The organism is Planococcus shenhongbingii, from assembly GCF_030413635.1.
GTDB classification, from domain to species: domain Bacteria; phylum Bacillota; class Bacilli; order Bacillales_A; family Planococcaceae; genus Planococcus; species Planococcus shenhongbingii.
This window is the reverse complement of sequence record NZ_CP129235.1, coordinates 342,132-803,504: the sequence shown is the minus strand read 5'-3', so window position 1 is coordinate 803,504 and position 461,373 is coordinate 342,132. Positions and strand designations below refer to the sequence as shown.

The 461,373-nt window shown below is 44.9% G+C and carries 429 protein-coding genes, 9 tRNA genes, 3 rRNA genes, 2 pseudogenes, 3 riboswitches and 1 other annotated feature (1 of these 447 cut by a window edge); of the genes and pseudogenes, 108 read left to right on the top strand and 335 right to left on the bottom strand.

The annotated features are described in order from the left end of the window. Positions 1–137: the 3' end of a DUF4256 domain-containing protein gene (locus QWY16_RS04030; protein ID WP_300991605.1), read on the top strand. Its footprint begins 439 nt before the window's first position; the window shows 137 of its 576 coding nt (coding positions 440–576); its start codon lies off the left edge, out of view; its stop codon occupies positions 135–137. A 79-nt stretch (positions 138–216) separates the two neighbouring features. Here the strand turns inward: QWY16_RS04030 and QWY16_RS04025 are convergent, their stop codons facing one another. Then, positions 217–1,053 carry an NAD(P)-dependent oxidoreductase gene (locus QWY16_RS04025; protein ID WP_300991604.1) on the bottom strand — a complete coding sequence of 279 codons (837 nt, stop codon included), beginning with the start codon at positions 1,051–1,053 and terminating at the stop codon, positions 217–219. Between the two features lie 90 nt (positions 1,054–1,143). Further along, positions 1,144–2,463 carry a GntP family permease gene (locus tag QWY16_RS04020; protein WP_300991603.1) on the bottom strand — a complete coding sequence of 440 codons (1,320 nt, stop codon included), beginning with the start codon at positions 2,461–2,463 and terminating at the stop codon, positions 1,144–1,146. Positions 2,464–2,811: 348 nt separating this feature from the next. On the opposite strand from QWY16_RS04020, the gene QWY16_RS04015 reads away from it, so the two are divergent. Further along, positions 2,812–3,693, top strand: a complete 882-nt coding sequence (locus QWY16_RS04015) for a LysR family transcriptional regulator (protein ID WP_300991601.1) — start codon at positions 2,812–2,814, stop codon at positions 3,691–3,693. A 65-nt stretch (positions 3,694–3,758) separates the two neighbouring features. Here the strand turns inward: QWY16_RS04015 and QWY16_RS04010 are convergent, their stop codons facing one another. Continuing rightward, positions 3,759–4,523 (bottom strand): hypothetical protein, encoded by a 765-nt coding sequence (locus QWY16_RS04010; protein WP_300991599.1) that lies wholly within the window; start codon positions 4,521–4,523, stop codon positions 3,759–3,761. 4 nt (positions 4,524–4,527) lie between these two features. Then, positions 4,528–8,298 carry a DEAD/DEAH box helicase gene (locus QWY16_RS04005; protein WP_300991598.1) on the bottom strand — a complete coding sequence of 1,257 codons (3,771 nt, stop codon included), beginning with the start codon at positions 8,296–8,298 and terminating at the stop codon, positions 4,528–4,530. 516 nt (positions 8,299–8,814) lie between these two features. Between QWY16_RS04005 and QWY16_RS04000 the strand changes: the two genes are divergently transcribed. Next, positions 8,815–9,579, top strand: a complete 765-nt coding sequence (locus QWY16_RS04000) for an SDR family NAD(P)-dependent oxidoreductase (RefSeq protein WP_300991597.1) — start codon at positions 8,815–8,817, stop codon at positions 9,577–9,579. 215 nt (positions 9,580–9,794) lie between these two features. On the opposite strand, the gene QWY16_RS03995 is transcribed toward QWY16_RS04000, so the two are convergent. The 3 genes from QWY16_RS03995 to QWY16_RS03985 all read right to left on the bottom strand — a co-directional run bounded on the left by QWY16_RS03995 (position 9,795) and on the right by QWY16_RS03985 (position 13,986). After that, positions 9,795–11,150, bottom strand: a complete 1,356-nt coding sequence (locus tag QWY16_RS03995) for an MFS transporter (RefSeq protein ID WP_300991596.1) — start codon at positions 11,148–11,150, stop codon at positions 9,795–9,797. Between the two features lie 862 nt (positions 11,151–12,012). After that, the gene (locus QWY16_RS03990) at positions 12,013–13,161 is read right to left on the bottom strand and encodes an NADH-dependent flavin oxidoreductase (protein ID WP_300991595.1); all 1,149 of its coding nucleotides are present in this window, start codon (positions 13,159–13,161) and stop codon (positions 12,013–12,015) included. An 81-nt stretch (positions 13,162–13,242) separates the two neighbouring features. Continuing rightward, on the bottom strand, positions 13,243–13,986 hold the full coding sequence (locus QWY16_RS03985) for an IclR family transcriptional regulator (protein WP_300991593.1): 744 nt from the start codon (positions 13,984–13,986) through the stop codon (positions 13,243–13,245). A 326-nt stretch (positions 13,987–14,312) separates the two neighbouring features. Between QWY16_RS03985 and QWY16_RS03980 the strand changes: the two genes are divergently transcribed. Continuing rightward, entirely contained in the window at positions 14,313–15,614 is a 1,302-nt protein-coding gene (locus tag QWY16_RS03980) for an acetamidase/formamidase family protein (RefSeq protein WP_300991592.1), read from the top strand. Between the two features lie 103 nt (positions 15,615–15,717). Further along, on the top strand, positions 15,718–16,521 hold the full coding sequence (locus tag QWY16_RS03975) for a metallophosphoesterase (RefSeq protein ID WP_300991591.1): 804 nt from the start codon (positions 15,718–15,720) through the stop codon (positions 16,519–16,521). Positions 16,522–16,636: 115 nt separating this feature from the next. Here QWY16_RS03975 and QWY16_RS03970 read toward each other — a convergent pair whose 3' ends face one another. The 3 genes from QWY16_RS03970 to QWY16_RS03960 all read right to left on the bottom strand — a co-directional run bounded on the left by QWY16_RS03970 (position 16,637) and on the right by QWY16_RS03960 (position 20,060). Beyond that, on the bottom strand, positions 16,637–17,470 hold the full coding sequence (locus QWY16_RS03970; protein WP_300991590.1) for a MetQ/NlpA family ABC transporter substrate-binding protein: 834 nt from the start codon (positions 17,468–17,470) through the stop codon (positions 16,637–16,639). 158 nt (positions 17,471–17,628) lie between these two features. Beyond that, positions 17,629–17,747: riboswitch (SAM riboswitch) on the bottom strand. Between the two features lie 177 nt (positions 17,748–17,924). After that, positions 17,925–18,827, bottom strand: coding sequence for an alpha/beta hydrolase (locus QWY16_RS03965; RefSeq protein WP_300991588.1), 903 nt, complete (start codon positions 18,825–18,827; stop codon positions 17,925–17,927). Between the two features lie 315 nt (positions 18,828–19,142). Next, a complete protein-coding gene (locus QWY16_RS03960; RefSeq protein WP_300991587.1) occupies positions 19,143–20,060 on the bottom strand; it encodes a hypothetical protein in 918 nt (305 codons plus the stop codon). Positions 20,061–20,391: 331 nt separating this feature from the next. Here QWY16_RS03960 and QWY16_RS03955 point away from each other — a divergent pair, with 331 nt between their 5' ends. Next, positions 20,392–20,868 (top strand): SRPBCC domain-containing protein, encoded by a 477-nt coding sequence (locus tag QWY16_RS03955; protein WP_300991586.1) that lies wholly within the window; start codon positions 20,392–20,394, stop codon positions 20,866–20,868. A gap of 160 nt (positions 20,869–21,028) precedes the next feature. On the opposite strand, the gene QWY16_RS03950 is transcribed toward QWY16_RS03955, so the two are convergent. The 8 genes from QWY16_RS03950 to QWY16_RS03915 form a co-directional block, all read right to left on the bottom strand. Continuing rightward, positions 21,029–22,246, bottom strand: a complete 1,218-nt coding sequence (locus tag QWY16_RS03950) for an acyl-CoA dehydrogenase family protein (protein WP_300991584.1) — start codon at positions 22,244–22,246, stop codon at positions 21,029–21,031. Between the two features lie 17 nt (positions 22,247–22,263). Further along, complete coding sequence (locus QWY16_RS03945) at positions 22,264–23,424, bottom strand: CaiB/BaiF CoA transferase family protein (protein WP_300991582.1); 1,161 nt, start codon at positions 23,422–23,424, stop codon at positions 22,264–22,266. Positions 23,425–23,678: 254 nt separating this feature from the next. Next, positions 23,679–23,993 (bottom strand): DUF3870 domain-containing protein, encoded by a 315-nt coding sequence (locus QWY16_RS03940; RefSeq protein ID WP_300991580.1) that lies wholly within the window; start codon positions 23,991–23,993, stop codon positions 23,679–23,681. A gap of 105 nt (positions 23,994–24,098) precedes the next feature. Beyond that, complete coding sequence (locus QWY16_RS03935; RefSeq protein WP_300991578.1) at positions 24,099–24,554, bottom strand: hypothetical protein; 456 nt, start codon at positions 24,552–24,554, stop codon at positions 24,099–24,101. A 178-nt stretch (positions 24,555–24,732) separates the two neighbouring features. Next, positions 24,733–25,257, bottom strand: coding sequence for a glycosyl-4,4'-diaponeurosporenoate acyltransferase CrtO family protein (locus tag QWY16_RS03930; RefSeq protein WP_300991576.1), 525 nt, complete (start codon positions 25,255–25,257; stop codon positions 24,733–24,735). 133 nt (positions 25,258–25,390) lie between these two features. Further along, a complete protein-coding gene (locus QWY16_RS03925) occupies positions 25,391–26,890 on the bottom strand; it encodes a phytoene desaturase family protein (RefSeq protein ID WP_300991575.1) in 1,500 nt (499 codons plus the stop codon). Between the two features lie 341 nt (positions 26,891–27,231). Next, entirely contained in the window at positions 27,232–28,089 is an 858-nt protein-coding gene (locus tag QWY16_RS03920) for a phytoene/squalene synthase family protein (protein ID WP_300991573.1), read from the bottom strand. 14 nt (positions 28,090–28,103) lie between these two features. After that, positions 28,104–29,624: a phytoene desaturase family protein gene (locus QWY16_RS03915; protein WP_300991571.1), complete on the bottom strand. Its 1,521-nt coding sequence runs from the start codon at positions 29,622–29,624 to the stop codon at positions 28,104–28,106. 228 nt (positions 29,625–29,852) lie between these two features. Here QWY16_RS03915 and QWY16_RS03910 point away from each other — a divergent pair, with 228 nt between their 5' ends. Continuing rightward, the gene (locus QWY16_RS03910) at positions 29,853–30,749 is read left to right on the top strand and encodes a MerR family transcriptional regulator (protein WP_300991569.1); all 897 of its coding nucleotides are present in this window, start codon (positions 29,853–29,855) and stop codon (positions 30,747–30,749) included. A 278-nt stretch (positions 30,750–31,027) separates the two neighbouring features. Here the strand turns inward: QWY16_RS03910 and QWY16_RS03905 are convergent, their stop codons facing one another. Next, positions 31,028–32,200 (bottom strand): M20 family metallo-hydrolase, encoded by a 1,173-nt coding sequence (locus QWY16_RS03905; protein ID WP_300991568.1) that lies wholly within the window; start codon positions 32,198–32,200, stop codon positions 31,028–31,030. A gap of 507 nt (positions 32,201–32,707) precedes the next feature. Further along, the gene (locus tag QWY16_RS03900; RefSeq protein WP_300991567.1) at positions 32,708–33,271 is read right to left on the bottom strand and encodes a DUF1269 domain-containing protein; all 564 of its coding nucleotides are present in this window, start codon (positions 33,269–33,271) and stop codon (positions 32,708–32,710) included. A 521-nt stretch (positions 33,272–33,792) separates the two neighbouring features. Between QWY16_RS03900 and QWY16_RS03895 the strand changes: the two genes are divergently transcribed. Further along, entirely contained in the window at positions 33,793–34,377 is a 585-nt protein-coding gene (locus QWY16_RS03895) for a DUF2238 domain-containing protein (protein WP_300991566.1), read from the top strand. 303 nt (positions 34,378–34,680) lie between these two features. Here QWY16_RS03895 and nadX read toward each other — a convergent pair whose 3' ends face one another. Beyond that, a complete protein-coding gene (gene nadX, locus QWY16_RS03890; protein WP_300991564.1) occupies positions 34,681–35,460 on the bottom strand; it encodes an aspartate dehydrogenase in 780 nt (259 codons plus the stop codon). Positions 35,461–35,805: 345 nt separating this feature from the next. Between nadX and QWY16_RS03885 the strand changes: the two genes are divergently transcribed. The 4 genes from QWY16_RS03885 to QWY16_RS03870 all read left to right on the top strand — a co-directional run bounded on the left by QWY16_RS03885 (position 35,806) and on the right by QWY16_RS03870 (position 39,990). Then, on the top strand, positions 35,806–36,372 hold the full coding sequence (locus QWY16_RS03885) for a sugar O-acetyltransferase (protein ID WP_300991562.1): 567 nt from the start codon (positions 35,806–35,808) through the stop codon (positions 36,370–36,372). A gap of 132 nt (positions 36,373–36,504) precedes the next feature. Continuing rightward, positions 36,505–37,503, top strand: coding sequence for a bile acid:sodium symporter family protein (locus tag QWY16_RS03880; RefSeq protein WP_300991560.1), 999 nt, complete (start codon positions 36,505–36,507; stop codon positions 37,501–37,503). 304 nt (positions 37,504–37,807) lie between these two features. Next, the gene (gene arr, locus QWY16_RS03875; RefSeq protein WP_300991558.1) at positions 37,808–38,224 is read left to right on the top strand and encodes an NAD(+)--rifampin ADP-ribosyltransferase; all 417 of its coding nucleotides are present in this window, start codon (positions 37,808–37,810) and stop codon (positions 38,222–38,224) included. A gap of 362 nt (positions 38,225–38,586) precedes the next feature. Then, positions 38,587–39,990 (top strand): purine-cytosine permease family protein, encoded by a 1,404-nt coding sequence (locus QWY16_RS03870; RefSeq protein WP_300991556.1) that lies wholly within the window; start codon positions 38,587–38,589, stop codon positions 39,988–39,990. Positions 39,991–40,212: 222 nt separating this feature from the next. On the opposite strand, the gene QWY16_RS03865 is transcribed toward QWY16_RS03870, so the two are convergent. Together QWY16_RS03865 and QWY16_RS03860 are read right to left on the bottom strand one after the other, a co-directional pair. Next, positions 40,213–41,184, bottom strand: coding sequence for an NAD(P)-dependent alcohol dehydrogenase (locus QWY16_RS03865; RefSeq protein ID WP_300991555.1), 972 nt, complete (start codon positions 41,182–41,184; stop codon positions 40,213–40,215). Between the two features lie 60 nt (positions 41,185–41,244). Then, positions 41,245–41,631, bottom strand: coding sequence for a YciI family protein (locus QWY16_RS03860; protein ID WP_300991553.1), 387 nt, complete (start codon positions 41,629–41,631; stop codon positions 41,245–41,247). A gap of 243 nt (positions 41,632–41,874) precedes the next feature. Here QWY16_RS03860 and QWY16_RS03855 point away from each other — a divergent pair, with 243 nt between their 5' ends. Next, positions 41,875–42,750 carry a YitT family protein gene (locus QWY16_RS03855; protein WP_300991551.1) on the top strand — a complete coding sequence of 292 codons (876 nt, stop codon included), beginning with the start codon at positions 41,875–41,877 and terminating at the stop codon, positions 42,748–42,750. 347 nt (positions 42,751–43,097) lie between these two features. Continuing rightward, the gene (locus tag QWY16_RS03850; protein WP_300991549.1) at positions 43,098–43,538 is read left to right on the top strand and encodes a YybH family protein; all 441 of its coding nucleotides are present in this window, start codon (positions 43,098–43,100) and stop codon (positions 43,536–43,538) included. A gap of 40 nt (positions 43,539–43,578) precedes the next feature. Here the strand turns inward: QWY16_RS03850 and QWY16_RS03845 are convergent, their stop codons facing one another. Beyond that, positions 43,579–43,953 carry a YciI family protein gene (locus QWY16_RS03845; RefSeq protein ID WP_300991547.1) on the bottom strand — a complete coding sequence of 125 codons (375 nt, stop codon included), beginning with the start codon at positions 43,951–43,953 and terminating at the stop codon, positions 43,579–43,581. Positions 43,954–44,071: 118 nt separating this feature from the next. Then, positions 44,072–44,578, bottom strand: a complete 507-nt coding sequence (locus QWY16_RS03840; RefSeq protein WP_300991545.1) for a DinB family protein — start codon at positions 44,576–44,578, stop codon at positions 44,072–44,074. A 630-nt stretch (positions 44,579–45,208) separates the two neighbouring features. Between QWY16_RS03840 and QWY16_RS03835 the strand changes: the two genes are divergently transcribed. Continuing rightward, a complete protein-coding gene (locus QWY16_RS03835) occupies positions 45,209–45,409 on the top strand; it encodes a hypothetical protein (RefSeq protein ID WP_300991543.1) in 201 nt (66 codons plus the stop codon). Between the two features lie 105 nt (positions 45,410–45,514). Here the strand turns inward: QWY16_RS03835 and QWY16_RS03830 are convergent, their stop codons facing one another. Together QWY16_RS03830 and QWY16_RS03825 are read right to left on the bottom strand one after the other, a co-directional pair. Next, positions 45,515–46,240, bottom strand: coding sequence for a Na-translocating system protein MpsC family protein (locus QWY16_RS03830; protein ID WP_300991541.1), 726 nt, complete (start codon positions 46,238–46,240; stop codon positions 45,515–45,517). A gap of 79 nt (positions 46,241–46,319) precedes the next feature. After that, positions 46,320–47,018 carry a Na-translocating system protein MpsC family protein gene (locus QWY16_RS03825; RefSeq protein ID WP_300991539.1) on the bottom strand — a complete coding sequence of 233 codons (699 nt, stop codon included), beginning with the start codon at positions 47,016–47,018 and terminating at the stop codon, positions 46,320–46,322. A 383-nt stretch (positions 47,019–47,401) separates the two neighbouring features. Here QWY16_RS03825 and QWY16_RS03820 point away from each other — a divergent pair, with 383 nt between their 5' ends. The 5 genes and pseudogenes from QWY16_RS03820 (at position 47,402) to QWY16_RS03805 (ending at position 49,787) form a co-directional block, all read left to right on the top strand. Then, entirely contained in the window at positions 47,402–47,644 is a 243-nt protein-coding gene (locus QWY16_RS03820) for a hypothetical protein (protein WP_300991536.1), read from the top strand. 207 nt (positions 47,645–47,851) lie between these two features. After that, positions 47,852–47,983, top strand: a complete 132-nt coding sequence (locus QWY16_RS03815) for a hypothetical protein (protein ID WP_300991534.1) — start codon at positions 47,852–47,854, stop codon at positions 47,981–47,983. Positions 47,984–48,093: 110 nt separating this feature from the next. Beyond that, positions 48,094–48,216: pseudogene (locus QWY16_RS19355) on the top strand (hypothetical protein); the annotation flags it as partial. A 344-nt stretch (positions 48,217–48,560) separates the two neighbouring features. Then, positions 48,561–49,022 (top strand): YndM family protein, encoded by a 462-nt coding sequence (locus QWY16_RS03810; protein ID WP_300991533.1) that lies wholly within the window; start codon positions 48,561–48,563, stop codon positions 49,020–49,022. Between the two features lie 168 nt (positions 49,023–49,190). Beyond that, on the top strand, positions 49,191–49,787 hold the full coding sequence (locus tag QWY16_RS03805; RefSeq protein ID WP_300991532.1) for a YkuS family protein: 597 nt from the start codon (positions 49,191–49,193) through the stop codon (positions 49,785–49,787). 54 nt (positions 49,788–49,841) lie between these two features. On the opposite strand, the gene QWY16_RS03800 is transcribed toward QWY16_RS03805, so the two are convergent. Further along, positions 49,842–49,988 (bottom strand): hypothetical protein, encoded by a 147-nt coding sequence (locus QWY16_RS03800; RefSeq protein WP_300991531.1) that lies wholly within the window; start codon positions 49,986–49,988, stop codon positions 49,842–49,844. Between the two features lie 601 nt (positions 49,989–50,589). Here QWY16_RS03800 and QWY16_RS03795 point away from each other — a divergent pair. Next, on the top strand, positions 50,590–50,832 hold the full coding sequence (locus tag QWY16_RS03795) for a hypothetical protein (protein WP_300991530.1): 243 nt from the start codon (positions 50,590–50,592) through the stop codon (positions 50,830–50,832). A 205-nt stretch (positions 50,833–51,037) separates the two neighbouring features. Further along, entirely contained in the window at positions 51,038–51,160 is a 123-nt protein-coding gene (locus tag QWY16_RS03790; RefSeq protein WP_300991529.1) for a hypothetical protein, read from the top strand. 210 nt (positions 51,161–51,370) lie between these two features. Here the strand turns inward: QWY16_RS03790 and QWY16_RS19425 are convergent, their stop codons facing one another. The 11 genes from QWY16_RS19425 to QWY16_RS03740 form a co-directional block, all read right to left on the bottom strand. Further along, a complete protein-coding gene (locus tag QWY16_RS19425; RefSeq protein WP_495885104.1) occupies positions 51,371–51,604 on the bottom strand; it encodes a hypothetical protein in 234 nt (77 codons plus the stop codon). After that, the gene (locus tag QWY16_RS03785) at positions 51,597–51,827 is read right to left on the bottom strand and encodes a hypothetical protein (RefSeq protein ID WP_300991528.1); all 231 of its coding nucleotides are present in this window, start codon (positions 51,825–51,827) and stop codon (positions 51,597–51,599) included. The genes QWY16_RS19425 and QWY16_RS03785 overlap by 8 nt, the downstream gene beginning before the upstream one ends. Positions 51,828–52,439: 612 nt before the next feature. Continuing rightward, complete coding sequence (locus QWY16_RS03780; RefSeq protein WP_300991527.1) at positions 52,440–53,255, bottom strand: Ltp family lipoprotein; 816 nt, start codon at positions 53,253–53,255, stop codon at positions 52,440–52,442. A gap of 201 nt (positions 53,256–53,456) precedes the next feature. Then, on the bottom strand, positions 53,457–54,590 hold the full coding sequence (locus QWY16_RS03775; protein WP_300991526.1) for an NADH-dependent flavin oxidoreductase: 1,134 nt from the start codon (positions 54,588–54,590) through the stop codon (positions 53,457–53,459). A gap of 178 nt (positions 54,591–54,768) precedes the next feature. Next, positions 54,769–55,029 (bottom strand): IS1096 element passenger TnpR family protein, encoded by a 261-nt coding sequence (locus QWY16_RS03770; protein WP_367281338.1) that lies wholly within the window; start codon positions 55,027–55,029, stop codon positions 54,769–54,771. Positions 55,030–55,155: 126 nt separating this feature from the next. Further along, positions 55,156–55,821, bottom strand: a complete 666-nt coding sequence (locus QWY16_RS03765; RefSeq protein ID WP_300991525.1) for a DUF998 domain-containing protein — start codon at positions 55,819–55,821, stop codon at positions 55,156–55,158. 414 nt (positions 55,822–56,235) lie between these two features. Continuing rightward, a complete protein-coding gene (locus QWY16_RS03760) occupies positions 56,236–56,733 on the bottom strand; it encodes a TspO/MBR family protein (RefSeq protein WP_300991524.1) in 498 nt (165 codons plus the stop codon). 42 nt (positions 56,734–56,775) lie between these two features. Beyond that, entirely contained in the window at positions 56,776–57,621 is an 846-nt protein-coding gene (locus QWY16_RS03755) for a TspO/MBR family protein (RefSeq protein WP_300991523.1), read from the bottom strand. Between the two features lie 57 nt (positions 57,622–57,678). Further along, positions 57,679–58,665, bottom strand: coding sequence for a YhdH/YhfP family quinone oxidoreductase (locus QWY16_RS03750; protein ID WP_300991522.1), 987 nt, complete (start codon positions 58,663–58,665; stop codon positions 57,679–57,681). A 221-nt stretch (positions 58,666–58,886) separates the two neighbouring features. Beyond that, on the bottom strand, positions 58,887–59,729 hold the full coding sequence (locus tag QWY16_RS03745) for an aldo/keto reductase (RefSeq protein WP_300991521.1): 843 nt from the start codon (positions 59,727–59,729) through the stop codon (positions 58,887–58,889). Between the two features lie 267 nt (positions 59,730–59,996). Then, complete coding sequence (locus QWY16_RS03740; RefSeq protein WP_300991520.1) at positions 59,997–60,506, bottom strand: YfiT family bacillithiol transferase; 510 nt, start codon at positions 60,504–60,506, stop codon at positions 59,997–59,999. Between the two features lie 645 nt (positions 60,507–61,151). Between QWY16_RS03740 and QWY16_RS03735 the strand changes: the two genes are divergently transcribed. Beyond that, positions 61,152–62,036, top strand: coding sequence for a DNA/RNA non-specific endonuclease (locus QWY16_RS03735; protein WP_300993264.1), 885 nt, complete (start codon positions 61,152–61,154; stop codon positions 62,034–62,036). 241 nt (positions 62,037–62,277) lie between these two features. Here QWY16_RS03735 and QWY16_RS03730 read toward each other — a convergent pair whose 3' ends face one another. After that, positions 62,278–63,243 (bottom strand): N(5)-(carboxyethyl)ornithine synthase, encoded by a 966-nt coding sequence (locus tag QWY16_RS03730; RefSeq protein ID WP_300991519.1) that lies wholly within the window; start codon positions 63,241–63,243, stop codon positions 62,278–62,280. Between the two features lie 330 nt (positions 63,244–63,573). Further along, positions 63,574–64,242 carry a vWA domain-containing protein gene (locus tag QWY16_RS03725; protein ID WP_300993262.1) on the bottom strand — a complete coding sequence of 223 codons (669 nt, stop codon included), beginning with the start codon at positions 64,240–64,242 and terminating at the stop codon, positions 63,574–63,576. A 258-nt stretch (positions 64,243–64,500) separates the two neighbouring features. On the opposite strand from QWY16_RS03725, the gene QWY16_RS03720 reads away from it, so the two are divergent. Then, on the top strand, positions 64,501–65,142 hold the full coding sequence (locus tag QWY16_RS03720) for a peptidoglycan-binding domain-containing protein (protein WP_300991518.1): 642 nt from the start codon (positions 64,501–64,503) through the stop codon (positions 65,140–65,142). A 176-nt stretch (positions 65,143–65,318) separates the two neighbouring features. Here QWY16_RS03720 and QWY16_RS03715 read toward each other — a convergent pair whose 3' ends face one another. The 3 genes from QWY16_RS03715 to QWY16_RS03705 all read right to left on the bottom strand — a co-directional run bounded on the left by QWY16_RS03715 (position 65,319) and on the right by QWY16_RS03705 (position 68,842). Beyond that, positions 65,319–66,113, bottom strand: a complete 795-nt coding sequence (locus tag QWY16_RS03715) for a hypothetical protein (protein WP_300991517.1) — start codon at positions 66,111–66,113, stop codon at positions 65,319–65,321. Between the two features lie 268 nt (positions 66,114–66,381). After that, a complete protein-coding gene (locus QWY16_RS03710) occupies positions 66,382–68,049 on the bottom strand; it encodes a hypothetical protein (RefSeq protein ID WP_300991516.1) in 1,668 nt (555 codons plus the stop codon). Then, a complete protein-coding gene (locus QWY16_RS03705) occupies positions 68,042–68,842 on the bottom strand; it encodes an ABC transporter ATP-binding protein (protein ID WP_300991515.1) in 801 nt (266 codons plus the stop codon). The genes QWY16_RS03710 and QWY16_RS03705 overlap by 8 nt, the downstream gene beginning before the upstream one ends. 224 nt (positions 68,843–69,066) lie before the next feature. On the opposite strand from QWY16_RS03705, the gene QWY16_RS03700 reads away from it, so the two are divergent. From QWY16_RS03700 to QWY16_RS03690, 3 genes are all read left to right on the top strand, one after another. Further along, positions 69,067–71,142, top strand: a complete 2,076-nt coding sequence (locus tag QWY16_RS03700; RefSeq protein ID WP_300991514.1) for a metallophosphoesterase — start codon at positions 69,067–69,069, stop codon at positions 71,140–71,142. Between the two features lie 193 nt (positions 71,143–71,335). Continuing rightward, entirely contained in the window at positions 71,336–73,000 is a 1,665-nt protein-coding gene (locus QWY16_RS03695; RefSeq protein WP_300991513.1) for a DUF2207 domain-containing protein, read from the top strand. Positions 73,001–73,389: 389 nt separating this feature from the next. Continuing rightward, positions 73,390–74,382, top strand: coding sequence for an MsnO8 family LLM class oxidoreductase (locus QWY16_RS03690; protein ID WP_300991512.1), 993 nt, complete (start codon positions 73,390–73,392; stop codon positions 74,380–74,382). A 185-nt stretch (positions 74,383–74,567) separates the two neighbouring features. On the opposite strand, the gene QWY16_RS03685 is transcribed toward QWY16_RS03690, so the two are convergent. Next, positions 74,568–75,916 (bottom strand): IS3 family transposase gene (locus QWY16_RS03685; protein WP_300991511.1). Its coding sequence is split into 2 segments (ribosomal slippage): positions 74,568–75,472 and positions 75,472–75,916, totalling 1,350 coding nucleotides; the frame shifts between segments, so codons are not numbered across the junction. A gap of 444 nt (positions 75,917–76,360) precedes the next feature. Here QWY16_RS03685 and QWY16_RS03680 point away from each other — a divergent pair. From QWY16_RS03680 to QWY16_RS03670, 3 genes are all read left to right on the top strand, one after another. Continuing rightward, on the top strand, positions 76,361–76,993 hold the full coding sequence (locus QWY16_RS03680; RefSeq protein ID WP_300991510.1) for an HNH endonuclease family protein: 633 nt from the start codon (positions 76,361–76,363) through the stop codon (positions 76,991–76,993). 35 nt (positions 76,994–77,028) lie between these two features. Further along, positions 77,029–77,271, top strand: coding sequence for a hypothetical protein (locus QWY16_RS03675; RefSeq protein WP_300991509.1), 243 nt, complete (start codon positions 77,029–77,031; stop codon positions 77,269–77,271). Between the two features lie 286 nt (positions 77,272–77,557). Next, positions 77,558–78,013, top strand: coding sequence for a hypothetical protein (locus QWY16_RS03670; RefSeq protein WP_300991508.1), 456 nt, complete (start codon positions 77,558–77,560; stop codon positions 78,011–78,013). 549 nt (positions 78,014–78,562) lie between these two features. On the opposite strand, the gene QWY16_RS03665 is transcribed toward QWY16_RS03670, so the two are convergent. Beyond that, positions 78,563–79,942, bottom strand: a complete 1,380-nt coding sequence (locus QWY16_RS03665; RefSeq protein ID WP_300991507.1) for an amino acid permease — start codon at positions 79,940–79,942, stop codon at positions 78,563–78,565. A 313-nt stretch (positions 79,943–80,255) separates the two neighbouring features. Continuing rightward, positions 80,256–80,356: riboswitch (glycine riboswitch) on the bottom strand. Between the two features lie 275 nt (positions 80,357–80,631). On the opposite strand from QWY16_RS03665, the gene QWY16_RS03660 reads away from it, so the two are divergent. From QWY16_RS03660 to yfkAB, 3 genes are all read left to right on the top strand, one after another. Continuing rightward, positions 80,632–80,817, top strand: a complete 186-nt coding sequence (locus QWY16_RS03660; protein WP_300991506.1) for a hypothetical protein — start codon at positions 80,632–80,634, stop codon at positions 80,815–80,817. 153 nt (positions 80,818–80,970) lie between these two features. Continuing rightward, on the top strand, positions 80,971–81,504 hold the full coding sequence (locus QWY16_RS03655; RefSeq protein WP_300991505.1) for a hypothetical protein: 534 nt from the start codon (positions 80,971–80,973) through the stop codon (positions 81,502–81,504). 744 nt (positions 81,505–82,248) lie between these two features. After that, positions 82,249–83,379 carry a radical SAM/CxCxxxxC motif protein YfkAB gene (yfkAB, locus tag QWY16_RS03650; protein WP_300991504.1) on the top strand — a complete coding sequence of 377 codons (1,131 nt, stop codon included), beginning with the start codon at positions 82,249–82,251 and terminating at the stop codon, positions 83,377–83,379. Between the two features lie 55 nt (positions 83,380–83,434). Here yfkAB and QWY16_RS03645 read toward each other — a convergent pair whose 3' ends face one another. From QWY16_RS03645 to QWY16_RS03630, 4 genes are all read right to left on the bottom strand, one after another. Next, positions 83,435–84,697, bottom strand: coding sequence for a DUF1572 domain-containing protein (locus QWY16_RS03645; protein ID WP_300991503.1), 1,263 nt, complete (start codon positions 84,695–84,697; stop codon positions 83,435–83,437). 205 nt (positions 84,698–84,902) lie between these two features. Further along, entirely contained in the window at positions 84,903–85,364 is a 462-nt protein-coding gene (gene yiaA, locus QWY16_RS03640) for an inner membrane protein YiaA (RefSeq protein WP_300991502.1), read from the bottom strand. A 612-nt stretch (positions 85,365–85,976) separates the two neighbouring features. Beyond that, positions 85,977–88,265: an arylsulfatase gene (locus QWY16_RS03635; protein WP_300991501.1), complete on the bottom strand. Its 2,289-nt coding sequence runs from the start codon at positions 88,263–88,265 to the stop codon at positions 85,977–85,979. A 206-nt stretch (positions 88,266–88,471) separates the two neighbouring features. After that, on the bottom strand, positions 88,472–89,449 hold the full coding sequence (locus QWY16_RS03630) for a formylglycine-generating enzyme family protein (RefSeq protein WP_300991500.1): 978 nt from the start codon (positions 89,447–89,449) through the stop codon (positions 88,472–88,474). A gap of 393 nt (positions 89,450–89,842) precedes the next feature. Between QWY16_RS03630 and QWY16_RS03625 the strand changes: the two genes are divergently transcribed. Beyond that, the gene (locus QWY16_RS03625) at positions 89,843–90,559 is read left to right on the top strand and encodes a 3-ketoacyl-ACP reductase (RefSeq protein ID WP_300991499.1); all 717 of its coding nucleotides are present in this window, start codon (positions 89,843–89,845) and stop codon (positions 90,557–90,559) included. Between the two features lie 140 nt (positions 90,560–90,699). Here QWY16_RS03625 and QWY16_RS03620 read toward each other — a convergent pair whose 3' ends face one another. Together QWY16_RS03620 and QWY16_RS03615 are read right to left on the bottom strand one after the other, a co-directional pair. Next, on the bottom strand, positions 90,700–91,359 hold the full coding sequence (locus tag QWY16_RS03620; RefSeq protein WP_300991498.1) for a YdeJ family lipoprotein: 660 nt from the start codon (positions 91,357–91,359) through the stop codon (positions 90,700–90,702). A gap of 251 nt (positions 91,360–91,610) precedes the next feature. Then, positions 91,611–92,462 carry an RCC1 domain-containing protein gene (locus QWY16_RS03615; RefSeq protein ID WP_300991497.1) on the bottom strand — a complete coding sequence of 284 codons (852 nt, stop codon included), beginning with the start codon at positions 92,460–92,462 and terminating at the stop codon, positions 91,611–91,613. A 277-nt stretch (positions 92,463–92,739) separates the two neighbouring features. Here QWY16_RS03615 and QWY16_RS03610 point away from each other — a divergent pair, with 277 nt between their 5' ends. Both QWY16_RS03610 and QWY16_RS03605 read left to right on the top strand, forming a co-directional pair. Further along, positions 92,740–92,892 (top strand): hypothetical protein, encoded by a 153-nt coding sequence (locus tag QWY16_RS03610; protein ID WP_300991496.1) that lies wholly within the window; start codon positions 92,740–92,742, stop codon positions 92,890–92,892. Positions 92,893–92,918: 26 nt separating this feature from the next. Beyond that, positions 92,919–93,188, top strand: a complete 270-nt coding sequence (locus QWY16_RS03605) for a hypothetical protein (protein WP_300991495.1) — start codon at positions 92,919–92,921, stop codon at positions 93,186–93,188. A gap of 164 nt (positions 93,189–93,352) precedes the next feature. Here the strand turns inward: QWY16_RS03605 and QWY16_RS03600 are convergent, their stop codons facing one another. From QWY16_RS03600 to QWY16_RS03520, 17 genes and pseudogenes are all read right to left on the bottom strand, one after another. After that, positions 93,353–94,657 (bottom strand): MFS transporter, encoded by a 1,305-nt coding sequence (locus tag QWY16_RS03600; protein ID WP_300991494.1) that lies wholly within the window; start codon positions 94,655–94,657, stop codon positions 93,353–93,355. A gap of 168 nt (positions 94,658–94,825) precedes the next feature. Beyond that, positions 94,826–95,569 (bottom strand): 2-keto-4-pentenoate hydratase, encoded by a 744-nt coding sequence (locus tag QWY16_RS03595; RefSeq protein WP_300993259.1) that lies wholly within the window; start codon positions 95,567–95,569, stop codon positions 94,826–94,828. 130 nt (positions 95,570–95,699) lie between these two features. Beyond that, on the bottom strand, positions 95,700–96,551 hold the full coding sequence (locus QWY16_RS03590) for an alpha/beta fold hydrolase (protein ID WP_300991493.1): 852 nt from the start codon (positions 96,549–96,551) through the stop codon (positions 95,700–95,702). Between the two features lie 30 nt (positions 96,552–96,581). Further along, positions 96,582–97,538 (bottom strand): 3,4-dihydroxyphenylacetate 2,3-dioxygenase, encoded by a 957-nt coding sequence (gene hpaD, locus QWY16_RS03585; protein ID WP_300991492.1) that lies wholly within the window; start codon positions 97,536–97,538, stop codon positions 96,582–96,584. Positions 97,539–97,593: 55 nt separating this feature from the next. Further along, a complete protein-coding gene (locus QWY16_RS03580; protein ID WP_300991491.1) occupies positions 97,594–98,412 on the bottom strand; it encodes an FAD synthetase family protein in 819 nt (272 codons plus the stop codon). 25 nt (positions 98,413–98,437) lie between these two features. After that, positions 98,438–98,917 (bottom strand): flavin reductase family protein, encoded by a 480-nt coding sequence (locus QWY16_RS03575; RefSeq protein ID WP_300991490.1) that lies wholly within the window; start codon positions 98,915–98,917, stop codon positions 98,438–98,440. Between the two features lie 68 nt (positions 98,918–98,985). Continuing rightward, positions 98,986–100,170 (bottom strand): acyl-CoA dehydrogenase family protein, encoded by a 1,185-nt coding sequence (locus tag QWY16_RS03570; protein WP_300991489.1) that lies wholly within the window; start codon positions 100,168–100,170, stop codon positions 98,986–98,988. A gap of 269 nt (positions 100,171–100,439) precedes the next feature. Continuing rightward, the gene (locus tag QWY16_RS03565) at positions 100,440–102,317 is read right to left on the bottom strand and encodes a XylR N-terminal domain-containing protein (RefSeq protein WP_300991488.1); all 1,878 of its coding nucleotides are present in this window, start codon (positions 102,315–102,317) and stop codon (positions 100,440–100,442) included. A gap of 201 nt (positions 102,318–102,518) precedes the next feature. After that, positions 102,519–103,532 (bottom strand): 4-hydroxy-2-oxovalerate aldolase, encoded by a 1,014-nt coding sequence (gene dmpG / locus QWY16_RS03560; protein ID WP_300991487.1) that lies wholly within the window; start codon positions 103,530–103,532, stop codon positions 102,519–102,521. Continuing rightward, positions 103,529–104,428, bottom strand: coding sequence for an acetaldehyde dehydrogenase (acetylating) (locus tag QWY16_RS03555; protein ID WP_300991486.1), 900 nt, complete (start codon positions 104,426–104,428; stop codon positions 103,529–103,531). The genes dmpG and QWY16_RS03555 overlap by 4 nt, the downstream gene beginning before the upstream one ends. Then, a complete protein-coding gene (locus QWY16_RS03550; protein ID WP_300991485.1) occupies positions 104,421–105,092 on the bottom strand; it encodes a GntR family transcriptional regulator in 672 nt (223 codons plus the stop codon). The genes QWY16_RS03555 and QWY16_RS03550 overlap by 8 nt, the downstream gene beginning before the upstream one ends. A 284-nt stretch (positions 105,093–105,376) precedes the next feature. Beyond that, positions 105,377–105,487: pseudogene (locus QWY16_RS03545) on the bottom strand (cation-efflux pump); the annotation flags it as partial. A gap of 209 nt (positions 105,488–105,696) precedes the next feature. Continuing rightward, entirely contained in the window at positions 105,697–106,437 is a 741-nt protein-coding gene (locus QWY16_RS03540; RefSeq protein WP_300991484.1) for a hypothetical protein, read from the bottom strand. A gap of 155 nt (positions 106,438–106,592) precedes the next feature. Then, the gene (locus tag QWY16_RS03535) at positions 106,593–107,540 is read right to left on the bottom strand and encodes a cation diffusion facilitator family transporter (protein ID WP_300991483.1); all 948 of its coding nucleotides are present in this window, start codon (positions 107,538–107,540) and stop codon (positions 106,593–106,595) included. A gap of 38 nt (positions 107,541–107,578) precedes the next feature. Next, positions 107,579–107,908, bottom strand: coding sequence for an ArsR/SmtB family transcription factor (locus tag QWY16_RS03530; RefSeq protein ID WP_300991481.1), 330 nt, complete (start codon positions 107,906–107,908; stop codon positions 107,579–107,581). Between the two features lie 163 nt (positions 107,909–108,071). After that, a complete protein-coding gene (locus QWY16_RS03525) occupies positions 108,072–108,347 on the bottom strand; it encodes a hypothetical protein (RefSeq protein ID WP_300991480.1) in 276 nt (91 codons plus the stop codon). A 192-nt stretch (positions 108,348–108,539) separates the two neighbouring features. Next, entirely contained in the window at positions 108,540–109,148 is a 609-nt protein-coding gene (locus QWY16_RS03520; RefSeq protein ID WP_300991479.1) for a type 1 glutamine amidotransferase family protein, read from the bottom strand. A 359-nt stretch (positions 109,149–109,507) separates the two neighbouring features. Here QWY16_RS03520 and QWY16_RS03515 point away from each other — a divergent pair, with 359 nt between their 5' ends. From QWY16_RS03515 to QWY16_RS03500, 4 genes are all read left to right on the top strand, one after another. Continuing rightward, a complete protein-coding gene (locus QWY16_RS03515) occupies positions 109,508–111,604 on the top strand; it encodes an MMPL family transporter (protein ID WP_300991478.1) in 2,097 nt (698 codons plus the stop codon). 204 nt (positions 111,605–111,808) lie between these two features. Beyond that, the gene (locus tag QWY16_RS03510) at positions 111,809–112,480 is read left to right on the top strand and encodes a response regulator transcription factor (protein ID WP_300991477.1); all 672 of its coding nucleotides are present in this window, start codon (positions 111,809–111,811) and stop codon (positions 112,478–112,480) included. Beyond that, entirely contained in the window at positions 112,477–113,868 is a 1,392-nt protein-coding gene (locus tag QWY16_RS03505; RefSeq protein ID WP_300991476.1) for a sensor histidine kinase, read from the top strand. Before QWY16_RS03510 ends, QWY16_RS03505 begins: the two co-directional genes overlap by 4 nt. 20 nt (positions 113,869–113,888) lie before the next feature. Further along, positions 113,889–114,278 carry a hypothetical protein gene (locus QWY16_RS03500; RefSeq protein ID WP_300991474.1) on the top strand — a complete coding sequence of 130 codons (390 nt, stop codon included), beginning with the start codon at positions 113,889–113,891 and terminating at the stop codon, positions 114,276–114,278. 656 nt (positions 114,279–114,934) lie between these two features. Here the strand turns inward: QWY16_RS03500 and guaD are convergent. Further along, entirely contained in the window at positions 114,935–116,284 is a 1,350-nt protein-coding gene (guaD, locus tag QWY16_RS03495) for a guanine deaminase (RefSeq protein ID WP_300991472.1), read from the bottom strand. Positions 116,285–116,470: 186 nt separating this feature from the next. Here guaD and hutG point away from each other — a divergent pair, with 186 nt between their 5' ends. The 7 genes from hutG to QWY16_RS03460 all read left to right on the top strand — a co-directional run bounded on the left by hutG (position 116,471) and on the right by QWY16_RS03460 (position 121,886). Next, complete coding sequence (gene hutG / locus QWY16_RS03490) at positions 116,471–117,406, top strand: formimidoylglutamase (RefSeq protein ID WP_300991471.1); 936 nt, start codon at positions 116,471–116,473, stop codon at positions 117,404–117,406. 103 nt (positions 117,407–117,509) lie between these two features. Beyond that, entirely contained in the window at positions 117,510–117,776 is a 267-nt protein-coding gene (locus QWY16_RS03485) for a hypothetical protein (protein ID WP_300991470.1), read from the top strand. A gap of 242 nt (positions 117,777–118,018) precedes the next feature. Next, positions 118,019–118,177, top strand: coding sequence for a hypothetical protein (locus tag QWY16_RS03480; RefSeq protein ID WP_300991469.1), 159 nt, complete (start codon positions 118,019–118,021; stop codon positions 118,175–118,177). Positions 118,178–118,198: 21 nt separating this feature from the next. Next, positions 118,199–118,369, top strand: coding sequence for a hypothetical protein (locus QWY16_RS03475; RefSeq protein WP_300991468.1), 171 nt, complete (start codon positions 118,199–118,201; stop codon positions 118,367–118,369). A 159-nt stretch (positions 118,370–118,528) separates the two neighbouring features. Continuing rightward, positions 118,529–119,857, top strand: a complete 1,329-nt coding sequence (locus QWY16_RS03470; protein ID WP_300991467.1) for an FAD-containing oxidoreductase — start codon at positions 118,529–118,531, stop codon at positions 119,855–119,857. A 232-nt stretch (positions 119,858–120,089) separates the two neighbouring features. Further along, entirely contained in the window at positions 120,090–120,965 is an 876-nt protein-coding gene (locus QWY16_RS03465) for a CPBP family intramembrane glutamic endopeptidase (RefSeq protein WP_300991466.1), read from the top strand. Positions 120,966–121,046: 81 nt separating this feature from the next. After that, the gene (locus QWY16_RS03460; RefSeq protein WP_300991465.1) at positions 121,047–121,886 is read left to right on the top strand and encodes a CPBP family intramembrane glutamic endopeptidase; all 840 of its coding nucleotides are present in this window, start codon (positions 121,047–121,049) and stop codon (positions 121,884–121,886) included. A 52-nt stretch (positions 121,887–121,938) separates the two neighbouring features. On the opposite strand, the gene QWY16_RS03455 is transcribed toward QWY16_RS03460, so the two are convergent. From QWY16_RS03455 to QWY16_RS03445, 3 genes are read right to left on the bottom strand one after another with little or no spacing between them, the layout of a single operon-like run. Further along, a complete protein-coding gene (locus QWY16_RS03455) occupies positions 121,939–123,807 on the bottom strand; it encodes an ABC transporter ATP-binding protein (RefSeq protein ID WP_300991464.1) in 1,869 nt (622 codons plus the stop codon). Next, a complete protein-coding gene (locus QWY16_RS03450) occupies positions 123,804–125,528 on the bottom strand; it encodes an ABC transporter ATP-binding protein (protein WP_300991463.1) in 1,725 nt (574 codons plus the stop codon). The genes QWY16_RS03455 and QWY16_RS03450 overlap by 4 nt, the downstream gene beginning before the upstream one ends. Further along, positions 125,525–126,001 (bottom strand): MarR family winged helix-turn-helix transcriptional regulator, encoded by a 477-nt coding sequence (locus QWY16_RS03445; protein ID WP_300991462.1) that lies wholly within the window; start codon positions 125,999–126,001, stop codon positions 125,525–125,527. The genes QWY16_RS03450 and QWY16_RS03445 overlap by 4 nt, the downstream gene beginning before the upstream one ends. A 220-nt stretch (positions 126,002–126,221) precedes the next feature. On the opposite strand from QWY16_RS03445, the gene QWY16_RS03440 reads away from it, so the two are divergent. Further along, positions 126,222–126,662, top strand: coding sequence for a WapI family immunity protein (locus QWY16_RS03440; protein WP_300991461.1), 441 nt, complete (start codon positions 126,222–126,224; stop codon positions 126,660–126,662). A 343-nt stretch (positions 126,663–127,005) separates the two neighbouring features. Here QWY16_RS03440 and QWY16_RS03435 read toward each other — a convergent pair whose 3' ends face one another. Beyond that, a complete protein-coding gene (locus QWY16_RS03435; protein WP_300991460.1) occupies positions 127,006–128,988 on the bottom strand; it encodes a penicillin-binding transpeptidase domain-containing protein in 1,983 nt (660 codons plus the stop codon). Between the two features lie 291 nt (positions 128,989–129,279). After that, positions 129,280–130,905 (bottom strand): glycoside hydrolase family 13 protein, encoded by a 1,626-nt coding sequence (locus QWY16_RS03430; RefSeq protein ID WP_300991459.1) that lies wholly within the window; start codon positions 130,903–130,905, stop codon positions 129,280–129,282. A gap of 585 nt (positions 130,906–131,490) precedes the next feature. Here QWY16_RS03430 and QWY16_RS03425 point away from each other — a divergent pair. Next, entirely contained in the window at positions 131,491–132,072 is a 582-nt protein-coding gene (locus QWY16_RS03425; RefSeq protein ID WP_300991458.1) for a biotin transporter BioY, read from the top strand. 356 nt (positions 132,073–132,428) lie between these two features. Here the strand turns inward: QWY16_RS03425 and QWY16_RS03420 are convergent, their stop codons facing one another. Both QWY16_RS03420 and QWY16_RS03415 read right to left on the bottom strand, forming a co-directional pair. Beyond that, complete coding sequence (locus QWY16_RS03420; protein ID WP_300991457.1) at positions 132,429–133,904, bottom strand: protein adenylyltransferase SelO; 1,476 nt, start codon at positions 133,902–133,904, stop codon at positions 132,429–132,431. A gap of 195 nt (positions 133,905–134,099) precedes the next feature. Continuing rightward, positions 134,100–134,798, bottom strand: a complete 699-nt coding sequence (locus tag QWY16_RS03415; RefSeq protein ID WP_300991456.1) for a Na-translocating system protein MpsC family protein — start codon at positions 134,796–134,798, stop codon at positions 134,100–134,102. A 543-nt stretch (positions 134,799–135,341) separates the two neighbouring features. On the opposite strand from QWY16_RS03415, the gene QWY16_RS03410 reads away from it, so the two are divergent. Then, the gene (locus tag QWY16_RS03410; protein ID WP_300991455.1) at positions 135,342–135,566 is read left to right on the top strand and encodes a hypothetical protein; all 225 of its coding nucleotides are present in this window, start codon (positions 135,342–135,344) and stop codon (positions 135,564–135,566) included. 134 nt (positions 135,567–135,700) lie between these two features. Here the strand turns inward: QWY16_RS03410 and QWY16_RS03405 are convergent, their stop codons facing one another. Continuing rightward, positions 135,701–136,486, bottom strand: coding sequence for a TerC family protein (locus tag QWY16_RS03405; RefSeq protein WP_300991454.1), 786 nt, complete (start codon positions 136,484–136,486; stop codon positions 135,701–135,703). A gap of 274 nt (positions 136,487–136,760) precedes the next feature. Continuing rightward, positions 136,761–137,324: a TetR-like C-terminal domain-containing protein gene (locus QWY16_RS03400; protein ID WP_300991453.1), complete on the bottom strand. Its 564-nt coding sequence runs from the start codon at positions 137,322–137,324 to the stop codon at positions 136,761–136,763. A gap of 145 nt (positions 137,325–137,469) precedes the next feature. Between QWY16_RS03400 and QWY16_RS03395 the strand changes: the two genes are divergently transcribed. Beyond that, positions 137,470–138,228: an SDR family oxidoreductase gene (locus tag QWY16_RS03395; RefSeq protein WP_300991452.1), complete on the top strand. Its 759-nt coding sequence runs from the start codon at positions 137,470–137,472 to the stop codon at positions 138,226–138,228. A 143-nt stretch (positions 138,229–138,371) separates the two neighbouring features. On the opposite strand, the gene QWY16_RS03390 is transcribed toward QWY16_RS03395, so the two are convergent. Beyond that, a complete protein-coding gene (locus QWY16_RS03390; protein WP_300991451.1) occupies positions 138,372–139,556 on the bottom strand; it encodes a CDP-glycerol glycerophosphotransferase family protein in 1,185 nt (394 codons plus the stop codon). Between the two features lie 175 nt (positions 139,557–139,731). On the opposite strand from QWY16_RS03390, the gene QWY16_RS03385 reads away from it, so the two are divergent. Beyond that, positions 139,732–141,663: a S9 family peptidase gene (locus QWY16_RS03385; RefSeq protein ID WP_300991450.1), complete on the top strand. Its 1,932-nt coding sequence runs from the start codon at positions 139,732–139,734 to the stop codon at positions 141,661–141,663. A gap of 651 nt (positions 141,664–142,314) precedes the next feature. Here the strand turns inward: QWY16_RS03385 and QWY16_RS03380 are convergent. The 3 genes from QWY16_RS03380 to QWY16_RS03370 form a co-directional block, all read right to left on the bottom strand. Further along, positions 142,315–142,950 carry a CPBP family intramembrane glutamic endopeptidase gene (locus tag QWY16_RS03380; protein WP_300991449.1) on the bottom strand — a complete coding sequence of 212 codons (636 nt, stop codon included), beginning with the start codon at positions 142,948–142,950 and terminating at the stop codon, positions 142,315–142,317. Positions 142,951–143,073: 123 nt separating this feature from the next. Continuing rightward, entirely contained in the window at positions 143,074–143,568 is a 495-nt protein-coding gene (locus QWY16_RS03375; protein ID WP_300991448.1) for a hypothetical protein, read from the bottom strand. 123 nt (positions 143,569–143,691) lie between these two features. Next, a complete protein-coding gene (locus QWY16_RS03370; RefSeq protein ID WP_300991447.1) occupies positions 143,692–144,468 on the bottom strand; it encodes an alpha/beta fold hydrolase in 777 nt (258 codons plus the stop codon). A gap of 170 nt (positions 144,469–144,638) precedes the next feature. Between QWY16_RS03370 and QWY16_RS03365 the strand changes: the two genes are divergently transcribed. After that, positions 144,639–145,448 (top strand): DUF817 domain-containing protein, encoded by an 810-nt coding sequence (locus QWY16_RS03365; protein WP_300991446.1) that lies wholly within the window; start codon positions 144,639–144,641, stop codon positions 145,446–145,448. A gap of 69 nt (positions 145,449–145,517) precedes the next feature. Continuing rightward, positions 145,518–145,982, top strand: a complete 465-nt coding sequence (locus tag QWY16_RS03360; RefSeq protein ID WP_300991445.1) for a GNAT family N-acetyltransferase — start codon at positions 145,518–145,520, stop codon at positions 145,980–145,982. A gap of 210 nt (positions 145,983–146,192) precedes the next feature. On the opposite strand, the gene QWY16_RS03355 is transcribed toward QWY16_RS03360, so the two are convergent. From QWY16_RS03355 to QWY16_RS03345, 3 genes are all read right to left on the bottom strand, one after another. Beyond that, complete coding sequence (locus tag QWY16_RS03355) at positions 146,193–147,080, bottom strand: TIGR01777 family oxidoreductase (RefSeq protein ID WP_300991444.1); 888 nt, start codon at positions 147,078–147,080, stop codon at positions 146,193–146,195. Positions 147,081–147,185: 105 nt separating this feature from the next. Next, positions 147,186–147,632, bottom strand: a complete 447-nt coding sequence (locus QWY16_RS03350; protein WP_300991443.1) for a DUF4385 domain-containing protein — start codon at positions 147,630–147,632, stop codon at positions 147,186–147,188. A gap of 313 nt (positions 147,633–147,945) precedes the next feature. Then, the gene (locus QWY16_RS03345; protein WP_300991442.1) at positions 147,946–150,486 is read right to left on the bottom strand and encodes a bifunctional diguanylate cyclase/phosphodiesterase; all 2,541 of its coding nucleotides are present in this window, start codon (positions 150,484–150,486) and stop codon (positions 147,946–147,948) included. Positions 150,487–150,876: 390 nt separating this feature from the next. Here QWY16_RS03345 and QWY16_RS03340 point away from each other — a divergent pair, with 390 nt between their 5' ends. Then, entirely contained in the window at positions 150,877–151,533 is a 657-nt protein-coding gene (locus QWY16_RS03340; RefSeq protein WP_300991441.1) for a hypothetical protein, read from the top strand. Between the two features lie 39 nt (positions 151,534–151,572). On the opposite strand, the gene QWY16_RS03335 is transcribed toward QWY16_RS03340, so the two are convergent. The 4 genes from QWY16_RS03335 to QWY16_RS03320 all read right to left on the bottom strand — a co-directional run bounded on the left by QWY16_RS03335 (position 151,573) and on the right by QWY16_RS03320 (position 158,548). After that, positions 151,573–153,210: a thiamine pyrophosphate-binding protein gene (locus QWY16_RS03335; RefSeq protein ID WP_300991440.1), complete on the bottom strand. Its 1,638-nt coding sequence runs from the start codon at positions 153,208–153,210 to the stop codon at positions 151,573–151,575. Positions 153,211–153,226: 16 nt separating this feature from the next. Continuing rightward, entirely contained in the window at positions 153,227–156,007 is a 2,781-nt protein-coding gene (locus QWY16_RS03330) for a bifunctional diguanylate cyclase/phosphodiesterase (protein ID WP_300991439.1), read from the bottom strand. Between the two features lie 227 nt (positions 156,008–156,234). Then, positions 156,235–157,218: an ornithine cyclodeaminase family protein gene (locus QWY16_RS03325; protein WP_300991438.1), complete on the bottom strand. Its 984-nt coding sequence runs from the start codon at positions 157,216–157,218 to the stop codon at positions 156,235–156,237. 25 nt (positions 157,219–157,243) lie between these two features. After that, positions 157,244–158,548 (bottom strand): MFS transporter, encoded by a 1,305-nt coding sequence (locus QWY16_RS03320; protein ID WP_300991437.1) that lies wholly within the window; start codon positions 158,546–158,548, stop codon positions 157,244–157,246. 174 nt (positions 158,549–158,722) lie between these two features. Here QWY16_RS03320 and QWY16_RS03315 point away from each other — a divergent pair, with 174 nt between their 5' ends. After that, entirely contained in the window at positions 158,723–159,244 is a 522-nt protein-coding gene (locus QWY16_RS03315) for a helix-turn-helix domain-containing protein (RefSeq protein WP_300991436.1), read from the top strand. 12 nt (positions 159,245–159,256) lie between these two features. Continuing rightward, the gene (locus QWY16_RS03310) at positions 159,257–159,625 is read left to right on the top strand and encodes a DUF1801 domain-containing protein (protein ID WP_300991435.1); all 369 of its coding nucleotides are present in this window, start codon (positions 159,257–159,259) and stop codon (positions 159,623–159,625) included. Between the two features lie 138 nt (positions 159,626–159,763). Here the strand turns inward: QWY16_RS03310 and QWY16_RS03305 are convergent, their stop codons facing one another. From QWY16_RS03305 to QWY16_RS03290, 4 genes are all read right to left on the bottom strand, one after another. Then, positions 159,764–160,522: a class I SAM-dependent methyltransferase gene (locus QWY16_RS03305; RefSeq protein ID WP_300991434.1), complete on the bottom strand. Its 759-nt coding sequence runs from the start codon at positions 160,520–160,522 to the stop codon at positions 159,764–159,766. Between the two features lie 79 nt (positions 160,523–160,601). Next, entirely contained in the window at positions 160,602–161,627 is a 1,026-nt protein-coding gene (locus QWY16_RS03300) for an ABC transporter permease (RefSeq protein ID WP_300991433.1), read from the bottom strand. Next, positions 161,624–162,349 carry an ABC transporter ATP-binding protein gene (locus tag QWY16_RS03295; protein ID WP_300991432.1) on the bottom strand — a complete coding sequence of 242 codons (726 nt, stop codon included), beginning with the start codon at positions 162,347–162,349 and terminating at the stop codon, positions 161,624–161,626. The genes QWY16_RS03300 and QWY16_RS03295 overlap by 4 nt, the downstream gene beginning before the upstream one ends. 124 nt (positions 162,350–162,473) lie before the next feature. Further along, positions 162,474–163,085, bottom strand: a complete 612-nt coding sequence (locus tag QWY16_RS03290; protein WP_300991431.1) for a 3'-5' exonuclease — start codon at positions 163,083–163,085, stop codon at positions 162,474–162,476. A 255-nt stretch (positions 163,086–163,340) separates the two neighbouring features. On the opposite strand from QWY16_RS03290, the gene QWY16_RS03285 reads away from it, so the two are divergent. Beyond that, positions 163,341–163,517: a CsbD family protein gene (locus tag QWY16_RS03285; protein WP_300991430.1), complete on the top strand. Its 177-nt coding sequence runs from the start codon at positions 163,341–163,343 to the stop codon at positions 163,515–163,517. A 156-nt stretch (positions 163,518–163,673) separates the two neighbouring features. On the opposite strand, the gene QWY16_RS03280 is transcribed toward QWY16_RS03285, so the two are convergent. After that, positions 163,674–164,255 carry a GNAT family N-acetyltransferase gene (locus tag QWY16_RS03280; protein WP_300991429.1) on the bottom strand — a complete coding sequence of 194 codons (582 nt, stop codon included), beginning with the start codon at positions 164,253–164,255 and terminating at the stop codon, positions 163,674–163,676. Positions 164,256–164,456: 201 nt separating this feature from the next. Here QWY16_RS03280 and QWY16_RS03275 point away from each other — a divergent pair, with 201 nt between their 5' ends. Then, a complete protein-coding gene (locus QWY16_RS03275; protein WP_300991428.1) occupies positions 164,457–165,353 on the top strand; it encodes a DNA-3-methyladenine glycosylase 2 in 897 nt (298 codons plus the stop codon). 72 nt (positions 165,354–165,425) lie between these two features. Here QWY16_RS03275 and QWY16_RS03270 read toward each other — a convergent pair whose 3' ends face one another. The 32 genes from QWY16_RS03270 to QWY16_RS03115 form a co-directional block, all read right to left on the bottom strand. Beyond that, the gene (locus QWY16_RS03270) at positions 165,426–166,160 is read right to left on the bottom strand and encodes an SIS domain-containing protein (protein ID WP_300991427.1); all 735 of its coding nucleotides are present in this window, start codon (positions 166,158–166,160) and stop codon (positions 165,426–165,428) included. A 6-nt stretch (positions 166,161–166,166) separates the two neighbouring features. Further along, positions 166,167–166,433: a phosphocarrier protein HPr gene (locus QWY16_RS03265; RefSeq protein WP_300991426.1), complete on the bottom strand. Its 267-nt coding sequence runs from the start codon at positions 166,431–166,433 to the stop codon at positions 166,167–166,169. Positions 166,434–166,456: 23 nt separating this feature from the next. Next, positions 166,457–167,179: a GntR family transcriptional regulator gene (locus QWY16_RS03260; protein ID WP_300991425.1), complete on the bottom strand. Its 723-nt coding sequence runs from the start codon at positions 167,177–167,179 to the stop codon at positions 166,457–166,459. A gap of 5 nt (positions 167,180–167,184) precedes the next feature. Next, the gene (gene nagB, locus QWY16_RS03255; protein ID WP_300991424.1) at positions 167,185–167,925 is read right to left on the bottom strand and encodes a glucosamine-6-phosphate deaminase; all 741 of its coding nucleotides are present in this window, start codon (positions 167,923–167,925) and stop codon (positions 167,185–167,187) included. Continuing rightward, on the bottom strand, positions 167,906–169,090 hold the full coding sequence (gene nagA / locus QWY16_RS03250) for an N-acetylglucosamine-6-phosphate deacetylase (RefSeq protein WP_300991423.1): 1,185 nt from the start codon (positions 169,088–169,090) through the stop codon (positions 167,906–167,908). Before nagA ends, nagB begins: the two co-directional genes overlap by 20 nt. Before the next feature lie 124 nt (positions 169,091–169,214). Next, complete coding sequence (gene nagE / locus QWY16_RS03245) at positions 169,215–171,122, bottom strand: N-acetylglucosamine-specific PTS transporter subunit IIBC (protein ID WP_300991422.1); 1,908 nt, start codon at positions 171,120–171,122, stop codon at positions 169,215–169,217. A gap of 253 nt (positions 171,123–171,375) precedes the next feature. Then, entirely contained in the window at positions 171,376–172,692 is a 1,317-nt protein-coding gene (gene rpoN, locus QWY16_RS03240; RefSeq protein WP_300991421.1) for an RNA polymerase factor sigma-54, read from the bottom strand. A 154-nt stretch (positions 172,693–172,846) separates the two neighbouring features. Further along, on the bottom strand, positions 172,847–174,208 hold the full coding sequence (locus tag QWY16_RS03235; RefSeq protein ID WP_300991420.1) for an amidase: 1,362 nt from the start codon (positions 174,206–174,208) through the stop codon (positions 172,847–172,849). 23 nt (positions 174,209–174,231) lie between these two features. Continuing rightward, positions 174,232–175,701, bottom strand: a complete 1,470-nt coding sequence (locus QWY16_RS03230; protein ID WP_300991419.1) for a sodium:solute symporter family protein — start codon at positions 175,699–175,701, stop codon at positions 174,232–174,234. Positions 175,702–175,924: 223 nt separating this feature from the next. Continuing rightward, positions 175,925–176,728: an aspartate/glutamate racemase family protein gene (locus QWY16_RS03225; protein WP_300991418.1), complete on the bottom strand. Its 804-nt coding sequence runs from the start codon at positions 176,726–176,728 to the stop codon at positions 175,925–175,927. A gap of 62 nt (positions 176,729–176,790) precedes the next feature. Beyond that, entirely contained in the window at positions 176,791–178,167 is a 1,377-nt protein-coding gene (locus QWY16_RS03220; RefSeq protein WP_300991417.1) for an amidase, read from the bottom strand. 26 nt (positions 178,168–178,193) lie between these two features. Next, complete coding sequence (locus QWY16_RS03215; protein WP_300991416.1) at positions 178,194–179,978, bottom strand: M28 family peptidase; 1,785 nt, start codon at positions 179,976–179,978, stop codon at positions 178,194–178,196. Positions 179,979–180,357: 379 nt separating this feature from the next. Continuing rightward, a complete protein-coding gene (locus QWY16_RS03210) occupies positions 180,358–181,392 on the bottom strand; it encodes a ketopantoate reductase family protein (RefSeq protein WP_300991415.1) in 1,035 nt (344 codons plus the stop codon). A 36-nt stretch (positions 181,393–181,428) separates the two neighbouring features. Beyond that, positions 181,429–182,607, bottom strand: a complete 1,179-nt coding sequence (locus QWY16_RS03205; RefSeq protein ID WP_300991414.1) for a M20 family metallopeptidase — start codon at positions 182,605–182,607, stop codon at positions 181,429–181,431. Next, entirely contained in the window at positions 182,604–183,410 is an 807-nt protein-coding gene (locus tag QWY16_RS03200) for an SDR family NAD(P)-dependent oxidoreductase (RefSeq protein ID WP_300991413.1), read from the bottom strand. Before QWY16_RS03200 ends, QWY16_RS03205 begins: the two co-directional genes overlap by 4 nt. Positions 183,411–183,437: 27 nt before the next feature. Beyond that, positions 183,438–185,171, bottom strand: a complete 1,734-nt coding sequence (locus QWY16_RS03195; RefSeq protein WP_300991412.1) for a M28 family peptidase — start codon at positions 185,169–185,171, stop codon at positions 183,438–183,440. A 226-nt stretch (positions 185,172–185,397) separates the two neighbouring features. Beyond that, positions 185,398–187,443 (bottom strand): sigma-54 interaction domain-containing protein, encoded by a 2,046-nt coding sequence (locus QWY16_RS03190; RefSeq protein ID WP_300991411.1) that lies wholly within the window; start codon positions 187,441–187,443, stop codon positions 185,398–185,400. 174 nt (positions 187,444–187,617) lie between these two features. Beyond that, positions 187,618–188,727 carry a zinc-binding dehydrogenase gene (locus QWY16_RS03185; protein ID WP_300991410.1) on the bottom strand — a complete coding sequence of 370 codons (1,110 nt, stop codon included), beginning with the start codon at positions 188,725–188,727 and terminating at the stop codon, positions 187,618–187,620. Positions 188,728–189,100: 373 nt separating this feature from the next. Continuing rightward, positions 189,101–190,351, bottom strand: coding sequence for a M20 family metallopeptidase (locus QWY16_RS03180; RefSeq protein WP_300991409.1), 1,251 nt, complete (start codon positions 190,349–190,351; stop codon positions 189,101–189,103). Positions 190,352–190,381: 30 nt separating this feature from the next. Next, a complete protein-coding gene (locus QWY16_RS03175; RefSeq protein WP_300991408.1) occupies positions 190,382–191,809 on the bottom strand; it encodes a sodium:solute symporter family transporter in 1,428 nt (475 codons plus the stop codon). A 108-nt stretch (positions 191,810–191,917) separates the two neighbouring features. After that, entirely contained in the window at positions 191,918–192,601 is a 684-nt protein-coding gene (locus QWY16_RS03170) for a hypothetical protein (protein ID WP_300991407.1), read from the bottom strand. A 51-nt stretch (positions 192,602–192,652) separates the two neighbouring features. Continuing rightward, entirely contained in the window at positions 192,653–193,864 is a 1,212-nt protein-coding gene (locus tag QWY16_RS03165) for an MFS transporter (RefSeq protein WP_300991406.1), read from the bottom strand. Between the two features lie 4 nt (positions 193,865–193,868). Continuing rightward, on the bottom strand, positions 193,869–194,954 hold the full coding sequence (locus QWY16_RS03160) for a mandelate racemase/muconate lactonizing enzyme family protein (protein ID WP_300991405.1): 1,086 nt from the start codon (positions 194,952–194,954) through the stop codon (positions 193,869–193,871). A 47-nt stretch (positions 194,955–195,001) separates the two neighbouring features. Further along, entirely contained in the window at positions 195,002–196,750 is a 1,749-nt protein-coding gene (locus tag QWY16_RS03155) for a M28 family metallopeptidase (protein ID WP_300991404.1), read from the bottom strand. Positions 196,751–197,275: 525 nt separating this feature from the next. Next, a complete protein-coding gene (locus tag QWY16_RS03150) occupies positions 197,276–198,613 on the bottom strand; it encodes a gluconate:H+ symporter (protein ID WP_300991403.1) in 1,338 nt (445 codons plus the stop codon). 47 nt (positions 198,614–198,660) lie between these two features. Then, positions 198,661–199,668 (bottom strand): LacI family DNA-binding transcriptional regulator, encoded by a 1,008-nt coding sequence (locus tag QWY16_RS03145; RefSeq protein WP_300991402.1) that lies wholly within the window; start codon positions 199,666–199,668, stop codon positions 198,661–198,663. A gap of 4 nt (positions 199,669–199,672) precedes the next feature. Beyond that, positions 199,673–200,509 carry an SDR family oxidoreductase gene (locus QWY16_RS03140; protein WP_300991401.1) on the bottom strand — a complete coding sequence of 279 codons (837 nt, stop codon included), beginning with the start codon at positions 200,507–200,509 and terminating at the stop codon, positions 199,673–199,675. After that, positions 200,506–201,582, bottom strand: coding sequence for a mannonate dehydratase (gene uxuA, locus QWY16_RS03135; protein WP_300991400.1), 1,077 nt, complete (start codon positions 201,580–201,582; stop codon positions 200,506–200,508). The genes QWY16_RS03140 and uxuA overlap by 4 nt, the downstream gene beginning before the upstream one ends. 14 nt (positions 201,583–201,596) lie before the next feature. Further along, the gene (locus tag QWY16_RS03130) at positions 201,597–202,217 is read right to left on the bottom strand and encodes a bifunctional 2-keto-4-hydroxyglutarate aldolase/2-keto-3-deoxy-6-phosphogluconate aldolase (RefSeq protein ID WP_300991399.1); all 621 of its coding nucleotides are present in this window, start codon (positions 202,215–202,217) and stop codon (positions 201,597–201,599) included. Between the two features lie 19 nt (positions 202,218–202,236). Further along, positions 202,237–203,193 (bottom strand): sugar kinase, encoded by a 957-nt coding sequence (locus QWY16_RS03125; RefSeq protein ID WP_300991397.1) that lies wholly within the window; start codon positions 203,191–203,193, stop codon positions 202,237–202,239. A 256-nt stretch (positions 203,194–203,449) separates the two neighbouring features. Next, on the bottom strand, positions 203,450–204,187 hold the full coding sequence (locus QWY16_RS03120) for an SDR family oxidoreductase (RefSeq protein WP_300991396.1): 738 nt from the start codon (positions 204,185–204,187) through the stop codon (positions 203,450–203,452). A 317-nt stretch (positions 204,188–204,504) separates the two neighbouring features. Further along, on the bottom strand, positions 204,505–205,236 hold the full coding sequence (locus QWY16_RS03115; protein ID WP_300993257.1) for an SDR family oxidoreductase: 732 nt from the start codon (positions 205,234–205,236) through the stop codon (positions 204,505–204,507). A 212-nt stretch (positions 205,237–205,448) separates the two neighbouring features. Between QWY16_RS03115 and QWY16_RS03110 the strand changes: the two genes are divergently transcribed. Continuing rightward, a complete protein-coding gene (locus QWY16_RS03110; protein ID WP_300993255.1) occupies positions 205,449–206,465 on the top strand; it encodes an NADP-dependent oxidoreductase in 1,017 nt (338 codons plus the stop codon). Between the two features lie 78 nt (positions 206,466–206,543). On the opposite strand, the gene QWY16_RS03105 is transcribed toward QWY16_RS03110, so the two are convergent. The 24 genes from QWY16_RS03105 to QWY16_RS02990 form a co-directional block, all read right to left on the bottom strand. Further along, entirely contained in the window at positions 206,544–207,335 is a 792-nt protein-coding gene (locus QWY16_RS03105) for an ABC transporter ATP-binding protein (RefSeq protein WP_300991395.1), read from the bottom strand. Between the two features lie 66 nt (positions 207,336–207,401). Beyond that, positions 207,402–208,616, bottom strand: coding sequence for an ABC transporter substrate-binding protein (locus tag QWY16_RS03100; protein ID WP_300991394.1), 1,215 nt, complete (start codon positions 208,614–208,616; stop codon positions 207,402–207,404). A gap of 78 nt (positions 208,617–208,694) precedes the next feature. Beyond that, positions 208,695–209,756: a branched-chain amino acid ABC transporter permease gene (locus tag QWY16_RS03095; protein WP_300991393.1), complete on the bottom strand. Its 1,062-nt coding sequence runs from the start codon at positions 209,754–209,756 to the stop codon at positions 208,695–208,697. Positions 209,757–209,760: 4 nt separating this feature from the next. Next, positions 209,761–210,645, bottom strand: a complete 885-nt coding sequence (locus QWY16_RS03090) for a branched-chain amino acid ABC transporter permease (RefSeq protein WP_300991392.1) — start codon at positions 210,643–210,645, stop codon at positions 209,761–209,763. 22 nt (positions 210,646–210,667) lie between these two features. After that, positions 210,668–212,527, bottom strand: a complete 1,860-nt coding sequence (locus tag QWY16_RS03085) for an AMP-dependent synthetase/ligase (protein WP_300991391.1) — start codon at positions 212,525–212,527, stop codon at positions 210,668–210,670. Positions 212,528–212,545: 18 nt separating this feature from the next. Then, a complete protein-coding gene (locus QWY16_RS03080; protein WP_300991390.1) occupies positions 212,546–213,316 on the bottom strand; it encodes an ABC transporter ATP-binding protein in 771 nt (256 codons plus the stop codon). 611 nt (positions 213,317–213,927) lie between these two features. Further along, positions 213,928–214,050, bottom strand: a complete 123-nt coding sequence (locus QWY16_RS03075) for a hypothetical protein (RefSeq protein ID WP_300991389.1) — start codon at positions 214,048–214,050, stop codon at positions 213,928–213,930. Positions 214,051–214,104: 54 nt separating this feature from the next. Next, on the bottom strand, positions 214,105–215,085 hold the full coding sequence (locus QWY16_RS03070) for an LLM class flavin-dependent oxidoreductase (protein ID WP_300991387.1): 981 nt from the start codon (positions 215,083–215,085) through the stop codon (positions 214,105–214,107). Positions 215,086–215,213: 128 nt separating this feature from the next. Next, a complete protein-coding gene (locus QWY16_RS03065; protein ID WP_300991385.1) occupies positions 215,214–216,215 on the bottom strand; it encodes an aldose epimerase family protein in 1,002 nt (333 codons plus the stop codon). Positions 216,216–216,520: 305 nt separating this feature from the next. After that, complete coding sequence (gene metH / locus QWY16_RS03060) at positions 216,521–219,955, bottom strand: methionine synthase (RefSeq protein WP_300991383.1); 3,435 nt, start codon at positions 219,953–219,955, stop codon at positions 216,521–216,523. Next, on the bottom strand, positions 219,936–221,795 hold the full coding sequence (locus tag QWY16_RS03055; protein WP_300991382.1) for a bifunctional homocysteine S-methyltransferase/methylenetetrahydrofolate reductase: 1,860 nt from the start codon (positions 221,793–221,795) through the stop codon (positions 219,936–219,938). The genes metH and QWY16_RS03055 overlap by 20 nt, the downstream gene beginning before the upstream one ends. A gap of 72 nt (positions 221,796–221,867) precedes the next feature. Beyond that, positions 221,868–221,974: riboswitch (SAM riboswitch) on the bottom strand. A gap of 191 nt (positions 221,975–222,165) precedes the next feature. Continuing rightward, positions 222,166–222,471 (bottom strand): hypothetical protein, encoded by a 306-nt coding sequence (locus tag QWY16_RS03050; protein ID WP_300991381.1) that lies wholly within the window; start codon positions 222,469–222,471, stop codon positions 222,166–222,168. Positions 222,472–222,841: 370 nt separating this feature from the next. After that, positions 222,842–223,705: a DUF6920 family protein gene (locus tag QWY16_RS03045; protein WP_300991380.1), complete on the bottom strand. Its 864-nt coding sequence runs from the start codon at positions 223,703–223,705 to the stop codon at positions 222,842–222,844. Positions 223,706–223,863: 158 nt separating this feature from the next. After that, complete coding sequence (locus QWY16_RS03040; protein ID WP_300991379.1) at positions 223,864–224,466, bottom strand: hypothetical protein; 603 nt, start codon at positions 224,464–224,466, stop codon at positions 223,864–223,866. Between the two features lie 358 nt (positions 224,467–224,824). After that, positions 224,825–225,319 (bottom strand): YehS family protein, encoded by a 495-nt coding sequence (locus QWY16_RS03035; RefSeq protein WP_300991378.1) that lies wholly within the window; start codon positions 225,317–225,319, stop codon positions 224,825–224,827. Positions 225,320–225,621: 302 nt separating this feature from the next. Further along, positions 225,622–226,695 carry a D-xylose ABC transporter substrate-binding protein gene (xylF, locus tag QWY16_RS03030; protein ID WP_300991377.1) on the bottom strand — a complete coding sequence of 358 codons (1,074 nt, stop codon included), beginning with the start codon at positions 226,693–226,695 and terminating at the stop codon, positions 225,622–225,624. Between the two features lie 13 nt (positions 226,696–226,708). Beyond that, complete coding sequence (locus tag QWY16_RS03025; RefSeq protein WP_300991376.1) at positions 226,709–228,253, bottom strand: response regulator; 1,545 nt, start codon at positions 228,251–228,253, stop codon at positions 226,709–226,711. Continuing rightward, entirely contained in the window at positions 228,228–229,694 is a 1,467-nt protein-coding gene (locus tag QWY16_RS03020) for a sensor histidine kinase (protein ID WP_300991375.1), read from the bottom strand. Before QWY16_RS03020 ends, QWY16_RS03025 begins: the two co-directional genes overlap by 26 nt. Further along, positions 229,691–230,671 carry a sugar ABC transporter substrate-binding protein gene (locus QWY16_RS03015; protein WP_300991374.1) on the bottom strand — a complete coding sequence of 327 codons (981 nt, stop codon included), beginning with the start codon at positions 230,669–230,671 and terminating at the stop codon, positions 229,691–229,693. Before QWY16_RS03015 ends, QWY16_RS03020 begins: the two co-directional genes overlap by 4 nt. A 131-nt stretch (positions 230,672–230,802) precedes the next feature. Continuing rightward, complete coding sequence (locus QWY16_RS03010; protein WP_300991373.1) at positions 230,803–231,978, bottom strand: sugar ABC transporter permease; 1,176 nt, start codon at positions 231,976–231,978, stop codon at positions 230,803–230,805. Positions 231,979–231,990: 12 nt separating this feature from the next. Continuing rightward, positions 231,991–233,511 carry an ATP-binding cassette domain-containing protein gene (locus tag QWY16_RS03005; RefSeq protein ID WP_300991372.1) on the bottom strand — a complete coding sequence of 507 codons (1,521 nt, stop codon included), beginning with the start codon at positions 233,509–233,511 and terminating at the stop codon, positions 231,991–231,993. An 86-nt stretch (positions 233,512–233,597) separates the two neighbouring features. Next, the gene (locus QWY16_RS03000; protein WP_300991370.1) at positions 233,598–234,731 is read right to left on the bottom strand and encodes a sugar ABC transporter substrate-binding protein; all 1,134 of its coding nucleotides are present in this window, start codon (positions 234,729–234,731) and stop codon (positions 233,598–233,600) included. Between the two features lie 811 nt (positions 234,732–235,542). Beyond that, positions 235,543–235,980, bottom strand: coding sequence for a universal stress protein (locus QWY16_RS02995; protein ID WP_300991369.1), 438 nt, complete (start codon positions 235,978–235,980; stop codon positions 235,543–235,545). 51 nt (positions 235,981–236,031) lie between these two features. Continuing rightward, positions 236,032–237,399, bottom strand: a complete 1,368-nt coding sequence (locus tag QWY16_RS02990) for a DHA2 family efflux MFS transporter permease subunit (protein WP_300993253.1) — start codon at positions 237,397–237,399, stop codon at positions 236,032–236,034. A 363-nt stretch (positions 237,400–237,762) separates the two neighbouring features. Here QWY16_RS02990 and QWY16_RS02985 point away from each other — a divergent pair, with 363 nt between their 5' ends. Further along, positions 237,763–238,266, top strand: coding sequence for a CarD family transcriptional regulator (locus QWY16_RS02985; RefSeq protein ID WP_300991368.1), 504 nt, complete (start codon positions 237,763–237,765; stop codon positions 238,264–238,266). 64 nt (positions 238,267–238,330) lie between these two features. Here the strand turns inward: QWY16_RS02985 and QWY16_RS02980 are convergent, their stop codons facing one another. After that, positions 238,331–238,780, bottom strand: a complete 450-nt coding sequence (locus QWY16_RS02980) for a MarR family winged helix-turn-helix transcriptional regulator (RefSeq protein ID WP_436837178.1) — start codon at positions 238,778–238,780, stop codon at positions 238,331–238,333. Between the two features lie 166 nt (positions 238,781–238,946). Here QWY16_RS02980 and QWY16_RS02975 point away from each other — a divergent pair, with 166 nt between their 5' ends. Continuing rightward, positions 238,947–240,341 carry a YkuS family protein gene (locus QWY16_RS02975; RefSeq protein WP_300991366.1) on the top strand — a complete coding sequence of 465 codons (1,395 nt, stop codon included), beginning with the start codon at positions 238,947–238,949 and terminating at the stop codon, positions 240,339–240,341. A gap of 183 nt (positions 240,342–240,524) precedes the next feature. Here the strand turns inward: QWY16_RS02975 and QWY16_RS02970 are convergent, their stop codons facing one another. Then, on the bottom strand, positions 240,525–241,034 hold the full coding sequence (locus QWY16_RS02970) for a DinB family protein (RefSeq protein ID WP_300991365.1): 510 nt from the start codon (positions 241,032–241,034) through the stop codon (positions 240,525–240,527). 80 nt (positions 241,035–241,114) lie between these two features. Here QWY16_RS02970 and QWY16_RS02965 point away from each other — a divergent pair, with 80 nt between their 5' ends. After that, the gene (locus QWY16_RS02965) at positions 241,115–241,876 is read left to right on the top strand and encodes an IclR family transcriptional regulator (RefSeq protein WP_300991364.1); all 762 of its coding nucleotides are present in this window, start codon (positions 241,115–241,117) and stop codon (positions 241,874–241,876) included. 24 nt (positions 241,877–241,900) lie between these two features. On the opposite strand, the gene QWY16_RS02960 is transcribed toward QWY16_RS02965, so the two are convergent. Beyond that, positions 241,901–243,100 (bottom strand): FAD-dependent monooxygenase, encoded by a 1,200-nt coding sequence (locus tag QWY16_RS02960; RefSeq protein WP_300991363.1) that lies wholly within the window; start codon positions 243,098–243,100, stop codon positions 241,901–241,903. 178 nt (positions 243,101–243,278) lie between these two features. Here QWY16_RS02960 and QWY16_RS02955 point away from each other — a divergent pair, with 178 nt between their 5' ends. The 3 genes from QWY16_RS02955 (at position 243,279) to QWY16_RS02945 (ending at position 246,668) form a co-directional block, all read left to right on the top strand. After that, the gene (locus tag QWY16_RS02955) at positions 243,279–244,028 is read left to right on the top strand and encodes an IclR family transcriptional regulator (RefSeq protein WP_300991362.1); all 750 of its coding nucleotides are present in this window, start codon (positions 243,279–243,281) and stop codon (positions 244,026–244,028) included. A gap of 116 nt (positions 244,029–244,144) precedes the next feature. Next, positions 244,145–245,098 carry a fumarylacetoacetate hydrolase family protein gene (locus QWY16_RS02950; protein WP_300991361.1) on the top strand — a complete coding sequence of 318 codons (954 nt, stop codon included), beginning with the start codon at positions 244,145–244,147 and terminating at the stop codon, positions 245,096–245,098. A 445-nt stretch (positions 245,099–245,543) separates the two neighbouring features. After that, complete coding sequence (locus tag QWY16_RS02945; RefSeq protein WP_300991360.1) at positions 245,544–246,668, top strand: cupin domain-containing protein; 1,125 nt, start codon at positions 245,544–245,546, stop codon at positions 246,666–246,668. A 158-nt stretch (positions 246,669–246,826) separates the two neighbouring features. On the opposite strand, the gene QWY16_RS02940 is transcribed toward QWY16_RS02945, so the two are convergent. Together QWY16_RS02940 and QWY16_RS02935 are read right to left on the bottom strand one after the other, a co-directional pair. Next, positions 246,827–247,582 carry a GntR family transcriptional regulator gene (locus QWY16_RS02940; protein ID WP_300991359.1) on the bottom strand — a complete coding sequence of 252 codons (756 nt, stop codon included), beginning with the start codon at positions 247,580–247,582 and terminating at the stop codon, positions 246,827–246,829. Between the two features lie 290 nt (positions 247,583–247,872). Then, complete coding sequence (locus QWY16_RS02935) at positions 247,873–248,277, bottom strand: LysR family transcriptional regulator substrate-binding protein (protein WP_300991358.1); 405 nt, start codon at positions 248,275–248,277, stop codon at positions 247,873–247,875. A gap of 147 nt (positions 248,278–248,424) precedes the next feature. On the opposite strand from QWY16_RS02935, the gene QWY16_RS02930 reads away from it, so the two are divergent. Continuing rightward, positions 248,425–249,081, top strand: coding sequence for an MFS transporter (locus QWY16_RS02930; protein ID WP_300991357.1), 657 nt, complete (start codon positions 248,425–248,427; stop codon positions 249,079–249,081). A 108-nt stretch (positions 249,082–249,189) separates the two neighbouring features. Here the strand turns inward: QWY16_RS02930 and QWY16_RS02925 are convergent, their stop codons facing one another. The 8 genes from QWY16_RS02925 to groES all read right to left on the bottom strand — a co-directional run bounded on the left by QWY16_RS02925 (position 249,190) and on the right by groES (position 257,690). Further along, entirely contained in the window at positions 249,190–249,408 is a 219-nt protein-coding gene (locus QWY16_RS02925) for a hypothetical protein (protein WP_300991356.1), read from the bottom strand. Positions 249,409–249,625: 217 nt separating this feature from the next. Further along, on the bottom strand, positions 249,626–250,486 hold the full coding sequence (locus tag QWY16_RS02920; protein WP_300991355.1) for a glycerophosphodiester phosphodiesterase: 861 nt from the start codon (positions 250,484–250,486) through the stop codon (positions 249,626–249,628). A gap of 302 nt (positions 250,487–250,788) precedes the next feature. After that, complete coding sequence (locus QWY16_RS02915) at positions 250,789–251,778, bottom strand: tRNA dihydrouridine synthase (RefSeq protein ID WP_300991354.1); 990 nt, start codon at positions 251,776–251,778, stop codon at positions 250,789–250,791. 402 nt (positions 251,779–252,180) lie between these two features. Further along, positions 252,181–253,026 carry a DegV family protein gene (locus QWY16_RS02910; protein ID WP_300991353.1) on the bottom strand — a complete coding sequence of 282 codons (846 nt, stop codon included), beginning with the start codon at positions 253,024–253,026 and terminating at the stop codon, positions 252,181–252,183. 248 nt (positions 253,027–253,274) lie between these two features. Further along, positions 253,275–254,216, bottom strand: a complete 942-nt coding sequence (locus tag QWY16_RS02905) for a sensor domain-containing diguanylate cyclase (protein WP_300991352.1) — start codon at positions 254,214–254,216, stop codon at positions 253,275–253,277. A gap of 313 nt (positions 254,217–254,529) precedes the next feature. Next, positions 254,530–255,393, bottom strand: coding sequence for a metal-dependent hydrolase (locus tag QWY16_RS02900; protein ID WP_300991351.1), 864 nt, complete (start codon positions 255,391–255,393; stop codon positions 254,530–254,532). A gap of 249 nt (positions 255,394–255,642) precedes the next feature. Continuing rightward, positions 255,643–257,277 (bottom strand): chaperonin GroEL, encoded by a 1,635-nt coding sequence (gene groL / locus QWY16_RS02895; protein ID WP_300991350.1) that lies wholly within the window; start codon positions 257,275–257,277, stop codon positions 255,643–255,645. 128 nt (positions 257,278–257,405) lie between these two features. Continuing rightward, on the bottom strand, positions 257,406–257,690 hold the full coding sequence (gene groES, locus QWY16_RS02890; protein WP_300991349.1) for a co-chaperone GroES: 285 nt from the start codon (positions 257,688–257,690) through the stop codon (positions 257,406–257,408). A 193-nt stretch (positions 257,691–257,883) separates the two neighbouring features. On the opposite strand from groES, the gene QWY16_RS02885 reads away from it, so the two are divergent. Further along, positions 257,884–258,675, top strand: a complete 792-nt coding sequence (locus QWY16_RS02885; RefSeq protein WP_300991348.1) for a CPBP family intramembrane glutamic endopeptidase — start codon at positions 257,884–257,886, stop codon at positions 258,673–258,675. Positions 258,676–258,724: 49 nt separating this feature from the next. Here QWY16_RS02885 and QWY16_RS02880 read toward each other — a convergent pair whose 3' ends face one another. Next, on the bottom strand, positions 258,725–259,357 hold the full coding sequence (locus QWY16_RS02880; RefSeq protein ID WP_300991347.1) for a redox-sensing transcriptional repressor Rex: 633 nt from the start codon (positions 259,355–259,357) through the stop codon (positions 258,725–258,727). 183 nt (positions 259,358–259,540) lie between these two features. On the opposite strand from QWY16_RS02880, the gene QWY16_RS02875 reads away from it, so the two are divergent. Continuing rightward, positions 259,541–261,481, top strand: coding sequence for an ABC-F family ATP-binding cassette domain-containing protein (locus tag QWY16_RS02875; protein WP_300991346.1), 1,941 nt, complete (start codon positions 259,541–259,543; stop codon positions 261,479–261,481). 353 nt (positions 261,482–261,834) lie between these two features. Here the strand turns inward: QWY16_RS02875 and tsaD are convergent, their stop codons facing one another. From tsaD to acpS, 34 genes are all read right to left on the bottom strand, one after another. Further along, the gene (tsaD, locus tag QWY16_RS02870) at positions 261,835–262,854 is read right to left on the bottom strand and encodes a tRNA (adenosine(37)-N6)-threonylcarbamoyltransferase complex transferase subunit TsaD (RefSeq protein WP_300991345.1); all 1,020 of its coding nucleotides are present in this window, start codon (positions 262,852–262,854) and stop codon (positions 261,835–261,837) included. Next, entirely contained in the window at positions 262,847–263,302 is a 456-nt protein-coding gene (gene rimI, locus QWY16_RS02865) for a ribosomal protein S18-alanine N-acetyltransferase (RefSeq protein ID WP_300991344.1), read from the bottom strand. The genes tsaD and rimI overlap by 8 nt, the downstream gene beginning before the upstream one ends. Beyond that, positions 263,299–263,994, bottom strand: a complete 696-nt coding sequence (gene tsaB, locus QWY16_RS02860) for a tRNA (adenosine(37)-N6)-threonylcarbamoyltransferase complex dimerization subunit type 1 TsaB (protein WP_300991343.1) — start codon at positions 263,992–263,994, stop codon at positions 263,299–263,301. Before tsaB ends, rimI begins: the two co-directional genes overlap by 4 nt. After that, positions 263,991–264,446, bottom strand: a complete 456-nt coding sequence (gene tsaE, locus QWY16_RS02855; protein WP_300991342.1) for a tRNA (adenosine(37)-N6)-threonylcarbamoyltransferase complex ATPase subunit type 1 TsaE — start codon at positions 264,444–264,446, stop codon at positions 263,991–263,993. Before tsaE ends, tsaB begins: the two co-directional genes overlap by 4 nt. 174 nt (positions 264,447–264,620) lie before the next feature. Then, a tRNA-Asp gene (locus QWY16_RS02850) sits at positions 264,621–264,693 on the bottom strand. A gap of 12 nt (positions 264,694–264,705) precedes the next feature. Beyond that, positions 264,706–264,821, bottom strand: a 5S ribosomal RNA gene (gene rrf, locus QWY16_RS02845). Between the two features lie 60 nt (positions 264,822–264,881). Then, a 23S ribosomal RNA gene (locus QWY16_RS02840) occupies positions 264,882–267,815 on the bottom strand. Between the two features lie 208 nt (positions 267,816–268,023). Next, a 16S ribosomal RNA gene (locus QWY16_RS02835) occupies positions 268,024–269,576 on the bottom strand. Together the 16S, 23S and 5S rRNA genes with 9 tRNA genes alongside form the textbook arrangement of a ribosomal RNA operon. Before the next feature lie 208 nt (positions 269,577–269,784). Next, positions 269,785–269,858, bottom strand: a tRNA-Gly gene (locus tag QWY16_RS02830). A gap of 25 nt (positions 269,859–269,883) precedes the next feature. Continuing rightward, positions 269,884–269,960, bottom strand: a tRNA-Arg gene (locus QWY16_RS02825). Positions 269,961–269,968: 8 nt separating this feature from the next. Then, positions 269,969–270,054, bottom strand: a tRNA-Leu gene (locus tag QWY16_RS02820). Between the two features lie 118 nt (positions 270,055–270,172). Next, a tRNA-Gln gene (locus QWY16_RS02815) sits at positions 270,173–270,247 on the bottom strand. Positions 270,248–270,253: 6 nt separating this feature from the next. After that, positions 270,254–270,329 (bottom strand) — tRNA-Asp (locus QWY16_RS02810). Positions 270,330–270,333: 4 nt separating this feature from the next. Continuing rightward, positions 270,334–270,410, bottom strand: a tRNA-Met gene (locus QWY16_RS02805). Positions 270,411–270,498: 88 nt separating this feature from the next. After that, positions 270,499–270,573: transfer RNA gene (locus tag QWY16_RS02800), tRNA-Glu, on the bottom strand. A gap of 4 nt (positions 270,574–270,577) precedes the next feature. Beyond that, positions 270,578–270,652 (bottom strand) — tRNA-Asn (locus QWY16_RS02795). A gap of 93 nt (positions 270,653–270,745) precedes the next feature. Further along, positions 270,746–271,198, bottom strand: a complete 453-nt coding sequence (locus QWY16_RS02790) for a SprT family protein (protein ID WP_300991341.1) — start codon at positions 271,196–271,198, stop codon at positions 270,746–270,748. Between the two features lie 88 nt (positions 271,199–271,286). Beyond that, positions 271,287–273,452, bottom strand: coding sequence for a Tex family protein (locus QWY16_RS02785; protein ID WP_300991340.1), 2,166 nt, complete (start codon positions 273,450–273,452; stop codon positions 271,287–271,289). A 102-nt stretch (positions 273,453–273,554) separates the two neighbouring features. Continuing rightward, positions 273,555–274,385 carry an SDR family NAD(P)-dependent oxidoreductase gene (locus tag QWY16_RS02780; protein ID WP_300991339.1) on the bottom strand — a complete coding sequence of 277 codons (831 nt, stop codon included), beginning with the start codon at positions 274,383–274,385 and terminating at the stop codon, positions 273,555–273,557. A gap of 21 nt (positions 274,386–274,406) precedes the next feature. Then, the gene (locus QWY16_RS02775; RefSeq protein ID WP_300991338.1) at positions 274,407–275,147 is read right to left on the bottom strand and encodes an SDR family NAD(P)-dependent oxidoreductase; all 741 of its coding nucleotides are present in this window, start codon (positions 275,145–275,147) and stop codon (positions 274,407–274,409) included. Positions 275,148–275,224: 77 nt separating this feature from the next. Beyond that, the gene (locus QWY16_RS02770; RefSeq protein WP_300991337.1) at positions 275,225–276,475 is read right to left on the bottom strand and encodes an MFS transporter; all 1,251 of its coding nucleotides are present in this window, start codon (positions 276,473–276,475) and stop codon (positions 275,225–275,227) included. 19 nt (positions 276,476–276,494) lie between these two features. Further along, positions 276,495–277,259, bottom strand: a complete 765-nt coding sequence (locus QWY16_RS02765) for an SDR family NAD(P)-dependent oxidoreductase (RefSeq protein WP_300991336.1) — start codon at positions 277,257–277,259, stop codon at positions 276,495–276,497. Between the two features lie 270 nt (positions 277,260–277,529). After that, entirely contained in the window at positions 277,530–278,129 is a 600-nt protein-coding gene (locus QWY16_RS02760; RefSeq protein ID WP_300991335.1) for a PP2C family serine/threonine-protein phosphatase, read from the bottom strand. Beyond that, positions 278,129–278,911: an RNA polymerase sigma factor SigB gene (gene sigB / locus QWY16_RS02755; RefSeq protein ID WP_036807353.1), complete on the bottom strand. Its 783-nt coding sequence runs from the start codon at positions 278,909–278,911 to the stop codon at positions 278,129–278,131. Before sigB ends, QWY16_RS02760 begins: the two co-directional genes overlap by 1 nt. After that, positions 278,889–279,359: an anti-sigma B factor RsbW gene (gene rsbW / locus QWY16_RS02750; protein ID WP_300991334.1), complete on the bottom strand. Its 471-nt coding sequence runs from the start codon at positions 279,357–279,359 to the stop codon at positions 278,889–278,891. Before rsbW ends, sigB begins: the two co-directional genes overlap by 23 nt. A gap of 1 nt (position 279,360) precedes the next feature. Continuing rightward, entirely contained in the window at positions 279,361–279,690 is a 330-nt protein-coding gene (locus tag QWY16_RS02745; protein WP_300991333.1) for an anti-sigma factor antagonist, read from the bottom strand. 93 nt (positions 279,691–279,783) lie between these two features. Further along, positions 279,784–280,785 carry a PP2C family protein-serine/threonine phosphatase gene (locus QWY16_RS02740; protein ID WP_300991332.1) on the bottom strand — a complete coding sequence of 334 codons (1,002 nt, stop codon included), beginning with the start codon at positions 280,783–280,785 and terminating at the stop codon, positions 279,784–279,786. Between the two features lie 11 nt (positions 280,786–280,796). Next, positions 280,797–281,198: an anti-sigma regulatory factor gene (locus QWY16_RS02735; protein ID WP_300991331.1), complete on the bottom strand. Its 402-nt coding sequence runs from the start codon at positions 281,196–281,198 to the stop codon at positions 280,797–280,799. 2 nt (positions 281,199–281,200) lie between these two features. Beyond that, complete coding sequence (locus QWY16_RS02730) at positions 281,201–281,563, bottom strand: STAS domain-containing protein (RefSeq protein WP_036807366.1); 363 nt, start codon at positions 281,561–281,563, stop codon at positions 281,201–281,203. Next, positions 281,563–282,390 (bottom strand): RsbT co-antagonist protein RsbRA, encoded by an 828-nt coding sequence (locus QWY16_RS02725; protein WP_300991330.1) that lies wholly within the window; start codon positions 282,388–282,390, stop codon positions 281,563–281,565. The genes QWY16_RS02730 and QWY16_RS02725 overlap by 1 nt, the downstream gene beginning before the upstream one ends. A gap of 191 nt (positions 282,391–282,581) precedes the next feature. Further along, complete coding sequence (locus QWY16_RS02720; protein WP_036807373.1) at positions 282,582–282,932, bottom strand: type II toxin-antitoxin system PemK/MazF family toxin; 351 nt, start codon at positions 282,930–282,932, stop codon at positions 282,582–282,584. Positions 282,933–282,936: 4 nt separating this feature from the next. Continuing rightward, positions 282,937–283,221 carry a transcriptional regulator gene (locus tag QWY16_RS02715; RefSeq protein ID WP_436837177.1) on the bottom strand — a complete coding sequence of 95 codons (285 nt, stop codon included), beginning with the start codon at positions 283,219–283,221 and terminating at the stop codon, positions 282,937–282,939. 98 nt (positions 283,222–283,319) lie between these two features. Beyond that, the gene (gene alr / locus QWY16_RS02710) at positions 283,320–284,423 is read right to left on the bottom strand and encodes an alanine racemase (RefSeq protein ID WP_300991328.1); all 1,104 of its coding nucleotides are present in this window, start codon (positions 284,421–284,423) and stop codon (positions 283,320–283,322) included. 19 nt (positions 284,424–284,442) lie between these two features. After that, positions 284,443–284,793, bottom strand: a complete 351-nt coding sequence (gene acpS / locus QWY16_RS02705; protein ID WP_300991327.1) for a holo-ACP synthase — start codon at positions 284,791–284,793, stop codon at positions 284,443–284,445. Between the two features lie 68 nt (positions 284,794–284,861). Here acpS and QWY16_RS02700 point away from each other — a divergent pair, with 68 nt between their 5' ends. Then, entirely contained in the window at positions 284,862–285,470 is a 609-nt protein-coding gene (locus QWY16_RS02700; RefSeq protein ID WP_300991326.1) for a rhomboid family intramembrane serine protease, read from the top strand. A gap of 33 nt (positions 285,471–285,503) precedes the next feature. Here the strand turns inward: QWY16_RS02700 and QWY16_RS02695 are convergent, their stop codons facing one another. The 7 genes from QWY16_RS02695 to QWY16_RS02665 all read right to left on the bottom strand — a co-directional run bounded on the left by QWY16_RS02695 (position 285,504) and on the right by QWY16_RS02665 (position 293,912). After that, positions 285,504–287,051 (bottom strand): PH domain-containing protein, encoded by a 1,548-nt coding sequence (locus QWY16_RS02695; protein ID WP_300993251.1) that lies wholly within the window; start codon positions 287,049–287,051, stop codon positions 285,504–285,506. After that, complete coding sequence (locus QWY16_RS02690) at positions 287,044–287,523, bottom strand: PH domain-containing protein (RefSeq protein WP_300991325.1); 480 nt, start codon at positions 287,521–287,523, stop codon at positions 287,044–287,046. Before QWY16_RS02690 ends, QWY16_RS02695 begins: the two co-directional genes overlap by 8 nt. A gap of 278 nt (positions 287,524–287,801) precedes the next feature. Further along, a complete protein-coding gene (gene cshA, locus QWY16_RS02685) occupies positions 287,802–289,319 on the bottom strand; it encodes a degradosome RNA helicase CshA (protein ID WP_300991324.1) in 1,518 nt (505 codons plus the stop codon). A 333-nt stretch (positions 289,320–289,652) separates the two neighbouring features. After that, the gene (locus QWY16_RS02680) at positions 289,653–290,351 is read right to left on the bottom strand and encodes an alpha/beta hydrolase (protein WP_300991323.1); all 699 of its coding nucleotides are present in this window, start codon (positions 290,349–290,351) and stop codon (positions 289,653–289,655) included. A 91-nt stretch (positions 290,352–290,442) separates the two neighbouring features. Further along, complete coding sequence (locus tag QWY16_RS02675; protein WP_300991322.1) at positions 290,443–291,801, bottom strand: UDP-N-acetylmuramoyl-tripeptide--D-alanyl-D-alanine ligase; 1,359 nt, start codon at positions 291,799–291,801, stop codon at positions 290,443–290,445. Positions 291,802–291,814: 13 nt separating this feature from the next. After that, positions 291,815–292,885 (bottom strand): D-alanine--D-alanine ligase, encoded by a 1,071-nt coding sequence (locus tag QWY16_RS02670; RefSeq protein ID WP_300991321.1) that lies wholly within the window; start codon positions 292,883–292,885, stop codon positions 291,815–291,817. A gap of 256 nt (positions 292,886–293,141) precedes the next feature. Further along, on the bottom strand, positions 293,142–293,912 hold the full coding sequence (locus QWY16_RS02665) for a hypothetical protein (protein ID WP_300991320.1): 771 nt from the start codon (positions 293,910–293,912) through the stop codon (positions 293,142–293,144). A gap of 162 nt (positions 293,913–294,074) precedes the next feature. On the opposite strand from QWY16_RS02665, the gene QWY16_RS02660 reads away from it, so the two are divergent. Continuing rightward, complete coding sequence (locus QWY16_RS02660; protein WP_300991319.1) at positions 294,075–295,262, top strand: FtsW/RodA/SpoVE family cell cycle protein; 1,188 nt, start codon at positions 294,075–294,077, stop codon at positions 295,260–295,262. A gap of 36 nt (positions 295,263–295,298) precedes the next feature. On the opposite strand, the gene QWY16_RS02655 is transcribed toward QWY16_RS02660, so the two are convergent. The 3 genes from QWY16_RS02655 to QWY16_RS02645 all read right to left on the bottom strand — a co-directional run bounded on the left by QWY16_RS02655 (position 295,299) and on the right by QWY16_RS02645 (position 297,070). Continuing rightward, a complete protein-coding gene (locus QWY16_RS02655; protein ID WP_300991318.1) occupies positions 295,299–295,430 on the bottom strand; it encodes an Lmo0850 family protein in 132 nt (43 codons plus the stop codon). A gap of 848 nt (positions 295,431–296,278) precedes the next feature. Next, complete coding sequence (locus QWY16_RS02650) at positions 296,279–296,635, bottom strand: ArsR/SmtB family transcription factor (protein WP_300991317.1); 357 nt, start codon at positions 296,633–296,635, stop codon at positions 296,279–296,281. Then, positions 296,636–297,070, bottom strand: coding sequence for an SRPBCC family protein (locus QWY16_RS02645; RefSeq protein WP_300991316.1), 435 nt, complete (start codon positions 297,068–297,070; stop codon positions 296,636–296,638). 210 nt (positions 297,071–297,280) lie between these two features. Between QWY16_RS02645 and QWY16_RS02640 the strand changes: the two genes are divergently transcribed. After that, positions 297,281–298,462, top strand: a complete 1,182-nt coding sequence (locus QWY16_RS02640) for an MFS transporter (protein WP_300991315.1) — start codon at positions 297,281–297,283, stop codon at positions 298,460–298,462. 22 nt (positions 298,463–298,484) lie between these two features. Here QWY16_RS02640 and QWY16_RS02635 read toward each other — a convergent pair whose 3' ends face one another. The 3 genes from QWY16_RS02635 to QWY16_RS02625 all read right to left on the bottom strand — a co-directional run bounded on the left by QWY16_RS02635 (position 298,485) and on the right by QWY16_RS02625 (position 302,375). Then, entirely contained in the window at positions 298,485–299,342 is an 858-nt protein-coding gene (locus QWY16_RS02635; RefSeq protein WP_300991314.1) for an SDR family oxidoreductase, read from the bottom strand. 363 nt (positions 299,343–299,705) lie between these two features. Further along, positions 299,706–301,241, bottom strand: a complete 1,536-nt coding sequence (locus QWY16_RS02630; RefSeq protein ID WP_300991313.1) for an aminotransferase class V-fold PLP-dependent enzyme — start codon at positions 301,239–301,241, stop codon at positions 299,706–299,708. Positions 301,242–301,256: 15 nt separating this feature from the next. Next, positions 301,257–302,375, bottom strand: coding sequence for an NAD(P)/FAD-dependent oxidoreductase (locus QWY16_RS02625; protein WP_300991312.1), 1,119 nt, complete (start codon positions 302,373–302,375; stop codon positions 301,257–301,259). Positions 302,376–302,537: 162 nt separating this feature from the next. Here QWY16_RS02625 and QWY16_RS02620 point away from each other — a divergent pair, with 162 nt between their 5' ends. From QWY16_RS02620 to cls, 5 genes are all read left to right on the top strand, one after another. After that, positions 302,538–303,392: an MBL fold metallo-hydrolase gene (locus tag QWY16_RS02620; RefSeq protein ID WP_300991311.1), complete on the top strand. Its 855-nt coding sequence runs from the start codon at positions 302,538–302,540 to the stop codon at positions 303,390–303,392. 177 nt (positions 303,393–303,569) lie between these two features. Then, positions 303,570–304,832, top strand: a complete 1,263-nt coding sequence (locus QWY16_RS02615; protein WP_300991310.1) for a glycosyltransferase — start codon at positions 303,570–303,572, stop codon at positions 304,830–304,832. Then, on the top strand, positions 304,777–305,496 hold the full coding sequence (locus QWY16_RS02610) for an HAD-IIB family hydrolase (protein WP_300991309.1): 720 nt from the start codon (positions 304,777–304,779) through the stop codon (positions 305,494–305,496). The genes QWY16_RS02615 and QWY16_RS02610 overlap by 56 nt, the downstream gene beginning before the upstream one ends. A 191-nt stretch (positions 305,497–305,687) precedes the next feature. Continuing rightward, a complete protein-coding gene (locus QWY16_RS02605) occupies positions 305,688–306,518 on the top strand; it encodes a phytoene/squalene synthase family protein (RefSeq protein WP_300991308.1) in 831 nt (276 codons plus the stop codon). A gap of 153 nt (positions 306,519–306,671) precedes the next feature. Further along, positions 306,672–308,126: a cardiolipin synthase gene (gene cls / locus QWY16_RS02600; RefSeq protein WP_300991307.1), complete on the top strand. Its 1,455-nt coding sequence runs from the start codon at positions 306,672–306,674 to the stop codon at positions 308,124–308,126. A gap of 605 nt (positions 308,127–308,731) precedes the next feature. Here the strand turns inward: cls and QWY16_RS02595 are convergent. Continuing rightward, complete coding sequence (locus QWY16_RS02595) at positions 308,732–309,634, bottom strand: M15 family metallopeptidase (RefSeq protein ID WP_300991306.1); 903 nt, start codon at positions 309,632–309,634, stop codon at positions 308,732–308,734. Positions 309,635–309,758: 124 nt separating this feature from the next. Between QWY16_RS02595 and QWY16_RS02590 the strand changes: the two genes are divergently transcribed. Further along, positions 309,759–310,910 (top strand): 3-phenylpropionate MFS transporter, encoded by a 1,152-nt coding sequence (locus QWY16_RS02590; RefSeq protein ID WP_300991305.1) that lies wholly within the window; start codon positions 309,759–309,761, stop codon positions 310,908–310,910. 245 nt (positions 310,911–311,155) lie between these two features. Here QWY16_RS02590 and QWY16_RS02585 read toward each other — a convergent pair whose 3' ends face one another. The 4 genes from QWY16_RS02585 to QWY16_RS02570 form a co-directional block, all read right to left on the bottom strand. Beyond that, positions 311,156–311,401, bottom strand: coding sequence for a hypothetical protein (locus tag QWY16_RS02585; protein WP_300991304.1), 246 nt, complete (start codon positions 311,399–311,401; stop codon positions 311,156–311,158). A gap of 50 nt (positions 311,402–311,451) precedes the next feature. Then, a complete protein-coding gene (gene yidC / locus QWY16_RS02580; protein ID WP_300991303.1) occupies positions 311,452–312,231 on the bottom strand; it encodes a membrane protein insertase YidC in 780 nt (259 codons plus the stop codon). A gap of 601 nt (positions 312,232–312,832) precedes the next feature. Next, positions 312,833–313,618 carry a helix-turn-helix domain-containing protein gene (locus QWY16_RS02575; RefSeq protein ID WP_300991302.1) on the bottom strand — a complete coding sequence of 262 codons (786 nt, stop codon included), beginning with the start codon at positions 313,616–313,618 and terminating at the stop codon, positions 312,833–312,835. Positions 313,619–313,906: 288 nt separating this feature from the next. Next, positions 313,907–314,812 carry a diacylglycerol/lipid kinase family protein gene (locus QWY16_RS02570; RefSeq protein ID WP_300991301.1) on the bottom strand — a complete coding sequence of 302 codons (906 nt, stop codon included), beginning with the start codon at positions 314,810–314,812 and terminating at the stop codon, positions 313,907–313,909. Positions 314,813–314,913: 101 nt separating this feature from the next. Here QWY16_RS02570 and QWY16_RS02565 point away from each other — a divergent pair, with 101 nt between their 5' ends. Further along, on the top strand, positions 314,914–316,050 hold the full coding sequence (locus tag QWY16_RS02565) for an MFS transporter (RefSeq protein ID WP_300991300.1): 1,137 nt from the start codon (positions 314,914–314,916) through the stop codon (positions 316,048–316,050). 38 nt (positions 316,051–316,088) lie between these two features. On the opposite strand, the gene QWY16_RS02560 is transcribed toward QWY16_RS02565, so the two are convergent. Both QWY16_RS02560 and QWY16_RS02555 read right to left on the bottom strand, forming a co-directional pair. Further along, on the bottom strand, positions 316,089–316,454 hold the full coding sequence (locus QWY16_RS02560; RefSeq protein ID WP_300991299.1) for a YbyB family protein: 366 nt from the start codon (positions 316,452–316,454) through the stop codon (positions 316,089–316,091). Positions 316,455–316,538: 84 nt separating this feature from the next. Continuing rightward, positions 316,539–316,991 (bottom strand): GNAT family N-acetyltransferase, encoded by a 453-nt coding sequence (locus QWY16_RS02555; protein ID WP_300991298.1) that lies wholly within the window; start codon positions 316,989–316,991, stop codon positions 316,539–316,541. Positions 316,992–317,087: 96 nt separating this feature from the next. On the opposite strand from QWY16_RS02555, the gene QWY16_RS02550 reads away from it, so the two are divergent. Further along, a complete protein-coding gene (locus tag QWY16_RS02550) occupies positions 317,088–317,579 on the top strand; it encodes a GNAT family N-acetyltransferase (RefSeq protein WP_300993249.1) in 492 nt (163 codons plus the stop codon). 16 nt (positions 317,580–317,595) lie between these two features. On the opposite strand, the gene QWY16_RS02545 is transcribed toward QWY16_RS02550, so the two are convergent. From QWY16_RS02545 to mntR, 6 genes are all read right to left on the bottom strand, one after another. Continuing rightward, entirely contained in the window at positions 317,596–318,309 is a 714-nt protein-coding gene (locus tag QWY16_RS02545; protein WP_300991297.1) for a DUF4064 domain-containing protein, read from the bottom strand. Between the two features lie 369 nt (positions 318,310–318,678). Next, positions 318,679–318,960: a GNAT family N-acetyltransferase gene (locus tag QWY16_RS02540; RefSeq protein ID WP_300991296.1), complete on the bottom strand. Its 282-nt coding sequence runs from the start codon at positions 318,958–318,960 to the stop codon at positions 318,679–318,681. A gap of 18 nt (positions 318,961–318,978) precedes the next feature. After that, on the bottom strand, positions 318,979–319,947 hold the full coding sequence (locus QWY16_RS02535; RefSeq protein ID WP_300991295.1) for a ring-cleaving dioxygenase: 969 nt from the start codon (positions 319,945–319,947) through the stop codon (positions 318,979–318,981). A 208-nt stretch (positions 319,948–320,155) separates the two neighbouring features. Further along, the gene (locus tag QWY16_RS02530) at positions 320,156–321,043 is read right to left on the bottom strand and encodes a DUF1002 domain-containing protein (RefSeq protein WP_436837160.1); all 888 of its coding nucleotides are present in this window, start codon (positions 321,041–321,043) and stop codon (positions 320,156–320,158) included. A gap of 53 nt (positions 321,044–321,096) precedes the next feature. Beyond that, positions 321,097–321,957 carry a CvfB family protein gene (locus QWY16_RS02525; protein WP_300991294.1) on the bottom strand — a complete coding sequence of 287 codons (861 nt, stop codon included), beginning with the start codon at positions 321,955–321,957 and terminating at the stop codon, positions 321,097–321,099. A gap of 17 nt (positions 321,958–321,974) precedes the next feature. Continuing rightward, positions 321,975–322,397, bottom strand: a complete 423-nt coding sequence (gene mntR, locus QWY16_RS02520) for a transcriptional regulator MntR (protein WP_300991293.1) — start codon at positions 322,395–322,397, stop codon at positions 321,975–321,977. 162 nt (positions 322,398–322,559) lie between these two features. Between mntR and QWY16_RS02515 the strand changes: the two genes are divergently transcribed. After that, positions 322,560–322,715, top strand: coding sequence for a lmo0937 family membrane protein (locus tag QWY16_RS02515; RefSeq protein ID WP_300991292.1), 156 nt, complete (start codon positions 322,560–322,562; stop codon positions 322,713–322,715). Between the two features lie 73 nt (positions 322,716–322,788). Here the strand turns inward: QWY16_RS02515 and QWY16_RS02510 are convergent, their stop codons facing one another. Genes QWY16_RS02510 through QWY16_RS02500 form a run of 3 tightly spaced genes read right to left on the bottom strand, consistent with a single transcriptional unit; the run spans position 322,789 to position 326,353 of the window. Then, positions 322,789–323,910 (bottom strand): GNAT family N-acetyltransferase, encoded by a 1,122-nt coding sequence (locus QWY16_RS02510; RefSeq protein ID WP_300991291.1) that lies wholly within the window; start codon positions 323,908–323,910, stop codon positions 322,789–322,791. A gap of 24 nt (positions 323,911–323,934) precedes the next feature. Continuing rightward, positions 323,935–326,004, bottom strand: coding sequence for a heavy metal translocating P-type ATPase (locus QWY16_RS02505; RefSeq protein ID WP_300991290.1), 2,070 nt, complete (start codon positions 326,002–326,004; stop codon positions 323,935–323,937). After that, positions 325,982–326,353, bottom strand: coding sequence for an ArsR/SmtB family transcription factor (locus QWY16_RS02500; RefSeq protein WP_300991289.1), 372 nt, complete (start codon positions 326,351–326,353; stop codon positions 325,982–325,984). The genes QWY16_RS02505 and QWY16_RS02500 overlap by 23 nt, the downstream gene beginning before the upstream one ends. A gap of 254 nt (positions 326,354–326,607) precedes the next feature. Here QWY16_RS02500 and QWY16_RS02495 point away from each other — a divergent pair, with 254 nt between their 5' ends. The 3 genes from QWY16_RS02495 to QWY16_RS02485 all read left to right on the top strand — a co-directional run bounded on the left by QWY16_RS02495 (position 326,608) and on the right by QWY16_RS02485 (position 329,599). After that, a complete protein-coding gene (locus QWY16_RS02495; protein WP_300991288.1) occupies positions 326,608–328,080 on the top strand; it encodes a SulP family inorganic anion transporter in 1,473 nt (490 codons plus the stop codon). A 12-nt stretch (positions 328,081–328,092) separates the two neighbouring features. After that, the gene (locus QWY16_RS02490) at positions 328,093–328,512 is read left to right on the top strand and encodes a universal stress protein (protein WP_300991287.1); all 420 of its coding nucleotides are present in this window, start codon (positions 328,093–328,095) and stop codon (positions 328,510–328,512) included. A 100-nt stretch (positions 328,513–328,612) separates the two neighbouring features. Then, complete coding sequence (locus QWY16_RS02485; protein WP_300993245.1) at positions 328,613–329,599, top strand: DmpA family aminopeptidase; 987 nt, start codon at positions 328,613–328,615, stop codon at positions 329,597–329,599. Positions 329,600–329,640: 41 nt separating this feature from the next. Here the strand turns inward: QWY16_RS02485 and QWY16_RS02480 are convergent, their stop codons facing one another. The 5 genes from QWY16_RS02480 to murB all read right to left on the bottom strand — a co-directional run bounded on the left by QWY16_RS02480 (position 329,641) and on the right by murB (position 335,320). After that, positions 329,641–329,970, bottom strand: a complete 330-nt coding sequence (locus tag QWY16_RS02480) for a fluoride efflux transporter FluC (protein WP_300991286.1) — start codon at positions 329,968–329,970, stop codon at positions 329,641–329,643. After that, positions 329,967–330,320, bottom strand: a complete 354-nt coding sequence (locus tag QWY16_RS02475) for a fluoride efflux transporter FluC (RefSeq protein WP_300991285.1) — start codon at positions 330,318–330,320, stop codon at positions 329,967–329,969. The genes QWY16_RS02480 and QWY16_RS02475 overlap by 4 nt, the downstream gene beginning before the upstream one ends. A 34-nt stretch (positions 330,321–330,354) precedes the next feature. Then, positions 330,355–332,709, bottom strand: coding sequence for a penicillin acylase family protein (locus QWY16_RS02470; RefSeq protein WP_300993242.1), 2,355 nt, complete (start codon positions 332,707–332,709; stop codon positions 330,355–330,357). 113 nt (positions 332,710–332,822) lie between these two features. Next, positions 332,823–334,298 (bottom strand): potassium/proton antiporter, encoded by a 1,476-nt coding sequence (locus QWY16_RS02465; RefSeq protein ID WP_300991284.1) that lies wholly within the window; start codon positions 334,296–334,298, stop codon positions 332,823–332,825. A 104-nt stretch (positions 334,299–334,402) separates the two neighbouring features. Next, positions 334,403–335,320: a UDP-N-acetylmuramate dehydrogenase gene (gene murB, locus QWY16_RS02460; protein WP_300991283.1), complete on the bottom strand. Its 918-nt coding sequence runs from the start codon at positions 335,318–335,320 to the stop codon at positions 334,403–334,405. A 200-nt stretch (positions 335,321–335,520) separates the two neighbouring features. Between murB and QWY16_RS02455 the strand changes: the two genes are divergently transcribed. Then, positions 335,521–336,042, top strand: a complete 522-nt coding sequence (locus QWY16_RS02455; RefSeq protein WP_300991282.1) for a YceI family protein — start codon at positions 335,521–335,523, stop codon at positions 336,040–336,042. Between the two features lie 61 nt (positions 336,043–336,103). On the opposite strand, the gene QWY16_RS02450 is transcribed toward QWY16_RS02455, so the two are convergent. The 4 genes from QWY16_RS02450 to QWY16_RS02435 form a co-directional block, all read right to left on the bottom strand. Next, on the bottom strand, positions 336,104–337,657 hold the full coding sequence (locus QWY16_RS02450; RefSeq protein WP_300991281.1) for an FAD-dependent oxidoreductase: 1,554 nt from the start codon (positions 337,655–337,657) through the stop codon (positions 336,104–336,106). 110 nt (positions 337,658–337,767) lie between these two features. Further along, positions 337,768–338,397, bottom strand: coding sequence for an FMN-dependent NADH-azoreductase (locus tag QWY16_RS02445; RefSeq protein WP_300991280.1), 630 nt, complete (start codon positions 338,395–338,397; stop codon positions 337,768–337,770). Positions 338,398–338,490: 93 nt separating this feature from the next. Next, positions 338,491–339,198, bottom strand: a complete 708-nt coding sequence (locus tag QWY16_RS02440; protein ID WP_300991279.1) for a DsbA family oxidoreductase — start codon at positions 339,196–339,198, stop codon at positions 338,491–338,493. Positions 339,199–339,289: 91 nt separating this feature from the next. Then, positions 339,290–340,216: a manganese-dependent inorganic pyrophosphatase gene (locus tag QWY16_RS02435; RefSeq protein WP_300991278.1), complete on the bottom strand. Its 927-nt coding sequence runs from the start codon at positions 340,214–340,216 to the stop codon at positions 339,290–339,292. A gap of 339 nt (positions 340,217–340,555) precedes the next feature. On the opposite strand from QWY16_RS02435, the gene QWY16_RS02430 reads away from it, so the two are divergent. Continuing rightward, positions 340,556–341,353: a GNAT family N-acetyltransferase gene (locus tag QWY16_RS02430; protein ID WP_300991277.1), complete on the top strand. Its 798-nt coding sequence runs from the start codon at positions 340,556–340,558 to the stop codon at positions 341,351–341,353. A gap of 39 nt (positions 341,354–341,392) precedes the next feature. Here the strand turns inward: QWY16_RS02430 and QWY16_RS02425 are convergent, their stop codons facing one another. The 22 genes from QWY16_RS02425 to QWY16_RS02320 all read right to left on the bottom strand — a co-directional run bounded on the left by QWY16_RS02425 (position 341,393) and on the right by QWY16_RS02320 (position 365,067). Continuing rightward, positions 341,393–342,691: an arsenic transporter gene (locus QWY16_RS02425; RefSeq protein WP_300991276.1), complete on the bottom strand. Its 1,299-nt coding sequence runs from the start codon at positions 342,689–342,691 to the stop codon at positions 341,393–341,395. A gap of 9 nt (positions 342,692–342,700) precedes the next feature. Further along, a complete protein-coding gene (locus QWY16_RS02420; RefSeq protein WP_300991275.1) occupies positions 342,701–343,030 on the bottom strand; it encodes an ArsR/SmtB family transcription factor in 330 nt (109 codons plus the stop codon). 698 nt (positions 343,031–343,728) lie between these two features. Then, complete coding sequence (locus QWY16_RS02415) at positions 343,729–344,250, bottom strand: type 1 glutamine amidotransferase domain-containing protein (protein WP_300991274.1); 522 nt, start codon at positions 344,248–344,250, stop codon at positions 343,729–343,731. Between the two features lie 70 nt (positions 344,251–344,320). Further along, the gene (locus QWY16_RS02410; RefSeq protein WP_300991273.1) at positions 344,321–344,911 is read right to left on the bottom strand and encodes a DNA-3-methyladenine glycosylase; all 591 of its coding nucleotides are present in this window, start codon (positions 344,909–344,911) and stop codon (positions 344,321–344,323) included. A 23-nt stretch (positions 344,912–344,934) separates the two neighbouring features. Beyond that, entirely contained in the window at positions 344,935–345,705 is a 771-nt protein-coding gene (gene trpA / locus QWY16_RS02405) for a tryptophan synthase subunit alpha (RefSeq protein WP_300991272.1), read from the bottom strand. Then, positions 345,702–347,498, bottom strand: coding sequence for a tryptophan synthase subunit beta (gene trpB / locus QWY16_RS02400; RefSeq protein WP_300991271.1), 1,797 nt, complete (start codon positions 347,496–347,498; stop codon positions 345,702–345,704). Before trpB ends, trpA begins: the two co-directional genes overlap by 4 nt. Then, positions 347,495–348,268 carry an indole-3-glycerol phosphate synthase TrpC gene (trpC, locus tag QWY16_RS02395; RefSeq protein ID WP_300991270.1) on the bottom strand — a complete coding sequence of 258 codons (774 nt, stop codon included), beginning with the start codon at positions 348,266–348,268 and terminating at the stop codon, positions 347,495–347,497. The genes trpB and trpC overlap by 4 nt, the downstream gene beginning before the upstream one ends. Next, positions 348,265–349,257, bottom strand: coding sequence for an anthranilate phosphoribosyltransferase (trpD, locus tag QWY16_RS02390; protein ID WP_300991269.1), 993 nt, complete (start codon positions 349,255–349,257; stop codon positions 348,265–348,267). Before trpD ends, trpC begins: the two co-directional genes overlap by 4 nt. 62 nt (positions 349,258–349,319) lie before the next feature. Beyond that, positions 349,320–349,552: a binding site (T-box leader), on the bottom strand. 221 nt (positions 349,553–349,773) lie between these two features. Beyond that, entirely contained in the window at positions 349,774–351,405 is a 1,632-nt protein-coding gene (locus tag QWY16_RS02385) for a long-chain fatty acid--CoA ligase (protein WP_300991268.1), read from the bottom strand. 53 nt (positions 351,406–351,458) lie between these two features. Then, complete coding sequence (locus QWY16_RS02380; RefSeq protein WP_300991267.1) at positions 351,459–352,433, bottom strand: CaiB/BaiF CoA transferase family protein; 975 nt, start codon at positions 352,431–352,433, stop codon at positions 351,459–351,461. Further along, complete coding sequence (locus QWY16_RS02375) at positions 352,434–353,582, bottom strand: acyl-CoA dehydrogenase family protein (RefSeq protein ID WP_300991266.1); 1,149 nt, start codon at positions 353,580–353,582, stop codon at positions 352,434–352,436. A 14-nt stretch (positions 353,583–353,596) separates the two neighbouring features. Beyond that, on the bottom strand, positions 353,597–354,367 hold the full coding sequence (locus QWY16_RS02370; protein ID WP_300991265.1) for a 3-hydroxyacyl-CoA dehydrogenase: 771 nt from the start codon (positions 354,365–354,367) through the stop codon (positions 353,597–353,599). A gap of 16 nt (positions 354,368–354,383) precedes the next feature. Next, on the bottom strand, positions 354,384–355,532 hold the full coding sequence (locus tag QWY16_RS02365; protein WP_300991264.1) for a thiolase family protein: 1,149 nt from the start codon (positions 355,530–355,532) through the stop codon (positions 354,384–354,386). Between the two features lie 159 nt (positions 355,533–355,691). Then, a complete protein-coding gene (locus QWY16_RS02360) occupies positions 355,692–356,594 on the bottom strand; it encodes a glycine betaine ABC transporter substrate-binding protein (RefSeq protein WP_300991263.1) in 903 nt (300 codons plus the stop codon). Positions 356,595–356,611: 17 nt separating this feature from the next. Then, positions 356,612–357,211, bottom strand: a complete 600-nt coding sequence (locus QWY16_RS02355) for an ABC transporter permease (protein WP_436837176.1) — start codon at positions 357,209–357,211, stop codon at positions 356,612–356,614. Between the two features lie 35 nt (positions 357,212–357,246). After that, positions 357,247–358,215 carry an ABC transporter ATP-binding protein gene (locus QWY16_RS02350; protein WP_300991261.1) on the bottom strand — a complete coding sequence of 323 codons (969 nt, stop codon included), beginning with the start codon at positions 358,213–358,215 and terminating at the stop codon, positions 357,247–357,249. Positions 358,216–358,294: 79 nt separating this feature from the next. Next, a complete protein-coding gene (gene abc-f, locus QWY16_RS02345; protein WP_300991260.1) occupies positions 358,295–359,938 on the bottom strand; it encodes a ribosomal protection-like ABC-F family protein in 1,644 nt (547 codons plus the stop codon). A gap of 223 nt (positions 359,939–360,161) precedes the next feature. Then, positions 360,162–361,016, bottom strand: coding sequence for a GNAT family N-acetyltransferase (locus QWY16_RS02340; RefSeq protein ID WP_300991259.1), 855 nt, complete (start codon positions 361,014–361,016; stop codon positions 360,162–360,164). Between the two features lie 167 nt (positions 361,017–361,183). Then, positions 361,184–362,401, bottom strand: a complete 1,218-nt coding sequence (locus tag QWY16_RS02335) for an MFS transporter (protein WP_300991258.1) — start codon at positions 362,399–362,401, stop codon at positions 361,184–361,186. A gap of 114 nt (positions 362,402–362,515) precedes the next feature. Next, a complete protein-coding gene (locus QWY16_RS02330) occupies positions 362,516–363,460 on the bottom strand; it encodes a DUF4003 family protein (protein ID WP_300991257.1) in 945 nt (314 codons plus the stop codon). A gap of 53 nt (positions 363,461–363,513) precedes the next feature. Beyond that, positions 363,514–364,323 carry a zinc transporter ZupT gene (gene zupT, locus QWY16_RS02325; protein ID WP_300991256.1) on the bottom strand — a complete coding sequence of 270 codons (810 nt, stop codon included), beginning with the start codon at positions 364,321–364,323 and terminating at the stop codon, positions 363,514–363,516. Between the two features lie 99 nt (positions 364,324–364,422). Beyond that, positions 364,423–365,067 carry a uracil-DNA glycosylase gene (locus tag QWY16_RS02320; RefSeq protein ID WP_300991255.1) on the bottom strand — a complete coding sequence of 215 codons (645 nt, stop codon included), beginning with the start codon at positions 365,065–365,067 and terminating at the stop codon, positions 364,423–364,425. A gap of 129 nt (positions 365,068–365,196) precedes the next feature. Here QWY16_RS02320 and QWY16_RS02315 point away from each other — a divergent pair, with 129 nt between their 5' ends. Together QWY16_RS02315 and QWY16_RS02310 are read left to right on the top strand one after the other, a co-directional pair. Next, positions 365,197–365,538 carry a P-II family nitrogen regulator gene (locus tag QWY16_RS02315; protein ID WP_300991254.1) on the top strand — a complete coding sequence of 114 codons (342 nt, stop codon included), beginning with the start codon at positions 365,197–365,199 and terminating at the stop codon, positions 365,536–365,538. Positions 365,539–365,550: 12 nt separating this feature from the next. Beyond that, complete coding sequence (locus QWY16_RS02310; RefSeq protein ID WP_300991253.1) at positions 365,551–366,831, top strand: ammonium transporter; 1,281 nt, start codon at positions 365,551–365,553, stop codon at positions 366,829–366,831. A gap of 45 nt (positions 366,832–366,876) precedes the next feature. Here QWY16_RS02310 and QWY16_RS02305 read toward each other — a convergent pair whose 3' ends face one another. The 9 genes from QWY16_RS02305 to QWY16_RS02265 form a co-directional block, all read right to left on the bottom strand. After that, a complete protein-coding gene (locus QWY16_RS02305) occupies positions 366,877–367,491 on the bottom strand; it encodes a phosphatase PAP2 family protein (RefSeq protein ID WP_300991252.1) in 615 nt (204 codons plus the stop codon). Positions 367,492–367,885: 394 nt separating this feature from the next. Continuing rightward, the gene (locus tag QWY16_RS02300; protein ID WP_300991251.1) at positions 367,886–368,569 is read right to left on the bottom strand and encodes an ABC transporter ATP-binding protein; all 684 of its coding nucleotides are present in this window, start codon (positions 368,567–368,569) and stop codon (positions 367,886–367,888) included. 3 nt (positions 368,570–368,572) lie between these two features. Further along, a complete protein-coding gene (locus QWY16_RS02295; RefSeq protein ID WP_300991250.1) occupies positions 368,573–369,640 on the bottom strand; it encodes an ABC transporter permease in 1,068 nt (355 codons plus the stop codon). A gap of 153 nt (positions 369,641–369,793) precedes the next feature. Continuing rightward, on the bottom strand, positions 369,794–370,102 hold the full coding sequence (locus QWY16_RS02290) for an antibiotic biosynthesis monooxygenase family protein (RefSeq protein ID WP_300991249.1): 309 nt from the start codon (positions 370,100–370,102) through the stop codon (positions 369,794–369,796). Positions 370,103–370,184: 82 nt separating this feature from the next. Then, positions 370,185–371,138, bottom strand: a complete 954-nt coding sequence (locus QWY16_RS02285) for a siderophore ABC transporter substrate-binding protein (RefSeq protein ID WP_300991248.1) — start codon at positions 371,136–371,138, stop codon at positions 370,185–370,187. Between the two features lie 20 nt (positions 371,139–371,158). Beyond that, entirely contained in the window at positions 371,159–371,920 is a 762-nt protein-coding gene (locus tag QWY16_RS02280) for an iron ABC transporter ATP-binding protein (RefSeq protein WP_300991247.1), read from the bottom strand. Beyond that, entirely contained in the window at positions 371,917–372,864 is a 948-nt protein-coding gene (locus tag QWY16_RS02275; protein ID WP_300991246.1) for an iron chelate uptake ABC transporter family permease subunit, read from the bottom strand. The genes QWY16_RS02280 and QWY16_RS02275 overlap by 4 nt, the downstream gene beginning before the upstream one ends. Then, a complete protein-coding gene (locus QWY16_RS02270; RefSeq protein ID WP_300991245.1) occupies positions 372,857–373,807 on the bottom strand; it encodes an ABC transporter permease in 951 nt (316 codons plus the stop codon). The genes QWY16_RS02275 and QWY16_RS02270 overlap by 8 nt, the downstream gene beginning before the upstream one ends. A gap of 336 nt (positions 373,808–374,143) precedes the next feature. Then, positions 374,144–375,007 (bottom strand): DUF6612 family protein, encoded by an 864-nt coding sequence (locus QWY16_RS02265; protein WP_300991244.1) that lies wholly within the window; start codon positions 375,005–375,007, stop codon positions 374,144–374,146. Positions 375,008–375,179: 172 nt separating this feature from the next. Between QWY16_RS02265 and QWY16_RS02260 the strand changes: the two genes are divergently transcribed. Continuing rightward, positions 375,180–376,901: an ABC transporter ATP-binding protein gene (locus QWY16_RS02260; RefSeq protein WP_300991243.1), complete on the top strand. Its 1,722-nt coding sequence runs from the start codon at positions 375,180–375,182 to the stop codon at positions 376,899–376,901. Between the two features lie 174 nt (positions 376,902–377,075). Here the strand turns inward: QWY16_RS02260 and hflX are convergent, their stop codons facing one another. From hflX to putP, 3 genes are all read right to left on the bottom strand, one after another. Further along, the gene (gene hflX, locus QWY16_RS02255; RefSeq protein WP_300991242.1) at positions 377,076–378,347 is read right to left on the bottom strand and encodes a GTPase HflX; all 1,272 of its coding nucleotides are present in this window, start codon (positions 378,345–378,347) and stop codon (positions 377,076–377,078) included. A gap of 301 nt (positions 378,348–378,648) precedes the next feature. Next, entirely contained in the window at positions 378,649–379,371 is a 723-nt protein-coding gene (locus QWY16_RS02250) for a VOC family protein (RefSeq protein ID WP_300991241.1), read from the bottom strand. 171 nt (positions 379,372–379,542) lie between these two features. Then, positions 379,543–381,036: a sodium/proline symporter PutP gene (gene putP / locus QWY16_RS02245; RefSeq protein WP_300991240.1), complete on the bottom strand. Its 1,494-nt coding sequence runs from the start codon at positions 381,034–381,036 to the stop codon at positions 379,543–379,545. Between the two features lie 102 nt (positions 381,037–381,138). Between putP and QWY16_RS02240 the strand changes: the two genes are divergently transcribed. Further along, positions 381,139–381,510: a DUF2188 domain-containing protein gene (locus tag QWY16_RS02240; protein WP_367281333.1), complete on the top strand. Its 372-nt coding sequence runs from the start codon at positions 381,139–381,141 to the stop codon at positions 381,508–381,510. 161 nt (positions 381,511–381,671) lie between these two features. Here QWY16_RS02240 and QWY16_RS02235 read toward each other — a convergent pair whose 3' ends face one another. The 3 genes from QWY16_RS02235 to desA all read right to left on the bottom strand — a co-directional run bounded on the left by QWY16_RS02235 (position 381,672) and on the right by desA (position 384,522). Then, the gene (locus tag QWY16_RS02235; protein ID WP_300991239.1) at positions 381,672–382,271 is read right to left on the bottom strand and encodes a response regulator transcription factor; all 600 of its coding nucleotides are present in this window, start codon (positions 382,269–382,271) and stop codon (positions 381,672–381,674) included. After that, positions 382,268–383,404: a sensor histidine kinase gene (locus QWY16_RS02230; protein WP_300991238.1), complete on the bottom strand. Its 1,137-nt coding sequence runs from the start codon at positions 383,402–383,404 to the stop codon at positions 382,268–382,270. Before QWY16_RS02230 ends, QWY16_RS02235 begins: the two co-directional genes overlap by 4 nt. A gap of 98 nt (positions 383,405–383,502) precedes the next feature. Then, positions 383,503–384,522: a Delta(5) desaturase DesA gene (gene desA, locus QWY16_RS02225; RefSeq protein WP_300991237.1), complete on the bottom strand. Its 1,020-nt coding sequence runs from the start codon at positions 384,520–384,522 to the stop codon at positions 383,503–383,505. 381 nt (positions 384,523–384,903) lie between these two features. Here desA and QWY16_RS02220 point away from each other — a divergent pair, with 381 nt between their 5' ends. Next, the gene (locus QWY16_RS02220; protein ID WP_300991236.1) at positions 384,904–385,134 is read left to right on the top strand and encodes a hypothetical protein; all 231 of its coding nucleotides are present in this window, start codon (positions 384,904–384,906) and stop codon (positions 385,132–385,134) included. Positions 385,135–385,317: 183 nt separating this feature from the next. On the opposite strand, the gene cydC is transcribed toward QWY16_RS02220, so the two are convergent. From cydC to QWY16_RS02190, 6 genes are all read right to left on the bottom strand, one after another. Beyond that, a complete protein-coding gene (gene cydC, locus QWY16_RS02215) occupies positions 385,318–387,024 on the bottom strand; it encodes a thiol reductant ABC exporter subunit CydC (RefSeq protein WP_300991235.1) in 1,707 nt (568 codons plus the stop codon). Next, positions 387,021–388,745, bottom strand: a complete 1,725-nt coding sequence (gene cydD, locus QWY16_RS02210) for a thiol reductant ABC exporter subunit CydD (RefSeq protein ID WP_300991234.1) — start codon at positions 388,743–388,745, stop codon at positions 387,021–387,023. The genes cydC and cydD overlap by 4 nt, the downstream gene beginning before the upstream one ends. A 177-nt stretch (positions 388,746–388,922) precedes the next feature. Next, the gene (locus QWY16_RS02205; RefSeq protein WP_300991233.1) at positions 388,923–389,102 is read right to left on the bottom strand and encodes a hypothetical protein; all 180 of its coding nucleotides are present in this window, start codon (positions 389,100–389,102) and stop codon (positions 388,923–388,925) included. 108 nt (positions 389,103–389,210) lie between these two features. Continuing rightward, positions 389,211–389,942 (bottom strand): ZIP family transporter, encoded by a 732-nt coding sequence (locus tag QWY16_RS02200; protein WP_300991232.1) that lies wholly within the window; start codon positions 389,940–389,942, stop codon positions 389,211–389,213. Positions 389,943–390,021: 79 nt separating this feature from the next. Next, the gene (gene wrbA / locus QWY16_RS02195) at positions 390,022–390,633 is read right to left on the bottom strand and encodes an NAD(P)H:quinone oxidoreductase (protein ID WP_300991231.1); all 612 of its coding nucleotides are present in this window, start codon (positions 390,631–390,633) and stop codon (positions 390,022–390,024) included. Positions 390,634–390,814: 181 nt separating this feature from the next. After that, positions 390,815–392,458 (bottom strand): AMP-binding protein, encoded by a 1,644-nt coding sequence (locus QWY16_RS02190; RefSeq protein WP_300991230.1) that lies wholly within the window; start codon positions 392,456–392,458, stop codon positions 390,815–390,817. Between the two features lie 157 nt (positions 392,459–392,615). On the opposite strand from QWY16_RS02190, the gene QWY16_RS02185 reads away from it, so the two are divergent. After that, the gene (locus QWY16_RS02185) at positions 392,616–393,773 is read left to right on the top strand and encodes a class I SAM-dependent methyltransferase (RefSeq protein ID WP_300991229.1); all 1,158 of its coding nucleotides are present in this window, start codon (positions 392,616–392,618) and stop codon (positions 393,771–393,773) included. Further along, positions 393,770–394,024 (top strand): hypothetical protein, encoded by a 255-nt coding sequence (locus QWY16_RS02180; RefSeq protein ID WP_300991228.1) that lies wholly within the window; start codon positions 393,770–393,772, stop codon positions 394,022–394,024. The genes QWY16_RS02185 and QWY16_RS02180 overlap by 4 nt, the downstream gene beginning before the upstream one ends. Before the next feature lie 97 nt (positions 394,025–394,121). Here the strand turns inward: QWY16_RS02180 and QWY16_RS02175 are convergent, their stop codons facing one another. The 4 genes from QWY16_RS02175 to QWY16_RS02160 form a co-directional block, all read right to left on the bottom strand. Continuing rightward, complete coding sequence (locus QWY16_RS02175; RefSeq protein WP_300991227.1) at positions 394,122–394,361, bottom strand: hypothetical protein; 240 nt, start codon at positions 394,359–394,361, stop codon at positions 394,122–394,124. Positions 394,362–394,569: 208 nt separating this feature from the next. Next, on the bottom strand, positions 394,570–394,989 hold the full coding sequence (locus QWY16_RS02170) for a hypothetical protein (RefSeq protein WP_300991226.1): 420 nt from the start codon (positions 394,987–394,989) through the stop codon (positions 394,570–394,572). Positions 394,990–395,235: 246 nt separating this feature from the next. Then, entirely contained in the window at positions 395,236–395,850 is a 615-nt protein-coding gene (locus QWY16_RS02165) for an NAD(P)-dependent oxidoreductase (protein ID WP_300991225.1), read from the bottom strand. A 24-nt stretch (positions 395,851–395,874) separates the two neighbouring features. Beyond that, entirely contained in the window at positions 395,875–396,606 is a 732-nt protein-coding gene (locus tag QWY16_RS02160; protein WP_300993236.1) for an NADPH-dependent oxidoreductase, read from the bottom strand. Positions 396,607–396,825: 219 nt separating this feature from the next. On the opposite strand from QWY16_RS02160, the gene QWY16_RS02155 reads away from it, so the two are divergent. Together QWY16_RS02155 and QWY16_RS02150 are read left to right on the top strand one after the other, a co-directional pair. Further along, positions 396,826–397,380: a M15 family metallopeptidase gene (locus QWY16_RS02155; protein WP_300991224.1), complete on the top strand. Its 555-nt coding sequence runs from the start codon at positions 396,826–396,828 to the stop codon at positions 397,378–397,380. A 260-nt stretch (positions 397,381–397,640) separates the two neighbouring features. Further along, positions 397,641–398,687, top strand: coding sequence for a bifunctional glycosyltransferase family 2/GtrA family protein (locus QWY16_RS02150; protein WP_300991223.1), 1,047 nt, complete (start codon positions 397,641–397,643; stop codon positions 398,685–398,687). Between the two features lie 63 nt (positions 398,688–398,750). Here the strand turns inward: QWY16_RS02150 and QWY16_RS02145 are convergent, their stop codons facing one another. The 8 genes from QWY16_RS02145 to QWY16_RS02110 form a co-directional block, all read right to left on the bottom strand. After that, positions 398,751–399,746: a GNAT family N-acetyltransferase gene (locus QWY16_RS02145; RefSeq protein ID WP_300991222.1), complete on the bottom strand. Its 996-nt coding sequence runs from the start codon at positions 399,744–399,746 to the stop codon at positions 398,751–398,753. Between the two features lie 5 nt (positions 399,747–399,751). Continuing rightward, entirely contained in the window at positions 399,752–400,414 is a 663-nt protein-coding gene (locus QWY16_RS02140; RefSeq protein WP_300991221.1) for a Dph6-related ATP pyrophosphatase, read from the bottom strand. A 312-nt stretch (positions 400,415–400,726) separates the two neighbouring features. Beyond that, entirely contained in the window at positions 400,727–402,109 is a 1,383-nt protein-coding gene (gene fumC, locus QWY16_RS02135; protein WP_300991220.1) for a class II fumarate hydratase, read from the bottom strand. Positions 402,110–402,203: 94 nt separating this feature from the next. Then, positions 402,204–403,694, bottom strand: coding sequence for a UDP-N-acetylmuramoyl-L-alanyl-D-glutamate--2,6-diaminopimelate ligase (locus tag QWY16_RS02130; protein WP_300991219.1), 1,491 nt, complete (start codon positions 403,692–403,694; stop codon positions 402,204–402,206). 215 nt (positions 403,695–403,909) lie between these two features. Next, positions 403,910–405,433: a flotillin lipid rafts scaffold protein FloT gene (floT, locus tag QWY16_RS02125; RefSeq protein ID WP_436837175.1), complete on the bottom strand. Its 1,524-nt coding sequence runs from the start codon at positions 405,431–405,433 to the stop codon at positions 403,910–403,912. Between the two features lie 24 nt (positions 405,434–405,457). Then, positions 405,458–405,994 (bottom strand): NfeD family membrane protein, encoded by a 537-nt coding sequence (locus QWY16_RS02120; protein WP_300991217.1) that lies wholly within the window; start codon positions 405,992–405,994, stop codon positions 405,458–405,460. A 798-nt stretch (positions 405,995–406,792) separates the two neighbouring features. Then, positions 406,793–407,506 (bottom strand): hypothetical protein, encoded by a 714-nt coding sequence (locus tag QWY16_RS02115; protein WP_300991216.1) that lies wholly within the window; start codon positions 407,504–407,506, stop codon positions 406,793–406,795. 95 nt (positions 407,507–407,601) lie between these two features. After that, positions 407,602–408,123 (bottom strand): P-loop NTPase family protein, encoded by a 522-nt coding sequence (locus QWY16_RS02110; protein WP_300991215.1) that lies wholly within the window; start codon positions 408,121–408,123, stop codon positions 407,602–407,604. A 231-nt stretch (positions 408,124–408,354) separates the two neighbouring features. On the opposite strand from QWY16_RS02110, the gene QWY16_RS02105 reads away from it, so the two are divergent. Further along, positions 408,355–408,555, top strand: a complete 201-nt coding sequence (locus tag QWY16_RS02105; protein ID WP_006830093.1) for a cold-shock protein — start codon at positions 408,355–408,357, stop codon at positions 408,553–408,555. 321 nt (positions 408,556–408,876) lie between these two features. Here the strand turns inward: QWY16_RS02105 and QWY16_RS02100 are convergent, their stop codons facing one another. From QWY16_RS02100 to QWY16_RS02055, 10 genes are all read right to left on the bottom strand, one after another. Further along, positions 408,877–410,523 carry a serine hydrolase gene (locus tag QWY16_RS02100; protein WP_300991214.1) on the bottom strand — a complete coding sequence of 549 codons (1,647 nt, stop codon included), beginning with the start codon at positions 410,521–410,523 and terminating at the stop codon, positions 408,877–408,879. 135 nt (positions 410,524–410,658) lie between these two features. After that, entirely contained in the window at positions 410,659–411,687 is a 1,029-nt protein-coding gene (locus tag QWY16_RS02095) for a F0F1 ATP synthase subunit beta (RefSeq protein ID WP_300991213.1), read from the bottom strand. 123 nt (positions 411,688–411,810) lie between these two features. Next, positions 411,811–412,266, bottom strand: coding sequence for a GNAT family N-acetyltransferase (locus tag QWY16_RS02090; RefSeq protein ID WP_300991212.1), 456 nt, complete (start codon positions 412,264–412,266; stop codon positions 411,811–411,813). Then, on the bottom strand, positions 412,266–412,718 hold the full coding sequence (locus QWY16_RS02085) for a hypothetical protein (RefSeq protein WP_300991211.1): 453 nt from the start codon (positions 412,716–412,718) through the stop codon (positions 412,266–412,268). The genes QWY16_RS02090 and QWY16_RS02085 overlap by 1 nt, the downstream gene beginning before the upstream one ends. 108 nt (positions 412,719–412,826) lie before the next feature. After that, positions 412,827–415,451 carry an MMPL family transporter gene (locus QWY16_RS02080; RefSeq protein ID WP_300991210.1) on the bottom strand — a complete coding sequence of 875 codons (2,625 nt, stop codon included), beginning with the start codon at positions 415,449–415,451 and terminating at the stop codon, positions 412,827–412,829. After that, on the bottom strand, positions 415,452–415,904 hold the full coding sequence (locus QWY16_RS02075) for a MarR family winged helix-turn-helix transcriptional regulator (RefSeq protein WP_300991209.1): 453 nt from the start codon (positions 415,902–415,904) through the stop codon (positions 415,452–415,454). Between the two features lie 114 nt (positions 415,905–416,018). Beyond that, positions 416,019–417,098, bottom strand: a complete 1,080-nt coding sequence (locus QWY16_RS02070) for an AI-2E family transporter (protein WP_300991208.1) — start codon at positions 417,096–417,098, stop codon at positions 416,019–416,021. Between the two features lie 151 nt (positions 417,099–417,249). Continuing rightward, positions 417,250–418,377: a CAP domain-containing protein gene (locus tag QWY16_RS02065; RefSeq protein WP_300991207.1), complete on the bottom strand. Its 1,128-nt coding sequence runs from the start codon at positions 418,375–418,377 to the stop codon at positions 417,250–417,252. A gap of 115 nt (positions 418,378–418,492) precedes the next feature. Then, the gene (locus QWY16_RS02060; RefSeq protein WP_300991206.1) at positions 418,493–420,184 is read right to left on the bottom strand and encodes a hypothetical protein; all 1,692 of its coding nucleotides are present in this window, start codon (positions 420,182–420,184) and stop codon (positions 418,493–418,495) included. 190 nt (positions 420,185–420,374) lie between these two features. After that, a complete protein-coding gene (locus QWY16_RS02055; protein WP_300991205.1) occupies positions 420,375–421,445 on the bottom strand; it encodes an NAD(P)H-dependent flavin oxidoreductase in 1,071 nt (356 codons plus the stop codon). A 152-nt stretch (positions 421,446–421,597) separates the two neighbouring features. Between QWY16_RS02055 and QWY16_RS02050 the strand changes: the two genes are divergently transcribed. Beyond that, positions 421,598–421,882, top strand: coding sequence for a hypothetical protein (locus tag QWY16_RS02050; protein ID WP_300991204.1), 285 nt, complete (start codon positions 421,598–421,600; stop codon positions 421,880–421,882). A gap of 18 nt (positions 421,883–421,900) precedes the next feature. Here QWY16_RS02050 and QWY16_RS02045 read toward each other — a convergent pair whose 3' ends face one another. Then, positions 421,901–422,752, bottom strand: a complete 852-nt coding sequence (locus tag QWY16_RS02045) for a VOC family protein (protein ID WP_300991203.1) — start codon at positions 422,750–422,752, stop codon at positions 421,901–421,903. A gap of 130 nt (positions 422,753–422,882) precedes the next feature. Here QWY16_RS02045 and QWY16_RS02040 point away from each other — a divergent pair, with 130 nt between their 5' ends. Further along, positions 422,883–423,215 carry a winged helix-turn-helix transcriptional regulator gene (locus QWY16_RS02040; protein WP_300991202.1) on the top strand — a complete coding sequence of 111 codons (333 nt, stop codon included), beginning with the start codon at positions 422,883–422,885 and terminating at the stop codon, positions 423,213–423,215. A 40-nt stretch (positions 423,216–423,255) separates the two neighbouring features. Here the strand turns inward: QWY16_RS02040 and QWY16_RS02035 are convergent, their stop codons facing one another. Beyond that, positions 423,256–424,062: an STAS domain-containing protein gene (locus tag QWY16_RS02035; RefSeq protein WP_300991201.1), complete on the bottom strand. Its 807-nt coding sequence runs from the start codon at positions 424,060–424,062 to the stop codon at positions 423,256–423,258. Positions 424,063–424,278: 216 nt separating this feature from the next. Further along, on the bottom strand, positions 424,279–425,913 hold the full coding sequence (abc-f, locus tag QWY16_RS02030) for a ribosomal protection-like ABC-F family protein (RefSeq protein WP_300991200.1): 1,635 nt from the start codon (positions 425,911–425,913) through the stop codon (positions 424,279–424,281). 411 nt (positions 425,914–426,324) lie between these two features. On the opposite strand from abc-f (QWY16_RS02030), the gene QWY16_RS02025 reads away from it, so the two are divergent. Continuing rightward, a complete protein-coding gene (locus QWY16_RS02025; protein WP_300991199.1) occupies positions 426,325–426,633 on the top strand; it encodes a hypothetical protein in 309 nt (102 codons plus the stop codon). A gap of 152 nt (positions 426,634–426,785) precedes the next feature. On the opposite strand, the gene QWY16_RS02020 is transcribed toward QWY16_RS02025, so the two are convergent. The 8 genes from QWY16_RS02020 to QWY16_RS01985 all read right to left on the bottom strand — a co-directional run bounded on the left by QWY16_RS02020 (position 426,786) and on the right by QWY16_RS01985 (position 432,982). Then, positions 426,786–427,733, bottom strand: coding sequence for a magnesium transporter CorA family protein (locus QWY16_RS02020; RefSeq protein ID WP_300991198.1), 948 nt, complete (start codon positions 427,731–427,733; stop codon positions 426,786–426,788). A gap of 68 nt (positions 427,734–427,801) precedes the next feature. Next, positions 427,802–427,969 carry a hypothetical protein gene (locus QWY16_RS02015; protein WP_300991197.1) on the bottom strand — a complete coding sequence of 56 codons (168 nt, stop codon included), beginning with the start codon at positions 427,967–427,969 and terminating at the stop codon, positions 427,802–427,804. Between the two features lie 64 nt (positions 427,970–428,033). After that, the gene (locus tag QWY16_RS02010) at positions 428,034–428,447 is read right to left on the bottom strand and encodes an NUDIX hydrolase (protein WP_300991196.1); all 414 of its coding nucleotides are present in this window, start codon (positions 428,445–428,447) and stop codon (positions 428,034–428,036) included. A gap of 313 nt (positions 428,448–428,760) precedes the next feature. Continuing rightward, positions 428,761–429,234 carry a GNAT family N-acetyltransferase gene (locus QWY16_RS02005; protein WP_300991195.1) on the bottom strand — a complete coding sequence of 158 codons (474 nt, stop codon included), beginning with the start codon at positions 429,232–429,234 and terminating at the stop codon, positions 428,761–428,763. Positions 429,235–429,415: 181 nt separating this feature from the next. Further along, positions 429,416–430,261, bottom strand: coding sequence for a twin-arginine translocase subunit TatC (gene tatC / locus QWY16_RS02000; RefSeq protein WP_300991194.1), 846 nt, complete (start codon positions 430,259–430,261; stop codon positions 429,416–429,418). A 10-nt stretch (positions 430,262–430,271) separates the two neighbouring features. Further along, a complete protein-coding gene (gene tatA / locus QWY16_RS01995) occupies positions 430,272–430,478 on the bottom strand; it encodes a twin-arginine translocase TatA/TatE family subunit (RefSeq protein ID WP_300991193.1) in 207 nt (68 codons plus the stop codon). Between the two features lie 18 nt (positions 430,479–430,496). Further along, positions 430,497–432,209, bottom strand: coding sequence for a GMC family oxidoreductase (locus QWY16_RS01990; protein ID WP_300991192.1), 1,713 nt, complete (start codon positions 432,207–432,209; stop codon positions 430,497–430,499). A gap of 20 nt (positions 432,210–432,229) precedes the next feature. After that, positions 432,230–432,982: a gluconate 2-dehydrogenase subunit 3 family protein gene (locus QWY16_RS01985; RefSeq protein ID WP_300991191.1), complete on the bottom strand. Its 753-nt coding sequence runs from the start codon at positions 432,980–432,982 to the stop codon at positions 432,230–432,232. A 120-nt stretch (positions 432,983–433,102) separates the two neighbouring features. On the opposite strand from QWY16_RS01985, the gene QWY16_RS01980 reads away from it, so the two are divergent. Beyond that, positions 433,103–433,726 carry a hypothetical protein gene (locus QWY16_RS01980; protein ID WP_300991190.1) on the top strand — a complete coding sequence of 208 codons (624 nt, stop codon included), beginning with the start codon at positions 433,103–433,105 and terminating at the stop codon, positions 433,724–433,726. 115 nt (positions 433,727–433,841) lie between these two features. Here the strand turns inward: QWY16_RS01980 and QWY16_RS01975 are convergent, their stop codons facing one another. Continuing rightward, a complete protein-coding gene (locus tag QWY16_RS01975) occupies positions 433,842–434,669 on the bottom strand; it encodes a LysM peptidoglycan-binding domain-containing protein (RefSeq protein WP_300991189.1) in 828 nt (275 codons plus the stop codon). Positions 434,670–434,888: 219 nt separating this feature from the next. Here QWY16_RS01975 and QWY16_RS01970 point away from each other — a divergent pair, with 219 nt between their 5' ends. Next, complete coding sequence (locus QWY16_RS01970; protein WP_300991188.1) at positions 434,889–436,388, top strand: BCCT family transporter; 1,500 nt, start codon at positions 434,889–434,891, stop codon at positions 436,386–436,388. A 33-nt stretch (positions 436,389–436,421) separates the two neighbouring features. On the opposite strand, the gene QWY16_RS01965 is transcribed toward QWY16_RS01970, so the two are convergent. Further along, positions 436,422–437,408: an NAD(P)/FAD-dependent oxidoreductase gene (locus tag QWY16_RS01965; RefSeq protein ID WP_300991187.1), complete on the bottom strand. Its 987-nt coding sequence runs from the start codon at positions 437,406–437,408 to the stop codon at positions 436,422–436,424. 178 nt (positions 437,409–437,586) lie between these two features. Here QWY16_RS01965 and QWY16_RS01960 point away from each other — a divergent pair, with 178 nt between their 5' ends. Together QWY16_RS01960 and QWY16_RS01955 are read left to right on the top strand one after the other, a co-directional pair. Then, the gene (locus QWY16_RS01960) at positions 437,587–438,378 is read left to right on the top strand and encodes an SDR family oxidoreductase (protein WP_300991186.1); all 792 of its coding nucleotides are present in this window, start codon (positions 437,587–437,589) and stop codon (positions 438,376–438,378) included. A gap of 76 nt (positions 438,379–438,454) precedes the next feature. After that, entirely contained in the window at positions 438,455–438,895 is a 441-nt protein-coding gene (locus QWY16_RS01955) for a peptidylprolyl isomerase (protein ID WP_300991185.1), read from the top strand. Positions 438,896–439,120: 225 nt separating this feature from the next. Here QWY16_RS01955 and QWY16_RS01950 read toward each other — a convergent pair whose 3' ends face one another. The 9 genes from QWY16_RS01950 to QWY16_RS01910 form a co-directional block, all read right to left on the bottom strand. Continuing rightward, positions 439,121–439,933, bottom strand: a complete 813-nt coding sequence (locus QWY16_RS01950; protein ID WP_300991184.1) for a transporter substrate-binding domain-containing protein — start codon at positions 439,931–439,933, stop codon at positions 439,121–439,123. Positions 439,934–440,138: 205 nt separating this feature from the next. Continuing rightward, positions 440,139–440,867, bottom strand: a complete 729-nt coding sequence (locus QWY16_RS01945) for an amino acid ABC transporter ATP-binding protein (RefSeq protein WP_300991183.1) — start codon at positions 440,865–440,867, stop codon at positions 440,139–440,141. Further along, positions 440,864–441,508 (bottom strand): amino acid ABC transporter permease, encoded by a 645-nt coding sequence (locus QWY16_RS01940; protein WP_300991182.1) that lies wholly within the window; start codon positions 441,506–441,508, stop codon positions 440,864–440,866. The genes QWY16_RS01945 and QWY16_RS01940 overlap by 4 nt, the downstream gene beginning before the upstream one ends. A 189-nt stretch (positions 441,509–441,697) precedes the next feature. Further along, positions 441,698–442,483: a transporter substrate-binding domain-containing protein gene (locus QWY16_RS01935; protein ID WP_300991181.1), complete on the bottom strand. Its 786-nt coding sequence runs from the start codon at positions 442,481–442,483 to the stop codon at positions 441,698–441,700. Between the two features lie 116 nt (positions 442,484–442,599). Then, positions 442,600–443,685 carry an AI-2E family transporter gene (locus tag QWY16_RS01930; RefSeq protein ID WP_300991180.1) on the bottom strand — a complete coding sequence of 362 codons (1,086 nt, stop codon included), beginning with the start codon at positions 443,683–443,685 and terminating at the stop codon, positions 442,600–442,602. Positions 443,686–443,781: 96 nt separating this feature from the next. After that, positions 443,782–444,063 (bottom strand): hypothetical protein, encoded by a 282-nt coding sequence (locus tag QWY16_RS01925; protein WP_300991179.1) that lies wholly within the window; start codon positions 444,061–444,063, stop codon positions 443,782–443,784. A 99-nt stretch (positions 444,064–444,162) separates the two neighbouring features. Continuing rightward, on the bottom strand, positions 444,163–444,675 hold the full coding sequence (locus QWY16_RS01920; protein WP_300991178.1) for an isoprenylcysteine carboxyl methyltransferase family protein: 513 nt from the start codon (positions 444,673–444,675) through the stop codon (positions 444,163–444,165). Then, positions 444,672–445,742: a type III polyketide synthase gene (locus QWY16_RS01915; protein ID WP_300991177.1), complete on the bottom strand. Its 1,071-nt coding sequence runs from the start codon at positions 445,740–445,742 to the stop codon at positions 444,672–444,674. The genes QWY16_RS01920 and QWY16_RS01915 overlap by 4 nt, the downstream gene beginning before the upstream one ends. A gap of 69 nt (positions 445,743–445,811) precedes the next feature. Then, positions 445,812–446,294, bottom strand: a complete 483-nt coding sequence (locus QWY16_RS01910) for a general stress protein (RefSeq protein WP_300991176.1) — start codon at positions 446,292–446,294, stop codon at positions 445,812–445,814. Between the two features lie 126 nt (positions 446,295–446,420). Between QWY16_RS01910 and QWY16_RS01905 the strand changes: the two genes are divergently transcribed. Continuing rightward, positions 446,421–447,296: a glycerophosphodiester phosphodiesterase family protein gene (locus tag QWY16_RS01905; RefSeq protein WP_300991175.1), complete on the top strand. Its 876-nt coding sequence runs from the start codon at positions 446,421–446,423 to the stop codon at positions 447,294–447,296. A gap of 1 nt (position 447,297) precedes the next feature. Here QWY16_RS01905 and QWY16_RS01900 read toward each other — a convergent pair whose 3' ends face one another. Then, on the bottom strand, positions 447,298–448,017 hold the full coding sequence (locus QWY16_RS01900; protein ID WP_300991174.1) for a type 1 glutamine amidotransferase domain-containing protein: 720 nt from the start codon (positions 448,015–448,017) through the stop codon (positions 447,298–447,300). A gap of 169 nt (positions 448,018–448,186) precedes the next feature. On the opposite strand from QWY16_RS01900, the gene QWY16_RS01895 reads away from it, so the two are divergent. Further along, complete coding sequence (locus QWY16_RS01895) at positions 448,187–449,290, top strand: S-layer homology domain-containing protein (RefSeq protein ID WP_300991173.1); 1,104 nt, start codon at positions 448,187–448,189, stop codon at positions 449,288–449,290. A gap of 47 nt (positions 449,291–449,337) precedes the next feature. Here the strand turns inward: QWY16_RS01895 and QWY16_RS01890 are convergent, their stop codons facing one another. After that, entirely contained in the window at positions 449,338–449,784 is a 447-nt protein-coding gene (locus tag QWY16_RS01890; RefSeq protein ID WP_300991172.1) for a YaiI/YqxD family protein, read from the bottom strand. Beyond that, the gene (locus QWY16_RS01885; RefSeq protein WP_300991171.1) at positions 449,781–450,356 is read right to left on the bottom strand and encodes a DUF1836 domain-containing protein; all 576 of its coding nucleotides are present in this window, start codon (positions 450,354–450,356) and stop codon (positions 449,781–449,783) included. The genes QWY16_RS01890 and QWY16_RS01885 overlap by 4 nt, the downstream gene beginning before the upstream one ends. A 139-nt stretch (positions 450,357–450,495) precedes the next feature. Between QWY16_RS01885 and trhA the strand changes: the two genes are divergently transcribed. After that, the gene (trhA, locus tag QWY16_RS01880; RefSeq protein ID WP_300991170.1) at positions 450,496–451,143 is read left to right on the top strand and encodes a PAQR family membrane homeostasis protein TrhA; all 648 of its coding nucleotides are present in this window, start codon (positions 450,496–450,498) and stop codon (positions 451,141–451,143) included. Positions 451,144–451,299: 156 nt separating this feature from the next. Continuing rightward, a complete protein-coding gene (locus tag QWY16_RS01875; RefSeq protein ID WP_300991169.1) occupies positions 451,300–452,079 on the top strand; it encodes a 2-keto-4-pentenoate hydratase in 780 nt (259 codons plus the stop codon). 457 nt (positions 452,080–452,536) lie between these two features. Here the strand turns inward: QWY16_RS01875 and QWY16_RS01870 are convergent, their stop codons facing one another. The 8 genes from QWY16_RS01870 to QWY16_RS01835 form a co-directional block, all read right to left on the bottom strand. Next, complete coding sequence (locus tag QWY16_RS01870; protein WP_300991168.1) at positions 452,537–453,712, bottom strand: MFS transporter; 1,176 nt, start codon at positions 453,710–453,712, stop codon at positions 452,537–452,539. Positions 453,713–453,737: 25 nt separating this feature from the next. Continuing rightward, complete coding sequence (locus QWY16_RS01865; protein WP_300991167.1) at positions 453,738–454,139, bottom strand: MarR family winged helix-turn-helix transcriptional regulator; 402 nt, start codon at positions 454,137–454,139, stop codon at positions 453,738–453,740. Positions 454,140–454,387: 248 nt separating this feature from the next. Next, complete coding sequence (locus QWY16_RS01860) at positions 454,388–455,656, bottom strand: acetyl-CoA hydrolase/transferase family protein (protein ID WP_300991166.1); 1,269 nt, start codon at positions 455,654–455,656, stop codon at positions 454,388–454,390. 116 nt (positions 455,657–455,772) lie between these two features. Then, positions 455,773–455,985, bottom strand: a complete 213-nt coding sequence (locus QWY16_RS01855) for a hypothetical protein (RefSeq protein ID WP_300991165.1) — start codon at positions 455,983–455,985, stop codon at positions 455,773–455,775. Between the two features lie 13 nt (positions 455,986–455,998). Continuing rightward, the gene (locus QWY16_RS01850; RefSeq protein ID WP_300991164.1) at positions 455,999–456,346 is read right to left on the bottom strand and encodes a hypothetical protein; all 348 of its coding nucleotides are present in this window, start codon (positions 456,344–456,346) and stop codon (positions 455,999–456,001) included. A gap of 45 nt (positions 456,347–456,391) precedes the next feature. Beyond that, positions 456,392–456,652 carry a hypothetical protein gene (locus tag QWY16_RS01845; RefSeq protein ID WP_300991163.1) on the bottom strand — a complete coding sequence of 87 codons (261 nt, stop codon included), beginning with the start codon at positions 456,650–456,652 and terminating at the stop codon, positions 456,392–456,394. 94 nt (positions 456,653–456,746) lie between these two features. Then, positions 456,747–459,839 carry an AAA family ATPase gene (locus QWY16_RS01840; RefSeq protein WP_300991162.1) on the bottom strand — a complete coding sequence of 1,031 codons (3,093 nt, stop codon included), beginning with the start codon at positions 459,837–459,839 and terminating at the stop codon, positions 456,747–456,749. Continuing rightward, positions 459,836–461,002, bottom strand: coding sequence for an exonuclease SbcCD subunit D (locus tag QWY16_RS01835; RefSeq protein WP_300991161.1), 1,167 nt, complete (start codon positions 461,000–461,002; stop codon positions 459,836–459,838). Before QWY16_RS01835 ends, QWY16_RS01840 begins: the two co-directional genes overlap by 4 nt. Positions 461,003–461,130: 128 nt before the next feature. Between QWY16_RS01835 and QWY16_RS01830 the strand changes: the two genes are divergently transcribed. Next, entirely contained in the window at positions 461,131–461,352 is a 222-nt protein-coding gene (locus QWY16_RS01830) for a transcriptional regulator (protein WP_300991160.1), read from the top strand. Positions 461,353–461,373 lie beyond the last annotated feature (21 nt).

Genomic DNA, 461,373 nt, shown 5'->3' with positions numbered 1-461,373 from the left:
TACAAACCCCCGAGCAGATCCGGGAACGCGGCGGCGCTCTTTTCTGCGATCTCCGCTACGGGCAAGTCTTTTTGTATCACAACGGCGCAGACTCCTATTACGCTGCCCGGGGTTTTCGCGGTGCGTTGAAAGTTTAAACGGATGAAAAAGGAAAGGATTCTGTGTAATACAGAACCCTTTCCTATTAAAAATTGTCTAACCAACCTATTTGTTCAATTACTTTGCTTCTGGCTTCTCTTTTTCCATCGAGTTGAACAATTGAGTCGATGACAAGGCGTTGAATGGCATAGAAACATTGTGTTTGATGCCTTGGTTGTAAGACGCGATTAAGTCTTTCAATAGAACAGCCAACGCAGTTTCAGATGTCCACTCAGAAACATCGCTCCAGTTGCGTACTACCCAGCTGTCGCCTGTGCTGACTTTCAATAAGTTCAGGACTTCTTCTTCAGGCAAGTTGTAATGCGCACCTAATTTAAGGCCTTCTGCTACGGCATTCATGTTGATGCCGAGGATTAAATTGTTAATCAATTTCGCTGCCTGGCTATTGCCGACTTCTGTGCCATAGTAGAATGTGTTCGAGCCAACTGCATCAAAGTAAGGCTGTAACGATTTCACGATTTCTTCTGAACCGGAAGTCATAATCGACAACGTACCTGCTTGAGCACCAGATGCCCCGCCGCTCACTGCTGCGTCGATCAAGTTCAAATCACTTTCTGCTTCAACCTTTTTGCTTAATTGATTCATCGTCTCCGGATCCAATGTACTCATGACAATGATGGTTTTGTTTTTCGGTTGAGCCGATAACAAGCCGCCTTCGCTAAAAATGATGTCGACGTTTTGCGCATAGTCACGAACCATCGAGATGATCGCTTCGTCGGATTGTTCCGCTACTTCTTTCAAAGTCTTAACCATCGTGATTCCTGCTGCTTCCGCTTTTGGATAAACCGCCGGGAAGGCGTCGTATCCGATAACTTCAAATCCAGCTTTCAATAAGTTGACTGCCATTGGGAAGCCCATTGTTCCTAATCCTACAAATCCAATTTTTTTACTCATGTCGAATTCCTCCTAATAGTGTGTTGAATTTTTGGTGGTGCGGATTCGTTCTGATTTCATCGTTCTTTTAATGTTCTTCTTGTTTCGTGATTAAGCTAAACCTACCAACGTCATGATGATGATGACAACCAGCGCGATCCAGTGGGTTACGTTAATACTGATAAAGGCATTTTTGAAGGTGTCTTTCATCGGCAATCCCGTCAAGCTGTTGAAGATGATTAAGAAGCCAGAGTAAGGGACGATAGCCAATGCCCCCGCCGAGATGGCAATCGTACGGTGGATCGTTTCAGGATTCATGCCCATTTCCAGATAAATCGGGGCAAAGTTCTGGACTGCGATTCCGATGGCTCCAACTGCGGAAGCGGTGATCCCGCTGATCAGACCTGTACCGATCATCAGTGACAGGATCGGAGGTCCCGGAATCGATTGGATCATTCGGAAGACGCCTTTGAACGCTGGAACACTGGTGGTAATGCTACCAAATGCAATGGTACTGCCTGTCGTAATGGTGGATGCCAATGAGTCGGCAGCCCCTTCGTTTAATGCTTCTCTTTGTTGAGTGATTTGTTTACGGAATAAAACCGCACTCAGTAAAATCGCTACAATCAAAGCCACAATGATGATATTGTTCACTGAACTGAAAATCAGGATGATGGCCAGCAAAGTGACAATCGGCAGCAAGCTGACAAGGAATGAAGGCAGTTCACGGTCGACGACCGCTTCATCTTTCAATACGCCGTCTTTCACTTCGAAGGTTTCGTTCTTCTTCAAACTCTTATTGAGCGACCATTTCATGAATAGCAGGATGAAAACAATCGCAACAATCGAGGTCACAATCCCAATCAACGGTGCTGCTGTCAGAGAAGTACCCAAGCCCGTTGATGGCACAATATTATGCAGGGACGGTGCCCCCGGCAGCATCGTCATGGTGAATGTCGATGTCCCCCCGAAAATCGGAATGATCACCAATTTCCAGGAAATGTTCAACTGTTGGAAAATCGGCTTCGCCATCGGAATCAAAGCAAAGATGATGACGAAGACGTTAATGCCACCGTATGTGAGGATGGCGGAAATGATGAACAATGCCACTAAAGCATTGTACGGGTTCTTCGTTCCGACCACCGACAAGACTTTATCGGCGATCGAAACCGTCGCCCCACTCTTGTCCATATATTTCGCCAAGATCGAACCCAATAAGAAGATGGCAAAGTTGGCCGCAATAAATCCGGCAAGTGCCGTCATATAGGAGTTTTCTTTGCCAAATACCGTCTCCAGTATCGGGACTCCACTGAACAGCAGGACGACAATCGTAGCGATGGGAGCTGCCACGATGATACTGAACTTTTTCACAATAAAGAGAATGATTGTCAGGATTCCTAACGCAATTCCCAGTAAACCCAATATATCCATTTTATTTTTACCTCATTACTTTTTAGTAGTTTTACTCTTCCAAGAAAACTTGCTCAGTATGCGCATACAATGCTCATTCTCTTTTTCCACGATCAAAAAATCTCGAATTCAAGATATATAACTCACAAGTATGGCAACAGCTTTATGTCAATGCCTTATCCAGTTTTTATGCCTTGTGAAAATAAAACAGAAATTCTCTAAAAAATCTTATTCATTCACCATCCATTTCTTCTCTTCTAAGTTAAAATTGTTAACGACCCATATAGTATACAATCCAACTGATTATGAGTAAAATGAATGTTTAGAATGATAATCATCTATATTAATCATGGTTAGGAGTTTAAAGATATGGACATACGCCATCTTACTTACTTTATAGAAGTAGCTAAATATAAAAGTTTCACGGAAGCGTCGAAGTCCCTTCATCTGTCACAGTCTACAATCAGTAAAGTAGTCAAAGACTTGGAAGATGAATTGAATGTTGAACTGATTGACCGTTCGACAAAGAAAATTGACTTAACAGAGGCAGGGGAAATCGTCTTGGCGGAAGGCGAAGTGATTATGGAATCGCTGAATGATTTATCTGTTAACCTATACGATTTAATGAACTTAAAAAAAGGAAAAATAAAAATTGGCATCCCGCCAGTAATCGGGTTTTTGTTTTTCCCGAAAATCATCAAAGGGTTTAATAATCTATATCCCGATATCAAACTAAAAATTACGGAAGATGACTCGAAAAAAGTTCAACAGGATGTTAGAGACGGAAGATTGGATTTAGGGGTAGTAATTTTGCCAGTGGATGACAAGGAGTTCAATTCAGTTCCTTTGGTCGATGAACAACTGGCGCTTTTTGTTCATCATTCCCATCCCTTCGCGCAGAAGGAAAAAGTGGAAATTAAAGAGCTGGAACATGAAACCTTCATCCTGTTTAAACAAGCGCTCTTTCATAGCCTGATTGTCCAAGAATGCCAGCGAGCCGGTTTTCAGCCAAAAATCGCTTATGAAATTTCCGAATGGGGCTTCATTAGTGAAATGATTGCCGAAAACTTAGGAATTTCAATTTGCCCGAAACCTATCGAGAAAAAATTCGATCCTGAATTAATCAAAGCAATTCCCATCGTCAATCCAACATTTCCTTGGAAACTGGGCCTCATATCCAAAAAGAAGAAAAAACCTTCACCTGCGGTCCGTGAATTCATCCACTATCTATCGGATAACGCACCTTTCTAATCATAAAAAAGAGCTTCCGGGAGTAACTTGCACCCCCGGAAGCTCTTTTTGTCATTTATAGATATTCAACCCAAAGCTGATTCCCGCTGCTCCATCGCTTTGCGCCATTTCACCACTTCGCGCTCTTCAATCTGCTTCGCCAACGTCTCGTCCCAGCTCTCCTTCAGCGTATTCCAGACACGGGCATAAAAGACGTCCTGCTTTTGATCGTATAGTTGAAATTCAATACACGGAATCCAGTGCGTTTTGTGCTCAATGCAAGCTGTAATGTCTGTCACGATGATTTGAAAACTTTCTTCCTCCGGATACACCATTTCCTTGGCAAGAAGCTGCTGCATGCGGTCCTTTTTCAAGCTTCCTTTTGCTGCGTCATAGCGGTAAAGCGGAAGTTTCTCTTCAGCTTCCGGATGAGCAGTTTCTGCCGTTAACAGGTAGTCGTCATGGATGGCACTACAGGAGATCAAGGTTTGATCCCCTTCCATGTCTTCATCAAAAATGCCTTTTTCCAGGTAGTTGTATCCTTTAGCCGTCAATTTAAACCCCTTTTTTTCAAGCTGAATCAATTGCCCGCGCTGCATCTTGTCGATCAAATCGCGGATAAACAGCTCTTCCACCAGCAGCATATCCGCTAAAGCAGCGGCTCTTCGGATATCCGATTCCTGAAAAGCAAAGAGCAGCATTTTCATCAAGATGTCCATTTTCAACCGCTTGACCCGATTAAAGCTCACATCATAGGATACAATCGGCAACTTCCAAACCTGATCTTTTATAATGGAGATATCAGGAGTTGCCAATAGACTCGACCGCAGTTCTTTTATCAGTTGATCCATTCGCTCACCCCTTACTTCCCTGCAATAGCTTCAAGCCATCCTTCTGTTTAACGGTTTCCAATACATGCTGGTACATTTTCTTCGTTTCATCTTTTTTCGCACGTTTCGTAAACATTTCCGAACTGCCGACTAATACCAATAATTGCTTGGCTCGCGACAACGCGACGTTCAAGCGGCGGTAATCTTTTGCGAATCCGATATCGCCGTGGTTGTTTTGGTTATTGCGCACCATGCTGAGCAGAATGATTTCCATTTCGCTTCCTTGGAACCGGTCGACGGTTCCGGTCCGGATCGTCAAATGCGGCAAGCGCAGCTCTTGGTCGATCATCCGCTGCAGCCGTTTGACTTGTTCGCCGTAGAAAGAGATGACTCCGACGCTTTTCAGTTCATCTGCAGCCATTCTTCCCGCCCGCTTCGCTTCCGCCACTGCATCATTCATTTCCACTAACAGCGCGCTGATTTCCCCAAGTTCTGCTGGATTGTATAAACTTTTACCGCCGCTCATCCGTTCTTCAAAATATGCCGGTTCATTCGGCAGATCAATCCACATCAAATGATTGCTGCGTTTCACTGAATTTGACTCGAGTAAATGATCGCGTTCCCGGTCGGAATCCATAAGGCCGCATTGCAATTGCTTGTGCTCCCCTTTATAAAACGGCGAGATTGTTTCCATGATATCCGCATGCATCCGGTACTGAATCGCGAGCATCGTCTTATTGGCTTCCGGCAAGTTTTTATACAAACGCTCAAACAACGACTCTTCCAGCAGCTTCTCGAGCTCCCGCTTTTCTTCAAAGCCGCTGTTTTCTTTGATCATTTCCTCAAGCGTTTCTTCCAAAGTGTCATTTCCAAGAAGCGGCGGCAATTGATGGTGGTCACCGACCAGAATGATTTTTTTGCCTTTCAGCATTGGCAGCAACAGTTCCGGCGGTGTCGCTTTCGACACTTCATCGATGATCACGACATCAAATACCGGATAGTTGTCGACGAAATCTTTGCGTGCAGAAGCCACACAAGTCGTCCCAATGACATTGGCATGCTTGATATACAATTTGCGGATTTCATCTAAATCATGGTCATTCGCGCCTTCCAATAAATCCAGCCATTTTTTCTGGATGGACTGCATCAATGGCAGATTCTTCTTTTCCTGTTTGAGGGATTCCTGATCAAATGAAAGACTGGCGATTTTCTTCGCCGTTTCTTCGTATTCGGCCTCGGGGTTGGAAGAAAGGATATTTTTTAAAGCATCCACTTCTTTTTCTTTGAGGGATATGCTTTCTTGCACTTGTTCCAGTTCAGCGTTTATTTCAGCCATTCTTGCTTCCTGGTTCTCTAAAGCAGTTGCTTCTTGTGCACAGTCGCCTTGAAGTTTTTCCAGCCGCTTTTCTGCCTGTTCATACAAGGCTTTTTCTTTTTGGAGTTCAACGAGTTCAGCTTTATATTCACGGACGGCTGCTTCGATATCTTCAGGGATATCGGCCTCAACAGCCAGTTCTTTGTATTGCTGTTCAAGCGGAGCCAAGTCCTGCTGCTTCCGTTCCAGTTCTGTCTGCCATTTCCGGTCCAACTCGAGATAATGCTGTTGTTGCTTTAACAGCTCTCCGCACACCGCCTTTTTCAATTCCTGAAAAGTCCGCTTGGTTTCTTCGATATACGCTTCCGCAGACTTCAGCTTCGCGCCTCTTCTCCATAGATTCTGTTGGCGCTTGTACAATCCTGTGAGCGCTTTTGCCAAAACTGCCGGCTCGTTTCGCTGCGGACTCTTCAGTACTCCCCGCAGCTTTTCCAAAAAGGAATCGATTTCAGAAGAACGGTAGGCTTCCGGTTTTGCTAAGGCGTGCTGCTTCATTTCATCAATAGAAGGGTTAAAAGGCATTAATAATTGTTCCACATAGGAAATCGCTGCGGCAATCAGTTCGTTGTATTTCCGCAGTTTTTCAAATTCATTCATCTTTTCACGGATCATCTCTAATTTATTGAATGAATAAGTGATGGCCGGTGTTTCTTCAATTTTTTGCTCAGCCATCACCTGCATCAAGCCATCCACTTTTTTCACGCGTCCGGTTGCCTCTGCTAAAGCGTTCTTCTGTTCAATAACCGCCGTTACTTGTTTGCGTTTATCCGCAATTGCAGCAATGTCCCGCTTTTTACTGGCCAGTTCTTCTTCAAGCTTTCCAGACAGCACTGCACGCTCGAGTTGCTGGATATTATCCGATATCCGCTTTTGCTCTTCCTGGAACCACTGGATGCTCTTGCTTTCAATCATAAATTGATCTTGGTGAATCAACTTTTCAAACGCCTGCAGCTTTTGTGTCATTTCGCGCTGTTCATCCATGGCCTTTTGTTTCACAAGCTCGAATGCTTTTAGTTTGTCTTGTTCTTCTTCCAATGCCGTTTCAATTGCATGATGTTTTTCCTGCGCTGTTTTCTTTTCCTTGACGGCTGCCGCTAAGTTTTCGTAAACCGGCTGCAACTCTTCATAAGCTTGTTCCGTTGCCGCGAGTTCTTTTTCCAGCTGGGTTTCCCGTTTTTGGCGCGTCTCGTATTGTGCCGATATTTCTTTCAGTGTATTGTCTTTCCAATACTGGCCGACGTTTTCTTCGATAAATTTTTTGCCTTCTTCTTCGATGCTTTCGGTCCGGCCGACACGCAAAATCCGGATATCTTTATGCGCCAGCAAACGGCCGAGTGCATTATCAACCGCTAAATTCGACTGCGAAGCGACAAGCGTCTTCAATCCCTTTTTGGCATTTTGAAGGCAGATTTCCGCAATTACCGTGGTTTTCCCTGTGCCAGGCGGACCTTGGATGACATACAAATCTTCCGCTGCCACCGCGCCTGATACAGCCTGCTGCTGGAATTCATTAAGCCGATTATGGAATGCCAGCCGTTCTATTCTTTGGAGCGGCTGCACCGGCGGCTTTTCTTCAAACAACAAGCGGTCAAGATTCGGATTCACTGCCAAACCCTTTTCTAAATTCGTAAAACCTTGGCGCAGCCTTCTGATTTGGCTGAGGGCCGCAAAATTGCTGAACACCACTTCTCTTTTATTTAATGAATGTTCTTTCTCGCGAAGCTGTTTGACGGCGTAATTTTGAAGTTCTATTTCGACTGTCCGGTTCGCTGCTTTGATCACCGTTCCGACATCGCCATCAATCCCGGCAAGCCGAACACTTAAATTCTTCAAAGTTTTCCACTCATTGTCTTTCATTTGGCAGCCGGTCAACGTGATGCGGCTGAAATCGTGGCTAAAAGCCAGTTTCGAATAAGAAGTCTTGATATCCGGTATATCCATGCCGCGTTCCTGAATCTTCAAATAGCCTTCCCAGCTGGAAATCCGCTTTTTCACATAATCCGAACTTTCCTTTGCCGGTGTCATGCGATTGAACAAATTGAGGAGTACGACTGGCGCTGGGTCCCGGGAATTGTCAAAACGGATGGATTCTTCACGTTGCCAGTTCGTTCCGAGCGCTCCATACGCTTTTCGAAGCGTCACATTCGTCACCAGCAATTGATGGTTCTTGACGACACAGTGAAAGACGATCAATCCTTCCAGTTCCTTCTCGGTCAAACGGCTCCTCTCAGCCTTGTCGAAAATCAGCGCAACCGAAAGAGAGGCATCCGGATTTGAAGGATACCTTTCGATAAACACATTAAAAGCCTGTTTCTCCATAAAAAATGAGCGTTCGTTGATGCCGAACCCTCTCATTTTTTCCGTAGCGGTCTTTGTCATTCGTAAGGATGTGCTGTATGTACTTGTTTTTGCTAACACCATTTAATCACCTGTTCTGTATAACTGAAGAAATCTATTATTGATTCATTGCACCAAGATTGGGACCTTTTGAAACGGAGGGTCTAATCTTTTTTCATTTAATCATCATATCATCTATTCTTGAAAATTATGTTGTGAAGCTGTGAATTTTGTGATTAGAAAAATTGTATGAAAAAACTAATTTCTACATATCTCTTTCGTCTACTGACTTGTCTGAAGAACGTTAAAGTCGAGTTTCTTCCATGAAGGTGATGTTTCTTCTATTTCCACTTCCAAATCCCTCAATTCGATGAATAAAATTTAAGATACTACATCCTTTTGAGGTAGGCACTCCTTACTTTAAAGGGAATAGGCCAATTCCAGTAAGTGATGTAACCTTAACCATTAGAAGAATATTCTTTAGAAAGAATGTATGGATCTTCTTTTATTTTGTAAGTGAAAGAAAATATGCATATCGAGATATTTCAGCTACGGCGTAAAGACGAATCAGTTGTAAGACAAATTCGAGGAGGTTTTACCATGACAGAAAAAGTAGTAGTGATTACTGGTGGAGCAGGCGGCATCGGCATGGAAACAGCGAAAGCTTTTTTGGATCAAGGAGATACCATCGTATTGGTGGATATCAATCAGGAAGCTTTAAATAAAACAAAAGATTTATTAGACGTTGAAGAAGAGCGTGTGTTGGTTATTCAAGCGAATGTTACAGAAGAGGCCGATGTAGCGAATTATGTGAAGCAAACGGTGGATGCTTATGGACGTATCGATGTCTTCTTTAACAATGCGGGCATCAACGGACCACACAAACCGATTAAAGAACTTGATAAGGAACAATTCGAGACCATTATGGCCATCAATGTCACAGGTGTATTTTTAGGCTTGAAACATGTGATTCGGCAAATGGAAATACAAGGATACGGCAGCATTATCAATACCGCTTCGAATGCCGCTTATATCGGCGCAGCCGGCATGTCTGGCTACATCGCTTCCAAACATGCGGTGGTCGGTTTGACCAAAACGGCAGCTCTGGAAACAGCAGCCCATGGAATCCGCGTCAATGCGGTAGCCCCTGCAGCCATAGATACACAAATGCTGACGGCTATCCAAAGCAATATTTCACCGGGTGATCCAGAATTAGCAGCTTCCGCGATCCGCCAAGGAATTCCTGTTGGCCGTTTCGGCATGCCTTTGGAAGTTGCCCAGATTGTGCTGTTCCTAGCCTCTGAAAAATCTTCATTTGTTACAGGTTCTATTTATAATGTAGACGGTGGAATGCAGGCGGATTAAGTATCCGCCTGCATCATCACAAACCTTTTAAAATCATTTTCCTGTTTCAGGTAATTCACTGGCGCTTTAAATGATCAATGAAAAAGAGCTTCCAATGGGAATTTCCGTATCCTGTGGAAGCTCTTTTCTATTCATTCTTGGGAGTTGCCTGACAACATCCATACTATCCAAACCATAAAAAGAACCGCACCATTACGGATGCGGTTCTTCTCTTATTAAATGGTTGTCTCACTCGTTTGAGAAGTTTGTATTTTCACTTCTTTTTGTCTTGCATGCGATTCTTTATCGGGCACTAATCCCAAGGCAATTGCCGCTATCAATCCTGGTATCGCGAAGGCGATAAAGTTCATCTGGATTGGCAAACTGATCGATAACAGGAAGCCGCCAAGAACCGGTCCAAGCATGCCCCCGATGCGGCCGATGCTTGATGCCGTTCCTAGTGCAGTCGAACGGATGTAAGCCGGGTAATATTGCGAGACATAAGCCTGGACAATATTTTGCGCCCCGATGGTTGCTGCTCCGGCAATTGCCACCAAGACATAAATCACGACAATGTTGCCGCCGAACCCAAGTAAAGTCAGGACGACTGCGCCTGATGCGTACATCGGCACCAGCAATTTCTTAGCGCCGTACTTGTCACAAAGACGGGCAATGATCAAAGTACCGACAATCGCCCCGCCTTGAAGGGCAATGAGGAAGCCAAGACTTGAATTCAATGCATATCCTGCATCCATCATCAATTTAGGCAACCATGTGTTCAGTCCGTATACCATCAATAAGCAAGAGAAGAACGCAATCCAGAACATGACTGTACTCAAGCCGCGCTTTTCTTTGAACAAGCCGGCAAGCGGAACTTTCGAATCTGATTTTTCGAGTTCCAGTACTTCATCGTTTTCATTAAATTCCGTTTCCGGGCTTACTTTTCTCAAAATCCGGAAAAGTTCTTTTTTATTGCCGGTACGGATCAAATGGCTGGCAGTCTCCGGCAATTGTTTGTACATCCATGGCAGGGCCAGAAGCGGCAAGCCTGCGATCCAGAAAATCGATTCCCAACCGAATTGCGGCATCAAGTAAATGCCCAGCAAAGGCGCCAGAATTCCGCCGACGGAATAACCGCATAAAACGATTGAAACCATCATGCTTCTCATCGATTTAGGTGAATAATCCGTCAGCAACGCAATGATGTTCGGCATGATGCCGCCCAGTCCTAGTCCGGCCAAGAAGCGGTAAGTTGAGAACTCAGTTGGTGAATTTGCGAAACCGCATAGCACAGTAAACAAACTGAATAGGATAACTGTCATTACCACTACTTTTTTGCGTCCGATCCGATCTGCCAATGTTCCAAAGAAAACGGCACCGAACATCATACCGAATAATCCATAACTGCCCATGGCACCAGCTTCAACTGATGTCAGGTTCCAGTTCTCAATCAGTACCGGCACTACCGTACCGTAAACCACCAAATCATATCCATCAAATGCGATGATCAAAAAACTCCATAACAGCAAACTCCAATGGAAGCGATTGAATTTACTGTTGGCGATTACTTCGTTTGTATTTATTGCAGCCATACTAGTTCCCCCTCGTCTTTTAGTTCTTCTAAAAGAACTCCACTTTCTTTACGTGCTTGTTCTTTTCTTTGATAAACTTGCCTTATTTCTCCTGATTCGCTATTTCAGCCTTAATGCATGAAATGGCAAAATCATGAAGTTCGTACCACTGATTATGCAATGCTCTTACAAGCACTTTTCTTCAATACCATTCTTAAATTGATGCTTTAGTTGAAAGATGTTATTAAAAACAGAACCCCTTCCAAACAGCCGCATATGCTGTTTGAAGAAGGGGTATTCTGCCTAATTCAGCAGAAAGCTGTTTAAAATTTGCGGAGCCATTATGACGCCTAACACTTTCTCTCCTTCGCTTTCTCTGCCTAATTTGAATAACTTCCACAAATCAATTTAGCCAGTGAAAATAAATAGAGAAGCAAAAATACAGAAATAGATATATGAATATAATTCATTTAAAGCGCTTTCATAAGGCATTCTATAAATAGAGTACTTAGTACACTATTAGTATATTTACGGTCCATTGTAAAGTCAATGGAGAATTTTCTGCTTAATCAAAAACAGGTTTATGGTCCTATCAGGTTTTTAAGCATATATTGGGACGTTATTTTTAAATAGCTCTTAATCGAAATTCTTAAAAGATGGCTGCTTCTTTAGGCGCTGTAACCAGCTACAATCTTGAAAAGGTTTTGTCAGCGGGCGAAATCCAGATAGTCAAAAGCAATATTACTAAATATACGCATAATCGAAATTTGGACTTTTGATGCAGGAAATTCCAACTGGACACTCCTTGAATCAAAACGGCCGCAACCATAAAAAGCGGCAAAGGAGATTCCCTTTGCCGCTTTAATTTAGATTAAATTCTTAATTATTTTGTGACTTTTATTGGGAACCAGCCCGGAACAGACATCATTAACTCCCATAATGGATCCGGCACCTGAAGCTCATCCTGGTCATCGGAATGGATTGCCGTTTGAATTTTGGTTTCCTGTCCTTGTTCGACTTTTTCCACCCAATTCGGTTCCATGATCAGTTCTCTTCCAAGGGCAATCAAAGGAATACCTGTTTGCTCAAGTGCTTCGACAGCCTGGTCCGGTGTATGTATGGAACCTACACCAATAATAGGCACACGGCCTCCGATATGTTCCTGAATCAGTTCAATCCGTGATCGGCCGCTTTCCACACCGCGCCGCGGCTTCGACCAAAAATCATTCAAGGCCATATGAAGGTAATCCAGATCCGCTTCTTTTAAAGCATCGAGGAGCGCAAATGTCTCGGCCATTGTAATGCCCGGTGTCTCAGGTTCTTCCGGTGACAAGCGGTAGCCAAGGATAAACGGTTCTTTGGCATGTTCCGCAATGATTTTTTTCGCTTCCTCAATAACAGCTAATGGGAAAGCCAGGCGATTCTCAAGAGAACCTCCCCAGCAATCATTCCGTATATTGGAATGAGGAGAAAAGAATTGCTGGATGATGTAGCCGCTTGCGCCGTGCAATTCCACTCCATCAAAGCCGGCTTCAATCGCCCGTCTCGTCGCTTCGCCGAAATCCCGGATCAATTCCAGCACTTCGGTATCGGTTAAGCTCCGGGGTGTCTGTTCGATGCTATAGAAACCCCGGTCCAACATCGGTGCCACGCTGCTTGCGCTGACCGTTTCTCCATTTGAAATCAGATGGGGCACCGCTAAGCGGCCGCCATGATAAAGCTGCAGCACCGCTTTTGCGCCTTGCTCTTTTATAGAAGAAGCTACGCTGCGCAGACTTGGAATCATCGCATCCTGGTGTGCCGAAAATTGCCCTTCAAAGCCTTTGCCGTTTTCCTGGATATATGCGCAGGCAGTAACGACCATGCCTGGACCGTTTGAACGGGCGGCATAATAAGCCAGTTCTGCATCTGAAGCCGTGTCATCTGGATTTGCTGAAAAAGTAGTCATCGGCGGCATGACGATGCGATTTTTCAACTGCACGCCATTTCGCAATGTTAAAGGTTCAAATAATGGTTTATAACTTTCCTTCATCGGTTAATCTCTCCTCTTGATGTTTACAAAACTTTGTGGCTGTTGAATACGGAGCTATTAAAAGTTTAAGCCTTGCCATTCTTAATAGCGAAGGTCCAGCTCTTTTGTGATTTCTTTGCTGACGGCTTTAACTTTATTGGTCAAGCCTCTCAGCAAAGTCTTTTTCATCTTGTCGACGGGTCCGGCAATCGCAACTGCGGCAATGACGCGGTCTTTATAGAATACCGGTGCTGCGATGCAGCGGACTCCGACAAAACGTTCTTCATCATCAATGGCAAATCCCTGTTTTTGGATGATGTCCAAATGCTGCTCAAACAACTCCCGATCGATGAAGGTCTGGTCTGTAGCCTGGCTAAGCGAAAGGCAGGAAGAAATTCCCTCTAGTTCTGCAGGCTGTAAGTTCGCCAAGATGACTTTGCCAAGTGCGCTAATATGGGCGGGAGACCGGTCGCCAATCTCAGGCTGAAACGGTTCCTTGAAAGGCGGTTTGAGCATTTGCTTCATCACCACATCGTTGTTTTCCAATACGCCGATATAAACCCCTTCTGACTCCTCTACTCCTAATTGATAAGGCGTTTTCAATGAAGTCCAGTCAAAAGGGCGTGTGCTGTGGCCTTGATAAAATTTTCCCTCGTTCAATTTGAAGTATTTATCTTTTTTGATGACGTAATTCATGTTTTCCAAAGTGCTGAGCAAGCGAAAAGCCGTAGTTTTATTGAAAGACAAAGCCGTACTGATTTCTGTTAAGGTCAGAAATTCCTCTTCTTGCAGCAGGTCCAAAATCTGCAGCCCTTTTTTTAATGCGGCCACCTCATAATTGCTCATCAAGTTCACCTCATCTTTGAACTCATCTTAAAGGAGCATTTCTGCACTTACAACAACTTGGCATTTTGTTTCGCTATGTGAAATTTTACTGGTGCTTCCTATTTCGATACACAGTTCATTTATGGGCCTGGCTCCTGCTGTTATATAGATGGAAGCCGTCTTTGAAATCGTTGGTTTTATTGATATAAAAAAGTCGTCTTTCCTTCTTTAAATTCTGAATTGAGCAGGCTGTTTGAAAATGCAAAACAGCGCATTTAATTGTTAAAGGCCCCCTAAACCTATATAATTTAAGTAGTCTGATAATTCGAATAAAGAGGAGGATTATTGTGAACAAAACGGTAGTCGAAACGTTATTTGTCAATCATTTCGTAGACGGCATTTTGGATCCGGGAAAAGAAATGTTAGGGCCGGTGAAAGACGGTGGATACATTATTGCGAATACGGCTCCAGGCTGTTGGGGCCCTATGATTACACCAAGCATCAAAGGCGGCCACGAAGTGACAAAACCTGTTTATGTGGAAGGGGCTGAACCGGGCGACGCAATTGCCATCCGGATCCAGTCCATCACGGTCACTTCCCAAGCGACCGCTTCCGGCAACGACAAAATGATTGAAGACCGCGCAGACGGTGATGGCTACGTCGCCGCGAAATGTCCGGAATGCGGAACAAAGAATCCGGAAACCGTCATTAAAGGCATCGGCATGGAAGCCATCCGCTGTGCGAAGTGTGGAGCGGACGCCACTCCGTTCGTTTTCACGAATGGCTATACCATTTTCTTTGGGGAAAACGGCGATGTCGGCCTCACCTTGCCGCAAGAAGCAGCTGAAACCATTGCAAAAGCTGGACGGGATTACATGAAAACTCCCGAAGCTTCTGTACAAAATCCGGTCGTCACGTTTGCACCACATGACTTGGTCGGCACGATGGCACGCATGCGCCCTTTCCTCGGACAATTGGGAACGACGCCATCCCGGCCAACGCCTGATTCCCATAATGCCGGAGATTTCGGTTCTTTCCTGGTCGGTGCCACCCATGATTATGCGAGCACGCAGGAAGAATTGGAAACCCACCGGACGGACGGCCATTTGGATGTCAACCGTGTGCGCGCCGGTGCTGTTTTGATCTGCCCTGTTAAAGTTCCCGGAGGCGGCGTTTACCTCGGTGATATGCATGCGATGCAAGGAGACGGTGAAATCGCTGGGCATACAGCAGACGTTTCGGGCATCACCCATCTCCAAGTCCATGTCCTGAAAGGGTTTAATATCAAAGGACCAATCTTGCTGCCGAATGTCGAGGACCTGCCCTATACGGCGAAGCCGTTCACTGCAGAAGAACGGCAATCCGCCCAGCAAATTGCCGACAAATGGAACGTCTCTCAGATCGAACAATCTTATCCGGTCTCTTTTATCGGATCCGGGCCGAATTTGAATGATGCGACTGAAAACGGGTTGAACCGAGCTGCTGAATTTTTCGGTGTGTCCGTTCCGGAAATCATGAACCGTGCGACCATCACCGGAGCGATTGAAATCGGCCGCCATCCAGGTGTCATTACGGTGACTTTCCTTGCTCCGGAAGCGTATTTGAAAAAAACCGATTTATTCGACTTAGTCAAAAATCAGTACGGATAATACAAAAACGCCATTCCAGAAAAGGAATGGCGTTCTTACTGAATCAGTGCATGACCGGAATATGGATTTTAAACAGATGCAACCGAGACAGGAGGAACCGCAGTTGAAAATCGCCGTTTTATCAGACATTCATGAAGGGTTAAACCGCAAAAAAGCAGAAACAGATATTCTAGCTATAGTCGAACAATGGGTAAAAAACCACTCCCCTGACGTATTCATCGTGAGCGGAGATCTAGCTGCCGGCCCTGAAAAAGGCTTGGCTCTTTTAAATCGGCTGCAAGACGGTTTTCTGGAAACCAAGCTATTATTCGTCCATGGCAACCACGATGTCTATGCGGAAGATTCCGCCGCTGCCTATTCCAAACTTCTCGAGTTCCGCGGAAATCTTGGCAACGGCCCTGTCCAATTGAACGAGGACTGGGTCGTAATCGGCGATGGCGGCTGGTATGATTACACATTCGGCGTTGCGGGATTTACTGAACAGCAATTTGCCAAAGGCGTATTCGGCAGCTTTACCTGGCCGGATAAAACGTATGCCCACTGGCCAGTAACCGACTCTGCCTTGACGGAGCAGTATACCGCAAAACTGGAGAACTGGCTCAAAGAATATCGCGGCAAAAACATAATCCTGGTCACTCATGTTGTACCGTTCGCTCATTTTCTGCAAGTGAAGGAAGATCCGAGCTGGGATTTCTTCAATGCGATGATGGGAAGTTCGCGCTTTGGCGAACTGGCGTTGGAATACCAGGTCAAAAAGCTTATTTTTGGCCATACCCATACACGCTATCATGAACATTATAAAAACATTGAAGTAATCTGCAATCCACTCGGCTATTACCCACATGAATGGAACCTGCAGTCGGCTGAAGAAGAAATCGCATCAACGATTAAAATGATTGAAATTTAAAGATTTGCGCTTTCCGCATCTTCCCTTTTTCGATGCTGCGACTGCTGGCCAATACCGTTAAACAAAAAAAGCCGCCTTCGATGGATTCCATCGAAGGCGGCTTTCTCATTAGGTTTTACCATGAAGGAATAAGCGATCCGCTGAAATCTTTTTCAATGAATTGTTTTACTTCATCGCTATGGTACAGTTCAAGGAATTGCTTGATCGCTTCATCGTCTTTGTTTTCAGTGCGTGACGCAACAAGGTTGACGAAAGGCGAATCGCTTGGTTCGATGAAAATCGAATCTTCTGCTGGCACAAAGCCCGCTTCAAGTGCGAAATTGGTATTGATCGCTGCTGCATCCAGCTCGTTCAATTGGCGTGGAATTTGAGCAGAGTCCAGTTCGATAAACTCGTAGTTGTTTTTGTTTTCAGCGATATCCATCACAGTCGCCTGCAAGCCGACGCCTTCCTTCACTTTAAGAAGGCCCGCTTTTTCGAACAACGCCAAAGCCCGTCCGCTATTGGTCGGATCACTCGGCAAACCGATTTTTGCTCCTTCCGGCAGTTCGCTGACATCTTTGTAGTCTAATGAATAAATGCCCATCGGAAACGTGACCGTATCACCGACGCGGACCAAATCCAAGTCCCGGCTTTTTTTCATTTCTTCAAAAAACGGTTCCGTCTGGAATGAGTTCAAGTCAATTTCCTCTTCTGCTAACGCAACATTCGGCATTACGTAGTCAGAGAACACTTTCGTTTCAATGGTGAAGTCCAGTCCTTGCTCTTCTGCAAGCTCCGCAACTTTTCCGACGAGCTCTTCATGCGGGCCACCGGTTACGCCGACAGTTAAAACACCGTCACTGACAAGGCTTTCCGCTTCTTTAGTTGATGCCTCTTCACCACTTCCGCAAGCTCCTAAAACTGCTGCTGACAAAACCAGTACACTTCCTGCTATCCATTTCTTCATGTCATTTCCCCTTTTCCTGTTTCTTTTTCATTGCCAGTGTGGCCAGTAAAACCTTCAACTGCATGCAGCCGTTGTAATGACAACCGCTTCCTTTTTTGTGAAAAATAAAAATGCCTCTCTTAAAAGAGAGGCATTCAAAAAAGTTTGAGTTTACACCTCTCTTATTTTCCAAAATACCAAGTATTTTGCAGGATGTAGCACCTTTTCATGGTCGTTCAAAACCTTGAATGGTTGCCGGGCTTCACAGGGCCAGTCCCTCCGCCGCTCTTCATAAGAGATTTACATATTTAATTTATATTTTCATACTATTTCAATATAACGCAAAAAGCAAGACCCATTTTGTTTATTGTGAATTTTAGCAATAAAGAACCAGAGTGAAATACAACTTAGGTTTAGAATTTCCATTGATAAAGGAAAGCGATTTTTTCGTCTCTCTGCTTCCTTTAAATCAGTCTCACAAATGCTCCTTGAACCACTCAATTTGCGGTGGAAGAAAACCCGACAATCCTGGTTCTCCATAGGCACTATAGTGGCCGCCGGGAAGAATCACTAATTTTTTTGGCTCATGTGCTTTTTGAAATGCTTCTATGGTTAAATCCGCTGTCGCCAACATATCATTTTCTGCCACCAATATTAATAAAGGTGTCGGGGAAATACGCTCAATCGTGCTGCTTGGGCTATATTCCAAAAGAGCTTCCATTGTTTCAAGCGTAATTCTATTTTCCCAATTTGGTGCAATCGTGTTCCCTGTTTCAGTAAACCACTCAAAAGCCTCTGGAATTGGCAAAGCACTTACTTCACCTTCTGGTGCAACTACCGGCACATACTGGTGCTCGGCTCCCATATAACGGGCCAGACGGTAAGCACTTAGATTTTGGACGAATCCTTGGAATATATCATTTCTCATTAACCGTTGAGCACTCTTCCATCCGTTTACCACGGGAGTTTGGGCTACGACAACTTTCACCCGCGGATCTATTGCCGCCAAATGCAATGCATGAGCTCCGCTGTAGCCAGTTCCCCAAATGCCAATTCGATTTTCATCTACTTGATCATGAGTTGAAATCCAGCTGATCGCATTTCTATAATCTTTATGCTGCTCTGCAGGAATCACATGCTGCCTTGGCTCCCCTTCACTTTCCCCGATAAATCGGTAATCAAAAACCAATACGGCAAATCCTGCCTCTGCAAATTTTTCTGCGAAGTTTTTCAAATGCATCTCTTTCACCGCATTAAATCCATGCGCCATGACAATCGCCGGTTTCTTACTAGGCTCGCCTCCTTCCGGAACGTATAACCAGCCCTTGCAATTTAACCCTTCACTCGCGAACGTAATATCATTCTTGATAACGTTCATTCCATCCCTCCTTTGGAATTTATTATTTCGAAAATATAGCAAAAACTTCCTCTTTCTAAATATATCAGAAAAATCAGATAATTAATATAAAGGATTGATTATTGTACAGGTCAATTGAAGGAGAATTCCTTTTAAAGACCCTGGTTAGTATTTTTCATTACAAACCCTAGCAGAGCTGCCCGAAATCGGCCTGCCTTATATTCTTCTAAAACATTAAGTTTTGCTCTATAACCCATCATGCCCAATCATTCTACAAGAAAGGAAAGCGCAAAAAAAGGACCAAGAGTTTCCTCTAAGTCCTTGAAGGTTTTCCTATTATTTGTTCTTGTATTCCGTCACAATCGTGCCAATCAGAATCCCCATTACTCGGCCTTTGAACGCATCCGGCACAGATTCCCCGGTTGGGTTTTTGTAATACAGCCGATTGGCTTCTTCATTATACGTAAAGCCAAGTTCCATTAATTTCGTTTTTAACGGCTCCGGCAATTGGTCGCTGCCTGTCACTTCTTTAAAGTAAGGTGTTGTATAAATGGAAACATCGACGTCATCCAAGCTGGATTCGAGAACGAATAGATCCGTATCACTTTTCACAATCCATTGGCCTTTAGAGCTGACCGCTAATTGCATATGTTCCAAAGTGGAAATGCCCTCCAGATTAACGCCGAAAATCTGGTTGATCAGCACGCGGCTTTCTGCGCCAGTGAGTGCGTAATCATGTTCTTTCAGATAGCGGTCCATCACTTCATTTTTCGCCATTTCCATAATCCGTGCATCTTGCTTAGTCGATGCCGGTTCTTCGTTCAAAGAGACGCGCAAGCTTTCCATCACATCTGTAGGATAGCTGGCCAATTTGCTGCCATAATCCATCTTCGAAACGTAGTTCAGATCGATATCAAAGATCTCTTTTACCGCCAGCCGAACTTCATTTCCTTTGACCTTTTTACCGAATGAAGCTAAGTAACGGTCCATGACGTTCACTTTCGGCATCGTTTGAATCACGGCATCTACTTGTATTGACTTAGCATCCACTCCCAAACTAACCCGGACCGCTCTCATCACTTTCTTCGAGTACTTGGCATCCTGTTCAATATGCTGCGCTTCGTAAGCTTGAGTATTCGAGTATGCCGGTGCTTCTGCAGCATAGACGCTTCCTACTCCGCCAGTCAAAGTTACAGTTGTAATTGTGCTAAATAAAACAATATTTTTTGCCATGGTCTTAATCTGGTTTCTCATCTTCATTCCTCTTTCTAGTCATCCTATTTTTCACATTATCCGAGACAGGGGGGTCTTACTAATCTTTAATGTTTACAACTTTTCCTATATATTACATTAATAATTACTTTTAATCTACCTAAATAGTCTTTTATACCTGTCGTCACTCGTTACAATTCTAAAAAACGACACAATTTATTACATTAAATAAAAAACCGCCGCTTCCTAAACGTTAATACGTCGGAAGTGGCGGTCTATACAATTTAGATTATGTCGCATTTCCAGATTTATCGGGAATGGTTTCCAGCTGAAAATGGGTATACTACATTAAACTCAATCAGGAGGTTTTAATATGGCAACTCCATCAAGCTACCGAATCGATTCCGCTTCAAGAGTGATTAAGGCGTCGCCGAATGCTATCTACCAAGCGTTCATGAACCCTGTATCTTTGCGTTCTTGGCTTCCGCCAAAAGGAATGTCGGCCCATATGGACGTTTTTGAACCTCACGAAGGCGGAACTTACCGGATGACTCTTACCTACGAAACCGATCATCCAACCCCCGGAAAGACTTCCGACAATACGGACGTAACCGAAGGAAAGTTTTTGGAGTTGGTTCCGGACACCAAAATTGTGTGTTCCGGAAAATTCGATTCTGAAGATCCGGCGTTTTCCGGCGAGATGAGTCAGACTTGGTATTTGGAAGCCGTTCCAGCAGGAACAAAAGTGACAATCGTTTGCGAACACGTCCCTGAAGGAATACGAAAAGAAGACCATGATACCGGTTTAAATTCCACACTTGAAAACCTTGCTGAATTTATTGAAAAATAGAAGGTGGAAATTAAATGGCTTCTGCAGAAGCCATTTAATTTCCACCTTTCTTAAATCTTAGACAGCTTATCCAACTGCGTTTTGGGTGCATGAATTTCAACTCTGTATTCTGTTTCACAGGCAAGGTTGTCATCACGGTATTGCCGTAATCTTATAAAGTTTATTTATTCGTCAACGAAGCAATGGTTTCCTCTTGCCAAGCTGGAAGGGTTTTGCTTAACGGTTTGTCTTCCTTATAACCGAGTACATATTCCGCTTGCATAATGGTATGGATTTCACGTGTCCCTTCATAAATGACCGGCGCTTTGGAATTCCGCAAAAAGCGGCTGACCGGATACTGGTCTGAATAGCCATAAGCTCCATGAATCTGGAAAGCGTCGTCTGCAGCCTGGTTGGCAAAATCACAGGCTTGCCATTTAGCCAGAGACGTTTCTCTCGTATTGCGCTTTCCTTCGTTTTTCAGTTCACCGGCCCGGTACACAAGCAGACGGCTCATTTGATAGCCCGCTTCCATTTTCGCAATCATTTGCTGAACAAGCTGGTGTCTGCCAATCTCTTTTCCGAAGGTTTTGCGTTCGTGGCAATAACTGACGCTTGCTTCTAAACAAGCCATAATTTGCCCCACTGCTCCTGCAGCAACAGTAAAACGGCCATTATCGAGTGCCGCCATCGCGATTTTAAATCCTTCCCCTTCTTCGCCAAGCAAATTCTCTTTTGGCACTTTGACATCCTCGAAGAACAACTCCCCGGTATTGCCTGCCCGGATGCCGTGTTTCCCTTTAATCGCTTTGGAAGAAAATCCTTCCCACGTCCGTTCTACAATAAATGCCGAAATTGCTTTATGTTTCCCTGACTGTTCTCCTGTATAAGCGAAAACCAGGAAATGGTCAGCCACATCGCATAATGAAATCCATGTTTTTTGGCCATTCAGAATATAGTGGTCGCCGTCTTTTTTCGCAGTCGTCTGCATCGCAGCCACATCTGATCCAGCGCCTGGCTCGGTCAACCCAAATGCCCCGATCTTTTCTCCGCTGGCTTGCGGCGTTAAATACTTCTGTTTCTGTTCTTCGGTTCCCCACTGAAGAAGCGTCATGCTATTCAGTCCGATATGGACCGAAACCGCTGTACGGAAAGTCGTGTCGCCCCGCTCCAACTCTTCACAAACGATGGCCAGTGAATTATAATCCATGCCACTGCCGCCATATTGTTCGGGAATGCATACACCCATCAACCCCAGTTCTGCAAGTTTGGAATAAATCGCCGGGTCTGATTGCCCTTCGCGGTCCCATTCTTCGATATACGGCATGATTTCCTTGTCTACAAAATTCCGGGTAGCGCTGCGCAGCAATTCCTGTTCTTGAGTAAAGTTAAAGTTCATCGTTTTTCTCTCCCTTATTAGTTATATGTTTTCATTTTTTTCAAGCGGTTGAATACTTCCTCATTATGTTCTCCCGGCATCGGCGGATGACGTTTCACTTCCACTGGCGTTCTGGACAATTTCAGCGGGCTGCCGATCATTTTGATTCGGCCGGCTGTCGGATGATCGTGTTCGATAAACATATTCCGTGATTGAAGCTGCTTGTCATTTACAACGTCCTCCAAGTTCTGAATGGGACCACTCGGAACATTGCATCCTTTCAGTTTTTCTTGCCAAAAAGCTGTTTTCTCCGCTAATAATTGCTCTTGAAGAATTGGAATCAGCTGTTCCCGATTCTCTACACGCACCGGATTTGACTTATACTTGTCATCCCAGGCAAGCTCCGGTTTCCCAAGAACTTTGCACAGCGCTGCAAATTGATGGTCGTTTCCGACAGCAATTACCATTTCCCCGTCAGCAGTGCGGAATGTTTGATACGGAACAATATTGGCATGCGTATTTCCGAGAGCCGTCGGAATCTTTTCTGACATCAAGTAACTGCTGCCAATATTGATCAATGCGCTCACCGCAGAATCATACAAGGAAATATCGAGCTTTTGCCCTTTCCCTGAAACGGTGCGTTCCAATAAAGCTGCCTGGATGCCAATGCACGCATACAGCCCCGTCAGGACATCGACAATCGCAACCCCCGACTTTTGAGGGCCTGATTCTGTTGTTCCCGTTATGCTCATCAACCCGCTCATGGCTTGGATGATAAAATCATAGCCTGGCATATCACGCTCTGGCCCCGTCTCCCCGAACCCGGTAATTGAACAATAAACGATGCGCGGGTTCAACTCCGCCAAGGTCTCATACCCCAGCCCAAATTTTTCCATTTTCCCGGTTTTGAAGTTGTTGATCACCACATCACTTTCCGAAGCCAGCGTTTTAACGATTTCAACGCCTTCTTCCGTCCGGAGATCCACTGTTATGGCTTTTTTGTTTCGATTGGCACTGAGATAATAAGCGCTTACGTCTTCCTTGAAAGGCGGCCCCCACCTCCGGGTTTCATCGCTTCCTCCGGGCGCTTCCACTTTCAGGACTTCTGCGCCTAAATCGCCTAAGATCATCGTGCAATAAGGACCTGCCAGTACCCGTGATAAATCCAGGACTTTGATATTCTTTAACGCTCCAGACATGATTTCACTCCTTTCGTGGCAACAAAAAAGCCAGTTCAAATAGACAACAGCAAGCTGTTTATCCAAATTGAACTGGCTTTTATCTGTGGCGAACAACCTGGAAGAGGTTGTCGGCAGACTAGGCAGTATGGGATTATACATTTAAAAATTGACCATGCGGGACGAACGCGTTTGCGTTTCGGCATGATTCGTACTTCCAATCCTAACCTATTAAACCCTGCTTGTAAACAGAAAAAATAAAATAATCTGAAAAATCAATGGTAAGTTTCACGAGTCTCGTATTGTTTGTGCAAATCCTTTAAGGCGGAAATCAAGGCATTCCCTGCTTTTCCTAAGTAATGACTTTTCAGTTTTGCGATCGGTTCTTCTATCCCGTCTTGAAGGCTGTACCCTCTCAGCAATTGATGTATGAATTCCTGGCCGTGAGCCGTCGCTAAAGTGCAGCTGGCGGTTACAATCACGCCGTATTTTTTATCCACTTCTGCTGTAATCGTCAGCGTTTCGTATATATTTTGGGCTGCCATTCCAGAAGGCAGCCGGGAGTGGCCCGCAATAAAAATCGTGTTCATCTTTTCATTCCCTTCTTCAAGAAACAAATCTTAACTCTTTCAGTATAATAGCATTCCACACAGCTTGACGCCTTCTTTAATTCCGTCTCAATGATCTGTGTTGTCTTAATCTTTTCGATACACCACTTCGAAATCACGCTCCCAATTTACACCGTCGTCCGATTTTTCCAATAGGCTTCGTATGGTCTTTCCCGTGTCATCGACTTCTCCGGTAAAACGCTGCTGGAACTTCAAAGGCGAAAAATCGGCTGTGTTTCTCCACCATTTCCAAACTCCATTCTCCAGGTTCATGGAGTACAGACGGGTCACTCCCCGCGAATCGAAATAATGCATCAAATACTGGCCCGTATCCGGATTGCAGTCGTAAATAATCGTGTTATCGGGAAATTCGCTTTTGTTGATATGCGTGCGTTGGATGACATACTTCTCATCGAGCCACCTAAAATTGGTTTGGCCTGAGATTGGGCTTGGCTGAATATGAGGGTGAATCACTTCCATGTTCCAATTGCCGATGAAAAAGTCCATTCGCTTCATCATGTCGTCTCGAGCAGTTGTTTCCATCACTAATCCCTCCCGTTTCGTTGCAATTTGGCCGCTTCCTTCGTCATTCGCTGGGCACATTAAATATCTTCAGATTCTTTTTGACAGTATATTCGCCAACGGTTTTCCAAAGTCCTTTTATTTGCATAGATGAATCTTTTCAAATCAAAAAGGACCATGAGTCGCCTCTTGATCCTTGTCAGCTTTTCAATATTCTGCTGTCAGGCAGTGCCTGGGACTTGTTTTGCTTTTGGATGATCAACCGCTCTAAGCGGGGACGATTATACCGCTGGGTAATGATGAATGGAATATTAAAGAAAAAAGCATAGGCTACGTTCATCCAAAATGCCTCTGCCGGATTCCATAGACAAAAAAGCGGAGCAGGCAGCATCACTAACCAATGGGTCAATTCCGCTCTTCTGGATTCAACCACGAACTCAGCCAAAGACGGGCTATCGTGTCCATGAAGCGCCTGCTTGTTATAAGCGCTCGGGAAAAACATGGACCCGTCCGGCAAATGCCCTTTCCATCCTTTAATCCGAAAAAGCTGCTGCCACAACTCCCCATTCCGTTCAAAACGGAATGAGCGGAATAGCCGGTCATGGCGGACAAACCAGTGAAAAGGAATACGAGTCGCACCATAAGAAATGACGAGTTGAAAAAACGTCCATGCAGCAGCATCCGCCAATACAAGCCAACCGATGGGCAATTCAATTAACGGCATTTGCGGATCACCTCAGCATTTTATTTAAATTAGGGCATTGCGCCCCGCCAACTCGTTGATTTGCGTAGATGGTCAAATAAAGAAAGTGAACAAAGCAATAAAACCGGATAGAAACACAGTCATTGTGAACGGCTTATTTTCCCTTATCGCGCTTCACGATTTTATCGCTCACTTGCTGGCCGCTGAGTGTGACCATCGGCATGCCGCCGCCAGGATTTACCGTACCGCCGACAAAATAGAGATTATCAAAAAGCTCACTTTGTTTTTGGTGCTTGAAGCCTTTATTCGTCTTTTTATCAGAAACGGTACCGTAAATGGCTCCCCGGTCGGATCCGTAGGTGCGTTCAATATCATGGGGAGTCCAGACGTCGCGCGTCACAATATGATCCCGCAATCCATGCAAGCCCATACGTTCCAGCTTTTCCAGAACGCGTGCTTCGAACTTCACATAATCCTCCGCGGTAAATGGATGGTCTTGGATATAAGGGATATGCGGCAAGATCTTTAAGTTCTCATGTCCGGAAGGTGCTTGGGACGGATCGGTTTTGTTGGCATTGACGACGTAAATAGTGGGATCGTCCGGCAGCTCGTGTTTCTTGAACACTTTCTCCATTTGTTCATGCAAATTCTCCGAAAAGAAGAAGTTGTGGTGATTCAAGAAAGGATATTCCTTTTTCACCCCAAGATGCAGGACAAGGCCCGAACTTGACGGTTCAAACTTCTTCTCCAGCTTCCGCACAAACTTCCCTTTGGCAGCCACCATCTTTCTATAGAACGGAATCACTTCCATATTCGATACGTAATAATCGGCGGCCTTGAACGATCCATCTTCCAGTTCAACACCCGTGATTTGCTTATTTTTATTGGTATGCGCCTGTGCCACACCCATCCCGGTATGGATTTGAACGCCTTCTTCAACCGCCAGCTTCGTCAAGCCTTCCGCCAATTTATGCATCCCGCCCGGCACATACCAGCAGCCTTGCGCATGCTGCATGTAAATCATCATATTGAGAACCGCCGGAGCACTGTATGGAGAAGAACCGACGTATTTGACGAAATAGGAAAGCATATCACGCAGATGCGGGCTGCTGATCCGTTTGGAAATCGCTCCATGCACAGTTGAATTCACGTCGAAGCCTTTTAAAGCTGCCATGGCTCCGTGATGCTTAACGGCCTCTTTCACCGTATCAATGCCTTCTGCAAAATAGCCGGCTTCCGTCGTGTCATAAAGCCGTTTTGCGTACTTTAAAAATGCATAATACTCTTTCATGCCCTTATGGGAAAGCGCCGGATTTTCCCGTTCCATCAAGCGAAGATCTCCATATAAATCCAACACCGTCCCGTCCGGAAAGAAAGAACGCCATTCGCGCCCGAGCCGCTTGATGGGCACGTAATCAACCAAGCGCTTGCCGCTGCCACGGAATAGCTTATCGAAAATATGCGGCATGGTTAAAATGGACGGGCCCAGGTCGAAGCCGAAACCGTCCTGTTCCAGACGGTTCAGTTTGCCGCCCACATGTGTATTCTTCTCATATAAAGAAACAGCGTACCCGTTTTGTGCGAGAGAAATTGCAGCAGATAAACCGCCGAGCCCTCCTCCGATAACGAGTACGGATTTGTTGGGATTCGCCATATGTGTACCGTCCTTCTTTCCGAAGTTATTTTCATCCATATAAGTTGAACAAAAGAAATTCACTTTTGCATGCCGCTTCGGCCGCTTTGAGTAAAGCAAAGACTTGTGCCCTTGCATCGCTGCGCTAGCTCCGTCGCAAGGGAAATGCTGTATAAGAAGTAGTCAGAAGCTTTCTCTCTTTTTAACTAGAAGATATGGAGCAAAACAGCGGAGACTCCCGCAGGACAGCGAGACAGCCGAGACCCCGCAAGACGCGAAGCGGCTGAGGAGGCTTGGCGCGAGCCTGCAGGAAAGCGGAGCTGTTTTGCGGAATATCAAAAAGTGATGATTATTAACTAAACTTATATAATTGAGTCACTCAAAATCCGCACCATTTCCCGTTTCGTCACATAGTTTTTCCGGGCGAAACAATCGTAATTGTTTTGGCGGACACTCCCTAAAATCCCTCGGTAGACTTGTGCAGATACCAGCACAGGAAAGCGGCTGTCTTCGTCAAAGTTCGAAACGCATTCAAGAAACTCGTCATACAAATCTTCAGCACGCTTGGCCATCCCTTCCCACACTTCTATGAAACTGCCGGTGATTTCTGCGTTGGCCAATTGCTCAACGCGGTAGCCTGCTCTCTTGAGTTCTTCTGTCGGAAGGTAGATTCTTCTTTTCCCGCGGTAGTCTTCTCCGACATCCCGTAGAATATTCGTCAATTGCATCGCTACTCCGAGACTGACGGCAGAATCTGTACAATCCACTTTCGAATTTGAAGCAATAATCGGCAACAGCATCCGGCCAACAGATCCGGCAACGTAATAGCTGTACGTTTCCACATCTTCCAGCGTTTTAGGGGCGGAAAAAGAAATATCCATCCTTTGCCCTTTGATTTGGTCATAAAATGGCTCGAGGTCCATTTCATATTTGTTGAAGACCACACGCAATGCACGCCATAACGGATGATTGATTTCCTGCTTCCCGGCAAAACGATCAAGTTCGTCTGTCAGTTTATCCAAAGCTGCCAGCTGAGCTGCACTTCCAAGGTTTTCATCCACGCTGTCATCTGCCGTCCGGCAAAAAGCATAAAGGGCATAGACGGCTTGCGCTTTTTCCTCCGGCAGTTTTGAGAAGGCGTAGTAAAAACTTTTCGAGTGTCGTTTAATGATTTGTTCACAAAACGCAAAGTCGTCTGGAACAGACATTTGAGCAGTCATAGAAAGCTCCCCTTTCAGCGGGTATGGAATAGGATTCCTTTGTCATCATGCAATAGTTCCTCCGTGGCGATTCGTGCGGACAGCAGAACAATCGGAACACCGGCGCCCGGGTGAGTGCTGCTTCCTGTAAAGTAAAGGTTTTCACAATGAGTGGCCTTACTTTGAGGGCGCAAATGATTGCTTTGTGCAAGTGTTGGCTGAAGACCGAAAGTTGCTCCGTTGTAGGCATTAAAGCGCCGTTCAAAATCGGGCGGGGTCATATACGATTCAGATACGATTTCCTGTTTCACGTTTTCGAATCCTTTGACTTTCTCCAAAGCACCTAAGATATTGTTGCGGTAATGCTGGATTGTTTCATCGTTCCATTCATATTGTGAAACCGATTTGTCGGACACCGGAACGAGGACGTACAGCCCGTCTTTCCCTTCAGGCGCGAGGCTCGGATCCAGCTTAGAACCAATATAAACATAGAATGAGGCCGTGTCGAGACGTTTTCCTGAAAAGATGTCATTCAAGTTCTGTTCTAGTTCTTCATTGAAAATAAAGTTGTGGGCATTCGGCACTTCCTCATACTTCTTATCCATGCCGAGATACATCAAGAAACACGAGCACGAGTATTTCATATTGTCGATTTTCTTATCGGTATATTTTCCTTTTGCCTTTGGTTCTGCAACCAGATTCTTCATCGCATAAGGGAAATCGGCATTGCACATCACAAAGTCTGAAGGAATGAATTCGCCGTTCACTTGAATGCCTTTTGCTTGGCCGCTTTCAATCACAATCTCATCCACCGAAGAGTTGTAGCGGACCGTACCGCCCTTTTCCAAGAATAAGCGTTCAAGAGACTGTGCCAAGGTATACATCCCGCCTTTAATGAACCACACGCCATACAGGAATTCGATCATCGGAATCATTGTGTAAAGAGATGGGCCGCTGTAAGGAGAAACACCGATATACAGGGTTTGGAAACTGATCATTTGTTTCAGGCGTTCATTTTTAATGTATTTGCTGATGAAAGTATCCGCATTGTCGAACGTCTTCAGCTTTAACCCTTGGCGCAGCACCGACAGATTGTAAAAGTCGGATGGTTTGCGGAAAGGTTTTTGAAGAAAATGTTCTTTAGCGACTACGAAACGGCTGTAGATTTCTTGGATGTATTTAAAAAAGCCTTGTGCATCTTCTTCTCCAAATTGTTCGAGCGTTTTTGTCAGCTTGATCAAGTCTGAGCTGATTTCGTAATGTTCATCCCTCTCGCCTTCAAAAAAGACGCTGTACATCGGATCCAGACGCTGCATCGGAATATAGTCATCCGGGTCGACGCCGCACATTTCAAATACTTCACGGTAAAGTTCGGGCATCATGACAATAGTTGGCCCTAAGTCAAACTGATAACCGTCTTGTTGGATTCGGTTCATCTTTCCGCCAGCCATGGCTTCTTTTTCATATAAGGTAACTTCGTATCCAGCACACTGCAGTCGGCAAGCACTCGCAAGCCCGGCCACGCCTGCCCCGATGACACTAACACTTTTTTTCAAATGAATCTCCTCGATTCTACTTTTAGTCTAACGCTTCACTTGTACAAGGTTTGGCCAAAACATTTTACAGTTAACCATAGAAGCACAGTGTATTATTACCTTTTATACCCATCACAATCGGTTTGAAACATTCTATGCGTAATTTTTGTATAATGTTTATATAGCATTAGTATAAGGTAAGTATATAAGAAATACTAGGATTTCTTCGAAGAAAAGAGGCCCGGCACAATGAAAACAAACCAAGAGCATCGTCTTCTTGTAAAAGAAGTTTCTGAACTTACTGGTTTATCTCCGCAAGTGATCCGCAAATGGGAACAGCGCTATGGACTGATCTGCCCGAAACGGCATAGAAATGGCTATAGGTTGTACACATGCGAAGATGTGGGCACATTGATGAAAGTTTGCAGATTGCGGGACCAAGGCCATTCAATGAAAGAAGCACTGCATTTGTTCCATTCGCATCAAGCTCCAAATCCCGTTCCTAAAATGCCTTTAAGCGAAGATGTGCTGGCCCTTTTAGAGAAAGGCGCTATTTACGATGAGGCCGGTTTATTGCTGTTATTAAAGCAAGCCCTTCACCGTTATGGCTTGGAGAAATTCTTAAGCACTACGGTCCAGCCGTTGATGCGGGAAATCGGGGATTTATGGGCAAGCGGAAAATGGGATGAAAGCCAAGAAACCATCACCAGTTTGGCCGTCCGTGATTTCTTGGTCCAAATCCGAAGAAACTTTGATTTAGCGGAAGGGTCTCCTCTCATGCTCGGGTGCTGCTTGCCCCACGAAACGCATGAAATCCCCTTGCACATTATTTTGCTCCAAGCGATGATGCATGGATGGCAAACGATTGCAGCTGGACCTTCCCCGAAGTTGTCGTCGATTGAATACTTAGTGCAGCGATTGCAGCCACAGAAAATTCTGTTATCCGCAACAACCGCTACGCCGTTCCAGCACAATCTTCATTTGTTTGAACAGTTGGAAGACATTGCAGAAAGAAACGATGCTACTGCATTCTTCATAGGAGGCAGCGGCGTGTTCGACCACAAAATCTATTTCAAGCCGAATAGGATCCAGATTGCTTATTCCATGGCGGATGTTTTCGATGAAAACCGTGATGAAATTGATTAGTAAAAATAAAGTCAAAGATAGCTTATTTTCTATCATGGATGTCATCTTTCTTATTCCCAGCAAAAAAGACGGGCACCGTTTCAAAGTTGAAACGGTGCCCGTCTTTCATTTCCAGTAATTATTACATGCAGTAACATCACTCTCTATTTATGCGCCTAAGTTTATCCTTCTTCATTATCCGGCCATTTCATTGAAAAATAATCAGCTGCCAAATCGGCAGAATGACTTTTCCCGGCATCATCAAATTTCCATCGATAATCTCACAGAAGGGAAATGAATCATTTCAACAAGCTCAATGCACTTCTGAACAGCACATTTGCACCTTTCTCAATATCGGCTGCTTCTACACGTTCTTTCGGGTTATGGCTGACACCGTTCACGCACGGGATGAAGATGATCCCGGAATCCATGACGGCCGCCAGTGAATTCGCATCGTGGTTCGCGCCGCTCATCATCACCCGGTAACCCATGCCAGCTTCTCTGCAAACTTGCTCCACTGTGGCAACTATTTTTTCCGACAAATCGGATGGGTGCTTTTCGATATTCGGCTTGATGGCCACCTGGTGGTAAGTGGAGGCATAGTCCGAAAACCGCTCCGCTATTTCACGCATGGTCTCCATATCCGTCCCTCTGACTTCGAGGGTGAAATCCACTTGCCCCGGCACGACGTTCGGCAAATTCGGATGCACATACAATTCGCCGACTGTCCCGACATTCGGTTCACCATACATTTTGACGAGACGCTCGAATTCCAGCAGGATTTTTGCCGTGCTGATGAGCGCATCGTTCCGCTCTTCCATTCCTATTGTCCCGGAATGCGCAGCTTCCCCGTGGACAGTGACGTCCAGCCGCTTGATGCCCGCAATCGCATGGACGACTCCGATGTCCGCACCATTGTTCTCCAACTTTTTCCCTTGTTCGATGTGGAGCTCCAAGTAATTGCTGTACCGTTCTGCTCCGACGGTCTCTTTCACTTGCTGGAGGCTGAAAGGCGTACTTTCCAGTCGTTTGACAAAATCTTCATCAAATTCGATGGTTCCGCAAAATGCACGGCTGCCGAATGTGCCGCCCAGAATATTCGCTTCTTCACCGCGGAACGAAACGACCGTCACCGGCTTCTCTAATTGAGCACCGTTCTCCAACAGCGTGATCAATATTTCCAACCCAGCTACTACACCAAGTGCGCCGTCGTATTTTCCGCCGTTTTTCACGGTATCAAGATGTGAACCGATCAAAAGCCCTTTTTCAGCTTCCGGTCCGATGGTCCCGAATACATTGCCGATAGCATCGCGGTGCGTTCTAATGGAATACTGCTCACATTTTTCGATGAACCAGTCCAACGCCGATTTTTCTTGTTTCGTGTAAGCAAGGCGTGTGATCCCTTCACCTTCTGAAGTGATCTGGTTCAATTCATCAAGCAGATCCATTAGTCTTTGATGGTTAATCTTCATTTTTGATCACACCCTCCAAACCTTAATTTGGTTTTACAAATTGGACAGTGGCCCGTTCTTCTACATCTTTATCATGGGAATCCAATGTCTTCTCCGGAATCATGGACATCCCGCCCTTCGAGTACTCCGCTGCTTCTAATATTCCCGTTATTTATTCCAATTTCACCTTAGAAACTACTTCAAGGCGTTAAAATCTTTCCTATAATTTTTTTTCGAATTCCATCTTAATTCTCCTTCACTTTATGGGATGCCGCTCCCACAATCAACTCACCCTATTAAGCAATCAAACCGAACAATGACGCACTTAAACTGGACAGCTCAATTAACAAGTGCCGCCATAAGGCTTTTAAAAACAAAGACTCCAACCCCCTGTTTCCATGAAAAGTTTAAACAGGGGGTTGGAGTCTTCTATATTTAGATTGCTTGTTCTAGCTTAGTATGTGGAAGAAACCCGCTTTTGGAGGTTTTCCAACTGTTCCTTGAATTTGCTGCGTTATTCTTCGGCTTTTATTTGCGATAGTCAGAACGTTTCTGCCGCATTTCTTCTTTTGCCCGGTCCTGGAGATTTTTCTCTACATTCTGAGCATGTTCCACTTCTTCCTGGATATCGTTGGCACTGTAACGCACTGTTACCGCACCGTACTTCTCTAAAATCAGATTATAGGATTCTTCAGTCTGCTCTTGGGCGATTGCCACAATTGCCACTTCCCCTTCTTTCATCCGGGTAGAGAGCGCTGTAATGAGGTTCGATTCTTCCCTGGCTTCGCCTGTATCTTTGGCCATTCCGACCACTGACCCAATCCCGAACCCAAGCAGCATGCCAAGCGGACCGCCTAAAATTCCAACAAGCGTACCGATTAACCCGCCTTTCCACGTGTCATTTTGCGTCCGTTTGCCTGTGTCGAATCCATCCTGCATTATAATTTGTTCATTTGATTTTTTTAATAATACCACTTGTGACAACGTAAAATTCTCATTGAACGTACTGGCTTTCTTCAAATCCGATAACGCCTGATAAGCTTCGCTTTCCACTTTAAAATAACTAATGATGACATTTTCCATGTGTTTCATCCACTCCATTTTTTTATTATTCGAAATGCTGCTCCATATAATTCTTCCGTCACCGCCGTTTTTTTAGCAATAACGGCAAGCTTGGAAATACTGTCTACCTAGTAATTTCCAACAATTCAACGCCCGCATCAAACCATTTGCCATCCTGTTAAACAATAGCTCAGCGATGTAAAGGAGTGACAGGAGCACATATTTTATGGCCAGTGTCCATACCAAACAAAAATCCGTTTGATACTCACTCGCTGGACTTTTTTAGCCCTACCTTATAATACATACCCTTTTCCCCGGAATTTACTCTTAAATTTCAGGTGTTGCGGGTTTCCGTCAAAATCGAGCCGGTAACTGGAGCCGCTTTCCGGACCTTAGAGGTATTGCAATTGTGATTCCATTGAAGTTTAAAAGCCCAAATGACAGCGCCAGTAAATCCTGGTTCAATAGTAAATCAACCCCTTTGAGCTGGATATGAAGTAAAATGATTCAATAGGGCATTTTTTAAAAGGTTTTCGAAAGGATGAACGTAGATGGAATTATTGAAGAACGGACACGGGGAAACAGGGGAAAGAACCGTTTGGTGGAGTGTGTTCATTTTGTTGGCCATTGGTACGGGTTATATGTTTGCCAGTGGAGAAAACACAAAAGTGATGATGGGCATTTTCACACTCATACTGATGGGGGCAATCGCTTTTGCGCAAAGACGGCTTAAACATTCGCTGCCGAGCTTTTTTGTGAACATCGTTTATGGTTTTATCTTTATTTCAGTGGGACTGGGTACTTTTGGCGGTTTTTATGATATTCCGCATTTTGATGATTTTCTTCATATTGCATCAGGAGTCATGTTGGCGGTTGGAAGCTGGATTATCCTGCAGAAAATGCTGGGAGAACAGTTGACAGCCCGGCTCCCAAATGCTTTTATCGGCCTTTACATCATTTGTTTTTCGCTTGCTTCTGCAGCGGTCTGGGAATTGATGGAGTTCGCTGGAGATAAATTGCTCAACTTTACGATCCAAGGACGGAACCCGGATGACACCATGATTGATATGATCGACGGGTTAGTTGGAGGAACCGTTACGGCTTTTATTATTTTAAAGCAAAGACAAAAGAAATAAATCAGATAATCTATGTAAGATGCCCTGCAGTTTATCGAAAGCTATTTGAGATAACTCATTCAGAAACGGGGATTCAACCCGATTAAAAAAGCGACAGCCGGACATGCAATGCGTCCAGCTGTCGCTTTCACTTTTTTGAAAAATGAGATGCTTTAATAAAAGAAATGATTCAAAGCAAATTGCTTACACTTAAATTCTAAATAGGTTTTACTAAAATCAATTGGATAAATCCTATCTATTCCCTCCATTTCAGCAGGGTTATTTAAACAAATCCGGCTATTTTTTTACGTTCAGAACAAGAATTCAGTTCCCGATCTGCAAAGCCTGGTCTTTGTTCTGCAATACCGCCAGAATACTTAAAGCAGCGAGCAGGCTCGTTTTCGGGTTGCTTGGCATCGGATTGTTTTCGACTTGCAGCTGCATCTTTCCAAAATCCCCTTCCGCTTCGATCGTGTGGGTATTCCGTTCAACGGCCGGATCAACGATGACGCGCACTTTCGTTTTCTCGACTCCAATGCCAGCAAGTGCGAGCACCAATGCTACGTTGACATTCTTCGGGAATTTCTCGACGGCTTGATATGCGGAGCCTTCGAATAGCACCTTTTCTTCGTCCGATTCAATCCCGAGCGATGCGGGAGATTTCCGTGTCGTAATCTGGACACGCTCTAACCCACCAGCCGCTTTCGCCGACTGCAAGACGTCTAATCCACCGATTGCACCGGATGGCAAGAAGATATGTGTGCCGTTGGACTCCGCCAAACTTTTCAATTCATCCAAGAAGGCGACATCTTTAAACACGCCGATGCTGCTGACGACGAGATCTTTCTGATGGGCGACCACATCTTTTAAATAGATTTTAGCCGCTTCCACCGTCGCTGCCTCCACCACAATATCGAGCGGCAAGCCTAAAAATCCTTGAAGGTCTGTGTAAAAATCGGCTTCAAACTGTTCGCTCAACTGCTGCCCGACTTCCTGGTTGCGCCCGAAAATAGCTGTAACCCTTCCATTGGCTAGATGGCTGTGATTTATCTGTTCCAATAAATACGACGCAATGTTTCCTGTTCCGATGATTCCGATGTTCATGATTGGCCTCCTCATCTATTTAAAACAAAAATCAACACTACCATGATTATGACATACGTATGTAAATTTTAAGGAATGATGATTCTCCCTTTAATTACGCCGTTCCGCACCAGCCAGCTTAACAGCATTCCCCTGAACCTTAATTGTCTGTCCACCATTTCCCAAGATATCTTCAACGACTTGCCCCCCTCGATACATTAAGTATGGAACATTCCAACTTTGTTTATTCAATTTATGTGTTAAATTATATTTTATAAGAAGATCAACAAACAACAAGCAGTTTGATCAAACCTGAATGCGGCAGCCGAATCTCGGTCAGACCTAAAAGAAAGGTGGCAATAAACAATGGACATGAACGAATTTATCGATTTTTGCCGGAAAGGCAACTCCATCCCAGCCGACGATCAAGAATTATATGGATTATTGGTGCAATGCAGCTTTGAAGCGCAAAGGATCACCATGGAACTGAACACTTCCTATCATTCAAAAGAAGAAATCGTGGAGCTTTTCAGTGAACTGACCGGCAGCACTGTCGATCCGTCGTTCATGTGCTTCCCTCCGTTCTACACCGACTTCGGTAAAAATATCACCATCGGAAAGAACGTCTTCTTCAACACCGGCTGCTCGTTCCAGGACCGAGGAGGAATCCAAATAGGCAGCGGTTCACAAATCGGGATGAATGTCACGATTGCCACACTGAATCACGGACTGCCTTTGGAAACCCGGAACACAACCTACTCCTCACCTGTGGTCATCGGCAAAAATGCCTGGATCGGTTCCAGTGCCATGATCCTGCCCGGCGTGACAATCGGTGACAATTCAGTTGTTGCGGCAGGTGCCGTAGTGACGAAAGATGTCCCAGCCAATACAGTGGTTGCCGGAGTGCCGGCGAAGTTTGTGAAAGCGATCTAACGCAGCAACAAAAGCCTATTCCCTCCAGAAACCGCAGAGAATTAGCCGTTCAAAACTATACTCAAATTAAAAATGTTGCTACTCATGTTCAACTATCATTCTTTGGACTAAATTCAGAAACGGAGGGTCAAAATGAAAGGGCTCGACAAAATCAGCAGTCTAGCCGGCAAGTATTTCGCATTGATCGTCATCGTGTGTTCCGTGCTTGCTTTTATGGTTCCAAGTCTGTTTTCTTCATTTGGTGCGTACATCACCCTCTTACTCGGCGTCGTCATGTTCGGTATGGGGCTTACGTTAAAAGCATCCGACTTTAAATTAGTGTTTACAAATCCAATCCCGGTTCTAATAGGAGTAACCGCACAGTTCTCAATCATGCCAACAATCGCCTTTATCATTGCGTACTTATTGAGATTGCCTGCAGAACTTGCGGCAGGATTGGTTTTGCTGGGCAGCGTACCCGGGGGAACTTCTTCAAATGTCATGGTCTATTTGGCAAAAGGAAACGTCCCTCTCTCCATCACCATGACAAGTGCCTCTACTTTGCTGGCGCCTATTATGACGCCTTTTCTGCTGTTAATATTTGCAGGGCAATGGCTGCCAGTTGATCCGATTTCCATGTTCATGTTCATCATACAAGTGATCATCATTCCAATTATCCTAGGCTTGTTAATCAGTAAATTCCTGCCTGTGGTTACCCGAAAAAGCGTATCCGTCTTGCCTTTAATCTCCATTGCGGCCATCACCATTATTGTGTCAGCAATCGTGGCCAACAATAAAGATAATATTGCTGCGGCAGGCATTCTCGTATTTGCAGCAGTCCTGCTGCACAATGGCTTCGGGCTGCTGCTCGGATATTACGCAGCGAAAGCCTTAAAACTGTCTCCTCAGGATCAGCGCGCCATTTCAATCGAAGTCGGCATGCAAAACTCCGGTCTCGGAGTAGCCCTGGCTTCAGCATATTTCACACCGCTTGCCGCATTGCCAAGTGCCTTCGCCTCGGCATGGCAAGTGATAACCGGCACGTTTCTCGCTTCCTACTGGGCAAAACATGAAGTGCCAAAAGACAAGGACATTGCAGAAGTGCAGTCAAATCACAATTCTTTAGCTGATGTAAAAAGACCATCGAAATAGACGGCAATTTGCAGCAGAACAATAACAGCTTTAACTGTGCGCTGCAAAAGCTGATCAGTTCCAGGAAGCATTTCGCGGTCCAACAGACCGGGTCTTATACAGCTGCAAGTTAAAGACCTCCGTTCTAGAATCACCAGATTCGAAAATGGAGGTCTTTCGCAATTTTTATTGAACTTGGTTGTTCGATATCACTCTCTCTACTACCATTATACCGCTAATAAAAAATGATTTACAGACTGTTTTTCTCCGAATCCCTGCCCTATACTGTTTTATACAATGCGAATAGCACAGGAGGCAGATCCGTATGAATGACAAAAAAGATGTCTTAGACCCCGGTCCTTTCTTTCACGGAACAAAAGCCCAATTGAAGATCGGTGATTTATTGGAGGCGCAGAATTTATCCAATTACCAGGACAAGAAATCCAATTACATCTATTTCACGGCCACATTGGAAGCTGCCAAATGGGGAGCGGAACTCGCAGCCTCCAACGCCAAAGAAAGAATTTATCTGGTCGAACCACTGGGCGATTTTGAAAATGATCCGAACTTGACCGACAAACGGTTTCCCGGCAATCCAACACGCTCGTACCGATCCAAATCCCCTCTGAAGATCGTTGCTGAATTGGGATCTTGGGAACGGCATTCCGATGAACAAATCAATCATATGCTGGCTTCTTTAAAAGCCTTGCGGGAACAAGGAAAGGCGATTATATTGGACTGAATTTTTAAAAGGACATTGCTGATTAGTCCTCTCACATTATTGGCTAAAATAAAGAGATGAGCATCAGCTTCGAAATCAACCGATTTCGAAGCTGATGTTTTTTGTTTTGTTTAATTGCAAAATAAGTTCACTGTATTTCTTAAATAGTGTTCAATACCGACAAGCTCTTTTAATGCCTAAAATACGGTAAGAGCGGGTACGGAAAGATATAAAGAATAAATTACTGGAACCATTTCGGATTTTTTCACTCAAGAGGATGTCTATGCCTTGGCATTGATTTTTAATATTGCCATACATTTCATTGTTTTTTATTTACACAAAACAGGCACTGCAGAAATCTAAATAGGAAAGAAGGAGCTGACATGAGAACTGATTCTGCTGTAGATCTTGAACGAGAAATGGAAGAAAACAGGAAAAAGGATTATTCTTTGGACAAAATTCCGCGGGAATACCGGAGAATGGGCTGGCTAAGCATCACGAACATTACATTCGGAATCGCGACGGCCATTTTCTATTTCCAGATGGGCAGTGTTATGGCACTTCAATTCGGAGCAGCGAATGCCCTCATTTCAGCTGCCTATGCGATTATAGCAGCGGGCATTGTCGGTTCCTTTATCGTCTACCTGTCCGCTAAGTCGGGAATGAACGTCAATTTACTATCCCGAGGAGGATTCGGTTACATCGGAGCCTCGCTTACTTCTTTGATTTACGCATCAAATTTCATCATGTACTGTGCTTTTGAAGGCATGATCCTGGTGACCGCTATCCATGCATATTTTCCCGTAATCCCCCAGTGGATTCTTATCGTCATCTTTGGTTCATTGGTTATCCCCTTAAACTGGTTCGGCATCAAACAATTGGACAAACTTCAAAAATGGTCCTTGCCGATTTTCGGTATTTTTTTAATCGCGGCAATCGTCGTTGCTTACAACCGTCCATCTGTCTACGATGGAAGTTTTTGGACGTACATGCCAGAAGGTGCCCAGATCGGCGGCACAGCTTTATTATTATGCATCGGGATGCAACACGGCATCATGGGGCTGACAGCGCTGATCGCTTCCGATTATGCGCGTTTCCTGAAGCCGAAAGATTTGAAAATCGGCTCCATCGCAATCGGTTTTATTCCGCAGATTTTCTGTTTCGGCGTCATGGGCTGCCTCGGCATCTGGTTCGGGGTCCGAATCGGCGAATCGAACCCGGGCGTTTACATCGTCATCCTGCTCGGACTCGGCGGTGTACTGTTTACCGTATTGACGCAAGTCCGCATCAATATCACCAATATTTACAGCGCTTCGCTTTCACTATCGAGCTTTTTTGAAAATATGTTCCGGTTCACTCCAGGCCGGCGCTTCTGGGTAGTCGTGGCAGCTGTTACGGCCATGGCGCTGATGCTTGGCGGCATCATCGACCACCTGCAAACAGCGATGACATTCCAGGGGGTAGCGCTAATGTCGTGGGCTGCGATTCTCGTAACCGATGCGCTCATCGTGAAAAAATTGCTGAAAATCGGCCCCCCCTATTACGACGCAAGGCAAGAGAATTTGTTTAAATGGAATCCCGTCGGCGTAGTTTCACTTCTTGTACCGACTATAATCGGAACCGTTGCTGCACTTGGTTATTTCGGACTTTTCCTCCAAAGCACCGCCGCTTTCTTAGCCGCGCTGATGGCAGCTGTCATGACAGTGGTTTTGGCGCTGATCACAAAAGGTGCTTACTATGAGAAAGTGGAAGCGACAGATGTAAATAAAGATGATTATATTGCCTGATGGATTGAAAATGATTCCTGCTGTGAGGGCTGTCTGGAAAAGTTGTGAATAACGGCTTTTTGGGACAGCTTTTTCTGATGGGGATAACACGAAGAAGCCACATCCTGAAGGTTGCAGGAGTGGCATTGTATGGATTATAAATACTCGTGTGTTGCAGCAACTTAGCTAAAATTTTTTTTACATATGGATAGAATTTTAATGTTCAGTATAGATTGACTCGCATCATCGATTAGCAATGACAACATTCCCCTTCTTCATTCCACTCTCCACATAATAATGAGCTTGGCGCAGCTGCTCCAGCGGGAATACTTGGTCAATGACCGGCTTGATCTTGCCCTCTGCCAACAGTTTACTCAGATAGCGTAAATCTTCGGCTTTATAACTGGCCGCTCCCGCTATGATTTTCCGGTTGCCTTTTTTCGTCGGCAAAAGCCTCCGGAACATTTGGGAAAGGCTCGGATTGCCCATCAGGTAAATGCCTTTAGGCTTCAATGAGTTGATGGTTTTCGAAAAAGGGCTTTTTCCCGCAACATCGAAAATCACGTCATAGGTTTCGCCATTTGCAGTAAAGTCTTCTTGCCGATAATCGATTACGTTGTCTGCACCGATGGATAAGAGCATGTCCAACTTTTCCCCGCTGTCGATGGCCGTCACTTCAGCGCCTGAATTTTTGGCGAGCTGAACGGCCATCGTGCCGATGCTTCCGCCGGCTCCGATAATGAGCACTTTCTGGCCGGTTTGGATTTTCGCTTTTCGAAGAAAAAATAAGGCATTCATTCCGCCTGTCGGGATGGTGGCGGCTTCTTCAAAACTCAACCCTTCCGGCATTCGGGCGATGGCAGAGCTGCTGGGAAGGCAAAGGTAGTCGGCATACGCGCCAAGCTTCAATCCAGTCGCACCAAATACACGGTCCCCTTTTTTGAATAACGTCTGCTCATCTCCCGCAACTTCAACTTCTCCGGCGAATTCCTGCCCCAGCACATTCAATCTCGGTTTCCGCACGCCAAAAAACAGCCGCAGCGGAATCCACAATAACACCGGAAATTTAAAGCTCCGTATCTCGCAATCCCCCGCTGTTACAGTGGACGCATGAACTTTTATCAGAATTTCATCATCTTTCGGTACGGGCTTATCGAGCTGTTGCAGCTCCAAAACTTCCGGTGGCCCGTATCGGGTGCAGACCATGGCTTTCATTTTCCGTCCCCCTTTTTTTCCGATGAAAAGCCACCAGCCATGCTAGCGTCCAAGTGGAGCTTAATCAGACTGCTTTTCCGAACTCTCCATTGGCCCTTCGAACACTTGACACAATTCAATCTCACCTTCGCCATATCCAATCGGGTCCGGCATCCGCATAGCCCATTCGATGGCCTCTTTCCTCGATTTCACATCAATCAAAATGAAACCGGAAATTAATTCTTTTGGGTTTGCAAAAGGCCCTTCTGTAACCACAGGCTTTTCACCAGGCTTCACATATGAAAGGCGAATTCCGTTCGAACTGGGATGAAGCCCTTCTGCCATAACCCGAACGCCCGCTTCCTTTAACTCCTCGTTATACCTGGACATGGCTTCTATCAACTCCGTGCTTGGGCGCTTGCCGCCTTCCGAACTGGGTGAAGCTTTAACTATCAACATAAACAGCATGGAAATTCCTCCTTTTTAAGGCTGCAGCCTTTGACCTTCAACTCTTACTATAATTTTGCTCATCCTTAATAAAATTCAAGACACCCGGTTCCAATCCCTTTTTTAAATAAATTATCTATTACAGGTCCGCGCTTCTTTCTCGTTCTCTTCAAGTTTTCCTACTAAAAAAGCCAAAATAAGGTTATATTTATTAATTGGAGTGAAAAAAATCCATCACGAAACTTCAGAGAAGGGGAAAATAGAATGAACCCAACTGCAACAAAAAGCAAAACGAGTAAAGCTAAAATGCTTTTAAGAGCGCTTCCTATCATCATCGGAGCCTTTATCACCGCATACGGCCTTGAAGCCGTGCTGATCCCGAACAATGTATCGGATGGTGGAATCACGGGCATCAGCATCGTCGGTTCCCAATTATCCGACTTGCCGCTTGGCTTGCTGATTGCTGTCCTGAACATCCCGTTCGTCTATTTAGGCTATAAACAAATCGGCAGAAGCTTTGCCATCTACTCCGTCATTGGCATCGCTTCCCTCGCCTATGCAACGACGGTCATGCACCATGTTCCGACCATCGTTGAAAACGATACCTTGCTGGTCACCGTCATCGGCGGAATCATCATCGGCATTGGCATGGGTCTTGCTCTTCGAAACGGCGGTGCGCTCGACGGCATTGACATGCTGGCCGTGCTGCTGTCACGCAAATTGCCATTCGGAACGAGTGATATGATCCTATTCCTTAATGTATTCGTTTTTATCATCGTTTCCTTCGTCTTCGGCCTGAAAGGCGCTTTCCTTTCCGGAATCGCTTATTTCATCGCATCCAAAGTGATTAACTTGGTCGAAGAAGGATTCAGCGGCTCCAAAACGTATAAAATCATTTCGCGTGAACCCGAGCTGCTCGTCCAGACCATCTACGACCGCCTCGGCCGCAATGCTACTTACAGCATCGTCAAAGGCGCCTACACGAATGAGGAACACAAAGAAATTACTTGCATCATCAACCGGCTCGAAGACAGCAAGATGAAAGAAATCATCTACGAAATAGACAGCAACGCATTCATCGTCGTTTACGACGCAGCTGAAGTCAGAGGCGGAAGTTTTAAAAAGCGCGATATTCACTGATCTGTTAGTGATTGATGCCATTTTTAGAGATAAGTTGCATCAATTCAAGCTTTATTTTGCATTAAATTTTAAAAAACCAGTCACCTTTAATAAGAGGTCACTGGTTTTTTGAATTCTTTAACTCAAATATAAAACTTCCGATTATAGTTTTTTTATGCATACCGTACCTTTGACGAAATCTTACTAAAATACTTCCTCTTCTATTGGTGTTAATTGCTCCCTGTATCAAAGAATAGACCTGTAATTTCAAAGCAGGAAAAACAGGCTGAACGCCGTATTAAGATTAGATAGCCTTAAGGGCTCAGTAACATTTTGTTATTTCGTAATCAGGAAAGGGGAAGACATTCATGACGCAGAATTTTTCTGATGTGCAAGATGTCCTTGAAACGTACAGAACCGCAATTCAAGAAAAAGACGTTGAGAAATTATTGTCCTTGTATGCTTCTGAAATCCACCTCTATGATTGTTGGGAAAGCTGGGAAAGCAAAGGGATCTCTTCATGGAAAGCGAATATATCCGAATGGTTCAATGGCCTGAGTGAAGGGGAAGTTCTCCTTAAAGTCGCTTTTAACGATATCGTAATTGAAGAAACTTCAACCTTGGCTTTTGTACATTGCACGGTGACTTATACAGGATATCAAAAGGAATCAGGTGTGCAGCTTCAGCAGACAACCAACCGGTTCACCTTTGGACTGAAAAAAGTAGAGGACTCATGGGCGATTGTCCATGAACATTCCTCATTGCCGATAGATTTTGAAACGGGGAAAGGCATTTTTGATTTAAAGTAACATAGTGAACAAGAACAAAGGGCTTGCCTCTGCAATCTCTTTAGTCTTTCATATCGAAGGAATCGATTGGGCGGATCTCAATTTCCCACCCAAGTTGTTCTCCTCGACTGACCTGCACAGTCGGGTGTAGAGAAGCCACTTGGATTGCTTCTTCAATGTTCTGGGCTTCTAGTATGAACGCACTTCCAATGAGTTTATCCAGCTGGGTTAAATGGCCATCACCAACTTGTATCTTCCCGCCAACCCGCTGCAAGCTCTTCACTTCTTGTGCAACGCCAGCATCTACCAGCACATGACCACTTTTGTATAATTCCTCAAGATGAGGCTGGCATTCTAGCATGATGGCATCAATTTCTTCCTTTGGCAATGCCTCCATCTTCTCCTTGTTGAAGTAACCCAAGCACAAGTATTTCATCTAAAAGCCTCCTTTTGAGATACGTACTTTTCCTTTTTTTATAAATTTTAGCGAAGGGACTAAAATCAAAATTCGTAAAACCAATTTCCAAAAAAGTTTTCTTAACATCACTCAAAAACTACATTTCCTTTTTCAGATAACTTTCAAGCTCGTCTTTTTGGCGCAAGTGATGATGGGAATGCATCCCCACTAAGTCAAACCATTCTTTTGCATTCAGCCAGCCGAATCCCCCGTGTTCAACTTTACAATTCGGATTGATTAAAGTCACTTCCGCTTCCCAATGCTCCAGCCTACTAATTACCTCTTCCATTCTTTTCGCCAATTTTTCTCTGCCATCTGAATTATTGGGCGGAGCATTCATTTCATCTGGAAGTCTGATTTTAATAGGCGAAAATCCACCATCTTTAAATAATTTCTTACCAGCCATAGTTTTACCTAAAGATTGCTCTTCATTTGATGCAGCACATATTTCTACATTATCGAGATACTCATGCGCTACTACAATGATATGGTCATACATTTGCCCAATGGACCAAACTCCTTCTCCAGGAATATGCCGTAGCTGTTCTGGCGAGTATTTGCTAAGCTCATTTTTGAAAATGAAAAGTACTTCTTTTCTACTCATTTTCTCCCCTCCATCAGCAACTCATAAAGTTTGAATGTTCAGAATTTTATTCATCGATAAGTGTACCATAATTAATCAGGGGACTTCTTTAGGTGTTATTCACCACCATAAAACCGTTCGTAAAAGTACACGTTTACGAACAAAAGGAAGGAAAGAAGCTTATTCCATCACTTCTTTCCTTCCGATAAGCCGTCATATGTAAACTAAGAACTTTATTATAGTTCCTTATGATTCTTCTATACTCAGCATTTTGAATGCCACTTATACTTCTGGATAAAATACCATAGGATTATCATCCTGAATCAATAACATACAAACTAAAAGAAAACAAGGACGTTTGTCATTTGTTTCTTTTTCCTCAAACGAGCCAACTTCTACTCTTCCCTTATAACTGGAAATCCCGTATAATAAACCTACTTGGAAAACAGTAGCGTTTCCAGCTTGGAATTAGACCGAACGAAAAAAAAGAAACACTTTGACTAAGAAATCTATAGGAACTACAATAGAATCTGATTTATGGTAATCTGTTGCAGACAGTAGTGCTGCCAACAAAGCCGGAAAGCATCCTTTTGGATGTTTTTCGGCTTTTTTTCGTCCTTAAGCTTAGTTGAAGAGAAGGAGTGCACACGAATGACTTACTTTGTTGACCACTTGAAAAAACGGATTCATCGCCGGCAATTTGCAGGGGATGCCTGTGGATTTTTGTCTACCCCCATCGGCAAAAGAGAATTTACAGATTCTCACACATATATCCTTCAGTTAGAAGAAAAGGATGCTTATAGTGAATGCCTCAACTGCCAATCCTTTCAGGTTTTAGCAGAACAGGTTTAAGGCAAAATCGACCTTAGTTGAAATAAAAGCCCTTAAAAATAGAACCGCCCCTCCATTGTTGAAGTTGTTTCACAATAGAGAGGCGGTTTTCATTTACATGTAAACTTAATTGAGGACTTGCCCTCCTGGCTTCGCTTCCTCCGGCCCTTTTGGTTCCAAGAGAAACACGATATAGCCCACATCCGCATCGAAGTTCCAGTCAAAGAAGGTTTCACTGACTCGCCGGTTTAATACCGCTTCTACCCGGACCTCGCCAAGCATCCGATGCTCCAGCGGGCGTTTGCACAATTTCAGCTCTTCCTCATAGCCATTTTTGATCAATTCCTTTTCAATCTGGACCAAAATCTCAGAACGGCGGACCAGTAGGACCCGGTCGCTTAGCCAATACGACTCCACACGGCCAGGCACTTTTTCTGCCTTTCGGCTTGCCTCTTCCATCTCTTTCGTGAACGCCTGTTCCACCGCATCATCGGTCCATTTCCCGTCTTCCTGCTCATCTTTCATGACCCCAATGACCAGGCCCGTCTCTTTGATCAGGTCCCAATCGGCGTAGAGCTCTTTTACCTCAAGCGCTGCCACTTCCTTCAGCCCTTGGATGATTTCCTGCTTCAAGTCCACCATCATCAGATCCCTTATTTCCAATACGCGTTTCAATTCATTCTGCTTCACCAAAAGGCGTTCCGTCGGTGCCAGGAGCCCGCGGAAATGAATGGTGACAAACGAACGATTGATGGTGACATAGACCGAGGTCGGGCCTTTTCCGAAGTGCTTGCGAAATACACCGGAGATATAGCCCCCGACTTCCGCTTGGACCGTTTTCTCTTTCGGCATCCAATCACCCCCTTTTTCCTTGAGTAAACGCTTGTTGTGATGGGTTTCATTATACAGGAAGCAGGGTTTCCTGCATGGCCTAATTCGGTTTCGCTTCCAAGATGAAGACCATATAGGCTTTATCTGCTACGAAATTCCAGTCGACAAACAAGTCGTTGATTTCCTGTTTTAATACCGGTTCCAGCTTAAAGAATTCCATCACGCGGTGTTCGAGCGGCCGTTTGGCCACCCTCAATTCTTCGATTACTCCGTTTTTGATCAATTCTTTTTCAATATCCACCATGATGCCTCTCCGTTCCACCACGACCGTGATGTCATTCAGCCAATAGCTCTCGATCGTTTCGGGTGCTTTTTGCGTGATTTTACTAATTTTGATGACGATTTCATGCAGGGCTTCTTTATTCACGCCTTCCGGATAGATGAAAGACACCGGGTCTGTTTCCGCATCCAGCACCACAATCAGCAGACCGCTTTCCTTTTCAAAGTTCCAGTCTGCATAGATTTCCTTCACGTCATATCCCGTGATGGCGGCTAGCTCTTGGAACAATTCCATTTTGACGCTGTTCAGCAAAAGATCTCTTGTCTGGCCCACCCGTTTGGCTTCCATTCGTTTTAAAAGCAATTTCTCACTCGGAAGTGAAAAACCGATCAGATGGATCGCGATAAAAGGGTTTCGGATGGCTGCATTCACGGAACTGGGACTTTCGCCGAATTGGCTCTCGAAAAAAGAAGAGATAAAGCCTTCAATTTCCGTTTGGACCGTTTTATCGTTTGTCATAGCTCAAGCTCCTTTTTGGCGAAATTATTTTTTATTTAGACGGTCACGAAGGACAAGGGATAGGAGACCTGCAAGTAGCTGCATGCCTCCCGTTCAGAATCAGCTTCCCTGTGGCTCTCGCCATCAGCGGAAGTTATGGCTGATCTATGTATATAAGTTGGTTACCCCTGCAGTTCCTACATAAACATGGCATCTTTTGTAGCCGCGGCAAATAGCCCCATTCTTTTGGCTCTATTTTCAGCTATTCCGTCTTTACGCTTACAAGGAAAAACCCGGTTATTAGGGATTCGTCTTCTTTCGTGGCATACTGTATATCTAGCAATAAATGGATTCTTTCAGACTTTTATTAGTCACTTTCCAAAGTCGGAAAGGAGATTCTCCATATGAATTTTAATAACGTCAAGGTTTTTCTTGAAACGATGGTTGAATACCATACGATGGATATTGAGCAGGCATTCACGACAGAGGACGGCCACCGCTTATCCATTCGGTGTTTACCGGGCACGACAACTTTTGAAATTTCCAATTCACAGTCGCAAGAAGTTTTTCAAAATGATTCGATTGATGAAACAGCCCAGTACATTGTGGCGTTTATCGCTTCCCACGATTTATCGATCAACTCCTGATGGCTCAGGAGTTTTTTCTCGGATTAAATGCCCAAGAATCGGGTAAAAACCCTATAGCTCGACCTGTAATTCCCTTATGTCACAGAAGAAAAGAGTGCGGTCGTTATGAAGTTGGAACACATCAAGAGTCTCTTGCAGCTTTCGTGCACCTTCAATTTTTCTTCCATCCGTCATTCCTTCTCGATTGGCGTGGAGGATACGCTAACGGTGAAGTGCCTAAAAGATACGTATATACTCGAAGTGATATCCACTGAAAATCAGCACGTCGAGTATTATACGTCGATTGATGAAGCGGCTGAAGCCCTGTACAAAAGAATTCACGCCCATCAAACAGACTGACTTCTTTTGAAGTGGAGGTTTTACCTGTTGGTTTTGAGTGAACAAAATTTTCCGTGTCCGTAAAAGTACCTTAATATAGATTAGAGAGGAAGAGCAGTGCTAAATCAGCATCGCTCTTCCTCTTTTGTATTTTGCTGATCGAGTCCCTGCTACTGCTGGTATGTAAACTTGCTTTCTTTCGAAATGCCTTTTTCAATGTCTTACGGAATAACAATTTGTATTACATAAGATAGATATTTGCCGAAAACAGAGAAGTTAATTGAAGAGGTAAAGGTTATTTTACTATTTTTCAATGCCCCATCGCTTTAGTGCGAGTAATCTTGTAACAACAACTACTATTGAAAAGATTACTGCTTCTGATCAAACTACTGTTCTACTGCTTCCCTTATCTCTTTTACCACTCCTCTTTCTAGTTCCTCGTAATTCCTGTTCTAACAAAAGAAAAGTCCGTCTTGCACATCAAAAGTCATAAAAAACGATACATTATTTTTAAAAAATAAAAAATAAAAGGGTTAAAAGTTAAATGAGGGGGTACTTTACTTAAGGCACGAACAAAAATGACAGAGGAGGAAATCAGATGAACCATGTAAAAGCCCTTATTATGAAATTCCTAATGATTGCCGTCGTACTTTTAGTCATCCTAACCGGGATTTACGACGTGGAGTTCGAGAAAACGCTTTTGATTAGCCTCGTTCTGACGCTCATCGCTTATGTACTTGGCGATCTGATGATCTTTAGAAAAACCGGCGACGGAGCATCGAATAAACAGACAGGCAACAACCACGCTGCTGGCCACGATCGCCATGAAGACCATAAGAAACGGAACATGATGGCCACGATTGCCGATATCGTCTTGTCGTTCCTGGTCATTTGGCTATTGGGCGATGCGCTGATTGAGAACGCTGAAGACATTGTACAAGCAGCCCTGATCTCTGCTTTGGTGATTGGCGCTGGGGAATGGTTCTTCCATAAATACCTGGATAAGAACGTCTTTCCTGAAAAAGACGGCCGTGCTGTCTCAAAAAATACGCATCGTTAATAATCCAACCAGTGAACTGTTCCCTCTTAAGTTTTTCTTACTCGAGAGGGGCAGTTTTTTCTTTTTTTCATCTTCTTGCCCGCTAATTTGACGATTGGAAGTTTAACCCAAGGAGGAAAAAGGGAAAGACACAAGAATAACCATAATAAAAGAAAGAGGGTTGATACTATGCCAAAAATTGCAGTAGAACATCCGTTTACAGACATCCAACTCGCATTAGAAAAAAGAGGCTATCAGGCAGACATGTTTGACCAGAAAGAAAAAGCATCCCAATACGATGTCCTGGTCGTCCGCAACTCGGAAAGCTACGACCATCTTTCCTTCCAAGGATCCCTCGTGGAAGTAAGCGGCCGCACGGTCAACGAGATTGTGGACGAAGTGGAAGAGCGTTTGCAGCGCGCCGGGAAAATCCCAGGCGAGCCGGATGCAGCGAAAAGTAAAGCCGGCAGTGGATTTTTTGCGGGTCTTTTAAGCGGAGCGGCGATCGGATCAGCCGTAGCCCTTCTTCTGGCACCGAAAAGCGGCAAAGAACTCCAAGTCACCGTGAAAGAAAAATTGGCAAGCCGCAATTCCGAAAGCGACGGAAGCGGAAAATTGAGCCAAGTGAAAGAAAAAGCAGCCGACTTGGCCAACCAGGCAAAAGAAAAAGCGACCGAAGCTACTACGCAAGTGAAAGAGAAAGTTTCCGGCTCGTCTAAAGAGGAGCAAAAAACGGAAACGGTAAAAGAAACGGATTCAGCTTCATCCGAAGACAAAAAGAACTAGCCAACAAGCGAAATCCTGTATAAGGATTTCGCTTTTTCATGGTGTCTTCTATCTTTACTTCCACTGGTGAATTTCAATTCCGCCTTCTTTTTCTTGGACTTGTTCAACTGTAAAGGTTTCTTTTTTCTTGTGGTTTGTATGGGTTTCCCGTTTAGATATAGCTAAAGCAGAGGGGCTTTTGAAGGTCTTCCAATAATTCATGGTATGAAAACCCAGGGCTTTGTTATAGTTCCTTATGATTCTTCTATATTTAGCATTTTGAATGTCACTTATTCTCCCAATAAAACATCAAGTGATTATCAACTAAAATCAATAAAATACCAATTAAAAAACTAGGACGTTTGCCATTTTATTTCTTCTTCCTCAAACAAGCCAACTTCTCCTCTTCCCTTAAAACTGGGAATCTGGTATAATAAACCTACTTGGAAAACAGTAGTGTTTCCATCTTGGAAGTAGACCCTACGAAAAAAAGAAGCACTTCAACTAAGACACCTATAAGAACTACAATAGAATCTGATTCATGGTAATCTGTTGCAGACAGTAGCGCTGCCAACAAAGCCGGAAAGCATCCTTAGGGATGTTTTTCGGCTTTTTTTCGTTTTTATCTTAGTTGAAGAGAAGGACAGTTCGCGGGGCATTCCTATGGATTTTTGTCTCTACCCATCGGCAAAAGGGAATTTTCGGTTGCTCCTACGCATATCCTTCAGTTAGAAGGAAAGGCTCCTTATCGTGAATGCCCCAACTGCCCATCCTTCCAGGCTTTTCATCGTCACTTTCCAAAGTTAGAAAGGAGATTCCCCCTATGAAAGTTGACCACGTCAAGGTTTTTCTGAAAACGATGGTTGAATTCAATACGTCGAAAATCAGTCAGGGCTTCACAACGGAAGACGGCCACAGCTTATCCATTCGCTGCCTGCCCGGCACAACGACGTTTGAACTGACCAATTCACAGACCCAAGAAGTTGTTCAAAACGATTCGATTGACGAAACAGCCCAGTACATTGTGGCGTTTCTAGCTTCCCACGATTTATCTCTTAACTCCTGATTGCTCAGGAGTTTTATTGGATTAAATGCCTGAGAATCGGGTAAAAACCCTATAGCTCAATCTGAAATACCCTTACGTCACAGAAGGAAAGAGCGCGATCGCTATGAAATTGGAACACATCAAGAGTCTATTGCAGCTTTCGTGCACTTTCAATTTTTCTTCCATCAGTCATTCCTTCACAATTGGGGTGGAGGATACGCTAACGGTGAAGTGCTTGAAAGGTACGTCCATACTCGAAGTGACATCCAGTAAAAATCAGCAGGTCGAATATTATACATCGATTGATGAAGCGGCAGAAGCTCTGTACAAAAGAATTCATGCCAATTAAACGAACTGACTTCTTTAGAACAGGAGGCAGTTCGTTTTTTTTTATATTCGTTCACTTCTTTCACGGATTATAATTAATTTAAAGCATTTGTAAAAGTACACTTAAACGAATAAAAGAAGGAAAGAAGCGATATCTTTCACTTCTTTCCTTCCGATAACCTCATGATATGTAAACTGATTTTTGGTTGTTACCTCTTTAGACAAAGAAATGTCAGCTTTCAAACAACTCTTTTTTCTCTTCTTTTGATAATCCACTAAAAAACTTTTTGTGTACCCGCAGTTCTTTTTCCTTCTTCGGAAAGATTCGTTCAAACCAGGTAACAGCCATTGGCGTATGTTCCGGTTGAGAATTCACTTTATCAAGAAACCATTCATATTCCTGTAACAATTCCTCAGTTAACAGAGAAGGATCCTTCTTTCTACTTCTATAATCGAGTTCAGCCAGTTCCTTTGCAGTGATTGGGACTTCTATTTTTTTTTACTACACCAAATTCAGAAGGCATTCGCTGCGCATCTAATGATACGAAAAAGTGGATGTAGTTCGGTAAACGGAAAAGCCCTTTTTTTGTATCCTTTTTATTGGCTATGTACAACCAGCTCCCTTTTGAAGCAAAGCAGTTAAATTCCTCGTCTTGAATAGCAATTAACATCTTTTCATATGTCTTCATAGTAAACCCGCCTTTCTTCTCGTTTGATAGAAGTCTGTTAACCATATTCTCTATTCCTAACTTTAACATTTTAATAAACTGGAAGATAACTTTGCTTTTAATAAATATCGGTACTTCAATAGCGTTCGTAAAAGTACAGGTTTACGAGCACTTTGAAAAGGGCTGAAAAGGATTAAAAACAGCGTTCATAAACGTATCAAAACACTTTACGAAAGTTCGCGGAATTGCATACACTTTTACGAACGGTTTACAGGAATACATAAAGAAAACTCTGCTTTAGGGGTACTTATGAAAGATCATAAATTTAGCTTCAAACGTATTAGCAGCAAAGATCAAAATGAAGGACGACAATTGGATGTCATGAGAAGGATTCAAACCGGTGCGTAAGATACTTGTCTCAACAAGCAAAGTGGAAAGAATTTTGAACGAGCGAATTATCAGTTGCTTAAAGGGATTATCCAAAAAGAAGACATTTTACATATTCACTCGCTGGATCCGGCTTGGCCGGAACATAGAAAAAATTTCAAAAACCTCCTTTGCCATAAGCGGAAAAGGAGGTTTTGAACATGTTTCTAATATCTGATTAAAAATTAAAGCTTATCATTTACTTTATTATAATCCTACTGCACTTGCAGCATTTGTAGCATCAGCATTGCTAAAGCCTTCAAATACTAATTGCTCGATCAAACCAGACCTTGAAAATGAAGAGTAGTCGAGATAGTTCTGAGCCATTTTCACTGCCTGTTCACTCCAATCAACCGAGATATTTTCAACTGCGTAAGTCGCGTCGGCATTGCTAAACCCTTCAAATACTAATTGTTCAATCAATCCGCTCTTGGAAAAAGCAGTGTACTCGAGATAATTTTCAGCCATTCCTACCGCTTGGTTCTGGGAGTTCGTTACCGCGTCTCTCGCAGCTTGTTCTTTTGCCTCAGCATCAGCTTTCGCCTTTTCCTCTGCCTCTTCTTTTTCTTTGGCTTTTGCTTCAGCTTCGGCTTTCGCTTTTGCCTCAGCCTCCACTTTTTCTTTAGCAGCAGCTTCTTCTGCAGCTTTTTCAGCTTTTTCTTCCTCTTCTTTTTTCTTCAATTCGGCTTCTTTCGCTTTTCTTTCTTTTTCTTCTAACAAGAAAAACGGTTCGGCTTCTTTCACCTTAGCTTCCAGTTCTTTAATTTTTGAAAGTGATTCCTCATTGGTTGATTCAAGGTCTTTAATTTTTAAACTTAATTCCTCATTTTCTGATTCGAGCTTTTCTTGTGTTTTCAGATTTTCAGTTGAAGAAGCATCTATGTCAGACTGAGAAGGCCCAAAGCTGCCGCCAATAATTAAAGCAATCACTGCCACTAGTATGTATTTCCATTTACTTTTTATAAATGCTCTTATTTTATCCACTTCTAAATTCCTTCTTTCCAATTCTTTTATATTCATCATAGTATACCTTTTTCTAAATAAGTAAACTTATTTAGAAAAAGCGTGACAAATTACATGTAAATAGTACATTTCAAGATTCACCATTAAAACATTAAAATAGTGTGCACTAGAAAACAGTTGCCTTTCCATTAAAATGAATGATAAAACAAACAAAGCTCCCTAACCTTTTGGCTAGAGAGCTTTCCTGATTCGTATTGGGCCTTAAACGTTTACGCCTTCTTCGATTTCCACCATTTTGTACTGGACGATCTTTTCCCAAAGAGGACCCGGAATATCAAGTTTGCCAATCCGCTCTTTCGGTACGTTCTCATAGATTTCGTCTTCTTTTCCTTGTTTCACTTTTTTCGTCCATTCCGGATCTGCCAGCACTTGGCGTCCCATCACGACGATGTCCGCGCCTTCTTCAAGTGCAGCAATTGCGTCTTGCGGTTTCGTGATACTGCCGACGACCACGAATGCCACGCGGCCAGTGATTTGCTCAGAAAGGATCTCAACGATGCTGCCTTCTATTGCTTCATTATGCGGGCGTTTTTTGAAATCCATGAGCGATACGTGAAGGTAATGAATGCCGCCTTCGATCAACTTGTCGGTCAGGATTTTGGTTTCTTCAATCGTATAACCGATTCCCATTTCACTGTATTCTTCCGGCGACACACGGTAGCCGATAATAAATTCTTCGCTTGCGTAATCAACTGCCACGCGCTTTACTTCCGCTAGAACGGCAAGCGGGAATTTCAAGCGGTTTTCGAAGCTGCCGCCCCATTCGTCTTCCCGGCGATTCGTCATTTCCGATACAAATTGCTGGATCAGGTACGTATTGGCACCGTGGATTTCGACTCCGTCAAAACCGGCTTCGATAGCACGGCGCGTCGTTTCGCCGAAATCACGGATGATGTTTGTGATTTCTTCCGCTGTCAGTTCACGCGGTGCCGGCTTATGAGCAGATCCTCCGACCGCACTCGGTGCAACCGTTTCATTTGCAGCGATCAAATCCGGCTGCCCTTGGCGTCCGCCGTGCTGCATCTGCAGGATTGCCTTGTTGCCATTCGCTTTCATCTCAGTCGCCAGACGCGTCAAACGCGGCATGACATCTTCGTTGAATGCCACGAATTGTCCCGGGAACGCGAGGCCGTTTTCAGAAACCGCGATGCACGCGGAGATGAATAAGCTGCCGATATTTGAGCGGCGGCGGTAATAGACAAGTTCTTCATCTGATACGGTGCCGTCCGGATTCCCTGAATATGTAGTCATCGGCGCAACGCCTAAGCGGTCTTTCAGCATGACGCCATTCGGCAAGGTGATTTCTTCGAATAAAGCTTTATATTGTGGTTTCATATAAATAAATTCCTCTTTTCTTTTGGACTCATTAAACAAAATTAGCACACGCCCCGCCTAACTACAAGATTCCAGCTTACAGGCCATCATCTTTGCCAGAAGCAGAAAGAACACGCCTGGCCAAATGCCAGACGTGTTCTTTAACTTAAAATGATGCACCAGCTATTGAAGCAGCTGCTCAACTCTTCCGGTATTTATCTTCAATCACCCGGTGGTTTTCATGTTGGATTTTATCCCATTCCGTCTTTTTGTACATCCGGCTTTTCAGTCTGCCATTAATTCGGTCAGGATCATATTCTTTGAAGTACTGGCTGTCTGCCCAGGTCTTCGTTTCTTTGTGCTCGGGATGCTGCGGGTCGCGGTAAATTTGCAGGAACTCATAAAATCCGGGAATACCGCCCACATCTTCCGGAGGTACCGTCTCCGCTCCGTCCAGCAGCGTCGGAAACCCGAAATAATAATCATCGACAATCGATTCGGTAGTTGCCGTTCAACTGCCGAGTTTCTACTTCATTATATATACCCAGAGACGCCTCCCCCTTTTTATCAAAGCACAGTTTTTTAATTATTTCATTACTACTTTTCTGTCTCGCTGCAAAAAATAGAGAGAAATCAACGTCACCCAAATCCAAAATATCGTTAACGTGATACGCTGAAATAACCCTCCGTACTCAACAAAACCTGTTACTTGGCCAAAACCCATACTTGTTACAATAAAAAAACAAATAAAAGCAAGTGCTGAAAATTTGGTGTAATTTGCCCAAGCACTCTCTTTCTTTTGCACGAATATTTTATAGAACTTGAAAGCCGCAATTGGATACCCAATGAAGAGAAACGCAGAAAACATATCATGTAATATTCCGGAAATGCTTCTATCTGATCGAGCTGTATGTAATCCTGATGGATAACCGCTCAAAGGGTCGCATACGAACAGCCCTGCTCCGATCAACCCTATTGCACATAATGCGAGAAGACGCGGACCGCCAACTGAAACTCCTTGAGATCTTAAAATTCGGATAAGAGCTAGTGAAAACCCTAAAAGCAGGATGCCAACAATAAGGAAGGTAGCGGCCTGTATCCAGCCGTTGCTGCCGATAGACAATGAGCTGACAGGATGCCGCAGCGGATTATATCCTTCACGGGAAGCGCCATCTATTAACCAAGAAAGTGTAAATAAGGGGCCTGCCATCAGGCCTGCTGTCAAAAGCTTTTTTGTACTAATATAAAACATCCTCATCGTCACCTTCTATATTAGTTTATTTAAGATAGATTATACCGTTCATCGTAACATGCTCTATGCCAAATATTATTCAAACTTCCCGCTCTACTCAAAAAAAGGTGTACTCATTTTCGAAGAGTGCACCTTTTGTATTTTCTCCTAATGTGATACGTTCCCTCTCTTCAACTTTTATTACGTACAATCGTATGGCCGGGTCTGCGGCGTTTTGAATTGGATGATGGGAAAGCGCTTTGGGTCATTCCATGAAAACAGACAATTCCCAAACAATTTATCAGTATGACTAAAACAAATAGCCGCTCGGAAGAATATTGAGTTCCTCGGAGCGGCTATTTATCTGATATAAATTTTAGTGTATGGCCAAACCATTAAAATTTTTCTTTCCCGGGAACGCGATTTTTTTGTCGTTCATTTATTCAGCTTCCAAATTGAGCTGTTCAAGCCCATTGCAAACATTACCCAAGCGAGATAAGGGATCATGAGATTGCCGGCGGTTTGATCGTATTGGTAAAATTCATATGTCGTCCACGTTATCGTGGCGAGTAGCAAAACCATTTCCGCAAGCGCGGTGCCGCGCAGCCCCCATTTGAAGAAAAGGAACGACCACAGGAAGTTCAGGCCCAATTGCAGATTGTAAGGGACCAGCACTTTCCCCGCTTCGTTTTTCAATGCGGCTTTTTGAGCCGCACGGTATTTTGCCATCCCCATGGAAGTGTATAAAGCGGTCCATGCCAAAGGAAAAATCCAAGGCGGCGGAGAAAAGGAAGGCTTTTTCAATTCCGCGTACTCTTCTTGGGTATTGCGGTTTGCGAACGCGCCGGCTAATGAGCCGCCGACAACCGGCACCATGATGCTCACGGCCAGTTTTCCAGGACTGATCTTGCCCTCCACTTTTAAGAACTCCATGCAATTTCCTCCTCTGAATTTAATTGTCTGTCAAGAGCTCCCTTAACCCGCATGTCTCAGGAAAAGGGCCCTTCCATTTTTGATAAATCTCCACACAGCAGCAATAACAAAGATCCCAATCCCGGCTAAAAGAACTCCTTGAATGGCCGAAGACATAGCCGGATCGAGCCGTCCGCTCGTATACGAACTGTAGATCCCAAAGAAAGCCCAAGCTAAAGGAATCGGAAAGGCGGCATTTTTAAACCGCGACAAGTAAAAGAAGACAAAGGCGATCGCAATCCCCAATACGATGATGGTCCAGACGGAATCGGAAATCCCGAATCCGTTCCACTCCAATTGCACTAAAAACAAAGAAATATTGACGATGGTTGCAATGAACACCCACGAACCATAAAAGGTGAAACTGAGGCCTACAAGCGTAGAAGGAAATTCAAAGCGATTTTTGTAAATCCTTTCCACGATGATGAGCAATGAGAACAACATGCCAAATATCAAAATGGTGGATATGCCCAGCCGTTCATAAGAGAACGCGACGATCCATCCCATATTGCATAGAGAGCTCACGATGAATAATGGAGAAATCAATAAAATCAGCCGGCTGACGTTGTTATCTTTTCTTTTTATAAATAAGTAGATCAGCGTAATCAGCAGCAAACTGTAAATGACGCCCCAAATCGAAAAAGTAAAAGGTGCCGGAGATATGAGCGTCGTGTATTTGTCTGAGATATCCTTTTGGGTATTTCCGTTAAAAAATCCTGAAGAGCCGAGATAATTGACGCCGAGCGTTGAAAAATAAACGACCAGATTTAAAACGGTGAATATTTTCGTTTTTTTCAGCGTGTTTTCATCCATAGTAACCGATCCTCTCGATAGCTGTTTTTCTTTCATCCAAAGAATTCCCTTTACAAAATCGGCACCAGGCTATGCAAACATGGAATTAGCCCGCTAGCACTTCACAATGGTCCGTCCCAGATGCTCTCCGTTTTTGATGGCATCAATCGTGCCGGGCACTTCTTCAAGCGAAATCTCGTCTACCAAAGTCGTTCCCGCAATGTTCCAGTCATTCGCCATTTTTGCCCAAATCGCAGGCCGTTTCTCGATAGGCACATTGACGGAATCGATGCCGAGCAAGTTGACTCCTCGTAAGATAAACGGCAAAACGGTTGCTTTTAACTCAACACCGGCTGCCATTCCGCAGGTGGTCATGCTGCCGCCGTAGGAAAGCTGCGGGATCAAAACAGAGGTAACGTCCCCTCCGACGGTATCCAGTACATAATCGAATTTTTCTTTGTTCAACGGCTTTTTCAACTCGCCCAAGTCGTCCGAGAAAATGACAGTATGCGCGCCGAGTGATTTCGCCACGTCCACTTGATGATCTTTCCGGACCAACGCTGTAATATTTTGATAGCCGATTTTAGCGAGCATCTGCACCGCAATGCTGCCGACTCCGCCGTTTGACCCGGTCACTAAGATTTTAGGATCTTTTTTCGGGTCCATGCCGTTTTGTTCCAATGCCAGGATGGACAATGCCGCCGTGAAGCCGGCTGTTCCGAAAACCATCGCGTCCCGCTGGCTTAAACTTTCCGGCAACGCTACCACCCAATCCGCAGGCACCCGGGCATATTCGGCGAAGCCGCCTGTGTGGCTCATGCCCAATTCGAAACCGGTGACGATGACTTCCTGCCCTTCCTGAAAACGGGAATCTGCCGACTGAACAACCGTGCCGCTCAAATCGATCCCGGGAATCATCGGATAGTTCCGGATCACGCCTCCTTTTTTCTGTACCGCCAACATATCTTTGTAATTGATCGAAGAATACGCCACTTTGATGAAGACCTCACCGTCTGACAGCTGGTCCTCGCTTATTTGTTCCACTCCGTAAATCACTTCGTCTTCCTGTTCTTTGACGACAATCGCTTTAAATGAATCCATAGATATACCCCTCCTCCCCTATCTCTTCCCGAATTGGCTTTTTGGTAAAACTGTTATCCTGTAAATTCCAGCCAAGGTACATGAAAAAACACACCCGCCAATATGCTGCAGCGGGTGTGCCATGGGTTGGACTATAAATTTTTGTGCAGGTTCAGAATTGTTTAAACCTGTTTCTTTCCTTGAAGTACGATTGATGGCATGAGGTGCCGCCAATGCTTATGTTAAAACTCTTCATAGGTAGCTGGATCTTGGCTATTCAGTCTGCCGTCCGGCCGGGATAACTCGGCTATTTCAGCCATTTCGGCTTCACTTAAGGCAAAATCAAAAATCTCCAGGTTTTCCCGCTGCCGCTGAGGAGAAGTGGATCTCGGAATCGAAACAGAGCCGATCTGGTAATGCCAGCGCAGTACAATTTGAGCAATTGACTTATTGTGGTTCCCGGCGATTTTACGGATTGTTTCATTCGACAGAATATCAGCAGCCCTGGCAAGCGGGCTCCATGACTGGGTTTGGATATTGTGTTTCTCATGCGCTTGCCGCTGTTCTTCCTGAATGAAGAACGGATGCAATTCAACCTGGTTGAGACTCGGCGTTACCCCGGTTTCCCCAATGATGCGCTCCAGGTGCTCAGGCAGGAAGTTGCTCACGCCAATCGATCGGACGAGCCCCCATTTCTTCGCATCAATCAATGCTTGCCACGCTTCCACATATTGGTTTTGATTTGGAAGCGGCCAGTGAATCACATACAGATCTAAATAATCCAGCTTCGAACGGTACAGCGATTCCTGAATGGCAACCAATGCTTTGTCGTAAGTATGATAGCGGCCTGGCAGCTTGGAAGTAATCCATAATTCCTCGCGGGATATGCCGCTGCGCTTGATCCCTTCCCCGACTGCTCCTTCGTTCTCATAATTGTAGGCCGTATCGATCAGCCGGTAACCGGCATTGATCCCGCTGCTGACTGCGTTCGCCCCTGCATTGCCCCAAAGGCCATATGTACCGAGTCCGGTAACCGGCAGCATGGTGCCGTCGTTCAACGTCACTTCTGGTATTGCTTTTTCCATTCACGTTCACTCCTCTCGTCTCTGCTATAAGATTACGCTTACCCGGTCTCAAACTCAAACTATTCCGTCTTTTGTGCCCAACTGCTAATTTCTGTCCATGTGATAAAGAGATTGTATTTTCCGGATCAGAAGAGTGTAAACCGCTACAAATACTCCTCTTCAGGGCCCATAAAGCAAAAAAAGGAATCCGCTCCATTGGTAAATAGAACGGATTCCTAATGTGAAATCATTGTATAGCTTAAATAATAATTGACGCATGAGAGCGATTTAGTTCGCCAAGGCGATCTTGATATGCTCCAGATGATGCTCTTCGTGCCAGCAAAGTTTCGCCAGTTTCGTGGCGACGCTGATCTCGCCGTTTGTTTCATGGGTGAAGACGCGGCTCAATTGCTCGTCCGTCACATGCTGCCCAAGTGCCACGATCCGTTCGTTCAAGCCTTCCAGTATCCGGATCGAACTTTCCACTGGCAGATCGTTATCCGGAAGTGCCGCCCATTTTTCCTGATCAAAAGCCGGAACCGTCGGATTGTCATCCGTCAAAGCCAGCCGCAGGCGCTGGTACATAGTAAGCTGCGAATCCGCAATGTGGTGCACCAGCTGACGCACGGTCCAGCTGCCTTCCCGGTACTTCTTGCCGAGTTGCTCCTCGTTCAAGCCATCGACCGCTTCCCGCAGCCGCGTCGTGTAACTGCCGATTTTCCCGAGCCATTCCTGGATATGCTCAGCTTTCACGTTTTCAGGAACTTCTAATTCTCCAATAGGAAATTTCACATCCATTTGTCCAACCTCTTTTCCTTATCCGTATTTGTAAACCATCGCATTCACGACCAATATACCAATGGGAATGGGTTTTGTAAACCGATTATCCCTTCATTTAACAGATAAAGTTACTAAATAATACAAATAATTCCAAACATAAATTTACCATCCCCTAGTATTTACCTTCCAAATTGTGTTATATTCATCTTTGGAAAATAGCAATATAGATCTAGAAAGAGAGAAAACAGGGGGAAATAATAAATGGATGTTTTATTTGTTTTATTGCTGCTGGTTGCCTTACTGGCTTTTGCTGCGAGCATCGTTATGTTGCTCGTCAGTGCTTTGTTCAAAAAAGGGCTGACTGTTAAACAAGCTGGTCTAGTGGCGGGTGTTTCATTTGCAGTGATAATTGGTTCTATTGTTGGCGTCGTATCTACAGCAGACGAAGTAGAAACTGCAGAAGGCATTGAAAGTGAACAGACGGCTGCAGAGGAAGATACAGCGGCCGAGGAAAAAGCCGAAGAACAGCGTCTTGCTCAGGAAGAAGCTGCAAAACAGGCGGAGGAAGATAAGAAAAAAGAAGAAGAAGCTCACCTCGCAGCTGAGAAAGAATCCGAAGAAAAAGCAGCGGCTGAGAAGCTTGCGAAAGAGAAAGAAGCGCGTCTGGCGGCTGAGAAAGAAGCGGAAGAAAAAGCGAAGGTTGAAGAGCTTGCGAAACAGAAAGAAGCGCAGGAACTGGCAGCTAAAGAAAAAGCCGCTGCGGAAGCAGCAGCCCAACTAAATAATGAACGGTTCGCTGGATATGACCTTATCGAAGTGGATGGCGGTGATGTGTCTGGATACCGCGAAGCCAACGTCGTCGTTGATATCGGGTATGGGGACCGTGAATACTGGGCCTTTACGAATGAATATGGGCAGCTGGTGCGTGTCATTGCAGACGAACTCGTTCTACAAGATGACAGCAGCGAACCGGTAACATCGTCTGGCAGATATTACTCGGATGAGGCGAAGGTTCCAGGCGTCGAAAGTGACCTTTTAGATGAAGGGCATGTCATTGCGGATTCTCTCGGAGGGGTATCGAATGCCTATAACATCACCCCGCAGGAAAGTACGCTCAACCGGCATGGTGATCAGGCTTATATGGAAAAAGTGATCCGCGATGCAGGCGGCGCAACGAATTTTGAAGCGATCATCACCTATCCAGATACGGAAACGCAGATCCCTTCAAGTTACCAGTATACCTATACAGTCATGGGCAACGAAGTCATTGATACCTTTGACAACGTGAACCCGGATGAAGTAAACGCATCACTCGGTTTAACAGGCAGTGAGCCTGCTGATTCAAGCAGTCCAACCCCAGAGAGTGCCCCTGCAGAGTCAGCCCCTGCAAACACAGGCGGAGATGTTTCCAGTGTCGATACAAACGGCAATGGACAAGTGACGATTAAAGAAGCAGAAGCAGCAGGTTTCAGTATGCCCATCATGAGCGATCATTGGTTATACCCCCATATGCGGGATAATGATAATGACGGCATGGTCGGCGAGTAAGCAGCTGGAACTTTCGAGTGAAATAAGTGAGCGGAAGAATAGTTTATGAGGTGCACGGTTTTTAACCATATGCGAGAGTTGGTATAGATAGAAGCAGAAACGGTGATGCTTAGGCATTGCCGTTTTTATTTGTATAACAGTTTTAATAATCCTGATGTATAGTACCAATCAGCAATTACTTAGGAGGCGTTTCTTCAAAAAAACTCCCGCACCAAATTCCTGTGCGGGAGTCTGCTTTAATTTATTTCACCAACAAGCCGCGTGCTTCTCTGAACTCGGTGATGTTTGGGTCGATGATGCGGCCGTTTTCAATGACGACTGCTTCTTTGACCATGTCGGACCAATTGCCTTCCGTCAAGTCATCAAGCATGCTCCAGAAACCTTCGCTCAACACTTTTGTGACGGTATGCGGGAACATGGCCGGCGTGTTGTCGACTGTGTAATGGATGATGCCGTCAACCGTGTACACCGGATTGTCGATCGTCGACGGGCGTGACGTTTCGATTTCCAGTTCCGGGTCGCAGCTGACATCGATGATCGTGGCGCCTTTTTTCAAACGTTTCAAATCTTCTTTGTAGATGATGCGGTCTGTGCGTTTTGTGTCCCACATAACGCAGTTTACGAGAACATCGTATTCCGTCATTTTCTCGCGGAACAGCGATTCGAGCCTGCGCCCGAACACATCAACTTCTGCGCCAAGTCCGTGGAGGATGCGCATTGCGCCTTTGGCAGTATGCCCGTTTCCAAGGATCGCCACTTTCGTTTCATACGGCATTTTGCCGACATGCTGGTACGCTTGAAGAATAGCCGCTTCGCCCGCTACTTCGCGGTTGCGGTAGAAGATATAACGGCCACCTTCGAACATTTCTTCCCATGCGATGACCGTGTGGTTCCCTGCAAGGACAGCGTCAGTGAAACGGATGTCCTGGACCGCATGGGCCCAGCCGATCAATAGTTTGCCTTCAGTGATTTGGTCGAAATAATCGGCGTCGCCAAGTTTCACGTCAACAATCGCTTCACATTCCAATGCGCGTTCGCGCGAGACGATATGGACGCCATGCGCCTTATATTCTTCGTCCGCTATGCCTAATGCTTCTCCGTATCCCTGTTCAAAATACAGGCGCTCGGGAAACTTGATGCCCGACATATCCTTCGGCAAAATTGCCCGGCGTTTTTCGTTGTTCTTATGGCTGATGACAAATCCCAATGTATAAATAATAAACCCTCCGCTTCAACTTAATTCGTACAGACGGCAAACACAGCGACTTAAGCACTGCGTGAAACACGGCTCTCTTCAAATCATACCATGACCGATGAAAATCGTTTGGATTTTATTGTTATTTATTGAAATCACAGACTTTCAGTGTTCGTAATCTTTCATTTGAATGAGGACGATATCTCCATTGTAGGGGGTTAATCCCTGTGTGCCGCTCCATTATGAATACTTGCCGATCACCCTATAAATCCAGTATGATTGCATATCTTAAATTTGTGTCATGCGCAGGAGCGCAATTTTAATAATACTGGCATCAATTCTTTACTTCAAAATCTGCTTTTCTTTCGCTTCCTTCAGCCACATGGGAAATTCATTCAACAGCTGATCATATAATTCTTCGTCCGATACTTGACTGATGTCGTCAAGATGGAAGAAGTTCGCGTTGTCGACGACGCGCCCGCCCATTGTATCGAGTTTTCGCAAGACATCAAAATTCGAATCGCCAATCCCGACAAACTGCCAGAAAATCGGCTGGTCTGATGATTCCACGATGAATTTCTTGATGCCCGGTTTGCATCCGCCATCATTGATGAAGACAAGGAACACCGGCTCATCGCTCGGGTCTTGCTTCGTATACTTGCGGATTACATCTTCCATCACTTTCGGTTCGTCGTTGCGGCCGAATTTGTGGACGCCAGTATTCGACAGGATGTTTTTTTCCACATAGCCCATGAATGTCGCTTCGGTCGCTGCCGGCAGCCGTGAGAATTCGTTGTCGTAAACCCAGACATCCAGCTCGCCGTCATCATCGAACTGGCTTGCGACAGCCAGCACCCGCTCCACCACATCCTGTACGACACCTTCGTTGTACAATTTTCTCATCGAACCTGAAATATCAAGCACAACACCGACTCTGGCAGAAACCCCAGTCAATTTCTTCTTTTCCAACACAATCGTTGCCGCTTTTTTCTTCAATGAGATGCCACTGATCTTTTCTTCTTTTTCCGGCTTTTTAAAAAGTCCTATTTTATCGAATAAACCCAAGACGTACGCCTCCTGTATGATTCTTTTTATTAAGTATAACGTCTCGGCAACGCCAATGACAGAACTAACACATAAATGTAAACTATTAGAAATAAAAAAGAATGGATGCGTTCTAAGGTGCAGCCTTCTTTTTTTAACTGACCGTTTCGTTTCATCCTAGACTGGGTACATAGGAGGCAACTATAATTCCAGGAGGAATCAGCCGTGAAGAAGAAATGGATTCCGATGCTGCTGGCATTCGGGTTATTGGTTGCCTCTCCCTTCTCCTTACAGCCGGTGGAAGCCACAAGCCATACAGCTGAAGTTCAGGAAGACAAGCTGCCAGCCAACCTTGAAAATCTCATGAATATCGCCCCGGAGCATCAGTTTACGCTGCGTAAAGGCAGTAAGCGCATTGAAGTGGAACTCCTCCAATGGACATTAAATCACTATGGACTAAAAACGGCGGTTGATGGCGTTTTCGGGGCTGAGACCGACAAGAATGTCCGGCAATATCAGGCTGAAAAAGGCTTGACAGTCGACGGCATTGTCGGCGTGAATACATGGGTCGCCATATACGGGGAACATGAAAAACCTGCAGATCCAGAAGGAGAACTGCCAGCCGAACTGAGAAATCTAATGGACATAGCACCGGAGCATCAATTCATCCTGCGCGAAGGCAGTAAGCGCATTGAAGTGGAACTTCTCCAATGGACATTAAATTGGCATGGCCTAAAAACGGCGGTTGATGGAATCTTTGGACCCGAGACAAAAAGAAATGTCCGGCAATACCAGGCAGACAAAGGCTTGAAAGTTGATGGCATTGTCGGCGTGAATACGTGGGTCGCTATATACGGGGAGTATTAGAAGACGATTATTTCCATAGCATTTTTGTACTTAGGGAATATGACAAGCTTGAATGCCCTGTTGCATTTACTATCAATGAATGTTAAATATCCATAAAAAAATCCGCTCTATCATTGAATAGAGCGGATTTCTCATGCAGATTTATTAAATTGTTTTTGACACAGATGGAAGCTTTTTTAGTTGTTATCGCGGTATCTATACAACGATTCATAGGAATGGACCCGTGTATCGGTTTCAAACGAAGAGCGGCTCCAGATGCTTTCCATATCAGATGATTCCTCCGTCTCGACCAACTTCAACTCTCCCGCTTCCAGCGTCATGATATCAGATTCGATGACCTTCAATTCTTTTTGTTTGGAATCCAGTGCCCGAATCCGCACTTGGATCTCTTTTTGTGTATCTAAATTGTTTTTAAGGAAAAATGCGTTTTTATACGTATGGTTAGTACAATTTGAGTTTGTAGTCCGCAAACAGTCCTTTTCAGAGCTCATAAACAGGACGGTGATTTCCTCCTCGGCTTGCTGCTGCTCGGACAGGGCTAAAGCCTTTTCAACTTTATTGATATAGGATGCTTTCTCCGCCAATGGATAAACCCACATGGTGAAAAACAGGATCGTTGCGCAGAACACCGCTGTGAAAATCCATACCGCCTTAGGGTTATGGAAGGATTTCGGGGCGCCTTTGAATAGGATGCTTACAATCACGTTGATGATGGTAATAACAAGCAGAAACGCTGCGGTAACAATGAGGGCCATGGTGCTTTCAAAACCATTCTGAAAAAAAGAAAGCTGGTAGGTATTGGAAAAATAATAGTTTAAGCCAACACTGATGAAGACCACTGCAATAAGAGCCGCTAGGGATATTCTCCAGCGAGATTTCCCGGTTTTGCCGCTTTTCAAACTCATGCTGGTCCAGAAAAACCAGGAGCATGGGAGAATAAAGAGGAAGATGACAAGTGAAACTGTACCCATTAAATCATGCCTTTCGCAAAGAGTAAGTGAGAAACGAAGCTTTAAAAAGTCATTACTTCAGGTGAACCTTTTTAAAGGAGCAGCTGAAGTAATATGAGTGTTCTTTCCATCTTGCTTTAATTATACGGAACACATACTGCAAAAGATTCAAAAGTTTAATGCGTGTTGAATGAGACAAACTCCAACCCAGGATATGCCAAAAAGCTGATCAGGCCATTCCTTGCTTCACCAGGTATTTTTAAGACTTTATGTTTGATGCGTACACTCCTTAATCTCCACGATTCAATGCCAAGTCTGAATTTTCTTCGCCGCGTTTTTTATTCTCCGGAAAAACCTTTTGCCAGCCAATCCATAAAGCTGCTAACAAAATAACGATGTAAATGTAAATGCCCCAATCAGTTGAGGCAGCGATGAAATGCGTACCTATGAAGCCACCTGTCAAGAGTGATAGCCCCAGCATTTTCGCGGTTCCAGCATCTTGGGCAAATTCAAACGACGTGGAAAATGGAAACTCATCTTCATTGACCACTTTATGCGTAACAAGGGTTTGAAGAAGACCACCAAGAAAGACGGCTGCCAGATCCGGCAGAATTCTCGCCGTGAAAACCCAGAGGAATATAAAAGACACCGCAATGAATACCGGCACATACAATTTCACGACAAAGGCTTTCAACGCCCCACTGTAAGCACGGGAAGTCCATTCGATCGGCGCTGCTTTGAAAAGCCAGCCACCTTTATAGCCTTCTGAAAACTTCAGCATGTAGACAAGGGTTGGAATCATGAAATTACAGAAGTAAATGAATAAAAACAGTTGGCCACCTGAAATCTCTTCCATTCCTCCTTCCGCCCGATACGTGAAGACAAAGAGGAACGGGAAGAAAATGGACATCCCGAGTGCCGGAAAGACCTTCAGCTTGAATTCCCGTTCTTTTTTCATCATCGACGCAGTAAAACGGAAAAAGATCCGCTCTTCCTTGGAGCGGCAAAAGAGTTTTGCCCCGGTTTCATCCAGCCGATTTCTTTTCGGCCGACGGGTTTTCGTATCGCTCAACAGCTTTTCGAGATTCCGCTCGAAGGACGGCATCAGTTTGGCATAGCAGTAAATAGCAATGATCGGCACTAGTACTGCCAGCACAGTAAAAGCGATCAAATGGAGGGAAGCATTGCCGGCCAGGAACACTTCAAAAGGCGCTCCGTACCAGAGAGGCGGAATCAGGTAATGCCACCAGCTGAACGTGTACACCAGTTCCAGATTGCTGAATTCAAATAACCGGATCAATACCTGATAACCCACCACCACTCCGACAGACAGCAGGATCTGCACGTAATTGATGATGTCTTTCAGCTTTTCCCCGTCAAAGAACCGCAAGATAACTAAATACAGTAAAGACGTCAGGACGACGACTAGCAAAACGATCAGGACAAGTTCAATCAGAAAAATCAAGGCAAAAAAGACGCCGTGTTTATACAATCCCACAAAAAAGGGAAGCGCTGTAAAAGCCCCGGCCACAAAAGCCATATAAATCATGATATGGACAATTTTCGCCGCAGCAATGGTTTTTTTGCTGACCGGCTTGGTCTGGATAATGTTCTTGTCCCGGACATCGAGCAGCACCGCTGAAAAATCGGAAATCATGGAAGTCATCAAGATAAAAAGAATGATGCCAAAAGCGAGGCTCAGCTGAAAGAGATAATTTTCCCCGATCAGCAAAAACGGGATCAAAATCAGACTATAGAGCCCGTAGATCCAAAGGGATTTCAGGAACTGGTTGCCTTCTTTCTTCTTGCGGGCATCATTGAAAATCGTCGGCACCCGCCGTTCATCCATCGTCAACTTGATTTGCAGTATTTTTTCCATCATTACATAATCCACGCCAAGTTTAGTGAAAATGCCTTTAAATGCGGAAAGAAACTTCAGTGACTGGAATTCACGCATCGTCCCGGTCTCCTTGGACAATCGACACAAAATCCCGGGCTTTGCTGCGATGCTCCGTAAAGCCCGTCAATTGATTGAAAATCCCGGAAAGTGACCCTTCTGCGCTCAGTTCCTGCAGCTCTTCAAACGTGCCGTCCGCCACCACTTCCCCTTTCACCAGCAGGACAATGCGGTTGCTGATTTTCTCCACCAGGTCCATGATATGCGAGGAATAAAAAATGGTTTTTCCCTGTGCTGCCAGCTGCGCCAGAATTTCCTGGATGACCATCACGCTGTTGGCGTCCAGTCCGCTGAGCGGCTCGTCCCAGAACAATAAATCCGGATCATGCAAGAGACTCGCAATAATCATCACTTTTTGCTTCATGCCTTTTGAAAAAGAAGAAAGTCGGGAATGGCGCGCATCCTGCAAATCGAATTGCTGCAGCAGCCGTTCCGCTTTTGCCTGCGCAGCGTCACCGTCCATGCCATAAAGTTCCCCGGTAAACACCAAATACTCCATCGCCGTCAGGTTGTCGTAAGCTTCCGCATTTTCCGGCACATAGCCGATTCTCTTTTTATACGAAGGATTCCCTGAAGAAATATCCTGCCCGAAAATCACCACTTCTCCCTTGTAGTCATCGATCAGCCCCAGCATGATTTTAACGGTCGTACTTTTCCCCGCTCCGTTCGGCCCGATGTATCCGATGATCTGCCCTTTTGAGACTTCAAGATTGATGCCGTTCAATACATTCTTATTGCCATAGCTCATTGTCAGGTTTTTAATTGATAACACTTTGTCGTTTTCTGCCTCCATTTAAACACCTCTCAGCCTAATTGTGTGTTAATTCTAACATCCAATTGGTGTAAATTGGGAGTTTATTCGGATCTAGAGAAAAATAAAAAGCATATGATGATACAGCTTAATAAATTCAAACCGGCTTCTTTACACAAACTCCACAGTCCTTTACAGTGGGGTCACCTTCCAGAAATAGTAGATTGCTAAAATGATAGAGACAATTGAAGTTAGGGAGTGTTTTAGTGAAGAAGGCATTTTCAAGCAAGCTAACCATTTCAACAATGGCTCTATTAATCGGCATTTCGGGCCTGCTGCCGACAAGCCCACTAGCAGTGGAAGACAGTTCTGAATTCACCTTGCGTGAACCAGAAACAGGATTTCGGGTCTTGCCCTATCTGCAGTCTCCAGCGAGTACATCGATGAAGGTCAGCTGGGTATCCGAATTGGATGAACCCAGTACGGTTACGGTCACCGGCCCTGGAATCAAAGGCAAAAAAACCGTCACATCCGATCCCTATTACATGGAAGGGATGGAGTACACGGAAAAAGAGTTAAAACAAGAATTGACGTATAACAGTGGATATGGCAAAACAGAAACCATTCCACAAGGCTCATGGCTGGAATCGAATGCCAATTATAAGCACTCTGTCACCATTGAAGGGCTAAAGCCGAATTCCACCTATTCGTATAAAGTAAAGCAAGGAGAAGAAACGCATCATGCCACGTTTAAAACGTATCCGGAACGCGACAAATGGAACGATTTAACATTGGTCGCTTTTTCTGATGCGGAAACAGAACCATACGGGGCGTTGGAACATCGCGAGTGGGAATCGCATCCGGTGAACACCTATGCACCGGGTTCAGAAGAGCGTCCAGATGAAGGGTCTGCCTTTGATCAGAAATATGGCAATAAATCACGCAATGATATGTTTTTGGTCCGCTATCCGCTTGATCAGCAAACGGCGTTAAATGAAAACTTGGCCCATATTGAGGCGGCTGACCCGGATGCACTGCTTATCGCGGGTGACCTTGGACAAGGTTCAGGATTCCAGCCTGCCTGGGATGAGTTTTGGCGTCATTTTGCAGGTGACTATACCGATCTGGCTTCGCGTACCCCATTATTGCCTGCTTTAGGAAACTGGGAAACGTATGCATCCATAAATGGAGGATATGGCAGTGATGCTGACCGGACCCCTGCCGTGATTTCGCGCAATCGATACCATGAATATTTCGATACACCTGGGGATGCGAATAATCCGCAGTATAAAGATTCTTATTACCGAACAGATATCGGTCCGGTGACCTTATTAACATTGGACTCAACAAACGGTGTTCCTGATGAATCAGCGAAATCGGGAACGTTATCTGGCGAAAAATACAGTGAAAATGATTCTGTCCTGAACGAAGGTGTATGGGCTGAGGAAGGTGCTGCGGGCGATCCGTATTATACGACCGACACACAAAATGAATTTACAGCTGAAGCCTATAACGAAGCGTTTACGGAAGTATTCGAAGGGACAAGCCCCGAAGATTCCGACTTGCCAAACTTTAACCCCGGCACAGAGCAATACAAATGGGCAGAAGAACAATTGAAAGATGCACGCGAAAAAGGACAAATCGTTCTTGTCCAATTCCACCATGCTGCGTATTCAAATGGAGTCCATGGCACGCCGCCAAATCACGAGCATCCGGACAGCCAATCTGGTGTGGCCATGAGAGTGTATACCCCGATGTTTGAAAAATACGGTGTAGCAGTGGTCCTGTCTGGACATGATGAAATGTTTGAACGCAGCTGGGTTGATTCAAATGAAGATGGCACCGGCTTTCATTCGTATGACGTCGGTGTAGCGGGTGATGGCTTACGCGGCGAAAAAATGGTCCGAGATGAAAACGGCCAGCTTGTACCGCTGGACTACAATACGCACAGCGAGTGGAGTGCAAGCCGAAACGAGCCCGAATTATGGAAAACGAATGAAAACGGCGTCAAACAGTTAGTCGATGGCGGATTGCATTATGGCCATTTGCAGATGGACTTCGTCAACACACCAAACGGTGCGAAATTAACCCTATCACCCGTCTATATTTTCCCGATTCTTGATGACAACTATGACTTGGTCAAAACAGAACGCCGTGTCTACGATGATGTTCAAACAATCTATTTTGATAAAAACGGAAACATGACTGCATCATCAGAAGCGTGCGAGAAACCAGGGAACGGAAAAGGAAAAGCGATTGGTGTTTGCAAAGAAGGAAATGGGAATAAAGGAAACAACCAAAAGAATGGCAATCCTCCGGAACACAGCAACGCACAGAAATAACATTAATTTTCTATGGAACAGCGCAGGTTAAACAAAATCCCGAATGGTAGACACTTTAACAAAGTGGGCCATTCGGGGTTTTTTCTATTTCCAGGCCTACTTACATTCGTTTAAAGATAAACCTCAGCCTCAGCCTCCCTACCTGAAACTTTTCCAAGCGCCATCCGTATGCTTGTACAAGAGGTGATGGATCATGAAGAGAAAAATCATTCCATACGCATTAGTTTTTATTTTAGCTTTGCTGGTTCCTGTGCAGGTATACGCGATTGACTTTGACATTAATGAAGTCCGGATCGATGCGCAGTTAAACGCGGACGGCACAGCGGATGTCACGGAACGGTTCACATACGAATTCGATGATGATTTTAATGGCATCACCCGCAGCCTGATCGAGAAAAAAGGAACGGCCATCGAGAATTTCTCGGCTTCGGAAAACGGTAAATCATTAAGGGTGGAAATGGAAGATGGCCTTTACAAGATTTACCGTTCAGGTGAGGACGGCGACACCATTCAGATCGAACTGAGTTATGAAATTGCCAATGCGGTGGAAAAATTTGAAGATGGTGCACAGTTTTACTGGGCGTTCTTTGACGAAAGCAACGAAAGCGAATATGGCGACATGACGATTGCCGTTACTCCGCCCCTTCCGGCTGAAGATGTGGCGGCATTGGGTTACGAGGAAGCTTATGGAACAGAACGCGTCACGGACGACGGTGCCGTAATTTTCGAGTTGGGCTATGTGCCGGACGGCGAAAACGCCAATGTCCGGGCGATTTTTGAACCTGAGCTGTTCCCAGGTGCACCTGCAATGGAAGGTACTGTCCGCGGCGAACTTGCAAAAGACCAGGAGCAACTGGAAAATGAAGCGGCGGCTTTCGCTCAGAATCAGCAAACTGCAAAGAACGTCGGGATTCCAGCCATTGTGATTGGCGGCGCTTTGCTGCTGTCCGGAATTTTCTTGGCATGGATGCGTTCTATTCAGCGGAAACGGCAAATCCGTAAAGTCCCTTATGAATTTTTTGTACCGAAAGAGTCGATGAGCATTCCGGCGCTGCTTTATTTCACGAACTCGGTGTTCCTGTCGCCGAACGCCATCTCGGCAGCCATTTTGGAGCTTATGCGAAAAGGCAATATCCGGCAGCTCACGGAAGATCATTTTGAGCTGATTCACCGAAAAACCGATTATGTACATGAAGCTACTTTGATCGAGCTGTTATTCGACCGCATCGGCGACGGCCAGGAATTCACGCTTCAGCAAGTGGAAGAATTCACGAAAAACGAACTCAATCATGCGGGGTATAACGACGCCATCGCCGAATGGAATAAAGGCGTCAGCCTGGAAGTGAAGGAAAAGAATTACTACGAGAAGCACCCGGATCTGCGCGGAGCTGCCGGCATCCTGGGTGCCATATTCATCGGACTCGCCATCTATACCGGAATCTATCAGCTCTCCCCTTGGATGGCGGCTTCCATCGCTTTGGCGTTGCTCGCGTTCGGCTTTGCCATCGGCTACACGCCTATCACATTCGAAGGGCATGAAATCCGCCATCACTGGCGAAAACTGAAAGCGGCCATGCAAAATTTGCCGGCTGAACAGTGGGAACGGCTGACGCTGAATGAAAAGCAGCGCGCCTATGCCTACTTGCTCGGCAGCGACCCAACAACCGCCGAACGGAAAGTTGCGGCTTTCACTTTCGCCCAAACGACAGCAGACGATTCAAGCTTTGTCATGAATCCGATATTCATGACGGCCGTTTTCGTGTCAGCCGGTTCGACTACTGCCGCTAGTGCAAGCAGTGGAACGGCAGGCTCTGGTTCAGGAGCTGGCGGCGGTGGCGGAGGATCTGGGGCGTTCTAAATTGAAGTGTGCCAGTGCCGGGATCAATTTAATTCTCATCCACTCAATAAGTATCAATAAAAAAGCGCCTCTCCAAGAAACATTTACTTTCTTGGAGAGGCGCTTTTTATAGTTTTACTTTACTGCCTTTTCCACTTCCCCATCAGGTCCTAAATGACCCCTGTGAACGGCTCAATTATGAAAAATTTTTTCCCTCTATAAAAATACAATCGTCACCTAATGAATCAGTGAGAATGGTGTATTGATATGCACCTTTCTTGTATGTTAGAAATTGCGTTAGACACAGGGACGTGATTTAATTTCACAGGCAGATGACATGATTCCATTATGCCGGACTGCTATACTCCTTACTATGCAAACTTGCAATTCAAGAAAGGAAGTTATTATAGATGAAACTAAGCGTATTGGACCAAGCTCCCGTGACGACAGGAAACACGGCAGAAGACGCCATGAAAAAAGCGGTGGAACTCGCGGTTCTCGCCGACAAGTTAGGCTACAGCCGGATGTGGATGGCGGAACATCATGGCTCAGGCGCATTTTCCAGCTCCGCTCCTGAAGTCACTGCTGCTTACTTGAGTGCCAAAACGGAGAACATCCGAATCGGCACAGGCGGCGTGATGATGATGCATTATTCGCCTTTGAAACTTGCGGAGGTGTTCAAGACATTGAGCGCACTTGCGCCAGGCCGCATCGATTTCGGTGTAGGACGCGCACCGGGAGGCGACCATAGTTCCATCTATGCCTTGTCTCAAGGACGCCGGGCCATGACGGATGATATGTACGGGAAATTCGACACGGCGCTGAAACTGATCAATGACGAAGTGCCTGACGATAATATGTACAATAAAACAATCGCTTCTCCAACAAATATCAAGCTGCCGGAAGCTTGGCTGCTCGGCTCCAGTGGCAATAGCGCATTGGAAGCGGGACGAATGGGCGTCGGCTATTCATTTGCCCAATTTTTCAACGGTGGAATGACGAAAGACATTTTGGATTCCTACCGGGCAAATTTCGTCCCTTCCGCTTTTATGGAGAACCCCGAAATTTCGGTGTCGTATTTAGTGACAACGGCTGAAACGGCCGAAGAAGCGGAATACGAAGCATTGCCGCAGGATATTTCGCGCCTGATGCTAATGAAAGGCCGCATTATGCCCCTCATGACACCCGAAGAAGCACAAAACTCGGCACTAACGGAAATGGACCGCATGCAAATCCAGGCAAACCGCAATATCCATTTAGTCGGTTCTGCCAAAGACGTCGCAGATCAACTGCAGCGGGAGCAAATCGAATACGGTTTTGAAGAAGCCATGATCTGCAGCATCCCCCATTCCCAGGAAAAACGGCTGGATGTCTACCGGTTGCTGGCACAGGAGTTGTTTTAAAAACGATTTACAGATTCAAGGAGGAATATCCTGAAGACTTCGAGTGGGAAGCAAATTTCTTTTATTTTACCTTTTATCCACCATTACTAAATGGTCCCTGCGACCGGCATGAATACTGACCAATTCCTTAAAAAATACAAAGCCACCTTCGAAAGTGAACTGACCCAAAAAAGTTAGACAAAAAATTAAGCAGCTTGTTGGACATGAGTCCGGTATTCCACCGGACTCATGTTTTTTAATTTGGCTTTCATCCGTTTTTGGTTGTAATACACCATATAGTCATCCAGTTCCTGAAGAAAGTGTTCCACACTTTCAAAGTCCTGGAGGTACAGGAGCTCCGTCTTGAGAATGCCAAAGAAGTTTTCCATCACGGCGTTGTCGAGGCAGTTCCCCTTCCGGGACATGCTTTGGGTGATGTTCCGGCTGGCCAGTGCTTTCTGGTATTTCGCCATCTGGTAATGCCATCCCTGGTCGGAATGGAGCACCAGTTCCACATTGGGATCCAGACGCTCAAAAGCCTGTTCGAGCATCGTGGAAACCAGGTCATACGTCGGGCGGCTCTGGACCGTGTAGGCAACGATTTCGCTGTTGAACAAGTCGAGAACAGGCGACAAGTAGAGCTTCTGTCCGAACAGGGCGAACTCCGTCACATCGGTCACCCATTTCTGATTTGGTTTGTCGGCCGTGAAATCCCGGCTCAATACATTCGGTGCTGCCTTCCCAACAGTGCCGCGGTAGGAACGGTATTTCTTCAGCCGCACCCGGCAGGTGAGGGCGATCGCGTTCATCAGCTTCAGGACGGTTTTCGGATCCAGCTGGATGCCTCGTTTGCCCAAGTCGATGTGGATATTCCGATGTCCATAACGCCCTTTGTGCGCATGGAAGATTTCGGCGATGTGCGCTTTTGCCTCTTTGTATTTGTCCGGACGTTCCTGGTGTTTGATCCAATAATAGTAGGTGCTTCTCGGAATGGCTACCACCTGGATGAGGTCGATGACCTTGAAATCGTGCCTTAGCTCATGGATCACTTGCGCTTTGAGTTGCGTTGTGACGCTTCCTTTCCCTTCACTAAGGCATTCAACTTTTTTAAATACGCGTTCTCTAGGCGCAGCCGTTCCACTTCTTCCTGGAGTGTTTCGTTCGATTCTTTTGGCGGTACGGGTTTTTTCGGTTTCTCGTTCATGGTTGGACGCCCCTTTTTCTGCGGAACCAGCGCGTCCAATCCTCCTTCGTCAACTGCTTTCTTCCACTTGTTTACCGTATCCCGGGAAGGGATATTGTAGACAGCAGCTGCTTCATAAGGGGACGCACCGGTATCGTTCATAAAGTTCAGTACATCCAGTTTAAACTCGGGGGTGTAGTTTGTATACCGTTTCCGTAGCCCTGCTTCTCCATGATTCTGATACCGCTCAATCCATTGTTTTAGTACACTGCGATCGACGCCATAGCGTCTGGCAATGCCTTTTTTCGAATCATGGCCATCCGCATATTCCCGAACAGCCCTCAACTTCTCTTCAACTGAAAATTTTGCCATAGAAAAACTGCACCTCCATTGTTAGTTGTGTCTAACAATTTCGGTGCAGTTCAAATCGATTGATTTCATTGAAGGTGGCTTTTTTTCTATGCATTTTGAGAGCCACTCCTATATGACCTTTTTCGTAATACTCCGTGAGTTAATTGTGTAGGAGGATTTTATAAACAAATATCGAGAGATGCTCCGGCTAAATGTTCAACAGTTATCCAAGTGGAAAACCCCAGCCAACTGTAAGGCTAATGGTTAAGAAATTCTTTACCACTTCAAATATTTACATAATATTTACTATTATTAACTTTTATATAGGCGTTTTATGCATTACGATTTGGATATAGGATTATTTTATCTGCTGCCTTAACCGCACCATTACACCGAGGCATTAGCATCTCATCAGTTTCAGGATGGATGGTGATACATATAAACTACAAGGGAGGAATTTCTGTAATGAAAAAGTGTTTCTTATTTGCCGCAACTCTCGTTTTGATGTTCAGTTTTTTTCAGTTTAATCCGAATTCTGCATCTGCCGGCTTGCCTCCTGGCATTCCGACAAAAGCTGACGCCCAATCCCAGCTGAACGCCCTGACCGTAAAGGCAGAGGGTTCCATGACCGGCTATTCGCGGGACAAATTTCCGCACTGGATCAGCCAAGGCGGAGGCTGTGATACGCGCCAAGTCGTGCTGAAGCGCGACGCCGACTACTACAGCGGAAGTTGCCCGGTCACATCCGGCAAATGGTATAGTTATTATGATGGTGTCACCGTATATTCACCCTCAGAAATTGATATTGACCATGTCGTCCCGCTTGCTGAAGCATGGCGTTCAGGTGCAAGCAGCTGGACCCAGACAAAACGCCAAAATTTCGCTAATGACCTGAACGGGCCAAAGCTGATCGCAGTGACAGCAAGCGTCAATCGCTCGAAAGGTGACCAGGACCCATCGACATGGCAGCCTCCGCGTGCCGGAGCAAAGTGCGCTTATGCAAAAATGTGGATCAACACGAAGTACAGCTACGACATGAGCTTACAGTCATCAGAAAAAACAGCCTTGCAAACGATGCTTTACTCATGCTCTTACTAAATTTCAGTAGATAACCAGAAGATGGAGGTGGAGATTTGGAAACAAAATCATCGGTATTCACAGCGTCCCATGGAGTCATGACCGAGGAAGTCGGCGTAATTAGCGGCGAACTCGAATTGCGAACAAGCTGCGATGAAAACGGGGCTTTAACACTTTCAATCACGTATGTTGGCGCCGAAGAATGGTATACACTGCCGGGCGGGAAATACATCCTAAACGACCCGCGCGACCATGAAGTCGTCCATCGTATGCTCGCCAGCGTTTTGGAACGGAATTAAGGACTTTATTCTATCGCATAAAAAAGCTGTCCCCTGAGGTTTTTAGGGACAGCTTTTTCTTAGCTGTTTTTATTACAGCAATAATGAAGAAATGAATAACCCACGTCTAAAACACTTATCTACAGGGACAGAAATGTATAAAGCATAAATTGCAGTAAATGGTCAAAATCGTTTGGAATTGTTTTTTATACAGAGAGACGAAAATGCTATAGATACTGTTCATATTTACAAGTAGTGGGGTTTTGAATTATGATAGGACGAATAGGTTAGTTGAAGGAGTGGCAAAATGAACAAATCCGTAACGCAAAAAATGGATGAAATGCTCGAAGTCTTTAACAGTCTTCCGAATTGTAAGATTGAAACGAATGCAGAAGGCAAGATCTTGATTGCCAGCAATAAACCGGTTCCCTGGAGTGGTTCTCTTGAAAAGCAGGACGCGGAATTGATGCATAAAATCGGGTCTATCACTCCCCATAAAGCGGCACTCGGTCTCTATATTGATTTCCCGCATAATCTTTTGGATGTTGATCAGGTCGAGGACATCATAAATCCGGAAGGCACATTGATGTATTACCCGCCAGGCTCCAAGGCTCCCACAGTGAAAAGCTGGTGGAGATTCCGTTCAGATGAAAAGTTCGACAGCATCCATTTGGTTCTGCGGAAGATCGAACTGGATATGTATGATTTTAAGCGAGAAGATTGGATTCAGTTGATGGAAGAGATCACGGGTGTTCATCAATAATTAATAACATAACTTCAAATAAGAAAAAAAGACCTGTCATCCGAAAGCGAATGGCAGGTCTTAAATTTTGCTTTAAATTCAGCTTCCCTAGGAGTGGCACAACTCACAAACAATTTAGATTGATGAATAATATAGAAACCCCATACAGAAACAGTGATTTTATAAGGTTATTAATGAGTGTTGTATAAATGGCAGTACATTGTCAAAATCGTGTAGAATTTTTTCTTTGTCTGGGAAGCGACATTACCATGTATATCTTGAAATGTGTTTGATACAGAGACGCTTTTTACTAGTCCAAACCTTTCAAGAAACAGAAGTCGCAGCAAAATCACAGACACTCATTATTTTTCTTTATTTAATATTATTTGTAAGCTATGCAACGCTAGTGACCAGCGATTTAACCTCACACAAAAACGACAGAAAAGGGGAGCATCTGCATCCCTTTTCTGTCGTTTCACCTGTACCATTGATTCTAAGTTATTTTAGGGACCATCTTCTTCGTTGACTTCATACATTACACTTGAGGCCTACGCGAGGTAGGTCATGGACTTAACTTTCCGATACTTTTGGCTGAGTAACGTGTTTTAATTTCGACACTTGGAACTTATACGCTATCATTAGCAAAATAAACCAAACAGGCGTTACGAACAAGGCAACACGCGTATCTTCCGCAAGTGCAAGAACAACAAGAACGAACGCTAGGAAAAGTAGGATTGCATAGTTGGCAATCGGGTAAAGCGGCATTTTAAATTTGCTTGCTTTCGCTAGCGCTGGTCTTGTTTTACGATATTTCATATGGCAGATAACCGTAATTCCCCAAATGAAGATGAAACATACTGTTGAAATACTTGTAATTAGCGTAAATACGCCTTCTGGCATTACATAGTTCAAAATAACAGCAATTAGAATAACGATACTTGAGAAGTACAATGCACCGGCAGGTACTTTACGTTTATTCAGTTTTGCTAAACGTTCAGGTGCAGATTTGTCTTTAGCAAGGGAGTACATCATTCTGCTTGTACTAAACATCGCACTATTACATGCCGAAGCAGCGGATGTTAGGACGATAAAATTGACGATACCCGCAGCTGCAATGATGCCAACCCCTGCGAAAACTTGAACGAATGGGCTTTCCGTAGGCTTGACTGCAGTCCACGGATAAATACTCATAATGATAATCAGGGCACCAATATAGAAGATAATAATCCGAATAGGGATATTATTGATGGCTTTTGGAATAACCTTTTCCGGATCCTTTGTTTCGCCCGCCATCAGGCCAACAAGTTCAATCCCAACAAACGCAAATACAACCATCTGGAAGGAGAGAATGAATCCACTGATGCCATTCGGGAACATCCCACCGTGGCTCCATAGATTTGTGAAACTAGATGGACCTTCACTCGTTGAAAATCCTTTAAGAATCATTACCGATCCAATTACGATTAATCCTAGAATCGCAACGACTTTAATCAATGCGAACCAGAACTCCATTTCACCAAAAAGCTTTACAGTTGCAAGGTTCATAGCTAACAAAACGATTAGCGCAATTAACCCCGGCACCCACTGTGGAATTGCAGGGAACCAATACTGGGCATAGAGACCAACAGCTGTTATATCGGCCATTGCGATTGAAATCCAGCAAAACCAGTAGGTCCAGCCAGTCATGAAAGCTGCCATATTGCCTAAATAATCTTGTACAAAGTCCACAAACGTATTATATTTCAAATTGGATAAGAGTAGTTCTCCAAGTGAGCGCATAATCAAAAAGCAAATAATACCTGTAATCATATAAGCAAATAAAATGGAAGGTCCTGCTAGATGAATAGACTTTCCTGCTCCTAGAAATAATCCGGTTCCGATTGCCCCCCCAATTGCAATAAGTTGTACGTGTCTATTTTTTAGACCTCTTTCCAATTGTTGTTCCTCCATAAAATGTTTCACTCCTTCATTTCCAGGTTAGTCATAACGAGTCTTCTGATCATACTTTCACACTTCTGTCATTTCATAATAAAGCGTTTACATTTTTAATAATTGTAAATACATAATAGACCGCCGATTAACAATACTAATTGGATAAGTAGATTTTCTCATAGACGATGGTGATGTACCCTCCTATTTATAATTCACCACATTTCACCACAAATAAAAGGACAGAGCAAATATAGGTGTTCACCTATACTTCCTCTGTCCTTTTACCTGAGAGTGTAACTCCTTTGGTGGCACATGGCGCTCTCCAGAGACGCGTCCTATTATGGTCCTTTTACCTGAGAGATTGATTCCTGTTTTTCGGAACTTGCTCCTTCGGTGCTAAACAAACCGTTTAGTCTCTCCCATAATATTCATCCGCTACTATTCGATTAATTAATATAATAAACAACAGAAAAGTAAAAGTCTAGTCAATATTCCGAATTTAGTTATTATTCCACCTCATACACACCTATTGAAATATTAAAATGTAAAATTCAACCATACAACATTAAAATTTACCTATGCATTACACGGAATTATGAGATAATAGGACTTAGACTACTTAATGTATGGTTGTACACAAAAAATTATAAAGCGAGGGATCGATATGACACAAAACAATCTTAAACTCGTATTACCGGAGGGTTTACATGTTAAAAGAAGAGAACGATGACTTAATTGTTGACTTCGAACTTGAGGCATTTGCATGTCCGAGTCATGATGCTGCGTTATTATTTGCAAATCGACTTCCCCACCTAACCGCGCTAGAGCTGTTAATGATTCAAAACGGATATGATTTTGAATTAAGGACAGGGGATCCTCGTATTCTCCAGTAATCGGTACCCACTAGCGTTGCATAGCTGTAAAAATACTTACAAATGATAGTATTAGACCTTTAAAGTGTTTGAAAAATGCAAAAAGAGAGCTCCGTCTGTGAAATAATAACTGACGACTAAACCAGTTTTTATCACACAGAAAGGAGACTCCCTATGGGAAGCATAGACCAAAACTTAGTCTTTCGTCAATATTTATCATTGCTGCCGGTTACTAAATTGGCGTGTCCATTGATGAACTACGACGAAAAAAAGTTAACGGATTTTGCCTTGGTAAAAGCATTTATAATAGGCAGCTTATGCGAATGGGACGGCCATCGAGAAATTGCTGAAAATATTCGTTCCAATAAATCATTACAACGGGAATTGGAACTAAATTCTATTAGCTATTCACAAATTAGTCGTCGACTTATTGATATAAATACAGAGCATCTAGTGGATTTACTCGGCCAGCTAACTAAGCGCTACTGGAATTTACAAAGACATGCCGTTGGCATAAATACAAATGTAGGCATCATTCGTATTATCGATGGTACCTATGTTAAGTTGCCCGATAGCGCCTCCAATTGGACGGCTATATCTAAGGTTTCAAGCGGTATAAAATTGCATATTAGAATTGTAGTCGCCTCATCTGATAGTGTGTTTCCTGAAAAAATGATTGCTTCAACTGAAAGTCAATCATATATTTAGCCAGTCTCCCAAAGGTATCTGGAACCAGATGTACATTACATTAATAGCCTTTGCTTTGATTGAAATTATGCGTTTAATTCACCAACCTAAAAAATCAGCTTGGGAATTTCTACGACAAATGCGAGTCTATTTATTCAGACCCATCAGCAAGCTATTAGCAAGTTTTAATCGTAGGTTAAAGAAGAGTAAAGGCAGACAAAAACTTCCGGAGTGCATTCCAATTCTAATGGATTACGGAGAAAATGTAGCATTCGTCTCACCTATTACTAAAGAGCACTTTACAAATAAAGAGAAGAAAATTTAAAAATTAAAATTCCTATTTTGGTGGAGTGTTTTCTCTTTTGTTTTTGCATTGTATTATTTTTCTTTATTTAATATTATTTGTAAGCTATGCAACGCTAGTGTTCAATTAAAGCGACTACTCGATGTTCGTCGTTTTTAAAGCATGATAGAAACTCGAGATCCCCAGTATACTTCTTTCCTTTTTCAAAGCCGTTCACTTCTTTGATTGCAAGCACCATCGAAATACACCTCATTCCATAGTGGTATGCTTTGAATATAACAGAACTTACGTTCGATTCCCAGTCAAAAGATCAAAAAATTATAATCTTTAGTTAATAAAGCGACAAAAGGATAATTTAAAATAGCTTACATACTTTTTTGCACGTTAAAACCAGCCCTTGCACAAGCAAATCGAAAAGCGCATACTTAATAGTCAAGAAAATTATTAGGAGTTCGGTATATATGGAAAACAATGCAACAACACTTAGCAAAATTACACCGCAATATGATCCGTGGGAAGCGTATATGGATATCCAGGAACACGGTAAACTGACCTTATCCAGCATCGAATTCACCACGACCTATTTATGCAATATGCGCTGTGAACATTGCGCTGTCGGCTATATGCTGGCGCATAAGGATCCGGATGCTTTGCCGATCGAGCTGCTCTTTGCGCGATTAGATGAAATCCCGCATTTACGGACGATCAGTTTGACGGGCGGAGAGCCGATGTTTTCGAAAAAATCGGTCGCCAATTATGTATTGCCGCTATTAAAATACGCCCATGCACGCGGCGTCCGCACCCAGATGAACTCGAATTTGACGATGCCGCTTGACCGCTATATGGAAATTGCGCCTTACTTGGATGTCCTGCACATTTCCCATAACTGGGGCACGATCGATGATTTTGTCGATGGCGGATTTGCCAATATGGAACGAAAACCTTCCAGAGAGCGGCGGGCTGAACAGTTCCAGCGCATGATTGACAACAGCCGTGCGCTGGCGGAAGCAGGCGTGATGGTGTCGGCAGAAACGATGCTGAACAAACGGACATTGCCTCATTTGAAGAGCATCCACAAGCAGATCATTGAAGAAATGAAATGCGCGCGCCACGAAGTGCATCCGATGTACCCAAGCGATTTCGCCAGCCAATTGGAAGTTTTATCGCTGGATGAAACGAGAAAAGCTATTCATGAATTATTGGATGCTCGCGATGACAATGTCTGGATGCTATTCGGTACATTGCCGTTTTATCCGTGTAGCCAAAACGAAGAAGATACCAAATTGCTGAACCGCATCCATGCCAGCAAAAACGTCACCGTCCGCAATGACCCGGATGGCCGCTCCCGGTTAAACGTCAATATTTTCACTGGCGAAGTCATCGTCACTGATTTTGGTGATACCCCGGCGATGGGCAATATCCAGACCGATTCGTTGCCGGCCATGCTTGACCGCTGGCTGGAACGGCCATTAGCCAAGACAATCGGCTGCCATTGCCCCGCAGCAAAATGCCTGGGGCCGAATTTGTTAGTGAAAGATGCCTATTACCCGGAAACCGATTTCACTGTCCAAAAATCGAGAATTACCGTTTAATTTTGAAAGCCCGATCTAGGGGAAAAATCCAACTAGATCGGGCCTTTTCATGTCTTCAACTCTGAATATCAAGTAATGATCTTCCTTGTTCACGCACATACGCATATACTTTCTCGTCATCTGTAATTTCAAACAGCAGCTCGGAAGGAATCTCTTTTGCAGCAAGCTTTTGCTGGCTTATCCTCATCGGTGTGACTTCTTTTAAACCTTCAAGGTTTCTGTATTTCAACGCTTTTACACCAAAGTTCAATTTCACTTTATAGTTTTCTTCAATCTTTTTCACTTTGCTTTCAATCACACTAATAATGTTATTGTTTTCAACCACCACTTCATCTAACGCTTGGGATTTTGAATTCGCTTCTTGATAATTTCTTACTGAAGTTAAATAAGGCTCGTAACATTCTTCGATGAACTTTATGTTCAACAACACCAATTCTTGTTTGTTGTTGAATGTATTAATCAGCCTCTTATAATCCTTTATTATTGCCGCTTCTCCCCAATTCCGAATCATTTCATGTTCCTTCAACTTATCAATATTTTCTCCTATGCCTTTAAGATCTTTATTTAAGACCTTTAAATCTTCAAGAGTAGCCGTATAGAAATCTTCTACTTTTTGATCTTCCACGCCACCAAGCAGGATGCCATTATTTCTGAAGCGTGTGATTACTTCTCTGAAATAGCTGAACCTGGATTCGATTTTCCCGGCAAAATCATTGTCCCTGTTTTGCAATAAAACAGCTAATTTTTCTTCAATCTTTTTTAACGAACTTTGGATTTCAATCAATTGCTGCTGCCCGACAACAGCGGTTAACAGACTGAAGCTCGCATGGGCAACCAGTTTCGGATCAACCTTTTTCAATAAAACAGCTTGTTCATAAATACCTTTCGTGCCGTCTTTTTTTACTGCTGGAAGATACCCTTTCCCGTTCACTCGTTCTATAAGCGTCATGTTTTTGTCCTTTAACCCTTTCACCACTTCAGGGCTGAATTTCACCTTATATTTTTTAGCATCTTCAATTACCAGTGACCCGGCATTAAGCGTTTCCCGAATATCGAATTTCAAAATTGCTGGGATTTCCATCTTTCTATATTGCCTTTCCACTATTTCTTCATCTTCAACTTCTGAAATGTGAGGCATAAAAGGAACATAAGGATCTTCTTCTACTTCCGGCTCACTATTTTTTATTTCCGGTTCGATTTCTGGACTTGATGATATTTCAGGCTCTGCAGGTGTTTCTTTTCTTCTATTAAAATAAAGGAAAAGGCCAACTATCAAAATTAATACTACTGCTGCTGCTATTGGAAGGATATTTTCCACATTATAAACCTCATTTCTAATCAATCTTATAAATTGGTCAAAATGACCGCTTAGTCTTCTTAATAAACATGTACCCGCAATCCGCATTATGAATCAATTCATTATGGAGATTTAGGATTACAGGGACTGCTATTTCCAAATATAAAAAGAAGCACCCAACAGATATTGGACGCTTCTTTCTTTATGATAGTTGCTTGGAATTGTGTCACGATTCTCCGATATTTTTCGCTTCTTCCGTATCGCGGACGTTCTTTTGGACCGTGACGACCGCGAACAAGCTCAGCACGAATGAGATGCCGTAAAAGCCTTTCTCGCTGAGCACAATACTGCCGGCGTTGAATAGGCCGATCGCCATTAAAGCAATCGCCGAAATTAGCGCAAACCAACTGATGCCGTAATACAGATTCGTGACCCGTATTCCTTCATCGCGGTCTCTGACGGCTTTTTGAAGTGATACGGCGGAGTAAAGTCCGAGAATCAGCAATACAATATAATACCCTTTTTCGTTCAACTCCATCGTCGCGTTGTACAACCCGATTAAATACGAAGACACCCCAATCACCAATGCACCCCAAGCCGCGCCTTTGAACGCGCCAGTCGGTTCACCAAGCCTGCGTTTTTCCGCCGGTTTCTTAGTGAACACCTCTTCTTCTCTTTCTCCCAACATACATTCAGCCCCTGTCATTTGATAATGCAGATTTTGCTTTCCCTTTTTGCCTTGCTTTCTCGATCCAGGAAACTATACGAATAAAAGCAGTGCCTGATTGCCGGCCTTCCTGCATCGCTAATACTATTTTATAAAATTCATTATTAGGATTATTCTACCATATGCAATTGGATTTAGAATGATGGTTTAAAGTAAAATTTTAAAAAGATAAATGCGGTTCTCCGTTTTCAATTTCCTGCAAAATTGAAAACCGCCGAATAAATTAATTTTCGCCAGCGGTTTTACAAATTTGCCATTTCACCCTTGTGTCTGGAACAATTATAAACATTTCTCAATGCCCATAAACATACACCAGCCATCCTCGAAACCGACTGATTTCAGTTAGGATGGCTGGTGGCTATGTAATTTTCGTGAATAGATGACATCTTTCGGTACACAGGGGCGCGATTTTAAGCTGGACAACTGCATACGAGGCGTTTCAGGAAGAATTGTTGCACTTAATTCGACAAACAACCATATCATAAAAACAGGAAAAAGCTCTGTAAATGCTTTTTCCTGTTTTTATGTTTACGGGCATATATTTCCTAGGACTAGGGAGTCCGACCTCACCAATTAACTTTTAGGTGTTATAAATTCTTCATCATTCCCAAGTTTATATTCAACTTTTAGGAGTTTCCCTTTAAATTCGAATTCACCTTGATCCGCATATTCTTGACTAACTGGATAGGCAGAATCTTTTCCGACATCCAGGCCTTCAAATGACATTTTGTAGGACTGTGTTTCTTCTAAATTGGTTTCCCCGACTTTTTTATCATCAATGTACAATGTACCTTTCCCCTCGTGTGAGCCTGTCTTATCGAATTTGTAAGTCACTACGGACTCACCGACTGGTACATCAATATTAGAAGTAATTTTATATTCTCTACCGCCTAATATATATTCATACAACAATTTATTATTTTTAATATAAATTGCATAACCGGCTTCAATGCCGCCATGTGCTAAAAGAACACCATCTTCTTCGCTGTTATTACGTTCAATTGGAATATTTATTTCATAGGAACGGTTAATGATTGGTGCGGCTGCCGAGTCTGTTAACCTGCTCATTCCTCTATAATACGTAAAATGATTTTTTGCTCTCAACGTATCATCTGGAATAGATAAAAATCCTTCTATAAAGATATCAGTAAGCGGTAGTGCTCCATACTTTTCCGCTTCATCCAACCACAGTTTTTGTAATTCTTCCAATTTATCGGTATTTTCTTTTGCAATATCCACCGTTTCAGAAAAATCCTCCTCAACATTATACAAAGACCATTGATCCTCTTCGAAGGCTTCCCCTTTTGTATGATTTGCTACCGCTTTCCATCCATCATGATAGATAGCCCTTTGTCCTGACACTTCAAAATACTGTGTTTCTCTCCCTTTAGCTTTAGGGTTTGTAAATGTCTCTTTAAAACTTTCTCCGGAATATTCCATTTGTTTCACTCCATTTATTTCTTCTGGAGGTGTGATTCCTATTATGTCAAATACAGTTGGTGTAATATCATTTACGTTAACGTATTGTGATCTGATGGAACCTGGATCTTTTATTAACTTCGGATGATGGATAATTAATGGCGAATGGGTTCCTCCCTCGAAAGCAGTGTTTTTATAGCTTCTAAAAGGTGTGTTACTCACTTGCGCCCATCCTCTAGGATAGTCCATTCCTGTTTGGTCATTGCCAAAATTTTCGTAATGTTTGTCTACTTCTTCAATTGTTTCACCCTCGCCGTTAAAGGCTAAAGTTCTACTCGACGAACCGTTAGCTCCTCCCCCTCCACTGGCTCCATTGTCCGATATTAATACAATCATAGTATCTTCCAGCTGATCGAGGCGACGTAGATTGTCTACTAATTTCCCGATTTGTTCATCAGTATGTGTTAAGAAACCAGCATACGTTTGTTGAAATCTGATGTAGTTCTTTTTCTCTACTTCGGTTAATTCATCCCAATGTTTTATGTCTTCATTGCTAGGCGATAATTTTGTATCTTTCGGAATAATACCCAACTCTTTTTGTTTCTCGAAACGTTCTTCCCTAACTTCATCCCAACCCTTGTCATATACACCTTCATACATATCTATATACTTTTCCGGTACTTGATGCGGAGAATGCTGCGCACCGAAAGTCAGATACAAGAAAAAGTTTTCGTCTGGATGAATACTTGTATGATTGGTGATGTATCTATTCGAATTCTCAACGATTGCTTCTGAAAAATGATACTCCTCGTCATTAGGAGAAGGTATCTGGGTGTTATCAATCGTTAAATCTGGTCTATATTGGTCTGATGAATCCTCTATAAAGCCATAATATTGGTCAAATCCTTTTTGGAGTGGCCAATTATCATAAGGACCCGCAGGGGTTGTTTGATCGGTTGGAGCCAAATGCCATTTTCCGGCTGCATAAGTATTGTAATCATTTTCCCTTAACACTTCAGCAATCGTTCCGGCTTCAGGTTTAATCGCTCCCCGCTTATTCGGAAATTCCGGTCCCATGTCGAAATTGGTAACTGTCCCAACACCAACTTCATGTGAATTCCTTCCTGTCAGTAATGATGCTCTTGTCGGTGAACAAAGTGGTGTTACATGGGCATTATTATACCTTAGTCCATTTTCGGCTAGCTCATCCATAACCGGAGTTTTTATTTCGGACCCATAACTTCCCAGATCTGAAAAACCTGTATCATCCAGCACAATGTAAATGACGTTTGTATCAGGCTCTATTGCAGATTCTCTTTTTGTGCTTTCAACCTTTTCCCCCGATGAACAACCGCTTAATACAGATGCCGAAGCTAGTAGAGCTACTGTACCAAACACACTTAACTTATTAATATAGTTAGAAAAAATCCTCTTATTTCCCATATGTCTTCCCCCATCTTCCTCACAATAATTGTATTGCTTTTACGGATTCATTCGTTTTTCTTTCACTGCCCTATCCATTAACCTCTATTGATCACCTAGCTAGTTTTGGAACATCTTTACTAAACTATTCAACTAAATCAAGAAGAAAGGAACATATTGGTACCCCAAATAAGTAAAATTTCTTTTTAATCCCGCTAATAGTTTTCTTAGACATCAGCAACGCAGCGAAACCCAATATTGCCTGTTGAACTATCTGGCGTATTCGAAGTTCGTGCCGCGACACGATAGCGATTACAATAAGATTGATGACATAAATAGGATCCGCCGCGCATGATTCGCATGTCGCCTGTTTTAGGCCCTTTTGGGTTTACACCACCGCCCCGGCTTTGAATGTTTATGCTAAACCAGTCTGAACACCACTCCCAAACATTTCCGGAAATGTTATATAAGCCATATCCATTTGTTGGAAAAGACTTAGCCGGTGCTGTGCCAGCATAACCATCCTCCTTATTGTTTACTTTCGGGAAACTCCCCTGCCAAATATTACATTGGTGAATTCCACCAGGCGTCAACTCATCACCCCATGGATACTTTTTTTGTTCTAATCCCCCGCGAGCAGCAAATTCCCACTCTGCTTCGGTGGGTAACCGTTTACCAGACCATTTACAGTACGCTTGCGCATCATTCCATGAAATATGTATTACCGGGTGGTCCAAGCGATCATCTATAGTGGAATCAGGACCTTCGGGATTTTTCCAACAAGCACCCTCTACAACCATCCACCATGGTGTTTGTTGTACTCTCTGCGTCACTTTTTTATCAGTTTCTGAACTCAAAAACTGATAAAAAACAAATGAATTTCCAAATTTCTCGGCTTCTGTAATATATCCTGTTGCAGTTACGAAAGATTTGAAGTCAGCATTTGTTACAGTACATTCATCCATATAAAAGGGACTAACCGTTACCTTTCGAATGGGACCCTCTCCGTCTAAAGGAAAGCCCTCTTTGTCATTTGTTCCCATGAGAAAACTTCCTCCAGGTATATAAACCATATTCTCCCTTGAAAATTTCTTTCCGATTAACTTCGGGTCCAATTTAACATCCTTTTCCAGTTTCCAATCATCAATGTTCCTCATTTTCAAACGACTTGCAGCACAACAATGCGAATTTTCTTTTTGTTCCATTACCTACGCCTCCCAACCTAAAAATCCGTGATCCCAAAAAAATCTACTGTAAATTAATTTTCATTTTTTATAAATATAAAGGGCTTACATTTAATAATATTCAGATTTGTACGAATATCGTACAATATTACTTTATTCGTACAATTTATTATAACAAAGGCGATAAGTAAGTCAATGTAAGTAATAAATAGAATTGTCTAGCTATTGTGATGATTATTCGCAATAATCTGAGCTAGTTTGATTTAATCCATTTAATTGATGAGAAAACCGAGTAAAGTGTCCTTTCTTAGCGAAGGACCAGAACTCTTTTCGTGAAGTTCTTCACTAGGCTTTTTTCTCCATGCTTTGCTACACTGATGGATGGAACTGATTGATTATAGAGGAGCTGTTCATATGCAAAACTTAACAGGAAAAAATGCGTTGATTACAGGAGCGGGGAAAGGCATCGGCCGGGCGACCGCCCTCGCTTTTGCAGCGGAAGGCATAAACGTAGGACTTGTTGGACGTACTGCAGCCAATCTGGAGAACGTGGCAGCGGAACTGGAACAATACGGAGTGAAAACAGTATTTGCTGTGGCTGACGTCGCTGACATGAAAGCCGTCAATGCAGCAGTCGAACATATAACGGAAGAGCTGGGGTCGATTGATATTTTGATCAACAATGCCGGCATCGGCAAATTCGGCAAATTCCTTGAGTTGTCGCCTGACGAGTGGAAAGGCATCATTGATACGAACTTGATGGGCGTGTATTATGTGACGCGTGCTGTATTGCCACAGATGATTGAACGCGAATCTGGCGACATCATCAATATTTCGTCAACGGCCGGACAAAAAGGTGCGCCGGTGACAAGCGCCTACAGTGCTTCGAAATTCGGTGTCTTGGGACTGACGGAATCGTTAATGCTGGAAGTCAGAAAACACAATATCCGTGTCAGTGCCTTGACACCAAGCACAGTTGCTACTGATCTGGCATTCTCGGAAAACCTGACAGACGGCAATCCGGACAAAGTCATGCAGCCGGAAGATTTGGCTGAAATGATGGTTGCCCAGCTGAAGCTGCACCCGCGTGTTCTCTTGAAATCGGCTGGACTTTGGTCGACTAATCCGTAAAAGGATAACGAACTCTATACATATAGAGATACAATGGCTTATCCTAATTCAATGAAATAACTAAATCCCATCCAAGCAGAAAATTTCTGCTTGAATGGGATTTTTTGATTGGCGTCTATTTATAGTGCTGTGGCTGCTTATCATTCATCCTTCAGTAATTTAATCAATCTTATAACTTCTTTATCATCACCTCCATCAATCGCTACGAGCTCTGTATTATCGATGATTTCTGTGTAGAACTCTTCACCCGCCGGATACTCGCCGTCCCAGCGCAGCGGTACGTTGTACACATTAATGGTCCCGTCCCCGTTTCCGCTATACGTTAAAGACCCATCCACTAAGCGGGAACCCGCCAGCTGGATGACGTCTTCCGGATAAGTCCCGCTCGTTTCATCATTCGGGTTGAGCGGTGTATCAGCCGATATGCGTTCCACATACAAGCCGTCGATATCCTGGTTTGGACCAAGCTGCAGCCAAACTCTGGCGTATTCGATTTGCTCGCTGGAATATTGGGATAAAGCATCTTCGTTTTGCTGATTGCCTGCATCTGGAGTGGTGCTATCCGCATCAGTCTTAACAGTTTCTTCTGAAGAGACTTCGTTTTCCTTATTCATATCCGCTTCCTCTCCCTCACCTTTTGATGTATTTTCATCGGTTTCGCGTGTGTCTTTTTCTGCTGATTCATTTACAGAGCTTTCTTCTGAAGCACCTGTTGCAGCTTCTTCATCCGTGTTTCCGACACAACCCGCCAGCAGCAATAACACAGCACTGAAGTAAAATATCTTTGCGACTGTCTTCATTTGTCCCACCTTTCTTTCCTTATTGTTGAACTGATGAAGTTATTAACAAATTTCTTTATTAATTTTAGCTTTCAAAATAAAAGATATAGCCACAAATTCTATATGTGAGATCAGTATTCCTCCTTAAAGATTACGAATCGTTAATAAAAAAGATCAGACAGAATCCATCTCCCTAATCTTTTTTCTTTTATATAAACTGTCTCCGCAGCTTCTGCTGTTTTGTTCAATTAGGATAATCGGTCCTTCAATAATTAATTGCCGGCTGCCTGGATGCCGCTCCAACCGCTTACTTCGCACTGACCTTCCGTATTCCGGCCCGCAGCAACTACCGTGCCATTGGATTTAAGGCAAAGCGTATGAGCGCTTCCTGCTGAAATGGCCACGATGTTTCGCCAGCCGCTCACTTCGCATTGCCCTTCAGTGTTTCTGCCTATAGCCACTGCTGTGCCATCCGATTTCAAACCGACTGTATGATTGCTGCCCGCTGCTATCGCCACGATATTGCGCCAGCCGTTTACTTCACATTGATTATCCTTATTCAAACCGACAGCCACCATCGTACCGTCCGATTTTAATCCGGCGGTATGCAGGTACCCTGCGGCGACTTCCACGATATCGCGCCAATCATTCACATTGCCTTGGCCATATCGATTGTTTCCCGCATTTGTCATCGTACCGTCCGACTTCAGCCCGACGGTATGCCAGTCCCCCGCCGATACCGCTACGATGTCACGCCATTCATCCACATTACATTGGCCTTCATTGTTTCGGCCAGCAGCGACTGCCGTGCCATCCATTCTGATTCCAACGGTACGGCGCCAGCCTGCTGCGATCGCCGCTATATCGCGCCAGTCGTTCACTTCGCATTGGCCGTACTTGTTCCAGCCTATAGCCGCAACTGTGCCGTCGGATTTCAGCCCAACCGTATGGGAACTCCCTATATGGGCGCTGCCCGCGGCTACCGCTGTCATATCGCACCAGCCGCTCATATCGCATTGGCCATATTTGTTGTCGCCTGCCGCAACTACCATACCGTCCGTTTTGAGCCCGACGCTATGGCGATACCCCGCCGCTATGGCAGCTTTGGGCCATCGTTTGATCATCCATGTTCCCCCTCCTTAAAATCGAACTTCACATCAGCTTGTTGTATTGAAGAATTTTATACAGCCACCTTCCACAATAAAGGCAGCCGTTTGGATTTATGTTTCTCATTAGTTATCCATAATCTAACACAGCTATCAGCATAAAATATACAGCTATTCATTCGATGTGATTGCTTAAATGAATTAGGCAGAATCAATTAATCTTCCTTGCTTCTCGCCCACTTTTTTGAAACATTTGGAAGCTTGTTGCGTAGTACTGATAAGGATGGTGATCGATATGAGCAATCTGTTGCTGTGGCCGATGTTCATGATGGTGTTTTATTTCGTGTTATTTGCAGTGGTGATTTATTTGATTGTAAAAGCATTCAGCTTGGCTAAAGAACGGAATGCTCTTTTGAAGGACATTGTGGAAGAACTGCGGAAACGGTAGGAGTTTTAGAAAGGGGTGCGGTTGGGATGGGGCTGTTTCGGTTGTTGTTTATGGAAAAGAAATGCCTGGTTCACTCAGCTTTCGGCAATGAGCCTTATTTTAAGGCGGCCAATCAATTAAGCGAACATGGCATTTCCTATGACGTCGTGCGGAAGTCAAATTACAGCGTCTTTGGCGGCGGTCAAGAAGGCGCCATGCCTTTCGCCAGGACTACTTCAGAAATCACCAATACGCAATACGACTTCTATGTGAAAAAGGAAGATGAGCACCGGGCGGATCAGGCTTTGCGTCATTGAGCCTGCCCGGTGCTTATATTCGATAAGGATTGCCTTTCGGTAAAAACACAGCTTTTGCCTAACTTGGTCCAGGAAATAAAATAAATTTCCGATTTGGCAGCACCCCGCAAAAAAACAGTACCAGCGTTTGCGCGGTACTGTTTCACTGTATTCTTTATGACCAATTATCCCTGCACTTCTTCAGGCAGTCTGATTGGAGTTGGCCCTTGCAGTTTGTTCGGACGGACAGCTGCCCAAACGAGGCCGCCAAAGATAAGGATGACTAAGCCGCTGCTTTGGAAAGCTAATTGAAAGCCCATGGAAACACTTGAAGCATTTTCGACTAAAAGCCCGGTTATGTATGGTCCAACGATTCCGCCAAGCGAAGTGACAGCCATGAACCAGCCTTGGATTTTGCCTTGATGTTCTTTAGAAACCAGATTCACCAAGATGACCGGACCCAGTACCAATGTGATACACCCCAGCGCTAAGCCGAGAGACAATAAAGCAATGGCAATGAAATTGCTTTGGGCCATTGCGCCGAAGAAGTAGCTGAGCGCTCCTGCTACCATCACTGGTCCCAACACAAAGATTCGCCCTTTGACAATGTCCTGGGTTTTCCGGTAGAGGCGATCGGAAAGCGTGGAAAAGAAAAGCTGGGTCAACGTAATGAGAACCCAAGGCAATGCGACCACAATCGTCAAGACTTCAGATTCAAGCCGCCGCACATTTTCCAAGTAATTAGGAAGCCAGTTAAGGCCGATCGTAAACGACCAGTAAGTAGCAAATCCACACAGCGCAATCAAGATGAAGTTCTTGGATTTAAGCACAGAAGAAAACTTCGTTTCAGGCCGGCTGTCTGTAGCTGCTGTCTTGCGGGCTGCAGGCTCAGCCATTTTTTCGTCTTTGCTTTTGACAATCCCGAGCCAAAAGAAAATCCATACAATGCCGATGATGCCTGTAGCGATAAAGGCAGAACGCCAGCCATAATTCAAGATCAGGTGTACGAGCATAGGCGCGGAAATGGCTACGCCGAGCGGCCCGCCGATTGATACTAATGTCATTCCGATGCCGAGCTTCTCTTTAGGCAGCCATTTGGAGGCAGCTGTCATCGCCAGTGAATAAGATGGTCCTTCTCCGGCACCTAGAATGATCCGGGTAGCAAGCAGAAAAGCGAAACTGTTCACAAAGATGGTGGAAAACTGGACAATCGACCAGAGGGCCACCATTCCTGCCATCACCGCTCTGACGCCTATGCGGTCTGCGAGGACGCCGCCTAGAATTGCTGAAATAGAATACAATAGAAAGAAAACACCGCCGACCATTCCCCACTGGGCAGCCGTCAACCCCAATTCTTCCATGAGCGGTACAGATGCAAAGCCTATAATCGCTTTATCGGCGTTGCTGATGACCGTCACCACAAATAGCAGCGCAATTACCAGCCAGGCCTTTTTGGATATACCTGCGTTGTTCAAATTGTTATGCTTCATAGATTTTCCTCGCTTTTCATTTTATTTCATAAATAAAATTTCGAATCCGGTTCAGAAAAATCATATATTCCCCGCATTTTTGTATGCGCTTGCAGTTATCGCAAACTTGAATTTCATTCTTTTTACGGTCAGCAGGGATAAAAATCCCCACTGGCCGCAGATTCCTTCTCAGTTAAAAGAAACTTCCACTTTGCCCAGCTGGGTGAATTCAGCTGTAAACCGATCTCCCGGTTCCGCGGCGACTGCAGCTGACAGTGCCCCGGACAAGATGACTTCTCCTGCTTCGAGTTCCTCGCCGAATTCATACAATTTGTTCGCGAGCCATGCGACACAAGTCGCAGGATGCCCTAAAACGTCTTTGCCATAGCCGGTATTGACATGTTCACCGTTTTTATACAGTTTCATTTCTATTCCTGCCAGGTCCATATCCGTCGGCGAGAATTTTTCCTTGCCTAGAACAAAAAGCCCACAGGAAGCATTGTCTGCGATGGTATCCGGCAGCTTGATTTTCCAATCGGTGATCCGGCTGTCGACAATTTCAAGGGAAGGCATAATATAGTCGGTCGCTTCCATTACTTCTTCCGCTGTAACGGAAGGGCCTTTCAGTCCCTTTTTAAGCACAAACACAATTTCCCCTTCCACTTTGGGCTGAAAAAGAGTGGAAGATGATACGGTTTCTGCATTTTCCACTTCCATGCTCGCCAGCAGATGGCCATAGTCCGGCTGGTCAACGCCTAACAGCTCCTGCATGGCAACAGAAGTCAATCCGATTTTTTTACCGGCAATCCGGTCCCCTGCTTCAATTTTCTGCTGGATGCCTTTTAATTGGATTTCGTAGGCTTCATCTATTGTCAGGTTTTCGTAAGTATCCGTCAGCGCAGCCACAGATTTCTTTTCTGCTTCCGCTGCCATCAGCTGCTCGCTTGCTGCAATCACCCTGGATGTCAATTGCTTGCTCAATATAAAGTCCCCTTTCTGCTTAACCAAATAAAGAAGGGGAACATCCCCTTCTTTATTCAATTTATACGATTATTTCATTTGCTTACCTTACTTTTGCCATGAGAAAATCTGTTAAAGTTTCATTGAAGGCTTCAACTTGTTCCCACTGTGGCCAATGCCCTGCATCGGTGATGACGGTCAGTTCACTGCCCGGAATCATTTCCTGGATTGGCTTGGCCGCTTCCACTTTAGAAGTCGGGTCATGGTCCGTCCACGCCAAAAGTGTAGGTACATCGATCTTCCCGCACCAGGAAGGATCCCATGCATACTTTTGTCTGAATTCCAGATCTTGAAGAGCGACAATATTATAAACCGCTTTCTGATAAGCTGGCTGTGTATAGATTTTGTAGCGGGCTTCGATCAACTCATCTGTTACTTGGCTCTTATCGTACATTAGCCATTCAAGGCGTGTTTTTACATTTTCATAATTGGCTTCTATAACCGCTTTGATGGTAGATTCTTTCAATGCTTTCATGATTTCCGGGTTATTGTTGACATTTCCCGGAGTATTTAGGACAAGCGCCTTGGCGATTCCTGGATGGTGTGCTGCAAACCACGCTGCAACCCAGCCGCCCAATGATTCACCCGAAAGTAAAACTTCCGATAAATCGAGAGCCTTGATCACGTCCAGAAGATGGTCGCTGTAAGCATCGATGCCATAAGCATATTCCGGCTTATCTGTGTAGCCATGTCCCAGCATATCGATGCAGATCACCCGGAATTTCTCGCTCAACCCTTTGATATTCCTCGCGTACGCTTCAATATGTCCACCTGTCCCGTGAAGCAGAATTAACGGTTCACCTGTGCCGGCTTCTAAAACCCTTGTTTTGATGCCGCCCGCATCTAAATAGTAAAGGCTATATTCCACATCTTGTAAATCAGTCCACATTGACATTTAATCTCTCCCTTTCTCGTTTAGCGTTGCTTATTTTTGAACAGGTGTCTTGAGCCATTCTTTATTGACCGGTGTGGTTTTGAAGAAGCTATCCGGTACACTTGGTCCCCACCATAAGCGCCCTTTTTTATCGTATTGTTCTTTTGTCCAGCCGATTGGCGGAAGGTCGGTATCCCGGTTGTAGTCGCCGGAATAGATTTCAAGGCGATGGCCGTCTGGATCTGTAATATATAAGAAGAAGGCGTTTGTTGCCCCGTGTCTGCCCGGTCCGTAATCGATATTGTCTCTATAGCCCGCATCCGCCAATAAATCAGCAGTTCTGATTACGCCTGCAACGCCGTCTACGATATATGCAAAATGATGAAGCGCCGCTTCTTCCTGTTTCACAAGTGCCACATCGTGTGTGGAAGTTTTGGCTCTTGTCCATGCCGCAAAAGTTTCTTCCCCGTCCTGGACGTATTCAGAAATGCTGAAACCGATTGCTTGCCAATATTCCAAGGCTTTATCGACGTCTTTGACGCGCAAATTCATATGATCGATGCAAATTGGCGGAATTCCGTTCTGAAGATGTGATTTCCGCATCGGAAGTGCATCTACACCGCCATTCTGACCGCCGACTTCAATTTGTTCCATTGAATGGTAAAACTCTACCGGATGGCCGTTCGGCTCTGCCACTCTCAATACAGGGCCTTGGCCAGGATGCGTGCCTTTCGGCAAGTATTGCGTTTCGATGCCCATTTCTTCGTGCTTCTTTTGCAGCACTTCCAAATATTCCGGGCTTGAAACTCTTAAGCTGAAACTGCCCAATGCTGCCGTCTCTTTTTCTGTCAAAATCAAGGAATATTTATCGAATTCATCTGCAGCTCTTAAGTATAAATTCGTTTCTGTTCTTTCCACTTCGGTAAATCCGAGTACATCTACATAAAATTCTTTGGATTTGTCTAAATTGGTTACAAAAAGTTCTACTTGCCCTAAGCGCAAAATCATCTTTATCACTCCTGAATTAGTGTTTTTTATTGTTTCGCCCAATCAATAGACCGGTTCAAACATTCACCGCTGCATTTTCCACAATCCGGTTATGCCAGGTAACCGTGAGCGGACCTTCCACAAAGTCTTTTAGCAAGTTGCCGCAGGACAAGGACAGCCCGCCTGCCTGTTCCATGACGCTCAGTTCGGCAAAGGCCGAGCCCCATTCATTTTTCAGCGTGACTGCATATCTTCCGGGCGCAGGCAGCAGGTAATCGGGATCGGTTTCAAGACAAGTCCCGTTCCACTGGCATTTCACTTCATAAGCTTGGCCCAGCAGATGCGGGAGTTCCTCTACATTGCCGCAGAAGAGCTTTTCCCGGATACAGGTCGAGCCAATTTTTTCATTGCGGTAAGTGACTTTGGCCACTTTTGTCGTTTCGACTCTTCCAGCTGAATCGCTTTTTAAGCGGTCCATATTGCCGGCGCCTTTGGAGCCATATGAAAAATCGAATCCTGCGACTGCATGTACGACCTCTAAATCAATCAAATATTTGCCGACGAATTGTTCAGGCAGCAAGCCCGCGAATTCTTTGTCAAATTCAACGATCAAAAATGTATCGACCCCCAGCTTCCGAAGTCTTTCTTCTTTTTCAGAAAGCGGCATCAAATAATGGACCTGCTCTTTTCCATTTGATAAAACCGTCTTGGGATGCGGGAAAAAGCTCATGACCGTCAAAGGCAACCCTTTTTCTTCGGCTATCGAGCGAGCTGTCTCAATCACTTTGCAATGTCCGCGATGAAGGCCATCAAAATACCCGAGTGCCATAACATTCGAACTTGCTCTTTTCTGCCAGCCAGACAAATTTTCTTTGTTCAGGTAAATCGTTTTCATGTAGCCTCAGTCTCCTTTCACACATTTACAGAGGGGCAGGCTGTTTTTCAGTCAATGTCCGGTAGCCGGAATAGAAGACAAGCGGTTCTGCTTCGTCTTCCAGATGGATATCTGTCACTTTGCCGATGAACAAACTGTGGTCGCCTTCAATATGTTCATGTGAAACTTCACAAACCACTTGTGCCAGAGCACCTGGAATGACCGGCTGGTTATCCAAGTAGCCAAAAACGACTTCGCTATGTTCTTTCAGTTGGCCGGCAAAAATCATGGAAAGTTCTTCCTGGTCAGCTGCCAGAATATTGACCGAATACTTTTGGCTTTCTCTGATTTTTTCAAGGATTTTCGCGTTTTCTTTTATTGAAATCACAACGAGCTTCGGATCAAGCGAAACCGACATAAAAGCATTTGCTGTCATGCCATGCACGCCTTCCTGATTTTCCGTGGCGATGACCGTTACGCCTGTCGCAAATTTTCCCATTGCCTTTCTGAACTTCATATCGTCCATTGTGTATTCCTCCTCTGGTTTGCTTTAACATCACTGATTTTTCGTTCCTTATTGCCTGTTTGGTGAACTTATCCTCTGACGCCGCTTTCAAAGCCGAATAGATCCTGACCGTAAGCTGCTACTGAATCTTCGTATAAGGAAGTTTTATGCGTCGCCACGGACAAAATGTCCCTAATGAACAATTCAATCGGGCCGTTTTTGTAAAGTGCTCCACCGCCTAATGTCAGTAAGGCTCTTAAGGCTATTTCTGTACAGATTTTAATGATTTTCGTCCGTAAGGCAAAGAATTCCGAGTTTGGAGTTGTGGCACCATTTTTTTCATAGTCCACCAGCAAGTCGATGTATTTATCCATCAATGCCTCGGCTGTGTGGAATTCTGTCGTGATTTCAGCCAACACTCGCTGGCTTCTCGGGGATTCACTTTCTCTGACGCCATCCATCAAGCGGATCCGTTTTTCAGTCATTTGTTTAAATTCTGCAATTACCCGTTCAGCACCACCGATCGCTATACTTGGAAAGCCTACATAGAAAGTTGGATAGAATGGCACACCGTAAAATGGATAGTCTTTGTCGTAATCTTCTTCGGGAGGCTTTCTCGTAGCTTCTGCAGGATCGGGACGAAGGATCCGTTCCATCGGCACATAAACATTTTCTGCAATAACTTGGTTGCTCCCACTGCCGCGAAGGCCGAACGTGTCCCAGTTTTCTACAATTTCCACTTCAGATGTTTTAAGAATCGGCAGGCAAACTTCAGGTTTTTCCTTATCGGGAAATTGGATTTTCACGCCAACTCCAACCCATTCACTGTGCAGGATTCCACTGACAAAGTTCCATTTCCCACTGATCCGATAGCCATCGCCATCTTTTACTGCTGTTCCCATAGCTGCGAATATATCGCTGATCAATCCTTCGCTGTTGATGATTTCATCTCTGCCTGCCTTTGGAAGATAAGCCGGCAGCATATTATGGAGCGGGTAAAGGTAAGTTAACCATGCTGCTGAAATATTGTAATTCGCTACCTTTCGGACAATGGCGGCGAATTCTTTTATGCTGACTTGAGGACCGCCATATTCTTTCGGGAGCATTATCCGTGAAATTTCCGTTTCTTTCATCAAATTAACGACATTATCCGAAACGCTCGAGTTTTCTTCGGCTTGTTGTGCTTCTTGTTCGGCCAACTTCCCGATTTGTTCTGCACCTAGCAGCAACTCCTCCAGAACTGGACTTTCTTGTTTCAAGATTTGGGTACTCATATGACCGCTCCTTCCTTAATCTGTGTTTAACTTCTGATGATCCCTGAAAACCGGCCTCTAGAAATGTTGTGAAAACTTTTTTGTTAGCGTTTTCATAACTTGTTTCTAAGTCTAAATTAATCAGATTATTTAAACTAGAGCAAATCTTGTCTATGTTTATTCAATTACACCAGCAACTTTTGTCCCTTGGCAGATTGGGTGAAGTTCATTTACTCGCTTTAAAACAAAAGAACAGGCCATCCTAAAAGGATGGCCTGCCTGTTTATCTGCTATTCTATGGTCAATTCGCCTAAAGCAATAAGGCATTTTAAAATCATCAGAAGCTGATATCCTTCGTTCGGATCCCGCAAGTTTTTTCCAAGAAGGTTTTCGATCTTGTCAATCCTGTGCCTTAGCCCGCTCATGGACAGTGCCAAGTCGTTCATCGTCTGCTCAAGTTTTCCGGCGTTCATGAGAAAAATATAAAGTGTTTTCAATTGCTCCGCTTTTTTGGGGTCTTTAGTATCGTACATGACTCCTAATTCCTGGCGTGCAATCATTTTAATGGCTTCTGTATTTTGTGTGTTGATCAGAACCCCTATAATACCGAGAGACTGGAACAGGACAATTTCTTTTTTCAGGGCGAACCGTAAAGCGATCTTTGCTTCTTCCCAGTGATTCGGGGCATTTTCCATGGCTCTCCCTGTATTGCTTATGCCGAACCTGAAAATGGCTTGTGGATATTTCTGCTTTATGAATTCATGGAATTTCTCGATTTCCACACTAATCGAAGTTCTTTTGGTCTTTTCTTCCGTAATGAGCAGCGCCAAAGAGCCGTCATGATTCCCCACCAATATATTTTGCCCATTATCATGGAAGTAGCGGAAAGCGGTTTCGAGAAGCTGTTCCTGAAAAATGAACGATTCCTCCAGCGAGGTTTCCGGCCCCTCATAATTGACCACCGTAATGTGATAAGGCTCTTCCAGATCGACATTCGTATATTGCCCTCTTCTGATGATTTCACCGGCATCAAATTTGCCAGTCAAAATGTGCTCAAGAAAGTTCCCTTTCATTCTTTCGAAAGATTCAAATTTGGTTTTTTCATTCAAGAGAATGATGGAAGCTGCATTTGCGCACCGGTTCAGGAATAAATGATCTTCCGCATGAGGTTCCGTGTCCCCTCTATACACAAATGAACAATAACCGAGCACTTCTTTCTGTACCAGAACGGGCGTAACCAGCCGCTCTTGAACAGCGGTCTTGATCACTTTGTTCTTGATAGAGGGGAGTTGATTTCCTCTGTCGGACTTCAAGTAATGCATTTCCTGTTTCTCAAGATGCTGCTCCAAATCCAGCTTGAGCTCTTCGTGTTCTCGTTCAGATAATCCTGAATAGATTGCCGTCCGGAAATCAAGGCCTACAATCACAACCGGAATTCGGCCAATCTCGTAGACGATATTCGCTATTTCCTGCATTGTATTGCCATTTAGCACTTCTTCGGTCAATTTCTGCTGAAAATCCGCTAAACGGGTGATAATATTCTTTTGTTCAAGCAATTGATCGTACGTATATTCCAGCTCTTCAACAATAGAGGTTTCGTTGTACATCGGCAGATCCGTCTGCGCTTCTTCCGCCCACTCCTTTTCTGTACGGACTATCCAGCGGCATTCCGCATCACCTGCTCCTATGCAGGTAACTTCTTTTGCGAGAAGCGGTTCCCCGAATGCAGTGGACATAAATCCGCTGGAGTACCCAATCAATGTGTGGCAGACGGGTTTCTTGGAGATGCCCAGCATCTTTTTGTGTTCGATTGCCTCATAGGAATCTTTCCATACCCCTCTGCCGAAAACCGATAGAACATTCCCCGACTCGTCGTGTTTCACATCACAGTCATGGACGATTCCTCTAATGTGGCCGCTTTCAATATGCAGAAGAGGCCCTTTCTTGATCAGTTCCTCTAACGACAATCCTTCATCCTTCGCTTTTTCTGCATCTTTGATGCCCATTTCCCATCCAAAATGAAACAAAAAGCTCCCTATTCTTTCCATCCCTATATTTCTGACGAGCTGTTTCCTTAAAATCCCGAAGGAAGAAGAAGAAAGGACAATTGGCCGTTCATTTATCGCCAGTTTTTCGTTGATGCTTTCCTCAGATACCTTGATTCCCATCCCGACACACCTCACCCCAGCTATTTTAAGAGCATATGCCACAAGCTATGCTATATGAGTTGCAGCGTCTCCCTAATGTAAGCGCATTCTCACAATTATACATGAATCCGCCTGGTTTTAAATAGAAGAAAAGGAAGCCCTTTCCCGATAGCGAAGGAGTGCTCCCCAGCCATTCGAAAAAAACTTCCTTTTTCCTTGTTGTCAAGCCTGTGCTTTAGCAAGTTCTTGTGCTACACCCGTAATCCAATCTTCCTGGCCCCCTACGGCGCCCATTTCACTAAGTTTGATCAGAATATCACGGGGATCTACACCGAATTCTTTTCCGGCTCTTTCAGCAAACAGCAGGAAGCTGGAATAGACGCCTGTATAACCAAGTGTCAAGCTGAGGTTATCGATTTGTACCGGCCGCTTCATAAGCGGCTTCACTACATTCTCTGCAATGTCCATTGCTTGGTATAAATCAACCGAATGCGGCAAGCCAAGTTTGTTCATCACCGCTACAAGCTGTTCCGTTGCCGTGTTTCCAGCGCCTGCGCCCATTCCGGCAAGACTTGTATCGATCCGGCTGGCCCCTTCTTCTAAAGCGACAAGTGAGTTCGCGACTGCAAGAGAGAGGTTATTATGGCCATGGAAGCCGATATCGGCACTTAAGTTCTCTTTGAACAATGCGACTCTTCTTCTCGTGTCATCCATCGTCAATGCTCCCGCAGAATCCACCACATAAATGGTGCTTGCGCCGTACGATTCCATCTTCTTCGCTTCTTCCAGCAAGACTTCAGGCTCTGCCCGGTGGGACATCATCAGGAAGCCGACGGTATCCAGCCCTAGACTAAGAGCCGCTTTAATATGCTGTTCGGAAACATCCGCTTCTGTACAATGCGTCGCCACACGAACCACTTGGGCCCCCCATTCTGCGGCATTGTTCAAATGGTGGATCGTGCCGATCCCTGGAATCAACAGCACACCGACTTTTGCGTTTGTCGCATTTTCGACTGCTGTTGTAATGATGTCTTTTTCAGTTTCTTTTGAAAAACCGTATTGGATGGAACTGCCGCCAAGCCCGTCGCCATGGGTGGCTTCAATAATATCGGCTCCCGATTCATCAATCAGCCTTGTCAGTTCCGCTATCTGTTCCACCGTGTATTGATGGGAAATTGCATGCATGCCGTCGCGCAGCGTAACGTCATTGAAGATGATTTTTTTTTCGTTTGTCATTTTGCTGCTCCTTCCGCCATTATGTATTTGGCCATGACTTCGCCTGTTTTTACAGCCGCTGAAGTGATGATGTCCAGATTCCCTGCATATACCGGCAAATAATCGCCATTTCCTTCCACCTCTACAGAAACCGTGACAATATTGTTTTTAATCACCGGATCCGCTTTGAACCGATATCCTTTTACGTACTTTTGAACGTTTTCCACTGTTTTGTTCAACGAAGCGATAATCTGCTCTTCGATTTCCGGAGAACACTCCGCTACCTGCGCATGGATGGTGTTGCGCATCAAAATCGGCGGATCTGCCGGGTTCAAGATGATGATTGCTTTCGCATCACTGGCGCCACCGACTTCTTTCAATGCTTTTGCAGTTGTTTCCGTAAACTCATCAATATTCTGGCGTGTTCCGGGTCCGGCACTTTTGCTGGAAATGGAAGCGACGATTTCTGCATATGTAACCTTGACGACATCGGAAATGGCTTTGACAATCGGCACAGTCGCCTGGCCGCCGCAAGTTACCATATTCACATTGTCCAGCTGTTGAATATCTTCCTCATTCAAATTCACAGAAGGAACCAGGAAAGGACCCACTGCAGCCGGTGTCAGATCAATCGCTTTTTTCCCCAGCTTCTTCAATATTGGTGCATTATAGGCATGGGCTTTTGCGGAAGTGGCTTCAAATACAATATCCGCAAGTTCATGCTGCTCTATAAAACCTTCGATGCTGTTGTAGATCGGCACCATTCCATGTTCTTTTGCCAGCTGCAATCCTTTTGAATCCGGATCGATTCCCACCATGACAGTCGGTTCCAGCATGTCGCTCCGCAATAATTTATACATGAGATCGATTCCAATATTCCCTGAACCGATAATGGCGCATTTCACTTTTTCAGGCATGTTTTATTCCTCCAGTGCTTAGTTTTTGTACTGCGTCACAAAAGTATTCCGATGCTTCTTTCAAATGGATGGTGAGCAATTCCTGCGCTTTTTCAACGTCTCCAGCAACAAGCGCATCCGCCAGTAGGATGTGGTCGTGAATGATCTCTTGCTGCTGCGGCTCTGTATACTCATTGGTGATTTCAATAAGTGTTTCGAGCATCCCGCTTAAAGAAGTCCAAAGCTGGATCAAGGTATTATTTTTCGTCATATGGACCAGCAAACCGTGAAACGCCAAATCGGAATCCACGTTTCTGGATCTCCGTTCGTACGATTCCTGCATCTGATCAACATACCGGTACAGCAAGTCTTTCTTATTCTCCAGCACGTCTTTCTCAATTTGAGTAAGCGCATGGCTCTCCAGTAAAATTCTGCTGTCGTACAGATTGGCAATATCCTTCAAGCCGAATTTTTTAACCACAGTCCGGCCGTTCGAATTTTTCTTCACCAGGTTTTCTGCCTCCAATTTTGCCAGCGCTTCCCGAATAGGGCCTCTACTGACATTCAATTCAATTGAAAGCTCCGTTTCCCGCAAATACCCTCCTTCCTGGATTTCATTCAGCATGATTTTCCTGCGCAAATGCCTAAGGACCTGGTCGCTTATGCCGCGTTTTTCAATCCCCATTCAGTAATCCCCTTTACCGGATAAAATATTCTGAATTGTTAACAGTTAACAATATACAAAAATGAGCTTAACCTTATTCCAAAAAGTTGTCAACGGATTTGAAAGAAAACGTGAAAAATTTAGAACTTTCATTTAACGTTTTCAATAAAATTCAATGAACTTTCACCCATAACTTCTCGGCATTATAAAAGCCCATAATAAAAAAACGATTCCGAAGCCATCCGGAACCGCTCACTTCTTCATATTCCTTTAACACCTGCCCCAGTGTCAGACACTTGCTGCTTTTATGACTCGCCGTCATTCTGGCACAGCAGTTCATTTTCATGCGGATGTTCTTTGTTTTCCATCTGGTTGGTGACATGTCCAATTCCTTTATGTTCGAGTTCATGCTCGATGTTAAACTCAGCGAGCACGGCATTTCCTATGACGTTATGCGGAAGTCGAATATCGATGGCTTGAACGCGTTTTTTGGCGGTGCTGAACGTGGCGCCATGCCATTGGTCAGGAGTTCAAAAATTAACAATTTGCAATATGATTTCTATGTGAAAAAAGAAGTTGAGCATTTGGCACGAGAGGCTTTGCGTTGATTTACTTGTGCAGGTTTTCATCCAATAATAATTTGGAGCAGGACGGCGATAAAGAGCATGCCCATGAGAAACATAGGAAAACTGCTTTCCCTTTCTTCCGGCAGTTCGTCATTTAGGATGTTCAAGACAACGCCGCCTGTCAGGAAAGAAGACAGAAACGCCAAGGTTAAGGGGCTTGCATGCGTCACTTCGTACAAAATCCATCCGATAAGAACCGAAACCGCCAAAATCCATCGGCCCGCCCGTGTATAAAGGTCTTCATGCGTCAACTGGAGAATCCGGTTATTGGCGATGAAATGGAAAGAAAAAACTAGGAAGTAAACGACATAAGCACCAATGCTGTCGCCGCTCAGTTCTTGGAGCAAATAACCGATCAATCCGTTATACAACGCAAAGGCACTGATTTCAAGGACGAAGACCCGTTTGGATGGCCGCGTCAAATTCCTCATACGTCTGTTTTCCCGCTCGGATTTTTCGCTCATTTGATTGATGCCATAAAACACGGCGATGCCAAGCAATGCCGCTACATAAGTCACGTAGTCTACATTTTCAAGCCAAGGAAGTAAACGCGCTTCATGGGCGACTTCCTGATGATGTGTCAGTTCAGGCACAAGATGCAAAAAAACGTAAGCGATTGAACCGCCGGAAACCATTGAGACCAGCCGGTTGGTCATTCGCTTCTCCAAGTACTTAATGGCATCCGTAAAAATATGCACAGTCATGAATCCGATAATGACCAGCAAGCTTGTGATGAACATGGCAATCTCCCCTTTGGAAAATCTTCTTAGCAATTAATTTGGTATACCCTTTTTGCGGAAACTATAGCTCCTTTGATAAACATTTTGCGCAACGGTTTCCTCATTAAGAATACTGAACGGCAAAAACGCCTGGACAAAGTTTGTCCAAGCGTTTTTCAATGCTCATGCCGGTGACCTACTGACTCTCCGTCATTTTGGCACAGCAGATCATTTTCATGCGGATGGTCGTTATTTTCCATCTGGATGGTGACATGCCCAATCCCTTTATGCCCAAGTTCATGCTCGACATTCCGCAAAATTTCCTGGCTGGCCCCGACAGACAGATTGCCATCGACGACGGCATGGCAGGAAAGCGCATTCTGGCCGCTCGTGATGCACCAGACATGCAAATCGTGGATGCTTTCAATGCCTTCCACGTTTTCCATTGTATCGATGATGTCGTCCAAATCCATATTTTTCGGTGTGCCTTCCATTAAGATATGAACAGCGTCTTTCGTGACACGCCAGCCGCTGAACAGAATCAGGACGGCCACAATGACGCTTGCCAAGGGATCGGCCCAGCCCCAATTGAAAAACATGATGAGCAATGCCGCTGCAACCGCTCCGACTGAACCGAGCAGATCGCCGAGCACGTGGAGAAACGCTGCCCGCACATTCAAGTTTTCCTTCGTATCGCCTCCGCGCATCAGCAGCCACGCGACCAGGACATTGACAAGTAAACCGATCGCCGCGATGATCAGCATGCCGGTAGACGCAACTTCAGGCGGATTCGCAAACCGGTGATACGCTTCGTAGAAAATGTAAACGGAAATCCCCACAAGCGTCACGCCGTTGAAAACCGCCGCCAGTATTTCAAACCGTTTGTAGCCATACGTCTTGCTGTAGTCGGCCACTCTTTCGCCTAACGTAAACGCCAATATCGCGACGCCCATCGAAATGGAATCACTCAGCATATGCCCGGCATCCGCCAATAGCGCTAAGCTATTCGTCAACCATCCCCCGATTGCTTCAATCACCATATAAGTCGTGATGATGGCAAAACTGATGATCAAGACCTTTTTATTGGCCCCATGCGTGTGGTCATGTCCATGATCGTGCCCCACTTGAAAAACCTCCTAACTGTCTTCAATCATCTGCTGGATCAATTGTGGCAGGCGTGTTCGATGGCCAGTTTCAGCACACTCATCACATGATCATCATCATGGGAATAAAACAAAGTCGTGCCTTCTCTCCGGAATTTCACCAAGCGCAGATTTTTCAGGAACCGGAGCTGATGCGATACCGTGGACTGTTTCAGCTGCAGCGTCTCGGCAATATCATTGACGGCATATTCCCCTTCAAACAGCAAATTAAGGATTCGGATTCTCGTCGGATCACCCAATGCCTTGAACGTCTGCGATACGACAAATAAAGTTTCCTCGTCCAAATCGTTGCTGGTTTTTAGCGCTACATTTTCTTTATGTTGTTCCATTGGTTCCGCCTCGTTTCCTGATTCTCTATTTCCATTCTGCTATATGCATATATTAGTATATGCTCATATTCTAGTTTAAATAAATAGAATTGTCAATCAATTAAAGGGTTCAAATAAATCCAAGAAAAAAAGCATCCGATTTGAAGATGCTTTCACAGTCATTTTAATTGTTTCGCTTTCTGCTATTAATATAGTCCTTTAAAAACTTCTCCTCTTTCTTTCGATCTACCCAACTCCAAATCAGATAAATGAAAATGGACATTCCGATCACCAGTAACGAAGCATTAAAAACAAATTCAAAATCCATGTCTTTTACCATGCGGTCAACTCCGCCTAACCCGATATGCTCGTTGGTGATCGTTTGATAATCAAAAAAGATAAACGCTAAAATCAGTCCTGCAATTAAACCGCCCGCTATCGAAAAGAAAGATTTTTTCATCCATCAACCACCTCCTGTAAATGATGAACTTTTACAGTTGAATTGAAGACAGTTTGCAGCAAAATTACTTAGTTAAGAGATATACATAAAAAAGCACCCCGATTCGCAATGTTTGATTTTTGAAAACCGGACGAATTGAGGTGCGATTGCTTGTTCTGAAACTGAACGGCTTGCTGTGATCCAGCCATCACGTCATCGGTTTTTGATAAACTCATAATACCCGCTCTTGAAAAATTCGTACCACTCATCAATCTCCGGCTGAGGCGCCGACTCGAGTGCCGTCATCACTTCTTTTCCGAATTCCAGATACGCAGAACCGTTGGCGGTGATGATATTGCCATCGCGCACTGCCTGCTGCTCCACGTAGCGCGCTTCATTCGTATAATTCTCTCCCGCCACGTCCTGCAGTTCAGGCAAATGATTGCTTGTATGCCGGATATGATTCAAGACGCCGTTCATCCCAAGAAAGACCGTGGCATCGCAAATTGCACCGAGGACTTTATTGCCATCCAGCGCTTTTTGCACCAGCTGCTGAACCGCTTTGCTTTCTTCTTTCCGCCACGAATTTCCGCCGATCAGCACCAGTCCCGCAAAATCATCGCCCACTTCATCCACCGTATAATCCGCCACCACCCGGAAACCGCCAATCGAACTCACCGGATCCTTGCTGAGCGACACCGTCTTCACTTCATACTTCTGCTCGCTCTGCTCCGGCTTCTCATTCAACGCCGCAGCGAGTGATGCCGCTTCCCAATCCGCATACTCGTCCAGCACCACAAACAACACTTTCTCTAGCTCCATCCAACTCTCTCCCTTCATTTGAACGCACTTTTCTCCACATGACATATTCTACTTACTCTGCATTATAACACTTCTGAATATTCTGATATATAATAAAATTTAATGATACCAACATACTGAATTCCCATCATTTGAGAATAAAATTAGAAGAAAAAGCGGAAGGTGGCGAGGGCAAACATTGTGCTCCTGCATCACTTCGCGCAAGCCCGCGGAAAGCGTCCACCTGAAGCGAATTCTTCGGCTACCCCAAATCCTGAATATTGTTCAACTCCCCGCCATTAAAAATTGATATTCAATTTATATTCGTCCGCTATGATGATGTGGTTACGATACTTAAATTCGAATGAGGAGTGGCATACATGAACAAACTACTGAACCCGCTCACTGACTGGGTCTCCACAAAACGCGGCATGTGGATCACCATCATCGCCTGGATCGTCCTGGCGATTGGTCTGACATTCGGGCCGACACTGAACGATTACAAAGTGGCCAACTTCCAGTCGCTTCCCGATGACGCCCAGTCGATCATCGCGGACCAGAAACTAAAAGAGTATTTCCCGGACGACCAAGGGACGCCCGGCATCCTCGTCTTCCATAACGATGAAGGTGAGGTGAAGCTGGCAGAAGTCCAGGAAATCATGGCCGGCATTGCGGCAGCCGATATTGAAGGCGTCGACTCGATCGTCGACATCAGCCAATTGCCGCCGCCCGCCCTTCAAGGCTTCTATTCCGAAGACAAAACGACGATGATCGTGCCGATGACTTTGGAAGCAGGTCTTGGCAGCGCTGACTTCGCCGAGATTAACGACGAAGCTTCCGAAATCGGCCGCGATATCGCCGCCGATTTTGACAGTATGCAGTTCTACATCACGGGACCTGCCGGAATTGCCGGTGACACCGTGAAGCTGTTCGAACAAGCGGACTTTGTCTTATTGATTGCGACCGTCTTGATTATCCTAGTGCTGCTGATTGTCATTTACCGCTCACCGCTGCTCGCAATCATCCCGCTGCTTGCGACCGGCATCGTCTATCAAGTGGTCAACCAGGCTCTCGCCTTTATGGGTGCCGGCGGCTTGGAGCTGACCAGCCAGACGACATCGATCATGAGTATTTTATTGTTCGCAGCAGTCATCGATTACTCGCTGTTCGTGTTCTCCCGCTACCGCGAGGAACTGAACCATTTTGAGAGCAAATACGAAGCGATGAAATATGCCATGCGCGCGACCGGCGAACCGGTATTCTTTGCCGGCGGTACGGTGCTGGCGGCGATGCTCGTGCTGTTCTTTGCGGATTTCCGTGACTACGCGAACTTCGCGCCGACGTTCGGCATGGCGGTGTTCGTCATCATGATTGCATCGATCACGCTGATTCCGGCACTGTTCACGTTATTCGGCCGCAAAGCATTCTGGCCGAAAGTGCCGAAATACGGCGATGCGGAAAATGTGAAACACGGCATCTGGGGACCGGTGGCAAAATTTGTCGTCAACAAGCCGCTTCTATCCGGCGGATTGGTAGCCATCTTGATGCTCGTGTCGGCGCTGAACGTGCTGAACCTCGACTTTGAATTTGATACAGTGAAATCTTTCCCGGACGATATGCCGTCGCGCGTCGGCTATGAAATCGTCGAAGAGAAATTCGAAAAAGGCGACATCGCCCCTTCTTCCCTATTGGTCGTCAGCAATGAGCCGATTGCCGAACAAGCGGCGGCCGATCTGTCTGAACAGCTTACTTCTTATGATGAAATCGCTTCTGCCCGTTTGTCCAACCGGACTGATGACGGCCAGGCTTTGGAATTTAACTTGGCGTTGTCGATCAATCCGTATTCCACCGAAGCCCTGGATTTCGTGAAGCAATTGCGGGATGACAGCGGAGCGTTGCTTGAACAAGCAGCGATTGACGGCGAAACGCATTTTGGCGGCATCACGCCGAAACTCGTCGATGAACGCGACGTCAACAACCAGGACATCTACAAGATTGTGATACTGGAAACGTTATTGATTCTCGTGCTGCTGTTCGCATTGACGCGTTCATGGAAAATGCCGATTTACATGATGGCGACGATTTTATTCTCTTACCTTTCGGCGCTTGGCCTCGGGATTTTCCTCATTGATGTGCTATTCGGCTTTGAAGCGATCAGTACGCGGGTGCCGGTCTATGCGTTCGTGTTCCTGGTGGCGCTTGGCATCGACTACAACATCATCCTGATTTCGCGCTTTATGGAAGAACGGCGTTCGCGGAAAGTGAAAGACGCGCTCGAAATTGCCATCAGCCATACCGGCGGCGTGATTTCTTCTGCCGGCATCATCCTGGCAGCGACGTTTGCGGCACTCACCACCATGCCGATCGCCGATTTATTCATCTTCGGCTTTATGGTGTCGATCGGCATTTTGATCGATACGTTCCTGGTACGCGGCATGCTGCTGCCGGCGCTGATTTTGTTTTTTGAAAAAGATTAAGAAACCCGGCATAATAAAGAGAAACTACAATCAGTGGGGTTCTTTATCCCCACTGATTGTTAGTTGATCCAATCGGGCTTTTACGGTCAGTGGATTTCCCGCTTGAATAAGCGGAAATATTACTGAGCGTTAAAGCGGGATAAAGGTAGCTGAAAGCCCGGCCTCTGATGTGCCGGGCTTTCCAAGTGAGGGGGAGGAATTCGCATGAAAATACTCGTCGTAGATGACGATTTCTATATTCAGCAGCTCGTGGCCATCCACCTTGGCCGAGAAGGCTATACCGTGTTCAAAGCCAGTGACGCGGAACAGGCGCTGATGCTGCTTGAAGAAGAAACCGTTGATCTGGCGATTGTCGATGTCATGATGCCCGGCATGGACGGCTTTGAACTGACCCGCCTCCTGACGCAGGACCTCGACGTCCCGGTGATTCTGCTGACCGCGAAAGGCCAGCTGGAAGACAAGGAAAAAGGCTTTTTGTCGGGAACGGAAGATTATATGGTCAAGCCGTTCGAGCCGAAGGAACTCTTATTCCGGGTGGCGGTGGTGCTGCGGCGTTTCGAGCGTTCGATCCAGGAAATCCTGCACGCCGGCAATTTGTCGATCAACCGCCGGAATTTCGAAGTGGCGATCAACAATGAAACCTTGATCTTGCCGCTAAAGGAATTTGAATTGCTGTCGCTGTTGGCATCGCGGGCGAATATGGCGACGCCCCGCTCTTTGCTGCTGGAGCATGTCTGGGGCGAAGACAACCAAAGCAGCGAAATGACGCTGAATACCCATATCAACCGCATTCGCGACCGCCTGAAACGCTACGGCGCGAATGTTGAAATCCATACGCTGCGCGGCATCGGCTATAAACTTGAGGCGCCTAAATGAAAACCTTGTACCGGCAGTTTATCGTTGCCACGCTGTTCATTTTAGCGCTTTCCATTTTGATCGGCTTTACGCTGGCCAATGTCTTCTACCTGAGCGTTACGAAAGAAGATACCATCGAACAGAATATTGGCATTGCCGAGGAAGTCACCGCAACGCTGAACATGGTTCCCCATTCCGACAACAACTTCGACCATTACTTGGAAGCTGTCGCCAATCTCGGCTATCAGATTGCGGTAGTCGACAGCAATGGCCGGAAAAAGTTTTACGGCAAAGCGTTTGAAGACACCACGCTGCCTGAAAAAGCGCAGCGCGCCATAAGTGACGGCGAACGGTATACGGGCCTGGATGATTTTTCGAACCAGATTTTCATGATTGCCCATTTTACCAATAAGCTGCACAATACGGTCGGCGTGCCGTTCACGTATGACGATGAGCGGTACGGGCTGTTTATCCGGCCGGATACCAAGCTGTTGGCGACGGATATCCATTCCGTGTTGATCGGCTTTGTCGGGGCAATCGGAGTCGTCAGCATTCTCGGCATGGTGTGGATGGCCCGCCAACTGACGCGTCCGATTGTCCAGCTGACGGAAGCGACCCAATACATCGCCCGTGAAAACTACAGCTATCCGCTCGAAATCAAGCGCAATGACGAAATCGGCCAGCTGTCGGAAAGCTTCAACTTGATGCAGATCCAGCTGCAGCACAACGACTTGGCGCGGAAATCGTTCATCAGCAACGTGTCGCATGACTTCCAGTCGCCGCTGATGAACATCCAGGGCTACGCCGATTTATTGAAATCGCCGGATTTGCCGGACAGCGACCGCCTGGCCTATACGTCGATCATCGACCAGGAAGCGAAGCGGCTGTCGAGTCTGACGCGCCAATTGCTTCTATTGACGTCGCTCGACCAAGGTGCGTATCCGATGAAAACGGCCGAGTTCCGGCTCGATGAAAGCTTGAAAAGCGTCGTCCGGAAATACCGCTGGCGGCTGGAAGAGGAAGACATCGACATTTCCTATAAGCTGTCGCCGGCCGTTTTCCGCGGCGATCCGGAACTGCTCGAAAATGTCTGGGACAACCTGCTGACGAACGCCATCAAGTATAATAAACCTGGAGGCAGCATTGAAATCGGTTTGAGTGCTTCTGGTGGAGGAGTTGCTGTTATGTTTAAAGACAGCGGCATTGGCATCGCGGAAGATGCCATCCCGCAATTATTCGACCGCTTTTACCGGGTCGATGCCGCCCGCAAAACAGACGGCACCGGACTTGGCCTGTCCATCGTTCAGCAGATTGTGTCGCTGCACCAAGGAGAAATCCGGGTCGACAGCCAAGTTGGCACAGGAAGTGAATTCACCATCACTTTCCCGGTGCCGGAAGCAATACGATAAGAAATTGGAGGATTTATTTAATGGAAAAAGTTTGGAGTTTGCGTTTGATTCAATTCTCGGCCATTTTCGGCTTGATCGGTACATTCCTCGGTTCTCAAATGGCCGGCGAAATGGACTATTCCCTGCGCCCCGTCCACGCCCATATCCTGGTCGTCGGCTGGCTGTCGGTTTTTGCCTGGGGCATTTTTTACCGGGTTTATACCATCAAGTATAAAAAACTGGTCGCCATCCACAGTGTGCTCGCTATGCTTGGCGCCTTCGGCTTAAGTGCCGGCATGTGGATTTACAACTTGAATCCGTTCAACTGGAACGATACCTTGGTGACGATTTTATTCATCGCCGGCGGTTCGTTATTGCTGTTCGCGTTCTTGTTGTTTGCCGTGATTACGTTCGTGACGGAGAAAGAATAGACAATAAAGAGGGCGATCCCGAAAGTCAATTTTTGCTGACTTTCGGGATCGCCCTTTCATTTTTTACATGCGCATTTTATTTAAAACTGTTGTTTGCCGGTTGGAAAAGTCGCTCGGACGCTTTGGGAAAGGCAAAGACGATTGCTCCTGCGCAAGCTCGTCGCAATAGAGGGGCCCAAATCTTTTGGCCCCCTCTTTGGCTCCCGCAGGAAGCTGAGCACAACCCGCTCATCTTCCTGTTTCGCCTAGCCTCTGGACGCGCCTCGCTTGGTGAAGGGTTCGTCCGTATTCAAGCGAAGATGTGACTGCTTTTATCCGTGGCATAAATGAAATTGGGTGAAAGCGGCATGCTGCCGCTTTTGTTCTGCATAGAAATAGCCAAACTATAGCACGATAACCAGTGAAATGAGCGGAAGGCGGCGAGGGCAACCATTGTGCTCCTGCATCGCTGCGCTAGCTTCGTCGCAAACGAATCGTGCAAAAGTACTTTTGCACAATTCGCTTCCAGCGGAATCAGCACGAGCTGAAGACCCTGGACTGAGCGCAGCGAAGGAAGCGGCTGAAGCCGTGCCCGCGGAAAGCGTCCGCCTGAAGCGAATGAAACGGCGTTAATACCTTTCCAAAGGTGACATCTGGGATAGCTCTTTTCGATTTTATTATTTCACTTGTCGTCCGTGGACGAATACCGAGACAATGTTCCGGCGCTGCGTCAAATACAGCAGCTTTTCGAAAATGTCATCCAGTGTATCCATTCCGTCGAAAATCGGCATCGAGGCATCTTCTATCCCCGTGTCGACGATTTGCGCATCAAAGGCGTACCCTTCTGCCAGCCGGCCGATGGGAAGGCTGACGCTTTCGCCGCCTCCCGCTGTAGCAAAATAAAACGCTTCTTTGACAGTGATGCGCGAATGGGCCCGGCCGCGGGATGCCGCTTCTTTTTGCGGGTCGACGCCGTCTTCCAGCATGCGGGAAGACATGACGGCTTGCCGGATCGCTGAATAGACGCTCGGATCAAAGCCGCCCGACAGATCTGTGCCAAGCCCGACTTCCACGCCCATGTCCGAGAAATGCTTGATCGGGATGACGCTATTGGCAAAATAGGCATTGGACACCGGACAATGGGCAATGGCTGTTCCTTGTTCTTGATAAGTCCTGGCATCTTCATCGCTCAGGAAATTGGAATGCGCCATCACCGCTTTGTCGGTCAACAAACCGAAGCCTTTCAAGACTTGGGAGTCGTTTATGCCGAAGCGCTCTTTTACATGGTCGTGCGCCCAGTCGCTCTCGCTGCAATGCGAAGTGACGTGCACGTCATGGGCAGCGGCAATTTTCCCGAGGCCTTCCAGCACGCTGTCCGTACAGCTCGGCACAAAACGCGGTGTTACTACCGGATAGACGCCCTGCTTTGTACCGGCGTTCAGTTCTTTCACTCGTTGGATGAAACGCTCCGTGCCTTCAAGCGCCTCTTTGGCACTGGCATCGCGGTAATAGTCCGGATTTTGCTCGGGGTCGTCCATCACCACTTTCCCGATTAGGCCGCGCTGCCCTTTTTCCGCGCAGATCTGTGCCAGGATATAACTCGCTTCTTCATGGATCGTCGCAAAGTAAAGAGCGGTTGTCGTGCCGCTTTCCAGCAAGGTATCCACCAAATGATGATAGGTTTTGTGCGCGAAAGCTGTGTCCGAAAACTTCGCTTCCAGTGGGAATGTATGGGCATTGAGCCATTCATACAGCGGCAAGTCGAGTGCGGTGCCGCTCTGCGCCCATTGCGGTGCATGGATGTGCAAATCGATAAAGCCCGGCAGCAAGTATTGGCCTTCTTTGAGTTCAATCAGCTGCTCTTCTTTGCGCGCTTGTTGCAGCACCTCTTCGTATTCCTCTTGTTTCGGGGAAATACGCTGGGCAATAAAGCCGTCTTCGTTTATGCAGAAAAGATGGTCTTCCAACATCTCGATTTCCTGTTGAGTGACGCTTGAAAAGCCGGTTCCTTTAATTACTTTTGCCATATTGTCCGATGCCTCCCGGTCCTTGTTAATTGTACAATGACTAATTATAGGAAGATTCCGTGAAAAAGGTCAAACCCTGTTTCTTGTTTTTCTGCTTTATATTTCGCTGTTATTGTGCATTCTGCTCCGAAATTCATTACAATGAGAGTATTATGTTTTTCATTCCATTAACTCGAGGTGTTAAGTTTGTATAAATTACCGAAAAGGCATTTTTGGCACGGTCATATTGACAGCCGGACAGACCGGGCCAGTTTCCGCTTCCACCAGAGCGTTGAACTCTTATGCAGCGATGAAGTTCCGGAACGTTCTTTTTCCATCATCGGCTTTGAATGCGATGAAGGAGCTAAGCGCAGCGGCGGACAAACGGGAGCCGCAGAAGCACCGGACCAAATCCGCAGCCATCTGGCGGACCTTCCCGATCACTTAGGCGGCCGGCAGCTTGTCGATGCCGGCACGGTGATGCAAAAAGGCGGCGATATGGAAAAAGCCCAGAGAGAACTGGGTGAACACATCAGCAATTTGCTGGGCCGCTCCGCAACGCCCATCATTTTAGGCGGCGGGCATGAAACAGCGTATGGCCATTATTGGGGCGCGCGGCGCTTTCTCGGCCCGGATGCAAAAATCGGCATCATTAGCATTGATGCGTATTTCGATCTGCAGGATGCGGAACGCCCGGATTCCCGCACCGTATTCAAACAGATTCTGGAAACCGACAGCAATGCCGGCTATCTCGTCCTTGGCGTCCAGCCGCTCGGCAACACGCGGGCGATTTTCAACAAAGCGGAACAGCTTGGCGCACAGTTCGTCCTTGCCGAAGATTTGGCACTGCGCGATTTGCAAAGCACGCAAAACGTCATTGATGCGTTCTGTAAGAATTATGACCACGTACTCGTCACTTTTTGTATGGAATCGCTATCGTCCTTTTATGCGCCGAGCATTGTCGACGCTTCCCCGTTCGGGCTCGAACCGGTCGTTGTGCGCCAACTGTTGTGGCATATTGTCGCCAATGAAAAAGTGAAGAGCTTTGATATTTCTGAAGTCAATCCGACAATCGATGGCAACGGAAAAACGACGAAGCTTGCCGCTTATCTGGTCGCCGAAGTGATGGCTGCATTTCATTGAATAGGGTTTAAAAAGCGCTTGGATTTCCAAGCGCTTTTTTGTTTGGCTGGGTGACGTAACTTATCTCCTGCCCTTTCCGTCTACGCTATAAGGAGGTTGGATTATGAGAATATCAGCGATGTGGCTGGTTTTATTATTCATCATGGGTGGCTGTACAAATGCGAAACCGCAGATTACGGAGGAACAAGCCATTCAAACCGTCATTGACTTCCACAGCCATCAAATTGGAAAAATGGAAATCCAGGAGGTCACGCATGCCAACCATCAATACTTCATCGAGTGGACGAATGAAGAGAATTGCGAAAGCGGCAAAGCATGGGTCGATGATCAAACCGGCGAAATCGAGAGAAGCGAACAGACGATTTGCTAGTTTTTTAAAAATTCTATGTACTTCATGCCTTTAAAAGCTAAAACGTTTTTCTTCTTTCGATGAAATACGCCCAGTTATGGTTAAAATACGCTCCATTAAAGAGAAAATATGCTCTGTAAGTACGAAAATACGCTTCTGCGCCGTTAATTTTTTCAAATGACTGTCTTCAAACAAAGAAAACTTCCAGATATTGCGAAACTCTTCCTCTTCTCTTCCGTATTATAGGAAAAGGAGGTCTATGTATGTCTGGTGATCTATTTATGCTGCTGCCGATCATTTCTATATTTTTCTACCTCGTTATGATTGCAGTCATTATATATGTTGTCTTCACTTTTTTGAAATTAGGCAAAGAGCGGAATGCTTACTTGAAGCAAATTGCGGAAGAATTGCGGCGCCAGTAGTTCTCTTAAAGGAGTGATCATATGGAAATCGGAATGTTTGCGTTGATTGCTGTACTGGGCCTTGGTTTCTTGCTGCTTATCGGCTTCGACATCAACACAAAAGCAAAGCTCAATTTAGCGAAAATCCAGCTGGAGCGCGATAAGATTGCGTTGGAACAGAAAAAGCTAGAGCTTGGTAGAAAGAACGCTTAATCCTTTTGTACATATGAGTAGAGAAAACACTTGGATTCCGTCCAAGTGTTTTTGTTTGGACATTTTCTCCCTGTTTAAGCAAAACCATTGAGGGAAGATAAGGTAATGAAGCACTTTATATAAAAGCACTTAATTGAAATAAAGAAAGGTGAAGATTCTATGTTAACTTTTGATGCGATTATTATCGGGTTCGGGAAAGCCGGCAAGACATTGGCCGGGGAACTTGCCGCTAAAGACTGGAAAGTCGCTCTCGTTGAGAAAGATCCGGAAATGTATGGGGGCACGTGCATCAATATTGCCTGCATCCCGACGAAAATCCTCGTCCATGACGGCTTGAATGAAATTCCTTATACGGATGCGATTGAACGGAAAAACAAAGTGGTGGAAAAACTGCGGGCCAAGAACCACAAAAGCTTGGCAGACAATGATCAAGTGACGATTTTCAATGCTGCTGCGAAATTCCTTTCCGATAAAGAAGTGGAAGTTACGGGCGACGCAAAGCAAGAAGTGTTGACCGCTGAACACATCTTCATTAACACGGGTGCCACCAGCAACATCCCGCCAATCAAAGGCGACATCAAATCGGATAAAGTCTATACCAGCACCACGTTAATTGAACTGAAACAGCTGCCTAAAAAATTGGCGATTGTCGGTGCCGGTTATATCGGGCTTGAATACGCGTCAATGTACAATAATTTCGGGGCGGAAGTCACCGTCATCACTCCGGAAGATGAACTGCTGCCACATGAAGACCGGGAAATCGTTGCCGAAATCCAGAAAGAAATGGAAGCGCAAGGTGTCCGCTTTGTTTTCGGCTCTCACGCAGAAGAAATTACTGAACAAAACAGTGACTCCGTCACCGTGACTTTGTCGAACGGCGACAGCTTAACGGCAAATGCTGTGCTGCTGGCGACGGGCCGGAAACCGAATGTTGAGGGTCTTGGCCTTGAAAATACAGCGGTAAAACTGACCGATAAAGGCGACATTGAAGTGAATGAACATCTTCAAACAACAGCGGAAAATATTTGGGCAATGGGTGACGTGAAAGGCGGCATGCAGTTTACGTACATCTCGCTTGACGACTCACGCATTGTCATGGATTCCCTGTTCAGCGACGGAGACCGCTCACTCGACAGCCGCAAAAACATTCCTTACTCCGTCTTTATCGACCCGCCGCTTTCTCGAGTCGGCCTAACAGCGAAAGAAGCGGAAGAACAAGGTTTTGATATTATGGAAGGCGCACTTCCGATCAAAGCCCATCCGCGGGCGCATATCATCAACGATTTGCGCGGCCTCTTCAAAGTGGTGGTCGATCAAAAAACCGACCGCATTTTAGGAGCGAGCTTATTCGGGCCGGAATCTCCGGAACTCATCAACCTTGTGAAACTGGCGATGGATTTGAATGCTCCTTCTACATTCCTGCGGGATCAAATCTACAATCATCCGGTGATGAGCGAAGCGTTTAATGCGCTTTTTGACGTTAAATAATAGCTAATTAAATTTAGGCTTCAAGCGGTTCTCATTCCGTTTGAAGTCTTTTGTTTATTGAAATGAATTTTTCTTAATTCATCAGTTTTCGCAATAGTTTGCCTTAATGTTTTAGGGTAAAATATAAGTAATAGAAAGCACGCAGCTTTGTCGCATTTTAATAGTCCCTGCTCCTCTTCAAGAAACTTTCTTATCGCTTGCCTTAGGTCAACCTGAGAGGCGGTGCACAACGATGTTTGAAGAAATGAGGACTCGTGAATTATTTAACTGGATGTTTTGCGGGATGGTTCTTGCCGCTTTTGTGCTAGTGCAGTTTTCTTCGAATATTTTCCTGATGGATGTGGGCATGCAGCTGATGTTCTATGTCGTCGTGCCCGTCTCGTATTTCGGTTCTCAGTTCAGAAAGCAAAAGGTGCCGGTAACCAATGTGGTGTTTCTGAAAGGAGCGTCGCGCTGGATTTTGCCGGCAATCAGTTTGGTGATGTTGTCGATGTTTTTCTCGATTGGCATCCTGTGGCTGCAATTGCGGATGCTGGCGCCAATTGCTCCCCAGATGGTCGACTATCTTCTAAAGCCGGCTTCGCTTCCTGACAATACGGCCTATCTGATCACGGTTTCACTTATCGTAGCGGTCATCGGACCGATTGCGGAAGAATTCATGTTCCGCGGATTGCTGTTGAAGCGCTTGATCGTCAAGACCTCTATGTGGGAAGGCGTCTGGCTGTCGAGTTTGTTATTTGGGATGCTGCATATGGATTTCTTCGGGGCATTTTTGTTCGGCGTGACGGCCTCTATTTTGTATCTTTTGACGGACAATCTGCTGATCCCGATTTTACTGCACGTTTTCCACAACTCGCTCGTAGTTGGCTTGATGTACGTCAGCCCCGGCTGGCCCCAATGGCTGACGGTCGCGGAAAGTGCGGACATTTATGCAAAAGCCGTGCCGAACGCGATTGCCTTATTGGTCAGCGGCACCTTGCTTCTCGCCGTTATCCTGCGGCTCGCCCAAATCTTGAACCAGAAAAAAGAAGACGAGAAGTACCAGGCTGCCCTTAAAAAAGAAGCCGAAGCGATTGAAAATGAAACCAATAATCCCGAAACGCCATAAATGCGTGACGGGATTATATTTTTCGTTCCATAAGGCTAACTACCTGCTATACTGGATTTATTCTACATAAGGGGTGCACGAATGTTCCAGAAAATGAAGTTTCGCTATATTGTCGGGATTACGCTCACTGTTTATCTTTCTATGGTTTATGCTACGACCGTTTTTCCTCTGAGTGAAGATTTGGAAGCGGTTTTGCTGTCGGTTGCTGTTTACGGCATTGTTCCTTTCTGGTTCTTTACGTATCAGTTCCGCTTGCAAAACGTGTCGGTTTCTACTTTTGTTTTTACAGATGGTGCCGAGCGCTGGATTGCTTCCGTGATTGGCTTGATTGTGCTGTCAATCGCCTTTACGTTAAGCTTGTTTTGGCTCCAGCTCTATGTCTTCTTGCCGGTTTCACCGGACTGGGCCGCTTATTTGCTTGAACCGATCGCTTTGCCGGAAGACCCGATTTACCTCGCTATCACCATTGGCCTGCTGATCTTCCTCGAGCCAGTCGCTGAAGAATTCATCTTCCGCGGCGTGCTGCTAAGCCGGATGACCATGAAAACATCCAGATGGGGCGGCATCCTGATTTCGAGTTTGCTGTTCGGGCTCGCGCACGACGATATCATCGGTTCTTTTCTGTTCGGGATTATTGCCGCGTTGTTGTATTTGAAGACCCGCAACTTGCTTGCACCGATTCTCCTGCACATCTTTTACAATGCATTCTTTGCCTTGACGATGGCGTATGCTCCGGCATGGCCTGAAGCAATCCGCATTCAAGAAGCGGCTGACATCGCCGAAAAAGTTATGCCGAACGCCATCGTCCTTGCAGTCAGCACGCTGCTGTTGGGGCTCTTCGCCTTTTGGCTCGCTAAAGAAGAGGTATGGAAAAAGAACCGCAGCGTGGTGTTTATGAATAAAAAAAGCCAAGGCCATTAACTGCAAAGAACCCGCTCAACGAATCGTTGGGCGGGTTCTTTGGTATTTTGGTTTAGATCGCCACTTTCTCGGAAAACTGGCTATTGTACAAATCGGCATAAAAGCCGTTTTTCTCGAGCAGCTGGGTATGGGTGCCTTGTTCAATGACATTCCCTTTATCCATGACCAGGATCAAATCGGCATCTTTGATGGTCGACAGACGGTGGGCGATGACAAAGCTCGTGCGCCCTTCCATCAGGCGGTTCATCGCCCGCTGGATAAATACTTCGGTGCGGGTGTCGACGCTCGATGTCGCTTCGTCCAGAATCATGATCGGCGGATCTGCCAGAATGGCTCGCGCAATGGTCAGCAATTGCTTCTGTCCTTGCGAAATATTCGATGCTTCTTCATTCAACACGGTGTTGTAGCCTTCCGGCAGCGTGCGGATGAAATGATCTGCATGCGCTGCATCCGCTGCCGCGAAGATCTCTTCATCTGTTGCGCCGGTTTTGCCGTAAGCAATATTGTCTTTGATGGTGCCGTTGAAGAGCCAGGTATCCTGCAGCACCATGCCAAAGCTTTTCCGCAGTGAACTGCGGGACAATTCACGGGTGTCGAGTCCGTCGATTTCAATCTTGCCGCCTTTGAGTTCATAGAACCGCATCAGCAAGTTGATTAACGTCGTCTTGCCGGCTCCGGTCGGCCCGACAATGGCCACTGTCTGGCCAGGCGTCACTGTGATGTTCATGTTGTGGATCAACAGGTCATCGCCGTAGCCAAAGTCGACGTTCTCGAACGCCACTGCTCCGTTCGCCCGTTCCAAAGAGACGGTCGCCGTTTCTTTTTTCTCTTCGGGTTCATCAAGCAGTTCAAAGACACGTTCCGCCGCTGCAATGGTCGACTGGATGATGTTTGCAATATTGGCGGTCTGCATGATCGGCTGCGTGAACTGTTTCGAATACATGATGAACGCTTGGATATCCCCAATGGAAATCGCCCGCTGCGTCACCAGAATCCCGCCGACCACACTAATCAGTACATAACTGAAATTGCCGATAAACGTCATCAGCGGCATGATAATCCCTGAGATAAACTGTGCGCGCCGGCCGGCATCGTATAATTCATCGTTCACTTTCTCAAACTGCGTTACCGCTTTTTCCTCATAGCCGAACGCTTTCACGACTGGATGGCCAGTATACATTTCTTCAATATGGCCGTTCAATTCACCAAGTGAACGCTGCTGGTTGGCGAATTGCGTTTGCGACCGTTTCAAAATCGGCTGGATAACGAAGATTGAAAGCGGCAACGAAACAAACGCAATCAATGTCAGCCACGGGCTGATCGTCAGCATCATGACAATGATTCCGACCAGCATGACGATCGACGTGATAAACTGCGTCAAACTTTGCTGCAGCGTGCTGCCGATCGTATCGATGTCATTGGTCATGCGGCTCAAGGTCTCTCCGTTTGGCCGGCTGTCGAAATAATTCAATGGCAGCTTTTCCAGTTTTTTATTGACGTCTTGACGCAGGTCATAAACCGTATCCTGCGCCACGGTCGACATGATGTATTGCATTAAATAACTGAAAAGGCTGCTGAAAATATATAAGGCCGTCAGCAATAACAAAATTTGTCCGATAGCACCAAAATCAATCGCCGCTCCCGGCACTCCCTGCAGTTTGCCGTATGCCCCTTCAAACAATTCCGTAATGGCATCGCCTGTAAGTTTCGGCCCGACAATCGAGAACACTGTGCTTAGGATCGCTGCGAAGAACACCGCAATCAATCGGTTGCGCCGCGGCTTCAAATAGCGGAGCAGACGTTTGAAGTTCGCTTTGAAATTTTTCGGTTTTTCACCTGGCAGCATCATGCCGCCAGGGGGACCGTGCCCAGGTCCCTGTCTGATGGGTCTGCCGCTTTGAGGCCGTTTTTCCGTACTCATGCGATCTCCTCCTCTGACAGCTGGGAATAGGCGATTTCCCGGTAGACTTCGTTGCTGTTCATCAATTCCTCATGTGTTCCCATGCCGGCTATGCGACCATGTTCCAGCACAATGATACGGTCTGCATCGACCACAGTACTGACGCGCTGTGCCACCAATAGCACCGTAGCGTTTTTTGTTTCACCTTTCAATGCTCGGCGGAGCTTAGCGTCCGTCTTGAAATCAAGTGCCGAAAAACTGTCGTCGAAGATATAGATGTCCGGTTTTCGGACGAGCGCGCGGGCAATCGCCAAACGCTGTTTCTGACCTCCGGATAAATTCGAGCCGCCTTGTTCGATTTCGGTATCGTAGCCTTCTTTCAAATTACTGATAAACTCGGTTGCCTGCGCAATCGAAGCGGCATGCTCCAATTCAGCCTGCGTCGCCTCTTCTTTCCCGAAACGGATATTGTCCGCAATCGTACCGGTAAAAAGAATGGATTTTTGCGGCACAAAGCCGAGCTTTGAGCGCACTTCGTCCTGTGAGGCATCCCGGATGTCGACGCCGTTGACGCGGATTGCACCGCTTGAAATATCATAGAACCGTGGAATCAAATTGATCAGCGTCGATTTTCCGGAACCGGTGCCGCCGATGATTGCGGTAATTTCCCCAGGATTCGCTTTAAAGCTTACTCCGGACAGCGCCGGTTTTTCAGCGCCTGGATAGCTGAATGTCACATCTTCAAATTCGAGAGTGCCGGGTTCAAAGTCCGCTGCTTCAGTGCCCAGGTCTTCAAACGCCGGTTTCATGTCGAGCACTTCGTTGATGCGGTTCGCTGAAACAGCTGCACGCGGAACCATGACAAACATCACCGACGCCATAACAAGAGCAAACATGATCATCATGACGTATTGAATAAAGGCCATCAAATCCCCGATTTGCATTGCCCCATTATTGATGCGGATGCCGCCGAACCAAATTACTCCTACAACCGTCAAGTTCATGATAAGCATCATCACCGGCATCATGAACGCCATGATTTTATTGACCCGGATCGATACATCCGTCAGCTCGCGGTTGGCTTTTTGGAGCCGCGCTTTTTCTTCCGTCTCGCGGTTGAACGCCCGGATGACACGGATGCCAGTCAGGTTTTCCCGCAGCACCAAATTCAAGCGGTCGAGGCGTCTTTGGACTTCCCGGAACAACGGCATCCCTTTTTTGAAAATCAATAAAATCGAACCTACCAAAAACGGCATGGCTCCCACAATGACCAGCGACAATTTGGCGTCTTTTGAAATCGCCATGATTAGTCCGCCGACCAGCATGATCGGTGCGCTGATGACCATGCGCAGCAGCATGATGACCACTTGCTGAATCTGCGTGATGTCATTCGTTGTCCGGGTGATCAGTGATGCCGTTCCGACTCGATCAAATTCCTGCAGCGAAAATTTTTCTACATGGCTGAACACTTTCAAACGAAGGTCCCGTCCCATGCCCATGGCCGCTTTTGACGAATAAAAGCTTGCCGCAATCGAAGCGGCTGCCCCCAGTGCGGAAATCAATAACATCCAGCCGCCGATGCTCCAAATATACGGAATATTTCCTTTTACTACGCCGTTGTCAATGATGTCCGCCATTAGCGTCGGCAAAAAAAGGTCCGCCATCGACTGGCCAAAAATAAGAACCGTCACAGCAACTACAAGCCATTTATAGACGCTTAAGTTTTTTAGGATTCTAATCATCTGCGCTGCTCCTCTAAATCACGTATTTCCAAATGCGCCGAAATGTGCTGATGGAGTTCCAGCAGTTTTTCGTATTGTTCATCGGTCAACGATTCCACCGCTTCCTGGAACCGCTGATGGCTTCCGCCTTGCTGGCTGTGGATGGCATGGACCAGCGCTTCGCCTTTAGCGGTCAAAGCCAAGCCCATTTCCCGCCGGTTGTCTTCCACTTGCTGGCGCTCGAGCAGGCCTTCCCGCGCCAAGCCATCAACTGCCTGGCTCAAAGTGCTTTTCGGCAGAAAACTGACTTCCCCTACGGTTTTCTGTGTCATATCCTGACGTTTTGCCAAGGTCATCAAAATGGCGTATTGCGGCATCGACAAGCCGTTTCGCGCTGCTGTTTGCTGGTCTAAGCACATCATATTCTTCTGCACTCGTCTGAACGACCGCATCAACCGGATGGAACGCATTAGTTTTTCATTATCCTGATTCATTGGCCATTTTCATTCCTTCCGTTCTAAAACCGTTCCAAATCGAACAGTTCGTTTTGGATAGATTAAATTTACTCCTTATTGTGCAGGGAGTCAAAGAGTTGGATTGGCAATTGGGGAGCTTGAAACGCGTTTCCCTTTTCCCAAGCTCTCGCTCTATTTTTTTATCTGCTTTATTGATAGACTAAGTAAAAGCATAGTTAAATTGACCGAGGTGGGTAAATTGAAGTTTCATGTATTGGGCAACGAAACAAAATTGGAAATCGACGTATTGCAGCGTAATTATCCGGACAGCCGGGATTACTGGGATGCCAATTGGGTAGCTTCCATCATCCATCTGGAAATCCCGGGATATGTCGTTCATTTTGAAGCGGATCTTAGAACCGATGAACTGAAAGAGTTTGTCGACGGGCTGAGAGATATGAATGAACGGCTGCATGGCACTGCCATCTTAAAAAATCTTGATAACTATATCCATCTGACCGGCTCGATGAATTCACTTGGCAAGATTTCCTGGATTCTTGAAACTCTTTATCCCGTTGGCACGGGTGCGCAGCTGTCTTGCGACTTTGAATCGGACCAGAGCTATTTACGGATTCTGATTGATGAGCTCGATGCTGTACTGGAAGCTTTTCCAGTGATTGGGAAAGCCGATAGTATTTAATGAAACAGAAAGAAAAAAGAAGCAGCGCATTTAGCGCTGCTTCTTCAGGTTGTTGAGAAATTCTTATATTCTTCTTTCATTTCGCTCCAGAGCGGACGCTTTTCGCGGGGGGCGGCCTAAGCCTCCTCGCTCGCTGGCGCTCCCTGCGGGGTCTCAGGACCCACCCTATTCCCGCAGAAGTCGCCGCCTTCCGCTGCATTCAGCTCTCTTTTACCACTTCTAGAGACTCTCTAAAAGTGTGATGGTTTCGGAAAGCTCTCGAATGTTTGTGCTTACTCTTTAGATATGGAGCCAACCAGCGGAGAAAACCGTACTGCTCCTGGATTGTTGCGCTGCTTCTTCTTTATTTAAATATCTGTGCCGCCATTTCAGCGACGTAATCACTACCGCCGTTGTCTTCGACGTTTTCAATCATTATCGCCAGTAGCATATCCGGCTTGTCTTCGTTATACGTCACGAAAAAGCCGTTTTCTTTGCCCCGTTCTTCTCCTGCCGCTTTCAGTTCCGCTGTTCCGGTTTTGCCTGCGAGTGCTAGACCTGGAACGTTCGCCGACTGGGCATAGCCGTCAACGACCACTTTTCGCATGCCGGTGCGGAGCGTTGCTGCGTTTTCCGCTGAAATCAAGCCTTCTTTCCATACTTGCGAATCTTCTTCATCCAATAGTAGGGTCGGCTTGTACATCTTGCCGTCGGTCAGGAAAGGTTCGTACATCGCAGCGAGATGCAGTATGTTCGTCAGCATCTGCCCTTGGCCGAACGAGGTCGCTGCCAGCTGCCCGTCAGAATCGATTGTACCGTCATTGGAAATTTGGGAAGCCGCTAGATTCATGGCAAATGGAATGTCTTCCCCGAAGCCATATTTCTTCAATCCTTCGACAAATGTTTCATTGCCCATTTTCACGGCTTGCTGCGCAAAGTAGATATTGTCCGAGTACACCAGCGCTTTGTTCAGATCAATCGGGTTTGGCGCTTCCGGATGCAGGCGTGAGACATTTTGCCAAGTCTTGCCTTTGATTTCCAGGCCTTCTGCCGGATCCAATGTTCCTGCTTCCATGCCGATTGCCGCCGTTACCGGTTTTAATGTGGAACCCGGAGCATAAGCTTGTGCAAAACGGTTGAATAATGGCGTTTTCGGATCTGCTTCCAGTTCCTTAAAACGATCTCCGCTGATGCCGAGCATAAATTCGTTCGGGTCAAAGCTTGGTGAAGAAACAAGCGCTAAGGTTTCTCCGGTGTCCGGATTGACTGCAGCTGCTGCTCCCGGTTCGCCTTTCATCGCTGCGAATGCTTTTTTCTGCAGTTCCGCATCGATTGTCAATGTAACGGTTTCTCCATCTGTTACCGGCTGTTCGGCAACTGTAATTGCTTCTGCTCCTTCAGCCGGTTTGTCGATCCAGATTCTTACACCGTTCTTGCCGCGCAGCTGTTTTTCCAGTGCACGCTCCAGTCCTTGGCGGCCGATTTGATCCCCCGATGTATAGCCTTCGCCTTTACGTTCTTCCAATTGTTCCGCGGTGATGCTGCCGATATAACCTGTTAAATGCCCCAACGCTTCTGCGTATGGATATTCACGCATCGCCACTTGCTGTGCAGCCACTCCCGGGATGGCAATAGCTTTATCAAGTACTTCCGTATTGTTGCGCGCGATTTTCGCGAGCGGCACAAACAATTCCGGTTTGACCCAGCTTTGCCCCAGTTCCGCGTCGATTTCCTCGACAGTCAGGTTCAGGATTTTTGCCAGTTCCGCTTTCTTCGTTTTATCCGTGAACTTTTCCGGCACAACGCCGATATTATAACCACCGCCGTTGATGGCAATACCCAACCCGTTGCGGTCCAGGATTTCTCCGCGCACCGCTTCAATCGAGTCGATGCGGATTTCATCTTCCGCTTCCAGCTGCGGGAAAATGAATGACGGATCCCATTCAACGAACCAGTCTTCTGCTTCTCCGTGCTTCTCGTGGAGCAGCGTCAAGGTTTTTTCAAATTTCACCGGTCCAGCAATCGTGTCCATTTTGATTTGAACCGGGAAATCCGCCGGCTGTTCCGCTTTCCATTCCGTGTCTTCCGCCGGTTTCGTATAGTTCACTTCAAGGTTCTCGATGCCGAGGTCTTCTTTCAGCTTTTGCTGGCGTTCGACGAACTGCGTTTTGTCATAGGCGTTCTTCGTGCCATCATTCAAAAATCCATCATACATTTCAGTGAACTCGCCTTTATTCCAATGGCCTATGTATGCTTCCAGCCGGTCTTCCGGCGTCGCTTGCTGGGAACAGCCAGCCAGAAAAACAAACAGTCCCAGGATTAATAGTCCAACCCAATTCTTTCTCATTTTTCGCCCTCCACTTCTTGCTTTATTTTACCAATAATTTCCGAATATGAAAATGGATTTTACTCCGCGCACTTTATTAAAACAAGCATAAACCAAATAATCATTCTAGCTTGATTGAAGAAACTTTTTCCCGCAAAAAAGCTGTCCACCAATAGGACAGCTTTTTTTATCTTTTGTTTCATTTTTTCATTTTATCCCGCTTTAACGGGCAGTATGACTCCCGCTTTTCCAAGCGGAAGCTCCACTGTCCGTAAAAGCCCGATTGGTTCAACTAACAATCAGTGGAAACCCTCACTGATTGAGTTTCACTTTATACACGCGTGCTTCGTAAGGGAATAACTGATTGGGATCAATTTCTTTATAATTTGCTAATAATAAAGTTCCGTCTTCCGGTTCGTCCCACCAGCATGCATGCTGTGCCAAGTTTGTCACCACCAGCACTTTTTCGTGTTCATCTTCACGGGTATAGGCGAAAACCGATTCATGTCCGAGTTCGACAAGATCGTAGCGTCCATACACCAGCACATCCATATGCTTCCGCAGCCAAATCATCTGTTTATAAAATGACAGGACCGAATGCGGATCGTTTTTCTGTGCTTCGACGTTCAGCCAGTTGTGGTTCGGATTGACTCCAAGCCATGAGCGCTCAATTGAAAATCCTCCGTATGGGCTCGCGTCCCATTGCATCGGCGTCCGCGAATGGTCACGGCTGGTTGCTTTGACCAGCGTCATGACATCTTCATGCATCATGCCGGTTGCGCGTTTGTAGAAATACAAATTATGGGTTCGCACATCGTTGTAATGTTCAATTTCTTCGAAAGGAGCATTTGTCATGCCGATTTCTTGGCCTTGGTAAATGAACGGAGTACCTTGCATGAAGAAATACATGCAGGCAAATGCCGTTGCACTTTCGCGCCAATACTGCCGGTCGTTGCCCCAAGTTGATACCATGCGGGGCTTGTCGTGATTTTCAATGAACAGCGCATTCCAGCCTTTGCCTTCTACACCTTTTTGCCAGCGTGAACGGATTTCTTTCAGCTTGCGGACATCAACGCCGTGTGTTGAATCTGCGCTCCATAATCCCATGTCTTCAAACTGGAATACCATATTGAATTTGCCGTCATCTTCGTTGATCCATTCTCCGATATCATCTACATTTACGCCATTCGCTTCCCCCACGGTCATGATGTCGTGTTTCGCAAACGTTTCATCGCGCAGTTCGGCAAGCAGCGGCTGGATGCCTTTGACATTCATCATTTTCTCCCAAGCCGGGATATAAGCTCTATCGATGTTATCCGGCATGTCACTAAACTCTTTTTTTATGTGGCTGATGGCGTCCACGCGGAATCCATCGATTCCTTTGGCAAGCCACCAATTGACCATATCGTATAATGCTTTGCGCACCTCCGGGTTTTCCCAGTTCAAATCGGGCTGCTTTTGGGAAAATAAGTGCAAGTAATACTGCTTTGTCTGTTGGTCATAAGCCCAGGCGGGACCTCCAAAAATACTTTCCCAGTTTGTCGGCTCATCCCGCCAAATATACCAGTCCCGTTTCGGATTGTCTTTTGATGAGCGGGATTCCATAAACCAGGGATGTTCGTCGCTTGTATGATTGATCACTAAATCAATAATGAGTTTCATGCCGCGCTTGTGGACTTCATCAAGCAGGCGGTCAAAATCCTCCATATTCCCGTACTCTTCCAAAATTTCCTGGTAATCGCTGATGTCATAGCCATTGTCATCATTTGGCGATTTGTACATGGGACAAATCCAAATGACGTCGATTCCAAGTTCTTTCAGATAATCGAGCTTGCTGGTCACTCCTGCTAAATCTCCAATGCCATCGCCATTTGAATCTTTAAAACTGCGCGGGTATACCTGATAAGCAACCGACTCTTTCCACCATTTTCTGTTCATCTTGCTGACTCCTTTAAAAACGATCACACAATCCGAGTTGATCAACCCGGCAGGTCAAACACAAGTTTCGCGCTCCCGTTTCCTCCGTTTAGTTTTATCTTTCTAGCCAGGGTCTAAGCAACAATTTTAAGCGGCAGCAGTGAATTTAATAGTTTTTAGAACATACCCGCTGATGAATAAGTTATTCACGTTAAACTAATATTTTGTGATAAAAAAACAACAGTTTAAAAAGGGTTTAACGCAATTTCTCTTTCCTTGTCTGTGAAGGGATAATTCCTACCTTTAAGATTTTCCGCATTTCGCCGACTGTCATAATAGCATAATTCGACAGTGCTTTGTCGATTATTCCTCGCACATATTGGTGAACATTTACCTCATTAAAATAGGCAGTTTAAATCTTCCATCGTTCCACGTTCTTCGCTCCTGAAACCTTGATTTTATTTACAGTTTACAACGATTTTAGGCTATTACAAAAGATACAGCTTATATTATAAAATTCTTTGTGTTAACCTAAAAAAAAAATAAGTTGACTCAAATAAAAAGACTTATTATACTGAAAATAGCTTGAAAATATGGAGGGAAACTATGACAACGACCACAACCAGAACGGCCAATCATTCCAAGACTTTGCATTTAATACATATCGCCATGTTTGCGGCACTCATGGCCATCGGCGCGAATATTTCGTCGTTTCTGATCATCGGCGGCGTACCAATCACACTTCAGACGTTTTTCGCTATCCTTGCCGGCCTTTTGCTTGGCAGCCGAATGGGCGCTTTTTCCATGGTTGTCTATGCGTTTATCGGCCTAGCCGGAGTTCCGGTGTTCGCCGGATTCTCAGGAGGAATGGATACCTTAATCAGCCCGACATTCGGCTTTATCTTGTCGTTTGTCCTGATTGCGTTAGTAAGCGGCTGGATTGCCAATAAATTCCCTACCCGCATCGGTTTTGTCATGGCAGCGCTTGCCGGCCTTGTCGTCAACTACGTATTTGGCACCAACTGGATGTATGCAGCTTATAAGCTATGGTTCGCTGCACCCGAAGGCTTCACATACCAAATGGCTTGGGCATGGATGGCCGTACCGCTTCCAAAAGACTTGATCCTGTCAGTGCTTGCCGGCCTCTTCGGATTCCGCCTGCGCCCGATTATTCAGAAGTTCAGGTAACAAAAATAGCTAACTCATTAAGGATTAGCCAGCCTAAACCGTCGAGAAACTTTCGGCGGCTTTTTTCATTTCGCTCCAGGGCGGGCGCTTTCCGAGGAGTGCGGTCCTAAGCCTCCTCGCTCGCTAGCGAAGACCGTGTGCTCCTGCATCGCTGCGCTAGCTTCGTCGCAAAGACTTGGCCTCACAAACCTCGGCCACAAAACAGGTGCTCCTGCGCAAGCTCGTCGCAAAGCCATCGTCCGAAGTAGCTTCGGCCAATGGCTTCGCAGCTGGTTGGCGGAATATCAGCTATACTGGCAACACTAAACTTCCCCAACAAACCAAAACGGCTAATCCACTAAGGATTAGCCGTTTTTTCATGTCCCGCAGAATGTCTGATAGGAATCCGGTGATTCCGGAGGCAATGTGCTGTATTCTTTTTGTTCTTCAGAATGGGCATATGGATTGGCAAGAACCTTTAACAGTTTCTCCATAACGCTGTAGTCGCCTTTTTGCACTGCCGCTTCCAATGCTTCCTCCACCCGATGATTCCGCGGAATCACTGCCGGGTTGCTGTTTCGCATCAACTCATGCGACTGTTCTTTTGACTGTTTCTGCCGTGTCAGCCTTGCCTGCCATTGTTCAGTCCAGGCAGTAAACTCCAGCTTGCCGAACAGCACTGTATCTTCAAGCTGATCAAACGTCAACGCACGGAAAGTGTTGGTGTAATCTGCATCGTATTCCTTCATAAGATTCAGCAGATCCGCCACCAGCACTTCATCCGCCGATTCTTCATTGAACACTCCCAGCTTCGCGCGCATTTCCGAGAGCCAATGGGCGTAATATGTTTTGATGTAATCGGACAGCACTTGCTGTGCCAGCTTCACCGCTTCTTCCTGTTCTTCGTGCAATAACGGAATTAAAGTTTCAGCGAAACGCGCCAAGTTCCAGCCCGCAATCTGCGGCTGGTTGCCGTAACCATAGCGGCCATGATGGTCAATCGAGCTGAAGACTGTTGTCGGGTCGTAGGTGTCCATGAAAGCACATGGCCCGTAATCGATTGTTTCGCCGCTGATGGTCATATTATCGGTATTCATAACGCCGTGGATAAACCCAGCGAGCTGCCATTTCGCAACGAGCGACGCATGGCGCATCGCCACTTCTCTGAAAAATCCGAGGTAACGGTTATCACCTAGATTTACATCCGAGTAATGGCGCTCGATTGCATAATCGGCTAATGCCCGAATATTGTCAATGTCGCCGACTCCTGCTGCATATTGGAATGTCCCAAAACGCAGATGGCTTGCCGCAACACGGGTCAAAACAGCCCCCGGCAGACTGGTTTCACGTCTAACTTCCTCACCGGTCGCCACCACCGCTAAGCTGCGGGTGGTCGGAATGCTGAGTGCATGCATCGCTTCACTGATGATGTATTCGCGGAGCATCGGCCCAAGTGCTGCCCGGCCGTCGCCTCCCCGCGAGTAAGGCGTGCGTCCGGATCCTTTCAATTGGATATCAAAGCGCTCGCCTATCGGCGTGATTTGTTCACCTAACAATACCGCACGGCCATCCCCCAACATGGTTAAATAGCCGAATTGATGGCCAGCATAAGCTTGCGCAAGCGGCAGCGCACCTTCCGGAATTTCATTTCCGGCAAGTACTTCCATGCCTTTTCCGCTCTTCAGTTCTTCTATATTCAATCCGAGCGATGCTGCCAGCGGCTCGTTTAAAGCAGCTAGCTTCGGAGACTTCACAGGATGCGGTTTTACGTTGGTGAAAAATGCTTTTGGGAGGCGGGCATAACTGTTTTCCAAATTCCACCCGGTCTCCGTTCTTTCTTTCCGCTGTGTCATAATATCTCCCTTCCTTCTATATAAATAAAAACTTGTCTGCTTGTTCTATTAAGAGGCTCCCGGTCGGAAACCCTTCTATTTCTTACTATACCCGCTTCAGCAGCGGATGACTCAGCACTTGGCGTTCTAAACTTCTATCTCCCATTCAAACAATCCTCTTATATAAAAAAGCTGCTATAAGAATTGATCACGCATTCACGAATTCTTTGGTTCTAATAAGAACACGATATATCCTAGGTCCTTATCAAAGTTCCAATCTAAAAACGTCTCGCTGATTTGGCGTTTAAGGACTGTTTCCAGTCTGGCTTCTTCCAACACTCTATGTTCAAGTGGCCGTTTAGCCAATTTCAATTGTTCCTCGAAACCGTTCCTGATCAGCTCTTTTTCAATCTGCACTAAAATCTTTGAACGCCGCACAAGGATGGTGCGGTCACTCAACCAAAAAGTATCCGTGCTGCCCGGCACTTTTTCCGCTCTTTTGCTCGCTTCATTTATTTTTTCCTGGAATGCTTTTTCATCTGCCTCTTTCGGCCACTCGATGGTTTCTCTGTTCAAACCTGCATCCAGTACGCCAATAATGAGGCCTGTTTCTTTTTCAAGGTCCCAGTCTGCATAAAGTTCTTTGACATCTATCGCCAAATATTTACTAAGTGAAAGGATGATTTCCGATTTCAAATCATTCATCATCAAATCTCTTGTCTCCAATATGCGCTGTTCTTCCTTTTGTTTCATCAGCACTTTTTCCATCGGCGATAAAAACCCGCGGAAATGGATGGTGATAAAAGGGATTGCAATCGTGGCAAACACCGAAGTCGGGCCTTTTCCGAAATGCTCGCGCAGCAAGCTGGACAGATAACTGCTGATTTCAGATTGAAGTGTTTTTTCCTTTGTCATCTAAACGCCTCCTTTTCTTGAAAGCCGCATTTCACTAATTTGGTTTCATTATACAGGAACAGATACAGGGTTAATATGCCTTACTTTGTATGAAGTTTAAGCATACAGGCTCTTATTCCTCTGTCTGCGTCGAAATCCGAGTTAAGAAATACATCCAGCAGAGGCTTTTTAAAATAATTTCGAAATCAACAGAATTCAGCATCCGGCACTTAAGAACACTTTGCCAGCCTCAATTCTTTGGTGGCTTTATTCTTGAACAATTCCTTTTCAATGTCCACCATATTCCCTTGGCATCAAATCCGATCCTCTCATTAAGTGATTCTGGATGTTCATCAATATGCAGCAAAATTTAATGACCCAGACTGAAATTAGCTAAAAATACCTATTAAAGATTTTATTTTAAGCTGTTTTCTTAGAAAGAAATCTGATTTTTCTAATAAAAATAGACTGTTAGACACTACTCATTCTTTCTTCTATTAAGTAAGCTAAAGATAAGATGTTTGTGGAAAACCTTGCCTTTTCTTATAGAAAGGAGTGCAGGAAGTGAAATATTTGATCGATCACGCGACAAAAACCATTCACCAAAGAGTCTTTGCCGGAGACCGGTGCGGGTTCACGACAACACCGATTGAAAAACGGGAATTCAAAGATTGTCTCGCTTACATTGAATCGCTTCAAACACAAAAAGGTTATACCATCTGTCCACACTGCACTTCTGTGCAGCAGTTGGCCACTCACGAGGAAATTTTCATCAATCCCGCGCATTAGAACAGAAAAGTCCGTTTTGTTAATTTCAGTAAAACGCCTATTCTTTTCTATGCCCAGCGGATAAAGACTAAAACCTTTCGTAACACACAAAAAGGAGCCTGCTTAGTTTCAAGCAGACTCCTTTTCTTTTGCCATTATTTACTTCCGGCTTCCGCCTCTTTTTTCTTCTTAACGCTAAGCAATCCAGCTACAACCACGATTCCAATCAACACGGTCCAGAAGAAGATGGTCCAAGGAGTTGAATGTGGGAAATCATGCGGCAGAATTCCTAGTTTTTCGTGGGACAAGGTCATAACGAGAAGTTTAACCCCTACCCATCCGACGATAAGAAATGCCGCTGTTTCCAGCTGTGGATAGCTTTCCAAAAGCTTCACAAATTTGTGTGCAGCGAATCGCATGATGATAACACCGATCAATCCACCGGCAAGCATGACAAAGAACTGTCCGGAGTTGATGCCGCCGATAGCTTCCATCCCGAATACATCCAAATGCGGCAATGTAACAGCAAGTGCGACAGCTGCCAGCATCGAGTCAATCGCAAACGCGATATCCGCCATTTCAATTTTGAAAACGGTCATCCAGAAACCAGAACCTTTTTTCGGTGCTTTTTCAACGTCAAGGATATGATCGCTTTCGCCTTTTCGCTGATCGTAAATGTGCTTAGCCGAGATAAACAATAGGTATGCAGCTCCTAGTGCCTGAATCTGCCAAATGTTCACCAAAATTGTGATCAAGAACAACGCGGCAAAACGGAATATGAATGCCCCCGCTAACCCGTAAAATAATGCTTTTTTCTGCTGCTCTTTCGGCAAGTGCTTGACCATGACGGCCATAACAACCGCGTTATCCGCAGCCAAGAGCCCTTCCAAACCGATTAAAACCAACAGGACCCATGCGTACTCCAATAAAATTGCTTCCATCTTTCATCCTCCTTCTAATTTTTGCCAGCAAAAAAGACCTTCGCCTAATAAAAGGCAAAGGTCTCGCTAAGCAAAATTGTTTGCTATCACAACCGATGGCTACGAACCATGTATTGACGACTGTGAAATAGGTTTCCCTACAGCTACTCCCCCTTGACATAAAGTCAAAGTCTATTGAGTTGTAATGCTAGTATAACATCTATCCTGCTTGAACAAAAATGATAGGTACCGAATGCCACAACTTTTTTATTAACAAATGGCATCAAGCAATCGATTAGTTAGCCAAATTGATATTCAAAATGTATACCAGCTGCTGATTCAACTCTTCTGCTTTTTGCCGGAAATCCGTTCTGCTCCACTCAATGGCCATGCCGAGAATGGCATTTGCCTGATAAGCGCTCAGCATAGCGAAGTCTATTTCCGGCTTTAAAGCCAGGTTCATATCTTTTCTCAGCAAATCACGAACTTGATCGAATAAGAGGTAGTAATAAGACATCGGCACCGTTTTGGAAAATACAATCCGGTAAAACCGTTTGTACTTTTCAATATGATGAAAAATGCGGATGGTCGATGGATTCAGTTCTCTGGGATTTAAAATTTTTGTGTGACGGTAAGGTTCTTGATAAGAATCCGTTAAGTCTTTCATGATTTCCTTATAATAATCTTCAAACAAATCTTCTATCTGGCCATAATGCAGATAAAATGTGCCTCGGTTGATTTTTGCCAATCGGCAGATTTCCGTGATGGAAATTGATTTCAAGGCCTTCTCCTGCAACAAAATCAATAAAGCTTCTTCTAAGGCTTGTTTGGTTTTGATCACCCGCAAATCGCTTCGCATCTTTCATTCTCCTTTTACTGAACAGATTTTCACGTTTTGTTGTTTATTGAACAGTATGGTTTTATTTGATTATTGAAAACGTTTTCTTCCTTCACTATACTTTTTAATAGACAGATGTTCAATAAAATAACAGGAGGTTTTGAGGATGAGATTAGAAGGTAAAGTGGCGATTGTTACAGGGGCTGCTTCAGGAATGGGCAAAGCGATTGCTGAAGGCTACGCCAAAGAAGGTGCGAAAGTCGTGGTGTCCGATTTGAATTTGGAAGGCGCTTCTGCAGTTGCCGAGTCCCTTAAAGAATCAGGAGCTGAAGCCATTGCTGTTAAAACAAATGTCACTTCTGAAGACGATTTAACCCGCCTTTTTGAAGAAACGAAGCAAGCTTTCGGCAAACTCGATGTTCTTGTGAATAATGCGGGAATCATGGATGGCATGGAACCGGTCGGGGAAATTTCAAACGAACGATGGGAGCGTGTTTTTGCGGTCAACACGACGGCAGTCATGCACGCTATGCGCCTTGCTATTCCAATTTTCCTTGAACAAGGGCACGGTGTCATCGTCAATAACATTTCAGCTGGCGGCTTGTACGGCGCTCGTGCCGGCGCTGCCTATACCGCATCTAAACACGCTGTTGTTGGATTGACTAAAAACACGGCATTTATGTACGCGGACAAAAACATCCGCACGAACGGCATTGCGCCCGGAGCTGTCATGACAAACATCGGCAGCACAATGAGCAATATCAGCGAAGCGGGCATGGGCCGCCAACAGCTTGGCATGGCATTGAACCCGCGTGCGGGGCAGCCGGAAGAAATTGCAAACATGGCCGTTTTCCTTGGTTCAGACGAAGCAAGTTTCGTAAATGGCCAAGTGATCGGTGTCGACGGCGGCTGGACCGCTTATTAAGGATTGGAATTCTCTAATGCTGTTGAGAAGACATTGTATCTCTAAATGTTGGACTCGAATTAAACCAGCAGCACTCTAAATATAAAACAAGCCGCTGTGTGGATACTTAAAGCAATGTATCCACACAGCGGCTTGTTTTGCCTTTACTGATTCTTTTTCCCAAACACTCTTTCTGTCAGCCGCTTGCAGTTGTTCTGGTCAAAAAAATCGATGAACTGCGGTGCCATGCTGTACCATTTGTTAAAGTTGACGCCTTCAACAGCGATTTCTTTCAGAAACTCATAAACTTCCTCAACCGTTTTGGCTTTATAGCCGTACAAATCCTTATTCAAATCCATGTAGATGCCGCGCTTCTTTTCCCAATCTTCCTGATCGAATAAATAAAAGATGATCGGCTTGTTTAAATAGAGAAAATCCCAGGACACGCTGGTGATGTCGGTCAGCAGCATGTCATTTTCTTCAATGGCCTGTGAAATGGAAAGCTGGTCAAAGCCGATAAAGTGGACACGCTCGCTAGTGATTTCATTAAAATGGCTTTCAAAGCGCTGCATGAATGGATGCAGCGCTACGGTAACTTGCATATTCTGGCTTTCCAAAAGCTCCTGAATTCCAGCGTGTTTCAGCAATTCGCTGGTATGCACAAAGTAATCGCTTTTTTCAAATTCTCTGCTGTCCGATTCCATCAGCCATTCCCGCCATGTCATCATCGCCAGTACTTTCTTCACATGTGGTGCCGGCTGATTGGCCGTGTAGCGGTCAAACCGTGGAAAGCCGGTCACAATCAGTTTTTCTTGAGGGATTTTCCACTCGTCCCGTTTGATCCGCATTTCAAACTGGGACGCGCAATTAAAAAAGTCCGTTCGCTTTAAAAGCGGCACATCTTCTTTTTGAATTAAAATCTTTTTAAAGCCTTCAATGCCATGGCTGACATGCGTCATGACCGTTTTGGTATTCAGGAATAGAAATTTATGTGCGGAAGGCGCAAGATCATATCGGATCGAATGGCCATGAAAAGAGTAATCCGCTTGAAAGAACAGGAAATAATTCCGGAAGCTGCCGAGGGCCAATGCATTACGTATTCCTTGTTCTTCCGCATAATTCGTTTTTGGATCGTAAAGCCAGTATACCTCCATGGTATCGGCATATTGCTTGTTTAAATATTGATGCAGGACCGAAGCATTATCTTCGTACTTTTCTCCAAGATTGCCGCCGACCAGCACTATTGGTTTACCGCTTCTGTTTTTCAGCAATTTTGCAGCGGCAAATGCTAAAGCGATTTTAAACGGCGACAAGATCCTTTTCCCTCTCTCTTCTTCCTTCAGCTTCATAACTTCACTCTTTTCTTTAGATGAGATAGTGGCTCTATTTTTTCACACTTTCCCTGCTCTGTCTATGCAGGGAAAGTAGATTTTATTTAATTTTCCAACAATTTAAAAAGTTATAATGGTAACATGAAGACAGCTAAACCAGAAAACTTCAAAGAAATTAGGAGGAAGATTAAACATGAGCCAAACCGCTGCATCGCCTTTTGGAAGTTGGAAATCACCTATCACGGCAGATTTGATTACACGGGGCACTGTCGGAATTGTAAACGCAGTTTTAGAAGGACAAGACCTTTATTGGACTGAAGAGCGGCCTGCAGAAGCAGGGCGCAACACAGTGGTGAAAAAAACGGCAAATGGAACGGCCATAGAACTGACGCCTTCCCCGTTCAATGTCCGCACACGCGTCCATGAATACGGCGGTGCCCCTTTTGTGGTTCATAATACAGACCTCTATTTTTCCAACTTTGATGACAACTTGCTTTATCTCCGGCAAGGAGAACACAATTTCCAACCGATCACCTCGGATCCGCATCGCCGTTATGCCGATGGAGCGGTTGATGCTTCTCGCGGCCGTTTATACTGGATCCGTGAAGACCATACCAACTCCTCCATTTACGCAGAAACAGCCATTGTGGTGATGGACCTTGATGGCAGCAACGAACGCGTTATTCTGTCCGGCAATGATTTCTATTCAAATCCCCGCATCAGCCCAGATTTTAAGCAGCTGGCTTATTTGACGTGGAACCACCCTAACATGCCTTGGGATGATACACAATTATGGCTGGCCGATTTGAATGAAGATGGCTCTGTTTCCAATGCCCGTATGGTGGCAGGCGGTTCGAACGAATCGATTATACAGCCGGTCTGGTCACCGGGCGGCGTGCTCTGTTTTCTTTCTGACCGCTCAAACTGGTGGAACATTATGCGATTGAACGGCAGTGAAGCGGAACCGGTCTGTCCGATGGAAGCGGAATTCGGCGGTCCGAGCTGGGTATTCGGCGAAGCAGATTTTGCTTTTCTGGATGAGTCGACCATTCTTGCATCGTATGCGCAGAACGGCATTATGCACTTGGCCACAATAGATGCCAAAAGCGGCGATGTCACGCCCGTTAAAAACCGGTTCACTTATTTCTCTTCCATCCATTCAAATGGCGGCGAAGCCGCTTTTATCACTGCTTCGCCGACAGACTTTCCGCGTGTCGTGAGGCTGGATGCGAATGGCCAGCTGGAAGAAGTCAAGGCAGCTTCCGATTTGCCATTAAATGAAAATTACCTATCCATCCCGGAAGCCATTGAATATCCAACAGCAGGCGGCAAAACCGCCCATGCCATTTACTACCGGCCTAAAAATTCGGATCACGCAGCACCGGCGGGCGAAAAGCCTCCTTTGCTGGTGTCGGTCCACGGCGGCCCCACCAGTGCCGCTATTTCGGCACTTAATCTGGAATTCCAATTTTGGACAAGCCGCGGCTTTGCAGTCGTCGATGTCAATTACGGCGGATCCACCGGTTATGGCCGTGAATACCGCGAGCGCTTGAAAGGCAACTGGGGTGTGGTCGATGTGGAAGATTGCGCAAATGCCGTCAACTACCTGATTGAAAAAGGAGAAGTTGATGGAGAGCGGGCAGCCATTGTTGGCGGCAGCGCCGGCGGCTACACAACTTTGGCATCGCTCGTCTTCACGGATGTCTATAAAGCAGGAGCCAGCTATTTCGGACTCAGCGAACTGGAGATTTTCGCGAAAGAAACCCATAAGTTCGAATCCAAATACTTGGAAGGCTTGCTCGGTGCCTATCCGGAAGCGAAGCAGTTGTATTACGACCGTTCTCCCATCAACTTTACCAACCAATTATCATGCCCCGTCATTTTTTTGCAGGGCCTCGAAGATAAAGTGGTCCCTCCAAACCAGGCAGAGCTCATGGTAGATGCCTTGAAAGAAAAAGGCCTGCCTGTCGCTTATCTGACTTTCGAAGGCGAAGGGCATGGGTTCCGGATGGCAGAAAACATCAAACGTTCCATTGAAGCCGAACTGTATTTCTACAGCAAAGTCTTCGGCTTTGAGCCGGCTGATGACATTGAGCCGGTTCCTATTGAGAACTTGTCTGATTGAAAGCGGCAATGAGAAAAACTTTAAATCTCTATTAGGTGAACTATATAATTTGATAGTGATAGTGATAGGTATTTCGCAAAATAGCTTCGAAGCAATTGGCTGAACCATTTCGGCTGATTGCTTTGCGACGAGCTTGCGCAGGAGCACATGTTTTTGGCCGGGGACGTCTCCGCTGGTTTGCTCCATATCTAAGTGAGCAGTCATCAAAAGGCTATCTATATGAATATATTTTTACAGAAAGCTTCTCCAGCGCCGGCGCGTCCAGGGGCGAAGCGGAGCGATGAGACGAGTGTCCTTCTCGGCTCATTGCGGGAGCTCTGCCCGAAGCGTCCGAAGCGATATATTTAAGGAACATACTTTAGTTCAACTTATGTAGTCAAGATTTCTTGTTACAACTGAATTAAAAACGGAGCAGCCCTTTTAATGAGGCTGCTCCGTTTTCTTCTATATAAATAAAAAACCACCTTGCCCAAAGGCAAGGTGGTCTCGAAAATTTGCGGCGTCCAAGCCACGTTCCACAACGTGTTCCAATAAAGGATTGCTGGTCCGTCTTACGCAAACGAGCTCATCGCGTTTCTAACAGTAAAGCATATTGAGCCGGGTGTCAATCTATTTCGATCGGCGGGTATTTTGTTCCACCTGAATGTTAATTTAAAAAAGAGCTGCCGATAATAAGAAAATCGCCAAACCATGAGTCAGCGTCGAAGGCAGAATTCCATGCTTCCTCTGAACGAAACTGCAGATGATCCCTTCATAAAGAGTGAACAAAAGAAGGGGCAATCCTAGGCCTGTCACTGTCGTGGCCAGAAAAATATGCCCTGCGTAAAAAAAGAGAGCCGCTAAAAATGCTGCACGGATAGAACTGGTGACTGTTTCAAAATATCCCTGCAAATACCCGCGGAACAACACTTCTTCCATCAAATTACCCGATAACGCAAAAAACAATAAGAACGGCAAAATCACCTTTGGAAAAGAACCCCCTCTTTCTTCCAGCGGCATCCCCAGATAAATCAGCCAAAAAGGAAGCACCACTATTGCGGCGCCTGCCACTCCGACTAAATAGGATTTCAGTTTTTGATCACTAATCCAGAAAAGCAGCTTTTGCCTATCTTTTTGCAGAAAGACAATGCCCCCGGTCAAAATCAATGACATCAATCCTAAAGTTATTAGCACCATTCCATTTTCAGTAAACCGCATCCACGGTAGATTATGTATTAAGCCAAACTCCCAAAACTTGAAAGTCGACATATTGTCTCTAACTAAAATAAATCCTAAGATTAAAACCATGATTTTGATTTCAATGGGTTTCTTGGGAACAAGCAGATACAACACAACCAGAAGCAAAAAAACTCGGTATCACCCAATTAATGTAGCCTAAAAGTTGATCCATATTTCACCTTCTTCTGAGCTTTACTTTTCACCGCTATCCCAATTTACATACCAGGCATCTTCTTCGAACTCACCCCATTCAAGGATAAACCCTTCAGCCTTAATGGCCAGTCCACAAAATTCTGAGGTCTTCCAATCGATTCCAAAAAAATCAAAAATAAATCCTTTTTCATTTGCTTTTTTTGCAGATTTAACTATTTCCATTTGAGCCAAATCAATAAGGGAAACGGGCACTTCTTCAAATTCGGTTTCTTTGCCTTCTATATAAATGGCTGCTGGCTGAGCTTCAATATAGAGAATCGCCTGATGGGTGGAAACATCGGTAAAAGTGGCTTTGCATGGACCTGTTGATTTCGCGACCGGATATGGATTGAGCGGGTGCTGTTCGGAAATATAGACGTATGCAAATTCAAGCACAATATTCCCGTTTTCTTCTTCAATGCGTTTTATATGGCAATCATGGAAGTCGAACAAATTAAAATGCTCTTCAGTCGTTTTGAATTTAAAACCAGTCACGTCGGCTTCAGTTCTCCTCTCCACTCTTCTTTACGCAGCTCATTTTACTTAATTCGTCTTTTGGTTCTTAATTCCTTTGTCTAACTAAAAAAGAAGCAGCCAGAAATCAGCTGCTTTTTCGCACTATTTCTTTAAAAAAGCTGACACGGTCGTTATAATTTTTTCCGGTTCTTCTACGTTCGGTGCATGTCCTGACTGCTCAAATTCGACAAATGTGGAATTCTGAATGAGTGATGCCAGTTCTTGTCCCCTCACTGGAGGATTCAATCCATCGTAAGAGCCGCTGATGATCAGCGTTTGGGCTGTGACAGTCGGCAGCGCTGAACGAAAATCAAATCCTTCCAATGCCTTATTGGCAGCGGCCATTTCCGTAAGGGATAATTCAGGTTCGATTTGCGCCATTTCTTCCTGCCATTTCTGAATGGCGGGCAAGTTATGGAAGACGTATTTCGACAAGTATTCCATTTGTTTTTGTTCTTCGATTCCTTCCAGCTCATCGGCATAGCGGGTCAGTAATTCTTGGGTGGAAGACGTTTTTCCGTGGGCTTTCGATACCACTAATACCAGCTTTTCCACACGGTCTGGATGCGCCAGCACAACGCCTTGCGCGATATAGCTTCCCATGGACACGCCAATAATATGCGCTTTTTTAATGCCCAAATGATCAAGTAACGCAATGACATCTTCAATATGGTCGTTCAGCGTAAATTTCACCGGTTTGTCTGATTTTCCATGTCCCCGGCAGTCAATAGCGATGACCCGGTATTCATTTTTCAAAAAATCCATTTCCTGCCTGAACATGGCGTGGCTCGAACCCAGGCCATGCAGCAGAATCACTGGCATCCCTTCCCCTGCTTCTTCATAATACAAGCGAACTCCGTTTGATATGAATTCCGGCATTTCTTTTCCTCCTTCAGTGAATTAAAGATTTCGCAGGTTTTTCATGCTGTGTCTTTTTATTCTATACCCGCTTTGCCGGCGTCTAGTTTACTTTTTCAAAATCACAGAAACTTTCCTAAAACCTTTTTCGTCTTAGCTTAAAATATATTCTCCTAAAACGGAGGTCTTTCATGAAAAACTTTTTACGCTTCGGTTATCTTCAGGCTCTGTCCTGTATTTTCCCGGCTATTATTTTTGCTGCACTGGCGTTTTCAAAGTTTGTGGAAATTCCGTTTTTGCCTTGCTACGATTTTATTCTGCTCGTTTGCATTGCCGCACAATTTGTCATGCTGGCTTCGAAACTGGAAACCTTTGATGAATTGAAAGTGATTTGTATTTTCCATGTGATCGGCCTTGCTCTCGAACTGTACAAAGTGCATATGGGTTCGTGGGCTTATCCGGAGCCGGCGAACTCGAAGTTTTTCGGGGTTCCACTTTACAGCGGCTTTATGTACGCCAGTGTTGCCAGCTATATTTGCCAAGCTTGGAGACGCATGGATTTAAAAATTTACGAATGGCCAAAGCCCTTTTTTACTATCGCGATTTCATTCCTCATTTACGCCAACTTTTTCACGCATCATTTCACTTACGATATTCGCTGGATTTTGAAAGTGCTGCTGTTCATGATTTTCTTCCGGACGTTTGTGACCTTCCAAGTGAACAGCCGCATCTATAAAATGCCGTTGATCTTGTCGTTTCTGCTGATTGGTTTTTTTATCTGGATTGCGGAAAATATCACAACTTTTCTGGGCGCTTGGCAGTATCCCGATCAGCAAGTTGCCTGGTCGCTTGTCCATATCGGAAAAATCAGTTCCTGGTTTTTATTGGTCATTATCTCAGTCATCATTGTGGCGCAATTAAAGCGGGTGAAAAGTTCAATGAAATACCAAGAAAAAGAACCCACTTCTCTGCCTGTGGCCATAAGGGATACTTATAAATAATCATCTTTAAATTCGAATTAACTTATCTTCGCTTTTAAGTTACGATGAAGAAAACAAGGAGGTGCGCTTATGGATCAAGCAGTTGAATTCAGGCAAGCCACACGACAGGATTTGGACCGCATTGTGGAGATGCTTGCGGATGATGTATTAGGGAGCCAGCGTGAACGCTATGAGCAGCCGCTCCCTGACTTTTATGTTCAGGCATTCAATGCCATTGCGGCTGACCCGAACAACGAACTGGTCGTCGCTTGCCTCGATGGTGATGTGGTCGGTGTGCAGCAAATTACATTCCTTCCTTATATTGTGCGACAAGGAGGCTGGCGGGCTACTATCGAAGGCGTCCGGACAGCATCGTCCGTTCGAGGACGAGGGCTTGGCAGCCAGATGATTTTGTATGCAGTCGAACGGGCAAAAGAGCGCGGCTGCCATTTGGTTCAATTGACTTCGGACAAGCAGCGTGAAGACGCTTTGCGGTTTTATGGACAGCTCGGCTTTGAAGCGACGCATGAAGGGTTTAAACTCAAGCTGACTTGAAGAATGGACTCCTGAATACAAACAAGCCTATTATCCGCGATGGATAATAGGCTCATTTTTGTCGAAAGCATCTTGGATCATGCAAATGCTTTTTCTTATCACCGCATGACTTTACTGGACCAAAATCCAACGATTGGAACTCTGTTTCAGCATTCAACTATACAAGGAGAAACAGCAAAGTAAATACCTCATGTGTTTTCTGTCCCCGTCTTACTTTTTCAAAATTTGGCCCAATGCCTGATCGAGCGTTTCGTATTTAAACTCGAATCCTGCACGTTCCAGCCGTTCCGGAAGGACCCAGCGGCTTTTCAAGATCAACTCGGTTTCAGTGCCCAGCGCCACAGCCCCCATTTCGAGCATCCATTTGGCTGCCGGCAGCCCGAGTTTCCGGTTCATCGCCTTGCGCATCGATTCCATCAGCTCGCGGTTGATGACAGGGTTTGGAGCAGAAGCGTTAATGATTCCACTTAAATCTTTATGGTCCAGCAAAAATAAGATGATGCGGAAGACATCTTCGACATGGATCCAGCTGAACATTTGCTTGCCTTTTCCTTGTTTGCCGCCAAGGCCAAAACGCACCATGTTTTTATACGGTTCCATGACGCCGCCTTCACCAAGTACGATTGCCATGCGGAGCGCCGCTTGACGAGTCTTAGGGAGCTGGAAAGCGAAAAATTCCTGTTCCCAGGCCTGGCCAACTTCAACGGAAAATCCGCTGCCAAACTCCCCTTTTTCTTCCGTCATCGGCCGGTCTTCCGCATGCCGGTAAATTGTCGCCGTGCTCGCATTGATCCAAAGCGGCGGCGGATTTTCACAAGCTGCCACCGCGTTGCCAAGAAGCTGTGTCGTTTTTGTCCGGGATTCCAATATTTCTTTTTTGTTTTTGGCGTTGTAGCGGCAATTGACCGATTTTCCCGCGAGATTGACGACCAGTTCTGCCCCTTCCAGCGCTGCCACGATGCCCCTATGGTCATTCCATAAAATCTGGTTGGATTGGCGAGAGATGATATGAACTTCATAGCCTTGTTCTTTAAATTGTTTCTCTAAATATTGGCCGATAAAACCCGTTCCGCCAGCAATCACAACTTTCTTTTTCAAGCCATTCCCTCATTTCTGTTCAGTTCTAAATTCCCAGTCATTTCTTATTGTACATGACGAAGGGAACAGCTTGAAGGGTGCATAGATTTTATGCAAAGCAACCTATTAGCCATACTTTTTCTGATGCTCTTTTTTACGCTTCAAATAATCTTCATCTTCCCTGATTTCATCCCATTTCTTTTTGAAAATGGCAGCAGACTCAGCTTTGACCGGATCGATTTGCCGCTCCTTGATTGTCCTGTCTTCGTTGTATTTTCGGCCGCCTTTATAATTGGTATAGCGCCGGGCGCGCGTGTAGCCCATCTGGATAAATTTCCGCGCCATGTCCATCCCGACAAAATCATCCTGCTTGCGGTATTCCTCGAACATCTCATAAATCTTGTCGCATGATTCCCGGGCGATTTCCGGCGTCTTAAAACGCCAATGCGGCAAAATCTCACTTTTATACGGCTCTACCAACAGCACGCCTTGCTCTCCTTTGCCGACACGGTATAGTTCCGGATGCTCCCGGAGATCCAAATTTTCGTAGTCTAAATCGTAATCAAATGCCATCTGCATGCACTCCTTTCGGTTTTTATACCCTGTTTGAATGGTAAAATGCCGATGTAAATGCCAACAACAGCGAAAAATTGCCGAGGCCAAAAGCGGCCTTTGTTTAAAGGAGCTGCTGTTTGGAGGAACACCGATTGTACCTCCAGAAACACCGATTAAAGTCCCGTTTAACACCGATAAGGCGTCATGGTCTTAAACGCCTTATCAGCACATTCCTTTACAGCGGCTCTTTTTTCGATTCCTTAATCAATGCTACAGCCAAACCATAAATGGCATAGGAAAAAGCAGAACATCCTCCAGGAATGTTCTGCTTTTATTTATTTTCAGAAGCAAATTGCTGCTTTAAAAGCTCATGCATTTTGTCTGCCTGAAGAGGCTTGCTGAAATAATACCCCTGAACTTCGGTGCATTCTTTTTCAACCAGGAAGTCTACTTGCTCTTTTGTTTCAACGCCTTCCGCGACAATGCATATATCCAGCGCTTTCGCTAATGTGATAACAGCCGATACGATGGCCGCATCGTCCTGGTTCTGTGGAAGATGCCGGATGAACGATTGATCAATTTTAATGGCGTCTGCACGAAATTGCTTTAAGTAAGTCAATGAAGCATAGCCGGTGCCAAAGTCATCAATCGACACCTTCACGCCGAGCTTCTGCAAGCTCTCCACCGCTTCCTGGATCACGGATTCATGGCTGCTCAGCACGCTTTCTGTAATTTCAATTTCCAGACAATCCGGCGGCAGCTCCAGTTCCTGCAATATCAATTGGACAAGAGCCGCCACGTCTTGTTTGATGAACTGTTTGACAGAAACATTGACCGCTACCCGGATATCAGGCCCTTCTGCCTCTCTCCATTCCTTCACTTGCCGGCAAGCATTCCGCAATACCCAAGCGCCTAATTCCAGGATAAACCCGCTTTCTTCTGCCAGAGGGATAAAAGTTGCTGGGCTGATGCTTCCTTTCTCCGGATGGTTCCAGCGGACTAGTGCTTCCATTCCAGTGATGCGCTTTTTCTTCAAGTTGATTTTCGGCTGGTAATGAAGCTCGAACTGCTGCAGTTCCAGTGCTTTGCGGAATTCGCCTCTTAACATATATAGTTCATACGCTTTGTCATCCATAGTGGCCTCATATACTTTGCCGGCGTTTCCGCCTGTTTCTTTGGCTTTGTACATAGCCACATCTGCGTTTTTCATCAGTTCGCCGATTGTTTTCCCGTGCTTGCCGAACAGGCTGACGCCAATGCTTGCGGTTACATGAAACTCTTGTCCTTCAATCATCAGCGGTTTTTCTGTTTCTTTCAAAATCTGATCAGCGACAAGGCGCATCTTTTGCTCATCAGTGACCTCTTGGAGCAGCAAGATAAACTCATCCCCACCCATTCGAGCAATAAAATTCTCTTTACCAATCACCTTTTCGATTCTTTTGGCAATTTCCTGAAGCAGCATATCTCCAAAGATATGGCCGAATGTATCATTCAGCGATTTAAACTGGTCAAGATCTATAAACATGACCGCCAAGTCCTCAGTTTGCCGAATCTTATCTGAAAACACTTCTTTAAAATAACGCAGGTTCGGCAAATTGGTCAGTGCATCATGTTTAGCCAAAAATTGAATTTCCTCTTCATGCCGGCTGCGCTCAATCGCAAGTCCAGACAGATAACTGAACGTTCTCAGCATATCAATCTCAATCTCTAATGGTTGCCGAACTTCGGGATAATAAACACCGAAGGTCCCGAGCAATGCATCATTCGTGGAGAGGATGGGCATCGACCAACAGGCACGGAACCCGTGGCGAAGAGTTTCCTGTCGCCATGGGGACCAGGAAGCAGCCTTCTCAATGTCTGTTACAATTGCAACTTTTTTGGTATAGGATGCATGGCCGCACGAAGCGAGATGTTTGCCCACCGGAAATTTATCGATCACCTTGATAAATTGTTCGGGCAATTTTGGCCCGTAGACAAAACGCAGCCAGTTGTGTTCCTTTTCATAAAACATGACGGAACAAATACCTTTGGATATTTTCTCCACCGTTTCGATGATGTAACGCATGATTTCTTCCAGCGGATCTCCTACTGCAATCTTGGCTAAAATGACAGTTTGCTCGTTTTTTAGTTGTTCTAGCTGGTTTTTTTCTGTCACATCTTTCACCATGCCATGGATGCCGATAATTTTCCCATTCAATTTCGTAGGAAGCGTGGTGATTTGCACATCCCGGGTTTTCCCGTCTTTGCAGCGCAGTTTAGATTCATACCACTGGGATGTCCCTTGTAATACTTTTTCAAAGTGCCTACCGGCTTCATCAAGCGATTCTGGAGCAAGCACTGAACGAAAGTTCATGCCAATTAGTTCTTCTCTGCTATAGCCGCTGATTATTTCGGATTCTTTATTAACGTCCAGAATGTTATCCTCTTTATCCAGAGAATATATTCCATCCGGATGGTCGCGAAATAACGATCTATACATCTGTTCATGTTCCAGTATTCCCGTAACATCTCTGCCCATGACAACAAGTGCGTCGGGAGAACCTTCTGAATTGTAAATCGGTATTTTGACTACGTCGTAAATGCGTTCTATTCCGTCAATTGTGATGGTTTCAGCAGTCTGAATCTGTGTTCCTGACTGCCAAGAGCGCCGGTCGGATTCGAAAAAGCGAGATAAATGTTCTTTGAAATATGGATAGATGCCCTCTATTTCTTTATCCGTCTTGCCAATTATCTCATCTCTATCTATACCAAAAACCTCTAACGTTCCCGCACTAACTTCCATCCACCGGCTTTCCGAATCCTTTAGGACAATGATTTCGTGACTCGCATTGATAATCGTTTGAATAGGCAGATTGCGTTTATGGCTTCCCATTTGTATTCAACTCGCTTTTCTTTTAGAGAGGATAAAGTTTCCTTTATTCAATGTCCAGATCGTAATAAAATATTATTTTTCAAATTCCCCTTTTTTAATGAGCAAGATAATTAGAGTAATTATAAGTTACATATGCAGTGCATTCTATAACTACATTTTCCTGATTTTCAGAAATATGCTAACGAAAGATGTTAAAAAATAATTTAAGGCTTGTTAGGTGGGCCATTTAATATAAGAGGTAATTTTAAACTCGCTTATATCAAAAAAATTAACGTATCTAAAGATTCCAATTTATTTAATTATTAGGTACTTTTATTTAATGTTTTTATATATAATGGAATAAATAGTGATATTAGAACTACCATCATTTCGACAAGGAGGAAATTATTCATGGAAAAGCCTATCTCCGATGCACTTCAGCATGAAAAGGAAAATCAGTCAAAAGTAGAGTTGATGGATCAATGCATTTCTTCATTAGAAGGTGAAATCAACGGCCTCGTAATTTGCAGGGCCATTCAGCAAGCTTTTGGGATGGATTTGTCTAAAGCCCGTATATTGGATAAAGAACTCGCCCTGCAGGCAGTCCATCTTTCCTCTCCCACTCTTCCGCCATCCGCAGCAGCAATAGACATCTACATAGAACAGCATGGCCGGGCTGTGTCCGGTTCTGAAATCCGCGCAATGCTCAACCGAATATTCGGCACGAATCTGGAAGGCATCTCGGCCTTGCATCAGCAGCGAATTTCACTGTACTCGAAAGATCAGTGGATTGTCCGAAATGATAAAGATTTATTTCTCGTCCATACTGGAACAGACGATGTTGATGTAAAAGTCGTACCGACTGCCTATTTCACTGAAAAAACCGGAATAGACAGCTTGCCTGAAGATTTGCAGCAGGAGTTATCCAACCTTGGCTTTGCTTTTGATGAACAAGTGGACGCTTATTACTTTTGCAATCCGAATGGAAAAGCCGTTCTTGATTTGTTCAAACGCCAGACAATGGGCGCTATTCATCGAGCCATTCAAAAATCTTATGCCACTTTATAGAACAATCCCCTTTTCACTAGTGAAAAGGGGATTGTGTTTTTATTTACCAAATGATGACAGGAACTTCACGCGGTCTCCCATTGGCGGTGTATTATTATCGACCAATGCCACTTCAAGGACTGCTGGTCCGTTCATATTCATGAGTTCTTCAAGAATTTCCGGATTCAAATCTTCCATTCCGTCCATTCTGTAACTTGGAATATTCATCGCTTTGGCCATTGCCGAAATATCAATCGGCTCCTGCTCAAATGCAGCGTGGACACGCTTGAATTGCAGCGCATGCCCATGATAAACCATCCCAAGACGTGCGTTGTTCATCACTACAAACAAGATCGGCAGATTGTACTCTTTCGCGGTCAAAATCTCCATGCCGTGCATAAAGAAACAACCGTCTCCGGTAATCGCTACAGTCGGGCGCTCAGGCTCCGCAAACTTCGAACCGATCGCTGCACTCAAGCCGCTGCCCATTGCTCCAAAATGGACATTGATGTCGAACGTCCCTTCATCTTTCACTTCCATATGGTGGATAACATAAGCCATGAATTCACCGATATCGATTGTATAGCGAGTTGAAGCCGGCAAATATTCCTGCAGTTTCAGCAATACGTTTTTGGTGCTGTATTCTTCGAGATTTGCTGGTGCTTCCTTGTATTCTAGAGGCTCTATCGTTTTGGCAGACAAACCGAGCGCCTTCAGTTCTTCAATCAAAAATACCAAACTTAGTTGAATATCGCCTAGAACAGGCACATCCACTTCGTATTTGCGGTTAAAGACCGACGCGTCGAAATCCAGCTGCACCAATAAACGGTCTTTTGCCATATTGGCGTTGTAATTGTTCGTCGCCGTTTCACCCAGGCTCGAGCCAACTACCAATAAAGTCTTCGCGTCGCCTTCATTCATCAATTTTGATGCTCCGTCGTTTCCGGCAAAACCGAAAACTCCCGCAAACAGCGGGTGGTCATGGCGGATGATTCCTTTTGCCTGAGGAGAAACCATAATCGGCCAATCCAACAGCTCTGCCAGCTCGATCAGCTGTTCAATTGAATTTCTTGCTCCCTGCCCTGCAAATATATAACCGCTCTTCCGCTCCGCCATTTCCTTAGCGGCTGTTTTGATTGCCTCAAGATCCGGCACCATATTTTCCCGCTTTACCGGAGCCGGAATTTCCACTTCTCCTACTTGGCTGTGCTGGATGTCGATCGGCATCGCGACATGCACGGGTCCTGGCACGCCAGAAATCGCAATTTCGGTTGCTTTGACAATTTCTTTCAACAAATCCTTGGCATCAGTCACTGTCACGCTGTATTTTGTCACAGATTTAAAGACAGGATCAGCATCCAATTCCTGTGAAGCGTTCAATCCCATTGTGCTGACTGGAACCGCTCCTGTTAAAAACAGAACAGGCAGATGTTCACGCATGGCATTGGCTGCACCAGTCACCAAATTAGTGCCTCCAGGGCCGCTGCTGCCGATGCAAACGCTCAATTGGTTGCTGTATTTCGCGTAGGAAGCGGCCATATAACCAGCGGCTCCTTCGTGCTTTGTAACGACTGGCATGATTTCTGGCATATCGTAAAGCTCGTTGAAGAATCCATTGACAGAACCTGCTGGAATACCGAAAACGTGCTTAACACCCATGCCTTGTAAATACTCTAATACTGAACGAACTGCTTTCATTTTTTAGCCTCCTGGTTTAATGTAATGTGTTGCTGTTGCTGTATAAGTACTTGTTAGCTAAATCTTTTGCTTCGATTGGTCTGCTGAAAAAGAATCCTTGCATGATGTAGCAATCTTTAGACATGAGGAAATCCAATTGTTCCTGAGTTTCAACGCCTTCAGCAATCACATTCAGCTTCAGGTTTTGGGCTAAGGTAATAATGGTGTCGGTTATAGCAGCATTGTCGCTGTCATGTTCAATATCCTGGACGAATGAGCGGTCAATTTTCAGCGCATCGATCGGGAAGTTTTTCAAATAACCCAAAGACGAATACCCGGTACCAAAATCATCGATGGCAATTTTAACACCCAGCTTTTTTAATTGCTTCATTTTTTCAATAGTCACTCCGGTATTGCGGATCAACTGGTTTTCAGTCAATTCGATGTGCAGGTTCTCAGGAGTGATTTCATATTCTTTTATGATGTCCCGGACCATTGATACCAGATTGTCTTCTTCAAACTGGCGGCCAGACAAGTTCACCGAAATACTCAGAGACGTATGGCCTGCTGCATGCCATTCTTTCAACTGCCTGCAGGCGTTTTTCAAGACCCATTTGCCGATTGGAATGATCAATCCTGTTTCTTCTGCTACTGGAATAAAGTCCACCGGTGAAATCATGCCTTCTGTTGGGTGCATCCATCTGAGCAGCGCTTCCGCCCCGATCAGCTGATTGGTCTTGCTGTCTATTTGCGGCTGATAATAAATAACCAGTTCGTCGTTATCCAATGCTTTGTATAAAGCATTCTCCAATTTGATGCTTTCCAGATTCCGGTTGCTCATATCGCTTTCAAAGAAGTGATAATAAGTCCCCGATTTTTCTTTGGATCTGTACATCGCGGCATCGGCATTTTTTATTAAGGTTTCAGCCGTATCTCCATCTTGCGGATACATGCTGATGCCGATGCTCGTTTTGATATAAACTTCGTTTCCTTTTAATGAATAAGGCTTTGCAAAGGCATCCATTACATCTTCCAGAACAGTTAAAACATCTTTTTTGCTTTTCACATTTGGCAGCACAATCGTGAACTCATCGCCGCCTTGCCGCGATACAATGGCTTCATCCGGAACGCTGGCTCTTAAGCGCCCTGCCGACTCCCGCAATAAAATATCTCCGTAGCTATGTCCAAGACTGTCGTTGATCAACTTGAAGCGGTCCAAATCCAAGTACATAATGGCCATTTTTTTACTTTTATACTTTGCAGCAACCAGTTCCTGGTTTAACCGGTCATTTAACAGCACCCGGTTTGGCAAGTCCGTCAAACTGTCATAATAAGCGAGGTATTTAATCTCTTCTTCCAATTGCTTGCGCTCTGAAATATCTTTGAAACTGACTACTTCGCCAAGAATATGGTTGCCGTCTTTTATCGAAGAAATGACATATTCCACTGAAAAACTGGAATGGTCTTTCTTGAAAAATTGTTGATTGGGTTCGAAATAAGCGGTTTCGGAAATTGGCGCTTTCTTTTTTCCGAAAATAACATCGGAAGATTTCCCAATCAGCTCTCCTGCTTCGTATCCAAGCATCGATTCGCTTGCCGGATTGCAGAAAGTGATCTTCCCTTCAAGGTCCAATCCAAAAAGTCCATCTCCGGCAGAGTTTAGAATCAATTCACGTTCACGGCTTAAGTTCCCTAATTCCGCTACAACTCGTTCAAGCTCATTGTTCTTAATCCGGATTTCGGAAGTTCTTTCTTCGATAATGACTTCCTGTTTCTCCATATACAATAGATTGGACAAAGTGGAAGCTGTGGCATCTGCTAGAGACTGTGCCAATTGCATATCCGCTTCTTTGAAGGAAAGTTCGTTTTCCTCGAATTCCGGAACAGCCAAAGCCCCTAAAACTTCACCCATGGCAATCAACGGCATCATAAACATGCCTTTTATCCCAAAGGTTTTACAGACTTCATGGTTTGGCCGGTCATCTTCAAAAACATTAGGAATCAAAAGCCGTTTTTTGGTTCGGATTACTTCCTTAAACACACCATCATTTAATGTGTCAAATTGTGCTTTGCTATGTGTGGCCAACCAGTCTTCTTCTGTCCAATCACTGTCTTTACTCAGATTGGCAGGCTGGATTTTTTTCTCAGCTTGCGGATCCAGCAAATGGACCCCGACATTATAATTGTTCAATACATCCCCGACATAAGAAAAACATTTATCCAAAGCTTCATTCATCGTTGAGCACATCGACAATTCCCGCGTAAAATCAAGCAGCACTTGCTTTTCCGCCAATAAATTTTCTTTGCGGCTTAAGTTGGTGGCATTGCGGATGGCAACGCCTGCCATATTGACATAAGCTTCGACCGTTTGGATTTCTTCATCTTTTAAATCCATCGGAATCCCATAGTCGAATAAAAACACCAGACCGAACAATTCGTCTTCATACGTGATCGGCAGCCCAAGAAGCGATTTAATCTGGAAACTTGAGACAGCCCGTGGATCCGGCCGGGTATCATTGGAAGTATCCGGGATATAAATCGTTTTCTTTGTTTCCATTACTTCTTTTGCCAGCAAATCATATTCCATATCGATAAAATGCATATCCAGCGTCATGCCATTTATAATTTCAGGCTTTCCAACATATCCCCGGAAATCTCCGTTTTCTTCCGGCAAGTAAATCCCGACTGAATCACACTGAACAATTTCCTCAGAAATTGCTGTAATTACATGTTCCAGCACTTCCCTCAATTCGAGTTTCGTGTTTATTAATTTTGTAATTTGTGCAAGCCGAGAATACCGTGTTTGTTCTTTTCGCATTCATACGCTCCTCAGTTCTATTAGTTAATCAGCACAATATAATGGATAATTCCAATAAATGCCTTACTTCCTTTAATTTTAACACTTTTTTGGAATAAATATACTGTTTAAATACAATACTTCTGCATATCCTACCACAAAATCTAGTTATATTGAATTAAAATTCCGTCAGTCTTTTGTACTGATTATCCATAAAAAAAACTGCCCACAAATGTGGACAGTTCTAATTACATTTTTACTTCTATTCCTGAATCTGCCGCCTGTGCTTTCGCAAAAACACCCTTGGCGACTGCCAGATCAAAATATGCCGCTCCGACGGATTTGAAGAACGTGATTTCCTGTTCCGATTCGCGTCCAGCTTTATCGCCTTCTATAAGTTCGCCAAGTTCGCCATGAATACCATCAAACGACCAATTGCCATTTTGGGCGCAGTGAATCAATTCGCCGGCTTCTTCCCGCACGCCTGCCAAATCGTCCGCGACGATTTTATCTGTCCGGGACACCGTGACTTCATCCACTTCCCGCATGCTTGGCAAGTAGGAACCGACTCCATTGATATGGGTGCCTGGCTGCAAATCCCGGCCATCAAATACAGGATCATTCGAACGCGTGGCACAGCAGATGATGTCTGCTTGTTTGACCGCTTTTTGAACGTCCGTTTCGACTTTGAACGGAATATTCACTCCGAAAGCTTCCAATTTCCCCCCGAAGGCTTGTGCCTTCTCAGGCGTCCGGTTCACCAAAATGATGTGCTCGATTGCACGGACCTCGAGCACACCGAGCACTTGTTCAAATGCCATTGCCCCAGTGCCGATGACGGTAAGGATTTTACTGTCCTCTCTTGCCAGACGCTCGGTCGCAATAGCACTCAAAGCCCCTGTACGCAAACGCGTTAAATAGGAAGCTGTCATGAGTGCCACGTGCTGGCCGTCTGTTGCATCCGTCAGCAAAATCATGCCTTGTGTCGTCGGTTTTCCCTGCGCCGGGTTTTCTGGAAAAATCGTCACGATTTTCACGCCGGCAATATCTCCTGCCAAATCGGCGCTCGGCATATAAAGAGATGATGCCTGGCGTTCAGGGAAATCCAGAACGGTGCGATGCGGATTATCAATCTTGCCTTGCTGTTTCGCTTTTAAGATGGCGGTGATGTCTTGGATGGCATCTGCCATTTGATAAGTTTCCTGAATCTGCTTTTCATTGATGATGAGCATGGTTTCCTCCTTTAATGAAAGCGGCTTATACTCGGCTTTCTTTCACTGCCACTTTCGGTGCTGCTTGTTTTCCGCTTAAATCTTTCACTGCCCAAATAGCGGCAAGTGAAATCAATGCGGTGATGATAATATAAATGGCCACTGGTACATAAGAGTTATCAAAGCGCGCCAGCAACGCTGTTGCGACAAGCGGCGCTGTACCGCCTGCCAATGCTGCCCCGATCTGATAGCCGAGCGTTACGCCTGTATAGCGGACTTTGGCCTCAAAGATTTCAGAGAACATCGTGCCGAGCACCGCGGTAATCGGAGCCCAAATGATTCCCAGTCCGATAATCGTTGCTACTACAAGCAACAGCACCGATCCTTGCTGGAGCATCCAAAAATACGGGAAAGCGAATAACCCCATTGCCACAGTACCGGCAATATACATTTTTTTGCGTCCGACTTTATCAGACAGCGAACCCATTATCGGGATTAGAATGGTCGTGATGACGGTTGCGATCATTACCGATCCCAAGGTGGCTGTTTGTGAAAACCCGAGAGTTGTCGTCGCATACGACACAACAAACGTACCGAAAATATAGAATGGTGCCGTCTCCACCACTTTTGCACCAATCGCAATCAGCACTTCGCGCCAGTGGTATTTCAATGTATCAACAATCGGCAGTTTTGGAATTTCTCCCGATGCCTGCACTTTCTTGAATTCCGGTGTCTCATCGATTCCTTTACGGATCCATAACCCGAAAATGACTAAAAATGCGCTCAAGATAAACGGCACGCGCCAGCCCCATGTCATAAACGCCCCGTCTGGAAGCAGCGTCATCACCCATAAAGCGAGGGTTCCCATGACCATCCCGATGGTTACACCCATTTGCGGAATACTGCCGAAGAGCCCGCGCTTTTCAGGAGGAGCATATTCCGTCGCAAGCAACAGTGCGCCTCCCCATTCGCCGCCAATTCCAAGTCCTTGCACCAAACGCAAGGTGATCAATAAAATCGGAGCCCAAATGCCGATTGCCTGGTAAGTCGGCAATAAGCCCATCCCGAATGTCGCAAGTCCCATTAAACTTAATGTAATGACCAAGGTTTTCTTGCGCCCGATGCGGTCACCGATATGGCTGAAAATAATGCCTCCGAAAGGCCGGATGAAAAATGACAGCGCAAATGATGCATAAGCCAGCATCAGTCCGACTGTCGGATCTTCGTTGACAAAAAATAATTGATTAAAAACAAGTGCTGCCATCGTTCCATATAAGAAATAATCAAACCATTCAATTGAACTTCCCACTAAACTTGCCGTTAAAATACGCCTTGTCTGCTTTTTATCCATACTATTTCCCCCTTGAATAAAATAATAGAAATTGAAGTACCACTTCAATTCATCCCCTTTCATCAGTTTAGACAGTTACAAATTTTCTGTCAACAGGTTTTGTTTTTCATTGCTGTGATTCTTTCAAGTAAGGTATGATGAAGCGAGATATCACAATAAAGCGAGGAAATGCATATGCCTACTGGTTCAATAGGTACCACTTTAAAAGACCTTCGCAAAGAGCGAAAAATGACATTAAAGGAATTGGCTGATGAAACCGGCGTATCCATCAGTTTTCTGTCGCAAGTGGAGCGCGGAAAATCGAGTGTCACTTTGGAATCGCTGCGGAAAATTTCAGATGCTCTGAAAGTAGACACGAGCGCTTTTTTTACGGATGGCGATGCCGAACAGGATGACCTGGCTGACCGTCTGGAACGATTCTACTATAAAGATTTATCAAATGGCGTGAAGGAAGCGGGCTTTTCCCCGATCCTTGTCACTTTGCATCCCGGTGACAACAAAGGCAATGCTTTCGCGCACAATGGCTATGAGTTTATCTTTGTCGTGGAAGGTGTGCTGACGGTGGAAGTTGACGGCCAGCGATTTGAACTCACTGAGCAGCAATCCACGCTGTTCGATGCCCGCAAAACCCATTACTGGTTCAACATGACCGAACGGGATGTCCGGTTTCTGGTCGTCTCATCCAAAACGAATTAAGGAGAGTGTCTGATGAACGCACAATTAAACCCAGCAGTTGACCAATACATCGAAGAACTTCCCGAACATGTCCAAAAAATGGCCGTTGAATTGCGCCAATTGATTTTTGAGGTTTCCGAACAAATGAAAGAAGAAATCAAATGGGGGAAACCCAGCTATTCACGAGATGGATTGGTGTGCTACCTGCAAACTGCCAAAAGCCACATCAATTTCGGATTTTATCAAGGAGCTCAGCTGGATGACCGCGATGGGTTACTGGAAGGCGACGGCACGAAAATGCGCCATATCCGCGTCAGAAAGATGGATGACATCCAGCCTCAAGCTTTTAAGAACTTGATTTGGGAAGCGATTGAGTATAATAAAAAACGACAAAAAGGATGACTCCGCGGAGTCATCCTTTTTGTCATTTACGCCCAAGTTGCGGCTGGATATGCCCAAGTTTGGTTGCTTTATGCCCAACTTTAGCTGTTTTATGCCCAACTTCCATCCTGTTATGCCCAACTCACCAAAATCACTGATTTATTTCTCCGCTATCGCTTCAAAAGTGATGCACTGACCTTCTTTAGTCGGGTATTCACCGTATCGGTAATCGGCTGAAACAGTGATATCTTTAAAACCAGTCTGCTCCAATACCATCATAAACTCCTCCACGCCATACCAGCGCATCGGGAAACGTTCTAGTTCGGTGGCGATGAGTTTTCCTTCGCGCCACTTTTCATAGCGGCCGTGGGAAACCGTGTATTGATTCACCCAGTCCACTTCTACTTTCTTATTTTCCAGTGTAATCGTATCACCATTTTCCAGTGTCCATGTACGAGTTGAAATTTTCCCTAAGTCGATTTCCCGCTGCAAATACAAGTCGACAATCAGCTTGCCGCCGTCTTCCAGATGATAATGGAAGTTCCGCAATGCTTTCAAAGATTGTTCCCGCTCATGCAGCAGCAAAAACGTACCGGTCGGAATAATGATGACATTGTATTGCTGATCTGTTGAAAACGACTCCATTCTTCCTTTAAACAAGTTCGGACTCAAGTTTCTTTGACGGCAGTTGTCCCGGCATTTCTCGAGCATTTCCGCGGAAACATCAAATCCATCCACTTCATATCCTGCTTCAAGCAATGGAATAAGCATTCGCCCTGTTCCTACTGCCGGCTCTAAAATGCGTCCGCTTGTTTTCCTCAGACGTTCTTGGTAATATTCGATATCACCGAAAGAACTGCCGATTGGTTTGTCCAGGTCGTAAACTTCTGTCGATAGTTTGCTGTAGTAATTTAGCAATCCATTTCCCCCTTAATTTGTAAGCCCATATCCTTCTATTCTAATAGATGATCGAAGACATACCAACCATTATTCTTCTCTATAACTTTCTATGCCTTTTCAAAACAATATTATTCAACGCAATAAAAACCGCAGCGAAAATCACCAATGCCAATAAATCACCGCTGATTTCATTGAAACCGAGGCCTTTGTACATGACAGCTTTTAAAGCATCGGCCGCGTAATAGATCGGCATAACGCGCCCAATTGCCTGCAGCCAGTCCGCCAGCCCTTCGAGCGGAAAAATGCCGGCAAAAAAGATTTGGGGGACCACTACAAGCGGAATGAATTGGACCATTTGGAATTCAGAAGCCGCAAATGTCGACAGCAAAATGCCGAGCGACAACGCTACCAATGCCAGCAATAAATTGATAAGCAGCACAAGCCAGACCGATCCGACCATCACCACATCAAGCACCGTAATCGAAAACGTCACCACAATGATGGTCTGGATCACCGCAAAAATCCCGAATCCCGCTAAATAAGCGGCAATCAGCTCCCCTTTGCGGATTGGCGTCGCCATCAAACGCTCCAAAGTGCCGGATACCCGTTCTTTCAATAAACCGATGCCTGAAATCAAAAACACGAAAAAGAAGACGAAAAAGCCGATAAGCACCGGTGACAGCACATCGAAAAACTCAGTGTCGCTGCCTCCATAAATATAAGCAGTTTCAAGCTGCGGCGTTGCCTGGTTTTGCCCGGTAGCCAGCAAAACCGTTTGGCTAGTCTGCGCCAACAGATTTTTCGCTAATGTTGGGTCGTCATTCAATAAGATCAGTGTCAGCCGGCCGTTGTCCAACGTCAATAATCCATCCAAATCATCCTCTACGACGGTTTCTTCTACTGCCTTTTCGTAAGGAATGACTATGACTCCCCGTTCTTCCAAGGCCGCCGTAAAGGGTTCGTTGATACCCACTGCAGCGAGTTCCGGATTGACCGTGTTGCCGTTGAAAAAGAAGTACATGAGCGTCAGAACAACAAGCGGTGCAAAAAACAGCAGTGCCAAAGTCCGTTTGTCCCGCAGCATTTGCTTGATGATCCGGCGCACCAATGCAAGAATTCTCATCGCTGCAACCTCCCTGCTTTTAAAAAGGCTTCTTCTAGTTGTTCGACCTCGTAATAACCCTTCAATTCGAACGGTGTGCCGCTTGCTAAAATAGCCCCGTCCCGCACCATTGCCACTTGGTCGCATTTTTCCGCTTCGTCCATGACATGTGTGGTGATGAGGATGGTTTTTTGCTGTTCGTTTTTCAAATGAAACAACTCGTTCCAAATAGACGCTCTGAGTTCCGGGTCGATGCCCACGGTAGGCTCATCCAGGATCAGGATTTTCGGATCATGCACCAAGGCGATGGCCAGCGACAGCCGGCGTTTCATCCCACCAGAGTAAGCCGACACTTTTTTGTTCAGGTCATTCGTTAATTTAACCAAATCCGCTGCGTAAGCAATGCGTTTTTTCATGGCTGATTTTTTCATTGGATACAGCGATGCAAAAAAATCCAAGTTTTCCTTGCCGGTCAATTCCGCATATAAAGCGTCAGACTGCGCCATATAACCAATGTCTTTCAACAATTCCAGATCCGGCACTTTCACATCCAGCACCCGGACCGTACCAGTGTCCGGCGCATCGATGCCGACAATCATTTTCACCAACGTCGTCTTCCCGGATCCCGACGGACCAATCAATCCGTATATCTGGCCTTTCTCAATCGACAAATCGATTGCCTGCAGCACGGTTTTCTTGCCGAAGCTTTTGGTGACGTTTTTCAACTCAATGCTGGCGTTCATGGACAAGCCCCCCATTTCAGAAAAACCGAATGCGTTATTACCTTGTATTTTACTCTTTTTCAATTTGATTCATAGCCAGTGGGGCAATAAAAAAACGATCCCCATCAAGGAGACCGCTGCTTTGTTATTTTATTCGGCTGACACAATACTGGTAAATTTCCGCTGTCACCAGACAGTCGCCTAAGGCATCATGGGCATTGTGCTCAAGCTGCAAATACTGCGCTAAAGTTCCCAGCTTATGGTTTGGCGTTTCGCGGATAGCTTTCCGTGCCAGCTTCACCGTATCGATTACCGTATATTCCGGTATCGGCGCAATCTTGTCTAGTGCGTACAAAAAGCCCATATCGAACGGTGCGTTGTGCGCCACAATTGGCAGACCTTCAATAAACTCGATCAATTCGTCCAGCACTTCTTCGATGGCCGGCGCATCCTGGACAGCTGCATTGGTAATGCCGGTGATGCGCGTAATGGTCGGAGAAATGTATTGTTCGGGGTTGATCAAGAGGTACATGGTATCTTCACGGTTGTGTCCGATGTATTTGACCGCACCAATCTGTATAATTTTATCGCTTCCTGCCCGCAGACCGGTCGTTTCAAAATCCAGGACGACGTAGTTTTCAACCAGCTCCATGCTGGGTTTGTATTTCTTCGGGCTTGGTGCTTGGTTTCTCGCCCATTTTGGCCGGGTCTCTCTCATTTTCTGTTCGAGTATTTGTCTCGGGTCTCGCTTGTCCATGCCGCCCCTCCTTTCGTTATTCCTTTTGCCTCACTTTAATTGAAGTTTCTCTTTATCCCGCTTTAACGGTCAGTAAGGATCTCTCGCTTTTCCAAGCGGAGATCCACTGGCCGTAAAAGTCCGATTGGTTCAACTAACCTTCAGTGGGATAGTGCTCCCACTGAAGGAAGTTTCTCTTTATTGTACCGGAAAACGTTTAGAATTTCCGTTATGGTGCTATACAAATAGTAAGAAAAACTATAGGAGGAGTCTAAAATGGCCCGTGGAGGATTTTCAGATAAACTGAAAGGCGTTGTCAGCAGAACCAAAGGCGAGGTCAAAGATCAAGTAGGTAATGCTACGGACGATTCACGGTTGCAAAATGAAGGCAAGTTCGACAAAACCAAAGGCAAATTCCAAAAAACCATTGGAAAATTAAAACGCGGTTCTTAACATCCGGCTTAACCGCCGGATTTTTTTATTTCGCTTTAACAATCAGTGGAAAGAGCATCCACTGATTGAAATTTCTCTTTATCCCGCTTTAACGGTCAGTACGCCCCCCACTTTTCAAGTGGGAATCCACTGACCGTAAAAGTCCGATTGGTTCAACTAACAATCAGTGGGAAGAGCATCCACTGATTGAAGTTTCTCTTTATCCCATTCTTCAGCAAGCATGCCATAGACGACATGGTCTACGTAATGGTCATACAGCCATTCTGCTTGTCGGATGGTGCCTTCTTGCACGTATCCGAGGCGCTCCGGAATGCTGCGGCTTTTCTGATTGCCGACAGCTGCACGGATCTCCACTTTGTTGAGCTTCAGCTCATTCAGTGCATACTCGGTGAATGCTTTTGCAACGCGGGTCATGATGCCGTGCCCTTGGTATTCTGGTGCGAGCCAATAGCCGATATAAGCTGTTTTATTCGCCTGGTTGATGTTATTGAAACCGCCCATCCCGACGATTTCTCCTTTAAAGAGGATGGCCGCATTCAAGGTTTTGCCTTCTGCGTAATTCCTTCTTCCCGTTTTAATAAAATCTTGGGTGTCTTCCAGTTTCGTCGTAAAATCGAGCCAAGGAAGCCATTCTTTCAAATATTCACGCGAACTGTCGGTCAGTTCGAAAATCCGCTCAGCATCTTTCATTTCAGGCAATTTCAAAGCTAAATCTTCATCAATTTTATGTATAAACATACCAATTCCCCCTCAGATTTACTGTATATCGTAACATAGCCGAGGTTTATTTGCGTTTAGAAATTTTTATTTGCGTTCAATTTGATTTATTTGCGTTCGGCAGAGGTTTATTTGCGTTCATCATATTTTAAGCGCCCCAAGGGTCTATTGCCTTAATTTGGAATGCTGTTAACTAACGAACAAACGAAAGGAGGACTGTCGTTGGCTACTCAAAAAGAATTGCTGATCGAGCTGCCGGAGATATTCGATTTCAGCATCAATTTAGCTTATATGCAGCGCAATCCGAAAGAGTGCATGTATGCGGTTAAAGAAGGAACGATTATGCGGGCGCTTGATGTTGGCGGAGTACGTACCCTGTTCCAGATCACTTGCCCCGATAACCGGTTTTTACACGTTCATTTTCTGACTGGCATTAAACCTGAAAACAAGAATGCCATTGCCGCTTTTATCCGCAACTGGTTCGACCTTGATAACGACCCCACTCTTTTTTACGAAATGGCGCAAAAAGATCCTTTATTAAAACAGACCGTCAGTGATTTCTATGGCTTGCGCAATATTGGGTTCCCTGATTTGTTCGAAGCGCTGTGCTGGGGAATCTTGGGCCAGCAAATCAATTTGGGTTATGCTTATACGCTGAAACGCCAATTCGTTGAGAAGTTCGGGGAATCGGTTGAATACAACGGGCAAGCTTATTGGATCTTCCCTTCGTATGAAGAGATTGCTAAACTGCAGCCTGCCGATTTATCCGATATCAAAATGACGATGAAGAAAAGCGAGTACATCATCGGCGTGGCTCAATTGATGGCAAACGGCGCGCTGTCGAAAGAAAAATTGATGGCATTAGGCGATTTCAAACAGATTGAAAAAGAATTGATCAAAATCCGCGGCATCGGCCCTTGGACCGCCAATTATGTTCTGATGCGCTGTCTCCGCTTTCCGACTGCGTTTCCCATCGATGATGTCGGGCTGATCAATGCCCTCAAATTGCAGATGGCACTTGACCGCAAACCGACGAAACAGGAAATTCTGAACGCTGCTGTTTCTTGGAAAGATTGGGAAGCTTACGCGACTTTTTATCTGTGGCGGCTCCTGTATTAACAAAGACGGCTTAAATCACACTTTCTTCATAAAAAACCCTCAGCCTTTGTATAAAGGCTGAGGGTTTTCAATTTAAGACAATGCCGCAATCCGTTCCCGGTATTTTTCAATCAGCCGGTTGTTGTGATCGTCGGTGCCGTCGATATTGCCGCTGAGGAAAATGGGCGGCTCGAAATGGTTGTCGGCCATTTGCTGGATGGCTTCAGCAAAGATGGCGTTTAAGATGACACTCCCCACTACGGTCGAAGTCGGACCAAAAGGCACTTTGACATTTTCCGCTTTGAGGACAGCGTCGCCTGTTACTGAATGATTATCAATAACGAGGTCTGCCGCGTCATGCAAATGCTTGCCGCTTTGGTGCCTTGAAGGCTGGCTGTTTGCGTATTCGAGTGATGTGAGCCCGATGACAAAGGCGCCTTTGTCACGGGCCGCCAGCGCAAAATCGATCGGTACGGGATTACGCCCGGAAGTGGACATCACAAAGACCACATCTTCCGGCCGGAAATCCTGTTGTTCGAGCAGGTCTTCTGCGTAGTCGCTGCTCCGCTCCAATTGAGATGAGCGGACGGCTCCTTCATGGAGCATCAGCGGTTCGATGAAAACCGGTTTGACCGGTACAAGCCCGCCTGCCCGGTAGAAAACTTCCTCGGCCAGGATATGGGAATGGCCGCAGCCGAACAGCTGTATGATGCCGCCGTGTTGAATAGCAGCTGCCACTTTCCCCGCAGCTTCCATCATCACCGCTTTTTCCTGTTCTTCAACAAGCGCGAGCCTTTCCCGTACCTTCTCAAAATACGAATTCAGCATCGCTGTTTAAACTCCCAGACCTTCGCCGACAATCAATTCATCGACAGCGGCCATTAATCTTTCTTCATCTTTGCCGTCTGCAACAATTTTGATTTCCTTGCCTTTTGAAATGCCGAGCGACATTACGCCCATAATTGATTTCATGTTTACTTGCTTGTCTTTGAATTCAAGCTTCACTTCAGAAGTGAAGGGCGACACGACTTGGACAAGCCGTGAAGCCGGGCGTGCATGAAGCCCTTCATCGCTGGTAATGGTATAGTTTTTCTCAATCATGTTCATTCTCCTTTTCGTCTTTTTTAACGTTGAATTTCCGTGATGAATTTATAGCGGTCCGCCCGGTATGTGCTGCGGACCACTTCAAAAGGCACGCCGCTTGCCAAATAACTGACTCTTTCGATGATCAATATGGCTGCCGGCATGCCGATTTGCAGCAGTTCCGCTTCTTCCTGTTTAACAAGCGCCGCTTCCATCCGCTGCGAAGCGTGGCTGATGACCAGTTTCTGCTCTTGTTCAATAAGGAAATACAGCGATCCGGCAAGTGCCTCTTCACTAAGCTGCGGAAACAGCTTGACCGGAAGATACGTCCGTTCAATCGCCATCGGTTTTTCATTGGCATAGCGGATCCGCTCAACTGTGTAGACTTCCTCGCCGTGCCCTAACTGGAGTTCCTTGGCAATATCCGGCTCGGGCAATCCCTTTTCAAAATTAATGACTTTGTTTCCCGGTGTCAATCCACGCGCTTTCATGTCTTCGGTAAAACTGGTCAAACCGTTCAAGGGCTGCTCGACTTTCGGTGAAGCCACGAACGTGCCACGGCCTTTTTCCCGATACAGTAAACCCTCGTTCACCAAATTGGTAACCGACTGGCGCACGGTCATGCGGCTGACGCCAAACAGTTCTGTTAACTCACGTTCCGATGGGATGGCTGTCCCAATAGGAAATTCGCCCCGTTCGATTCGGCGCTTCAGCTCTTCTTCAATTTGGACATACATCGGTATGTGCGACTGTTTGTCTAGCACCGCATTCACTGCCTTTCTGTTTCTACCAGATGATAAGCATCCTGGTCAACAATAAACGTTACGTCTTCGTGTTTCCACAAAAACGAGGCTGGAAAATCTTCACTTATCGGCTCTTCCATCAACATTTTTACAGCTTGTGCTTTTTCCTTTCCGGATACCAGCAAAAGGATTTTATCGCTTTTCAAAATAGATTCTATTCCCATCGTGATGGCATGGGTTGGCACTTCATCCAATGAATCAAAAAAGCGTGCATTGCTGTTTCGGGTCGATTCATCCAGTTCGATGCAATGCGTCAGGCTGTCTTCAGGAGTCCCCGGTTCGTTAAAGCCGATATGGCCGTTTGTTCCCATGCCGAGAATCTGCAGATGCACAGGCCCTATCCGGTCGAGGAGCGCTTCGTAGCGCATGCATTCTTCATCTACAGAAGCAGCCTGCCCTTCCGGCAAATATGTATTGCGCATCTGAATATCCAAGTGCTTGAATAAATTTTCATGCATGAAGCTGTGGTAGCTGTTAGGATGATTGCGGTTCAGCCCCAGGTATTCGTCCAAATTGATGGTTCGCACTTGCTTGTACGAGATTCCGCGGTTCTTGAATCCCTCTATCATATTGCTATAAAGCCCCATCGGTGTGGAACCGGTAGCCAGTCCTAAAATTGAACGTGGATTTTTCACGACCTGCTTTTCCACTATTTCAGCAGCGAGCTTGCTCATTTCATCGTAATTTTCAACTATTTCTATATTCATGATGTCCCTCCTTGATGTATGCAATCGTTCCCCGGCAAATAGTCATTTGGACATTCAGACTTTCATCTAAAATGACAAGATCCGCATCTTTCCCTGCTCTGATGCTGCCTTTATTGGATAAGCCCAGCTCTTTTGCCGCATTCGCAGATGTCATCGCCACGAGTTCAGAAATCGAACAGCCCGTGCACGACTGGACGTTCCTCAATGCTGTGTCCATCGTTAAAATGCTTCCGGCCAAAGCTCCGCTTTGGAGGCGGGCATCGGTTTCGGTTACCAGAACGTCTTGCCCTGCCAAATCATATATACCGGGTTCAAGCCCTTTTGCCCGCATCGCATCGGTGATTAAAATGAGGCGTTCTGCCCCTTTCTGCCGAAAAGCCAGCTCAACTGACTTCGGATGGCTATGGATAAAATCAGCAATGATTTCCACTGATAAGCGATCCTCTGTCAGAGCTGTTCCAACGACTCCCGGGTCCCGGTGATGAAACGGGCTCATTTGATTGTAGAGATGTGTTACATGGCTTGCTCCTGCTTGAAGCGCCTGCTGCATCTCCTGCCAAGTGCCATCTGAATGTCCGATAGACACCAGCACGCCATCTGCTGTCACTTGTTCAATAAAATGGATGCCACTTTCCGTTTCCGGAGCCATCGTCACCAGTTTAATGCGGTTTCCGCTCAACTTCTGCCATTTCTGAAAAAGCGCTTCAGAAGGTGGTGTAATATGTTCAACCGGCTGTGCACCGGGTTGTTTCTCTGAAATAAAAGGCCCTTCCAGATGAATGCCCACCATTTCTGCCTGCGTTTCTTCCGCTTGAAAAAAGCTGGCGTTTTGCAATGCTTTTGAGATTGCCTCCTTTGATTGTGTCATCGTTGTCGCTAAAAAGCACGTCGTACCTTCTCGCGGCAATGCACTGGCCATGCCACTGAGTGCTTCTTTTGTCGCATCCATCACATCAAATCCCGCAGCCCCGTGGATATGCACATCAATAAACCCTGGGACTACTGTCCAGTTCTTGCCGGATGCATCTATATGGATATCAGCATTTTTTGAAAGCGACGAGGCTGCTTCGGTGATTTTCCCATCTTCCAGCAAAATGTCTCCGATAAAGCTTTTTTCCACCGAATCGGCAATGGTAATATTGGAAATTAAAATGGTTTTCTTCATTAAAATGCCTCTCCTTACGAAAAACCAGGAAAATCATGGATGACATTCCTGGCTTTGTTTTGTCTGATTGGATTTGCTTCTAATAGCGGAATAAAGCTCCTCTATTCAAAGTTTTTCTCGATTATTATTGAATTTTTAAGATGGATACCGTACCTTGCTTTTGTGAACCTGTTTTCAACACTTCAAGTTCCTGGCCTGTTAAGTTTGTAAAAATGACTGGAGTTACAACAGAAGATGCATTTCCCCCAAGGTAGGTAAGATTCAGTTTCAGCAACGCATCGCCGCGCTGGACAAGCTGACCTTGTTCCACCAATGTCTCAAAGCCTTCGCCGTTCAGTTTCACCGTATCCAGACCCACATGGATCAAGATTTCGACTCCTGTGTCCGTCACAATGCCAATGGCATGTTTGGTCGGGAATACAGTGACAACCTGTCCGTCCACCGGTGAATAAAGGGTATTGCCTGAAGGAATTATGCCAAACCCTGGCCCCATCATTTCTTTCGCAAATACTTCATCCGGCACTTCACTCAATGGAATGATTTTTCCATCAATCGGCATGCCAAAATCTTCTGCGCGGATTTCTTTGACCAGCTCCGCCTCCGTTGACAGTTCTTCAGCCGGTACGTCCAAGCTTTCAGGTGTCGGGTTGCCATTCGCCAAACGGTTCTTCATAGCATCCGCCAAGAACTCAACTGCTGTACCGATGACCACTTGGACATTCGTTTTATTGATCTTCATCAGCCCCATTGCTCCGTGGCGCTTCAAGTCTTTTTCACTTACTTTATCCGCATCTTTTACAGTCAGGCGCAGTCGTGTTGTACAGTAGTCGACTGCCGCGATATTGTCGTTGCCGCCTAGTGCTTCAATCGTGTGGTACGCTCTGATATCGATTCCTTTATTGCCTGTATCCGCATTGCCGTCTTCAGCGTCTTCGTCTTCACGCCCAGGCGTTTTCAAATCCAGTTTCACAATCAGGAAGTAGAAAATCGCAAAGTAAATAACGCCGGTTCCGAGCCCCATCACTAATAAAACAAGCGGGTTCTGTGCCAGTCCGTAGTTCAGTATAAAGTCGATGGCTCCCGCTGAGAATCCGAAACCGTGATGGACATCCAGCGCATACGCGATCATCATCGAAACGCCTGTCAATAAAGCATGGACTACATATAATAATGGCGATAAGAACATGAACGAAAACTCGATCGGTTCAGTGATCCCTGTCAGGAAAGAAGTAAAACCGATACTGAACAGCATCCCGCCGATGATTGCTTTGCGTTCTTTTTTAGCCGCTGCATACATCGCCAGACAAGCTGCTGGCAGCCCGAACATCATGATTGGGAAGAAGCCGGAAAGGAACGGCCCCGCTGTCGGGTCTCCTTTTAAGAAACGGTTGATCTCACCGCGCACCACTTCTCCAGTGGCATCTGTAAATGTTCCAAAATCAAACCAGACAATTGTATTGATGATGTGGTGCAAGCCGGTCGGCAAAAGCAGACGGTTGAAGAAGCCATAAGCCCCGACTCCGAACATGCCGGCGTTTAAAATCCAGTCGCCAGCGCCGTCAATCATTTCCTGGACCGGCGGCCATGCATAACCTAAAATTCCTGCCAACACAGTCATTGTCGCCGCCGTTATGATTGGGACAAAGCGCCGGCCTCCAAAGAATGCCAGCCACGCGGGGAATTTCACATTATAGAATTTATTGTATAATAGCCCTCCGACAATCCCCGAGAGAATCCCGGCAAATACGCCCATATTGATCGATTCATTGATTGTTGCAATCGCGGACGTCAATACCAGGTACGCAATGGCACCTGCGAGCGCCGCTCCACCGTTGCTGTCATGGGCAAGCCCGAAAGCGATCCCGATGGCAAAAATGATGGCTAAATTATCAATGATTCCCGCTCCCGCTGCTGATAAGAACGGGATGCCGAGCAAGTCGTCCTGGCCAAAGCGCAAAAGCAGTGCCGCTGCCGGCAAGGTAGCGATTGGGAACATCAATGATTTCCCTATTTTCTGCAGAAAACTGAACATATTCATCCTCCTCTTTTTTCTTAGTCTTAATTTTACTATAAAGATAGTATGTATAGATGTCTATACCAATTTAGGATTTTGATGAAAAAATGTATGCGTTTTCTTTTTCGCCTTTTACAGAAGAAGCTTTGAAGGAAGCCGGATAATCCATGAGGCTCCTTTTGGTCCCATGAAAAACACCTCCTGAAGTCTATCGAATAGATTTACATCAATTCGATAGACTTCAGGAGGTGTTCATTATTCAGATAAATCCTCACTTTATAGTTAGCTCCTTTCTTCTGCTTGAAGAAGGGATGTTCAATTCTTCCCGATATTTGCTGATCGTACGCCTTGATACCCTTATGCCTTTTTCCTCATTAAAATAATCCGTAATTTTTTGATCGGATAAAGGTTGGCATTTATTCTCTCCTTCTATTAAACTTTTTAAAAGCATTTTCACTTTTGTTTGAGCGATAGAATTTCCATCCGAAGTTTCTAATTTAGAGGTGAATAATGCCCGAAGTTCAAAAGTTCCTTTAGGCGTTTGAATAAACTTGTTCATCGTTACTCTGCACACCGTTGACTCATGCATCTCGATTTCTTCCGCAACATCCTTCAATGTCAAAGGAGCTAATGCAATAAGGCCTTCTGCAAAAAACCTCTGCTGTTTCTTTATAAGTACTTGCATAATTTTATTGATTGTCTCGCTCCGTTTTTCGAGGCTGCTTACAAGCCATTGGTAGCTTTTATATTTTTCCTGAAGATACTTAGCTGTCTCATCATTCTGGTTTAATAAGGTTGAATACTGATCGTTAAAATGAATCTCAGGCAAATAACCATCGTTCAGATAAAAAGAAAGGCCAGCTCCATTAGGTTTCACAATAATATCAGGATTTACGTATTGAATTGAAAAATCTGAGATAAACGAACACGGTCGAGGATTAAGTGTCAGCATCAATTCATGGATTTCTTTCACTTTCCCTAAAGGTATACCCATCCGGGCTGCAATGTCTTCCCACTTCTTATTGGCCAGTAACTCCAAAAAATTCTCAATAAGACATTCTATTAATTCTTTATCAGGAAATTCATCATTAACCTGAAGCAGCAGGCACTCTTTTAGATTTCTTGCTCCGATTCCCGCTGGACCGACCGCCTGCAGAAGTTGAATTCCTCTGCTGATTTCGTTTTCATTGAATACCGCTGAAAGTTCTTGTTCATTTCCAGCAAAATTCAAGTACCCATTGTCATCAATATTGTAAATAATGTATTCAATCACTTTGAGGTCCTGTACATCTCTATAGAAAATCTCGGCTTGCTGCATTAATTTATCTCTCATACACACTTCTTTGCTTTGTTTCATTTCAATTGCTGAAGCCGAAGTACTTCTAGTGATTGAACTTCTATTTAAGGTCCCTTCGTATAGATCAGAACTTTTTTGCTCTTTCAATTCGATTAAAGGATTCTCCATTTCTTGTTCCATCAAATACTGATAAAGGTCATAAGTTGAATACTGTAAGAGTTCAATAGCTTGCCTTAACTTATATGTCATAAACAAATTCAGCTCTTGTTTTTGATGAAGAACAAGTTCCATAACTAGCCTCCTCGTCAAGTTCACTATTCTTAAAATCATTTTTGAGGGCATTTAGCAGCACATTCCCATAAAGAGGTCGGAATATTCTAATTTTATTATCAAACATCAAAAAAAGCTACGCAAAAGCTCTAGGCTTCTGCGTAGCTTTTAAAATTCAGATGGGCGGCAACTTATACCCGCCGGTCGCTTGCTGAAAAGCATCGGCTACTTTATAAACAGTTGCTTCATCGTGGTAACGGCCAATAATTTGAAGGCCCACAGGCAAATTTTCTGATGCTGTATTTCCTGCAGGTACCGATATAGCGGGGTGTCCTGAAAAATTAAAAGGAATGGTACGCCGCGACACATCGATATCTCCATTTTCAAAAGAGGGATCTTTCTCCGTAGCTGGGTAGGCCATCGTCGGGCATACCAAGACATCTGCCTGCTTTAAAGCTTCATCGACCAGTTTCTTGAATTGCTTCTGTTTCTCCAGTGTTTCCAAATAACTTACCGCTGAAATGCCAAAACCGGCTTTTAGATTGGCGTAAGTGGCCGGATTATAATCAGCTTCTCTCGTGTCATACCATTCTTTATGGATGGCTGATGCTTCCGCTAAAACGAGTATTAATGCTGCGCTTTCGATTTTCTCGATCCCCGGAATTTCCGCTTCTTGAATGTCAGCTCCCAAGTCTCTTAGACGTTCAATTGCTTTGGCTATTAAAGACAGGACTTCCGGATTGGTGACCGTGTCCATCAAGGCCTGGATGACGCCCACTTTGAGACCTTTGATGCCGCCAGAAAACGCGGAATTGAAATCGAATGCCTTAGAAGAAATGGTTTCCAAAACAGCTGCATTATCGCGCACGGTCCTTGTTAATGGCCCGATATGGTCCAATGACTGGGATAAAGGAAATAACCCTTGTGAGGGCACTGTACCATAAGTCGGCTTCAATCCGACAATCCCGCAAAAAGAAGCCGGGACCCGGATTGATCCGCCTGTATCTGTTCCGATAGAGGCAAAACCGATTCCAGCTCCGACTGAAGCAGCAGAGCCAGTACTTGAACCGCCTGCCGTACGGTTGACGTCCCACGGATTATTGCATTGACCGTAATCCGGATGGACGGATCCATATGCAAATTCCAGCAAATTATTCTTTCCGATGATGACAGCCCCCGCTTCTAGCAAGGCTGTATAAACAAAGGCATCTTCATCGGGAACATAGTCTTTCAGAATCCGGGAACCGACAGAAGTCCGGATTCCTTTTGTCATAAAAATATCTTTGACCGATACGGGAATGCCGACCAGTCTCCCCGCTTCTCCGCCGCTCGCAAAAACAGCCTCCGCCGCTTTGGCTTGCATCATCGCCTGGTCGGCTAGTACCGTGATGAAAGCATTCAACTTAGGTTCTAATGCATACAGCCGCTCTAAAGTTGCTTCTGTCACTTCTACTGGAGAAACTTCTTTTTTTCTATAAAGCAAGCCAATTTCTTCGATTGATTCAAATAATAATTCTTTTATATTGTTGATGGGCAAAAGAATCCCTCCTCTTCAACTTTTCATAATGGCTTTTTCGAATAGTTCATGACTGTCTCGTTGCTAGGTGTACTTCCAACATCCTTGAAAAATGGCTCCAACGCTTTTCTCGACACCGGCTTAGTCAGCAAGCTGACGATAATCATACTCAACAAACTGATTGGTACGCTAATGTATACTGCCTCAATTCCGAAGGGGTTTCCTAACCATAACCAGATAACCGCACTTACTATACCGCCTACCATCGATGTAATCGCTCCTGCAGTAGTAGCTCTCTTCCAATAAAGGCCAAAAAAGATCGAGACTGCGAAAGAAGAACCGATCATGGCAGCAGCGTTAATCCAGATTTGCTGAATTAATGGAAGAGGGTTTAAAGCGAAGGGAATCGGCAGTATACCCATAATCAGCACTACAATTCTTGTCACTTTTAATTGCTGCTTTTCACTCATTTCTCTTTTCATAACCACTTTCATAATGTCATGGGAAATTCCGCTTCCTAACATGAGCAAGATGGCACTAACCGTAGACTGGATGGCTGCAAGAATTGCTGCTAATAGGAGACCGCCGAGTAAGGCCGGCAATAAATCCATTGCAATTGTTGCGCTGGCCAAGTCAGGCGTTGATAAATTAGGATAGAGGATTCGCGCACTGACACCAAGAAGGCTGACGGAAACTGCAATGATTGCTTGGAAGATAAAAGAAACCCCGACCGCGCGTCTGATTGTTTTATTGTCTTTGATCGAATAAAAACGGATGGCGATAATTGGATAACCGATCATCATGATAAAGAAAGAAATACAAACGGCTGTTAAAGTTCCCGGAGGCATGCCGTTTGCTACAATGTTCGGATCAATAGCTGCCAGCTTCTCATTCATCACACTGAATCCGCCGGCTGCCGATATAGCAAATGGAACCGCAATCAAAAAGCCGACGGCAAATATCATCATTTGAAGGAAATCCGTATAAGCAATCGCAAATAGACCGCCTAATACCGTATAAAGAATGAAAACCCCTGCCAGAATCAGCACCCCTATAGTTGCCGGCAGTCCAAATACTACGTTCAATAAATAAGAACCTCCGACCAGTTCCGCTACAATGGTCATCCCAAAACAAATGATTAAAATGATCACCGAGATAACTCGAATCACATTGCTTTCAAAACGTGTTCCAAGCAGATCTGGAATGGTCAATGCGCGATGCGTATTAAAAAAGGATTTCATCTTAGGGGCGATAAATAATGCCATGATTACCCAAGAAGCCCAAATCGATATCCAAATCCAAGAGTAGTTGTAGCCTACTTGATAATGAAAACCTACGGAACCAATTGCGGTACCTGCACTCATCTGAGTCGCCGCCAAAGTCGCTCCCCCAACCCAAACGCCGAGCTTTCCTCCAGCTGCTAAATAATCGGTCTCATTATGGACGCGTGACTTCATATACCAGCCAATCGCTATAACAGAAATCATATAAATTACAAGGACTGCAATAACCATTACTTCTTCTCCTCCTTTTTATTGAGGAATTCTGTTAATGCAAAATAAGCGATGATAAAAACAGCCATTGTCACCCAAATCGCCCAATTAGAAATTGCCAATCCCATTATTTCCTGCATATTTTCCACCTCTGATTTTAATTTTCATTATTTCACTGGTAAAGCCCGGCATTTAGCGACTGCTTCCGTTCGGCATTTGGATTATCATTTTTTCTGTGTTTATATCAAAACATCCCTGGATTTCTCTGCTCCATCAATATTTCTTTTTTGACCAACAAGTCTTTGACAGAGTTGACCGTTCCTGAAGAAATTTTCGGAGGCGAGGGATAAGCCCGTTTTGAATGGGTTACTTCCGCTCCGGCTAAAGCTTCAGCCATTTTAAGGGCGATACGGCCCGGATTGATAACAGGCACACCCAATTCTTTCGACATTTCTTCCGCTACATTCAGAAACCCCATCGACATGCACCCTAGAATCAAGGTATCTGCCCCGTCTTCTTCAATCGCTTTTCTGCCTTCTGCCACAAGCTTCCTCACTGTGTTTTCTTTTTCTTCTGCAAGTGCTAATACCGGCACTTCAATCGCCCGGACAGAAGCGAGCTTTTTGCCGACTCCAGCTTTCTCCACTAAATGATATAGCGGATTGACCATGCTATTGGTAACGGTGATAATCGAAAAGCGATAGCCGCTCATGGCTGCTGCCATTACACCGGCTTCCCCCGGGCCAACCACCACCATTTTTTCAGTCACTTCCCTGATGGCATCCAGCCCTGGGTCACCATAACACCCTAAAATAGCCGCATCATAACCCTGCTTTTCCATTTCATGCATACAGCTGACTGTATTCGGAATGCTTAGGTATTCTTCATACAATGATTCTATCGATGCGGGGCCTTCTTCAATGTCGACGATATCGACATGAGTGCCAAGAGCAGCATATGATTTCAATATGTCGAGTCTTCTGGCCATTTCTAAACGCCCTTTTTCCGTTCGGCTGAGCGGTCCTGGGATGACATAAACAATGTTCAAGAAAACACCTCCTTTACTCTTTTATATATGCAAATTCCATGCCAACTTTATGATCATTGATTTTATTTTCCGACTACCAGCGGACAAGGGATTTTATAGCCTCCATTCACTGTCTGGAAAACATCGGCTGCACGATAAATCGTCGCTTCATCAAAATAGCGGCCAATAAATTGAATGCCTACCGGCAAATTTTGTGAAGGCGTCACTCCTGCCGGTACCGTGATTGCCGGATGGCCTGAAACATTAAATGGCAATGTCCGTTGTGTGTAATCGTACGTTGTATCTTCAAAAGTTGGGTCACGCTCGGTTGCTGGACTCGGTGACGTTGGACAAACCAGAATATCAAAATTGTCAAATACGGCATTCACTTTTTCTGCAAAAGCCCGTTTTTGTGCCAAAGCTTCTAAATAACTTACTGCTGGCACATTGAATCCTTCTTTTAAATTCCCAGCTGTTCCTGCCGCATAGTCAGACGCACGTTCCGGATACCAGCCTTTATGGTAGAAGGATGCTTCAGATAACAGGATTGGAAAGGCAATCTCCATTACTGCATCGATTCCGGGTATTTCAACATCCATCATTTCAGCGCCTAATTCGCCAAGCAGCTGAAATGCGGCATTTACTAAAGTCGAGACTTCCGGATGAGCGCGGGAATCCGTTAAAGAGCGAATCACACCAATTTTCAGCCCTTTGATGGAGCCGCTAAAAACTGCGTCGTAATTTACTTTTTTCGAAGCAATGCTTTCCAATACTATGGCGTTGTCTTTGACCGTTCTCGTCAGCGGGCCAATATGGTCCAAAGAATGCGAAAGATGCAACAAGCCATTTCTTGAAACAGTTTCATACGTGGGTTTCAAGCCAACAATTCCGCAAAAAGAAGATGGCAGGCGGATTGAACCGCCTGTGTCTGTACCGATTGATGCAAAGCCTATTCCCGCTGCGACCGCCGATGCAGATCCCGTACTCGATCCTCCAGCAGTCCTGTTAAAATCCCATGGGTTATTGCATTGTCCATAATCGGGATGGACAAAACCATACGCAAATTCAAGCATATGATTTTTGCCGAAAACAATTGCCCCAGCATCATTCAAGGTGTTATAAAGCGCGGAATCCTCGTCTGGAATATAATCTTTCAAGATGCGGGAACCGGCCGTTGTCTTAATCCCTTTTGTCCGAAAAATATCTTTAATCGAAATCGGAATTCCGTATAGTTTTCCTGCTGTTTCACCCTTCATAAAAACATCTTCCGCTTCATGCGCTTTTTGAAGAGCTTTTTCTGCTATAACTGTAATGAACGCATTCAATTTTGGATTGAGTTCATCCAGCCGCTTCAACGTGGCATTCGTCACTTCAACCGGCGAGACTTTTTTGCTGCGGTATAAGCCCCCGATTTCCGTAATCGATTTAAACACCAGTTCTTCTTCGCCTGTCCCTGCCATTCTCTCTCACCTCATTTTGATGAGCCTTAATCGTTTTCTAATTGTGAATAAGAAAGAACTTCCCTAGCTTCTTGAAGTGCCCAAATCACCCGATTTTGCCCTCGCATCAAATGGGTTTTCAATACTTTATATTGATGTGTACCTTCTTGTGTTTGTCCGAAGGTAAGCGCAGGTGCAATATCTGGAAGAGCCGGCACATTCAATGCCGAATCGTGCCAGAACTTGCCTCTTTTTGTAAAATTGATTGGAATTAAAATTCTCGCTAATTTTTCAATAACTTTATTCGCTTGTTTCACTTCTGGATTAGAAATATCTGATTCCTGCAATTTGGAGATTTTTTGATAAAAAGCTGCCAGATTTTCCCGAAGCCTAGCAACTTCGTCCAAAGCTGACGTAAAATCAAAATGAGTCCCTGCTGCATCTTGGTAAGTTTGAATTGTCTCTGTAAACTCATCAACAGTCCGTGTAAAGTCAAAAGGATAGATGGTTGCATTGGCAGCGCGTATTACACCTGTCAAGTAAACTTTGATATCTTTCACTAAGATATCCAAATCAGCTACATGCATTAAGTCCTCTTCCGTATGCCACTCAATATTCCCGCCGCAGCCTCCGACCGGATAATATCCTTTTTCTTTCAGCACATCTTCCGGAATACTCGAAGACAGCATGAAAAATGAAGTGATGCCGATATTATTGAATGAATAATCACCGGCGCGCAAAGGTCTCTTGCCCGCTGAAGGCTGGTCGACTGCATCTTTCACTACATCTTTGCAGAATTCATCAACTTCGCTCATCCACATCATGTATTCGTAGGAAGTTGCCCAGCGGCATCCCGGAGAGTCACAATTCACAGACGCTATGCAATTCTTTTCTAAGTCCAATCCGAATTGATCCACAAACCATGTCGACCCTGCATAACGCCCGGTTGAATGCCCTGTCCAGACAGCAATGCGAACACTTCTTTTTAATTTGCTTCGGTTCTTATATAAGATGCGGGCCATTTCAATCAATGCCGCATTCCCTGTAGCATTATCCCCGATTCCTTCATGCCATGAATCCAAGTGGCCATGCAAAAGAACATATTTTTCCGGCTCTTCTGTTCCCTCGATAAAAATATCGATAACCGGGCAGTTGAACCATCCTTTCTCCAAAAACGTTTTAAACTCCAACGTCACCGTTTCGCTCTTGCTTAACTCAATCAGCTCACCGCCATCCGGCTTATTGATCGCAAGCACGGGGATCTTCGGCTCATTCTTCACATTATCAAGGTCAGGAGCTCCCCAAATAGTGGTGCAGATCCCTTCATGAATATTGTTTCCTGGACTGATGAACATGATGGCCGTAGCTCCCATATCCGCAAATTCCTGCACTTTTCCTGGCATTGGATAGCCTTCTGTTAAAATGATTTTTCCTCTTAAATCACCCAGGTCTCCCTGTACTTTTGTTCCGAAAATATCATTGATCCCTTTTGCATAACCGGTCGAAATGTAAACAAGCTCCCCACTGACTGCTTCATCCCCAGTAATGACAGAAAAAGAAGGTGATTTGACCCGATATTCTTTTTCAGTAGGAGCTGTTACTTTTAAATACGATTTTTTGGGAATACTTAAATACAATTCCGGGTTATGAACCTGATGCGGGATTTCCCATTTTTTTAAAAAATCGGTTAAGAAATCAGCAGCAATCTTTTCATCTTCACTGCCAGATTCACGGATCAACGTACTAAACCTTTCTAAAATCGCTTTTGGTGCCTCCAGATTGATTTCTTCCAATAAACCTTTCTCCTGTTCAGTATTCGCTAGATTAGCCATTCAATAACTTCCCCTTCCTTTTTTAAGCTTGTTCGTTAAATATCATTGCAAGTAACGTGCCAAAAAAATCTTAAAGAAACTTCAAACGAAAAATAGCTTCCAACTTTTTTAGGTTTTTTTTGGGGGGTTAATAGGTTATTAAAACACCCTATATGAGTTGAATTGTTAATTGTCAGCATTGGATATTTAAAGCGATATACGAATGATTATCTCTTTTTAAAAAAGCTTATCCAGCGTCGGCTCGTCCAAGGGCTAGGCGAAGCCATGAGACGAGTGGTCTTCTCGGCTCATGGCGGGAGACATGCCCAAAGCGACCGAAGCGGTATATAAAAGCAAGATTCTTTAGCTCACCCACATAATAGAGAATCTATTTTACCGCCTAAGAAATCCCGCTTTCTTGCATCACCGCTTCTAATTCCCTTATATTGCCTATGCTCATCTCCCTTTCCCCGTTTTCGATTTCCTGGATTAGAGAAAGAAGTTTACGGGTAAGCGGCATAGCGAGTCTGTGCTCTTCCCCGATTCGGATTACCGGATTCAATTGCTGTGGCACTTCTGTTTTCCGTTTGCGGACCGCCAAATCCCTCCAAATCCCTGTCCTCGTTTTCGTATAACTCCTCAAGAGTTCAGCCAATTGAAAATAACTGGTTTGCAATTCCGGTTCTTTTTTATGGGGATACAGCAAGGCCGGATTCCAATTGTCGAAAGGCTCTGCCGTTATCCCTTGCTTCTCTGCAACCCTTAGCACTTCCGTTCCAATGGCATTCAAAATAGGATGCAGTTCTGCATTGGCAAAAAAATTCGCTATTTCTTCATTCGTAGTGGCTGTAGCAGTGAGCATGGCTCCGTAAGCAAGTTTGCTCCATAAATAACCGAAAATATTGTCCGTCGCTTTCGCTTCTCCCCAGCCTTGCAGTCGCTCTTTCAAATCCAGCACCCGCTCACTTACCGTTCCATCCGTTTCGCCAATATATAAACTTCCCACACCACCGTATTCAATTTTTCCCGGTTCCAGATAATCTGCGAATAGATTAATGAAACAGCCGACGGTCCGATCCGCCCCTACCACTTCAGCTATATCGTATTCACATAACCCGTTTTGAAAACTCACTACATAAGAATCGGGCTTCATCAACGGTTTGAAAGGTTCTATAGCTTCTTTTGTGTGCTGTGCTTTGACTGCTAAAAATATCGTTTCCACCGGCAACTTTGCCGCCAAAAACTCTTCAACGGTATAAGCTTTTGCTTCCACCGTAAACGAATCATCTTTCATTTGGATGGTCAGCCCTTTTTTATTCATCGCATCGACGTGAACTTTGTCCCGGTCTATAAACACTACTTCTTCCCCCGAGCGAATCAAATAGGCTCCGATGACACCGCCAATTGCTCCTGCTCCAATGATTGTGATGGTCATCACTTGCCTCCTTTCTCCTTTTGCAATAACAGATATTCAGCTCTTTTCCCGTATTCCCGCATAGTGGATCAGAAGGCCCGCCAGCAAAGCGCAGCGTTCGTTCATCCGGTCGAGCAGCAAGTGTTCATGATTGGCATGCGCTCCGTCTCCTACAGCGCCAAGTCCATCGAGAGTAGCTGCAAACGGGGCGGTGAGATTGCCGTCGCTTCCGCCTCCTGTTTCTTTTTCCATCAACTCAAAGCTGAGCTGTTCTTTCGCAATGCGCTTGGCTGTTTCAAACATTTCCTGCACTTTTTCTGTTCGCTCCAAAGGCATCCGGTTGATTCCACCTGTCATTTTCAGCTTGGTCTTTTCTTTTAACGGCTCTAAATTGAAGAGCATTTTGTGGACTCTTTCCAATTCTTCCACTGTTTTCCCTCTGACATCAATTTCCGCTTCCGCTTTTTCTGCTATGACATTGGTGGCTGTTCCTCCTGAAATTTTGCCGACACTTATCGTTGTGCCCGTTGAAAAATCGGTTTCTCCATGGAGTTTTAGGATTTGTCTGGCTAATTCATCGATTGCACTGACTCCTTTATCCGGGTCCACTCCGGCATGGGAAGGAATTCCCGTCACTTCCAATCGGTAAATCCCTACGCCTTTCCGAGAAGTCTTTAATGCTCCTTCAAGCGTCATGCCGGGTTCAAGCACAAAGACGTAATCGCTTTTCTTTGCTTCTTCTTCTATATAAGGACGGGAACTTGGATTGCCGATTTCTTCATCCGAATCAAAAAAGACCACCACTTTTTTATCGAGGCTGATGCCCGTATCTTTAAGCGCTTTTAAGGCAAACAAGCCCTGGATCAGCCCACCTTTCATATCAAATATGCCTGGTCCGCTTACTCGGTTTCCCTCGATGCGGAATGGCATTTCGTTTAATGTCCCGATTGGCCAAACGGTATCAAAATGAGCAAGAATCAATACTTGCCCTTCTCCTTGTCCCCATTCACATCTCACGTGATTTCCGTACGTTTGTACCTCAATGATTTCTGATGTTCCGCCAACCAGTTCTTCAAAAGTCTCTGAAAGCCAAAGAGCCAATTGGTCCAGCTTTTCTTTATCTGCAGAAAAAGATTCGTGTTCAACAATCGTCCGCAAGTAGTGAAGCATTTGATTGTGGTTTTTTTCAATGTGTGCCGCAACAGCCTGTAAAACGGCATACTTAACTTTTTTCATACCATCTCATCTCCCTTTGCTGCAAAGCTTTTAAAAACCCTTCCGGCCGAATAACCGCCGTCCACCAATAAATTTTGCCCCGTTATATAAGAAGCTTCCTTGCTCGAAATAAAATAGACGGCAGCTGCAATTTCTGAAAGCTGTGCGGTTCGGTTCAACGGTGCAAAAGACACTTTTTCTTTGTGCTCTTCAATGGCTTTTTCAGTGATCAGCGTATTGAGCAAGGCTTCCGTTTCGACAAGGCCTGGCCCTACCGCATTGACTCTTATTTGGTGAGGGGCAAGTTCCAATGCCAGTACTTGTGTCAGCATCTTCAATCCAGCTTTTGAAGAACAATAATGTGCTACCCCTGGGCGCGCCACTTCACTGGCAGCAGAAGTTATGTTGATGATATTGGCATTCTCCGGCTTTCTTTCAATCATCAGTCTGGCAATCGCTTGCGTTAAAAAAAAGCTTGCGGACAAATTCAAATCAATTACACCACTCCATTCTTTCCGGGAAATCCGCAAAAAAGGTGTACTCGGAAAAATCCCGGCACAATTCACTAATACCGTTACTGTTCCGAATGATTCTTTGCATTGCTCGACAATTTGTTCGACAAATTCCGGTGATGTTAAATCCCCTGAGGCAACTTGGACCTTTACCTCGGGATACTCCTGTAACAATTTTCTTCTTGTTTGATCAAGCGCAGTTTCATTGATGTCCACCAATAAGAGATGATCTCCGCCAGAAGCAAACTTTTCAGCAATGCCTTTTCCAATGCCTGAAGCTGCACCGGTTATAACCGCAACTCTTTTATCCATCTTTTCACCTCCTGCACTGTTATTTTCCTACGGCCGGTTTACAAGTTCCCTTGCTTCCCGAATTGCCGATGCCACCCGATTCTCTCCTCGCTTCAAATGTGTTTTCAATACTGTATGTTCGTGGGAACCTTCTTGAAGTTGTTCGAATTCCCCCGCAGGAGCTAAGTCGGGCAATGCCGGAACATTTAAAGCAGGGTCATGCCGATACTTGCCCATTCTGGAAAAGTTAATCGGAATGAGTATTCTTGCTAACTTTCTTAATTTTGCGTTGGCTCTTTGAACTTCAGAAGCTGTTGCGGGCAATTCCCTTAATCGTTCCATTCCTTTGTAAAACATAAGCAATTCTTGCTCTAGATTGTCGGCTTCCTGCATCGATAGGCCAAAATCAAAATGCTTCCCTGCCTGTCTTTGATAAAACTGAAGTGTGTCTTTAAATTCTTTCGCAGTAGCTGCAAAATTAAATGGATGAATGGAGGAATTGACTGCTCTTAATACTCCGACTAGATAAACTTTGATGTCTTTCGTTAAGATATCCAAATCAGCTACATGCATCAGATCTTGCTCCGTATGCCACTCGATGTTGCCTCCACATCCGCCTACCGAATAATAGCCCTTTTTTTGCAATGCTACTTCCGGGATAGTCGATGAAAGCATAAAATAAGAAGTAACGCCGATATTGTTAAATGAATAGTCTCCTGTGCGAAGCGGCCTCGAGCCTTTGCTTTTTTGGCCAACAGCATCTTTGATGACTTCTTTGCAAAAATCTTCCGCTTCACTGGTCCATGTCATGCACTCATAGGATGTCGCCCACCTGCATCCAGGCGATTTGCAATTGATTTGTGCAATGCAGTTTTGTTCAATCTCAAGTCCAAATTGGTCCGCAAACCATGTCGAGCCCCCATAGCTGCCAGTTGAGTGCCCAGTCCAAATAGCCACACGGATGCTTCGCTTTAGCTTGTCTTTATTTTTTTGAAAGATCCGGATCATTTCCAGCAGCGCTGCATTGCCCGTTGCATTATCTCCTATCCCTTCATGCCAGGAATCCAAATGGCCATGGAGCAGGACGTATTTATCAGGCTCTTCTGTACCTTCGATAAAAGCGTCAACTATTGGACATGCTTTCCAACCTTGCTCAAGATGTGTCTGGCAATCAGCTGTCACATTACCTTTCGCAACCCATTCTTTTAATTCCTCTCCATCGGATTTGTTGACAGCCAGCACGGCTATGGGTGGTTCGGTATTATAGTTGTCTAGATCAGGGGCTCCCCAGATTGGCGTGCATATCCCTTCATGAATCGTTTCTCCCGGATTAATGAAAACAAGGGCCCTTGCCCCTAAAACGGTGAGCTGTTGAACCTTTTCAGGTGTAGGATATCCTTCAGTCAGGACGATTTTCTTTGAAATATTTTGTTCTTCTTCGACCACGAAATCTGTGGCCACATAACTCAGTTCGCCTGACACGGTTTGATGGCCGGTAATTGCAGAAAAAGCAGGCGTCTTAGCGTTAAATTTTTTCGCAAATGGAGAAGTGGTTTTTAAGTACGCTCTTTTCGGGATACTTACATACAGTTCCGGTTCGTGCACTTTATAAGTGACCTGCCATTCTTCTAAATAGCTGATTAAAAAGTCGACAGCAAGTTTCTCGTCTACACTGCCTGATTCTCTGATTAGCGTAAGAAATTTGTTTAAGACAGTTCCTGGCACATTTAGATTAATTTCATCCAGGAAAAGCTTTTCTTGTTCTTTTAATAAGGCGGGCATCCTGTTCTACCTCCTTTACTTCTATAAAATATGCAAAAACTATGCCAAAGTATTTTCTGGGAAATAAGGGCTTCCAAAGCTGTTCATGAATGCTTTATGGTTTAAATTAGGTTTGTTAGGTTTTCTTAGGTTGTTCTGAACTTAAGCACTCCCTGTGAAAGACCTGTTTAGGCCAAAACAAAAGACCCGTGCAAAATGATTTGCACTGGTCTTTTATGATTCAAGATTATACTTTCAAAGTAGGTTCCAGCATTTTTAATAATGCTTCTCCAGTTTCAGAGATTTTACTTCCTTTCCCTTTAACTCCACAGTAGATTAACCCATGGTCACGCAGTATCGCCATTCGTCTCCGCACTTTTTGCTCCGTAAGATTATAGCCTTCGGTCATCACGTTCTCGACAACTTTTCCTCTGCCGATGTTTTTCATCTGTTTTTTTGCTTGGCTTAAACTCGATAAAATTACATAGAACTCTTTTAAATCCCCTTCTTTTTGCAGCGTGGCCAATAAATCATTCTCTTGCCGTTCGTCTTTCTCCATCTTTTCTCTAAATTGCTCCGGCAGGTCGTTTAACGTTATGCAATTATCGTCCATGACCGCTGTCATATATTGCACGACTCCTATCAACTCCCGCACATTGCCCGGCCAATCGTAGTCGAGCAATTCTTTTATCACTGCAGGAGAAATTTCTGGAGTTGCTGTTGAATTATTTTCAATGAAATAATGGAGCAAATCGAGAATGTCTTCTTTTCGCTCTCTCAAAGGAGGGACACGAATCGGCAGAACAAACAGCCGATAATAAAGATCTTCCCGGAACTTCCCTTCTTTCACCAATTGCTTGAGGTCTTTATTTGTTGCCGCAATTACCCTGACATTAACAGGTATTAAATTCCTTCCACCTACGCGCATCACTTGTTTTTCCTGCAGCACCCGCAGCAATAAAGTCTGTATGTGTAGAGGAGCATCTCCAATTTCATCCAAAAAGATTGTCCCGTTATGGGCGATTTCGAAAAGCCCTTGTTTCCCGCCTTTTTTTGCGCCAGTGAATGTTCCATCTTCATAACCAAAAAGTTCACTTTCGGCTAATGATTGAGGCAAGCCAGCGAAATTCACCGGAATCAGTGGGCCATCACCCCGCGCTGATAAATCATGGATGGAATGCGCAAATAATTCCTTGCCTGTTCCATTTTCTCCGAGAATCATAACTGTATGATCCGTTTTCGCTATTTTCTCGACTACATTCATTATTTCTTTGATTTTTCTGCTGCTTCCCAATATGTCTTTGCTTGTATATCTTGAAGAAAAGCCGATTTTCTGCATATCCTTCCGAATGCTTTTCTCTAAATACTGGATTCTGGTAACGTCTTGAAATGCCGTCAGTTCCCCGATTTTTCTATTATTGACAATGATTTCGCTTTTATTTACCACCAATTTTTTCTCATTGACATTTACTATTGCTGTTTCTTTAAGGTCCTTACTCTTTTTATTTTCAATAAAAAGCCTTGGAAACAGTAATGGTGCATTTTTTCCAAGGATCGATTCCGGATTCGAATAATTTAGAATATCTTTTGCTGCTTTATTTATTTTAAGAATATGGCCATGGTCATCTGTCGCTATTAAGCCATCATGAACGGTATTAAAAATCGCTTCCAATTGGTGATTCAAGTTCTTCACGATATCCAATGAAGAAGATAGCTTCTGGCTTAATGAGATAATTTCTTTTACATAGCGAGTCGATTGCGAATTCACTTTTTCGCTATCTAAACCTAGTCTTATTGAAACTTCTATAATAGTGGAAAAGTCCAGGGGACGAATGCCAATATCAATGATATTTTTTATATAAGGGGGAACAAGTTCAATGACTGAGGGCACAATAGCAGTATCTATTCCATCTATTTTTTGATTGGAGCCTGGATAATAGGGGTGCATATTGAATTCAAACCCTAGGCTTTTCAACAAATCTATGATTTCATCCGTATTTTCCAGCAAATTATTCACCACAATGCATTCGGAATCAGAAGGCAATTTAACCAAGTCTTCAAGCTTCGAAATATCCAGTCCTCGTCTTGAAACGATTGTTTTTTCAGCAGGAAATTTTTGAGTGTCCATCAATTTTTCTGACGAAAGCAGTATGAGGTCGCTGTCGCGGCAGTTTTCCTCGTTCAAGGAAACAATCTGCAAATCATCGTCTTTAAAATACTCGGTCAATTGCTGGTGAAAAACTTCAAACGTTTGTCTAGATTTAGTGACTAATAATAATTTAGGTCGTTTCAAAGCTATCTCCTCCTTCCGTCCGTAATTCACTGAATATTTTAAACTATACGACGTTTATAGTCAACGTAACGCTGGTATACCTGGATTTACATAATTAAAAACTTATTTTTTTATCTTAATAAAAAACGCGGCCATTAAAAGGCTCTTGAAAGAAACCCTTTAAGACCACGTTTTTTAATTAGGGCTTACTTTGATGACGATTTTTCCAAAGTGTCGCCTTTTTTCCAAAGCAATCTGGGCTTCTGCAATTTCATCCAACGGATAGACCGAATGAATGCTCGGCTTTAATTTCCCTTTCCAAACCAATTCCGTCACTTGTAAGAAATCTTCCCAATTTCCTAAAGGCGCTCCCAGTATTTTTCTATGCCATTGATAAATCTCACGAATACTGAGATCCGGATTGTCCCCACCTGTGGCACCTGAAAGAACCAGTTTGCCATTCATCTCCAATGTATTGAGGCTCCGCCTCATTGTAGGAGCGCCAACCGAGTCAAAAACGATGCTGACTCCTCTTCCATCTGTCCATTTCATGACATCCGCTTGCCAATCACCGGTAGAGTCAAACACTTCGTCTGCACCTTTTTCAATTACTTTCCTGCGTTTCTCTTCTGTACTGGCAATTCCAATGACAGTTGCCCCGGCAGCTTTCGCAATTTCGACTTGCGCCGATCCCAGTCCACCGGACGCTCCTACTACCAATACACGGTCGGAAGGTTTGACACCGGCTACTGTCATCACTCCTCTCCAAGCAGTCGTGTAGGCTACTGGCACCGCTGCCGCAAGTTCTGAAGAGATATGATCAGGGACTTTCATAATATTCCGGGCAGGAGCTGCTACATATTCTGCCAGACCACCCCAACTATGCTCTCCCAATATGGTGTAATTCGGGCACATGCTCGGTTCTCCCATTCGGCACCATCGGCATTCATTGCAGCCAATCGCAGGATTGATCACTACTCGATCGCCTATTTCGGGCAATTCTCTATGCATTGGTTTGTCCTTGCCGTATTTAACGATACGCCCAACGATATCTACTCCTGACACATGGGGCAGATGGATGGGATGGACGCCAGGTCCTTTCAAGCCTTCCCTTACAAAAACATCTAAATGATTCAAGGCAGTTGCTTCTACTTTTATCAAAACTTCCCCTTGGTTCGGCACTGGCGGTGGTACGTTTTCAATAGAAAGTTTTTCAGGACCGCCATGTTCTCGTATAACAACTGCTCGCATTGTTGCTGGGACTTCACTTTCTTTGCTAAAACTCTCGGATTGATTGGGAGTCATTCTGTCACCTCCTCCAAGTTTAAAATTTATATAATTTGAACTAAAGAATTAACCTTTTTCACACCGCTTCGCCGCTCGATGAGCTTTCTATAAAAGAGTGAATCATCTATATCTCTCTTTAATTATTATTTACTTAGATATGGAGCAAAACAGCGGAGGAAAACATACTGCTCCTGCATCGCTTCGCTGCTTCGTCGCAAAGACATTAGCCTCGCAGGCTTCGGCTAATGTCTTGCCTGCGGGATAGCGAGACAGCCGAGACCCCGCAAGGCGCGAGGAGGCTTGGCGCTCGCCCGCGGCAAGCGTAGCTGTTTTGCGGAATATCGGCAAGTATAAAATATTAGTTTAACTTATACAGTTTAAAGACCTGAAGCTAAAACTTTTCTTCTGCAAATGAGTTTCTGCCAACATAATTTTTGATCAATATAGCCAGCACTTTTGTCGTTTGAACCAAGTCGTCGATATCCATAAATTCATCGTAGCCATGCAAGTTGTTATCGTTTGTTCCAGGACCAAAATTGATTGCCGGAATTCCGTTTTGGATAAACCACCGGGAATCCGATTGGCCCAGCATACCAACAACCGGCAAACTCTTTCCGTTTACCTCTTTATTGGCCTCTTGAATTTGGTTGATCAATGGGGAATCTTCACTTGTTACGGTAGGATCTGTTTCAAAACTTGAAATTCGAGTCACTTTCGCTTTCAGTTCCGGATCTTCATTTTGAAGTTTCTCAATGATTGCCAGTACTCTATTATAAATTTCATCCAAAGTATGTTCAGGAATGACCCGGAAATCCACTTCTATTTGACAAGTTCCAGGAACCACGTTTATCTTGGTTCCGCCTTCAATAACACCAATGTTCACTGTGGTATGCCTCATACCAGTGATGGAAGAAAGTTCTTTCTCAAGGTTTTGTTGGAGCTTTTCCAACTCTAGAATGATTTTCGCCATTTTCTCTATCGCATTTTTGCCTTTCCATTTGAATGCTGCGTGTGCCGGGATGCCTTCTGTTTCAATTTTCAATTGCAGCACCCCGGCCATTGCCCGGACGATTTGATTGCTGTATCCTTCCACAACGACCATGTCTCCTTCAATCAGTTTATTATTTGTTACATACCCGGCTCCCAAAGCACCTCCTGTTTCTTCATCGCAAGTTGCTACAATCGATATTTTTCCATTAAAAGGAATATTTGATTTTTTCAGTGCCAATGCCGCCATCGTGTATGCCGCCAATCGACCTTTAGAATCTGTGGCACCTCTCCCATACAATTTTCCTTCAACAATTTCTCCGGAAAATGGCGGATAGGTCCAATAAGACGGATCTCCTGCTGGCACAGTGTCCAAATGCGCGTTAAACAATATATGGGGCCCTTCCTGTTTCCCTTCAATCGTGGCTATAATATTCTTTCTTGGTGTTTGTAAGCCTGAATTTTTCACTTCTTCCTCCGGCACTTCAATGACCTCTACTTTAAATCCCCATTGCGTTAACCTATCTTTTAGAAATTGACTAATTTCTACATAATTGCCTGCCGGGTTTTCAGAAGGAATTTGAACCATTTGCTGTAAAAACTCGACAAGTTCCGATTTTAAGTTTTCAACAGTTTGCACTACACCGTTTTCCATAAAATCCCTCACTTTATGTTATTAATAATATTAAGTTATATCTTTGAAGAAAGGCCGCAGCGATTCTTGGGGCACAGGTTTTGTAAACAAACTAACGGTTACGTATAAAATACTGCTGACAATTACACCAGGAATAACTTCATTCACTCCAAACGGGCTGCCTGCGATATACCAGGACAATGCTGTAGTAAAACCACCCACCATGGAAACAATAGCGCCAGCTGCTGTCCCGCGCTTCCAGTTCAATCCAAAAAGTACTGTAGCAAAAAAGAAGCTGGCCGAAAGCGATGCTTGCAAAATAACAATAAATTGAACCAAATCAATTTGCCTTAAAGCTAAAAATACAGGAATAATTCCCAGGACCAATACCGCTAATCTGTTCACCCGCAATAATTCTTTTTCAGATGCATGCGGCTTGAGCATGGTTGCATAAAAATCATGGGAAATGGCAGAAGCCGATACGATCATAATTCCCGACACCGTACTCATAATAGCTGAGATAATGGCTAAAATGATTAACGAACCGACAATCGGCGGTAAAATATTGATGGCCATTATTGTAGAAGCTATATCTGGAGTGCTCATATACGGGTACATTGCCCGAATAGTCATTCCCGCAATTGTAACTGACACCGCAATAATTGCTTGAAACACCATCGAAACACCGACTGCCAGTCTTACCGTTTTAGGGCTGCGCAACGTATACATTCTTGCCAGCTCATACGGAGCCACACATATTGATAAACCGAATGCCGCTCCAAACCCAAGCAAATCGATAAAGCCATAATGCCATGTCAGCATATTAGGGCTGAATGTACCTAAAAAGTCACCGACAAATTCAGTTCCTCCCGCTTGGATGAGCAAAATAGGAATGGCAGCAAAAAAGCAGCCTGCCATGACGATCGCTTGAACAAAATCACTATAAGCTGTCGCTCTCATACCGCCAAACATCGTGTAAATTAATGTTACACCAATTGTAATGAACACCCCCCAAAAGAACGGAAGCCCGAATACGGTTTGGAAAACATTCCCTCCGGCTTGATATTGTGCAGTCAAATAAATGGTGTATGCTGTAACAATCAAAAGAGCCGAAATTCCACGAGCCGTTTTGCTGTTATATCGTTTCCCCACATAATCCGGTACGGTCTTCCCTTTAAACGCCTGAAATTTAGGGCCGACGACTGTAGCTGCAATCAGCCATCCTGTCCACATGCCAAGCCAAATCCATATATAGCTGGAACCGGTTAGATAATGGATCCCTAAAGTTCCCACAAATGTACCCGCACTCATCTGGGTAGCTGCAAATGCGGCTCCACCAACAACCGGACCGATCGATCGGCCAGCTACCAAAAAATCTTCCGTATCTTTATTTTTTCGGAAAGAGATATAGCCAATCCCAAGAATTACAATGAAATAAATGACCAAAACGACATAAAATGTTGTACTGACATCAAACATTGCCATCCCTCATTTCCCTTTTATTCTTCGCTCCGAATTGCCCAAATGAAATATCCCCCTATAAAAAGGACTGCATATACCAAAAAGAATGCAAATGGTAGCCCAAAATCAAGCATTGACTGACCCCCCTGTCTTTTTAGCCGGCTTAAACAGGCTATATGCCATAGCTCCAATAAAGCCTAAAATAATCACTAAGCCAAATAGCGTCCATAAGTTAATTGGATTTATAAATCCTGGAGGAGCAGAACTTATTTCCAAATTGACGAAATTCGGAACATTCATCATGTACTCTTCTAAAGTTCCTGTTTCTCCCACATCAATTATCGGAAAGGAGCTTTGCAAATATTGGCCTTCCGGAATCGTTACCCGCAGTAAAACATCGTTCCCATTGCCATCTGTACTCGCAGCAGGTATGACTATTGGAATCCGGTTTTCTGATCCTGTATAGGAGTAAGAAATATTGTAACTAAATCCATCCCCAGCTCCTTCCGGAAGGGTTACAATCACCTTATTTATAATTTCATCTTCAACCACTTCGAAATCCAACTCTTCTCCGTCCGCTGTAATCGTTAAGTCGGAAGTAGAACCTAAATTGGTAAATACATGCTCGACAGTGCCATCTGGAAAACCTGCCAAGTTTGTAAGTGTGAGTTGCTCAGTTACGTCACTTCCCTCTGAACCGACAGTAACTTCAATAATGCCTTTTTCCAATATTGGCGGTGCTTCAGCCGCGAATGCAGGTATAGTAAAAGCACTTAAAAACAGCAAGGTCATTGCTATTATTTTCTTCATTCCGTTCCTCCCCTTACTGATTCGATTGATGAACATTGTTTAGTGGATAATCTACGCATTTTCCGTCTCTTCCCTGGAAGTTCCACTGCCCTTTTCCTCTAGTTTTCCTAAAGAAAGAGCAATCCGTATGGTGAACATCAACAAACACGAAAACCAAATCCATTGAAAATGGCCAGTCCACTCAAAGATTAAACCGTATACATAACCAGATATTGCGGAAGCACTTTGGCCAACTGTATTGATGATGCTAATTACTGCTCCTTCGCTTTCTTTTATCAGTTCTGACGCAATCGTCAACATCGGAGCCATCGCCCAGGAAATCCCTGCTCCTATCAAAACAGCAGCAAAGTAAATCCCTGAATCTTTGAATGCCAATAACCAAACTGAACTGACAGCCATCATGATGGAACCGGCAATTAATGTCGTTCTCCTTTCCCCCATCCAATCGGATACTTTTCCCGATACTGGTCCCATAATAATTTGACTGATCATCGTAACTGCCATGATCCCACCTACTTGATTCTTGGAAAATCCGCCAAGCGTTTCCAAGTAAGTCGGCAACCACGTTATAAACCCATGAAGGCCAAAAAGACCGAAAAATGAAATGCCGACCAATCTCAGAACAATTGGCTTTTTTATTAATTCAATAAGGCTCAAACGTTTTAAGCGGGATCCCTCACTTTGCTTTTCCGCCTCAACTTCTTTCTTGTTATATGCAGGCAAAAACAGGAACGAGATCAAAAGCACAAGCAGCAGAAATGATAAAAAAATAAACAAAATCCGAAAATCAACATACAAAGACAAAATCGGCAACACGGTTAAGGTCATTAACATCCCGAGCCCTGCTCCGCCTTCCATGATCCCGATGCTAACGCCTCTTTTATCACTTGGAGTAAAAGTGGACACCAGTTTTATTCCCGGTGAAAATAACATCGCCGAAGATAGGCCCATAATGAACCTAAGAACAAGCGCTAGCCAAAACACCTCAAGAACCGCAAATAGCAGAGACGCTGCAAACATCACAGAGACACCGATAAAGATAAGCAGTTTCGGTGAGTAACGGTCCGCTAGCATGCCTGCAGGAATTTGAAAAAGAGCATATCCAAGTAAAAAGGCTGAAGCAAGTCCTCCCACTTCCGCATATCCAACATCATAGACATCTCTTAAGTCTACAAGGAACGGAACAATATCCATCCTTTGCGTGAAAGCTGAAAAATGCACCATGCTGACAAAAACGACAACCACCCATTGATAGGTCTTCATCTGTTCAATGCTCTTCCATCAAATGCGTGAAAGTATCCGGTACGCCAAACCCCGGGAGATTAGTTGGTTTATAACTGGTTTTTTTAACATCTGAAGCAAATGGGTCATCCGTCAGGTAATGAGGTCCAACAAGCTCTTGGGCATATTTGTTAGAAAAGACCATGGAAAGATGCCCTCCTGCATGAGTGCCAAGCTGTGTATCCCAAGGACTGATTAATACGCAATCGATTCCCGCTGCTTCTGCTATATGAGCAATTTTCAAAGCATTCGTGATGCCAGCACACTTGATCAGCTTTATGCCAAAAAGATCGACAGCCCTTTTTTTACTTAACTCCATTGCTTGATGAATGGAATGAATACTTTCATCAGCCATAATCGGGATAGTTGAGTATTTCCGCACCTCAGCAAGGCCATCGGTATTCCAGTAAGGAACCGGCTGCTCCATGTATTCAATTGCAAGGTCTTGAATTTCTTCTAATACGGTTAATGTTTCTTTTACGGTATAACCTTGATTTGCATCTACCCGGATCTGCACATCCTCTCCTACAGATTGACGGATATTTTTAATCGTTTTAATATCCTTTTCAGGATTCAGACCCACTTTTACTTTGATCGTCCGAAATCCTTCCTTGGCTTTTTGCTGGGCCATCCTTTCCATTTGTTCAGGAACGTCTTCCCCTAAAGCATAGGCGACAGGAACGGATTTCTGTTCACCGCCTAACAATTGATAAACAGGGGCATTCAGTTTTTTGCCTTTCAAATCCCACAGCGCCATATCGACAGCAGATTTCGCTCCAGTCGCCGGATATAACACCGCATTCATTTTTTGATGGATTTTTTCAACTGAAAACACATTTTCTCCGATGATTGCAGGACCAAGTTCCCTTTCAATTGCCAGTTTCATCATTTGAGCGCTTTCGCCTGTGAAAAAAGGAAGCGGGGACGCTTCACCCATCCCTATCGCCCCATCCTCATCAGTAATTCTGACTATGATATGGGACTGGCTGGTCGGCATAGCCCCATAGCTTGTCCGAAACTTCACATTGAAAGGGGTTGTGATCAGCTTTACTTCAACTTTCTTAATCAGCATCTCATCACTGCTTTCTGCATAAATACTAAGATCCTTCCGGCTATCCCCTAGACTATTTGCTGAAGCACTTGTTCCACAGCCTGACTTGCCTTCTTTAAAGCAAAATTCACTTCATTTCTGCTCCGAAGCAAAGAGGTATACAGGAACTGAAACTCATTTGAATCCTTTTCTGCTTGAAGCAATTGATCCAATTCAGCAAGTTTCGGAATAACTGGTTGTTTAAGTGCAAAATCGTGATCAAAAATGTTTCCTTTTACATAATTTAAAGGGACCAGAATTCGGGAAAGTTCCATTATGGTTTCATTTGCCCACGAAATGCGTTCTTTGTCTTCGCTCTCCAATCCTGCTATTGCGTGCTGGAATTTTTCAGTGGACTGCTTCAGCTGCTGTGCCCGTTCAACAGCAACAGACAAATCGAATCTCCCTTGTGCTTTCTGATGCCACTCTGTTAATCCCTCTTCAATCTCCTTTACGCCTTCCAATATGTTGACTGGAATTAACGGATTGGTTAAAGCCCGATAAACCAGTATCAAATAAATTTCACAATCCCGTTTTAAGAAGTCTGGATCGATTTTATCGATTGTATCTTCAGTCGTATGCCACCACCAGCCAAAGCCGCCTGCTTTTCCTCCGCCGAATAAGTTCTTAAAAGCTGCAGCCGCCGGTTCATCAGAAGGCACTTGTTCAGATAGCCCCATGAAAATTGAAGGTGTACCGGTTCCCCAAAATGATTGATCGCCTGCACGCCCAAACCGGGAACCTTCATATTCTTCTCCAGTTAATGTCCCGATCACTTCTTTTGCAAAACCTTGCGTTTCCTTCATGCAATTCGCTTCCGTTAAAACAACGGCATCCTTTGCGCCTACCGAATCCACATTGACATGAAGAACACAGTTTTCATGCAGCTCTTCCCAATGAGTGTCGCAATACCAGGCCGAGCCTGCATATCGCCCGTGAGAATGCCCGGACCAAAATGCCAGCCGGAGTGTGCGCTTCAATTTTTCTGGATGCTGGGAAAGAATTCTGGCTACTTCTAACATCACTGCATTGGCAGTCCCATTGTCCATAACTCCGTAATGCCAGGAATCAATATGGCCACTGAACATGACGAATTTTTCCGGATCTTCACTTCCTTTGATTTCGGCTGTTAAGGTCGGAATAGAACGGAAACCGGTATCTACTTCTGTTGAAATTCTGCATTCACTTCTTTTATCCTGAATCTCTTTTCGGATAGACTGTCCATTCTCAAAATTTACGGAAACCACTGGAGTATTTGGCAAATAGGGAACAGTTTTTGGAACTGGCGTACCCCAAACGGGAGACACAATCATTTCATGCGTATATCTGGCATTCACAAAAAGTACGGCAGCTACACCATATGAAGCTGCTTTTTGAACGCCTGCTGGAGTTGCTAACCCATCGATCAGAGCAACTTTTCCTTTAACGTTATTGGACTGATAAGCTTCCTCTGAACCATTGCCTAGATCAACAATTTCAGCTACTAAGTCTTTGACGGGTTTCGACATGGCATGTGTGATACAGTCAAATTCCTTACCGTTAATATGAAGCGAAGCGCTCAACGGAATTGAGATGTAAGCATCGCTGAACAACAATTCCGTTTGCAGTCCAAAACTTTCCAACTGGCTTTTTGCATATTCAAATGCTCTTAGTTCTTCTTCAGATCCTGAAAGTCGAACTTCTTTCGCAATTTCTTTTGTAAACTCCATGAGGCCTTTTTTTGAAACATCTGCCCGCAGTTCATTTTCAAATGCCGATAGTTTTTCTGTTGTCTGCAAAATAAATCCTCCTTTAATAAGTTTCTTTTGTTATCAGTGCCATCCTTATCCTTGAAGTAAACTTTTCCTCCTTTCATTAAATTCCTTACTACACATATTGCAATTCTTATGCCAAATTCCGCCTAATTTTAAAAGTTCTCAAACTTTCAAGCTTAATTACCGGCATTGCTATCTTTGAAGCTGCTAAACTTCTTCTTTTGAAAGCTTCCACTCTTTGCTAAAGAAGAAGATAAGCCGATTTCTCTATTTTTTTCTTACCTTAGGGTTTCTTAGGCTATGCGTTATTATCCTAAAATCTTAGAAGCCACACCTCAATGAGAAGTAAAAAAGCTTCACTTTCTTCAATGTTGACTGAAGAAAGTGAAGCTCTTTTATTTCAATTTATTCCTTTAGACTGCAAGTCACCTTTCCCCTTTTGTGAACTCTATTCATTCTTCTTGCCAACAATTTCAAGCTATTAAAGGAAGCGAGTTCCAAACCATATAAAAAGCCCGCCCTGCAAAATGCAGGACGGACATTTTTCGATTAGATAAACAAGCTGAGAAGCAGAACAACTCCAAGACCTACAAGAGAAGTGGTCAATAGAAGAAGACCCCAAGTTCTAAATGTCTCTTTGATCGACAAGTTGAAGTACTCTTTGAACAGCCAGAACGACGCATCGTTCACGTGAGTGATCGTGTTACTTCCTGCAGCAGTTGCAAGCACCATCAACACTGGGTTAACGTCAAATGTATCTATCATCGGACCTACAATACCCGCAGCGGTAATAGCTGATACAACGCCTGTACCGGTAGCAATACGCAGGATGGCTGTAATAACCCAAGCCATGATCAATGGTGAAACGCTTGTGTTCTGCATCATCGTCGCGATGTAATCGCCAACACCAGAATCCAAAATGATTTGTTTGAAGGCACCACCGGCACCGACAATCAAGATGATCATGGCGATGCTTGAGATTGCCCCTGAGAACGAATCCATGACTTCATGCATTTTGCGTCCACGGCGAAGGCCAAAGACATAAATAGCGACCAATACAGCAAGAAGCATTGAAATTTCGGCACTGCCGAAGAAGTTGACGATATCGTGGATCAGAGTTCCTTCTTCAATAAAATAGTTGATGATTGTAGCACTTGTGATGATAATAGCTGGCAATAATGGCACTAAAATACTGATAGCAAAGCCAGGCATTTCATCGTCCGCAAATTCTTTCGGTTTTTTCAAAAGAGGCGGAACCGGTTTATCCAGATTGCGCAGCAATCTTGGCAAAATTACTCCTGCCGCAATAACTGCAGGCACAAATACTACTACTCCAAGTATGTAAACCATACCCATGTCCGCACCGTACGCAGCGACAAGTGCGGTTGGGCCTGGCTGTGGCGGGAACAAACTGTGCGCCATTGTAGCAGCGGCAACCATAGTCATCCCAAGGCGCATATACGAAACTTTTGCTTCAATGGCAATACTGATGACAAGCGGGGCTAAAATAATGAAAGCCACTTCATAGAATACGGAAATCCCGAAGATACCGCCGACGATTAGAATCGCCCATTCAATGTTTTTTACACCGAATTTTTTCAATAAGGTTGAAGCTACACGTTGCGCAGCTCCTGAGTCGACCATCAATTTACCAAGAACAGCACCCAGACCGATAATAAGCGCCAAGCTTCCGAGTGTGCCGCCGAAACCGGCTTTGATCGATTCAATAACAGCCGGCAATCTTAAACCGTTTAAAATCCCGACAAAAATTGCAGAAATCAGTAACGCAAGAAAACTGTTCAGTTTCACTTTCATATTCAAGAACAACAGCAAGGCTACGCCTAGTGCTACCGAGATAATCGGCAGCGAATCAATAATCCAATCCATTCCTTTTTCCACCTATTCTTTAACCAAAAAACCCATTTCCAAGCACGTTAACAAGAACTTCTCTTTATTAAACTAGGATGCAAGCGATGTATGGCAGTTCTGGCTGTTTTGTTTTTTGAGTTAATCTGTGCCAGCAGCAATTCAGTGGCTTTGTTGGCCATTTCAATTGTCGGCTGTGTCACCACCGTCAGCGGCGGTGAGTAAAAGCTGGCGAAAGATACTTCATCGATGCCGATGACAGCGACGTCTTTGGGAATCTTCAATTGATGGTCTTTCATGTATTTCAGCACTTCAATTAGTACAATATCGTTTCCGGCAAGTATGGCTTCAGGCGGTTCCTGTAACGCGAACAACTCTTTCAATACTCCTTGGATCTGTTCGGCATCCGCTGTCCGGATGTATTCCGGCCGCACCGGAAGACCATGTTCTTCGAGCGCCAGTTTATAGCCTTCAATACGTTCGACACGCGGGCTTGTGTTGCGGATAATCGATGTTGTAATAATGGAAATCTGGTTGTAATCGCTTTCAACAAAAGCATCAACCGCCAGTTTCGCAGCTTGGTGGTTATCAAGCATGACGGTATCAATTTCTAACCCGTCAATTTTCCGGTCCATGAAAACGACCGGAAAATTCCGCTGTTTCATTTGTTCATAGAGGTCAAGATTGCCGCCGGTCGGAAAAATGATGAGCCCGTCGACTTGTTTCGCCAACAGCATCTCGATGTAATTCCGTTCTTTTTCCGGCTCATCATCAGCGTTGCAGATGATGATGTGGAAGCCGTTGTCATTGAAATTATTTTCAATGGCACGCAGGATCTGCGTTGAAAACGAATGAAGAATATTGGCGACAATGACCCCTACCGTATACGTCGATTTCTGCTTCAAGCTTCTCGCAATAATATTCGGGTGGTAGTTGAGCTCTTCAATTGCCGCTTCAATTCTTTGGCGCGTGCTCTCACTCATGTACTCATAGCGTTTATTCAAAAATTGGGAGACGGTGCTTTTCGAAACTTTCGCTTGTTCAGCTACTTGGGCTATGGTTACATTTCTCGCCATAAGCCTAGACTCCTGAATAAGCCATAAAGCCGCCGTCAACCGCTAATGTTGTACCGGTGACAAAGGAAGAATACGATTCATCCACCAGGAACAGGAGCGCTCCAAGCAAATCTTCAGGCTGACCGAATTTCTTCATTGGTGTAGCAGCAAGGATTTTTTGTGATCGTGCAGTCAGATTGCCGTCCTGGTCCACCAGCAAATCTTTGTTCTGGGTAGTCTTGAAAAAGCCAGGTGCAATGGCGTTGACGCGTAAACCGGTTTCAGCGAAATGAACCGCCATCCACATTGTGAAATTATTGATCGATGCTTTCGCAGCGCTGTAAGCTGGAATTTTCGTCAAAGGTGCATACGAACTCATCGATGATAAATTGACGATGGCCGGCGCTTCACTTTTCAGCAATTCTTTGCCGAACACTTGGCATGCCAAGAATGTACCCGTGAAATTCAGGGAAAATACATTGGTAAAACCGCTTTCTTCCAAATCGAAGAAAGATTTCCCTTCGGCTTGTTCATCATGAAGTTCAGGTCCGGTAATGGCATCCGAGTGGTTCCCGCCTGCGCCGTTGATCAAAATATCAATTTTGCCAAACTCTTTCAGCACAGCTTCTTTCGCTTTTTCCAAGTCATTGCGATTCAAAACATCTGCTTGGATGGCCAACGCAGCTCCTCCGGCTTCCGTGATTTCTTTAGCAACCATTTCGCCTTTTTCAGCTGTCCGGTTGATAACGGCCACTTTGATGCCTTGGCGTGCGAGTTCACGCGCCATTTCCGAACATAATACACCGCTTCCTCCAGTAATGACCGCTACACGGCCTTGAAGATTTTCATGAATTGGAATCATTTTGCACCTTCCATTCTTTTGGTTTCGTAAGCATCCCATAAACCAAGCAAATACATAATACCGAGTGCCCGGTCGTATAAGCCGTAACCTGGACGGCATACTTCACCCCAGATATGGCGGCCATGATCCGGTCGGACATACCCTGTGTAATCCTGCTCATGCAGCACTTTAACAATACCTTTAATATCGATCGACCCATCTTGTGTGTAATGGGACGTTTCCGTGAAATCACCGTTGTCGTAAACCTTCACGTTGCGGATATGTGAAAAAGGTGCGCGGTTTGCGTATTTCTTCGCAATTTCAACCATATTATTGTTCGGGCTTGCTCCCATGGAACCTGTGCACATGGTGAAAGCATTAGATGGTGAATCCGATATTTCAATCAGTTTTTCATAACTTTCTGCGCCTGTGATGATGCGTGGCAGACCGAAGATTGAGAACGGCGGATCATCTGGATGAATGGCCATTTTAATGCCGGCTTCTTCTGCAACCGGAAGGATTTCTTTTAAGAAGAACGCTAAGTTCTCCCAAAGCTTCGCTTCGTCGATTTCTTTATAGGCATCAAACAATTCCGTGATGCGGTCCAGCTTTTCCGGTTCCCAGCCTGGCAGCGTCAAATCGGATGCTTCGCTGACTTCCCGTATGAGTTCTTTTGGTTCGATGCTGTCCACTTTCGCTTTTTCGAAGAATAATGCTGTTGAACCGTCTTCCAGCGGGTGGAACATCTCCGTGCGTGTCCAGTCGAAAATCGGCATGAAATTATAGCAAATCACTTTAACGCCGAATTCCGCTAAGTTGCGGATTGATTGTTTGTAGTTTTCGATGTACTGGCCGCGTTCTGCATTGCCCAATTTAATGGACTCATGGACGTTGACGCTTTCTACTACATCTATATGGAAGCCGTGGGATTCAATGTATTCCACTTCAGCTTTGATGTCTTCTTTTTCCCAGACTGCTCCTGCGGGTTTGTCATGAAGTGCCCAGACAATCCCTTTTACGCCCGGAATCTGTTTGATATGTTCTAAAGTTACGGTGTCGTTGCCTCTGCCGTACCAGCGAAATGTCATGTTCATCGTTGCCACTCCTTTTACTGCGCGCTTTGCTGCATGTATTTTTGACTCAATTCTACAGCCGCTTCAAATCCGCCTGCTGCATATGCTTTGTTCAGATCGCTGCCGATTCCGACTGCGACTGCTCCTGCTGAAAGCCAGTCCTGGATGTTGTTTAAGTTGATGCCGCCTGTCGGCATGATCCGCACATGCGGAAGCGGTCCATTGACCGATTTAATAAAGGAAGGTTCGAAATTGTTCGCCGGGAATAATTTGATGATATCGCTCCCGGATTCCAAAGCTTTAACCATTTCACGGATGGTCATGCAGCCCGGCAAATACGGAATGCCGTAACGGTTGCAGACAGTCGCGATTTCTTCGTTGAAATGCGGGCTGACCACAAACTTCGCTCCTGCTAAAATTGCGTGTCGTGCTGTTTCCGGATCAAGTACCGATCCTGCCCCAAGCAAAACGTCTTCTTCAGCCAAAGCTTCAAAAACTTTCTGTACTTGAGGAGTTGTATAAGTCAATTCAATGGCTGGAATGCCGCCTTGCACTGCCGCTTTTGACAATGTGATTGCTTCTTCTGCACTGCTGCCGCGGATGACTGCGACCACTTTCGTTTCTGTCAACCGGGATAGGATAGCGTGTTTCAACATATCGGGATTCCTCCTTTATTTAACGTTCAATGATTTTTTCTTTACTGATTAAAGCCTTTACTTCCTGCAGGTACGGAAGCCCTTCGTTATCTCCTGATACGGTTGTTACAAGCGCACCCACACCGTTTGCGAATTCAAGCGTATCTTCAGGCGAGTAGCCGTGGAGCATAGCGTAGATATAGCCGGCATCAAAGCCGTCTCCCGCTCCGACGGTATCGATTGGCGAGACTTTGAATGCTTCTTTCGTGTACCATGTCTGATCCTGATAAAGCCTTGCTCCGTTGCCGCCGTCTTTGATGACAAGCTGCCCAATATTGAAGTCAATCGCGCATTGCTCCAGCGCTGCTTCAGAAGCATCACCGATAATCATTTCGATTTCATCCAGCCCGGTCAATAAAATATCGACATACGGGAAGATTTCCAAATATGCGGCTTTTGCTTGTTCAAGCGTCCACAGCTTCAATCGGATATTCGGATCGAATGATACTTTGATTTCTTTTTCATTCGCAATTTCCAGCACTCGTTTGACAATGGCCAGGTTTTTCGGATCGATTGCCAGGAAAACGCCGGTCAAGTGAATCAAATCGATTTCTTCGAACATCGCTTCTGTAATATCTTCCGGTTCCAGCGTTAAAATTGGCGACTGGTAACGGTAATAAAACGTTTTTCCAGATCCATCTTCACGGATTTCTTTGAAATTCAATGATGTCGGATAGTTTTCGACAAACTCGACATTCGCCATATCGACGCCTTCGCCGCGTGCAAAATTGTAAATGACACGGCCAAATTCATCTCCGCCTAAACGGCTCGTCCATTTGGTATGCAATCCTAAACGGGCGCATCCGATGGCAAAGTTCAATTCTGCTCCGCCTACTTTGCGGGTAAAAGCAGAAACATACCGCAACGGTCCAGTCTCAGAGGGATTGAACGTGATCAGCGCATCACCCAATGTAAAAACACTAAAAGTCTTCGACAACTCAATTACCCCTCTCACACACTTTATATTTAAATTGAAATTTGATAAATCGGTTTAGTAAATCGGTTTAGTAGAATTATATGTGAAAGTGCTTTCAAAATCAAGCACTCTTAAAATATTGAGAAAAATGAGTAATATGAAACAGAAGCACAGAAAGGGGAAGAATAAGCTGTTACATGCGTTTTTGATAGAAAAAAGAAGGCATAAAATTTTCTAGTTTCATTAGAAAATTCCATGCCTTCATAAGCAGCCGTTCTTATTTTTGTTGTCTTGGTCTGATCAATATTTCGTTTACATCCACATAGTCCGGCTGTTCAACTGCATAGCCGATGGCGCGGGCAATGTCTTCCGCTTCCAAAAACTTCATCGGACTTCCGCTTGCGAATCCGTCGAGAATATCTTGATCGGTAATTGTATCAGACAGTTCAGTTGCGACTGCGCCCGGCGAGACGATTGTCGCTCTGATGTTCATCGCCGGGCTCAATTCCTGGCGCAGCCCTTCGGTAATGGCGCGAACCGCAAATTTTGTCCCGCTGTACACCGCGCTGCCTGGTGTAATATCATGTCCTGCAACCGAAGAAATATTGATGATATGCCCTTCTTCGCGCTCTTCCATATGCGGCAGCACAGCAGCGATGCCATACAGTACGCCTTTGATGTTGACGTCGACCATCCGGTCCCATTCTTCGATTTTCAGTTTGTTCATATAAGACAGCGGCATCAAGCCTGCATTATTGACCATCACGTCAATTTGGCCAAATTGTTCAATGGCTGCTTCCCCTAACGCTTTCATGTCTTCAGCTGAAGTGACATCCGTTACTTTGTATGCAGCCTGACCGCCTGCTTGTTCAATTTCGTTTTTCAATTCAACCAGACGTTCTTCGCGCCGTGCCGCCAGCAAAACAGCAAATCCTCTTGATGCTAATTCTTTTGCCGTCGCTTGCCCGATTCCACTGCTCGCTCCTGTAATAATTGCTGATTTCGTTGTTGCCATTATGTGTACCGCTCCATTTCTGCTCGAATCATTAGTTGTATTGCCTTCTAAAACTTTAAACTTGTTGCTACGGGCTGTAAACTGTCATTTAATTAAATGCCCTGCATTTGATTTTCAGTGTGCGTGAGGCTTTATCTGCGCTTAGTATAATTTATCTGCGCTCCAGAAAGTTTATCTGCGTTCAAATCGATTTATCGGCGTTCAGCATGATTTTATCTGCGCTCAAAATCGTTTATCTGCGTTCACCGTCCATTCACCTGAAAACCGCTCCCTAGACTTAGTTCTGAATGAGATGCCAATCAGAAATTTATTTACTATTAATTCGGCTGCTGCCTCGGCCGGATCAACACCTCGTTAACGTCGACATGCGGCGGCTGATCGACTGCGTAGACGATAGCGCGGGCAATGTCTATTGACTGCAGCGGTTCTACGCCGCTTCTACTTTTAAAGTTGGTCAGAACATCTTCGTCCGTAATCGTATTTCTTAATTCCGTTGCTACCGCTCCCGGGGAAATAATCGTCGCCCGGATTTCGTGGGAAGGATCGATTTCTTTGCGCAGTCCTTCCGTGATGGCACGTACCGCAAACTTTGTTCCGCTATAGACAGCACTTCCCGGTGAAACGACATGCCCCGCCACAGATGCGACATTGATAATATGCCCTTTTTTTCGTTCTTCCATATAAGGAAGAACCGCCGCAATGCCGTAAAGCACGCCTTTGATATTGACATCAATCATTCTATCCCATTCGTCGACTTTCAGTTTATTCAAATAAGACAATGGCATCAAGCCGGCATTGTTGACCAGGACATCTATTTGGCCGAACTGGGCAAGCGTGGCATCGGCCAGCGACTGCATTTCAATTCTTGAACTGACATCGGTCACTTGATATTCCGCCCGTCCGCCAGCTTTTTCGATTTCATTTTTCAGTTCCACCAGCCGGTCTTCCCTTCTTGCCGCCAGCATGACCGCAAATCCCTTAGCTGCCATTTCTTTTGCCGTGGCTTGGCCAATCCCGCTGCTTGCACCTGTAATGATGGCTGTTTTCATGTTTTCCACGTCCCATTCATCTCCATTTCTGTTTTATGAACAAAAATCCGCTGCATAAGCTAAAAAGATGATTTATTCCGTTTCTTACTCTACCCGTAAATTCCATGCATCAAAACGCTGCTCTTGTATCAAAATCTTTGACCCCGTCCCAATGGGAGTGTTACGCTTTTGCCAATACATTCCATTCAGAAAATGAAGGAGGAATTGCCGTGATCCCATCTAAGCAACGAGAAATTCATTTGGCCAACCGTCCGGAAGGTTTGCCATCAAAAGAAGATTTTGAGTTTGTGGAACTGGATATGCCGTCACCGGAAGAAAATCAGGTGCTGGTGCGGACATTGTATTTATCCGTTGACCCTTATATGCGCGGGCGCATGCGGGATACCAAATCGTATATTGCACCTTTTCCATTAAATAAAGCCCTTATCGGCGGAGCGGTTGCCGAAGTAGTGGAATCCCGGTCCGAACTTTTCAAACCAGGAGATGTCGTAACCGGCTACATGAAATGGGCAGAGTACAGTGTGGTGAAAGGGGAGAAAATCCGTAAAGTCGATACTTCCATCGCCCCTGTCACTGCATATCTCGGGATTCTTGGAATGACCGGACTGACCGCTTATTTCGGTTTGCTCGATATCGGCAAGCCGCAGGCCGGCGAAACGGTCGTCGTGTCCGGCGCAGCAGGTGCCGTCGGTTCGGCTGTTGGCCAGATTGCCAAAATCAAAGGAACCAAAGTAGTGGGCATCGCAGGCTCAGATGAAAAAATCGATTTCCTGATAAATGAACTGGGCTTCGACCATGCCGTCAACTACAAAAAAGACAGCTTCCAGGATAACTTAAAAGCGGCTTTGCCTGATGGCGTCGATGTTTACTTTGACAATGTCGGCGGTGAGGTATCAGATGCCGTCATCAACTTGCTGAATAAGAATGCGCGGATCCCGTTATGCGGCGCCATTTCTTCCTATAATAAAGAAGAAGATATCGGTCCGCGCATCCAGCCAGCACTGATCAAAACAAGTTCGTTGATCCAAGGCTATACAGTCGGCAATTATGCAGCGGAATTTGAAAAAGGCTCTGCTGACATGGCCAAGTGGCTGCAGGAAGGCAAATTGAAATTTGAAGAAACGATTGTCGAAGGCTTTGACAACACGCCGGACGCCTTTATCGGGCTTTTTGAAGGCGCCAATATCGGCAAAATGCTGGTGAAAGTGGCTGATCCTGAATTTTACTGATTCAAGCAGCGAAAACCAAATTCTCCAAAACAAAAAACGCTCACTGGATTCAAAATCCGATGAGTGTTTTTCTTGTTATTACCAAACCATTTTCTGGCGCCGTTTGTACATCTTATCTTCTTTGAAATTGTTTTCGCCTTCTTTGCCGATCCCCAAATAATGCTCCCGGATTTCTTCATTTGCCAAAAGGTTTTCCACTGCACCTTCCATGACCACACGGCCACCTTCCATGATGTAGCCGTAATCGGCAATCGATAAAGCTACCGCGGCATTTTGTTCTACAACCAAAATGGACATGCCTTCTTCCTGGTTAATCTTTTTGATGTTCTTGAAAATCTCCTCCACTAACAACGGTGCGATTCCAAGGGAAGGCTCATCCAGCAGCAGCAGTTTCGGCTTCGCCATGATGCCTCGGCCAATTGCCAGCATTTGCTGTTCGCCACCTGACAGAAAACCCGCTTTACGGCTTTGAAGCGCTTTTAATTTGGGGAAGTATTCATAGATCTTCTCAATATCCCCTTTTATGTTTTTGCGGTCTTTCCGAGTATAGGCGCCGGCCATCAGATTTTCTTCAACCGTTAAATCTTTAAAGACGCGCCGGCCTTCTATGCACTGAAAAATTCCGCTTTTCACAATGGCATCCGGGGCCATTCCGGTGATTTTTTGTCCTTTAAATTCAATCGTCCCGTCCGTGATCAGTCCATCTTCTCCAGCAAGCAGCCCTGAAATCGACTTTAATGTCGTTGATTTGCCGGCGCCGTTGCTGCCAAGCAGCGCTACAATTTTTCCTTCCGGCACTTCGAGGGAAACCCCTTTAAGCGCAAGAATCATCTTGGAATAAACAGCTTCTATATTATTTACCCGAAGCATCCAAATCCCCCTTCCTTTAATGAAAACAGATAAGGAGAGTACCGGAATACTCTCCTTATAGGTATTTTATTTTTCAGCGCTTAAGTAATCGCTCATTGGTTCCCATTTTCCGTCTACCACTTTGCCGAGGCGCGCTTGGTTTGTGCCGGCGTGGCTTTCTTCACTAAACGTTACCGGTGCTGCTAATCCGCCAAGGTCGAGGTTATCAAGGGATTCAAGACCTGCCAGAACATCTTCCCCGGTAATATCGCCTTCTGCTTTCAGCTCAGCTGCTTCTTTGATGCCTTCTACCATTACTTTTGCAGCTACCCAGCCTGCCACATGCTGCATGTTGATGTCTTCGATTGATCGGCCATCGCCTTCCAAGAAGGTTTTGTACTCTTTCATTCCTTCTACGTCTTCATATGGAAGGGAATGTGTAAGTACTGCCATAAAGCCTTCTGATACTTCACCGGCTTGCTCAACCAAACCTTCGCCTGCCGCCTGGTTCAAGCCGATAAACTGCGTATCGATTTTAAGCGTTTTTGCATCACGCAGAATGGTTGAAGTCGCTCCCCATGTTTGCTGGATAATCGCATAGTCCGGATTTTTCTTTTCCATGTTCAATAATTGAGACTGAGCTTCTGTTGCTGATAATTCGATGACTTGCTCGTCTACAATTTCAACGCCGATTTCCTCACCGTATTTTTTGATGTCTTCAATTGGAGAGCGTCCGAACCCTGTATCGCTGTAAAGCAAAGCAACCGTTGGATTGTCTCCTTTATGATTTTCTTTGATCCAGTTCAACACCATACGGCCTTGATCCGAATAAGAAGCAGCTACGAAAAAGTTGTACGGGCTTTCTTTTAAATCCTTCAAGCTTTCAGAGTACGAAGCGGACATGAAAGGAATTTTATCAGTTGCTACCTGCTTGCGAAGGGCTTCCGTATCGCCTGTTCCCCATCCAAGGATTGCCGATACGCCATCACGATCTCGGTAAGTCTGATAAAGGCGCTGCGCTTCGCTAATTTCGTAGGCGTAATCTTCTCCTTTATGTTCGATATGAAGGCCTTCAATGCCGCCCGTTTTTTCTAAATTTGCGAAGAAGTCTTCTTGCCCTTCAGAATACGGAGTTCCTGTATCGCTGGTTCCACCGGTAATGTCATAAAACGAGCCGATCGTTACCGTTCTTTCCCCTTCTTTTGCGCCGCCTCCGCTTGTCGCAGCTTCTTCACCGCAAGCTCCAAGAACCAATGATAATCCGAGTAATACACTGATCGCTTTCATTCTGTTGTTTTTCAATTTACTTCCCCCTTTGTGTTTATGTAGCTATGTGGATGAAACGGCATGATGGACACTGCAGTTTCAGAAAAACCTTTGTTAATGGGAAAACGGCCATAACTTGAAATAATTTTTTAAATTGGTCCACATGGAGGCGAGCCCCCCAGGCTCAAAAATCAAAAACAGGATGATAACTATGCCAAAGACGAATTCCCGGAATGAAGACAAAATTTGTCCCAGACTTGGCAAATACAGCACCATGAAGTCGATGATCATCGTCAAGCCTACCGGCAAGAGCGTGATAAAGACGGCTCCTAAAATGGAACCCATGACACTGCCGAGCCCGCCGATCAAAATCATGGCCAAGTATTCGATTGAAACGCTGATGCCGTAGAACTCCGGACTGACAATCATTGTGTAATGAGCCAGCAAAGAACCGGCGATTCCGACAAAGAAAGAGCTGATGGCAAAGCCCATCACTTTATACTTAAACAAATTGATGCCCATGATTTGCGCAGCTACATCACGGTCCCGCACTGCCAGGAAAGCACGTCCAGTACGCGTCCGGACCAAATTGGTCGCATACAGCGCGGTCAGCATCAAGATAACGATGCATAAATAATAGTAGCTCGTATTGCTCGACAAAGAGAAAAGTCCAGCCGTCGGGCGGCTAAGCGACATCCCTCCTGTCCCGCCAGTGACGCTGGTCCAGCGGCTGATGATGAAGATGATGATAAACTGGGCAGCGAGCGTTGCAATCGCCAGATACAATCCCTTCAAGCGAAGCGATGGAATCCCGAACAAACCGCCGACAACCGCCGTTACTAAACCGGCAAGAGGAAGAGCAATCCAAAAGCTCAGTCCGTAAGTGGATGTCAGAATCGCCGAAGTATAGCCGCCTACCCCTAAGAATGCTCCGGTGCCGATAGAAATCTGTCCGGTAAAGCCCGTCAGGATATTAAGCCCAATTGCTCCAATTGAAGCAATTGTGCAAAGCGTCAGTAATCCGATCACGTAATTGGACGTAAACAGCGGAACCAGCAGGGCAAGTGCAATTAACGCAAACATTCTTAATGCAGCGCTTTTCGATCCGAATAATTTCATGTCTTTGGCATAGCTTGTTTTATAATTACCGCTTTCATTGACAAACGGATTTCGCATCGCGTTACACCCTTTCTGTTCCGCCCCGGCCAAATAACCCGTACGGCTTGATCATTAATATAAGAAGAACGACGATAAAGGGCGCTACTTCTTTCAGTCCTCCGCCAATTAACGGGTCTAAGTATCCCCCCGCCATACTTTGCAAAATTCCGATGATGAACCCACCGACAATTGCTCCAAGAATGCTGTCGAGCCCGCCAAGGATAACCACGGGCAGCACAGTCAAACCGATGGTTGCCATTGTTGGGCTGACTCCGTTAATATTACCGAGCAGCACTCCGCCTACAGCGGCGACAACTGCGGCAATCGCCCAAGTAATGGCATACACTTTCTTGACGCTGATTCCCATTGAAGAAGCCGCTTGCTTATCATCCGCCACAGCTCGCATCGCGATTCCCATTTTCGAAAACTTGAAGAATACAGAGAACAGAATGAGCAAAATGATTACGATAATGAAAGACCACAGGTAAACCGGTGTAATAATGACTCCGCCCACTTCCAGCGGCGTTGCCGGAAAGATCAGCGGGAATTTCTTCGTCTGGTGCCCCCAAATCATGTGCACGAGCCCTGCCAGCAAGCTTGACAACCCAATGGTCGCCATAATAACGGAAATGACCGGGGCGTTCTGGAGCGGCCGGATGACCAGCCGTTCGACAAGCAGCCCCAGCAGCATGCTGAACACCAAAGTAATCGCCAATGCGATGATGAACGGAACTTGATACGCCGTCATAAGCGTCAAGCAGATATAAGCGCCAATAATGACAAACTCCCCGTTCGCTAAATTCAAAGCATCACTTGCACGATAAATTAACACAAAGCCCAAAGCGACGAGCCCGTAAATACTTCCTACTACAATTCCGGTTATAAGCATCTGAATAAAAAACGTCATTTCCCCACCCCCACTTAAGCTCCTATTGCACAACCTGATGACGGATTGTACCGGTCAAGCTGCTATCATCTTCTGACGTGTTTTTGCCGGTTCCCGCCTCTACGCTGTCCCCGTAAAAACTTTCGATGAGTGAACCGTATTTCTGCTTTATATAGTTTCTTCTGATTTTCAGCGTCCGCGTCATTTCATCATCATTTGCGCTAAGCTGCTTGTGGAGGATGGCAAACTTCTTCACGGCTGCTCCGCCCTCAAGTTCTTTGCCCAGTTCACTGACTTCTTTGCTGATAAATTCAATAACTTCGGGGTTTTGTGCCAGGTCTGAGTAATCCGTATAAACAAGGCGGTTTTTATCCGCCCATTTCCCAACGCTATTCAAATCGATGTTTAAAATTGCTGTAATGTACGGCTTGCCTTCGCCAAAACATACGGCTTCCTGGATATATGGGCTGGCTTTGAGTTTATTTTCGACCATGCTTGGATAAACAAGTTCGCCATTCGCTAATGTGATAATGTCTTCTTTCCGGTCCAATACGTATAAATGCCCTGAATCGTCCAATCTGCCGCAATCACCGAGTGAAATCCAGCCATCCTGTTGCATTGAACTTTCGCTTTTCGCAAAAGCCTCTGCATTTCGAACAAAGATATCGCCTTTTTCGCTAACTTTCATTTCCGTATGCGGGAGCGGTTTGCCTACACTATTCAACTGGAGATCTTCATCTCGCTGGACAAATGCAATGCCGGCAAGTTCCGTTGCACCGTATGTCTGTTTCACGTTCACTCCGATGCTGTGGAAAAAACAATAGGTTTCCGGTTCAAGAGTCGCTCCTGCTATGTAAGCCCGTTTGACGCGCCCAAATCCCATATGATCTCTAATGGCACTGAAAACCAGCCAATCACCAATTCCATACATCAGTTTATCGGCTGCTGACACTTTTTGATGTTGAAGTTTGGCTTTAATCACCTTATCGCCATACTTTTTAAAAGTCAGATATACTTTCTTTTTGAGCCAGCTGCTTCCTTGAATACGTATGGTGAAATTCGATAACAAAGTTTGGTAAACCCGGGGAGGCGCCAATAAAGTCTGTGGACCAATTTCCCTTAAATCCGTAAGGACGGTATGGGGTTTTTCCGGGAAATTCACTGCCATTCCAGTCAATAGCGGAACCACTATGCTAATTACCTGTTCGTGGATCCAGGAAAGCGGCAAAAACGAAAAATAATCATCTTTTTCTTTCATTTTGTCTACAGAGTCCAAATTCTGTGCAGCTGCGATCAAATTGCTGTGGGACAATTTAACGCCTTTAGGATGGCCGGTAGCCGAAGCGCTATAAGCAATAATGGCTGTATCTTCAATTTCGGAAAATTCAAGTTCGCTGCTATAAAATGCTGGCGTTTCCTGAACAAATACTGCACCTTTTTCCAGCAATGCATCAAAACCGGTTAACCAGTCATGTTTGTAATGCCGCAAGCCTTGTCCGTTGCAAAAAATAATATGCTCTAAATAAGGAAGGTCATTTTTGATTTCCAGCAGTTTATCAACTTGCTCCTGGTCTTCTACAATCGCTATCCGCGCTTGGCAGTCATTTAAATAATAAATTAACTGGGCCGGAAGAGAGTCTTGATAGATGCCTGCCGAAACCCCGCCGAGTGCTTGGGCCGCCATTTGTGAATAAAGCCAATGCGGGCGGTTTTCGCCAATCAACGCCAATGTTTCGCCTCGTTTAAATTTAAACTCGGTGGATAAGGCAATTGCCAGCATTTCTACGTTTTTCTGGTATTCCCCCCAGCTGACTTCGTTCCAGATTCCAAGATGTTTTTGTCTGAGAGCCACTTCATTTTTCATTTCAGCAGCGCGCTTTGCTAATAGCTTTGGCAATGTCATTTCACAACTGCCTCCTTCCTAAATGGCTTCTTCTCCGATATAGGCTTTTATGACCGCTGGATTTTTTTGAATTTCTTCTGGCGTCCCAAAACCAATCTGCTTCCCAAAATCCAATACGGCAATATGATGGGACAAATTCATGACTACCCCTAAATCATGTTCGATCAGCACAACCGTCATGCCTTTTAGTTCATGCATATCGAGAATCATGCGCGCCATCATGTCTTTTTCGGAACTGTTCATCCCAGCCATCGGTTCATCGAGAAGAATAAGTTCGGGCTCGAGAGCGAGTGCTCTTCCTACTTCAACTCGTTTTTGCAATCCGTAAGGCAATTTCCCTACCGGTACATTCCGAATATCCTGAAGCTCTAAAAACTCGATCACTTCCTCCACTTTTTCCCGATGAACAATTTCTTCCTTTGAAGCTTTTCCAACATATAATCCACCGCTGAATAATCCTGAATCCATTAAGGCATGCCGGCCTAATTTGATATTGTCGAGGACTGACATATGGGCAAATAAGGCAATATTTTGGAAAGCACGGGCTATTCCAAGGGATGTCCGTTTGTATGGTTTTAGGCTGGTCAATTCCTGTCCTTTAAAAAGGATCGATCCTTCAGTTGGCTGATAAAGTCCGCTAATGCAGTTAAGCATACTGGTTTTTCCAGCTCCGTTAGGTCCAATAAGCGAGAAAATTTCTCCTTCTTCAATGTGGTAACTGACATTATCTAATGCTTTTACTCCACCAAACTGTAAATGCAATCCTTCTATCTCCAGAATTTTTCCCATTACGATTTCCCTCGTTTCATCGCAAAATAATACTGTAAGCGCTTCCTTGTATAGTATATAAGGAGCATAACCTTGTCAATATCAACTTTCTAAATTTTTATAATATTCTTAACTTTTAAGTCAATTTTGTTATTTTAAAATTAAGTTGCTTTTTATTAAGAGAACGAGTCTAGAATTTTTTTAAAGACGTAAATTTGTATTTTATTTTTTCTTGAACCAGTAAAAACCCGGTTGCTTCATGCACCGCATTCAATCGGGTATAGTGTTTTCCCTTAATAACTCCTGGTCCGTATGAATGACCTGATTTTTCCATCTTCCTATTCAGTGTCGCAAAGAAGAAAGCTGCCTTTTGATCTCTCAAGCACCAAATGACAGTTTTTTAAATCAAATCTTATATTGAAAAAACAATAATTTATTGATCATTTTCCGAGAACCAAATTTATATTTGCAAGCAATTTAATAGGTCGAAACTAATTGCTTTATGTTGAAATACTAATTAAATTTGCTTCACTTTATCTCTTTTCGCTTTAATTTTTTCTGCGAAAATCATGTTTTGGAAAATAAAAAAGCGTTCAAAGCGGCAACCCGCTTTGAACGCTTTTTCCAACTTCTTATAGCTCCCGCACCAGACGAATGACGTACCGCGGAATATACAAAAGAATATCCAACATATCGATAAAAAACTCGAACACATCCCAGATCCACCAGCGGTCCTTCTTCTCTTTTTTCTTCACCGGCCATCCCCCTTATCGATTTAATTTATTATACGAAGGAATAATGAAATGGTTTCATTTAACGGTGTATCCAAAAGCCTCTGCCAGCAATTCAATTCCCTTCATCCGGTTTTTTGCTCCTGATACATTTGGGATGATTGTCACTTCATCGGCACCGTATAATTCTGCAATGCGTTCAATTTCCGCCTTCACGGTTTCAGCGTCCCCAATAATCATCCGCTTGCGGTTTTTCGCTACTTTTTCCTGCTCGGCCGCACTGAAGCCTCGGGCTGCCGCCGTTTCAATTGATGGGTAATACGGCGGCGATATATCCGATTCCACAAATAATAGCCACAAGTCAAAAGCTTTCGCAATTTCTTCCGCTTGTTCTGCCGTTTCCGCAACGACGGCAAATACGGCAATGATCACTTTTGGTTTTCCAAGCAGTTTCGACGGCTGAAATCTCTTGCGGTATGTATCCACTACTTCTACGCCTGACATTGCCGGCCGCGCAAAATGGGCATAGGCATAAGCCGTTCCTTTTGCTGCAGCGAGTTCTGCACTGCTGCCACCAGTCCCGAGCATCCACATTTCGGGCGCCGTTTCAACAACCGGTGTGGCAATCAATTCATTCGCATCCGTCAGGTATTGCTGCAAGTCTTCTATTTGCTGATCATATGGAATGCGCTTATTGCCGTTCAATGCCTGATTAACTTTAAGATAGCTGCGCGAACGCCCGATTCCCAGATCGATCCGGTTTGGATGGAGCGCTTCAAGCACGCGAAAATTCTCAGCGACTTTATAGGCGCTGTAATGAGGCAGCATGACGCCCCCCGAGCCAATCCGGATTGAATTCGTTGAAGCTGCCAAATGCATCATCAGCATTTCCGGCGAACTCCCTGCAACTGACATCACTTTATGGTGTTCCGAAACCCAAAACCGCTTATAGCCCAGCTGTTCTGCAAACTTTGCCAGTTCAGTTGTCTGGAGCAATGCTTCACGAGCCGTTCCGCCTTCATCAATCGGTGAATAATCCAAAATGTTTAACGCAATCATTTGACTCCCGCCTCTTTTTTCTAGTTGATTGTAGTTTATCATGATGTAGGCTTGCTTCAGGAGCGATTCGTTTAGGGTCAATGGATGAACTCAGTTTCAAATGAGTCCCACTGCCAAAGTCGGCACTTTTACCTGTCGATGACTCCAAATGAATACCGGGTTTCGCTGCTAAACCGCTCCCCTTTCTTCAATATCGCTGAAGGGAAATGCGGGTGATGGATTGAATCCGGCAATCCTTGCGTTTCGAGGCAAAGCCCCAAGCGGTTTCCTGTATAAAGGACAACGGCCGGTTCTGTCGTTTCGACAACAAGTTGGCGCCCACTTTCTTTGTCCACCAGCATAATCTCTCTTTGCTGGCTGCTGTCCAATAGAAACGGATGGTCATACCCACCGCCTGCCAGTGGACTTTGCGGATCAATGCCGTCTTGCAGCTTCCTGCCACCTCGGAAATCAAATACCGAGTCGTCGACCGGCAAGTATCTACCTGTTGGAATTTTTTCTGTATCCAACTCAAGGAATTTATTGCTGTTTATTGTCAGTTCATGATTGAAAATACCCTGTTTCAAATCTCCACTCAAATTAAAATAACTGTGATTGGTCACGTTCAATAAAGTCGTTTTATCAGAAACGGCAGAATAAGAAATGATCACATCATTGGCCTCATCACGAATCCTGTATGTAACTTTCAGTTCAAGGTTCCCAGGATAGCCTTCTTCCCCGTCCGGGCTCCAATAAGAAAACTCGATTGCGGCTTCACTTTCATTTTGCATCATCTCCGACTTCCATAATTTATGGCTGAAGCCTTTATTGCCGCCGTGCAAATGATGGCCGTTGGCATTAGCAGCAAGTTTGTAGTCCTGGCCTTCAAGTGTAAATGTACCGCCTTTGATTCTTCCGGCAAAGCGTCCGGCCACCGCTCCTAAAAAATGTGGATTGTCTCCATATTCCTCCAATGTGTCAAAACCCAGCACTACATTCTCCAAGTTCCCCCTTTGATCAGGTGCGATTATCTTCGTAATGATGCAGCCCCAATCCATGCATGATACTTCAAAACCATTGGCGTTCTTCAAGGTGTACAAGGTCACCTGACGCCCTTCCTTATAGCCGAATAAGCGTTGTTCCACTTCCATTTCACTTCACTGCCTTTCAAAATTATAGGTCGGGCCCTCTCAGCGAGGCTCGCTTTGCAACAAGGCTTGTTCACTTGGCTCTTTCCCCTCTTACTCGTTCACTTCGACAAGTTCTGGCCCACTCCCTGCATTAGCAGACGAATGGAACATAGTATTGGAAAGCGAACGAGTGCCGCAATAAACGTCTTGAATTTTACTTTTATGCCCAAGTACAACTTGTTTATGCCCAACTGGCACAAAAAAACCATAAAAGGATGGCTCATCCGCAATCCAGCGGACAAGCCATCCTCTTTTCCATCTCTCTATTAATCCACTACGAAATACCGTGCATCCGGATGGGCAAAAACCATAGCCGACACGGAAGCTTCGGGGTCCATCATGTATTCTTCCGTCAACTGGACACCGATGTCTTCCGGCTTGATCAAGCCGAATAATTTCGCTTGGTCTTCCAGGTTCGGACAGGCCGGGTAGCCGAATGAGAAACGCTGCCCTTGATATTTCGCTGCGAAACGATCCCGCATCGAAAAGTCGGTGGCATCGGGGAAGCCCCATTGATCGCGGATTTCCTGATGGATGCGCTCTGCAAAACCTTCTGCCAGTTCCAGCGCTGTCGCTTGCAGCGCATGGCTTTCAAGAAATTTTCCGGTTTCTTTCAAACGAGCCGCTTCATCACGTACGCCGTGCCCTGCCGTCACTTGCATAAACGCGACATAATCCATTTCGCCGCTGTCGACGGATTTTAAATAATCCGCGAGGCATAGAAACGGCTCAGCTGACTGGCGCGGGAAGGTAAAGCGTTCAATTTCAGTCTTGGCATCCGCCGGGCTATAAATAATGACGTCGTCGCCATCACTTTGTGCCGGGAAAAACTGATACATGCCGGATGGCTTTAACAATCCGGCTTGCAAGAATCCGGTCGCCAGTTCATGCAGTTCCACTGCCCGCTGGTCGCCTTGTGCAAGCGATTTTTCACTGAAGCCTTTCAAGCCGAGATGGTGGCCGATCAATGTTCGCATATTGACGTACGGATACAGATGCGCCACTGAATAATCCTTCAGCACATGCCGGCGCAAATCGTTCGGCTTGTAGACCGGCACATCTTCCCGGACTGTCTTGACCGGACGGACTGCTACCGCCAATGCCTGTTTTGATTCTCTTGCCGCTTCCGACACTTTGCGTTTTTCCTGCTGCGCATCGAGTTCTTCCAGCAGCACCGCTTTACCGGCTCCGCTTTGCAGGCGGTTGGCAAGGTCCAAGCCTTGCATCGCATCTTTTGCGTAAATGACCGGACCGTCATATTCCGCGGCGATTTTGGTTTCGGTAAAGCGCCGCGACAATGCCGCGCCTCCGACCAGAATCGGCACATCAATGCCTGCTTCCTTGAAGTCCTGGGCTGTGATGACCATCTGTTTTGCCGATTTGACGAGAAGCCCGGATAAGCCGATCATATCCGGCTTTTCTTTGCGGATCACTTCGATCAACGTCGCTGGCGTCACTTTGATGCCGACATCGATGACTTTATAGCCATTATTGCTGAGAATGATATCCACCAGATTTTTGCCGATATCATGGACATCACCTTTAACTGTTGCCAGAACAATTTTGCCTTTGCCGGAATCGTCTTCTTTTTTCTCCATAAACCCTTCCAGGAAAGAAACCGCCGCTTTCATCACGCCGGCGCTTTGCAGCACTTCCGCCACAATCAGCTGGTTATCATTGAACAGGCGGCCCACTTCAGCCATGCCTTCCATCAGCGGACCGTTAATGACATCAAGCGGCGTATCATACAGGTCGAGCGCTTTTTCCAAATCCGGAATCAGCCCTTCTTTCGTGCCTTCCAGAATATAATAGGCAAGCCGTTCAGGAACCGTTTTTGGAATATCGTCTTCGGTTTTTTCCTTTTTCTTATCGCGGTAAAAATCCGTAAAGTCGGCTAAGGTCTTATCAGTCGTCGTAAACAGCAACTCGTTCGCCATTTCAATTTCTTTTTGCGGAATTGAAGCGTAGCGCTCCAGTTTTTCCGTATTGACGATGGCATAGTCAAGCCCTGCCTGCGTGCAGTGGTATAAATACACCGCATTCAGCACTTCACGGCCGACTGGCGGCAAGCCGAATGATACGTTGCTGATGCCTAGAACTGTCAGACAGCGCGGAAATTTCTGCTTGATCAGGCGGATTCCTTCAATGGTCTCCACCGCGGAACCGATGTATTGCTGATCGCCAGTCCCGACCGGAAATACGAGCGGATCGAAAATGATGTCTTCCGGCGCAAGCCCCCATTTATTGACCAATAAATCATACGATCGTTCAGCAACTTCAAGCTTCCGTTCGCGCGTGACAGCCATGCCCGGTTCGTCGATTGTCCCAACCACAACGGCCGCGCCGTATTTCTTCACGAGCGGCATAACCGCGTCAAACCGTTCTTCTCCGTCTTCCAGATTGATCGAATTGATGATGGCTTTCCCTTGGGAAAATTTCAACGCTGCTTCAATGACGGCTTCATCCGTGGAATCAATAACAAGCGGAACTTTCACTTTTTTGACAACTTCCTTCATAAAGTTGGTCATGTCTTCGAGCTCATCGCGGTCCGGGTTTGCCAAACAAATATCGATGACATGCGCTCCGTTCTTCACTTGTGCCCGGGCAATTTCAGAAGCTTCTTCAAATCGGCCATCGATAATCAGCCGCTTGAATTTACGGGAACCGATGACATTCGTTCGCTCCCCGATAAACAGCGGGCGCATCGATTCATCGTATTGCAGCGGCTCGATGCCAGAAATCACATGGCCATGTCCGGCTGCTTCCGGCTTTCTCGGTGCTAACCCTTCCATCGCTTCCCTGACGGCTTTAATATGGGCCGGTGTCGTTCCGCAACAGCCGCCGACTACATTGAGCCAGCCTTTCTCGGCAAATCCGCGCAGTTTTTTCGACAAAGATTCGGGCGTCTCGTGGTAATGGCCTTCTTCATCCGGCAGCCCGGCGTTCGGATAACAGCTGACATAGCCATCCGAAAGCTCAGCTAAAGAACGGATATGATCCGTCATAAACTCAGGACCCGTCGCGCAGTTCAAGCCGACTGACAGCGGCTTGACGTGTTCAATTGAAATATAGAACGCTTCAATGCTCTGCCCCGCAAGCGTCGTTCCCATCGGCTCGATGGTTCCGGACACCATGATCGGCAGCTCGATGCCGGTTTCTTCAAACGCTTTCTTGATGCCAATCGTTGCTGCTTTGACATTCAGCATATCCTGGCTCGTTTCCAGTAAAATCAAATCTGCGCCGCCTTCGACGAGCGCTGTCGCTTGCACATAGAAATTATCCAGCATTTCATCAAATGTTACGCCGCCCGTCACGGATAAGGTTTTTGTCGTCGGGCCGATTGCACCTGCCACAAAACGCGGCCATTCCAGCGTTGAAAAAGCGGCTGTGCTGCGTTTCGCAATTTCCACCGCCCGGCGGTTGATTTCCGCTGCCTGTCTGCCGAGATCGTATTCATCCAGCACGATCGATGTGCCGCCAAAGGTGTTCGTACAGATAATATCAGCGCCCGCCTCCAAATAAGCATGGTGGACGCTTTCAATCACATTCGGACGAACGATATTCAAATACTCGTTGCAGCCGTCAAGCTGCTCTCCGCCGAAATCTTCTGCTGACAAATCAGCATTCTGAATCATCGTCCCCATAGCTCCGTCAATAATTAAAATTCTTTTTTCAAGTTGTTCAATTAGCTGTTTGGACATGGCTGCGATCGCTCTCTTTCTGTATATCAAGTTGGCGGATATAATCGATCAATTCCAAAGACATATCATAGCGGAAAAATGGCGTAATCAAGTAAATGCCATTGAATAATTCCGCTGCTGTATCAATCAGTTCTTTTGCGATTTGGATGCCTTCTGCGCTGGCACGGTCTTTATCATCGCCGCAAGCGCGCATCCGCTCGAGCGCATCTTCCGACAATTTGATGCCCGGCACTTCATTATGCAGGAATTCGGCACTGCGGATGCTGGTCAAAGGCATTACTCCGAGGAAAATCGGCGTATCCAGATGCTTGGTCGCTTCATAAATTTCAATGATTTTCTCTTTCGTATAAACCGGCTGCGAAATGAAATAATCCGCGCCGCTTTCAATTTTCTTCTCCAAACGCGCCACTGCCCGGTCTAAAACGCGGACATTCGGGTTGAACGCAGCGGCGACGGAGAAGTTCGCTTTTTTGCGCAGCGGTTTCCCGGAAAATGAAATGCCTTCATTCAGCTTTTTGATCAACTGGATCAATTCCAGGCTCGATACATCATAAACACTGGTCGCTCCAGGAAAATCCCCCACTTTTGTCGGATCTCCCGTTACTGCTAGGATATCATGGATTCCGAGGGCATCCAGCCCCATCAAATGCGACTGCAAGCCGATCAAGTTCCGGTCACGGCATGTTATATGCGCTAGCGGACGGATTTGTTCCTGGTGTTTCAAAATGGCGCCCATCGCCAAATTGCTGACCCTGGGAGAGGCAAGCGAATTGTCGGCCATAGTAACTGCGTCCACTCCTGCTGCATTCAGCGCTTTTGACCCTTCGATGAACTTTGTAATATCTAAATGCTTCGGCGTATCCAATTCCACAATAATGGTACGCTCCGTTTTTGCTTTTTCATGAAGCGGCGCTTCTTCAAGTGCTTCCGCTTCCCGAATGACGATTGGCTTTTTCTTCACCACTTCTTTTTCAGTAACCGGCTTTAAATTGCCGATGCGTTTTTTCAGCGCTTCGATGTGTTTTGGCGTCGTGCCGCAACAGCCGCCGATCAAGCGCGCCCCTTCTTCTCTTAATAATAAACCTGCGCGCCCGAAATAATCTGCTTCCGATTCATAAACCACCCGGCCATTTTCAAGATCCAATAAACTGGCGTTCGGATAAGCTGAAAGGAAAGCTTTTTTCGGCAACGACACTTCTTCCAGCGCTTGAATCGTATGGTGTGGCCCCAACCGGCAATTAACGCCGACAATATCAGCGCCTAATTCTTCCAGTTGGTGCAAGGCGTCATTCAAAGCCAGACCGTTTTGCAAGATACCCGGCTCGTGCATGGACACTTGGGCAATCAACGGCACATCGGTCACTTTCCGTAGATGGATGACGGTTTCAGCCAGTTCTTCAAAATCATAATATGTCTCAAGCAGCAAGGCATCCGGGTCTCCTGCCAGCAAATAGCCTGCTTGCTGGTCCACCATCGTGATGATTTCCTGCAAAGTCGCATCGCTTTTCCGGATGCCCCGGATGCCGCCGATTGTTCCAAAGACAAATTGCCCGCCCGGAGCGGCCGCCCGTTTTGCGATGCGGATTGCCGCTTCGTTGATTTCTTTCACTTGATGCTCAAGCCCGTAACGCGCAAGTTTCAAAGCATTGCCGCCATACGTATTGGTCTGAATGATATCTGCGCCGGCCTGAATGTATTCCTGATGGATCTTTTCGATGATTTCCGGCCGCTGCAAATTCAATTCCTCGTTGCAGTATTCAATGCCGTATGAATATAATAACGTTCCCATTGCTCCGTCTGCCGTCAATATTCTCGTCTTTAGCTCATCTAATAAACCCATGCTTTCGCCTCCTAAATATACAAAAAAAGCCATCTTTGAAAAAGAAGGCTTTACGATTAATAAACTCGTTCCTTTTCATCTGCCAGACATTTGCATGCCTGCTGGAATTAGCACCTGACCATAAATGGCTGGTTGCTGAAGCGTCATAGGGCCAGTCCCTCGACTTCTCTCGATAAGAATTCACTATTCAGTTGTTATTCCACTTTAACAGGCAGTTGGATTCCTTCTGATTGAATTTTCAATTTATATTTTTAAATCGTACCTGCATCCAGGCTTCAGGTCAAGTTTATTTGTTGAAAAAGAAAGAACTTTCTGTGTTAAGTCGTCAGATTCTTTATATATAAGTTGAACTGATGGTTTTTAGCTGTGATTATTTCGCATGAGTCATATACCAGTTGTAAGCATCTGAATCTAATGTCTTCAAAGAGTAATCATCAATCTCTTCAATTTTGCAATAGGGTTTAGCAAAGCCGCCATTACCATAGACACACTCATTCCTAACCGAAATATCTGTCAGTAAATAGACATTTCCTTCTTCGTTATACAAAGCATAGATAACCGATTCTTTATTATGCTTCTTAATGAGCATTATTTCCTGCAGCGGTATTTCGTATTTAAGATACTTAAAAACCTGATACATCTGGACCCGATTCTCTTCTTTAATTAAATACTTCATAACAACCTCCATGCTAATTTTAAAGCAAGGACTAAATTTTTAATAATGTCCCCGATTCCTTTCTTCAAGAACCCGCACTATTAAACTATTCCACCTGCTGCTTTAAGTATATTTTTTACCGATCTTCTTTAGCTTATCATAATTTTCCGATTTTTATATTTCTATTATGGAATGAACTTTGCCGCTTAGGAAAAGAAGGGACATCTAAATATATTTTTATCTAATATATTTCTTAGAACCCCGTCCATGGATTAGGCAAAGCTAGACGGGCACTTTTTCTGATGCTTTTACGGAAGCCCAGGCGGCACCGTTCTTCGCTTTCCCTTCAGACGGATTAATCAGCTTCTGAAAGCTCGATTCTGTAGCCCACTTATAGCGGGGTATTTTTTACAGCTTGTATTGGATCAAACTCGGCTGCGTGAACTTCGAATTTATACCAGGTAAAATCTCCTTCTTCCAATTGCCACGTGATTTCGACTTTAGAAGGAACTTTAATCCCGCCCGCGCTGTGATGTTCTTTGATTTCAGCAACACAAGGTACAAGAGGCGCTTCTGGGCTACTGTCCTTATACCGAAGAGCGATAATTTTTTCCAGCTCGCCGTCTTCCTTAAAATGATAGGTCGCTGAACCTGATACTCCCTGATAATCCATTGTCGCCTTGGCCGTGTTTCCATCAATTTCTTCCCACTTGATATACGGGCTGATGGCGGCAGTCGGATACCAGGACACTTCCATTAAGTACCGCTGCAATGCCGACTGATCGGTTTTATCATTATCCGCTTCTCGGGCGACTGGAAATAGCCCCGCCGCTTTAATGAGCAATTCAGCTTTTCCAGCTTCGAAACTGTCGCGGCCGACGATTTGGATAAAAGGCAGCATGTTCATCTTCACTGTCCAAGTGAATGACGGCGGATCGGTTGTAATGGTCTGTTCAGCTTCAGCTTTTGTCCACTCCTGCTGTTCCGGCTTCAACCTCATCCAGCCAGTTTGCCTTAGAAATATAGTGCGGATTTGGTCCTTTCCTACAATCCCTGCATTTTCCAGCCATTTTTGCACAGGTGCCGGAAGCTGCTCCAGCATCTCTTCTGTAACTTTTTGCGGCTCTGCATCCGGCACTTTTGCCAGCTGCTGCTCAATTTGTTTCTTGCTCTGGCTGCTGAAATTCCACAGCGCCCCTTTATATAACGCGGCCACAGCAACGACGGAAAGTGAAATCGCGACTTTCTTCCTCATCTTACAGCACCTCCATTTTTTCGTTACTACTATATACGCCATCGGGCATGTTTTTCCTGTCAGTAAAAAAGCTTTACGCGAGTTATTTCATTCAAAGCATTTGATTTCTACAATTCAGTCCTTCCTGGTGCTCTGATGTCCTAATCAGTTACTGGATTTCAAATGCTCTCCACTGGAAAGAACTCTTTTAACGTATGAAGCGGCCGGGCATTCGGATGCACTTCAAACGGATGGAACTCGACTCTTCCCAGATGCACCCCCATATTGTATTCTCCAATCACCGAGTCTAAAAGGATGAAGACGAGCGGAATAATTTCCTCTTCATTTTCCTCAGTCAGCCCTTTGATATATAGCATCATATTGACTTCTTCCTGCTCTATATCCTGGAGAGCTGTGTAATAAACATCTTCCCAAGTCAATTCCCTGTTTCCATAATGCACACTGAACTCTTCTACTGAAGGCTGCCGGAATGCAATGATTTCGAAACGATCAAGTTCCGGCATCGTTTCCTGCAAATCAAACACTGCTTCAAAAGCTTCCACTATGCCATCCGCACTAATAATGAACTCGCGTTTTCCGCTTTCCAGCTCTGCGCTGAACTCAAAAGCGAGATGCTTATTCACTTTCTGAAGTTTTTGCTGCAGTTCGTTAAAAAGCTCTTCCCGATTTTCTTCAGCCAATTCAAAATAAGTTTCCTCATTCTCCTCAAACCATTGCCAAAAAGCTTCGATTTTGTTTTTACGTGTGGGCAGCCATTTCATATCATTGATCTCCTTTAGTTAACATTTTTCCTTATTAGATAAACTTATTAACGTTTAAGCTTTTTTTAACCTTACCCCAACTAACTCGGCGTGTTTATACGAAAACAATAAAAATTTCCACTTTTCTAATTATAATGAGCAATCAAGAAGGAGTCTATAAAATATTCCGGGAAAACCTTCCATGCCGCCTTTATCGCGGTGTAAAGAATTAGAGAAATTCTGAAACGGCATTGAGGAAATCATTTGATGGTTCTGCTAGCCTTACAAAATAAAAAAGAGTTGCTGAATAAACACATTCAGCAACTCTTTTCTTCTCACCAAATCGCTGCTTGTCAGTTAGATGAGATTTATAATCCAGTTATTTTCTATATTTCAAAGCCAAGCCTTTCAGGAAATTCCGTGCATAGCGGTCGCCGCAGACGCTGTAATTTTTATGTCCCTGCTTTCTCAGGATTCCGCCCATTTCGCTTTTGGACACAGTGACGCCAGCAAGTTTCAAGATGTCGAGCATGTCATCACTTGTCAGCTGCAAAGCGATTTTCACTTTTTTCAATAATAAATTATTGGAAGGTTCATTCGTCAACGGCGGCTGTTCAGGCTGTCCCGGTTTTGGATCCTGTCTGCCTCTTTTGTGGACAATCAAGCCGTTTAAGAAAGACTCCAGCATGGCATTATCCAAAGGAATATGATTTTCACTTTCTTTAACATCCTCTTCTTCCGGCGTTTTCGTCAGCACTTTCAGCACTTCTTCTTTCGACAGCTCAACACCGCCAAGTTTGAAGATTTCCACCATATCAGTATTTTTTATATCAAGGGCGTACCTTAATCTAATCAGTAAGTCATTATTATCCATTTAAAATCCTCCTATTGCATACTTTCAAAATTTCCATCCATATAAGTTGAACCAACTATTTTAGCTGCGAAGCCATTGGCCGAGGGTTGTGAGGCCAGTGGTTTTGCGACGAAGCTAGCGTAGCGATGCAGGAGCACATGTTTTAAGGCCGATGGCTCATCACGGAAGTCCTGCCCAAAACGGCGTAGCGGCTTCTAAAAGTATCCTTCTTTAATTCAACCTATCCCCTATATCCACCCCTAATAATAGCATAAAAAGCCTTCCATCAAAGGGCTTAACTGATGAAAGGCTCTTTATGCTAATCACTTTCCTGCTTCTTGATAAACCTCATCTTTCGAATGAAAGCCATCTGCGATGACTGTATCGACCAAGTTACCAGCATCCACTGCCGTAGGCGCCAGCAAAATCGACGGCACTTCGGTTTTTCCGTTATTGACGCTGACCGATGTCATGACTTCTTCGCCTTTGGCCAGCTGGATTGCGAGCTCCGCCACTTGTGTGGTCAAGTTCTGAATCGGTTTGTAAACGGTCATGGTCTGTGTGCCGGTGACAATGCGCTGTACCGCCGCCAATTCAGCGTCCTGGCCTGCGACTGGAATTTCCCCGCTCAATCCCTGCGCTTCCAAAGCTTTGATAACGCCGCCGGCAGTTGCATCATTAGCGGCAATTACCGCGTCGATTTGATTGTTATTGGCTTTGAGTGCTTCGGCCATATTGGCCAAGGCGTTTTCTGGCGCCCAATCTTCGGTCCATTGATCATAGACGATTTTAATATCTCCCCGGTCGATAGCCGGCTGGAGTACATCAAGAACGCCTTTCTTGATCAAATGGACGTTATTGTCTGTCGGGGCTCCTCCGATATAGACATAATTCCCTTTCGGCACGGCTTCTAAAATTGCCTGGGCCTGCAGCTTCCCTACTTGTTCATTGTCGAATGATACATATAAATCGATGGCGGCATTTTTCACGAGGCGGTCGTAGGCGATGACTTTGATGCCTGCCTTATGCGCTTTATGGACGATGGCTGCTGTAGCTTCAGCATTGTGCGGCACAATTACCAGTACATCGATGCCTCCCTGGATCAGCGTTTCTGCCTGGGAGATTTGAAGAGCGTCATTGCCGTTCGCCGCCACAATCTCCACTTCCGCCCCGAGGGCCTTAGCCGCTTCCCGGAACAAGTCCCGGTCTTTCAGCCAGCGTTCTTCTTTTAATGTGTCCATTGAGAATCCAATTTTGATTGGACCTTCTTTTTCTGTCTCTGAGGGAACCGGCGTTTCTTTCTGCGCTTCCGGTTCACCGCCGTTACAAGCTGCCAGCAAACATGCAGCGAATAAGACACCCAGCAATTTGACCATTCGGGACCAGATAGGCTCCATGGGCTTTTCCTCCCTACTCTTCCTTGATGCCCAAAAGCGTTTTGCGGTATTCTTTCGGTGAAACATCGTACATTTTTTTAAACACCTTGCTGAAATAATTCGGTTCATGATAGCCGATTTCAATTGAAATCTCCTTCAAGCTTTTTTGAGGATCGGACAGCAGGTTTTTTGCCCGTTCCATCCGGCAGGCTGTCAGGAACTCAATATAATTGACCCCCAGTTTTTCTTTGAACATCTTGCTGATGTAAATCGGGCTTAAGTCGACTTTTCTCGCTAAAGTATCCAAAGAGATGTCTTCATCGGAATGCTCCCGGATCCATTGTTTGATCTGATGGATTTTGTCCACTTCGAGCCGCCCGCAATGGCCCATATACAATTGCTTCATCCCTTCCAGCAATTGCTTTGTATCGCCACACAATTGGCGGTAATCCTGAGCCTGGACCGAGTAAAAAGGCGCTGCCGCCTCCACGCCCATTTCTTCCATGACGCGGGAAGTGATCCACAGCACTTCAAGTGCCCGCTGCTGGGCAAGAACGACATTCGCACCTTGCTGTTCGAAACGCCGGATCAAGTCGTATACGATTTGATCTATGCACTCCCATTCTCCTAACCGGACATAATCGAACAGTTTCTTTTCCTGCTGTTTGATAAAAGCAGAATCGCTTACTGTATCAAGGACCGGCACATCGGAATAAAAGCGGTATTTTGAAGGGATAGCCAAATCCATTGTCGCAATCAGCGATTTCTGATAGGAATTCCGGATGTCTTCCAACGAATCGCATTCGATGCCGATGCCTATAAACCAGTCTTCCGGCTGGCACTCTGCTGAAATCGATAAAATGTCTTTAGCCAGTCGAATCGCCTGCAAGCGGAATGACGAGCCCGCTTCACGGAATACGATAATCGGCAGCTGGCGGCCGTATAATGCCCCGACCCAGGCGTTGCCCTTTTGCCGGATATGCTCTTTAATCGCCGAATACGAACTTTCACAGCCTTCTGGAATCAGCACTGTCATGACGAACTTTTCATTGGCTGCTTTAATTTCGAGCATTTCCACCAGCATATCGATATGCACTTCATGGACATGGTCAAAAAGCAATTGGGTCACGACATCCGTTTCGACTATGCTCAATGCCCGCTGGAAATCATCCTGTTCTTGCTGCCGCACAGCTGAATCCTGCTCTTTTTGCTGCTGCTGTTCAAGCAGCTTGCCCACAGTCGCCACAATTTCACTGGCTTTGCTCGGCTTCAGCAAATAGTCTTTGACACCCAGTTTGATGGCTTGGCGTGCATAATCGAACATATCAAAAGCCGTGACCATGACAAACTGAATGTCCTGGCGGCTGCGCTGAATCTGTTCTATCGCCTCCAGACCCGTCATGCCAGGCATCATGATATCCATAAATACCCAGTCCGGCTGCCAGGTTTCGGCTATTTCAATTGCCGATTTTCCATTTTTCGCTTGCCTGAACTCGAAATCCGGATAGGTTTTTTGCAGAATCGCCTGCATTCCATCACGTTCAATCGGTTCGTCATCCACTATGAGAAGTTTGACCATGATTTTGTGCTCCTTTTACTTTTGGTAGTTTCAACGTGATTTTTGTCCCTTTTCCAATACCGCTGTCAATTTCCACCAGGTTTTCACGTCCGTAGAAAAGCTGCAGCCTTTTTAGCACATTGCTGAAACCGATGCCGGTCGAATGCCCTTCTTTCGACACAACAGCTTGTTCAAGCAGCTGGCGCTGTTTTTCTTCGTCCATGCCCTGTCCGTCATCTGCGATTTCAATCCAAATTTCATCTTCGACTTCCTGGATGCGGAACCAAATTTGGCCGCCGTCTTCTTCCGGCTCGATGGCATGGATTACGGCATTTTCAATTAATGGCTGAAGCGTCAGACCCGGAATCTGGAAACCCAGCGAAGATTCCTCTATTTCCGCGTGAAACTGCAGCCGGTCGCTGTAGCGCGCTTTTTGGATGTCCATGTATTGCTGCAGCACATAAACTTCCTCGTATAGAGAAACTGCCCGGTCCATCCGTTTTAAATTGTAGCGGAGCAGCCCGGCCACACTGACCAGCAAATCGCTCGTTTCTTCTGCTCCATCCAAATAGGCCTTTTTCGATAGCGTATTTAAGGTATTGAATAGAAAATGCGGGTTGATTTGGTTTTGCAGGTTTCGCAGCTGGCTTTCTTGAAGCAATAATTTGCTTTCCTGCAGTTCCCGTTCAAGCTGCGCTTTTTTCTGGATTTCCAAAATCAATGTATTGATATTGCCGCGCATATGGTCAAAGGTTTTGGCCAAAAATGAAATTTCATCGTTCGAATCAACTTTGATGGGCTGGTCAAAATGGCCTTTCGCCAACTCGTTAGCCGCTTTTGTCAATTGCTGCACCGGTCTGGTAATGCTGATGGAAAACAAATACGTAAACAGCAGCAAACAGGCAGTAATCAATAACAGCAGCCAGAAACCCAGTTTTTCCAGCTCTGTTGACTGGTCGATGATGCCGCGGTAAAAACGTTCATAGGTTTTCAATTCGGTATCAAAAATCGTCAGCGTCATTTCCGAAATATACATCGAAATGCTGGTAGCTTCCGCAAATTCAGCGAGTGCCGATTCAGCTTCCTCTTGCTCTTGGAACATCACCGAACGATCCACCGTTTCAATAAAACTGTCAATCAAGTGGCTATAGTTTGTCAGTGTTAATTCGTTTTCCACATTGCGGAGGTCATATACTGTCGACTGGACCGTGAGCAGGCGTTCCCGGCTTTCTTCGAGCTGGGCTTTATTGCCATCGGTTGGAATCATCAAATAACGGTTCAAGTCTGCCACGATTTCCTGGCTGGCACTGGTCACTTCATTCATTTGCAAATAACGCTGCAAAATGTCGTTGTACTGCGTCTGCATTTTCTGATTGTAAAAAGTCAGTGTCAGCCAGATGGCGACCATGATGGCAAGAACTACGGAAGCGAGCACCCAAATCTTTTTCTGGATCGTATTCATGGGCGTTCACGCACCCCTTCCAGAATCCGGATATCCGTGAAATAACCATCGGGATTTAACGGGACCTCCTCGTTTTTTATCCATTTCATCATCAGCTCGACACTCAGCTGCCCCATTTTTTCCGGTGACTGGCCAATAACGGCATCCAAGCCTCCTTGTCTGAGCAATGCGGAAATATCGGCACCGTCATCGAACGAATAAATATGGAACGGTTCAAGCTTGGCACGCCGGCTGATTTCCTGCATCATCGTGCCGACATGGTTGGTGTTGAGCGCGATGAAAGCATCCGCTTCCGGCACTTGGTTGAGCACATTCTGAGTCGCTTCAATCACTTCTTCATCTGAATTGCCGCTTTTCACCAGAACTGTGGATATGCCGGGATAAGCCCTCAATACTTCATCCATTCCGCGCATGCGCTGCTGTTGGCTATAAGCCTGTTCGACATCGCTCAATAGGATGGCCTGCCCTTCACTTCCCATATCTTTTACCAATTGCTCAGCAAGCAATTTTCCTGCCTGATAATGGTCAGAACCCACATACGTTTTCCGCAAACTTTCCGCGACTGGCACGTCGTTAGCTATCGTAATTACCGGTATTCCGTAAAATGCCGCTTTGATTTTCGTCAGTTCTTTGAATTCCGCTGTATCAAGTCCTTGAACGACAACACCATCCACTTTTGAATGAAGTGCAATTTCAATCTGCTTTAAAAATTCATCGGAATCATTGCCGTAACTTCCCCACACTTCCAAACTAACGCCTTCTTTTCCGGCTTGTTTGGCTGCTCCTGCCCCTACTTGATTCCAGAACGGCGTTTTCAATTCCTGGGTAATCAAAACCAAGCGATAACTGTCCTGGTCTTCAGGAACAGCAGCAGGCAATTGCCAATCCGAACGGAATGCTTTTCCGGCTGACATAAAAGTAAAAAAACCTAAAACCGCACAGAGCATACAAAGGACAATTATGACTTTTTTTCTCATGTTGTGCAGCTCCTTTTCAACATGCTAATTGCTTTCATCATATCACTTGACAGAAAATTCACAATACTTAACCGGCATATAAAAAGAGCATCTACACCATGAGATGCTCTCAGTTTTTTTAGTTAGAAATCTTAAGCCCGCTGCTTTCTTGTCAACACATCGAAAATAACGGCCAAAGCCAGAACACCACCGCGAATCATGTATTGATAGGAGATTCCGGTTCCAAGCAAGTTCATGCCGCTCGACAGTGAAGCCATGACGATGGCACCAATAATGGCACCGGTCACTTTCCCGACACCGCCTGCTGAAGAAACCCCACCGACATAAGCTGCGGCAATGGCATCCAGCTCGAACAACGTGCCCGCTGTAGTCGTTGCCGATTGCAGCCGTGAAGTGAACAGGATGCCGGAAAGGGCTGCAAGCATCCCCATTGAAGCAAAAACGAAGAGCGTGATTTTCGTGACGTTGATGCCGCTCAAATGGGCGGCTTCCGGATTGCTCCCAACGGCGTAAATATTACGCCCAAGCACCGTTTTCGTCGCCAGGAAATGATACACGACAACGACCAGCAGCATGATGACAACCGTCCAGGAAAAACCATTATAACCGGCAAGAATCCAAGTAATATAACCAATGATAAAGGATACAAAAACCAGTTTTACGATGAAAATCTTAAAGGAAACCACTTCGAAGCCATACTTCGCTTTGTTGCGGCGGTTGGAAATTTCGCTGTAGATATACAGCAAAATCCCTGCAAGCCCCACCAATAGCGACAATAGGTGCAGTTCGTTGATTTCCATGAGCGACGGGATAAATCCATTGCCGAGTGCGTTAAAGCCATCGTCATTGACGATGATCGTCCCGGTGCCTTCAGTGACATTCAATAATGCACCGCGGAAAAACAGCATCCCGGCAAGTGTTGCCACAAAGGCTGGAATGCCGACTTTCGCAATTAAAAATCCATTGAACAAGCCGATAATTACGCCAAATAGCAGTACGAGCGGAATCACCAGAAATACGGACATTCCCATCTGCGAAAGGAAAATCGCGGCGACTGCACCTAAGAATCCAGCTAAAAACCCGACCGACAAGTCGATGTGCCGGATTACAATGACCAATGTCATTCCCACTGCCAGAACCGCGATATACCCTGTTGAATCTAATAAATTACTGATGTTCCGGGACGATATGAACAAACCGTCTGTCATAACGGTAAACGTCAGTATAATGACAAGCAATGCGATATACATACCGTAATCGCGGATATTCGCTTTGATCAGGTGTTTTGCTTCTGCTAAAAAGCCCATTATCCCTACCCCCTATTGCGTCGCAAGTTCCATAATAGCTTCCTGAGTCGTTTCTTCTATTGTCAATTCACCTTTTATGGCACCTTCCGCCATGACATAGACGCGGTCGCTCATGCCGATGATTTCATTCAATTCTGATGAGATCATGATGATGCTCAATCCTTCTTTGATCAGCTGATTCATGATGGTATAAATCTCGAATTTCGCCCCGACATCAATTCCGCGCGTCGGTTCATCCAAGATCAAAATCTTAGGTCCGGTAAATAGCCATTTGCCGAGCGATACTTTTTGCTGATTACCTCCACTCAGTTTTCCAACCGCCTGCTCAAGCGAATTCGCTTTGATGCGCAGTGAGTTTTTATAGTCTGTCCCAACTTTCACTTCCTCATTCAAATTGAGAACGCCTCTTGTCGAAATTCCTTTCAGATGCGCCGCCGTGACATTGTTCTTGATGTCTTTGATCAGAAACAGCCCATTTCCTTTACGGTCCTCGGTGACATAAGCAATTCCCGCCTTAATCGCATCGCTTGTATGTTTCAGTGTTCGCTGTTTCCCGAAGACCTGAAGCTCGCCTTGCAGCCTATAGTTTTTGGGATTGCCGAAAATGCTCAATGCAAGCTCTGTGCGGCCCGACCCCATTAATCCTGCAATACCGATGATTTCCCCTTTTTTCACTTCCAGATTGGCGTGTTTCACCACTTGGCGTGCGAGTTCCGGATCATAAGCCGACCAGTCTTTTACTTGAAGAACAGTCTCTCCTATTTTCTTGTCTGGCCGTTTTGGAAAGATATCTTCAATTTCACGGCCCACCATGTTTTTAATGATGATGCTTTCCGAAAGCTCTCCTTTATGGGCGTCCAAGGTGATAATGGTTTTGCCATCACGCAAAATCGTCGCCTTATCAGCGATTGAAATAACTTCCTTCAATTTATGGGAAATCATAATGCACGTGATTCCCTGGCTTTTCAGTTCCTTCAATAATTCCAATAAATTTTCGCTGTCGTTTTCATTTAATGCAGCTGTCGGTTCATCAAGAATCAGCAGTTTCACGTCTTTACTGAGCGATTTGGCGATTTCAACCAATTGCTGTTTACCTACACCTAATTCCTTGATCAAAGTTTCCGGATCCACTTTCAATTTCACTTTCTGCAGTAATTTTGTAGACTGGACAATGGTTTCATTCCAGTCGACAAAAGGGCCTTTCCGGATTTCGTTGCCGGCAAAGATATTTTCATAGACCGTCAAATCCGGAAACAATGCGAGCTCTTGATAAATGATGCCGATACCGGCTTTAACGCTGTCGTTGATTTCATTGAACTGCTGCACTTTCCCTTCGAACACAATATCGCCTTCATATGTGCCATAAGGATAAACACCGCTCAAGACTTTCATGAGCGTCGATTTACCAGCGCCGTTCTCTCCGATCAAGCAATGGATTTCTCCCCGTTCCACTTTGAAATTCACATCTGACAAAGCTTTTACACCGGTGAATGACTTGGATATATTTTTCATCTCCAGAATATAGTCGCTCATTTCTTCGCCTCCTTGCGCAAACACCAAGGAATGGAGAAATAGTGATAGAAGTTTCTATCACTATTTCTTCCGCCCTATGTGATTTTTTACTCTAAGCCCGTAAACTCATCTGCTTTATAATAATCGGAATCAATCAATTCTTCTTTGGCGTTTTCTTTATCCACTACAATTACAGGTGTTTGTTTCGCTTTTACTTCTGTTGTTCCGTTATCGTAAGAACCGGTCGTTTCAGGTGTATTGCCGTCTAAAACTTCAACAGCCATTCCCATTGCGTCTTCAACCAGTGTACGGACATCTTTGAATACGGTCATCGATTGTTTTTCATCAAGAATGTACTGGACTGATGCTTTTTCAGCGTCTTGCCCTGTAATCATGTAATCAGTCACTGCAGCGTCTGAAGCGAACACGTCCGCAATGGCACGCGCAGTCCCATCATTCGGTGCCAAGATCGCTACATTGCCTTTCATATCGTCGCCGACGGAAGTCAGGTGGGTCTGAGCTTTGTTTTTCGATTCGTTCGGATCCCAGCTGGTTGTTACTTGGCCGATGATTTGGCTCAATTGGTCACGGTCAAGCTCTTTCGTATCTTTTAATGCCTCCGCTTGGCTGGAGTTGGCAATTTTAAATGTGCCGTCTGCAATCTTTGGCTGCAGCACTTCCCATGCACCTTGGAAGAATAAGAATGCGTTGTTATCTGAAGAAGCTCCTGCATACAAGTAAAGCGGTACACCCGTACCTTCCACGTTGTCCAGTAAATATTGCGCTTGTGCAGCACCTACGGCTAATGAATCGAACGTTACATAATAATCGACCGCATCGGTATCAGTGATCAAGCGGTCATACGCGATAACGGTTACGTCATCTTGTTTCGCTGCCTCAACTGCCGCTGCAGCGGCTGCGCCGTCATGCGGGGTGATAATCAACACTTTAATGCCTTTATTCAATAGCGCTTCCACGTTCTCTTTCTCTTTTGCTGAAGACCCTTGGCTGAACAGAATCTCCGTTGAATAATCCGAGTCGGCTAAAGCTGCTTTGAAGCGCTCTTCATCCTGCACCCAGCGCGGTTCATCTTTTGTCGGCAGCACAATTCCGATATCTACGCCTGAACTTGAACCCGAGCCCTCTTCTCCACTTCCACCGCCACCATTACATCCAGCAGCTACCAAGGCGAATATAGCCAAAATCATCAAGAACAAGAAACCCTTTGAATTCTTTCTCATCTTCTTACCCCTCTCCTTTTATGAAAGTTAAGTTCATATTTAGTATAATTCCGCTAAATCTTAATGTAAGCGCTATCATAAGTATTCTTTTAACATTAACTGTAATTTTTTATCTTTTAAACTGTTTATAATAGATGATTTTCTAAAAGAATCGGTTGATTTTCATTGCACCAGAGACTCTAGCGGGCCAGTGTAAGCGACGAGGTTGCCGATTGGAAAAGCCGCTCGGACGCTTTAGGCATGGCTTTCACAGGAAGCTGAGCACAAACCGCTCATCTTCCTGCTTCGCCTAGCCTTTAGGCACGCCTCGCTTGGTGAAGGTTTCATTAGTCTTCAAGAAAGGTGCGACTGCTTCTAACCTTGGAATGATCAATACTAAGTAAAGCGGCATCCTGCCGCTTTTGTTCTGCATAGAAATAACCAGCATACAAGGTGGCAACCCGTGAAATGAGCGGAAGGCGGCGACTCCAGCGGGAATAGAGGTCCAGGCGAGACCCCGCAGGGCGAAGTCCGAGGAGGCTTGCGGACCTCCCGTGGAAAGCGTCCGCCTGAAGCGAATGAAACGGCGTTCATGCTCTCTCCCCCAAAAAAGAGGCTACCTTTTTAGACAGCTCTAGGTGTTTAAATTTAATAATTATATTTGTTGAACTAAAGATCATCACTTGCTAATTCTCTGTAAAACAGCAACGAAGTGCACAACACTGCAACTCACTTGCTTAAAGTGAAAACCATCCTAACTAAAAAACCCACCCGTAAAATGAAACTTTACGGGTGGGTTTGGCTGATAGAGATTAATTTAATTTTAATTCATTCACTCAGGTGTGCGAATGACCAGAACATCGCATTTAGCTGAACGGACGATTGCTTCCGACACAGAACCAAGAAGGAAACGCTCAACGCCGCTCACTCCGGTTGCTCCGCAAATGATCAAGTCCGCACCGGTTAAATCAGAAAGTTCTTTTGTGATCACCGTTTTCGGAGAACCGTATTCGATGACAGCTTTTACGTTTTCAATGCCTTGAAATTCCGCCTTCGATTTGAAGCCATTCAACATTTCTTCCGACATCTTTTGGGCTTTGTCAATGCTGGCGCGGTCATAAGCTTCGAAGGCTCTTGTATCTACCACATTGACCAGGTTCAACACTGAACCTGCATTGCGTTTTGCCACGTCAATGGATTTGCGGAAAGCATATTCCGATTCTGTTGAACCGTCTATTGCTACGACAATATTTTGATAATTATTCGCCATTTTTCTTACTTCCTTTCTCAAACAAATTGAAAGCTGTGAGTTCTATTTAAATCAGTTAATAGTTGCGCTTGGCTTCTTAAGGAATAGCGACAGCACAACATTAATGATGGCAAAGATTAAGCTGACAGTAAAGACAAGCGACGATCCTGAGGCTGCGGCTTCAGCGGGTGCTGCAGACGTTGTTGCCAATAAGCTTCCTTGTCTTGCGGCCATAAGCGAGACCATTACTGCAATACCGATTGCTCCAGCTACTTGCTGGATCGTTTGAGTGATTGCGATGCCATCCGGGTACAAACGTTTCGGCAGAGAGTTCAGCGTGTTCGTCTGAACAGAAGCAAGAACGGCCCCGACTCCAAGCATCATAATGATGAAGGTCACGACAATCAGCCAAACAGGCGTCGCTGTGCCAAATTGTGCATACAGGACATATCCGATTGCGACTAAAATTGTGCCCGGTGTGATAATTACACGCGGTCCGTATTTGTCAAAGAAGCGTCCGATAAACGGTGCTAGTATACAGTTCAGCAAGCTTCCTGGAAGAAGCACTAAGCCTGTTGCAAAAGCAGCCATTAGAAGCGCCATTTGCATATACATCGGCAAGATCACAAGCATTGACAGCATATTAAAGAACGTGATGAAACTCATGAACACTCCAAGGACGAAAAGTGGATAACGGAATGCTCTTAAGTTCAGCATCGGATTTTCCATCTTCATTTGGCGGACTGCAAAAAGAACGATTGCCAGAAGTCCGATGATGATTGACCCCATAACAGTTGCACTTGTCCAGCCGGATTCACCGGCCATACTGACTCCGTACACCACTCCACCGAATCCGATGGTCGAAAGGATGACAGATAATGCATCAATTGAAACTTTACGGATTTCATTAACATTCGGAAGATAAACAATTCCGAAAATAAGAGAGAACAATAAGAACGGTGTTGTCACCCAGAAAATCCATTCCCAAGATAATGTATCTAAAATAAGTCCTGCAATTGTTGGTCCGAGAGCCGGTCCAGCCAACATAACTAATCCCATGACACCCATTGCCGCTCCGCGTTTATTTGGCGGGAAGATGGTAAAAATCACATTTTGTGTTAAAGGCAAGTTGATGGCTAAGCCAGCTGCCTGAATAATACGGCCGATCAGTAATACGCTGAATACAGGTGCTAATGCTGCGATGATTGTACCGCCTAATAGCAGCACAACTGAAGTAATAAACATTTGGCGTGTGGTGAATTTTTGCATCAAGATACCGGACACTGGCACTAATATCCCTAACGTTAAAAAGTAACCTGTTGCTAACCATTGAACCGTTGTCGCGTTGACGCCAAATATCTGGCTTAAATCTCCTAAAGCGATATTTAATGCCGTTTCGCTAAAAAGTCCGACAAAGCCTGCCACTAAAAGGGCTGCCATGATCGGGCCTGTTTTGATTTGCTCTTTAATTTTCGTGCCTGTTGCAGTTTGTGTAGTAGTCACTTATTCATACTCCTCTAATCAAATTGGCCTTGCTGATGAAACACTCGCTTTCAAACGGAAAAGCGACACTGGAAGTTTCTTCATTTTCAGATGACTCGATTCAACGTGCTATTTCCGTCGTGCACCTCTATGTCATCATCAATTGGTTTACTATATCAAAATTTTTCTTTTAATGTCAACCTGGTTGACAATATTTAATTTTTCTGTTTTTATCAACTTAGTTGACAATTTTAAAATTTTCTGTTATCATTAAAAGAATTGATTGCTAAAAGAATTGAGAATGTTTGTTAGGAGGACCAAATGTTTAATATTGGGGATTTGATTATTTATTCCGTACACGGCATTTGCAGAATTGACGATATTAACGAAAAGACCGTTTCAGGCATTACCAAACAGTATTACGAATTGCATCCATTGGAAAATAGCCAGCGTGTAACAATCAGTACACCCGTCGACAATGATAAAGTGGTGATGCTTGAGATGCTTGACAAAGATGAAGCGATGCAGCTGATTGAAACATTTAAAGAGCCGGAGATGGAGTGGAATGATAACTCCAACAAGCGCCTTGCCTTTTTTACAGACTTGCTTAATACAGGTGACCGGAAAGAAATTGCCCGAGCGGTCAATACGCTGATGCGTAAAAAGATAGAAGCTAAAAAGGAAAACAGAAATCTTTATGAGCGAGACCATAAATATTTGAACACTGCACAGTCTATCCTCTTTCAAGAGTTAGCCATTTCTCTAAATACGACATTTGAAGAAATAAATGCAATGGCAACAAAACTGATTCATGAAAATCAGTAACTTAAAAACCCCCGCTTGCCGTTTGATTCGACAGACGGGGGTTTCTATTTTCAGGGATGGCGGCTTAAATACCCCAATCCAATTTTAAGATGTCTTTAAGGACTTGTACTTGTTCCACACCAATCTGATCAGCAATTCTTTTTTCCAGCTGGGCTTTCAGCCCTTCGTTCTTTTCATAGCATCCTTCGCCCCATGCTGTTAACTGGATCCACTTCTCTTTCTTGTTGTTCTCTACATTATTAATTTCAACGAGCCCTTTGGCTTCCAGGTTTTTGATGAACTTATGTATCGCCTGCCGGGAAATTTCAACATTTTTTGTGATATATGAAATGGTCGGCTGCTTTTTATAAATCCTTGCCATGATATACCATTCCGAGTTCGAAATATAAATGTCACTTTGGCTGTTCCAGGCTCTCTCCGAGATTCCACGAACTAAACTATGCCGTTCGCTCAATAAATCTATCAAATCTAAATTCTGTAATTCAGAGTTCGAACTCAAACGATTCACTCCCATCAACTTCTTCGCAACCTAATATACAGATTGTGATTGGGAAAGTCAATTTGGTTTACTTTCAACTCTGTACTAAGAATAGACCTCGTGCACTGAGATAAAATGTTTTAAAAAAGGCAGTTTCAGGGTAGAGAATAAAATTACAAAAATAAAAAAAGAGGTTGATAATATGGTAAAAATTGCAGTTGAACATCCTTTTACAGACGTTCAGCGTGCCTTGAAGAAAAAAGGATACCAGGCAGATATGGTAAAGCGAACAATAGAAGCAATCGATTACGACGCGATTGTTGTACGGAATCAGAATGTTTTCGCCGGTTCGCGTATAGAAGGCTCACTCGTGGAAACCCGTGGGCGCAGCATCAATGAAATTGTCGAAGAAGTAGAAGAACGCCTTCAGCGGGCCGGAAAAATCGCCGGAACAGCAAATGCTGCCAAAAGCAGCTCAAGCGGCAGTTTCACATCAGGCGTAATAACCGGGGCACTGGTTGGCGCAGCCGCAGCACTTCTTGCAGCTCCAAAAAGCGGGAAAGAACTGCAAAGCACAGTGAAAGAAAAAATTTCGGGCGGCAATTCTGATGACACCGGAAAGTTGGACCAAGCAAAAGAGAAAGCTTTACAACTAACTGGCCAATTGAAAGAGAAAGCCATGGAAATAAAAGATAAAAAAGGCAGCAATGGTTCTTCAGCCGGTCAGCAAAAAGGGAAAACCTCTGCGTTTGCAACAGTCCCAGAGGGCTTTCGCGTCGTCACGGTCGGGTCAGGCAATCCCTTAACGGAAATCGGCCGCAATTCCCCGAGCACCTTGGTTCAGTTTAAAGACAAATATTTCTTAGTCGACTGTGGAGCCAATACAACCAGCACTTTATTGGAGCTAGGTCTTCCTGCCGAAAAAATTACGAATATGCTGTTCACTCATCAACACGTTGACCATAACGGTGATTTCTGGACGTTCTTCATTGACGGTTGGCAAGGATCCGATGGACGAAGAGCCCTTAATTTAGTCGGGCCGCAAGTCCAGGAACTGTATGACACAACCGTTAAGTTTTTTAAGAAAGATTTGGAGTACCGTGCAAGTTTAGGCACGGCGAAAGACGGGGCGCTGACGAATGTGAATATCACCGACTTCACTGAAGAACATCATAGCTTGGAACTTGATGGTGTGAAAATCACGGCTATTCCCGTTCCGCATACTGCTCCAACCTATGCGTACCGCTTTGAGGCAGAAGGCCAAAGTGTCGTAATTTCAGGAGATTTAGCTTATACCGATAATCTTGCACCATTTGCAAAAGGTGCAGATATTCTGGTGCTGGATGGTATGATGACCGGGACTTTCTCAGCTCTTTCCGAAAAAGCAGCTAAAAATTTAAGGGACGGCTTAGAAGGATCTCACGCGACTACAGAAGAACTCGCCAAAATGGCTGCAGATGCAGGGGCCAAGAAAGCTGTTCTGACCCATATTGGATTGGGTGGAATAGACACTGAATACGTCAAGAAGGCATTTTCAGATGCGAACTTCAAAGGAGAAATCGTGCCCGCTGAAGATGGCCTTGTGATTAATCCGTAAATATCAGTTTCAAAATAACATGAGCCGGCATCTGTTATCAGGTGCCGGCTTATTCTTTTTGTTGCTCGTAGTTGAATACGTAACAACTGTTCACTGATAAAGGCATCAAAATGAAAGAAGCCACCGAGATTTTCTCGGCAGCCCTGAAGCAAAAGCATGTGTTTATACTTGAAATTTATTAACTTATTTTACTTCCTGCACACGCACTTTTTCTAAGTGGCGTTGCATTTGGCCTAAATGGCCTTCAATATGCTTAACAATGAGATGGTCAATCAAGAACGATAGTGGTTTGCCGTCGAAGTTCGGGTTATAGCTTGGTGCAGTTTTCGCTAAGTCTTCTTCTTGAACTTTCTCAAATGCATCTTCTGTAAGAGGGACAAGCGATTGCAGCCAGAGAACGGCTTCTTCTTTTGAAACAGCTTCCACTTGTTTTTCTTCAACAGCTGCTAAACGTCTTACATGTTCGTGATTGCGTCCCCATTTTGCACCCGGAACAATCAATAGCGCTTCCAAATCGGCTGTCCAGAATTCTACTGCTTCAATGACATGGTTGGCAATTTGCATAACTGACCATTCTTCTGCAGAAGGCTTCTTATATAATAAAGATGTTTCTGTCGTTTCTAATATGCTGACCATTTGGCTGATCGTTGATTTGATGTTTGTTGCACTTTCTTTCAATTTTTCAATAGTCACTGTAAAATACTCCTTAGTTCCGGTTGTAAACCGTTATTTTTAATGCTTTGCAACTAAACAAAGAGAGAGGAATGAATTTCATGTCCAGCAATTCAACAATTGGCTCATTAGCTTTGGGAATTCAAATTATTGATGCCGTTGCGCAAAGCGATCTTCCATTGAAGTTTTCCGATATCCAAGAAGTTACCGGCATTTCCAAAAGCAATCTATACAAATACTTAAATACATTAACGCGACTGGATTTATTGTACCGGGATCAAAGGCGCGGTTCTTATTCTCTTGGTTATAAATTCCTGCAATACGGCACTGCCGCTTTGCAAAATGCTGATTTTATCGACAGGTTGACTCCCTATTTTAAAGAAATCAGCAAAATCACCAGTATGACCACACTCTTCGCTACTTGGGTGAATGAGGGACCGATTATTACAAATATCTGGAATACCAATTACGGGCTGAATATCGGCGCGCAAGTAGGAACCAAACTGCCACTTTATTCGGCATCCGGCAAAATCTTTGCCGCCTATGCCCATTCAATGGAAATGACTAACTGGATTGAACAAGAGCAGCAAGCAATCGAAAACTTCGACATTTCCAAGTTCCAGAATGAGATGAAACAGATAAGAAATAGCCAGTATACATACGCCTACGAACCTCTTATCCGCCATGTATCGTCTCTCGGGTTTCCAATCCTGAACTATAAACGTGAACTGATCGGTTCTTTTTCTGTCGTCGGCTTCTCAGAAGATATCCCTCATGAAAGTGATTCAGAAATCATTCAACGCATTGTTTCAATGAGCAAAGAAATGTCTGCAATCTATGGATACAAAGAGAAAGAGGAATGATCCCTCTTTCTCTTTTTTTATTTTTTAAGCTTTTACTTCGTTTTTACGGACATTGAAGTAGTTGTATAAGTGATCGGCTACTTCATAGTCAGTTGCTTTATGCTGGCTGAAAATCGTATTGCGCAAGAGTGTTGTGATTTCGTCTTCTGCATGGATGATTTCTCCCCATTTGCGTGCAGACGTTTGAACCATAGCACTGCGTGGCAGTCTTTCAGCCTGGTATTTAGTGAAAGCTTCGTTATAAGTCGCTTCTGTTTCCAGTGCTTCCCCTAAGACAAAAGCATCTTCAAGTGCCTGTGCTGCACCTTGCGCCAAGTACTGCAGCATTGGGTGCGCCGCATCGCCCAGCAACGTCACGTTGCCTTCTGTCCAGTTTTCGATTGGCAGACGATCGAACATTCCCCATCGGAACTGTGTAGAAATAAACTCCAATGCCTTCTCAACAAGAGGATGAGCTCCTTTGAAGCGCTCTACCATTTCTTCTGGTGTTCCCCAATCGCCATCTGGTTTGTAGTCATATGTTTTAAAGACGACCACTTGGTTATAAAGTTCACCGCGGCGTACCGGATATTGAACCAAGTGAAGGTTCGGCCCGATCCACATGATGACATCGTCCATCGCGACATCGCCTTTTGCTGTGATTTCTTCAATCGGAATTGTTCCGCGATAAGCTACGTATTCAGAGCAAATCGGCTCATCATCAGAGAATAATTTCCGGACATTTGATTTCAAGCCATCTACACCGATGACAGCTTCCGCGTTGTACGTTTCGCCATTTTGGTTTGTAACGCTCGCTTGGCCTTCTTCTTGTTCAACCGTTTGGATGATCTGATTGTTCATGAATGTGATACGGTCATATTTTTTACATGCTTCGAATAACACACGGTGCAAGTCTGAGCGGTGCAATACCAGGTATGGCTGTTTAAAGCGCTCTTGGAATCCTTCAGTCAAATCTAAGACTGCCAGCTCTTCTGCAGTATAAACGTCTTTTAAGACCAAGCGTTTAGGAGAAACTGAGACTTTCTCGATTTCTTCTTTTACACCAAGTTGATCCAACACATATAAAGCGTTTGCCCCTAACTGAATTCCTGCTCCCACTTCGCCAAATTCAGGTGCTTGTTCCATTACTGTTACGGACTTGTCTGTACGCTGAACAATTGAAAGCGCTGTCGCCAAGCCGCCGATTCCTCCACCTACAATAATGATATCGCTTACTTTTTCCATTTGAAAACCTCCAGAAATATATTTAATCCACAAATAGAGAACTAAGTTTCTTATTAATGAAAACTTTAAGCTTTTCTGTTATGATTGTCAATAAGAAATATAAATTTTCTATCTTTTTGATCAGTTCTTTCTCTTTTTTATGCTTGCGAAGGGATGGAACAGAAAGGAGGAAGAAGAAATGGAAGAAAGAAAGCCGGCAATTATCCAATCGCTTCAGAATGGATTGGATGTTCTGGAAATGATCGCGAAAGAACGCAGGCCGATGAAATTCACGGAAATCCAACAGCTGACGAATATGACCAAAAGCAATATCCATAAATACTTGACCACTCTTTCTCTAGCTGGATTTCTCCACCGTGATTCTGCAACCCATACATATACGCTGGGCAACAGGCTGATTGAAATCGGCAATATGGCCCAAGGCGATACCTCATTTATTGAGATCGCTGATTCGTATATGAAAGCTTTCGCAGAAGAAACAGGGTTGACCGCATTGATTGCACTTCCTTCTATAGACGGTCCGCTGGTAAAAGAAATCTGGAGCGTTACTTATGGAATTGACATTGGCGCACAGCATGGAACCACATTGCCGCTTCTTTCATCGACAGGATATATTTTCTATGCGTTCCAAGAAGGGCTGCAGTTAAACAAGTGGATCAATCAATCCAGTCAAACTTTATCTGTTCATGAACAATTAGCCATCATGAAAGAAATGGAACAAGTCAAAGAGCATTTGTTCGCGGCTAAAACAGAACCGCTCATTGAACACATTTCATCCTGCAGCGTGCCGGTATTTAATCATCAACAGGAATTAGTAGCAGCAATTACAGCAGTTGGTTATAAAAATCTGATTCCACAAAACCATCACCACCCGAATGCGCAGAAAATGCTTGCGCTTTCAAAAAAGCTATCCAATTATTCCACATGACTTTTTCAGAAGAAACAGAAAATTTACGAAAAGTATTGACAATGTACGTACAAATGGTTTATGTTTTCTATAAATAGAGAACTAAGTATTCTATTTAGATAATTAGGAGGTCTATCATGAAATTAATTAACTATACACATAATGGCTTAACACGTGCTGGTGCAATTGTAGACGAGCAGGTGGTTGACTTAAATTTAGCTTACCAAGCGCAGTTGCAGGCAGCTGGTGAATATCGTTACAAAGAAATTGCACACGCTTATGTGCCGTCTACAACGGATGAATTATATCAAGGCGGAGAAAAGTCGCTTCAATTGGCGCAAGAAGCCGTAGATTTCATCTTGGCTAATCCTTCTGTATCTGCTCAAAAAGCTGTTTACAAGCTTGAAGAAGTAAAAGTGGAAGCACCTGTCATCAATCCTGGAAAAATCATTTGTGTCGGACACAACTACCGCGAACACATTTTGGAAATGGGCCGCGAATTGCCGACTCATCCAGTAATTTTCGCAAAATTCGCGAACACGATCTTAGGTCCGGAAGATGATATCCCGTTCTACCCGATTTCAGAGCAGCTTGATTACGAAGCAGAATTCACATTCGTTATCGGCAAACAAGCACGCAATGTTTCTGAAGAAGATGCGCTGGATTATGTAGCCGGTTACACGATCACAAACGATGTGACTTACCGCGACATTCAACGCCGCACGTTGCAGTGGCTGCAAGGTAAAACAGTAGACGGCTCTGCACCAATGGGTCCTTACCTTGTTACTACTGACGAATTGAAAGATCCGTCCGGTTTGGATGTTGTCTTGACTGTAAACGGAGAAGTTCGCCAGAAAACAAATACAGCTAACCTGGTCTTCTCTGTTCAGAAATTAGTTTCTTTCCTATCTAATCTGATGACGCTTGAGCCTGGCGATGTTGTATTGACAGGTACACCTGGTGGAGTTGGAGTCGCGATGAAACCTCAGCAATTCTTGAAAGACGGAGATGTTGTACGCATCGAAATCGACAAAGTCGGCGCACTTGAAAACAAAGTTGCTACTGCAGCAACTACTCTAGTTAACGCGTAATAGTTATTTGAGCAGCTGATGAAATCGTTTCAGGCGGACGCTTTCCGCGGACACGGCTTCAGCCGCTTCCCTCACTACGTTCAGTCCAGGGTCTTCAGCTCGCGCTGTCCCGCTGGAGTCGCCGCCTTCCACTCTTTCAGCTAGAGTTATTTGGATAAGGAAAAACATAAAGCTGATTATCCTTTTAACAAAAGCATCGAAAGATATGAAGCAAAACAGCGGAGAAAACCGTACTGCTCCTGCAGTGCTGCGCACTTCGTCGCAAAGACTTAGCCTCGCAGGCTTCGGCTAATGTCTTGCCTGCGGGATAGCGAGACAGCCAAGACCCCGCAAGACGCGAAGCGGCTGAGGAGGCTTGGCGCTCGCCCGCGGCAAGCGCAGCTGTTTTGCGGAATATCATAGCTATCATTTATACCAATCTACTTACAGAAGGAGTCGAAGTAAAATGGCCGGAGTATCTCCAGAAGTAGCAGAATTTATGAAAAGTCAAACGGTAAAAGATTATAACAAAGAAATTGCTCAATACAACTTAGGGCCTCTTTGGGAAGCAATTCCTGAAATCATGAACAAAACGCCGAAGCCGCAAGCCGAAGCATATTTATGGTCAAAAGAATTGATTGCGGCGAAAATGGCTGAAGCTTGCCAAATCTTCACACCTGACCGCGGTGGTGAACGCCGTGCGCTTTATTTCCAAAACCCTGGCTTGACTTACCGCAAACCTTGGGGCTGGGCTTCAACTTCCCAAACCATTTATGCCGCTGTCCAGATGCTTCTTCCAGGTGAAAAAGCACCTTCTCACCGCCATTCACAATCTGCACTGCGCTTCATTTCTGAAGGGACAGGTGCTTACACAATCGTTCAAGGCGAACGCATTTTCATGGAAGAAGGCGACTTCTTGACGACGCCTAAAAACTTATGGCACGGCCATGAGCATTTAGGTGAAGAACCGATGCTGTGGATGGATGCACTCGACATCCCTACGCTCTATTCAATCGGTGGAACTTTCTTTGAACCATACGAAGGCGGGCTCCAAGAACCGGAAGTTCCCGATAACTTCTCAGAAGTTCGCTACCGCGGCGGCATGATGCGCCCTGTAGGAGACGATAAATACACAGTTGCCCCACTTGCAAACTATAAATGGAACCGCACAGTAGACGGCATCAACGGTTTAATGCAATATGAGCCAGACAAGCACCACGGCTTTGCACTTGAATACATCAATCCATCAACAGGAAAATCGGCAGCTCCTACTTTAGGAACTCGCATGCAGCACCTTCCTGCTGGTATGCATACACAGGCATTGCGCCATACCCACTCAACTGTCTACCATGCACATAAAGGCGAGGGCTATACCGTCATCAACGGTGTACGCTTTGACTGGAAAGCCGGCGATTACTTTGTAATCCCGAACTGGGCTTGGTATGAACATAAAGCAACGAAAGACGCTTACCTGTTCTCAGTCAACGATATTCCAATCATGGATCGCTTTGAGTTGGAGCAGCAACAATCATTCGATTCCAATAATGGCCATCAGGAAGTTACTGGTGAGTTTAAAGCAGCATTCCGTTAATACTTGATGAATGAAAACACCCCGTAAACATGAGACATTGCGCTCGCGTTTACGGGGTGTTTTTATTAGCTATTTATAGGCTTTTAATTTTTTCAAGTAAGACGAAAGGCTTTCATGCTGGTCCAGCATATGTTGCTCTTATGCATTTACTATTTCTATCAGCGATTTACTGAAAATGATAATTTATATCCGTTCGGTATATGGACAGCTTTTCTCCAACCAATCAATTGGTCGGTGCGTGTGTATAATTTAGTTTCTGTAATAAGAACTGGATCTTTGTCTTCTAGTTCCAAAATCTCCACCTCCATTTCGGATGCAACGGAAGCGTAAATTTGATGGTCCTCACGGGAAATATGAGTGCCTTGTTCATTTTCGAGAAGTACAAAAATGCTGTTGGTTTCTTTCAGTTCTTCTGTAGTCGGGTGGAATTTTTCTGGCACATGCAGATAAGTCTGTGTCCAGACAAGCGGTTTGTCTTCAAGCAAGATTAAACGCGAAATTTTTAATACCTCTTTACCCGGATCCAGCCGGAGAATCTTATAAAGTTGTTGAGTCGGCACTACACGGTCCACATTCAATATTTTCGACTTGCAATCCAACCCTTGACTGCGAAGGTAAGCAACCAGTCCTCCTAGCTCCAGCCCTGGAGGCCGTGCCGGCATTTCCTGTACTGGGAAAGTGCCTTTCGCCCGTTCCCGGTAAACATACCCTTCATCTGTAAGCTCCTTTAATGCCTGACGAACAGGCGCCCGGCTCACATGAAACCGTTCAACTAGTTCATGCTCGGTACTGAAAGGCCGCCCAGTTTCGCCGGAAGCTGCTTGAAGCTCCTTAATCAATATCTCTTTGATTTGCTTGTACAAAGGGATAGGTGAACTGCGGTCGATTGTTTGTTTTGGCATCAAACTTGTCATTATTGGACTCCTACTTTCTCAAATGGTTTGCTGGCCTGCATCTTAAGCAGCGCTGCAAGGTGTGCCTGGACATAATCAAATATTACACCAGGGGTAAGTATCCGTAAAACAAGGCCATTAAAACGTTTTCTTATTCGCTGCTGTCATCTGTTGAAAATAAGCATGGGCATGAATGACAAACGCCTGCGAAATTTTGGTTGGATAGGAATACTTGTGCTTTAACAAGCCGATTGTCCGAGTGAACTGCCCATTTTTAATCTTCACGTGCTTAATTTTATCTTCATATAAATTTACCGAAGTTTCAGGTGTAAATGACGCACCTCGCCGTTTTTAACAAGCTGCAAGATTGTCGTCGCTTCTTCCAGTTCCACTTGATAGAACGGTGTATATCCGACGGATTTGCAAAATTGATCCGTGAATTGCCGGAAACTGTATTGGTCGGTCAAGCCGATGAATGGCAAGTTGTCGTCCAAGTCCATGAGGTCAATCGTTTCTGTGTTTGCTTCTTTATAGGATTTTGGCACAGTCAGAAAAATTTCTTCTTCAAATAACGGCACCCATTCCACATTCGAATGATTGATCTTTTCTGTCGTGATGCACAAATCGTATTTTCCATTTTCTATAAACTGCTGCAAATTTTCTTTTGATAATGGAACCTGCTGGCACATGACATTCGGATAGTCATCGAAAAACAAGTCGATGATATTGGTGAACGTATATGGAAGCGTAGTGACAATCGATAAACTCCCTTCTCCTTCCCCTTTTCTCTCTTCCAGTGACCGCTCCAGATTGCCGACTTCTGAAAAGATGCGCTCTGCCCGCTGAAATAAAAATCTCCCATTATGACGGCTTATGGCGCCGATGAAGCGGATGTGAATGCTACTCGTGCAAAAAAAGCACCCGTCAAAGGCGCATCCAAAAAAGAAGCGATCAAATCGCCGGCCTTTTATCTTGTCCTGCTCTTTACGGGACTATTCGGTTTAGCTTCCACGGTCAGCTTCCACGTGCCGAACTTTGTGGAATCCATCGGGTTTACGGCTACCATGGCGGCGATGGGCGTTACATGTGTAACGATTGGCCAAACAGGCGGCAAGTTCCTGCTAGGTGCCATCAATGATAAATTTGGCGTGAAAGCCGCACTATTTGTCGGCATTGGCGGCGGCATGATCGGGGTAGTCGCATTGCTGGTTTCCAATTCATTCGGTATTGGGATGCTCTATGCGGGCGCCTTATTATTTGGCATTGGATTCTCCGGCTCTACCTTGCTTCCGCCTGTCTTGATCCAGGAAGTATTCGGTGGACGCGATTACGCGTCCATCTATACCACCATTATGTCCGCTTCTACCCTAGGCGTTGCATTCGGTACCACCTTATTCAGTTACCTCTACGATACGACGGGTTCTTACTACATCGTGTTCATTATCGTACTTGTATTCTTCACGATTACGATTTCTTCCAGCTTGTTCTCGTTAAAGTGGAAGGCAAAACTGAATTACTAAGCAAAAAGGCCATTCAACAGTTTAAGAAACTGCTGTATGGCCTTTTTCTTTTGCTGAAATAAAAACAGCACCAATCTCCATGGAATGGAAATTGGTGCTTCGTTGCCTTTATTTTGCTTCACGTGATTCTCTTGGCGGTTGGCATACATCGCATTTGCGCTGGTTGTTTTTGTTAAATTTTGTAAAAGTCTTTTCAAAGTTGTTGCCGCATGAACATTTAAATAGCAGCTTCTGGGAAAACCCGTGATATTCCGTTGATAACAATGTGCTGTCTGAATTTTTTTCTACGAATTCTCTAATTTTATCGATCGTCCATCGTTTATTCATCTTGTTACACCTCTATAGTTTATTGGTAGGCGGTTGGCCGTCCGTTCAATTGGAGCAAATGCCGTCATCATCCTAAGTTCCTCATTATAGCACGGATGGGCACAAGATACTTATTTCGACGATAAAAAAAGCACCGGTTTAAAGCACCGATGCTTTCTGTTTTCGAAAACGTTTCACATAAACCAAGAATTCTCTGCTTAGCTTTCCAAGCATTAAATTATTTATTTTTTACAGGATGATAGTAGACATGCTCCGTATAGTCTGTAATGATTCCATCAACATTTAAATCGAATAGACGTAAAGCTTGTTCTTGTGATCTTGAAGTGTATGGATAAATCTTCATCCCCGCTTCATGAACATCACTGACCAATTCATCCGTCACAATGTTCATATTGGGATTGAAATAATCAGCATAAGCAGCGAATTGAGACAATTGTTCTTCCGTTACATTTGCCCAGCTCGCTCCTGCCAGAACGCCATGAGAGAGATTCGGCAAAAGTTCTTTAGATTTTTTCATAGATTCATGGTTAAAGGATTGGATGATGACTTTCCCGTTATTCGATACATCCATATTTCTTTCAATCAAAGCATCCGCAACTTTCTCCTCCATTCCTGGATAAAGTTCTGGTGCCTTTAACTCGATTAAAATGCCAACCTTTCCACGAAACGCATCTAATACTTCCTCAAAGGTAGGAACCTTCTCACCAGCATAGTCTTCACTAAACCAGCTGCCCGCATCCAACTGTCTGATTTCCTCAAACGTTAAATCGCCCACTTTTCCAGTTCCATTGGTTGTCCGATCGACAGTGGTGTCATGAATAACGACAAGCTCCCCGTCTTTTGTCATTTGAACATCAATTTCAATATAGTCCGCCTTCATTTCAAATCCTTTTTGAAAGGCTCCCATCGTGTTCTCCGGTGCGTGCCCGGAAGCTCCTCGATGTGCTACGTTCACCATTTTTTGCTGTTCCTGTTTTGAAATCACCTGTCCTACTTCTCCGTGTCCAGCCGCAAATGTGGGTCCAGTAAAGGATGCCGCCGCCATACTTACTGCTAAAATAGTAATCATTCGTTTCATTTAACCACTCCTTATGTAATATCAACCTTATTATAAGCAGTGACTATGGAGCAGATATTAATAGATCATTAAGAAGTGTAAAGGGAATATATAGGCTTTCCCTGTAACTGTTGTTATGCAATTTTAAAAGCATAAAAAATAACCACCTCTCCAATTTTCCGAGAAGTGGTTATTCCTATATGAATAACATATAAACAAGACAGTTTAACAACCTAGCCTATGATGAAGATTACATCGTGCCTTCCATAAGGTTTATATCGGCAGGTTTGCAACAGAAGATGCGTTTTGATGCGATGAACGCATTACTTTACTTGAATCAATGATTCCTTCATTCTTTGCTCAAACTCATGAAGCAATGCCCGCACTTCGTCCGTCGATTCCGTCTTCAGCAATTGATTTCTGAGTTCATCGGCGTTCGGGATTTCGCTGACATAGATTTTAAAGAAGCGGCGCAGCGGCCGGAACGGCAGTGGTTCTGTTTCTGTGGAATATTGATCATGCAGATCCAGCTGCAGTTTCAGGAGGCCAAGAAATTCCTCGGTGCTGTGCGCCTGCGGCTCTTTTTCAAAAGCGAATGGATTATCAAAAATCCCGCGTCCGATCATGACTCCATCGATGCCGTATTTATCGGCAAGCTCCATGCCTGTCTGGCGATCCGGAATATCCCCGTTGATCGTCAACAATGTGTCGGGCGCCACTTCATCCCGGAGCTTCTTAATTTCCGGAATCAGCTCCCAATGCGCAGGCACAGCGCTCATTTCTTTTTTTGTGCGCAGATGAATCGACAGATTGGCAATGTCCTGTTCCAAGACGTGGGTCAGCCAGCCTTTCCACTCATCCACATCGGTATAGCCAAGCCGCGTCTTCACACTGACCGGCAGTCCGCCCGCTTTGGCGGCCTGGATGACTTCCGCTGCGTTATCTGGAAAGCGGATCATGCCGCTGCCTTTTCCTTTGGTCGCCACGTTCGGCACCGGGCAGCCCATATTAATATCAATTCCTTTGAAGCCTTGTTTCGCCATGCCGATGCTCATCTCCCGGAACTGCTCAGGTTTATTTCCCCATATATGAGCCACAATCGGCTGTTCATCTTCTGTAAATGCCAATCGCCCCTGCTCACTAAAAATACCATCCGGATTGCAGTAACTTTCCGTATTCGTGAACTCCGTAAAAAATACATCCGGCCGTGCCGCTTTTGCCACCACTTTTCGAAAAACCACATTCGTGACCTCTTCCATCGGTGCCAGAATAAAAAACGGCCGCGGCAAATCACGCCAAAAATTTTCTTTCATCTTCAACTTTCAATCCTTTCATTACGGGATGTAAGGCAAGCTCTTCATCCAAAAATCCTTAGTACATCTATGCTGAAAATAAAAAATATCAAATATAATTATTAGGTCGTCTCATTTTTTCTTAACCTTATACAGTTTACACGAGCCGCTCATTTATGGAAAGTGACGGAGGTCAGAAAGCTTTCTTTACCGCAGACTGAACCGATTTTTTCTATACAAAAAGTGCCAACTCAGGGGAAAGCAGTTGGCACTTATCTTCGTTTTATCAAAATCTTGCATTCGTAATTTTGTAAAATTCATTGAGCACATGAATGTATAATACTTCATCCGCCAATCAGGCTTTTTTCCTTCAGGAAATCCTGTCAACGCAATACAGTTTCTCTTTGTGTTAAGAATGGGAAGTTAATAAGCAACCCAGCTCAATCCCGTAGTTCCTTCACCCGCGTGCACGCCTACACAAACACTAAGCGGAACCACTTGTACTTTTAGTTCCGGAAATTCCTTTAAGAGCTCATTCTTCCAGATTTCTGCATCAGCTGCATTATTGCAATGATTTACCGCAACATCTGATACAGTTCCTGCAGCAATACCGGTGCGCAGTGCAGAAACGACGTGGTTCTTTGCCCGTTTATTTGAACGGACTTTCTCTTTCATGACCGGCTTGCCTTCTTCAAACGTAATGACCAATTTGATATTCAGTACATTGCTCAAAAAAGCCTGTGTTCCGGAAACACGCCCACTTTTATGCAGTTGGTTCAGGCTTGAAGGAATAAAGGATAAGTATGATTTAGCCGCCATTTCATTGATCGTTGCCACAACCTCTTCCACTTCTTTGCCTTCTGACAACAGCTCAGTGCCGGTTTCAATCATTTTAACCATTGGAAAAGAACCGATTTTGGAATCAATCGGATACACGTTGAAGTCTGTCATCTTCGCAGCTGCCTGTGCGCTTTCAAATGTGCCCGAAAGCCCACTTGATAAATGTAATGCAATTGCGAGATCGTATCCTTCGGACTGCAATTTTTCATATAAGGAAACCATCTCTCCAATTGCAGGCTGCGAAGTTTTGGGAGAGACTTTCGCTACGCGTAATTTTTCATAAAATTGTTCCTGGGTAAGGTCAATCGACTCTCTGTACTCGCCATCTGGAAACACAACGCTAAGGGGTAGAACGTATACATCATGCTGTTGAATGAACGCTTCATCCAGTTGGGCAGCTGTGTCCGTAATCCAAGCTATTTTCATCATTAAAATTCTCCTTTAAATGCCACTCCATATCGGTAATGGCTCGCTTCTATGGATAACGTACAGGACTAATGAACTGGCACCCAGTGACAGCTGTCATATATAGAAGAAGTTTTAAATGGACTGACATAATTTGAACTTATTTTTTAACCTTACAATAGTTGGAGAAAAAATTGAAAAGACCGTTAATCCACTGAAGGTTTAACGGTCTTTTGGCTGTTTCTTTAAATGGATTGATGTAAAGACACCGATTAAAAGAATTTATACGTGTTCTTTCCTGCTTTTTTTGCCCGATATAAGGCTTCATCCGCATTTTTAAGAACGGTGTTCAAATCATTGTTGCTCCCGCTTGGATAAGATGCAATTCCAACACTTGTAGAGAGCTGATAGTTGTTATCCCATGTACTTAAACTACCGAGTACATGTTCCGCCCGTTCACTCATTTCCTCTTTGCTCAATATGTGCGGAAAATGGACGATAAATTCATCTCCGCCTAACCGGACGGCAAAAGCATCGTCGTAGTCATCTGTAAATTTTTCAAGCTTAGAAGCGACTTCTTTTAACACCAGGTCCCCGGCATCGTGGCCGTATATGTCGTTGACCTTTTTAAATCCATCCAAATCGAGAAAGAATACCGCTCCCCCTGATTCGGAATGTTCTTCAAAAAATCTGGAAAGGTAATGTCTGTTGTATAGTTCCGTTAAAGAATCACGATAGGCAACACGCTCTAGAACCAAATAGTAAGAAAACATCCTGACTATTCTTTGAAGCATGGTGATGCTCTTCTCGTCAAATCGGCTTTGCTCATGATGCACCGCACACAATGTCCCGAACCGTTCTCCATCAATAAAAGAAATAGGAATGCCCAAATACGACTTGGCATTGACACTCTCAAGTGTATTTCTTAATTCACTCGGACAAGTCTGTTCCGTAATGTCTTCATAGACTAATGGTTGTTTGTTTTCAAAGTCAATCCGGTCACAAACCGTGTCGCCAAGGTTAATCATCATTCCTTCCGCCAAGAGAATCCTTGTATCATAATTTGAAAGCTTTAAGATAATTTGCTGGGTATCGCTGAAAGATGTTAAATAAATCAATTGATCTGGCAAAATTTCTTTGGCCAAATCCAGCACATCACTAGCCAGCTCATCAAAATTTTTATACATCTGCAACTCTTGCAACGTGATCGCCATAAAGCACCTCGATTATTATCATAATTTATTGCGATTGATTGATTGGACATTAAGCAAACTGCCTATACTTTTGAATATCAGTTCAAAGAGTAAGACTCTTCAACTAAATTGCCCAATAGTGTAAGTGTATCATTTTCCACGGCACATCATAACAGCTTTTTCCAAAATACAAGTGAATATGTAGGGGAGCGAAAACAAAAAGAACTCTAACCCCTTCATATTAGGGGTTAAGAGTTCTCTTTCAGCGTTTATTATTCCGTCCATTCATGGGTGACTTGAAAACAGAATCTTCATTAGATAACCTTCCAGGATTTCACCTCTCAATATATTCATATAGAAACGACTGTCCCTCACGGTAAAAACGCGGATCATATAACCCCAGTCTCTTCCCATCATCCACTACAACCACAAAAGGCGACCATTCATAGAGTGTTTTCGCTTCAGGACTTCGGGAGAATAAGTAGTCAAGATCGGCACCTTTATCAGAAACTAAAACATATCGTTCTTTTTCTTTCTGGAACAAGTTGTCCTGAAAAATAGTCACGGTATCATCTTGTTTCACGATGACCGAATAGGTCCAAGGAACAAATTCAGCAGAAAGAGCGACCTGATCGTATTTTTCATCATATTGGTTGTAAACGAGAAATCCTTGAATGCTTTGAATCATGAAATGAAGAAGCATCAATATCCAAGCCGTTTTGAAGTCGGCAGGCGCCTTTTGCTTGTTTTTTCTCGATAAAACAAAAGCAATCCCCATTATGGTCCAGAACACCAAATCAATGATGGGAATGGTTCCGAAGGTGATCCGAGCATTTGAAAAAGGCTCCAGATAACCTGTCCCCCATGCATTAAACAAATCACTCGTATCATGGATGAACACAGCAAGCCATCCAAGGAAAAACAGCTTTTTATCCCTTACTTTAAAAACTGCAGCGCAAATCAAAAAAATTATGGCCGCCCATAGCGGCGTCAGGAAAATGGAATGCGTGATGCCCCGATGCCACATCTGGTATTGGCCGGTAGTATCCCACAAACTAGAGATCACATCGATATCAGGAACTAAGCTCGCCCCTACAGCTGTCAGCAAATAAGCGCGTTTATGATTTTTATCCATATTTTTCTTATCCACTGTTCCGTACAATGTGAGTCCGAATAAAGTGTGCGTAATGGTATCCACACTGCTGCCTCCAATAATCTCGTATGCTTGCATCAATGACTTTACTATAAACAACCGAATAGTCGGTTGAAAACAGTCTTCCTCTTTATTCTGTATTATAGAATGATTGAATAGGAATAGAAAAACATTTGAAATCGGTATGCAATGAACGGGGAATAATTGTGGCAGAAGTAAGTCTTGAGCTTTCCTCATACACAAAAAGCGCCAACTCCTTTTGGGGAGTTGGCGCTTTTAAATTGTGGGACTGTGTTACATCATGCCGCCCATGCCGCCCATATCAGGCATTCCGCCGCCCATTGCTGAAGCTGGTTCAGGAATGTCTGCTACAACTGCTTCAGTCGTCAAGAACATTGCTGCAACAGAAGCTGCGTTTTGCAATGCTGAACGCGTTACTTTAGTTGGGTCAACGATTCCTTCTGCCAGCATATTGACCCACTGGCCGTTAGCTGCGTTGAAGCCGATGCCGACTTCTTCTGATTTCAGGCGGTGAACGATGATCGATCCTTCAAGGCCTGCGTTTGTTGCGATTTGGCGAACTGGCTCTTCAAGTGCACGAAGAACGATGTTGATGCCCGTTGCTACGTCGCCTTCTTGAGACTCAAGAAGTTCTGCCACTTGGTTGTAAACGTTGATAAGAGCAGTACCACCACCCGCAACGATACCTTCTTCAACTGCTGCGCGAGTTGCGTTCAATGCATCTTCAATGCGAAGTTTGCGTTCTTTCAACTCAGTTTCAGTAGCTGCTCCGACTTTGATGACTGCAACGCCGCCAGCCAGTTTAGCCAAGCGCTCCTGCAATTTCTCTTTGTCGAATTCAGAAGTTGTTTCTTCCAATTGGCTGCGGAGTTGAGATACGCGGCCAACGATTTTCGCTTGGTCTCCAGCACCTTCAACGATTGTTGTGTTCTCTTTTGAAACAACAACTTTAGAAGCGCGTCCAAGTTGAGTGATGTTTGTGGATTTCAGCTCTAGGCCAAGATCTTCAGTGATCACTTCAGCGCCAGTCAATGTTGCGATGTCTTCCAGCATAGCTTTGCGGCGGTCACCAAATCCAGGAGCTTTAACAGCTACTGCATTGAATGTTCCACGCAATTTGTTTACTACTAATGTAGCAAGTGCTTCGCCTTCAACGTCTTCCGCAACGATCAATAGCGGTTTGCTTTGTTGCACAACCTGCTCCAACACAGGAAGGATTTCCTGGATGTTTCCGATTTTCTTATCTGTCACCAAGATGAATGGGTTGTCTAGGACAGCTTCCATTTTCTCAGAATCTGTTACCATGTAAGGTGATTGATATCCGCGGTCGAATTGCATACCTTCCACGACATCAAGTTCAGTTGTGAAGCCACGGGATTCTTCCAACGTGATAACGCCGTCGTTGCCAACGCGCTCCATTGCTTCAGCGATCAAGTTGCCTACTTCATCGTCTCCAGAAGAAATCGCTGCAACTTGTGCAATTGATTCTTTTCCTTCGATTTGCTGGGAAACAGCTTTCAAGCCTTCAACAGCACTTTCTACTGCCATTTCAATACCGCGGCGGATGCCGACAGGGTTTGCGCCAGCTGTAACGTTTTTCAAGCCTTCACGGATCATAGCCTGCGCTAGAACCGTTGCAGTTGTCGTACCGTCACCTGCGATGTCGTTTGTCTTAGAAGCTACTTCAGCAACCAATTTCGCGCCCATGTTTTCAAATGCGTTTTCAAGTTCGATTTCTTTCGCAATGGTTACACCATCGTTCGTGATAAGAGGTGAACCGAATTTCTTCTCAAGTACAACGTTGCGCCCTTTTGGCCCAAGCGTCACTTTTACTGCATCTGCTAATTTATCAACACCAGCAGCCATTAAACTGCGTGCATCTTCGCTGAATTTAATTTCTTTTGCCATCTGTAGTTTCCTCCTCTATCTAATTACCATTCTAAATTAAAATAGTTTACTAAGTGATATGAAGTAAGGCAGCGTAGACGCCAGCGGGAAAGCGAAGCTGGCTTGCTTCATATCAACACTACAATTTTTTAGCCTAATACCGCTAAAATATCGTTTTCGCGTAAGATCAAGTATTCATTGCCTTCATATTTAAGTTCAGTGCCTGCGTATTTTGAGAAGATGATCCGGTCGCCTTCTTTGACTTCCAGTTCAGTGCGCTGTCCATTGTCACGGATAACTCCATTACCTACAGCGATCACTTTGCCTTCCTGCGGTTTTTCCTGTGCCGAACCCGGCAGTACAATTCCGCTTGAAGTCTTTTCTTCTGCTTCTACAAGCTCAATAATTACGCGATCTCCTAATGGTCTTAACAATTGAAACACCCTCCTCAGATTATCTATATCGTTTCCATTAGCACTCTAACACCGAGAGTGCTAACCCACTTCTCAGTTTAATAAAATCCCTTGCCTTTTGCAAGTCTAAACATTCACTTTTTTTTATTCTTTGCGGTTACGTTTTGAAACCTCTACAATAGTAGTAATCCGTGAAACGAAAGGAAATCTGTGTATGAAAATAAATGTAAAAGCTAAAGCTGATACAGACCGCTCCGGCAAACAGAAGTTTAGCGTTAAAGCGAGCCGGAAAGGCAAAAAGACGCCGCTATATGTATTGCTGATTTTTATAGCTGTGCAGCTGCTACCGATTTTATTTATTGCACCGACACTGAATTATTTCCGTGGCCAAGGATTGGATGAAGCTACCGCATTAGCCTCTACTTCCGGCTGGCTGATTGTGTTCACTATGGGCGTCGGGTTTATTGTGACCATGATTGTCATTTTACGCGACAAGCGGTTTTTCGATATTTGGAAAGGCAAAAAATCAAGCCTTCTTGCTGCAGTCGGCTGGGGTGTCCTCGGCTTTCTGTTATTGCTGATCGGACAATCTATTGCGGCCATGATTGAAATGGCCATCGGCATCGAAGCTGGATCTGAAAACACCATGGCACTCGTCAATATCGCTGAAGTGGTTCCAATGGCAATCCTCGCGGTTGTATTATTCGGGCCGATACTGGAAGAACTTGTCTTCCGCCGTGTCGTGTTTGGTTCATTGAACCAGACCACCAACTTCTTTGTAGCCACTGCTGTCAGCGCCTTGGTTTTCGCCCTCGTCCATATGGAGTTCAGCCATTTGCTGCTGTACTTCACCACGGGTCTTGTGCTGGCATTCCTTTACCAAAGGACAAAACGCATCATCACTCCGATTATTGCGCACATCATGTTGAACGGCTATGTTATGCTGATTCAATTGAATATGGATAAAATCGAGAACTTCCTGAAGCAGCTCGAAAATATTCAGTAATGAACAAAGCAGAAAAGCCTTCCCCGAATTGATTCGGCGGAAGGCTTTTCTATTGCTGCTTGATTTGGTAAATAAGTGTTTGCAGTTCTACAGACAAGTCGATTGTCTGCACACGGATATGATCCGGAACCGAGATGCGGACAGGAGTGAAATTCAAGATGCCTTTAATGTCCGTTTTCGCGAGGCGGTCCGTGACTTCTTGGGCAGAGCGTGAAGGCACGGTCAATATGACCAGTTCAATCCCTAATTCCTTCATCTTTTCTTCAATGCGGTCCGGATGGTACGTATCAATACCACTGATCCTTTCCCCTTCATACGGCGAGTTTGAATCGAATGCCAGAACAATCTTGGTATTGTGGTTGCGCTGGAAATTGTACTTTAAAAACGCACTTCCCAAATTCCCGACGCCAATCAGCGCCACATTGGTCGCTTCGTCCTGGTCGAGGGTTTTCCGGAAAAATGCAAGCAGGTCCTGAACATCATAGCCATACCCTTTTTTGCCGAAAGCGCCCAAATGGGAAAAATCCCGGCGAATGGTCGCCGAGTCGATTTTCATCGCTTCACTTAATTCCTGGGAGGAAATCCGTTTTTGTCCCGCGTTCGCGAAATTCTGGAGAAAACGGTAATAAAGCGGCAATCGTTTAGTTGTGGCTTGCGGAATTTTTGATGGTTCATGTAACATGCAACGTTACCTCCTGCGGTTATATAAGAAACTTCACTTAGTAGGATTTTCTTCATCCTTACTGACCATTAAAGCGGAATCAAATCGATTTTATCTTACATGAGGCGGCTCGATATGTAAAGCTGGCTTGATTGCGAACAACCCGCCCATCGGCTACACTTAGAGAGAATAGAGGTGACCCACATGATTGTATTACAAGTAAACCAAGTCCATAAATCGTTTGGCGCAGATGAAATCCTCTCCGGCGTCAAACTGGAAGTCCAACACCGCGACCGCGTTGCACTCGTGGGCCGCAACGGCGCAGGAAAATCAACTTTGCTAAAAATCATATCCGGTGAAATGTCTTACGACAGCGGCGATATCATCATGCCGAAAGACTTGACTATCGGCTATTTGGAACAACAAACCGATCTGGAATCAGAAGCGACCGTTTGGGACGAAATGATGACGATTTTCAGTCATTTCCGTGAACAGGAAGCAAAGCTTCGCCAACTCGAAGCACAAATGGCAGACCCGGCCGTTTATGATGATTCCGCACAATATGAAAAAGTCATGCAGGAATACGATACATTGCAGCACGATTTCAAAGATGCAGGCGGCTATCAGTTTGAAGCCGACACCCGAGCCATCCTTCACGGCATGAAATTCTATGCCGAAGACTATGAGAAAAAAGTGGTTTCCTTATCAGGGGGACAAAAAACGCGTCTGATGCTCGCTAAACTGCTGCTCAGCAAACCACAGCTATTGATTCTCGATGAGCCGACCAACCACTTGGACATTGAAACCTTGAGTTGGCTCGAGAATTATTTAAAAAACTATCCGGGCGCTTTGCTGATTGTTTCGCATGACCGCTACTTCCTCGATCAAGTGGTAACGCTTGTCTATGAAGTATCCCGTCACCGCGTCAAAAAGTATACCGGCAACTATAGCCGCTACCTCGATGAAAAAGCGAAGCAATACGAACTCGACTTAAAGCAATTCGAGAAGCAGCAGAGCGAAAAAGCAAAGCTTGAAGATTACGTCCAGCGCAACCTGGTCCGTGCCTCTACCACTAAAATGGCACAAAGCCGCAGACGGGTTCTGGAGAAAACCGACTGGATGGGTGCACCGGACGGCGACGAAAAATCCGCGCGTTTCGGTTTCACTATTGAGAAACAAAGCGGCAACGATGTCTTGAATGTCCAATCCCTTGCCATCGGCTACGGCAGCCAGCCGGTTTCTGAGAATATCTCACTGAAGCTGTACCGCCAGGATAGTCTGGCACTTGTCGGACCCAATGGCGTTGGCAAATCGACGCTCCTGAAAACGATTATGAAAGAACTGAAACCACTCGCCGGCACAGTCCATTACGGCACCGGCATCCAGTTCGGCTACTATGACCAAGAACAAGCCAACTTAAAAGGCAACAAGCTCGTCTTGAATGAATTATGGGATGATTATCCGCATATCAACGAAAAAGACATCCGCGGCATTTTAGGGCGCTTCCTGTTTTCAGGAGACGACGTATTGAAACCGATATCCACGCTTTCAGGCGGTGAAAAAGCTCGTGTCGCGCTCGCAAAATTGATGATGCAAAAAGCCAATGTGCTGCTGCTTGATGAGCCAACTAACCACTTGGATCTTGACAGCAAAGAAGTACTGGAAAATGCCTTGCTCGATTACCCGGGTACAATTTTATTTGTTTCCCACGATCGGTATTTTATGAACCGCCTTTCCACTAAAGTTGTGGAATTGACCCAAAGCGGCACCACTGAATACTTGGGCAACTACGACTATTACGTGGAAAAGAAACTGGAAATGGAAGAGCTGCAAGCACTCGAAGATGCAGAAAAAGCTGTCGTAGCCACAACGGTTCCAGTAACCACCACTTCACAAATCAATAAAGAAGCAAAAAAATTGGAACGCCAGTTGCAGCGCCAAACAGATGAAACCGAGCAGGAAATGGAAAAGCTTGATCAGCAAATCGCCGAGATTGAAGAATTGCTGTGTAAGCCGGAAGTTTTCCAGAATCATGAAAAAGTCCTTCCACTTCAAAACCAGCTCGATAGCTTGAAAGAAGCGCATGAAGAAAAAATGCTGGCGTGGCTGGAATTGCAAGAACAGCTTGAAAAAGTCGATCATTGACCGCATACTCATGTATGCGGTTTTTCTTTTTCTATATATAGGTCAATACCTTTTTGTGAAATATTTGTTTCCACAAAGTTGCTCACAATCCCCAAGTGATTAAATCAACTATCAACAGGGTTTTCCACATTGTCCACAGTTTTTTTAAATGTTATCCACATAGTTTTCCCAATTCTAGTACACAAGATATAGAAAAAGGGCTGTTTTTCAGAAAGTTATGAACATGTTATGCACAAATTGTGCATAAGTACAAACGTTCTCTATTGACAGCAAACGTATTTTTTGTCCATAAAATAGTCTGAAAACAACAAAAAAAGCTCAGTTGAAACCTTTTTCCGGTTTCGACTGAGCTTTTATTTCCACGAAGTTAAAGCCATTCCTGGACGGCCGTTCATCGCCATATTTCCCGTAATTCCATTTTCGAACATGACGGTACCTGCCGCCGCAATCATTGCTGCATTGTCTGTACAAAGCGGCAGCGACGGGATAAAGAATGGAATGCCTTTTTTCTCAAAAGCTGCAGATAAAGAAGTTCTAAGCCCTTTATTCGCCGCTACCCCACCGGCTGCAATCACTTGGTTCACCTTGTACTGTTCAGCAGCGCGAAGGGCCTTGGCAGTCACCACTTCAACTACGCTGTTTTGGAAGCCGGCAGCCACATGTTCAGGCGGTACCGCTTCGCCGCGCTGTTTGGCATTATGCATATAATTTAACACAGAAGATTTTAATCCACTGAAACTGAAATCATAAGAGCCTTCTTCCAGCCATACCCGCGGAAAATCAATGGCGCCATCGCTTTGATGCGCCAAGCGGTCAATATGCGGACCACCTGGATAAGGAAGATTCAGCGTTCTCGCCACTTTATCGTAAGCTTCTCCTGCTGCATCATCACGGGTTTCCCCGATCACTTCAAAGCTTCCATGCTCTTCCATATAGATAAGCTCCGTATGCCCGCCTGAAATAACAAGGGCCAGCAGCGGGAACTCCATTTCCTGTTCCAAACGGTTGGCATAAATATGTCCGGCAATGTGATGGACGCCGACAAGTGGCAGGCCATGAGCAAATGCAAAAGCTTTTGCTGCATTCACGCCGATTAACAATGCACCTACTAGACCAGGGCCTTCAGTGACTGCGACGGCATCTAACTGATGCGGCTCCATATTAGCCCGTGATAAAGCTTCTTCAATCACAATCGTGATTTGCTCAACATGATGCCGGGAAGCGATTTCCGGTACCACGCCGCCAAATCGTTTATGGCTTTCTATTTGAGACGCCACGACATTTGAAATGATTTCCCGGCCGTTTTTAACAATAGAAGCTGCCGTTTCGTCGCAACTCGTTTCAATTCCTAGTATATAGATATCTTTATTCATTAAAATTCACCCACATCACTATGGCATCTTCCAGATTGTCGGTATAATACCGCTTTCGGATCCCACCATTTTTAAATCCTAATTTTTGATACAGATTCTGCGCCACGGTGTTGCTGACTCTTGCCTCGAGTGTCATCAGGATTGCCCCGTGTGCTTTTGCAGTTTCTATTGCTGCCTTCATCAACCGCTCGCCAAGCTTCTTCCCTCGTTCTTCCGGATGGATAGCGATATTCGTTACATGGCATTCGTCCAAAACGAGCCACATCCCACAATAACCTACAATTCCTTTGTCTGTTTCAGCAACTACATAATAGGCATTTTCGTTATGCAGCATTTCGTAGAAAAAAGACTCTTTCGTCCAAGGTAAAGTAAAAGACAATTTTTCAATTTCGTATACTTCATCAATATCTTTTACCGTCATTTTGCGAAATATTACATCGGTGCTCATGACACTTGGCCTTCTTGGCTTTTAATATAATTGGCTTCTGCTTCTGTAATGCGCTGGTATTCAGGAACCGCATGATGGACATCCTCTGCCGCTACATCCTTTGCCAGCATGATCAAGTTCACAGCGCGCGGCAACCGGTTCTGAGGGGCGCTGAAAAGAGCCAGATCGCCCATAGCTTCACGAATAACCCCTTCATGTACCGCAATATCAATTCCGGTGAATAAAACCGGTTTGTTGAGTATTTTGACTTTCTCCAAAAACTCTTTCAAATCACTGTGCTGATCTTCAATCACTGACTCCAGACTATGCCCAGCGTAAAGACCAGTAAAGACCGTACCTCTGCGGGCATCCATAATTGGGCAAATCAAGCCGTCAAAATGTTGTCCATTTGCTGCCAGAACTTTTAAGCTCGAGACCAGGTGAAGCGGAATTTTCAGTGACCATGCAAGTGTTTTAGCAATCGTCAAACCGATCCGGACTCCAGTATATGAACCAGGGCCTTCTGCCACTGCAATATGCGTCAAATCTTTTGGGGTAATTTTCGCTTTTTTCATCATTTCTTCAATAGCGGGCATCGCCGTCAAAGAATGATTGATTTTTAAATTAGTGGTTTCTTCTATTAGAACGGTATCATCTGACATCAGCGCAATTGCCAATGGAGAATTCGAGGTATCAATTCCTAAATAAATCATGATAAATTTAGCTCCTTGCACAAAATTTCATATCGTGGTCCAATCGGTCGAAGCTCAATGATTCGGCTTTCTTCCGACTTCCGGATAATGTTGATTTCCAAACGTTCATTTGGAAGGTATTCTTCGATGAATTTAGCCCATTCGATAACAGAAACCGCCTGGCTTTCAAACAGTTCATCAAAGCCAATGTCTTCATCGCTATTTTCTAACCGGTACACATCAAAATGGTTTAAATCCAGATCCCCTTCGTACTGCTTCAAAATAGTAAACGTCGGGCTGTTTACCATCCGCTCTATGCCAAGCCCTTTGGCCAGCCCTTTTGTGAATGTAGTTTTTCCAGCTCCCAGATCTCCTTCAAGCGTCAAAAGATCCTGCGGTTTTAAAAAGCCCGCAAGTTTAGCCGCAAATTCTTCAGTTTCTTCAGGAGAATTAACTTCTATTGTATAAATCATTATAGGCCACCTCGTTTGAGTCTTAACATAGTTTAGCGAAGAAATAGCAGTAAATCAAAATATATTCCTTCAGAAGCGCTTTTAAGAAAAGAAGCACTGGCTTTTTTTATCATTTTTCTATTTAAAACAAAAAAAATAAACACAGCGAGATCGCTGTGTTTACCTTAAAAATAACGGTCCCGACCGGGATCGAACCGGCGATCTCCTGCGTGACAGGCAGGCATGTTAACCGCTACACCACGGGACCAAAAAAAAAACAGACCAGCGACGTCCTACTCTCACAGGGGGAAACCCCCAACTACCATTGGCGCAAAAGAGCTTAACTGCCGTGTTCGGGATGGGAACGGGTGTGGCCTCTTTGCCATCGTCACTGGACTCTTTTTTTAGGAGTGCTTGCGCCCTCAAAACCGGATATGCGACATTGAAAAAACGTATTTGGTTAAGTCCTCGATCGATTAGTATTCGTCAGCTGCACGCGTCGCCGCGCTTCCACCCCGAACCTATCTACCTCATCGTCTTTGAGGGATCTTACTTGCTTGCGCAATGGGAAATCTCATCTTGAGGGGGGCTTCGTGCTTAGATGCTTTCAGCACTTATCCCGGCCACACATAGCTACCCAGCGATGCCCCTGGCGGAACAACTGGTACACCAGCGGTGTGTCCATCCCGGTCCTCTCGTACTAAGGACAGCTCCTCTCAAATTTCCTGCGCCCGCGACGGATAGGGACCGAACTGTCTCACGACGTTCTGAACCCAGCTCGCGTACCGCTTTAATGGGCGAACAGCCCAACCCTTGGGACCGACTACAGCCCCAGGATGCGATGAGCCGACATCGAGGTGCCAAACCTCCCCGTCGATGTGGACTCTTGGGGGAGATAAGCCTGTTATCCCCGGGGTAGCTTTTATCCGTTGAGCGATGGCCCTTCCATGCGGAACCACCGGATCACTAAGCCCGTCTTTCGACCCTGCTCGACCTGTCCGTCTCGCAGTCAAGCTCCCTTGTGCCTTTACACTCTGCGAATGATTTCCAACCATTCTGAGGGAACCTTTGGGCGCCTCCGTTACTCTTTAGGAGGCGACCGCCCCAGTCAAACTGCCCGCCTGACACTGTCTCCCACCCCGATCAGGGGTGCGGGTTAGAATTTCAATACAACCAGGGTAGTATCCCACCGACGCCTCCCCCGAAGCTGGCGCTCCGGGCTCAAAGGCTCCTACCTATCCTGTACAAGTTGCACCAAAAGTCAATATCAGGCTACAGTAAAGCTCCACGGGGTCTTTCCGTCCTGTCGCGGGTAACCTGCATCTTCACAGGTACTATAATTTCACCGAGTCTCTCGTTGAGACAGTGCCCAGATCGTTACGCCTTTCGTGCGGGTCGGAACTTACCCGACAAGGAATTTCGCTACCTTAGGACCGTTATAGTTACGGCCGCCGTTTACTGGGGCTTCAGTTCGCACCTTCGCTTGCGCTAAGCACTCCCCTTAACCTTCCAGCACCGGGCAGGCGTCAGCCCCTATACGTCACCTTACGGTTTGGCAGAGACCTGTGTTTTTGCTAAACAGTCGCCTGGGCCTATTCACTGCGGCTCTCTCGGGCTGTAACACCCTACCAGAGCACCCCTTCTCCCGAAGTTACGGGGTCATTTTGCCGAGTTCCTTAACGAGAGTTCACTCGCTCACCTTAGAATTCTCTTCTCGCCTACCTGTGTCGGTTTGCGGTACGGGCACCTCCCGCCTCGCTAGAGGCTTTTCTTGGCAGTGTGAAATCAGGGACTCCAGGGCATACGCCCCTTGCCGTCACCGCTCAACGTTATGGAAATGGGATTTGCCTCATTTCCCGCCTCACGGCTTGGACGCGCTCAACCAACGGCGCGCTCGCCTTATCCTTCTGCGTCCCCCCATTGCTCAAACGGCGGGGAGGTGGTACAGGAATATCAACCTGTTGTCCATCGTCTACGCCTATCGGCCTCGACTTAGGTCCCGACTGACCCTGAGCGGACGAGCCTTCCTCAGGAAACCTTGGGCATTCGGTGGACGGGATTCTCACCCGTCTTTCGTTACTCATACCGGCATTCTCACTTCTAAGCGCTCCACGAATCCTTCCGGTTCCGCTTCAACGCCCTTAGAACGCTCTCCTACCACGGACATCGTTGATGTCCATCCACAGCTTCGGTAATCCGTTTAGCCCCGGTACATTTTCGGCGCAGTGTCACTCGACCAGTGAGCTATTACGCACTCTTTAAATGATGGCTGCTTCTAAGCCAACATCCTGGTTGTCTAAGCAACGCCACATCCTTTTCCACTTAACGGATATTTGGGGACCTTAGCTGGTGGTCTGGGCTGTTTCCCTCTTGACTACGGATCTTATCACTCGCAGTCTGACTCCCAAGCATAAATCACTGGCATTCGGAGTTTGTCTGAATTCGGTAACCCGGGATGGGCCCCTAGTCCAAACAGTGCTCTACCTCCAGGATTCTCAATCTTGAGGCTAGCCCTAAAGCTATTTCGGAGAGAACCAGCTATCTCCAGGTTCGATTGGAATTTCTCCGCTACCCACACCTCATCCCCGCACTTTTCAACGTGCGTGGGTTCGGGCCTCCAGTAAGTGTTACCTTACCTTCACCCTGGACATGGGTAGATCACCTGGTTTCGGGTCTACAACTGCATACTCATTCGCCCTGTTCAGACTCGCTTTCGCTGCGGCTCCGACTTCTCATCTTAACCTTGCATGCAATCGTAACTCGCCGGTTCATTCTACAAAAGGCACGCCATCACCCATGAACGGGCTTTGACTAGTTGTAGGCACACGGTTTCAGGATCTGTTTCACTCCCCTTCCGGGGTGCTTTTCACCTTTCCCTCACGGTACTGGTTCACTATCGGTCACTAGGGAGTATTTAGCCTTGGGAGATGGTCCTCCCGGATTCCGACGGAATTTCACGTGTTCCGCCGTACTCAGGATCCACTCAGGAGGGCACGCCTTTTCGGCTACGGGGCTGTTACCCAGTGTCGCGGACCGTTCCAGGTCGCTTCGCCTAACGCGTGCTTTTGTAACTCCGTATTGAGTGTCCTACAACCCCAAGAGGCAAGCCTCTTGGTTTGGGCTGTTCCCGTTTCGCTCGCCGCTACTCAGGGAATCGCATTTGCTTTCTGTTCCTCCAGGTACTTAGATGTTTCAGTTCCCTGGGTCTGCCTTCTCATGTGCTATGAATTCACACATGGATCCTGCCCCATTACGGGCAGGGGGTTCCCCCATTCGGAAATCTCCGGATCAATGCTCACTTACAGCTCCCCGGAGCATATCGGTGTTAGTGCCGTCCTTCTTCGGCTCCTAGTGCCAAGGCATCCACCGTGCGCCCTTTCTAACTTAACCAAGTTGGTTACCTAGAAAGTCGACCGATCACTCGGTCTCATCACTTGTGTTGCTTGTTTCGTTTGTTTCAATGTCGTCATATCCAGTTTTCAAAGAACAAGTTGTTGAAAGTCACAAAAAAAGGCATCGCTGCCAAGGTGTGAACCTTCAAAACCGAACGCAAAACGTCAACCGGAACCGGCAGGTTCCGTTCCGAAAGAATCCTTAGAAAGGAGGTGATCCAGCCGCACCTTCCGATACGGCTACCTTGTTACGACTTCACCCCAATCATCTGTCCCACCTTCGGCGGCTGGCTCCCACAAGGGGTTACCTCACCGACTTCGGGTGTTACAAACTCTCGTGGTGTGACGGGCGGTGTGTACAAGGCCCGGGAACGTATTCACCGTGGCATGCTGATCCACGATTACTAGCGATTCCGGCTTCATGCAGGCGAGTTGCAGCCTGCAATCCGAACTGAGAACGGTTTTCTGGGATTGGCTCCCCCTCGCGGGTTGGCGACCCTTTGTACCGTCCATTGTAGCACGTGTGTAGCCCAGGTCATAAGGGGCATGATGATTTGACGTCATCCCCACCTTCCTCCGGTTTGTCACCGGCAGTCACCTTAGAGTGCCCAACTGAATGCTGGCAACTAAGATCAAGGGTTGCGCTCGTTGCGGGACTTAACCCAACATCTCACGACACGAGCTGACGACAACCATGCACCACCTGTCACCGCTGTCCCCGAAGGGAAAGCCTTGTCTCCAAGGCGGGCAGCGGGATGTCAAGACCTGGTAAGGTTCTTCGCGTTGCTTCGAATTAAACCACATGCTCCACCGCTTGTGCGGGCCCCCGTCAATTCCTTTGAGTTTCAGCCTTGCGGCCGTACTCCCCAGGCGGAGTGCTTAATGCGTTAGCTGCAGCACTAAGGGGCGGAAACCCCCTAACACTTAGCACTCATCGTTTACGGCGTGGACTACCAGGGTATCTAATCCTGTTTGCTCCCCACGCTTTCGCGCCTCAGCGTCAGTTACAGACCAGAAAGTCGCCTTCGCCACTGGTGTTCCTCCACATCTCTACGCATTTCACCGCTACACATGGAATTCCACTTTCCTCTTCTGCACTCAAGTCCCCCAGTTTCCAATGACCCTCCACGGTTGAGCCGTGGGCTTTCACATCGGACTTAAAGGACCGCCTGCGCGCGCTTTACGCCCAATAATTCCGGACAACGCTTGCCACCTACGTATTACCGCGGCTGCTGGCACGTAGTTAGCCGTGGCTTTCTGGTAAGGTACCGTCAAGGTGCCGGCAGTTACTCCGGCACGGTTTCTTCCCTTACAACAGAGTTTTACGATCCGAAAACCTTCATCACTCACGCGGCGTTGCTCCGTCAGACTTGCGTCCATTGCGGAAGATTCCCTACTGCTGCCTCCCGTAGGAGTCTGGGCCGTGTCTCAGTCCCAGTGTGGCCGATCACCCTCTCAGGTCGGCTACGCATCGTGGCCTTGGGAGGCCGTTACCCCCCCAACTAGCTAATGCGCCGCGGGCCCATCCAGCAGCGACAGCGTGAGCCGTCTTTCCGTCGGCTCCCAGGCGGGAGCCGAACCTATCCGGTATTAGCCCCGGTTTCCCGGAGTTATCCCGAACTGCAGGGCAGGTTGCCCACGTGTTACTCACCCGTCCGCCGCTGAAAACTTGGAGCAAGCTCCAAATTTTCCGCTCGACTTGCATGTATTAGGCACGCCGCCAGCGTTCGTCCTGAGCCAGGATCAAACTCTCCATTATAGAAGAAATTGATTGCTCAATGTTCTGCTGGCGTCTCGCCATTCCGAAGAATGCGCGAGTCGCTTTGATCTGCTTGCGCTGATCAGTAAAGTTGCGCGGATCGCTTTGCGACGATCCTCGCAGAAAATTCGTTGTCACGCCAAGGCGCTTCAACAATTTTTTTTGACGTTTTGCTGTTCAGTTTTCAAGGTTCAGGTTTTAAGAATTTTGGAGCGGGTGAAGGGAATCGAACCCTCATCATCAGCTTGGAAGGCTGAGGTTTTACCACTAAACTACACCCGCATATAAAAGTTAGAAAGAAAAAATATGGCGCGCCCGGCAGAAGTCGAATCCACAACCTTCTGATCCGTAGTCAGACGCTCTATCCAATTGAGCTACGGGCGCATTGCGTATGGTGCGGCCGAGAAGAGTCGAACTTCCACGGGATTTCTCCCACTAGGCCCTCAACCTAGCGCGTCTGCCATTCCGCCACGACCGCATAAATTATTTTAGGGACAAATTCTATTATAGAACTTCGACACTCTAATGTCAATATCTTTTTACGATTTTCCTTTTAAATAATTATTGCGTTGTCTTCAATTAGATCGGAATAAAAATGGCTGGGGTACCTGGATTCGAACCAGGGCATGACGGGATCAAAACCCGTTGCCTTACCGCTTGGCTATACCCCAATAAAATGGCGGTCCCGACCGGGATCGAACCGGCGATCTCCTGCGTGACAGGCAGGCATGTTAACCGCTACACCACGGGACCATTTTGGTTGCGGGGGCAGGATTTGAACCTGCGACCTCCGGGTTATGAGCCCGACGAGCTACCGAACTGCTCTACCCCGCGACAATATCATTTACTTTTAAGATATGTAAGAAACTCTTTAAGTATGTATTTTAAAATAACAATATTACTCTATTTCTTTTAAAATGATTGGTGACCCCTACGGGATTCGAACCCGTGTTACCGCCGTGAAAGGGCGGTGTCTTAACCGCTTGACCAAGGGGCCTTAATGGCTCCGAAGGTAGGACTCGAACCTACGACCATCGCATTAACAGTGCGGTGCTCTACCACTGAGCTACTTCGGAATAGTGTTTCAAGCACTGTTTAAGTACTTGTCGACTTTTTCTATTATAGAGAGGTATTAAGGAAACGTCAACACTTATTTGCATTTCTTTTTATTATTTCAGAGAAAGCTTTCCGGAACACCGTCCACAGCGATATCTTTCCACATTCATTCGGATCTTCCGCATGTAATTCGCATTGCATGCCACACATTCGTAAACATAGCGTTTAGCCGGCTTTCTTTCTGATCTTGGCTCTACTGAAGAACAGAAGCGCGGAGAACCGGTTTCTTTCAGCAGCATTCTGAAATCGGCATCCCGGTGTTTATAGCCTTTTCCTTCTATATGTAAATGGTAATGGCATAATTCATGTTTAATGATTCCCTCAAGTTCTGAGAAACCGAATTTTTCATATGACTTAGGGTTGATTTCAATGTTGTGCGACCGCAACAGATATCTCCCGCCTGTCGTTCGTAAACGCGCATTGAAAATCCCTTCATGGCGAAACGGTTTATGGAATACTGAATGGGAGATTTCTTTTATCAGTTCTGTCAGTTCTTTATTGGTCATCGTCACTCACCTATTTCTTTTCTCAATTAAAAACAGCCGCTTCTATTTTAACAAGAAGCGGCTGTCTGTGCATGGGCATTTCTTAACCCTATTCGATTTGTTCTTTTGGCGGCAGCATGGTTAATGCAATGCGCCCTTTGTCTTTCTCGACTTTTTCCACCCACGCGGTAACGATGTCTCCGACCGCTACAACTTCCAGTGGATGTTTCACAAAGCCTTTTTTCAATTTCGAGATATGGACGAGCCCGTCTTGCTTCACGCCAATGTCCACAAATGCCCCAAAGTCTACGACATTACGGACCGTCCCTTGCATTTCCATGCCCGGCATCAAGTCTTCCATCTTCAAAATGTCATTCTTCAATAACGGCTGCGGGAATTCATCACGCGGATCACGGTTCGGCTTTTTCAGCGCATCGACAATATCTTTCAGCGTCACTTCACCGACATCCCATTGTCCACTCAACTCTGAAAGCGAAAGAGCTTCCAGTTTCTCCGCCACTCCGGGTTTGCCGACGTCTTTTTTATCCGCTCCGACCAAATTCAATAGCTTTTCTGCGACAGCATAGCTTTCCGGATGGATGCCGGTTGCATCCAGCGGGTTTTTGCCTTCTGGAATCCGCAGGAACCCAATAGCTTGTTCATAGGTTTTTGCGCCAAGCCGCGGAATTTTTTTCAGCTGCGCCCGGGAAGTAAACCGCCCGTTCTCATCGCGCACTTTGATGACATTTTCTGCTACTGTCTTGCTTAATCCTGCCACATACTGCAATAAAGAAGCAGATGCCGAGTTCACGTTAACTCCAACTTGGTTAACTGCCGTTTCAACAACAAACGTTAGCTGGTCCGCTAATTTTTTCTGTGACACGTCATGCTGGTACTGTCCTACCCCCACAGCTTTCGGATCAATTTTCACTAATTCCGATAAAGGGTCTTGCAGGCGTCTCGCAATCGAAGCGGCACTCCGCTCTTCCACTTGCAGGTCTGGGAATTCCGCACGGGCAATGTCAGATGCGGAATATACACTCGCTCCCGCTTCATTGACGATGACATAGGAAATGTCCTGATCGCTTTCAGAAATGAAGTCGGCAACAAACTGCTCGGTTTCTCTGGAAGCCGTCCCGTTTCCAATGGCCATGATTTCAATCGAGTATTTCGCAACGAGCTGCTTCATCACTTTTTTTGCTCCGGCTTGATCGTTTTTAGGAGCATGCGGATAAATAACAGCTACTTCCAACAATTTTCCGGTTTCATTGATCACTGCCAGTTTGCAGCCGGTGCGGTATGCCGGGTCTACACCCAGCACCATTTTGTTTTTCATCGGCGGCTGCAATAACAGGTTGCGCAAGTTCTCCGAGAAAATGTGAATGGCTTGTGTTTCCCCTTTTTCGCTCAGCTCTGTTCTAATTTCACGCTCGACTGACGGCTGGATCAGTCGTTTATAACTGTCTTCAATAGCAGCCGCTACAATCTCGCCCGTTTCTGAAGTTGCTTTGACCCATTTGTTTTTCATCAAAGTTAAAATGCGGTCAATTGGCGGATTGATCGACACTTTCAAGACGTCTTCTTTCTCTCCGCGGTTAATCGCTAAAATTCGGTGAGGCACAATTTTCTGGATTGCCTCTTCGTATTCGTAATACATTTCAAAGACTTGTTTTTCGTCTTCGTGGTTCTTTTTGGCGGCGGTGGCGATGGCGCCGTTTTTACGGGTCATGTAACGAACCTTTTCCCGGATATCCGGATCATCTGCAAATAATTCAGCGAGGATATCCTGCGCGCCTTGGATCGCTTCTTCCGCTGTCGGGATCCCGGCTTCTTCATTGATAAACGCTTCCGCTTTTGCCAGCGGGTTTTCTTTGTGGAATTCCATCAGCCAATCGGCAAGCGGCTGCAGTCCTTTTTCTTTGGCAATCGTCGCTTTGGTCCGGCGTTTTTGTTTATAAGGACGGTATAAGTCCTCTACACGCTGCAAAACCGTAGCGCCCATAATTTCCTTTTCCAGCTCTTCGGTCATTTTTTCTTGTTCCGTAATGGAACGGATCACTTCTATTTTCCGCTGCTCTAAATTCTGGATATATGTATAGCGGTCATCGATGGCTTTTATCTGTACTTCATCGAGCGACCCCGTGGCTTCTTTCCGGTAACGCGCAATAAATGGAACCGTATTGCCATCCTCGATTAAAGCGATAACTTGACCAACCTGATTCGGCCTTACACCCGTTTCTTTGGCGATCAACGCATGAATTTGCTGCATTTCCATAATGACACTTCCCTTCGTTTCCTCTTTATTTTAACACAGAAAAAAGAAGCCAACTTATTTGAGCTGGCTCCCTCCTGCTTCATTCACTTTAAGCATTCCCAGTTATTTATTTACGATTAAATTCTCACCGGTCATCAGGAAGGTCGAGTTATGGGACAGAATATTGCCCATTCCGCCTCCCACATAAATTTTCTGGCCAGTGACGAAGTTCGAGAGGCTGGAGGATAAAAACAAGCAGACACCGGCGATATCTTCAGCGGTTCCCATCCGTTTCATCGGTACTTCTTTTGCCGATAAATCTCGGAAAAACCGGTCTCTGGCATCTCCCGCCGGAAGAAGTTCTTCCCAAAACGGCGTCATAATAGGGCCAGGCGAAATGACATTTACATTTATTCCGGCCGGAGCTAGTTCAAATGCCAAGTTATGCGTTAAACTTTCCACCGCTCCTTTGGCAGCGTGATAGTGAAGAACGACTGTATAGGCATCGAAGGCACCCATCGATGAAAAATTAACAATCCGTCCAAACCCTTGTTTCTTCATATAAGGCAATACTTCAAGAATCGGATAAAGCGTACCGTTCAAATTCAGCTGCATTGTTTTTTCCCAGTCTTCCATATCCAAGTTTTCCGTATTGCCGTTGCCGCCGCCAATCGTACCGCCTGCACAATTGACGAGAATATCGATCTTGCCGAATTCCTCAATCGCCGCTTCAATCGTTTGCTTAATCGTGTTTTTGTCGGTCACGTCGACTTTGTTGTAGGTGCGGGCTGTGCCGCCGGAATGATTGATGGTTGCCGCTACTTTTTTTGCTGAATCAATATCCAAATCTGCAATGACAATTTTTGCGCCTTCTTTCGCAAATAGTTTGGCCGTCGCTTCTCCCATCCCTTTTGCTCCACCGGTGATTAACGCTACTTGATCTTTTAAAAACATCCCTTTGTCCCCCTTAGTTAATTAAATTCCGCGGATGCCTCCATCTGCCACCATCGAAGTGCCCGTCATATAGGAAGAATCTTCAGATGCTAAAAACAAAATCGATTTCGCTTGTTCTTCTGAAGTCGACATCCGGCCCATCGGAATGATTTTTTCCATATGCGGCGTATTCGGGTTATCTGCAATCATTTCTGTGTAGACCACTCCAGGCAACAAACAGTTCACGCGAATTCCTTTATCCGCGTATTCTGCTGCCACCACTTTTGACATATGCGTAATCCCTGCTTTAACAAAGCTGTATAAAGCGTGCGTCGGCATGACGCTGATTGCTGCAAGCGAAGTCACGTTGACAATATTCCCGGACCCTTGCCTCTCCATATGGGGCAGCACAAGCTGCATCATTCTAAAATAAGAAAATGCATCAAGTGCGACAAATTGATCCCAGTCTTCACGCGTCAGTTCAATAAAAGGCTTTTCGATGATCCGGCCTGCGTTATTCACGAGGATGTCTATTTTTCCAAAAGCCTCAATAGAAGAATTAACAAGCTTTTGGATGTCTTCCTCTTGCGTCATGTCTGCTTGGATAAAGATGGCTTCCCCGCCGTCTTTCCGGATTTCGACTGCTATTTGTTCTCCTTTTTCCCGTCTGCGCCCCGCAATTATCACTTTGGCGCCTTCTTCCGCAAACAGCCTGGCTGTCGCTTCCCCTATCCCGGATGTGCTCCCTGTAACAATTGCCGTTTTATCTTTTAAACGCTTCAATGCATCCACCTCTTTCTGTACTGTAAAAAAAGAGATTGCCATTGGAGAATCAGCAATCTCTTTTCAATTTGAGAAACTTACGCTTCTGGAGTTGCTTTTACCAAAGCTTGTTCTTTAGCAACTGATTTCGTTCTTAAGGTTTCGATCAAGCCGAAAGAAATCAGGAAAGCGATAAAGTAAGAAATCGGAACGACGAGCATAACTGCTGTCAGGCTATACGCATCTGCTAAGACTCCTGAGAATCCAATCGAGAAAGCACCAATCAATTCCCCGACCCCCATAATGAGCGCATTAGCAGAAGCCATGACCAGAGGAGAAACGCTTTCTACCGGAATGATGCTTTGGTAGATGGTATTCATTGCCAGGATAATTCCACCAAACAGCACCAAAATCACTAAGCTTGCAGCTGAATTCGGGAAAAGGAAAAGTACGAGCGGCGTGACCATCGCCATTGCCAAGTATCCTGTCATTGCCGGTTTTCTGCCGATTTTGTCGGAAGAATAAGGGATGAAAATTTGCCACATGATTGTCAGCAAACCGAATAATGAGAAGACAATTCCCATTTGCGTAATGGATAACATGCTGATTTGAGTCAAGTAAAGCGGCAGGAACGAGTTGAATGTCCACATGGCACCCATGCAGAAAACACTGATGAGTGTACAGATCAGGATATTTCTGTTTTTCAAGCCGCTTAAAATGGTGCTGACTGTTACTGCGCTTGTTCCTGCAACAGCATTTGGAGAAACCTCAACTTCTTTGACGACTTTCAGCATTAATAAGGCAGCGATAAAACTAGGCACGCTGACAAATAAGAATGCATAGCGCCAGTCAAACAGTTCACCTAATTGCGTAACGACAACCGGCCCAATAGCGACACCGATCACCGCTGCCCCTGCATAGACGAGCCCCATATTTCTGCCAAGAGTAGTCGGACGTGAAACTGCAGCCAACATCGAGATCGAGATTGGAAGGATAATCCCTTCACTTGCCCCAAGCAAAGTCCGTACGATCAGCAAATAGTTGAAAGAACCTGCGAACATGGTAATCAGGGCAAGAATTGAAGTGACAAGTGTGGCCCAAAACAAGATTTGCTTCTTATGCCCCAACCGGTCTGAAAGTACGGCAAAAATCGGTGCAGAAATAGCGAAACCAATTGTTTGCCACATATTGATTTGACCAATTTTAGTATTATTGAGTGCAATATCTTCAATGATCATTGGCATTAACATCGATATGGCTTGTCTATCCAAATACAAAAAGCCCCAAGCTACGAAAAAGAGCATAACCAGTTTTGTTTCGTACTTAATCCCTTTTTTTAATAAACCCATCTCCATCAATCCTCCTCGATTATTCGATTAGTTTCGCGCCGGCCATTGTGCCACCGTCAATAACAAGTTCCGATCCCGTGACAAATCCCGACTCATCAGACGCTAAATACAACACTCCATATGCCACATCTTCAATTTCCCCAATCCGTTTCATCGGCAATTGATCAAACAGGTTTTTGCGGGTATGTTCGTTTTCTAGCGCTTCTTTCACTAAATCCGTGGCAATCAACCCAGGAAATACGGTATTGACTCTAATTTTGTCTTCCGCATATTCAATGGCCGCCGTCCTGCCTAAAGAGCGAATCCCTCCTTTCGCTGCACTGTAGTGGGCAAAACTCCCTCCTCTTAATGCTGCAATAGAAGCAATATTGACAATAGAACCTCCTCCGTTTTCTTTCATAGGGGAAATAACTTCTTGAATCCCTAAAAACGTTCCGGTAAGGTTGACGTTGAGCATACTGTTCCACTCACCCAATGAAATATCGGCCATTTTTGTCTCAGCGTGAATGCCGGCATTGTTCACCAAAATATCAATTCGGCCATACTCTTCAAGAGTTTTTGAAATGACACTCTTCCAATTTTCTTCACTGGCTATGTTGTGCTGCAGGGCAAACGCCTGGCCATTTTCTTGTTTAATCGCCGATGCGGTGAGCTGGGCTGCTTCGTAGTCGATATCTGTCACGACCACTTTCGCTCCTTCTTTAGCGAATAATTCCGCTTCATACTGGCCTTGGCCATTTCCAGCTCCTGTTATAATGGCAATTTTTCCTTCTAATCGTCCCATTCCCGCCCTCCTTTACAGCGTTTTCCCGTCTCCAACTCGCCCATTGCCCTCTCCATTTCCCTAAAGTTTTTTTGCAGTTGCAAGCGCCTGCGGACAATGAGCCATGTTGCGTCGGCCATATCCGAGATTCGTTGATATATAGAAGTTTATGAGAAAGCGCTTTCAATATATAGAAGTAAAAACACTCTATTTTGTCAGAATTTTAAGTAAATTTTATCGGATTTATGAAAGGCTTTTAACGATAAAAGAAGACAAAAAAAAGAAGCCGACTCATTTGAGCAGGCTTCCAGCTATAAACGTTGCGTCATCTCCGGTTTGAATCGAACGCAAAATATCATAATATAAACGTTCGGGAATTCCAGCTTGGCGCATCATTACTTTCGGATTTCGCAGTTCCACTCCATCTGAATGGATCAGGAACAAATCATCTTCCACATAAGTGTAAAGTTGAGTTCGCAGTTTTTGCGGACGTCCAGATAAATAGCCCATTACAGGCAATGGATAAATCATTTCGTCTGTTCCTTTCCGGTATAAATAGAACCGGATGTTTCCAACGCAGCTGTATTCGAGTGTTTTTTTCTTAAAATCCACTTTAAAAATAGCTACAGCTGCTCCGCGTTTTTGGACCATTAAATCATTGAACCGCTTCATCAGTTCATCAATTGTTTCATGGTGATATTCTTCCAGAATTTGAGGAATGACCTGTGAAGATTCCCGCGCCACAGGACCATTGCCCAGACCATCGGCTATGGAGCAAATGAAATAATCATCTGTCAATACGGTATGGTAACTATCGCCAGATTCATAATTTCCTTTTTTTGCTTCATTGAAAATAAAAGCATCAACAAAACTATGCTGTATTTTTTTCACTACGACACTCCGCCAGCTGCCAAAATAGCTTCTTGAAGTTTCTTGATTGCTTTGCGCTGCAAGCGGGAGACGTGCATTTGAGAAATTCCGAGTTTGTCCCCGGTTTCTTTTTGGCTCAGCTGCTCTATGTAGGTATACTGAATGATCTGCTTTTCCCGTTCAGAAAGCACATTCATCGCATTCGCTACAAGCATGCGCTGATCCGCTTTTTCGTATCCATCGTCTTCTTGGCCTACAACGTCAAATAAAGTCACTGTACTGCCGTCAGAATCGGCTTCCAGTGAATGGTCCATGGATAAAGCTTGATAACTTTTGCCCATTTCCATTGCTTCTAGTACGTCGTCTTCATCAACATCCAGATACTCAGCGATTTCCCAGACTTGTGGCGAACGTTGCAGTTCACGTGTTAACACTTCAACGGTTGATTTAATTCGTGGTCCCAATTCTTTGATTCGGCGAGGAACATGGATTGCCCATGTTTTATCCCGAAGAAAACGTTTAATTTCTCCAATAATGGTGGGTACCGCAAATGCTTCAAAACTTCTGCCGAAAGAGGGATCATAACGCCGAATAGCTCCAAGAAGCCCTAGCATGCCCACTTGCGCAATATCTTCATGGTAAGATTTACCATTCGAATATTTACGTGCAATAGATTCGACAAGCCGTTTGTAATTCATCACTAGCATTGTTTGGGCTTCTTCATCTTCGTTTTTCTGGTAAGCCTCGATCCACTCAAGCACCTGCTCTTTAGTTGGCTGATTAGGATGAGATCGTTTCGACATCCTCTTCCACCTGCTCTCCTCCAACATACTTTGTCATGAAGACTGTAACGCCTTCCTGATGATGGACTTTTACTTCATCCATTAAGGTTTCGATTAAGTACAGGCCAAGACCTCCTTCACGAAGAAAAGCGCCTTCTTCCTGGTCATGATAAGGACCTACCTTCGCTTTTGTTTCCTCAAAATCAAAGCTTTGCCCGTGATCGGCAACCATTATCTCAATTTTGTCTCCATATAGGGCACATCCAATGACAACTTCGCCTTCTTCGCCTTCTGAATAAGCATGCTGAACAGCATTTGTTACTGCTTCACTTGAAGCGATTTTCAAATCTTCGATATCATCAAATGTAAAACCTATACGGCTCGCCAAACCAGAGATCGTCAAGCGCGCAACTCCTACATATTGTGATTTAGCAGGTACCCTCATTTCAACATAATCGAAAGGACGCATATCAATTACCACCTTTTCCAACTGATTCGATGTCCATAATTTCGCCCAAACCAGTTATGTCGAATAATCGTTTTAAACGAGACGAGAGCCCTGTCAGCTTTACATGGCCGCCTTTGGCATTTACTGATTTATAGAATGCCACAAAAACTCCCAATCCTGTACTATCCATATAGTTAACGTCAGAAAGATCCAATTCTGCGTTGATGCCTTGTTGATTCTGAAATGCTTCTAATTTTTCCCGAAGAACCGGTGCTGTATGCGCGTCTATTTCCCCGCGTATAAAGCCTTTTAACTTATTGTCCGTTTCTTCTAGTTCCACTTGAATATTCATCTATTTGACACCCCGTTTTTCTTTAATTCGGTTTAACTTAAAAAAGCCATCGTAAGTTTAAATACCACCATAAAGCGGTTCTTAAACCTAGGATTAGACTTTTTTATAAATCACTAGTGTAAAATCATCCCGCAACTCTGCATTTTGCATGCGTTCCAGCTCGTCATAAACGTATTGGACAATCGCTTGAGCGGGTTCGTCTTTTTTCTTTTCGATCATTTCGAAAATCACATCGCGCTCGATAAATCCTTCATCGGTGCGGCCTTCGGTTACTCCATCGGTCATCATGATGACCATGTCATTATCTTCAAGCTGAACCGTATGCTCTTCATAAGTGGCTGCCGGAGAAACACCAAGGAGAAGCCCTTTTGCATATAACTCAACAAATTCCTTTGTTTTTGCACGGTACAAAAGTGCCGGTTCATGACCCGCAGATCCATAAGTCAATGAGGCACTACGGGCATCATATCGGCCATAAAACATAGAAACAAACATGGAATCGTCAATGCTTTTCTCAACGACCCGATTAATAACCCCTAGCACTTCCCTTGGACTGGCAGGAGAATTATTCAGGCTGTCCATCCCGAATTTCACCATAGACATACAAAGCGCCGCTGGAAGCCCTTTGCCGATTACATCGGCAACCGCTATTCCGGCATGGCCGTCTTCATCACTGATAAAGTATATGTAGTCTCCATTCATTTTACGCGCAGGAATAGAAAGCAGCCCGATATCCAGCCCTTTCAAGGCAGGCAGCTTTGTTTTCAGCAATGTTTCCTGGACATTCGCAGCCAGATCCATTTCCACCCGTATTTCTTCCTGGCGCTGCAAAAGGCTTTGCCGCTCTTGAAGCGCCAAGCCGTAATTGATCATCATTTCAATCAGAAAATCAAAGGAGTGCCAGACAACATCCGGCAGGTCCTTATAAATTTCCTGCATCGCCGCTTTATGGACGCTGATTACTTCTTCTGGAGAAATATTTTCAGAGATAAGCTGGCGGCTGAAATTTTGGCCAACATACAGATTTTGTTCCGATTGCCGCTGCATGTATTGATTAAGTATTTCTTTGTATTGATTTTCGATTTTGTGGACCATATTCGCTCCCCCTATCGAAGCCATTTTGTAGCTCGTATATCCGTCCCTTCACCCGGGATCGTTTCAATTTTAAATTCGTCCATTAAGCGTTTGACTCCTGGCAGCCCTGCTCCTAATCCGCCTGAAGTTGAGAAGCCATCTTCCATAACTTTTCGTATGTCTGGAATTCCTGGCCCCTGGTCTGCCGCAATAATCAAAATCCCTTTCACTCCGTTTTCCATAAGCTGTTGGATTTCAATTCTTCCTTGTCCTGCATAAAGGTATATATTGCGAGCAAGCTCGCTGATAGCAGTAGTTATACGAGCCTGATCTACTGTGCCAAAGCCCAGCTCTTTCGCAACATTGCGCCCGAGCTGCCTTGCGGCAACAATATCCCATTCCGTCAATATTTCCACCGAAGACTGGTTGCTCATTTTTAAGCCTCCAATTCCAGTTGAAGTTTATCCAGACCATTTTCTAAATCCAGTGCTGTCATAACATCTTCAAGCCGAATTCCTAATTCGATTAAAGTGATAGCCACTGCTGGTTGGATACCCGTAATAACCACCCGCGCTCCCATTAGACTTGACATACTAATGACGTCTCCCAGGACTTTTGCGATAAATGAATCGATGAAATCGATTGACGTTAAATCAATAACCACTCCCCGTGCACTTGTTTCGTGCAGTTTGGTCAACAGATCCTCTTGAAATTGAATTGCAGTCTGATCATCCAGCTCCCATTGAATAGAGACGATTAATGTATCCCTCAGTTTTAAAATTGGAATTCGAAAATTCATTATTCCTCAACCTCCACGATTTGGCGATTTGTCCAAGCCAATGCTTGTTCTACTCCACGCTGCAATGTACTGGTAGTTGTAAACTCATTTAAGTTGATGCCGAGTGTCACGATTGTTTGTGCAATTTCCGGCCGAATTCCAACCAGCATACATTTCGCTCCTACTAAACGCACCGCATCTGCCGCCTGAATAATATGATGCGCAACCATTGTATCGACAACTGGAACGCCGGTAATATCCAGCAGCACGACTTCGGCGCGATGTTTTACAACACCTTCAAGCAAATTTTCCATTATTAGTTTTGCCCGCTCCGTGTCAATTGTTCCGACAAGCGGCATAACGGATACTTTATCAAATACAGGAATAAGCGACGCAGAAAGTTCCTGCAGCGCAATTTTCTGCAGGCTGACAGTACGTTCCCATGTTTTTGAATATGTATCAATGGTGCTGTCCCGAATCGGTATAATCCAGTTATTGAACTCTTTATAGAAATCCCGGAAGTTCTCTTTCGTGATTATTCCCTTTTCTTCCATTCCTTCGAATACAACTTCTGAAAAATGATTGATTGCTTTCGTTACAAAGGTAACGGACCAGCCGAGGCGCACCACTTTTTCCGCAAAATCGTTTAAGCGGTTTTCGTATGCTTGATGGCTCTCCAATAAATTCGATAACATTAAATCCGCAAATTCCTTGCTTGTTTGGTTCATCAAATCCGTGGGCATCACTTGAAAAGAACGTTCGTCTTTTTCATTCTTCATCAGTTCTTGCCATCTCGATATAATTTCCGTGGAATTTTCCTGAATATAACCGGCCATTTTTTTATTCATTATTTTCTAGAACCCTCCCTGTACCACCATAAAACTCACATTACGTATTGGTTTTTATATACTCTATCCTTTATTGTATCGGAAAACTGTTTTTTTCACATCTATTTTATCGGCTGACACCTTAGTTTCTCTTTTAAGCAATAAAAAAACACTTGAAGTAAGCACTTCAAGTGTTTTAGGAGTATGTATGCTTAAAACTTTACGAGGCCAACACTGATTTCGAGAGCTTCATCTACTTTTTCCATCAACTCGTCATCAAGCTGGGTAATTTTGTCAGTCAAGCGCGATTTATCAATAGTCCGCAATTGTTCAAGCAAGATGACCGAATCACGTTCAAAACCATATTTTTTAGCATTGATTTCAACGTGAGTCGGCAATTTCGCTTTTTGGATCTGCGCAGTGATCGCTGCTATGATAACAGTTGGACTGAACCGATTCCCTATATCATTTTGAATCACCAATACAGGACGGGTCCCTCCTTGCTCAGACCCGACAACCGGTGAAAGTTCTGCAAAAAAAACGTCACCACGTTTTACAATCAAATTGTCACCCTCCGCTTACAAGTCGCACGGTCGTGTGCTCCGCTTCGTACTCGGCATGAGAACATTCACAAGCGATTGATAAATTGATTTGTGACATCTCCACGTAGCCCTTGATCATTGCTTCTCGAATATGATGTGAATCGTATACACTTTTTATTACCCGTTGCGTGGAAACATAAACATAGTCACCGCGCTCTTGAATTTGTTCATCTGAATGAGTAGTCAACTCTGATAACAGTTGTTTAGGCAGTTTTACTACCACTTTTTTTGTCTTTGACTTCTCGTACACAGCCGACACCTCCGATAATACCCTACTTCTCTTTTCTCACCCCTTCATCTTAACATTGAAGCGGTGCGGTGAAAAGGGCCTTTTGGGAATCAGAGCGTTTAATAGTACAAACGCGGGATTCTTTTGGTCAAAATGCAAGGCACTTCATATGGGATAGTGCCTAGTTTCTCTGCCCATTCGTCAATGCGGATCTGCTCATTTCCCTGGCGGCCGATCAGCTGCACTTTTTCTCCGACTGGCAGTTGTTCCTTTAGGCGGACCATGCACTGATCCATGCATATGCGCCCGACAACCGGCATCCGTTCCCCGCGGATCAACACATCCTGGCCTTGCAGCCCGCGCAGCATGCCATCAGCATAGCCGATGGGAAGCGTCGCAATCCATTCGTCTTTTTCACAGCGGTAAGTTGCACCGTAGCTTAAAGTTTCTCCTGCCTTCACTTTTTTCACGTGAACAATTTCCGTTTCCAAGCTGAGCGCCGGAAACAGCTGAAAAGGCATTTCTTGTTCGACATACGGAGAAGGAGCAATGCCATATAGGGAAATGCCCACCCGCACAGCATCATACGCCAAGTCCGGATGCATAATCGCCGCTGCGCTATTTGAAACATGGACCATTACATGAGGGTCATTCACTTGTTCAACAACGGCTTTCATTTCACGCACTTGCTGCTGGAATAATTCGCCCACTTCCTCATCAGCCGTAGCAAAATGCGTAAAGATGCCGGCAAATTCAAAAGGCTGCCGCTTAATGAAATCAATGGCTTCCTTCGCTTCTTCTGTAGCTACTCCTACCCGTCTCATCCCTGTGTCGACTTTCAAATGAATTTTTAACGGCGGAAGACCCGGCTCTATAGAAGCGGCTGCCATTGCCAGCCATTCCAGTGAAATGGCAGCAACCTCAATTTCTTCTTTTTGTGCGACTGGAAGAAAGGCTGCTGGAGTAGCACCCATCACCAAAATTTTTGTTTTAAAGCCGTGGTCCCGGAGGTATAGTGCTTCATCAGGAGTGGCGACCGCCAAAAAATTGACACCTGTCTCTACCGCTCGCTGTGCTATTTCTTTTGCCCCGTGCCCATAGGCATCCGCTTTTACTACTGCTATTACTTCAGCGCCGTTGCTGCGTTCGCGAAAAGAAACCAAGTTTTTTTCGATAGCACCTAAATCAATGACTGCTTTTGTTGGCCGATAATGTTCTGTCATTTAATATCCCCACTTACTTTTAAGATTGCAAAAGAACTTGTGCTGCCGCGTATTCTTTTGTATGTGTAATAGAAACGAGTCCAATTTCCTGCTGCCGAAAATAAATGCTCGGCTTGCCTTTTTCATCTTTTCGTATTTCAATGTCTTCAAACGAACAAAACTCACCGATGCCAGTGCCATTGGCTTTGGAAAAAGCTTCTTTTGCCGCAAAACGGCCAGCCAGAAATTCCACTCGCCGTTTCTCGGACAGCAATGCATATTCTGAAAGCTCCCGTTCGGTTAAAATACGCTCGCGGAATTTGGAGGACCGGCTGTCAAGCTTCTGGATCCGATGAAGTTCAACTATATCCAAACCGATTCCAATAATCATAATTGTTTCTCCTTTCAATCGCAAACACTAAACAGGTATAATAACAGGTATGAAATAGAGGTGACAAAATGTTTATTCGTACAGAAAGCTTCTCCCAATATTTACGGTTGTATCCTGTCGTGTCGACTTTGATCGCACTCAATCTACTGGTGCATATCCTCACCTGGATTCCGGTACTCGGAGGACAGATTTTCAGTTTTGGTGTCGGCTCTAATTTTTTGATTAACGCAGGAGAATGGTGGAGGTTTTTCACGCCGATGTTTTTGCATGGCGGAATTATGCACTTGCTCTTTAATATGTTTTCTTTATTTTTATTCGGGCCGGAACTTGAAAGGCTTACCGGGAAAGTCCGGTTCATCACCATTTATGTATTGTCAGGATTTTTTGGTACGCTTGTCACATATTTTCTGCAGCCGCTGGATTACTTGCATGTCGGCGCGAGCGGAGCAATCTTCGGCATCTTCGGAGCTTTCGCGGCTCTGTTGTATTATGGACGCCGGGCACTCCCTCAGCTTAGACAAATCATACTCCCGATTATCGTTATCAGTATAATCATGACTTTCCTGACGCCAAACGTCAATGCAACCGCGCATATTGCTGGAATGATTACTGGTTTCCTGATTGGACTCAGCTATTTCCATCCGAAACGGATTGTCAGCTGGAAGAAAAGGAAATAACAACAGCGCTGGATTCCAGACACAAAGAAAGGGTCAGCCGGAAAACAATTCCGGCTGCCTTTTTTCATGGTCGGCGGATTTTTGGTCAGATGGTTCATACCAAGCCAAAATTCGGCTGGCATCTTCTTTTTCCATATGGTCGATTCGAGCAACTGCACCCATCATCCCGGATTTGATGGTTGCTTGAATAGAGGCAAGGCTTCTGCGCCGCTGAAAAAAACTTTGCGTGATATCGACTGCCTGTATCCGTCTTTTCATCATATAAGAAGTGTGCTTGCTGATTCCCCGGAATTGCATAGTCAATTGTTTCCCAGACAAGGCATAGCTGGCTGTCCGGTGCTGCCAAACTCCCAGCAATATGATAATCGGCAAAATTAGCAGTGCGAAAAGACCATAAGGGTAGAAAAAGTACCCTATAGCAGCAATGAGGGGCACGAGCCAAATAAGATCGAGCCGATAATAAAAATGGACGCTGCGTTTTGGAGCTTTTGTCAATTCCGCTTCCCATTCCATTTCTGGAAACAATTCGTTCAACACCGGCAGTATAGCGGATTTTTTTGCGAGCGGAAACAGCCGGATTTTTTCATCTTTGTCCCCAATTGAACCTCCTGCGCTTTCCACCGTCACAGTCGCATAACCGAATAATTCCCTCAAAGGATTTTGTGAGATTTTTATTCCCTGCACCCGTTTAAAAGGTACGGAAACTTTCTTTTTCTCAAGCAATCCCCTCGTAAGGTAGATATGTTCTTCATCCGTTTGAATCGTGAAATGATAGTTCGCGAAAATCGTTAATATGACCGAGATAACCCAGGCAATCAAAAGCCCCATAAAAATCACTAAGGCCACTATTAAATAACCGAATCGCAGGAACAGCATGACTTCTTCATAAATTGCATCATAAGGAATCAACTCGGAAAACTGGGAAAAGAAGACAGCTGTCGCTGACAGTACTACTCCAATTCCGCCCGACGTAGTGGCCAGAACCAGCAGTTCTTTCATCGTCATCCGGTAAAGTGTCTTGGTTTCTTTCTTCTCTTCTAATTGCGGTTCTTCCACAACCGCTATATCTGGGTTTTCCTCGGCTTCTCTCCAAATACCGCGTTTCGCTTCTTCCATTTTCCGCTCGATCCGGTCCGCATCTTCCCGGGAAATAGCCGTCAATTCCGCTTCTGCCTGTCCGGCTTTCCCGGAACCGGCAGTTTCCACTTTTACTTTCACTAAGCCAAGCGGCCGGTGGAATATTCCTTCGGTATAATTCAGGCTCTGAATCCGGTCAAATGGGATATAGCGCTTTTTCTTGACGAATAATCCGTATTCGATGCGCAGTTCCCCGTCTTCAAACCAATACACAAAACGTTTCCATTTAATTATTCCAGCAACCAGCACAAATACCAGTACCACCGACCCAATCAGCACCGGAAGCAATCCTTGCCAGCCTTGGTTGAACATTGAGCTGATTCCACCGTCCCGGAAAAGATTAACGCCAAAAACAACAAGAAAAGGAACAATTAGCTCTTTTAGCCCTTTGACGAAGTTAATAAGCGCAGAAACAGGATGCAATTTGTAGTAAGTTTCAGACATCATCTTCCGCCACCCTTGCCAGCACAGAAATTCTCGCTCTCAATTCATCTGCCTCCGCCGTGACAAGTGCAGGAATTATATGCGTTGTAGCAGCTGTGGAGATCGAGATTTCGGCTAAATCGTATTTTCTTAAAATCGGTCCTTGCTCCGTATCAACATGCTGCACTCTTACCATTGGAACCAAAGTTCGCCTTACGATGAATAAGCCATGCTGCAATTCAATTTCCTGCTCCCGCACTTCATAGCGCCAGCGCTCCCAGCGGATTTTCGGAAATAAATAAATCAGCAAAACTCCGAATGCAATAATGATTCCAGCATAAAGGGCATACAGCCACTGGGGCCAGTCAAAAAAGTAAGTGAGCACGCCCACTCCGATAATAAAAACAGCAATTATTGCGGTTTGGATTGTTCCGTACAATCGCCAAACCGTTAGCCCTTTTCTGGAAATCTGGTTTTTCGGTTGATGTTCCATTCGCTTCTCTCCATTCGCGTTTCCTGCTTTCCTATACAATTCAAGCTGTAATGCGTTTGACTTAATTGTACCTGATAACAGCCAAGCAAAAAAGGCGGATACGAAAACAGTTTCCTGTTTCGTATCCGCCTTTCGTTATTAAGCTTTCGCTTTTCTTAATGTCTAGCTGCAGCGCCCAGATTCTAGGGTCATAAGCCGACCCATCTGTACGGCACAAACACGCCGTTTCGATGGTCCGACTTCTGCCCGTCGAATCTACACGGGCACTTCCGCTTTTCTTAAGATTCGTGGCGGCGAGTGCGTCCTGGACGTCCGCCAGTGCTGCTTGCTGCGCCTTCACGTCGACGGCCAGCGCCAGCCCCTGAACCTGAACGACTTGAAGATGGACGGCCTGAACCTGTAGAACGGCTGCCTTTATAACCGCCGCCTCCACTGCTGCGTCCGCCTTTGCCTTTATAACCGCCGCCGCCGCGAGATGGCAACGGGCGTTCTTCTGAAATAGAAACCGGTACATCTTCCGGCTCTTTTGTCATTGTTTTAAGAGCTGCTGCAATCAAATCGACAGCGTCAAACTTCTCAAGCATTTCTTTCGCAAATACGCGGTAGTCGCCCAAGTTGTTTTTCTCAGTCATTTCTTGCAATTGTTCCATTGCAACGCGTTTTTGGCCAAGTACAGCCTCATCAGCAGTTGGAGGAATCAAAGCTTCCATTTTTTTCTTAGTTGTTCTTTCAACGATGGCCAAGTAGCTCATTTCACGTGGTGTTACAAACGTGACTGCAACTCCTTTTTTACCTGCACGGCCAGTACGGCCGATACGGTGGACATAGCTTTCAGGATCTTGTGGAATATCAAAGTTGTATACGTGTGATACGCCTGAGATATCAAGTCCGCGAGCTGCTACATCAGTGGCAACCAAAATGTCGATTTTACCTGCTTTGAATTGCTTCAACACAGACATACGTTTCGCTTGGCTCAAGTCGCCGTGAATTCCTTCAGCTACGTAGCCGCGGATATTCAAAGCATGTGCCAATTCGTCAACCCGGCGTTTTGTACGGCCGAAGATGATTGCAAGTTCTGGTTGTTGTACGTTCAAAAGGCGTGAAAGGATATCGAATTTTTCGCGCTCTACCGATTTAACGTAGAACTGCTCAATATTCTCAACAGTCATTTCTTTTGATTTGATTTTAACGATTTCTGGAGTCTTCATGAATTTCTCTGCGATGCGGCGGATAGCATCCGGCATAGTCGCTGAGAACAACAATGTCTGGCGAGTGTCAGGAACACTTGACATGATTGTTTGGATGTCTTCGATGAAGCCCATGTTCAACATTTCGTCTGCTTCGTCCAGGATCAATGTGTTTACATTATCCAATTTAAGCGTACGGCGGTTGATATGGTCCAAAAGGCGTCCTGGTGTACCAACGATGATTTGTGGGCGGTTTTTAAGTGCACGGATTTGGCGGCTGATTTCTTGGCCACCGTATACTGAAAGAATGCGCACGTTTTTATCTTGGCCCAGTCTGTACAACTCTTCTGAAACCTGTATTGCTAATTCGCGAGTTGGCGCAATAACCAATCCTTGGACGTTGCCATCTTTAGTGTCGATTTTTTCAATCAACGGAATACCGAATGCAGTTGTTTTACCAGTTCCCGTTTGGGCTTGTCCGATAATGTCCTTGCCTTCCATACCTAGACGGATCGTACCTTCTTGAATCGGTGTTGCTTCTTCAAACCCCATACGTTTTACGGACTTTAAAGTTGTTTCGCTAATATTTAACTCTGAAAATTTTACCAAATGTTTTCAATCTCCTTTTGTCTTCATCTTATTTACAAATGGTGTACATTTTAGATGAAATCGTGACAAAGTCGAGCCTTTATGAGGAAGTTTCACGTCGAAAATCATACTCTGTAGTTTTAAGTCAGAGGGGATGTGTGAACAGAAAAAGCTCGGGCGTTGCCGAGCGGTCTGATCGGCGGGTTTTGATGCCCAATAAGTAGAACAAACCGTTTTGCTCAAAAAAATACTCTTCACAGAGAAGAGCGTTCCAAAAATGTATCCATTGCTTTCATTAGAATAACATGATTTCCAAGTACTTGCAATCAATACGCAAAGGTTCCAATAATCAGTTTACTCTGCGCCCTTTTTCATAAATCCGAGAACCTTCATGAACCAATCGTCGCAATCATCACTGTAGCAAATCAAGTGCTTGCCCGACTCGGAATGGATGATGTGTTTCTCGTCAGAACCTACACTGTTATAGATGTGATCAGCAGAAGAAACCGGAACAATCCCATCTTTTCTTCCTTGAACAATGCAAACTGGCACTTTTATTTGCTGGTAATAAGGTTCGATCGTCTTAAGCACTTTCAGAAATTCAGCTGTAGAAAATATAGGCGTGTGCGTCAATTTATATTTATACTGCTGAAAAAACTCATTATCTTTAAGCTTCCTTTTCACTGCATCTGCCATGGTTTCTTTGATTTCTTCCAGAAGCTGCTTAGCGCTGATGTATTTGGCAGCAGCGCTAAGCAGCACCAGCCGGTCCACTTTATAGCGCAACGCCAAATACATCGCAATCAGCCCGCCCATCGAAAACCCGACAATAATGATGCGGTCTGCCTCTTTTTTCAATTCCCGCAATGCCAGTTCCGCTTCCATCATCCAATGCTCCGCCTTCATTCTCCGGAGGCTCAAGATTTCCCCGTGTCCCGGAAGTGTCGGCACTTTGACGATCCAATCTGTCTGCTTTTCAATAAAGTCGGCAAACGGCTGAACCTCATAAGGCCCGCCTGTAAAGCCGTGAATGCATAAAACTCCTGTCTTCAAGCGGCTTCCCCTGCTTTCATTTTAGAATATAAAGAAACAACAATCAGCAGAGATAAAAACCCTCCATTGATTGTCGTTTAGTTAACGGCTGTTAAAGCTTGATAAAAGGTTCGATGACCCGCTCAAGCGCCATGCCGCGTGATCCTTTAACAAGAATAAGCGACTCCGCTGTAATCTTTTTCTTTAAAAAATTGATGATCGGAGCATATTCGTTTTCACTCCATATCAATTCGCCCTGATAGGAGTCTTTCATTTTTTCGTAGAGCCATTTCATACGTGGACCGAACAAGCAGACGCCTGCGATATTATCCGATATGGATGTTTCGAGCGTTTCATGATATTCCCGTTCGTTTTCGCCCAGTTCCAGCATATCGCCCAGAACGAGCCATTTGTCTTCTTTCATCGTCGTTTCACGAAGAAAGTTTAATGCTGCCTTCGTTGAAGAAGGGGCTGCATTATAAGCATCGTTAATAAATGTAGCACCGCTTTCCGCATGGACGATTTGCATGCGCATATCGGTTAATGCCGCATCTTTCAGCGACCGGCGGATATCTTCCTCCGTCAAGCCGGCTTCAAGAGCGACCAAAATTGCCGATAAGGTATTTTTCACTTGATGTTCTCCGAGTACCGGAATCGTGAACGCTGCATCGATAATGCCGCTCACTTGGAAACTGCTGCCATTTTCTGTTGCTTTAATATCCGTAACGGTCAATTCGTTGTTGGTGTCAAAACCGAATGATACCGCCTGCGGAAAATTCTCGACAAAAGGCACAAGCAAAGGCTCGTCGCCATCGTAGAATAATTTGCCATGGCTTTCCAGCCCTGCCGTAATTTCAAATTTCGCTTTGGCAATTCCTTCGCGGGAGCCAAGATCCTGCATATGGGCTTCGCCGATATTGGTGATGATGGCATAATCCGGACGGGCCAGCTCAGATAAAAATTCAATTTCACCAAAGCCGCTCATGCCCATTTCCAGCACTGCAAACTTGGTGTCTTCATCAAGCGATAAAATCGTCAATGGCAGCCCGATTTCATTATTATAATTGCCTTGTGTTTTTTGTACTTTGAAATACGGCTTTAAAACGCTCGCCACTAAATCCTTTGTTGATGTCTTGCCATTTGATCCGGTGATGCCCACCACCAACGTCGACAACTCATTGCGGTATGCTCTCGCCATTTCCTGCAAAGCGGTTTTCGGATCATCAACGATTAACAAAGGCAAATCTTGAGGTGGATCCGGCTCATCCCGCTGCCACAGCGAGGCGGCTGCCCCTGCTTCAAAAGCCTGGCGGACATATTTATGCCCATTGACGTTTTCTCCGCGAAACGGGATAAATAAATCTCCTGGCTTCAGCGTTCTCGTATTGATCGAAACGCCCGTAACTTCAATTCCTTTTAAACTCGTTTTTATATCCAGCCATTTAGCCAGTTGTTCTATAGGTTTTTTCATTAAACTTCTCCACTCAATCTATTTTTACTTGCAGCAATTGCTTTTCTTCATACCGCTCAATCGCCAGAGCAATCAAACGCTCAATCAATTTCGGATACGGCAGCCCTGTATTTTCCCAAAGCAGCGGGAACATGCTGTACGGAGTAAAGCCTGGCAATGTATTCACTTCATTGATCAAAATCTCATTAGAAGCCGTGACAAAAAAATCAGCGCGGACCAGTCCTGAACAGTCCAGTATTTTAAACGCTTTTTTAGCAGCAGCTACAAGTTCTGCGTATACGTCTTCATCGAGTTCAGCCGGAATAATCATCGCGGTATTGCCGTCTTTGTACTTCGCTTCGTAGTCATAAAATGCTTTCAGCGGTTTAATCTCCCCGGCTACCGAACATTCCGGGATGTCATTCCCCAATACCCCGATTTCGATTTCGCGTGCCGTAACGCCTTGTTCCACCACAATTTTGCGGTCGAATTTCAGCGCCTCTTCAACTGCTGCAACCAATTCCTGTTCATTATCCGCTTTGCTTATGCCAACACTCGAGCCCAAATTCGCAGGTTTCACAAAAACCGGCCACTTCAGCTCGGCTGCTACTTTGTTTACCCAAAAACTTTGGTTTTTCTGCCAATCTTGCCGAATAAAATATACGTAAGGCGTTTGTTTCAATCCCGCAATTTCAAACAGCTGCTTCATCACGACTTTATCCATCCCTGCAGCAGAAGCCAAAACGCCATTGCCGACATAAGGTAAATTCATCACTTCAAGCATTCCCTGGACCGTGCCGTCTTCTCCGTTCGGACCGTGCAATAACGGAATAATCACTTCAAGGCCTTGTCCAGCTTCTGCAGGAAGGAATCCAGAAATGTCATTCGGATTGTCCGTTCCATCCGACAATTGAAGCTGCTCGGTTGTTTCAGTCGGCCCTTCAAGCATCGGCCCTTTTTTCCATTCACCTTCTTGCGTGATATAGATTGGATGTATTTCATATTTCTCAAAATTTAATGCTTGTGTAACCGCATGGGCAGTGGAAAGCGATACTTCGTGCTCCGCTGACTTGCCTCCATATAATAAACCAACTCGTTTTTTCATCCCTTATACCTCCGCTAATGTCCAGTCCCGAAACTTTCGGTGCTTTTCATTTTAATGATTTCGTTTCGCATAATGCTTAGTTTATCACGAACCGGGAAAGACGAAAAATTTTTTCCGACCAGCGACACAGAAATTTACGCATGCAGCACTGAAATTATGCTGCTGAGGCGCGTATTTCTGCGATTGGCTAGCAAAATAGCCGCAACATTATTTAATGAAATTCAATGGCAAAAAAAATAACACTCGTTTCCGAGTATTATTTCCATTGCTTCAATTTGCGGTCAAAGATGATTTTTCGGTCAACTTCCTGTTTTGTGTAATCCTGAATGTCCGACCAAAACTCATCAAGGAAAGAAATTTCCTCTACTGAACGAATATGCAGTTCAATGGTGTTCTTCGTTTTTTCCGGGTCAGCCAGCGAAATCAAGGCACCTTCCCGGTAATCATTTTTTAATGAAGACAGAATTTCATAAGGCAATTCCGGAATTAAATCTTTCGACTTCCGCCGCCAAAAGTTTTGTCCATTCGCTTCTTTGCGGATTGCCTGGGTAAAGTAATTGCCCACAAGCTCGTTCAACCGCTCCAAATGCCGGAAGTAAATTTTAGTCGTCTGTTCTTCTTCACTTGATAAGTAGACGAATTCATTTTGCAACGCTGCATAAAACGGCGGCCGCACTGTTTCTTTTTTATGGCCGATGTATAAAAGCTCAGCCTGTTCTTGGGGAGTCAGAGAATTCAATTGTCTTTCACTTTTGAAATCAATCCAGCAAAATTCACTTTTTTTATGTAGAAGCGCTTTCCGAAGCTGCGCAAACTCGTCCTGGCTGACAAATTCCATATAAGTATGCATATTGAACGAGGCATCTTCATACGGATGTTTAAGCAGCAAGAGGTTTTTAGGCATTTTCATGGCGTCCAGAAATTGAGCAAAGGTCAACCCACTGAAAAGAGCAAACTGATCAGCGTCATTCAAATAGATGTATAGATGCTGTATATAATAATCCGCGTTCAACGGTTTTTTGACCATATCCCCCACTCCAATCTCCTTTTTACATTATACGACCATTCTCATGAAATATGAAACATCCTTGCTCTATTTGCGTCATTACTTTTGGTATAGGCACATTCTATAAGAATACGCTATAATGTAAAACAACTCTCAATACTAAAAAAGTACAGGTGAACGCAAATGCAAACAAACAAGAGCATAACCGATCGCATCGATTGGCCGCTCGCTTTTATATTATTTTTATTTTTCGTGGTCTCTTTAATCGCTATTTCTTCAGCACAGACCTCCGGACAATATTTGACGAATTTCGTGCCACGGCAAGGGCTTTTTTATTTTATTTCGGTCTGCATGATTGCAGTACTTATGTACTTTGATCCAGAACAATATAAAAAAATGTCTTATTATCTATACGGTATTGGAATACTGCTTTTGATGGCTTTGATGATTGCACCTGAAGGAGTAGGCCAGATTGGTCAGCGGGTCAACGGCGCCAAAGCTTGGTTCCATACACCTTTCGTTAATCTCCAGCCTGCTGAATTTATGAAGACCTTCTATATATTGGCTTTGGCTAAAATGATTTCTTCCCATCATGAGAAACTTCCATTAAAAACGATAAAGACAGACTTATTTCTATTGGGAAAAATCGGTTTTTTACTACTTATCCCGCTGTTGTTTATCCTTCAACAGCCTGACTTGGGCACAGCACTAGTTTTTATCGCTATTACATTAGCCATTATCGTAGTCGCCGGAATTTCCTGGAAAATCATTTTGCCAAGTTTTGGCGGTGTGACGCTTATTGGCGTTACACTGCTTTGGATGGCAGTCAATATGCAAGAGTTTCTAACAGATACTTTCGGCATCCAGCCTTATGCATTTGCCCGAATTTATACATGGCTGGATCCGTATGCTTACGCAGACGGAGCAGGCTATAACCTGATTGCCGCCATGAATGCAATCGGATCAGGGGAAGTGTTCGGGAAAGGTTATCAAGGAAGACAAGTATATGTGCCGGAAAATCATACGGACTTTATCTTCACGGTCATTTCGGAAGATTTTGGATTTGTCGGAGCCAGCGCAGTCATTATTTTATTCTTCATGCTGATTTACCATTTAACTAAGATCACTTTGCAACTGAAAGATACATTCAGCACTTATGTTTGTGCCGGAATTATTGCGATGATTACATTCCACGTTTTCCAAAACATCGGAATGACCATCCAGCTCTTGCCGATTACTGGTATTCCGCTTCCATTCATCAGTTACGGCGGAAGTTCCTTGATCGGAAATATGCTGGCTATCGGAATTGTTTTCAGCATGAAATTTCACCACCGAACTTATATGTTCGGCAACGATAAAGAAGTTGATTAAAAAACTCCGACGCTTGGCGTCGGAGTTTTGCATCTATTATTGTATTTGCGGTGTTTGGGGCAAAGCCAGTGCTTTTAATAATTCCACACGAGATTTTGTGATATTTGCTTGGATTCCCAGTTTCGATAGATTGGAAACAATTTTGCGAATTTCAACGTCTTTCGCCATCCAGATCACCTCTTTATATTATTCATACTGTTATTGACGTTTTGAACTGGTGCCAGTTTCATCTATAAAGTTAAATAGTTGACTTTTCTGTGTCTATGCATATAATACCATCTTTTGCGAGATTTAAACTTTTCATTTTGATGACAAAGTGAAAAAATTGTAAATTTTTTCAGGATGAAGGAAAAATTAATAAAAGTATTTCTCCGCTTGTTGAGAATGTGTAAATTTGTATTAGTGGCCATTCCTTAACCGATATTCCGCCAACCAGCTGCGCTTGCCGCGGGCGAGCGCCAAGCCGCTTCGTCGCTTACGCTCCTGTTTCTGCATCGCTTCGCTAGCTTCGAAACATGAAAGGGCGTTGCAGGGTCTCGGCTGTCTCGCTTTCCCGCAGGCAAGACATTAGCCGACGCCTGCAAGGCTAAGTCTTTGCGACGAGCTTGCGCAGGAGCAGTACGGTTTTCTCCGCTGGTTGGCTCCATATCTAGGGGATGGGTACAAACATTAAAGTGCTTTCCGAATCAGCTCCCTATTCCAGAGAATCTCTAAAAGTGACAATAGAGAGCTGAATGCAGCGGAAGGTGGGCGAAGGGCAAAGAGGTGCTCCTGCATCGCTGCGCTAGCTTCGTCGCAAACGAACCGCGCAAAAGTGCTTTTGCACAGTTCGCTTCCTGCGGAAATAACATGAGCTGAAGACCCTGGACTGAGCAAAGCGAATGTTTTTTCAATTTGCGACGAGTAATCGCAGGAGCAAAGGAAGCGGCTGAAGCCATGTCCGCGGAAAGCGTCCCACCTGGAGCGAAATGAAAAAAGCTGTCGAAAGTTTCTCGACAGCCTGGAAAACGGCCGACTCATTCAGTCGGCCGTTTTCTTATGGTTTTATTTTCTTCCTCATTCTCGACTACGTGCTTGAGAATCGACAACTTGTTGTGCCAGAATTGGTCAAAATACGACAGCCACTGTTTTAACTCTTCAAAGGACTCCGGCTGCAGGCTATAGATTTTTTCCCTGCCTTCTTTTCGTCCGCTGACCAGCTCAGCTTCTGTTAAGATATGAAGGTGTTTCACAATTGCTGTGCGGCTGATAGGAAAATGTGAACTGATTGCCGAAATAGCCAATTCCCCTTCAGATAATAAGTGAAGCACTTCTCTCCGCGTCGGATCTGCAATCGCTTGAAAGACATCATACTTTTTAGCTGCTAAAGACAATTAAGCTTCAACCACCTTTTCGTTTAATGTTCTAACAATCCCTTCCCAGCCATGGTCCATCCGATCACGTATAATAAAACTTTTCTCGTTTGCTTTAGGAAGAACAGCTTCAGGATGCTTCCATCCTCCGTGGATAAGGGTAAATTCCGTTTTGCCTTCGATTTCCGTTAAAAGAAATGAAACAATCCAGCCTTCAGTATCCCATGTAAACGAAAGGCGATTAGGCGGATCAAATTCGGTCACTTTGCAGGGCGATGGACCGAACGGGGATTGGAGATGAAATTCATTTCCTTCTTCAGGCTGAAAATCGTTCGGCATAAACCAGGAAGCGATCCCTTCTGAAGTGGCTACGAAATCCCATACCTTTTGGACAGGGGCATCAATTATGATGACATGTTTAATATCTTCCAGCATTGCTTGATTAATCGGTTCCATGATCATTCTCCTTCAGTATAAAGTAACACCTTTTGGTTATATTTAATATGATATAGTCCCTCAAGGTTTAATGTCAATTGCTCCAAAGAAGCGACCGTATCGTGTTTTATTAAAAGGCGTAAAGAATTAATTGCCTTTCCTTCATTGTCGTTCTCCTTCAACAGGGGTAAAATGGCACCATAGTCTTTTTAGAAAGCAGGAAATTTCATTATGAAAAAAACCATTCTATTGCTGATGTCAGTTCAATTTTTCGTTTACTTGGGCTTCGGCATTATCATACCGGTATTGCCGGAAGTTATTGTTCAGAAAGGCTATGCAGATATTCATGTTGGCGGACTCATCACCATTTACGCGCTTGCTTCTTTTTTTACAGCACCGCTTTGGGGCCGTTTATCCGATAGAACCGGCCGCAAAAAACTAATTTTAATCGGCTTGGCCGGATTCAGCCTCAGTTTCTTTTTGTTCTCGCTGTTTCTGGATCATCTGATTTTGCTGTATTTATCCCGTATCATCGGCGGCTTGTTTTCCGGCGCCCTATACACAGCAGTAACCGGCTACGTGGCCGATATTACGACATCTGAAGAACGCAATAAATACATGGGTTTGCTCGGCATGTCAATCGGCCTCGGCTTTATTTTCGGCCCAGCAATCGGCGGTTTGCTTGGCGCAATTTCTCTTTCCCTGCCATTTACCGCGTCAGCCGTTCTCATCTTGCTGCTCATGGTCTATGCCGGCATCGTCTTGAAAGAACCGGAGCGCCATGGCGAAGCGGTCAAACGGAAACTGCTGCCAAAAGGCGCCAGCATGCTTTGGCAATACCGGATCCGATACCTATTTCTGTTCTCGTTTACCGTAACCTTTCTGCTGGCCGGCTTGGAATCGACATTCCAGCTATTCCAAATTGACCAGATTGAAATTACGCCGCTGCAGCTTGGCTATCTCTTTATGGCAAGCGGTTTTGTGGATGCAGCGATTCAAGGCGGCGTCGTGCGCCGTGTGAAAGACGGATCGGAAACCAAATGGATCATCGGTGCGCAAATCGTCACAGCAGCCGGACTGTTTTTACTGCCTTTCACTTCGAGCCTGATTTTCGCCGGTATTGCCCTCAGCATTTTCACAGCTGGCAACGCCCTTGCCCGAACGATATTGGTGTCTCTGACTTCAAAAGAGTCTGGCGGAAAGTACGGCACCGCCGCTGGCATGACCTACTCAATGGATAATATGGGCCGCATCATTGGACCGCTGCTTTTCACATGGCTATTGACACTGCAATCCGGATCGGTTTATTATCTTTCCGGTGCACTGGCTTTGTTCAGCATCGGGTTGATCGTGATTTATAAAAGTTCCGGCAAAACTTTGCGGACCAGTGAAAAAGCAAGCCCCTCTTCGTGAGGCGCTTGCTTTTTTCTTTTCATTAAACAGGCGTACCGCCATTGATGTTCAGAACTTGTCCGGTGATGTAAGACGAATCATCGGATGCTAAGTAAACATAGCCCGGTGCCAGTTCATCCGGCTGACCGGCGCGGCCGAGCGGCGTATTCTTGCCGAAACTTTCCACTTGTTCCGCGGGGAACGAAGCCGGAATAAGCGGCGTCCAGATCGGACCCGGCGCTACGGCATTGACGCGGATATTTTGTTCCGCAAGGGAACCTGATAGAGCGCGTGTGAATGACAGAATTGCCCCTTTTGTGGAAGAATAGTCAATTAACGTCGGCATACCTTGGAAAGCCGTGATGGACGTGGTATTGATAATCGAGCTTCCTGACTTTAAATGATCCAGCGCTGCTTTTGTCAGGTGGAACATGCCGAACACATTTGTGCGGAAAGTCTGTTCCAATTGTTCGGCCGTAATGTCTTTCAACGAATCCTGCAAATGCTGCTCGGCCGCATTATTGACCAGGATGTCCAGCTTGCCGAATTCATCGATCACTTGCTGCACCGCTCCTTGGCAAAACGCTTCATCGCCAATATCTCCTGCGATTAAGATGCAGCGTCTTCCTTCTTTTTCAACGTACCGTTTTGTTTCTTCTGCATCTTCATGTTCATCAAGATAAGCAATAGCCACGTCTGCCCCTTCTTTTGCAAATGCCACAGCTACCGCACGGCCAATGCCACTGTCCCCTCCGGTAATCAAAGCCGTTTTGTCCGGGAGGCGCTGCGCTTTCCCAGCGAGATTGCCGGTGAATTCCGGTTGCGGCGTCATTTTTGATTCAAAACCCGGCTGGCGTCCCTGTTCCTGCGGCGGCAGGCTTTCCGGTTTATTTTTTTCCATTCTGCTTCATCCTCTCTGATTCTTTCATGTCTCTGGGATTTTTCCCTTTGTCTGGCAACCTAAACCTGGAACAGAAATAAAGAAAAACCAACAATCAGCAGACCTTTTCGTTCCTCGCTGATTGTTGGTTCATTATTGAAACAAACTTATTTAATTTTTATGATTTCACATCATGGATCTATCTCGAACACTAAGATTCAGTTTCGGATGAGCTTCTTTCCAGAATATCTTCACTATCCGTGCGATTTATCACTTAAGCATGCTAAAATTCCCAAAGAAAATGTTGAACTGATTCCGGATTTGCCATATAAAAAATTTATCCTGGATGTATCTGAATAGAAAAGCCCTTTGATTAGCAGGCTTTCATGTAAGATGATACCTGCTATAAGCTTCTTGGAATTTCATGAACATTTGCCAGTCCTGTTCAAATTCAGGCTGGATGCAGGACACTTGAAATAAATTCCGGTCCTTTAAGTAAGTGCTTTTGGCATGCAGTTCATAGCCTGACAGATGGGCATCGAGCGGAAAATGCTCAAATTCATCTTCTGCTTTAAATGTCAGCAGCACCGGGTAGTCTGCCGTTAAATATGGCCAATCCTGTGTGGAGCTTTTCAAAATTTCAAAGCGTTCGCTTAAAAGCGAATACCTTTCGGGATAAGCTTCAAGCGCTTGCTTGAAGCTTTTCAACAAGGGATAGGATAAGGTGAACGGCACCTTATTTTCATACAATCCCAAATCCAGATATGCAGGAAGTGCAGGATCTGATTCTATTTCATGATGGGAAAAAACGACGGCAATCCCAGTCATTGTACCAATCGCTTTTCCACTTACCGCTGTCGCCAGCCATACCTTTTTCAAAGAAAAAGAGACGGCTCCGAAACTGCTGACGGCATCAACGCATAGTTTCACTTTGTAGGTTTCGCATAAATCGGCGACCGCCTCCAAATCATTCAGCATGCCAGTAGAAGTTTCCCCGTGCACCATCAACATCCAGCCATATTCTCCATGTTCCAATTCACCGCCGAGTTTCTCCATTGAAAAAGAATGGCCCCATTCTGCTTCCAGGACTTCAAAATCCAGCTGCCATCTTGCAGCCTGCCCTTTCAGCCTGTTGCCGAATTCCCCGTTCACCAGAATCAGGCCTTTTGCTGGTTCCTTTTTCAACTGGGCGATCATGGCTTCATTCGCCAATGTGCCGCTGCCAACTAATAAATGTGGAAAAGACTCCCCCAGTTCTACAAGCCGGTCCCTTACATCTTCATAAAGGGCTTGGAATGTCGATGATCTGTGCGAGACGGATTCTTCTGTAAAAGGGGCAGCCAGTTCTTTAGTAAGATGCACCGGTCCTGGATGAAATAATTTCCTTTTGGTCTGCAGCCGTGAAGCAACGGATTGTCCATACTGTTTGCGCGTAGTCACCATTGGTATAAATACAGCTTCTCCTTGTCCGACCGGTTCCGCGAAAGCGCGGAACCCAATCTGCCCATAGAGCTTTAATTGGCGCGTGGTTCCGGAAATAACAGCAGCTCCGTAGCCTCGCTCATAGCAATAATCGGACAACGCACGGGCAAGCAGGAAAAATACGCGTCCGTTGCGATGGGCTTTCCTGACAGCCATTAACCGGATTTCGCACATCTTTTCAACGTCTGGAAGGAAGTTTTCCACTGGACCGATTTTCTTGTCCAGCGAAAAAGGCCGCTCTTCTCGAAGCGCAATCATTCCGACAATGGCAGTATCCGCCAACACGATCAAATACGTATTCTGTTCATGGAATGGGTCTACTCGTGTACCGGAAGGATCCGTCTCATGCTGGGGGATTTCTTCCACAAACGTTTCGTAATTCAATTTAGCGATTTCATCAAACTCGAATTGTGTCCGCGCGATTTTGCACCAATACACGAGCTTCTCCCCTTCCTACTTTCCCCGAAAGACTTCGTCTATCTTATAAAGACTCAAATCAATGTCAATAGGTTGCCCCATCGCCAGCTTTGCTAATTCTTTTCCCAAATACGGCCCCGCCGTCAATCCTGAAGAACCAAGGCCGTTTGCCATAAATATATTCGGATGTCCCGGAACTTGTCCGATTACCGGCAAAGCACTTTGTGTGGATGGTCTGAATCCTGTTCCCGCTCCAGTAACTTCGGCTGCTGCCAACCCTGGAATGGCGTCCAAAGTCTTATCAAGAATATGATGGATTCCGCCTGCCGTCAGCTTCGTATCAAATCCAGCATCGTTCTCATGCGTTGCCCCTGCCATAATTCGCCCTCCTGAAAAAGGAACGACATACAAACCGAATGGCACCATGGCGACCGGCCAATCGATGATCGAATCACTTTCTACATGCATGTGGAGAATCTGAGCTTTTTGAGGAACGATGTCGAGTGCTAAGCCCAAGGGTTCAAATAATTCAGCAGCCCAAGCGCCTCCAGCTGAAACGATGCTGTCAGCAAAAAATTCTTTTGTTTCCGTCTGGACACCGACAACTTTCTCTTCTTCTACGATGAACCGGGCATTGCCGCTGACTTTTTTCGCTCCCAACTTCAACGCTGCCCGGATCAAAGCATCTCTGACTGCATGTCCTTCTACACGTGCTGCGCCGCTGACAAAAAGCGATCCATATTCATCGGAGGCATAAGGAAATAATTCTTTGGTCTGCACAGGAGAAAGCCGGCAGATTTCGCCCATTTCCGGGGCGTCTTCCCGGCGTTCATACGCTTTTTCTTCCATTTTATCGAGCTTGCTTTCCTCGTGGATGCTGACAATCCCGACTTGTTTATAGCCTGTATCTTTTTCCCCGAGCTGCTCCAATTCAGAAATTAAATCCGGGTAGTAAGCCGCTCCGCTTTTAGCCAGGCCATACCATGCTTTATTTCTGCGCTGCGAAATCCAAGGACAGACAATGCCGGCTGCCACACCGGTCGCTTGTCCGACATCCTCCCGGTCAATCAATGTAACATCCGCTCCGGATTTTGCTGCGTGATAAGCAACAGAAGCACCTAAAATACCAGAGCCGATAATAATTATTGAATTCATGCATAACACCCAGTTCCTATATTTTTGTATCTTCATTTTACTGGAGATAAAGCCTTTACTCAAATATAGCCTCTCTGAAAGCAGCTGGACCGTGATTTGAAATTCAGTTTTAGGGTAAAGCAATATAGAAACGATACGAGGAAACCCGAAGGAGGAATCTGTATGGAGAGAAGTTCTTCAACTGAAAAAGTATTACCGGTGACTTCCATTAAAGATGGATCAGGTATTGAAGTCGTTCCAGGCGTCTACTGCTACACGATCCAAATAGCCAATGTCTTTTTTATCGGCAACCCCGCTATCAGCAGCGATTGGGTTCTGGTCGACGCCGGAATGCCAGGCTCAGCGCACCGGATTTTAAAAGAAGCGGAAAATCGTTTTGGCCCTGATCATAAACTGAAAGCCATTATTTTAACGCACGGGCATTTTGATCATGTCGGCGGCCTAATCGACATTTTAGAAACGCATAAAGTTCCCGTCTATGCACATCCTCTCGAATTCACTTATTTAAAAGGAATTACGGATTATCCGGAACCCGATTATAAAGTAGATGGTGGAACAGTGGCCAAGATGTCATGGGAGTTCCCGCATCAAGCAATCGATATTTCAGCACATCTCCACCAACTGCCGACAGATGGCACGGTTCCACATATGCCGGGCTGGAAATGGATCCACACTCCCGGGCATACAGAAGGCCATGTATCTCTTTTCCGCGAATATGGGCGAGTGCTGCTTGCTGGCGACGCATTTGTCACCGTCAAACAGGATTCACTTTATAAAGTGCTGACACAAAAGAAAGAAGTCCATGGTCCCCCGGTTTATCTGACGCCAGACTGGCGCGCAGCATGGGAGTCTGTTGTTAAACTTGTTGAATTGCGGCCATCCATCGCTGCAACCGGACACGGAAAACCAATGCGAGGTGCTGCTTTGGCTAAAGGTTTAGTGAACTTGGCGAATAATTTCCAAGAAGTCGCTGTCCCTAAATACGGAAAGTTTGTAGACCAGCCGAAAGCTCAATAAACGCTCTCCCCTGAAAGCGTTGCTATCAGGGGATTTTTTATGGTCTAGCCCCTATTCCTAACTCCCTTAAAAAATAATTACAAATTAAATGTTTTAATAATTCCGGCTTCGGGTATACAAATAGTCCAGTCTCGTTTTTTTTAGACACTGTAATATACTGGAATGGAGATGAGCACGATGATGAAAAAAGCGCTATTCGTCTCTGACCACGGAGATCCGCTGGCCAAACTAGGCGGGAAACAAGCCGGTGGCCAAAATAATTACGTTAAACAATTAGCTCTTGCCCTTGAAAAGAAAGGTTGGCAAATAGATGTTGTCACACATTGGTGCGATGCTTCGGCCCCAAGAATTGAAAAGTTTGGAACTGCTTGCCGTGTTATTCGCATCGAAGCGGGCCATAAAGGGTTTGTATCAAAAGATGAAATGTTCACGATGCTTCCTTCATTCTATACAGAATTGAAAAGCACCCTATCCCTTTCTTCATATGACATGGTCCATACGCATTATTGGCTATCCGGTTTAATCGGAAAAAGGTTAAAAGAAGAATTCGGTTTGCCATTTGTCCATACTTCACATTCTTTAGGATGGGCAAAAGCGAAAGCGACAGGCATCCGCGATGCACGCCGTGCAAAAGCAGAAAGAGCGATTTTAAAAGCCGCTGACCAAATATTAGCTACAACCAATAACGAAAAACAGTTGATCCAGGAAAATGTCGATTCACCTTCTCCTATAAAAGTGATCCCCATTGGGGTTGACCAAGCATTTAAAGTGCGCGGAATCCGTAGTCACCTAAGAAAAAAATCCGGTTATGACACCCCCCTCTTTGTTTTCGCCGGCAGACTTGAAGAAACGAAAGGCATCTTCACTTTATTAGAAGCTTTTCAATTGCTTGTGCAAAAAGGAAATGCCGGCTTTACTCCGCGTCTCTTGATTGCCGGAGGGGAAGAAGATGCTATTGATTCTGTGGCGCGTCTGCCATATGACGAGAAATTGCGTGCGGCGGTCAAAGGAATCGAAGAGCATGTGGAGTTTTTAGGGCCGCAGTCTCAAGAACAGCTTGCCTTGCTGTTTAATATCTCTACTGCAACGATTGTGCCAAGTTATTACGAATCGTTCGGCATGGTAGCCGCTGAAGCACAGGCTTGTGGAAGTCCGGTTATCGCTTCTGATGTAGGTGGATTAAAAAATGTTGTACAGGACGGAATTACTGGGCTATTGGTTGAGACGAAAAACGAAATAGACCTTGCCATCGCAATGGAAGTCCTATCAATGAACACGTTACTGGTAGAACGCCTTAGCCGTCAGGCAGTGCGTATTGCCAACCGCGATTTTGACTGGAGTTCTATTTCAAATCGTGTCAATTCAATGTATGAGGTGATTATGAATGAAGGAAGCAAAACATATATTAGCAACCGACCTGGACGGGACGCTGGTTGGTGATCCAGAAGGTTTGCAGCAATTACTGAAGTTCTATGACGAACAAGTTTACGATGTGTCTTTGATTTATATTACCGGCCGTTACTGCGATTCCGCTTTATCACTCATTGAAACGGAGAACCTGCCGATTCCTGATATTTTGGTTACGGATGTTGGCACCAGTATCTATATTGGCGAAAAGTTCGAGAAAGACCTTGAATGGGAAAAGCGGATGAAAGAAAATTGGATGCCAGATGAAATCGATGCACTCGCTTCATCCATCCCCGGTTTGACGAAACAGCCAATGATTTTGGAAAACCGCTGCTCTTATTATGTCTCAGAAATTCAGCCCGTGGAGGAATTCAAACGTAAATTGGCTGTTTCTGCTATTCCTCATAAACTTATCTTTAGCGGAGGCAAAGATGTCGACGTCGTCCCTAAAGGCAGCGGCAAAGGCCAAGCTCTTCAATATATTTTGAAAAAATACGATATCAAAGACCCGAACCTGCTTGTAGCCGGAGATTCCGGAAACGATTTGGAAATGCTGACGCTCGGATTTCCTTCCGTGATCGTGGGCAATGCCCAGCCTGAACTCCTGGAAAGCGAGGCACATCCAATGATTTTCCGTGCTAAAAAAGGATTTGCCGGCGGCATTCACGAAGCATGGGCCCATTTCCATTCCAAATAACCTTCTCCAGCCATCCGACAGTGGCTGAAGAAGGTTATTTTTATACATAACAATTTTGCGGATTCAAGTAAACATTTGTTTTTTTAGTTATTTCGTTTATATTTAGTAGAAAGACAGTTTCGTGTTTTTAATCCCTTTACCACATTAAGTGTACGAAGCTTATGTCTTGCCTATGAACAGGAGGAATTGAGATGAGTAAAGTCGCGAATTTGCAAAAAGAGTCCATGGTCATGTTAAAAGAAACAAGCCGGACTTTTTTCATCCCAATCAATTTTCTAGAACCGGCTTTAAAAAAGACGGTCGCTTCTGCTTACCTGTGTATGAGAGCAATCGACGAAATTGAAGATCATCCGGAATTAGAAGACGAAGCAAAGCAGCATCTATTGCTCGCTGTCAGCCAAATGTTACATACGACATTTGACGGGGACCGCTATCAGGCCTTGCTTCAGCCTTATGCCCATATTTTGCCGCCCGTCACTAAGCGTCTTGCTGACTGGATCAGTGTATGCCCTCCAGAAATTGTGGGCAAAATAAATGAATCCACAGCCATTATGGCAGGCGGAATGGCTAAATGGGTCGAAAAGAAATGGATTATTGAAACAAAAGAAGATTTAGATGACTATACCTATTATGTTGCCGGGCTGGTTGGCACAATGCTCTCCGATTTGTGGAAATGGCATGACAACACTGAAACAGATCCCGAACTGGCCATCGCATTTGGACGCGGACTTCAAGCGGTTAACATGCTCCGCAATTACGATGAAGACCTGGAACGCGGCGTCACTTTTGTGCCGAATGGCTGGGACCGGAATGATATGTTCAATTACGCCAATGATAACTTAGCGAAAGCAGATGAATACGTCAAGTCCATCAAAAATAAACGCATTATCATGTTCTGCAAAGTACCTCTTGCTCTTGCCCACAGCACTTTAAAAGCTTTGAAATCTGGAAAAGAAAAAATTACCCGCAAAGAAGTTGAAAGCATTGTGGAACAGCTGAAACAGGAAGAAAACGTAGAATAACGGATTAAAAACATTCAACCTTTCGTTGAGTGTTTTTTTCTTTTTAGTTTACAATGGGAAAACTTACTTAGTTGAAGCTGCTCTTTCCTTCTTCATTTCGGTCAAATAGTCTATACTGGTTATACAGATATTTTTAAAAAATGAGGGAAAAAGATGACTATTTCTATTATAAGTATAGTAACTACCGCAACTCTCATTCTCAATATTTTCTTGGCCATCACGCTCATTTTCTTGGAACGCCGTGATGCCAGTTCTACCTGGGCCTGGCTTTTAGTCTTGTTTTTCATTCCCATTTTGGGATTCTTAGCTTATCTCTTGCTCGGAAGACAACTTCGAAAAAAAACACTTTTCAAATGGGAAGGCCGCCAGCGTGTCGGGATTGAGAATTTAATCGCCCACCAAATGAACGCGCTGCATGATGATGAATTTCATTTTGCTGATCCGCATGTAAATGATTATAAAGATTTAGTGTATTTACATTTAAGAAACAACGGAGCGGTTTTGACTCAGGACAATGCCGTTCAGATTTTTAATGATGGACGCGAAAAATTTGATTCCTTGATCCACGACATTGAACAGGCGAAGAATCATATACATATGCAATATTATATTTTCCGTTTGGATCAACTGGGCATCCGTATAATGAATGCTTTGACGGCCAAGGCAAAACAAGGAGTCAAAGTCCGGCTGCTATACGATGATATGGGATCACGGCGGCTGAGAAAAAGGCATTTCAAAGAATTTATCAAAGCGGGCGGAGAAGTAGAAACATTCTTCCCTTCGATCTGGCCATTGATCAATCCCCGGCTGAATTACCGGAACCACCGGAAAATCGTGGTCATTGATGGCCGGGTCGGTTATATCGGCGGCTTTAACGTAGGGGAAGAATATCTTGGCTTAAGCCGGAAGTTCGGCTATTGGCGCGATACCCACCTTCGTTTGGAAGGCAGTTCCCTGCATCCGCTGCAAACACGTTTTATATTGGATTGGAACCAGGCTTCCGCGCGGAATGACATTGAATACGACGAAATCTATTTTCCGGCTATCCCTAAAAAAGGGGATACGACGATGCAAATTGTATCAAGTGGGCCAGATGAAGAGTGGGAACAAATAAAAGATGGTTATTTGAAGATGATCAATATGGCCAAGAAATATATTTATATTCAAACGCCTTATTTTATCCCGGATCCCAGTTTTTACGATGCTGTCCGGATTGCTGCTTTGTCAGGGATCGATGTCCGCATCATGATTCCCAATAAACCGGATCATCCTTTCGTGTACTGGGCTACTTATTCTTATGCGGGGCAAATGCTTAGAGCTGGAGCCCGTGTATTCATCTATGATAACGGCTTTCTGCATACGAAGATGATTGTGGTGGACGACAAAGTCTCAACAGTCGGCACAGCCAATATCGATGTGCGCAGTTTTAAATTGAATTTTGAAGTGAACGCTTTTATATACGATCACAAAGTCTCCGCTGAACTTGCCGATTTATTCCATCAGGATATGGAGCTTTCAGAAGAATTGACGCTCGGGCTGTATTTTGCAAGAACCCGGCTGATTAAAACGAAAGAATCAATTGCCAGATTACTGTCGCCTATTTTATAAGGATAGGCCAAGTTGAAATGAACATAAAAAAGTCTCCCTCGGGAGACTTTTTTCAGCTTGTTGAGAAAGTTGAAATTTGTATTAGCTATCATCCCTTAACCGATATTCCGCCAACCAGCTGCGCTTGCCGCGGGCGAGCGCCAAGCCGCTTCGTCGCTGCGCTGCCCCGCAGGCAAGACATTAGCCGACGCCTGCGAGGCTAAGTCTTTGCGACGAGCTTGCGCAGGAGCAGTATGTTTTCCTCCGCTGGTTGGCTCCATATCAGGAGAGCAGGAACAAAGAATAGAGAGCTTTCTCAAACAATCATGATTTTAGAGAATCACAAAAGGTGATAAAAAAGGGCTGAATGCAGCGGAAGGCGGCGACTTCTGCGGGAGCAGCGAAGCGAGTCCTGAGACCCCGCAGGGAATGAATGGGGCAAAAGCAGTTTGCCTCGTTCATTTGCGACGAAGCTAGCGCAGCGATGCAGGAGCATACGGTCTTCGCCAGCGAGCGAGGAGGCTCAGGCCGCCTCCCCACGGAAAGCGTCCGCCCTGGAGCGAAATGATAGAAGAGCATACGAGTTTATCGAAAGCATAAAAAAAAGTCTCCCTTGGGAGACTTTTTTAATTTACACCTAAATATTCTTCTAACGTAATGCCTTTAGAATAAATCTCTGTGGCTGCTTTTTGGCCAACGAAGCGATAATGCCACGATTCGTGCATATAGCCTGTGATTTTTTCGGCGCCTTTTGGATAACGCAAAATAAATCCGTATTTATGAGCGTTCTTCATCAGCCATTTCCCGCCTTTGGTTGCGCCAAAAGATGCAGAAGCCCAGTGCTGTTCTTGGCCAGATTCGCCGATATCAAAAGCGAGCCCTGTCTGGTGCTCGGAAAATCCCGGACGGGCACTGTACCGGTCAGCAGCTTCTTGCCCATCTTTTGCCACGTATCCTGCATACAATACTTTTTGGCGGGCGAAATCCCGGTAGGTACTGAACGCCGTCAAATCTATTCCCGCTTTAAGCGCATCTGCCCGCATCGCTTCAAAAGCGGTCCGCGCTTCTTTTACTTCTCCAGGCGCATACGTTTCCGGCAATGGATGCTGTTTATTGGCCAATAGAATGTTGTTGATGACCGTCGGTTCTTTTGGCAGCGCAAGAGTGTCAGGGTATTGAGTAGCATCTGTTTTTTCACCTGCAGCTGGTTTTTCGGTTTTAGGCTTTCCAGGAGCCGTCTTTGCTGGCGCCTCTTCCGGAGGGGCAGTAGAGACTTCCGGCTTTGCTGGATCTTCTGCTTTGTCTTCTGGTTTGCCCGACTTTTCTTCCGGTTTCGCAGGCTGCGTTTCCGGGACTTTTGTTTGCTGGTTTTCAGATGGGTTGACTGCACGGGTTGCGTGTTCAGCATCCCAGTCATGGGCGTACAACCATGAAGCAGCAGCAATGAGCAATAACGCCAGCACTCCAATAATTGTCCATTTTATATAAGGTTTTTTGTTTTTCTGATTCGGTGAATAACGGGATTGCATAGCATGCCCTCTTTCTCTCAAGTTCTTTCTTATTCTATCATTACTGGCATTGAAATTCTCCAAAAACACATGAACATTCGTTATACTTTAAATAGACTTTCAACTGGATACGAGGTAAATACTCATGAACAATCAAAAATGGCTGTCTCTTAATTTTTTCGCCTTCTTTTTCACATGGGGTGTTTTTCTGCCGTATTGGACCGCTTGGTTGACCAATGAAAAAGAATTGAGCGTTTCATCTGCAAGCCTTATTCTCGGAGCTGGCATGGTCGCCCGTGCCTTGTCGACTTTACTGTTCTTCCCTTTATTGACACGCATTATGTCATTAAGGCGGTTGATGCAGCTGCTTGCCATTGCCTCTGTTGCCATTCTAGCTTTATACATACCCGCAAATTCCTACTTTATGCTTTTCGCCATAACATTCGCCTTTAATATGGTTTATCCCAATATATTGCCGGGAATGGAAAGTGGAGCAACCGTCCTGATGCAAATGGAGGGAATCCATTATGGAAAAAGCCGGTCATACGGCTCGCTCGGATACACGATTGCTTTATTGATTGTAGGGGGCGCTACTGCGCTTTGGCAGGAAAGCGCCATATTGTGGGTCATGCTCGCAGGGCTGGCTTTTATGGCTGTGTCTTTATCAGCCACTTCCCCGCCTCCTTTGCGAATCAAACCCAAACCCAGAAATCCAGACGGCGAGGCTGCAACTGCACAATTACTGAAATCCAAGTCTTTCCTGACACTGCTCGCCGTTGCCACTTTACTCCAAGGAGCGCATGCAGCTTATTATAGTTACGGCTTTCTTTATTTACAAGATGTAGGTGTCAACAGTTTCTATATTGGCCTTATCCTGAATATCGCGATTTTATTTGAAATTCTTTTTTTCGCGAAAGCGGATACTTTGTTCAAGAGCTGGCCTGTCTCTTCGATGCTGTTGCTGGCAGGTGCTGGTTCCACTTTACGCTGGATTTTGATTTTTCTATTCCCTTCGGTTTGGGTATTCATTTTTTCACAAGCGCTTCATGCTTTGTCATTTGGAGCAGCCCATTTTGCATTTATCCAGTATATATTCCAAAAACTTGCGCCATCCCAAATTCCAGCGGCCCAAGGAATGTATGCGGCGATTGCAATGAGTTTAAGTGTTGCCTTCTTGACTGTAGCCGGTGGCTTCCTGTATGAAATTTCTCCCGGTCTTTCTTTTTTAGGCATGGCCAGTTTTTCATTGCCTGCTATCATTGCGGTTTTATTGACCCGAAAGAAATTTTATTATTAATATTATGACCCCCAAAAGACCTACAAGATATACGAACAAATACGTGTAAACTGCAACAAGGAGTTGGGTATTTTGAAGCGAATTTCAGAGAAAGACATCCTCAATCTTATGCGCCAGCTGGATGTATTGCTAGAACGCCGACAAAAAGAAAAATACGAATATAAAAAATAACCCTCTTTAGGGTAAACAGTTTCCGATAAAAAAACAGCACCAGCCAAAAGGCGGATGCTGTTTTTTATTGTAATTTATATCAGAATCATAACCAGCACTACTACAAATAATACCGCAAAAATAGTAGCCATTCCGAGCATCCATTTTGCTTCTCGCTCCATTCCCTGCTCTTTCATTTGGCGATAACGGAAACTGTTCGTTAAAACAAACAGCAAAGTCATAAACAAAACAGCTGCATCCAGATTCCCCCTAATCAGAAAGACAAGCGAGGTAATGCTAAGTACGGCTATTGCCAATCCTTGTATTATTTTTTTGTTCAATTTTTTCAACTCCAAAAAAGAAAGCCGGCAAGTTTGCCGGCTGGTCTTTGTTATTTTTTCTCTTCCACAGATTCTAATGCAACTTCTGGATGATTCGAGTAGAATTTGCGTCCGATGAATGTCTGGATGATCAACAGGATACCGCCGACTGCCCAATAAACAGGCAATGCCGCCATCGAGGTAAATGACACAAACATGATCATGATCGGCGAGATGTAAATGAACATCTTCATTTGTTTTTGCTGTTGTTCCGGCATTGTCCATAACGACACGCGTGCCTGGAAGAAATAAACTGCTCCCGCAATCAGTGTCATCAAAATATCAGGAGACCCTAAATTAAACCAAAGGAATTCATGAGATTTTACATCAGGAGAATACAAAATCGCAAAATAAAGTCCCATGACAATCGGCATTTGAATAATTACCGGCAAACAGCCCATATTCAGCGGATTGACATCGTGCTTTTTGTAAAGGCCCATCATTTCCTGCTGAATTTTCATTTGTTCTTCTTTGTCTTTTGTCTCTTTTAAACGTTTTTGGATATCTTCCATCTCAGGACGCAAACGGTCCATTTTCACTTTCATTCCTTGCTGGCGCTTGTATGTGCGCAGCATAAACGGCATTAACACAAGGCGGATAATCACCGTAATGGCCACAATCGCCAACCCATAGCTCCCATTAAACAAAGCCCCTAAATAATCGAGGGAAAAATCAAATGGTGCAACAAAAATTGTATAGAAAAATCCTTCTTTGTTCTCGACTGCGGAACAGCCGCTCAAAATTAGTACGGATACCGCTAATAACGACAGCAATGCAATTTTCTTTTTCACTTTAGTCACCTTCACCTTTTTCAACTATAAAGAAGTATACCTATATGCCGGGAAAAATTCAATCGATGGACCAAAAAGCAGCCACTTTCTTGTGCTCTGTGACAATATTAAGACTGGAGAAGTTAGCGCAGCAGCGATTGGCGGCAAGAAAAAGAGAAGGGATTTTCCCCTTGCAGCTTGTAGACAAAGGACAGATTTTCAAGCTTTCTTGTAGATGCCAAAGAAAAGCACGACAGGTATTGGGCACGCTATTGAAAATCGAAAAAGTGTCCCTGCAAGCGATGCTTGCATTGGTTGACATAAACTAGAAAAAACTTTAGGACAGGGCAAAACTTCAACTCAGCATGAATAATTCTTTATAAAATCTTGGATGAAGAACAACGATTGTCGAAGCAAAGTTTATCTATGGACCGAAACGCCCTAGTGGGGTCTTTTAAATTTTATGGATTTATTCCACTTTAATAATTAAACCGTATTCATTATAAATGTTCCTACAAGGAAATACACTAAGTCTCCAAATCGCACTATCCTATACAAAAAATTCAGCTTGTAGAGCCGGAGTCAAACTCTGTCCCAAATCTACAAGCTGAAAAGATTTTCTTTATTTCGCATTTGGCAAATTATAGCGGAAGTACGGAATATGCTGACTGTCACGGAACTGCTTTGGCGTGACCGTCGTGTATTTTTTAAAGATTCTCGTGAAATAACTTTGGTTGCAGAAATGAAACTGCTTGGAAATATCAGAAATTCCTTTATCCGAATGGCGCAGATAATACTGCGACTCTTCAACACGCCGCACATTCAAATATTCCACTAAGGTTATACCTGCGTGTTCTCTGAAAATCCGGGACAAATGGCTTGTGGAAATACTGAAATGCTTTGCAATATCTTCCACTGACAAGTCGCGCTCTACTTCATCATTAATAAACATCACGACTTTGTTTACAGTCTGATGGCCAAAAGAAGGCTGTTTGCGCTCAGAGATTATCGAAGTAAAGAACTCGATCAATTCATCTGCTACGTAAAGGAACTCCGAGTCATTCATATGGTTTTCCACTAGCTCTACACAGGCCACATTAAAAGCGAACGCTTTCTTTGGCGGAACTCGCATTTCATATAATTTGCGAGCCATTACTGAAGACAGCACAATATAGTAATTGCGGACTTGGCGGATGGTATCTTTTCCAGAACGCACCGCGATTAAATCGATCAACACTCTCAATGTTTGCTTAGCGCGTTCTTTTTCTAAGTGATGTATTTCATAAATCAGTTGAGTTTCAATTTCGTAAAACTTTTCTACCCCTTCATATTGGCTTAAAGTTTCGTTTTCATTCATGAAAATCTTAGAAATAGTTTCTTGAATAGTTGGCACTGCGATAATATTCATCTTTTCCCCGTCTTTCTTTGTACAAGTTTTTGCAGCCATTATTTCCACTATATACTGAAACTGCAAAGAATAACATAGTTATTACCATATTTTTTAAAAAAATATGTAATAAACAGTAATATTTTTTTACCTATATTACCTTATTAAAGGAAATATATTCCCTAAAAGTATACTATATATAACGGATAAATGCTAAATAAGTTTCACGAAATGACTATGTATTTACCATTTTTTAAAAATAAAATTTAAAACCAGCCACTCTGCGGAGAATGGCTGGCCACTTCGCTTTTACTTGCTTAGTTCTTCTTTGTCCGGCGGTACTAGAGCCCGGATATGCCGTGGAAGCACTTCAATCAAGAATGGGGTAGCGCAGCCCTCATCGCCGTCAATATTGCAGGACATCGGTTCACGTGTATCAATCGATACTTTAGTGGTATGAATGACTTCAACAGCCGGATCTTTTTCAAGCTTGCCAATCATCATGGCACCGGCAATACGGACAAATGCGGGCAAAGCCGCATTTTCAACAATGTAAACATGCAGCAATCCATCATCTGTCAATGCTTCCGGGGCAAGCTTTTCAAACCCTCCAACGGAGTTAGTGAGCGCCACTAATACCAGTTTAGCTTCACCTTCCCAAAATCCATGGTCATGCTCAATTGTAAAGTACTCTTCAGCCTCTGACGTAATGGCTTTGATCCCTTCAACAAAATAAGCAAACGCACCGAGCCTTGTTTTCTGCTCAGGAGATACTTCATAAGTCGACTCTGCAATTTGCCCTAATGCCAATATATTCATAAAATATCGGTTGCCTACCTTGGCAATATCTACCCACTTCTCCGAACCGCTCTTTAATGCTTCGATTGCTTCTGGTGGATCCAGTGATATCCCAAGGGCACGGGCAAAGTCGTTCACTGTCCCAAGAGGTATCAAGGAAAACAATGGCTGATGGGGCTGTTCCGCAAGTCCTGACACCGCCTCATTTATAGTGCCATCCCCTCCCATCGCCACAACAAAATCATACTTCTGCTCCGCTGCTTCCCTTGAAAACAATGTGGCATCCCCTTGCTTTTCGGTCTCTCGTGTATCTACTTGATACCCCATTGTTTCTAATGTAAAGATGACATCTTCGCGATACTCGGACGCCTTCTCTTTGCCAGAAGATGGGTTTAGTATAAACATGGCTTTTTTCATGTAGTTACCTCCGGTGCTATAATGTGAATATAACTATCTTTACCCTTGCATGGGGTAAGGTTAATCCATAACGATTATATTTTTGAGAGTGAGGGACTTCAGTGCGTTTTTTTATCTTGATCATCATCTTCTTCACTTTCTTTGACCTTTTTGCTCAATTGCCCATTATTAGCCCATTTGCAGTTTCCTTAGGTGCGACGCCCTTTTTAACTGGCATTGCCGTAGGCATGTACTCTTTATCCAATATTATTGGAAACATCCTGTCGGGTGTAATTTCTGACAAAAAAGGTCCTTACGTTATTCTGGTAACCGGTTTAACATCCACCGGTATTGTGCTGTTTTCTTATGGCTTAGCAAACGATCCTTACAGCTTGCTCGCCATCCGCTTTTTTCATGGCTTGGCCGCAGGGCTGACAGTGCCAGCCGCTTTTACTTACTTAGCCAATAACACCGTCCAGCACAAACGGGGCAAAAGCGTTGCCATTTCTGGAGCTTTTGTAGGGCTTGCCGCCATCATCGGCCCAGCCTTCGGTGCTGTTTATGCGAGCCGCACGAGCACTCCGGATATGATGGCTATCACCGGTATACTGCTTTTGTCTTTAGGCTTAGCGGCTTTCTTCCTTTTAAAGAAACAAAGAACTTCACAAAAAGCAGAGCCGGCAAAGTCCGAGCACGACTCTAACATAGCTTGGAACCGCGGATTGCTGTTGGCCTTTTCAGGAGCCTTTTTCCTGATGTTTTCACAAGGGGTCCTGGCTTATATGCTGCCATTAAAAGTGGAGGGCCTAAATTTCAAAACTGAAATGAGCGGCTTACTATTAAGCACTTTCGGCATTTCTGCCATCTTAGTATTCCTTCTCCCCATCAACCGGATTTTTGATCGAATTCATCCGCTTCGCACCTTGATCATCGGTTTTCTATTAATGGGAAGTTCGCTGTTTCTTCTGAGTGCGGTTTCCAATGCCTTCTGGATGTATGCCACCATGTGCATCTACGGAATCGGGTTCGCTTTTTTATTTCCTTCGATCAATTCACTGCTGATCGACTCAACTCATCCTCATTCTCGTGGAAAAGCTTACGGTTATTTTTATGCGTTTTTCTCATTGGGAGTAGTGGGTGGATCTAGTTTTACAGGGGCTCTGGAATTGAGCCCAAATGAAGGTTTTATGGTAAGTGGCGGATTATTGCTTACAGTAGCAGCAGCAGCCACTGTATTCAGAAGAAATAATCGGCATTAAAAAGGATGGTCCGAAAACCATCCTTTTTTCATCCCGTTTTATAGATTATCTGTACTGATCCGTTGTTCTGAAGCTATTGAATCCGTATTCTCCGACTTTTCACGGCTAGTATCGTTTGAAGACAACTTGGCATTTACGTCATCTTCTTGAGCGTCTTCATTGTAATATTGGACGCTTGGCTTTGATACTTCTGTCACCTTTTCATCTTCACGGGAATCTGTGGTATTCAGTACTGCCTCTGATTTATTAAGCTTGTCCAAATTTTGAGACTCCATAAAAGAATTCACTTTCGTTTTCGCATTATTAAAAGCCACAGTTGCTTTTTCGCGATTTTCCGGCTTTTTGAAGTATCTGTATGCTCCAGCTGCCAGTCCTGCAAGCAATAACCCTCTGCCTCTCGCCATCCGCTCCACTCCTTTATGATTTCTAGTCTTTGTTCTATATACCCTTATTCTATTAAAGTATGCATAAAAAACATGACATGAGGATTACATTTTATTTTTCGTGAATTTCATGTCTACATGCGGGATTCCATCTTCATCATATGCTTCTGAAATTGGCATAAACCCAAAAGACTCGTAAAAACTTTGCAAATATACTTGGCCTTGCAATTGAATTTCGTTCACTTGCCATTCGGCTAGAATATAATCTACCGCTTTTGTGATAAGCTCTTTTGCTAATCCGCGACCCCTTGCTGAAGGATGGACAATTACCCGTCCGATTGAAGGCAAATCGTATTTCACTCCAGCCGGAACGAGCCGTGCATAAGCCAGAGTTTGTCCATTTTCCATATATGCCATATGAACGGATTCTTGATCCAAATCATCCAACTCCGGATAAGGGCAGTTCTGTTCCACAATAAACACATCGACACGCAACTTTAAGAATTCGTATAGTTTTCCAGCTGTCAATTCATCAAAATGATAGGTATCCCAGTTCAAAACTTATCTCCTCCCTTTCTTTCCATTATTCCACATCAGTAGCTATTCAGGTAATTTTTTGTTATGATAGCGGAAAGAATTTTAGAGGTGATTACATTGATTCGTGCAGGCACGATTGAAGATATAGCATCAGTCCAGGAAATAGCTTATATTAGCTGGAACGATACTTATGAAGGCATTATCCCCCCTCCCGTCCAAAAAAGTTTTTTAGATAAATCATACTCAACCCCCATGATGGAGATGCGTTTAAAAAAGACGATTGTACTTTTGGCCATGCATGAAAATGAGCCCATCGGCTTTGCCAACTTTACTAAAGTCGACCAAGATGGCGACTCAGAGTTAATCGCCCTTTACCTGAAACCTGAATATCAGCGGAATGGATACGGCAGACAACTATTGAACAGTGGCCTTTCTTACTTGCTTGATGGTTCCCAGTTGTCAGTTTATGTAGAAAGCGAAAACACAAAAGGCCGAAAGTTTTACGAAGCCACGGGATTCAAACTTGTCGAGGAATTTGAAGAGTTTTTTGAAGGCCATCTGCTGCAGACGGCTAAATATGTCTACGATTTGAAAACACCCACTTTATAAAAGTGGGTGTTTTTCTTTATAAAGGACGGCGCGGTGTATCGTCGCTATCCTTTCGAAGACGCTCGTCCGCACGGCGCTTTAAATCTTCGCGCTGTACCATATCTTCTTCAGACAGGCGCTGTTCTGTCTGGCGTACTTGCCGTTCCCGTTGAAGTTGTTCTTCTTTTTCACGAAGCTGATCCTCTTTTTCACGAAGCCTTTGTTCATCCCGATGAAGGTTTTGGTTATCGTCACGAAGCCGCTCATTTTCACGGCGCAGCGTTTCCTCATCCTGAACTCCTCTGCCATTATCGCGCGGTTTGCGCACAAAGCACATAATTGCTGCAATATAGAAAAGAATCGATGTGAGAGACAGCAACCCAGCAAACAAACCGGCGATAATAAAGAAAATCCCCGCTAATTTAGGATTTCGGTTTCTTCCAAGTTTCGCAATCGCTAATAAGGCAAGAACGGTACTGATTGCCAAAAGCCCTACGATGATCCATCCCACTACTCCAAAGCTTGCCAACAATCCATCAATCAACACTTGAGCTTCTGCAGGATTTGTAGATAATGCCGGGTCATTCAGCATTTGATCTTCCAAATACTGACGGAACTCCGGATTGTTCTGGACATTGCCAAAGCTCAAAATTGAAAAAACGATAAGTGCAATAGCCAAGATGTTAAAAACAATGCCAATGATGCCGAGCGCTTTTTCCCCGCCTCTACTTACATCTCTTTGTCCGTTCATCCAATTCACCTCTTTCCAAAATTCTCCTTTGCCGAGCGCGGCTAAGGAAGATTTTTGTTATCACCTATTCCATTCCCCTAATAAAATTAATAAAACCTGTTTATATTTAGGCTATTCGGGTAATTTAATAATATCAAAGTTTTGAAAGGAGTTCTATAAAATGGAAAACAAGTTAATATTTAATCAAGCGGATTTCATGTATGGCATTGGCGGAGCATCCCTCTTAACAGCCATCGTTTTCTTTATGACATCTCTGTAATGCGGGGGACCAAGATGAATAATTACATAAATTCAGCATAAAAAGCAATCCCCTATTAAGAATTAGAGGATTGCTTTTTGCGTTGTTTATTCCGCTGCTAGAAGCTGTTTTTAAACTTTGACATCGTCATATTCTTTGTAGCGTTCAAAAGCGACTGCCGCATATGAACAAACAGGCTCCATTTTATACTGGTTGTCACGCGCATAATCTGCCGCTTTATCCAATAGTTTTTTCGCAAGGCCCTGGTTCCGCATGGATTCGTCCACAAAGGTGTGTTCAATGACCATTACATCAGCCATTTGTGTCCATGTAATTTCTGCTTTCAGTGCACCGTTCTCTTCCAAGCGATAAGCAAATTCATCATGTCCCAGTTCCGTTAGTTCAAAATCCACTTTACTTCCTCCTTACGTTTATTTATTGATTGCCAGCGGTCGCAATGACGCTTCGATTTGTGCGCGTTTTGGCTCTAGAAAAGGCGGCAAAGCCAAGTTTTCGCCCAAACTTTCCAGCGGCTCATCTGTGGCAAATCCCGGTTCGTCTGTTGACAGTTCAAATAAAATGCCATTTGGTTCGCGGAAATAAATCGCTTTAAAGTAATAGCGGTCCACTTCACCGGACGTCATAAAGCCGTTTGAACGCAAATAGTCGTTCCATTTACTGTACTCTTCATACGTCTTAACGCGAAAGGCAACATGGTGGACGCTGCCTCTGCCCGGGCGTTCTGGAGGCAAGTCTGTGCGCTCCTCTAAATGTACTTCGCCAGCAGGACCGCCTTTTCCTGTTGAAAACACTAAAATATCCTTCATGCCTTCAACTTTTGACGGGTAGGAGCCGATTTGTTCAAATCCTAAAACGTCTGTCAGCACCTTTGAAGTTTTGTCGTTTCTGCGAACCGTCAACCGCACGTGCCCCAGTCCCACAATAGCGAATTGTTCCGGCACGTCTGCTTTGGTCCAAGGAATGCCGTATTCAATTCCTGAGCCATCGTCCACTACCAGCATCAAGCGGGATCCTTCAAAGTCTTGGAAAGTCAGAGTAAGGCGGCCAAACAGTTCTTCAACCTCTCCGTGAGGAACTCCGAATTCTTTAAAGCGTTCGATCCAGTACTGTAAAGCTTCCTCGCTTTTCACCCGGAAAGCCGTGTTGCTGATGCTTGAAACCCCTGGATAAGTTCTTCCTGCCATCGGAATATCAAAATATGTCATGTCAGTTCCAGGAGTGCCGACTGCATCTGCATAAAATAAATGGTACGACGAAGTGGAATCCTGGTTGACGCTTTTCTTTACAAGCCGCATACCTAAGATGCGTGTAAAAAAATCATGGTTTTTATCCGCATTGGCAGTAATAGCGGACACGTGGTGAATGCCTTCTAATTTCAATTTTATAGCCTCCTTTTAAATTATCTTGAATTCGAGATATTAAAGTCATAATAGCATGTTCTTTTTGTTCTTGCAAGAAACTGAAACCGGCTTATCTCAGGCAAAAAGGCATCTTCTATTGAGGTGCTCCGAATGCACTTTCCACTAGTATGTTTACCCATATAAAAACAGGTGAACCGCATTTCCACTGGTTCACCTGTTTTGGTTATTAACTTACTAAGCCACGGACTCCATCGATTAGTTTATTGAAAAAGTCTTTAACACTTTGCCAAAAGCCTTCATCATTAACGACCGTGCCAATTTTATCTTCAATTGTTTTGCTCAAGTCTTCCAGTTGAGTTGACCATTTGGAGAAATCAATATCCAATTGGCGAATGCGGTCCATTAAATCCACCAATAGTTGGCGGTCTTCAGGACTTAACTCGATTTGGAGTTTGGTCAATTGCTCTTCGACAATCGTTTGCACTTCTTCTTTTGTAGCCGGATCCTGCTCAGCAATTTGCTTTTTAATTTCAGTCAAAAGTTCGCTGACTTTCGCATCGTCGACCCCACTGTCTGCAATTTCCGTTGCCACGGTCAATTCATCGTTGGCGACGTCTGTGCGTTCAGGGTCCAGCTGTTCACCGTTCACTTCATACGCTTTATAAATGCCAACAAGCGCCGAATGGCCAGTTACCGGTTTCGGTGCAGCCACTTCTACTGTTGCGTCTTCAATTCCTGCCGTCAGCATAGCATTGGCATACATTTCGTTGGTTACTTGTGTGATATTGTCAGGAGTCACAATTTCAATGACCAGCCCTTCACCTGCGTCTTTGCGGGTAATTTTTGCCGAAGAATACATACGGGCTCTGGAATCGCCGTCTTTTATGTAAGTGATCAAGTCTTGGCCTGTCACTTCGATTTCTTCCACTTCAGTTTCTCCCGCTACATCCAAATCTTTAGCGACACTTTCTTTTTCAGCATCGGACAAGTTGCCGCCATAGACGACAATCGGCACCCCGAATTTTTCATTTATTCCTACATTTGCTGAACCGGCTTGCGGCAGCATAAATGCTAAAGCGAAAGTTAATGTAATACCCGTTATTATTTTTTTCATAGTTATTTGCTCCCTTCATCAAATTAATACGCTTTTAATTTGAAAAGGTTGCATCAACGAGTTAATTTTGTCCAGCCTTCTTCTTGGACAATTTTGCGGTCTTTATACAATCGGCCTAGGGCACGCTTGAATGCCGCTTTGCTCAAGCCGAATATTTCCTGGATTTCTTCTGGCGATGATTTGTCTGTAAAGGGCATTTGCCCGCCTGATTCATTCAGATAGCTCAGAATCAACTCAGCGTCATCCGATAACCGCTCTTGTTTCCGCGGCAATAATGACCCGTTCAATGTCCGGTCTTCTTTTACACCGATTATTCGGACGCTTTTTTCTTCTCCAAGGCGCGGCTCTTCTGTCCGTTCTGTCTCATGCACAAAAATCCGGTACATGTCCGGAACCGACAGCATGAACGTGCCGACCGGAAGCAAACGGTATGCCCGCGCTTTCAAATCTTTGTTAAACACTTCTTCAGGTGCCGGAACACTCAGTTCCTGCACCTTTTCTTCCGTAGCCAAGCGTCCATACAAATCGCCGTAGCGGTCCGTCCGGAGTGTCATGAAAATATGATCGCCTTGCTGTGGCCACAGTTCTTCAATTTGCGGAAGGTCAGCCGGAAGGACGTACACTTCTCTCGTAGTTCCGATATCCACTACCAGCCCTTCACGGTTTGATGCTTTCAGTACTTTCGCCCAGCCATAAATGCTAGGAAGAATATGAGGAATCATTGGTGTGGCTGATATTCCGCCTTGGCGGTTGCGGTATAGAAATACTTCGATTTCTTCCCCGACTTCCTGTCCTTCTTCTAATTCAGACGCATTCATCAAAACCTCGTCGCCTGAACTGTTTGTCAAAATCCACTGTGAGCTTGACCGGTCAATTATGCTTAATGTTGTTTTTTCTCCTGGATGCAATGCCATTGTGAAGCCTCCTTCAATTAACTCTCTTTTTGTTCGTTCTTTAACTTTTCCAGTTTCATTAGTAAATCCGGGTTTTCTTCCAGCACTTGAACCAAATCAGCGATCCGGTTAATTGAATTCCAGCTTAGATGATGCTCAATTCCTTCAACATCTTCGTAAATGCGTTCTTCATCAACCCCGATCAAGCGAAGAAATTGTTCAAGCAGATCATGCCGCTTTAACAGACGTTTCCCCAGCTTTTGCCCTCGTGGCGTCAAAACAAGCCCGCGATAGCGCTCATAAATCAAATAGCCATCTTTATCAAGCTTTTGAACCATCTTCGTGACTGAAGATGGCAAAACCGATAAAGCTTCCGCAATATCAGACACGCGCGCATATCCTTTTTGTTCGATTAATGAATAAATGATTTCGATATGGTCTTCCATACTTGGAGTAGGCAAAGTCGGTTCCTCCCTAACGTAACTGCTTTAAGTTTACTATACCCCAACAGCGGAAACAACTTGCCTCCGGATGGCTTGGAATTATTCCAACTTTCTGGATGTTTGACATGAAATTATTAGGGGTACTTATTACTATCTGAACGGAAAGGATAGGTGAGGAACATGGGACGCATACTTTGGATTATTTTAGCAGTTATTATTGTTATTTGGTTAATTGGATTTTTAATGGACGTCGCCGGCGGTATGATTCACATTTTATTAATCATCGCGGCAATCATCTTAGTTATTAACTTAATTTCTGGAAGAAAAGGCGTTTAGCTAAGAAAAGCGGAAACAGCCGCTATCGCTAGACATTAATAAATAAGCCGGGGACAAATTGTCCCCGGCCTTTTTATTGCTCTTTTATTTTCGCGTAAACACATGTATCCCGCAGTTTACTGTCCATTTTTGAAATGGTATCTTTGCGCAGGATGCCTTCCAGTTCGAATTTCAAGCGTTCAGCAACTGCACGGCTTCTCACATTTTCCGGGTCACATCGGATTTCCACACGGTTTGCTTCGAGCTCTTCAAATGCGAAACGGGTAATGCGCTCCACCGCTTCTGAAACATAACCTTTCCCTTCAAATTGGTGATCCACCCAATAACCGATTTCAAATTTCCGCACTTCCCAATCAATGCGATGCAAACCAGAAGATCCAATAAATTCCCCAGTCTCTTTTGAGAAGAAATGCAATCTTAAATCTTTGCGCAGTTTAAAATCCGCTTCTGCTTCTATTAAATTGGATTCCATTTCCGAAAGGACCGGTTTTTTTTGAGCAAACGGCATCCAGGGACGCAGCGACTCCATCGAACGGAGGACAGCTTCGTAAATATGCACAGCATCTTCTCTTCTTGGCGCACGGATCAATAGGCGCTCCGATTCAAATTCACTGGAAAAATCAAATAGCAATGGATTGAAATGAGATTTTTTCTCTTCCAGTATTTCGTCATCCCAATGAACCGGTGTGATGATGCCCGCTTCCCAGTCTTCCCGAGTCATGCCGTAAGTCACTGCATCGTAATAACGGTTTTCCCGCGGTGAAAACCAGGCTTGGCGAATATGGGCTTCTTTAACGAATCCTGTGCGCTCAAAAGCTTTGCGCATGGCAAAGTTGTCATGGCGTGTATTGCCTTCGAGGCGAATTTTCTTTTCAGGCAGAGAAAACACGAAATCCGCAATCATTTTAAGCGCTTTTGGACCGTACCCTTTACCGCGGTATGGATCAGCAATCCGCAAGTCAAAAAGCGGAATGTCATCCTGCAAATCAAAAATCTTTACTACTCCAACCTGTTCACCTTCATCATTTTCAATCCAAAACGTTCTTACTTGATCCGACTTATAGCCGCCTTCTACAATCGTCTTCTCGATTAATGCGCGGACCGGATGTTCCTGGCCATGAAAAGGCCAGGAGTTGTTTGTCATAAATTCAATGAGCTGTTCCTGCTCTTCCATCGACCATTCTGTCAACTTCAATACAATATCCCCCAAGCTATTTGCTTACTTCTGAATTTTTACGAGCCGCAGAGCATTCATGATGACCAACAGCGTAGCACCCATATCCGCGAATATGGCAATCCACAGAGTTAACCAGCCCGGAATGATTAGAAGCAATGCGATAATTTTTAAGCCTAATGCGAAAACAATATTTTCTTTTATTATACGCAATGTTTTCCGGCTGAGTCGAATTGTATAAGGAAGTTTTTCCAAATCATCAGCCATTAAAGCGATATCTGCTGTTTCAAGCGCGGCATCGGTACCCGCTCCTCCCATGGCAATGCCAATTGTGGAAGCGGCAAGAGCCGGCGCATCGTTGACTCCATCTCCTACCATCGCGACGCGGCCATAGGCGTGCTGAAGTTTCTTGATGGCTGACAACTTATCTTCGGGCATCAATCCGGCACGCACGTCCTTAACGCCAATTTGAGAAGCGATGGCCCGGGCCGTCACCGGATGGTCTCCCGTCAACATGATGGTTTCTTCAATACCCATCTCTTTTAATTTACGGATAATTTCCGGGCTATCCTCTCGGATGGCATCGGCTACTGCAACTGCTCCGATCAGTTCCATTTCTGAAAAGACTGCCATCACGGATTTGCCGCTTTCCTGCAATTGGCGGTATTTGTCTGGAACCGTAAAGCCGAATTCCTCTGCCCAGTTGAAGCTGCCGACATAGATGAGCAAACCATTGATGACAGCATGGGCACCTTTTCCAGTTACTGATCCGAAATCGGCATACGGATAAACTTCTTCCGCTTCAAGTGTAATGGCACGAGCCAATGGATGCTGGGACATCACTTCAACAGACGCTGCAATTTTCAGCACTTCTTCATTAGTATAGCCGTTTTCTGCATAAACATCCGTCACTTCCGGATAACCTTTCGTCAGTGTTCCCGTTTTATCGAATGCAATTGCATTAATGCGGCCTGTCTCTTCCAGATGGATGCCGCCTTTAATGAGCACACCTTGCCGTGCAGCATTCCCGATGGCTGTGACTATTGCCACTGGAGTCGATACAACCAACGCACATGGGCAACCAACGACAAGAACCGCCAGTCCCTGGTAAACCCAGAGTTCCCAGTTGCCTGTGATCAAACCGGGCACTATCGCTACTAAAAATGCGATTGCGATGATTGCCGGTGTGTAATATTTAGCAAAACGGTCAACAAATTTTTGAGAAGGTGCTTTTTCTGCTTGTGCTTCTTCAACTAAATGAATGATTTTGGCAATGGTTGTATCTTCCACCCGCTTGGTGACGGTGACCTCCAATGCACCTTCTTCATTAAGCGTGCCCGCAAATACTTCATCGCCGGCTTGTTTGGCTGCCGGAATCGATTCTCCGGTAATGGCCGCTTGGTTCACAGAACTTGTTCCTCTTAATACCGAACCGTCCATGGCGATCTTTTGGCCCGGCTTCACGATCAAAACATCACCAATGCGGATATCTTCTGTATCCAGCTCCAGCAATTCGCCTCGCCGCTGGATAAGAGCGCGCGCCGGCGCTAAATCCATTAATCCACGGATCGACTGGCGTGCTTTGTTCATCGAAAACGATTCCAGCGCTTCACTGACCGCGAATAAGAAGACTACAACGGCCCCTTCCCGCCACTCTCCGATGATGACTGCTCCAATGATGGCAATCGTCATCAATGTTTTCATATCAAATTGGAGCTTTGATAAGTTTCGAAGGCCAGTCCAGAACATTTGGTAGCCGCCGACCAACATCGATCCAGCGAATAAACCTATAGCAACAGGATCTGTTTCTGAGGTTTGAAAAGAAACAATAACTCCTGCTATCAACAATACAAGTGAAATTATGGTCTCAATGGATTGGCGCCGCTTGTAGAACGGGATGTATTCCACTCTTTCTTTTTCAGGAAAAACCCGGATATGGTCAAACGCCCCCGCTTTTTCCAGTTCTTCGATGGATACATTGCCATCGACCGTCATTTTAGAAGCGCCAAAATTCAAGTTGACCTCATTGATTTCCGGCAATGCGCGGACATTTTTTTCGAATTTAGCTGCACAGCTGGTACACGATAAATTTTCAAGACGATATGTCTTTTGCATCCTCTACACCCTCTTTCACATGTTCATGGGCAATGGTAACCAGCTGGTATACATGGCTGTCGGATAACGAATAATATACTTGCTTCCCTTTGCGAACCGATTTTGCCAGTCCGCGGTCTTTCAAATAACGCAAATGATGAGAAGCGGTAGCTGTTGAAGATCCAATCACTGCCGCAATATCGCACACACACATTTCTTCTTCAATGGTCAAAGCATAAGCGATGTTCAATCTTGTTTCGTCTGCCAGTGCTTTGAACAGATTCGCGACTTCCACTAAATCTGTCATATGATTTTGAACGTTCTCCACCACTTCAGGATGGACTTTTGTTACTTCGCACAGTTCTCTCATGCCTGTTCCCACTTTCATTCAAATGTCCATTTGATTGTTACTTACAGTATAAATCTTCCGACAATTATAGTCAAACGCGCGTTTGAATGTTGCCATATTTACACCTTCCCAAAAAAATGCTAAAGTTTTAGCTATTGCCAATGTACCGGGACTTCTCTGAGAGTGGGAAGTCAAAAAGAAAAGCGGAACCGCCTGTTTCAACTCCGACAAGCGTTGAAGCTTAGATGCAAAACTATATAAAGGAAGTGAAATTTTTGAATACCTTGTCGTACAAAGAGCAATGGTTCGGCAATATCCGCGGGGACATCCTCTCCGGCATTGTGGTAGCCCTTGCTCTCATACCAGAAGCCATCGCTTTCTCCATCATTGCTGGAGTTGACCCAATGGTCGGCCTTTACGCTTCATTTTCCATCGCTGTCATTATCGCTTTTGTCGGCGGCCGACCGGCTATGATTTCAGCGGCAACTGGTGCCATGGCGCTGGCTATGGTGTCGCTCGTCCGTGATCACGGTCTGGATTACCTGCTGGCAGCAACCATCCTGACAGGCATTCTGCAAGTGATTTTCGGCTTTTTGAAAATCGCGCGTTTCATGAAATTCATCCCCAATGCTGTTATGATCGGTTTCGTCAATTCATTGGCCATTCTGATTTTCCTGGCGCAAGTGCCGTTCATTTTCGGCTTAAATACGGTGACTTATATATTTGTCGCCGCAACACTTGCCATTGTCTATATATTGCCGCGGTTCTTTACGGCTATTCCGGCGCCGCTTATCGCCATTTTGGTATTATCCGGAATTGTCATGTATATCGGAATCGATATGCAGAATGTTGGAAGCCTCGGTACCATATCTCAAACTTTGCCGACGTTCTTCATTCCGGATGTTCCATTCAACCTTGAAACATTGCAGATCATTTTCCCGACTGCTTTGGCGCTATCCATCATCGGCTTGCTGGAATCGCTTTTGACGGCTTCCATTATTGACGATGCCACGGAAACGGATTCAGACAAAAACCAGGAAGCCCGCGGCCAGGGCATCGCCAACTTTGTCACCGGCTTTTTCGGCGGCATGGCCGGCTGTGCAATGATTGGCCAGTCCGGCATTAACGTCCGTTCCGGCGGACGAGGACGTTTATCGACTTTCGTCTCGGGCGCTGTATTGATGTTTTTGATCATTGTGCTTGGCGAATGGGTCGTCCAAATTCCGATGCCTGTCCTTGCTGGAATTATGATAATGGTCTGCATCGGAACATTTGATTGGGGCTCGTTCAAGTATTTGGTGACCGCCCCTAAATCAGATGCCATTGTCATGCTGGTGACCGTAGTCGTGGTCGTATACACGCATGATTTATCAAAAGGCGTTTTCGCCGGAGTTATTTTAAGCGCCCTGCTGTTCGCAGCTAAAATTTCAAAAGTGGAAGTCCGCAAAAAAGGAATGGACACTGCTGCGTCGAATATTTATACCATACATGGCCAATTGTTCTTTGCTTCCACGCAGGATTTCGTTGCTGCGCTTGACCACGCAGAACCGGCTGACCGCATTGTCCTGGATTTCTCGGATGCCAACGTTTGGGATGAATCAGGTGTAGGCGCCATCGACCGCGTCATGGGACGCTTACAAGCGAAAGCGAAAACTGTTGAAATTATCGGGCTCAACGCATCAAGCCAAAAACTCGTCAACACATTGGCCACCTATGGCAATACTGGAGAGAATTCAAATCAACATTAAGGAGGGACTCGGATGTACCAGAAAATTCTTGTTGCAGCAGACGGCTCCGACCATTCAAAACGGGCCGCACAAGAAGCGGTCAAGATGGCGAAGTCAAATCCGGATGCTGTCGTGACGATTCTTTACGTAATTGATTACGAAAAAGCCCGGACTGAAATTCTTCACGGACAAAGCAGTGATGAAGTCCACTTTGAACGCCGCAAGCATTTATTGCCGCTTGAAGAAATTTTCCGTTCAGCCGGAGTCGCCTTTGAAACAAAGACCTTGCACGGTACGCCAGGGCCTACGATTGTGAAGCATGCCAATGAAGTGGGCTACGATGTTGTTTTCATCGGCAGCAGAGGCTTGAATTCTTTGCAGGAGATGGTCCTTGGAAGCGTCAGCCATAAAGTGGCGAAACGCGTACAGGCACCGGTTATCATAGTGAAATAAGACAAGCGCAGGAGACTAGATAGAGTAAAGAGCTGTTCCGAAAATAATTCGGGGCAGCTCTTTTTGATATAATCAAACAAAAAAGGAAATGGTGATGTCAGTGGAACAAGGGAAATTGAATTCAATTGCGGATGTGGAAGGTGTAACTGTCGGCCATGTCACACTGGAAGATGATTTGTCGGAAACGGAAGTGATCCGTACGGGAGTCACGGCCATTTTGCCGCATGCCGGCAATTGGTTTGAAGAGAAAGTACCCGCCGCCAGTTTTGTTTTAAATGGATTTGGAAAGACGGTCGGCCTTGTCCAAGTGGATGAACTCGGTCTTCTGGAATCACCGATCATGCTGACCAATACATTCAGCGTGGCGGCTGTGCTGCAAGGAACGATGAACTGGATGCTGTGTGAAAATCCGGCAATCGGAGACTCGACCAGTTCGCTCAATTTAGTCGTCGGTGAGTGCAATGACAGCTATTTGAATTCGATGCGCAGGATGGCTGTCACTCCTCTCCATGCCGAACAAGCGATTGATAATGCCCAGAAACAATTTGAACAAGGTGCAGTAGGAGCAGGCAAAGGCATGATCTGCTACGGCGTCAAAGGCGGCATCGGCTCTTCTTCCCGCATTGCCCGAATTGAAGATCAAGCTTTTACAGTTGGCGTGCTGGCCTTGACGAATTTCGGCCGCAAAGAAGACCTCGCTATCGCCAACTGGAAAACCGATGCACCCGCTCCCGATAAGCCGGATGGTTCTGTCATTATCGTCGTTGCCACTGATGCACCGGTCGACAGCCGCCAGTTGAAGCGTTTGGCCAAGCGGGCAGCCATCGGCCTTGGGCGCACCGGCACTTCCATCAGCAATGGCAGCGGAGATATCATTATCGCTTTTTCAAATGCTCGGCGCATTTCCCATCAGACCAGCGAGGCCTTTTACTCTTCAGAAATTTTAAGGGACGATCATCCCTTAATGAATGAGCTATTCCAGGCAACCGTTGAAGCCACAGAAGAAGCGATTTACCAATCGCTGTTTCATGCAGAAACAACCACTGGCCGGTTAGGCCGAGTGGTTGAAAAAGGCCTATTCAATTAAAAAAGGAGTTGGCGCCAATTTTCATTGGGCCAACTCCTTTTTCAGAACAACACAAAAGCTGCGCTGAACAACACAATTCCACTGGCCAAAGTAGCTGTAAGGTATCCAAGCCCTCGCAGCCACTTGCCGTCTTCAAAGTCTTTCACCGCATCAAGCGCCATTGTCGAGAAAGTTGTGAACGCCCCTAGAAATCCCGTCAGCCAAAATGCCGATTGATTGCCTGTCCCTATTAAAGCACCTATAGCAAATGAACCGCTGCTGTTGACGAACCAAGTTGCCAATTTCGGGTGCTTGGAACGGCTTTCGGCCACCCAATAAAAACCGTACCGGGCAATTGCCCCCAAAAAACCGCCAATCGCAATCGCAATCATTGAACATCCTGCTTTCGGCCAATCATTAATCCAATAGCTGCTGCAGCAACTGAAAATAGTGTCATAGAAACAGCAAATACGATTCCTAAAAGAAATTCCCTATCCAGCAGGCGAAACCATTCAGCTGAAAAAGCGGAGAATGTGGTAAAAGAACCAATCAATCCAGTCGACGCAAACAGCCTGAATTCAGCGGATTTATGAGAATAGCGGGCCGCGATAAAACCAATCAGCAAACTGCCGAATAAGTTCACTGTCCATAACCCTATTGTGGAAGGCATTATTCCGTAAATGCCGGCTCGAAGCAATGAACCGATCATCCCCCCGAAGCCGACCGCTAAGAGTCCTTTCAAAAAACCGCCCCATATCGTTTTCTTTCAGTATAACTTAATCAGCCGACAAAATTAATGTTGTCCCTTCCGCGTCTTCTTCAATTTCCGTTTCATGGTAATCGCCTTCGACCCAGTCATCCACTTGGTTATGGAAATATTCTGATTTCATATGGCCACTGAGCCCTGGGCCGACAATATGATAGGCACTCGATAAATCGCTTAAATCGGCAACGAACCGCCACGATGCTCCGTGGTCCACATTACCTTCCCCATCAAAAGCAGCGGCTTGCACGGTAATATTGGAACCGCCAATCGGAACTGGATCGGGATTCAGGAATTGGGCGAAAACCGGAGATGCGCCAGCTAAAGGATGTGGGAATGTCAATTGATGGCCGTCTCCCCATTTCCAGTCTTCCATGTCGCTGCCGAATTCCTTTTCGACTTCTTCCAGACTTGTTTCCAATGCATCGGTCAGCCATTTTCCTGTATCGCCGTATTCAGTGATCCACGCACCTTCTTTTCCGCTGAAAGCCTCCCGCATCATCTGGTCAGTAATGTGGTTTTTCCCAGGAAGCAACTCGTAGACGTCTTCAGGAAAATCATTTGCCAGTAAAGTCTTCGGTAATTGCTTCATCCATTTATGGAAAACGAGCGGTGCTGCCTGGTCTTCACTATCCACTTGATTCCAGGCTTTCATCATTCTAAAAATTTCATCATAGTCGTCCGTTTCACTCTGAACTGCTGCTATCATATCAGCCAGAAATTCAGCGGCGTATAAATTCTTCTGATCCATCTGAAGTGCCATCATGTCTTCTGCCGTCAAATCGTCTGAAGCCTCAAGTACTTCCGCAATCCGTTCATAGCGGTATGGCTGTGCCCAAAAATCAGTGATATGGTAAGGATAGGAATCTTCGACCACTCTATTGTTCGCTGTAGCAATAAATCCACTTTCCGGATTCACGACGGTTGGCAGTTCATCAAACGGCACATAGCCGTCCCAGCCGTATTCTGCAGAATCTCCCGGAACCGGCAGCTGGCCATCTCCGGATTTGCGCAAAGGAATGCGCCCATTTGCTTTATAGGCAATCGTGCCGTCTGTCGATGCGAATACAAAGTTCTGGGCAGGCGCCTGGAAATCTTCCAAAGCCGCTTCAAACTCCTGCCAATTAGAAGCTTTATTGAAGTCCAGTACTGCCTGCAATTCAAGCGTCGGCTCGAGAGCTGTCCATTGCATAGAGAACAAAGCATCCGGATCCTCCTCCTCGTAGAGTACATTTGAAATGATTGGACCATGGCGAGTTACCATAACTTCAAATTCTTCCGTTTCTCCGTCTTTCACTTTGATTGGCTCGTCCCGCACTTCCGCTTGCTCCCATTTGCCTTCATACAAGAACTGAGTCGGATTGTCGGGATTTGGTGTTTCAATGTAAAGGTCCTGCACATCCGGTCCCACATTTGTCACGCCCCAAGCAATTTCTTCGTTATGCCCGAGAATAATCCCTGGAACTCCTGCAAAGATGACGCCGCTGACATTTTGTTCTGGAGACTCCAGATGCATCTGATACCAGATCGATGGCGTGCTGAGCCCGAGATGCGGATCATCAGCGAGCAACGGCTTTCCGCTTTCGGTTTTCTCGCCTGACACTACCCAGTTATTGCTGCCATTGAATTCTGGTGGAATGACTGACGCCTCAAACTCACCAGCCACTTTCACCGGCTGCTTTAAATTCGCCTCGATGATAGACGCTGCATTTTCCGGGTACTTGATGAACAGCTCGCGTGCTTTGTCTTCCGGAAATTCGTTCAGCGCCCAGTGGCGAATGGCCAGCGTCGACCAGTTGCCGCCCAGGTCATATGCCATGAATTTTCCGATGGTCAGTGAATCGACCGGTGTCCATCGTTCCGGTTCATAGCCAAGCAGAGCAAACTCATAACTTAAAGTTCCTTCCGCTTCCGCTTCTTCCATATAAGCATTGACTCCTTCGGCATACCACTCGAGCACTTGTTTTGCTTCATCGTCGTAACCTTCCCAAGATTTTTCAGCTGCATCGCGCAAGCTGAATGTCCGGAAAAATTTGTCTGTATCGATGGCCGCTGCACCTACCACTTCCGCCAATCGTCCACTTGCCTGCCGGCGTGATAAATCCATCTGGAACATCCGGTCCTGTGCCTGCACATACCCTTGCGCCCGGTACAAATCCGCATCGGACTGCGCGGTTATATGCGGAACGCCCATATGGTCCCGTATAACTTTGACATTATTGCTAAGGATACCGACAGACGTTTCACCTTCAATCTGCGGGCTCGACTTCGATATGTAAACGCTCACAAAAACAATTGCTGCAACCCCCATCACCAATAAAACACCTATTATCCCCAAGACCCATTTCAGCCATTTCCTGCTCTTCATTTTTCTCCCCACATGCCGCTCCCCCTTCAACTTCTGCACTTTTCTTAAAGTATCTTTTTCGACCGGCAAGCGGGAAATTCCTTTATCAGGAAAAAATAGCCCACTGCAGTGGGCTATTTGACAATATATTCTTCTCCAAGCACCATCTTCACTTTGGTAACCTGCTTTTTTTCAGTTAATACATAAAGCACATCTCCGGCTTTCAGTTTCGTTGTTCCGGTAGGCATGACTAATTTTCCAGAACGGATAATGGCACTAATCAAAGTATGCTTCGGCAAGCCGATTGTCTGCACGAGCTGGCCGGCAAACGGCGATTTATCTGTCAGTTCCACTTCCAGCATTTCCGCATTCGCCCGGTCCATCGAGATAAGCTCCAGCGAATGAATCCGTTTTTGCGACGGCCTTCCATTCAATGACAGCTTTCTCGCAAAAAATGGAATTGTTGAGCCCTGCAGCAAAGCGGAAGTAATCACGATGAAAAAGACGATGTTAAAGAATAAATAGCTGTTTTCAATCCCCGCCAGCATCGGAAAAGTGGCCAGCACAATCGGAACTGCCCCTCTTAACCCGGCCCATGACAAAAATATTTTTTCTTTTAAAGTGTAATCAAAGAACAGGGTCGAAACAAAAACTGCAACCGGACGTGCAATCAATAACAGCACGAACGCCAGCACTAACCCTCTCCAGATCAAATCCCATTCCGCTAATTGACTTGGGAAAACCAATAAGCCAAGCAAAACAAACATAATGATCTGCATCAGCCAAGCCATAGCACCATGGAAACTGACGATTGAGTAACTTTGCGTCAATTGCCGTGTTCCAATCACTAAAGCCGCCAGATAAACAGCCAGTAAGCCGCTGCCGTGGAGCATGGCAGCCGAGCTGTAGATGAAAATCGCGAATCCTGCTGATAAAACCGCATACAAACCGGATGTGTTCAATTTGATGCGATTAAGCGTCCAGGACGCCAAAAACCCTAAAGCCAAGCCTATGATCGCCCCTAGCCCCATTTCCAGCACAAAAGTGCCGACCATCGAACCTACCGATACCTCAGGCGATTGGATCAAATGAATAAAAGCGATTGTAAGGAACATCGCCATCGGATCATTGGTGCCCGACTCCGCTTCTAAAGTAGAAGATATCTTTGATTTGATATTTTGGCCTGCAAGCACTGAAAACACTGCCGCTGCGTCAGTTGATCCTACAATAGAACCTAATAGAAAGGCTTCCAGCCAGGTAATGTCCAAAATGTAATTTGCTGTGACGGCCACGATCACAGTCGTAATCATAACTCCAACAGTGGCGAGTGCAATGGAACCGCCAATAACAGGACGGATATGTTTCCAATTCGCCTGCAATCCCCCTTCAAACAAGATGAAGATGAGCGCGACGATTCCGACCAATTGAGCTATTTTTGCATTAGTAAAATCGATTAACCCTGATATATCACTGCCGAGAGCCATCCCGATGATCATGAATAATACGAGAGAAGGGACGCCTACGCGCGAGGATACTTTGGTCATAAGGACGCCGGCTAAAAGAAATATTCCGCCCATAAGAATTAAACCGTTTGTCGAAAATTCTATCATACTGTGCCCCTTCTCTTTTTTGATAATTCAGTATACCATATTTTATTCGCATAAAAATTCGCGCAAAAAAAGCGTGGGCTCTGTAGTAGAGCCCACGCTTAAGATTACACCAAATCTTCTCCGACAATTTTTACTTCCAGTTCCAGGTCAATGCCAAACTTTTCATAAACGGCTGATTTCACCATTTCAATTGTCTGAATATAGTCGTTCGCGGTAGCATTGTTTTTATTGACGATAAAACCGGCATGTTTTGTGGAAACTTCCGCTCCTCCGAACCCCTTGCCTTGCAGCCCGCTTTCCTGAATCAGCTTGCCCGCGAAATTCCCTGGCGGACGCTTAAAGACACTGCCCGCTGAAGGAAACTCAAGCGGCTGCTTGGATTCACGCTGGTATGTCAAATCACTCATTTTAGCGTCAATGGCAGCTTGCTTGCCGTGTTCCAAGTTAAACTCAGCTGATAAAACATAATACCCTTTTTTTACAATGATGCTTTTACGGTAGCCAAGTTCTAATTCTTCTTTCGACAGCACCAATTTTTCACCTTCACGCGTCAACACGGTGGCTTGGCGGATAACGTCTTTGATCTCTCCGCCATATGCTCCGGCATTCATCGCCATTGCGCCTCCGATTGAACCCGGGATGCCGCAAGCGAATTCCAGCCCTGTCAGCCGGTTGGCCGCAGCTATTTTGGATACTTCTTTAATATTGGCGCCGCCTTGTGCATAAACGGTTATCCCATCTATGCGGACCGTGCGCAAACTTTTCAGGTTCAACACAATCCCGCGTACGCCTCCGTCACGGACAACCATATTTGACCCATTGCCCAGCAATAATAATGGAATTTTATTTTCATATGCATATTTAACTGTATAAGCAGTTTCATCTTCAGTAGTCGGTGTTACAAATATATCAGCAGGCCCACCCATTCGAGTCAATGTATGCAGGTGTAGCGGCTCATTTATTTTCACGTGATCGTCAGCCAGAAAACGGCGCAAATCACTTAACCATTGTTCTTTCGTCATCCAAAGCAAATCCCTTCTAACTTTTCGCTTCTATTAGTATCTAATTTTATTGAAGGTTTGACAAGCGAAAGCAGTATCTTCCGTTCTAAAGACCGATAAAATAATATCTCGAATTCGAGAATTATTAATTAAAGCCTATTGACATTGAGACTTTTTTTCGCTATAGTTAAGATAGATAGAATATTTAGGAGGAATTATACATGAAAAAATGGACAATCGACGCAGCTCACTCAGAAATCGGCTTCTCAGTAAAACATATGATGATCTCTAAAGTAAAAGGCTCATTCACTTCATTCGACGCAACAGTTGAAGCAAACGAAGAAGACTTGAATGGCGCTTTGATCGACTTCAAAATCGACGTAGCAAGCATTAACACAAACAACACAGACCGCGACAACCACTTGCGTTCTGCTGATTTCTTTGATGCTGAAACATACCCTGAAATCACATTCAATGCTAACGAAATCACGAAAAAAGGCGACGAATACGAATTGACTGGCGACCTTACAATCAAAGGAATCACTCGCCCTGCTACTTTTGAAGTAGAATACGGCGGCAAAGGCACTAACCCATGGGGCGTAGAAGTTGTTGCTTTCAGTGCAGAAGGCAAAGTAAACCGCAAAGATTTCGGCCTTACTTGGAACCAAGCTCTTGAAACTGGCGGCGTTATGGTCGGCGAAGACATCAAGATTTCACTTGAACTAGAAGCTAACCCGGCTTAATCACTGAAAAGCAGAAGCGAAAAGCAGAAAGCAGTACGGAGAAACTCTCCGTACTGCTTTTTTAATATTCCTGTTCAATTTTCTTAAGCGGCTTTACTGCTGGCCCTTCCAATACATCTCCCGTATAAGAAAAACGGGAACCGTGGCAAGGGCAATCCCATGAACGTTCGGCGTCATTCCAATGAGTCGCACAGCCCATATGAGTGCAAGTAGTGTCGACCAAATGCACTTGCCCGTATTGGTCTTTATAGCCTCCCGCTTTCCCTTTGCCGTATTTGACCAGTCCGCCTTCGCCTTTCGCAAGCGTCTCAACGGTTTTTGACGGCATCTTCAATTTTCCTTTGACCAGTTCTTTTGCCACTCCACCATTGTCTTTAATAAAACTCAATGCATCGACCGCTTTCATCTTCGTGCGGGTCGGATTGAAAAGTTCGGCATACGGATTTAGGCTTCCAAGAATTTGATCAGCTAATATCATCCCTGAAACTGCGCCGTTTGCCATGCCCCATTTATGGAATCCTGTAGCGACGAGAATATTATCGTATCCTGCAGTAATCGTTCCGACGTATGGCACTTTATCAAGTGTGGTCAAATCCTGGGCCGACCAGCGGTATGGGATTTCCCGAATCCCAAAATATTTGTCTCCGAATTTCTCTAGGTTTTCATAATGCTCCATTGTTGGAGTTTTGCTTTTCCCGGTCGCATGCCCGTCACCACCGATCAACAGCAGCTTTTCACCATTTTCATCTGTCGCATAACGCAATGAACGCGAAGGCATATCCGCGCTGACATACATATCTTTTGGAATTTCCCCCGTTGTCCGGGCTGCGATTACATAAGAGCGGCTAATGTTGAGTCTCGTGAAGTAAAAGCCATCCGAACTATTGAACGGGTAATGCGTTGCCACAATTACTTTATTGCAGGAAAGATGGGACATGTTTTCTGTTTGGATGACCGGATCATTTTTGCTCAAAACTTTAACTGCGCGTGTTTGTTCATAAACTTTGCCGCCCAGCCGCTCAATTTCACTGACCAGCTTCGCGAGGAATTTCACTGGATGGAACTGGGCCTGGTTTCGCATAATGATGGCTTCTTCCACTTCAAACGGCAATTCCACTTGATCTTTCGCCAGTCCTCCGTCTATTCCCAATTGCCCGTAAGCTTCCGCTTCTTTTTCAATCAGCTTTGCCCCAATTGCTGTATTGGCATAGACAAAGGCATTTTGATGAGCAAAATCACAGTCAATTCCAAGTTCAGAAGCTGTATCTTTGATAAAGTTCAAACCAGCCATATTGGCATCATAATACAGTCGGGCTTTTTCTTGTCCCATAATTTTAATGAGTGGGAAATAAAAGACCCCATGCTGTGCGGTAATTTTTGCAGTTGTGTGGCCTGTAACGCCATCTACCAATTTTCCTGCGTCAATCAATGTGACTTTCCGTCCCGCTTTTGCCAGCAAATAAGCGCTGATTATGCCGACAATCCCGCCTCCGATTATTCCAATATCAGTGGACTCATTTCCTTGAAGCGCCGGAAAACTCGGAACATCTTTAAACTCTCTCCAATACGATTTAAGCTGCTCCGGAACACGACTGAAATTCTCTTCTTGAATCATGCCATCCCTCCTACAATCTTTTTATAAGATATCTACCCTGTCCCCCTTACTTTTAACCAAAAAGAAAAAGCCCAAAAGCGGAATTCCGCTTTTGGGCTTTCGGATAATTATTAAGCTTTAATGCCTTGAAGTGAATGGGCAGCTTGTTTTACGCGCTCCAAGCCTTCTTCAATGATGGCTGGTGCTGCATTTGGATCTAGAGCATGGCCTTCAATGATTACTTCTTTGATATCCTGGATACCAAAGAAGTTCATGATATTGCGGACATACGTAACGCTCATTTCAGCAGGAGCCATTTCCGGAGTGGAATAGACGCCGCCGCGTGCATTCAGGATAATAACTTTCTTCTCTGGAACAAGTCCTACCGGGCCTTCTTCAGTGTATTTGAATGTTACACCCGCACGGTAAATATAATCAATGAACGTTTGAAGAGCTGCAGGGATTGTCATATTCCATAACGGGAAAGCAAATACGACTACGTCTGCTTCCATGAATGCGTCCATTGCTTTAGCAGAGGCCGTTAAGATGCGTTGCTCTGTTTCAGACATCGGTTCAGCTTGAGCCGATTTCTGCATGGCATCAAAAAAGTCTTGCCCGAAATAAGGCATATCTTCTTTGAACACGTCAAATGTTTTTATGTCTAAATCAGTTCCGATTTCATTCATGAATACCTCATGCATTTTGCTTGAAACCCCTTCGGAAGCTGGTCGATTATTGGCTTTTACGACTAATACATTCATTCTTCAAAAACTCCTTTTATGCTATTTTTATACCTCTCTAATTCGAGACGTTTTCATCTTAACAAAAAGCAGAGTGAAAGTCTATCACTCTGCTCATCCATCACAAGAATCTCCCGTACAATAAGTGGTTTGCTTTCTTCCCTTCGGTTTAAGAGCCGGCCGGATGCCTTCTTCTTCACCAATTTGAATAAGCGAATCGACAAACGCCTCCAACGGCTGGGCACCGGAAATTGCATATTTTCGATTAATAACAAAAAAAGGAACACCTTGGACGCCAATTTGATGCGCTTCAGCAATATCTGACTGCACTTCAGCTGTAAAGCGATCAGAAGCAAGCATTTCTTGCGCTTCTTCCCGCGGCAGGCCTACTTTTTCAGCAGTGGTCAATAAAACTTCATGATTCCCGACGTTTTTCGCTTCGATAAAATATGTGTGCAGCAACTGTTCTGTCAGCTCTGCATCTTTCCCTAAACCTTCCGCCCATTTCACCAGACGATGAGCTGCAAATGTATTGGCTTCCACCATTTCATCAAAATTATATTCAAGACCTACTGTACGCGCATGCTCTGCAACGCCATTGGTCATTTCTTTTGCCTGGTCTATTGTCCGCCCCATCTTTTTTGCTAGATGCTCATGTGTTGAAACCGTCGAGTTGAGCGGTGTATTCGGATCCAACTGATAGGCTTTGAATGAAATTTCCGCTTGGCTTTCATATCCTGATTTTTTTAACGCCTGTTCCAGTGTTCGTTTGCCTATGTAACAAAATGGGCACACATAATCTGACCAAATCTCTATTTTCATTTTATCCACCTCTTGGCATTACTATAACAACGAAATAAACATGCCTCAATTTTTTTGCTTGAACAAAATAAAAACTGACTCCAAAAAGGAGTCAGCTAAGTGCTTCAGTAATGACCGGAACAATTTGTTTTTTGCGTGATACCACGCCTGGCAGAAGAACACGGTTGTCGACGACGCTTGATCGGAAAGCACCTTCAATAATATCTGCTCTTTTCCCAAGAACAATCGCCACAGAATTATTGTTTAAAATATCTGTCACAACGAATGCAAACAAGTCCAGGCCTTTTTTGCCGATGACTTGCTGCATCAAAACTTCCAATTCCTTTTGGCGCGTGATCACTTCATTGACATCAATGGCGTTTACTTGGGCTACTTCAAAACGATGATCGCCGGCTTCAAATTCCTTGGAGTCCAATGACATCAAGTCTTCAAGAGTTTTGTTGCTTAAATCCGCTCCTGCTTTCAGCATGGCCAAACCGTATTCTTGTGCATCAACGCCTGCGATTTCTGCAAGTTCACGTGCTGCAGCAATGTCTTGCGGTGTGCAGGTTGGTGATTTGAATAATAGAGAATCTGAAATGATAGCAGACAGCATAAGGCCGGCAATATTGGCAGGGACTTCAACACCGTTTTCCTTGAACAATTTCAATAAGATCGTCGTAGTGCAGCCCACTGGCTCGGCACGAAAATAAAGCGGATCCGTTGTTTCAAAATTGGCAATCCGGTGATGGTCAATTACTTCGATGACTTGAACTTCACTGATATCTTCAGCACTTTGCTGACGTTCGTTATGGTCGACCAGAATGACTTGCGACACTTCTTCAGATACACGTTCAACCAGTCTTGGATGATCAAAAGCGAATTTCTCCAAAGCATAAATCGTTTCATTGTTCAGTTCACCTAAACGGATCGGTTCTGCATTCATTCCAATCTGATTTTTTAAATATGCATATGAAATGGCGGAGCAAATTGAATCCGTGTCGGGATTTTTATGCCCCAGTACAAAAACGTTTGACATAGTATAGCCTCCTGAATGAAGTTAGTTTCCGTGATAATTTTAACATAACTTTGTGCAAATGAGTTTTTCCAGTTTATTTAATCCCTCACTTTTCCAAAAGCATTCTAATGGAAATTCAAAAAACTGAGTTATTGTCCAAATATTCAATTTCATCTCTCCCATTTAACCCAACAGGTACTAAAGTAACTATTATTTTGAATATATAGTTAGTAATTACCCGGGTTATTCTATTATTAAAAAAAGTTTTTAGAAAATAGAAATAATTATATACATTTTAATAGGACAAATGGTATAATTCTCATAACCAATTTATTGCTTTTCAAAAAAGGAGCGAATTTAATGACCATAATTTTGGAAAAAAAATACATCCCACTTGCCGACTATTTCGCCTCTGCTTCCTCATCTAAGATCACTTTGTCATTCAACGAAATCGAACAAATCATGGGCCAGCAATTGCCGAATGCTGCTTACTTGAATAAAAGCTGGTGGAAAAAAACAAAACCGCCTGCCAAACATTTTCATGCCTGGATGGACGCGGGTTACCACGTCAGTGAAATTATCACTAACCGGTACGTCACTTTTGAACGGACAGATGCTTCAGGAGCCCCTAATGCCAATGCAGGCAACGAAGACATTTTGCTGATCCGTGCTGCGGAACACGGTGATGCGCGTTCTCTGGTCACTTTGCAGCGCCAGGTTGAGTCGGAATCCGATTTTATGCTTTACGGAAAAGACGAACGCATCCAATCGACCCAAAGCATGAGAAAACAAATTATCGATTGGAAACAGAAAAGCCATTCCACCATTTTTATCGCCATTTTGAACGGTGAACATGTTGGATATTTGATGATTATCGGAAATGCCGCTAAACGGGCAGCACACCGGGCTGAGCTTGTATTAGGCGTCCAAAAAAGCGCTCAAAACAAAGGCATCGCTACTTCTCTTCTTCAACGGGCTGAGGAATGGTCTGCCACAAAAGGAGTTACTCGCCTGGAACTGACCGTTGTCGAAGAAAATACAGCCGCCCGCAAGCTATATGATAAATCCGGCTATGAAAAAGAAGGCATCCGCAAAAAATCATTGATTATTGACGACAAGCCTTACGACGAAATTTATATGGCTAAATTTTTGGATTAAAAAAGCTCGCCGCTGCGAGCTTTTTTAATTTGAATTTATTTAGTTTAAAAACATCAGCCACAAGTATAAACCGGTCAATGTGATAAACAAAGTCGGAAGTGTTAAAATGATGCCGATTTTGAAATAATAGCCCCAGCTGATGGTGACTCCTTTTGCTTTTAAGACATGAAGCCACAGCAGCGTAGCCAGTGAACCGATTGGCGTGATTTTCGGCCCCAGGTCCGAACCGATTACGTTGGCATAAATCAGCGCATCCCTCATGACTCCGGTCGTATTCGTTTCTGCAATAGCGAGTGCATCAATCATCACCGTTGGCATATTATTCATGACTGACGACAAAATTGCCGCAATAAAGCCCATACCGATTGCAGCGGCATAAAGGCCATGACTTGATGTCCATTCGATAACCGATGCCAAGACAGACGTTAATCCCGCGTTCCGAAGGCCGTAAACGACCACATACATACCAATGGAGAAAAAGACAATGTTCCAAGGCGCCCCTTTTAATACCGCTTTCGTATGGACGGATTCACTGCTGCGTGAAATGGCCAGGAACAAAATTGCTACCGTACCCGCGATAAACGATACCGGAATGCCAAAGGGGCTGCTGATGAAGTAGCCTGCCAGCAATATGGCAAGAACCGCCCAGGACAGTCGGAACAGTTTCAGGTCTTTGATTGCTGAAGCCGGCGTTTTTAATGCACTGGCATCAAATTGCTTCGGTATATCTTTGCGAAAATACAGATACAGTACGAGCATGCTCGCCAGAATACTGAATAAGTTTGGGACTACCATATGCAATGCGTATTCAGTGAAACCAATATTGAAAAAGTCGGCGGAAACGATATTGACAAGATTACTCACAACAAATGGCAGCGAAGCCGTATCTGCGATAAACCCTGACGCCATGATAAAGGGCAAAATCATCGTTTCTTTGAATTTCAACGCACGCACCATGGCGAGAACGATCGGCGTCAAAATCAGCGCGGCTCCGTCATTCGCAAATAATGCCGCCACAATAGCTCCGAGCATGATGACCAGGAAAAACATGCGCAATCCGCTGCCTTTGGCAAAACGCGCCATATGTAATGCTGCCCATTCAAAAAAGCCGATTTCATCGAGAATCAATGAAATAATGATGAGCGCAACAAACGTCAAAGTGGCATTCCAGACAATTCCAGTAACATCCCAGACGTCGCCTAAATCCACAACTCCCATGAGCAGTGCAATAGCTGCCCCCGCCATTGCCGACCACCCGATCGACAAATTTCGCGGCTGAACAATAACAAAAAACAACGTCACAATAAAGATAAAACCCGCTAACCAAACTTCCACCATTACCTCTCCTTATTCACAAACAACTTTTTTTCCTTCTGCAACCAAAGTTTCAACCGTGCGTTCCGGTTCAGGAAGCAGGCTTAATAAATGAATCAGTATTGGATACTGCGGATGCCGGATATTCAGTCCCCAAATGGTCCAGCGCCCCCGCTTTTCCTCGGTAACCAGTTCTGCCTGCTTTAATTTGCGCATATGCTGGCTGATTGCGGGCTGCGTCATATCGAGTAGCTCTGTGAATTCACAAATGCATAGCGGATCTTTCATCAAGTATTTCAAAATAAGCATCCGGTTATGATCACTGATCGCCTTTAAATATGATTCCATCTGCAAATAGTCCATTATTTCACCTTCTTTGGCTTAGTCTTGCTAATTATATAAGTGTTTGCTTATTGATTCAAGAAGATAAGTTGGATTCACTTGCGAAAATCATTGCTTTACTTGCAGAAAACTGAAGATTTCTTGCAGAATCAGGCTGTCGAGAAACTTGTATGTTCTTCTTTCATTGCGCTCCAGGACGGACGCTTTCCGCGGGCACGGCTTCAGCCGCTTCCTTCGCTTTGCTCAGTCCAGGGTCTTCAGCTCGCGCTGTCCCGCTGGAGTCGCCGCCTTCCGCTGCATTCAGCTCGCTTTAACCACTTTTAGAGACTCTCTCAAAGAGTGACGGTTCAAGAAAGCTCTTTCTTGTTTGTTCCAATTCTCCAGATATGGAGCCAACCAGCGGAGAAAATCGTACTGCTCCTGCATCGCTTCGCTGCTTCGTCGCAAAGACTTAGCCTCGCAGGCTTTGGCTAATGTCTTGCCTGCGGGGCAGCGTAAGCGACGAGACAGCCGAGACCCTGTAGGAGCGCAGCGACGAAGCGGCTTGGCGCTCGCCCGCGGCAAGCGGAGCTGGTTGGCAGAATATCGGTTAAGTGATGAAACCTAAAATGACTTTCAACTTTCTCAACAAGTTGAGAATATAATGACTTACATCTCGAAGCTTTTCTGCACAAAAAAGCCCCGGCAGCCAAAACTGCCGGAGACTTCGTTTTAATAGATTAAGCTAATTTCTCCAGAACTTTCAATGCTTCACGGTTGAATGCCGGAATGTCGTCCGGCTGGCGGCTTGTCACCAATTGATTCTGGCAGACCACCACTTCTTTGTCGACCACTTTTGCACCAGCATAATCCATATCAACTTGAATCGATTTATAGCCGGTTGCATCGCGGCCTTCAAGCGCTTTCGCCGTAATCAGCAGCTGGGGACCATGGCAAATCGCAAAGACTGGTTTTTTCGCATCCATAAAGGCTTTCGTAAATGCCACAAAACGATCATCCGCACGCAACTGGTCAGGCGAGAATCCACCTGGCAGGAACAGTGCATCGTATTCATCTGGATTCGCGTCGTCAATTCCTTTGTCAATTGTCACGACGGCTTCACCTTGTTTGCCCGTCACTTCTTTGCCAGCTTCTTTCTCAATCGTAAAGACTTCATGGCCAGCATCATTGAACGCTTTTGATGGATCCGTATATTCTACATCTTCAAACATATCTGTGATCAGTGTTGCAATTTTTGCCACTATCTTTCACTCCTTCTGTATAAGTACTCTCTTTTAGTATTCCACACCTAAAAAAGATTAAACACGGAGCTTACCGAAACTTCGAGACGAATGGATTGTCACTTTCCCAAAAACGGTATGGATAGTGGACTGCTTCCTGTGAATTGCCAATGCCGACGCGCGGGCCAACTGCCACCGCGTGGACCGGATCGCCTTCAGCGATATAGAGCGGGCGTTCAGTAAAATGGTGACCGTAATAGTCCATTGTGATGCCCATCGCTTTTGTCAATTTCCCAGGGCCGCTCGTCCATTGCTTGATCGGCATATGTTTGCCGCGAAGCTTTGCCATCAAATCGATGCCTTCGACCGGCTCCACTGCGCGGATCAGAATCGCCCGCGGCGTATCAACCGGACCGCTGACTACATTGATCAATGTGTGAGTGTGCATTTGATACGTATAAACAAGTCCGGGTTTGCCGAACATCACTTCCGTGCGTTTGGTGCGCCGATTTCCAAAGCTGTGTGCGGCGCGGTCGTCCGCTCCCATATACGCTTCTGTTTCCACAATGCGCCCTGCGACGATTCCTTCCGGCAATTCGTGCACCAAAATCTGGCCGAGGAGACTTCTGGACAACTCAAGTGTCGGAGCTTCAAAAAACTTTGCCGAGACTGGCGTAAACATAGATACATCCCTCCTAATCCGTATTATACCGGATCAAGAGCGGTTACTGCCTGTATGAGCGGTTCGATTTCCCGGATTGTACCGTCCTGGAAAGCCTGTACAATGGCACTTCCGACAATAAACCCATCGACATCTTCACGCAGTGCATCAACATGCTGCGTCTTGGATATGCCAAAACCGGCATAGACCGGCACCGGACTTTTCTCGCGGACTCGCCGCATGAAAGCCTGGACTTCTTCTGGCATCTCATCGCGCGCTCCCGTGATTCCTTTTACCGTAACTGCGTAAACAAATCCCTCCGCTTCACTCAAAATGGCGTCAAGCCGATTTTCTGTCGTCGTTAACGTCACGAGCTGGACGAGTGCAATCGCTTCTTTCTTGGCATACGGTTCCACCAGCAGCCGGTGTTCATAAGGCAGATCTGGAATAATCAAACCGGAAACACCCGCTTTTTTGGATTCTTTCACAAATCTCTCAACGCCGAACCGCAGGACCGGATTCAAATAAGTCATAATGAGCAGCGGCACTTTCACTTCAAATGTCCAGCTGCTCATCTCATCTACTACCTTTTGCAGCGTCACGCCTGCTTTCAATGCCCGGTTGCCCGCCGCTTCGATTGTTGGTCCGTCAGCAACGGGATCCGAAAATGGAATACCGATTTCAATGGCTGTAACGCCCGCTTCCTGCAAATACTGCACTTGTTCGCTCAAGCGCTCCAGTCCGCCGTCACCTGCCATGATATATGCCACAAATGCTTTGCCGCCGGATTCTTTCAAATCTATAAATCTCTTCATGACAAGCCCTCCAATCTTTCCGCATATGTCGCCATGTCTTTATCGCCGCGTCCGGAAACACAGATAACCAGCAGTTCATCCGCTTTCATTTCTTTAGCGGTTTTCTCAGCTTGGGCGATGGCGTGTGCCGACTCAAGAGCCGGGATGATGCCTTCGAGACGGGAAAACGCGACAACCGCTTCCAGCGCTTCCGCATCCGTAATGGATACATATTCCACTCGGCCGATGTCTGCCAAATGAGCATGTTCAGGCCCTACCCCCGGATAATCCAATCCTGCTGAAATTGAATGGGCTTCCAGTACTTGCCCTGCTTCATCCTGCAGCAATTTCATAAAGGCTCCGTGCAGCACACCTTCTTTTCCTTTTGCCATCGTGGCCGCGTGTTTTTCCGTGTGCAGGCCTTCGCCTGACGCTTCCACACCAATCAGGCGGACCGCTTCATCTTTGATAAACGGATAAAACATGCCAATGGCATTGCTGCCGCCGCCGATGCAGGCAAGAATGGTATCCGGCAAACGCCCTTCATGCGCCAAAATCTGCCGCTTCGTTTCTTCGCCGATGACGCTTTGGAAATCACGCACCATCGTCGGGAAAGGGTGAGGGCCGAGCGCCGAACCGATCAGGTAATGCGTGTCTTCGACATTGGTCACCCAGTAGCGAAGCGCTTCATTGACCGCATCTTTTAAAGTGGAACTGCCTTTTGTGACACTTTCCACTCGGGCACCGAGCAGTTTCATGCGGAACACATTCAATTGTTGGCGTTTGATGTCTTCTTCTCCCATGAAAATGACGCATTCTAAATCGAATAATGCACAGACAGTAGCCGTTGCTACGCCGTGTTGGCCCGCTCCGGTTTCTGCGACAATTTTCCGTTTGCCCATGCGCATGGCAAGCAATGCCTGCCCGATTGCGTTGTTGATCTTATGAGCACCTGTATGGTTCAAGTCTTCACGTTTCAAATACACTTTCGGACCGCCCCACGCTTCTGTTAAGCGTTTCGCAAATGTCAGCGGCTGTTCCCGGCCGACATATTCAGACAAATAATGCTGGTATTCTTTTATGAATTCCGGATCTTGCTTGGCTTTTGCATACGCCTCTTCCAATTCCTTGACCGCTTTCATCAAAGTTTCCGGGACAAATTGTCCGCCGTACTTGCCGAAAAACCCGGTATTTTCTACTGTCCGCTGCATCAAATCACCCTTTGCCCGCTGAATAAATCGCTGTATTTTAACCGCATCTTTTCTGCCTTCTGTTTCCACACCGCTTGACACGTCCACCATATAAGGGGTGGTTTGACCAATAGCTGCCTGGACATTTTCTGGGTTCAAGCCTCCTGCCACAATGAGCCGAGACGGATCAATCTGTGCTCCTTGCAATAAGGTCCAGTCAAACACATGGCCGCTGCCGCCCCGATAATCCGTACCAGGCGCATCCACTAAAATAAAATCTGCTTTTGAACCCTTCAGCTTTTCCACATCTTCTTTGCTGCGGATTGAGAATGCCTGAATGACCGGCACTCCAATTGCCCGAACCAATTCATCCGGCTCATCGCCGTGCAATTGAACCATCGTCAGCGGCACTTTTCGGACTGTTTCCTGTATGGTTTCAAGCGGAGCATTAACGAAAACTCCTATTTTTTCAGTGCTTGCCGGCACATGCTTTGCCAATTCTGCAGCCTGTTCAATGTTCACTTGCCGCTTGCTCGGTGCAAAAACGAATCCAATCGCGTCGGCTTGTTTTGCCGCCTCGACATGTTGTTCTTCCATGAGTCCACAGATTTTCACTTTCGTCATTTGATTGCCTCCCTAACTGTCGCTTCCTGTATCCAAACGCCCGGATTTTCAGAACGCATCAATGCTTCTCCGACCAATATTCCGGAAGCGCCGCAGCCAAAAACAAATGCTGCATCTTCTTTAGAGTGCAGCCCGCTTTCGCTGATCAGCACCCGCTTGCCATCAAACGGAAAGCTTTTAGCCAGTTCCGCCGTACGTTCTAATGATACTTCGAATGTCTTTAAATCACGGTTATTGACGCCGATCAATTCTGCATCGAGCTCCAATGCGCGTTCAAGCTCCTGTTCGTCGTGCACTTCTACCAGCACTTCAAGTCCGAGGCCTGCAGCATAATCAAACAACCGGCGCAATTCGTCTTTTTCAAGCGCTGCAACAATCAGCAAAATGATGGTAGCGCCGGCATTTTTAGCTCGGTCAATCTGGATTTCACTGATCATGAAATCTTTGCACAAAACAGGAATCGCTACGTTTTTCGCCACTTCCTGCAAATCGTCGATTGATCCTTTAAAGTAAGTTTCATCGGTCAAAACGGAAATGGCTGCTGCCCCGGACACTTCATATTTCCGGGCTTGCGCGACAATATCCACTTCTGTCTGGATATCGCCTTTTGACGGCGAAGCCCGTTTGATTTCAGAAATGACGCCGTTTTTCTTTCGTAAGCGCTCGGCTAACTTTTCTTTTTTCGGAAAATTTTCGCCGCTCGGTTCCACTTGCGTGTAACTTTTAATTTCCATTCGTTTGGTTTCAATGATTTTATTTAGAATCGTCACACCAGCACCCCCGATGCCAAACGATGAAGTTCAAATACTTTTGCCGTTTCTCCTGACACGATTGATTTGCGTGCCTGTTGCACGCCTTCAGCGATGGACTCTGCCCGGCCGCTGACATAAAGCACTGTTCCTGCATTAAGTGCCACTGTATCCAAATATGGGCTTTCTTTCCCAGCAAGCACTTCCAGGAAAATTTCTGCATTGCGTTTCGGTTCTCCTCCGCGAATAGCTTCAATCGGCGCCATCTCAAGCCCAGCTTCATTTGGATGAATTGTCATATTGCGTTTGCCATGTTCATCAAAGACGATCAATTCGTTCACACCAGCCAAGGATAATTCGTCCAACCCGCCAGCTCCATGGACGATGGCTCCGCGCGTTCTGCCAAGGCGCATCAACGCTTCGGCCATCGGCTCCATCATGTCGCGACGGTAAACGCCGGTCATTTGGACGGTTATTGGAAGAGGATTTGCTAAAGGTCCAACCAAATTAAAAATCGTCGGTGTACCGATGCCTTTGCGTACTTCACGCAGAGCGCCAAGCGCCGGATGAATGGCTGGCGCAAACAAAAATGCAATTCCTGTACCTTCAAGCATTTCCGGTATCCGTTCTACTTCTGCTTTGGTGGAAATACCGAGCTCTTCCAGTACATCGGAACTTCCGGTTTTGCTTGAAACACTGCGATTGCCATGTTTAGCTACCGTCATTCCACACCCTGCCAAGACAAACGCGGTTAAGGTGCTGATGTTGAAGCTGTACGAACGGTCGCCGCCAGTTCCGCACACATCAACCAGCTCGCCGTTTACTTTCGGAAGAGCCACAGCTTTTTCCCGCATCGCTTTGACCATGCCTACCAGCTCATCGGCTGTTTCACCTTTTTCATGAAGTTCAATCAGAAATTGCTTGATGCTCTCCTGCTCTACTGTTCCACTCAATATGTCCAATGATTTTTCCAACATGCTCTGCTCTGTTAAATTCTCAGCTTTTCTCATACTCTTCTCTCCTCAGCTCGTATTTAAATGCAAAAATCCCCGCAACCAGATTGATATCCGGTTGCGGGGACGGGGTTAAACCGCGGTACCACCACGCATTAATGCAATTTTGCACTCACTTAAAACAGGCTCTTCGCCTTTCCCTTTAACGCAGGGCCTACGTCTCCCTTACTCGCTTCCGCTTTCAGGCCAGCTCTCCTAAGTCCATTCGCGCAAGTAATCCAATCAGCTTCCACCAGCCGCTGACTCTCTAAAATGGATTTTCCTGCCTACTCGTCTCAATCCTCGATTTAAACACTCTTCTATTCTAATCTCTTCTGGGCTCTTCTCTCAAATAGACTTGTCGCTCGTTCAACAAGTTGACACTCATATTAAATTGTTTTGTATATTCTGTCAAGTCGTATTAATTAAAACAATTCGAAAAAATGTTTTTATCTGCTGATATTCCACAAAACAATTCCACTTGAATTGGGCATCTCTACTGTTTCGTCCCATATCAGATTTTTATTTTGCCACTCAATCAAAACTTCTCTGCTGCTGGTAATGGTGATCCAGTTCTTTACGCAACGCGGCTTTCAGGAATTTTCCGACAGATGTTTTCGGCACTTCTTTCAAAAACACCACATCATCCGGCACCCACCATTTGGCAAATTGCTTTTCAAGATAAGCTAAAAGATCCGCTTTCGTTCGTTCGCTTTCTTCGTAGCCTTCTTTTAAAACCACACAAGCGAGCGGGCGCTCCAGCCATTTTTCATGCGGAATCGCCACTACTGCGGCTTCAAATACCGCTTCATGTGTCATCAACGCATTTTCCAGATCGACAGAAGAAATCCACTCGCCGCCGCTCTTGATCAAGTCTTTTGTGCGGTCAGTCAGTTTGATGAAGCCATCCGGTTCAATGACCGCAATGTCGCCTGTGTACAACCAGCCATCCCGAAAAGCATCTGCCGTACGCTCATCTTTGTAATATTCGTCGGCAATCCATGGGCCTTTGACATTGAGTTCGCCCATCGTTTTGCCATCCCACGGCGCCTCGCCTTGTTCATTGACGATCCGCACTTCAAGGCCTGGCATCGGAAGGCCAGCCATTGAACGGCGATCGATGCGCTCTTCCAATGACAAATCGGCCATCGCTGAAGTCGTAATTGCCAGGCTGACGAGCGGCGATGTTTCGGTCATGCCGTAGCCGGTGACAAACGGCACATTGTATTTTCCTTCAAACGCCCGAATCAACCCTTTTGGTGATGCGGAACCGCCGCAGATAATCATCCGCAGCGATTCTAAATTGCGCGGATTCGCTTCCAGTTCTTTTAAGATGCCAAGCCAGATGGTCGGCACTCCAGCTGTCAGTGTGACCTTTTCCTGTTCAATCAAATCCAGCAGCATGCCCGGCGCAAATCCCGGACCTGGCAATACTTGAGTCGTTCCGAACAATACCGCCGCAAACGGCAAGCCCCATGCATTGGCGTGGAACATCGGAACAATCGACATCGCAACATCGCGTTCAGACAGCCCCATCGAATCATTCATTCCGAGTGCAAAACTGTGAAGCACGAGTCCGCGATGCGAATAAACAACGCCTTTTGGATTGCCTGTAGTCGCCGATGTATAACACATGCCTGCCGGTGTGTTCTCATCCAAATCTTGCGGGAATTCATAATTGCCGTCTTCTGCGTTGATTAGTTCTTCATACGAATGGACGTTTTCCAAGGAAGTTTCCGGAAGATCCATGCCGTCTTTCATGACAATAAAATGTTTGACAGTTTTCAGCTGCGGTGCAATTTTTTCAATCAGAGGAAACAAATCATGGTCCACCAGCAAAATTTCATCTTCTGCATGGTTGATGACATAAATGATATGTTCAGGAGACAAGCGGATATTGATCATATGCAAAATCGCCCCTGCACCCGGCACGCCAAAATACAGTTCCAGATGCCGGTGGTGGTTCCATGCAAAACTGCCGACTTTGGTTCCGCGATCCATGCCGATTTTTTCCAATGCACTTGCCAGTTGGCGCGTACGTTTGGCAAATTCCTTGTATGGAATGCGGTGAATCGTCTCGCCTGTATGCGAAATAATCAGTTTTTCAGGGAAATACTGCTCAGCACGTTTTACAAAAGAAGATAACAGAAGCGGGGCATTCATCATTGGACATCGAGCTCCTTTTTCATTTCGATTTTTTGCACGATACAGCACTTTAATCAGCGGAAGCTTACTGCCTCCCGGCGAGCTGCAAAATGTGGATGTTCATGGCGCTCAAACGCTTTTAGGACCGGTGCCAAACAACAATCGACCGTCATCGATAGGCTGTACCATTCCTGCCACTCTTTCGTTTTGAAAAAAGCGGCTATTTCAGCGTGTTCGGCACTTCCCACCACCTTAGCGCTCCAGCTTCGCCACTGCGGTTTTTTTGCTAAATCACAAAAATTGTGCCAGAACTTTTCTTCAAGCGCACCCAGAGTGACGTAACGTCTGTCTTTGGTTTCGTAGATTGCATAACTGATGCGGCTGCCTGAAATTTCTGGAATACCGCAGTCTGACACTCGCGCTTCATGATAGGCATCATGATTGCCTTGAAATTCGGCCATCGCTTCGGCCAAGGCGATATCTAAATAAACACCTTCGCCAGTCCGGAATTTCCGCAGCAAGGCTGCGGTGATTTTTTCAGACGCCAATAGCCCTCCTGCGTAGTCAGCTAATGTATTGGTCGGATGCACAGGACAGCCGCTGCTGTCGGACAGCTGTTCAAGCACTCCCGACAATGCTAAATAATTCAAATCGTGGCTGCCAAGTTTTGCGAGCGGCCCTTCTTGCCCGTATCCCGACAGCGAACAATACACCAAATCCGGTTTTAGCGCTTTCAGGCTCTCGTAATTCAACCCCAGTTTTTTCATGACACCCGGCCGAAATGTCTCAATTAACGCATCGGCAGTTTTTACCAATTCCAGCATCTGGGCATGCCCTTCTTCTGATTTCAAATCCAGCTGAATGATGGTTTTTCCTTTGTTATTTGCTTTGTGTACATAACCACCGCCCATATAACGCGCTGGGTCACCCATTGGCGGTTCGATTTTGATCACTTCTGCCCCCATCTCTGCAAGGCGCATGGCGGCATAAGGACCAGGCAAATAATACGTGACATCCAATACACGGATTCCTTCCAATGCTTTCACCATCTACAAGCCCATCCTTTTGGCAATAATGGTTTTCATGATTTCATTGGAGCCGGCATAGATGGCAGCGACCGGCGTATCACGGTATCGGCGCGCAATTTTATACTCTTCCATATAGCCGTAGCCGCCATGCAGCTGCATGCATTCACCTGAAATCTTTTTCGCCGTATCGGTCAGCCAGTATTTCGCCATCGATACCTTTGAAACAATGTCTTTTCCAGCCATATGATCTTCAATCAAAGATTCCAGAAACGAATGGCCGAGTTCAATTTCTGTTGCCATTTCGACAAGTTTAAATTGCGAATTCTGAAACGAACCGATCGATTTGCCGAACGCTTTTCTTGACTTGACGTAATCGAGCGTCATTTCCAGCATATCTTCTGAAGCGGTTTGAGCGGCAATAGCGACGACAAGGCGTTCCTGCTGCAATTTTTCCATCAAATATGTAAAGCCTTTATTCTCTTCGCCGACCAGATTGGCCACAGGCACCTCACAGTCCTCAAAATACAATTCAGAAGTATCTTGCGCATGAAGGCCGACTTTATCGAGTTTCCGGCCTTTTGTAAATCCAGGCATCCCTTCCTCAATCATCAAAAGCGAGATGCCCCGATGTTTCGGTTCTGCTTTCGGGTCTGTTTTCACGACCACCAATGCATGGGTACAGTTAATGCCATTCGTAATAAAAGTTTTTTGCCCATTTACGATATAACGGTCTCCGTCGCGTACAGCAGTTGTTGAAATATTGGCGAGGTCTGAACCCGCCCCAGGTTCTGTCATGGCAATCGCCGTGATAAAATCTCCGCTGATGCAGCCGGGCAGCCAGCGCTGCTTCTGTTCTTCGGTTCCGTAAGCTTCGATATAAGGCACAGTAATATCGTTATGGAGACTGACTCCTGTCAAGCTGGTGCCCACACGCTCCATTTCTTCCCCGATAATGACGGCATAACGAAAATCCAAGCCTAAGCCGCCGTACCGCTCTTCTGTTTGCGGACATAAAAACCCCATTTCCCCTAGACGTTTCCAAAACGTTTTTGGAATGATGTGATCTTTTTCCCATTGCTCATATTGCGGCACTGCTTCTTTTTCCAGAAATTTCTTTAAAGATTTCCGGAACAATTCATGCTCTTCTTCTTCAAAGCGGTATTTCCCCATTGCCTGTCTCCCCCTTACTTTGGCTGCATGCGGATTGCACCATCAAGCCGGATAACTTCACCATTCAACATCGAATTTTCTATGATGCTTTGGACAAGCTGTGCATATTCAGCTGGCCGTCCGAGGCGGGCAGGAAACGGCACCGAAGCTGATAAAGACTGCACAGCGGCTTCTGGCAGACCATCAAACATCGGTGTTTGCATGAGTCCTGGTGCAATTGCCATCACCCGGATGCCGTCTCTTGCAAGTTCACGGGCAATCGGCAACGTCATCGACACAACGCCTCCTTTTGAGGCGCTGTAGGCTGCTTGCCCAATCTGGCCTTCATAAGCAGCAACGGATGCTGTCGAAATAATGACGCCGCGCTCCCCTTCAGTGTTTGGTTCGTTTTGTTGCATGGCTGCCGCTGCCACACGGATGACGTTGAATGTGCCAATCAAATTAACTTTAATAACTTTTTCGAACTGGCTGAGTGGAATCGGTTCGCCTTTCGAGACGACTTTTCCAGGCGTCCCGATGCCCGCACAATTGACTACAGCCGTAATGGTGCCCCATTTTTCAATCACTGTTGCTACGTTTCGTTCTACTTGATCGGCCTCTGTAACGTCTGTTTTAAAATAACAGACCTTCTCATCGCCTAATTCACTGATGATGGATTGAGCGCGTTGTTCATTCAAATCGAAAATGGCGGCTTTCCCTCCATTTTCAACTATTCGGCGGACAGTCGCTTCGCCAAGCCCCGATGCTCCGCCTGTCACAATTGCTTTTAAATCCGCTAATTTCATATTCAGTTCCACTCCCTTATAATCGTTCAATAATCGTTGCGTTTGCCATGCCCATTCCTTCGCAAATCGCGAGCAGCCCGTAACGCCCATTACTGCGTTCAAGCTCATGGAGAAGCGATACCAGCAATTTGGTGCCGGTTGCCCCTAACGGATGGCCGAGGGCAATGGCGCCGCCGTTCACATTCAACTTTTCAAGATCTGCACCCATATCGTTCAGCCAAGCAAGCGGCACAGGGGCAAATGCTTCGTTGACTTCATAGCGGTCCATATCTTCAATTCCAAGATCTGCTTTCTCCAGCACTTTGCGGGTTGCAGCTATCGGGCCGGTCAGCATCAATGTCGGGTCTGAACCCACCACTGCACGCGCCACAATGCGTGCTTTCGGTTTCAAGCCAAGCTCATCCGCTTTTTCACGAGACATCAACAATACCGCTGAAGCACCGTCGCTCATCTGGCTAGCGTTTCCAGCAGTGATTACACCGTTTTCATCAAAGACCGTTTTCAACCCGCCAAGCACTTCCGATGTCGTTCCTGGCCGCGGGCCTTCGTCAACCGCAACGAGGCGCTTTTCTCCGTTTTCACCTTCAACTTCAACCGGCACAATTTCTTGTTCGTAATAGCCGTTGCGGATTGCCTGCTGTGCCCGTTCGTGGCTTTGGACCGAATAAGCATCCAGTTGCTCACGGCTAAATCCCCATTGGTCGGCGATGCGTTCAGCAGATAAGCCTTGGTTGATAATTTCATATTGATCGGTCAATTTCTTGCTTGGTTTAGCGCCTTGCATATTGGAAAACATCGGTACGCGCGTCATGCTTTCCACGCCTCCTGCTATCACAATATCCATGTCTCCAGCCAAAATGGCTTGGGCCCCGAAATGGACTGCTTGCTGGCTCGATCCGCACTGGCGGTCAATTGTGACACCCGGCACATGATCCGGGAACCCGGCAATCAATGCCGCTGTTCGCGCCACATTGCCCCCTTGCTCAGCGACTTGGGAAACACATCCCAAAATGATGTCCTCCACGGCACTTTTCTCCACGCCCGCCCGGTCCACCAATTCTTCCAGCACTAAAGCTGCCAGTTCATCCGGGCGAGTATTCGCATACATCCCTTTTCTTCTTCCAACTGCTGAGCGCACACCTTCTACAATGACTACTTCTCTCATTTTTTCACCCCGTTTTTTTATTTTCCCTTCTATATATAATGTAATCGCTTTCAATAAATAGAATTGAATGACTATTCACTCATTAAAGTTATTGTACAAGAATTCCCAACTAATTACTATAGAAAAAATCCCACAGATTTTTTCTGTGGGATTTTTCGGTCATTCTTCTATCAGCCCTTTTTCAATAAGAAAATCACGTGCTACTTCACTCGCTTCTTCTTGATCGACATCAACGCGGGAATTCATTGCAAGCATTTCTTCTTCAGAGATTTTTCCGGCAAGCCCATTTAGCACATCTTCCAGTTCCGGATATTCTTCCAGGGTCTCTAACCGCACCACAGGAGCTGCATCATATTTCGGGAAAAACGACAAATCATCTTTTGTTGTTTCCAAATCAAACAGCCCGATCCGGCTATCAGTCGTGAATGCCGGAATCACATCAACTTCGCCACTTTTCACTGCTTCGTACATAATGGCAGGATCAAAGCTTTCGGTCGCTGAAAATTTGAATGGATAAGTGGCAATCAAGTCATCATACCCATCTCCTTTGCGCTCATAAAATGGATGGGGCGCACCAAACGACATATCTTGCGTTTGGGAAATTTCCGCTAGATCCGAATAAGTTTCAGCATCAAAGCCGCTGTCTTTTGAAAATGCCAATGTATAACCGTTTTCAAATCCCAGCGGTTCCAGCCAAGTGGCATTCAAATTTTCCTCGTATCCCTGGCGGACACGTTCGAGCACTTCTTCTGATGATTGGCCCGGCTTCGATTCTTCTTTTAAAACATCTTTCAAACCGGTTCCCGTGTATTCAACGTATAAATCAATATCGCCTTTTTCAAGAGCTGGCGTTAAAATGGACACTTCGCCAAGTCCGTCTTCGTATTCCACCGTATAGTCTGAATTCGCTTCAATATATTGCCCTAGAATATGCGGCAATATGTATTGTTCTGTCCACGGTTTGCCTCCGATGACAATCGGCTCCGATCCTTCACTACTCGCTCCACAGCCGGCTAAAACAATCACCGCTCCCAACAGAATACCCATAACTGATTTTTTCATCGCTTTCTTCCCCCAATCTAAAGTTTTAAGCCTTTTGGCGTCATGCGTTTCTCAATTCTTTTCAAAATCCAGTCAAACCCGATGGCAAGCAAAGCTACCGGCAGCGCGCCGGCTAAAACGAGAGCATTATTATAGGACTGCAGACCGCGGTAGATAATGTCGCCAAGACCGCCTGCGCCGACAAATGTCGCCAATGTGGCAATTCCAACTGTCAAAACGGTTGCCGTACGGATTCCTGCCATGATAAAAGGCGAGGCCAGAGGCAGTTCAATTTGCCGCAATATTTGCCCACGCGTCATCCCCATGCCGCGCCCCGCTTCGATAACCGACCCGTCAACTCCTGTAATGCCGGTATATGTATTGCGGAGAATAGGCAAAAGCGCGTAAATAATAAGGGCAACCAGCGCTGTAGGAGAACCGATTCCGAGAATCGGCACCAAAAATCCGAACAAAGCCAAACTTGGAATTGTCTGAAAAACAGCTGTGACACCGATGATGGGTTCAGCATAGCGGCGATAACGTGCAATCAGGACACCAGTTGGCAAAGCGATGGCAATACCAATGCCCACTGCTATAAAAGACAAATAAATATGCTCCAGAAATGCAGCCTGAATCATGTCCTGGCGGCTGATAAATGTATCGATGACATTCGTCAAAGTGATGCACCCACTTCCTTATGGAGGGCTGCCTTCAATAATTCGCGTTCACTGGCATAGGCAATTACATGGCCGTTTTCAGTTATTGCCAAATGGTCATGTGTACTTTCTGCTAATTGATCCACCGCTTCGCCAATGCTTGTATCTGAGGATACTTTTTGAGCATCTCCCCGCCAATCCCGTTCAAATAACGGAATAAATTCTTTCAGTTTCTTCTCGCTGAATGTCCGCTGCCGGCTGATGCGTTCAGTACCGATAAAGTTCCGGACAAAATCATTGGCTGGTTCAGCAACCAATTGCTGTGGAGTACCAATCTGTTCAACTTGCCCGTTGCGCATCACAATAATCGTATCAGCAATTTTTAACGCTTCATCCATATCATGCGTAACAAAAACAATCGTTTTCTGGATGCTTTGCTGCAAATTCTGCAGTTCGTCCTGCAATTGCTCCCGGCTAATGGGATCCAATGCTGAAAAGGGCTCATCCATTAAGATGATGTTCGGATCTCCAGCCAAAGCCCTCACAACTCCTACCCGCTGCTGCTGCCCGCCGCTTAGTTCCAGCGGATAGCGATGAAGATAGGTTTCCGGATCCAATCCCGTCAATTGCAGCAATTCACGGATTCGCATATCGATTCTTTCATTCTTCCAGCCCAAGAGTCTTGGTACGAGTGAGACATTATCTGCGATAGTCATATGGGGAAACAATCCTATTCGCTGAATGACATATCCAATAGAACGGCGCAGTTCAATTTCATCCAGTTCCATAATCGGTTTCCCATCTATGGAAATCATTCCTCCTGTTGGCTTTTCAAGCTTATTGATCATTTTCATGAGCGTAGTTTTCCCGCAGCCGCTAGGACCAATAATAGCTGTCAGCTGGCGGGCGGGCAGCACAAGCGAAATTCCTTTTAATGCTTCCGTGCCATCCGGGAAACTTTTAGTGACGTTGTCAAACCGAATCACTGCATCCACTCCTTTCCATCTCTTTTCAGCCTACTTTCTAATTTACCCTTAACACAAGGCAATTACTCACTTTTATCAATTACTTTGAAGAGTGGGCAGAGACAGCTTTGATAGCAGCTGTCAATTCATTAAAACGGCGATCCAGCTCACTGTATGCTTTATCATTTGGCTGCATAAAACTAAGTTTCCCAAGGACTGCCTGCCGTTCTGTTTCCAATTGCAAAAGATCGGCTTGCAAAAAATCATCAGACTTATTCGTCCACTCGGCATAACTTCCTTCATATTTAACTAATTTCCCATTATCAAAAACCAGCAATTTATCCGCCAGTTTTTCCATAAAAAAATGGTCATGGGTAGCAATCATCAACGTTCCTGTAAACGTCTCTAAGGTTTTTTCCAATTGCTCCCGGGAAGGCAGATCCAAATGGTTGGTCGGTTCATCCAGCAACAGCACATTACAATCGGCTGCCATGAATTCCATCAGCTTCAGCTTCACTCTCTCCCCCATGCTCAGATGCTTAATCGGTTCAGTCCAATGATGTTTTTCAAACCCAAGGTTAATCATCAGTGTCCGCATTTGTCCCATAAGCTCATAACTCTCCGCTCTAAATAATTCAGCCGGCGTTTTTTCTTCTGGCAAATCAAAAACATTCTGGCTTAAATAACCGATTTTCATTCCGGCCGTTGTCCAAAGTTCGCCCGTATAACCAGTTTCTTTTCGGAGCATACTAAAGAAAGTTGATTTCCCGCTGCCATTTTTGCCGACCATTCCAATGCGCTCGCCATGCTGCACTGTAAAAGAAGCTCCTTCAAAAAGAAGGCGTTCCCCAAACCCTTTGCTTACACCTTTTAACTCGATGACGCGTTTTCCCTTTTTAGCCCCCCCGCTGATATCGAATTTCACATCAGTTTCTTTTTTCGGCTCCAGCACTAATTCCTTTTCGAGCTCGGCTTCAAGCCGCTTTCGCTTGCTGCGGATTTGAACATCCATGCGCTTCGCCTTGGAACGGTAAAACTCTTTAAAGCCCTCTTGTTTCGTTGAATCTGCATGCGCTTTTCCTGACCAGGACTGCAATTCCAAAAGCTGCTGTTCGACATGGGCAATTTTCGCCTGCTGTTTGTCATACTTTCTTTGCTGCGTATGCCGGCGATGTTCTTTTTCTTCTCTAAAGGCAGTGTAATTCCCTTTATAAACCGCCAATTTCTGTTCTTCAATTTCCCAGACATGAGTGGCGATTTGATCGATAAAATGCCGGTCATGCGATACCACAAGCAAGGTTCCTTCGTAATTCGCCAACTTTGCAATGACCGATTGGACACTTTCCGTATCCAAGTGGTTAGTCGGTTCATCGAGCAAGAGCACTTCCGCTTTTTGCGCCAGCGTTTGGGCTAAGCGCATTTTCATCGCTTCTCCTCCGCTTAAGCGGGTGCGCACTTCCGGTACATGCCATATTTTCTCAAGCTTTCGGCTTTCAGTCTCCTCCAAAACGGTATCCAATACACTGACCTCTTGTTTCATATAAGCAATTGCCGGTTTTGAACCAAGCCACTGTATTCCAGGTTCCCCGCTTGCAATAGCGTCGAGCAGCGATGATTTCCCAGTGCCGTTCGAACCAATGATGGCAATTCGCGCACCTTTTGGAATATCTGCCTGCGCTTCTTTCAAGACAATCCGATCACCGTAGCCGATTGTTAACTTGTATACTTTCCCTCTGATGGTCAAAGCCATTCCTCCTTGCCGGAGAAATAAAAAAATTCCTCCGCGTCATTATCGGAAGAATTCGCAAGCCCAAATAACCTGTTATCATACAGGCATTTCACTTCGTTAAAAATGGGCAGACGAATCCAATTTCTGTTACACCAAAATTCCCGGTTGCGTAGAAATAGGATCAGTTATCCATCGGCCACCCATCTTCCCTTCAATTTAATGTTTATATTGTATCACATTATTCAGATATTTTTTCGTCAATTTTCAAATGGACCGGCGTCGCAATCTGTTCAAAGCCAATTTCCTTATAGATTTTGTTGGACGTCGGGTTCTTCAGATCGGTGTACAGCATGACGAAGTCATATTCGCCGAGCAGTTCTTCTGTCACTTCTGCAACTAATGTTCGCGCATAGCCTTTGCGGCGATGTTTCATCGGAGTAAAAACGAACGATACCGTTATGCCGTGTTTGGATGGCCGGGATTTTTTCATGCATGAAACCACTTCATTGTCCACTTCCCAGACATACACTTCTTTTTGCTCAATAAAAGAATCGATTTTACGGGCAGCTTCGGCAGGGGTGGACATCGTAATGCCGGTTTCCTGCTCAAAAAGCAAAATCCATTCCTCGAGGAGAGGCGCATCTCTTTTATTGGCGACGCGCCAAGTGCCGGGGCTTTTCTCCAAGCGGGTATTCACCGAATCCGCCCGGTAAAGCCCCTGGTGCATCAATATGCGGATTTCGCCGCCGGCTTTGGCAATCCAGGCCTTGGCAAAGCGATGAGCAGTTTCCTGATCTCCGACCACTGCGTCTACAACAATTCCCGAAATCAATAGCCGTCGGGCAATCTCTTTTTCAATATCCGGAAGTTCCCGAAAGACAATCAGCTGCAGAGGATGGGGAGGGGTCATCAAACAGGCCGCCGCAACTTCACCGTCCTCTTCCAATGTCGCTAAAAAATAATCTTCATAGCGGCCTTCTTGTATCTGGTTCAGTATTCCCAAAAACAAACTATAGATGTCTTCATTTTGATACAGCAGCTTTTCTACCTTGCCTGCAAAAGCAGAAGAATTTGCATAAACTATCCACTCCATTTTTGCTCACTCATTTCTGTCATTGTCTCTGACTATAAGATATTTGCTAAATCAGGAAAAATATCCTGCATGAATGTTCCTTTTTAAGAAATTAATTTTTAGTTTCCAGAATTTGAAGAAGCAAAAAAAAACCTCTTCGCAATGAGCGAAGAAGCTTCTTTTTGCTTTTATTCAAGTTCCATTTGTTTTGTTTCAGTGCCTAAGAACGCCACGGCTAAGGCTCCAATAATGATCGAGACGCAGAATATCCCGAAAATCCATCCGATTCCGTAACCAGCCGTCAGCATTGACCCTACCAATAGCGGTCCTAAAATTCCTCCGATTCGGCCAAACGATGCCGCCATACCCGTTCCGGTTCCGCGGATAACCGTTGGGTATTGCTCTGGTGAATACGCATAAAGCGCTCCCCAAGCCCCTAAGTTAAAGAACGACAAGAATGCCCCGGCAGCAATCAGCATTCCGATAGTTTCAGCATTCCCGAATACCAATGCACTGGCAGCCGTCCCAATTAAATATGTAACAAGGACGAATTTCCGCCCCGCCTTTTCAATCAGCCATGCTGCCGAGAAATACCCCGGCAATTGAGCAAGCGTCATAATAAGGACATAGCCAAAACTTTGTATAAGCGTAAATCCTTTTAACACCATGACGCTTGGCAGCCATAAGAACATGCCGTAATAAGAGAAGACTACCGTAAACCAAACGATCCACAACATCAATGTGGGCTTCCGGTATTTCTTAGACCATACATCTTTTATATTTGTAGAAACAGATCGCAGAACGTCCTTTTTCGCCGAGAATTGCGGAGAATCCGGCAGTTTGATCCGCAAATATAATGCGTATAAAGCAGGCAGCGCTGTCAGCAATAAAGCTACGCGCCAACCGAATGACGGAATAACAAAATATGAAATAATAGCGGCAAGCAGCCAGCCGCCAGCCCAAAAGCTTTCAAGCAGAACGACTACACGGCCGCGTTCATGAGCAGGCACACTTTCAGAAACGAGAGTTGAAGCGACTGGAAGTTCTCCACCCAGCCCCATGCCAACAAAGAATCGAAGCAGCATGAACGCAGCAAGTGATGTAGTGAATGCTGAAACTCCACTTGCCAATGAAAATAACAGCAAAGTAATAATGAAAATTTTCTTGCGCCCAACTTTGTCTGCATAAATGCCAAAGATGAATGCCCCTACCGCCATCCCGATAGAATTGACACTGCCAATCCATCCCATCTGGGAGGTGGTTAAATTCCAATCCACTTGCAAAGCCGCAATGACAAAGGATAAAATCCCCACATCCATCGCGTCAAAAAGCCAGCCTAGTCCCGCAACGCCAAGCAATTTATTTCTTGAAAGCGGCACGGTAGTGTTCTCAGTTAAAGTAGCCATCCTAACTCCCCTGTCTTTACAGTTGTAACTTAATGTCTTTACACAATACTATACGCTTTCAATTTAAAGGTGACAAGACACCTTTAAAAGTTGGAGTTTTCAAACAATTCAAAGTCAACCCGACCCATTATTAATCGAAGAAATAATGGCTGTATTGATGCTGGCCATCATTGCCGCCTGCTGGACTTGCATGATCATTTCGAAGGAAGTCGAAAATGCTGCAGCCGCCGCTTCCCGGTTTCCAATTAAATCTGCTATTTCAAATTGGACGGCTGTTGCGAAAGCAGCATCCTTATACCATTTGAACAGTTTGGTGTTTTCCAATTTCTTTGTATTGTCAATGATTGTTTGCAGTATGGCACCGCTGGCTTTTGTTATTGCTAGAAAACCTAAAATTTGATATTGGACCGGCTGTATTTTAATTTTTTCATTTTGAAGAAAGTCACGTACGGCCAATACCCGGCCCACTACTTCCGGATCATATGCAGAAGAATTGAATGTCATAATCTGCGACAGCCATTGAAGATCATTTCCTATGCTGAAGCCATGTTCCCGCAGCTCTCTGTAATAGGCATTCATCGTGGCAGCCCGCTCTTCAGCTCTTCCTTCCCGTTTGCCTAAAAGCACGGCATAAGGCACGTCTTCACCCGAAGTGAGGAATTTATGGTGCTGCCGCATTTGATCGTATAATTCTTTTGCGCGCGACGCTCCGTTCTCATCTTGCATCAGAAACGCCGCCAAAAACGTATAAGAGGATTTGCGAAATCCAGCTTCGTTCAGTTTATGCTGGTTGACATTCAGTTTTTCCAGCCCGGTTTCCGGATTTCCCTGAAGCGCCAGAAAGGCAGCAGCAATATGAAACATATAGTACTTCAGCGGAGAGGTCCACCCTTCTTTTTTCTTAATGACTTCAGCTGCTTCTTCATGTTCTTTTTTCCGGAAGCCGGAACCTTGGGTGAGATAAAAAGTAGTGATAACGAGGGCCACCCGTTTATCCACTGCCCAGCCGAGCGTCTTAGCCACTTCTTTATATGTCTGTTCAATGACTTTTATATCCATAAAAAACGCCTCCTTGTCTCATTCTTACGAGACAAGGAGGCGTAAAGTTTCAATTATACAATGAGCACAAGGCTGACGGCCATTACGGCCATGCCGGCCACTAATCCATAAATGGACAAATGGGCTTCGTCGTACCTCTTTGCGGCCGGAAGCAACTCGTCCAATGAAATGAAAACCATGATGCCGGCTACTCCAGCGAAAATAATGCCAAACATCGTGTCGCTAAGGAAAGGCATCAAAATCAGCCAAGCCGCTATTGCACCGACCGGTTCTGAAACCCCTGATAAAAAACTATATTTGAAGGCTTTTTTCCGGCTGCCTGTAGCATAATAAATCGGAACTGACACTGCAATCCCTTCCGGTATATTATGGATTGCCACAGCAATGGCAATGGCTACCCCTAATGCAGGATCCTGGATTGCTGACATGAAAGTAGCAATCCCTTCCGGAAAGTTGTGGATTCCGATTGCTAACGCTGTAAAGATGCCGAGTTTTCGGAGATGGGCATATTCAGCATTAGTTGGCCCATCATCCATATCTTCTACGGTACGGACTTCATGCGGATTCCCCATTTGCGGCAGAATCCTGTCTAATACAGCCATGAAAATCATCCCGCCGAAAAAACCGGCAATCGTCAGCCAATATCCGATCGATTCGCCATGGGCATCCGTCAATGCATCTTTTGCTTTCACAAAAATTTCAATCATTGATACGTAAATCATGACACCGGCTGAAAATCCGAGGGAAATCGAAAGAAATTTAGTATTAGTGCGGGAAGCAAAAAAGGCAATCAAGCTACCGATTCCAGTTGCTAGTCCGGCAAAGAGCGTTAATCCGAGAGCAAATAATACGGTACTGTCCATAATCCCAACTTCCTTCCATTCCAGTGATTATGGTAATTGTACGGCAAAAGTTTCCTAAGAGCAACTTTTTTTAACAAAGAAAGATTTTCCATTATTCTTTTATTTCCTGATGCGCAGCAATTCCCCTAGCTTTCTCCAATCTTCATCCTTCAATTCACGCACCGGCGGGTTATAAAAAACACTGGCTGGATGAAAAGTGGGAAATATATGATAAATCTCTTCCGTTTCTATAAAGGTTTGTTTTTCTTCATTCCATCTTAAAATAGGCGTTTCCATCAGGACTCCATGAAGCTGAGTCACTTTTGCTTTCGGGCCTACAAGACGCTGTAGGCCAATATTTCCTAAAGTAACAATCAGCGGAGGATGGATATCTTTGATCTCCGTATCAAGGATAGGAGCATGTGCAATGATTTCCTTTTTTGTCGGTGCGCGGTTGTACTTCCGTTCTGCCAGGCTTCCGTCGCGTTCTTTTTTAGTTCCCCATTTATAAGGGCGGCTGCGGACCGCACTCGTGATGTAAACATCTTCCCTTGCCAGTCCAACACTTTCAAGCGACGCCATTAATTCTTTGCCTGCTCGGCCAGTAAAGGGAATGCCGGTTTCCACTTCATTTTCTCCTGGCGCTTCCCCTACCAACATAATTGCCGGATTTAAAGGGCCGCTGCCCCGTACAAAGCCTTCTACCGGAAAGTCTTTTATTCTTTCGATGCCTTGTTGAACCAGCTCGTCCGATATTTTATACATGTCATCACCTCATTTTCATTTTAACATAATCTTTATGTTAGGTTTTCTAACATTATTTTAAAAATAACTTGATTTTTCAGAATATAGCGTTTAATATGTTAACAAACCTAACATTAAGGAGGAGGAAACATGAAAAAGATTGAAACCATTATTCGTCCCTCTGTTTTTGCAAACGTTCGCCAAGCCCTTGCTCTCGAAGGAATTGACGGCTTAAGTGTCACGGAAATAGCAGGAATCGGCAAACAAGAAGGCCGGGTCGGATTATTCAGGGGCAATGCCTACACGATGGAGTTTTCTCCAAAATTAAAACTCGAAATGGTGGTAGATGATTCCAAAGTAGAAGATATCGTAGAAGCATTGCTTGAATATGCTTCCACAGGAGAAGTTGGAGATGGCAAGATTTTTATCCTGCCAGTTGAAGAAGCCATTCGGATCAGAACGAAAGAACGCGGCGTTATCGCCATCGGATAAGGAGGAGATTAGATGGAAGCAGTTCAAAGTTCAGTCGATATGATGTGGGTTATGCTTGGCACCATTCTCGTGTTCTTTATGCACGCCGGATTCGCCATGCTGGAAACGGGTTTTACCCGTTCTAAAAACACCTTGAACATTTTGATGAAAAACCTGATCACGGTCGCTCTTGGCTCTATTCTTTATTTCTTTGTGGGATTTGCACTTATGTTTGGCACTTCGGCTTTTGGCGCTCTTGGAACAGACGGTTTTTTACTGGCAGGACGCGACGACATCGGATTCTTTGTGTTCCAAGCGGTTTTTGCGGCAACTTGCGCCACCATCATTTCAGGGGCAGTGGCTGAACGGATGAGATTGTCAGCTTATTTCATGCTTACGATCGGCATGACTGCCATTATCTATCCAGTCGTTGGCCACTGGGTATGGGGTGGCGGCTGGCTATCGCAAATCGGCTTCATTGATTTTGCCGGATCCACTGTTGTGCATTTAACTGGGGCTACAGCCGCTTTTATCACCGCTTGGAAAATCGGACCCCGCATCGGCAAATACAGCGGAAAAATTGTCAACTCCATTCCCGGCCACAACTTGCCGCTTGGTGCCTTGGGCGTTTTCATCCTATGGGTAGGCTGGTTCGGTTTTAACGGAGGCAGCACCTTGGCAGCAGATCCAGAATTAGTGCCGCCTGTCATCTTGAATACATTGCTATCGGCCTCAGCGGCTGTGCTTTCTACGGCAGTGTATACACGATTCCGCTATGGCCGGATTGACCCTTCTTTAACGATGAACGGCGCACTTGCCGGCCTCGTCGGAATTACGGCCGGAGCTGCCAATGTATCGTTTATCGGCGCCATCGCCATCGGTCTTCTTGCCGGTATCATCATGACAGAAGCAGTTCGTTTACTGGATGCGAAAATCCGGGTGGACGACCCAGTCGGCGCCATTGCTGTCCATGGAGTGACCGGTATTTGGGGAACATTGGCACTTGGCATTTTCGATACAACAGGCGGCCTTCTTTACGGAGGCGGCGCTGAGATTCTCGGCATTCAAACAATCGGCATCTTGGCAGTAATTGCCTGGACAACTGTGTCAGCAGTTGTTGTTCTTGCAATCGTCAATTCGATTGTCCCGCTCCGCGTCACCGCGGAAGACGAAGAAAGCGGGTTGGACTTCTCGGAGCATGGTTCCCAAGCCTATGCGATGCAAGACGTTTTAAGCGGCGCTTCACCGTCACCCGAATCTTTCGCACAGCGGCTGAACCAATTAGGTGAACACCCCGCTGCTCAAAAACCTTAAAAGAAAAGATTAAAAAGCATGGACTGATTTTCTAGTCCATGCTTTTTATGGGGTCCGGTTTCTTTTAAATGAGCGTTCTCTTATTTCATACCAAAAAACAACAGCCGCAAACAAAGCAAATCCTGAAGTCCATCCAGCCAAAATGTCCGAGAAATATTGCTCCCCTCCCGCAATCCGCGACAAGCCGATAACAATCGACAGGCCGGCAGCAGCTAACCAAACAAGCCATTTAGCAGTTCTGGAAACCAGGGATCCTATAATAAAATAAGCAGCTGTAAAGAGATAAAGGACCGCTCCCATCGCATGCCAGGAAGGGAACCCGTAGCTTTCAAGCCCGTGCAGCAAGTCCGGCCGCTGCCTCTCGAAAAGGTTTTTTAACCCTTGATTCAACGCCCGCCCTGCACCGATTGTCAAGAAAACGAAAAGCATCCCCCGATAATCTCTCCGGTGCAGCCATAAATACAACATCATGGCCATTCCCACAATAAATACAACCGCTTCATCTGCCAGAAGTGAAAGGCTGTCCAGCCATCCGATACCTCCAAACAACTCTGCAGCTTGCCGGTCTAATTCTTCAAATGCCGCGTTTTCAAAAGTGGATCCAATTCCAATAAAACCGATCAAAGCAATGATCCCAAGCAAATACAATAGACGTTTCATAGCCCTACCTTCTTTCCATGAGCTCCTCCGTCTATTATAGTCTAAATTTTCCATCCATTCAAAAATACTTTGTTTTAGACAGTGAAGCGGGCATCTAGCAGAGTGCGCAAGGATTAGGAAAGCATTTAATGTCGAAAGGGAAATAAATGTACGGGAAAAGAAAGTATTTCACGCCGGACAGATAGTATTTTCGTGCGGAAAGGTTCTCCATCATCAACCCATAAAAAAAAGCCACCAATGATGGTGGTTTTTTAAGTGAAGAAGTTTGAAACGCCCATTATCTTGCCTCAACTTATTTCTAAGGCGAAACAGACATAATTTGCACCCGTTTTTGCAGCAGAATCGTATTTTTTAGTCTACTGGTCGTATTTCAGCCACTACTGGTCGTATTCCTTCAAAACTCCAACTGAGTTTGTTGTTCCAATACGCCATCGACCATTTTATAGACTTTATCACAATACTCGATCAGGCGGGTATCATGCGTCACCACAATAGTAGTGGTGTTTTTGTTTTTTGTTTCATCTTTCAATAATTGCATGACTTCATAAGCGCGGTCAGAATCGAGCGATGCTGTCGGTTCATCCGCTAAAACAATGGATGGATTGCTATAAAGTGCCTTGGCAATCGCCACACGCTGCCGCTCGCCTCCTGATAAGTCCGAAGGATATTTATTGCGGAGGTCACCAATTCCTAAATCCTTGTAGAGCTGTTCCTTCTCGCCCTTGTTCATATTGCCTTTTTTCACTTTATCCAACAACTTCATTTGTTTTTCAACCGTCAGGAAAGGCACTAAATTCGATGCCTGCAGAATAAACCCAATTTCTTTTAAACGGATTTTCGAACGTTCTTTTTCATTTAGCGAAGTGATGTTTTCGTTATTGATAATAATCTCACCGCTTGTTGGCGACAGCAAGCCGCCTGCAATCGTCAAAAACGTACTTTTCCCTGAACCAGATGGTCCAATGACAGCAACCATCTCTCCTTTTTCTGCATGAAAGTTGGTCGGCTTTAAAGCATCCACTTTTTTATGGCCGCTGCCAAAGGTTTTCTTTACTTGAGTTAATTCCAACACTGCCATCACTTACCCTCCAATCGCTTTTAACGGATCTATTTTTACAATGGTCCATACCGAGAAGACAGCTCCCGCTATCGCAACTGCTATCAATACAGCTCCGTAAACCAGCATCGTCGGAATATCGAATGCAACCGGCACAGCACTTGGCAGGAAGATTCCTGTTGCAAGCGTCAGCGCAAAACCTACGGCGACGCCGATAGCTGCCAGAATAAAGGTCTGGGCGATGACGGAACGCGCCAAATATCCACTCGGCACCCCTTGCGCTTTCATGACACCAAACATGCTAATTTTCTGGACAGTTAAAACGTAAAGAAATATCGCCACAATGACAGATGAAATAACAAACAGGAAATAAATCATGAAGTTCAAGGTCAAACTTTGTTCAGTATAACCCGGTAAACTCTCGATAAAAGTCTCCACTTCAATTGCATCTAATTCTTCATCTTTTGTGATAGCAGCGATATCATCCGTGCGCACAACTACACCATTAATCTGGTCTTCGTTCACTTCAGCTGCTTCGCCGAATTTCACTCGCTGAAAAGTCGGCAAGTCTCCGTAAAGGACCGGTGCGGCATTAAAGCGGGCGTCCTCGGTAAATCCGACAATTTTTAAGGTTTCTTCAGTTGAAGACAATTTCAACTCGTCCCCCAATTTAAAACCATCTTCTTTTAAAGCATCGCTTGCAATGACTTCATTGCCGCCAGCAAATGCTTCACCTTCCACCACTTCCGGCATAATGAATTCATCTTCTTTGATGCCGAAAATGGAGACATTGGCTTTCTGATTTTCATTGCTGGCAATGGCGCTGATCTGGCCCAAAACGGCTATTTCGTCCACTGCCATCTGCCCCGCATCCTCAATGCTCATTGAAGACGATACAAGGCTCTTATCCGATTCCTCGGTCAGCACCACGGCAGTCGCTTCCCATTTATCTACTGCTTCGCGGTTCAAACTGGCTAATCCATTGGCCAGACCGGATAAAAAGAACACCAGATACGCTACAAGCATTAAAACGCCGATGATTAAAACAAAACGCAGTTTGTTTTTTTGTATTTCATTCCATGCTAAAAACATCTAATCACTTCCTGATTTTTAATATGCAGTCTTTGCTTTTATTTTACCAAATAACTTATACAAAACATATATATTATTTATATAACCACAACATTTTATTTTATCCCTGGAACTCCAAAAATAAAAGGCGAACCGGTGTCGGTTCGCCTTTCATTATCTTACTGCATGGACGTGGTAAGTGCTTTGGGAAGTTTCAATGATATGTTCAGGCTTCGGTTTGCCAAGATTCGCTTTGTGGCCGGCGATATGGTCGGGATGCTTCTCCCAGTTCTTCCAATCACTTTCCGAATCCCAGCGCACATAGACAATCACTTCTTCGTCGCCGCGGCGGACATTTTTCTTCATCACTGTACGATCAATATAACCCGGCTGTTTTTCCAGTTTCCCTTCTCCTGAAAAACGATTTAAAACCAAGTCTGAGAAGCCTTCTTTTACAACAATTCTCTTCATTTGCACAAACATGTTTCCCACTCCTTCGCTTTTGTTTAATTGCTAATTAAAACTCCCGCTTTATAAAAAGCGGGAGCGGAAAATTCTTTACTTCTTATTCAAATGCAGCTTGGATGTCCATCACCATTTGGCTTACAGATTGCAATCCGCCACCTGATAGATACCAGTAGTCCGGATCCAAGTAAATTATTCTGTCATTTTTATAGGCGTTTGTTTTTTGCACCAATTCATTTTCAAGAGAATCTTTAGCACTTGCGTCTCCGCCAACTGCTGCATTACGGTCAACTACGAACATCAGATCCGGATTAGTTTCCAGAATATACTCAAAAGAAATGCTTTGTCCGTGAGTTGAAGCTTCAATTCCTTCATCAGCTTGTTTTACACCGAACACGTCATGGATGAGACCGAAACGTGAAGCTGCTCCATACGCACTTACTTTGCCTTCATTTGCTAAAGTAATCAAAGCTTTGTCATCTGATTTGCTGACGGTTGTTTTTACATCTTCAATCTGTGTTTCAATTGCAGCCAATTCTTCTTTCACTTGATCTTCTTTACCGAAGATTTCTCCAAGAGTTGTCATATTGCCTTTGAAAGAATCCATGTATTTAGTTGTGTCTACTGCCATGTGGATAGTCGGCGCGATAGCCGCATACTCTTCGTACATATCAGCTTGACGAGCAGAAATGATGATCAAATCCGGTTCTAACGCATGGATTGCTTCGAAGTCCGCTTCTTTCAACGTTCCTACATTTTCGTATTTCTCTGTGTCGCCATATTTATCAAGGTAAGCCGGCAATGATTCTTGTGGAACACCCACTACAGAATCAATACCTAATTTGTCCATTGAATCAAGAACGCCAAAGTCGAATACTACTACTTTTTTAGGATTTTTATCAAAAGTCGTTTCGCCAAGTTCATGAGTGACAGTCATTGTTTCTTTTTCTTCTGCACTTGCTGTATCCGCTTCAGTTGCCTCTTCTTTTGAACCACAAGCCGCTAGAAAAGCAACCATCATTAATGTGAATGCTACCAATAACCATTTTTTCATATTATTTGAGCTCCTCTTTATTAAGAATTAAAATAAACGCAAATTCTGCAATTGTTCATCTGCTGGATTGGAATATCCATATCGTAGATTTCTTTTAATGCATCACTTTGGATGATTTCTTCTGTCGTTCCGTCTTTGACGACACGGCCATTTTTCAAGGCCACAATGCGATCGGAATAAACCGATGCAAAGTTGATATCATGAAGGACGATGACAACAGTTTTACCGAGTTCATCCACTAAACGGCGAAGGATTTTCATAATCTGAACCGAATGCTTCATATCCAGGTTATTCAACGGTTCATCAAGCAGGACATAATCTGTATCCTGGGCGATAACCATGGCGATAAACGCGCGCTGGCGCTGCCCTCCGGACAATTCATCCAGATAAGAATCTTCAAGTTCTTTTAAATCCATGTAGCCGATCGCTTGATCGACCATTTTTTCGTCTTCGTCATTCAGGCGCCCTTTTGAATAAGGGAAGCGGCCAAATGATACCAGTTCGCGAATTGTTAAGCGTACATTCATGTAGTTGGACTGCTTCAGGATGGATACACGTTTTGAGAACTCATTGGACTTCAACTTTTTCGTATTGGTCTTGTCAATAAGCACCTCGCCTGTATCCGCATCCAACAAACGGCTGACCATGGAAAGAAGCGTGGATTTCCCTGCCCCGTTCGGCCCGATAAAAGAAGTGATCTGGCCACGCTGAATATCAACGGAGACATTTTCCACAACTTGCTTCTTGCCGTAAAGCTTTGTCAATTCACGTACTTGGATCATTTAGATCGACTCTCCTTTAATAGTAGGTAGATGAAGTAAACTCCACCGATAAAGTTGATGATGACGCTCAAGGTAGTATTGAACGTGAAAACCCGTTCCACTACCCATTGCCCACCAACTAACGCAATTATACTAATGACAGCAGCACCGAGAATAAGAACCGAGTGTTTATAGGACTTAAAGAATTGATAGGATAGGTTGGCGACGATCAAACCGAAAAATGTAATCGGTCCGACCAGCGCCGTTGCAATCGCAATGAGAACTGCAGCAAGCACCAGCATTCCTCTGACAAGCGAATCATAGTTGACGCCCAAGTTGACCGCTGTATCCCGGCCAAGCGATAAGACGTCCATCGACCCGTTATGCCGCCAGGCAAATGCAATCAGAAGTGCGACAATCGCAAGTGACGTCCAGACAAGATCGGCGTTGACATTATTGAAACTGGCAAACATCCGGTCCTGCACGACCTGAAACTCATTCGGATCGATCAGCACTTGAAGGAACGTGGAAATGCTTGAGAAAAATGTGCCGCAAATGATGCCGACAAGCAATAAGAAGTAAATTGGCTTATCTCCTTTAAAGAGCAGCCGGTAAAACAACAATGCGAAGATTACCATGACGGCAATTGACAGCATGAAATTCACTTGTTTATTCAGAATGGTGATGTGGTCTGAACCAAGGAAGAAAATCAGCAATGTCTGAAGCAGCATGTAAAGCGAGTCCAGACCCATGATGCTCGGAGTCAAGATGCGGTTATGGGTGATGGTCTGGAAAACCACCGTCGCATACGCAATCGCGACACCGGTCAGAACCATAGCAAACACTTTCACTCCGCGCCTTGGCAATGCGTAATCGAAACTCCCGTTCAAATCCTGGAATAGATATAACCCACAAGCAGTCAAAGCTAAGGCTGCCAGTATCAGCATCTTATGTAGATCACGCATACGCTCTCCTCCTAAACAACAAGAAGAGGAAAATGAAGCTTCCGATGACACCGACCATTAAACTGATGGAAATTTCATACGGATAAATTAAAACTCTTCCTAAGATATCGCACATCAGCAAGAAAATTGCTCCAAGCATAGCTGTGTGCGGCAATGTTTTTTGCAGATGGTCACCTTTGAAAATCGATACGATATTCGGAATGATCAACCCTAAAAACGGGATAACGCCTACTGTCAAAACAACCGTCGCTGTTATCAAAGCGACAAGAACCAAGCCGATGTTGACAACGCTCCGGTACTTCAACCCTAAGTTTTTAGAGAAATCCTCACCCATTCCCGCAACCGTAAATCGGTTGGCGTAGAGGTACGCGATGACAAACACCGGAACGCTGATGTAAAGAAGTTCATAACTTCCTTTCATCACCATTGAAAAGTCGCCTTGCAGCCAAGCAGACATGTTTTGAATAACATCCGCCCGGTAAGCGAAAAAGGTAGTGATTGAAGATAGGATATTTCCGAACATCAAACCGACTAAAGGAATGAATATAGCATCCTTGAATTTGATGCGGTCAAGAATTTGCATAAAAAGGAACGTTCCGGCAAGTGCAAAAGCGAACGCTACCGTCATTTTTTCCAACATCGATGCATTGGCAAACAATAACATCGATACGAGAATTCCAAGCCGTGTAGCATCCAATGTACCTGCCGTCGTAGGAGACACAAATTTGTTGCGGCTCAGCTGTTGCATAATGAGTCCTGCCATACTCATTCCAGCACCTGCCAGCAGAATCGCAACCAGCCTTGGCAGACGGCTGATTAAGAAAATCTGTGTTTCTTCCGATTGATAGTCAAGCAGATCGGTGATGCTGATACTGCTTACTCCGACAAACAGCGAAATAACTGACAGTATGATCAGTGCTGGTATTAAATATCTTTTTTTCATTACTGTCCCTCATTCGTGTTCAATAAAACTATTGATTAATCAAACAGTGATAATGATTATCACTTAACTCACAAGTTTTAGTATAGCAGTTTGGTGAGAAGAGTCAATGAATAACTGAGAATTATTTTCAACTAGATGAGAATAAAAAGAATTGTTTATAACTTTGACATATTTGAATGGTTTAAGGGATTGTTCAGTCAGTGGACTTCTGTTATTTTGCGAGAAATTGATGATAAAGGAGAAATAAGGTTTGAATTTTAATCAGTTCACTGATATTCCGCAAAACAGAAGCAAAACAATAAAAAAACACATACCGGAGTATGTGCGAGTTCTCAATCAAAATGACATTTCCTTTGCTTGTTCAAGTACTTCTTCCGGCACGGTGATGGCTTCAATTTCATTGTATTTGCTGTAAGCAGCTTCTACATCCGATTTAATGCTCATCGTGTCACCTTCGATATTCATGTCTATGTCCATATCGACATTCATATCATTTGGCAGGAAGGTTTTTTTATCAATGAAAAGCTCGTAAGCTACCGCATTGATTTTCATTTCCTCTAAAGCCGTCTGGGCTTCCAATTCCATTTGCCCTACTACTTGTTCCATTTGCTTGTGAATCAAAGCCTGGAATTCTTCTCCTGCTGCATCCAATTTCAAGATGTATTCATCTTCTGTTTGTTCAAATGTAAAATCATCCTGGAATGCCTTAAGGTCTTCCAGCTGCTGAGACGGATCGGCAGTCTGCTGCTCCATCATTGCCTGCAAGTCTGGAATGCTCTCTTCCGGCATTTTAATCCATGAACCAATCGTCGGGTCATTCATATACATGCCTTCTTCTGTCATATACATTTCCATGGTCATCGGTTCCTGGTCTCCCATTTCTTCAGAGACCATCGAAGTTTCAGATGTCTGATAAAAAGCAAGTGGCTCTATTGTCATATCCATCCCGATATTCATTGCCATTTCCATTTCCATCCCGACTGATTCTATGCTCATCAATTGGTTGGTAATCATATCTGCATGGAAGCTCTTAATTTGTTGCGACGCTTCAGTCGACTTTGTAAATACTTCTTCCAGAGTCAGTTCACTATCCGCTTCTTTTTTATCTTCACTGCCCGCTGCCGGTTCCGCAGTCTCTCCGCAAGCAGCTAATCCCATTGCCAGTGTTCCGGCACCAATCATCATCATCCATTTCTTCAAACTTCTCACCCTTCCAAATTTGTCTTTCCATGTAATACGGCTTATGTTGGAAGAAGTTTCAATTAATTGAAGCCTTTTGAAATATATTTCGATTTCAGAAATTAAAATTCGTTTATTTCCCCGCTTTCCATTATACTTTTCCATATGATCAAACTTCTTGAGGTGACTTTCAGTGAAATTAAAACATTTTTTCAAGTACTATAAACCGCATAGGCGGCTTTTCGTTATCGATTTCTCCAGTGCCGTCATTGTCGCTATTTTGGAGCTGGCCTTTCCAGTTGCCGTCCAGTGGTTCATCGATGATCTGCTGCCGAGAGGTGAATGGAATACGATTGTAACAGTCAGCGTGCTGCTGCTTGCCGTATTTTTGTTAAGCACATTTCTGCAATACATCGTCAGTTACCTGGGACATAAACTCGGCATCAATATCGAAACCGATATGCGCGAAGAGCTGTTCACTCACGTCCAGCGGCAATCGTTCCGCTTTTTTGACAATGTGAAAACCGGCCATGTCATGAGCCGCATCACCAATGATCTTTTTGATATCGGGGAACTTGCCCATCACGGGCCAGAAGACTTTTTTATTGCCATCATGACGTTCTTCGGAGCTTTCGGCATTATGTTCTGGATCAATCCGAAACTGGCGCTTGTTACGCTGGTTGTCATTCCTTTCCTAGTCTGGCTTATCACATTCTGCAATATCAAAATGAACCAGGCATGGAGCAGCATGTACGGAAAAATTGCAGATGTGAACGGCCGCGTGGAAGACAGTGTCTCCGGAGCTCGTGTTGTCCAATCGTTCACGAACGAGGAATTTGAAATCAGCCGTTTCAAGAATGACAACGGCCGCTTCCGTCTAGCCAAACTTGTCGCGTATAAAGTCATGGCTGCTACGCATTCCAGCATTTACATGATGACGCGCTTGCTCACTCTGATTGTCCTTGTCTATGGAGCTTGGTTGAATTTCCAGGGCGAACTGTCGTACGGAGAACTTGTCAGTTTTGTCTTATTTTTAAATGTCTTGATTAAACCGATCGATAAAATCAGTGCCTTGCTTGAATTGTATCCGAAAGGAATGGCCGGATTTGGCCGTTTCCGCGAACTGATCGAGCAGGAACCGGATATTCTGGATCGCAAAGATGCTGTAGAGATTAACGGCTTGAAAGGCGATATTACGTTCAATGACGTCCACTTCGGTTACGACGACCATAAACAAGTCTTGAACGGCATTGATTTGAAATTAAAAGCCGGTGAGACCGTAGCTTTTGTCGGCCCATCCGGCGCTGGTAAAACGACAATTTGCTCATTGATTCCCCGCTTTTATGATATCCAGGAAGGATCGATTACGATTGACGGCATCGATATCCGCGATATGACGAAGCATTCCCTGCGCTCGCATATCGGCATTGTGCAGCAGGATGTGTTCCTGTTTACCGGCACTATCCGTGAAAACATCGCTTACGGGAAACGCGGAGCCACCCATGAAGAAATCTTGGCAGCTGCTAAAAAAGCCCATTTGGAAGACTTCATCAGCAAGCTTCCAGATGGCTATGAGACACAGATCGGGGAACGCGGATTGAAATTATCCGGCGGACAGAAACAGCGCCTCGCCATCGCCCGCATGTTCTTAAAAAATCCGCCAATTCTTATTCTGGATGAAGCAACGTCAGCACTTGATACCGAAACGGAGCGCGTCATCCAGGAAGCACTGGGTGAACTGGCTGAAAACCGGACGACACTTATCATTGCCCACCGCCTCGCCACGATTCGTGATGCAGACCGGGTGATTGTGGTTACTGAAGACGGCATCGCTGAGCAAGGCGGCTATGCTGAACTTCTTGAACACGACGGCATTTTCGCTAATTTACACCGCATCCAATTTCAACAGTCTTAATAGCTGAAAGCCGGCCCAAACTTACTGGGCCGGCTTTCGTTTTGGGTGAGTTGGGCATAACGAATAAAAGCGCCGGAGTTTTCATACTTTATTCATCTCAAAAAGCCAGTTGCTCGTAAAAACAAAAAGAGAGCTTGCCCACCCGTCTAAAACGGCCTGACAAGCTCTCTTTTATTATCTTCCAATCACATATTGCTCAAAGCGGTCATAATCAGCGCGGCCCAGTTCCACTTTCATCAAAGTGCCGTCTTCTTCATATTCCGTTTCGAGTATGGTGGCGGAATCATTTAAATAGGCAACTACATCTCCGCGTTCGAAAGGAATGATCATTCGGCAGGTAACATAATCCACAAAGATATGCTCCTTGATCATCTCCAGTAATTCGTCTAGCCCCATTCCCTTTTTAGCGGAGATCCATAATTCTCCTCTGCTAATTTTAGGGTACGGGATGCCTGCTAAATCCGCTTTATTGTAAACGAAGATGGTCGGAATGCCTTCCACACCGACATCTTGCAATGTTGAGTTCGTAACATCCATCATGTACCGGTACTCTTCATTGGAAACATCCACTACATGCAGCAGCAAATCGGCATTCCGCGCTTCTTCGAGTGTAGAACGGAAAGCCTGCACTAAATGATGCGGAAGCTTGCTGACAAAGCCGACTGTATCTGTCAGCAGGAAGTTTTTATTGTCTTCCAGGCGGATTTGACGAACTGATGTATCCAGCGTAGCAAACAACATATCTTTTTCAAATACTTGTTTTTCTTCTTGCTGTCCAGACTTCGTCAATAGCCCGTTCATAATGGTAGATTTTCCCGCATTCGTATAACCGACTAGGGAGACGACCGGTGTACCGGTTTTCGTCCGCTGCTTTCGCTGCGTCGTGTGCTGCGCTCTGATCTGCTCCAATTCTTTATGGAGTTTTGATATTTGCTCTTCAATTTTCCGTCGGTCGAGTTCCAGTTTAGTTTCCCCAGCACCACGGTTTGCATAGCCCCCGCCGCTGCTCCCGCCTTGGCGGCCAAGAGATGCGCGCAGGCCAACTAGCCGCGGCAGCATATATTGAAGCTGCGCCAGCTCTACTTGGACTTGAGCTTCACGCGTTTTAGCGCGGCGTGAAAATATATCCAAAATAAGCATCGTGCGATCGATTACTTTACATTCCAAGTCTTCTTCAAGATTCCGAATTTGTGACGGCGATAGTTCGTCGTTAAAAATGACCAAGTTCGCATCCGCTTCTTCATAAAACGCTTTGATTTCTTCGACTTTTCCTTTCCCTACGTAATGGGAAGGGTTGATGCGCTCCAGATTTTGGTATACTTCACCGACCACTTCAACATTGCAGGCTTCTGCCAAATTGCGCAGCTCTTCCAGTTCATACTCAAAATGAAGATCTTTCTGCAGTTGAACGCCTACTAAAATTGCTTTTTCTATCAAGATGTCCATCTATTTTCCTCCTCTATCCCGCTTTAACGGGCAGTAAGACTCAATGGGGATGAAGCTCCCACTGAGTGAAGTTTCCCTTTATCCCGCTTTAACGGGCAGTAAGACTCCCGCTTTGACAAGCGGAAGTTCTACTGACCGTAAAAGTCCGATTGGCTCAACTAACACTCAACGGGGATGAAGCTCCCACTGAGTGAAGTTTCCCTTTACCGCAAGTGGAACATTCGCCTTCAATAAGACAAAAAAGAAGAGCATGGCACTCTCCTTTTGCAAATTCCCGCTCAGTTTAGTTGCCTTAATACTATTATACATCCAGGTGCTCTGTTAAGCGATAAACTCCGCCTTCAAAAGATAGTCGTTTCTCACCTTGAGCAAAACAGACTTCTTCCAGACGTTCCCTCTTCTGCTCTGTATGTCGGAATTCAATCCGGCAATTAGGCAGTTCCAGCGAACCGCCTAAAATTTGAAGCCATTTTCTTTTCGCTGTTTCCGGATTTTTCACTCCAAAGATAAGCCGTTCGATTGCCAGTTCTTCATTAGCCGGCGCAATGGCTCCTCTTTTCCGCAGTGACTCATACCGCTGCTCATCGCTTTCCTGCCATTCAATGAAGAAAGGATAGGGCAGTTGATCCGTCACCTGTTCTTTGATGAAAAGCATCTTCCACTGGATCAACTCACCTGAATCGGTCTTCCGTTCCGCATCCAGAACTCCTGAAGTTTCAAAACCCTCCCCGTTCAATCGGTTGTTTAATTCAGCCATCGAGTCTGTCCGCAGGCAAATGGTACCGAATCCAGTTTTATCGTGCAGCAACAGTTCCGTTAGGGGATGGTTAGCTGATTCTGCAACTTCCGGCTTTTCTACCGCCAGCCATTCAATATAGCTGTCTTTAGTATAGAAAAGAGCGTTATGCGTGCCCCAGTTTAAATGCCGGCCGCCTAAAGCCGCATGCATTCCTTGCTTTTTCCAATAGTCCACCGCCATCTGCGGCGGCTCACTTATAAAATGAACGACATGATCCAAGAACATACAGCACCTCTTTTTCAATTTCTTAATTTTATTTGCTTTAAAGCCCTAGGAAAATAAAGCTCCACTGACTCAAAGCCCTTCTCTAATACCTTTCGCCATTACTATCCTTATCCCTTTTCAGCATAATAAAAAGGCTTCAACCTTCCACTTAAGAAGGTTGAAGCCTTTTACTTATTTTGCTGGTTTTTCTTTGATCAAGCGTTCTGTTTCAGTAAATTCTTTTTCAATCTGGTCATTCTTCTTGTACGTAACTAAACTTACAATTACCGCTACAAGCAAGCATAGGAAGAATCCTGGAATGATTTCGTAAAGGTTGACGGCGAATTCTGCATCGAGGCTATCCCAGATGATAACTGTAGCCGCTCCAACGACCATTCCGGACAATGCGCCCCATGTCGTAAGCTTACGCCAGAATAGAGCCAGCAAGATTAGCGGGCCGAATGCAGCACCGAATCCTGCCCAAGCGTAGGCAACCAAATCCAGAATAGTGTCATTTTGCTCCCATGCAAGGAAGCCCGCAATCAAGGAAATCACAAGCACTGCTAAGCGGCCTAAAGTCACGTACTGCTTATCAGTTGATGATTTTTTAAATGCGATTTTGTAAAGATCTTCTACCAAAGCAGATGAAGTTACGATCAACTGTGAAGAAATCGTGCTCATGATTGCAGCAAGAACAGCTGCTAACATAAATCCTGCAATTAATGGATGGAAGAAAATTTGTCCGAGGACGATGAAGACGCCTTCCGGATCTCCAAGATTCAGGTTCGGATTTTGCTGGAAATAAGCAATACCGACAAGTGCAGTTGATGCAGCTCCCAAAAGACTCAAAATCATCCAGCTAATGCCGATACGGCGAGCTTGGCGCACTTCTTTCAATGTGCTGATCGCCATAAAACGAACGATGATATGAGGCTGGCCAAAGTACCCGAGGCCCCATGCCACAGCAGAAATAACCCCGATAAGAGAGGCTCCGGTAGTGAAGTTCAAAAGAGCCGGATCCACTTCACGGATACTTGCTGCCGTTCCGCTGAACCCTCCGGTAGCGAATATTCCGATAGCCGGCACCAGGATAAGCGCCAAGAACATCATAAGCCCTTGCACCACATCCGTGTAGCTAACAGCCAAGAATCCACCGAATAATGTATAGGCGACAACTACTCCAGAAACAATGATTAAACCTAAATGGTAGTCAAGGCCAAATGAGCTTTCGAAAAAGACGCCACCGGCCACCATCCCTGATGAAACATAAAACGTGAAAAAGATTAAAATGATCGCTCCGGAAACAATGCGCAACAAGCGCGATGAATCCTTCAAGCGGTTTTCCAAAAAGCTGGGAATCGTAATCGAGTCACTTGTAACAAACGAGTAGACACGCAAACGCGGTGCGACAAAGAACCAGTTTAAGTAAGCTCCGATTACTAAACCGATCGCAATCCAGAATTCTACAAGTCCACCTACGTAAATTGCTCCTGGCAATCCCATTAAAAGCCAACCGGACATGTCCGCTGCTCCAGCACTTAAAGCTCCAACTGCAGCTCCAAGTCCACGTCCTCCCAGCATATAGTCTGTAAGGTTAACGGTTTTTCGGTAGGCATACCAGCCGATGAACAGCATGGCTGCCATATAAATAGTTAATGCAATAATTTGAAACGTTGAATCTGACATTTCTCCACCTCCGTTTTTTAGTTTATCATCTTCTTGATTTTTTACCAGAAAAATTTTGTTTTGTTCCGGAAGTGAACGGGGAAAAGAAAAAACAAGGAGGCGATGATCGTGCCATGGAGCAAAGAAGATTACCCGGATTCATTTAAAAACTTAAACTCCGAGGTGAGGAACAAAGCGATTGAAATTGCCAACGCACTGCTGCGTGACGGTTATGAAGAAGGACGCGCCATCCCCATCGCACTTGATCGCGCACGCAAAAGTGTAGAAGGCGACGAAGAAAAAGTGATTTTTGAAATCAAAGCGCATGACGAAGGCTGGCAGCTTAAGAAGAAGAACAGCAAAAAAGCGATTTTAATCGAAGAGACCAAAGAAGATTTGATGGGCGAAGCAAAGCGCTACGCCAATAAAAACAATGGAGAACTGCACATCTATACAAAAGACGGTTCGCTTGAAGACATCCTTTATGGACAATAGTTTGAACGTAAAAATCCGCTGTCCTGAGACAGCGGATTTCTTTTCTTATCTCACGTCACCGACCAGCAAGTCCCCGCTTTTCAAGCGGATCCACTGCCCGTAAAAGTCCGATTGGTTCAACTAACAATCGGTGGGCATACCCCACCGATTGAAGTTTCACTTTATCTGAACCAGCCTTTGTCTTTAAACTTGGAAATGGCTTCAATGCGGTTGCCCACTTCCAATTTGTCGAGAATGACGGAAATATAATTGCGGACTGTCCCGGTTGTAATAAATAACTCCTTGGCGATTTCCTTGGTGCTTTTGCCATCAGCAATCAACTCCATTACTTGGCTTTCCCGCTCGGTCAGCGGATTGGCTTCAGCATATGCCAAATCCACCAGTTCCGGCGCATAGATACGGCGGCCATCCATAATCGTCCGGATTGAAGCCGCTAAATCTTCACTTGGACTGTCTTTCAAGAGATAGCCGCTGACGCCTGCTTTTCGCGCCCGCTCAAAATAGCCAGAGCGTGCAAAGGTCGTTAAAATGATGATTTTGCACGGATGGTCTTTCAGGACTTCCGCTGCATCCAACCCGCTTTTCAAAGGCATTTCAATGTCCATGATGACGATATCCGGCTGGTGTTTCTCAACCAACGCAATCGCTTCTTCCCCGTTTCCGGCTTTGCCGACCACTTCCATGTCTTCTTCTAAATCAAGTAAAGAGCCCAAAGCCCCGAGCATCATCCGCTGGTCTTCCGCCAATACAATCCGAATCACATTAACTCCTCCTCTTTCTCTTTGTAGAGAATCACATTTGGAACCCGGATGTTCAAAGTGGTGCCGTCCATCGTTTTAATATCAACACTGCCGTTGACAAATTCCAGCCGCTCCCGCATTCCTGCCAATCCATTTCCCTGCTGTTGGCTGCCGCCTTCGAGACCAATGCCATCGTCCTGCACCTGCACCAGAACTTCTTCAGGTTTTTGTTTGATCAAAATGCTGCAGCGTGTTGCTTTGCTATGTTTGACCACGTTTGTTACAGCCTCTTTTAAACACATGCTGAGCACATTCTCTACAAGCAGCGGAGTATTCTGCAGTTTAGCAGAACCGTATAAGACAAAATCAATTTCTGCCGCTTTTAAAATTTGCTGGATCCGGAGCAATTCATCTTCCAGTTTCGTTCCTCGCATATCCGACACAAGCTCCCGGACTTCTTTTAAAGCCGTCCGTGCAGTTTGCCGGATATCGTTAATTTCAATCAAGGCAGCAGCGGCATCGCGCTGGATCAATTTCCCGGCCAAATCACTTTTCAAGCCGATCAACGACAGTTTTTGGCCTAAAGTATCATGCAAGTCCCGGGCGATGCGCTCCCTCTCTTCGATGACAATCAGCTGGGAAATCCGTTTATTAGCATCTTCAAGCTGCCCTTCCAGCTTCTCGCGCTTATTGCGGTTGTAAGTGTTGAAAGGAAGTAAAATGACACCCAAAATGCTTAACACGATGAACGGAAGCTGCGATACATATAACGTACTATGTTCAATCATGCCAAGTACCACTGCCAATATCGTCGTGCCGATATGAATACCATAAACAATGAAAAAGCCTACTTTATTGCGTATATTGCCAATGAAAAAAGCTAAAAAGATAGCCAGGTAGACATATCCGAACAAGAAAGTCATGCCGATATTGATGGCGATTTCTATACTGATCCATACATAGGTAAAACCGGTACGGGAGTTGAAGGATAGCCGATACGCAATAAAAAACAGAAGGAGCAGAACAATCCCTGCCACGATTTCCAAAACTGAAGAAGATCTGAAAATGAAAAAGAAAGGCAAGATACAGAAGATAACCCATGCATATACACTAAGCCAAGGGTTTTTCGGAAAAATTTGATACCAGCTTTGCATAATCTCGCTCCTTGTCCATCTATTATTCTTCATCATACCAAAGAACGGCAAAAAGAAAAAACCATTCAGTCAGGAATGGTTTTTTCTTGAAATCTCCGTTATGCTGCCAATTTTTTTTGGTCATTCAGCAAATGCTTAATGTCGCCAAATGTAACAAACGTTTTGTTTTTCGCATCGTATAATTTATAACGCAATGATTTAAGGCTAGATTTGATATCAATCGTTGTCGCCTGTTGAAGCGGCGGAGTAGATTCATGCGCTTTTTCCAAATTATAGTTTGGAACACGCGGGCTTAAATGGTGAACGTGATGGAAACCAATGTTTCCTGTTACCCATTGAAGCACTTTTGGAAGTTTGTAATATGAACTTCCTTCCACAGCAGCTTTTACATAATCCCATTCGCTTTCATCTTCAAAGTATGAATCTTCGAATGTATGCTGTACGTAGAACAACCAAATGCCTAGTGCTCCGGCGATAAACATTGTTGACCCTTGAACGATCAGGAATGCCTGCCAGCCAATTGCCCAGATAAGCAATGAATAGATAACCACTAGAGAAATGTTGATCAAGTACGTGTTGTTGCGCTCTTTTTTACGTGCATCTTTACGGTTGAAACGGCTAGAGATCAATACTAGGAATAATGGTCCAAAACCGAACATCACCAACGGATTGCGGTACATACGGTATTTGAAACGTTCCCATTTAGAAGCTTCGACATACTCTTCAATTGTCATGACCCAGATATCGCCGACTCCGCGCTTATCAAGATTTCCACTTGAAGCGTGATGGATGGAATGCTCGCGTTTCCACTTTTCATAAGCAAACAATGTCATAATCCCTGTGATGGTTCCGACTACTGCATTTGCTTTTTTATTCTTGAAGAATGATCCGTGTGTGCAGTCATGGAAAATGATGAACGTACGAATTACAAAACCTGCAGCTACTGCTGATAAAGCGATTGTCAGCCAAATGGAGACATCCAGTGCCTGGTAGGCTAAAAACCAAAACAAGATAAATGGTGGAATTGTATTTGCTATTTGTCGGACACTTGCTTTTACATCGGCTTTTTCGAATGGCGCTACAAATTTACGTAATTGGGCTGTCTTTTCTCTGCTCATGTTCTTCCTCCTTATGCGAGCTTTGTCCGCTCGTATAACTTATTATCCTTATCATAAAAAAAATGAAGAGATGAAAAAAGTCATAAACGTTTGGTTTAGACATGACACTTGTCATATCTTTTAAATTTTATAAGTGGAAGTCTGGAGAATCCGTCCTGCATCTTCCTTCTCGCCCAAGTGTATAAAACCCGCCGTAGCATTGGCTTTGAAGCACAAAACGAGGCACATCACTGAACAGACTTTGATGCAAAATGGCCGAATCACCTCAATAGAACTATGACATGTCCTATCGCTTTTAAATTTAGAAGAAATTTGTTTTTCATTGTCAGGTAATCATGTATACTAAAAGTAATCAGAATTTTCAGGAAAGAGGTGGACGTCGTGACTGGTCTGGTAGCCGTCATTATGGTATTTTCGATTCCGCTTGTTGCCATTATTACCTCTCACTTCCAAACGCAAACCAAGTTAAAAAACAGATTGATTGAAAGTGAAATCGAACTGGAAAAATTGAAACACGAGAACTTTGTTATTGAAACTCAGAAGATGCGCCTCCAATTAGAACAGATGAAATTAGAAGATGCCAAACAGGGAAATAATCTGCTATTAAAATAAAACCGGAAGACTTCCTTTTAATTCAAAGGGGAAGTCTTCCGGTTTTTCTTTTTCGTGCTGCCAGCTCTTCATGAAAAAGATTTAACGCTGTTTGACAGTATTTTTCATTTGCCGACAGTATTTTAAGCTTTTCGGACAGTATATCCGATTAAATGAAGAAAAAAGCATGAAGAACATCCTTACTTATGCGAATATGCTTTTCTCAATCTGTTTAAGTGCAAAAAAGTGGCCTTGTTTTTCCATGATTTCTTCATATGTTCCAGCCTCTACGATTTGTCCTTGTTCCATGACAATGATCTGGTCCATTTGTTCCAGGCCGGTTAAGTCATGGCTGATAATGACGAAGGTGTCGTCTTTTCCTTGTTCAAACAATTGAGAGTATATATCTTTTGCTGTAATCGAATCAACTGAAGAGACCGGTTCATCCAACAGCCAAAGTGTTTCTCCTCTCAACATGGCCCGCGCAATGGCAAGCCGCTGTTTTTCGCCTCCGGACAAGTTTTCACCTTTTTCATTCACTTTTGTGTCTGGTGAAAATGCACTGAGCTGTACCCTTGCCAAGGCTGTTTCCATTTCTTCATCTGTCGCATTTTCATTGGCAATCAATAGATTGCTTCGAATTGTGCCGAAGAAGAAATGATTTTCCTGCAGCACCACATTCATCCGTCGCCATAATTTTTCTGGATGGAGCTTTTCCAGAGGTTCTCCTCCAATTGAAATCATGCCGCTATCCGCTGGCAAGACATTCAATAAAAGCTGGAGCAACGTAGATTTCCCTGAACCGCTCGGCCCTACAATCGCTGTTTTGGATCCAGATGGAAGCTGGAGAGAAATATTGCTTAATGCCGGACGTTCTTCTTCCGGATACGTAAAGGAAACATTTTCAAAAGCAATTTCAATTGGCTTCACTGGCAAAGCTAGATCGCCTGGTTTTCGAACCGGCTCTGTCACTACCTGTTCAAGGCGGACAGCCGCTTTTCGGTTTTCTTCAAAATGCGCTGGAAAAACAGCCATTGGCGCCACGTTTTCAAAAACAGCGATGGATACCATCACGAGCATTGCTAAATACAGACCGTCCAGTTCTCCTGCTGAAACGAAATAAGCTCCAAGTCCCAGCACAAAAAAGGAGGCCAGAAGCGCTACAAAAGCATTGACTGATTGACCGAAATTTTCTTCCAGCCCCTCTTTCTGCTGCTGTTCTGCATAGCGTTCTGAAAACACCGTTAAGTCTCGTTCTTTACGTTCCAGCTGCTGGTATATCTTCAAATCCCTAAAGCCAAATAGAAATTCTGTCGCTTCCGTTGACAGTGCTGCCCGGCTGGTCCGCACAGCACTGTCAATTCTGCGCTGGCGCCAGGCAAAAATAGCAGGTACCACTACAATTGTCAACAGCATGCCTGCCAATATGACCATGGCGATAGCCAACGAGAAGAAAGAAGCAAAGAAAATGGTGCTAAGGAAAACGAGGCCGAGCACGACCGGAGGATAAAAGACCCGCAGCATGAAATTCTGCAGGCTCTCTACATCCCCGACGATGCGCGCCAGCAAATCCCCGCTCCGGTATTTCTGAAAAATTCCCGGCGCCAAAGGAGACAGTTTCTCAAAAAAAGACACGCGTAAATTGCTCAGCATTGTAAACGTTGCCCGGTGTGAAAACAACCGTTCCGCATATCGGCTTAAAGCCGATACCAGCCCGAATAACTTTAAACAAGCACCCATGACAATCAAAATGGTTATTTGAGAAGTCAGAGCCGCTTTTGAAATTAAATAACCGCTCGAAGCCATCAAGGCGGCACCGGCAATCCCTGCAAGAAAACCGAAGAAGATAGCAATCGCTACATCTCTTTTTTCATGAAGGGTCAAAATTAATATCTGTTTTAGTTCTTTCATTGCACTATACCTCCATGCTGCACTGCCAGCATTTCTTCATAAGGCGCATAAGTTTCCAGCAATTCGTTATGGCTGCCGGCTGCCGCCAGCTTCCCTTCCGACAATATCAGAATGACGTCAGATTGTTTTATGGTATGCAATCGGTGCGCAACGGTTATAATTGTCGCCCGTTTTCCAAGTTCAGCTAATGATTCTTGCAGGATTTTTTCAGTCTGAAGGTCAAGGCCGGTTGTCGGTTCATCAAACAGGATAACGGAAGGCTGTTTCAGAAATGCCCGGGCAAGCGCAATCCGCTGCTTCTCGCCGCCAGACAATCCTCTTCCTGCTTCGCCTACCGGTGTATCCAGCCCTTCTTTCAAAGACATCACCATTTCTACTATTCCAGCCTTTTTGGCAGCTTCCCAGACCTCTTCATCTGTTGTTTCTCTGCTGGCACCGATCGCAATATTTTCTTTAATGGTCCCTGCAAACAAATAAGGATTTTGTGAAATGTAACTCAATTGTTCAAACCAGGACTTTTCATCGATTTGATCACGAGGCACTCCGTTCACTAACACATTGCCGCTTTCCGGAGGCAACAGACCTGCAATAGCATGCAGAAGCGTCGTTTTTCCGGATCCACTTTTTCCGATGATCGCCGCTTGGCTATAAGGCGGGATTTCCGCTTGAATCGGTTCTAATTTAAAACCTTCACCGTATTGAAACGAAAAACCATTCAATGTCAGATGCGGCGGCTCATTTGATAATATGCCTTGCCCCCATTCGACCGAAGGTGCTTCTTTTTCAAAATGTGCTGACAGCCGGTTAGCTGCTGCCGTACTTCCTTTTCCTGTGTGGAAGGCACTGCCGAAATCTTTCAGCATATTAAAGAAATCCGGAACAAGAATCATCACAAAAAATGCGGTGAAAAATGTTAGGCTATCAAACACCACTAAACGTAATCCGATTTCCAAAGCGATAATCCCCATGCTTAGCATTGAAATATACTCCAGCATTAGTGAAGATAAAAACGCTGATTTTAGTACTTCCATCGTAGCGTCTCGAAAATCCAGGCTGCTTTTTTTGATGGTCTGCTGTTGCCGCTCGGCTTGACCATATAATTTAAGCGTTGTCAGCCCTTGCAGCACATCCAGGAAAGTACCGGAAAACTGTCCCATTTTCTCCATTTGCTGATCCGCTTTTTCTTTTGTTTTTATACCGACAAGCGCCATAAATATCGGAATAAACGGCGCCGTAATCAATATAATCAGACCTGTCACCCAGTGCTGAGAAAAAATGACGATCAGCAACAGAACAGGAATAATGTAACTTTGAATCATTTGTGGAATATATTTACTGTAGTAGCCATCCAGTTCATCCACAGCATCAAGAAGCAAACTGACTTTTTGTCCAGATTGCCCTTGAATTGACGCTTGAAGCGGATTAGCCGCAAATGACTGAATCAACTTCTCACGCAAATGTGTTTTCACTTCCGTTGCTAAATTTACACCTGAACGGCCGATTACATAACCGCATAGCACCCGCAGGAAAATAACACCAAGCAGCCCAAATAAGTAAGGGACCATATCTTGGAACGAAGCATTTTTGAGAAAAACACTATCTGCGATTAATACAAAAAATAAGGCTTGCCCAATCATTGCCAGTCCTTTCAGGAACGATGCTATGATTAAGAAAACCATAATATTTTTACGTTCATAAGCCAGTTGCTTTAAATCAACCATGCTGTTCTCTCCTTTAATCGCTGTTGCTTTCATTATAAAGCAAGAGAGGTGATTTTCCGTTCTTGGCGCCCGGTTTCAGCCCATTTAAAGCCGTGATTGTTACAGCATTGTTCACAATGTCCAACTGCGTTTCTATTTAATAAAAACAATAAGCCCGCTGGAGAAATTCCAGTGGGCTTATTGATTGAATATATTCATCTTCACACTTTTTTGCTGAAAGCTTTGGAGAACCGACTGCAGAAAAGAAATATCTTCTTTTATTTGTGATTTCAAGGAATCGTTCGCACAGTTCTGATATTCACGGCTCAACTTATTCAGTTCGTATTCGAACACTCGCTTTTCTTCAGTTGAAATCATCTTTGACACCTCAAAGAATTGTAGTTTTTAAAACCTCGTTCTATTTCATTATAATTATCTTGTTAGCATAGCAAAAAAAGCGGTTTATTGCTATAAAAAAAGCATTTTTTATAACAGCAGCAGTAAAATCGAGTAGCCTATAATGCCGCTGCAAAAAGCAGAAAAGCTGCTTTCCCGTTCTTCCGGCAATTCTTCTTTTAATACATTTAACACTATGCCTCCCGCAAGCAATGCAGTAAGCACCGAAACGATCAACTCATTTACTTCTGTTAATAAGCCGACTCCCCAACCGGCTAAAATAGCGAGGGCCAGCAGCCATCTTCCGTATTTGTCGTACTCTTCCTGATGGGTGGCACGGAGTGCTTTATCGTTTGTGAGAAAGTGGACACCCATGGCAATAAAGAAAAGCAGCATGCCCCAGACCGTTTCATAATCTTCACGGATAAGCAAATACCCAATCAAGGCATTATAAATTATGAAAGAACCAATATGGACCCAAAAAACCCCATCTTTTGAATGCTGCCGGTTTGATTTTTCATGCCTTCTCTTGGTGGACTTGACCATTTGTTCCAAACCGTAAAAAAACACCAGTCCGAGCATGGCAATTAGATAGATGTGATGTTCAAGAAAGCGCCATGCCGAGTCTTCTAATTCACCTTGCAGCTCATCTTGAAAAACGCCAAGTTCCGGCAATAAATGCAAAAATACATAAGCCACTGAAATACCGCCTGCAAGCGAAAGAAAACGGCTGCGCGGAAGCACTTTTAAAAACTTCATGCTTTTAGAAAATAGATGAATAAGAATAAATCCAACCACAAATAAAAAACTGAGCCACACCATGCTTCCTTTGTCCCTCCTTATCAGAAACATACAAAGCAGGCGAGATGTTCTTGACTCTGCCTGCTTTGTCGGAATGTATTTATTGAGTTTGTCCGTTTTTAATCCACTGAGCTACTTCGATCGTGTGGTTCGCCTGGTATTTAACTGCATCTTCTACGTCTTCGACCATGCCTTCTGGACCGGCTGTAACAGTTGTGCCGTATGGGTTTCCACCTGCTTTGAACAAGGCAGGGTTGTTGTAGCCCGGTGCCGCAACAATGGCTCCCCAATGAAACATTGACGTATAGACGGATAAAACTGTCGCTTCTTGGCCGCCATGCGGATTTTGGGCAGAAGACATCGCACTTACGACTTTATTCGCCAATTTACCTTCTGCCCATAACCCACCGGTTGCATCCAGAAACTGTTGAAATTGGGAAGGTACTTGACCGTAACGCGTGGGAATACTGAAGATAAAGGCATCCGCCCATTCAAGTAAGCTGGGTTCAGCCTCCGGCACATCTTGTGTAGCTTCGAAATGCGCTTTCCAAGCCGGATTGGAATCGATAGCTTCTTGCGGAGCAAGTTCCTTTATTCTCGCTACCCGTACTTCGGCACCTGTTTGCTGCGCGGCTTCTTCCGCCCATTTTGCCATTTGATAGTTGGTTCCCGTCGAGCTGTAATAAATAATCGCTAATTTTACATTCGCCATGATTTCCTCTCCTTTTCGCATCGAGTCCGTGACTGCTACTATGAATTCGAGAAATATCCTGAACTTAAGGTTTTTCTTACCTTACTCGTTTCCCCTTTTTAAATCTTCATTAAACAAAAAAAGACCTACTTGGAGCTTCAAATCCCGCTCTAAGTAGGTCTTCATCTGTTTAAACCGGCTATCACACTTCCGTCTTTTCGGTCCGTTCCACTGACATTTCCCGCAGTTTGAACTTCTGGATTTTCCCCGATGCAGTCATCGGATATTCCTTTGTAAATTCAATATAGCGCGGGATTTTATGATGCGCAATTTTTCCTTTGCAGTAATTGCGCAGCTCGTCCGCAGACAAATGCTGGCCTTCTTTTAAAATAATCCATGCCATTAATTCTTCTCCGTATTTCGGATCCGGCACGCCGACTACCTGGACATCCTGCACCGACGGATGTTGATACAAAAACTCTTCGATTTCACGCGGGTAGATATTTTCCCCTCCACGGATAACCATGTCTTTGATCCGCCCGGTAATCGCGATATAACCGTCCTCGTCTTCGACAGCGATGTCTCCTGTATGGAGCCAGCCCTCTTCATCAATGGCGCTGCGGGTCGCTTCTTCATTTTTATAATAGCCTTTCATGACATGATAACCGCGAGTACACAATTCACCGGGAACGCCCGTCGATACTTGCTCATTAGTGACGGGATCCACGATTTTCACTTCGACTTCTGCGTGAGGCTTGCCAACAGTTGACACCCGCTTTTCAATATCGTCATCCGCACGTGTCTGCGTGATAACCGGCGATGACTCTGTCTGGCCATACGCAATTGTAATTTCGGATGCCCCCATATCATTGATCACTTTTTTCATCACTTCAATCGGGCAAGGTGACCCTGCCATAATCCCCGTACGCAAAGTGGAGGTATCAAAAGATGCGAATTCCGGATGGTTCAGCTCTGCGATGAACATCGTCGGCACACCATGAAGCGCCGTGCACTTCTCGTCCTGGACCATTTGCAGCACACGTTTCGGCTCAAATTGTTCTGCGATAACCATGGTCGTGGAATGCGTAACAGCAGCCATCGTACCAAGCACACAACCGAAACAGTGGAAAAACGGCACCGGAATACAGAGGCGGTCTTGTTCCGTCAGGTTCATCGTGTCGCCGATCAGCTTGCCGTTATTCACGACGTTCCGATGCGTCAGCATGACCCCTTTCGGAAAACCGGTTGTTCCGGAAGTGTACTGGATGTTGATGACATCTTCCGGATCCATCGACGTAAAACGCTCTTCCAGCTGTTCATCCGTCACTTGATCGGCAAAGGCCTCAAATTCACTCCAAGTGAAAATGCCTGGATACTGATTTTCACCCATGACAATGACCCGTTTAAAATGCGGCAGCTTTTCGCTTGCAATAGCCCCTTTTTCAGCGGTTTTCAGTTCTGGAGATACGGCATTCAAAATCTCGATATAGTTGCTTCCTTTAAACTCTTCGCCTAGAATCAGTGTGGTTGAATCTGATTGCTTCAGGAGATATTCCAGTTCAGCCGACTGATAGCTCGTGTTGACTGTGACAAGGACTCCCCCCATTTTGCCAGTGGCATACTGGCTCAGCAGCCATTCACGCTTATTGTCCGACCAAATAGCGATATGTTCCCCTTTAGCAATGCCAATTCCCATAAATGCCTTGGCCAAAAGGTCCGTTTCTTCATCAAATTCCTTGTACGTTTTGCGGATGTTCCGTTCCGGATAAACATATGCTTCTGTTTGTGGATGCAATGCTGCCCGTTCCCGCACAATCTGCCCTACCGTTTTTTCTACAATTGCCATATCCATCCCCCTCTATATGTAAACGGTTTCAATCTTATTCCATATTATCACAAAATTCAAAACATGTTGAGAGGAAACCGGCTGCAAACTGTGCAGTCGCCCTTTCTCCTCTAGCCATGATAAAATACAACTATCATGGAATACGAAAGGATTTGCAATGGAATTACACACAATGCATGAACAACTATCCGAGCGCCTGCAAGAACACACGCTTGTCTCGGCAACCATCAGCCAACCGCGTTTAAAATCGAATGAAATAAAACGGGTGAAATTGAAGCCGGTGGAAATTAAAAATGATTATTTTATTCAATTTGAATATCAGTATGAACATGTCCTCAAGCATGAGAATCTCTCAATTGAAAATGCACTTAAAAAACTGGAAAGCTTGTTTGAAGAATTCCGCCAGGCTTTGTTCCAGTTCACAGAAGAAAAAATACAAATTCAGCTCTCCAAGAAATTCAAAGTTTCCTGGAAAGCAGAGCAAACCGCAACAAAATCCGCAGAGCTGTCCCATAACCGAAAAAAACAGTATTTGCTGGAAGACGGCATCGCTTATCCATTCTTGGTCCGTCTCGGCGTCCAAAGTCCGGATGGCAAAGTGAAAAAGCAGAAATACGATAAATTCCGCCAAATCAACCGCTTTATCGAATTTATTGATGATGCGCTGGTGCATTTGCCAAAAGACCGGACTGTCCGGATTCTCGATTTCGGTTCTGGAAAATCCTATTTGACGTTTGCCTTGTATCATTATCTTCGGATCGAAAAAGGGCTTGATCTTCGAGTTACGGGCTTAGATCTGAAAAAAGAAGTGATTGAAGAATGCCAGCGCATTGCGGAAGATTTGGAGTATGATCAATTGGAGTTTTTAGTTGGAGATATTAATGACTATAACGAAGAATCAGCGGTCGATATGGTCGTCACGCTTCACGCTTGTGACGTGGCAACGGATATGGCATTGTCCCGGGCTGTAAAATGGAATGCCAAAGTTATCTTAAGCGTTCCTTGCTGCCAGCACGAACTCAATAGCCAAATTGCGGCACCGGAACTTGGCATCATGCTCCAAAATGGTTTGATCAAAGAACGCTTTAGCGCGCTCGCTACTGATTCCATCCGTGCCGAACTTTTGTCATTGGTCGGCTATGAAACACAGCTGGTAGAATTTATCGATATTGAACACACACCGAAGAATATCTTGATCCGGGCTTACCAAACCGGCAAAAAACCGGCACCTGGCCAGTTTGAACGCTATAAGGCATTTACTCAGTTATTGTCTGCCAAACCTTTCCTTGAAAACGAATTGAAGGAATTGCTATGAAACGAAAAAATCTAGTCAACGGTATGATCCTTGCGTTTTCGGTGATTTTCATCCGCTACTTGGATGTACACGTCTACGACATGAATTTGGTGGTTACGCTTATATTGATTGTCGTATTGATTGCCGGCTTGATGAAAATTGTTGATCGCTTTCCTTCTCTTGAGGAACCGGTTGGAAAACGGGCAGCGATGATCACCAACTTAACAGTCGTAATTGTGATTTTTTTATGTTTCTTTGGCCTTAACTTGTAAAGATGGTGTCAGCAGCGCCAATCGGCAAGCCCATACGAAAAGCCCGCCGGTTTCAATTGAAACCGGCGGGCTTTTCGTTTACTTTGTCTATTGTCACTTAAGAAATCTGATCGTCTTCTAATTTAGCTGCTTCTAATTCGATTTGATAACTTTTCTTGTATTCGCGTGTTTCAGCGAACAAGATTAAACTGAAAACACCTGCCAGAAGAAACGCCGGTAGCGAATCTTGTAAAAATCCCCAAACGAGTGAAACAAGTATTGCAGCGAATACAAAACCAATGGCTTTTGCTGATTTACTGTTTTGTTCTTTGATTTCTTCTATCTTGTATCGATTCATCCAATCACTCCCCCGATATAAGCATTATACGCAATTCGTACAAAAATAAAAGGGGAAAATGTTTTTTTCACACATTCTTAACATTTGAAATCTCAAATCCGTTAGAAAAATGTACTTATTTAACCAAGTCCGGGCAATAAAAATAACGCCTCACTGGATGAGGCGCTAGTTCTTGTTTTATTTATTCAGAGTTAGGTTTGCCTGGAATTCACGGCTGGTTGGAATTGGGTTTTTCTTCAGCCTGCAGCCGGATCGATTCTTCAACGTACGCTTGGACCGGTTCCAGTGTGAATTCCAATTTGCTTGTTTTCAAATTGTTGTCTAAATAGCCCAGCTGGTGTTCTTCTACGGTATCGGACTGCAGATTCAGCGTATTATTGATATAAAGCATACCTTCGTTGGTCGCCATCGGAGAAGGCGCACCTTCTTTCTCCCTTTGTTCAACCTGTTCCATGCCGATAATCAGTCCTTCTTCCAGCAAGGCGCTCATTGCTTTATCATATCGCTCTTTTCCAATTTCCTGTGACAGCCGCTGGTCCAGCGCTTTTATATCTTCAGTTGTGGCTCCGCGGTAATATTGCACATAATAAGCCAGCAGCACCTGTTCTTTGTCTTCAAATTCTTTCATGGCAATCCCTCCCGTTTCCTGTTCTTCCCCTCTTATTCCCTAATTTTCATGATAATATGCTTTTTAAGCACCTTATAAGTTGCAGGGATTTTAAACTTCATTATCATTAGAAGCTTCGACCGCTCCCGTGATTGCACGAAAGGCAAAAGCGGCACAAGCTTGGTTGCTTGTGCCGCTTTTTCATGATTTTTATGAGGAGTTGCCCGTGTCCGATTTCAAGCCGCTCGCAGCGGACAATTTCCCTGCTCAATATGCGATGCCGACCCGGCTGCGAATAAATGCAGTGTCTTTAAGCTGCCGATAAGCAAATTCAGCCGTATCGCCAACCGTAATTTCCTTGCTGCCTTCCGGCAAATAGTCTTTTTCTGTCCGGTAACCGCCGCGCTTCTCGCCGTCCGGTAAATAAGTCGGGCACACAATCGTCCAGTCCAGGTCAATGGCTTCCAATAACCGAAAAACCGTTTCATGTTCTTCGGCGGCAAATGTCAGTTTGCGGTTCGAGTCCCCGCCTTGGTAGCGGAGCTTGCCAGGTGTAAGCCGGCTGTTCAAAATTCCCGCAGTGCCAATGGTAATGAGACGCCGGATCCCTGCATTTTTCATCGCGCCGATGATCAGCGGCATAGCTTCAGACAATGTCGTAGTCCGGTCTGTTCCAATTGCGCTGAACACGGCGTCTGCGCCTTCAAGCGTCCGTTCGACATCTTCCGCTTTCCGGACGTTCCCAGTAATCACTTCAAGGTTCGGATGCTCGTCCAGTTTTGGAGAACGCACAAGTGCTTTCACTTGGTGTCCGTCTGCCAATGCCTGCTTCAGAATTTGTCCGCCAACCCGGCCCGTAGCACCAAAAATTGCGATTTTCATTGCCATTCCCCTTTTCTGGTTCTGTTATTTGAATAAAAACCCTTTTTTCGCCAATACATCCTTGATATCCTGGCGGCGCGGTTTTTTAAGGAACGAAGCCATCTGCTCGGTCCAGTTTGCAACTTTTTGGTTAGTGCTGCGTTCTTGATAATAGCGCTGAATGGTTTCATCGTATTCCGGCAGCAAAGTTTTATATTTTTCTTCATCGTATTCGTTTTCATGTAAAATCGCTTCGACCGGCAAGCGTGGTTTTACTTCATTGGCTTCGTTAGGAACGCCGACTGTCAAGCCATATACCGGGAAAACACCTTCCGGCAAGCCGACCAATTCACTGATCACTTCCATATTGTTGCGCACGCCGCCGATATAGCAGATGCCATATCCCTTCGATTCTGCTGCAAGCGCCAAGTTCTGCGCCAGTAAGGCAACATCGGTGACAGCCACAATCAAATTCTCCGCATGGTCATAGACAATCGTTTCGCCTTGCAAATCACCCGCGTGCTTCAAGCGGTTATAATCAGCGCACATTAAAAAGACCGCTCCTGCGCCTTCCATTTGCTGCGGATTACGCGACAATTCCCCAAGTGCTTTGCGTTTCTCGGGATCTGTCACCCAGACAATTGAATATGCCTGAACAAAATGGGATGTCGCTGCATGCTGCGCCGCCGCTATCAATTCGCTGACCTCTTCCCGTGTCAGCTGCTTTTCTTTATAGTCACGCACAGAAGCGTGAGATTTCATTAATTCAATAACCATCATCGATATCCCCTTTCCATTCTTTCTTCTATCGTATCAAAAATTTTCCTGCGGTACTCTTTTAACGATTTTAATTTCAGTCAATGCCGGGTCTTCGCCTCATTTATGGCAAGTTGATCCAACTGGACTTTTGCGGCCAGTTGATCATCCAGTTGAAAACGCAGGAGTCGTACTGAGTGCCAAAATAAGATAAAATAAATGCTGATGAGGTGAAATGATTTGAAAAAGTTCAAAACCGCTTTTTCCATTCTTTTTTTATTGGTGATCGGCGGTTTTTTCTTCATATGGATACAAAATGAAAAGGAATTCCGTGAAGAGTTGCAACAGCGCCCTGCACCTTCCGGACTGCACCCTATTGTTGAGGAAAAAAGCAATGAATTGATAGCAAAGGCAGCGGATATCGGAATTGACATAATCATTACCGACGGCTTCCGTTCCGCTAATGAACAAAACGGCCTGCATGCAAAAGGCAGAAGCACAGCCGGCAACGTGGTGACGCATGCACGCGGCGGAGAGTCTTACCACAATTACGGGCTGGCAATCGATTTTGCGCTGCGCCTCGATAATGGCAAAGTCGTCTGGGATACGGAACGCGATGACAATAATAATGGAAAAGCCGATTGGTTTGAAGTGGCCGCCATCGGAAAAGAACTCGGGTTTACGTGGGGCGGCGACTGGCAGCGCTTTAAAGACTACCCGCATTTGGAAATGACGTTCGGCTTGTCGATTAAAGAATTGCAGCAAGGCTATCGGCCTGAAGATGTAAAAGAATAAAATGCAAAAGCCCAGTTCAAGTTGAACTGGGCTTTTTCAGGCTGTCTAATGATTAGCGAGGGGTTTTCTGAAGAAATTCTTAAGATGAGTTATAGAAATGAAGAAAGAGGGTATTTTCACAATAAGCATTTCGGCTTAGAAAAATGCTTATGTCACTCTTTTTATTGGAGAAACTTCAAACAGCGGGATAAGCCAAAATGCTTTATCATGCAGTTCTCATCATTATTTTTAGTCAGCTGGAAATTGAAAGGAGGCCTTTTGTGAAACAATTCGCAGTTATCATTCCGGCTTATAAACCAGATACAAAATGCGGGTCTTTGATCAAGGAAATACTGGCAGCAGGATTTCAGAAAATCATTGTCATCGATGACGGCAGCGGCCCTGAATATGCCGGTTTTTTCGAAACGCTTTCTCCCATTCCTGAAGTGACGGTGCTTCGCCATGCGGTCAATCAAGGCAAAGGGCGGGCATTGAAAACCTCTTTCCATTACATACTCAACCATCAACTTTCCTATGATGCGGTTATCACAGTAGATGCTGATGGCCAGCATTTAGTATCGGACATGGTTAAAATAGCCAGGAAACTTGCAGAACTCCCTGGCCATGTAGTGCTTGGCGCAAGGGATTTCAGCCAAGAGCATGTGCCTTTCCGAAGCCGGTTCGGCAACCGCTTTACACGTTTATTATTCCGGCTTGCCACTGGTGCGGTTCTAACTGATACACAAACCGGCTTGCGCGGCATTCCAGTCCAGCATCTCACTCCTTTGCTGAGCGTAGCAGGCGAGCGCTTTGAATACGAAATGAATATGCTGGCGGCGCTGCGCGCTCAAAAGATTCCCCTTTCGGAAGTGCCCATCGAGACGGTTTACTTGGACAACAACAAATCCTCCCATTTCCATCCACTTCGGGATTCTTATCATGTCTACAAAATCTTTTTGTTATACGGTTTATCCGGAGGGGCGTCCTTCGCTTTGGATATCGGTCTGTACTGGCTGTTTATTCAGCTTTGGCGGAACGAAGAGCCGCAATTGTTCATTATTTTCGCAACAGTTGCAGCCCGGATTCTTTCTTCACTATTCAATTACTATATCAACCGCAACAAAGTTTTTGGCCAAGGTTCCAGAAAGTCCTTTATCCGCTATTACATATTGGCCGCTTTCATCATGATGATGTCTGCCGGTTCTGTTCACTTTCTTTACGCTGAATGGCTGGGACGTGGGGAAGTCATTCTCAAAGTATTTGTAGACACGATCCTCTTTATCTTCGGCTTTGTCGTTCAGCGCACCTGGGTTTTCCGAAAAGAATAAAATCTCCGCGTCCTCTTTTGAGGCTGCGGAGATTTTTTAATAAAGGCAGTTTTCATAATCGTGTTATCTCCCGTGCGCCCAGGAAATGCGCGGATCAATTTGCCGGGACATGCGGACCATGACAGGCTGGAACCCCAGTTTCGGCCAGAAATAGGAAGCCAAATGGTTAGGTGAATGCCAGTCGGCGAAAATATAATCAAACCCTTCTTTTTTCAGTTCCGAAAAGCAGTAGTTGGCCATGACTTTCCCTACCCCTTTGCCACGCAGGTCCGGATTCGTTGATGCAGCAGGCAACTCCACACAATTCATCGGCGCCACCAGGCTTAAAGGATCCGCTTTCCGGAAATACACGTGAAACCCGGCCACCCGTTCGCCTTGCTGGCCCAACCATAAATAGGCATCTCCGTCTGCAGATAATTCTTCATAGCTGCTCTTAATGTCTTCCATCGTCTCTTTCGTGATAGGAAGCCAGGACGGGGCCGATGCTTGATGAATGCTGTTCCATAAAGCCATCTTTTTCAGTAAAGGCCCGTCTTCGCCGCTTCCTTTTCGAAAAACCAGATTCGGCAAAGGCGTTAATGTTTGCGGTTCAAAATCTTTGAGCGGCAAGACAGCATATTTTTGTTCATAGCGAAAAGACTGATCCAGCCACTCAGCTACGATTTTCCGGTCTCCCAGCGGAACCATCATTACATGATGGAAGTAACCGTTTTTCACCCACTCCGCTCCTGCATCAGCATACAAGAGCCGCAGCAGGCGGGGGTGCTCCGATTCCTTGATGGCGATGGATTCATAGTCCATCCAAACATAGCGTCCTCTTTCCACGCTTTCTTTAAATTCATACAGCAAATAGCCGATAACATCGATGCCTCTCACTGCTACAATCCCACTGATATATGGCCGCTCCAGAATCTTACGGAGCACCGTCTCTGCTTCATCAAATTCTTCGAACTCTGCAGGGAAATAAGGGAAAAATTTCCGTTCTCGTTCATGGCGCTTAGCCAAAAGCACGGCCATTTGCCGAATATGCTGCTCTTCAACACCCATAAATTGAATCATCCAAATCACTCCTCAGATTGAAGTTTCACCTCGAGTATACGATAATGTCCAGCCTCCAGCTTTTTGCCGAATTCCACTGGAACCGGTTCAATAAAAATCGGTCCATCGATGATAATGGTATGAAATTCCCCTTCTTCCCCACAAGCATCAATTCCGAGCGCTTCCAATTCTTCAATTAATTCATGGGTGAATGCACGTCCAAGAAATACTTCATCCAGACGCGTCGTATCCACAACTGTAATAACCGCCTTAAATCCTTCTTCTATTAATTCTTTCAACAAGTCTTTTCTCGGTTCCTGCCAAAGCGGATGATTTACTTCCATCCCGGCTTCCGCACTTACTTTTTGGATCCATAACAAATGGTCTTCTAAATCGATATCCCCGTAAACCCCCATTTCAATGCCTTGCGCTTTAAATATTTTCAAGTGCTCAATAAATTCTTTTTCGTATTCTGCCCAGCTCGCTTTTCCAATCATGAGCGGCAAACCCATCCGGACTGCTTGCGCTTCCATCACCTCTAACGGCAAGCCATGGGAGCGTGATTTAGAGCCATCTTCTTCAAACATTGTAAACAGCGCAACCGGCACATGGCCGTCCATCACTGCCCGGTAGTACGCAAGCGCTGAATCTTTCCCGCCGCTCCATGACATGACAAATGTTTTTTGCATAATGCACCTCTTTTAATGATTTCGTTCTTCTTGTATGTACTTCGACATTTAAGGAATAAAACCTTTTGTAAAGCCGGATTTGTGAAGAATGGTTCCAGTCGCCATTGCAGTTTATGCCAGCTTTTATTTCATTATGCTCAAGTTCGAACTAGTTATGCCCAACTTACTTTTGTTGATGCCCAGCTTAGGTCAATTATGCCCAACTAAAGCAAAGCAGCTGATTTCGCAGCATATTCACTACAGAATCCCACCCAATCACACACGCTAAAAAAAAAGCAGCCGCGAATTCGCGGCTGCTTGCTTTCCATCTTATTATTTTCCGACCATGTTCTCCGGGCGTACCCACTCGTCGAACTGTTCAGCTGTTAAATGTCCGCTCTTAACCGCAGACTCTTTTAATGTCGTGCCTTCTTTATGTGCTTGCTTGGCAATCGCTGCCGCTTTTTCATAGCCGATATGAGGGTTCAATGACGTTACCAGCATCAATGAATTGCTTACATGGCTTTGGATAACGTCAAGGTTCGCTTCAATTCCTACTGCACAGTTGTCATCAAAACTGATTAAGCTGTCTGTCAACAAACGCACCGATTGCAGGAAGTTATAAGCGATCACTGGTTTGAAGACGTTCAATTCGAAGTTTCCTTGGCTTGCTGCAAATCCGATTGCTGCGTCATTGCCCATGACTTGAACAGCTACCATTGTCAAAGCTTCACTTTGAGTCGGGTTGACTTTCCCTGGCATGATCGAGCTGCCCGGCTCATTTTCAGGAATGGTAATTTCACCGATGCCGCTGCGCGGACCACTTGCCAGCCAGCGTACATCATTGGCAATTTTCATTGCGTCAGCTGCAAGCGCTTTGATGGCACCATGCGTATAAACCATTTCGTCATGGCTTGTCAGTGCATGGAATTTGTTCTCAGCAGAAGTAAATGTGGTGCCGACCGCTTCTGAGATAAACTCGGCAACTGATGGTCCGAATGTTGGGTCAGCGTTGATGCCTGTCCCCACTGCCGTACCGCCGATTGCCAATTCGCGCATTTCTTCAACGCTCGCACGGATCATGCGCTCGCTTTTCTCAAGCATATGTCTCCAGCCGCTGATTTCCTGGCCAAGCGTCAATGGAGTCGCATCCTGTAAATGCGTACGGCCAATTTTGATGATGTCATCGAATTTTTTCGATTTTTCATCAAGCGTCGCTTTCAATTTCTGAATAGCCGGAACCAAGTTTTCCGTTACTGCCAAAACACCCGCTACATGCATAGCCGTCGGATATGTATCATTTGAACTTTGAGACATATTGACATCATCATTCGGATGCAATTTTTCTTCAGAAGACTGCTCAGCCAGAATTTCGTTTCCACGGCGCGCCAATACTTCGTTCATATTCATATTAGACTGTGTACCGCTTCCTGTTTGCCATACAACTAACGGGAAATGGTCATTCCATTTGCCTTCGATCACTTCATTGGCAGCTGTTTCAATCGCTTTCATTTTCGCTTCAGAAAGTTTTCCAAGCTTATGGTTCGCTTTTGCTGTAGCTTTTTTCAATTGGGCAAATGCCATAACCACTTCGTGCGGCATGCGCTCAGTTCCGATTGCAAAGTTCTGAAGACTGCGCTGTGTCTGCGCTGCCCACATTTTGTCCGCTTCTACTTGAATTTCGCCCATCGTGTCTTTTTCAGTACGATATTGCATTCCATTCACTCCAATTCGCTTTTCTTTATGTAGTCTTCTCTTCTATTAAACACAAGCCGCAGAAAAAAAGCGACCTTTCCATACGAAAAAGCCGTTAATTTTGCTGCAGGAAAAACCCGGCAATGATGTCTTCATCCGAATGCGGGACAAACTCTCCCCGAATATTCTGGGCGCCGTTGATGCAGCCGCTTGATAATAGAACTATATCATTAGGGCCGCTTTCCTGCAGGGCCGCCACTACCGCTTCATGCCGGGTAGGCGCTGTCAATACTTGCTGTTTATACGGAACGGTAAACCCTTTTAACACTTCATTGACCACATCATTTGGATCATTGAAACCGGGATGGTCAACAGTCACGACGAGAACATCCGCTTTTCCTTCAGCTGCTTTGGCCATTTTCGGCATCTTGGAAAAATCCCGGATGCCGATTCCGGCGATCAAAGCGATTAAACGGTTATGGGGCAGCTTCTTCACTTCTCTCATCACCAAATCCAAAGCCACCGGCGTATGGGCATAATCCAGAATGATTTTTCGGTCTTCCGGGCCTTCAATCAGCTGGAAACGTCCTTCGACTTGCGGCATTCGCGGCAGCACCGAAATGATTTGTTCCATTGTGCTGCCAGACAGCAATGCTGCACCTATTGCAGCTGTCAGATTTCCGGCGTTATATTCTCCGAATAATGGCACTTCCACTTTAAAAGTCTGCCCCAGGTACTGCAAATCAAACTGCATGCCGCTTTCTCTGACCTGGACATCCGTCCAAATCAACCCTGCACCTGAATCCGGCTTTTGGCTATAAGTGAGTGCGGGATAATCAACTGCCGCTAAAATCTCTTTTGCCATGCCTTGGTCATCCAAATTGATAACTGCATTTTTCGTCTGTTTGAATAAACGCAATTTACATTCTAAATAATGCTCAAAAGTTTGATGATATTCCAAATGTTCCTCAGAAATATTGGTATGGATGGCTACATCGAACAAAATGCCTTCCACCCGTTTTTGGTCAAGTGCAATCGAAGACACTTCCATGGCAGCAGCCCGGTCGCCAAAAGAAACCAATTGGGAAAAGATTTGATGGATATCAGATGAAAGAGGTGTAGTTGGTGTGCTTTTTTTATAGGGCAATTTTCCAGCCGAATTATAAATTCCCGTAGTCCCTAGAAAGCCGCAGGAAATTCCGAGTAAATTGAATAAATTATAAACGTAAGTTGCCGTCGTCGTTTTTCCGTTCGTCCCTGTGACCCCTACTTTTACCAGTTGGTCCTGGGCTCTTCCAGAAAAATGACCGGAAACTTGTGCTAAAGCCTGGCGTGAATCTTCCACTGCCACAAATGTTTTTGTTGGATATTTGTCTGCATAGTTTTTTAATTTCGGCAGATCGGATCCAATGATGGCGACAGCACCTTTATCAATTGCTTCAGCAATAAACAAATGGCCATCCGTGTTTTCTCCGATTATACAAAAGAACGCCGAACCGCCTATCACATCAGCAGAGTTATAGGCGATGGAACTGATTTCCTGAGTCTCAGGCCCAAAGAGGCCTTCTTCCGATAAATACAGGCTGCGGCCGAATTGTATATTCATTGAACACCCCTTAATCTTTGAATAATTAATCCTTATGAATTTTTCCCCATAAGCTCGTATTAATATTCTATCATTTTAACTAAAGTCCGCAAACCCGTTTTCACTCTTCTATTGTTAATTTATTATATTTTCGGCCTATTCGTTCTTTTATTCGGCTTTACTTCAAATAAAAATGGCATAAAAGCGATTAAGCTTTTATGCCATCCAGCTGGTTGTCAAACTTGCTGTTGTTTAATTTCCTTTTCTTTTTCAGCTAATTCGTAGCGCAATTGTTCAATCGTTTGCGGATAATCTGTTTTACCCGTTAGGTTTTCCAGCATTTCACGGACATCAATCCCTGACGATTCTTTCAAAGTTTCCTGCAGGGATGACATTAGATTCGTGGCGTAAGCAGTGACCTTGTTGGCTCCGCCGCCTTCTCCGCCTCCCGTGTCCACCACGGTGATTTTGTCAATGTTGGCAAGCGGGCTGGCAATTTCTTTCGCATACTCCGGCAACATCTTCACAATCATGTCAAGAGTTGCAGCTTTTCCGTACATCTCAAATGCTTCCGCAATCTTGCGTTTTGCTTCCGCCTCAGCCAAACCTTTCATACGGATAATATCCGCTTCTGATTCACCCTGAGCGCGAAGAGAATCGGCTTTCGCCAAACCATCCAGGCGCACTTTTTCGGCTTCCGCTTTTGCCATTGCTTCGACGCTGTATTTCTGTGCGTCTGCAACCGTTAATTGTTTCGATTTTTCCGCTTGCGCCGCTTGTTCAACCGCATAACGGTCGGCGTCCGCTTTTTTCTTCACTTCAGAATCATATTGGCGCTCGCGGCGCTGAATTTCTTTTTCTTCCAGCTCAATCTGCTTCTGGCGTTCAATGATGCGGATTTGCATTTCCTGTTCGACGACTTCCTGTTTCGAGCGCGCGGTTTCAAGCTCATACGCCTGGTCAGCCCGAGCTTTCGCGCTGTCCTGCTCCCGCTTGTATTCCGCCACTTTCAGCAAATTCTCTTTTTCTGCTTCAGCGATTTCAGTAGCACGTTCGATTTCAGCGCGCTGTGCATCTTTTCCGGCTTCTGCCCGTTTGATGCGTGTCTGCATTTCTGATTCTGCTGTTGCGATGTCTGCATCCCGTTTTACTTGGGCAATCCGCGCTTTACCGAGTGAATCCAAATAACCGTTTTTATCCCGCACATCTTTAATCGTAAATGATACGATGATCAATCCCATTTTCGCCAAGTCATGTGAAGCGACACGCTGGACTTCTTGGGAGAACTTATCACGGTTCTTATAAATTTCTTCTACTGTCATGGATCCCAGAATCGAGCGCAAATGGCCTTCGAGCACTTCTTTCGCTTCGTTTTCCCGGTCTTCTTTTGATTTGCCCAAAAACTGCTCTGCAGCAGTGGCAATTTCTGAAATAGAGCCGCCAATCTTGATGATGGCCGTTCCATCTGCCATAACCGGGACACCTTGTTCCGTATAAACTTCCGGAGTTGTTACTTCCAACTTGCTCGACAACAAACTCAGCGGCGCCGCTTGCTGAAATATCGGCAGCAAGAAAGTCCCTCCGCCGCGAATGATTTTTATCCGGTTTCCTGAATCATCCGTGTGAACATTTTTGGTGCCCAAATAACTTCCCGTCACAATCAATGCCTCATCTGGCCCTACGGTCTTATACTTAGTAATGTAGACCCCAATTATTGCTAATACAACAAATGCAGCAATCCCTAATGCAATCCAAGTCATTTCCATCCTAACCCCTCCTCATTGTCATTTACTTTTGCTAAATAGCGGTTCATAATCCCTGACATACAACGTGCCGTCTTTTACTTCAATGATCAATACTTGCCGATCTTGGCCAATTGCTTCATTGTCGAACCCTGTTGCCCGTTTTGAAATGATTCCTCCGTAAGTTTCAATAATGACTTCCCCGTAGCCGTCGACTGGAATCGGAATAATCACTTTCGCCACTTGGCCCAGCAGCGATTCGTCCGTATAGGCAATCGAAGATTCTGCGGATGACAATGGCAGTAAAATAAAGAAATATAACAAAATATCAAGCAACAGTGCCACAACCGCAGCGATTCCCAATATCGCAAAACTATCCAATTTCGTCGTCACTTCGAGCAAATAACCGGCCGCAGCCAGCAAAGTGATGAATGCCAGAATGATCGTCGGGTTAAAAAAAGGAAGCCCATCCCCTGCATCCGCAATATCGCCGAAAAAGACGTAAAGCAAGGTCAATGCACCTGCGAAAAGAAGAGTATACATATACAGCTGCTCCATGGATAAACCGAACAACTCCATTCCAAAACCTCCCATCCCGTCCATTCTTTATCATTCTACTTAATATACGGCATAAATCCACAAAAGTTTCAGAATTCTTTAGGAATATAAAAAAACCTATTCTTTTTAAAGAACAGGTTTTGCAGCTTGTTGAGAAAGTTGAAATTTGTATTAGTGACCTCCCCTTACCGATATTCCGCCAACCAGCTGCGAAGACATTGGCCGAAGATTGTGAGGCCAAGTCTTTGCGACGAAGCGCATAGCGCTGCAGGAGCATAGGTTTTCAGCCGCGGGCGAGCGCCAAGCCGCTTCGTCGCTTACGCTCCTGTTTCTGCATCGCTTCGCTAGCTTCGAAACATGAAAGGGCGTTGCAGGGTCTCGGCTGTCTCGCTTTCCCGCAGGCAAGACATTAGCCGAAGCCTGCGAGGCTAAGTCTTTGCGACGAGCTTGCGCAGGAGCAGTATGTTTTCCTTCGCTGTTTGACTCCATATCTGAAGAGCAGGAACAAAGAATAGAGAGCTTTCTCAAAAGATCACTCTTTTAGAGAATCACAAAAGGTGACAAAATAAAGTTGAATGCAGCGGAGGGCGGCGACTTCTGCGGGAATAGGGCGAGTCCTGAGACCCCGCAGGGAATGAATGGGGCAAAGTAATTTGCCCCGTTCATTTGCGACGAAGCTAGCGCAGCGATGCAGGAGCACACGATTTTCGCCAGCGAGCGAGGAGGCTTAGGGCCGCCCCCCGCGAAAAGCGTCCGTCCTGGAGCGAAATGAGAAAAGGCTGCCGAGAGTTTCTCGACAGCCTGAAAAACCTGTTCTTTTTAAAGAACAGGTTTTACAAATTCAATTTCATGGAAACCTTTGACTAACTGAAAGCCAATGCCGACATAGCCATGGTCCAGAAGTTGGCGCTGCTTTTCTAAATCATCCAGTTTTACGGTTATATGATTTTCATACCGGATAGTTGGATGCTCCAAATCTTTCACCAAAATATAGCGGTCCATGCCATTGTATTTTTCTTTTAACGCTCCAATATGCATTTGCTGAAGAAATTTGTCTTTTAAACTGGGAATGTTCATAGGCGCTACGGTGCAGCATACATAGCGGAACTGCTGTTCCAGATTCGGCAGTTCTTTCATAATCACTTCAGCCAGTTTCTGCTGCAGCCGATTGCCTCTGTATTCCGGCAGCACGACAGAAATTTCCTGATAAATGACATTCGGCAGTTCTTCTTCCGGAAGGCCAAGGTCCAACCCCAAATGTTCATCGTCAATTTCCGGAATGAGAAGAGCCCGGAATCCAATCAGCTGATCCTCCACGAATGCCCCAATAAGAAGTCCACGCTCATTCAAAATGAATAGAAATTCTTCAGTTGATAATGGTTGAAGCGCCGCTTTCTCTGGAAGCGATTCAATGACTTCTTTTTGCACTTGTTCAATAATAGGCAAGTCCTCTAAGAACAGCCGTTTCATATACATAGACTCCGTTTTCCGAAGCGCTTGGTTTGTGACGGTTCCTTCGTACAAGAACTTCATCGTTTATTCTCCTAGTCGTATAATTTTTATAGCTCTAGAATACCACTTCAGTTCCTGAAGATGTTGCAGTTTTTAAAATTATTCATCGTTTTCTATTAATGGGCAATGCTTTTCAAAAATCCATTAATCTGTTTTTTATTTCCTAAAAAGATTATTTGATTTTCCGGTCGTACTTCCTGAAATTTCCTCATTCGCTCCCGCATTTTCACTTTGCGTGCTGCATATGTAGTAACGATGAACTTCAGAAATTCCAAATCCATTTTTTCAGGACAGCCTTCCGCCATATCCGGCCGTGTATTGCCGATATTTGTCAGCCAGCGTTTTAATACCCGGTACAAGCAAACCCTTAAAGGCAGCTCCAAGTAAATAAATGTATCCGCTTTTGCAAAACGGATATCAAAGCTGTCGCTGTAATTCCCTTCAATAATCCAGCTTTCCCCTGCCGTAACTTTTTCTTGCGCCGCTCTGAATTCTGCCGGTTCCGCTTCTATCCATCCTGGTTTCCAGTAAATCGAATCAAGATGATGCACTGGCAGGCCCAGCTTTTCCCCAAGCTCAGCAGCAAAAGTCGACTTCCCTGCCCCGGCAGATACCCCTGTCACCATAATTTTTTTCAAAGCCCTCCACTCCCATTCCCATGCGATTCTTATAGTATATATATAAACGGTTTCTGAAGATAGATTAGTTAATTTTAAGATTGGGCTTGCAATTTCTGTAACCTCATGTTATTCTAAGGAAGAATTATTTTTGTTCGGATAACTTTGTATAAAGTGTCAGATGTTCATCTGCAAGATTTGAGCAAGGATAGTAATACAATGTATGCAATTGCATACGAGGAGGAAACACACATGGAACAAGGTAAAGTAAAATGGTTTAACTCAGAAAAAGGATTCGGCTTCATCGAGCGCGAAGGCGGAGACGACGTATTCGTACACTTCTCAGCTATCCAAAGCGAAGGATTCAAATCTTTAGACGAAGGTCAAGAAGTTACTTTTGACATCGAGCAAGGCCAACGCGGTCTTCAAGCTACTAACGTTCAAAAAGCTTAATCTAACCTAACTATCTTATGGGCTCTCCTCACGGGGAGCTCATTTTTTGTGCTTTTTTATCCTTGCCTCAACTAGACTAACCTACGTTACGGATTTTATTGCCTGTGATCTGCTTTCATTAAGCATGCATAAACTTCTAATTTAATTGAATCTTGCTCTTAATCAAAAGAAAACAGGCTGCAGATTTTCCGCGGCCTGTTTTCTTTCATTTATTGAGTCGGGTTCATGTCGAAGTACAGCTGAAAGCCGAAAAAAATCAACGCGCATACTACAAGGGTGCCGACTACTATTATGATTGCCAAATTTCGCCCACTCATGCCCTCACCCCTTCTTAAAAGTTCCTTCGATTAACTTCAATGCTTCAAAAGCCCCTTCGCTTTTATTGGACAGAACCGTCAGGATTGTTCCATCTTGCGGATAAAAACCGGAATGGAAACTGACACCCGGGTCGTATCCCGTGATATGATATTTCCAGACAAAATCCGCTTTCTGCATAATCCAGACGCCGTAGCCATAATCGTTTTGTCCCGCCGAGACATGGGGCGCCAGCATTTTTTTGGTCATTTCTTCAGAAAGCAATGTATAATCCATCAGCCGTTCCCAAAAAGCGGTCATATCACTGGCCGTCACAAATGCCCCGCCATCTGCACCGCCTTGGATCGGGATGGCATATTGGTTGGTGCGCCATGAATCTCCTTCATCAATATAGCCGTAAGCTACTCCCTTAGGCAAGTGGTCAAGGCTGAAAAACCCTGACTTCTCCATCCCCGCCCGTGCAAAAATTCTCTCTTCTGCCATATTGATAAATGCCTGGCCCGCTACTTTCTCTGCAATAAGCCCAAGAGCAATAAACCCGGCATTGTTGTATTGGAATTTTTCCCCGGGCGCAAATTTCATCGGTTCATCTTTAAACAACGGCACAAAATCCGCTCCGGACTTCATTAAATACATTGGCTTCTTTACCCAGAGCTCTTCAAAATTCTCCATCGTTTCTTCGTCAAAATAATCCGGTATTCCAGAAGTATGCGTCAGCAATTGATGGACAGTAACATCAAAATCCGGGAAGAAATCCGGCAATAGCTGCGATAAACGATTTTCAAACGCCAGTTTTCCTTCTTCAACTAATTGACAGATGACCACTGCTGTGAAAATTTTGCAGCCAGATGCAATCCCGAATCGGGTGTCCAGTGCATTCGGCCGCTCATTTGAACGGTCTGCCCATCCCTTGGCAGTTGACCAAACATCTTCTTTTTTCAGCAAGGCAACTCCTGAAAAGTCCATATTTTCCAAGCCTTCAGAAATCGGATTAGTCGGTTGGACTTCCTGAAAATCTCCTTCTTCTGTGATGCCAATCTGCCGTCCATCCATCAGCTCAATCGATAAAGGATGGACTTCGCTCTTTTGCTTCGAGAAGTACCACGTCCGTTTCGGAGCTACCAGTAAGATAAATGCATCTCCTTGGCCTAGAAAATTCAATGCATGTGGTTCGATTCCTTTATTGCCCCGCACTGGAATGTCCATGGCTTCGATTTGTTCTCCTACTTCTTTCACATGTTTCGTTGTAATACTCACTTCACTGATATTGAGCAGGGAATCAACAGTAAAATTGCCCATACGGTCGATATGGCGCCGGGCGATAAACTCGACCACGTTGCCAGCAGGATCCTGGAAATAAAAAGCATCCGCGTTGAAATTTGCATAATAGACTTCGTCCATGCCTTCCTGGCGGTTCAGTGTGACACGCGAACTTGCCCAGCCTTTCGCCAGTGTAAACTGGTTGCCTGGAATATTAAATGCAAAATGGTAAATCGCTGGCCGTTCTGATGCTTGAAAGACCAATTGAGAATCACCGACAGCCAGCGTAAAGCTGGTATCGTCTTCTTCTACGATCCGAAAACCCATTTGATACTCATAAAACCCTTTCATTTCCTTTAGCCGATTTGTATATAAGGTCACTTTTTTGAACATGTGATCACCTCTTGCTTTTAGCATACCGAAATCTTTCCTTTTTTTCCTCTTTTAAATTTAGTCCAGATTGAATTTCATTAATTTGCAGTTGCTAATGCACATATAAAACCAATAAAAAAAGGAGCACAAGGCTCCTTACAATGTTCCAATAAATTGCAATTCTTTCAATTCCTTTGCATCTGTCTGGCCATTTAGAATGGCTTCCACATCGTTCAAAGTTTCTGCCAGAGAAACGGCTGCGCCTGCTTGGCCGGTAAGCTCTTCAGCTACAAACAGAGGTTGGGTAAAATATGCTTCCAGCCGTTCTCCACGGCGATACGTTTCGATTTCCACTTGCGGCACGCGCTCCATTCCGTGAGCATTGACGATGGACCGAAGCTCCCGGTAGCGGCGAAGCGTTTTTTGCGCACGTTGGCGAAGCAGAAAATGGCGTTCATCCAAACCGGCTTCTTCCAACAAAGAAGACGTGGAATGAAGCGGACTCAAAGCCGGATACTGATGGCGCGCAGCTAAGTCTGCATCCAACTGCCAAACGGTTTCAAGCGGGCCAAACGGAAAATCGTCATCCACTACTTCGCCGGACAAATCCACCAGCAGCGTCGTGACTTGTTTGCCGCCGAGCGCTTCCTGCAATTCGAACAGCTCCCCTGAATCTACTCTTCCTTTTTCCGTAACCAGCACCGTTTTGTCACCATATTCCCTTAACCATTCCAAAGTTTCTGCAACAGAGCGAGTCATGTGGTCTGCCAGTTCAACTATTCCCTCCAGTTCCGGATGATCGTTTTCCGGAATCAGATAAACTGTTTTTACTTCCTGTTCTTTAAAACGATGAAGCAATTCAGCTATAATCACCAGCTGCCCCATCCCTGGACGTGCAACAATGCCGGTTGTGCCGTACTTTACTAATGGTGCGAAAAAATCCAATGCTTTAATCTTAGTTTCGATCATTGCCATCTTCTCCCCCCGGATAATGAGTTCATCCACTGTACACTTTGCCAGTTTAGCCAGACCAACCAAAGTTTTCACTTCCGCTTTCCCCAAATCGATTTTGCCGGTGCATAAATTGGAAACTGTCGCCGGCCGAATGCCTGCTTCTTTAGCAGCGGTCGTTAAATTCGGCACCCGCTTTCTCAGTAATGCGACATTCAATCTTATATCGTCCATTTCATTCCTCCTCCCTAATTACTTTTAATCGTAATTCATTTTACTTTTAAAAGCAATATTATTTTTCTTTCTAGAGTAATTTAATTTACTTCGAAAAGAAAAACCCTTCAAAATTGAAGGGTTTCATCTTATTTTGTATTCAAGGCGCACCATGTCTTGGCACAAGATGCCATTTTCGATAATCGGCTCAAGATAATGGCGGGTAAAAAAGCCCCGATCAATCGAGGTCATTCGGAAACCGCATTTTTGATAGAGTGCCAACTGATCAAAACTCGAGTTTCCCGTGCCGATTTCGACCGTTTCAAAACCAAGCCGCTGCGCTTCCGCCAACGCATGCTGCACCAGTTTTTTGCCGCAGCCTTTGCCTCTTTCAGACGCTGCAACGGCAATATTCTTTATTTCCACTTTGGTATTAGAGATCGGCAATAACACGTAAATCCCAATCAGACGAAAATCTTTCTCTGCGATAAAAGATATCCCTTTTGACACGTATTTACGCACCAACTTTTCAGAAGGATCCGCTTCAAGCAGTAGCTCTATCGGCAAATCTTCGTCTTTTTCCAGTTGCCGAATATCCATCACTTCGGTTCTTTAAAGCCTTGGTCAATCAGATAATCTTCTGCGTCACTAAATGTGCCGAAGCTTTCTTCCAGGTTTTTGCCCGTATAGATGTTCCAGAAAGGCTCTTCATAGACAAGGTCCAGTTTTTCGTTATCGCGGTTCGTCCACGTTTTGTCATACGGAGGTTCAGGCTCTAAAGACAAGTAATCCAAGGCATCTGCGACAATGCTGCGAAGCTCCTTGTCGGAGAAATCACGGATATTGACGAAGCCTTTCGCATCCGCTTCATAGTGCGGCAAGTTGCCTACATACACAAATCCATTGCCGTTCGGGTGAAGGTGATAGACAACGATTTTTTTGTCATACAGGCTTTCTTCGTAATGGAAGTTCACACGTTTCATTGACACATCTTTACGTGTCAGTTCCGGAAACGATTCAATTATTTCTAGTTTTTGTTCAAATGTAAGCACGTTAGTTACCCCGTTTCATTATTGTTGATTCTTAGCCTAGTATAACATGGCATCAAGCAATCCTACATTAAACAGAAAAAAGCTGCACCGAGGCAGCTTTTCCGTCACTTATGAATGTTTTTTATTGCCGAATGGCCACCAGACTCCGCGGTCAAATGAAACTGAGATTGCCGGGATCAATAGAGGCAAGACAATCAAGCCGTAAAGCAAGAGGCCAGTAATAACAATCGTCGCAATCTGAACCAAACTGAGGACGCCAGAGGGCATCATTGCACCGAATGTACCTGCCAGAATAATGGCTGCTGTAATGATGACCGTACCCATTTTCGCCATGGACGTTCTCATCGCATCGCGGACAGTGCCGCCATTTGCCGATTCTTCGCGGAAGCGGTCGAGAAGGAAAATCGAGTAATCGACACCGAGCGCTACCAGCATGACAAAACCGAAGAATGGCACAGCCCAGCTGATGCCGTCATAGCCAAGGCCATTGACGAAAATCAATTCCGCAATCGAAATCGATGTGTAATAAGTTAACAGCAAAGATCCAATCATATATAGCGGCATGATCAATGAGCGGAAAAGTATTGATAGAATCACGAACAAACTGATCAGCATAATGGTAACAGTTTTCGTGAAATCACTAGAAGAAACTTCCTGTAAATCGCTGTTGATGCTAGCAATGCCGCCGAATGCGATTTCCGTTTCTTCAAGCGGTGTATCTGCTATTGTGCGTTCGACTGCTGCTTTGATTTTTGCAGTTGTAACAATTGCGTTTGGAGAATAAGGGTCGTCCGACAAGATGACTTCCATTTTCATGCCGGTGCCTTCCGCAAAAGCATAGCGGTCCAGTACTTGCGCAAATTCTTCACTTGCAAGCGTGCCTTCCGGAATAAACAGTCCGGTATCGCGAACGGTTTTGCTGTCGCTCATTTTTTGCATCATGCCTGCTGCTTCGGCTAGGCCGTTCTGGATTTCCACAAGTCCTGCATTCGAAGCGCCAACGCCATCAGACAGCTGCATTAACCCTGCACCCAGTTCCCCGGTTTGCCCTGCTGCTCCAGCCAATCCTTGCTGAATTTCAGTCAGTCCACCGCTGATTTGCGGCAAAGCACCTACCGTCTGCTGCACATTTCCCGTTTGCTGCAGCCCTTGCGTCACAAGGCCCAACTGGCCATTTAATTGCTCAAGTCCCGCAGCAGCTTCACCAATGCCGTTTGCACCACTGGTTTGTTCACTGATTCCCGTCAGATTGGTCTGGATGTCATTCAGCCCGGCCTGCACTTCGCCCAGGCCGGTACCTGCTTCAGTCAATCCAGCTGACAACAGACCCAATTGTCTGTCTGCATAAAGGTCTTCAATTACTTCACCTGTAGGGCGGGTAATGGAGCGAACTCCTGCTACGCCGTCAATTTTCTCGATTTCCTGGCTAATTTTTTCAAAATAAGGCACGACAGATTCTGCAGTTAAATTTTCATTTGACTTAACGATAACTTCGACGGGCAGTGAATCCCCTTTGCCGAAGCCGTCTTCAATTGCACGCAATCCTTTTACCGACTCAAATCCCGAGCCAATTTCATCAACGGTATTGAATGACAGTGAATTATTGTATGTAAACAATAAAGGTACCGTAATAACCGCAACAACCAGCATCGACAAAAGTGGACGGTTGATTGATAGTTTGCTCATCGCAATCCATAAATTACTGTCTTTGTGGCTAGCTGATTTTTTCGCCGGCCAGAACAATTTTTCTTTCAGCAATGCCATAAAAAATGGCACAACAGTATATAACACCAGCAGCAACACAAAAATCCCTACTGCTATGGCAACTGCAGACTTAAAAATTAGAAATTCCGCAAAACCGATTGCAAAAAATCCGATAAATACAGCGATTCCGCTGACCAGAAGCGTGCGTCCAGCAGTTTTGTACGTATTAAAGATTGCTTCCTCCACTCCATGTCCCGCTGATAATTCCTCTTTATAGCGGCTCAGCAACAGGATGCAGTAGTCTGTTCCGATTCCGAAAAGAATCGCCACCAAAAAAATCTGGGTATAGTTCGATACCGGGAAGCCAAACCAGTCAATCAAATAAGCAACAATGGACTGGCTCAATAAGTACGAAATCCCAACAGCGACAAGCGGGATGAACGGTGTGACGATTGAACGGAACACCGCGAGCAGCAAACCGAAGATCAAAACGACCGTAATTATTTCTGTTCGTTTCAAGCCTTCTTGAGCGCTGATATTGACGTCATTATTGATGATTGCTTCACCGGTTACATAAGCCGTCATGTCTCCCGGGATAATCGATTCGCGGATGTCTGCCGCTACAGCATTCACTTCTTCATCGGTGCCATCAACTGTAACTGGCATCAAAACCGTTTTCTGATCTTCTGAAACTAATTGTTCTTCAAGCTCTGCACTTTCTACCGGATTCAAAACGCTCGTCACCGGTTCTCCAAGCGCTTCAATTTCGGAAGCCATTTCCGTCAGTGTTTCCCGCATCGTCCCTTCCAATTCACTTTTGAGGGGGATGACTAAAGAAATCGTTTGTTCTGCAGCCTCCGCATCCGCTAAAATCGTTGCTGCCTTTTGGGATGAAGCTTCTTGTGAAAGCTGGAACGAACCCGCTTTCTCTGCTTGCTCCGTTAAGTTTGGTGCCAGTAGGAATAAGGCAACGGTTAGGAACATCACGCCAATCGCAATCGGCCATTTCAGTTTTAAGACGGTTTTCATTTACGACACTCCATCCGCTTTAATAATGTCTTTCAACTTCCGGAAAATCGTCAAGAACTGATCGATTTCCTCATCGTTTACGTGCTGTGCCAATAAATTTTCGATATAATCCGTTAATACTTTATCCGACTGCACCAGGACTTCTTTTCCCCGGTCCGTCAGTTCAACCAATTTTTCGCGACGGTCCTGCTGTTCCGTCTGAACAAAGCGGATAACATCTTTTTGCAGCAATTTTTTGATGCGGCTGGAAATCGCACTTTTATGTACCGCCTGCAATGCAGCTAGCCTGCTGGAGGTGATGCGCTTTTCTTTGCTGACCAGTTTCAGCATTTGAATCTGTTCCGGTGAAAACTCTTTCCATAGCGGATCATCGATGGATTTGATGACGCGTTCTGTTCCGTAGAACATCACTTCTTGAAAGAGATCGACCGCCTCTTTTATTCGAATATCCAAAATAGTATACCCCCTCAACTAATAATAATTAGTTTAGGGGGTATACTATTAATCGTCAAGCAATATCTATTCACGAAAAAACCCCCTGCAAAATGATTTGCAGGGGGTGCAGCCCTATATTTCTTTTGTTGCGGTATCGCGTATTTCTTCACGGCGTGCATAGACGTTTTTGGCAATCGTCTTGATGACCGCATAGACAGGGATAGCGAGGATAATCCCCCATAAGCCGGCTATATTCCCAGCGGCTAAGATCAAGGTGATGACGGTCAACGGATGCACGTCAAGCGCGTTCCCCATAACGTTTGGCGTAATGAGGTTGCTTTCAATCTGCTGGGCAACAAGCATAATGATTCCCACGTAAACTGCCATAATCGGATCTTGGACAAGCGCAATGATAATGGCCGGAATTACGGCGATATACGGTCCAAGAAACGGAATAACGTTGGTCGCCATTCCAATGATTGAAAGCAATAATGCATATTCTAGTCCGATAATCAGATACCCGATCAGCAGCATGATGCCGACTAAAAAGCTGACAAATAACTGCCCTTGAATGTAGGACTTCAACGTATGGTCGACGTCACTTAACGTTTTCCGAATCCACGTTTTTCGCTCTCCTTTAAAGAATCCGGCAACAAATGGTGCGAACTTCTGATGGTCTAAAAGAAGGTAAATCAAGAAGAACGGCACAAGAACAAGCGTAACGACACCTGAAATAAAGCTTGCCAGGAATGAAAGAATCCATCCCCCGATATTGCTGGCCCACTCCCCTATACTTCCGGACATGCTATTGACCTGTTCTTCAATTGATGCAGGCAAACGATTACGCTGATCGAATAAATATTGAGTATAATCTTCTACGCCTTGAATAATTGCCGGTGCATTTTCAACAAGTGCATTGACTTGTTTTGTTACCATTGGGCCAATCATGGCATATAGCAAGTAAAAAATAAGGACAATCAGCAGCAGAATTGTAAGGACTCCTGCCCATCTTGGAAATTTACGCTTCTCTAAAACATGAAGCAGCGGCCGGCTGAGATAAAAAAGAACGCCTCCGAGCAGCAAAGGCACAAATATAGTTTGCGCAATAATGAAAAATGGGTCAAAGATGGCCTGGACTTCTATAAATAAACGAATAATGACTAAAGCCAATATAATGCCTACACCCGCTTGAAACCAAAGCTTGTTTGTCACACAGCTCACTTCCTTTCTTTTTTCTGTATACCCAGTTTACCATGAATATGCGACACTTTATTTATTAGCAATCCCAAACTTTTTATACCGCTATACCGGATGCTCTAACAAATGAAAAAACATCCATAAAAATTTTACGGATGCCTTTGTGTTATTTATTAAAGAAGTTAGCTGTGAAATATGGCTGATGATCAGAATTAAAGGCTGCTCCGACTCCTAAATAACCAAAGTCGGGTTTGACAATATTTTTACGGTGTCCCATCGAATTCATCAATCCTTCATGAGCGAAAATACTGCTGTACTGCCCATAAGCCAAGTTTTCGCCGGCTACAAAGAATGTAATGCCGTCGTCGCTCATGCGGTCAAACGGTGATTTCCCTGCCTGGTTTGTATGGCTGAAGTATCGGTTCTTCGCCATATCAGCACTATGTTTGCGGGTCGTCGTCCGGGCGGCTTCATCCCACTTCAATAATGGCAGTTCTCTTTGAATCCGTGCTGAATTGGTCAACTCGAACAACAAAAATTCAAATCCTTCTTTTAGCTCTTTGCTTGGTTCTGCATAAATCTTCGGCCGCTGCTCTTCCATTTCTCCGTCAATCACTTGAATAGCCGTGACCGTATCTTCTTCATGAATATCGTAAAATACAGTCACATAAATAGAGTCGATTTTGAAGACGTCATATTCTTCCCGGGTATCCAATATGTACTGGACATTCCCTTTTTGAAGGCTTTTCAAAGGAACGCCAAGTGCTGAACGAACCTGAGTTTTATTAGATTTCATAGTAATATCTTTTGTAGACGAGATAAGGTCCTGATTGGTAAACATGCCGTTGACTTTCCCATTTTGATCATATGACAGCAACACATAATTTTGATAATTTTGATGGTAGCTGTGCCAATCAGAGCCATATTCATTCTCCATCAAACGGAGAGGCAAACCGACTTTCGCTTGTGCTTCTTCTTTGGTCATTCCAAGTGTCACATTGTGGACAGCGAATAGCGATTCCGTTTGAGCCAGTTCCGGTTTTTCAACAACAGCAGGCATTTCCGCAGAACTTTTACTGACAAAAGACTGCAATTGGCCGCCCACTTGAACAGTAAACTGTTTGGCCTGATCTAACGCATCAGTTACTGTGGGACCATTTGCCACTTGATCGATTCTCTGGTCAACTGCATCCAAAAAGCTCAAATCCACATATTCACTTGCTTTATCTTCCCAAAGCGGCCGTGCGAAATATACAAGCACAAGCAATATAATAATCCAAAATACTTTTCGCACGTGCCTCACCTCTTCCCTACAGTTTAATCTTAAAAACAAGTTCTATAAAGTATTAAGTTTCTCTATTAAAAGAAAAAATCCTTCTGCTCGATAAGCAAAAGGATTTTCCTGTTTTTCATTCTAGTCCTTCAATCGTCATTTCTTTTACCGGCAAGAATAAGTCTGCTGTTTTTAAATACGTCACTTGCACTTGATCCGCTTCTTTTAAGTAAATGGCTAATGGAACATTCTCGGAAGAAACAATAAAGTTCGTTCCATCTTCCAATAAAAATGATACAACCGTAAAGTCTCCAGCTTTTTCTTTAAACACTCGCTCGACGGCGCCTGATGCCGTTGCTTCTTCAGCGTCAGAACTGCCATTGACTGTGCTGCCGCCTCTTTGAAGCGCAGTTTTATACAATTGCAATGCTTCATTTGGAGTAGCAGCAAAAACGGAAATTTCTGGATTGGCGGCAGAAACAATAAAGTAATTCTGCAAAAAGCCGTTCGAGTCAAGAACCGGTGTCAGCCAGCTCGCTTCCCCGTAGAAATTGTATAGCACCGGCATCTCGCCTGCCCACTCTTTTTCGATAAATTGCTTTTCAATAATCTGCAGATTTCCTTGTGAATCCATATAGGAATCTTCCATATTCCCTGTAAAGTAAGTGGAATCTCCTGTGCGGGCATTGGTCAATGAATATCCAAGCATTGAATCGACGCCTTCCTTCGGACTGGTAAAATCGGTGAAGTAGTACATGTCGCCTTCTGCATCAAAGATGGGGCTGACATTTGCTTCTGTCCCTTCATTTGATGGCAGTTTCACATCTTTTTTGCCGAATTTGCTGTTCCAAAAGCCATGGACATAGTTTCCGTAATAACTGTTTTCCAGACTGACTGATTCCGGTGAAACTGCTCCATCGATAAACGCTGGAACTTCTTCAAGCGGATAACTTTCCGCTTGGCCTGTAGCCGGATCTACGGCCATTATTCCTTTTACAGCAAAACCGTTTCGGGCAGAGATGAATTCACCATAGGAACGGATATAAAACGGCTTTCCGCTGTCATCAATCTCCAACTGTGAATCCCCATAAAAAATCGCCTCCGGTTTTTCCAGGCGCATATGGCGCTCGATGTTTTTATTAAAATAAGAAGATGGCGTATAAATCATTTCCGCCTTAACAAATTTAGGATTTGCTGATGCATCGGTTGCACTCATGGTGAAATAGCCTGGAGTCGAATCTCCGTTCCACCATTTGAAAAATCCTGAAAATTCCACAGGTGCGATATAGACATATTCTCCTTCAACCTTTTGCACTTGCAAGCTCCCAAGTTCATAATAACTCGTATCCGGCACTTGCCCGAATGCTTTTTTCATTTTGTTGCGCGCAAACTTTGGCGGGACACTGGCAGGGGTTTGCATTTCATCGAACGCCTCAATTTCCACTTGCTCATCCATCGCTACTGCTTCGTATTTTTCAGAAGCATTAAACAAAGGGGCGGTCAATACATAACCTGCGAAAGCCACTGCCCCTACAAACAATAATGATTTCACTTTCTGCTCGTTGCCGCGTGAAAGCAGCGCACCAAAAGCTGAAGTGATTAACAGTACCGGCCACAATGACATTATATTTCTATCGAGATTTGCAAAATAATAATACCCGGCCACAATTAGCGTTCCAATGATGAAAACAAAAATGATTCCCGGCACGATAAATGATTGGGCAGGTTTGTCATTTCCTTTTTTCCCACCGCCTATTCCTGTCAGAGGCACAACAATAAAAGCCGCCGCGAGCGACACTGCAGCTGCAAACAATAATATACTTCCCATAATGAATTCCCCTTTAACTTCCGGCTATTTTTCTTATAGTAAGTATACGGACATTCAACTTAAAAGTTTCATTTCCTGGCAACCATAGGCATCCACCTATTCTACATATTGGTTCTGAACAATAAAAATCCGATTTCCTTTGGGAGAAATCGGATTAAAACAGACACTAAGGATATTTAGAAATGAACCATTAGCGGAGAATTTGCCGGGCCTGCTTTATGATAGATTCTATTATTTCCGCTGCGCTTTGCTCTTCTGTCAACGAACGGGTTGACTGGCCTGCCCATAACGACATAAATTCCGGGTCATTGTTTCGGGCGGCAGCAGCACGGATATCTTTAGTAATGGTATTTTGGGAAGGAAACGGCAATGGATCAATCTTTGTCTTTTCGAATTCTTCGATAAAGCGATTTTTAATTCCACGGGCCGGTCTTCCTGAAAAACTTTTGGTGATCACTGTACTTTCTTCATCGCTGTCCAAAATTGCTTGCTTGTAGACCCGATGTGCGCCCGACTCTTTAGAACTCAAAAAGCGGGTTCCGACTTGGACCGCCTGCGCTCCTAAGACAAGTGAAGAAATGAGTCCCCGCCCGTCTGTAATCCCTCCTGCCGCAATTACAGGAATCCGGATAGCATCTACGACTTGAGGGACCAATGACATCGTTCCAATCAATGCTCCACTAGGATGCTGGTCCATTGAAAATGTACTGCGATGCCCTCCCGCTTCGCTTCCCTGTGCAACAACCGCATCAGCGCCCGCTTGCTCGGCCTGAAGCGCTTCTTTTACTGTAGTGACCATTGTGATCACTTTTATTCCCCGTTCTTTGGCTATTTTCATTTGATCAGGAGACAAACAACCAAAAGCTGTACTGATGATTGGCACGCCTTCTTCGATGCAAATACGAAACTGCTCTTTGCTCCAGTCAGGAGAGGAATAAGATGATGAGACTTCTTCAATTTTCAATTCGGAACGGAAAGGGCGTAATGCTTTTTGCACTTCTTCCAATCGGCTAAAATCGTCTTTTTCATTTGAAGCAAAAATATTTACCGCAAAAGGCTTTAGCGTTTTCACCTTAATATCAGCAATTGCTTTTTTCATCGCCTCCGGTGCCATATAAGCCGCTCCCAGAGTCCCAAGGCCGCCCGCTTCACCCACAGCCGTTACCAATTCCACAGTAGTTGGGCCGCCAGCCATACCCGCTTGAATAATCGGATGTTGGATGCCAAAGAGCTGGCAAATTTCCGTCTCCAATGCAATCATTCTCATTCCTCCTTTTTTGATTCATTCTACAAATACTTTTCTTCCTTCTAGTATCGCTATAACAGGCATCTTCAGCAAGAGGGAACTTTCTGTTTTCAGATTCGTTCTAAATCATAAGCAAATAGAGCAAATATAAAAAGGCGGGATTTATCATGAAGGGATTCCTTTCACTTTTGGGCATCACTTTAATCGTCGGCGCATTTGGATTAATCCTTTTATCTTATTCCGGCAATCCACTCGAAGAGTTGAAAAGCCAGGAAAGAATGTATGCATATATGGAAACACGGCAAAATCACCCTACAGAAGAAACAGAAGTTTTCAACACAACAGCTAGCCCTGTTAATACAGCGACAGCAAAAAATGAAAACCCCTATCGCAATTTCGATGAGAGTTGCGAAAAACCTTTTCCGCCAACAAAAAAAGCCGACTCTGATTGATAGAGTCGGCTTTTTTTATTAGACCGTCAAACGGATCAAGTTTCCGGATGGATCTTTTGTTTCGAGGTAATCTGGATGTTCAATAATTTCTGCTCCCATTGCTTGGAGATGTTCAGCCAAGCGGCTGCGTTTTTCTGCGTTTTCCAAAACCAATGTATAGTAATGCAAGCCAGCTTCTTTTTCCGGGAGCGCTGGGATGCCGACGCCGTTCCAAACATTCAAGCCAATATGGTGGTGGTATTTCTGATCCGCGATAAACAGTGCCTGTCCGCCCATTGATGTAACGATTTCAAACCCGAGACCATCCACATAGAATTTTTGAGCTTCCTGCAAGTTTGAAACATGAAGATGGATATGTCCCATAACAGTGCCTGCAGGCATTCCCTGCCAAGCTTCTCCCGCTTCCTGTGCTGTCTGCAAAAGACCTTCTGCATCAATTGGGTCAACCGCCATATCCACTTGACCGCCGTTCCAATTCCATTCCTCTGGTTCCCGGTCCCGGTATATTTCAATGCCGTTGCCTTCCGGATCACTCAAGTACAATGCTTCACTGACCAAATGATCAGAAGATCCAAGACGAATTCCCTGGTTATGAAGGTGAATCAGCGATTTCGCCAATTCTTTCCGGTTGGGCAGTAAAATCGCTAAATGATAAAGTCCAGCATAACGGCCTCTTTTTGGAATTAATCCGTCAATGGCTTCAAGCTTTAACAACGCGTTTCCGCCTGCTCCTAAAACTGCTGTGTTTTCTGTTTCATCGATTACTTCAAGCCCGATAATATCTTTATAAAAATTAGTCATATCTTTTAAATTTAATACTTTTAATCCTACTTCTCCAACATACGTTACCGGTTTCTCATGAAAGTTCATTATTAATATCCCCATTTCATTGGTTACTTTATGTAACTAATTATATTAAAAGAAGTTAAATATGTCAAGTAACCTTATTCTTTTATTCTACAAGCTATTTGTGCTATTATATAAAAAAGGAGTGATCTGAATGGATACTACTGTCATTTGTCCCCGATTCGAAAGTGCAATTTCGCTTCTAAGCCAGCGATGGACCGGTTTGATCATTTATCAGCTGTTATCCGGACCTCAGCGTTTTAGCCACCTAACTGAGGTTATCGGTATTAGTGGCCGTCTCTTGTCGGAACGATTAAAGAATTTGGAAGCTCAAGGACTCGTCACCCGCACCGTTTATCCTGAAACTCCAGTCCGGATTGAATATGAGTTAACCGAAAAAGGATTTTCTTTAAAACCTGTAATGGATGAAATCCAAAACTGGTCACAAACTTGGGTCGAACCGGCCGAAACATCAGAAATAAAATAAAACAGCTTATCCTCTTTTGGATAAGCTGTTTTATTTTGGTTTAAAGCCTATCTGAGCTGGACACGCGTTTCCGCTTTTCGTTTTCATTCTGTTTTTGCAGTTCGATGATGTGTTTCAACCCTGCATAGGCCGAACTGAATGTACGGGTAGTGCTTTCAAGCGATACAATAGACATCGCCAATTTCGGGCTGATTCCTACTAAAATGCAATTTGTTCCTATCAGTTTCAGGCTGTCTGTCATCATTTGAATTTGATAACGAATCTGTGTTTCAAACTCCGTAATGCCGCTTAAATCAACCAGCACATGCTCTATATTTTTGTCAGCGCATTCCATTAATACAACAGCTATCAACTCGTCAGATCGGTATCTATCAAATTCCCCGATTAGCGGCAATGCGATGGTTTTTTCCCAAATGTGAAGTATTGGAATAGACAATTCTTTAATCAGCTTCTCACTACGCTTCTGTTCTTCCGCTTGCGTGGTAACATCCATTAACATGACGATATATCCGGAAATTATTTCACCATTATCTTTAATCGGTGTAATCACGATGTCAGTGACTATTTCATTGCGTATATTAATCCGCGCCCGGTGCGTTTCTGTCAAGTTGCTCATCATATCTCTTTGACGCGCCGGATAAGCATGAAAAGCATCCATATTCATCCCGATGAATTCTTTGCAATCTTTTATGCCATACAACGGGGCAATTTCAGCCAGCAATCTGCATGCTTCTGAATTCATCCATCTTATTGTATATGTGTTGTCGGCAATTAAAATCGTTTCGCCGATATGATCTAAAGCATTCAGCATGGATATATTATCAGGTATTGTTCCTATAGCAGCCATTAGGTTCCACCTTATTAGTAAGTCATTGATCTTTAATTATACCCCTTCCCTTGCAACTTTAAGCTTTCTGGCTGAATATATGAAAATACTTTTTATCCCGCTTTAACGGCCAGTATGACTTCCGCTTTTTCAAGCGGAAGATCCACTGTCCGTAAAAGTCCGATTGGATCAACTAACAATCCAAGAGGAAAGACCCCCTTGGATTGAAGTTTCTCTTTATCCCGTGCTGACGGGCTGTTTTTTTTCTTTCGCAAAAGAATAATTCCCATCAAAACGTTCAATTGACTGATTATGGAGCCAATAAGTTACAGGAAACAGCTTATCCAGGAAATAGCGGTCGTGGGAAACCGAGATGATTGTTCCGGGAAAATTGGACAGTGCTTCTTCCATAACTTCTTTCGCTTCCAGATCTAAATGGTTTGTCGGTTCGTCTAAAATCAATAGATTATGGTTCATGTGCATCAATTGAGCAAGCCGGAGCCGCATGCGTTCTCCTCCGCTTAGCTGGCGCACAGGCTGGAACACCATATTGCCAAAAAACAAGAACTGCGCCAATATAGGGCGGGCATCGTATTCTGACACTGGCACAACATCCCGGAACTCTTCTAACACGCTTCGGTTATTATCCATTTCCAATGTATGCTGAGATAAATAACCGATGGATAAACTGTTCCCAAGAATGATGTCCCCGGCATCCGGCTTTTCTGTATCCAATATCATGTTCAAAAGCGTTGTCTTTCCCGTGCCATTGGAGCCGACAATCGCTACCCGCTCCCCGAATCGGACATGCAGGTTTAGTTCGTGGAATAATATCCGTTCTCCAAAGCCTTTCCAGATACTTTCCATCCGGACCACATCTTTTCCGCTTCGGTCTGCCATCTGAAAATCGAGAGCCATCTGTTTTCTGGATAGGACAGGACGATCGAGCAACTCAATACGAGCTAACGCTTTTTCTATACTTTTTGCTTGGCGGTGCATTCCGGCATTTGGCGGATTCGCCCGATTTGCCCATTCTTTCAAGCGCTTGATTGTTTCTTTCATTTTCCGGATTTTCTTTTGCTGGTCTTGGTATTGCTGAAATTCAATCAGCAGACGGGCTTCGCGCTCTTTTACATACGCTGAATAATTTCCTTTATATTGAATCAAATCTCCTTGGTCCAACTCCCAAATTTGAGTGACTGTTTCATCCAGGAAGTACCGGTCATGTGAAACCAGCACAATGGTGCCTTTATAATGGCTAATAAAAGAACCAAGCCATTCAATCGCCTCTAAGTCTAAATGGTTTGTTGGTTCATCCAGCAGCAGTAACTCCGGTTCCTGTAAAAGCAATTTGGCCAAACCTACTTTTGTCCGTTCGCCGCCGCTCAAATGTCCCCATTGTTCTTCTTTTAATGATTTGATTTTCAAGCCATTAAGAATCTGATCGATTCGGACTTCAATTTCGTAACCGCCCCGCTGAATAAAATCGTCCTGCATGGCACCATAACGCCGCAAGATCCGTTCCATTTCTTCCGGAGCTGCCATGCCCATTTGTTTCTCCATATCCTCGAGCTGAAGTTGTACGGTAAGCAATTCTGAAAACACGTTCCTCAGCAATTGATGGACTTTTTGTTCTCCGTTTTCATTCGGAGACTGCTGTAAAAGTCCGATTGCGCAGCCTTTTTTCCAGGTAACTGCGCCTTCTGTCGGATGCAGTTTTCCAGCCAAGACATTCAGCAGCGTCGTCTTTCCTTCGCCGTTCCTGCCGACAAGTCCAATCCGCTGGCCTTCGGCAATTTCCCCTTTAATATGATTAAATAATTTCTGATTCGCAAAATGGCACATAATTTGTTGGAATTGGCTGATGATCATTGTTCTCTTCCTTTCGGTTGAAGAGACACATACAATGCAAAAAAGGCATGCGCAGACGCATGCCTTTGGTAAAATCCGTTTGCAGGCAGATGTCTCTCACTGGTTTTTCACTTCATGCAATTGTTTAAAAAAGGACAGACTTATCCCGTGCATGTTTTTTGTGAAAGTAACGCCATGAAGAATGTAGAGATACTCCTGACATTCAGTCATGCGCTTACCAGTTTGATTCATCTTACCCACCTCCTTCATCATTTCTTTCATCTTAGTTGAATCATCATAAAACGTCAATTGAAAATCAGAAAATTCTCATTTATAATAAAGAAAGAATACACAAAAGCTTATATTTCAGTTAATTAGGGAAAAGAATACTTAATAAGAAGTTTCTATGAAGGGCGGGTGGGTACCTTGTCAATGTACTCAAAAATGGCTTTTGATAATGAGACTAAAAAGATTGAAAAAGCGCTGAAAAAGTACGATGAAAAGAAAAACTCTGCGCTTGTACTGCTTGCTGAAATTGATATGTTTGAGAAAATGGATGATGTGAAAGAACTTGAGCTGTGGAGACGTCAAACGCTAAAAGAGAAACTCGTCGCCGTTGAACGCCATCGGAAAGAACTGAAAGAACTTATAGCCTCCTATATCGAAAAGCATGGAGATCAAGACCTTCAGCGCTATTCCGATTTGCTGGAGGAACTTGAAAAAGATAAATTCCGTTATTAAAGAGTTGAAAAACAGCGTCAAGCTATACTCCATTAGCTATTCAGTTTATTTGCAAACAAAGGAGCCGCCCCAATGAATATGGGTTGGCTCCTTTGTTTTTCTTTTACGGTAATTAGGACTCTTGGTTCTTCAAACAGGACATCCATTCGCTTTTACTGTTTTTTCAGTTTGGAACTTTTGCTTAAAGCGGTTTTTAATATATCTCCTGTCCATCCTCGGTTTTTCAAATAAAAATAGAGAAAAACCGTTGAAGCGACAATCACAATCAACGAGCCTAAATAACCATAAGTCCAGCTCAATTCCGGCATTTTTTCAAAATTCATTCCCCATAACGCACCAAATGCCATCACTGGAGTGAAAAGCGTCGTTAGAACAGTTAATGTCTTCATTATTTCGTTTCCGCGGTAATTGGCCACTACATTCTCCATATCCACCATATTATTGATCTCGTCTTTATACGACCTAATCAACATAATGCAGCGGTCAATGCGCGCCGAGGTCCGTATGTATTCTTTCTCTTTTTCTACATCTTTGCCGAACGTTTCAAAAATAGCCATCCTTATTTCTAAAAATCCCATCACTAAGTTTTGCCATAAAAGAATTTCATGGCGTACAACTTCAATTTTATCTAAGGTTTTTTTATCATTTCTTTCTCTTATTTCCCACAACAAGTTGCGGAGCTGTTCTTCGAACACATCAATTTTATGGAGAATTGAACTGATCATATCTCCCAGCAAAATCATCATTAACTCAGTTGTGGATTCCGTTTCTTTCATTTGCCTAAGGACAGAATCTTTATCCAAGTCCTCATCTGTCTCAAAATCCAATTCATTTGTCACCAAAATATCTTTCGATAAATAAAAATGAAATACCTCCAAGTCATCTTTCTTTTTTGGGTTTTGGCGATAAATAAGAGATCCCCAGATTGCTTCATTTCCGCTTTCTGACGTTTCTGTATGCAAAATATTAACGGTTATGTCGCGTGAATCCTTAATCCAAGAATGCATTTTTTTATTGTTCGGCAAAAATTTAAGGAAATCTTTATCTTCAATATCTCCTTCTTCTTGCCAAATCGCGTTTTCAAATAAATATTGCGGCATGATTATTCCCCCTTACAGCTAAGCAATGATAAACACTTATGTAAAAAGCAAGCCGCAAGCGGCTTGCCTCATTTTTCATGCGGTGGATTATCTCTATACTTTTCATTCGAATTTTCTTCATACTCTAGTTCTCTGTCTGGCATCGGATCTATTTCTTTAGTGTCTGGCATATCGCGGCGCGGCTCGACTTCCGGAATCAGCTCTTCACCTTCGTGATCTTCCCGATCTTTTCTCATCGAATCCCTCCTATATAAAATCTTATTCATATAATACCCTTTTTCTTTATGATATATGCTTTTATCAGTGTTGGATCAGCGATTCTATCAATTTTGCATCGTCTGGATACGCCATGTCCAACTTGGCAAGCTCGCCTAACGATTTCCATGCCACATCCGAAATCCATTCATCGCCTTCTTGAAGCGTAATTTCTCCGCCTGTAACTTCCACTTTGAAATAATGGACATCAAAAGACACAGCGGCGTTTTCGTACTCTCCACTTCTAACTTTCAATTCATCGGTAACTTTCACTGTAAGACCCGTTTCTTCATAGAATTCCCGCTCAATGCATTCACGCAGGCTTTCGCCTTGTTCGATGCCGCCTGCAGGAACCGTCCATTTCTTCTCTTCTCCTGGAGGACCTTGCAGCACCAGCAACACTTCATTTTTTTCATTGATGCAAACTCCCGCTGCACCTTTCCATTCCGACATTTCCATTCGTAATTCCTCCATTGCCAGCTTTTCAATTTCAGCCGCTATTTGTTATTTTCTTTCTATAATATAGCCCTCAACCTCACCAGGATCTGCTTCAGGCAATTTCTTTTTTAAGGTACCATATCTTTGATCTTCTATGGAATATTTCTTCAAATAATTGCGAAAAGCCAGAGGTGACTTAATCCCGCCAAAAAGCGGCTTGCCATAGCAAGCCGCCATTGAATAGCACAGTTTCTCTTCACTCTGCTTTAACTGTCAGTCGGATTGGTTCAACTAACAATCAGTGGGAAGAACATCCACTGATTGAAGTTTCACTTTACCGTGCCGTTTCTTTTACTCCGTTGTCCAGTGTTAATCCGTGGGTTGCTTCCGGAAGTCCAAGATCGGCTGAAAAACCATTGGCTCGATAGAAAGCATCTGCAGCGGCTGAATCTGTCCGTACCACAATTTCTTTGAAATGATCGCGCCCGTGATTGATGATTTCTTTCAGAAGCAACGTGCCAATTCCCTGTCTTCGGGAGTTGGGAGAAATGTAAAAGCGGCGCAGCCTGCCGACTCCTTCTTTATTCGAATATGGGTCCCGGTTTAAGCCGCCGATGGCTATTAAATGGCCATGCTGATCCCATACGCCGTACAATGCTTCTCCAGCCTGATTAAATGTATTGGTGCCATCTTCGTATTGGCTAACCAGCCGTTTGAGAAAGCGGTAACCTTCCGCTTCACTTTCTTCTACTAATTTTGAAACATCTACAGTCTTCAGATCTTCAATTTCTTCTACATTGATCGTCATGCCGCTCCTCCTCCTCTTGGTTTCCCGATTCTGTTTCTGCGGGATTTCCACCTATACTTATACTTCCTTACCCCTTTAGTGTATAGAAGTTTTAAAAGGAATGCCATTTAATATCGGAATTTTCTTATAAATTAAAATATAAAAAAACTGCACCGAAATGCAGCTTTTCCTTTTCATCGTTTCACATGGCAGAAGATTCAACATTGGCTTTCTTCACTTCTATTCTTCTCACAATATAAATGCTTACTTCGTAAAGAACAGCCATTGGAATCAGCACAATTAATTGGCTGATGAAATCTGGCGGAGTAATTAAAGCCGATACAATCGCAATCACTAAGTACGACCATTTCCGTACGTTTTTCATTGATTCAGACGTCAGTAATCCGATTGAGGACAAGAATAAAGCAACAATCGGCATTTCAAAAAGAAGCCCCAACGGGATAGTGGTCATAATCAGAAAATGAATATATTCATTTGCCGAAATCATGACTGCGAAATTCGCTTCACCCATTCCGATTAGAAACTGGAAACTCAAAGGATTGACAATAAAGTAGCCAAACGATATGCCAAGAAGAAACAAGATCAGCATAGCCGGCGAATACAGGCCAACAAACCGTGCTTCTGTCTCCAGCAAACCAGGCTTAACGAATTGCCATAGAAAATAACAGAGAAATGGCAAAGAAAGACCAAGCGCCAGCGTTGCCGAAATTGAAGTATAAAATTTAATGACTTCCAAAGGCCCTAGAATCACCAGATCATGGCCTTTTACGATATAAGGAAACCAAAAATTCAAGGTCGAAAAAACCAACAGCAAGAAGAATAAAAAGACAAAAATGCTCTTTATCAACTGCTTTCTCAATTCACCTAAATGATCCACCAAACTTTCTGCCTGTTCTTCCGGTTGCTCTATTTTAGGCGGCTCCGGTTTGACCGGCGGCTCTTCTAAAATTTTTTCAGCACTTTCTCCCAGAAGAGCTGCTTTCTTGCTGAGCGGGCTAATTAGTTTGCGTTCTCCATACGGATCCATTTAACCACCTTCATAATTTTTCGGATTTTTTCTCTTGCTTTTCAACCGTTTCGTCTTCGTCATCATCCATTAGCCCTTTTGTGGACCGTTTGAATTCCGAGAATGTTTTTCCGACTGCTCCGCCAATTTCCGGCAGCTTTTTCGGACCGAATAAAATAAGTACGATGACTAAAATAATGATTAATCCAGGTACGCCAATTGATGCTAAACCTCCCATAAACTTTCTCCTCCTTTGTTATACGAGCGCTCCGCCATTTTTACTGTAATTGATAATACCTTCCGCACAGCGATAAGCAAGTGCCCCCACTGTTCCAGTCGGGTTGTAACCGCCATTATGTGGGAAATTGCCAGCACTTACGACAAAAAGGTTTTCAGCGTCCCAATGCTGCAAGAAATTATTCACCACACTGGTTGCCGGATCTGCCCCCATGATAGTGCCACCTGTATTATGAGTTGTCTGATATGGAACAATATCATAGTCAGAAATTGGGCTGCCACCAACTACTGTTTTGGCGCCCATTTCCTGCATGATGCCAGCAGCTTTTTCGGTTAGATAAGCGTGTAAGGCCTTGTCTTGATCAGTAAAATTATAGGTGATCTGAAGTAATGGTACGCCATAAACATCCTTATACGTACTGTCTAACGCCATGTAGTTTTCTTTATGCGGCATGGAAGCCCCTTGTCCTCCAACACTCAAAGTTCTTGTAAAATTTTCAATCGACGCTTTTTTAAATTCCGCTCCCCAAGATGGCGTGTCAGGCGGAATTGGGTTTGTCAGAATCGGCCGATTTCCTGTTTGTGTGATGGAAAGACTGGCCCCATGAATAAAATCCAGATCCGCATGGTCGAAATTATCTCCATTAAAATCATCCACTGTCATTCCAAGAGCCCCAGCCCCCATAAAGGTGTTCATTTTTTCCTCAAAGAAGCCGGATGCTCCTGGCAAAATTTGATATGCATAATTCTTGCCAAGCGTTCCTCTGCCGGTTGCAGGATCATACTGTTCACCAATTTTTGATACCATCAATAATTTAGCATTATTCATCACATAGCTTGTCAACACGACCACTTCCGCCGGTTGGATAAATTCTTCAAAAGTGACCGTATCAAAATAGCGGACACCGGTGACTTTGTCCCCTTGTTTCATGATTTCCACTGCATTGGCATTGAATTTAATGTCGAAATTCCCCGTATTGCGGGCTGTGGGTATGACCGTAATTTCCGCAGAACTTTTGGCCCCATATTCACAGCCAAAACGTTCACAAAAACCGCAGTATTGGCAGGCGTTGATTTTCGCTCCATCCGGATTTTCGTAGGCTTCTGATAAATTTGCAGACGGCAACATAAAAGGTGAGTAGCCTAGTTTAGTTGACGCTGTCTCGAATTTCTTTAAAATAGGTGTTTTCTTCATCGGAGGAGTCGGATAGTCTGCTGACCGTTTGCCCCAGAATGGATTTTTGTCTTCGCCCGAAATACCGGCTGTTTGCTCAAACTTGGTCATATAAGGCTCCAATTCATCGTAGGTAATTCCCCAATCTTGAATTGTGTAGTCAGGAGACAGCTTGTTGGCCCCGTATTTTTGGTCTGTCAGTGTTTTGATTTCAAAATCATATGGCAAAAAGCGCCAAGTATGGCCATTCCAATGAGTTCCAGCTCCCCCTAAGTGTTCACCCAACAAAAAAGATCCCATTTGGCGCATTGGCAATGCCCGCTGATTCCGATTATTGCGGAAAGTAACAGTTTCTTTTGATAAATCCTGCATCAATTCATAACGGATTGCATAGCGGAGTTCGTCGTGGACACTTGCGAAATCTGCAGTGCCTCTTTCCCGTCCGCGTTCCAAACCGACAACTTTCAATCCTTCTTTCGCACATTCTGCTGCAATAATGCCTCCAAGCCAGCCAACTCCTATTGTCACTACATCTACTTTATCCAAAGTCGTGACCATTATGACTCCCCCTAGTTTTATTAATGCTTCATTCCCAGTGATTGCGGTTCAATTTCCTGGAATTCTTCACTTTCAATCTGATTGATATAAGCTGACTGGTGGCCTGGAAATCCTTTCATCCGCCAACCTTCCATATTGCGGTTGCCGCCGTATATCGGATCGGAATAGGCTCCTTCCAATGTGGCACTGCGCAAAATCCGGAAAAAGAAAAGAGCAGAAACCCCTTTCATTTGAATCTCATCTTCTTGGAATGCGGTTAAAATCTCATCCATCTGTCTGCCTTCCAAATCTACAAAATTTGCATTGAAACGCTTCTGCGCTTCTTGCTGCATTATTTGAAGCCCTTGCCGAAACATTTCGTTCCTTCTTAACCGGCTTTGATATCCCTGCGTGCTTTCCCCTTCCAAAAAAGGTCCTTGCATATACTCTTTGGAGTTTTCACCATAAGCCCCGGCTAATTGCTGGTCGATGTAGTAAGGAACACCCAGACCGATAGCACCAGGCCCTAAATCATCTTCTGGAAAAATCCGCTCTGTAGCTTGGGCTAAAATCTGGAACTCTGCATCATTCTTGAAGAACATCAACCCTCTGGCTCCGCCTGCCGAACCTGCTTCTCCATCAGTAGCTGGCGATGTACCAGGCAAAGCATTTTGGGTCCCTGTATTGGAAGCGATTAAGCCTCCGATTATGCCACCGCCTACTAGGGCTCCAGCAGCTATACCTGAGGTCTTTAGAAAGTCGCGTCTGGAAAAATTCTTTTCTTTTTTTGACATTCCGCCTGCCTCCTTATATGATAAAAAAGAATAGTGGGAATATTTCAATATTATAACCTAACACATCAAATTTTACACGTGAAAACCAAAATATTATTATCCTAAGAAAGGATGGCTCCAATGGACCTAAAAGTATCCTTAAAAGAAGTTCCCCAGTATTTGAAATGGAAGGATTCTTTATTGGATTTACGCTATTATTTCGACACGGATACCCGGTATATCACATTGACACGTGTCTTTGGCCCTCAGCTTGAATATGATTTGGAGCGTTATCAAATTATGGATGTGCAAAGGTTGAAACAGCATTATTCGGTGGAAATCGAAAAAGCGGAACAGCAGGTCTATTTCTATCGGGTAGCCAATATGATGTTTTTATTCCTGTTTATATTAGCTCCCGCCGTTGCTTTATACTTTCTTCAGGATGACTGGTTTGCTCTCGTCTTCGCTCTCTTGTTCATCTTCCTCATGATTTTTCTGGTAGAATGCTTTAACCAGGCTTACTTAAACAAATTTCAGAAGCAGTTGAAAGACGAAATCGGATTGGAAAACGCTGTACACAATAAGGTTATTCCTTTCCAGCAGGATGAAGTAAAAATCCAAGGTTCCTCCGCGACTGTCCTGACAAACCTGTATCCGGAAATTACAGATCCGGATTACAAAAAAGGCAGAGAAAATATAATCCGTTTCGGGTTGAAGGAAAATTCGATTCAGCCGCTTATTACAGTAAATACTTCAGGAAAATAAAAAAATCATTGAATTCGGGGTAACAAAAAAGAGGCAATCCGCCATGGATTGCCTCTTTTTGGAGCAATAAAAAAGGCCAAGGGAATGGTCACCTCGGCTTTGTAGCATTTTTCTATTAATCTAAGATTTTGATATTAACTGTTTTGCGGCCCCAGTCAAGAGCTGCACCTTGTGATGGAATAAATACATCAATTTTGTTTCCTTTGATTGCGCCGCCAGTATCTCCAGCAATTGCTGTACCGTAGCCTTCAACCCAAACTTTTGATCCTAATGGAATAACTGTCGGGTCCACTGCGATTACTTTTTGGTTCGGGTTAGAACGCAAGTCTTGTCCAGTTGCCGTAACGCCTGAGCATCCTGCGCAAAATGCTGTGTAAGCTGTAGCCGATACAGTCATTTCTTTACCTGATTGAGTTGATGCAGCCGCTTGTGCGGGTGCTGCTGCTTTGGCAGGTGCTTTAGCCGCTGCTTGAGCAGGCGCTGCTGCTGGTGCTGCTGGTGCTGCTTGAGCAGGTGCTGCTGCTTCTTTTGGTGCTTTAGGAACAGAGATTGGTGTTCCGCCTTTGACAACTAATTTGTCTCCAGGATAAATCCAGTGGCCTGTAATCCCATTCCAGCTCATTAGTTCTTCCAATGAAATATTATGTGCTTGAGCGACTTTAAATAATGTATCGCCGCTTGCTACTGTATATGTAGCTCTGTCTTCCGATACTGCTGCTTCTTTGCCTTCTGAACCAAGTTCAAGCTGCTGCTGCGGGAAAATAAGGTCCGATGATAAGTCGTTCCACCCTTTTAATTGTTCTACTGAAACGTTCTGCGCTTGTGAAATGCCCCAAAGCGTGTCCCCTGAATTTACTGTATACGATGATTGAGCGCTGGCTTGACCGGCTGCCCCTACACTTAACGCTGCGATTGCAGTTAGTGCAATGATATGTTTTTTCATAAATGAAATTCCTCCTTTTCACTAACAAGGAGCATCATAACACCTAAACATTTCATTCAGATGACAAAACGACAGTTATAAAATAACAATTGCGTTACGTCATTTCAATCCGTATTACATTTTGTAATGAAGCAGATTCTTTCAATTATTGGGTTTATGTGAATCATATTGGGGAATTATTGTTTATTTGTAAGCTTTTTTAAGGAAAGAGGGGGAAAAATGAAGAAAGTCACATCAGTTTTTTGGATTTCTCTTGTACTGTGCCTAGGCATGGTAGTATGGGGACTTGTTTCGCCAACAACATTCAATGGGTACACCGGGTATCTGACAGCTGTCATTTCAGATGTTTTTGGCTGGTATTACTTAATTACGGTATTTGTTATTTTAGCATTCTGCATCTATATGATTTTTTCTAAATATGCAAATATCAAACTGGGAAAAGCAGATGAAGATCCAGAGTTTTCATTGCCGACCTGGTTTGCGATGCTATTCAGTGCCGGAATGGGAATGGGGCTGGTATTTTGGACAACAGCAGAACCGATATCCCACGCATTCACCAGCACGCCGCGTTCAGAACCTGGTTCGCAGGAAGCGATATCGGAAGCCCTGCAGTTCTCTTTTTTCCACTGGGGTGTGCATGCATGGGCAGTATACGGGATTGTCGCACTGGTCCTTGCTTATTTCAAGTTCCATAATGGCGCTCCCGGTTTGATCAGCGCCACATTGGTGCCGCTATTCGGAGAGAAAGCCATGGCAGGAACTCCAGGAAAACTGATTGATATCCTGGCTGTTTTTGCTACAGTCGTCGGTGTTGCTTCGACTTTAGGCTTCGGCACTGCGCAATTGAATGAAGGGATGTCCTTTCTTTTCGGAACGCCAAACACTTTTACTTTCCAGCTCCTTATCTTAGCTATTTCCACTGTTTTATATGTAGGTTCAGCGTGGTCAGGAATAGGAAAGGGCATTAAACACTTAAGCAATATTAATATGGCCGTAGCAGTTGTATTGCTTCTTATGATGCTTTTCGCGGGGCCGACTTTATACATATTGAATTCGTTTACCGATGCATTCGGGGGTTATCTTAATAATTTCTTTAATATGAGCTTCAACCTGGAATCTCAGAATCCGGAAAAACGGGCATGGGTCAATTCCTGGACTATCTTTTACTGGGCTTGGTGGGTTTCATGGGCACCGTTTGTCGGAATTTTTATCGCCCGCATCTCAAGAGGGCGTACGATCAAAGAATTTATGATTGGTGTATTATTCGCACCGTCGCTCGTCTGCTTCATCTTTTTTGCCGTCTTCGGTGCCTCTGCATTGAACCTGGAACAAAACGGTGTTGCAAAAATTTCTGAATACAGTATCGAAACAGCAACATTCGGAATGCTTCAGCATTATCCATTCGGCACGCTGATGGCATTCTTCACTTTGTTTGTTATCGCTATTTTCTTCATCACCTCCGCCGATTCCGCGACATTCGTGCTGGGCATGCAAACAACAGGCGGTCTTTTGAATCCGCCGAATCTTGTAAAAATCACATGGGGGTTTATCCAGGCAGCAGTTGCAGCCATCGTCCTTTATACCGGTGGAACGCAAGGCCTTCAAAACGCATTGATCATTGCGGCCTTGCCATTCTCGTTGGTCATCCTTCTGATGGGTGTGTCGTTTTTTAAAACCATACAGAAAGACCCGCTCGTCAACAAACCAAAAAGAACATAAAAAAATGAACCGGCCAAATGGCCGGTTCATTTTTTATTTGAATACGCTGGTGCTGTGCAACGGTTGGATTTTCGATTTTGGATCAAGATATGCTTTTGCATTATTAATCGCTGTCGGCGCTTCACCGAAACCTACTGCAATCAATTTTACTTTACCTTCGTAAGTGGCAATGTCTCCTGCTGCGTAAATCCCTGGAATGCTCGTTTCCATTTTCGAATTGACGACTACAGAATTTTTCTCCATCTCCAAGCCCCATTCTTTAATCGGGCCAAGCGAAGTAATATTGCCATAGTTGACGATTACGTGATCGGCATCAATATGCTCTTCATTGCCTTCTTTGTCGACCAAAATGATTTCACGGACTTGGCCGTTTTCGCCAACCAGTTCCTTTACGCCGAAAGGTTTTTTCACTTCTACTTTTGACTGGAGAAGTGTGTCGATGTTTGCTTCATGTGCCGTCATCTTTTCACGGCGATGGCTTAAGATTACATGTGAAGCTACGTTTTCAAGCATCATTGCCCAGTCGACAGCTGAATCTCCGCCGCCAAGAACTACCACTTTTTTATCGTGGAACATCGTTAAATCTTTGACGCCATAATGCAGCGTTTTGCCCTCAAAAGGTTCGGAGTTTTCTACGCCGATTTTACGCGGCTGGAATGCTCCAACTCCAGCTGTCAGCAAAATGGATTTTGTATAATGCTCATCTTTATCCGTACGGATCATAAAATGGTCGCCTTCACGTTCCACTTCTGCTACAGTTTCTTCTAAGCAGATCGCTGGATCGCCATAGTTTGCCTGACGAACCAAGTTGTCCACCAAATCTTTTGCCAGTACCTTTTCGAACCCACCGACATCATAAATGAATTTATCCGGGTACAGTTCAGTTAGCTGTCCGCCCAGCTGCGGCAAGCTGTCAATGATTTTTACTTTCATTTTGCGCATACCGCCGTAAAAGGAAGCAAACAGACCTGTTGGCCCGCCGCCAATAATCGTTATATCAAAAATTTCGCGTTCTTCCATTTATAACACTCCTAATCTAATCAGTACCTATATCCTATCATATTTCCCCCTATTTCACGCAATCAGACTAATGATTGAACTTGCAAAAATAAAAGTTTGAATTTTCTACATTTCCACTGCATTTTTTGCTTTCTTTCAGTACACTAATACTTGAAGAACAATCGAGAGGATGAATGGTATGGATTTAGGAATCAAAGACAAAGTGGTAGTTGTGATGGCTTCAAGCAAAGGGTTGGGCAAGGCAACAGCACGGGAATTTGCCAAAGAAGGAGCAACTGTCCTCATTTCCAGCCGCGATGAAGAAGCACTTCAGGCAACAGCAGAAGAAATCAAACAGCACTCTGGAAATGACAATGTCCATTACCGCGTATGCGATATGTCGAACGAAGAAGACATCGCTTCCTTATTTCAATTTGCGGGCGAAAAGTTCGGTCGCATTGATATCCTGATCAACAATACCGGGGGCCCAAAAGCAGGCGGGTTTGACGGTGTAACCGACAGCGACTGGCACACCGCTTTCGATCGAAACTTGTTGAGTTATATCCGGGCATCGCGCGCTGTTCTTCCTTATATGAAAGAACAGCAATTTGGCCGCATCATCAATATTTCTTCTTCTTCAACAAAAGAAGTGATTGATGGACTGATTTTGTCGAATACATTCCGCGCCGGCATGGTCGGCTTTTCAAAAACCTTGGCCCGCGAAGTGGCGAAAGACAATATTTTAGTGAACACAATTGGTCCTGGCCGTATCTCGACTGACCGCCTTGAAGAACTTGATCAAATTTCAGCGGAGAACCAAAATGTATCTATTGAAGAAATCGTTGCGCGCAGAAAAGGGCAGATTCCGATTGGGCGTTACGGAAAACCAGAAGAATTTGCGAAAATCGTCGTTTTCCTGGCTTCTTCTGCCAATTCCTATATGACAGGCCAGTCTCTAGTAATAGACGGCGGATCATTAAAAGCCTTGTAATATGCCAAATGATTATACAGTTACGTAAAAAATCGATATACTGATGAATGTACAACTTGAAAAGGAGATGTTATTAATGGCGAAAAAAGGACACATCCACATGGAAAACGGCGAAATCATCGAATTCGAACTTTTCCCGAACGAAGCACCCAACACAGTAAAAAACTTTGAGGATCTTGCAAACTCCGGATTCTATAACGATGTAACATTCCACCGTGTTATTCCAGGTTTCGTTTCTCAAGGCGGCGACCCTACAGGTACTGGCGCCGGCGGCAGCGGCAAAACAATCAAATGTGAAACTGAAGGCAACCCACATAAACACCAAGCGGGAAGCTTGTCTATGGCACATGCCGGAAAAGACACTGGATCAAGCCAGTTCTTTATCGTTCATGCACCACAACCCCATCTTGACGGGGTTCATACAGTTTTCGGCCAAGTCACTTCAGGCCTTGAAACTGCAAAAGCAATGAAAAATGGCGATAAAATGACGAAAGTTCATGTTTTCGACGAAGAATAAGATTTTTAAAACCGGTTTGGACTGTTGTCCAAACCGGTTTTTTGATGATTATTGAAAATACGGCCAGTTGATTATGAAATGCGACCGGTTGCAGCAGAAATACGACCACTAGCGGCGAAAATACGGCCAGCAACGGCATAAATACGATTCCCTGCTGACCGTTAGCTGATTAAAAGCAAACCGGCCTGGCATTAAAGCCAGACCGATTTTTAGGAAACTTACATTTCAGCTCTTAATGTATTTAGTCACAATCTCTTCGTACGTACCATCGTCCCGCAATTGCTGAAGCCCTTCATTGATTTTCTCCAGCAATTCGCCATGCTTCCCTTTCAAAACTGCGATGCCGTATTGTTCACCTGTCAAACGCTCTTCGACCGTTTTCAGCTCAAGGTTTCGTGTAGTAATAGCGTAAGCGATAACCGGGTAATCCTCCACCAAAGCTTGGGCATGCCCATTTGCAACTTCCAGGAACATAGAAGGGCTGTCATCAAAATAAGCGATTCTATAACCATATTTCTCTCGGTTTTCGCCGACAAACTTTGATCCGGTTGTCCCGCTTTTAACAGCGATGATTTTCCCATCCAAATCTTCCAAAGAGTTAATTTCCGTATTGTCTTTTGTCGTTACCAGCGCCAATCCCGCATCGAAATAAGGATCAGAGAAATCCAACACTTCTTTTCGTTCTTCTGTAATGCTCATCCCTGCAATTGCCAGATCCAATTCACCTTCTTCAAGTGCCGGAATGATCCCGATAAAATCCATTGGACGAAATTGAATTTCAAATCCTTGGTTTTCAGCAATCGCTTTGATTAGTTCCACGTCAATCCCTTGATATTCTCCGCTTTTTTGGAATTCGAAAGGCGGATACGTGGTGTCAATGCCCACCGTATAAATCCCTTCTCCTTCGCTGTTTTCAACGTTTGCTTCTCCTTCGCTGCCACCTTCTCCTTCAGATTCAGATTCTCCACCCTGCTGCACGCACGCTGCTACGATAAGAATCAGTGACAAAAGAATCAGTAAGAAACTGAACTTTTTCATTTTTCCCACCTCTCATCGTATCGCTATCTGTCCTTTTAATTTAACATATTTCTCTTATATTTTGTATTAATTTGATTGAATTATCTGAAAAAATTAATCATTTGTGAAAATATCAACGCAACAAAAAACACGCCCAAAAGGACGTGTTTTTGACTATTATTTATTGTTTTCAAGTTAGCATTTCACTCATTCAGTTTCGCTTTTCTTATAGCACTTTACTCAAGAAAGCTTTTGTCCGTTCGTGCTGAGGATTACCAAATAATTCAGCCGGCACATTTTCTTCAACGATAAAGCCGCCATCGATGAACATGACACGGTCGCCTACTTCACGTGCAAAGCCCATTTCATGCGTCACGATGACCATCGTCATCCCTTCAATCGCAAGCTGCTTCATAACGTCCAGCACATCTCCAACCATCTCCGGGTCAAGAGCCGAAGTCGGCTCATCAAAAAGCATGATTTTTGGGTCCATTGCAAGCGCACGCGCAATCGCCACACGCTGCTTTTGGCCACCCGACAATTCTCCCGGATACGCATTCGCTTTCTCGCGCAGCCCTACTTTATCAAGCAAAGCATATGCTTTTTCAGTGACTGCCTTTTTATCGCTTTTCTTTAATTTCATCGGTGCCAGCGTAATGTTTTCCAATACACTTTTATGCGGGAATAGGTTAAATTGCTGGAACACCATGCCGACGTCTTGGCGGACTTTGTTGATGTCAACTTTCGGGTCTGTAATATCAATGTCTTCAATATACACATGGCCGCCGGTAATGTCTTCAAGGCGATTCATGCAGCGAAGGAAAGTACTTTTCCCGGAACCCGACGGACCGATTACACAAATCACTTCTTTTTCTTTGATTACCGTGCTTATATCTTTTAAAACTTCTATGGGGCCGAATGATTTTTTCAAGTTTTCTACTCTGATCATAGTCATCGCAGTACAAACTTCCTTTCTACAAAGCTCGCTAACAATGAGAGCAAGTAAATGATGATGAAGTAAATGACTCCAAGCGTTAAGTAAATCGTAAACGCTTCAAATGTCTGGCTGGCCTGGATGCGGCCTTCTTGCGTCAAATCAGCGATTCCGATGACCGACAGAAGCGACGTATCTTTCAACGAGATGATTGCTTGGTTGGTGATAGTCGGCAGCATTCGGCGGAACGCCTGCGGCAAGATGATATAACGCATATTTTGCGTAGCATTCAAACCAAGGGAACGCGCCGCTTCTGTTTGCCCTTTATCAATGGACTGGATACCTGCCCGGATAATTTCCGAGAAATAAGCTCCAGCATTGATCGCTACAGTGACAATACCCGCTGTTGTATTATCCATTGAGAAAAAGCCAAGAGAGTTCAAACCAAAATAGATGAAGAATAATTGAACGATAAATGGTGTTCCGCGGATTGCATCAACAAAAATCTTTGCAATCCAGTTTAAGATTTTAATCGGCGCTAGACGGAATAGGGCCACAATCAATCCGATAATAAAACCAAGAACAATCGCAATGGCAAAGATATAAAGAGTAACTTGCAATCCATCCATTAAAAAAGGCAGGGCATTCACAACAGTATCCATTTTCACATCTCCTTTACATACAAAGAAACTTCAATCCATAGTGGGCCTCACCACTGTGGATTGCCAGTTCATCCAATTACACTTTTACGTCCATTGGATCTTTCACTTTAACAAATGGAAAATCCAATGGCCGTTAAAGTGGAATCATAAAAAAATGCAGCGCGCTGCTGCGCGCTACATGTAAGGCGTTTATTCAGCAATATATTTACTTAGAATCTCATCGTATTCCCCGCTGTCACGCAATTCCTGCAAACCTGTATTGATTTTTTCGAGCAAGTCAGCATTTTCGCCTTTCAGCACAGCAATTCCGTACTGATCTCCAGTCAAGCGATCACCAGCTGTTTTCAAATCCAGACCACTTTGCGCGATTGCATAAGCAATTACCGGGTAATCTTCCAAAAGTACATCGGCGTTGCCATTTGAAACTTCCTGGAACATAGATGGGCTATCCTCGAATTGTGCTACTGTGTAGCCATATTTCGATTCGTTATCCATTGCGAATTTAGAGCCTGTAGTCCCACTTTTCACTGCAACAGTTTTGCCTTTCAAATCATCCAATGTCGTGATGTCGGTGTTGTCTTTGCTGACTACCAATGACAAACCTGCATCAAAATACGGATCAGAGAAATCCACTACTTTTTTGCGTTCATCTGTGATACTCATTCCTGCAATTGCTACATCCAACTGGCCAGCTTGCAATGCCGGAATGATTCCACCGAAGTCCATCGGGTTAAATTCAATTTTAAATCCTTGGCTTTCTGCAATTGCATTGATGATATCAATGTCAATTCCTGTGTACTCCCCATTTTCTTCAAACTCAAACGGCGGATACGTTGTATCAATACCGACTTTGTAAGTTTTGCTTTCACTTTCCCCACCAGATCCACTTGTATCATCAGCAGATTCATTCGATCCACATGCTGCAAGAACCAGCATTAATGACACAAGAAGAAACAATAAACTGAACTTTTTCATTTTGGTGCCCCCTTTATTCTTTTCATAAAATACTACTACATAATATATCATAAACTTTTAAGATTCAGAACCTTCCTAAGAAAATAAACTCATAGTTTTTTGATTCGTGATTCTTTTTACCCTTCTTTAGCAATTTCCCGCTTTTTTCTCAAGCGGATAAATAGGCGGAAATTATGTATCAGGGTTTTGAGGACCGCATAAAGCGGAATGGCGATTAAAATACCGACAAACCCATAAAGAGCAGCTGCAATCAGCAATAATAAGATGATGGTTAAAGGATGAATATTTAAACGGTTCCCCATGATATTAGGAGTTACTAAGTTCCCTTCCAACTGCTGCACGACCAGTAAAACCACTAATACTTTTACAGCCAAAAAAGGTTCTCCACTCATCAAGGCAACGAAAATAGCCGGAATGACGCCAATGATCGGCCCTAAAAATGGAACGATGATGAGGAACATAGCAAAAACAGCGAGCAAGAGCGCATAATCAAGGCCAATGATCAAATAGCCGATAAACATGAATACTCCTACGACCACCGCTACAGTAGCTTGGCCTAGTATATAATTTGAAAGAGTTTGATCTACATCTTTCAACAGTTTTCTGCCTTCCGGTTTGTGTTCTTCTGAAAGATATCTCATCAAATGAGGAATCAGTTTTTCATCGTCTTTTAACAGGAAAAACAAAATAAATGGCACAACAATCAAAACAACGGCTATATTCATCAAGGTTGTCAGAATCGTCATGACGTTCTCCATTAAATTGCTCGACACATTCTCTATGTATGTTACTATCCGATTTTTTATTTCATTTCCAGACAGGCCGGCAAATTCAAAATCCGACATCGCGTCTCCTGATTCTTCTGTTACTTCTTCTACGGTTTGAGGTGCCAGTTCTGCAAGACTCGCCACCTGGTCTTTTATTGTAGGGCCGAAATAATAAACCACTGCAGAAAGAGCAATAAAAACAATTGAAAACACAACTGTGATTCCAGCCACCTTTGGCATATAGCGCATTAATAAATGAAGCAATGGGCGAATTAAATAATATAAAAGTCCAGCAATCAATATAGGAGCAAAAACCGTAGCGATGATGACTTTGAATGGCCATAGTGCATAATCGATTTTGCCTAGAAAAAAGAGAATAATAACAATCAGCAAAACGGCTGTCGCATATTCAAAAAAAGGTTTTTTAATCCACATAATTTCACTTCTTTCTTTAATGGTTGCACATTTAAAAAACAACAGTAAAAAGAGCAGAAGCAAAATCGTACCAGCTTCCGCTCTTTTGTCAGATCATTATTTTTCTTCTTCCAGTTCTTTCATTTCTCTATGCGTTTGTGGGAAAGCATTGGCTTGCCATTCATCGCGATAAGCCGAATCCAGTTGTGTAAGCCCTTTTTCAGCGGGGTCTACATCAGCTTCCACACTTTCACGCTGATCAACTTTTAGGCTATGTCTCATGTCTACGTCGGCAGCCACTGATACGGTATTTTTTTCTTGATAAGCACGGTACACGAAGATTCCCGCTGCTGCAGCAAGTGCGCTTCCTATTACTGTGTTCATTGTTGATTTTTTCATCAAAATCCCTCCAAATAGAAACATGATAGATACGTATACTCTTCTGTATACCCTATAACTTACTTTTTAACTACAAAGTCAAAAAAAAATTGCTTTTATTTAATCTTCCAATTCCTGTAAAGCTTTTTCTTCAGCAGGAATTCGGACAAAAAGCAGCAGAAAAGCATTCGCAATTGAAAAGACGACAGCTGTACGCCAGGCTCCGAATATGAGTGGAAGGGCTGCAATCTCCAACGAAACAACAATATAATTGGGGTGAGGGAGCCATCGGTATGGCCCCTTTTTCACTTTTTCCGCTCCAGGCAGCACAATGATTTTGGTATTCCAGAAACGGCCCAATGATGCCAATGCCCATATCCGGAGAATTTGGGCGATGATCAAGATTACTAGAAATGCAGCCCAAGCTTTTCCAAGCCCTTTTTGTATAAATAGCACTTCAGCTATAAGCGAAACAAAGAACAAGACATGGAGCAACACAATCCACTTGTAATGGTCCGCACCGGCTTCTATCGCACCCTGACTTTTCATCGTCCGCTCATTGGATTTGGCATACATCACTTCAAGCAGCCGCTGCACGATAACAAATCCGACTAATAGGTAGAAAAATGTCATGAGCCGGCTTCTCCCCATTCCAGCCAAAGCATTTCGGAACTGAACCCGGGACCAAGCGCTGTCAAAAGCCCTTCTTCCCCGCTCTTCGGATTTTTCTCCATAAAATCTTTCAACACAAACAACACAGTCGGCGAGGACATATTTCCATACTGTGCCAGGACGTTTCTGGAGATGTCCGTTTTTTCTTTGGCAATGCCGAGTGATTTTTCATAGGCTGCCAGTACTTTTTTGCCGCCTGGATGAGCCACAAAATGCATGATGTCAGCAGACGTTTTCCCGATCTTATTCAAAAATAGATCCACGTTCGGCTTCAGCCAGTTTTCGATGATTTTTGGGATATCCCGGGAAAATACCACATGCAGCCCTTCATCTTTGACGTCCCAGCCCATGACATCTTCAGAATCCCGCATTAACGTCGATTGGGTTTCTCTAATAAAGAAACCAGACCCTGCTGTCCGATCATTTTTTCCTGTCACCAAAGCACAAGCTGCACCGTCAGCGAACAAGGAAGTAGCGATTAAATTGCTTTTGGATGTGTTGGAGCGCTGGAACGTCAAGCTGCATAGTTCCAAGCACAGCACAAGCACTTTGGCATCTGGATAAGCCGTGCAATAATCGTGGGCCCGGCTCATGCCGGAAGCTCCTCCTGCACATCCCAAGCCCCATAACGGAAGGCGTTTAATATGAGACGGCAAGTGCAATTCGTTCATGATACGGGCATCGATGGTTGGAGTGGACATGCCGGAGCTGGAGACGAAAACAAAAGCGTCGATTTCCCCTTTATCCACTCCTGCTTCTTCAAGGCAGCGCTTTACTGCATTGCTGCCCATTCGCACGGCTTGTTCTATATACAGCAGATTTTTCTCTTCAAGTCCGCGTTCCCGTTCAAACCATTCGAGTGGAGCCGCAAAATAGCGCCCTTCAATTTGCCCATTGCCAAATACTCGCAGCAACCTTTCAATATCGTCATAATGCCCTCCGAATAAATTCCTGACGACGCTAACGATTTCTTTTTGATCTACATAGTATGGAGCGTTTTCTGTCACCACTTTCCGAATAAACGACATATTCTTTCCCCCTTTTTAAGTTTTTGTCAAAAAAACCACCCTTTTCAGAGGATGGCTTACTTTCATATACTATAAAACACTTCTATTCGCTCGGCCCAGGGTATCTTTGTCCCTGTCATTGTCATCATCCAGCAGCACTAAGATTTTGCCTTTATTGAAATGGGTTTCATATGCTTTAGCTTCTTCTTCGGGAACCCCCATGCCGATCAAAGCGCCCGTGAGTCCGCCAATGCCAGCACCTGCAGCAGCTCCAGTTAACCCTGCCGCAATTGGTCCTGCCGCTATGATTGGACCAATCCCCGGAATTGCCAGCGCACCGATTCCTGCCAGCACTCCTCCTAAGCCGCCAAGTGCACCACCCGTTAAAATACCGGTTGCTGCGCCTTCTCCAGCATGAGTTCCTGTTTCTTCAATGACTGTTTCGGTTTCTCCCTTGCTTTTGCTAAGCACTGAAATGTCTTCAGGCCGGTAACCTTGCAACTTCAATTCTTCTATTGCATTAATTGCTTCTTTCTCATTGTCGTAATATCCTATCACCGATCTTTGAGCCATTTCAAAACTCCTCCTAAAAAGTAGTAATTAATTGAAAATACCCTGTTATTATTTGGGTTAAACGTTGTGATTAAGGGGTATTGGAAAAGATTGTGTTATTAGATTCTTCTATTGGAGGGGTGGCTAATGAGTGAAAGAGGGAAAACATCGGCCTTAACCTTTGACAATTACTCGGAATTTTTAGCGGCACTGCAGCAAAAACAGCATCCTTTTTTCGCTGCAGCTCACCGCGGCCTCTGGGGAACTGTTCCTGAAAATTCGTTGAGCGCTTTTCAACAATGTCTGGACCAACGGATTTATTTGATTGAACTGGACCTTCAACAAACAAAAGATGGCAATTTAATAGTGATGCATGATTCTACCGTTGACCGAATGACTAGTGGCAAAGGAAAGATTGCAGAGCTGACTGTGTCTCAAATCCGTTCGCTGACCTTAAAAGAAAAGAATGGTGGAAGACAGGCCAAGCTTACAGATGAATTAGTTCCTACTCTTCGGGAAGTGCTTTCCCTGGTCAAAGGAAAAGCCATGATCAACGCAGATAAAGCATGGCTTTTCCGCGAGAAACTATATGGCTTGCTGGAAGAATTGGATGCTTTTGACCACGTTTTATGGAAAAGCGATGAACCAGTTGAAAAAGTCCGGAATTTTTTCCATTCCAAAAAGAAGCCTTTGTATTATATGCATAAAGTTCAGGACAGCAGCTTGAATCAGCTCGATGAATTGCTCAGCTGTGTTTCTCCAATCGCCATTGAAATCCTTTTTTACAGCGAATCGGATAAAGTCGTTTCCAAGCCAGTCATGCAACAAATGCGAAGCCAGGCAAATGTTTGGAGCAATTCCCTGGATAATGCTGAAAATGCAGGTCATTGTGATTCTGTCTCCCGCACCGATCCTGATAAAGGATGGGGATGGCTGGCAGATAAGGGCTTTAACATTATCCAGACAGATTTCCCCCTGGAAGCCCTACAATATATGCAGCAGCGAAAAAAAGATGGAAGCTGAATTACGCTTCCATCTTGTAATGATATTCTTTTTCTTCCTGCTGCCGGCATTGTTCAATCACTTTCAACGCAACTCCTCTTGCTGATGCTGGATTTTGGCCTGTAATCAGGCGCCCTGACAGAATGACGCAAGAAGTAAACGGCAGTGCCGCTTGTTTAAAGAGCGTTCCCCGTTCCCTCAAGCTATCTTCCAGTGAATACGGAATATCCTTATAGAGTCCCATGATCTTTTCTTCCTGATTCGAGAAACCGGTCACCACATGCCCCGACAATAGATAACGTCCATCAGACAGCTGAACATTCAGCAAGCCGCATGGCCCATGGCAGACCGCGGAAACAATGCCCCCTTTTTCGTAAATTGTTTTTGTCAGTTCCTGCAATTGTTTATTGTCCAGGAAATCCCACATGGTTCCATGCCCGCCAGCAAAGTATATGGCAGCGTAATCCGTTCCGTCCACTTGGTCTGGTGTAAGCGGATGCCTAATTTGATCCATCAGCTCATCATTCATGTAGTAGGCCCGCGTCTTTTTATTGGTCAGCACTTCCAGCAAACTTCTCGGATCTAGAGGTACCCGCTGTGGGGAAGTGCTGATAATGTCTACCTCAAATAACTCTCTTACTTCATGGTAAAAGTCCGTTAATTCTCTTAGCCAAAGTCCCGTTTTCTTTCCTCTTCTGCCTAGAGCGGAATGATTGGTGACGACAATCAGAATTTTATCCATAAGGTTCTCCTTCCTTGGATCAATCTCTTTATCCTTGGTATTCCCCTACCCTCTAAAAATATTCATCAAAGGCATCTTAAATTCATATTATTGTTGTCAGAAAAAACAGTTTTTTATTTATCTGTTCTCGATTTTGTGGTAAGATCGACTTAACTAGGGAGGGATAAAAATGAAATCGATTTTGTCTCTAGCAGCAGCGTTCATCCTTATATTTACTGCTTTTTCTGCTCCCGTAAAAGCTGTTGTGACTTTTGATGACCTTTTCGCAAACGACCCATTTGCCCCTGAGATTATTTACTTGCATCAAGAAGGGATTGTGTCCGGTTATCCGGACGGAACTTTCCGCCCCAATAAACCGGTTTCCCGTGCTGATGCCATGATCATGATCGGACGCGCCCTTGAACTTGACGGCACCAAGCGTGCCACGCCTTACAAAGATGTACCTGCCAGCCATCCCGCTTCAGGCTATATCGCTTCAGCGGCAGCGGAAGGAATCCTGCTGGGTTACAAAGACCGGACGTTCCGTCCGGGACAGTTCATCACCCGAGGTGACACTGCTGTCATTCTGGACCGGGCCTTTGATTTTCCTGAAGCGCCAGGCGCAAAATACAAAGATGTGAAGCCAGGCTCGTATTCTTTTGATGCCGTGTCCCGCGCTTCCTATCAAGGTGTGATCCGAGGTTACCGGGACAATACGTTCCGTCTGCATCCGCGGGTGACCCGCGCCGAATTCTCGGCATTCCTGGCACGGGCCGTTGAACCGTCTTTCATCCCTGACAAACGCGCCTTGCTTGAAACCGCCAATGACATTTTAGTGGATTTGAAAGAGAAGGACTTTGCAGCGGTTTCCAAGTATGTCAGCAATCAAAAAGGCTTGACGTTCTGTCCGTATAGCGGCGGTTGCCTTAATGACGGAGGAGTAACCTTCACTAAAGCCCAATTGCAAGGATTCATGGAAAGCAAAAAAGTCTATGAATGGGGCCATCAGGATGGCAGCGGCTTTCCGATCAAGTTGACACCAGCCGGCTATTATGACGAGTACTTGATGAATGCCTCTTATGAAGAAAAAGAACGATTCGGACGCACCAAACAGCCAATGACACGTGATCAAATCAGAGAACGTTTCCCAAATGGCCAGATTGTGGAATTTTATTATCCAGGAACTGAGCAGTATGACCATATGGATTGGCAGAACCTCAACATGGTTTTTGAGAAAGGCAGCAATGGAAAGTGGGTATTAATTGCTTTGGTTAACAACCGCTGGACAATTTAATAATTGGCAGAAAAATGGACCCGGCAATTTCAAACCGGGTCCATTTTTCATTGAGCTATTAACTTACTCAATAACATAAGCAAGCTCTCTTCAAACTTTTCATTGTCTTCTTGTCTGCGTTTTTTAGGGCCTTTCGTGCGCCCTCCGCTTTGCCGGACTTTTTTAGAAATGTGGCGGCTATAAAGCAGTTGATCGATGTTCTCTTCGGAATAGACACGGCCATTCTGATCAATCGGAAAGCCCCGTTTAGCAAGCACCATAGCAGCAAGTCCGTAATCCTGGGTTACTACAACGTCCCCTTTATCGACCCGATTCACCAGCACGAAGTCTACTGCGTCCGCTCCTTTTGAGACAATGATGGTTTCCGCTCCCGGCCGCTGCATATTATGGGTTGTATCGCACAGCAGCAAAACAGGAAGCTGAAATTGATTGGCAATTGAAATTGTCAAATCCACTACTGGACAGCCATCTGCATCTATCAGCACTTTCGTCATTCAGCTTTCCCCCGCTCTTTCATATCATCCACCAGTTTTTCAGCAGCCCTTCGGTAAAGATTGCTGGTATGCACCAATGAAGCAATCAGCAAAACTTGTTCAAGTTCTTGCGCATCATCTGCATTCGGCACTTGTTGCCCAACCCGCTTGCTCTGTTCTTTCAGTCCTTCTGTAAAAATAGTAATATTTCCTTGCTGGAGCTTCAAATAGCTTTCATAGAAACTTTCTAAATTTAAATCTTGCTGCAAGGCTTTTTTATTGAGGCCATCCAGCACCTGTTTCACATCGTTGATGGATAAAGCGCTTTTCATCTGATAAATCAGACTAATCAACATAATATGATTACGTGTATACTTTTTATTTTGGACAGGATAAAAGAGCTTGCCTTTTGCATAATTGTTAATCATGGTTTTCGTCAAAATCTTCTCATCTTCGTTTCTCTTCGCATCAGCAAAGCTGGTTTCAAACAGTTGAATGATTTGGTCGATATACAAGTCGATTTTCGGTATATCTTCCAGCAACACTCCACTTTGGAGGCCTAAATTTTTAATAAGCTGTTCTGCGTCTTCCATGGCTTTCACCTTCAATGCCTTATTTGATACTGTTAATTTTACCTCACTATTGAATATTCTCCAAGCTTGACCACCAAATAAAACAAGAGTATCATCTTATGTAGTTTCAATAACTAGATAGAAAGAGGTGTACGTTCCAATGACTGCTTACATAAGAGAACCTTTTAATGCGCTGTCCCATTTGGCAGGAGCCATTTTATCCTTTATTGCATTGCTCGCCATGGTCATCAAAGCCGCCTATGCTGATGCACCGCCACTTCATCTTGCTTCAGTCATTATTTTTGGCGTCAGCTTGATTTGCCTGTATTCGGCTTCTGCCATTTACCATACGGCAATAGCCGATCCGCGTTTAATTGCTTTTTTAAGAAAACTCGACCATTCCATGATTTTTGCTTTGATTGCGGGCTCCTACGCCCCTTTTTGCCTGATTGCGCTTGAAGGTCCGCTCGGCTGGTCGTTGTTTGGTTTTGTGGCGGCTATTGGCTTGAGTGGCATTTTCTTTAAAATGGTATGGTTCCATTCGCCGCGCTGGCTTTCCACAGCCTTATATATCGCCATGGGCTGGATTATTATTTTCGCCGTTGTTCCGCTTGCTGACAGTTTGCCTCTTCCAGGATTGATGTTGCTGATTGTAGGTGGTCTTTTGTACACAGTCGGCGGCATCATTTATGGTTTAAAACCTGGCTTCCTATCTTCAAAGTATTTAGGTTTCCATGAAATATTCCATATTTTCATCTTGCTTGGCAGCCTATGCCATTTCTTATCTGTTTTTCTTTACGTATTATAACGAACAAATCCGTTGTCTTTTAAAGGCAACGGATTTTTTTTTTTTAAGGAAGTTGGTTTTATATACTGATCTTGAGCTATTCCCAACTAATATCTATTTCAAAATAACAATTCAAATGGTATGATTATTCAAAAGATTCGAAAGGAGATATCCAATATGGAATCCATTGACTTCAACAGCCAGAAAATGGCCGATATTCTTTACGACGCTTATTTACATAATAAACAAATCGCAAAAGAGCTGATTCCCGCTTTTTTGAAAAAAGACGATGCTTACAAACTTCAGCACATGTTGACAGCTAAAAAAGCAGTCGAAGCCGATGAACAGCTGGCGGGCTATAAAATTAGTTTAACCAGCCCCGAAACTCAAAAATTATTTGGTTCAGAGACACCTTTATACGGTGCCTTGACCACTTCAGCATTAAGCGGCGGAACCGTTAGCCTGGAAGCGATGTCTTCTCCTTTAATCGAGATTGAATTGATTTTTCTTATTAAAGAAGGTTTATCCGTGGAAGACGATGTTCAAACTATTCTAGAGAAAACACTAGTTGCTCCTGGCATCGAAGTGCCCGACTCCCGTTTCGAGGACTGGTTCCCTAAAATCACTCTAGGGCAAGTTATCGCAGACAGTGCAGTAGCTGGAAAGATTATTGCCGGAAAACCAGTAGAAGGTTTGACGTACGAACAATTAACAGATCTCAAAGGAACCTTGCGCTTTAACGGGGAAGAAATCGCATCTGCTAATTCTTCAGCGGTCCTGGACCATCCCGTAAATGCTGTAAAATGGCTCATAACTGAATTGGAGGGACATGGCTTGAAGCTTGAAAAAGGCATGTCTGTTTCATCCGGCACTTTCATTCTTCCTCATAAATTGGAAAAAGGCGTCTACACTGCCAGCTATGAAGGCATTGGAGAAGTCACATTAAATGTTATTTAATAAAAAACAGCCATCCCGATACGCGGGATGCCTGTTTTTGATTTTAAGAAAGTATAAAATTTAAAGCTTCTTAAGCACTAGACGCTTGGTTTTTTGCGCTGCCTAGCTCCAACGGCTAGGTTCTCAGGTCATAAGTCAATCCAGCTGTGTGGCAAAGAACGCCACTTCGCGGGTCCGCCTAAACCCCTTATTGCTCCTGTCTCTGCATCGCTGCGCTAGCTTCGAGACATGAAAGTGCGTTGCAGCACTTCGTGCTTCGTCGCAAAGAGACGGCCCAAACTGCTTTTGGTCCATCTCTTGCCTGTCGAACCTGAACAGCCGTTTCCGCTTTTTAAGCTGTCTAGCTGCAGCACCCAGATTCTAGGGTCATAAGCCACTTCGACTGTGCGGCTGAAAACATGCCGCTTCGCCGAATCGTCTTATGCCCGTCGAATCTACACGGGTGCTTCCGCTTTTCTTAGCTGGCTGCAGTTTTTTGCTTTTTCATGATCCACATATAGTAGAAGACGGTGCATAAAACAAAAACAGACAGTATTAAGTATAAATTCGAATAGCCGAATGCTGCGACAATGATTCCGAGCGAAATGGAACCGATGGCAATTCCGAAATCGTATAAAGCAAAAAACGTACCTGTCGCATAACCGCTCCGGTGTTTGTCGGCTGCTTGAATGGCCAGCGTCTGAAAGCTTGGCAGCAATGTGCCGTAACCAATTCCGACTAAGGCACCGGATAGCAGGAACATCCATGCAGATTCGGTTTGGCTAAGCGCAAACAGGCCAACGGCAAACATGATCAGAGAAGGGATTATCACAATATTGGGTCCTACCGAATCGAAAAGCCGACCGCTAAAAGGTCTGACTAACAGCATAGCCACTGCGTATACCACAAAGAAAAAGCTGGCCGTTTCGATCAAGCCCAACGATGCTGCATATACTGAGATGAATGAGATGATACTGGCATAGGCAAATGAAGCAAAAAAGCTGACGCTTGCAATGGGCACTGCTTTTTTCTCTACAAAATCATTGAATCCCAGTTTGCGCTTTTCTTCTTTGGCTGCTATCGGAGTTTCGTCTACCTTAACCCATAAAGCACAGAAGAACCCGATGGCCATAATGACCCCGAGAACAGCAAAAATGCTTCGTGCAGCCATAAAGGGCTGTAAAGTTAACGCGATAAAAGGCCCCGCTACAATAGCCAGGTTCATAGCGATCCCATAATAGCCCAGCCCTTCGCCACGGCGTTCCGGCGGTACGATATCCGCTGCAATCGCACCGGCAACTGTAGTTACTAAGCCAAACCAGATGCCATGGAAAAAACGCAGAAACAATAGAGCTGTGAACCCTCCTATGAAAACGTAGAGAATGGTGCTGATGGTGAACATCAGTACGCTGATAACCAAAATCTTTTTCTTTCCGTATTTCTCCAAAATCAAACCTGCAAAAAAGCGCATGATAATAGCTGAGATCAAGAAAGCTGATACAGCTAAGCCTCCTTGTGTTGCAGTGCCTTCCATGTCAGTCAGAACATAAATGGGGATAAACGTTAATAAAGCATAAAATACAATAAAAATAAAAAACGTACTTATTGATATATTGATAAAACTTTTTGTCCAAATAGGTCTTCTTTCAGTCATTCGTTACATCCTTTTCTACTGACACTTATTTCTTTATTTTTTTAAGCAATTCAATCAGAAGCTTCTGCTCATCTTCCGATAAAGAAGAAACCAGGTTCTCTTCCACTTCTAAAACCCGCTTTTCGATTTTCGGGACAACTTTCTCTGCCCGTGCGGACAATTGAACGATGCGTTCCCGCTTATCTGTTCCTTCTTTCCGGATAACCCATCCACTTTCTTCCAGCCTCGTTAAAGTTCTCGTAACCGTGGGAGCTTCTACATTCAAATACTGCCAGATTTCTTTTTGCGTCATAGAACTGAATTGCTTTAAGCAAAAAAGAATCGACCACTGGGAACTATACAAATCAAATTCTTTCAACGCCTCATTTACTTCTTTAACTGACAATCGTGACTGCTGATGAATTTCATGGAACAGTAAATTCTGCATAAGCATCCCCTTTAAATTACTTACTTAGGTAAGTATATATGATTTATTGTCCTTAGTAAAGAAGCCTGCCTAGTTGTTCATATGAAAAAGGGCTGTCCAATAAGTCTGTTATTAGACTTATTGGACAGCCCCTTGCTTCTAATAAAGCGTAAGTTAATACTATTGCTCCTGTTTCTGCATCGCTTCGCTAGCTTCGTCGCAAAGGAGTTGTCCCAAATTACTTTTGGAACAACTCCTTTTTTGTTCTATTAAATTATAATACCGTTCTTTTTCGCATCAAACAGCAGCTCTTCTCGGAAATTTGGATGGGCGATGGCAATCAGCCGTTTAGCCCGTTCTGATATGGACACACCATGGAGACGTGCGATGCCGTATTCCGTTACAATGCTGTCAACGTCATTTTTTCCGGTCGTCACTACTGATCCCGGTGCGAGTTGCAATTTTATCCGTGAAATGGTTTCGTTTTTAGCAGTGGACTGCATGCAGATATAACCTTTTCCGTTTTCCGCAAACCGTACACCCCGTGCAAAATCGATTTGGCCACCGCTTGAAGAATAGTATTTTCCGCCTACGGTTTCGGAAGCGCATTGCCCAAACAAATCCACTTCAGTCGTCGCATTAATGGAAACGATATTTTTTTCTTTAGCAATTTCACGCGGATCATTCACAATGCTCACCGGCAGGAATTCGACTACCGGGTTGTTGTCGATAAAGTCGTATAATTTCTTTGATCCATACGCGAACGTCGCCACAATTTTTCCCGGGTTCGTGAACTTCCGAGTACCATCGACTGCTCCCGCTTTAACAAGATCTACGATGCCGTCCGGAAGCATTTCCGTATGGATGCCGAGATGGCGATGGTCCTTCAACATCGAGATGACTGCATTTGGCACAGAACCGATTCCAATTTGCAGCGTATCGCCGTCTTTAATGTCTTCGATGACGGAGGCAGCGATCAATAAATCTTTATCACTCACCGCAGCCGTTTGTTCTTCAGTCAATGGCGCATTATGTTCCACAAAGCCGGCAATTTGGCTGATGTGGATTTGATTGCGTCCGTAAGTCCTTGGCATTTGATCATTGACCTCCAAGATAAATGGCACTTTGCCGACAAACTCTGAGACGTAGTCCGCTTGTGTACCGAATGTAAAGTAGCCATGCTCATCCATTGGAGAAGCTACCGTCATAATCATCGACATTTTTGTCACTTTCTGAAGCATGCGCGGAACTTCATGGAAATTATTGGGAACAAGCTCCATTTTCGCTTGCTGATAGACTTTTCGGGTTGCGCCGCTCAGAAAATAGGAAACGTGCTTAAGCTGCTCGTATTCACCTTGGATATATGGGCGGCTACGCAGAGCCAGCATCTGATGAATTTTCACGCCCTGTAATTTGTCCACGTTTTCTTCCAATATATCTAGCAGACGGACCGGTTCGCCATTTGCGATGGGAATAATAATGTCCGCCTCTTGATCAATCAATCCAATTACTTCTTGAGGATTCAGCAATTTCGTCATATCATTTTCACTCCTGATTTTGAAATCTTCTTAAACTTTACCATAGCTTTTCCAAATTTCCCACGAATCCAAAGTATCCACTTTATTCCGTTTTTTCTGCAAAATAAAAAAGGCCGTCACTTTGGATGACGGTCCTTTTTGGCCACACTATAAACGATTCCGGCTATCCCAAAGACAACCATTATTCCCCATAAAATCAGCAAGACGACCGAGCCGGTTCCTCCTGGACCATTCAGATGCGCATATAATTGCAGAGCGAAAAATGCCAAACTGACAAAAGCGATTACTCCGAAATAAATCATCCGTGTTTTAAAAGAAAAATTTTTCATATTCTTGGCTCCTTTAATTTCGTTCTTCTGACTCCAGATGAACTTTTGTCCATACCAATGTAAACAGCAATATCAATTCAAAAGCATTCGTTACAGCTGAGCTGTCTACTGGAATCGGCACAGCACTGCCTATTGTCATAAGACCCGCGCCGATCAGCATCCATTGACATCCAGCTTTTTTCCATAACAGAATTCCTGCTGCAATCAATACTACTGTAACCAGCAAAATCATAGTCGGCGGACCTTCGGCTGGTTCAGCCGATGCGTATCGCAGTACACCATACTGCTGCTCGGCTTCCAGTTCCAGGCCCCAAGCTTCAAGGGTAACCTCGATTATAATCAGCGCTACCGTGTAAATCACGGCAGCTGCAAAAACTGCTTTTTTCTTTACCCAGCCAATTCCAGCCTAATTTAATGCTCCCCATGAAAACAGCACAAGCGTCGGAGTCAAAAAAGCATGGCTCCAAAAGCGCAGTAAATTCAAGTTTTCAAGCAATGGCCCTTCCCCGATAAACTTGCCAATCGCGATAATGCCATTGTCATAAATTAGGCCGAACAGCACCAGGTATATAAAGGCCATAAAATTCCTAGATTGCTGCTTTGCAAATGCCCACACCAGAATCAATGTATAGGCTGCTGTAAATCCAAAATAAAGAAGCGTATCCACCCACATCTTCCTTCCGAAAATTCCCTGTTATTGTTACCATTCACCATTCAATGGCTCTTTAAACAAAGGAAGAAGAGATGATAACTTCATTTTGTTATTTAAGCAGGAATTTTGTCTGGCTAAAGCCTTCTTTCGATTTTCTCACTTCCAAAATGGCTGGTATCGCCGCTTTCAACTCCTGGACATGCGAAATGACCCCGATCATGCGTCCTGACTTCTGCAAGTCAATCAGCGTGTCAATTGATTTATTCAATGATTCCTCGTCAAGCGAGCCGAACCCTTCATCAATGAACATGGTATCGATCGCCACATTGCCTTGGAAACTTTGGATTACATCAGCCATGCCCAGTGCCAAACACAGCGATGCATTAAACTTCTCGCCGCCCGATAAGGTTTTCACATCGCGCGTCTGTCCGGTATAGGCGTCATATACATCCAGGCCAAGGCCGCTTTGCTTGCCGCGGGCTTCTTGGCGGTCGCTGCGAATCAAATAGAATTGGCCGTTCGACAGATTTTTCAGCCGTTCGTTCGCTGACTCGATAATCTGTTCCAGGTATTCAATCTGCAAATACCGTTCGAACGAAATCCGCATGCCATTTTGTCCGCGGATCATATCGTGCAAGTCCGCAATGCGGTTGAATTGCTGTTCAGCCTGTTCTGCTTTTTCATGGGCTTCTGCAATGTTTTCTGCCAAACTGAGTGCTGAAACTCTGTAATCTTTCGACTGGTTCCAAATTGTCAGTGCCGCTTCGTACTCTGTTTTCAATTGGCTAAGTTCAGCTTCAAGCAGGCTCAAATCGGATTTTGCCCGTCCAGAAAGCATTTCCTGCAATTCTTTTACTTGTTGCGTTAATGTATGGAGGTTTTGCTTAAAGTTCTGAATTGATGCCTTTAAAGAGTTCCGTCCTGATTCTGAAAGTTTGGCTTGCTGATAGAACTGCTCCGAATCGAAGCCGGATTTTTGCAGTGCTTCTTCAAATTGCTGACCGGCATTGCTAGTTTTCTGCAGACTTTCTGCAGCAGCATTTCGCGCGTGCCGTACACTTACCGTTGCAGAGGTAAACTGTTCTTTCGCTTCTTGAAGACCTTGCTGAACTTTCCGCCAAAGGCTTTCAAGCTGTCCTTTATTCGCGATAGCCTGGCTAATTTTTTCCTGCAGTACAGACAGTATCCGAACTTCTTCCGGAATGGTCCGCAATCCCTGCTCGAAAACCGCTTTTGCTGTCTCGAATGCCGCCTGCTGTTTTTGCACATTTTCAGTAAGCAAGTTTTTCTCAACTTCCAGCTTTTCAGCTTGTGCTGTTTGGCTGGCAAAGTTCTCTTTTAAGGCACGCAAGTTCTTCTTGTCTGCCAGCAGCAGGGCCACTTCCCGTTCCAACAAACTTCTCTCTTGTTCCGTTTTCGGATAATCAGCGGATGCCGAAAACGGATCTAAACCAATTTTTTTCGCTTCTTCTTTTTTCTGCTCAAGCTGCTCAGCCAAAGCATTCAATTTCGCCAAGGCATCCCGGTATTTGCCGTCCACTATATCCTTTGCGGCTTTTGCGCGGTCCAATTCTTCTTTTGAAACTGCTATGTGATGTGCGCCACCGGCCTTGTCTGGATGGTCGAGGCTGCCGCATACCGGACAAGCATCTCCATGATCAAGAGCAGCAGCCAACACCTGCGCTTGGTTGGCGAACCAGGCGGATTCAAGGTGGATATACTCTTTTGCCGCTTCTTGGTACGCAGTTTCTTTCCCTTGATGCTCTTCTTGCTGCTGCAGCCAATTCTTCTCAACAGTGAGCAGTTCCTTCAGTACACGGCATTGTTCATTCAGGGCAGTAAGCCTTAGGTTCTTGTCATCAAAGGTTTCGAGCTTTTGATCAAAAGCTGCCATCTTTTCGGCCAGTGACTTGCAAGCCTCTCTTTCAGCATGCCATTGGTTTTGCATGGCCAGAAGTTTTCTTTCAGATTTTTGGGCCGCAAGTTGAAGTTGTTGCAGCTGCGCCTTTTTTCCATCCAATTCCTGTACAGCCGGCAATAATTTCTCGAACTCGATCACTTGCTGGCGAACTTGCTGGCGTTCAACTTCTCGTTTTTCTTCTATTTCAAAAGCAGCTTCTGCTTGCGCTAAGTTCTCTTGTGCCATTTGTTCACTTTTCAGTGCATTCTCCAATAAAAGTTGTTTCTGCGCTGCTTCTTTTTCCAGCTCTTTATATAAGTTTTCTATTCCTTCAATAAAACTCGCCCGTTCAGCGTTTTGCAGGTGCCGTTCTTGGTCGGCAATTGCCGGCAGCTGTTCTTTCGCTTTTTCGAGGCGCTGCGTTTTTTCTTTCAGCTCACTAAAGCGGTCATTCCATTTTTTCACTTCGTGGAAAGCATTCAGTTTCTCATCATGCTTTTTATAGGCGCTTAAATAATATTGTTCGTCTTGAAGCACCTTTTCCTGATAAAAGGCTGACTCGCTTTGAAGTCCTGCCAGCACTTGATTAACGTTGTAATGTTCGCGGCTCAACAGCTCGAACAGCTCAGAATCACGTTCAGTCAACTGCCCTTTGATGCGGCCTACGTGCCCCGCCAAAACTTGTTCTTCCAGTTGAAGGGCTTTGGATGCCCCATCTCTTTTTTGCTTTAATCGTTCCGTGATCATTTTATAAGGCTCAGTTTTAAAGATTTTCCGCAGAATTTCTTCCTTATTATCTGTCTCAGAAGTCAGCAGTTTACGGAATTCGCCTTGCGGCAGCATCACAATTTGGCTAAACTGATTTTGCGTCAGCCCAATGATTTCTTCGACTTTCCGGTTGATTTCCGATACGATCTGCCGTTCTACGCATGGGATTTCCCCGGTTTCCGTCATCTCGAAAAATTCATAGCGCTCACCTGTCGCACTTTTGTTCCCTGCTTTGACATGGCTCATCTGGCGCAGAATCCGGTAAGTTTTTTTATGTATTTCGAATTCCATTTCAACACAGGTATGAGTTCCATCTTCCGCGAAATCACTTCTTAAATGGCGCGTTTCAGCACGGTCTGAACCGCTGGCAGCACCGTACAAAGCAAAACAGATGCCATCAAAAATCGTTGTTTTCCCCGAACCTGTACTGCCGGAAATGACAAACAGCTGATTGCCTTTTAAATCAGCGAAATCAATTGTTTCAGTGTGCTTATAAGGTCCAAATGCAGTCAACTTCAATTTTAAGGGTCTCATTGTTTTACCCCTTCTTTCTCGTCAGTTTCTTCGCGCAAAAACTCCTGAAGCACTTCTTTGAAAATCACTTCAGTTTCTTCCGTCGCTTTTTCTCCTTTGACTTCTTCGTAAAAAGCATTGAATAAAACCATCGGATCCATTTCGCGGCGTGATTCCACACCGCCTCTGCCAGTTGTCCGGCCAAAGCTTTTTCGTTCAACATGCATCGCATTCGGATAAACCGACCGGATCTTTTCTATTGGATACAAAATCGGCGTTTCATCGAGCAGCTTCACAAATACATAATCTTCATTGGTCTCATGGCTCAGAATATCTTCCATAAACCCTTCCACTGTCCGCATGTCCCGATTTGGATTAAGCAATTGCTTTTCAACGGCGACTTTGCCGCTGCCATCCATTTCAACGATAAGAAATCCTTTTTGATGCCGCTCTTCTGAAATTGAATACTTCAATGGTGAGCCTGCATAGCGGATGGTTTCATTCAGCACATGATGCGCTTGGTGCAAATGTCCGAGCGCCGTGTAATGGAATCCCATGAAATGGCCGGCATCGACATGTTCCACTCCACCAATCGACAACGGGCGCTCCGAATCGCTGGTATTTTCCTGCTGTTCTCCGTGAGGCGTCACAAATGCATGTCCTACTGCAATATGGCGTGCTTCAGGATTCAGTCTTTGCTTTATATTTTCTACGATGGCTTCTGCCGCATCGTTATGTGATTTAATGTCCGGAAGGCCAAGCGTATGGCGGACTTGAGATGGATCTGCATAAGGAATCAAATGAATATGCACTTCCCCAAATTCATCGGCCAATACGATCGGTTCATGCTCTTTTTGGAAATGGCCGGCGATATGGATGCCGTTCATCTTCATGACCCGACTTCCAAAATTCAAACGTCCGGGGCTATCATGGTTTCCGGCTACAGCAAATACAGGTGTCTTCAGTTCCAAAACAATTTTCGCCAGTACTTCATCCAGCAGATTGACAGCTTCCGTCGGCGGAACTGCCCGGTCATATAAATCTCCCGCAATGATCACTGCGTCGGGCCGCTGTTCTTCAATCGCGGCGATAAACTGATTTAAAACAAAGCGCTGTTCTTCTGTCATATAAACGCCTTGGACAAGTTTGCCTAAATGCCAGTCAGCGGTATGGAAAAATTTCATGGTCATGCCCCTTTCTTCATTGAAAAGAATATATGTTCGTTCCATTATACATGAAAACGATTTGCTTGTTTTCTACAATTTTTAGGATTATAATAGGAACAAACGTTCTATTAAGGGAGTGAAAATTGATGAAAGCACAGATTCTTAAAGCTTTTAAGCATCAGCAGCTAATCGATATGATGTATATGGCGAACGATGGAAGCTTCAGCAAACGCCGCATAAAAATTTTAAAAGTAAGCGGCGACTCGTTTCAAGCATATTGCTTTCTCCGGAACAAAAAACGCACGTTCAAAATAGAAAATGTGCTTTCATTGATTCCGGTAGAGCGCAAAGAGCGCCAAATAATCTGATAGATGCCCTCCCAATTCCCG

Coding starts and splice junctions, on each gene's coding strand:
- QWY16_RS03170 (WP_300991407.1), bottom strand. CDS start 192,601: ATGAAGAAAATAATAGCAATGACCTTGCTGTTTTTAAGTGCTTTTACT.
- tsaE (WP_300991342.1), bottom strand. CDS start 264,446: ATGATTTATACAATAGAAGTTAATTCTCCTGAAGAAACTGAAGAATTT.
- QWY16_RS03055 (WP_300991382.1), bottom strand. CDS start 221,795: ATGGGTTTATTAGATGAGCTAAAGACGAGAATATTGACGGCAGACGGA.
- QWY16_RS03885 (WP_300991562.1), top strand. CDS start 35,806: ATGGACATGAACGAATTTATCGATTTTTGCCGGAAAGGCAACTCCATC.
- QWY16_RS02915 (WP_300991354.1), bottom strand. CDS start 251,778: ATGAAAGAAAATTTTTGGCGTGATTTGCCGCGGCCGTTTTTTATTCTG.
- QWY16_RS02105 (WP_006830093.1), top strand. CDS start 408,355: ATGGAACAAGGTAAAGTAAAATGGTTTAACTCAGAAAAAGGATTCGGC.
- QWY16_RS01945 (WP_300991183.1), bottom strand. CDS start 440,867: ATGACTATGATCAGAGTAGAAAACTTGAAAAAATCATTCGGCCCCATA.
- QWY16_RS03945 (WP_300991582.1), bottom strand. CDS start 23,424: ATGTCTGGAGCGTTAAAGAATATCAAAGTCCTGGATTTATCACGGGTA.
- QWY16_RS01885 (WP_300991171.1), bottom strand. CDS start 450,356: ATGGAAGACGCAGAACAGCTTATTAAAAATTTAGGCCTCCAAAGTGGA.
- QWY16_RS02905 (WP_300991352.1), bottom strand. CDS start 254,216: ATGGCGATCACGTTGCAAGAGTTGCAGATGTATAAAAATTTTGATGAG.
- QWY16_RS03605 (WP_300991495.1), top strand. CDS start 92,919: ATGGGGCTGTTTCGGTTGTTGTTTATGGAAAAGAAATGCCTGGTTCAC.
- trpB (WP_300991271.1), bottom strand. CDS start 347,498: ATGACGAAAGTGAAAATCTGTGGACTCATGGAAGAACAACATGTCGAG.
- QWY16_RS04010 (WP_300991599.1), bottom strand. CDS start 4,523: ATGGATCAACTGATAAAAGAACTGCGGTCGAGTCTATTGGCAACTCCT.
- metH (WP_300991383.1), bottom strand. CDS start 219,955: ATGTCCAAACAGCTAATTGAACAACTTGAAAAAAGAATTTTAATTATT.
- QWY16_RS03500 (WP_300991474.1), top strand. CDS start 113,889: ATGGAAAAAGTTTGGAGTTTGCGTTTGATTCAATTCTCGGCCATTTTC.
- QWY16_RS02505 (WP_300991290.1), bottom strand. CDS start 326,004: ATGCAAAAGACATATCGTCTTGAAAATTTATCGTGTACCAGCTGTGCA.
- abc-f (WP_300991200.1), bottom strand. CDS start 425,913: ATGATCATCAGCCAATTCCAACAAATTATGTGCCATTTTGCGAATCAG.
- QWY16_RS02925 (WP_300991356.1), bottom strand. CDS start 249,408: ATGAATAAACGATGGACGATCGATAAAATTAGAGAATTCGTAGAAAAA.
- cydC (WP_300991235.1), bottom strand. CDS start 387,024: ATGAAAGAACTAAAACAGATATTAATTTTGACCCTTCATGAAAAAAGA.
- QWY16_RS01975 (WP_300991189.1), bottom strand. CDS start 434,669: ATGAAAAAACATATCATTGCACTAACTGCAATCGCAGCGTTAAGTGTA.
- dmpG (WP_300991487.1), bottom strand. CDS start 103,532: ATGACAAACGAAAAAAAAATCATCTTCAATGACGTTACGCTGCGCGAC.
- QWY16_RS03590 (WP_300991493.1), bottom strand. CDS start 96,551: ATGTCAATGTGGACTGATTTACAAGATGTGGAATATAGCCTTTACTAT.
- QWY16_RS03805 (WP_300991532.1), top strand. CDS start 49,191: ATGCCAAAAATTGCAGTAGAACATCCGTTTACAGACATCCAACTCGCA.
- QWY16_RS02945 (WP_300991360.1), top strand. CDS start 245,544: ATGGCCGGAGTATCTCCAGAAGTAGCAGAATTTATGAAAAGTCAAACG.
- QWY16_RS02765 (WP_300991336.1), bottom strand. CDS start 277,259: ATGGGACGATTAGAAGGAAAAATTGCCATTATAACAGGAGCTGGAAAT.
- QWY16_RS03005 (WP_300991372.1), bottom strand. CDS start 233,511: ATGAGCGACTATATTCTGGAGATGAAAAATATATCCAAGTCATTCACC.
- QWY16_RS03010 (WP_300991373.1), bottom strand. CDS start 231,978: ATGGGCTTTTTAGCAGAAGCAAAACACCTGATCAAAGCGAATATCCGC.
- QWY16_RS02605 (WP_300991308.1), top strand. CDS start 305,688: ATGAGTAAAGTCGCGAATTTGCAAAAAGAGTCCATGGTCATGTTAAAA.
- QWY16_RS02355 (WP_436837176.1), bottom strand. CDS start 357,211: ATGATTCAGGCTGCATTTCTGGAGCATATTTATTTGTCTTTTATAGCA.
- QWY16_RS03690 (WP_300991512.1), top strand. CDS start 73,390: ATGAAACTAAGCGTATTGGACCAAGCTCCCGTGACGACAGGAAACACG.
- murB (WP_300991283.1), bottom strand. CDS start 335,320: ATGACGAAAGAACAATGGTTAAGTGATTTGCGCCGTTTTCTGGCTGAC.
- QWY16_RS03575 (WP_300991490.1), bottom strand. CDS start 98,917: ATGGACGATATGAAGTTCAGAAAGGCAATGGGAAAATTTGCGACAGGC.
- QWY16_RS02145 (WP_300991222.1), bottom strand. CDS start 399,746: ATGATTCAATTTATGGGTGTTGAAGAGCAGCATATTCGGCAAATGGCC.
- QWY16_RS03785 (WP_300991528.1), bottom strand. CDS start 51,827: ATGAAGACATATGAAAAGATGTTAATTGCTATTCAAGACGAGGAATTT.
- QWY16_RS02140 (WP_300991221.1), bottom strand. CDS start 400,414: ATGCAAAAAACATTTGTCATGTCATGGAGCGGCGGGAAAGATTCAGCG.
- QWY16_RS03095 (WP_300991393.1), bottom strand. CDS start 209,756: ATGCGAAATCCGTTTGTCAATGAAAGCGGTAATTATAAAACAAGCTAT.
- QWY16_RS03750 (WP_300991522.1), bottom strand. CDS start 58,665: ATGGATTCATTTAAAGCGATTGTCGTCAAAGAACAGGAAGACGAAGTG.
- QWY16_RS02790 (WP_300991341.1), bottom strand. CDS start 271,198: ATGACCAATAAAGAACTGACAGAACTGATAAAAGAAATCTCCCATTCA.
- QWY16_RS03990 (WP_300991595.1), bottom strand. CDS start 13,161: ATGAAGGAAAGTTATAAACCATTATTTGAACCTTTAACATTGCGAAAT.
- yfkAB (WP_300991504.1), top strand. CDS start 82,249: ATGGAAAACAATGCAACAACACTTAGCAAAATTACACCGCAATATGAT.
- QWY16_RS02080 (WP_300991210.1), bottom strand. CDS start 415,451: ATGAAAACCGTCTTAAAACTGAAATGGCCGATTGCGATTGGCGTGATG.
- QWY16_RS02300 (WP_300991251.1), bottom strand. CDS start 368,569: ATGGCAGTGTTGGAATTAACTCAAGTAAAGAAAACCTTTGGCAGCGGC.
- QWY16_RS03115 (WP_300993257.1), bottom strand. CDS start 205,236: ATGAAAACAGCCATCATTACAGGTGCAAGCAGCGGGATTGGCCAAGCC.
- QWY16_RS03360 (WP_300991445.1), top strand. CDS start 145,518: ATGGATCAAGCAGTTGAATTCAGGCAAGCCACACGACAGGATTTGGAC.
- QWY16_RS03765 (WP_300991525.1), bottom strand. CDS start 55,821: ATGTTTTATATTAGTACAAAAAAGCTTTTGACAGCAGGCCTGATGGCA.
- QWY16_RS03050 (WP_300991381.1), bottom strand. CDS start 222,471: ATGAAGTATTTAATTAAAGAAGAGAATCGGGTCCAGATGTATCAGGTT.
- QWY16_RS04020 (WP_300991603.1), bottom strand. CDS start 2,463: ATGGATATATTGGGTTTACTGGGAATTGCGTTAGGAATCCTGACAATC.
- QWY16_RS03525 (WP_300991480.1), bottom strand. CDS start 108,347: ATGAAAAAATCTTTCTTTTCGATAGCGGGCGGTTTAATTGCAGGACTG.
- QWY16_RS01965 (WP_300991187.1), bottom strand. CDS start 437,408: ATGGAAGAACGCGAAATTTTTGATATAACGATTATTGGCGGCGGGCCA.
- QWY16_RS02090 (WP_300991212.1), bottom strand. CDS start 412,266: ATGGATATTCGGCAACTGGAAAAAGACGAAGATTTGCCGATAGAGCTA.
- QWY16_RS03205 (WP_300991414.1), bottom strand. CDS start 182,607: ATGAAAAAAGTTAAGTATGCCGTTTTACAGGCTGTTGCGGCACACATT.
- QWY16_RS03445 (WP_300991462.1), bottom strand. CDS start 126,001: ATGAATCAGGATAATGAAAAACTAATGCGTTCCATCCGGTTGATGCGG.
- tsaD (WP_300991345.1), bottom strand. CDS start 262,854: ATGAATAAAGATATCTATATACTAGGAATTGAAACGAGTTGCGACGAA.
- QWY16_RS02130 (WP_300991219.1), bottom strand. CDS start 403,694: ATGAATATACAATTCGGCCGCAGCCTGTATTTATCGGAAGAAGGCCTC.
- QWY16_RS02655 (WP_300991318.1), bottom strand. CDS start 295,430: ATGGCGAAAGACGTTGAAATTCGCAAAATTGTTTCCAATCTATCGAAA.
- QWY16_RS03520 (WP_300991479.1), bottom strand. CDS start 109,148: ATGGAGCTAGAGAAAGTGTTGTTTGTGGTGCTGGACGAGTATGCGGAT.
- QWY16_RS03220 (WP_300991417.1), bottom strand. CDS start 178,167: ATGGCAGGGACAGGCGAAGAAGAACTGGTGTTTAAATCGATTACGGAA.
- cls (WP_300991307.1), top strand. CDS start 306,672: ATGACTATTTCTATTATAAGTATAGTAACTACCGCAACTCTCATTCTC.
- QWY16_RS02060 (WP_300991206.1), bottom strand. CDS start 420,184: ATGGGAAGTATATTATTGTTTGCAGCTGCAGTGTCGCTCGCGGCGGCT.
- QWY16_RS02045 (WP_300991203.1), bottom strand. CDS start 422,752: ATGAACTTTCATGAGAAACCGGTAACGTATGTTGGAGAAGTAGGATTA.
- QWY16_RS02660 (WP_300991319.1), top strand. CDS start 294,075: ATGCAAACAAACAAGAGCATAACCGATCGCATCGATTGGCCGCTCGCT.
- QWY16_RS02575 (WP_300991302.1), bottom strand. CDS start 313,618: ATGAATATTATCGCAGTGCCAACTATTCAAGAAACTATTTCTAAGATT.
- QWY16_RS03485 (WP_300991470.1), top strand. CDS start 117,510: ATGAGAATATCAGCGATGTGGCTGGTTTTATTATTCATCATGGGTGGC.
- xylF (WP_300991377.1), bottom strand. CDS start 226,695: ATGGAGCCTATCTGGTCCCGAATGGTCAAATTGCTGGGTGTCTTATTC.
- QWY16_RS04005 (WP_300991598.1), bottom strand. CDS start 8,298: ATGGTGTTAGCAAAAACAAGTACATACAGCACATCCTTACGAATGACA.
- QWY16_RS03195 (WP_300991412.1), bottom strand. CDS start 185,171: ATGCCCGCCTTATTAAAAGAACAAGAAAAGCTTTTCCTGGATGAAATT.
- QWY16_RS02025 (WP_300991199.1), top strand. CDS start 426,325: ATGTACTCAAAAATGGCTTTTGATAATGAGACTAAAAAGATTGAAAAA.
- QWY16_RS01910 (WP_300991176.1), bottom strand. CDS start 446,294: ATGGCTCAAAGATCGGTGATAGGATATTACGACAATGAGAAAGAAGCA.
- QWY16_RS04025 (WP_300991604.1), bottom strand. CDS start 1,053: ATGAGTAAAAAAATTGGATTTGTAGGATTAGGAACAATGGGCTTCCCA.
- QWY16_RS02940 (WP_300991359.1), bottom strand. CDS start 247,582: ATGACAAGTTTGATGCCAAAACAAACAATCGACCGCAGTTCACCTATC.
- QWY16_RS01875 (WP_300991169.1), top strand. CDS start 451,300: ATGGAATCCATTGACTTCAACAGCCAGAAAATGGCCGATATTCTTTAC.
- tsaB (WP_300991343.1), bottom strand. CDS start 263,994: ATGATTTATTTAGGAATTGATACCTCGAATTCTCCATTGGCAATTGCG.
- QWY16_RS03430 (WP_300991459.1), bottom strand. CDS start 130,905: ATGAACAGAAAATGGTGGAAAGAGTCGGTTGCTTATCAGGTATACCCG.
- QWY16_RS03615 (WP_300991497.1), bottom strand. CDS start 92,462: ATGATCAAACGATGGCCCAAAGCTGCCATAGCGGCGGGGTATCGCCAT.
- QWY16_RS02595 (WP_300991306.1), bottom strand. CDS start 309,634: ATGCAATCCCGTTATTCACCGAATCAGAAAAACAAAAAACCTTATATA.
- QWY16_RS02020 (WP_300991198.1), bottom strand. CDS start 427,733: ATGCCGCAATATTTATTTGAAAACGCGATTTGGCAAGAAGAAGGAGAT.
- QWY16_RS03090 (WP_300991392.1), bottom strand. CDS start 210,645: ATGACGTTTTTTATTCAGATGCTTATAACCGGAATTGTAGTAGGAAGT.
- rimI (WP_300991344.1), bottom strand. CDS start 263,302: ATGAGCACCGATGTAATATTTCGCAAAATGACGGTAAAAGATATTGAT.
- tatC (WP_300991194.1), bottom strand. CDS start 430,261: ATGGATCCGTATGGAGAACGCAAACTAATTAGCCCGCTCAGCAAGAAA.
- QWY16_RS03140 (WP_300991401.1), bottom strand. CDS start 200,509: ATGATTCCAATTCATGAAAATCTTCAAGGCCGTGTAGCGGTCATTACT.
- QWY16_RS03385 (WP_300991450.1), top strand. CDS start 139,732: ATGAGCCAAACCGCTGCATCGCCTTTTGGAAGTTGGAAATCACCTATC.
- QWY16_RS01915 (WP_300991177.1), bottom strand. CDS start 445,742: ATGTCGTTTATTCGGAAAGTGGTGACAGAAAACGCTCCATACTATGTA.
- QWY16_RS03695 (WP_300991513.1), top strand. CDS start 71,336: ATGAAGAGAAAAATCATTCCATACGCATTAGTTTTTATTTTAGCTTTG.
- QWY16_RS03460 (WP_300991465.1), top strand. CDS start 121,047: ATGTTCCAGAAAATGAAGTTTCGCTATATTGTCGGGATTACGCTCACT.
- nadX (WP_300991564.1), bottom strand. CDS start 35,460: ATGAACATCGGAATCATCGGAACAGGAAACATTGCGTCGTATTTATTG.
- hpaD (WP_300991492.1), bottom strand. CDS start 97,538: ATGATTTTGCGCTTAGGGCAAGTAGAACTTTTTGTAACCAATTTAGAC.
- QWY16_RS01960 (WP_300991186.1), top strand. CDS start 437,587: ATGGATTTAGGAATCAAAGACAAAGTGGTAGTTGTGATGGCTTCAAGC.
- QWY16_RS02205 (WP_300991233.1), bottom strand. CDS start 389,102: ATGATTTCAACTGAAGAAAAGCGAGTGTTCGAATACGAACTGAATAAG.
- QWY16_RS02590 (WP_300991305.1), top strand. CDS start 309,759: ATGAACAATCAAAAATGGCTGTCTCTTAATTTTTTCGCCTTCTTTTTC.
- QWY16_RS03310 (WP_300991435.1), top strand. CDS start 159,257: ATGAACGCACAATTAAACCCAGCAGTTGACCAATACATCGAAGAACTT.
- QWY16_RS02365 (WP_300991264.1), bottom strand. CDS start 355,532: ATGAGAGAAGTAGTCATTGTAGAAGGTGTGCGCTCAGCAGTTGGAAGA.
- QWY16_RS03530 (WP_300991481.1), bottom strand. CDS start 107,908: ATGGAACAACATAAAGAAAATGTAGCGCTAAAAACCAGCAACGATTTG.
- QWY16_RS01855 (WP_300991165.1), bottom strand. CDS start 455,985: ATGAAAAATTTTTCTTTTAAAACACGGATGATTTATTTCGGAGTAATC.
- yiaA (WP_300991502.1), bottom strand. CDS start 85,364: ATGTTGGGAGAAAGAGAAGAAGAGGTGTTCACTAAGAAACCGGCGGAA.
- QWY16_RS02975 (WP_300991366.1), top strand. CDS start 238,947: ATGGTAAAAATTGCAGTTGAACATCCTTTTACAGACGTTCAGCGTGCC.
- QWY16_RS01925 (WP_300991179.1), bottom strand. CDS start 444,063: ATGAAAAAATCAACAATGAACACAGTAATAGGAAGCGCACTTGCTGCA.
- QWY16_RS02055 (WP_300991205.1), bottom strand. CDS start 421,445: ATGATTGCATTGGAGACGGAAATTTGCCAGCTCTTTGGCATCCAACAT.
- QWY16_RS02725 (WP_300991330.1), bottom strand. CDS start 282,390: ATGAATAAAAAAATGGCCGGTTATATTCAGGAAAATTCCACGGAAATT.
- QWY16_RS03145 (WP_300991402.1), bottom strand. CDS start 199,668: ATGGCGAGAAATGTAACCATAGCCCAAGTAGCTGAACAAGCGAAAGTT.
- QWY16_RS03925 (WP_300991575.1), bottom strand. CDS start 26,890: ATGGCGAATCCCAACAAATCCGTACTCGTTATCGGAGGAGGGCTCGGC.
- QWY16_RS02185 (WP_300991229.1), top strand. CDS start 392,616: ATGGAATTACACACAATGCATGAACAACTATCCGAGCGCCTGCAAGAA.
- QWY16_RS03920 (WP_300991573.1), bottom strand. CDS start 28,089: ATGACTGCTCAAATGTCTGTTCCAGACGACTTTGCGTTTTGTGAACAA.
- QWY16_RS02780 (WP_300991339.1), bottom strand. CDS start 274,385: ATGTTTTTAAAAGATCAAGTAGCGTTAATCACCGGTGGAGCAAAAGGG.
- QWY16_RS02640 (WP_300991315.1), top strand. CDS start 297,281: ATGAAAAAAACCATTCTATTGCTGATGTCAGTTCAATTTTTCGTTTAC.
- QWY16_RS03940 (WP_300991580.1), bottom strand. CDS start 23,993: ATGAACACGATTTTTATTGCGGGCCACTCCCGGCTGCCTTCTGGAATG.
- QWY16_RS03505 (WP_300991476.1), top strand. CDS start 112,477: ATGAAAACCTTGTACCGGCAGTTTATCGTTGCCACGCTGTTCATTTTA.
- groL (WP_300991350.1), bottom strand. CDS start 257,277: ATGGCAAAAGAAATTAAATTCAGCGAAGATGCACGCAGTTTAATGGCT.
- wrbA (WP_300991231.1), bottom strand. CDS start 390,633: ATGGCGAATGTAAAATTAGCGATTATTTATTACAGCTCGACGGGAACC.
- QWY16_RS03895 (WP_300991566.1), top strand. CDS start 33,793: ATGGAATTATTGAAGAACGGACACGGGGAAACAGGGGAAAGAACCGTT.
- QWY16_RS02615 (WP_300991310.1), top strand. CDS start 303,570: ATGATGAAAAAAGCGCTATTCGTCTCTGACCACGGAGATCCGCTGGCC.
- QWY16_RS03795 (WP_300991530.1), top strand. CDS start 50,590: ATGAAAGTTGACCACGTCAAGGTTTTTCTGAAAACGATGGTTGAATTC.
- QWY16_RS02280 (WP_300991247.1), bottom strand. CDS start 371,920: ATGATCCAAGTACGTGAATTGACAAAGCTTTACGGCAAGAAGCAAGTT.
- QWY16_RS02735 (WP_300991331.1), bottom strand. CDS start 281,198: ATGAGCAACCAGTCTTCGGTGGAAATATTGACGGAATGGGATATTGTT.
- QWY16_RS02175 (WP_300991227.1), bottom strand. CDS start 394,361: ATGAATCGATACAAGATAGAAGAAATCAAAGAACAAAACAGTAAATCA.
- QWY16_RS01890 (WP_300991172.1), bottom strand. CDS start 449,784: ATGACGAAAGTGCTGATAGATGCAGATGGCTGTCCAGTAGTGGATTTG.
- QWY16_RS03475 (WP_300991468.1), top strand. CDS start 118,199: ATGGAAATCGGAATGTTTGCGTTGATTGCTGTACTGGGCCTTGGTTTC.
- trpD (WP_300991269.1), bottom strand. CDS start 349,257: ATGAGAAAAGCTGAGAATTTAACAGAGCAGAGCATGTTGGAAAAATCA.
- QWY16_RS03900 (WP_300991567.1), bottom strand. CDS start 33,271: ATGAAACACATGGAAAATGTCATCATTAGTTATTTTAAAGTGGAAAGC.
- QWY16_RS03580 (WP_300991491.1), bottom strand. CDS start 98,412: ATGAAAACGATTTACCTGAACAAAGAAAATTTGTCTGGCTGGCAGAAA.
- QWY16_RS02425 (WP_300991276.1), bottom strand. CDS start 342,691: ATGGTGGAAGTTTGGTTAGCGGGTTTTATCTTTATTGTGACGTTGTTT.
- QWY16_RS02990 (WP_300993253.1), bottom strand. CDS start 237,399: ATGGCAGCCCTTTTAGTGGCAGGCTTTGTCGGACTTTTTAGCGAAACG.
- QWY16_RS02100 (WP_300991214.1), bottom strand. CDS start 410,523: ATGTTCAAAAAAGTGACCTTATATACAAATCGGCTAAAGGAAATGAAA.
- rpoN (WP_300991421.1), bottom strand. CDS start 172,692: ATGGAACTTGTTCTTCATCAAAAACAAGAGCTGAATTTGTTTATGACA.
- QWY16_RS03300 (WP_300991433.1), bottom strand. CDS start 161,627: ATGAGAATTCTTGCATTGGTGCGCCGGATCATCAAGCAAATGCTGCGG.
- QWY16_RS02875 (WP_300991346.1), top strand. CDS start 259,541: ATGATTGTATTACAAGTAAACCAAGTCCATAAATCGTTTGGCGCAGAT.
- QWY16_RS02570 (WP_300991301.1), bottom strand. CDS start 314,812: ATGAAAAAAGCCATGTTTATACTAAACCCATCTTCTGGCAAAGAGAAG.
- QWY16_RS02370 (WP_300991265.1), bottom strand. CDS start 354,367: ATGAAATTAGCGGATTTAAAAGCAATTGTGACAGGCGGAGCATCGGGG.
- QWY16_RS03130 (WP_300991399.1), bottom strand. CDS start 202,217: ATGTTGAAACACGCTATCCTATCCCGGTTGACAGAAACGAAAGTGGTC.
- floT (WP_436837175.1), bottom strand. CDS start 405,433: ATGACTTGGATTGCATTAGGGATTGCTGCATTTGTTGTATTAGCAATA.
- QWY16_RS02880 (WP_300991347.1), bottom strand. CDS start 259,357: ATGTTACATGAACCATCAAAAATTCCGCAAGCCACAACTAAACGATTG.
- QWY16_RS01895 (WP_300991173.1), top strand. CDS start 448,187: ATGAAATCGATTTTGTCTCTAGCAGCAGCGTTCATCCTTATATTTACT.
- QWY16_RS03620 (WP_300991498.1), bottom strand. CDS start 91,359: ATGAAGACAGTCGCAAAGATATTTTACTTCAGTGCTGTGTTATTGCTG.
- QWY16_RS02270 (WP_300991245.1), bottom strand. CDS start 373,807: ATGAAAAAAAGATATTTAATACCAGCACTGATCATACTGTCAGTTATT.
- QWY16_RS03450 (WP_300991463.1), bottom strand. CDS start 125,528: ATGATTAGAATCCTAAAAAACTTAAGCGTCTATAAATGGCTTGTAGTT.
- QWY16_RS01955 (WP_300991185.1), top strand. CDS start 438,455: ATGGCGAAAAAAGGACACATCCACATGGAAAACGGCGAAATCATCGAA.
- QWY16_RS03655 (WP_300991505.1), top strand. CDS start 80,971: ATGGGAAGCATAGACCAAAACTTAGTCTTTCGTCAATATTTATCATTG.
- QWY16_RS03880 (WP_300991560.1), top strand. CDS start 36,505: ATGAAAGGGCTCGACAAAATCAGCAGTCTAGCCGGCAAGTATTTCGCA.
- QWY16_RS02470 (WP_300993242.1), bottom strand. CDS start 332,709: ATGAAGAGCAGGAAATGGCTGAAATGGGTCTTGGGGATAATAGGTGTT.
- QWY16_RS03710 (WP_300991516.1), bottom strand. CDS start 68,049: ATGCGTGAATTCCAGTCACTGAAGTTTCTTTCCGCATTTAAAGGCATT.
- QWY16_RS02530 (WP_436837160.1), bottom strand. CDS start 321,043: ATGAAAAAAATAATAACGGGTATTACATTAACTTTCGCTTTAGCATTT.
- QWY16_RS03160 (WP_300991405.1), bottom strand. CDS start 194,954: ATGCTGATTAAGAAAGTTGAAGTAAAGCTGATCACAACCCCTTTCAAT.
- QWY16_RS02250 (WP_300991241.1), bottom strand. CDS start 379,371: ATGTTCTTGGATCATGTCGTTCATTTTATAAGTGAGCCGCCGCAGATG.
- QWY16_RS03000 (WP_300991370.1), bottom strand. CDS start 234,731: ATGAGAAAGAATTCAAAGGGTTTCTTGTTCTTGATGATTTTGGCTATA.
- QWY16_RS03850 (WP_300991549.1), top strand. CDS start 43,098: ATGACGCAGAATTTTTCTGATGTGCAAGATGTCCTTGAAACGTACAGA.
- QWY16_RS03780 (WP_300991527.1), bottom strand. CDS start 53,255: ATGATGAATATAAAAGAATTGGAAAGAAGGAATTTAGAAGTGGATAAA.
- QWY16_RS02190 (WP_300991230.1), bottom strand. CDS start 392,458: ATGGCAATTGTAGAAAAAACGGTAGGGCAGATTGTGCGGGAACGGGCA.
- QWY16_RS01980 (WP_300991190.1), top strand. CDS start 433,103: ATGGACCTAAAAGTATCCTTAAAAGAAGTTCCCCAGTATTTGAAATGG.
- uxuA (WP_300991400.1), bottom strand. CDS start 201,582: ATGAACATGACATTTCGCTGGTACGGCAGAGGCAACGACACCGTAACT.
- QWY16_RS02230 (WP_300991238.1), bottom strand. CDS start 383,404: ATGCAAAGCTGGTATCAAATTTTTCCGAAAAACCCTTGGCTTAGTGTA.
- QWY16_RS03070 (WP_300991387.1), bottom strand. CDS start 215,085: ATGATTGCGTTAAACATTTTGGATTATTCACCGATTGATGAAGGCGGA.
- QWY16_RS02730 (WP_036807366.1), bottom strand. CDS start 281,563: ATGAATTTTCGAATTCCAATTTTAAAACTGAGGGATACATTAATCGTC.
- rsbW (WP_300991334.1), bottom strand. CDS start 279,359: ATGCGTCCTTTCGATTATGTTGAAATGAGGGTACCTGCTAAATCACAA.
- QWY16_RS03740 (WP_300991520.1), bottom strand. CDS start 60,506: ATGGATGTGAAATTTCCTATTGGAGAATTAGAAGTTCCTGAAAACGTG.
- QWY16_RS03955 (WP_300991586.1), top strand. CDS start 20,392: ATGGCAACTCCATCAAGCTACCGAATCGATTCCGCTTCAAGAGTGATT.
- zupT (WP_300991256.1), bottom strand. CDS start 364,323: ATGGACAGTACCGTATTATTTGCTCTCGGATTAACGCTCTTTGCCGGA.
- QWY16_RS02740 (WP_300991332.1), bottom strand. CDS start 280,785: ATGGTCCACAAAATCGAAAATCAATACAAAGAAATACTTAATCAATAC.
- QWY16_RS03870 (WP_300991556.1), top strand. CDS start 38,587: ATGAGAACTGATTCTGCTGTAGATCTTGAACGAGAAATGGAAGAAAAC.
- QWY16_RS02380 (WP_300991267.1), bottom strand. CDS start 352,433: ATGGTGAAAGCATTGGAAGGAATCCGTGTATTGGATGTCACGTATTAT.
- QWY16_RS03185 (WP_300991410.1), bottom strand. CDS start 188,727: ATGACTCCCAATCAATCCGAGAGTTTTAGCAAAGAAAGTGAAGTCCCA.
- QWY16_RS02690 (WP_300991325.1), bottom strand. CDS start 287,523: ATGGAACATCAACCGAAAAACCAGATTTCCAGAAAAGGGCTAACGGTT.
- QWY16_RS01990 (WP_300991192.1), bottom strand. CDS start 432,209: ATGGTCACGACTTTGGATAAAGTAGATGTAGTGACAATAGGAGTTGGC.
- QWY16_RS02275 (WP_300991246.1), bottom strand. CDS start 372,864: ATGCGTGATCTACATAAGATGCTGATACTGGCAGCCTTAGCTTTGACT.
- QWY16_RS02985 (WP_300991368.1), top strand. CDS start 237,763: ATGTTTAATATTGGGGATTTGATTATTTATTCCGTACACGGCATTTGC.
- QWY16_RS03570 (WP_300991489.1), bottom strand. CDS start 100,170: ATGAGTACCCAAATCTTGAAACAAGAAAGTCCAGTTCTGGAGGAGTTG.
- QWY16_RS02450 (WP_300991281.1), bottom strand. CDS start 337,657: ATGATTCAAGAAGAGAATTTCAGTCGTGTTCCGGAGCAGCTTAAATCG.
- QWY16_RS02420 (WP_300991275.1), bottom strand. CDS start 343,030: ATGGACTATTTGCAGATGGAATCATATTTAAAGGCGATCAGTGATCAT.
- QWY16_RS03630 (WP_300991500.1), bottom strand. CDS start 89,449: ATGGAACAAAAAGAAAATTCGCATTGTTGTGCTGCAAGTCGTTTGAAA.
- QWY16_RS02330 (WP_300991257.1), bottom strand. CDS start 363,460: ATGGATATAAAAGTCATTGAACAGACATATAAAGAAGTGGCTAAGACG.
- QWY16_RS03705 (WP_300991515.1), bottom strand. CDS start 68,842: ATGGAGGCAGAAAACGACAAAGTGTTATCAATTAAAAACCTGACAATG.
- nagA (WP_300991423.1), bottom strand. CDS start 169,090: ATGAAGAAAACCATTTTAATTTCCAATATTACCATTGCCGATTCGGTG.
- tatA (WP_300991193.1), bottom strand. CDS start 430,478: ATGGGAGGTTTAGCATCAATTGGCGTACCTGGATTAATCATTATTTTA.
- QWY16_RS03405 (WP_300991454.1), bottom strand. CDS start 136,486: ATGGAAGCAATTTTATTGGAGTACGCATGGGTCCTGTTGGTTTTAATC.
- QWY16_RS03420 (WP_300991457.1), bottom strand. CDS start 133,904: ATGACACAGCGGAAAGAAAGAACGGAGACCGGGTGGAATTTGGAAAAC.
- QWY16_RS02620 (WP_300991311.1), top strand. CDS start 302,538: ATGGAGAGAAGTTCTTCAACTGAAAAAGTATTACCGGTGACTTCCATT.
- QWY16_RS03470 (WP_300991467.1), top strand. CDS start 118,529: ATGTTAACTTTTGATGCGATTATTATCGGGTTCGGGAAAGCCGGCAAG.
- QWY16_RS02465 (WP_300991284.1), bottom strand. CDS start 334,298: ATGATAGAATTTTCGACAAACGGTTTAATTCTTATGGGCGGAATATTT.
- QWY16_RS03835 (WP_300991543.1), top strand. CDS start 45,209: ATGACTTACTTTGTTGACCACTTGAAAAAACGGATTCATCGCCGGCAA.
- QWY16_RS03085 (WP_300991391.1), bottom strand. CDS start 212,527: ATGACATTGCCAAAGCTATTAGCAAAGCGCGCTGCTGAAATGAAAAAT.
- desA (WP_300991237.1), bottom strand. CDS start 384,522: ATGAGCAGAGAAAAGACAGCCCAATTACGTAAATTTGTAGCGCCATTC.
- QWY16_RS03845 (WP_300991547.1), bottom strand. CDS start 43,953: ATGAAATACTTGTGCTTGGGTTACTTCAACAAGGAGAAGATGGAGGCA.
- QWY16_RS03390 (WP_300991451.1), bottom strand. CDS start 139,556: ATGAAGCTGAAGGAAGAAGAGAGAGGGAAAAGGATCTTGTCGCCGTTT.
- QWY16_RS03820 (WP_300991536.1), top strand. CDS start 47,402: ATGAATTTTAATAACGTCAAGGTTTTTCTTGAAACGATGGTTGAATAC.
- QWY16_RS01935 (WP_300991181.1), bottom strand. CDS start 442,483: ATGAAAAAGTTCAGTTTATTGTTTCTTCTTGTGTCATTAATGCTGGTT.
- QWY16_RS03325 (WP_300991438.1), bottom strand. CDS start 157,218: ATGCTCATCATCAATGAAAAGCAGATTCAGGAAACTTATCAAATGGCA.
- QWY16_RS02410 (WP_300991273.1), bottom strand. CDS start 344,911: ATGTTTACGCCAGTCTCGGCAAAGTTTTTTGAAGCTCCGACACTTGAG.
- QWY16_RS03775 (WP_300991526.1), bottom strand. CDS start 54,590: ATGAAACCACAATATAAAGCTTTATTCGAAGAAATCACCTTGCCGAAT.
- QWY16_RS02695 (WP_300993251.1), bottom strand. CDS start 287,051: ATGTCTGAAACTTACTACAAATTGCATCCTGTTTCTGCGCTTATTAAC.
- QWY16_RS02040 (WP_300991202.1), top strand. CDS start 422,883: ATGGATACTACTGTCATTTGTCCCCGATTCGAAAGTGCAATTTCGCTT.
- QWY16_RS04015 (WP_300991601.1), top strand. CDS start 2,812: ATGGACATACGCCATCTTACTTACTTTATAGAAGTAGCTAAATATAAA.
- QWY16_RS02455 (WP_300991282.1), top strand. CDS start 335,521: ATGAAAAAATGGACAATCGACGCAGCTCACTCAGAAATCGGCTTCTCA.
- QWY16_RS01970 (WP_300991188.1), top strand. CDS start 434,889: ATGAAGAAAGTCACATCAGTTTTTTGGATTTCTCTTGTACTGTGCCTA.
- QWY16_RS02120 (WP_300991217.1), bottom strand. CDS start 405,994: ATGGAGTTGTTCGGTTTATCCATGGAGCAGCTGTATATGTATACTCTT.
- QWY16_RS03755 (WP_300991523.1), bottom strand. CDS start 57,621: ATGAAAGAAAAACAGCTATCGAGAGGATCGGTTACTATGGATGAAAAC.
- QWY16_RS02645 (WP_300991316.1), bottom strand. CDS start 297,070: ATGGAACCGATTAATCAAGCAATGCTGGAAGATATTAAACATGTCATC.
- QWY16_RS01860 (WP_300991166.1), bottom strand. CDS start 455,656: ATGACGAAATTGCTGAATCCTCAAGAAGTAATTGGATTGATTGATCAA.
- QWY16_RS01900 (WP_300991174.1), bottom strand. CDS start 448,017: ATGGATAAAATTCTGATTGTCGTCACCAATCATTCCGCTCTAGGCAGA.
- QWY16_RS02180 (WP_300991228.1), top strand. CDS start 393,770: ATGAAACGAAAAAATCTAGTCAACGGTATGATCCTTGCGTTTTCGGTG.
- QWY16_RS03285 (WP_300991430.1), top strand. CDS start 163,341: ATGGCCCGTGGAGGATTTTCAGATAAACTGAAAGGCGTTGTCAGCAGA.
- QWY16_RS03080 (WP_300991390.1), bottom strand. CDS start 213,316: ATGGGAAAAATTCTGGAGATAGAAGGATTGCATTTACAGTTTGGTGGA.
- QWY16_RS02665 (WP_300991320.1), bottom strand. CDS start 293,912: ATGGTCAAAAAACCGTTGAACGCGGATTATTATATACAGCATCTATAC.
- QWY16_RS03025 (WP_300991376.1), bottom strand. CDS start 228,253: ATGGTCAAACTTCTCATAGTGGATGACGAACCGATTGAACGTGATGGA.
- QWY16_RS02980 (WP_436837178.1), bottom strand. CDS start 238,780: ATGGGAGTGAATCGTTTGAGTTCGAACTCTGAATTACAGAATTTAGAT.
- QWY16_RS02165 (WP_300991225.1), bottom strand. CDS start 395,850: ATGAAAATCGCAATTTTTGGTGCTACGGGCCGGGTTGGCGGACAAATT.
- QWY16_RS02635 (WP_300991314.1), bottom strand. CDS start 299,342: ATGGAAAAAAATAAACCGGAAAGCCTGCCGCCGCAGGAACAGGGACGC.
- guaD (WP_300991472.1), bottom strand. CDS start 116,284: ATGGCAAAAGTAATTAAAGGAACCGGCTTTTCAAGCGTCACTCAACAG.
- QWY16_RS03810 (WP_300991533.1), top strand. CDS start 48,561: ATGAACCATGTAAAAGCCCTTATTATGAAATTCCTAATGATTGCCGTC.
- QWY16_RS03860 (WP_300991553.1), bottom strand. CDS start 41,631: ATGCTGTTTATGTTGATAGTTAAAGCTTCACCCAGTTCGGAAGGCGGC.
- QWY16_RS02435 (WP_300991278.1), bottom strand. CDS start 340,216: ATGTCAAACGTTTTTGTACTGGGGCATAAAAATCCCGACACGGATTCA.
- QWY16_RS03370 (WP_300991447.1), bottom strand. CDS start 144,468: ATGCCGGAATTCATATCAAACGGAGTTCGCTTGTATTATGAAGAAGCA.
- QWY16_RS02525 (WP_300991294.1), bottom strand. CDS start 321,957: ATGGCATTGCATCCAGGAGAAAAAACAACATTAAGCATAATTGACCGG.
- QWY16_RS01940 (WP_300991182.1), bottom strand. CDS start 441,508: ATGGATACTGTTGTGAATGCCCTGCCTTTTTTAATGGATGGATTGCAA.
- QWY16_RS02960 (WP_300991363.1), bottom strand. CDS start 243,100: ATGGAAAAAGTAAGCGATATCATTATTGTAGGTGGAGGAATCGGCGGC.
- QWY16_RS03065 (WP_300991385.1), bottom strand. CDS start 216,215: ATGGAAGTGGAACAACGCTTATTCGGCTATAAGGAAGGGCGTCAGGTG.
- QWY16_RS02930 (WP_300991357.1), top strand. CDS start 248,425: ATGACGGCTTATGGCGCCGATGAAGCGGATGTGAATGCTACTCGTGCA.
- QWY16_RS03320 (WP_300991437.1), bottom strand. CDS start 158,548: ATGGATAAAAAGCAGACAAGGCGTATTTTAACGGCAAGTTTAGTGGGA.
- QWY16_RS02920 (WP_300991355.1), bottom strand. CDS start 250,486: ATGAAACGAATGATTACTATTTTAGCAGTAAGTATGGCGGCGGCATCC.
- QWY16_RS02375 (WP_300991266.1), bottom strand. CDS start 353,582: ATGGGGAAATACCGCTTTGAAGAAGAAGAGCATGAATTGTTCCGGAAA.
- QWY16_RS01985 (WP_300991191.1), bottom strand. CDS start 432,982: ATGTCAAAAAAAGAAAAGAATTTTTCCAGACGCGACTTTCTAAAGACC.
- QWY16_RS03635 (WP_300991501.1), bottom strand. CDS start 88,265: ATGGGAAATAAGAGGATTTTTTCTAACTATATTAATAAGTTAAGTGTG.
- QWY16_RS01830 (WP_300991160.1), top strand. CDS start 461,131: ATGAAAGCACAGATTCTTAAAGCTTTTAAGCATCAGCAGCTAATCGAT.
- QWY16_RS02005 (WP_300991195.1), bottom strand. CDS start 429,234: ATGACGATCAATGTAGAAGAAATTGAAGATCTGAAGACTGTAGATGTT.
- QWY16_RS03595 (WP_300993259.1), bottom strand. CDS start 95,569: ATGGCAGCGGAAGCAGAAAAGAAATCTGTGGCTGCGCTGACGGATACT.
- cydD (WP_300991234.1), bottom strand. CDS start 388,745: ATGGTTGATTTAAAGCAACTGGCTTATGAACGTAAAAATATTATGGTT.
- QWY16_RS03210 (WP_300991415.1), bottom strand. CDS start 181,392: ATGACCATCACAATCATTGGAGCAGGAGCAATTGGCGGTGTCATCGGA.
- QWY16_RS02675 (WP_300991322.1), bottom strand. CDS start 291,801: ATGAAAAAACCTATAGAACAACTGGCTAAATGGCTGGATATAAAAACG.
- QWY16_RS03960 (WP_300991587.1), bottom strand. CDS start 20,060: ATGAGAAACCAGATTAAGACCATGGCAAAAAATATTGTTTTATTTAGC.
- QWY16_RS02095 (WP_300991213.1), bottom strand. CDS start 411,687: ATGGACGATATAAGATTGAATGTCGCATTACTGAGAAAGCGGGTGCCG.
- QWY16_RS03215 (WP_300991416.1), bottom strand. CDS start 179,978: ATGGCTAATCTAGCGAATACTGAACAGGAGAAAGGTTTATTGGAAGAA.
- QWY16_RS03930 (WP_300991576.1), bottom strand. CDS start 25,257: ATGCCGTTAATTGAATTGCCCATCGGTTGGCTTGTATTGGCGGATGCT.
- QWY16_RS02545 (WP_300991297.1), bottom strand. CDS start 318,309: ATGAACGGACAAAGAGATGTAAGTAGAGGCGGGGAAAAAGCGCTCGGC.
- QWY16_RS03970 (WP_300991590.1), bottom strand. CDS start 17,470: ATGAAGAAATGGATAGCAGGAAGTGTACTGGTTTTGTCAGCAGCAGTT.
- QWY16_RS03340 (WP_300991441.1), top strand. CDS start 150,877: ATGGAAAAGCCTATCTCCGATGCACTTCAGCATGAAAAGGAAAATCAG.
- QWY16_RS03035 (WP_300991378.1), bottom strand. CDS start 225,319: ATGGATAATAATGACTTACTGATTAGATTAAGGTACGCCCTTGATATA.
- QWY16_RS03180 (WP_300991409.1), bottom strand. CDS start 190,351: ATGGAAAACGGTGTAGTGCAAACTGTTGAAAACTTAAAATCGGAACTT.
- QWY16_RS02445 (WP_300991280.1), bottom strand. CDS start 338,397: ATGAATGTATTAGTCGTAAAAGCCAATAATCGACCAGCTTCCGAAGGG.
- acpS (WP_300991327.1), bottom strand. CDS start 284,793: ATGATTATTGGAATCGGTTTGGATATAGTTGAACTTCATCGGATCCAG.
- QWY16_RS02010 (WP_300991196.1), bottom strand. CDS start 428,447: ATGGAAATGTCGGAATGGAAAGGTGCAGCGGGAGTTTGCATCAATGAA.
- QWY16_RS03965 (WP_300991588.1), bottom strand. CDS start 18,827: ATGAACGTTATCAAGAATGATATTACGTTCGCGAGTGAAGGGTTAAAT.
- QWY16_RS02560 (WP_300991299.1), bottom strand. CDS start 316,454: ATGGCGAGAGGCAGAGGGTTATTGCTTGCAGGACTGGCAGCTGGAGCA.
- QWY16_RS02500 (WP_300991289.1), bottom strand. CDS start 326,353: ATGAGAGAACTGTGCGAAGTAACAAAAGTCCATCCTGAAGTGGTGGAG.
- QWY16_RS02240 (WP_367281333.1), top strand. CDS start 381,139: ATGATCGTGCCATGGAGCAAAGAAGATTACCCGGATTCATTTAAAAAC.
- QWY16_RS03555 (WP_300991486.1), bottom strand. CDS start 104,428: ATGCCTGAAAAAGTGAAATGCGCCATTATCGGTTCAGGGAATATTGGA.
- QWY16_RS02160 (WP_300993236.1), bottom strand. CDS start 396,606: ATGGTTATTGAATTAATGAAATCTCACGCTTCTGTGCGTGACTATAAA.
- fumC (WP_300991220.1), bottom strand. CDS start 402,109: ATGCAATATCGTACTGAAAAAGACACGATGGGCGAAATTCAAGTAGAA.
- QWY16_RS03680 (WP_300991510.1), top strand. CDS start 76,361: ATGAAAAAGTGTTTCTTATTTGCCGCAACTCTCGTTTTGATGTTCAGT.
- QWY16_RS02360 (WP_300991263.1), bottom strand. CDS start 356,594: ATGAAAAAATCAGTTATGGGTATTCTGTTGGGAGCGGTGATTGTTTTA.
- QWY16_RS03175 (WP_300991408.1), bottom strand. CDS start 191,809: ATGTTTGATGTCAGTACAACATTTTATGTCGTTTTGGTCATTTATTTC.
- QWY16_RS03400 (WP_300991453.1), bottom strand. CDS start 137,324: ATGCGAAGCGATTTGCGGGTGATCAAAACCAAACAAGCCTTAGAAGAA.
- QWY16_RS03830 (WP_300991541.1), bottom strand. CDS start 46,240: ATGCCGAAAGAGAAAACGGTCCAAGCGGAAGTCGGGGGCTATATCTCC.
- QWY16_RS03950 (WP_300991584.1), bottom strand. CDS start 22,246: ATGAACTTTAACTTTACTCAAGAACAGGAATTGCTGCGCAGCGCTACC.
- QWY16_RS03610 (WP_300991496.1), top strand. CDS start 92,740: ATGAGCAATCTGTTGCTGTGGCCGATGTTCATGATGGTGTTTTATTTC.
- QWY16_RS03415 (WP_300991456.1), bottom strand. CDS start 134,798: ATGACAAAGGAAAAAACACTTCAATCTGAAATCAGCAGTTATCTGTCC.
- QWY16_RS03670 (WP_300991508.1), top strand. CDS start 77,558: ATGAACAAATCCGTAACGCAAAAAATGGATGAAATGCTCGAAGTCTTT.
- QWY16_RS02910 (WP_300991353.1), bottom strand. CDS start 253,026: ATGATGAAAATAGCTTGGATTACGGACACAGCTGCCCAACTGGATGAA.
- QWY16_RS03825 (WP_300991539.1), bottom strand. CDS start 47,018: ATGACAAACGATAAAACGGTCCAAACGGAAATTGAAGGCTTTATCTCT.
- nagB (WP_300991424.1), bottom strand. CDS start 167,925: ATGAATATAGAAATAGTTGAAAATTACGATGAAATGAGCAAGCTCGCT.
- nagE (WP_300991422.1), bottom strand. CDS start 171,122: ATGTTCAGTTTTCTGCAGAAAATAGGGAAATCATTGATGTTCCCAATC.
- QWY16_RS02950 (WP_300991361.1), top strand. CDS start 244,145: ATGAAATTAATTAACTATACACATAATGGCTTAACACGTGCTGGTGCA.
- QWY16_RS02310 (WP_300991253.1), top strand. CDS start 365,551: ATGGAAGCAGTTCAAAGTTCAGTCGATATGATGTGGGTTATGCTTGGC.
- QWY16_RS03760 (WP_300991524.1), bottom strand. CDS start 56,733: ATGGAGTTCTTAAAAGTGGAGGGCAAGATCAGTCCTGGAAAACTGGCC.
- QWY16_RS03165 (WP_300991406.1), bottom strand. CDS start 193,864: ATGAAGACCTATCAATGGGTGGTTGTCGTTTTTGTCAGCATGGTGCAT.
- hflX (WP_300991242.1), bottom strand. CDS start 378,347: ATGGACATCTTGATAGAAAAAGCAATTTTAGTAGGCGTTCAACTGCAG.
- QWY16_RS02290 (WP_300991249.1), bottom strand. CDS start 370,102: ATGTTTGTGCAAATGAAGAGAATTGTTGTAAAAGAAGGCTTCTCAGAC.
- QWY16_RS03625 (WP_300991499.1), top strand. CDS start 89,843: ATGCAAAACTTAACAGGAAAAAATGCGTTGATTACAGGAGCGGGGAAA.
- QWY16_RS03345 (WP_300991442.1), bottom strand. CDS start 150,486: ATGGGAAGCCATAAACGCAATCTGCCTATTCAAACGATTATCAATGCG.
- QWY16_RS03455 (WP_300991464.1), bottom strand. CDS start 123,807: ATGAGTACGGAAAAACGGCCTCAAAGCGGCAGACCCATCAGACAGGGA.
- QWY16_RS03660 (WP_300991506.1), top strand. CDS start 80,632: ATGTTAAAAGAAGAGAACGATGACTTAATTGTTGACTTCGAACTTGAG.
- QWY16_RS03105 (WP_300991395.1), bottom strand. CDS start 207,335: ATGCTTCGGGTAAATAATATAGAAGCTGTTTATTCCAAGATGATTCTT.
- QWY16_RS03665 (WP_300991507.1), bottom strand. CDS start 79,942: ATGGAGGAACAACAATTGGAAAGAGGTCTAAAAAATAGACACGTACAA.
- QWY16_RS03335 (WP_300991440.1), bottom strand. CDS start 153,210: ATGAAAGCAGTTCGTTCAGTATTAGAGTATTTACAAGGCATGGGTGTT.
- QWY16_RS02170 (WP_300991226.1), bottom strand. CDS start 394,989: ATGAAAGAATTTGAAGACAAAGAACAGGTGCTGCTGGCTTATTATGTG.
- QWY16_RS02440 (WP_300991279.1), bottom strand. CDS start 339,198: ATGAAAATAGAGATTTGGTCAGATTATGTGTGCCCATTTTGTTACATA.
- QWY16_RS02050 (WP_300991204.1), top strand. CDS start 421,598: ATGAAGGGATTCCTTTCACTTTTGGGCATCACTTTAATCGTCGGCGCA.
- QWY16_RS03230 (WP_300991419.1), bottom strand. CDS start 175,701: ATGGTTATTGCAGTCCTTGTAATTTATATGATTTCTGTTATAGCGATT.
- QWY16_RS03905 (WP_300991568.1), bottom strand. CDS start 32,200: ATGAAGATTAACCATCAAAGACTAATGGATCTGCTTGATGAATTGAAC.
- QWY16_RS03715 (WP_300991517.1), bottom strand. CDS start 66,113: ATGGGTACAGTTTCACTTGTCATCTTCCTCTTTATTCTCCCATGCTCC.
- QWY16_RS03910 (WP_300991569.1), top strand. CDS start 29,853: ATGAAAACAAACCAAGAGCATCGTCTTCTTGTAAAAGAAGTTTCTGAA.
- arr (WP_300991558.1), top strand. CDS start 37,808: ATGAATGACAAAAAAGATGTCTTAGACCCCGGTCCTTTCTTTCACGGA.
- QWY16_RS03480 (WP_300991469.1), top strand. CDS start 118,019: ATGTCTGGTGATCTATTTATGCTGCTGCCGATCATTTCTATATTTTTC.
- QWY16_RS01835 (WP_300991161.1), bottom strand. CDS start 461,002: ATGAAATTTTTCCATACCGCTGACTGGCATTTAGGCAAACTTGTCCAA.
- putP (WP_300991240.1), bottom strand. CDS start 381,036: ATGTCAGATTCAACGTTTCAAATTATTGCATTAACTATTTATATGGCA.
- QWY16_RS02200 (WP_300991232.1), bottom strand. CDS start 389,942: ATGGTGTGGCTCAGTTTTTTATTTGTGGTTGGATTTATTCTTATTCAT.
- QWY16_RS03315 (WP_300991436.1), top strand. CDS start 158,723: ATGCCTACTGGTTCAATAGGTACCACTTTAAAAGACCTTCGCAAAGAG.
- QWY16_RS03040 (WP_300991379.1), bottom strand. CDS start 224,466: ATGAAATGGCTGCCCACACGTAAAAACAAAATCGAAGCTTTTTGGCAA.
- sigB (WP_036807353.1), bottom strand. CDS start 278,911: ATGTCGAAACGATCTCATCCTAATCAGCCAACTAAAGAGCAGGTGCTT.
- trpA (WP_300991272.1), bottom strand. CDS start 345,705: ATGAAGAGATTTATAGATTTGAAAGAATCCGGCGGCAAAGCATTTGTG.
- QWY16_RS01905 (WP_300991175.1), top strand. CDS start 446,421: ATGAGTGAAAGAGGGAAAACATCGGCCTTAACCTTTGACAATTACTCG.
- QWY16_RS01870 (WP_300991168.1), bottom strand. CDS start 453,712: ATGACTGAAAGAAGACCTATTTGGACAAAAAGTTTTATCAATATATCA.
- QWY16_RS03435 (WP_300991460.1), bottom strand. CDS start 128,988: ATGAGAAAGAATTGGGTTGGACTATTAATCCTGGGACTGTTTGTTTTT.
- QWY16_RS03265 (WP_300991426.1), bottom strand. CDS start 166,433: ATGATTGAGAAAAACTATACCATTACCAGCGATGAAGGGCTTCATGCA.
- QWY16_RS02995 (WP_300991369.1), bottom strand. CDS start 235,980: ATGGCGAATAATTATCAAAATATTGTCGTAGCAATAGACGGTTCAACA.
- QWY16_RS02305 (WP_300991252.1), bottom strand. CDS start 367,491: ATGAAACGTCTATTGTATTTGCTTGGGATCATTGCTTTGATCGGTTTT.
- QWY16_RS01865 (WP_300991167.1), bottom strand. CDS start 454,139: ATGCAGAATTTACTGTTCCATGAAATTCATCAGCAGTCACGATTGTCA.
- QWY16_RS01930 (WP_300991180.1), bottom strand. CDS start 443,685: ATGTGGATTAAAAAACCTTTTTTTGAATATGCGACAGCCGTTTTGCTG.
- QWY16_RS03295 (WP_300991432.1), bottom strand. CDS start 162,349: ATGAACGCCAGCATTGAGTTGAAAAACGTCACCAAAAGCTTCGGCAAG.
- QWY16_RS03550 (WP_300991485.1), bottom strand. CDS start 105,092: ATGGGGATTGAAAAACGCGGCATAAGCGACCAGGTCCTTAGGCATTTG.
- QWY16_RS02770 (WP_300991337.1), bottom strand. CDS start 276,475: ATGGGTTTATTAAAAAAAGGGATTAAGTACGAAACAAAACTGGTTATG.
- QWY16_RS03200 (WP_300991413.1), bottom strand. CDS start 183,410: ATGGATAAAAGAGTTGCGGTTATAACCGGTGCAGCTTCAGGCATTGGA.
- QWY16_RS03365 (WP_300991446.1), top strand. CDS start 144,639: ATGAAAAACTTTTTACGCTTCGGTTATCTTCAGGCTCTGTCCTGTATT.
- QWY16_RS03865 (WP_300991555.1), bottom strand. CDS start 41,184: ATGAAAGCCATGGTCTGCACCCGATACGGGCCACCGGAAGTTTTGGAG.
- QWY16_RS02015 (WP_300991197.1), bottom strand. CDS start 427,969: ATGAGAAAAGATCGGGAAGATCACGAAGGTGAAGAGCTGATTCCGGAA.
- QWY16_RS01950 (WP_300991184.1), bottom strand. CDS start 439,933: ATGAAAAAGTTCAGTTTCTTACTGATTCTTTTGTCACTGATTCTTATC.
- QWY16_RS02670 (WP_300991321.1), bottom strand. CDS start 292,885: ATGAAAAAACGAGTTGGTTTATTATATGGAGGCAAGTCAGCGGAGCAC.
- QWY16_RS03985 (WP_300991593.1), bottom strand. CDS start 13,986: ATGAGCAATTATGAGGTGGCCGCATTAAAAAAAGGGCTGCAGATTTTG.
- QWY16_RS02700 (WP_300991326.1), top strand. CDS start 284,862: ATGTTTATTCGTACAGAAAGCTTCTCCCAATATTTACGGTTGTATCCT.
- QWY16_RS03515 (WP_300991478.1), top strand. CDS start 109,508: ATGAACAAACTACTGAACCCGCTCACTGACTGGGTCTCCACAAAACGC.
- QWY16_RS03855 (WP_300991551.1), top strand. CDS start 41,875: ATGAACCCAACTGCAACAAAAAGCAAAACGAGTAAAGCTAAAATGCTT.
- QWY16_RS03150 (WP_300991403.1), bottom strand. CDS start 198,613: ATGGATTGGATTATTGATTCGCTGCCGATTATCTCGGTAGCACTAGGC.
- QWY16_RS03840 (WP_300991545.1), bottom strand. CDS start 44,578: ATGAGTAGAAAAGAAGTACTTTTCATTTTCAAAAATGAGCTTAGCAAA.
- QWY16_RS03120 (WP_300991396.1), bottom strand. CDS start 204,187: ATGGCAACAACGAAATCAGCAATTATTACAGGAGCGAGCAGTGGAATC.
- QWY16_RS02385 (WP_300991268.1), bottom strand. CDS start 351,405: ATGATGAATGCCCCGCTTCTGTTATCTTCTTTTGTAAAACGTGCTGAG.
- QWY16_RS03045 (WP_300991380.1), bottom strand. CDS start 223,705: ATGAGGAAGAAAGTCGCGATTTCACTTTCCGTCGTTGCTGTGGCCGCG.
- QWY16_RS03020 (WP_300991375.1), bottom strand. CDS start 229,694: ATGAATACGATCCAGAAAAAGATTTGGGTGCTCGCTTCCGTAGTTCTT.
- QWY16_RS03540 (WP_300991484.1), bottom strand. CDS start 106,437: ATGTTCATCACAAGCTTGCTGGTCATTATCGGATTCATGACTGTGCAT.
- QWY16_RS03465 (WP_300991466.1), top strand. CDS start 120,090: ATGTTTGAAGAAATGAGGACTCGTGAATTATTTAACTGGATGTTTTGC.
- QWY16_RS03510 (WP_300991477.1), top strand. CDS start 111,809: ATGAAAATACTCGTCGTAGATGACGATTTCTATATTCAGCAGCTCGTG.
- QWY16_RS01920 (WP_300991178.1), bottom strand. CDS start 444,675: ATGACATTTTTCTACCTATTAGTCGGATTTGTTATCGTGCAGCGGCTG.
- QWY16_RS03015 (WP_300991374.1), bottom strand. CDS start 230,671: ATGAGAAAAAAAGTCATAATTGTCCTTTGTATGCTCTGTGCGGTTTTA.
- alr (WP_300991328.1), bottom strand. CDS start 284,423: ATGACAGAACATTATCGGCCAACAAAAGCAGTCATTGATTTAGGTGCT.
- QWY16_RS03935 (WP_300991578.1), bottom strand. CDS start 24,554: ATGGAAACAACTGCTCGAGACGACATGATGAAGCGAATGGACTTTTTC.
- QWY16_RS03270 (WP_300991427.1), bottom strand. CDS start 166,160: ATGCTGAATTCGTATTTTGAGAAGGTACGGGAAAGGCTCGCGCTTGTT.
- QWY16_RS02340 (WP_300991259.1), bottom strand. CDS start 361,016: ATGGAGTGGATAGTTTATGCAAATTCTTCTGCTTTTGCAGGCAAGGTA.
- QWY16_RS02295 (WP_300991250.1), bottom strand. CDS start 369,640: ATGTTTTTAGCATGGAATGAAATACAAAAAAACAAACTGCGTTTTGTT.
- QWY16_RS03395 (WP_300991452.1), top strand. CDS start 137,470: ATGAGATTAGAAGGTAAAGTGGCGATTGTTACAGGGGCTGCTTCAGGA.
- QWY16_RS02745 (WP_300991333.1), bottom strand. CDS start 279,690: ATGAATATTCAAGTGGAACTAGAAGAAACGGACAATAAGTTAAAAGGC.
- QWY16_RS01840 (WP_300991162.1), bottom strand. CDS start 459,839: ATGAGACCCTTAAAATTGAAGTTGACTGCATTTGGACCTTATAAGCAC.
- QWY16_RS03290 (WP_300991431.1), bottom strand. CDS start 163,085: ATGGACAAGCGAGACCCGAGACAAATACTCGAACAGAAAATGAGAGAG.
- QWY16_RS03565 (WP_300991488.1), bottom strand. CDS start 102,317: ATGGGAATCAAGGTATCTGAGGAAAGCATCAACGAAAAACTGGCGATA.
- QWY16_RS03995 (WP_300991596.1), bottom strand. CDS start 11,150: ATGGCTGCAATAAATACAAACGAAGTAATCGCCAACAGTAAATTCAAT.
- QWY16_RS02480 (WP_300991286.1), bottom strand. CDS start 329,970: ATGATTGCGATTGCGATTGGCGGTTTTTTGGGGGCAATTGCCCGGTAC.
- QWY16_RS03425 (WP_300991458.1), top strand. CDS start 131,491: ATGACAACGACCACAACCAGAACGGCCAATCATTCCAAGACTTTGCAT.
- QWY16_RS02320 (WP_300991255.1), bottom strand. CDS start 365,067: ATGTATAAAATATCGGACGAGCTGGTTCAACAAGGCATCGAAAGAATA.
- QWY16_RS03330 (WP_300991439.1), bottom strand. CDS start 156,007: ATGCGAAAAGAACAAACACGGTATTCTCGGCTTGCACAAATTACAAAA.
- QWY16_RS02430 (WP_300991277.1), top strand. CDS start 340,556: ATGACCATAATTTTGGAAAAAAAATACATCCCACTTGCCGACTATTTC.
- QWY16_RS02115 (WP_300991216.1), bottom strand. CDS start 407,506: ATGAAGTTCTTGTACGAAGGAACCGTCACAAACCAAGCGCTTCGGAAA.
- QWY16_RS02785 (WP_300991340.1), bottom strand. CDS start 273,452: ATGGAAATGCAGCAAATTCATGCGTTGATCGCCAAAGAAACGGGTGTA.
- QWY16_RS03380 (WP_300991449.1), bottom strand. CDS start 142,950: ATGGTTTTAATCTTAGGATTTATTTTAGTTAGAGACAATATGTCGACT.
- QWY16_RS02035 (WP_300991201.1), bottom strand. CDS start 424,062: ATGGCTGCTATAGGAACAATACCTGATAATATATCCATGCTGAATGCT.
- QWY16_RS02285 (WP_300991248.1), bottom strand. CDS start 371,138: ATGAAAAAATGGTTATTGGTAGCATTCACATTAATGATGGTTGCTTTT.
- QWY16_RS03350 (WP_300991443.1), bottom strand. CDS start 147,632: ATGGCATTTGATTACGATTTAGACTACGAAAATTTGGATCTCCGGGAG.
- QWY16_RS02315 (WP_300991254.1), top strand. CDS start 365,197: ATGAAAAAGATTGAAACCATTATTCGTCCCTCTGTTTTTGCAAACGTT.
- QWY16_RS02625 (WP_300991312.1), bottom strand. CDS start 302,375: ATGAATTCAATAATTATTATCGGCTCTGGTATTTTAGGTGCTTCTGTT.
- QWY16_RS02955 (WP_300991362.1), top strand. CDS start 243,279: ATGGAAGAAAGAAAGCCGGCAATTATCCAATCGCTTCAGAATGGATTG.
- QWY16_RS02885 (WP_300991348.1), top strand. CDS start 257,884: ATGAAAATAAATGTAAAAGCTAAAGCTGATACAGACCGCTCCGGCAAA.
- QWY16_RS02335 (WP_300991258.1), bottom strand. CDS start 362,401: ATGGCTACTTTAACTGAGAACACTACCGTGCCGCTTTCAAGAAATAAA.
- QWY16_RS03280 (WP_300991429.1), bottom strand. CDS start 164,255: ATGTTTATACATAAAATTGATGAAGATTTAGCTTTGAAATTGCCTGAA.
- QWY16_RS03745 (WP_300991521.1), bottom strand. CDS start 59,729: ATGGAAAAAGCAATACCAGAAGTGACGTTGAACGACGGCACCATGCTG.
- QWY16_RS02610 (WP_300991309.1), top strand. CDS start 304,777: ATGAAGGAAGCAAAACATATATTAGCAACCGACCTGGACGGGACGCTG.
- QWY16_RS03600 (WP_300991494.1), bottom strand. CDS start 94,657: ATGAAGCATAACAATTTGAACAACGCAGGTATATCCAAAAAGGCCTGG.
- QWY16_RS02515 (WP_300991292.1), top strand. CDS start 322,560: ATGGGACGCATACTTTGGATTATTTTAGCAGTTATTATTGTTATTTGG.
- QWY16_RS02965 (WP_300991364.1), top strand. CDS start 241,115: ATGTCCAGCAATTCAACAATTGGCTCATTAGCTTTGGGAATTCAAATT.
- QWY16_RS04000 (WP_300991597.1), top strand. CDS start 8,815: ATGACAGAAAAAGTAGTAGTGATTACTGGTGGAGCAGGCGGCATCGGC.
- QWY16_RS02490 (WP_300991287.1), top strand. CDS start 328,093: ATGTACCAGAAAATTCTTGTTGCAGCAGACGGCTCCGACCATTCAAAA.
- QWY16_RS03800 (WP_300991531.1), bottom strand. CDS start 49,988: ATGAATTATTGGAAGACCTTCAAAAGCCCCTCTGCTTTAGCTATATCT.
- trhA (WP_300991170.1), top strand. CDS start 450,496: ATGACTGCTTACATAAGAGAACCTTTTAATGCGCTGTCCCATTTGGCA.